Source organism: Nocardia camponoti (genome assembly GCF_014646135.1).
Lineage (GTDB): Bacteria > Actinomycetota > Actinomycetes > Mycobacteriales > Mycobacteriaceae > Nocardia > Nocardia camponoti.
The window spans coordinates 1,143,511-1,501,627 of the sequence record NZ_BMMW01000002.1 but is presented as its reverse complement, the minus strand read 5'-3'; the positions used below and the strand labels follow the sequence as shown (position 1 = coordinate 1,501,627).

Here is a 358,117-nt window from a genome sequence, read left to right as displayed (position 1 = left end):
CAGGCTCCCTGGAAGAACGAGTACGAGCGTGAGCAGGCCGCCTGGTCGCGTCTGACCTCGACCATCTCCATGGGTGCTGCTATCGGCACCCTCGTCGGTGGCCTCGGCGGCGCCGCTGTCGGTTGCATCGCTGGCGCTGGCGCTGGCCTGGTCGCCACCGGCGTGCTCCTCGGCCTGTTCGGTGCGGGCCCGATCGCGGGCTGCGTCGTTGGCGCCACCACCATTGGTGCTCTCGGTGTGATCGCGGGTCAGATCTTCGTGACCGCGCCGTTCGCGATTGGTGCGGCGATTCAGTACTTCGTCACCATCACCCAGCCTGCTCCCAAGCCGGCACCGGCCAAGTAATTCGCCGTAGCACGAAAAACGCCCCCGCTCAATGCTTTTCGAGCGGGGGCGTTTTTGCTGTGTCGGTACCACTTACCCGAAGGCGGCTCGTCCGGCCGATCGTGACCAGGACCGTCCGAGCCGGATCGGTGGCACCTAAGTTTTATGCCGTTTGAGCCTGCTGGGCCGGGGCGATGGACGTCCGGACGAACTTCGCCACTCGGCCGAGGGCCGAACGGCTTTCCGGCATGCCGGGCAGGAAGCTCATGAACGCGTGCACCTGACCGCGCCACAGTTCCAGGCTGTTTGGGACACCAGCGGCGGTGAGGCGGTGCGACATCACCTCACAGTCGTAGCGCAACAGCTCGTCTTCGGCGGCGATCAGCAGAACCGGCGGCAAGCCGTTCAGGTTGCCGTTCACCGGCGACAGTGCCGGATCAAGGCGACCGTGGGTCTCCGCGCCCAGCTTGACCATCGTTTCCAGGCGGTCGAGCGGGATGTAGGCGTCGCGGTCGACGTTGACGTATCCACGCTTGGCCTCATAGTCCAGGTCGAGCAGCGGGCTGAGCCCAACCAGCCCAGCTGGCAGCGGCAGTCCAAGCTCACGCGCACGCAGCGCGCTCGCGAAGGTCAGGAAACCACCGGCCGAGTCGCCTGCGAAGACGATGCGACCCGGATCGGCACCGTGGCGCAGCAACCAGCGGTAGGCGAGCACGCAGTCGTCGATCGACTCGCTGATCGACGCGTCTGGCAGCTGCCGGTACTCGACGTTGAGTACGGCCAAGCCCGTGCGACGCGCGAGACCAGCGGCGACAGCGCGGTGCGTGTTGAGGCCGCCGACCGAGAACGCCCCACCGTGCATGTAGAGCAGCGCGCCGTGGCGCAATGCGCGTGACGCACCGGCCGGGCGGATCATCTCCATCCGGAAGCCGGGCATCTGGATCTGCTCGCGCTCGATGCCCTGCGGCTCGGAACGCAGCCGAAAGACCGCGTCGACTACGACGGCCGCGACCGGAACGGTCGCACGGTTGAGCGGGAAGTTGCGCAAGACCGGCCCGATGACCCCGACGCATGCGGCCATCACCACCCGCGAGGTAGTGCTAGCTGGCCCAGCGTTGACGACGATGCCGGGATCTGGAACGCGCGCGACCTTGGCCGCACCCGCCGAAGCGAGTCCACCTGTGATCGCTGGCCCACCGATGTTTGTCGCTCGCATCGCGCACCTACCTAACCGCTGGCGCGCCGATCCCGAGCTGGGCTCGAATGTCGACGCTGACATCTAACACAGTGACGTTTCACACATCACGGCTCACCCAACCAGGTGAACGTGACCTACGCAACATTTATCGCCCGACACGCCCACCTGCGAAACCTCTGAGACCTGATCGTTCTTGGCCCGGTGCCAATGGGTTACCGGAGGCGACCGGCCCGATCGTCCTCCCATAGACTCCTGGTCATGCGCGGAATCATCTTGGCGGGCGGCACCGGTTCGCGGCTGCATCCCATTACGCGCGGAGTGAGTAAGCAGCTCGTTCCCGTTTACGACAAGCCGATGGTCTACTACCCCCTTTCGACGTTGATGCTGGCTGGCATCGACGACATCCTGGTGATCACCACGCCCGAAGACGCCGACGCGTTCGCCCGGCTGCTCGGCGACGGCAGCCAGTTCGGGGTGTCGATCAGCTACGTGGTGCAGCAGAGCCCCGACGGCTTGGCCTGCGCCTTCGTGCTCGGTGCCGACCACATCGGCAACGAGCCTGCCGCACTTGTGTTGGGCGACAACATCTTTCACGGTCCTGGCCTCGGTACTAGCCTCGAACGGTTCCACGACATCTCCGGCGGCGCGGTGTTCGCCTATTGGGTGAGCGACCCAACCGCCTACGGCGTTGTTGAGTTTTCCGACGGTCGCGCGGTGTCGATCGAGGAAAAGCCGAAGAAGCCGCGCTCGAACTACGCGATTCCCGGGCTGTACTTCTACGACAACGACGTTGTCACCATCGCGCGCGACCTGAAACCGTCGGCGCGCGGCGAGTACGAGATCACCGACATCAACCGCGCCTACCTCGAACAGGGACGCCTGAGCGTGGACGTGCTCGCGCGTGGCACCGCTTGGCTCGATACCGGCACCTTCGACTCCCTCCTTGACGCCGCCAACTACGTGCGCACCATCGAGGAGCGCCAGGGCCTCAAGATTGGCGTGCCCGAAGAAGTGGCGTGGCGACGCGGTTTGATTTCCGACGACGAACTGACCGAACTGGCTGAGCCGATGGTGCGTTCGGGCTACGGCCGATACCTGCTCGACCTGCTCGACCGTGGAAAAGATTGGTAGGCAATGCATTTCCGTGAACTCGCCATCCCCGGCGCGTGGGAGATGACCCCGCGACTGCATGGCGACGACCGTGGCATGTTCTGCGAATCCTTCAAAGCGTCGGAATTTGAGAAGGCGACCGGTCGGCCGTTTGAGCTGCATCAGGTGAACACGTCGGTTTCCGCGGCCGGTGTGCTGCGCGGGATTCACTATACCGATAACCCGCCTGGCCAGGCGAAATACGTGACGTGCGTGCGCGGCGCTTTCCTTGATGTGGTTGTTGACCTGCGCCCCGGCTCGCCAACCTATGGCCGCTGGGACAGCGTGCTGCTCGATGAGACGAGCCGCCGTTCGGTATTTCTCTCCGAGGGCCTTGGTCACGCGATCCTTTCGCTGGCCGATGGCTCGACGGTGACCTACCTTTGCTCGCTTGAGTACTCCCCCGAATTCGACCGCGACATGGACGCCTTCGATCCCACGCTCGCTATCGATTGGCCCACCGTCGGCATCGACGGTTCGCCACTGACGTTTCTGCGCTCCACGAAAGATCAACTCGCCCCCCAGTTTTCGTAGTTGTATGCCAAACGCCGGGCCCCACGAGTGAAGCCCGGCGTTTAGTTTTTCGGTGTGTTAGCCGGTCGGCTCAAGCACCTTGGTGTCGGCAACGCTGTCGTTTTGCGCGGCTAGCGCCCGACGCGACCGAGGTAGGAAGACCGACAGCGCGACGAGCGCACCAACGATCGAGACGCCTGCGGCGAATTCCAGTCCGGGTCGGTAGGTGTTGAGCATGTCCTGCGCCGACGGCGTGCCCGTTGCGGCATGCGCGCCCGAGGTGACGATGGCCGTGGTAACCGCGAGCACGATAGCCGCGCCGACCTGCATCGACGTCTGCAAGACGCCAGCCGCTAGGCCCTGTTCGTCGTCGTCGATACCGCTGGTCGCCTGCACGTTGATCGCGGGGAAGCCGATCCAACCAACACCGACGAGCAGCACTGCGGGCAGCAAGACCGTGAGGTAGCTCGGCGCGGTGTCGATGCGCAGGAACAGCAGGTAGCCGACGGCCATGACGGCCATGGTGACCGCGATGACCGGCCCGGTGCCGTACCGATCGATGAGCTTCTCCGAGAAGAATGCGGAACCGACGACCAGGATGCCAACCGGCAGCAGCGCGAGCGCGAGCTTCAACGGCGACCAGCCGAGTGAATCTTGCAGGTACAGCGTGACGATGAACTGCCAGCTGAAGTAGGAACCGGCGACGGCGATGATCGCGAGGCTGGCCCGCCACAGCGACGGCTTTGTGAGGATGCCCAACCGGACGAGCGGGTGAGCGACGCGCAGCTCAGTGAAGACGAACGCGGCGAACAGTGCGATGACGGCAAGGAACGAACCGAGGGTGCGCACCGATGCCCAGCCCACTTCCGGCGCGGTGACCACGGTGTAGACCAGCAACAACATGCCCGCGGTGGAGAGCACCGCGCCAAGGATGTCGTGCCCGCCTTCTTCTGGTGCCTCGTCCTTGGGAACAAGGATGAACGCGGCGACGAGTGCGGCGATGGCGATGGGGACGGGCAGCAGGAAGGTCCAGCGCCAGCCGAGGCCCGTCATCAGACCGCCGAACAGCAGACCCATGGAGTAGCCGCCCGCACCGAAGACGGTGTAGATGGACAGCGCCTTGTTGCGCGCCTTGCCCTCCGCGAACGTGGTCGTGATGATCGACAGCCCAGTTGGCGCGGTGAACGCGGCGGCAAGGCCCTTGATGAAGCGGGTGACGATGAGCAGCGTGCCGTCGTCGACAAGACCGCCCGCCAGCGACGCGACCGCGAAAACGGCAAGCGCGATGAGGAAGACCTTGCGCCGACCAAGCAGATCGGCAGTACGGCCACCAAGCAGCAAAAGGCCGCCGTAACCGAGGACGTACCCGCTGACGAGCCACTGCAGGGTGGAGGTGGACAGGTGCAGTTCGGAGCCGATGGACGGAAGCGCGACGCCGATCATCGAAACGTCGAGGCCATCGAGGAACAGCACGATGCACAGGGTGATCAGCATGCCCCAGAGCCGGAGGGGCCACCTGGTCGAATCGGACGCCTGATCTGCGGCCGAGAGCGTTGCTGGCGAAGTCATGGCGACGACATTACATGCGCACGCATTAATTGCCAAGACATAAAATGCGATTGCATGAACAGGGAAGAGGCACTAAGATGGGGCCATGTACCACCCCGACGACTTGCCACACGCGGTTGGTGCACCGGATGTTGTCGAAGACAGCCCACTGGTCACCGAATGGCGCAAACTTCTTGATCGCCACGCATCGGTGAGCTGTGCGCTTGAGAAACTTCTCCAGAGTGAATTCCAGATCGGGCTCAGCGAGTTTGAGACCCTTGACCGGCTGATTGAAGCCGACTGCGGCAAGTACGCCATGGCAGATCTGGCAGCAGATATCTACCTAAGCCAAAGCGCGCTGTCGCGGGCCGTTGCCCGCCTAGAGCGCAATGAGCTGGTTGAACGCACGATGTGCGATCACGATCGGCGGGCCATTTTCGTTCGGCCAACCGAGAAGGGCAGGGCGCTCCACGAGCAAGCCCTGCCCACGCATCGAGAAACTCTCGAACGTCTCTGGAACAGCTAGACAGTTAGTCCAGTTCGTCAGCGAGCGCGCTCACGTCGGTAAACGCGGCGCGATAGCGCTCATGCTCCGCCGCTTTGTCCAAATACGTGCCGCCGGTGAGGGTTTCGGTGTAAACCACTGGCGGTTCCGGGCGGTCGACCGAGCCGTCGACGCCGAAGTCGAGAATCGCGAACCGACCAGACTCAAGCCCGGCGTGATAACCCGAGGAGGTGGGCAGTACTTGCACTCGCACGTTTTCCAACTCGGTGAGTTCGCGCAACCGCGCGCGCTGACCAGCCGTTACTCGCGCATCGCCAATGTGCCTGCCCAACACCGTTTCCGCGAGCACAGCATGCACACGCAACGGACTGCCAGCGCGGGTCAATAGCGCTTGCCGTGACCGACCAACGTGCAGCCGCCGTTCCACTTCAGCTTCGGTGAGCTGCGGATGAGTGCGCTCTAAGAGCGCGCGCGTGTAGTCGTCGGTACGCAAAAGCGCTGGTACCAACCCATCTTCATAGATCGACACCTGCGTAGCGGCTTCTTCGAGGCCGATGTAGACCTCGAATCCCTCGCTGATCACGTCGGTGTAGCTCGTCCACCAACCCCTTGCCTTGGTTTCCCGAGCTAGTGCGCCGAGGCGTTCGACCAAATCGGAGGGTGCCCCGTACACCTTGCACATCGCTTCGACGTCGAGGCTGCGCAACGACGTCTGTCCGGTTTCGATTCGCCAGATCTTTGCTTCTGACCATTCCAGTTGCGATGCGGCGGTTCTCGTTGTCATCCGCGCACGATTGCGCAGGTCACGTAAGTGCCTGCCCAGCTGCCGCCGCGGCATGGTAGATCCGGTAACGCCCTGTGGTGAAGTCATTGTGCCCCCCTGTATCAAACTTCGGTCTCCCCAACCTTTTTCGAGACCGCCCTTAACACCGAGTACAACAGCTGTACATCGGCGTACAGATCATTTCACAATGAATCCCCCCGTGCGCAGTAGCGAGAGTGAGGATTATTTCTTCTTGCGGAAACGCCAGAACTGCACGGCGCGAACGTCTTCCGACAGCTGGTTCACCGGTTCCGCTACATCCGACAGCGCTTGGAAGAGTCCGTCAGCGAGGTCGCCAATGTGCTCGACCCGTCCGGCGAGTAACGCTGCGTTGTCGGCGAATTCGAGCATCAACCGAACCGCCGCCGCGATCGTGACGCCAAGTGGCACCGCGACAAGCAGCGCGAGCACCCCCAACCACACCGACGCCTGCCACATCAGGACAACGAAGGCGATCGGCAGGCCAACGCCGAAGGAGGCAACGCTGAGAATGTAGGCGAGCGGCAGCAGTGTTCGTGTCGCTGGCCTGCGGAATTGCACGTCAAGCAGCGCGACGAACGCATCGCGCGCCCACTCCTTCGCCGACCGCGTGCTCGCGAACGGATCGTCGAATTCAGGCTCATCGGTCGCCGCGAAATCCTCGGGCGGCGGCAGCCTCTTCGCGGCGTCGCGCACGCTTGAAGCTCCAGCTTCCTTCCAAGAAAGCCAACGTGTTTCGGCTTCGACCACTTCCTCAAGTTCATCTTCGGGAGCGGTGGTAGCGGGCCCATCGGTCATGTTTTCGAATACTGCCTGGTTTTGCGGAACTCGCCAAGCGTTCACCAGGGGTTTCGCGATAGCAACTGTTGCGAAAGTGAGACCTACGCGACACTGAAGAAAATTTTTCGGTAACGGCGTAACGCACCCACTAGCCAACGCCGATAGCCCCATGAACGCTGATACGAGCGAGCTTCGGGGAATGGAGAACATAGTGCGCACGACGTTTCCGACCACAACTACGGCCGCCGAGAAGGATGCCGCCGCGCTGGAGTACGCCGCGCAGGGTTGGACCGTTGCTGAGACCACTAACGGGCTGTGCCTGATCACCGACGAGAACATCTCGGCGATCGAGGTCACTGGCACGGTGGCGGCCGAGGTTCGTCGCTTCCTGCGCGCCAACAACCTCTCCGGCCCCGTGATCGAGATTCCGGGCGCTGAGCGTCGCGAGATTCACCTGGTTACCGGTGTTCGCAAGGCCGCGATGGCCATCGAAGCGATGCGTTCGGCGGGCATCCTCGTCCACACCGACGGTGCGTCGATCCCGCTTCCGCCCACCCAGCTCGCCGCTGGCAGCGCTTCCTGGGGCGTCTCCCCCACCGAAGCCCGCTGGATCCCGCCGGTTGTCGCGCTCGGTGCAGCGGTTCGCGCCGCGACCTCGCGCAAGCGCGCTCGCCTCACCCTGGCCAGCTAGCACCCACTTTCAACGGAAAACCCGCGCCAACAACCCCCGAGTTGGCGCGGGTTTTCCGCGTTTTCGCTGTGTCTGAGCGCATCGGCGAGTAAGCAAAGTGCATGGCTCCGCGCACGCTGCTTCGCACCTGTCCCCTTTGTGAGGCCGTTTGCGGTCTCGCGATCACGCTCGACGACGACAACCGGGTACTCAGCGTGCGTGGCGACCGCGACGACCCGTTCAGCAAGGGATTCATCTGCCCCAAGGGCGCGAGCTTCGGCAAGCTCGACGACGACCCCGACCTCGTGCGTACCCCGCTGATCCGCGGGGGCGACGGGTTCCGCGAGGCAACGTGGGCTGAGGCGTTCGACCTGATCGCGACCCGATTCGCCGAGGTCACCACCGCGCACGGCCGAGGCTCGACCGCGCTTTACCTGGGCAATCCGAACGCGCACACCGTCGCGGGCGCGTTGTATCTGCCCGCGCTCATCCGCGCGATGGGCACCCGCCACCTCTATTCAGCGAGCACGGCCGACCAGATGCCGAAGCAGGTGGCAGCCGGCCTGATGTTCGGCGATCCGCTGCTTGTTCCGGTCCCTGACCTGGACCGCACCGACTTCCTGTTGATGCTCGGCGCGAATCCGCTTGAGTCGAACGGCTCGCTGTGCACCGCCCCCGACTTCCCTGGCCGACTCAAAGCGCTCAAAGCGCGCGGCGGGCGCTTCGTCGTTGTCGACCCACGCGCGACCCGAACGGCCGCGCTGGCCGACGAGCACCTGTTCATCCGACCGGGCACCGACGCACTGCTGCTCTTCGCGATTCTGCGCACACTCTTCGAAGAAGACCTGGTCATCCCCCAAATCGACGCTGATGGCCTCGATGAATTGCGCACGGCGGCAAGTCAATTCACGATCGACGAGGTCGCTGAGCGAACCGGCATCGAAGCCGACAAAATCGTCGAGCTCGCCCGCTCGATCGCCGGTTCGCCAACGGCGGCCGTGTACGCCCGCATCGGCACGTGCACCGCCGAGTTCGGCACGCTGACACAGTGGCTCGTCGACGCGATCAACGTCGTCACCGGCAACATCGACTCCCCCGGCGGCGCGATGTTCGCCGAAGCGGCGGCGGGCGGGATCCCGCGCACGAAGCCGTTCCGGGTCGGGCGCTGGCGTTCGCGGGTGCGTTCCCTGCCAGAGGCGATGGGCGAACTGCCCGTCGCTACCCTTGCCGACGAGATCGAAACCCCAGGTGAGGGCCAGATCAGGGCGCTGATCACGGTCGCGGGCAATCCGGTACTTTCGGCACCGTCGGGCGACCGGCTCGATCCGGCGTTGGCCGGACTTGAGTTCATGGTCAGCGTCGACCGCTATGTCAACGAGACAACCCGCCACGCCAACGTGATCCTGCCGCCGCCGCGTTCGGTGCAGTCGCCGCACTACGACTTCGCGCTGCTGCAGTTCGCGGTACGCAACTACGCGCGATACTCGCCGCCACTTGTCCCGCTCGACGGTCGACCGTCGGAGTCGGCGATGATCGCGACGCTCGCGGCGGCCGTCAGCGGTCAGCCGCACGACGGCGTCGGCGCGCAAAGCCCCATCGCGGTGATCGACGAGCTCATCATCGCTGGCACGCTGCACAAGGCGGGGATGGCCGACCGACGCGATGAGCTCGACGGCAACGACACCATCGAAGCCCGCATCGACCTGATGCTGCGACTCGGCCCGTACGGCGAGTGGAACGGCGGCACGCTGCGCTTGAAAACGCTGCTTGACCAGCCACATGGCATCGATTTGGGAGCGCTACGGCCGCGCTGGCCGGAAGCGCTGCGCACCGCGAACCGTCGCGTGCGGCTCGCCCCGGCCGAATTGCTTGCCGACGTCGCCCGCCTTCGCGCTTCGCTCGCCAAAGCTGCCCCCGACCTTGTCCTCATCGGCCGCAGACAGCTGCGGTCGAACAACAGCTGGATGCACAACGTCGCGAGCCTGGTCGGCGGTTCGAACCGATGCACCTTGCTGGTGAATCCCGCCGACGCAACCAGGCTCAACCTCGGCGAGCAGGCCGAAATTCGGTCGGCTGCAGGCAAACTCACGGTTGCGATCGAACAATCGGACACGATTATGCCCGGCGTCGTGAGCCTGCCGCATGGTTGGGGACATGCCGAAAGCGGCACGCAGTCGGTGGCGCTCGCGCACGCGGGCGTCAATGCCAACGTCCTGACCGACCATTCAGTAGTCGATGCTATCTCCGGAACGGCGGTGTTCAACGGGGTACCGGTGACCGTGCATCCCGCGTAAAGGCTTGTGCAAAGGCAAGATTGAGAAGATTCGCAAACCTGGACACCGGACAAGATCGGCATTAGTCCCCTAGACTGCAGTGAGATTGCGATCACAACGGGGATTTCAGTGCGAATCCTCGTAAATAGTTCTGCAGTATCGCCAAGTTGAGGGGGCGCGATGCCCGGTACACAGGTCGGTAGCGATGGGGAACACGAGCTACAGCGCTCGCTTGGCACGCAAGAGCGCGCCCAGCGGTTCTACGACGAGCAGGTGATTGATCACCTCAACCCAACGATGCGCGAGTTCGTCACCAGGATGGACATGGCGTTTATCTCAACCGCCGACAGCCACGGCGAATGCGACGCGAGCTTTCGCGCTGGTACGCCCGGTTTTCTGCACATTATTGATGAGCGAACGGTCGCCTATCCGGAGTACCGAGGCAACGGCGTCATGGCCAGCCTCGGCAACATCGCCGAGAATCCGCACGTCGGAATCCTGATGGTCGACTTCGTTCGCGACCTCATCGGCCTGCATATCAACGGCAAAGCCAGCATGGTCACCGACGACGAACTGCGCGACATCGTCGACGACCTGCCCGAAGGCGACCGTGGTCGAGCCGCGGTGGTCTGGGTGGTCGTCGATATCGAAGAGGCTTACATCCACTGCCGCAAGCACATTCCGCAAATGGTGCCCATGGAACGCGACCGGCGCGAGTGGGGCACCGACAGCGTCAGGGCAAAGGGCGGCGACTACTTCGGCACGAAGGCGAGCAGGCTGTTGCCCGCGCAGGCTAGTTGATCTTGAAGATCACTACTCGCTGCACGATGAAGTTGATGACAGTGGCCGTACCCTGCGCGATCACAAAGGCGAGGCCCTGTTTCCACCACGCGTCGGGCAGCGAGAAGAACAGCGCGCTGTTGATGCCGACCTGCACGGCGAACGTCACCGCGTAAAGCGCGACGACGGCAATGAAGCGGGCTCGGCTCGGCGCGGCTTTGAAGGTCCAGCGCCGGTTGATCAGGTAGGCGGTCGTCGTTCCCGCGACGAAGCTCACCGACTTCGACAGCGCGACCGGCAACCCGAGGACGTTCAGCAGCAGGCTGTAGATGCCAAAATCGACGATCGCCGAAAGTCCGCCGGTGAGGGTGAACCGCACGAGCTGCGTCTTGAGGTCAACATCGGTACCGCCGGTCTCATCGACGACGGGGATCTCAGCGGGCAGCGGGAGATGCGGTTGAGCTTGCACGTGGTGCAGCGTACCTACTCCTGTAGCCTCTATTTCGATGTCCGAGAACATTCCGACCACCCCCGACGAGCCGTTTGCGCTTCCTACGCGTACTCGCAAGCTCACCGGATGGGGTCGCACCGCACCCACCTCCGCCCAAGTGCTCTCGACCAGCGATCCTGAATTGATCGTCAAGGCTGTCGCGCTTGTTGCCGAGGACAACGACTCGAAGCCGACGCATCTGCGACGCGGCGTGATCGCCCGTGGCCTTGGCCGTTCTTACGGCGACAACGCCCAGAACGCGGGCGGCCTGGTGATCGATATGCCAGCGCTCAACCGCATCCACAGCATCGACGCGGCTACGCGCCTTGTTGATGTTGACGGTGGCGTCGACCTCGATCAGCTGATGAAGGCCGCGCTGCCGTTCGGCCTATGGGTGCCGGTCCTGCCAGGCACGCGTCAGGTCACCATCGGTGGCGCGATCGGGTCCGATATTCACGGCAAGAACCATCACAGCGCGGGCAGCTTCGGCAACCACGTGCGGTCGATGGACCTGCTCACCGCCGACGGCGTCGTGCGCACGATCACCGCGCAGTCCGACCCAGAGCTGTTCTGGGCAACCATCGGCGGCTGCGGTCTCACCGGCATCATCTTGCGGGCGACCATCGAGATGACGCCGACCGAGACGGCCTACTTCATCGCCGACGGCGACGTCACGGCCACGCTCGACGAGACCATCGCCTTCCACAGCGACGGTTCCGAGGACAATTACGAGTACAGCTCGGCGTGGTTCGACGCGATCAGCCCGATGCCCAACCTGGGTCGCGCGGCGATTTCGCGTGGCAACCTGGCCAAGCTCGATCAGCTGCCGAAAAAGCTGCAAAAGGACCCGCTGCGGTTCAACGGCAAAACCTTCTTCACGCTGCCCGACATCTTCCCCAACGGCCTGGCGAACAAGTACACGTTCGGCCCGATCGGCGAAATCTGGTACCGCAAGTCGGGCACCTACCGTGGCAAGGCGCAAAGCCTCACCGCCTTCTACCACCCGCTCGACATGATGGGCGAGTGGAACCGTGGCTACGGCTCGAACGGGTTCTTGCAGTACCAGTTCGTCGTTCCGCCGGAGTCGGTCGAAGAGTTCAAGCGCATCATCGTCGACATTCAGCGTTCGGGTTTCTACTCGTTCCTCAACGTGTTCAAGCTCTTTGGCGAGGGCAACGAGGCGCCGCTGAGCTTCCCGATGGCGGGCTGGAACATTTGCGTCGACTTCCCGATTTCGCCCGGACTCAACGAGTTCGTGCGTGAACTCGACCGCCGCGTTCTCGAATTCGGTGGCCGCCTCTACACCGCGAAGGATTCGCGCACCAGCGCTGAGACCTTCCACCAGATGTACCCGCGCATTGACGAGTGGATCAAGGTCCGCCGCAGTGTCGACCCCAGTGGCGTTTTCATGTCCGACATGGCCAGGAGGCTTGAGCTCCAGTGATCAACGCAGTTGGCAACCCGCAGACCGTGCTGCTTTTCGGCGGCACCTCTGAGATCGGCTTGGCGATCGTCGCCGAGTACCTCGCCAAGGCCCCGGTGCGCGTGATCCTCGCGAACCTCCCCGGCGACCCGCTGCTCGAAGCCACGGTCACGCGGCTCACCGAGCTTGGCGCCTCCCGTGTCGACGTCATCGACTTCGACGCGCTCGACACCGATTCGCACCCGAAGGTCGTTGACGCGGCCTTCGCGGCTGGCGATGTCGACGTGGCGATCGTCGCGTTCGGCGTGCTTGGCGACGCTGAGCAGCTTTGGCAAGACCAGCGCAAGGCCGTGATGACCGTCGGTATCAATTACACCGCTGGCGTTTCCGTCGGCGTGCTTGTTGGCGAGAAGTTCAAGGAACAGGGCCACGGCCGGTTCATCGTGATGTCGTCGGTCGCGGGCGAGCGGGTTCGTCGGTCGAACTTCGTCTACGGCTCGACCAAGGCTGGTCTCGACGGTTTCTTCCTCGGCCTCGGCGAAGCGCTTGCTCCGTTCGGCGGGCGCGTCACCGTTGTGCGGCCGATGCAGGTGCGCACGTCGGCCACAAAGGCGCACTGGGCAGCCACTGGCGCGAAGGAAGCGCCGCTGACTGTTGACCCGGAAGATGTTGCGCGACTTGCGGTTTCGGCGTCACAGAAGGGCACCGAGATCGTGTGGACGCCAGGACCGGCGCGCTTCGTGATGTCGGCGTTGCGGCACGTGCCGCGCCCGATCTTCCGCAAGCTGCCTATCTAAGCTTCGCGAAATCGTAAAGAACCGCCGTGCCCTGAACTTCGGGTGCGGCGGTTTTTTCGTCTCCGTTAGGCTGACTCGGATCGAAAGAGCCGATGCGAAACCGGAGGGTGCTGCCGCCGATGAACTACCGCGATGAGGTGCGATCGTTGCGCAAGGTCGGCCCATCGCTTGGGGAGGGTGCCCTTGCCGCGCTGGTCGCGCTGGTAGTGAGTGTCGTTGGACTCGTTGCCTTTTCGCTTGTCGAGTGGCCCGCGTTCACGTCGTCGAACGTCACGCGGGCGCTGACGACTGTCGGCCAGTTCGCGACCGTCGCGCTGCTTGTTCTTTCGATTGTGTTGCTGCGGCTGCGTAAATGGGTGACCGTCGCGAAAGCGGCGGCGTGGGTTGGGCTTTCGGGGCTCGTCACTGTGACGCTCGGAATGCCACTCGCCGCGACCAAGTTCTACCTCGGCGGCGTATCGGTTGACCAGGAGTTTCGCACCGAATACCTCACTCGCCTCACCGATTCGCCCGCATTGCATGACATGACCTACATCGACCTGCCGCCGTTCTATCCGGCTGGCTGGTTCTGGCTCGGTGGGCGCGTTGGTGATGCCGCGGGGCTGGCCGGCTGGGAGGTGTTCAAGCCGTACGCGATCGCGGTGCTCGCGGTGGGTGCGGTTGCCGCGTACGTGCTGTGGTCGCGGTTGGTGCGTGCGGACTTGGCCGTTGGGGCTGCCGCCGCGGTGACGGTGATGGTGCTCGCGTACGCGTCGCCTGAGGCTTACAGCGCGGTGCTGATTTTCTTCATCCCGCCCGTGCTGATTCTGGCGTGGGGCGGACTGCATCGGCGCGGTGCCGGTGGTTGGGGCGCGGTGATCGGGACGGGGCTTTTCCTCGGACTCGCGGCGTGTTTCTACACGCTCTACCTGTTCGTGGCGGCGTTTACGGTCACGTTGATGGCGGTCGTCGCTGCCTTCCTCGCGGTCCGCAGGACGCGCGCCGAGCAGGACCTAGCGCGCCGCGCCGCGCGACACGCCAACGAGCCCGCACCGCAGCTGTCGGCCGCGTGGCGCGCACTTGTTGCACCGCTCGTGCGGTTGATCGTGATCGCGGCGATCTCGGGCGCGCTGGCGTTGGTCGTGTGGACGCCGTATTTGTTGAAGCTGCTCACGCACCCGATCGCCGAGTCGGGAACGGCGTTGCACTACCTACCCGCTGGCGGTTCCGAGCTGGCGTTCCCGATGTTCGAATGGTCGATGACCGGGGCGTTGTGCTTGGTCGGGACGGTGTGGCTGGTCGTTCGGACGGGTACGTCGCGGCGCGCGCAGGCGTTGAGCGTTGGCGTCGTTTCGGTCTACCTGTGGTCGCTTTTGTCGATGGCCGCGACCGCTGCGGGCACGACGTTGCTTTCGTTCCGACTCACCCCGGTGCTTGTCGCGTTGCTTGCCGCAGCTGGCGTTTTTGGGTTCAGCGAAGGCGTTGGCGCGGTGTATCGGGCGTTGAACGAGCCTGCGAAGCTGCGACTCACCGCTGGCGTGTTGGCCGCCCTTGGCGCTGTCGCGTTCGTGCAGACCATCCCGCACACGCTTATGGACGAAATCGACACGGCCTACGCCGACACCTACCCCACCGCCACGGGCGGCGAGCGCGGCGACAAGCGACCGCCATCAGCGGTGTCGTTCTACCCCGAAATCGACAGCCTGTTGCTCGCCCAAACGGGTCGTCCGCGCGACGAGCTAGTCGTCTTGACCGCCGACACCACCTTCCTTTCGTTCTACCCGTACTTCGGTTTCCAGTCCCTGACCAGCCATTACGCGAACCCGCTCGCCGATTTCAAAGCGCGCGCGGCACTGATCGACAACTGGTCAAAACTCCCAACATCGGAAGCCTTGGTCGCCGCGCTTGCCGACTCCCCGTGGCGCGCCCCCGACGCTTTCCTTTTCCGCGACGAGGGCGACGCGTACACCCTGCGGTTGGCCGAAGATGTGTACCCGAACGACCCCAACGTGCGCCGCTACACGGTGTCGTTCCCGAAGACCCTCTTCACGTCCCCGCACTTCAAAACCACCCAAATCGGCCCATTCGCCTTGGTGACGGTGAACCGCTAGCCGCGCAGATCGTTTCCAAGCTGTTTCGTTCAAGGGTGTTCTTGTCGGAGGGCGTCGTTAGACTGGCGGGTGCGGCAATGGTCGCCCTCCACGGCGGCGTTTTATCTCTAAAGCTCTGGTCTCGCGCGAATCGAAAAGCCGAGGAGGACGTATGTCCGACCCGATGCACGCACGCGTCTGCCTCACTGGCCTTGACTGCGACTGCCCCTCTGTCAGCATCTTCGTTGTCCCCGAACCGCTCATTAGCGGTGGGCAAATGCTGCACATGATCGAGCAGGCGCCCGTCGGTGAACAAGACCCCGAACCGGAATACGACGACGACCTCATCGAACTACTCCAAGCGATGACGCTGCCGCTGAGCACGCCCCACCTTGCCGATGCGAGCGTTGTCGCGTTTCGGGGCACTCGACACGACCCAACCGCGGCGCGCGCCGTCTTGCGCGACCATCTGATTCGCGACCCCGAACCGTGGGGCCTCGATATTGACGACCCCGCCGAACTAACGCGGCTGGCGATGCTGCCGGAACGGCGGATCGCGCCTCGCCGCATCGACGATTTCCAGTCGCATTCCATTCGCGAATCAATGGATGCGGTCTATCGTTTCTTTGGTATCGACCAACGTGTTCCGCTGGTCTATCACGGATACGCCGATCCAAGTGAGGGCTGGTTCGCACTACGGGCATCGTCAGTTCGATAGCTGTTCATGTGCGGGGCGGCGTGGAACACACTATGTTATGTCAGCGCACACATCGCGCGCGAAGGTGAACAAACACGTAGTACGCTGCGAAATGTTGCAAGTTCGGCCGACCGAAATCAGTTTTTGGGAACGCTGATCGGTACGGATGCAGAGGTATAGCTATGACGCTCAGCAGGCCCGAGCGAATTGATTTACTGCTCGCTCGACCGCACCACGATGAGCAGGCGCATGTTCCGCTCAATTCCATCGACGAGATCGAACGCACCGTCGTTGATCTCGCTATCGCGCTGCTGGCTCCCGGCCAAAAATTCGCCATGTTGTGGTCGATGCAGGTCGGCGGACATCGCGAGGCTGGCGTCCAGGTGAAAACGCGCGATGGGTCGGTCACCAATCTCGAACCGCCGCGCGAAGTGCTCGACCACCTGGCCGACCACAAGCGGCTGTCGTATCAGCCCGAGGCTGGCGCGTGGTTGGCAACCGAGATCTTCATCGCCGGGCCAACCCGCTACAAGGCCACCTACTCGACTGACACCGTCGCCGACTGGATGCCTGAGGTGTCCGCGGTCGACCTGCGCGCCGAGTTCGTCGCCTTCCCGCGTCCGGCCAACCAAATCCCCGGTTGGGCACGTGCCCAGCTCGACTGGACCACTCGGATGACCGGCTAGCACTGCCCACTCAGCTTCGGTGGTTAGCATCAACGACCGTGGCAGGAAACCGAGCTGACCGAGCGTTCACCCGCTATCGCCTTGTCGCCATCGTGTGCGGACTGCTCGGGGTGGTGCTCGCCCTGTCGACGCCGCTGCTGCCCGTCAAGCAAGACCGGGCGAGCATTCAGTGGCCGCAACCGGGCGTGACCAGCGTCGAAGCACCGCTCGTCTCGTATGTGCCGCAGCAGTTCACCGCGACGTTGCCGTGTTCAATGTTCACCGCGCCGCCAGTTGCTACACCCGACAAAGCGACGACGCTCCTCAGCACCATCCCCGCCGCATCGGGCCAGACGTCGAAGGGCATGAGCGTCGTCATCCGCGACGGCTCGGTGGCCGTTCAGGCCCGTGACGTGCCGATGCTGTCGGCACCGGTCGACGAGATCGCCGGCTGCACCGCGATCAGCATCGACTCGACCATCGGCGCGACTACGGTCGAATTCGTAGGCGCCAACCGCAAGGACGGCACGCCGTTCCGCAACACCGTCACCGTCGATAAGCGCCCGCAGGTCGTCGGCCTGTACACCGACCTTGACGCCGCCGCGCTGACCGGTGCGAACGTGCGCGTCGACATCGATTCGCGCTTCACCTCAACGCCTACCGCGCTGAAGCTGGCCGTCATGATCGCCGCCGGGCTCTTCACCATCGCCGCCCTGGTCGCCCTGCATCTGCTCGACACCGCCGACGGCCGTCGCGCTCGTCGCATCCTCCCCAGGCATTGGTGGCGTGTCACGCCAACCGACGTCGTCGTTGTCGGCACGCTGCTGATCTGGCACGTGATCGGCGCGAACACCTCCGACGACGGCTACATCCTGAGCATGGCGCGCGCGTCGGGTCCGTCGGGGTATATGGCGAATTACTACCGCTGGTTCGGCGTTCCCGAAGCGCCTTTTGGCTGGTCGTACGAGGTTTTGGCGTGGATGACCCATATCTCGGATTCCAGTGTCTGGATGCGTTTGCCCGCACTCGTCGCCGGACTCGTTTGCTGGGCGGTGATCAGCCGCGAAGTGCTGCCGCGCCTTGGTGCGCGGGTGCGCCGCGACAAGGTCGCGCTGTGGACGGCTGGCCTGGTCTTCCTCGCGTTTTGGCTGCCGTACGACAACGGCCTTCGGCCCGAACCGCTGATCGCGGCGGGCGCGCTGCTGACTTGGTGTGCGATTGAACGTGCGATCGCGACTGGTCGACTGCTCCCCGCCGCACTCGCGGTGTTGATCGCGGCGTTCTCGCTCGCTGCGGGGCCGACCGGGTTGATCTGCATCGCGGCCTTGATCGCCGGTGCTGGTCCGGTTTCGCGGATCATCATAAAGCGGGCTTCTGGTGGAGTTTCCTTGCGCGACAAGGTCTTTCGTTTCGCCGCGCTGCTTGCGCCCGGCGTAGCAGCGGGCATGATCGTGCTCGTTGTCGTCTTCGCCGACCAAACCCTGGCAACGGTCATGGAAGCTACCCGCGTGCGCACGCTCGTCGGTCCGAACGTCGCGTGGTTCGACGAACGCACCCGCTGGGATTCGCTGCTCGCCCTCTCCCCCGACGGGTCGCTCGCTCGTCGCTTCGGCGTGCTCGTCATGCTGCTCTGCCTGCTCGTTTGCATCTTGCAGGTGCTGCGCAAGAACCGGATTCCAGGCACGTCGCGCGGTCCTTCGGTGCGACTGCTCGGCATCATTTTCGGCGCGCTCCTGCTGATGATGTGGACGCCAACCAAGTGGACGCACCACTTCGGCGTCTACGCCGGACTCGCTGGCTCGCTCGCCGCACTTGCCGCAGTCGCGGTGGGTAGCACGGGAATTCGCGCGCCACGCAATCGCGCGCTGTTTTCCGCAGCGGTACTTTTCGTACTCGCGATCACCTTCACCGGTTCAAACGGGTGGTGGTATGTGTCGAGTTACGGAATTCCGTTCTGGGACAAGGCACCTCTCATCGCGGGTAAGGGCGTTTCGACGATTTTCCTCGGGCTGAGCGTGGTCGCGCTGCTTGTCGCGCTGTATTTCCACCTCCGCGCGCCGTACGCCCCGCGCAAACCTGTTCGCTTCGACCGTTTCGCGACGATGCCGCTCACGATCGCGGCTGCCGTTCTCGTTGCGTTTGAAGTGCTTTCGATGGCGAAAGGCGCGGTTACGCAATTCCCCGCGTACTCCATCGCGAAGTCGAACATCAAGTCCCTTTATGGCGACACCTGCGGCCTCGCGAATGATGTTCTCGTTGAGACGAATACGGCCGATTCGCTTTTGCAGCCCTTCGACGGCGACCCGGCGACCGCGCTCAGCGCCGAATCGGTCGGCTTCACGCCCAATGGCGTCGCGGCCGACCTCACCGCCGACGCCGACGAAACAACCGTCGGCGGCGCGAATTCCGTCGACAGGGATTCGGCCAACAAAACAACAAACACCACCGGCGCTGGCACAGGCGGCGGAACGACAACGCAGCCGGGCATCAATGGCAGCACCGTCGCGCTGCCGTTCGGGCTCGATCCCGCGCGCACGCCGGTGCTTGGGTCCTACCAGGACGGGGTGCAGCAGCAGGCGAAGTTGACGTCGCAGTGGTATCGGTTCAGCCTGGGCGACTCGATGCGCGACGACCCGGCGTTGCAGGCGCTCGTGATCACCGTCGCTGGCCGGATTCGCTACATCGACGCCGACGGTGTCGACCATTACGGCCAGGACCTCAAGCTTGAGTACGGCCATCGCAATGCCGACGGCAGCGTGATCAACACCGGCTCGATCGCCCCGATCGACGTCGGCCCGGCTCCGTCGTGGCGCAACCTGCGCATCCCACTCGACAGCATCCCAACCGATGCCAACGCCGTCCGCCTGGTCGCCACCGACAACGACATCACCGCTAAACAGTGGCTCGCCGTCACGCCGCCGCGCCTCCCACGCCTGGCAACACTCGAATCCGTCGTCGGCAACACCGCGCCGGTTCTGCTCGACTGGCACGTCGGCCTGGCCTTCCCCTGCCAGCGCCCGTTCGCGCATAAAGACGGCGTAGCCGAAGCGCCCGAGTGGCGCATCCTGCCCGACCGCGTTGGTTCGGACGCGTCGAATGCCTGGCAGGACGATATCGGCGGCGGCCCGCTCGGCTGGACTGGACCACTGCTCAAATCCGAAACGGTGCCGACGTATCTCGACAACGACCTCGGCCGCGACTGGGGTGCGCTCGAACGTTTCACCCCCTTCGCTCCCGCACCGCCCGCACGAATTGACGTGACGGTCGTCACTACCGCAGGAACAGCAAAGGAGCCTGCTATCAAGGCGCGGTAGGGCTGAGGCAGCGTAAGGGCAGTGTCCGGGCACTAGCGCGATGACCTGGTGAAACACTGTGCTGCGCTGCGCGTTTCGGTTCGATGAATGAGCCGTAAATGAGCTGGAAAAGCTCAGAGAAACGCGCGACATCTCTCAGTTTGCGTGCGTACCCTTGGGGGTATGACACGGGCTTTCGATGACATGGACCTGCGGGATCTCGTCGAGCTGCTCAGCGAAGACGAGAAGTCCGAACTACGACCGGCGGTGATGCGAGTTCTGGAAAGACTACCTTCGCAGGAGGTTTTACGTCGCGATCTCAATCGCCGTATGGCCGACGCTTAGCGCTCGAATCATCCCGAGAACCACGAAGGCGCGGACCCAAAATAGGGTCCGCGCCTTCATTGCGTCTGGCGTTAGAACACGCGCAACGGGCCGGGGCTCCACAAGCCCGACCGCGATGCCTTGCCCGTTTCGATCTGCGCGGGCTTGCTCGTCAGGTACTGGTCGTAGCGCTCAAGCGAACCCCAGTCGCGCGCCCAGTCGTTCTTCAGATACGTCGGGATCGTCACGCGACTTGCCAGCATCTGGGAGAACCCGAGCGGGCCGCCGAATTCCTGCGCCTGCCAGGTGTCGGTCGACGAGATCGCGAGCGGACGGTCGGGCAGGATGCGGTAGTTCGGCACCTCGGCAACGCCGTTCTTGTGCGCGAACGGGCGCTGGCACGGGAACTGCAGACCGACCGCCCAGTCGAGCAGAACTGGCTGGTCACGGCCGATGACCTTGTCGAGCGTCTGCAACTTCGGCACGCGCGGCGGCGTGAACGCGAGCCACTGGTCACCGATCAGGATCGGGTCGTTGGCGACGACGCGCACGGCGTTGGCTTCGGCGGGCAGGTCGGCTACGGGCACGCGCAGGTTGCGCCACGACGGGAACGGGCCGATGTCGCGCGGCAGGTAGCGACCGAGCGTGGTGACGCTGCCGTCGGGGTTGCGCGTGCCGTACTCGACGAGCAGCGACTGGCCGTACTTGTCGGCGCCGGTGTCGTCCTTCGACGCGATGCGGCCGGCGGCGGTGATGACGATCAGCGGCGAGTCGTCGGCGCGTTCCGGCAGCCCGTACCACGATGACTCCAGGTAGGCGGGCTGTTGCACGCCGTCCTGGTAGGACCCGAGGACGGGCGTGGTCGCCGGGTCGAGGCCGAACGGCAGCGCGACGGTCGAACCGTTCACGCCACGCGCGCCCTGACCGCCGCCGGTGCCAGCGCTCTCACCTTCGGCGAAGGCGGCGCCGACCGACTGGTTGCTTGTGTTGCCGGTGCCCGGCTTCACCTCGACCGAGTCGGCGGACAGGTCGCTCGGCACGCCGTTGGGCGTGAAGCCGACCGTGGTCGAACCCGCGAGTGGGTCGTTGGGATCGGTGAGCGGGTGCGCGGGATCGATGATGGGCGCGAGGCGACCACCGTTCGGGTTCGACTCGACGAGCACGTCGTTGGCGAGGCCGCAGCTGTTGCCGCTGATCGCGTCGAAGTTGGACCGGCCAAGCGAGTAGGCGGGGTACTGCTGCACCGCGCCCTTCACGAGGGAAAGCACTTCGAACGCGACCATCGCGCCAACCGCGACTGTCAGCGGGATCGCGGCGAACTTGCGAATTCGCTTGCCGCGCTTGGACTTTGGCGACGGCTCGGGCTTCACATAGTCCTCGCGCAACGCGTACCAACCAACGAGGGCGAGCGCCAACCCGAACAGCACAAGCATCACGGTGTTCGACGAAATGCCGCGCAGCGAGATGGTCTTGTCGAACCACGGCACGCCGTAGGACGACACGTACCAGTAGCCGTTGATGCCCGAGAACGAAAGCGCGAGCACGAACAACAGCCCGGCGAGGAAGATCGCGCGATTCTTACGCGACCGCAGCGCTGACGCCGAAACCGCGACGGCAGTGACCGCGGCAAGCGAACCCGCGATGCCCGCGTACGCGCCGAAGTGGTGCGTCCACTTGGTCGGGTTGAACATCATGAAGAACAAGGTGCCGAACACCACGCCCATGAGTCGCCACGTCGGGCCCGACGCGATACCCGGAACCTGACGGCGACGCAGCAGCACAAGCAACGTCGTGAACAGGCACAACAGCATCGTGAGGAACGCGAAGCGGCGCGCGAGCGAGCCGTCGACGGTCTCGACGAACAGGTAGTAGTAGCGCAGGTAGTCCTCGTACCACTGCAGGTTCGGGCCGGTCGCTTGGCGCACGCGGTTGGCTTCTTGGATGCCAGCGAACGTTTGGTCGCCGTAGACGACGACAAGCACGAGCAGGCCAGCCGACGCGATCGGTGCGAGCAGCGCGACCGTGCCGAATTCGCGATGTCTGCGGACAACGATCCGCACGAGCGGTCGAATGCCAGCAAGCAGCGCGGCCACGCACATCAAGCCGGTCGGTGCGGCGGCGAGGGTGAACGCGGCGATGAGGACGGCGACGCCAGCCGGGAGCAGTCGACCCGTCGCGATGGCACGTTCGATCGAAACCCAGGTGAGCAGCGCGCCGAGCGCGACGATCGACTCCGAACGCAGGCCGTTGTCGAACGGCAGCCAGAACGCGAGGAACGCGAGCCCACCGGTCCACAGCGCGACCTTGCTCTTGCCGACGGCGTTGCCGAGACGCGGAACAACTTCGCGGCTAATCACCATCCAGCACAGGATTCCGCAGATCAGCGCGGGGACACGCACCCACGGGCTCGCCGTCGAGATCTCGGCGAAGGTCTGGATCACGTAGTAGTACCAGCCGAAGGGGGCTTCGGGGACGCCGTACCAGCGGAAGTAGTTGGCCATGTAACCCGCGTGCTCGGAGACGCGGACCATGCTGAGGATGTAGCCGTCGTCGGAGGTGTTCGCGCCGACAAAATGCCAGATCAGGAGCGTGCCGATGACGACGCCGTCAACCGGAGTTGGCTTGAGCCAGTTGCGTGGGAGGAAGCGGCGGTGACCGCGACCGTCGCTGCCGTCGAGGCGAGCGAGCGCGCCGAGCGCGAGCAACGTGCACAAGACCGCGCCGATGATCGCGACCAGTTTCGCTGGCGACGGGCTGGACGAGAAGCGGGAGTCGACGGTCATGTCGAAGTTAAGGCCAGCCGGGACCGCGCCCTGCAGGCTGGTGAAAACGCCAACAACCTGCGGGCGAAGGTCGCCGAGGAGTTCCCCGCGCAGCGGGTCCGTCGTGCCCGACTTCGTGAGGCCGACGAACTCGGCGGTGGTCTTGTCTGACGTTGACGCGATGTTGATCGACGTGCAGTTACCCATGTCCGCGCGCTGTGCCGATGCGACGACGGCATTGCGGTCGACAACGTCGACCGAGGTATCTGACACTCGAATGAACAGCGCTTCAAGCGCGGCCCTGTCGCCTTGCGGCGGTGCTGTCGACAGCAGCATGCCGCCCTGGGCGGGCAGTTGCGCGACGGCAGCGCACGGGATCGACGCGGTGAGGTCGATCGGCACCTGCGACATCAGCGGAGCGGCGACATTGCCAAGCGTGCCGTTCTGCGGCCACTTCACATGCGCGGTCGTTTGCGTCACCGGCAGGAACGGCGTCGCGAGCGCGAACAGCGCGCCGAGCAGACCGGCCACAATGGCGATCCACTTCGCGGTCGCGAAGTCCTTCGGCGGGACTACCGGCTGTTCGGCGGGCGGCTTGGTGAGCACAGCTGTTGCGACGTCGGGCACGGTTGAGCATGCTATCTGGCTCGCGTTTGGCGCGAGCGGTTCCGGTCGGTCCCGGGGTGCTCGCGCGCTGGTCGTTGTGGTTCGTAATTGATCTAGAAGCAATTGTGCTGTCGAATTTCTAGCCCTAATTCCGTTGAGTTCTGTTGACGAATTCTCGAATTGGTTCGCGGGTAATTGTCGGTAGTGCTTGACGGGTGTTGGGGCGCCGGATCTGACGGCAAGCGGCAGGTCCGCGCAGCGTGGCCCCTATTCCCAATTATCAACGCGCCGAAACACAATCGTGGTCGGAATGCTTTTCAGATGGACATCGCGGCCCGCCGCACCCCGTTCGACACGCCGGTGTCGTAGCTCACTAAGCTCGGGCACATGACCAAGGTGAATCTCGAAACCAATTACGGACCGATCGTGCTTGAGTTGGACGACCAGGCCGCGCCGAACACGGTCGCCAACTTCATCGACTACGTGAACTCGGGCCACTACGACGGCACCGTCTTCCACCGCGTCATCCCCAACTTCATGGTCCAGGGCGGCGGCTTCGAGCCCGGCCTGAAGCAGAAGCCGACGAAGGCGCCGATCCAGAACGAAGCTGGCAACGGGCTGAAGAACGACAAGTACACCGTCGCGATGGCACGCACCAACGACCCGCACTCGGCGACGGCCCAGTTCTTCATCAACGTGGCCGACAACGCCTTCCTCAACCACAGCGCCCCGCAGGGCCAGGGTTGGGGCTACGCGGTATTCGGCAAGGTGGCCGACGGCACGGATGTGGTCGACAAGATCGCCGCCGTTTCGACCGGCAACGCGGGCCCGCACCAGGACGTGCCGACCGAGGACGTTGTGATCGAAAAGGCAACGGTCGCTTAGGTTTTAAACCAAGATCACCAGGCTGTCAGGGATTTTCTCTCTCGACGTTTAGTTACCTGAGAGCCTGGTGATCACCTGCCCAGTTTCTCACTCGCTGTACAAACCCCCAGCTCGCCGTCGCACCGTAGCGAAATCCGTTCGCCTCGAACAGGAATTCTTCGTACGGAGCCATCGAGTCGCCTTCGACCAGCGGGCCGAACCCCGCACGCAATTCGTCGACCGTGTACGTGAGCGGGGCGATGTCCTGCGGATCGGCGACTACGACGGTGGCGCTTTCCCCTTGCGCCCGTTGCAATTTCGCGCTGCGCCAGTAGCCGCCTACGCCGACAACGACGAAGTCGAGACGCGGCCAAAGCTTGGTGCGGTAGACGAGCGCTGAATCAGGGTCACTCGGCAGATCGCGCCCAATGAGTCGCGCGAAGTTTCCGAACTGCCGCGGCCCGAATTCCAGCAGCGCCGAAACCCTTTCGCGCGCGTCGTTGGCTTCCCCTTCACTAACCCCGACGTGCTCAAGCACCGCCCGCTTCACCGCATCATGACAAATCATGGTCATGAGCAGGTAGAGGTCGACCTCATATCGAGCAGCTGCGGGCGGCACCACCCATGGACCGTACCTCGGGCAGACCGTCGACTCGCGTGCCCCTACCTTGGCCGACCTGTCTCGCGTTGTCGCCAACGCCGATCAATTCGCCTGTCGGACTTGATGTCTCCATGCAACAGCCCGCGCGAGCGGGCGGGACCTATCGTGTCTTGAATCCGACGCGCGGGGAGCGGGCCCCGGCTAGAGTTTCGCGCTCCGCGCCCCTGGTCTCACCCTCGCGACTATCGCCGCCGCAGCATCCTGCGGATCTTCGTGTTCCCAAACGCGAATGACTTCCCAGCCGGCATTTCCCCGGTCACGCGCGACATTGCCCTCAAATCGCAGGTTGATCGCTACGCCCAACTTGCCTGGCCGCACCCCACATCCTGATCGCGAACTGGAACGTCAGTGCGAGTCGACCGTGTCGCGTTCGCACGCGGCGATCTGCCCAAACACTTGCCCAAGATGAAAGGGACTGGGCGCGGTTTCCGCAGGTAGCTCCCGCAAACGGCGACATTTCACTGACCATTAGCCAAGGGGTCCGTGGACCATTGGCCATGCGGTTGGTGGACCATTAGCCATCTCTCGACAGACCCCGGAGCATCGCATTCATCCGTCAGTTCTCGGCACGCTCGGCCGCACAATTGTGGCTGCGAAGCACCGCATTCAGTCTGAATTGGTGTGTTAAATCCCCATCCGATGGCGCATCCTTGATGCATGACCCGTATGAGTGCGGACGGTAACGACGAGTGGCTCTCCGATGCGATCATGAGGGCCTTTGACAGCGTTGCGGTCGATGTCAGCGAATCCGCTCAGGGGTGGCGCGCTGGTGCGCGCGACCTATCCCAACTGGAAGAAGAGGCTCGGCGGACCGACGCACCTTAACGCCTGGCCCGTCTACCTCGTCGACACTTCGGTGCTTGTGCCGCAAGGAATCATCCGGACGTGGGAGACGCGGATGGGCCGCCTCGACATACCCGAGACGGCCCATCCTCAACAGCAAAACCCTACATCGGCAGCACGTGGTGCTTGCGGGGGTTTCGTTGGATCTTCTTGTCCTGCAACAACTTCAGGGCCTTGCGGAGTTCCAAGCGCGTGGTTGATGGCTCGATTACCGCGTCGATGAAGCCGCGTTCTGCCGCGATCCACGGGGTCGCGATGTTGGTGTTGTAGAAGTCGATCAAGTTCTGGCGGATTGCGGCGCGCTGGTCTTCCGGGGCCGCCGCCAGCTGGGCCGCGCCCAACAGGCCAACCGCGCCCTCAGCGCCCATCACCGCGATGCGGGCCGTCGGCCATGCCAGGTTGATGTCGGCGCCGAGCTGCTTGGAACCCATCACCGCGTAACCGCCGCCGTACGACTTACGAACGACCAAGGTGATCTTCGGGACGCTCGCCTCGACGTACGAGAAGAGGAAGCGGCCGCCGCGCTTGATCACGCCAACCTTTTCCTGCTCAACACCAGGCAGGAAGCCCGGGGTGTCGACGACGAAGATCAACGGGATTTCGAACGCGTCGCACAGGCGAACGAAGTGCGATGCCTTGTCGGACGCCTTAGCGTCGAGCGCGCCTGCCGACGCGAGCGGCTGGTTCGCGACAACGCCGACGCTACGACCATCAACGCGCGCGAAACCGGTGATGATGTTGCGACCGGTGTCGGCGCTGATTTCCTTGAACTCGCCGTCGTCAAAGATGCGCAGCAGCACGTCGTGCATGTCGTAACCGGCGTTGTCGGAGTCGGGGATGATCGAATCCAACTCGCGGTCGGTGTCGGTGATCTCGGGCTCAAGGCCCGGGTTCACGATCGGCGGCAGCTCCTGGCAGCTGCTCGGCATGTACGAAAGGTACTCACGCACCCACTCGAACGCGGCGGCCTCGTCCTTGGCGACGTGGTGAATGTTGCCGTTCTCGGCTTGGGTGCGCGCGCCGCCAAGCTCCTCAAGGCTCACGTCTTCGCCCGTGACCTCCTTGATGATCTTGGGACCGGTGACGAACATCTTCGTGTCCTCGGTCGCAACAACCACGTCGGTGCAGATGGGCTGGTAAACCGCGCCACCAGCGCAGTTGCCGAAAAGCACCGAAACAAGCGGGACCATGCCCGAAAGCGGTTCGACGTTGGTCGCCAACCACGCGGTCCACGCCAGCGAACTGATCGCGTCCTGCACGCGCGCGCCGCCGGAGTCGTTGATACCGACGAGCGGAATGCCGACCTTCGACGCGTACTGCATCAACCCACACAGCTTGCGGCCGAACGCCTCGCCAACCGAACCGCCGTAAACGGTCTGGTCGTGGGAGAACACCGCGACCGGACGACCATCAACAAGCCCGTGACCAGCGACAACACCATCGCTGTACAGCGCCTTCGGATCGCCAGCGCTGCGAACAAGCCCACCGATCTCAATGAACGTGCCCGGGTCGAGCAGCATGTTGATCCGGTCGCGCGCGCTGGGGATGCCCTTGCGCGCGCGCTTCTCAATGCCCTTCGCGCCCGCCGGCTCAAGCGAAAGCTCAAGGCGTTCGCGCAGGTCGGCTAGCTTTTCTGCGGTCGTGCTCACTAATTAGTCCTTTGGAGAGATAGCCGCGAGCTTGGCGGCGAGGTCGGCGCCAATCTGGCCGACCCGTGGCTCATCGACGATCTGGAGGTGATCGCCCGGGATGTGGACGACCTCCAGGTTCGGGATGAATTCATCCCAGCCGCCGTTGGGCCTGCGGTTGGCGAATCGAGGTTCGAGTTCGATCGCGCCATCGTGGTAGCGATCAGCCAGGTACAGCACGGCGTCGCCGTCGTACTGACTCGGCCTCGCTTCGGCAAGCGCGCGATTCTCAAGCCAGGAGGTGCGCTGATGTTCCAGCACGCCACCGGGAATCTTCGCACCAGAAAGCTTCACGAGGTCGGTAATCATCGAAAATTGTTCGGCATCAGACGCCGCAGCCAGTTCTTCTAGCTGCTCACGATCCAATTCGCCCGGAACATTGTAGTTCTTCTTCGCGAACGTCTGGTAGCGCTCAAGACGACGCAACCGCTCTTGGGGGCTGTTGTCCTCGTCCTCAACCGTACGCGCGAGGTCAATAAGACCCACGTACCGCACGTCAGCACCCTCTTCACGAAGCAACTGTCCGACCTGCAACGCGAGCACCGCACCAAGCGACCAGCCGTAGAGCACGTATGGCCCTTCGCCCTGGATCTTGCGCAGCTCAGGCACGTATTGCCGGGCACGTTCTTCGATCGAACCGTCGGCTCGCTCAAGTCCGTACATGGGCGTGCCAGCGGGCAGACGCTTCAGCAGTGGCTCGTAGACGAGCGTGTTGCCACCGGCGGGGTGGAACACGAAGACCGGGACCGCGTCGGAGCCATCTTCACGGGCACGCAGCGGACGGACGAAGCCTTCGATCTCGGCGCCAATGTCCTGCTTCTGGCGGACGATGTCGGAGAGCGCTTCGATGGTTTCGCAGTCGAGCACGTCGTCAACGGTGATTTCCTCGCCGATGCGCTGAGTAAGCCTTGCTGCCAGCTTCTCCGCGACGTCCTCTTCGAGGATCGGCAGCGTGTTGAAGATGCCGCCGGGCGACGTGCCGGTGACGACGGCCCAGGTGGCATAAGTCAACCGTTCCGGAGCGTCACGTGGCGGAACGTTGTCCTCGTCGCCAGCGGCGGCGTCGGCGAAGTAGTCGATGTCGACGACCTCTTCGACGGGAGCCGAATCCGCTTCAGCAACAACAGGTTCCGCGAGTCCAGCATCCTTGGCAACAGCCAACGGGTCAGCCCCAGCGGCAATCGCCTGACGCGCCTTCTCGACGAAGTCAGCGTCGACACCAAGCTCAACGTCTTCGCCAGCCGCACGCGCGGCAGCCTGCTTCTCGGCCATCGCGGCGACCTCGTCGCGGTGCTCGATCGCGTAGCGCAGCACCTTCGACACCTCGTTGAGGCTCGCGTCGCGCACCGCCGACACCTGCAACTGCGGGATGTCGAACTCGTACTCAACGCGGTTCTTGATGCGCATCGCCATCAGCGAGTCGAGACCAAGCTCCATGAGCGGGATTTCCATCGGCAGGTCTTCGACGGCGTAACCCATCGATTCGGCGACGATGACGCACAGTCGCTGCTCGATGGTTTCCGAACCGGCGGGGTCCCAGCGGTCGGAGGTCGCGATGGCGATTTCCGCGGCGGTGGGCTCGGCGACAACCGAATCAGCAACGGCGACAACAGGTTCTGGCAGCGGATCACCCGAGGTGACAACCGCGTCGAACAGCAGGGTGAAGCCGACGGGGGTCTTCGCGTGCACCTGCACCGACGCGCCACCGAGGTGCGGGGTGAGCGTGGTGGTCAGCGTGCCGGACGTGGGCACGGTGCCATGCGCATGCGAAGCACCAAGGGCGACATCCGAAAGCACTTGCGAGGCAGCGGCTTTCACGAGCAGCGTGAGGTCGCTGACCGAAGCAGCCTGGACCTCCCACACGTGCCGACCGTCCGGCGTCGCGACGTGCGCGCCCGGAATCCGACCGTTGCCGCTACCCGAAGCGACCTGCGCCTTGGGCCAGTACTCCTTGCGGACGAACGCCGTACGCGGCACGTCGGCGAAATCGCCAGCGGGCAGCAGCGACGACAGGTCGACCGCGTGGCCGTGCACGTAAAGCTGCGCGAGCGCGCCGATAACCGCGGCGGACTCGTCTTCCTTGCGCTTAAGCGTCGGGATGAGCTGCGCGTCGTGCACACCGGCCGCGAACGTCGTGCCCAAAACCTGCATCAGCGCAACGGAATTCGGCGCGAGCTCAAGGAAGGTGGTGTGCCCGGAGTCGACCGCCGCCTTGATCGCGTTGGTGAAGTACACCGAGTGGCGCATGTTCTTCACCCAGTACGGCTCGTCGTGCAGCGCGGGCGAACCAGGCTTGAAGAACAGGCCCTCGTGCACGGTCGAGTACAGGCCCAACTTCAGCGGGGCAGGCTCGATACCAGCGAGTTCAGCGGCGAGTTCGCCGAGCAGCGGGTCCATCTGCGACGTATGACCGGCACCGCGCGTCGGCAGGATGCGGGCGAACTTGCCCATGCCCTCAACCTCGGCGACGATCTGCTCGACCTGGTCGCGCGGGCCGCCAATCACGGTGTTGGTCGGCGCGGCGTAAACCGCGCACTCCACGTCGGGGAAGCGCGGCAGCAGCTCAGCGACGGCGTGCGCCGACAGTTCGACAAGCGCCATGTTGCGCACGTCGTTCTCGTCGATCATCTGCTCGCCCTCGCCCATCAGGCGCGAACGGGCGCAAATCACGCGCACCGCGTCTTCGAGCGTCAGACCACCGGCGATGTACGCGCCAGCAACCTCACCCATCGAATGCCCAACTACCGCAGCAGGTTCCGCGCCGTGGGCACGCAACACGGCGGCGAGGCCGAGCTGGGTGGTGAAGATACCGACCTGGCAGGTGCCGACGTCGTAGTCCTGCTCGTCATCGAGGAACATCTCGCGAATCGAGTAACCGGCTTCGTCCTGGACCAGCTCATCGACCTCGTCGACGGTCTTGCGGAAGATCGCGTTCTCGCCGTAAAGCTGCTTCGACATCTTGCGGTGCTGCGCGCCGAAGCCACACATCACCCACACGGGCGGGTTCGACGCGGGCGAGTCGGCGGTGAAAACGCCAGCGCCCGGCTTGCCTTCGGCGATCGCGCGCAGGCCAGCGATGGCTTCTTCGTGTGTCTTCGCCAGCACGACACCACGCGAACGCTGGTGGCTGCGCTTGGCGAGCGAACGGGCGACGTCGGTCAGCGGCACATCGGCACCGGGGCCTTCGAGCCAGTCAGCCAGCTCGGCAGCCGCACGCTTACGACGCGAGGGCAGGTAGGCCGAAACTGCGAGGATGACCGGAAGCGGCTCGACGCGGTCGGTCGACCATTCCGGTTCTGGCTCAACAGCTTCCGCCGTGATGGCCTCAGCTTCGGCGACAACCTCGTCCTCGGACGAATCCACAAGCGCGACAACATCTTCCGAAGCACCGGCACCGGCGGGCACGTACTCCTGCAACACCACGTGCGCGTTCGTTCCGCCGAAACCGAAGCCCGAAATACCAACCGTCGCAACGCCGCTGTAGCGCGGGAACTCAGTCGGCTCGTCGACAACCTTGAGGTTCGCCTGCTCGAACGGGATGTACGGGCTCGGTCCCGCGTAGTTGATGTTCGGCGGAATCACGTTGTGCTGGAACGACATCAGCACCTTCGCGAGGCTCGCCGCACCAGCGCCGGACTCAAGGTGGCCGAAGTTGGTCTTCGCCGAACCGAGCAGCGCGGGCTTATCGGCGTCGCGACCGCGACCGATAACGCGAGCGAGCGCGTCGGCTTCGATCGGGTCGCCGATCGGGGTGCCGGTGCCATGCGCCTCGATGTAGTCGACGGTGTTGGGCGCGATGCCGGCGTCGCGGTAGGCCGCGCGCAGCACGTCGGCCTGGGCGTCGGGGTTCGGGGCGAACAGGCCGTTCGAGCGACCGTCGGAGTTCACCGCCGAGCCCTTGACCACGCCGTAGATGTGGTCGCCGTCGCGTTCGGCGTCGGCGAGACGCTTCAACACGACGAGGCCAGCGCCCTCGGAGCGGACCATGCCGTCGGCGTCGGAAGAGAACGCCTTGATGTGGCCGTCTTTGGAGACGGCACCGTTGATGTCGAACCCAAGCGTCGCGACGGGCGCGAGGATCATGTTCACGCCACCGGCGAGGGCGACGTCGGCGTCGCCGTCACGCAGCGAGCGAACCGCCTGATGCACGGCGACGATCGTCGACGAGCACGCGGTGTCGATCGTGACTGACGGGCCACGGAAGTCGAAGAAGTACGAAACGCGGTTGGCGATGATGCCCGTCGACGCGCCGAGCAGCGAGTACGCCTCAGCCGACAGCGGCAGGTTCGGGTCGCGGTCACCGAGCCCAAGCGCGGCGATGAGCTGGAAATCGCTGGTAGACGAGCCGACGAAAACGCCGACCTTCTCGCCCTTGAGGTCGGAAGCCGGGATGCGCGCGTGCTCAAGCGCTTCCCAGGTGAGTTCCATCATCAGGCGCTGCTGCGGGTCGACACGCTCAACCTCGACCGGCGACATCGCGAAGAACTCAGCGTCGAAGCCCTTGATCACGTCCTGATCGAGGTAGCCACCGAGGGTGTTGGCGTTGTCGATGGTCTCGACCATCTTGGCGTCGCCACGGAACTCATCCCAGCGACCTTCAGGCAGCTCACGGATCGCGTCACCACGTCCGATGATGAATTCCCACGTGGACTCAGGCGTGGTTCCCGCACCCGGCAGACGCGTCGACAACCCGACAACGGCGATGTCGTGCGCTTCCGACGGCGTGAACGCCGCCGTGTAATCCGACGCGTCTTCGGCCTCAGGTTCAGGCTCACCGTTGACGATCACCTCGGCGAGCGAAGCGATGGTCGGGTGTTGGTAAACCACGGTCGGCGTGAGGATGACGCCGGTGCGTTCCTCGATGTCGCCACCGAGGGCGAGCGCGTCGCGTGACGCGAGCCCGAACTCTTCCATCGGTCGATCGACGGTGATCGCGTCGATCGACTGGCCGGTCGCCTCGGCAACCCAGTTACGCAACCATTCGCGCAACTCGGCAACCGAAAGCTCGGCGGGATCATTCTGGGTGGGCGTGCCCTCGTTGTCAGCCATCAATTCCTCAAGCTACCTGTTGGTCTACCGGGCGCGCCGTGGAATGCCGCCCGCGCGCTTTACGACAAGCGCGCGGGCCGCACTACGAACCGGTCGGGCCAATTACTCTTCCGGTGCATCGGGGAAAGCCTGCTGTGTGTAACCACCGCGAAGCGTTCCCTCTAGATAAGCGGCCTTGCATGCGCGGCGCGCGATCTTGCCCGACGACGTGCGCGGGATCGATCCGGCAGGCACAAGCAGGATGTCGCGCGCGGTCACACCGTGCCGCTGCGACACCGCGGCACGCACCGCGTCGGCGATCGGGCCGGGGTCGGCCTTACCGGCACCCGGACCACGCTCGGCGACGATAACGAGCTGCTCAGAGGCATCATCGGCGTCGAAACGCAGCCCCGAGTTGTTGTCGTCGAAGACAACGGCGGGCAGCTGGTTAGCGGGCACGGCGAACGCGGCGACGAAGCCGGGACGCAGCGACGTAGACGCTTCTTGCGCGGAGAACTCAAGGTCCTGCGGGTAGTGGTTGCGACCGTCGACGATCACCAGGTCCTTCACGCGACCGGTGATGTAAAGCTCGCCGTCGAAGTACACGCCGAAGTCGCCGGTGCGCATCCAGTCGGCGTCGGTGGCCGTGCCTTCGGTGTGGCCGCCGGGCTGACGCTCGGTGACGCGGTTGCGGAAGGTCTTGGTCGACTCGTCGGGGCGACCCCAGTAGCCGATGCCCATGTTGTTGCCGTGCAGCCAGATCTCGCCGACGTGACCGTCGGGCAGCTCGCGACCTTCGCCGCCGTCGGCCGACTCGGGATCGATGATCGCGGCCCACTGCGAAAGACCGACGTAGCCGCAGGAAACCTGGGCGATGGCGTTCTCAGCACCCTGCTCGACGCGGACCATGCGGCCACGGTTGAGCTCGTCGCGGTCGACGTAGACGTACTTGGCTTCGTCTTCGGAGCGCGTCGCCGAAACGAACAACGTCGCCTCAGCCATGCCGTAGCAGGGCTTGATCGCGGTCTTGGGCAGGCCGTAGGGCGCGAACGCCTCGTTGAACTTGCGCATCGACGAAACGGTGACCGGCTCAGAACCGTTGATCAGGCCGATCACGTTCGACAGGTCGAGCGTCTCGCCAGCCTTCGGCACGCCACGCGCCGCGGCGTGTTCGAACGCGAAGTTCGGCGCGGCCGCGAACGTGCCAGCGCCGTCGGAAACGGCGGCGAGCTCGTTGATCCAGCGCGACGGGCGACGCACGAACGCGCTCGGCGACATGATGGTGATGAACTTGCCGCCGACGGCAGGCAGGATCACCGTGAGCAGACCCATGTCGTGGAACAACGGCAGCCAGGTGACGCCGCGCGAGTTCTCGTTCATGTTCAGCGAATTGATCATCTGCAGCAGGTTGGTGCCAACGCCACGGTGGGTGATCTCAACGCCGGCAGGCACACGGGTGGAACCCGACGTGTACTGCAAGTAGGCGATGTCGTCGATCGCGGTATCGGGACGCACCCACGAATCACCGAGCGTGTCGGGGATCGCGTCGACGGCGATGATGCGCGGACGCTGCGCGGCGGGAAGGCCGCGGAAGAACTGCCGAACGCCAGCCGCCGAAGAGGTGGCGGTCAAGATCGCGGCAGGTTCACAGTCGCCGAGCACCGCGTGCAGTCGGTCGGTGTGGCCCGGCTCCTCCGGATCAAACAGCGGCACCGAAATGGTGCCCGCGTAGATCGCGGCGAAGAAGGAGATCACGTAATCGAGGCCCTGCGGCGCGAGAATCGCGACCCGGTCGCCCGGGTTCGTGACCTGCTGGAGGCGAGCGGCCACCGCGCGCAGCCGAACACCGAACTCCTGCCACGTGAGCTCGTGCACCTCGCCATCGCGTTCCCGCGAATAGTCGATGTAGCGGTACGCGAGCGTGTTCGCATCATTTCGGGTGTGCTTCTCGACGTGATCGACCAGGGTCGCGCCCTCGGGAATACGAATATTCCCGGTCTCGTCCAGGTAGTCGTCGAAAGTCTCTTCCATTCCTTCTTCTCCTCCGAGGCGCAAAAACCCAGGCGCGCTTGTTGACGGCACGAACGCCTGTGAGGCCTCGACTCGCTATCGCCACCGGCGTGTCAGTTCGGACCTGACAACCTGCGGATTTTCGAGCGGTCTGCGCGGTGACCGCTATTGGCTATGTCTAAAAACCAGACTGATGTTACAGAGCGGGCACGCTCATTCCTCTCGCAGCAGCTCAATTACCGGTGCGAAAGCATCCATCTGGGTGGGGAAGATGCCAACGTACGACATCGAAGTGAGTTGACGCACACGCTTGACCTGCTCGGCGATTTCCTCGAACGTGCCAATGGCGATGTAAGGCGACTCAAGAATCTGTTCGACGGTGAGCTCGATGTCGACCTCAAGGTCGGGGTGCAGACCACGTTCGATGGCCCGCAACGCCATCTCGGCCGTCTTCTCGCGGTCGTCGGTGATGACGATCGCGGTGATAGCCCAGTTGAGTTCGATGTCGGCGAACCGGTCACCGGCAGCGGCCTTGACGAGTTCGACCTTTTCGATCGTCTTCTCCAAGGTGATGCCCGAAAGCAGGCCCTTGCCGTTCTTGGTTGTCTGCGGCACGACCGAAACAATGTCGGCGTGCTTGGCCGCCAAGGCAAGCATCTTCGGCCCACCGCCACCGGTACACAGCGGCGGACGCGGACCCTGTCGAGGCCGAGGCGTGCCCTTGACGTCGTGCACCTGGTAGTGCTTGCCGTCGAAGTTGCACACCTGACCACGCAGCAGCGTGTCGAGAATCGTCAGCGACTCGTCGAGCTTCTCCAGGCGAACGCCGGGACGCTCATACGGGATGCCAGCGTTCTCGAATTCATCCTTGATCCAGCCCGCGCCAACGCCGACCTCAAGTCGACCCTTGGATAGCACGTCGATGGTCGCCAGTTCCTTGGCGAGCACAACCGGGTGACGGAAGCCGTTCGCGAGAACCGAGGTGCCGAGCCGGATTTTGTCCGTTGCCTGGCTGAGTGCGCCGAGAGCGGCAATGGGACCGATCTGGTCGCCAAGATGATCGGGCACAACGAAGGTGTCGTAGCCGTACTCTTCGGCCTGCTGCGCGGTTGCGATGAACTTACGCGCGCCGCCCTCCTGCTTGTTGCCCTCGCCGGCCGCCGCGAAGCGGAACGGACGTAGCGGCGTACCCAACGCGCTTAACTCGGCGACGGGTGCGGCTGCTTCGGTCATGAACTCTTCGCTCCTGGCTTGGCGGTCTTCGCGTACGCGTGTGCGGGGTTATGTGGGCCCAATCATCAGCGCACTTTACAGCGTGTGGCTCGCGGGGCGTACGGATGTCACATCCGGGCGTGAATCATGGCAAATCGACGCCCAGTGTGACTGTGACTACTCCGGAACGCGTGTGCTCACGAATGCGGTGGGTAAGGGGCTTTCTCGATGAGGTCGGCCGCCCAGTTGACCGTCCACTGCGTCGCCGTTGTGCCGTTGGCGTCGACGGTGTTGGTCGCGTACAGCGCGTGCACCGGGTTGCCCGCCGACCGGATCAGCGCCTGCAAACTGCCGATCGCGTTGACGGGGTTGAGTGCTTCGCGAGGGGCGTCGCAGATCATGTCGCCGGGCGCGCAGATCGAATTGACCTTGGGCGCGAGCGAACCGAAGCCGCCTGGGCGCGGGCCGGTCATCGAGATGCCGGGCACGTTGATGCCGCGCAGGGCAACTTCCGCGCCGACGCCAGTGACCGTGCCGACCTGGACCGGATCGGTGGGGCCGGTCTCGCCGGTGCGGCGACCGTCGGCGATCACGGTGACGCCCAGGACGCGGTCGGCGGGAATGGGTCCGTTGCCAGCACCGATCTGGGCGGCGATGTCGCCCGCGATCACGGCACCCTGCGAGAAGCCAGCGATCACGTAATTGGTGAGCGGGCATTCCTTGTACCGCTCAGCGAGCACGTTGGTCGCCCGCGCGGTGCCTTCGGTGCGGCTGTTGTTGTAGGACGCCTGGCCGTCCGGCGGAATCGCGATCGGATTCGAGAACTGGGCGACGTAAGGAACGGTGTAAACCTCAAGTCGATTGTCCGGGAACTGCGCGCGCAACGGCCCGGTGACGCTGAGCATCAACGAAATCGGGTTCGCATGCGGGTTGTAGGGGTCGTCGTTGCTCGACGACTCCCACGTTCCCGGAATCGACAAGAACATGACATCTGGACACGACGCCGGTTGCGATGACGGCGTTGGGGTCGGCCCCGGCGGCGTCGGGCCTGGTTCGCGCAGCCGACCGGCGAGCAAATACCAAGCGACGATGATGACGACGATCGCCAGCACGAAGACGGCGAGCACGGTCAAGCACCCAACAGGCCATAACCTGCGGGGACGGCGGGGCCGGGCGTTCATGTCAGCAGTAAGTCTTGTTCGCGGCGGCGATGTAGATCTTGGCCGCCTTATCGACGTCGAGGCCGGACTTCTCGAACGAGGCGTCGGTACCGGCGATCGCGCCTACGAACGTCGACAGGTCGGCATCGGAAATGCCCGAACCCTTCGTCGAGCAGATGTAGCTGGCCGCGACGATCGCGCTCTGCGGGTCGGCTGGGGTGACGCCGTTGGCCTTGAGCTCGTTGATAAACGCGGCGTCCTTGCCCGAAAGCGCGGGAGCCGGGGTGTCGCTCGTGATCGGGGCCGGCTGCGGTGCCTCAGTGCTTGTCGTTTCCGGTGCGGCGCTTGTCGTGTCGGCGGCGCTCGGCGGCACGACGACCGACGGCGGCGTGGTCGCGGCGACCGACGTGGTTGCCGACGCCGACAGCGTTGGCGTCTTGGACGCGGTCGACTCGTTGTCGCCACAGGCGGTCAGCGCGACGGTGAGCGCGGCAGCCGCCGCGACCGATCCGGCGACCTTGCCGGAAATCCGGAGCATCGCATGCATGAAGATGTCTACCTCGACTGTTCTCGATTGTTCCCAGGACGCGGTCGCAGACCAGGCTAGCGCCACAATGGGGTACGTCGCGGGGTGCGGTTGGATGCTTATCGCATTCTCAGTCCGCGCTTACACCCCGTGAACTTCGGGTTTGCCGTCGCGCACGACGATGAACCCGGTTTGAAAGTTTTGCTGAACGCCGCCTGCGACCGGGAATTCGTCGCTGGTCGGGTACCCAAGTCGACCGTTTTCGAACCCTTGCGCCGCCCACGCGTCGCTGACGGGCCCGTTGCGCACCGACCACGCGCCCGAGAGCGGACTCCAATAGATCGAGCCACCTTCGAATCGACTGAAGTGGCCGAAGTCCTTGATCGGCGCTTCGTCGGCGACGGGGAACCCGAGTGGGCTGTTCTCGAAGCCGAGCTGCCCGTACTTGTCGAGGATGAAACCCTGCACGCGATGCACGCCGGTCGCGGCGCTGTAGAACAGCGGACCGTGCTCAAACGACTGCACCGCGCCGTCGCGGCTAGGCGTGCGCGCCTCGGCGGCCGTCGGATAACCGAGCGGGCCGCCTTCGAAACCCTGTTTGTCCCAGGCGTCGAGGAGGGCACCGCGAATCACCTGCGCGCCCGTCTGCGGGGTCCAGTAGATCGAGCCGCCTTCGAAGGTTTGCAGTCGACCACGTCCGTCGGGCAGTCCGCGCTCCTCGCCCGTCGGCAACCCGAGCGGTGATGAAGCGCCACCAAAACCGGTGTACGCGCCGCCAATTCGACCTGAAACCGGATGCGCGCCAGTGGCTGGGGAGAAGAAAACGCGACCGTTCGCGAAGTCCTGCACGATCGCGGGCCCGCTGTGATATTCGCCGGTCAAGCAGTTGCCGAGCCAATTCGCCACCTGCGCGACTCCGCCGATCGCGCCACCAGCGCCGCATTCCGCGCCGCCCTCGTCGACACCGAGCGCCTTAGCCGCCTGCGGCCACGACTGCCGCATCTCGAAATCCCAATAAGGCCAGGTGTGGGTACCCGCTGGCCGATAACTCGCCTGCACGGGAATCGCCAATTTCTCCAATTTCGCGACGAAATTCTGGGTGGAAAGTCGCGACAGAATTTCCAATCCAGTGCCCGCCCAGTTGTCGCTCAACAGCGGAACATCGGCGCTCGCATGATCGTGCGTGCCCGCCAATCCGCTGCCGCTAGAGACATACATGCTCACGCCTTTGAGCTGATCAGCGAGCAAATACGGGTCGTGTGCCGCCCATTCCGGTCCACCAGGCGGACCCCACATCGCGACGGCGTCAAACCCACCAGCGTCTTTATTCGCGAAACCAATCGCCTGCGGCATGCCCAGCGTTGTCGTTGTGAGCAAACCTGAATACGAAGCGACGAATTTCATGAGGCCGGGGTTGCGGCCAGCGAGGTTCATCGCGGCGGTGCCACCCATCGAAAGTCCTTCTACCCCACGGACATCCGTTGTACGCCAGTCACGCTCAAGCAGGGGCGGAAGTTCCTTGGTGAGGAAGGTTTCCCACTTGTAGGTGCGCCCGTTGTCGGGGCTGAGCCAGTCGGTGTACCAACTCGACTGTCCGCCAACCGGCAAGACAACATTCACATTCTTGTCGGCGTAAAAGCCCTCAGCATCGGCGTCTTTGGTCCAACCGTTTTCGTCGTCCATCGCGCGCAAACCGTCGAGCATCAGCATCATCGGAAATTTCGCGTCGGGATGGGAATTCCAATCCCGTGCAAGCAACATTTGCACCTGAATCGGGGTATTCATCGCGGGCGAGTGCACCGTGAGCGCGACCCGACGGTCCGACAGCCATTCGACCCGTTGAATTTCGGCTACCCCAGGCTGACTCTGTGCGACCGGGACAACCACGGTTGGGGCGAGCAATGCGGCCGTAACGGCGGCAAGGCCCAGAATTCGCCGCAGCGACGCAGCGACACCGCGTTTCGACATAGCGCGACCTCCTCGTCCCCGCAGACCGAAGTACCTCGTTGTGTTTTTGTACACCGGTACCAGGCAATAACTGGGCAGACACGCATCGCCGCGACAACAACGAAAAGACCGGCCCACCCAGCGGGTGAACCAGCCTTAACGAATTAGCTAGCGGAAAACTCTTAGGCGTTGAGTGCCTTGAGAATGTGCGGACGCGCCTTCCACAGCTCGTCTTCCCAGTACTTCCACGAGTGGGTACCGGTGGCGGGGAAGTCGTAAACAGCCTGGATACCAAGCGAATTCAGGCGGCCCTGGAACGCGCGGGTAGACACCATCGAAATGACCTCGATGCCCATCGCGTTGGCGGTGTTGTACGCGCCGCCGAGCCCGGCAGGCTTGTCGTGACCGCCAGGCAGGCCGCTGGCCGACGAAATGAACATCGGCAGACCACGCAGCTCAGGGGCGAAGACCATCGGGTCCATGCGCAGCCACGCCGGGCTCCACGGCGCAGCCATCGAGTCGACATTGAAACGGCCAGCGTCGAGCATCATCACGCGGATGGCCTCACGCATGCCGGGCGCACCCCAGTTCAACGGGCCCGAGAGCGAGGACGCGTGCTTGAACTGGTTGCGGTGCAGCGCGGCGAGACGCAGCGCGGCAGGACCCGACATCGAAAGGCCGAGGACCGCGTTGTTGGTCTTCGATACGCCGTATCCGGCAAGGAAGTTGGGGAGTTCTTCGGTAAGGAAGGTCTCCCACTTGTAGGTGGTCTTCTGGCCGTTGGTGTTTGAGGCCTGCGCCCAGTCGGTGTACCAACTCGACTGTCCGCCAACGGGCATCACCAGGGTGACGTTGTCGTTGCCGAACTGCTGCTGTGCGTTGGTTTCGAACGACCACGCGTTCTTGTCGTCGCGGGCGCGCAGACCGTCGAGGAGGTAAAGCGCGGCGTTGCCACCGTTCTTGGCCCACTGGACCTGAACCTTGATCGGGCCCATCTTGGACGGGACCATCAGCTCCTCGTAGCCACCCGCAGGCGCGCGCAGCACCGGCGCCGCGATGGGCGCGGGCGCGGCAAGCGCGGTCGGGGCCACGCCGACGGCGATCGGAGCAACAAGTGCCGCCGTCCCCAGGGTCAGAATTCGATTACGCCAACCGGCCTTGCCGAAACGCATGTGGATTCCGCTCTCTTTCTGCTGTTGTTGCATGCCAGAGCTGCTTGCGATCGCACGCGAATCCCGACAGTTCATGCGCGATCAGATGAGGTGAAACAACGATCTGGTCACACTTACGCTCGCTGGAGGATATTCGACGGACCGAAGGCGTGCAAGGGGAGGGTCGGTGAGTGAACTTTGTTGCGGCACAGCGGCTCGCACCATAAGCAAAGCAATGGCACGCGACTTGAGGTCGCGTGCCATTGCTTCGTCTTGGAAAAGCTGGAAAAGCTAACCGATGTTGTTCGACAAATCGCCGATCATGCGCAGCGCCTCATCGTTCCAGGTGTTCCACGCGTGAATCCCGTAGGCGGGGAACGAGTAGGTGGCGTTGCCGCCGCCCAGGGTGGCCATGCGTACCTGGAATGAGCGGGTGTTGGCGAGGGCGAGCGCTTCGAGTGCCATGCCGTTGACGGTGTTCATGTTTGGCCCGTCGCCCGCGCTCGGCAAGCCCGACGCGGCCGCGATGTAGACGCGCGTTCCGTTGGCAACGAGGTTGGGCGCGAACACAAATGGGTCCATGCGCAGCCAGTTCGGGCCCCACGGTGGCGCCATCGAATCGACGTTGTAGCCGCCTGCGTCGAGCATCGCGAGGCGGATGGCCTCACGCATGCCGGGCGCGGAGATATTCAGATAGCCCGAAAACGCACCGGCGAACGAGAACTGGTCGGGGTGGTAGGCGGCGAGGGTGAGCGCTGCCGAGCCGCCCATCGAAAGTCCGAAGACGCCGTTGCGATAGTTGCGGAACCCGAGGCGTTCGGAGAGCGCATTGCGTAAGTCGTTGGTGAGGAACGATTCCCACTGGTAGCGGTAACTTTTACCCGGGCCGCCAGCGAGCGCGTTGGCCGCGCCAGAACCGGAGTTGCCTGGACCGCCAGCCGGAATTCCGAAGAATTCACTTGGCGCGTTCCAGTCGGCGTAGAAGCTCGACATGCCACCAACGGGCATCACCACATTGATATTCGCGGCGGCGAGTGCGTTGGGAATATCGGTTTCGATTTCCCAACCGTTGAGATGTTCCGGTGCGCGCATCCCGTCGAGCACATAGACAACCCGCTCTCTATTGCCGTCGGCGGCGGGCAAAATACGCGATTTGATGGGACCCATTCCCGAATCGACCCAGAAGTCGAACGCGCGGTCGTTGAATCCGGCCGACGCTGGGGCGGCCATTCCGCCGACTATGGCGGTTGCTGGAACAAGGAGCGCCATCGACACCCCCGCGGCCAACCGTCGAACCCACGCTCTTGTACGCATTCGATCAGACCTTTCTCAGCAGAGCGATCGCGCAAACCCCGAGTTACACGATCGGATCCTCACCGGATGCCGAGAACGACTAATCCTTGGGCAAAACGGACAAGTAGACCTCGGCGCATGCTCACTGTGAATCAATCAGAACAGAGTGACTATATGTTGCTGGAAAGTGACCCCGTACACAACTCTCGCCCATAATTCGTCACCACCGCTGCCTCGGATTGAGACAAAAACGAGAAACCGCCCCGGCACCAAGCGGTACCGGGGCGGTTGCTGAGGAAAGGCGGTTAGCCGATGTGGGCCGAAAGGTCCGGGATCATGCGGTTGACTTCGGTCTCCCAGTTGCGCCAGTTATGCACGCCCTGGATCGGGAAGTCGAACGTGGCATTGTCGCCACCGAGCGTGGCCCAACGGACCTGGAACGCGCGGCTGTTCACCATCGCGAGCAGCTCAAGCGGCACACCCTGAACAATTTCCATCGGGTTGGAAACGTCGCCAGCACCGGGAACGCCAGCGGCGGCGGAAACCCAAAGGCGCGTGCCGTTAGCGACAAGACGAGGCGCGAAGACGAACGGGTCCATGTGGAACCACTGGCCGCCCCACGGCGGTGCCATCGCGTCGATGTTGAAGCCACCGGCCGAAATCATCGCGACGCGCATCGCCTCACGCATACCCGGTGCCGAGATGTTGAGGTAACCCGAGAACGAGCCCGCGTAGCTGAACTGGTCGGGGTGGTAGGCAGCCAGCGTGAGCGCGGCGGAACCGCCCATCGACAGGCCGAAAACGCCGTTGTTGGTGGTCTTGAAGCCAAGACGGCTCGACAGCGCGTTGCGCAGGTTCGAGGTCAGGAACGATTCCCACTTGTAGGTGTTCTTCTTGCCAGCCACCTGAGCGGGCGCGATCGACGAACCGGTGAAAGCCGAACCGGTCTTCGCCGAGCCGCTTGAGCTGCCCGACGAACCGGCCGAGCTGCCATCGAGGCCGAAGAAGCTCGACGGGGCGTTCCAGTCGGCGTAGAAGCTCGACTGGCCGCCGATCGGCATCACGACGTTGATGTTGGCTGCCTGCAGCGCGGCGGCGACGTTGGTGTCGATTTCCCAGCCGTTGAGGTCGTCACGCGCGCGCATCCCGTCGAGCGCGTAGACAACGCGGTTGGTGTTGCCATCGTTCGCGCGGAAGACGCGCGACTTAATCGGGCCCATTTCCGAGTCGACCCAAAAGTCGAATCCCGACGGGTTGAATGCCGCGTTCGCGGTTCCAATCCCCACTGGTCCGGCAATTGCTCCCCCGATGGGCAGTGCCACTGCCAGCGAGACCAACACCGACTTCTTGAGCCAGGAGGCTCCCCTGGCTCTGAGACGTCCGCCACGCATTTAGATTTGGGCCTTTCCTCAAGCGGCTCACCCGGAGCCGCGGGGTTGTTTCCCTCTCGCAAGACCATATCGTTACGTCGGCGTCCACGCGTTACCGATATGTGATTTTTAGGGCGTAGCCCACTCGCCCACCTGGACCGACGTGACGCCGATGCGACTTAGCGCGGCGGCTCGGGGTGCGGGTTGACGAGTCCGCAGCGCTCGATCTCGTACTTCGGCACCCGGTCGATGCGGTATTTCGCGAACTCCATGGCGTGTCGCAGGTTGTGGATAAACCGCTCACGCGTCAGTTCACCGCGCGTCGAAAGTAATAGCGCCTGGGTATCAGGACAGGACATCGCGACCCGCGCCTGATCGACCCACTTCTCGTCCATGTACCAGGGCATCCACGGGTGTAGGTCGACCATGCCAGCGTCGACGACAACCCAGTCCGAGTAGAGGCTCTTGTCGTGGCCGATGCGGCCGTCGGAGAGTCGGTCCGAGTGCGCGGCGAGCGGGTAGGCGAGGCCCATCGGGTCGATGACGCGCACGTCGAGCGGCACGTTCATGCTGGTCATGCCCAGGTTCAGAAAGTAAACCGTATGCCCAGCGCCGCCCGGCGGGATCGGTTCCGGCGGCGGGACGATGTACCAGAACGTGAACGACGGCGAGTTCAGCAGCAGCCCACCGTTTGGCGTGTTCTGAATGCCTTCGACCATCGCGCGCATGCGCGGGTAGTCGAGGTAGTCCTCGGCGAGGATCGGGTGGTCGTGGCCGGTGTTGAGCACGTAGTAGATGCGCTCGTCGACGATGCCGGACGCGCGAATCTTGGTTCCGGTTGTGATCGCGGTTGTCGCTGACGCGTAAACCGCCCAGCCCGCGCTCACCAGCAGCGCAAGCAGCAGCAGTCCGGTCGACAAGTCCGCTTTACGCACCGCGCGCAACCGGATCGGCACAACGGCCACCGGCAACAGCAGCAGGAACAACTGCGTGAGCAGCACGCGACCGTGCATGAAGTCGCCGCCGACGCGCACGGCGTAGACGGTAAGCAGCAGGCCGCTCGCCAATACCATCACGACGACCGCGCTAGGCGAACGCAACCAGTCGCGGAACGCGCTGATCGAGCGAGGCAATGCGAAGGTTCCACGGGAAACAGCGAGCCCGATGCCAGCCGCAAGCAGCGTGATCAGCGGAATCAGCAGGTAGTAGGGCCCGACGAGGTCCCACAGGTAGGTCATGCCCTGACCCCACTTAGCGCCGCCCGCATCCTTGGCGACGGCCGTGTTCGGGTAGGGCAGGCCGTAGTAGCCCATGCGCCAAATCTGGTACGCGACCGGCACGAAGCCAGCGACCGCGACGATCAGCGCGCGCAAAACAATCGGCCCGAACCGGAACTGCGGCATCGGTGCGAGGAAGATCATCGCGAGCGCGGCGACGCCAATCAGCGTGGCTTCAGGGCGAATCAGCGGCGCGAGTCCCGCGACGAAAACCAACGCGAGCAGCGCGGGAATCCGCACTGTCTTCGCCTGACTCCACCGCATCATCAGCAGCCACAGCAGCCCGACCCAGCAGATGACGAGGCCGCTTTCGAGCCCTGACGTCGCGTAATCGCGCGCGGGCGGCAGCGCGATGTAGACGAGCACGCCCGCAGGAAGCAGCAGCTGACCTGAGGTTCCGCCGTAAAGGCGTGCGGTGCCTGCCATCGCGAAAACGATCGCGAGCAGCGAAACGCCGAGCGCGACACCAAGCACGACGTACTCAAGTCGCGCTTGGGTGAGCCAGCTGAAGAACCAGACGATGAACGTCCACGCCGTCGACGTGTTCGCTTCAACGCGTTCGTCGGCATTGAAGACCGGGCCGTTGCCAGCGAGGATGTTGCGCACCGTGCGCAACACGATGAGGCCGTCGTCGGCGATCCACCGCCGCTGCCACGCCCCAAAGGCGAACAGGGCGACGGTAATCGCCATCCCACCAAAGAACGTGGCGCGGGACAGAGCAGCGAAACGCTTCGGACTAGCTAGCGCAGGTGCCGACTCTTGCTTTGTTGCGCTTTCCTGTTCCGCTACCACGATCTCGTCAGGTGAGATAGACAGCGACACCTACCGCTCCGATCCAAGCAATAGCGAGGAACTGGAGGATGCGGTCCCCCAGCGCGATCTCTTCGGGTTCACCGGCCTCGCCACCGTCGACGTCGACCGCGTAACGCAGGATTGCGATGGTAAACGGGATCATCGAGATCGAGAACCACTGGGTGTCTCGAGCCGAGTCCTGCTGGAACGCCCACAGGCCGTAGAACACGACGACGGCCGTTGCCGCGAGCGTCCAAATGAAGCGCAGGTAGGTGGGGGTGTAGTACTCAAGCGACTTGCGAATCTTGGCACCGGTGTCGATGGCGATTTGCAGTTCGGCGTAGCGCTTGCCCGCGGCCATGAACAGCGAGCCGAAGGCCATGATCAGCAGGAACCACTGAGAAAGCGCGATGCCAGCGGCAGCGCCACCGGCGACAGCGCGCAGCAAGAAGCCCGACGAAACGATGCAGATGTCGAGCACGGCCTGGTGCTTGAGACCGAAGCAGTAGGCGAGCTGGATGGCGATGTAAACGGCCATCACGACGACCAAATGCCACGACGCGAGGAACGAGATCGCGAGCGAGCCGAGCAGGAACCCGACGGCAAGTACGTAAGCCAGGTTGACCGGAACGACGCCAGCCGCGATGGGCCGGTACCGCTTGGTCGGGTGCGCGCGGTCGGCTTCGACGTCGAGCGAGTCGTTGACCAGGTAGATGCCGGAGGCAGCCATGCAGAAGACGACGAAGGCGATGCCGACCTTGATCAGCACGCTCGAATCGCCGAGCACCTCGGGACCTGCCGCGAGCGGCGCGGCGAGCACGAGGACGTTCTTCACCCACTGACGTGGGCGGATGGCCTTGATGACGCCACCGACGAGAGTCTTCGGCGGGCCTTTGACAACAGCCTCGTCCAGGACGGCGGCGGACGGTTCTTCGCTCATCTGGGCCAAAGTTCTTTCAGTTGCGGTCACTTGCGGAGTTTCTTTTCAGCAGCCAGGACGGCTGCGGCCGAGGCGGCTCCGAGCGCGGAACCGGCGAGCACATCGGAAGGGTAGTGCACACCGAGGACAACGCGGGACAGCAGCATCGGCGGGACAATGACCGCGGGAAGCGGCAGCCCGGTCAGCCTACCGAGCAGCACCGCGGCGGCTGTCGTTGAGGTCGCGTGCGACGACGGGAAGCTCAGCTTGCTCGGCGTCGACACGTTGACCTGCACCAACGGGTCGTTCGGCCGGGGCCGACGCACGATCCGCTTGATCACGATCGAAGCGGCGTGCGCGCCAACCGCGCCAACGGCGACGCCAGCCCACTGCCGACGACGCGGCTTGTCGACGAGCCAGCCAGCGGCGGCGATGCCGATCCAGCCGAGCGCGTGCTCACCGAAGTGCGACATCCCGCGCGCCGCGGAAACCACGGCCGGGTTGTTGCCGATGGTGTGCTGGACGGTGTTGATGACGCCGACCTCGAAGGGCACGTACTCGCCTTCGCACGCACAGTCGCACTCGCCGCCGCAGCCGCCTTCGATGAGTTCGAGCTCAGGAATGCTGGGGTTGCTCACTTGGCGGTTCCATTCGTCTCGATGCCGAAGATTTTCTCCCACGCGGCCTGGCTCGCCAGCTCGGCGTGCGCTGCCCGGTAGCGCTTCTGCATTTCCGGGAACCGCGCGGTGAGCTCCTTGCGCAGGCGCAACGCTTCCTTGAGCAGTTCGGCGGCGATGCGCGGGTCGCGCTTACGGTAAACCACTCCGCGCCCGTCGGCAGTCGTCACGGTGACACCGTCGACCTGGGAAAGCAGGAACCAGCGCGCGTCGAGCGTCGGCACGTTGAGCTGCGGGGTTTCGTGCGCTGCCGGGTCGGCCTTGCGGAAGTTGTGGACGATGCCCTTGGCGAGTCGACCGATTTTCGCGATCGGGTTGCCCGGTTCGCCGACCGCGCCGACGCCAGCGCGGCTGGCGAGCGGCAGCTGCGTCGAGGACGGAACGACAACCGCGTCGGGGAATTCCTTGCGCATCGCGTGGATCTTGCCGAGCGCGCTTGGCAGCAGGTCGGCGAGGTTTTCCGGGCCAGCGAGGAAATCGCGGATCGCTTCGTTTTGGATCGCGACGGTCGAATACTCAAGGCACAGCAGGTGTTTCAGCGTTGCCTTGACGGTGTTGACGATCATCGGCTTGCCGTCGCCTGGCAGGTACATCGACGCGACGATCAGACGGTTACGCAGGTGGAAGTACGCCTGCCAGTCGATGGCGTCGTCCTTGTCCGACCAGGCCATGTGCCACACGGCAGCACCCGGCAGCGTGACCGTCGGGTAGCCGGCCGCGGCGGCGCGCAGGCCGTACTCGGCGTCGTCCCACTTGAGGAACAGCGGCAGCGGCTGACCGATTTCGGCGGCGACCGCGCGCGGGATCACGCACGTCCACCAGCCGTTGAAGTCGACGTCGATGCGGCGATGTAGCAGCTTCGCGTTGTCGCGGTCGGAAAGCGGGTACTTCGAAAAGTCGTGGTCGTACTCGACGTTCGGCGCGGCACCCCACATGAAGATGCCACGGTCGATGACCTCGCCCATCACATGCAGATGCGAGCGTTCCTGCAGGTTGAGCATCTGCCCACCGGTCAGCACCGGCGACTTCGCGAAGCGCGAGAACGCGAGCGCGCGCAGGATCGAGTCGGGTTCGATCTCGATGTCGTCGTCCATGTAGGCGATGTATTCGGCATCGGTCGCGTTGAGCGCCTCGTACATCACGCGGCTGTAGCCGCCCGAGCCACCGAGGTTGGGCTGGTTGTAGATCTTGAGGCGGTCGCCGAGGACGGCGGCGGCTTCGGCGAAACCGGGCTCGTCGGCCGGGTGACGGGTGCCCTGATCGGGAATGATCACGGCCGAAATCTGTTGCAACACAAGCGGATCGGAGCCCAGTGCGCGCAGGGTGTTCACCGCGTCGGTCGGGCGGTTGAACGTCGGCATACCGACGGCCAGCGTGCCGTTGCCGGGCGCTTCGATCGGGGCGTAGTAGCCGCCTGCGAGCAGCGTGACCGCGGTGTCGGTGGTGATGTCGAACCAGATCCAGCCGCCATCTTCGAACGGACCTAGGTCGGTTTCGAATTCGACAGTGACGCTCTCTTGGCCCTGTTCGACGGCAAACTCTTTGCCCTGCACGTGAATTCGCGAACCGTCGGCTTTGGAGCGGTACACGTCAACGCGACCGTGCCCGGCCAGTTCGAGCCGCAACACCACCGAGTCGAGCACGCTCCACCGTCGCCAGTAGCTCGCGGGCAGCGCGTTGAAGTACGTCGCGAACGACACCTCCGACTCCGCGCCAATCGACAGCGCGGTGCGGCTCGTCGCATGCGCGCGACGGGCGTTCGTCGGCGATTCCTCCAGGTACAGCGTGCGCACGTCGAGCGGCTCGCCCGGGCGCGGCAGGATCACGCGCTGGAGCAGCGACTTCGCGCGAGTCGGGGTGGTCACGTCTTCAAGCATCGGCGAACTCATGCCTCGTCCACCAGCTCAGCGCCGGTTTCGAGCGTCGGGCGCAGGACGTTTTCGAACGTGCTCAACGCGGCGCCGATCGCCATGTGCATGTCGAGGTACTGGTAGGTGCCGAGGCGACCACCGAAGATGACCTTCTTCTCGGCCGTTTCCTGCTTGGCGAGCTCGCGGTAGGCGAGCAGCTTCGCGCGGTCCTCGGGGGTGTTGATCGGGTAGTACGGCTCGTCACCGGTCTGGGCGAAGCGGGAGAACTCGCGCATGATGACGGTTTTGTCGGTGCGGTAGTCGCGCTCGGGGTGGAAGTGGCGCGGCTCAATGATGCGCGTGAACGGGGCGTCGGCGTCGTTGTAGTTCATCACCGAGGTACCCTGGAAGTCGCCGGTTTCGAGGACTTCAGTCTCGAAATCGATGGTGCGCCAACCCAATTCGCCTTCGGCGTAGTCGAAGTAGCGGTCGATCGGGCCGGTGTAGACGATCGGGGCGTCCGGGTTGGCCGCGACAATCTCGTCGCGCACGTCGAACCAGTCAGTGTTGAGGCGCACGTCAATGAGGTCGGAGGCGGCCATGTTTTCCAGCCACTTCGTGTACCCCTCCTTCGGCAAACCCTCGTAGGTGTCGTTGAAGTAGCGGTTGTCGAAGTTGTAGCGCACCGGCAGGCGGGTGATGTTGCCAGCGGGCAGTTCCTTGGGGTCGGTCTGCCACTGCTTGGCGGTGTAGTCGCGGATGAACGCTTCGTAGAGCGGGCGGCCGATCAGGGAGATGGCCTTCTCTTCGAGGTTCTGTGCGTCGTCGGACTTCACTTCCGCCGACTGCTCGGCGATCAGCTTCCGCGCCTCTTCCGGCGTGAAGTAGCGGCCGAAGAACTGGGAGATCAGGCCAAGGCCCATCGGCAGCGGGTACGCCTGGCCCTTGTGCAGGCCGAACACGCGGTGCTGGTAATTCGTGAACTCGGTGAACTGAGTCACGTAATCCCACACCTTCTTGTTCGAAGTGTGGAACAGGTGCGCGCCGTACTTGTGGATCTCGATGCCGGTCTCCGGCTCGTTCTCGGAGTAGGCGTTGCCGCCGATGTGGTGGCGGCGGTCGAGCACCAGGACCCGCTTGCCCAGCAGGTTTGCTGCCCGCTCGGCGACAGTCAGGCCAAAAAAGCCTGATCCGACGACGATCAAGTCATACGAAGGTGCGGGGTTACCGGAAGGCGATGCGGCGGTCACGGGAGCCCAGCGTATCGGAAGACGGTGGATTGTCCCGGTGGAGGCGGATTTGTTCAGCCTTGGCCAGCCCGGATGAACAGTGTGGGTACAAGAAGTATGGCCCCTACCAGCGTCGCGATGGTCGCGCCGAGCCAACTGTGGTTGACGATGGAGGTGATCGCGCCGGGGACGGTGCCGTCGATGAGGTGAGTGTGCGGCCAGACGATGCCGTATTCGGGGTCGAAGTTCACGAGTGTGGCTGCCAGTCCGCCGACGCCGATGGCCAACTGCGCGATCGCGACGACGAACGCGACGCTCGCTTCGCTGTGCTTGACGATTTGCACCGTCGAGTAGGCGAGCGCGCCCGCGACGAGGTAGCCGGCGAGGATCGTGAGCCAGGCGAGGGCGTCGTCGAGTTTGGCGGAATCGCCGAACCAGGTGATCGCGACCCAGGACGCGGCGAACCCGTTGGCGAGCGCCGCGAGCGCGGTAATGGTTGCCCCGATCCGGACGGCCCACCCGGAACGCACTTCTGTCGCAAGCATGGATGTCAACCTAATGTCTTTCGCGTCCACTGCCGTGTTGGCTTGCAGTAGCTCAGGGCGAGCAGCACCACGTTCAGCGCGAGCCACGTCGTGAGCGGCCCGCCCCACCAATTCAGTGCGACCACAAGCAAAGTCGCGGCAGTCATCAGTCCGGAAACGACGACGAGGATCCGTCGCCCAATGTTCGACCGTCGAGCGAGCATGATCGCGCCTGCGAGATAGACGGCCCCGAGCCCACCGAAGATCGCGGCGGTTGTGTAATCAAGTTCAGACTCGCGCCCGGCAAGCCGAGCAACAACCATCGCCCCGGCAAACAGCAGCCCGGCGGCTCCGATGAACCCACCGAGCGCACTCGCGCCCCACGCGCACCACCGCAACGTTCCTCCCCGCATCACTTCGACTCTGTCGTTAGTTATACGGGTCGCCGCTGCTACGCGCGGGTCCACGACTCCACGATGTGCAACCAGGCAGTTGCGATCGGAATGGCATTTTCGTGCAAGTTCGCCGCCGAACCCCCAAAATGCGGCGGTTTGGCGGCGAACGCGCACGTTTATGCCATGTTGGCGCTAGGCCGCAACGAGCTGCCGGTCAGTGAGCTTCGGCTGTGGCTTCGGCGGGAGTTGGCCGAGGACCGTTCCGGCGAGGGCGATCACGAGGCCAAGGACCTGGAGCAACGTCAGCGCCTGGTTCAGGGCGAGCCAGCCGATTACCGCCGCGGAAACCGGGCTCAGCAGGCCGAGGAAAGCCACTGACGTTGCCGGGACTCGGGAGATACCGCGGAACCACAGCCAGTAGGCGACGGCCGTGCCGATGATGCCCAGGTATAGGTAGCCGCCAATTGCATCCACGTCGAGTACGGGCGGTGCGCCTTCGATGATGAGCGCGAGCGGGGCGATGAACAGGCCGCCTGCGGTCAGCTGCCAGCCCGCGATTGCCAGCGGCCCAACACCCTGCGGACTACCCCACTTCTTCGTCAGCACCGTTCCCGCCCCCATCGAAGCGGCGCCCGCGAAACCTGCTGCGACACCGACGAAGTCGAGTTCCGCATTACCCTTCAGCACTACGAGCGATACGCCGAGTACGCCGATCGCGCCAGCCAATATCTTTCGCCGCGTTGGCGTTTCCGCGAGTAATACCGCAGCGAACCCAAGCGCGAACATCGGTGTGACAGCGCCCAATACCCCGGCCACACCACCCGGCAGGCGGTACGCGGCAAGGAACAACAGCGGAAAGAACGCGCCGATGTTCAGCACGCCAAGCACAGCCGCGCGCCCGACCCACTGCCCGTGCGGCAGCGTGCGAGTCAGGGCGAGGAGCAAGAGCCCGGCGGGCAGCGCGCGCATCAGGGCGGTGAAAAGCGGGCGGTCCGGCGGCAGGAATTCGGTGGTGATCGCGTAGGTGGAACCCCACACGATCGGGGTGAGGGCGGTCAACGCGAGGGTAGGTGCGTAATTGGTGCTACGTGCGTCGCTCATGTTCGCTCCTGATTGATAATCTCAACGTTGAAATATCTACTCGCCTAACCTGTTCAGCGTCAAGTAGATGAACGTTAAGATTTTTAATCGAGAGGAAACTGATGCGCGACGCCGTCGACCTGATTACCGAGCAGTGGGCCCGCGAACGCCCCGACGTCGACTCGTCACCGATGGCCGTGATCGGCCGAATCGCCCGCGTTTCGCGCCTGCTCGAACAGGAACTCAAGCAGTTCTTCGCAGGTCACGGACTTGAATTCTGGGAGTTTGACGTGCTTGCGACATTGCGCCGATCAGGCGGGGTGGAAGGAATCACGGCGGGCGCGCTGAACAAGGCGGCGATGCGGACATCGGGCGCGATCACGAACCGCATCGACCGACTTGCCGCTAGGGATTTGGTTCGCCGCGTCCCTGCCCCCGACGACCGCCGCTCGGTTTTGGTGCAACTGACCGACAAGGGCCGCGAGTTGGTCGACTACCTACTCCCCCTCCACATGGAAAACGAGCACCGCTTGTTGTCAGCCTTGTCGCCTACCGACCGCGAGACATTGGCAGGTTTACTGCGCACACTCGCGGTCGGGATGGGCGATACGACCTTGGGGTGAGGACTAACGCACAGGTGCCAACGAATTGGACTGTGGCGGTTCGGGATTCGCCTGTGCGTGGCCCGGTACCGTGTTGGGCGCGAGCATCGTCGCGAAGTCGACGACGCGCACGCCGAGCGTCTTCGTGTGGACGATCACGCCTTTCGTAAACGGCCGATACGTCCCCGCCCCACCGGGCAGTTGCATCTCCGCCGCAGTCGGCACCCCGACCACACTGCCCGCACCCCCAATCCGCCGATACTCGGCATCAATCACCGTTTCCCCGGCAAGCGGCTGAACGGCGACACCAGGCGATACGCCCGGCGAGGTGAACAACTTCTGCCACTCACTGAAACTGGGCCACCCGGGAATAGCAGGCCATTCAGCCGCACTGGGCCACCCGGGAAGATTCGGCGACCCGGGAACATTCAGCGCCTCTGGAGCACTTGGCGACTCCGGCGCGCCCTGCGTCCCGGGGCCACTTGGCAACTCAGGTGTGCCCTGCGTCCCGCGAGAACCTGGCGATGCGGGCGCGCCCGGCCCTGCGGGGACGGCAGGCGACGCGGGCGCAACGGGAACTTCGGGCACCCCCGGCGTGACTTGCGAACCCGGCGCCCGAGGCGAAGCGGGCGCAACCTGCAACCCCGGAGCGCTCGGCGACGCCGGGCCAGCTTGCAAACCGGGAGCACTCGGCGACGAGGGCGCTACCTGCGGCGCGAGCCCGGCGGGTGACTGGGAAACACCCGGCGATGCGGGCGTCGGCGAACCCTCAGGCGGGGTGCCCAATTCAGGTGCACTCTGCGACTGCCCAGCGAGTGGGGGCACGGGCGACGGGCCAGGGGCAGCGTCCGACCGAGGCGCGGCGTGCGAACCGGGTGCGACCGGCGACGTCGGCGCGGTGGCTCCTTCAGGTGCGGTGCGCGCCCCGGGAACGCCAGGTGAAGCCTGCGAACCTGGTGCACTCGGCGACGTTGGCGCGACGAGCCCGGTGGGCGGCTGGGAAGCGCCCGGCGATGCGGGCGTCGGCGAACCCTCGGGCGGGCTGCCCAATTCAGGTGCACTCTGCCCAGCGAGCGGAGGAACGGGTGACGGTCCCGGGGCGCCCGGCGACGCAGGCGTTGGCGAACCCTCGGGCGGGCTGCCCAACTCGGGGGCAATGTGCGGCTGACCTGGAAGGGGGGAAACCGGCGTGGGGCGGGGCAACGGCGGTGTTACCGCGTCAGAGCGCGGGAATACCGTTGGTGCAGACCATGTTTCGACAACCTGATCTGGCGCCGGGCCAACCTCGAACGTCTGGATGTCGGACGGGCGACCTCCATCGGGGGCCGCTGAATACTCCGAGCGCAGGATCAGTCCGTCGCGCAACAGCACCGTCCCCGCGGTCGTGGCGACCGCCTCGGTCGAGCGCGCATCCTCCTTCGGGGTGCCCGGGTAGGCCTGGCAGTCGGTGGTGTCGCACGTTTGGGCGTAGGTGTAGCGATCTTCGGCGAGTGCGTAGGAGCGGGCCGCGATCGCCTGCGCGCGCAACGCCTCGAATGCGCCCTGGTCAGCCCAGTTGGCCTGCATTTCGGCGGGGACAACGCCTGCGAGGTAGTCCTCGATGTCGACCCGGTTGACCGTCCGGAACGCCTCACCATCAAGCGCGACGCCAAGCGCCCCGCGATACCCCGTCCCCCCGCACAGCGTCAGGTGCTCGTTCGCCGGACGCCCAACCCCCGGATCGACCGGATAAATGAACGGGTCGTCAGTTACGTTCTGCCACAACACTTCTCCCTCGCAGCCCGTCGTCACAACCACGTTCGCCTGCCCACCCGACAACGGCGTCAAGTGCGCGACCTCGCCGGGTCCAATCCATTGGCCAGCAACCTGCGCACCAGCTGCGGCAAAGGCATCGAGCGTCGAATCATCTTGTGCTTGAAGGCGAACCGCGATGGTCGTCGGTCCGATTTGCCCGAGCGTCGCGCCCGGGTAGTAGTAACCGAGGATTTCCTCAGCGCTCTGCCCCTCGCGCGCCCCGTCGTACGCCCCCATCTGACTCAGCCCGCGCCCGTGCCCAACGCCAACAGTGGGCGTGATCTGGGCTGGCGCTGACTGCCACCACGCGACCGCACCAGTCACCAACAACGCGGTCCCGCCAAGCAGGAGTGAAAGGGGCGTTGACCTGCTCGGTCGCGCTGGTCGCCGCCAAATGCCACGCCGAACGCGGCGTTTGAGTTTGGGTTTGTCGTTAGGGTCGCTCGCCATCGGTTGTTCCCACCTTTTCCGGTTCTACCTGCGCGAATCGCGTCGGCATGTCGGCGTCGCCGTGACGGCGACGAGGGCTACATTCGAGCGGTCACCTCAGCCTCAACCAAAGGTTTAGGCTTGTGACGTATGTTAACTAGCGTGATGCACGAGACAACGAGAAGCAAGCATCACATGCCGGGGTTGTCGGAAATGTGAGAGTCAGCCCCACGCGACCGGTTCGCAGTCGCCAACCGCGACTGTCGAAGTTCCACCGCAGCAGGAACACGCATTGGCCCGCCAACGCGCCAAAGATCGCGCCAAAGATACGGAGCAATTCGTGCGATATCGAAAGCCAACCCGGTCCTTCGTGCTCCCGATGGTCACCACGCTCGCGGTCGCCGCGCCGATCGGAGCGTTCGCGTTCAGCGACGCCGCCGACTCCGCGCCACGCACCGCAAACGATTTCGCGCCTGTCGCGGTGGCCGCGCAGATGTCGGAGGTTGCGCTGAATTCGGTGCCCGACATCACCGTCCCGTTGCGCGAATTCACCGGCCTTAACGTCCCCGACCTGCGCGTATCCGACCTGCGCATGCTCGGCCTCCCGAACTCAATCACGCTCCCGCCGCTCCCCCCGGGCCTCCCACTCCCGCCGGGCGTGACGGTCCCGACGGAAATCCCGCTGCCGGGCATCCCAGAAAAACCCGCGCCGCAACCCCCGAACGTGGCCCCCGAGGCCCCAACGCCGACGTCCCCGCCGTCCCCGGCAAATGTGGCCCCGGCCCCCGCGCATCCGGCCCCGAACCCGAGCGCCCCCGGCCACGCCGCACCCGCACAGGCTTCCCCGACTCCCGGCGCGCAGCCCCCGGCCGCCCCGGCCCCGGGTGCGCAGCCCCCGGCCGCCCCGGCCCTCGGTGCACCGGCTCAGGCACCCCTCGCTCCCGGCGCGCAGGTACCGCCGACTCCGACTCCCGGCGCGCAAGCCCAGGCGACGCCTGCTCCCGGCGCAGCCACGCAGCCAGCCCCCGATCGCGGCGCACAGACTCAGGGATCCGAGGACGGCGTCGCGCCCGAAACGCCCACTCGCCCAACGAGTCCCGTAAGCGCATCACCGGGCTCGCCGACCGACTCGGCCCCGCCGGCTTCCGCTGCAGCGCCCAATGGCGGCGCGCCCGAAAAGCCCGCGCCCGCACAGCCTTCCGCAACGCCAGGCGCGGCGAATGCCGTTCCGGCCAACGTGCCCGCTGACGCCACGCCAACGCCAACCCCCGCGCCGAGCAGCCCGCCGCCAGCCCCAGCACCCGCTAACGCTTCGCCAACCCCAACCGCCGCGTCACCCGCGCCGAGCAGTCCAGCCCTGCCCCCCGCTAACGAGAACGCGGGAGCAGACGGGCGCACTCCCGGAGCACCCCCTGCGGCAAGCGGGCAGCCCACACCACCTCCAAGCGAACCCGCAGGCCAGGCCCCGGGCGCTCCGGCTGCATCAAACGACACCGCCAACACCCCAGCCCCCGACGCCAGCGGCAAAGCGGCGAAATCCCCTCAACAACACCCAGCGATCCCCCTCGCAAAAGCCCCCGCAGGCTCCCCCGCGAACCCCGTCAAAACGATCCCAGCCAAGCTGATCGCCGCCCCCGGCACCCCGCTCGACGCGCCCGCCCTGTCGCCCGGTGCGATCGCCGCCGACATGGTCGACAAGGTTGGGGCCGAGGTCAAAGAACTCTCCCAGGACACCCCGTTCAGCATGGTCGCCGTCACCGCCGCCGACCTTGCCAACACCACCATCAAGTTGCGCGCCAAGCAGCTCGACGGCACGTGGAGTCCCTGGTACGCGAGCGATCCGGTCGACACGCGCGCCACCGATAAAACCCCCGCTGGCGGCCGTGTCGGCACCGAGCCGATTTACGTTGGCGAGACGAAGACCGTCCAAATGCTCACCACGCGCAAACCGGCAGCTGGCCCCGATCACGACCCCGCGCATCTCACCGAAACCGCACTCAAGGCCGTGCTCATCAACCCTGGTCGCGCCGCGATCGACGCCGCGCTCAACAACGTCGCCGCACCGCTCCCAGGCGGTGGTCCGCGCGTGATCACTCGCGCGCAGTGGGGTGCGGATGAGTCGATTCGCTGCGAAGAACCCACCTATGACGACGGCGTGGCTGGCATCACCGTGCATCACACGGCCGGTCGCAACGAGTACAGCCGCGCCGAATCGGCGGGCATCGTCCGCGCGATTTACCGCTATCACGCCGACACGCTGGGCTGGTGCGACATCGGCTACAACGCCCTCGTCGACAAGTACGGCCAGATTTTCGAAGGCCGATACGGCGGCCTTGACCGCGACGTCCAGGGCGCGCACGCTGGCGGTTTCAACGAAAACACCGCTGGCGTCGCGCTCATGGGCAACTACGAGTCCGAGACCCCGAGTAACGAAGCGCTCAACGCCGTCGGCAATTACATCGGTTGGCGGTCCAAGATCGCGGGCATCGACCCACGCGCGCACACCACGATGATTTCCGAAGGCACCGAGTTCACCTTCTATGACTATGGCGAAGAGGTCGAGTTGCCGGTGGTTTTCGCGCACCGCGACGTCGGCAACACCGACTGCCCCGGCGACGCTGGCTACGCGATGATGGACCGCATCCGCAGCATCGCCGCCGCTGGCGCTGGCATCTACCGCTCCCCAGCCACGGCTGCTGCCGCGCAGGTCACCAACTCCCAGACCAGCTCACTCGTCGCGAAGCTAAAAGAGATGAGCGACAACGATATTGCGAAGCACTGGGTCACCAGCGGCGGTGTCGACGGCCCACTCGGCGCCCCGCGTTCGGAGCTGTTGAAGGCAACCGACGGCAGGCAGTACGCGAAGTTCGAGAACGGGCTCGTGTACGCGGGCGCGAATCCGGGCGAGACGTTTGAGGTGGTCGGCGCGATCCTGAAACGCTACGTCGACCTCGGCGCCGACACCGGAGCGCTCGGATTGCCAACGAGCGCTTCGTATCCCGTCCCCGACGGCACGAGAGCCGACTTCGAAAACGGCTCGCTTGTGCTCAACGAAACAACCGGCGTAGTCACCACCTTCTGGAGAAACTAGGCCCCACCCGAAACGCCCGGCAGCAATTGCCGGGCGTTTCGCTTATCCCCACCATCGCTCAAGCACCATCGCCACCCCGTTGTCGATGTTGCTGCCGGTCACCTCGTCGGCAGCCGCCCGCGCTTCGGCGTGCGCGTTGCCCATCGCGACCCCGTGCCCGGCCATGCGCAACATCGGCACGTCGTTGGGCATGTCGCCGAACGCGACAACCCGCTCATGCGCGATGCCCAACCGCGCGGCCACCTCAGCGAGCCCCGACGCTTTCGTCACGCCAGGCACAGCTAATTCGATGAGCCCGTTTTCGGTCGAGTAGGTGATCTCGGCGAGGTCCCCGATGAGCGGCGCAAGTACGTCACGCATGGCTGAAGATTTCGAAGAGCTAAGTCGCACAAGCATTTTGATTGCGGGCGTGTCAATTACCTCGGCATGCGAAACCACGGTGTCGTCGGGGTTGAGCCACGCGTGTTCGTACGTCGGCGAGCTGACGAACTGTTGCGTGACCGCGTCGTGCGCGCTTTCGCCGACGCGCTCGGTCGCCAATCCACAACCGGGAAGGGCGGATTCGGCGATTTCGGCGAGCGCGGCGAGCGTTTCGACGTTGAGGGCGTGACTCGCGAGCACCTTGTCGGCGGCCGGGTCGTAGAGCACCGCCCCGTTGCCGCACACCGCGAGCGGCGCGAAACCCAGTTCGTCGACGATCGGCGCGATCCAGCGCGGCGGTCGCCCGGTTGCGAGGACGAACGTCGCGTTGTCGGCGACGAGCGCGTTGACCACCGCGCGCGTCCGGGCCGAAACATGCTCGGCATCGTCGATCAGCGTGCCGTCAACATCGGTTGCAACCAACTCCGGTTTGCTCATCGGACCATCCTGGCAGCCCGTCGGGGTACATGGGCAAGCGACTTTCCCTATGATCAGCGCACTATGACCGGCTTCCTGTTGCGACGCGCGACCAACTACGTCGTGCTGTTGTTGCTGGCCTCGTTTCTCACCTTCAGCATGGCGTCGCTGACGTTCAATCCGCTCGACAGTCTTGAGCAACGCAATCCGCGGCCGCCGCAGTCGGTGATCGACGCCAAGGCCGAGCAACTGCACCTCAACGAGCCCATTCCGCAGCGCTACCTCACCTGGTTAGCGGGGGTTTCGCAAGGCGATTTCGGGACGACGCTCGACGGGCAGCCGGTGAGTAGCGAACTTGGTCGTCGCATTTTGGTGAGTTTGCGGCTGCTGGTGATCGGCTCGCTGTTGGGCACCGCGCTCGGCGTGTTGGTCGGCGCGGCGAGTGCGATTCGCCAGTACAAATTCAGCGACTACTTCACGACGGCGGTGTCGCTGGTGATCTTGTCGACGCCGGTGTTCCTGCTCGCGACGCTGCTCAAGTTCGGCGCGTTGAAGATCAACCAGGCGACCGGTTCGCAGATTTTCCTCTACACGGGCGAGACGTCGGCGACGCAGGTGTATGGCCTGTGGAACGAATTGCTCGACCGCGCACAGCATTTGGTGTTGCCCACGATCACGCTCGCCCTGTTCGCGATGGCTGGCTACAGCCGATACCAACGCAACGCGATGCTCGACGTGCTTGGCAGCGATTTCATTCGAACCGCCCGCGCGAAGGGGCTCACCCGCCAACGCGCGCTCTACAGACACGGCCTGCGCACCGCGTTGATTCCGATGGCGATTTTGTTCGCGTACAGCATTGGCGGGCTGGTCACGGGGTCGGTTTTCGTTGAGCAGATCTTCGGTTGGCATGGGGTCGGGGAATGGTTTATCGACGCGGTGACCAAGCAGGATTTGTATGTGGTTGTCACGATCGCGTCGTTCGCGGGGCTGGTCGTGCTGATTTCCGGGCTGCTTTCCGACATCGTTTACGCGCTGCTCGATCCACGGGTGCGGGTGAGCTGAGATGAGCGAAACCGAACTGATCGTCGCTGGCGCGCCGGAACCGATGGCCGCCGGTCGCGGCAAGCTGGTGTGGCGACGCTTCCTGCGCAACAAACCGGCCGTGATCGGCGCGATTGTGCTGCTCACGCTCCTGATCGTGAGCTTCGCTGTACCGCCGTTGCTCACCTTCGACTATCAGTCGCTGGACCCGAAAGCCCTGCTCAAACCACCATCGTTGCGGCATCCGTTCGGCACGACGTCCATCGGCCAAGACGTGCTCGCGCAAACCCTGCGCGGCACGCAGAAGTCGCTGATCATCGGGTTTTGCGTCGCGATCTTCTCCAGCATCATCGCGGTGACCGCGGGCGCGACGGCCGGGCTGCTCGGCGGCTGGACCGATCGCGCGATCATGTGGCTCGTTGACCTGCTGCTCGTCGTCCCGAGCTTCATCATGATCGCGCTGTTCGCGCCGCGCACCAAGGGTTCGGGGTCGATCATCTTCTTGATCCTGCTGCTGAGCGTGTTCGGCTGGATGATCAGCGCGCGCATCATTCGCGGACTCACCATGAGCCTGCGCGAACGCGAATTCCTCAGGGCCGCAAAGTATATGGGCGCGTCGAATCGGCGGATCATCGTTTCGCATGTGCTGCCCAACATCGCGTCGATCCTCATCATCGACACCACGCTCGCCGTCGGCGCGGCCATCACCGCCGAAACCGGACTCAGCTTCCTCGGTTTCGGCGTCCAAGCGCCCGACGTTTCGCTTGGCACGCTCATCGCGGCGGGCACCCGTTCGGCGCTCACGTTCCCGTGGTTGTTCTTGTTTTCTGGCGGAATCTTGATCACCATTGTGCTTTCGGCCAACCTCGTTGGTGATGGCCTGCGCGACGCGTTCGATCCACATTCGCGAGGGGCGCGCAATGACAAGTGAACCGCTGCTGGAAGTCAGTGACCTGCGGGTTTCGTTTCCGAGCGAGCAAGGTCGCGTTGATGTTGTGCGCGGGGTTTCCTACACCGTCGCCGACGGGGAAATTCTCGCGATTGTCGGCGAATCCGGTTCGGGGAAGTCGGTTTCCGCGCTTTCGGTGATCGGACTGCTGCCGGAGCAAGCGCGGGTGCGCGGGTCAATTCGCCTGCGTGGACGCGAACTGCTAGGCCTTGGCGACAGGGAACTGTCGAAGCTGCGCGGCGCCGAAGTGAGCATGGTTTTCCAAGACCCGCTTTCGGCGCTCACGCCGGTGTACCGCGTTGGCGACCAAATCGCCGAAGCGGTGCTCGCGCATCACCCCGAATTGGGTCGAAAAAAGGCCGCTGAGCGGGCGATTGAGCTGCTCGACCTGGTCGGCATCGACCAGCCACGCGAGCGTGCGAAGGCGTTCCCGCACGAGTTTTCCGGCGGGATGCGGCAGCGGGTGGTGATCGCGATGGCGATCGCGAACGACCCTGCGTTGATCATCTGCGACGAACCAACGACGGCATTGGACGTGACCGTCCAAGCCCAAATCCTCGACCTGTTGCGGACGGCGCGCGACGTGACCGGCGCGGGCGTCATCATGATCACCCACGACATGGGGGTCGCGGCGACACTGGCCGACCGAATCGCGGTGATGTACGCGGGAAAGATCGTCGAATCCGCTTCTGCCGAAGACCTTTTCGCATCACCGCGCATGCCATACACGGTTGGGTTGCTCGGTTCGATCCCGCGCATGAACGGCCCGGCCCGCGCCCCACTGACCCCGATCGCCGGCTCGCCGCCCGCGATGCACAGCGTTGGCGATGGGTGCGCTTTCGCGCCGAGGTGCCCGGTTGCTGTTGCGGAGTGCACGGTGGTTGAGCCGCCGTTGGTGCAGGTTGGGGTGGAGGAGGCCCACCTCGCCGCCTGCATCCGCACCGACCAGCTTTCTAGCACCGATCTGTTCGCCGCGTTCCGGAGCGAAGTCGATGTCGTCGACGAATCCGCGCCCGAATCGGACGAGGTCGTCTTGCAAGTTGCCGACCTCGTCAAGACCTACCCCCTGACCTCGGGATTGTTTCGTCGCAGGACCGGCGAGGTGCGGGCCGTCGACGGCATCGGGTTCACCCTTCGCGCCGGGCGCACCCTCGCACTCGTCGGGGAATCGGGGTCGGGCAAGTCGACCACGTTGTCGCAGATCATGGACCTCGCGCGCCCGCAGGAAGGCCGGATCGACGTCCTTGGCAGCGACGTCGCCTCGCTCACGCGCCCGCAAATCCGCGAGATCCGGCGCAAGATGCAGATCGTTTTCCAGGACCCCAGCGCGTCCCTCGACCCCCGGCAACCGATTTTCGACGCGATCGCCGAACCGTTGCGCATTGACGGTCGCTCGAAACAAGAGGTCGCCAAGCGGGTCCCTGAACTCCTGCGCCTGGTCGGGCTTGGCCCCGAGCACGGCGAACGATTCCCCGCCGACTTCTCCGGCGGGCAGAAACAGCGCGTCAGTATCGCCCGCGCCCTCGCGCTCGACCCGCGCATCCTCGTGCTTGACGAGCCCGTTTCGGCACTTGATGTGTCGATTCAAGCGGGCATCCTCAACCTGCTGCGTGACCTGCAAGCCGAGCGCGGCCTGGCGTATCTCTTTGTGTCGCACGATCTTTCGGTTGTGCGCAATCTCGCCCACGACGTCGCGGTGATGTTGCGCGGCAAGATCGTCGAATCAGGCTCTGCGGAAGAGGTTTTCGCCAATCCGCAGCACGAGTACACCCGCGCGCTCATCGCGGCGGTCCCCGAACCGAAGGAGTGAAGGTATGCGTAACCGTTCGTTGAGGGCGGCCGCGATCGGGCTGGTGATCGCGGGATTCCTCGTAACAGGGTGTAGCGCGGACGATTCCAGTACCGGCGGCGACGCGGCGCTGGGCACGACCAACGACATCAACCCGACCGACGTGAATAACGTGCGCGACGGCGGCAACCTGCGCCTCGCTATCTCGGCGCTGCCGCAAAACTGGAACGCGCTGCAGACCGACGGGAACGACGCCGAGGTCGCTGGCGTGCTGCGCCCGATGATGCCGCGCGCGTTCAAAACGGATGCGTCGGCGAATCTTTCGGTCAACACCGACTACTTCGAAAGCGTCGAGCTCACCGGAACGAGCCCGCAGGAGGTGACGTACACGATCAACCCGAAGGCGGTGTGGTCGGACGGCACGCCCATCACGTGGGAAGACATTCGCTCGCAGGCTGCCGCGCTGTCGGGTGTCGACAAGGCGTTCCTGATCGCCAACACCAGCGGGTTCGACCGGGTCGAGAAGGTCGAGCGCGGGGTCAACGATCAGCAGGCCAAGATCACTTTCAAGCAGCATTACGCCGACTGGAAGGGCCAGTTCGCGGGCAACTCGTTCCTGTACCCGAAGTCGGTCACGGCGACGCCGGACGCGTTCAACAAGAGTCAAGTCGACACGCTTACGCTGTCGTCGGGGCCGTTCGCGTTGCAGTCGGTTGATCGCACGCAGAAGCGAATTGTGTTGGCGCGCAACCCGAAATGGTGGGGTGCTACGCCTAAGCTCGACACCTTTACCTTCAGCGTGCTGTCGAGCGACGCGTTTGTGCCCGCGCTCGCCAATAACGAGATCGACGCGGTCGGCATCGCTACGCGCGAGGACTTGGCAACGGCCACAAGCACCCCCGGCGTGGTGATTCGTCGCGCACCGAGCAACCAGTGGTCGCACCTGACGTTCAACGGTGCCCCGGGCTCGCTCCTCGAAGATCCGGCCCTTCGCGTCGCGATCTCGAAGGCCATCGACCGTCAGGGCATCGCGAACGCTATTCAGAACGGGCTCGTCCCCGACCCGAAGCCGCTGAACAACCACATCTTCCTGGCGGGACAGACTGGCTACCAGGATAATTCGCTCCCATTCGACCCTGCGGCCGCTGCATCCGAACTCGACGGGCTTGGCTGGAAACTGGTCAATGGTGTGCGTGAGAAGGACGGCAAGCAGCTGGTGATTCGCGACGTGATGTACCAGTCCAACACCTGGGTCCAGATCGCGCAGATCATGCAGCAGAACCTCGCGCAGATTGGCGTGAAGCTGAACATCGACCAGAAGCCCGGTCAGGCGTTCTTCAGCGACAACATCATTCCGGGCAATTTCGATGTCGCGCAATGGAGTTGGGTTGGCGACGCGTTCCCGCTGAGCGGCCTCGGTCAGATTTACGGCCTGTACCCGGACGTGCAGGGCAACTACGGGCGCATCGGTTCGCCGGAGCTTAACCAGCTGATCGAGGACACCGTTTCCGAACTCGACCCCGCCAAGGCGGTCACGCTTGCCAACGAGGTCGACCGCAAAGTCTTCCTCGAAGGCCACTCGATCCCGCTGATGCAGTCGCCCGGCAACGTCGCCGTCCGCGACACCCTCGCCAACTACGGCGCCCCCGGCCTCGCGTCCTACGACTACACCAAGATCGGGTTCCTGAAGTGATCCACGCGGCGGGTTCGCGATGATCCCGGCCCCGCTGCGCTACCCGATCGGCGTCACCTGCGGCACCCTCGTGATTTCACTCGCGTGGGTGCCGTTCGCTTCGATAGACCAGCTTGCGGTACTGGCGGTAGCCACACTTTTCGTTGGCGGATTCACCGTGTTTCAGCTGGTCAGGTCGCTGGGCGTGGGGATTAGGGCATGGCCTTCCACGGACGACGCGACCTCCGCCGGTCGCGCCCGGATGCCCACCTCGCGCACGCCGACGTCAGGCATGGCCGACGGGACCGACGGACGGAGTGGCCACCCCGACGAGCTGGCCGACGGACGTGCGGCCCCTGCCCGTCGGCGCGGCGACGCGCGGAGCAGCCGATCCAAGGAGCCTTTGACCGGGCGTGAAAACCCGGACGCCGGGCGGAACAGTCGACCGAGCAAGCCGAACAGCGTGCACAGTAACCCGACCATTGCGTTTGGCAGCCGACATGAAAGGCCGAGCGGCGGCCGCGACAGTCAGCCCGACGAGGCCGTCAGCGGACACGCGGCCCCAGGCAGCGGGCGCGGCGATTCGGTGGTCGGGCGAGGTGGTCGCGTTCGGCAGCAGTATCGGCTCGAATCGCGGTCGTGGGTCGAGATCCGCGACGGTTCGGCCTGCTCGTGGGTGCCCGTTTTCTACTCGGCCGCATTGGCGACATCGGTGGCGGCGGACGTGACGCGCGACGGTCGGCGGCTGAGCCTCGGGGCGGTGCCGCTGTACCCGTCGGGACCGGTGCGGTCGCGCGAACCTGTCGGCAAGCTCACCGATAACCCTTCGCGCCCAAGGAAATTCGTGCGCGCCCACTGGTACCGCCGACTTTTACTCGACGCCCAGGGCACGGTCGCCGCGCCGTTGATCGCTTTGATGTGGGTCTACGTGACCAGCGCGTCGTGGGCCGCGTTCCTGCCCGCGACCCTCGTCGCCGCGGCGGTCGTCACGTGGTGGGCCGCGATTCGAGGTTCCGACCCGAGCTGAGGCCGTTCCTTGACTTCCTACCCTAGGGGGGTATGGTAGCGAGCAACCCACACGGAACGGAGAATCACGATGAACGCGACAACCAAGTTCGCCGGTTTCGCCATCGGCCTCGCGGCGGTCTTCGGCGTCGCGATTGGGGTTGGCAAGCTCGTCGGCCCGGTCGACGACACCAAACCCGCAGGTCACGGCGACCACACAGCGGCCAAAACCACCGACCTCCCCGGCGGTCTCCTGTCGACCGATCGCGGCTACAGCATCGCGATCGCCCAGCCCGACGTGCCCGCGTCGGCACAGAGCACGGTCGCCTTTCGCATCCTCGACGCGAACGGCAAGCCCGTCACCGCCTACACCCCCAACCACGAGAAGGACCTGCACCTGATCGTCGTGCGCCGCGACATGGTCGGTTTCCAGCACGTGCACCCGGTGCTCGACCAGGCGACCGGCACGTGGTCGGCCCCACTCAATCTCAGCCGCTCCGGCGACTACCGCGTGTTCGCCGATTTCGTCCCGGCAGGCGGAACCGGCCTCACCCTCGGCGCTGACCTGCGCGTTTCCGGCGTATACGACGTGCAACCGCTGCCGCCGCCCGTGCCGACGGCGAAGGTTGGCGACTACACCGTCACGCTAAACGGCAACGTCGCGCCGGGCATCGGCTCGCCGGTCACGTTGAACGTCAGCCGCAACGGCGCGCCCGTCACCGACCTGCAGCCATACCTAGGCGCATACGGCCATTTGGTCGCCTTGCGCGCCTCGGACCTCGCCTACCTGCACGTTCACCCCGAAGGCTCCCCCGCCGACGGCAAAACCCCGGCAGGCCCGAAGGTGAAATTCATCGTGAACGCCCCCAGCCCGGGCGACTACCGCCTCTTCCTCGACTTCAAGCACGGCGACGTGGTCCGAACGGCGGAATTCACGGTGTCGGTGCCCGCGACCGGCGCAACGTCGCCGGTCCCCGCGCCAGCGAGCGAGGGCGGTCACGGCGACCACGGCGGCGGCCACTAGCCATGAACGGCCACCTCGCGGAGTCGATCCAAGATCACCAACTTTGGTGGCGGCATCGCGCGAGTGGCTTTCGCCACCAGAGCGTGTTGATCATGGTCACCCAGCCGGGCACTGCCGTCGGCCCCAGACTTCCGGGGTCACCGCGGGACCCCCGCCCCTTCAAGATCACCAGGCTCTGAGGGCTGGATTGCGCCCCAGTTTCCACCACCACAGCCTGCTGATCTTGATCGACCCTGCCGCCCCGACAGCGAGCAGCCCGCATGGACCCCGCAAGCCATCCAAGATCACCCGGCTCTCACGGTTGAATCTCGCGCCCAATTTCCACCACCCCAGCCTGGTGATCTTGATCGACCAAGCCATCACGACCACCGACAGCCCACGAGAGCCAGCAAACCCAGCCATCAAAGATCAACACGCCTTGGTGGCGGCGAAACGCGAGAGGCTTTCTCCACCAGAGCGTGTTGACCTTGATCCCCAGCCGGTTGCCCCCCGACCGGCCCCGGTCTACCAGAAGCGAACGGCCCACACAGGCTCGCAAACCCGGCGATTCAAGATCAGCAGGCTCTCACGGTTGAATTTCACACCTAATTTCCGCCACCACAGCCTGCTGATCTTGATCGGCGACCAAGGCCAAGCCAACCACCCCTAGCCCGCCCGCTAGTCCTCAGCAAGAATTCGTGTCAGCAGTGAAGGAGCGTCTCATGACCACCGCGACTCAACATCCCGGCACCGGCCAGGTGGAACTGGTGATCGGTGGCATGACGTGCGCTTCCTGCGCGAATCGCATCGAACGCAAGCTCAACAAGCTCGATGGCGTCACCGCGACGGTCAACTACGCGACCGAGAAAGCGCGCGTCGATTTCACCGGCGACATCGACCCCGCCGAGCTGATAGCAACCGTTGAGCAAGCCGGGTACACCGCGCAACTGCCCAAACCGCCGGACACCCCGACCGAAACCCAGGAGGCCGACCCAACCGCATCCCTGCGCACCCGTCTGCTCATCAGCCTCGCGCTCACGATCCCGGTAATCGCGATGGCGATGATCCCCGCGCTGCAATTCCGCAACTGGCAATGGCTGTCGCTCACGCTCGCCGCCCCGGTGGTTGTGTGGGGCGCGTGGCCATTCCACAAGGCAGCGTGGACCAACCTCAAGCACGCGACCGCGACGATGGACACCCTCGTTTCCGTCGGCACACTCGCCGCATTCGGCTGGTCGCTGTACGCGCTGTTCTTCGGCACCGCGGGCGAGCCGGGGATGAAGCACCCGTTCGAATTCACCATCGCCCGCATGGACGGCACCGGCAGCATCTACCTCGAAGCGGCGGCTGGCGTCACCACCTTCATCCTCGCTGGCCGCTACTTTGAAGCGCGGTCGAAGCGACGGGCGGGCGCGGCGTTGAAGGCGCTACTTGAGCTTGGCGCGAAGGAAGTGTCGGTGCGCCGCGACGGCACCGAACTGCGAATCCCAGTGGACCAGTTGTCCATTGGCGATGAGTTCGTCGTGCGACCCGGTGAGAAGATCGCCACTGACGGCGTGATCGTCGAGGGTTCGTCGGCAGTCGACGCATCGATGCTCACGGGCGAGTCGGTGCCGGTCGAGGTCACCGTCGACGATGCGGTTACCGGCGCCACAGTCAACGTTGGCGGTCGAATCATCGTGCGCGCCACCCGAATTGGTGCCGACACCCAACTCGCGCAAATGGCCAAGATGGTCGAAGACGCGCAAACCGGCAAAGCTCAAGCGCAGCGCCTCGCCGATCGCATCTCCGGCATTTTCGTCCCGATCGTCATCGCGCTGGCGGTCGGAACCCTCGGATTCTGGCTTGGCACAGGCGGTTCCGTCGCTGCGGCGTTCACCGCTGGCGTCGCGGTGCTGATCATCGCGTGCCCCTGCGCCCTCGGGCTCGCCACGCCGACCGCGCTGATGGTCGGCACCGGGCGTGGCGCGCAACTCGGCATCCTGATCAAGGGGCCGGAAGTGCTTGAGTCGACGCGCAAGGTCGACACCATCGTCCTCGACAAAACTGGCACCGTCACGACTGGCAAGATGACGTTGCTTGAGGTCATCCCCGCCGACGACGAGTCGACCGACGACGTCCTGCGCATCGCGGGCGCGCTCGAACACAACTCCGAGCACCCGATCGCGGCCGCTATCGCCAAGGAAGCCCAGCAGCGGTTCGGCGCACTGCCCGAGGTGGACGACTTCGCGAATGTCGAAGGGCTTGGCGTTCAGGGCGTTGTCGACGGGCGCGCGGTTGTCGTTGGTCGTTCGCGGTTGCTCGCCGACTGGTCGGCACCGCTGAGCGAGGAACTCAGCGACGCGCTCGACGACGCCGAAGCCGCAGGTCAGACGGCTGTCGCGGTGGCGTGGGACGGGAAAGCGCGTGGCGTGCTCGTCGTCGCTGACGCGGTGAAGCCAACGTCGGTCGAGGCAATCGCGCAGTTCAAGGTGCTCGGCCTCACCCCGATCCTGCTCACCGGCGACAACGCGCGCGCCGCGAACACGATCGCCGCGGAGGTCGGCATCACCGAGGTGATCGCCGAGGTGCTGCCCGCCGACAAGGTCGACGTGGTGAAGCGGCTGCAAGCCGAAGGCAAGGTGGTCGCGATGGTCGGCGATGGCGTCAACGACGCGGCCGCCCTCGCCCAAGCCGACCTCGGGATGTCGATGGGCACGGGCACCGATGTGGCGATCGAAGCGAGCGACATCACCCTGGTCCGCGGCGACCTCCGCGCGGCAGCCGAGGCGATCCGCCTGTCGCGGCGCACGCTTGCGACGATCAAGGGCAACCTGTTCTGGGCATTCGCCTACAACGTCGCGGCGATCCCGCTGGCGATGGCAGGTTTGCTGAACCCGATGTTGGCGGGTGCGGCAATGGCGTTTAGCTCGGTGTTCGTCGTGAGCAACAGCCTGCGCTTGCGGCGTTTCGGCCGATAAATAAGGAAAGCCCGGCACGATGTGTGCCGGGCTTTTCGTTGAGCGGATGACGAGATTCGAACTCGCGACCCTCACCTTGGCAAGGTGATGCGCTACCAGCTGCGCTACATCCGCGTGCCCCGTTTGAACCTTGCGAGTTCGTTGCGGTGCGAGATGAAACTTTAGCCGCTACCCCCGGGATTCACGAAATCGAGTGGTCAGCGCCACAAGCCGCTAGCCGTCGCCGTTTTCCCGCGCCGCCTTGCGGGCCAGGCGTTCGGCCGCCTCCTCCTCGTCCAACACGTTCGCTTCTTCCAACGTCGGCGCGCTGCCGCCCAACCGGGCTGGAACCCAGTACGCGCCCGGCTCGTGCTCGTAGGACTCCTGCAAGTCGGCAAGCATCGCCTGCATGGTCGAGCGGAGTTCAGCCGTGAGCGCGTCGGCAGGTTCGTATGGCTTGATCGGGGTGCCCACGGCAATCGAGATGGGAGTGTTGGTGCGGCCCAAGCGCTTTGGGAAGCCCTTCGTCCACACGCGCTGCGCGCCCCAGATCGTGATCGGGATGATCGGCACGCCAGCTTCCAGCGCCATCCGCGCCGCGCCGGACTTGAAGTCCTTGATTTCGAAGCTGCGGCTGATCGTCGCCTCGGGGTAAACGCCAACCAATTCGCCCGCGCGTAGGTACTCGACGGCGGCCTTGTAGGAGTCGGCGCCAGCGGTGCGGTCGACGGGAATGTGCTTGAGTGCGCGCATGATTGGGCCCGAAATCTTGTTGTCGAACACATCCGACTTCGCCATGAACCGGATGTACCGGCCAGGCGTGCGAGCGGGCAGGCCAGCGTAGGTGAAGTCCATGTAGCCGGTGTGGTTGATCGCAACCACAGCGCCGCCGGTCGCGGGGATGTTTTCCGCGCCCTTCACAGTGAACTTCAGCCCTTCGACGAAGAAGATCGTTCGGGCAAGACCGATGATTGACCGGTAGACGGGTTCCACAATTGCGTTAGCGTAGTCGCAGAACGTCGCGCGTGGGAGGGCGGTTTCGCGCTCATCGAATCCGCTTCGCGCGCCCAAACAGTGATCCCGGCGACCGGGTACAACCTGGGAAAGAGGAATTTCGCAGTGCAGCGCTTCCGCCCCGAACTCGGCCGTTCATCTACCGCACGCACGGCAACCGCGCTGGTCGCGGGCGCGCTCACCGCGACCCTGCTCAGCGCGTGCGATTCCGTCGTCGGGATTCCTGGCGAAGAGGCGCCTGTCGCGGTCACGTCGATAACGCCAACGACCAGCGCGGCGGCGCCGAGCATCGCCGTCGGCGAACCAGCCCCAACTCGCGCGACAACGTCGACGCTGCCGCCCGTCCCCACCGACGCACCCCAGGTCGGCGCGGTTCCCGGCAACGCCGCCGCAGCGCCCGCGGTCCGCCGCTGGGCCAATGACCTCGCCAACGGCGTCGATCTGCAAGACAAATGCTGGTCAATTCCGCCGCGCACAGTCACCGACACCGCCGACAACGCCCAATCAGTCCTCGCCGCGCTCACCCAGCCCGGCACGGTTTCGGGCGAGAACGTGGTCTGGCGGAACCGGTCGGTGACCGTGGTCGTGGACCAACGTTCGATCGCATCGGGATACGCGTGCGGGCGGTCGTTCGCCGCCGGTGTCGAGCCGGGTTACGACGACGCCGACGCGCGCCACACGGTCCGCCGCTACCTCGCTCGCGCGACCGGCAAACCCCTCGACGCGACCGACATCGAAGCCACCTACCCCCTGACCTGCGCGGCGACAACAACAACCTGGGATCCAGAGGGCACTGGCAACCCCACAGCACCCCCGCTGGCCCGCGACTCGGGCAAAGTAGGCAATGTCACCTCGTTTGTTGAGCAAGAGCTACGATCCGATCACATTCGTGGCAGCTACCTGGCAGTTCAGGTCCCCGTGAGCACCGCGACGGGGGCCGCGAAAACCCGAACATTCACCCTCGCGCCCACGACAATGGGCTACTGCATCGGTGACGTAACGGTTTAGCCACTACCCTGGTTGGCTGGTACCGCCGGATCAGGAGGAACAGCTCGTGCAGATCACCAGCGTCGGACACGCCGGCTTCCATATCCAAACCGAGGCCGGGACGATCCTGTGCGATCCATGGGTCAATCCCGCCTATTTCGCCTCGTGGTTCCCGTTCCCGGACAACTCGCAGCTCGACTGGGAGTCGCTCGGCGATGTCGACTATTTGTATGTGTCGCATCTGCATCGCGACCACTTCGACGCCGAGCACCTGCGCCGCTACGTCAACAAGGACGCGGTCGTACTGCTGCCCGACTACCCGGTGCTCGACCTGCGTCGCGAACTTGAGGCGCTCGGGTTCACGAAGTTCTTCGAGACGACCGACTCGGTAAAACACACCGTGACCGGCCCGAAGGGGTCGCTCGACATCATGATCGTCGCCCTGCGCGCGCCCGCTGACGGGCCGATCGGCGACTCGGGCATCCTCGTCTCCGACGGCGAGACCGTGTGCTTCAACATGAACGACGCGCGTCCGGTCGACATGGACGTTATCCACGACGCCTTCGGCCAGATCGACATCCACCTGCTGCAGTACTCGGGCGCGATCTGGTACCCGGCGGTCTACGACATTCCCGCCCGCACGAAGGCCAACTTCGGCAAGCAGAAGCGTCAGCGCGGGATGGACCGCGCGCGTTCCTACATCGAGCAGGTCGGCGCGACGTGGGTTGTCCCGTCGGCTGGTCCGCCGGTGTTCCTCGACGACGCGCTGCGCTACCTCAACGACGACCAGGGCGACGAAGGCAACATCTTCCCTGATCAGATGGTGTTCCTCGACCAGATGAACATCCACGGCAACAAGGGCGGGATCTTGATGATCCCCGGCTCGACGGCCGACGTGCATGGCTCCGAACTTGAGCTCACCCACCCGTTCGACCCCGACCGCATCTACGGCGACAAAGCCGCCTACATCGCCGAAATGGCGGAGCGGTTCGCCCCGGTTTTGGCTGCGGAAAAGGCAACGTGGGAGACCGGCGAAGGCTCGCTGCTTGAGCCGCTGCGCGAGCTGTTCGAGCCGATCATGAAGCAGTCGTCGCTGATCAGCGATGGTATTGGTTACCCGGTTGGGTTGGTTGTCGGCGACGAGACCATCGTCCTCGACTTCCCGCACCGCACGGTTCGCGCGCCCCTTGAGTCCGAGGGTCGCTACCGCTACGGCTTCCGCATCGCGCCCGAACTCGTCCGCACGGTTTTGCGCGACAACGAGCCCGACTGGGTCAACACGATCTTCCTGTCGACCCGCTTCGAAGCGTGGCGCATCGGCGGCTACAACGAGTTCCTGTACACGTTCTTCAAGTGCCTCACTGACGAACGCATCGCCTACGCCGACGGGTGGTTCTCCGAGGCTCACGACGACTCGGCGACCACTGAACTCGACGGCTGGGAAGTGCAACGCCGCTGCCCGCACTTGAAGGCCGATTTGTCGAAATTCGGTGTGGTTGAAGGCAATACGCTTACGTGCAACCTGCACGGGTGGCAGTGGGACTTGGAGTCGGGACGTTGCAAGACGTCGAAGGGGCATGAGCTGCGCTCGACGAAGTTGGGCTGACTGTTCGATGGGGTAGGCCTCGCGGTCGTCGCGTTACGCGCGGCGAGCTTGAGCCTCGGCGTCCTCGTAGGGTGGGCCCCCGCTATGCGCGCTGCGCTCGCCCGTGACCGGTATCGGCATAGTCACGACGGACCGCTGCGGTTGGGCCTGCCCTCGTCGCGTGGAGCTCTGGCGATTGCGCGAGCTCGCTACGCCCCGCGCGCTTGTTCGATGATGCGCAGCGTTTCGATCGCGTCGCGCGGGTCGATCGGGACCGGGGTGCCATCCAGGATCGCGGCTGCCATTTGCGCGTAGAAGGCGGGGTAGTCGCCGTCTAGCGTGGGGATTTTCTGTTGAATCTCCCCTGCGCCGAACGTGCCCCAGTTTTCGGGAGTTGTTGCGCCCCACGGCTTTCCGTCGTATGGTCGGCGGCCAGCTCTGAGGTCCGCTTCCTGGGGATCTAGCCCGTCGATCGTAAAACCGTTGGTGGAACCCAAGATTCGGAAGCGCGGGCCTAGCTGGGGCGTGACCGCGCTCATCCATAAATGCGAGCGCGTCCCGTTGGCGTGGGTGAGCGCGAGGAAGACGTCGTCGTCCGCGGCGATGCCGGGGCGGCGGCTGTCGAGTTCGGCGTAAACGTCGCTGACCGGGCCAAATAGGGTGAGCGCCTGGTCGATGAGGTGGCTGCCGAGGTCATAGAGAATGCCCGCGCCCTCGTCGGCGGACCCAGCGTCGCGCCAGGTTCCCTTGGGCACTGGCCGCCAGCGTTCAAACCGCGACTCGAACCGGCGAACGTCGCCGAGTTCACCTGAGTTGACGAGGTGCTCAACAGTGCGAAAGTCGTTGTCCCACCGCCGGTTTTGAAAGACGCTAAGCGCGACGTTTCGCTGTTCGGCTGCGGCGACAACCGCTTCCGCTTCCGCCGAAGTGACAGCGAACGGCTTGTCGACAACGACAGGCAACCCAGCATCAATCGCGCGCAGGGCAAGGTCGGCGTGAGTGTTATTGGGCGAGGCGATCACGATGAGATCGATCCCTGCCGGATCATCGAAAAGCTCATCGGCGCTGGCGTATACGCGCACGCCGGGATGCTCTGCTTGAGCTTGCTTGGCGCGCTCGTCAGACCCGGTGACCACGGCGGCAACCCGCATCCGAGGTTCGGCAGCGATCAGCGGCGCATGAAAAACCGCGCCCGCGAGCCCATATCCGATGATGGCGACACCCAGCTGTTCCACGGCCTCGATTATGCGCGCTGGGTAACCCGACGTGGCCGTGCCCGACACGCCGATACCGCTGGAACGCAACCAAGTGGTTGCGTTCGACGTAGCAAAATCGTGCACGTTCGACGCCTCAGTGGCCGAAGTCGGGGGTCGAGGCGCGAACCTGCACGAATATGCCATGCGGCCCTCGGCGCGTCGGCTGAGAAGACTGCACCTCGGGCGTGGCGGAACTAGTCGGCGCGCGGCGGCAGCCAGGTTGGAATCATCACCGCGCCAAGCAGCAAGATCACGCCGAGCAAGGCCATCGTCAGCGACATGGACAAGAACGTGCTGGTCAGGGCTACAAAACCGAATACCGCAAGCGCGACGATCTCCGAAAGCAAGCCGGAAATTGAGGTGACGGTTGCGCGAGCCCGACTTTCGATCGCTTCCTGAAGGCGCGCTCCCGCGACCACTTCGGCGGTGAAGTCCGCGCCGTAGCCGATGCCAATGGCGACGAACCCCACCCAAAGCCAGCCGATCCCGACAACGAGCGCACCCGCGATGAAGATGGCTCCACCTGCGAAGAGCACCACGGAAAGCACACGGGCAGACCATGTTTCAGCACGTCCGGCTAGCGTTGACCCAACAAGCGAACCAACAACGACGACCCCGAGCAGCACCGCCGACATCCCCGCCGACGCCCCGCCCGACACGGCAAGCAGCCCAAAGTATTCGTCAAACGCGGTGATCCCATAAAGCAGCGCACCGAGCAGCACCCCACGCCGAACCCGCTTGACCCGCAGCGCTTCGTCGATGCCGACGCGGAGGACCTCCACGTAGGACTGCAGAATGCCCGGCAGGCTGGCACGCCCGATCTCGCCACTTCCACGCGCCGACGATGGTTTTACTTCTCCAGTGCTCGGCGCCGCGGTGCTCGACGTCGCGGCAATCGGTATCGCGGTGGCCGGCGTCGCGGTGACCGGCGCAACGGTAGTCGGTGCCGCCTTGACCGGTGCCGCGCTGATCGGCGCTGCGGCGAGCGGCGTCGCGGCGACGGATGCCGCGCTGGCCGGCGTCACAGCAGTCGGCGCCGCAGTGACCGGTGCCGCGATGACGGGTGCTGCGCTGGTCGGCGCCGCGCTCCTCGGCGTGGGCGCGCATTCGGCGACCGGCGGCTCCTGAGTAGGCGGGGCACTATCGGATGCGCTGGGTTCGACATCGCACGAGGCGTTACTGGGTCGCCCCTGACCGCCCACCGCAGCGGGCGGCGCGGCAACGGGATCGGCCTCGTCCATCACCACGGAACCCCAGCGGGGCGGCTCGGTGACCGGCGACCCAATCGCGCCCGACAACGGGCCCGATTCGCCATCCTCCAACCCCTCAACATCGCCGACCGAAACCGCGACTGGCGCGCTCGGCAACGCGACCGCCGTCAGCATGTGCAACACCGCGAAACCCACGCTGACCCACCCCACCAGCGCGTATCCACCCCACGCATACAGCGGGCCAGCCGATGCGATCGCGACAAGCACCGTCGCTTCCTGCGCCGCACGCGCCCACCCCATGATCGACGCGTATTCGCCCACGGCATCACGCGCTACGAGGTCGTCGTAAAGCAGCGCTTCAAAGGTGCCCGATTCGATCGACCCCGCGATGCCCCACACCACGAAACCAACGGCGAACCCGCCGAAACTGGGTGCCAAAAGCCATATCGCGAACACCGCCGCCTGCAACAGCCCGCTCAGGATCAGCAGCCCACGCCGCGAAACCGTGTCGGCCCATGCACCCGACGGCACCTCAAGCACGAAGGCGGTTACCGACCAGATCGCAAGCAACAACGAAATCTGGGCCGTCGACAACCCATGATCGGCGAAGAACACGCCATAAAGCCCGTAAATGGGCAGCAGGTCGCGCGAACCCTTAAACGCGACAGCACGCAACCGCAGCCCACGCACATCACCAGGCCGCAAGCGCTGACTCAGCTCAACTCAACATCGATAGATAAGCATCCGCATCCCTCAATGCTGCGCCCCGGCCACCAACCCAGTCAACCGAATTCCGTCAATCCCCGGCGCTGACAAACGTCACGTTCCCCGCCGCGCGTCGAGTTCGACCATCATCCGATCACGGCCACCTTCGCCGGAACCCCCTAAAGCGGGATCCAACCTTTCGCCGCCATCGCATCATCGGCTCGGCCGCGCCCTTCGTGCGTCGAATTCGACCATCATCCGATCACGGCCACCGTCGCCCGACTCCCCTAAAGCGGGATCCAACCCTTCGCCGCCATCGCATCATCATCGGGGTCACGGGGCTGGTCGCCGTTCAGGTCGTTGATCAGTTCCGAAACCGGGTGCGAATCGCTGTAGTGGTAACCCTGCGCGAGGGCGAAGCCCAGTTCGGTCAAAACCGCTGCCTGGTATTCCGTTTCAACACCCTCGGCGATCACCTGCAAGTCGAGTGACTTGCTCAATGCCGCGATTACCCCAAGCAGCGGCGGGGCGGGGGAATCGGAGCGGATTGCGGCGACGAACGACTGGTCGACCTTCAAAATGTCGCTCGGAATGGTCGCCAATCGGCTCAACGACGAGTAACCCGTGCCGAAGTCGTCGATCGCGATGCGGACCCCTCGGTCGCGCAACTTGTGCAGGTTCGCGATGGCCGTCTGCGACTCGGCGGCCAGTTCGCTCTCGGTCACCTCAAGCACCAATTGCTGGGCGGGCCAACCTGTTTCGGTCAAAATCCCGGCAACGCGCTCGGCGTACTCGGGCTCGGCCAACTCAAGGCCAGACACGTTCACATTCAACGTGAGGTCGAGCGTCTCGAAGCTCTCCTGTAAGCGCGCCGCGTCCGCGCACGCCCGGCGCAAAACGAGTTCGTCCAGGTCGGAGATGAGGTCGTATTCCTCGGCGACGCGAATGAGCCCCTCAGTCGTGACCTCCGGCTGCGCGTTCGACGACCACCGCAGCAGCGCCTCAACGCCAACCGCCTGCCCGCCGTCCTCGGTGAGGCTGACGATCGGCTGGTAGTGCACGTCGAGCGCACCGCGGTCAATCGCCTCGCGCAACTCAACCGCGAGCGGCAGTTGACGCGACGACTCAAGCACCGTCCGGTTGCGACCGGCCTGCTTTGCCCGGTAAAGCCCAACGTCAGCACGACTAATCAGCAGCGAAGCCGACTCACCGGGCTGCCACGACGTGACACCAGCCGAGCACCCCATCGTGACCGCGGCGCGCAGCTGTTCGGTGAGCAGAATCGCGGCCTGCTCGGTGGTGTCGGGCAAAAGCAGCGCGAAGACGTCGCCGCCGAAGCGCGCGAGTGCCTGGTCGGGCGAAAGCAGTTCGAGCCAACTGTCCGCAACTCGCTGGAGAACAGCGTCGCCCGCGCGATGACCGAGGTGGTCGTTGATCTTCTGGAAGCGGTCGAGGTCGACCAAAACCAGCGACAACCCGTTCCCACTGCGACTTGCCGCATCAATAGCCGGGTTGAGCTGCTTTTCGAAACCACGCCGGTTGAGTAGCCCGGTGAGCACGTCGATGTCGGCGTCGGACGCCAATCGCGTCAAAATGCCAACGACCACGCCCGCACCAAACGTGACGCCCGCCGGAATCAGCCCTGACCACCACGGCAACCCACGCGCTGGCAGCACAAGCAAACACAGGATCATCGCGAACCCGATATGGGCCATCGCCTGCGGCCACGCGAAGAACAGCGCGGCGTCGCATGCGACGAAAACGAAGAACGACGCGAGCGTGATGCCGCCGACCAGGTTGGGGAAGTCGTAAACCGCGATCGCGACGAGCACGGTCGCGGTTGCGAGGTAGAGGTGATGCAGCGCGTGCGGCATGCGCGGACCCCACGCGAGCAGCGTGAGCCCAAGCAGCACCGAGATCGCCGCCGCGATGCCGACAAGCGCGCGATTGCCGTCATGACCTGGGGCGACGGCAGTGATCATCAGGCCGAGGACGCCACCGAGCACGTAGAACGCTCCGGTGGTCCTTGCCATAACCTTTGCCGTCGCCAACGCCGATGCCGCCCGGACCCGGGTTCGGGTATCGCCGCGCGCCCCGATTCCTCGCACGTGCACCAGCCTAAATGTAGGGAGCTCTAGATGTTTGCCAGATTCGCTAAATGCACGCCCAGCAAACAGTGACTCACATTATGGTCGCAACACGTCGGTGCCGACAAATGGCACAAGCGCAGCGGGAACGCGCACGGAACCGTCGGCCTGCTGGTGGTTTTCGAGGATCGCGACAATCCAGCGCGTGGTCGCGAGCGTGCCGTTGAGCGTCGCCGCGATCTGCGGTTTGCCGTTCTCATCGCGGTAGCGGACCGAAAGCCGACGCGCCTGGAACGTGGTGCAGTTCGACGTGGAAGTCAGTTCGCGGTAGGTCTGCTGGGTCGGTACCCACGCTTCGCAGTCGAACTTGCGCGCGGCGCTGGACCCAAGGTCGCCAGCGGCAACGTCGATGACACGGTAGGGCACCTCGATCGCGGCGAGCATCTCACGCTCCCACGCGAGCAGGCGCTGATGTTCGGCTTCGGCCTGGTCAGGCGTGGTGTAGACAAACATTTCGACCTTGTCGAACTGGTGCACGCGAATGATGCCGCGCGTGTCTTTGCCGTAGCTGCCCGCTTCGCGACGGAAGCACGACGACCAGCCGGCGTAGCGCTTCGGGCCCTCGGAAAGGTCAAGGATTTCTTCGGAGTGGAAGCCGGCGAGCGGCACCTCCGACGTGCCGACGAGGTAAAGGTCGTCCTCTTCGAGGTGATAAATCTCGGCCGAATGCTGACCGAGGAAGCCCGTGCCAGCCATGATTTCCGGACGAACAAGCACCGGCGGAATCATCATCGTGAAGCCGTTCGCGACGGCCTTCTGCGCGGCAAGCTGCAACAGACCCATCTGCAACAGCGCGCCGTAACCGGTGAGGAAGTAGAACCGCGAACCCGAAACCTTCGCGCCGCGTTCCATGTCGAGCAGCTTCAGCGACTCACCAAGTTCGAGGTGGTCTTTGGGTTCGAAGTCGAAAACCGGTGGGGTGCCCACGGTTTCGAGCACGACGTAGTCGTCTTCGCCGCCAGCTGGCGCGCCCTCTTGAACAACGTTGGACAGCGCGCGGTGGGCAGCGTCGAGGTCGGCGTCGGCAGCGCTCTGGGCGACCTCGGCTTCCTTGACCTTGGTCGACATGTCGCTCGCGGCGGCAAGCAGCGCCGGGCGCTCTTCCTTGCTTGCCTTCCCGATGACCTTGCCCATCGCCTTGTGCTCGGCGCGCAGGTTGTCGGCGGTCGCGACAGCGGCACGACGGGCGGCGTCGGCTTCGAGCAGCGCGTCGACGAGGGACGGGTCCTCGCCGCGAGCACGCTGCGAGGCGCGGACGACATCGGGATTCTCACGCACGAAACGGAGGTCGATCATAAGAAAACAGCCTAGTCAGCTTGAAAAGGGCATAGTTGCGGGGGTGGGAACCTCTTTCGACACCGCCGCCATCGATTCCGCACTCGCAGACCTTTCCCGGGGGGAGAAATCCTGGGCCGCAACGCCTCTGAGCAGGCGTCGCGAATTGCTCGACGAAGTCCATGCGCTCACCGCCGCGAATGCCGAAGCGTGGGTCGCTGCCGCGCTCGTGATCAAGCAGCTTGCCGCCGACAGCCCGCTCGTCGGCGAGGAGTGGCTTTCGGGCCCGGCCACGTTGCTTAGCGCAACGGCCGCGCTGAGCGAGACGCTTTCCGCCCTTGAACAGGGCAAAAGCCCCCTTGACGGCGTTGCGCTGGATAGCGCGCCGGGCGGTCGCGTTTCGGTTCCCGCGCTGCCGCACGGCATCTACGACAAGCTCCTGCTGAGCGGTTTCAGTGCCGATGTATGGCTGCGCCCCGGTGTCGACGCCGCCGCCGCGCGCGCCAACGCGGGCCTTGCCCAGCTCGATCCCGCGGCCACTCGGGGCGTTGGCGCGGTGCTCGGCGCGGGCAACATTATGTCGATCGCGCCGCTCGACACGCTGTATGAGCTTTACGCGAACAACCGTGTTGTCGCGCTGAAACTCAACCCGATCACCAACCCGCTGCTTGAGGTTTTCGAAACGGTTTTCGCGCCGTTTATCGAGGCTGGCTTCGTGCGCATCCTCACCGGTGGCGCTGCTGAGGGCGGCTACCTCGTGAACCACGACCTAGTCGACCACGTGCATATGACCGGCGGCGCGCCGACGCACGACGCGATCGTGTGGGGTGTCGGCGAGGAAGGTGCCGCCCGCAAGAAGTCCGGCGAGCCCCTGCTGACCAAGCCGATTACCAGCGAACTCGGCGGCGTCGCGCCCGTAATCGTCGTGCCCGGCGACTGGTCGGATGCCGATCTGAAGTTCCAGGCCGAACACGTCGCGACCATGCGGCTCCACAACGGTGGCTACAACTGTGTCGCCGCACAGACGCTGGTGTTGAGCGCCGATTGGCCGCAGAAAAAGCAGTTCCTCGCCGAGCTGCGTAGTGCCATTGACGCCGCGCCCGCGCGCCCCGCGTACTACCCGGGCAGCGACAACCGCGTTGCCGACGCGCTGTCGAACTATCCCGAAAGCCAGCGCGCGAACGGTCGCCTCCTCGTGGAAAACCTCCCGACCAGCGACACCCCGCTGCTGCGCACCGAGTACTTCTCGCCCGTGCTCGGCGTTGTTGAACTGCCCGGTACGGGGAGTGAATTCCTCAGTGCCGCAGTCACTTTCGCGAACGACGAGCTGATCGGCACGCTCGGGGCGAACCTCATCGTGCACCCGCGAACCATCAACGAACTCGGCAATGCCCTCGACGACGCGATCGAAAAGCTGCGCTACGGGACGGTCGCGGTGAACGCGTGGACCGGTCTCGCGTTCCTCACGCCGCGCGCGAGTTGGGGCGCGTTCCCCGGCCACGTGCTCGACGACATCCAGAGCGGCGTCGGCGTTGTCCACAACGCGTTCCTGCTCGATGACGTGGAACGGACCGTCGTCCGTGGCCCGTTCCGGCCAGCGCCGCGCGCGGTGTTCGCTGGCGAATTCGTGCTGAGCCCGAAGCCGCCGTGGTTCGTTTCGAACAAGACCGGAACCGGCACCGGCAAAGCGCTGACCGGCTTCTACGGCGACGGCAAACTCAGTCGTCTGCCCGGCATTTTCCTGTCCGCGCTGCGCGGGTAACCGTCACCTACCCGCGCTCGCGCGCGCGACTCCTATGATGGGCGGCGATGGCTAAGCAGCGGAGTGATCGGTCACCTAAATCCTCGCAACCCGCGTCCTCAGGGCGCGGGTCAGCGCTGCATTTGTCAGCGAGCAAACTGCGGTGGGGTCTGGTTATCGGCGCGCTTGGCGCGGTCATCGCCGCGCTGGTGAGCATGGCGATCGGCTTCGACAACGACACCGGGCTCGAAGCCCATCAGCCCGGTTCCGAACCTGTCGTCCGCGACCGCGAGTTTTCCTCCGCCGCCAAAGGCGACTGTTTGACCTGGTCAAAGCCCGATCGAAGCGACCTCGCCCGCGTGAATTGCGGCGAGAAGCACCTGTTCGAAGTTGCCGCGGTGATCGATTTGAACGCCTACCCTGGCCGTGAATTCAGCGGCGGCACACGTCATCCCGACTCGCTGCGCATGACCGAACTGCGCGATGAACACTGCGTGCCAGCGGTCCAGGCATACCTTGGCGGCCGGTTCGATCCGCGTGGCAAATTCATGGTGAACGTGATGTCGCCTTCGCCCGCCGGTTGGCAACACGGCGACCGCACGCTGCGCTGCGGAGTCCAGGTCGCCGCGACGGCGAACAGCCCAGCGTCGACAGGTTCGGTGACCGCCGCTGACCAATCCAAGATCCACGAGCCCGGAACGTGCCTCGGCATCAGCCAAAACCTGCCGACCGACCCAGTCGACTGCGCGCAACCGCACGCGGTTGAGATCGCTGGCGTTGTCGACTTGGCAGCGAATTTCAACGGCGGTCCACCGTCGGAAGCCGACCAGGACAAGTACCTCGAAGCCGAATGCACGCGCCTGAGCACCGACTATTTGGGCAGGCCGGACGCCATCGGCGACAAAACCCTCACGCTGTTCTTCGATCACCTCGACCCGAACAGCTGGCTCGCTGGCAGCCGTAAGCTCGACTGCTGGCTTGGCAAGGGGGCTGATCGCGAAGGGTTCGCGTCGATCGTTGGCACCGCGCGTGGCGACATTCTCATCGACGGTCAAGCGCCGGTCGCGCCGCCGAAAACCGGCAGGTCAACGCCCGCTCCCCTGCCCGGCGCCGCCCCGCTCCCGCCGCAACCACAGCCGCGGTAATGCCGCACTCGATGTCGGCTGCCCGCTTCGAAGAGTTGGTCAGCGACGCACTCGACAAGATTCCGCCCGAATTCGCCAACGCGATGGACAACGTCGTCGTGCTCGTTGAAGCGCGCAGCGACGAAGACCCGACCATGCTCGGGCTCTATCACGGCATCGCGCTCACCGAACGCGATTCCTACTACGCGGGTTCGCTTCCTGACACCATCACGATCTACCGAGACGCTATCCTTGACATCTGCAACTCCGACGACGACGTTGTCGACGAGGTCGTCATCACCGTGATCCACGAAGTCGCACACTATTTCGGGATTGACGACGACCGGTTGCATGAGCTGGGATGGGGCTAGAAGACAGCAAGAAAAACTCGGGTGGGGAAATCTTTCGAGAATGTGGAACCGATCGACCCGCTCGCGCGTCCTATCACTCGTAGGGGGAATTCTCGTGGTTCCCGATAGTCGCCACCAGAAGGAGTCGGGTCATGGTTGGACACGTTCTTATCGCACCTGAAATCGTGCTCGCCGCCGCAGCGGAGCTCGATCTGCTCGCTGAACGGCTGGCTGCGGCCGCCATGCTCGCCGGGCCGACAACGCACGTGCTTCCGTCAGGGGCGGAAGAGGTTTCGCTGCTCGCGGCCAACCACTTCAACCGCGCGGCGGCAACGCACGACAGCGCGGTCGCACAGGGCATCCTCGAACTGCATCACGCCGCCGCAACGTTGCGCGCGCAGCTAGCAACCAACATTGGGGAAGACGCGCTGCACGCGGCAACCATCACCGCGGCCGGTCTCTGAGCGCCCGCATCTAAAAGGGGAGAAGAAAGCATGACCGCAGGAATCACCGGGGTGTTCTGGCTGCCCCGCATGGCCGAAGTCAACTCCACCACGCTCAACGCGGGGGCGCACGCGGTGCCCATCTCGGCAGCGGCCACGTCGTGGGGCACGCTCGCCGCCGTTTGGGGCGAGGCATCCTTCACCATCACGCGCGTTATCGCCGAGGTCGGCGTTGGTTTGCAGGGCATCAACGGTCTCGCTGTGCTCGGCCGACTCGCGCCGTTCCTCAACTGGACCGGTCAGCAGGCCATCATGGCGGCGACGATGAGCGCGAAGGCCACCGCCAACGCAACGGCGTACACCGTCGCTTCGCTCGCGATGCCCAGCCTGCCCGAGATCATCGCGACCAACACGGCCGTAGCCGCGTCGGCCAACCCGCCCGGTGTCGTTTCGGGTGCGTTCGAGGTTGCTGAGGTCGCGCGTCACGCGATGGATATTCGCGCGGCGCTCGTCATGGAGACCTACGAGGCGGCAACAACCGCAACGGTCATCACCCCGGGGGATTTCTCGATGCCGCCCGCTATCGCCAATGGCGCTGGCTCGGCCGCGCAAGCGGGCGAGAACGCCTTCGGTGGCGATCCGGTGCAGGTAGCCGCTGCCGCCGCGCAGGCGTTGCTCGCCAACCCCGGCGGCATCGCTAGTGCAGCTAGCCAGGCCGCGCAGGTTGCTGGCAGCGTGGTCAGCACCGGTGTTGGCACCGCAAGCAACATTGCCGCCGCCGCACTGGGCACCGTGCCTGCCGCAACCGCCACCCTTCCCGCTGGTACCGCGCTTAGCGCGCCCGCGGTTTCGGGCCTTGGTTGCGGCACGTCCACCGTCTCGGCCGCTGGGCTTGGCGGAGTTTCGCTCAACGGGTCGGCGCTAAAGCTGCCCGAGGGCTGGGGTGCGCCGCAGGCCAACGTCGCGGCGGGTGCGCCTGCCACCGAGTCGGTTATCACGCGTGGTGCTGAAACCGCTCCCGCCCGCACAGCCGCCACTGGCGGTAACCCGCTCATGGGTCGCGGTGCGGGGGCAAAGGAAGAGGAAGACGCCGAGCACAAGGCCAACGACTACGGTCGCGACGCCGACGCGTTCACCGACGGTCGCTACGCCGCCGAAGGCGTGATTGGTGCCGACCTCGCCGGGTCGGCCAAATGACAGTGCTCGGTGCGGGAGGCTCAGGCGCACTCCTTGAGGCAGTAGTCCTTTCCCTCGACGAGATGCAGTTCCTTTTGGAGGCACTGCAATTCGACGAGATGCCGGTCGTGCTCGACGCGCTAGGTCGCTACGACAATGTCGCCGCGCACGATAAGGCGATGCAAGCGGCTGCCGCCTCCCTCACCGAGCGCGAACTACTTTTTGGCGAAGTTGTCGCGCCGGAATTGGCCGAGCGGCTTCGGGTGCTGTACCGCCCGCAGTGGATCATCGCGCTGCGCTGGGTGGTTGGCGCTCAGGTCAACCGGTTCTGTCTCGCGCAAGGCGAAGACCGCGCGGTCGTCGCGTTGCGTGGGCCCGACTCCTACGTCATCGACGACGCTGGGTTGGACCTGCCGGGCGCGGTGGCGCAAGCGCTGGGTACCGCCGATGCGCTTGAGCTGTATGGGCTTAACGCACCAACGGAGGAACTGGCCCCGATTTTCGGCGATACCGGCGATGTCGCGGCCACTGCCGAGCGGCTCAGCAACGTAGCCAAACCGGCTACCGACGCACAGACGTTGGCATCAGCGCTGGTGGAAATCCACTCCTACGCCGAGATCGTCGGGGTTGCCTACGGCGAGGGCACGCGCACCATCGGCGACAACCACATCGCCGTATTCAACACGCGCGCGGGCAGATTCATCATCACCGCGAGTTTGGCCGAAGACGGGGTGAAGTGGTCGTCGGTCGCCAGCGGCACAGCGGCAAGGTTGCGTACCGCGATAGCGGATCTCATCGAGTCGCTGCCGCTGCGTGCCGAGTTCCCGGTGCGCAACTAGCCCATCGGGTCGTCGGTCTCCTGATGTTCCCGAACGTCGAACGGTGGCGTGAGTTTGCCCCAGCGCAAGCACTGGTAGCCACCGCTCGGTACAGGGAGTAGTTCGATAGTTTCGGTGTTGTCGAGGTGATTGGTCGCGGAGAACTCCGGCGCGAAGCCGGTCAGGGCCTTGGCGACCAATCTCATTGCGGCACCGTGGATTACAACGAGTACGTCGCCTTCCGCGTCTGCTTCCAGATGCGTCGCGCGTAGATCGTTGAGCACCGGCAGGAAGCGATCGAGTACTTCTTGGCCGGATTCGCCGCCGGGGGCGCGCACGTCAAGGTTGCCGAAGTGCCAGTCGGTGTAGATGGTTTCGAAAGCTTCGAAGGCTTCGCGGTCGCCACGGCCGTCCAGCTCGCCCAGTTGAACTTCGTATAGTCCATTGAGCACCTGGGGTTCCAGGTTGACGGCAGCGGCGATGTGCGCGGCAGTTTGCTTGGCGCGCAACGCTTCTGACGAGACAAGCAGTCGCGGGGGTCGCACGAGGTTCGCGCCAAACGACTTAGCCTGTGCCACCCCACGTTCCGTGAGGGGCGCACCGGGAAGTTTGGTGTCGAGCAGCTTGGCGACGTTGCCTTCGGTTTCTCCGTGGCGAACCAGTACGAGCTTGGCGGCGGTGCTCATAAATCGACGATCCCCTTTCGCAGTTGCGTTAACCATTCTGCGGCAGGTTCGTCGGCGGGAGGAGGCGTTCCGATCGCCGATGATGCGGGCCACGATCCAAGAAAGCGCACCTGGGCGGTGCGATGCAGGGCTTTGAGCGTTTCGGCGACGGCGGGGTCGTCGATGTGACCAACGCAGTCGAGATAAAAGCGGTAGGTGCCCATGCCAGTACGGGTTGGGCGCGATTCGATTCGCGTGAGATCCACTCCGCGCGTGGCGAATTCAGCGAAGGCGCGCATCAGCGAGCCGGGTTCGTTTGGTAGTTCGAGAACCACTGAGGTGCGGTCGGCACCGGTCGGAGAGGGGGCAACGGCGGGTTTGGTGACGAGCACGAAGCGGGTGACGGCCTGGTCGAAGTCGGCAACGCCGCTCGCAAGCACGGCAAGACCGAGGCGTTCGCCAGCGAGCGCGGTGGAAACGGCGGCGTCGGCGAGGCCAGCCGCGACGTCTTCGGCGGCGGCCGCGTTCGACGCCGACGTAACCGATTGGGCGGCAGGGATATTCGCGGCAACCCAGTCGCGAACCTGGGCGAAGGCAACGGGGTACGCGGCAAGCGAGCGCACGTCGGCGAGCTCGGTTCCTTGCCGACCCAGGATTGTGAACGCCACTTCTAGTTCGGTTTCGCCGATGATTTGCAGGCGTGGGCCAACGGCGAGGGAGTCGAGGGTGGCGGGGATCGACCCTTCGACGGAACTCTCGATCGGCACAACAGCGCCGTCCACTTCGCCGGAGCGCACCAGCTCAAGGGCAGCGCCCTGACTTTTCGCTGGCACGCGTTCTACCGGCGCGTCGAAGGCATCGGCAGCTTCGAACCGGGCAAGGGCCATCTCTGTGAAGGTCCCGGACGGGCCGAAGTAGGCGATGCGCATGTTGCCAGCTTATTACGGGGCGAACGTGGCGAGCGCTTCGCGCAATTGCGCTTCGGAACTTGTCTCGATCGCGAGCAGCACGGTTCTTGTCGCTTCGATCGCTGGCGGCTTCAGCGAGCGGACGAAGTCGATGTCGGGGTTGCGCAGGGCACCGATGATGTCGAATCCGCAGATCGCGGCAACCGTCGCGGCAACAACCGCAACCGCGCGCTCGCCGCTTTCGGTGCGGGCGATGTAGCCGGTGTCGGTGTGCGGGATGCCAGCGAGGAAGGCGGCGAGTTCTTCGTCGGGGATGTCGGCGTCGATGGTTGGCGCGGACGATTTCGCCGAGTTGAGTGGGCGCACTAGGTCGGCGACCAGGCTTTTTCGGGCCGGGGCCGACAGGGTGACGAGGACGGGCTCGCTGTGTTTTGCGTTGTCGTCGTGGTCGTCATGCGTCATACGACCACCCTAGATCGGCGATGGTGTTGCACTTCACGGTCGGTTGACTTAGCTTAGGTTTACCTAATTAACGGGAGGCTGGTGTGGTGAAGTCGAGCACGATGATCGGGCCGTCGACGGCGGAGCGGGTGCGCAGCGCATGTCGCCATGCGGAGACGGCGACGCTCGCGCTGCCAGCCGTTGAGCCGGTTGAGGTTGTTGTCCACCACCTGCGGCAATGCGGTGACGTGGTGCTTGCCGTTCGCGACGACGTCGTCATCGCCGACGGCACGTCCGCGGTTGTCGAGCTCACCGACCACGCGCCGCTGCCGCTGCGCGAACCCGTGCGGGCGCTTGTGTGGTTGCGCGGGCAGGTGCGAACGGTGCCGGTCGAAGCGCAACGGGCGCTGGCCGTTGAGGTGGCCAAGGAGTTCGCGCATCCGATGCTGCTCGACATTGGGCATGGGCTCACGCTCGTTCGGGTGCGCGTCGCGTCGGCGGTGCTCGCGAATGCGACGGGCGCGGAATTGGCCGACGAGGTCGAGCTGCGGGCGGCGAGCATCGACCCGTTCGCCGACTGGGAAGACTCGTGGTTGCAGCATCTCGCCGACGACCACGCCGACATCGTCGCGCAGTTGTCGCGCCACCTACCCGCACGGTTGCGCGGTGGGGTCGTAAAACCGCTCGCCATCGACCAGTACGGAATCACGCTGCGCGTCGAACACGTCACCGGCGATCACGACCTACGCCTACCGTTCAGCGCGCCCGCTTGCGATATCGAATCGCTCAGCATGCAGGTGCGGATTCTGGCTGGCTGCCCGTTCCGCAACGGTTTGCGCAACCGCTAAGCGCACGCCGGTTTTGCCAGCTTCGCCGCATACACTGCGCGAATGCGTGCGCCCGTTGAGCTGACCGACAAAGAACGCTTCGGCATTCGGGTCGAGATCGCCATCGTCCTGCTTGTCACCTTCGGGCTCAGCGGGTTGAGTTCGGCACTGTCCCTTCTTGATTCGGTTGTTTCGCCCGGCGGCATCGGTGGCCGTACCGTCGCGTTGAACGCGTCGCGTTCGGCCCAGTCGGTCATTGACCTGGCATTCCAACTGGTTGGCGTCACCCGACTGCTCGCGTGGGCCGCGCTCGGCGTTTATCTGTTGTGGCGCAGCGGGATTGGGCCGCGCATGATCGGCCTCGCGCGGATTCGTCGGCCCGATATCGTGCAGGGGCTCGGGCTTGCCGCGCTCATCGGATTGCCCGGTCTCGCACTGTATTTGGCCGCTCATGCGCTCGGCGTGAGTGTCACGATCATTCCGAGTTCGCTGTCGGAGCATTGGTGGCGGTTGCCGGTACTTGTGTTGTCGGCTTGCGCGAATTCCGTCGCCGAGGAAGTGCTTGTTGTCGCGTACCTGATCACGCGACTGCGTCAGCTCGGGTGGTCGGACAACCGCTCGTTGGTCGCGTCGTCGCTGTTGCGCGGCAGTTATCACCTGTACCAGGGCCTTGGCGGTGGCATCGGCAACGTGGTGATGGGCGTAATTTTCGCGCGATATTGGCAGCGGACGAACCGGCTGTGGGCGCTGATCGTCGCGCACGCGGTAATCGACACGGTTGCCTACGTTGGGTACAACGTCTTACGGGGACGCGTTTCGTGGTTGCCGTAGGCGCGCGCCCGCGTCCAGGGTCACAAACGTGACATAAGTCCTGCTAACGCGGCATCTATCGCAAGCTATGCATAAGTAATCCGTCGCGCAGCCCGCGTGGCGCGCTAGCGAGAAGTAGAGTTCCCGGTGATGAACGGCGACGCACCCCGCGAGGATCCACGTATGCGCCGGGTGCCGCCTCCTGCGGGACCCGGGGCACGACCGCGCCCGCCGCAGCCCGGCCAGCCGCCACAGAATCATCAGCCACATGTGAACCAGCCTCATGCGAACCCACACGGCGCGTATCCGCACGTCGAGCCGGGTGGCCCGCCGCCTCGTCGGCCTGGACCGCACGGCGCGCCGGGTGACGCTGCCACGGTTCGGCACAACCCGCCCGCCGACGGCCCAACACGCCGCATTCCCGGCGCGCCCACCGACGCCGCGACCGTTCGGCACACGCCCGGCGGTCCGCCCCCGGGCGCATCCCACGTCGAACCGACGGCCGTCATCCACCGCGACGGGCGCGGCAACGAACCGCTCGCCTACTCGCAAATGCCGCCCGCCGCGCCGAAACCGCAGCCGCGTCCGCATACACCGCCACCGACGCAACGGCCCGCGCAACAGCGCCACGCGCCAACCCAGCGACCGGTCCCGCATCACGACCCGCTGCCCCCGCGTCGCCGTACGCCTCCCCCCGCGCCGCCCGCGGCGAACGGCCGTCAGCCTCGACCGCGTCGTCGCCGTCGCCCGCTGCGCTGGGTCAGTTTCACCGGCATCCTGCTCATCGTCGCGCTGATCGCGGGCGTGATGTACCTCGACAACTCGCTGACCCGCATCGACGCGCTTGCCAACTACCCCGACCGGCCAGCCGACACCCCGGGAACGAACTGGCTGCTCGTCGGTTCCGACGGTCGCGCGGGGCTCACTGCCGATCAGGAAAAAGAGCTCGCGACCGGCGGTGATGTTGGCCCCGAACGCACCGACACGATCATGCTCGTCCACATCCCAGGCTCGGGGCCGACCACGATGGTGAGCCTCCCCCGCGACTCGTACGTGCCCATCCCCGGCCACGGTAAAGACAAGCTCAATGCCGCGTTCGCGTTCGGCGGCGCGCCGCTGCTGACCCAGACCGTCGAACAGGCGACTGGCATTCGCATCGACCACTACGCCCAAATCGGGTTCGGCGGCTTCGCCAGCGTTGTCGACGCGCTCGGCGGCATCGACGTGTGCCTCGACGAACCGATTTCCGACCCGCTCGCCGGCCTCGACCTGCCCGCTGGCTGCCAGAAACTCAGCGGCCCCGATGCCCTCGGTTTCGTGCGCACCCGCGCGACGCCGCTCGCCGACGTCGATCGCATGAAGCACCAGCGCATGTTCATGGCCGCGCTGCTGAAAAAGGCGACGAGCATCGGCACGATCGTCAACCCGTTCGCGCTGTGGTCGATGTCGACAGGTGTCGCTAAATCGCTGAAAGTCGATGAGGGCGACCACATTTGGAACCTTGGTGCGCTCGGTTGGGCGATGCGTGGCGAGACTGTGACGACGACGGTTCCGATCGGCGGCTTCTCCGACACCGACGTCGGCAACGTGCTCGTTTGGGACAAGGCGAAGGCGTCGAGCTTCTTCGACGCACTCGCCAACGATCAACAGATTCCGGCGGACTTGCGAACAGGGTAGGTTCGATTCATGGCCACCGACGGTTCGTTCGCGCAGCTCTTGCGGACTCAGATCCGCAACCAACTCACCTTGGCGCAGCAGTATTTGGCCGCCGCAGTCTATTACGACTCGCTCGATTTGCCGCAGTTAGCTGGCCAAACGTACCCGCGTTCGACCGAGAACCACGGGCACGCGATGCGCATGGTGCAGTACCTGCTTGATCGCGATGAGCCGGTGTCGATCGGCGGTATCGACGAGGTGGTTTCGGAGTTCGACTCGCCGCGCGCCGCGATGGCGTACTTGCTTGAGTGCGAGCACGTCACGACCAAACAGATCACGGAACTCGCGGCGGCAGCGCGAACGGCTAACGATTACCTCGGCGAGCAGTTCATGCAGTGGTTCTTGAAAGAACAGGTCGCTGACGTTGCCGAATTGATCACGCTTGTCCGCGTGCTCGACCGCGACGGCAATCTATTCGATGTCGAATTGTTTATCGAACGTGAACTCACGCCGGTTGTTGGTATCGATAACACCGCGCCGCGCATGGCGGGAACTTAGGGAATACTGTCCTCAATAAGGCTGCACTTGGATGACAAGGCGTTCTGGCCAGCGCTAATGTGGCCGCCATGTCGATTCATCCGGAACCTCCGCGCAGCAAATTCCTGAAGTTGCTTCATGATCAGATCCGGCATGAGTTCAACGCCGAGCACCAGTACATCGCCATCGCGGTGTGGTACGACAACAACGACCTCCCGCAATTGGCAAAGCGCTTCTACGCCCAGTCGGTCGAAGAACGCAATCACGCGATGATGATCGTGCAGTATTTCGTCGATCGCGATATCAGTGTTGAGATCGCGGGCGTCGACGCGGCTAAGTCGAAGTTCGCTGATGCGCGCGAGCCGATCGCACTCGCGCTCGCGCAGGAGAAAACCGTCACCGACCAGATCGTTCAGCTCGCGAGCACGGCCCGCGAAGAGGGCGATTACCTGGGCGAACAGTTCATGCAGTGGTTCCTCAAGGAGCAGGTTGAGGAAGTCGCATACATGACGACGTTGGTGAACATCGCCGATCGGGCGGGCTCGAACCTGTTCGATTTGGAAGATTTCCTGTGGCGGGAAATGAGCACGCCGCCCGAGGCTTCGGGTGGTCCCGCTGTCGCAGGTGGCGCGGTCTAGGAAAACACGTCAGCGCTGATTCGAACCCGCCGCATATCGGGTGCGAATCAGCGCTGAGTGCGGGTGTTCGACTTTGGGCGCTGGGGATTACCAGCCCGAGCCCGAACCGCCCGAGCCGGTGTTGGCGAGGATGGTGCCAATCACGATCTGCGCGAGGCCAGCGATCGATCCCAAGAATTCCATTTTTCCCTCTGCTTTCGTCTAACGCCGAATGTCAGCGCTAGCGCAACCTAACCGACCAGCAAGTTTGAAATAGATACATTTCATAAAGTTCACGCAAAAAAGGCCGAGTCGTTCGAAACGACTCGGCCTTTTGTTCCTAGGACTTAGCGCAACGTCACCTGACGCGCACGCAGACCATCACGCGAACGCCGCTCTTCGCCCGTCATCGGCGAAGTGTCGGCGAGCGCTTCGGCAAGACGAGCACCGAACTCGCGCGCCGGTGCTTCCCACTCGGTCGGGTGCCGCTCGGGATCAAGGTCGAACACCGGAACGAGCAGACCGTGCGTGCGGAACGAGCCGGCGAAGCGCGAGCCTTCGCCCATGTGCAGGCCGCCACGCGCATGCACGCGAGCCAGCGCGAGCATCAGGTCGTCTTCGTTCTCCGGGCGCACCCAGCGCACGTGAGCCTTCTCGCCAGCGTCGACCCACCACGCGGCACCGACGCCGTCGCCACCAAGGTTCAAGCGCGCCGACGGCATGATGGCCTGCTTGGCCTGCTCGATCGTCGCCGCGACCTGCGGATCCGGCGTGACGCCCTCGGGCACCCACCAGTCGAAGTCGTTGTGCACGGTGAGTTCGAGGTCGGCACCGGGGTCGATCACGTCGGCCAGGCGCGCGCCACCTTCGATCGACGGCTTCGGCAGCGAGTCGCCCGGCTCGGCACCCTGGGTCCACAGGATCGCCGCGGCGATACCGGCAGCCGGGTCGTCACTTTGATGCTGAGTCTGCGTTCCGACAAACGCGACGGGCTCGTCGCCAGCGCGAACCAACGCGGCAACCGCGCCGGGCAGCACGGTCGCGAGGATGACCTCACGCTCGGCTGCAACGCCGGGCGCTAGCTTCAAGGTCGCGGTCGCCGACGGCACGAACTCCCGCAGCGCCACCAGATCACATTCGGCGGCAAGGCCTTCGAACGGTCGAGTGACGACCGCAGACGCCTGCTCTTGCGCCGCGCGCCGCTGCGCGAGACGCTCCGCCCGATTGCTGTCGGGCTTGGGACTGTTCCGCTTGCTTTTACCCACGCACGGAGTTTATGGGCGCGGGCGCGAGCCGGTTGCGCCGCACCCCCAACTCACAGTTCGGCGAGCAGCGCCTTGGTGCGACCTGGGTGGTTGGTCGCGACCCAGCTGACGCCAAGATCGGCGCACAGCTTCACGTCGTCGGCGTCGTCGACGGTCCAGCAGTACGTCGCGCGACCGGCCGCCGCTGCCTTGTCGACCAGTTCGGGGTGCTCGCGCAATGTCTTCACCGACGGGCCAACCGCTGTCGCACCGACCGTCGTAGCCGCGCCGCCACCAAGGAAACGCGACGACTCGCCAAGCAGCACAGTCGGTAGCAGCGGCGCGGCGCGGCGAATACGCCAGACTGCCGTTGCCGCGAACGACATCACGACCGCGCGCGAATGATCGGCCGACGCTGGCGTCGCGATGCCGAAGCGCTGCAATTCGGCGAGCACCTTGTTTTCGACAAGCGCGCCGTAGCGCACGGGGTGCTTGGTTTCGATGAACAGCTTCGTTGGCCGTTCCCGCCAATCGAGGACGAGGCTGATGAGGTCGGCGAGCGCGAGCACCGTCGACGGCGCGTCCTCGGTGCCGAAGTTCATGTCCTGCAATTCGGCGAGCGAAAGTTCGCTGACCAGGCCCGTCGCGTCGGAAGTGCGGTCGACGGTGCGGTCGTGCACGCACACGAGATGCCCGTCGCGCGAAAGGCGAACATCGCATTCGACGCCGTCGGCACCTTCGGCCAGCGCGAGTTCGTATGCGGCGAGAGTGTGTTCAGGAAGCGCAGCGGACGCGCCGCGGTGCGCGACGACGAATGGCGCGCGATTGCCTTCGGTCACTTGGCCAAAACCTCCTCTTGCGCATTCTCGCCTGTTTCGGCCGACTCCGCGCGTTCAACCACATCCTTGTCGCTGGGCGCATCTTGCGTTGACGCGGGCTCAAGCGGTGCGATGACCACCTGCGCTGGGTCGGCCGCGCGCACGAGTCGATGTGTTGAACGCGGCTTTCCGCGCAGGTCACGGCCCTCAAGCAGGCGCACGGCCCACAGCGTGAGGATGGCGAACGCTGCCGCGTAAAGGTCGGTGAAACCGGCGAAAGAAACGCCGTCGGCTTCGGCCTGTAGCGACGACGCGCCGCGCCAGATCGTGCCGACAACCAGCAGCACCGCTCCGAAAACCCAAGCAGCCCACCAGATTCGGACGGCTTGTAGCTTGCGCGGATTCGGATCGGGACCGAGCAGTTCCGTGAGGAAGACCCCAGGCCAAATCAAATTGGCAAGTGGCACAAGGCAACCCGCGAAAAGCGCGAGTCGACCACGTGGGTCGCGTTTGCCCGCGGCGGCGAACGCCGACTCGCGCGCGCGAACCAACCAGCCCGTGAGCGCGATGGCGGCGACGAGGGCGGCGATGGGCGCAGCGATGCCGAAAACCCACACGGTGGCATCGGAAAAAACGAGCAGCCATTGCGGAATTAGGCGCGTGCGGTTGCGCAGCAGGACCGCGTAGCGGCCGTACTCGGCAAGCGCGGCGAATACGAAAAGGATTGCGGCCGAACGCAATAGGCGATCGCGGCGGCTGACGAACCAATCGAGGCGGTCGCGTTGGGTTTCAACCTGACGCGGCGGCGGATCGAGCAGACCCCAGCGCGGCGTTTCGGCATAGCTTGGCGTTGGGCCGAGCGGCGCCTTGGTTGGCGTACCGACCGCACCGCGACGCAGCCGGTGATCGGGCCTGCGCGCGACCCAGCGGTAGTTGCGTGACGCGGCAGGCGCGTCGACCCGCCCTGGCGAAAGCAAGACCCCTCGACAGCGGGGGCACCAGTGCATCGGCGTGCCCTGTACCGCCCACCGCGCACCACAGCGGGCACATGGTTGCACCACCGAACTCACCCGCGCACCCCGTTTCGGACTAGTAGATCTTGGCTTGGTGGTCGCCGTCAGCGACGACGGGCCGACCGGTCTGCTGCCACGCGACCATTCCGCCGCTGACATTGACGGCCTCATAGCCGATGTGGGCGAGGTACTTGACGACCTCGATGGATCGACCGCCCTGACGGCACACTACGTAGACCTGGGCGTCGATGTCGATGTCGTCGAGGCGAGCGGGTACGTCGACCATCGGAATGTGGATCGCGCCGGGCGCGTGCCCGAGCTCCCATTCGTCGGCTTCGCGCACGTCCAACAGCTGTGCCCCGGCGGGCGGCACCGCGGTATCGAACGCCGCTGGCACCTCCGTGATGGGTACCGAAGACACATCTGAGCTCGTCACGCCTCGATCCTAGGCCAACCCGCCGCTCCGTGACTAAGGCCAGATGCAGGTGCGAGGTTGCGTTGGCGCGCGGAGCCACAGCTATTATCCAGCACACAATTGTTGTCTCGACCGGCGTTGCGGGGAAACGACCGATCCGGGACTCCCCTCCACGGCATCCCGGAGCGGTCGTTTACCGCCGATGGCGAGACGACAGCGCTGCTCAGCCGAGGTGTGCGCGCCGATTTTCATCCCGACACTTACTTGGACGCGCCCCGAGCCTTCCCGGTTCCATAAAAAACGAAATCGATAGAGAAAATCCTAAATCCTGGGATCTGGGCGGTCAGATCGGTAGCCTGAGCGCATGAACGTGAGCAGGGGGCTACTCGACAGTTTCGACATCACCGGCCTGAATACCGCTTTGTCCGAATCCACTTGTCTAGGGGTAGACGTTGATGCCGCCCAGGGGCGGCTTCAGCTTGCTTTGGAGGCGCGCACGCTTCCCGTCGACGCGGTTACCGCAGTCGACCGGAAAGTGTTGCTCACCTTCACCGGCGTCACCCGCGTCGCCGCGTCGTTGCGCATCCAGAAATGGGACGACGTCGATCCGCGCGTGCTTCCCCTGACCCTCGAACAACTCAACGAGGCCATCGACAGCTTCGGCGGCGGTGGCCTGCACGGCTGGGAATTCATCGACCTCGACGACAGCGGCTGGCAGCTTTGGAGCGAGCTGCTTTCCTTCGACACCGTGCTTGATCAGCGAATTTCCGCGCACGTCATCGAGTTTTCCCAGGAAGAGGGCATCGACCCACGCGAACTCGACGTGCGCGTTTGGTTCGACCGGATTGAAATCACCGATGCCGCAGGCAATCCCATCGCGATGGCCGAGTTCATTGAAGACGGTCAGCGCTGGTGGCGAGCCCACGATTCAGGCGACACGCGCGCGTCGCACATCGACATCGCACCGCCCCTTTAAAACACGGAATTCGGGGCGCGCGTTTGCGGTTGCCACGGACGGGTGTACCAATGAAGGTTGGTGTGCTCGTCCGATCGGGCGCACAGCCCCGACATACGGAAAGGGACATCGTGGCCGTCTACACGTTGCCGGAACTCGATTACGACTTCAGCGCGCTTGAGCCGTACATCTCCGGCGAGATCAACGAGATTCACTACACCAAGCACCACGCTGCTTACGTCGCAGGCGCCAACACGGCGCTCGAGCAGCTTGAGGCCGCTCGCGATTCGGGCAACCTCGCCTCCATCCTGCTTCTTGAGAAGAACCTGGCCTTCCACCTCGGTGGCCACACCAACCACACCATCTGGTGGAAGAACCTCTCCCCCAACGGTGGCGACAAGCCTGAGGGCGAGCTGGCCGCCGCGATCGACGACAAGTTCGGTTCGTTCGACAAGTTCCGCGCGCAGTTCACCGCTGCCGCCAACGGCCTGCAGGGCTCGGGCTGGGCGGTGCTCGGCTACGACACCCTCGGCCAGCAGCTGCTCACCTTCCAGCTGTACGACCAGCAGGCCAACGTGCCGCTCGGCATCATCCCGCTGCTGCAGGTCGACATGTGGGAGCACGCCTTCTACCTGCAGTACAAGAACGTCAAGGCCGATTACGTGACCGCGTTCTGGAACGTCGTCAACTGGGCCGACGTGCAGGACCGCTTCGCGCGTGCGACCACGCAGGGCAAGGGCCTCATCTTCGGATAAGAGGTAATAGACGCAGGGGCCCTCGGCACGGAGCCGGGGGCCTTTCGTTTGCCGCAGGGACCACTGATCTGGGGAGATCCGGGTAACTCACCGGGTACGGGCGCGCGCGACCACGAGCCTTTCCCGTCGGCCGCCAACGGGGGTCTCCCCGCGCCTGGGTCTGGCCTAAGTCTCGGAGAGGCGGACCAGCACTCTCTGGTACTTGTGTGCTAATGCGGTTTCGGGCTATTCCTTAACTACAGGTTGAGGATAGGCGGCAACCATGAGCACTTCACCGATCGGGATCACCCCGTTCCAGGCGCGCGGTCAACTGTGCGGGTTCGTCGTTTCTGGGCGCTGGCCTGACACCACCAAGGAGTGGGCGCAAGTTTTGGTGCTCGCGGTGCGGGTCGCTTCGCTGCCCGGTCTGCTCGTCACCTCGACGGTGTTCGGGGTGCGCGAAGAACTGCCCGACGACCCCGAACCCGGCACGGTCGGCATGGTCATCGCCGAGGGTCCGGTCTTGGGCGAGCAAGCGCTCGCGCCCGGCCGCTTCGCTGATCGCGTTCCGCCCGCGCTGCTCATGCTGCATCCGCCTTCCGAAACGCGACCATCGCTGCCCGAATGTGCGGGCGCGGCGTCGGGCTGCGTGCTGCTTCCCGGCGTGCCGCATTTGGGTTTGGAGCATCGGGCCGCATGGGCCGAAGCCGAACTCGACGGCACGGTCACTTCGCTCGTCAGTCGCGTCGGCATGGACCTCATCAGCGATCCAGACACCGCCGTATTGGCGATGTTGCTCGCCGCGTAATAGCGAACTTTGAGCAAAAGGTTTCCCGGCACGGTCAAATAAGGGAAACCGAACTATCACGGGCGCATCACCAAACTTTGTGTGCGCATTGCGATTTCGATTACGCAAGGTTGGCATCCGAGTAGCAACCAGCTAGAGTGGACGTCAGCGAAGGGGAGTAGCCCCCAATCACGCCGTCGACATACTGACTACGCGCTACCAAGCGCGCGGTCCGGCGCGTGAACCGGCATTAACAAATGCCGGTGGGCGAGACCTTCGGCCAACAACATCCGTTTTTCGGTGTGCTGTCGGCTGAGGGCGCTTTTCTCTTCGAAGTGCGATCAGCCGCGGGCCGAAGTGAGTCCTTGGAGCCAACATGATTGCCACGATCGCGCTGAGTTTCGGCGTTCTCTTCCTTGCCGAGCTAGGTGACAAATCCCAGCTCATGGCCCTTACTTTCTCGCTGCGCTATCGCTGGTGGGTTGTGCTCGCTGGCATCACCATCGCCAGCGTGCTGGTGAACCTCATCGCCGCAGGTGTCGGCCATTTCCTCGGTTCGGCGCTGCCCGCAGACGCGATTGCCGTCGTCACGGCACTCACGTTGCTCGTTGTCGGCGCGTGGACCTTGCGCGACGTTTTCACCATCGACACCGAAGAGCAAGAAGCACCGCCGCCGACCGCCGCGCGCAGCGCCTTGCTCGTCGTGATCTCGGCGTTCACCCTCGCTGAGCTGGGCGACCGCACGATGTTCGCCGCCGCCGCGCTGGCTTCGCATCACAGCTGGTTGGCCGTCTGGATCGGCGCGGTCGCTGGCATGGTCGCCGCCGGTGGACTCGCGATCGCGATTGGCAAGGTTGCTGGCAAGCACCTGCCGGAGCGTGGGATCGCGTTCGCGTCGGGGCTGCTTTTCCTGTTCTTCGCGGCGAAAACCCTGCTCGACGCGTTCGCGCCCAGCTTGGGCGGGTGGGGTTCGGCCGCGGTCGCGCTCATCGCACCCGCTGTTGTCGGAGTTGGTCTTGGGCTTTGGCAGGCCAAGCGAAAGACACCGGAACTGGTCGCGAGCTAGGCGAACGCGGTCCCGTAAACCGCTCCCGACCTGCGCGCGAGCTCGATCAGCGGCGCTTTCAACGCGCGCAAGCCGTCGAAGTCGTCGGCCGCGATTCGGCCCGTCGTCATCGCGCCGATCGCGGCGGCCAGCGTCGCACACGCGAACCGCTGCTCGTCGGTTTCGGCACCCAACATCGCGGTGACAACGTCGACGAAGCGCTTCTGCAACGCCATGCGCGCCTCGATCGCCGCAGGTCCGACGGCATAAACCTCGACGAGGAACAGCCGCGCCGAGGCCGGGTCGTCGATCATGTGGTCGAAGTAGTCACCGAGAATGCGGTCCATGCGGGTGACGCCGTCCGCGTCGGCGATTTCGGCAATCGTGAGCTGTAACCGTGCGGCTAGCAGCGCCGAAACGCGGTCGAACGCGGCGGTGAAGCAGTCTTCCTTCGAACGAAACAGTTCGTAGAAAGTTTCACGCGAAACACCGGCAAGTTTGAGGATCGCGGCGACCGGCGTCCCGACGTAACCGCCGTCCGTCATCGCCTCGCCCATCGCGATCAGGATGCGCTCCCGTTGGGATTCGGCGACCTGTTCGCGCGAGAGCCGGTGACGGCCGCGGGGCAGTTGCCGCAGCTTAGACGCCGAATCGCTCATGCTCGCTGACTCCTTCGCGGTCAGGTTTGCCGTTCCATTCTGCGCGCACGCGCAGGTTGGGCGGTCGTGAAAGGGGGATCTTCGGTGCGCGCGATGGTGATAGCGCGCTCGACGCGATTGCCGAGCACACACCGCAGCACCCACTGGGAAAGCGGTCGAACGGGCAACGCGAACCACACCCACCACGGCGCGACGACCGAGCGCCGCCTTCGTCGGATGGCGCGTTCCATCGCGTCGACAGCTGGACCGACCGGGGTGACGCCGGTCAAGCTGGTTTTGCCGAGCACGGTGTGTGCTGCCGCGGTGCCGAAACCGCGACCGGTGAGGTCGGTGTCGATCTCGGCGAAGTAAGTAATACCCACTTTCGCGCCGGTGTGGCGTAGTTCGGCGCGCAAGGTGCAGCCAAGCGACTCGACCGCCGCCGCTGACGCGCTGTACGCGCCGGCGAGCGGGAGTTGGACGGCGACCGAAACCGATGACATGACAAGCACATAGCCGCCCGGTCTAGCGACGTATGGCCCAGCCGACTGCACGCAGTAGGCGAGGCCGAGCACGTTCACCGCGAGGGTTTCCTCAAGCACGCTCGCGTCACCGCCGACCATCGGCATCTGTTTGGCGATTCCCGCGTTGACGACGAGCGAGTCGATGCCGCCCAACTCGCCAGCGAGCGCGTCGATTACGCGTTTGACCTGCGCGGGGTCGGCGACATCGCAGTATCGCCACGGTGCGTTGTCGCATTCGGCAGCGACTTCGGCGAGCAGTTCGGGTTCAAGTCCAAGCAACGCGACATGCGCGCCAGCGGCGGAGAGCTGGCGGGCGAGCGCGGCGCCCAATCCCCTTGCTGCACCGGTGATCAACACCTTGTGTCCGGCCACCGTTCGACCGGCCATCCATCGCATTCCCGCACGGTACCACCGAAAAACGGCGTTGTTCGGCGCGTGAACGATCGGTGGTGGTGCGGGCCACATCACGCCGCTATCGTGCTTATTGACACACCGCCAAACAATCGAAGGGCACCGCAGTGGAGATCAAAGGTACCGCCGCCATCGTCACCGGAGGCGCGTCTGGGCTCGGCGCCGCGACCGCGAAGCGTCTCGCCGACGCGGGCGCGACCGTTTTCGGCCTCGACGTTCCCGCATCGATCGAACGCGCGGGCGACGATGTGCCCGAAGGCGTCACCCTGATTCCGGCCGACGTGACCAGCGGCGAGCAGGTCGCCGACGCGATCGCCCAGATCACCGAGGGCCCCGCGCCGCTGCGCATCGTCGTGAACTGTGCTGGTGTTGGTTGGGCCGGACGTATCCTTTCCAAGAACGGTCCGCACGACCTTGAACTGTTCCGCACGGTCGTCACGGTGAACCTGATCGGCACGTTCAATGTGATGCGCCTTGCCGCCGACGCCATCTCCAAGACCGAGCCGGTCGATGAGTACGGCCAGCGTGGCGTTGTTATCAACACGGCTTCGGTTGCCGCGTTCGAGGGCCAGATCGGCCAGATCGCTTACTCGGCGTCCAAGGGTGGCGTGCACGGCATGACCATCCCGGCCGCCCGCGACCTCGCCCAGTTCGGCATCCGCGTGAACACCATCGCCCCCGGCATCATCGACACCCCGATGCTGGCAGGCGTGACCCCCGAATACCGCGCGGGCTTGGAAGCGGGCGTCCCGTTCCCGTCGCGCCTCGGCCGCCCCGACGAGTACGCCCAGCTTGTCGAATACATCGCGTCCCACGACTACCTCAACGGCGAAACGATCCGCATGGACGGCGCCCTCCGCATGGCCCCGCGTTAGTCATTGGGTCCAGAATCCCGCCCAGTTCAGAAGTAGTTCTGATACGGTTGGGGCATGAGCGTGACAGCAAAGTGGTCTGATTTCCTACGCGACCCGAATCGGATCGTCGAGGAGATGGAAGCGAACGGGGATGTCATCCTCGTTCGCCGCTCAGCCCCTGCTGTGCGGCTGTCCAGTGCCGATACGTCCGCAGCAAATAACGACACCCTGTCATCGATCATGCAACTGCTCGCGGTAACGCTCGACGACGAGATGCTAGACCGAATGGTCGGCCGCCTCGCACTGGTCTTCCCGTGGATCGAGCTGCTGCCCGATGCGTCTCGGGTCGAGTTCGTCGGGGAGTTCCTCAGCTTGGCACGAGGCGGACTTGCCGTTGGGCGCGTGGATCGACTGGGGACCATGCTCGAAGCATGGAAGGAGACGGCCCGCGCCTACGCCGACCCGCAGATCAGCGTGGATGGTTCGGATCTGCATTACCTGGAAACGCCTGAGCCGGTCCCAGCACCGGAGGCGCAGAGGTGACGAAGAAGTCGGACGTGCCGCGACCGCTGAAGCGGACCGAATACGAAATCGTGTTCATTACGAGCGAGGCACAGAAGGGGTGGATCGACTGTCTTGCGGTCGCACGGAACGCGACCGTCGACGCCTGGGACCGGCTGACGACGAATCCACAGGAAATCTCGGCGCGGCTATATCCGCTCAAGGGCGAGCTTCGATACGGCTCCTATGCGGGAGTCACCTATGAGCGATACCAGTACAAAATCACCGATGGCGGGCGACTTTGGTATTTCGTCGAACCAGCGCCTAAAGGAAGTCGGACGGCGGGGCGAGTGCTGCTTGAGCGGTGTATGACCGCTCATCCCAAAGAAACTGACTAACTAAATCGGGCGTTCGAAGGTTATTTGGGAGCGGCCCGGGCCGTTGTAGTTGCGGACCGGGCCTGCCACCGTGAAGCCAAGGCTTCGGTGGAAATCTATTGACGTGTAGTTCGATGGCGACGTGATTGCGGTTGCTATTTTGCGGCCATCGTCGCGGGATAGTGCGAAAAACTCGTCGTAAAGGGTGCGGCCCAGGCCGAATTTGCGGGCGTCTGGGCGCACCGCTACGAAGTGGATGTGGGCGGTCAGGTCGTCGGACGGGGAGCCGAAGCCGATGAGGAAGCCCGAGATTCCGGCCTCGTCGGTTGCGATCAAGCTCGTTCGGTGGAAGTGGTCGAGGAACATGCGCGGGAGTTTGTCGACCATCGCGCGCCCCCACCAGTTGTCGACAACAACGATCACGTCGTCGTAGTCGGCTGGTTCCGCTCGGCGGATCTCATGCGCGGCCATGTGATCAATAGTGCGACCGCGCCCGCAGACTGACACCGGTATCGCGCGCAGTGATGCGAACGCGAAACAAGGTTGGCGCGAGAGATCCCGCGCCAACCTTGCGCGTTAAACCGTGCGGGTCAGCCGCTCAGTCAGCAACTGAGCGAAGCGGGCCGGGTCCTTCAGCTCGCCGCCCTCAGCCAGAACCGCTGTGCCATAAAGCAATTCAGCAGCCTCCGCCAGCTCAGGCACCTTGCCCGCGTCCGCGTCGGACTTGCGCGCGTCGTACGAATCGCGCAAACCGGTGACCAGCGGGTGCGTCGGGTTCAGTTCCAGAATCCGCTTCTGCTCCGGCAACGCCTGGCCCGACGCGCGGTACATGCGTTCCAGCATCGGCGTGAAGTCGAAAACATCGCCGACCAGGCACGCGGGCGAAGTCGTGAGGCGGTTGGTGAGCCGCACTTCCTTCGCGACGTCGTCGAGGGTGGTGCCGAGCCACTTCAGCAGGTCACCAAAGTCCTTGTCCTGCTGCTCACGCAGGGCTTCGGTTTCCTTCTTCTCGTCCTCGGTCTCCAGGTCGACCTCACCCTTGGCGATCGACTTAAACGGCTTACCTTCAAAGTCGGTGACGCTGCTGACCCACATCTCATCGACGGGATCGGTGAGGATCAGCACCTCGCGACCCTTCGCCTTGAACGCTTCCAGATGCGGCGAATTCTCCACCTGCGCACGACTTTCGCCGGTCATGTAGTAGATCGCGTCCTGGCCTTCGGGCATCCGCTCGACGTAACCAGCCAGCGTCGTGAGCTCGGAATCCGATGCCGTCGACGCGAAAGACGAGACAGCCAAGATGGTTTCGCGGTTGTCGGCGTCGGAGAGCAAACCCTCCTTGAGCACGCGCCCGAACTGCGACCAGAACGTCTCGTACTTCGTCTGGTCTTCCGCGCCTTGGATGTCCTTGATCGTCGAAAGCACCTTGCGGACAAGGCGTTTGCGGATCATCTGAATCTGGCGGTCCTGCTGCAAAATCTCACGCGACACGTTCAGCGAAAGATCTTGCGCGTCAACGACACCCTTCACGAACCGCAAGTACTCGGGCATGAGTTCTTCGCAGTTGTCCATGATGAAAACGCGACGCACATACAACTGCACGCCACGCTTGTGCTCGCGGGTGAACAGGTCGAACGGTGCCGTCGACGGGATGAAAAGCAGCGCCTGGTACTCGAAAGTGCCTTCGGCCTTCATCGGGATGATCTCAAGCGGGGTGTCCCACGCGTGCGAAACGTGGTGGTAGAACTCGGTGTATTCCTCGTCGCTGACCTCGCCGCGCGGGCGCGTCCAGAGCGCCTTCTGCGAGTTGAGCACCTGCTCTTCGACGATGGTCTTTTCGACCTTGTCTTCGCCTTCACCCTCGGTGACGGTGCGTTCGACGTTCATGCGAATCGGCCACGCGATGAAGTCGGAGTATTTGCGCACGATTTCGCGCAGTTTCCATTCGAGCGTGTAGTCGAAAAGGTGATCGTCGGGGTCGGCGGGCTTGAGGTGCAGGGTCACCGTTGTGCCCTGCGGGGCGTCGGCGACGGTTTCGATCGTGTAGGTGGAACTGCCCGCGGCCGCTTCCCAGCGCGTACCTTCGGTTTCGCCCGCCTTGCGGGTGAGCAGTTCGACCTTGTCGGCGACCATGAAGGTTGAGTAGAAACCGATGCCGAACTGGCCGATGAGTTCCTCGGCGGCAGCTTCGGACTTGGCCTCGGTGAGCTTGCGGCGCAGCTCAGCGGTGCCCGACTTGGCGAGCGTGCCGATCAGGTCGACCACTTCCGCGCGCGACATGCCAATGCCGTTGTCGCGCACGGTAAGCGTGCGCGCTTCCGGGTCGACGTCGATCTCGATGTGCAGATCAGACGTGTCGGCGGTGAGGTCTTTGTCCTGGTAGGCGGCCAGCTTGAGCTTGTCGAGCGCGTCGGAGGCGTTCGAGATCAACTCGCGCAGGAACGTGTCTTTGTTGGAATAGACCGAATGGATCATCAGCTCTAAGAGCTGGTGCGTCTCGGCCTGGAACTCGAGCTGTTCAGTCACGCCTGGCATCGTATTACCGCCCGAAGTCGGCCAGCGACGGAACCTCTCCCGCAGCGCGATTAGTCATCCAGTCGCGCAGGACCTGGGTGGCGCGGACGTCGTCTTCGTTGTATTCGAGCAGCCGGGTGCGCTGGGATTCGTCGATCGCGGCGTCGTAACCAACCGCCTTGCGGTACCAGCCCATTGACGCTTCGCCGCTGGCTTCCGCGTCGCGCCACGCGAACCCAGCGACGGGCGCGATCTTCTTGAGCCCCTTGCCATTTGGGCAGATAAACTGCTCGGTGACAGCTTGGAACATGTCGACCCATTCGATTGAATCGACGAACGCGCGCACCTCTTCGCGTGTCGGGACGCCCGGTCGCCCGGCGAAACGCGCTGCCGATTCATACAGCCACTTGTCTTCGGCGGTACGCGAATAGCAGTACGCCGCAAAGGTTTTGCCATCCTGATGGGCTTGAGCGCGGACGTCCATGAGCCACGTCCAGAACTCGCCGAACGAGCGACCCTCGTCTTCGGTCGGCAGTGGGTCCCAGGTGAGGAACGGGCGGTAGACGTCGTCGAGCAACGTGCCCCACAGGTACGCGCCGTCTTCCTGGTAGCTCTCCAGGTCGACATCAACCTCGACGTCGGCGCGGCGCACCTGCACCTTGTCGAAACGGCGAACAAGCGGCGCGCCGTCGAGCCAAGCACGTGCTGTCACAACGGTTTCCGCGAACGGTCCGTGCTGCCAGTCGTCGGGGTCGTCACCGGTCCACGCGGCGAGTTCGTCGACGGTGTACACGCCATGTTGCCGCAGAACTTCCGCGCGCGAACCCGGCGCGACCAGGCTCACGTCGCGCATCTCAACCAGCTGATCGTTGCAGCTCAGGCCACCTTCGGCAGCACGAAGGAACCACGGGCACTGACGACACTCGGGCACCTTCGACGGTTGCGTTGGCGATTCGCCACGCACCACCGCGATGCGGTCGGCGTAGCGCTCGTCGTAGTCGGCGAGGACGTTGGTGAGGTCGTGGATGAGGATGCGGTCGAAGGCTAGGCCGATCGCGCCGCCGACCAGCGCCGGGCTGGCAAGGCCGTGACGCTGCAACATGCGGTAGAGGTGGGCGAGACGCTGCTGGTCGCGGGGTTGCGGGCGCAGTTTCACCGCGCGGTCGCGGGTGGGTTTCCAGGTGAACAGGTCGGTGGTGAGCGGGTGGAAGTCGGCGGGGTCGGGGCGACGTGGGTCGGTGATCTTGTGGTTGACAACGACGACGGGGATGTAGCCGCCACGGTCGTTGTCGCGCAGGAAGATTTCTGCACCGCCGCGGCGGCCGGTGTCGGGCTCCTGCGGAAGCAGACCGCCCCAAATGCGTTGGACGCCAGCGTTCATCGCGTCGATGGTGTCTTGTGCGCGTTCGCGTGCCGACTGATCAGGTTTGATGACGACCCACTGGTCGGGATTCGCGGCGATCATCTCGTCGCGGACCCGCAACCTATGCGCGGCAGCAGCTTCGCGCCGCTGCAACACCCCAGCGTCCTCACGCACCTCAGCAAGCACGCCCGGGTTGGCCGCGTCTAACCGCAGCCGATGCCGACAGCCGATGAGCGACCGCGCGTCGAGAAAGGCGCGCCGGGACTCGACGCGCGGAAAAGCCGCGCCGGACTCCTCGATCGGCTCGCTCTCGACGTTCGCGGGGCTGTTCTGGGCTGCACACACGCTGCCAGTATGGTCCCTGCCCCTGACAAGATGCCCAATCGCTACCCTGATCCCACTACGCTAAGCACCACAAGTACGCGGCGCACGAGCATGACGGAGGGCGTATCCCATGGGGTTGTTCAGCAAGCGGAAGCGCAGGCCAAGCCGACGCGCCGAAGCCAAGGCGCTCAAGCACAAGGCCAAGATGGAGGCCAAGCTCGGCGCTAAGAACGATCGCAAAGCCGCAAAGGCCGGTGAGCGCACTTCGCGCAAGGCGGTTAAGGCGCAGCAGCGCACTGCGGAGAAGGTCGCCAAGCAGCAGATCGCGACATTGGCCGCCGAAGAGAAGGCCGCGCAGAAGCTGGTTGAGAAGGCCGATCGAGAGTTGTTCTCGGCGGCCCAGATTCGCAAGTACATCGGGGTTGCCCGCGTGCTGATCCCGGTGCTCGCGCCGTTGGCGTACCGGGGCGCGACGTTTGTGCGCGGTCAGCTCGACGCGCGCAAGGCGCAACAGCTCGGCATCGACGTTGGTCAGCTTGGCGAGTTCAGCGGGCCCGGTGCTCGGTTGCAGGCACGGATCTCGGGTACTGAATCCGCGCTCGACAAGATCGCGACCGACAACCCGCGTGACGAAGCGACCAAGAAGTTCGTCGAAGGGGCACGTTCGCGTCTTGCCGACCTCACCGTCGCGGTGCGCACCGCCGACCAGATGCCGATCGCGCGTCGCAAGGCTGTGCACGCGTCGATCGCGAATGAGCTCACCATGCTCGAGGGGCAGACCCTTGAGCGTCTTGGCGTGCACTAGTTCGTTGTAATGAGGTCCGCACCGCAGTTCGCCCGCTTGCGCGGTTCGGGCTGCGGTGTGCGCGTTTTTGGGCGTCACGCCTTGTTTTCGCAGGTCAGCGGGGTGATTTTCGACGTGCGGGCAACGTCGTCGGCAGGGGTTAACGCCCGTCAAGAGCCGGGCACCTGGTCCGCGCGATGAGGCAGGCCGCACGTCTTCGGGGCGTTGGGAGTGGTGCGCTCACCGGGGCGTTGGCGGTTGCCGCGCATGGCTGGGTTGGCGGGGCTGTTGGGTCGGCGCAAGTCGCGCTGTTGCTGCTCGTTTGCGTCGCCGTCGGCGTGTCGGCGGGGGCCGATGGTGGCATATTCGTGCAGGTTCGCGGTGACAAGGCGCGAAATCGGGGGTTCGGCTTCGAACGTGCACGAAAATGCCATGCGAATGTCCGAATTTTCGGCGCACTTCTCGGCGGACAATTCGCCGGGCATGTCGCGTTGTCTGTCGGCGACCACCACCCGACGCACCTGCCAACCGCGACGATGTTCGCGGCGCACGTGCTCGCCGCATTCGCCTGTGCCGCACTGCTTTTCAGCGCCGAGCGGCTTTACCTGCTCGCTTCGAGCGTCGTGCGTGCCGTTGTCGGTCCGCCACCTGTTTTCGCCGCCCATGCGCCCCGGTGGGTCGAGCGCGAAAGTCTTGTTCCTACCCAGCTTTTCCTGAGGTCGCGAGCTCCGCGTGGGCCGCCCGCGATGGCCTGATCATCGCCACCTCGAAAACCTCTGTAGGAGAAGACAACTCAATGCACAATCGAATCATGCGCGGTGCGGGCGCGACCGTGGTCGCCTTCGGCCTCACGGCCATCGGTGCTGGTATCGCCAGCGCCCACGTGACCGTCGACGCCCCCGGTGCCGCGCAGGGCAAATACACCGTCGCCACGTTCAAGGTGCCGACCGAGTCCGACACCGCGTCAACGACCGCGCTCAAGCTGACCATTCCGAACCTCAAGGTCCGTACGGAGCCGATGCCCGGCTGGACTTCCAATGTCGAGAAGAACGCCAAGGGTGAAGCTACCTCGGTCACCTGGACGGCCGCGCCGGGCAACACCGGCGTTGGACCTGGCCAGTTCCAACGCTTCGTGCTGTCGATTGGTCCACTGCCGAAACAGGATTCGGTGACCTTTCCCGCGCAGCAGACCTACAGCGACGGCAAGGTTGTCGCGTGGGATCAGTCCTCTTCGGGCGGTGCGGAACCCGAACACCCCGCGCCGGCGCTCACCCTGACGGCAGGTGGCTCGACCGACAACCACGATCAAGCCGCACCCGCCGCTGAGAATGACTCGTCCGACAAGGTCGCCCGCTGGCTCGGCGGTGCGGGACTCGCGCTCGGACTGTTCGCGACCGCGCTCGGCCTTGGCGTCGTGATCCGTAAGCGGCAGTCATGATGCGCCGGGTCGCTGTCGCACTGCTTGCGATGCTGGTCAGCGTGCTTTTTGGGGCTGGGATCGCGTCCGCGCATTCGGGTGTTATTTCCAGCACGCCCGAAGATGGGGCGACGATCGAGACCGGGCCAGCGCGGGTTTCGCTCACCTTTAACGAGGAATTGCAGCCAACGTTTCCGACGCTGACCGTTGTTGGCCCCGACGCGCGACTGTGGTCGAAGGGCAAAGCCGTCGTTGATGGGCGCACGGTGAGCGTTGAGGTTGGCGAGCTTGGGCCGGTTGGTGAGTACACGATCGCGTTTCGGGTCACCTCGGCCGACGGGCATCCGGTGAGCGGTACGCGCCACTTCACCCTGAGCAAGGCTGGGACGGGTACGCCTGGGCCGAAACCTGGTCAGGCGCAAGGAGATTCGAAGGAAGCTGCCGATGATGGGTTGCCCGTTTGGGTGTTCATCGTCGGTGGTGTCGCGCTGTTTGGTGCTGGGCTCGCTGTCGCGTTGCTCGGCGGCCGGACACGGAAGAAGTAACCGATGACCGGCGGCCCGACGTGGTCGCGTGTGGTGCCGCCGGTCTGCGTTGCGGGGTTGATCGGGGTGCTGCTCGCCGAATTCTTGACGGGCAGCGGGGAGTTCCCGGTCGCCGCGTACGCGCGGTTTATCGCCGACGCGGCGGGTGCGACGGTCCTCGGCCTCGCCGCACCCCCCCGCCTCAATCCGCGCATTGAGGTGCGTTGGCGGTTGATCGCGGTGCTTGCCGGGGTGTGGTTCGTCGCGGAATTCGCGCAGTTGGTCGCGGATGCGGCCGAGATCGTTGGGGTGCGGGCGTGGAAGTTGGGCGTGCGCGATTTCGCGACGTTCATGACGAAGTTGAGCGGCGGTCAGATCGGCATCGCGATCGCGTTTTGCACGGCGGCGATCGCGGGATACGCGACGTTGGCGTTTCGCCGTGAAACCGTGCAGGTTGGGCGCAATTCAAGGCTCGGCGACCGCCCGACCCTCTCCCCCGACCTCGTCCTGGTCTTCGGCGCGGTTGCTCTAGTCCTGCGCCCGGTGACCGGCCACATGTCCCAACAACACTTCGGCTCGGTCCTAGCCGCCATCCACACCCTGGCCGCGGCGGCATGGCTCGGCCTACTGCTGGCGATGGCGCTGACCTTGCGAGGAAAGGGCGCGTGGGCAGCGACGTTGCCGAAATTCTCCGACGCCGCCCTGCCCCTCCTGGGCACAGTGGCGTTGACGGGCGTGATCGACGCGGCAGTGCGCTTACAGGGCTTCGCCCCCCTATGGGAAACCGGCTACGGCCGCATCCTGATAGCGAAAGTTATTGTCCTGGTAGCCCTTTTGGCATTGGGCTGGCACTGGCGCCGAACCTGGGTCCCGAAAGCAACAACCCACCGCACCCCGGCCCCTGTATCCCTACGCAACGCGGTCTTAGACGCGGTAGTAATCGCAATAGCCTTCGGCTTAGCCGCAACTTTGGCCCTAACCGCCTGAGCCGACCCACTCGACTGTCCAGTCCGCGCCCAGCTCACGTCTTAGCCGCTCAGCCAACTCAGTCCCGACTGCCCAGAAGTCGTCCTCATCCGCCGACGACGCGAACTGCGGGTTTCCTGGGTCGCCTGCAAGGTCGTAAGTCGCGTCGCAAACTCTCTCTCCTTTTGGAAATGATCATGTTCGAACCAGCTTCTGGCGTTTACAGTGGCCGATATGACCGAAGTGAGGATCGTTGAAGACTGCGTCGCTTCCGCCGCGACGGCGTTCGCCTATATCAACGACTACCGCAACCTGCCGAAGTACATGCATGGGATCGAGTCGTTCACCCCGGTGACCAGCCAAACTGAAGGGGTTGGGGCCAAGTTTGATGGGGTGATCAAGCTTGGGCCGGTCACGCTCACCTCTACCGTTGAAGTGGTTGAGTGGGAGAAAGACAAGGTCATCGCGATTAAGTCGCGCAAGGGCTTCGAGATCATCTCCACCTGGAAGTTCATTGAGAAGGGCCCCAACCTCTGCACCATCGACGCCATCATCGACTACCGCGTCGGCGGCGGCATCGCGGGCAAGGTGTTGGGCAAGACCATCGAGCCGTTCGTGAAGATCACCGTGCAGCACACCACCGACAACGTGGTTAGCCAGATAGCAAAAGCCCACCTCGACGGTGCGTGAACCCACAACGGCCTGAGACCATAGACAAATGAGCGCGCGCACCACCCCGTCCCTGCCCGAGCGAATCGGCTACATCTGCGGCCGCACATTGCCGCCCGAGCAGCATGACTGGGTGCTGCGCGACCTCACCGGCCCCGGCGCGACACGCCGCTACCTGCTGCGCATCCTCGTCCCGACCATCGGAGTACTCGCCCTTTTCCTGCTCGTCCCCGGCCCGCTGTGGATGGGCCTTTCGATGGCCGCGCTGCTGTATTTGCCGCTTGTGTACTTCGCCGTCGCACTCACCAACGTTTACCGACGCAAGCGCCTGCTTGAGCACGGTTTCGACCCTGAGCTGGCCAACGCTGAGCAAAAAGCGAAGGCCGACGCCGTGCGCGCCGAGTACGAGCGCCGACACGGCCGTGCCTGACTGCCGCGCGCCTGACACAATCGTGGCTATGACCGAATCAGTGAAGGCAGTTGCCACCGCCGATCTCGCCGATGAGATTGGTCCCGACATCCGCAGCTGCGATACGCAGTTCATCCAGTTCGGTGGTCGCACCGAGTTCGCTGGCCGCATCACAACCATCCGCTGCTTCCAGGACAACCTGCTCGTGAAGCAGACACTGAGCGAGCCGGGCGAAGGCAAGGTCCTCGTCGTCGACGGCGGCGCGAGCGTCCACACCGCCCTGGTTGGCGACATCATCGCTGGTCGCGGCGTCGACAACGGCTGGGCCGGCGTGATCGTGAACGGCGCGGTGCGCGATTCGGCCATCCTGCGCACGCTGGAAATCGGCGTCAAGGCGCTTGGCACCAACCCGCGCAAGTCGACCCAGACCGGCAGCGGCGAAAAAGACGTCGTTGTTGAGTTCGGCGGCGTCACCTTCGTGCCCGGCGAAGTGGTCTACTCCGACTCCGACGGCATCGTGGTTCGCGCCGAAGACTAAAGGCTTACGGGCTGGCCACCCGCGCACTGTGGCCAGCCAACACCACGATGTCGCCCACTTGCAGCTGTCTGCCACGACGAAGTTCGACCTCGTCGTTGACGCGCACAAGACCCTGAGCGATCACGTTCTTGGCTTCCGAGCCCGAATCAATCAGGTTGGCCAGTTTCAGGAATTGTCCGAGACGAATGATTTCATCATCGATCGGTACATCGACTGGTTCCGACATGGGCTAATACTTACTCCCCCGAGCTTGCCCCGCCGCAACCGGCCCTGCCGGTGCTCCACATTGGACCGGTGACCACAGTGGAAAAGACCGACGTCCCGCATCGCGGGCACGGACGACTCAGCGAAGTCCCGCACATCGCGGGGACAGTGCTCGGCGTTTTCGCGGTGGCCTGCCTGCTGTGGAGCATCTCGCCGGTGCTGCGGTACGTGACCGCGGTGCCGCGCCACTACGTCGACAACTACTACTTCGACGCGCCCGACACGAGCCTGGTGTGGGCGCTTGTCGTCGGGCTGCTCGCTGGCGCGACGGCTTCGCGTAAACGCATCGCGTGGTGGCTGCTGCTCGGGTACATGTTGCTGTTCGCGGCGGTGAATTTCACTGAGTTCGTCAGGGCGAACAACATCAACGCCCTGGTCGCGGGCATTGTGCACCTTGTCGTTGTTGGCATCTTGATCGCGGCGCGCGGCGAGTTCTACACCCAGGTGAGACCGGGGGCTATCTGGAAGTCGTTGGGCGTCCTGGTCTTTGGACTCACACTCGGCTGCTTACTCGGCTGGGGCTTAGTCGAAGCGTTCCCCGGCACGCTTCCCGCTGGCATTCAGCGACCTGCGTGGGCGGTCTATCGGGTCACCGCCGCCGTGCTTATCGACACCGAACATTTCGACGGGCACCCGCCGCACGGCGTGAACTTCGTCCTCGGCCTGTTCGGCGCGGCCGCCGTGATCGCCGCCGTCGTCGTGCTGCTGCGGTCCCAGCGCGCCGACAACGCGATGACCGGACGCGACGAGTCCGCGATCCGTGGCCTGCTCGCTACCTCCGACGTCGAAGACTCGCTCGGCTATTTCGCGACGCGCCGCGACAAGGCGGTCATCTTCGCGCCCAACGGCAAAGCCGCGATCACCTATCGCGTTGAGCTTGGCGTTTGCCTCGCGAGCGGCGACCCGATCGGCGAAAAGGAGGCGTGGCCTGCGGCGATCGACGCGTGGCTGCGTCAAGCCGACAAGTTCGGCTGGGCACCCGCGGTGATGGGCGCGAGCGAAGCGGGCGCGACCGCGTACCGCCGCGCTGGCATGTCGGCCCTGCGACTGGGCGACGAAGCCATCCTCGATACCCGCACGTTCTCCCTCGCCGGACCCGAGATGAAACAGGTTCGCCAAGCAGCGAACCGGTTGCGCAAAAACGGCTTCACCGTGCGAATGCGTCGCTGGGCGAGCGCCGATGCGACCGAGCACGCCGCCATCATTGCCCGCGCCGACCGTTGGCGTGATACGGAAACCGAGCGCGGCTTCTCGATGGCACTCGGCCGACTCGGCGACCCACTCGACGGCGAATGCCTGCTCGTCGAGGCCGTCGACAGTGACGACAACGTGGCGGGCATGCTGTCGTTCGTCCCGTGGGGCCGCAGCGGCGTTTCGCTCGAGCTCATGCGCCGCGACCCAACGGGCCCGAACGGCGTGATGGAGCTGATGATCTCGCAGCTCGCGCTCACCGCCGACACCTACGGCATCACGCGAATCTCGTTGAACTTCGCGGTCTTTCGTTCGGCATTCGACGAGGGTGGCCGAATCGGCGCTGGTCCGATTCTGCGCGCGTGGCGTGGCGTGCTGCTGTTTTTCTCGCGGTGGTGGCAGCTGGAAGCGCTGTACCGGTCGAACGTCAAATATCACCCCGACTGGGTGCCGCGCTTCTTCCTCTTCGACGACAGTCGCCACCTGCCACGCGTCGCGACGGCGAGTGGGTTGGCCGAAGGGTTCCTGCCGCGCATCGGCAAAGCACCGAACGCGGCCGTGCACACCGGAACAACGTCGGCGGTGCCCGCGTCGGTGGTCGGTCTGCACGATGACGGCAGCGCGCCCGACGCACCGGAATCGACGCAGGATGTCGGCCCACGTCGCCCCGACCAGGTGCGCGTGCGCATGGACAAACTCGCGCGCCTCACTGAATCCGGTGTCGACGCCTACCCGGTCGCCTATCCCCCGACCCACACCGTCGCCGAAGCGCGACGCTGCCCGCGCGGCACAACCGTGCGTGTCGCCGGTCGCATCCTGCGTATCCGCGACTACGGCGGCGTGATCTTCGCGGTGGTTCGCGATTGGAGCGGCGAGATTCAGCTGCTCATCGACCGCGACCGCGTCGGCACCGACCGCAGCGCCGAGTTCACCGAATTCTTCGACCTTGGCGACCTGATCGAGGTCAGCGGGCGAATCGGCGAATCACGCAAGGGCGAACTGTCGCTGATGGTCGCCGATTGGCGGATGAACGGCAAGTGCCTGCACCCGCTGCCGGACAAGTGGCGCGGCCTCGCCGACGCCGAGGCGAAGGTGCGACAGCGCTACGTCGACATGGTCATCGATCCGACAACGCGCGAGCTGATTACCAAACGCAGCCAGGTGCTGCATTCGCTGCGCGATTCGCTCTACAGCTGGGGTTTCGCCGAGGTCGAGACGCCGATCTTGCAGCAGGTGCATGGCGGGGCGAACGCGACCCCCTTCCGCACCCACATCAATGCTTACGACCTCGACCTTTACCTGCGCATCGCACCCGAGCTGTACCTCAAGCGACTGTGCGTTGGCGGGATGGAGAAGGTGTTCGAAATCGGTCGCACGTTCCGCAACGAAGGCGTCGATTTCAGCCACAATCCCGAGTTCACGATCCTGGAAGCCTATGAGGCGCACAGTGATTACCTGCGGATGATGCACCTGTGCCGTCAGCTGATTCAGGACGCGGCCCGCGCGGCGAACGGCGCTGAAGTTGTGCTTCGCCCCGACGGCGAAGGCGGCTACGAGCGCGTCGACATCTCCGGCGAATGGCCGATGCGCACCGTGCACGACGCGGTATCGGAAGCCGTTGGGGCACAGGTGAATCCGCAGACCGACGTACCGCGCCTGCGTGAACTGTGCGACAAGCACGACGTGACCTACCAACCCACGTGGGACGCTGGGCAAATCGTGCTTGAGCTTTACGAACACCTCGTGGAAGCCCAAACAACAACGCCCACTTTCTATCTCGACTTCCCCACCTCGGTTTCGCCACTCACTCGCTCGCACCGCAGCATCGAAGGAGTCACCGAGCGCTGGGACCTCGTCGCATGGGGCGTCGAATTAGGCACCGCCTACAGCGAACTCACCGATCCGGTCGAACAGCGACGTCGCCTTACCGAACAGTCGATGCTCGCCGCAGGCGGCGACCCAGAGGCGATGGAACTCGACGAAGACTTCCTGCAAGCGCTTGAGCACGCGATGCCGCCAACTGGCGGGCTCGGCATGGGCGTCGACCGGGTTGTCATGTTGATCACCGGGCGAAGCATCCGCGAGACACTCCCGTTCCCGCTGGTGAAACCACGCTAAAAGCGAATTATCAGTGTGCCGTAAACGAATTGGGGCATCCTGTCGATGAACAAAGGCTGTCATCAACACTTCGGGATGGGACCTCAAGATGTATCAAGAACTGCTCGCCACCGCTTCGCTCGTCGACCCGCACCTGCTCGGTAGCAGCTTCGATGCGCTCACCGGTACCGACACGGTCAACTCCGCGCTTGAGCTTGCGGCCAAAAAGAAGAAGAGCAACAGCTTCGGGATCTTCATGGGCCTGTGCTGCCTCGCCGTCGCAATCCTCATCATCGGCGGCATCTACCTGATGAAGAAAAAGAAGAGCAACTAGCGCACGAAAAAGGGGTCGCCGGGAAGGCGACCCCTTTTCGCGTCCGAATTACTTCGCCTGCTGGGCAATCCAGTTGTGCATCCAGCTGATCGCGGTATGTCCGCCGCCAACCGAGTACGAGCCATACAGCGTGTGCGCCTGCGAACGGTAGAACCGCTCAAGATCCTTGGCGCGCTGCTGATTCGCCGCATCCGAAAGCTGCGCCTGCAAGACAGGGACACCACCTGACGACATCAGGTCGCCGATGATCGCGCCCGCCTCAACCTGGTAACGCCAGAGGTTGGCCGGGTTGGCGTCGGAGCTTTGCGCGAGGAAACCGGCAAAGCGCGTGACGAAGTCGTCGCTTGCCGTCGCGCAGTAGAGGTCATCGACCGCGCAGATCGTGCGCACTCGATCGGAAACGAAACCAAAACCGCCGGGTCGCGCGCCACCGGCACCCGCACCCTGCGCGATCGGACCGACCTGAATGTCGGTCGGGCTGCGACGCGGGTCCGAGATCAGGCCGACGGCAGCGACCTTGTCGGCGGGCACGCTCGAAACGCCGGTACCGATTTCAGCTGCCAAATCGCCTGCGGCGTCGGCACCTTGGCTGTAGCCGACGATGGCGACCTTGGTGCCACCACACGACGCGAGCTTGGCGTTGATCAGGCCACGCGCGTTGCTGATCGCTTGACGCTTGGAGTTGCCGTAAACGTCGCCCTCCCAAGGGAAAGCGGTCGCGGCGTAGGTCACGTAGTCGACGTCGGTGTTGCCGGGCAAGCGGTTGGTGACACCGGCGAGCATGCCGGGGCCGGGCTCGCGGTCTTTGCCGGTTTCCCAGGTTCCGGGAATGGCTACTACGTATAGGTCGGGGCAGCCAGGGGCGGCGTTGGCTACCGCGGTGCTCGTCGTGATCGTCGCCGCTGTCATCGCGATGGCCGCACCAGCCGCCGCGACAATTTTCTTCAACTGCATACCGCTCCAGTTCCCCGATATGTACCAGTGTCTTCACTCGCCACACTGCGAAGCTAGACGTCGCCGCGAATCACAATAGGCGCAGGTGCGAAGTAATGCCACAGCAGCCACAACAGATGTGACCGAGACCGGCGGGGTGGTTTGCGCAAAACCACCCCGCGCCAGTCGTCTACACCTCGAGGTCTTCCTCAATGCCCTTGAGACGGTGACGCGCGAGCGCCAGATTGGCCCGACCACGATCGAGCGCGAGGTACAGGAACAGACCCTTCGACTTGCGGCCCGTCATCGGTCGGATCAGGTGGTACTGCGAACCGAGGCTGATGAGGATGTCTTCGATTTCCTCATTGATGCCAAGCGATTCCATCGTGCGCATCTTCGCGCGAACCACCTCGGTGTTGCCAGCGGCGGCGACCTGCAGGTCGAGTGCCTTGCTCGCGCTGAGCATCCCGAGCGCCATGCCACTGCTGTAGTCGACGACGGCAGCGCCGAGCGCGCCGTCGATCACCATCATGTCCTTGAGAGCCAAGTCCATATTCGACATTTCATGCCTTTCCTTCGTTGAGCTGCTCCTGGACGATCCCAGGAGGTTGCGCGATCGCTAGATGGCCAGCGATCGCACGAGCCACCGGACGCGACTCCAGGTGGAGTCGGCCGACATTCACATCGGGTCCCGCAAGCACGGTCAGCGAGGTGTAGCCGGCGGCGTAAATGACCACCTGCCCCTCGGTTCCGTGCACGACGACCTCGTCGAAACCACCGCCATGCGCGGTGGTAGCCAACCGGTAGGAAAGCGAAAGTTGGGTTGCCGCAAGGGCGGCCATGCTCGTCGGTTCGATATTGGGCGGCAGGTCATGTTCGATCAGCAACCCGTCGCTTGACGCGACAAGCGAACCGGTGATGCGTGGAATCCGTTCCCGCAGTGCTCGTAGCTCGGCCAGCACCGCTACGTTTCGTTCTGGCCCGGTCATCGCCACTTCCGCCACCTTTCCCCGCCATTGCCCGAACAGTTTGTTCAGCACACTCACGCAAGCTCCTCCAACGCCGCTCTGAGCCGGATGAGTAGATCGCTGCTCACCGGGGCCCAGCGCGGCGTTGGTGCCGCATCTGACCGCGGCGCGTACCGGCGGGTCACGGCCGCTTCCTCGTCGACCGTGTACCGCCGGGACAGGTGTGCCGCGCTTTCCCCGCGTGCCCGCCTCGGCAGCGGCGCGGGCAAACCCGCTGGCAGAGAGTCCGGGCGCGCGTGGCGGCCACGGGTACGCGGCGGTTCGATGAGGCCCGCTGTGGTGAGTTCGCGGACGGTAACCAAGCAGCCGTATGTTGTTCGACCGAGGTCGCGCGCGATGTCGGCGACGCTGCGTTTCGCATCGGCTGCCGCCATGATCGCGGCGCGGTCGCCGGTGAGTTGAACCGGTGCGCGGCACAAGCTTTTCGCTGGGATAACCGGGGCGGCGGTGACCAGGTCAGCGCGCCACGGTCCCGGCGGTGTGCCAGCGCGACGGCGGTACTCGCGGACGAGCGCGCGCGGTCGGACGCGGCAAACGGGGGCAAGCCAGTGCGGGCTCGTCGACCGGAACTTCGGATCCGACGTGCCAGCGAGCAGGAAGAACGCGGCGTCGAAGACGGCGAGTCGAGCAAGCAGTTCGAGGCGGGCGCGGTCGGCGATGCTGTTGGGTTCACCGCGCTGCCACTGCTCGGCTGTCGCGACACCAGCCTTGGCGAGCAAACGTTCGAGACCGACAGTCCGTTGGCACCCAGCAGCGACAACAACGCCCCTGTCCAGGTGAAATTCGCCGTCGGCGGTTTCGAGAATGCCCGTTGATTCCTGCTCTTCGAGACGTTGCAATTCGGAGATCACATTTGTGCTCATCTCGCGGCCCCGGTGAGCTCGGAAACTGCGGAATTAAGTTGATATCGCGCCATTCCAAGATTTCCCGTTGTCGCGTCAAAGACAACATGAACAAACAGGCGTCCGTCGAAATCGCCGTCTATTAGGCGTAATAGGTGAAAGGCACCGGGGCGAAGCACAACGAGCTCGGTCGGCTTGCCATCGTCGCCTGCGGCTAGGGCAGGACAGGTTAGCGCTGACCGAACGACTTCTGTTGTGCCAGCGGCATTTTCGTGCTCGTCAACCACGTCGTGGACCCCTGCGGTGGCGATCGCCAACCCGCTTGCCCCATCAACCAGTGTCACGCTGCACGCACCGGGAATGTCCATGATGCGTTTGAGGCAGCCATCGAGAGAATTCACACGCCCCGGCCCGTCGTATCTGCGAAGTAATCGAGCCCGACGGTATACCCACTGGCAAACCTTCGCATGCCGAACGCCGGAAAATTGCTACCACCCAATAGGTTTGCTGGGGTTTGCTGAAGAACCGCTTGGTATCAATACTTTTCAGTAACCAGAATGATCTTGGGCTTTTGTGTGCCGTATCGCGAGGTCAGCGCGAATTGGCGAGTGAGCGATTTCAGAGCGAACATTCGCACTGTTGCGTTTACACCTCTGGACAGGATCGAGCTAGCCCGCGGCGCGACGATGCCAGGTTTCGGCTTCCAGATGCGCGCCTTCCGCGCGCAGGAGGTCGGCGAGGTTGCCCATCGCTTGCGAGTGGCCGCCGTCGGCAGCGCGGCGAAAGTAGCGGCGAGCCTGAGTGAACGCGCCACGGTCGAGTAGCAAGATGCCCAAGTTGTTCATCGCGTCGAGGTCGCCTTCGTCGGCGGCGGTCGCGTACCAGCCTTCGGCCTCATCAAGATCGCCGCTGACTTCAAGCAGGCGCGCCAAGTTGTACATCGCATCGACATTGCCCGCGACAGCGGCACGGTGATACCAATTGTGCGCCGCCCCAACCTCACCGGCTTGATAGAGCAGGATCGCGAGGTTGTACATCGCGTTGGTGTTGCCCGCGGCGGAGGCACGGCGATACCACGCTTCGGCTTCGTCGTAGGAGCCGACTTGTTCAAGCAGCACGCCAAGGTTGTTCATCGCGCGCGTGTGACCTTCGGCGGCAGCGCACCGAAACCAGTGCTCAGCCTCGGCGTCTTCGCCGTATCGGTAAAGCAAGTTCGCGAGATTGTGCATGGCCACCCCATTGCCACGCTCCGCCGCCCGCCGAAGTCGCATTTCCGGCGAGTCGTCTTGAAAGGACTGCACAGCTCCCCCATCTAGATAACTGGGTAACGGCACAACGTACCGAAGACTATGCGCCCCAAGGGAATCTAGCTACCGCCTGGTAACGAAATTGTGTGGGTTGACACAAAGTTCACAGGTTCGCTCACGGGTCATAAACCAGTGGGTGCAAAGTGCATGCACGCGGCGTAACGTGGAGTTATGCCCAAAGTGATCCAGGTTCGCGATGTTCCAGACGATGTACACGACGCGCTGGCCGCCACCGCGGCAGCGGAAGGCTTGTCGCTAACTCGCTACTTGCAGCGAGAACTCACCCTGCTGTCGCGCCGCGCGACCCTCACCGTTGCCCACAACATGGACGTGATCCGCCGAACGCAACACGAAGTACAGGTTCAGGTAGACCGAGCCACCATCCTGTCGGCCATTCACGAGGGACGTGGCGTCCAGGTCGAATGCCGTATCGACGTGGTGTGACGGCCATCGGAAATGCGAAAGTGCCCGTGGATCTCCGGGATCCACGGGCACTCTCAGTTAGCTGCTAAGCAGGTCAGCGCTGGGCGACTGCGGTCGGCGGGATGGGGGCCGGGAGGGCCGTCTCGCCTTCCAAGTAGCGGTCAACTGCCGAAGCTGCCGCGCGGCCTTCGGCGATGGCCCACACGATCAGCGACTGGCCACGGCCCATATCGCCAGCGACGAACACGCCGGGGATGTTGGTTGCCCAGTTCTTGTCGCGCTGCACGTTGCCACGGCCGTCGTAGCCAACACCAAGGTCGGTGAGCAGACCCGGCTTCTGCGGGCCAACGAAGCCCATCGCGAGCAGGACGAGGTCGGCTTCAAGGGTGAAGTCGGTGCCCTCAACCTTTTCGAAGCGACCGTTCACCATCTTGACCTCGTGCGCTTCGAGACCAGTGACCTGGCCGTCGACGCCAACGAAACGCTCGGTGTTGACCGAGAACACACGCTCGCCGCCCTCTTCATGCGCCGAGGAAACCCGGTACATCAGCGGGTACGTAGGCCACGGAGTGGAACCAGCGCGCTCCTCCGGCGGACGCGGCATGATCTCGAACTGGTGCACCGACTCGGCACCGTGACGGTGCGACGTGCCGAGGCAGTCGGCACCGGTGTCGCCGCCACCGATGATGACGACCTTCTTGCCCTTCGCGTGGATGGGCGGCAGGCCGTTCTCATCGACGATGTCGTCGCCAAGCTGCACGCGGTTCGCGAGCGGCAGGAACTCCATCGCCTGGTGGATGCCGTTGAGCTCACGACCCGGGATCGGCAGGTCGCGGGCGATGGTTGCCCCACCGGCGAGCACGATCGCGTCGAACTGCTCGCGCAGCTGCTCAGCGGTGATGTCGACGCCAACGTTGACGCCAGCCTTGAAGATGGTGCCTTCGGCTTCCATCTGCGCAAGACGGCGGTCGATGATCGACTTCTCCATCTTGAACTCGGGGATGCCGTAGCGCATCAGACCGCCGATGCGGTCGTCACGCTCGAAAACGGTGACCGTGTGACCAGCGCGCGTGAGCTGCTGCGCGGCGGCGAGACCCGCGGGGCCCGAACCGACGACGGCGATCTTCTTGCCGGTAAGGCGAGTCGGGTAAACCGGGGTAACCCAACCCTCATCGAACGCGTTCTCGATGAGCTCGACCTCGACCTGCTTGATCGTGACCGGCTGCTGGTTGATGCCGAGCACACACGAAGCTTCGCAAGGCGCGGGGCACAGGCGACCGGTGAACTCAGGGAAGTTGTTCGTCGCGTGCAGGCGGTCGATGCCTTCACGCCACGCACCCTTGAACACCAGGTCGTTCCACTCGGGAATCAGGTTCCCAAGCGGACAACCGTTGTGGCAGAACGGGATTCCGCAGTCCATGCAACGGCTGGCTTGACGCTGCAGGGTCTCATGCGAGTGATCGTCGTTGTAGACCTCTTTCCAGTCGAGCAGTCGCAGCTCGACCGGGCGACGGGTGGGGAGTTCCCGCGAGGTGTGCTTCAAAAATCCCTGTGGGTCAGCCACGAGCTGCCTCCATGATCGCTTCGTCAACGTCCTTGCCGCTCTTCTCAGCTTCGGAGATGGCGAGCAAAACCTTCTTGTATTCGCGGGGCATGACCTTCACGAAGTGGTTCACCTGCTGCGACCAGTCGCTCAGGATCGTCTCGGCAACAGCCGAACCCGTCTCGTCGCGGTGGACGGCGATGATGTCGTGCAGCCAGGTGAAGTCGTCACCGGAAAGCTGCTCGATGGCATCGGCCTGGTCCGGGCTCACTCGACCAGCGAGCTTGCCTTCGGGGTCGTACACGTAGGCGACACCACCGGACATGCCGGCACCGAGGTTGCGGCCGGTCTCGCCGAGGATCACGACGCGACCGCCGGTCATGTACTCAAGCGCGTGGTCGCCCACACCCTCGACGACCGCGGTAGCACCCGAGTTACGGACCGCGAAGCGTTCGCCAGCGACACCGTTGATGAGCACGCGACCGCTGGTCGCACCGAACAGGATGACGTTGCCAGCGATGATGTTGTCTTGCGCGACAAAGCCTTCCGGCGCGGTGAGCGCCGGGCGCACGGTGATGTGACCGCCCGACAGACCCTTGCCGACGTAGTCGTTGGTGTCACCCTGCACGCGCAACGTGATGCCCGCCGGGACGAACGCGCCGAAGCTGTTGCCGGCCGAACCGTTGAACGTGATGTCGATGGTGTCGTCGGGCAGGCCCGCGCCACCGTAGAGCTTGGTGACCTCGTGGCCGAGCATCGTGCCGACCGTGCGGTTGACGTTGGTGATCTTGGTTTCGATCTTCACCGTCTTGCCGAGCTCAAGCGCATCAGCGGCGAGCGCGATGAGCTCGTTGTCGAGCGCCTTGTCCAGACCGTGGTCCTGCGTCTTGGTGCAACGCGTGTCCTGGTTCATGAACGCGGTCTCGACGCCGTCGAGGATCGGCGAAAGGTCGAGCTTGGCGGCCTTGAAGTGATCCTTGACCTTGGCCGAGTCGAGCAGGTCGACGCGACCGATGGCCTCGTCGAGCGTGCGGAACCCGAGCTCGGCGAGCAGTTCGCGAACCTCTTCGGCGATGAACAGCATGAAGTTCTCGACGTACTCGGCCTTGCCGGTGAAGCGCTCACGCAGCGTGGGGTTCTGGGTGGCGATGCCGACCGGGCAGGTGTCGAGGTGGCACACGCGCATCATGACGCAACCCGAGACGACGAGCGGCGCGGTCGCGAAACCGAACTCCTCGGCGCCGAGCAGGGCGGCGATCATCACGTCGCGGCCGGTCTTCATCTGACCGTCGACCTGGACGACGATGCGGTCGCGCAGGCCGTTCAGCAGCAGCGTCTGCTGGGTCTCGGCGAGGCCGAGCTCCCACGGACCACCCGCGTGCTTGAGCGAGGTGAGCGGCGAAGCGCCGGTGCCGCCGTCGTGGCCCGAGATGAGCACGACGTCAGCGTGGGCCTTCGAAACACCGGTGGCGACGGTGCCGACACCCGGTTCCGCGACAAGTTTCACGTGAATCCGAGCCTGCGGGTTCGCGTTCTTCAGGTCGTGGATCAGCTGCGCGAGATCCTCGATCGAGTAGATGTCGTGGTGCGGCGGCGGCGAAATCAGGCCGACGCCCGGCGTGGAGTGACGCACCTCGGCGACCCACGGGTACACCTTGTGCGCGGGCAGCTGGCCGCCCTCGCCCGGCTTCGCACCCTGGGCCATCTTGATCTGGATGTCGGTGGCGTTGGTGAGGTAGTGCGCGGTGACACCGAAGCGACCCGACGCGACCTGCTTGATCGCGCTGCGACGCCAGTCGCCGTTCTCCTCGACCTCGAAGCGGGCCGGGTTTTCGCCGCCCTCGCCCGAGTTCGAGCGAGCGCCAAGCCGGTTCATCGCGATCGCGAGGGTTTCGTGCGCCTCAGCCGAAATCGAGCCGTAGCTCATCGCGCCGGTCGAGAAGCGCTTCACAATCTCGGAAGCGGGCTCAACCTCGTCGATCGAGATGGGCGCGCGCTGGCCCTTCTTGAACTTCATGAGGCCACGAATGGCAGCCAAGCGCTCCGACTGATCGTCGACGAGCTTGGTGTACTCCTTGAAGATCGAGTACTGACCCGAGCGAGTGGCGTGCTGCAACTTGAACACGGTGTCGGGGTTGAACAGGTGGTACTCGCCTTCGCGACGCCACTGGTACTCGCCGCCAACCTCAAGCTCGCGGTGCGCGCGCTCGTTGCGGTTTTCCAGGAACGCGGTGCGATGACGCGCGGCGACCTCGTCGGCGATCTCATCGAGACCAATGCCGCCAAGCTGCGACTTCAAGCCGGTGAAGTACTCGTCAACGAGCTCCTGCGAAAGGCCGATCACCTGGAACAGCTGCGCGCCGTTGTAGGAGGCAAGCGTGGAGATGCCCATCTTCGACATCACCTTGAGCACGCCGTTGGAACCGGCGGTGCAGTAATTCGCGACAGCCTTGCGGTAGTCGGCGGCCAGGTCGCCGGTCGAGCCGGGGATCTCAAGCGAACCGCGCTCAAGCATGTCTTCGATCGACTCGAAGGCCATGTACGGGTTGATCGCGGCGGCACCGAAACCAACGAGCGTGGCCATGTGGTGCACCTCGCGCGCGTCGCCAGCCTCGACAACGAGACCCACCTTGGTGCGGGTGCGCTCGCGGATGAGGTGGTGATGCACCGACGCGGTGAGCAGCAGCGACGGGATCGGCGCCAGCTTCTCGTTCGACTCGCGGTCGGAAAGCACGATGATGCGCGCGCCACCGTCGATGGCGGCCGACACCTGGGTGTTGATGGCTTCCAGTGCCTTGCGCAGACCCTCGCCGCCCTCGGCGACCGGGTACAGGCCACGCACGACAACCGAGCGCAGCTCAGGGTGGCTGCCGTCGTCGTTGATGTGGACGAGCTTGGACAGCTCATCGTTGTCGAGGATCGGCTGCTCAAGCGCGATCTGCTTGCACGACTCCGGGCCGGGGTGCAGCAGGTCGGCCTCAGGGCCAATGTTGCGCTTGAGGCTGGTGACGACCTTCTCGCGAATCGCGTCGAGCGGCGGGTTCGTGACCTGCGCGAACAGCTGCGAGAAGTAATCGAAAAGCAGACGCGAACGGTTCGACAGCACCGCGATCGGGGTGTCGGTACCCATCGAGCCGAGCGCTTCGCCGCCGGTCTTGGCCATCGGCGAGATCAGCAGGTTCAGGTCTTCAGTCGAGTATCCGAAGATCTGCTGACGGATCAGCACGCGGTCGTGCGACATGTGCACGTGCGGGCGATCGGGCAGGTCAGCGAGACGCGAAACGCCGTTGTCGAGCCATTCCTGGTACGGCTCGGCGGCGGCGAGTTCGCCCTTGACCTCGGAATCGGTGAGGATGCGGCCCTGCTCGGTGTCGATCAGGAACATCTTGCCGGGCTGGAGGCGGTGCTTCTGGACGACGGTCGCGGGGTCGATGTCGAGCACGCCGACCTCCGACGCGAGGACGACGAGGCCATCTTCGGTGACCCAGATCCGACCGGGACGCAGGCCGTTGCGGTCGAGGACCGCGCCGATCTTGGTGCCGTCGGTGAAGCAGACGGCGGCAGGGCCGTCCCAGGGCTCCATGAGCATGGAGTGGTACTCGTAGAACGCCCGAAGCTCGGGGTCCATGTTTTCGTTGCGTTCCCACGCCTCGGGAATCATCATCAGCATGGCGTGGTGGAGGTCGCGACCGCCGAGGTGCAGCAGCTCGAGCACTTCGTCGAAGCGCGCGGTGTCTGATGCACCGGGCGTACAGACGGGGAAGATCTTCTCAAGCCGGTTCTTGCCAGCCGAGTCCTTACCGAACACGTCGCTGCGCAGCAGCGCTTCACGCGCGCGCATCCAGTTTTCGTTGCCGGTGACGGTGTTGATCTCACCGTTGTGCGCGACGCGACGGAACGGGTGCGCGAGCGGCCACGACGGGAACGTGTTGGTGGAGAAGCGCGAGTGCACGATGCCGATGGCCGACTCGACACGCTCGTCCTGCAGGTCGATGTAGAACGCGCGCAGCTGCGGCGTGGTGAACATGCCCTTGTAGACGAAGGTCTGGCCCGAAAGGCTCGGGAAGTAGACCGACTCCTTGCCGACGGTGCCCTCACCGGGACCGGCCTGGCCGAGCTCGTGCTCGATGCGCTTGCGGATCACATAAGCACGACGCTCAAGGTCCATGCCTGAGAGCTGCTCGTCGGAGTTCTTCGGCGAACCGATGAAGATCTGGCGGAACGTGGGCATCGCGTCGCGGGCGAGCGCGCCAAGCGACGACTCGTCGATCGGCACCTCACGCCAGCCGAGGACGGCGAGGCCCTCTTCAGCGACGATCTTCTCGACGCCGTACGCGGCGCGGGCGGCTTCGCGACGTGCCTGCGGCAGGAACGCGATACCGGTGGCATAAGAGCCCTCGGGCGGCAGTTCGAAGTCGACAACAGCACGGAAGAACTTGTCAGGAAGCTGAATCAGGATGCCAGCGCCGTCGCCAGAGTTCGGCTCAGCGCCCGCGGCACCGCGGTGCTCCAGGTTCAGAAGGGCCGTGACTGCCTTGTCGACAATGTCTCGACTGCGTCGTCCGTGCATGTCGGCGACGAACGCGACGCCACATGCGTCGTGCTCGAATGCCGGATCGTAGAGCCCGGTGGCACCGGGTGACCTGTGTCCAGGAAGTTGCGTCATGCCTTAGATGCCTCTGCCTTCAAGAAAGTCGGCTGTCGATGAGATCGGCCCTCCAGCGAGCTGAGCTGGGCCCTTCGTCGTTTCGCCTCCGTCAAGACTGACGGCTGTAGCAATCCACGAACCAGCGGCGATGATGGTTTGTGGACTACGCGGCCGCGTGGTCTCACGTTGTTTGTGGGTGCTCGGAAGTAACGGAACGCTTACGCGACCGCCACCAACTCGCGGGTTTCACCGGTTACGGTTGGCCCGTTTTGCGGACCTGGGAACAGGTGTCGGTACCGAACGCATACGTGTCCGGTGTAAGAGCAAACGATAAGTCAGGACTAGAACCCAACCAACTAAGGTTGGGCTAAGAAACCTGTCTAGCTGGGCTTTGTTGGGGTAGCCCGCCTCGTCGCGCGCGTCGTCCAGTGTAAAGCAGACAACGGGATCAATCGATCCCCGTTATGCCCGGATAGACCGGTGCTCACCTGCGACAACTCTGTCGGCGCGCGGATGTGAAACACCTTTTGCCACAAGACAAAAAGGTGAACTCACCTGCACCGCAGGAGATTTCCCTTTCTTAGTGTCGGGCAAACCCCCGACCTCCGCTAATCGGGGGGCATAGCGGTGAGATATAGCCGACAGCGGGCATGACATGGCACTGCAATGTTCCGACCGTACGGTCTGTAGTTCGAAACGGGCAGCTAGTTAACTGCTGGCTAACCGTCGGGGTGTCGTTGGACACACCACGGCGTGCCGCGCGACACCGGCAACGCGTCGCGCGCGCGACACTGTGAGGCTGCACACATCGGGCGGCCGGTTACTCGGTGTGTCGGGGCGATACCTGTCAGGCTGACACCGATAAAAGCTGTGGCAGCTACACGGCCGTGGCGGGGGAAGTTAGGGATGTGAGCTCCGATGACGACCGGTACCGGTGTATTGACCTGGCTCGGCGGCGGCCTCGTTTCCCCTCCTGAGGGCCTCACCTCTGCCACTGAGCAGTCGAACTATCTGGTCGCTGGATCGGCCGTCGCGCTGTTCGCAGGCACATCGACGCTGGTCACCGGTGGTGCGCTAGCTGCCGCCGACGGGGTTGGGTTTGTTGGTGTCGTCGCCGGCGGTCTGCTTGCCGGTGTCGCGACGGGTGCGCTTGGGCGGTCGCTTGCCGCTTGGCGACCGGTGCCGCGCGTTGAGTCTGGCGACGCCGTCGCACCGGGCCGTAGCGCCGCGAACCTCGTCGGTAGTGGCCTTGACCGGCTGCGATCGCGCGACTCGCTCGGCGCGCTCACTCGCGTTGCCGCCGCTGTTGGCGCTGGCCTTGTTATCGGCGAACTCGCGTCGACCGTTTTGCTCGGCGGTTCAGTCGACCAACAACTCGACATTCGCGCGGCTTCGGCGGCGAGTTCCGCGCCTGCGGTGGTAACCGCGCAGGCCGAGCTCGATGCAGCGGTGGCCGCCCGCAGCGGGCTCGATCAGACCATCGCCAAGTCGCAAGCCGACATCGACCGCGCGTTGGTCATCGCCCGCTGCGAGTTCAACCCGACGCCGGAATGCCCGCAGACGCGCATCACTGGCGTGCCAGGTCGGGGGCCGGAGGCCCAGACGGCCAACGAGATGCTCGACGACTCGCGCAAGCAGCTCGCGGCGGCCCAGGCCAAGGTTGACCCCGCTGACCAGCTCATTCGTACCGAGACCGGTCAGCTTGCCGTCGCGCGACAGGCCGCTATCGCCGATGCCGATCGTGGGCTCGGCGCGCGCTGGTTGGCGCTCAACGACATCAACCCGTCGCTGCGCCTGCTCATCGACGCGCTCGCCGTCGGCCTCGCACTGCTGCCGCTACTACTGCGACGTTGGCGCGGCCAGACCACCCTCGACCGTCGACTTGCCGCAGCCGCCGTTGTTGACCAGGCTGAACGCGAAGCCGACATCGCGATCGCCCGCAAGTCGGCCGAAGTACGAACCGAAACCGCTGAACTACAGGCTGAACACGAACTCGCCGTCACGCGCATGGCCATCGAAGCCGACCGCGTGATCGACAGGGAGCGTCAGCGCACCCGCATCATCGCCGCGATCGGCGGCATCGAGCTCGGCATCACCGAGCCGCATCGAAAGGACGATTCGTTGTCTGTGCAGCCGAACGTGAACCAACTGCCCGCCGGCTATTTCCCCGCCGCGCTGCCGCAGGGTGCGCCTTCGCAGACCAACGCGTTGGTACCGGTCGCGCAACAGCAGCAGCAACCGAAAGCGCCTGCCGCGCCGACCGGTGGCGGCCTTGAGCTGCCGATCATCGGCACGGTCCCGTTCACCGACACCGCGGCGCGCTGGATTCGTCCGCTCGTTCCTTCGTTTGTCGCCAACGCGATCGACACCGCGACGCACCCGTTGCGCACCGCACGCCAGGTGTTCGAAGAGGCTGAGGAGGTCACCTTCACGCTGCGTCGCACGCGCAAAGTGACCGTCGATTCTTCTGACTCAGGCGCTGCGGTTCCGCAGCAGGGCGTCGGCCAGCTGCCGCCCGGTTACGCGGTTCCACCCGGCTACTACCTGCCCGCGGGCGCGCAGCCGTACCCCGGTCAGCCGTATCAGCAGCCCTACGCGCAGCCGGGTTACGCCAACCAGCTCGCCGCCGAAGTCGTCGACGCGCCCGGCTCGACCTACCACCCCGACCCCAGGCAGTACCCGGGGGCGCCGAACTACTCCGCGCTGCCCGCCGCCCCCGGCAACGGTCTGCCGTCAGCGCACAACGACAGCGCGCTGCCTGGCACGTCGACCAGCGAACTCGGTGCTGGCAACCAGCGTCAGCTGCCGCCCGCCCGCTAATTGGGTTCACAGGCGTGCACTGAAAAGCCGATGATCGGCACGCGCGGCACCCCAGCTAGCGCTCGCCGACCGAAACCCACTGTCACCTGTCCCGATAGTGACGACGGCAATATGTGAACTGGATTACAGCGCGCCATAACGTCGCGTTTTGGGCCTACAGTTCCACCGTGATCCACAGCGACGAACTCCTGCGCGCACGGGCCCAGTCGCCCTGGGGTTCGCCGCTGCTCGGACCCGAAAACGAACGTTCGGAAATCCGTCGCGTTCGGGTGCAGTTGTTACTCACCATTCCGCTGGTTGTCACCAACTTGCTTGGGATAACGATGGCGCTTGTGCTCGCCGGGTTCGTCCTGCCAGGGCCGACCATGCTGAGCGGGCGCTTGATGGTGATCAACGCGATTTTCGTGCCGCTGTGCGTGGTCACGTCGCTCGCTGTCGGCGTCGCGTGGGGCACCATCGACGGACTGCGCAGCCTGCGCTGGGCAACCGACCCCGACCACGTACCAACGCCACGCGAACAGTCGCTCGCCGTCACCGCGCCGCGCCGATTGGTGCTGCAACAGGCGGCGTTGTGGACGGTTGGACTCGCGTCAGCGACGGTGGTTTACGGCATCGCCGACCCCGCTCTGATCCCCAAAATCATGCTCGCGACCGGGGCTGCCGCGATTGTTGTGTGCGCGAACAGTTACCTGATCGCGGAATTCGCGCTTCGCCCAACAACCGCGCGCGTGCTGCAAGCCGACCCCGGTCGTCATCACGGCATCGGCGTTTTCGGGCGAACAATGCTTTCGTGGTTTGTCGGCGCAGGTGTGCCCGCGTTCGTTTCGATGATCGTCGCGGTGTGGGCGCTCGCTGACCCGTCGGTGAGCAAGTCGCGCCTGGCGGTCTGCATGCTGTGCGCTGGCGGATCGGCGCTGGTTTTCGGCGTGTTGTTGATGGTGCAAGTCACCGGCGCGACCGTCGCGCCAATCAAAGGCGTGCGCCAGGCGTTGCTTCGCGTGGAAAACGGCAACCTCGACACCGAAATCCCGATTTACGACGGCACCGAATTGGGCGACCTGCAAAGCGGATTCAACCGCATGGTCAAAGGCTTGCGGGAACGCGCGCTGATCGAAGACCTGTTCGGCAAGCATGTCGGCCACGATGTCGCGATGGCGGCGATCGCGTCGAAGCCGGTGCTCGGCGGCACCGAAACCGAAGCGGCGGCGCTGTTTATCGACATCATCGGCTCAACAACGATGGCAGCGACCATGCCCGCACCCGAAATCGTCGCGATCCTCAACCGCTTTTTCGACATCGTCGTCGACGAAGTGGAACGCCACGGCGGCTTGTTGAACAAGTTCGAAGGCGACGCCGCGTTGGCCGTTTTCGGCACCCCGGCCCCGTTGGCTGACTCGGCCGCGGCCGCGTTGTCATGCGGTCGCGCGATTCAGGCGCGGTTACGTGACGCGTCGGATTTCGACGCGGGCATCGGCGTTGCCGCAGGTCGCGTCGTCGCAGGCAACGTTGGCACGCACAACCGATACGAATTCACCGTGATTGGTGACGCGGTGAACGAGGCAGCGCGACTGTGCGAACTGTCGAAGGGATACGAGGGCCGTTTGCTGACGTCGGAGGCAACGCTGACCCGCGCGGCCGAGTCCGAACGCGCGCACTGGACATTGGGCGACAGCGTCACCCTGCGCGGCCGCCTCACCGAAACCCGCTTGGCGCAGGCACTTTAAAGCTCCCGCTGGCAAATCCCCATCCGCGTGCCCTGACCGAAACCCGGCTGCCTGGACACTCTCCGTCCGCGTGCGCATGGCTAAAACCCGCTCGGCCCGAACGCTCCGCGTAGCGCGCATCGTCGTCGCGGCCGATGCGCTGGCCCACGCTCCTATCCCCCGCGCCTGCTAAAACTCCGCGTTCTCGTCGGTCGCATTACACTCCCCAACGTGCGTCCCGTCCTTAACAACGGCGCCGCCGGGGCGGGAGTTGATTCGGCTGCGCACCCGACGGTCCCGCTTCGCCCGCTGCGTTTCGCTCAACTGCTGGATGAGCCGTTCGCGCTGATCCAGGCTCATCTGCGCCCGCTCGCGATCATCGGCACCGCGACGTTCGGTGTCGCATTCACGTTGGCGCTCGCCGCGACGTGGGCCGTCGCCGATCTCACCAACAAGTCCGACGCCGCTATCGCGTGGACCGCGATCTTGAGCACACTGGCCGCATTCTGGTTGGCGCGCTTAGTGATTCGTGGAACAACAACGGCGATCGGCGTCGCGGACTACGCGGGCATCAACATGACAACAACCGCCGCCCTGCACGCGGCGACGCACCACGCTGGCCCGCTGCTGGTCGCACAACTTCTTTCGTCGCTGATCGGCATCGGCATCATCGCGCTTGGTCTGCCGCTTGTGATCACGTTCCCGTTCGCCCTGGTGTGGTTGGCGTGGGTGCGGGCGCGGCGGTTCGTCATCGACCCGGTGATCGTCGGCGAAAACGCGAGCGCGGGCGTTGCGGCGCGGCGTTCGCGCGAACTGGTTGCCCCTGCGACGTGGTCGACGGCAGGCGTGTGGTTCACCCTCCGCGCCCTGTTCGCCGTGCTGATCGTGCCGATATTCGCCATCCCCCTTTTCGCGTCCGACTTCACCGGCACCCACCTGTGGGGTGTGATCGCGCTGTCGATCGGCGCGTTTCTCCTACTCGCGACGGTGTGCACGGTGGTCGAGTCAGCAACGCAGGTGGTGGTGTACTTCCACCGCCGCTGCGTGCGAGAGGGCATCGATATCAAGATTCCGGTTGGTGGAACACGTTGACGCACAACAACTCTCACGAGAATGGCACACCTGACGCTAACCAGCGCAACCTCAGCGCGGGACCGCCTCCCGACACCACACCGGCCGCCATCGGCACGCCGGGCAGTGCGGCCACGGACCCCCATTCCCAGATCGACGCCGCACGCAACCCCACCAACTTCGGCGCACACGGCCCCGGCACCGCAGGCACTGCTGGCACAGGCGGCGGACCAAACTTCGACCCCGTGATTCCGGCTCCCCCCAACCTCAACGCCGCCGCTGACCACCGCGCCGCCGCCGAAAATGCCGCTGCGCGACGGGATTTCGACCAAGCCCTGCGCGAACGTTTCCGCGCCGTCCTCCGCGCGCTCGAACAAGGCGGCGCGCTGCCGGTCCGCCGCTCGCGCACCGCACAGGAAACCGCGAACGAAGCGGTCGAGCAATCCGGCGAATTGCATCCTGCCGCATTAAGTTTCGACGAGGTTGTCTACGGCGGACGGCAAGCGACCGAAGACGAGTACCGTCGCCTCGAATACGCCGACCGCTACTCGCAATCGGCTCCCCCACCCAAGCCGGAAGCGGCGATCGTCGAGATCACCGAGTCCGCGCCGAAGAAGCGCCGTGCACTCCCACCGCTGCCCGCGCTCCTTCGCAGTCCGAAGTTCTGGGCGGTCGTCGCGGCCTGCGTTGCCCTTGCGATCCTGGTCCTCGCGACAACCCAATCTTGCGGCGCGCCAACGGCTCCCAAGCCACCGGTCATCCCCGACGCGCCCGACCTCCCACCGCCCGACAGCGACGAACCGTGGGACTGGGGCGCGGGCCACGACTCGATCCTGGCAGGCAAACCCCCGTGGCTCATCTTCGGCGGCCTGCAACTGCTGATCGCGTTTGGCATCTTCGCGATGTGGCGCGGCAGGCGGCGTGGCGCGCTCGTCGGCGAACCTCTTCCGGTCGAAATCCCGGCCAATGAGCTGCTCGGCGGCCAGGCCGGGCTGTACCGCAGGTCGCGCGACTACGAATACGTGGCGCGCATCCTGCGCGACGCGACAATGCGCCGCATCCGCACCCGCGTGACCGGCGGCGACCCAGCGACCATCATCGCGTCGCGACTGTCGGCCGACCCGACCCTAATCACCAGCGTGCTCACCGGTCCCGTCCCCGACGAGGCCACCCTGTATCACGTTGCCGCACACCTCGAATGGATCGAGACGGAGCTGTAGATGACTACCAACAACGCCGTGCTGGCGAAATCCCCGACCCCCGCCGAGGCCGCCGCCGCGCTCGCCGCGTTACGCGAAGAGATCGGCAAGGCCGTCGTCGGCAATGACGCCGCCGTGCTCTACCTCGTGCTCGCCCTGCTCTGCCGGGGTCATGTGCTGCTGGAAGGCGTCCCCGGCGTCGCGAAAACGCTGCTTGTTCGCGCGTTGGCGACGTCGCTCGACCTCGACCACACGCGCGTCCAGTTCACCCCCGACCTCATGCCCGGCGACATCACCGGCTCGCAAATCTATGACCCGCACTCGGCGGAGTTCACCTTCCGCAGCGGTCCCGTTTTCACGAACCTGCTGCTCGCCGACGAAATCAACCGCACGCCGCCGAAGACGCAGTCGGCGCTGCTTGAGTCGATGGAAGAACGCCAAGTTTCCGTCGACGGCGAACCGCGACCGCTGCCCGACCCGTTCGTTGTGATCGCGACGCAGAACCCGATCGAGCAGGAGGGCACCTATCCCCTGCCCGAGGCGCAGCTCGACCGCTTCCTCTTCAAGATCGACGTGCAGCTGCCGAACCGCGACGACGAATTCCGCATCCTGGCCCGACACGCCGCCGGTTTCGACCCACGCGACCTCACCGCTGCCGGTCTCGCGCCCGTCGCGAATGGCGCGCACCTCGCGGTCGCGCGCGCTGCGGTCGGGCAGGTGACGGTGTCGCCGGAAGTCCTCGCCTACATCGTCGACCTGTGCCGCGCGACCCGGACGTCACCGGCGGTCGCCCACGGCGCGTCGACCCGTGGCGCGACGGCCCTCCTCGCCGCGGCGCGTGCCTTCGCGTGGCTGAACGGTCGCGCGTTCGTCACCCCCGACGACGTGAAAACCGTTGCGACACCAACACTTCGACACCGACTGCAACTGCGACCCGAAGCCGAACTCGACGGGGTGCGGCCCGAGGCTGTGCTCGCGTCGCTGTTGGTTTCGGTGCCGGTTCCGGTGTAATCGATGGTCGTCACCGGCCGGTTCGCGCTGCTCGCCCTCGCTTCGGCGGCGCTGGTCATGTTCGTGTTGCCGTCGCTGTTTGGTGTCGCGCTGGCGTGCGTTGTGCTCGCGGGCTTCGCGCTTGTTGACATCGCGCTCACGCCGCGCGCTGGCGCGTTGCCCCTGTCGCGCACGCCGCTGACGGTGGTGCGCCTGGGCAACTCGACCGACGTTGAACTCACCGTCACGAATCCAACGTCGGCGAAAATCCAAGGGCGACTGTGGGATAACTGGTCGGAGACAGCGCGCGCCGAGGGCGTCGCGCACGACATCGTGCTGCCCGGCAACACCCGAACTCGCTTGTCGACCACGTTGCGCCCGGCCTATCGAGGCGATCGTGTCGCTGGCCCGGTCACGCTAAGGCTCACTGGCCCAATGGGTTTCGCTGGGCGGCAGTACCAGTACGACGTCCCGAGCCGCATTCGAACACTGCCCGCGTTCGCCAGTGAACGACTGCTTCGGTCGAAGGTCAAGCGCCTGCATCACCTCGACGGCCGCAATGTCGCGAACACGCGTGGGCAGGGCAGCGAGTTCGATTCGTTCCGCGAGTACGTCGCGGGCGACGACGTGCGCGCGATCGACTGGCGCGCCACTGCGCGCGCGAACGACGTGCTCGTGCGTACCTGGCGGCCCGAACGCAATCGGCACGTGCTGATGGTGCTCGACACCAGTCGCGCGGCTGCTGGCCGAATCGGTGACGGCACCCGACTTGATTGTTCGATCGAAGCCGCGTTGCTGCTCGGCGGCCTCGCTGCCGCAGCGGGCGACACCGTCGACATGCTCGCCTTCGACGAAGAAGTTCGCGCGGAAGTCAGCGGCGTGAGCGGCACGCGGCTGGTTGGCAAACTTATGCACAGCCTCGCGCCGCTCGTCCCTCGCCTGGTGGATAGCGACACTAACGCCCTGGTCAGAACCATCATTTCGCGTCTTCGTCGCAGGGCGTTGATCGTGTGGTTCACCAGTCTCGACCCCGCGACGGTAAACGAGCACCTGCTGCCCGCACTGCCGACGCTCGCGAAACGGCATCGCGTGCTGATCGTTTCGGTCGCCGATCCCGATATCGCCGCGGCAGCGCGTGATCGCACGTCGGCGGATGCCATTTACCAGGCGGCCGCAGCCGAATCCGTGCTGTCGGACCGAGCGATGGCGGCGGAATCATTGCGGCGCATGGGGATCGCGGTCATCACGGCCGCACCTGAGCACCTTCCCGAGGCGATCGCCGACGAGTACCTAGAGCTGAAATCTGCCGGTTCACAATGAACTAACAGGTTATCCACAGAGTTATCCACAGGACAACCTACTGGTGAGTTGTTCACAACTTCGTGTGGAGCAAAGTTATCCACAGGTGTGAACAGCGCAAACGCCGCCCACAAGCCCGTTTTGCCTGCGCTGATCTACTCACAGGCTGTGCATGAAAGTTATCCACATGTGGATAACTTTCGAGGTATGCCCGAATCAAGCTGAACCGGTGGATAACTCAATTCCACAGGGTGTTAACGAATGTTCGAACGGATCCGCGAGTTATCCACAGCGGCAAAGTTATCCACAGCTTGGTTATCCACAGCCAATCCCGCACACACCTCTCAGCGGGCTGCGAACGCCACTTCCTGCCGCCGCGCCAGCACCGCGCCGAGCACGTGAAAAGGCGGATAACCAGCGGGAATAGGTGCGCGACCAGCGGCGCATACCGACTCGACCAGAGTTGTCCCCAGGTGATGCTGCGCTGCGGGCGTGAGGGTGCGCATGCGAGCGAGGTACTTCCGCATCGCTGCCGCATGTTCGTCGGTGATCCCCGTGAGGTCGACCATTTTCGCCCAATTCACCAGCCACGGCGGCGCGCTCACCAGCGCGGGGATCGGCAGCGACGCACGGGTGTGGATAACGACAGTGCCAGCGAGCAGGTCGCCGATTCGTCGCCCTTGCGGCGAACAAGTCGATGAGACAACAGCGACCGCACCGAAGAACCCAAGCATCCAAAAGTCAACGAGCGCACCACAAAGCCCGCGTGTGATCGCGTGCCGGAAGTCGATCGGTCCAGCGTCGGTGCGGACAACGCGCAGCCCGAACACGAGCTTGCCAAGCGAGCGCCCGCGCGAAAGTGTTTCGGACACAACGGGATACCCGACGAGGACCGTGACGACAATCAGCAATCCGACCGTCTGCTCCCACGCGTCATCGCTCATACTCCCCACTCTGATCAACCCGAAGAACAGGAAAACAAGCAGCAGCGCGAGCGCGATCTGCATCATCAGATCAAGCAAAAAAGCGCCCGCACGGCAGGGAACGCGGGCGATGGGCAGCTCAAGCGATACCGCTTCGCCGGTGGTGAATTCGGCCATGCTGGCTAGCATTCCCGATATGGACACCGATGCCTACAGCTGGGCGCGGCAACGGTCGTGGCATCGGCTCACGCGGTTGGCGAGCCAGCGCAAACTGACCGGCGCTGAAACCGACGAACTCGTGCGCACCTACCGAGACACCTCGGCGCAGCTGGCGAAACTGCGTGACCATCACGCCGATCCCGAAATCGTGAGTGGGCTCAGCCAGCTGCTTACGCGCGCACGCGGTCGGGTGCTCGCGGCACGCACGCGGCCGGTTCGCGAGTTGGGTCGCTTCTTCACGTGGCATTTCCCGATCGCGCTGTATCGCTCGTGGCCGTGGTGGGTGGCGACGGGCCTGGTGTTTTTGCTGGTCGCGACGGTGATCGGCGTTGGCATCGACCAGAGCGCGCAGTGGCGCGAAGCGTTCGGCGTGCCCGAGGGCGACCACAGCTGGCTCACCGGACCGGGCGGCAAGTTCGAGACCTATTACACCGAGCATTCGAATGAGGCGTTCGCGACGCGGGTGTGGACGAACAACGCGTGGGTGTCGGCGATCGCGCTGTTCACCGGTGTGCTGATCCTGCCCGCCGTCTACGCGATGTACATGAACTCGATGAACCTCGGCACGACCGGCGGACTCATGGCCGATGCCGGGCGGCTTGATTCGTTCTTCGGCTTCATCCTTCCGCACGGCACGCTTGAGCTCACGTCGCTGTTCGTGGCTGGCGGGGTGGGGTTGCAGCTTGGTTGGTCGCTGATCGACCCGGGAAAGCGCAGCAGGGCGGTGGCAATGGCCCGACAGGGCCGCGCGGCGGCGACGGTTGCGCTCGGGTTGATCGCGGTGCTGCTCGTATGCGGCCTGATCGAGGGCTTCGTGACGCCATCGCCGTTGCCAGCGCCAGTGCGCATCGCGATCGGCTTCGCCGCCGAAGCGGCGTTCTTGGGATACGTGTTCGTTGTTGGTAAGCGGGCAGCTGAAGCGCAGGATGCGCGCGCCGCGCTTGCCGATGAGGCGAACGACGGAAGTTTGGACGGGGACCCGACGCGCCGGTGGTTGGGCAACGCCGCGTCGAGTACTAGAGCGCTTCGGTGAACTCGTACCTGTACGGGCAACAGCGACAGGCAACTTCGAGCACACCGAGCAACGCGGGTACCGGACAATCGACAGCAACAGCTGGTTACGAGTAAGTGAAGAACTCCCCCATTTGAGTTCCGCTGACCGCAGCGAGTCGAGCTCAACTGCGGTCAGCGTTAGGCTCAACTGTACACAATCGTTACCCCCGCGCAACCCCCTACGCGCTGGTAAGAACGATGTTCTGCGAACCAGCAAACCTGTGTGAACGCACTGATTTTCACTCACCCAGCTAACTCACGGCTGCCGGAAAATGATGCGTCAGGAGTTACCAAGAATTCACCTTTGGCAAACTCCCAACAACCAATCGCCAATTCGCATTCGCCCGAATCTGGCCGGTTAACAACCGGTAGCCGACGCTGGTTAGGTCAACCTCATTAGCGCCCTGACCTGGGCACCTATCGTTCGGTTTACGGTTTGCCATTCAGCGTCACGAATAAAAGCAACCGCAAGTTTGTTTTTCTGCCCGCAAACAAGACTGCGGTTCAAGCTAGATCATTAATCCCTTGGCAATGACCGGAAAATCGGTCGACTGACAGGTTGCGCGCAGACCGCTGGCTGGCCCAAATTTCGCCCCAACCAGCGGTGACCGTCACTGCGTCAAGCAACTGTGATCTTCGCCTCACCAGGCGATTTCACGCGTCAGCCGATGCGAACGACGCCGCTGATCGTGCCCTGCAACAGCTTGCCGTCGCGCCCGATAAGCGCGGCCATCTGCAGCGGGTCTTCGAGCATCGTCGGCGGCAGCGGTGTCGAAGCGCGCACCCGTCCCGTCGCGGGGTCGATCACGACGTAATCGAAGCCGTCAAGGGGGGTTGTGGTGTCGAGACCAACCCTTCGCAACGTGTGAATTCCGCCATCGGCGAGCGAAAGGCGGGGCACCGCGGCGCTGCGCACGGGACTGTCCCACACGGTTTCGCACCCGGAATCGGTGATGTCGACGCGCGTGAGACCGCCCTTAAACGGTGCGGTCGACGGCACAGCGGGCCCCGCGCCATCGGGAACCGCCGGGTACGGGTAGCCGTACGTGCTTGCCACGAAGACCGTGTTGCCGACACCAATCGGCGAATTCTCGCTTCCCGCACCACCTTTGGTAAGCACGGGGATCGAGCACACCTGTTCGCCCGTGCCGGAGCGGGCGATGATGAGCTTCACCTTGTCGTCGGCGTTGTCGACGATCGCGAGGTACTCGTCGCCGGATTTCGGGCCTAGATAGGTTGGCGTCGAGCCCGTGCCCCAGCTCAGCTGGCCTGGCTTGCGGGCTGAGCCGCGGTCGTAGGGTGCGCGCCAAAGAATCTGTGCCGCATCCTTTTTCGCATGCAGTTCGTAGAGCGCGTGCGTGCTGGCCACGGCCACGCCGCCGTTCGGCGCGGACGAAATGCTGTTGGCGACCAGTTCGCCAGCGGGCAGCGTCACCGTTGAGACCTTGCCTGTCGGGCTCGCGAATCCCACGACGCCCTTGCCCGTCGCGAACCAGATATTGCCCGCCCAGTCGGGAACAAGTCCAGTCACGTTGTCGCCCTGCGGAATTGACGACGTTAGGTCGATGCTTGACCGCACCGCGAGCTGCCAGTGGCCGTCGACCCGCTTGTGCTCAACCTTGAGCAGGTGCCGGTCGCCGTCGACGACAACGAGCTGGTCGTGATTGTCGAGGTAGGCGTACACGCCGCCGAGCAGGCTGCCCTTAGTGATCTGCAAGCTGGCGAGCGCGCCCGAAAGTGGGCCTGACGAAGCGGGATCGAGCAGATACACCGTCGGGGTCTGGCCGACCATCGTCGTGCACAGTCCAACAACGAGGCCGTCCGAACCTTGCAGCAGCGTTGGGCACGCCGCGCCAAGCGGATACGACGACACCGGCGCGTTGGCGCGCGGGCCAGCGAGCGGGGTCGCGTCGGAGGAACCCGCGTCGCCGTGCATGGTCGCGGTGCCGAGCGGGCCCAGGTAGGGATTGGCCGCGAGCGGTCCAGTGGCTGGCGGGGCGGCAAGCGCGGGTGAGGTGAAGGCGACACTCAGCGACGTCACGGTCGCGATTAGCGCGAAAATCCGCGCGGCAGCTGTTGGCACGGGTGTATCGAACCCGATCGGCCCGGGTTGGGGAAGATTTCCGCGCAGGCGATTCGCGACACAAATAGAATCGGTCGATGACGCGGATCACCTCTCGGCTGTTCATGACCGTCGCCGACCAGCTCGGCAACCCGCACGGCATCCTCGGGAAGTTCACCGCCAACGCGCTCAACCGGGGAAATCAGGCGCTGATCAGCGCCGCTGTCGCCGCTGCGGCGCCTTCGCGTGGTGCGACCGCGGCCGATATCGGCTTCGGCGGCGGAGTCGGTTTGACCGAACTGCTTGGTCGCGTCGGCCCGGACGGCACCGTCTACGGCATCGACCCGTCGACCGACATGCGCATCCGCGCGACGGCCCAAAACGCGAAGGCAATCGAGGGTGGTCAATTGCAGATCGCCGACGGCGGCCTGCTTGACCTGCCATTACCGAACGCGAGCCTCGACGCCGCGATCACGACGAACACCATCTACTTCGTCGCCGACCTCCCCGCAGCTTGCACGGAGCTAGCACGCGTGACCCACCCTTCGGGAGTCGCGGTAGTCGGCATCGCCGACCCAGACGCGATGGCGAAACTGCCGGTGACCGAATACGGCTTCACGTTGCGCCCGGTAGATGAGGTTGTCGAGACACTGAAGGGCGCGGGCTTCACGGTTGATGTCGAAAACGTGACTGGCGGCAAGATCCCACAACTGTTGTTGGTTTGTCGGAAGGCTTAAGACAAATCTTGACCGGGCGGTCGGTCATGTTTAGGGTTTGCCTATGGATGCGCGGGAAACCATCACCGTCCCTTGCAGTTTCGGTGACATTGCCGTGCATCTGTACGGACCTCTAGGAGGGGTAGGTCCGTCCCTACTTCTGCTGCACGCCAACCCAGGCGACCATCGCGACTTTGCCGAAGTGCTTGGGTCGCTCGCCGCCGAATGGAGTGTCGCGGCGGTCGACTGGCCTGGCTATGGGGCGTCGACGGTGCATGATCCCTCGCTGATCACCATCGACGCGCTCGCTGACGTAGCAATGCACGTCGCGGAAGCGTTGTCGGAGAAGGGCTTTGGTCCCTTTACCGTGATCGGCAACAGTGTTGGCGGGTACGCGGCGGTGCGGCTCGCGCAGCGTTTACCCGACCTCGTGCGCGGCGTGATTTTGGTGCAGCCCGCCGGGTTCGTTCCGCACAACGCGCTGATCAAGCAGTATTTCCACTTTGCCGCCAGCGAAGCTGTCGCGCGGCGGTTCATCGGGCCGAACGCGCGCATGTACCTCGGGCCGCTCGGTCGCGGTGGGTCGCGCGCCATTTTCGACCGTGCGACCCAAGTGGCTAAGAACCCGACGCGGCTTGCCGTTTATCGCAGCCTGTGGCGCAGCTTCGCCGACCCGAACTTCAACCTCGCAACGCCTGACCTTTTGCCCGCGACGCTGCCAGTCCTGGTGGTTTGGGGGCGCAGCGACCCGACCAACCCGTGGCTGCTGAATCGCAACGGGGTCCGTCGCGCGTTGCCGAACGCGAAAATCTCGGTGCTGCCGACTCACCACGAACCGTTCGCGGAGAATCCGGCCCTCTTCCTCGACACCGTGAGCGAGTTTCTGACCGAGTGTGCTGAGCTACGACGGTGAGATCGCCTGAACCTGGCCGCCGCGCTTTGCTCGAAGCTGGCCGCACACTTCTGTCGAGCGAGGCGCTGACCAAGCTGTCGGTGAACGCCATCGCCGCCGAGGCGAACATGGCAAAAGGCAGCTTCTACCAGCATTGGCCTTCCCGCGAAGCGTATTTTGTGGCGCTGCACCGCGCGTTCCACGACCAACTCGACGAGCTAGTCGCCGCCGCGATCGCCGACTTGCCACCAGGTCCAGCCCGACTGCGCGCGGGCATCACGGCCTATTTGGACGGCTGTTTGGCCGACCCAGCGACAAAGGGCTTGTTGGTGCAGGCACGCACGGACGCGGGTTTGTCCGATGAGGTGGCGACCCGCAACGCGGCAGCCGCCGACTTGGTGACCGCGGACTTGTCGGCAATGGGCTGGCCAGATCCGTCCCCAATCGCGACGTTGTTCGTGGCCGCAATAGCCGAAACGGCACTACAGGAATTGGACGTCCGCGCCCCGAACCCCGCTCTGCGACAGGCACTTTCCCGCTTGGTCGACCGAAACGAACTTTAGGTCCGCACGGTCAAGACCGCTACCCCCATCGCAGCCAGCACGGCCGAACTCACCTTCGCGAGCACCTGCCCGATGCGCGGGCGCCGCAACAACCCGACCGCACGCGCGGCGAGGACAGCGACCAGCGAGAGCCACCCAAACGCGATGACGCCGTCGACCGCCCCGAGAACCATCGTGATTTGCGGGGGGACGCATCTGTCGGCGCGAATTGGGGAACCACCGCGACGAAGAACAGCCCGACCTTGGGGTTCAGCAGCGACGAGACGACACCGTCGCGAAACGCCCCAGGCAAGCCCGCTTGCGGACGAGGCTCCTGATCGGGACTGACAGGCGCGAACGTGCCGCGGTGAATGAACCCGCTGATCCCCAGATAGACGAGGTAAATCCCACCCGCGATTTTGAGCGAGACCAGTACGGTTGGATACGCGCTAAGTAGCGCCGCTAACCCAACGGCAACCGCCCCCGCCCACACCAGCGACCCGAGCGCCGACCCAGCCGACACCGCAACCCCAAACCGCGCCCCGCGAAAGGCGTGCCGAAGGACGAGAAAGGTGTCGGGACCATGAGTGATGGACAGGAGCAGACAGAGCCCGGCAAACGTGGCCAGCGCGGACCAACTCATGTTTTACCCCCGTGTGATCGCGGACGTGGTTGGCCTGTTGTATCAACGGATTGTCCTCAGCGCCACCAATTTTCGCACGCAACCAGTTGCCCCTCGCGAGCGTTCACCTCACACCCATCGCCACCAAAACCTGCCCGCAACCCAGGTTGGTGCAGTGCGAAGCGCGCCAATCGGTGTCGAGGAAGAAGTCCAACCTGGTGATGAGGGCATCGGAACCGGTTATCGCGTCGCGGTCGTTCGTTGTCATGGGAAGCACATAGCGCGGTGCGTCTTGCTTCCAGGAGAACGTGAGGATCAGGGTCTCGCCTACGCAGTCGACCGCGATGCCGCGCATGTGCACCCACGGCGTGCGCCCCTCGACGGGAGCTTCGGGCGATCTGACGTACCATCCCGCAGGCTGGCGAGCACCGGAGATTTCCACCGGAGGCGGCAGCGCGCTCGCGGCTCGCAAGTACCCTTCGAGCTCGGCCGCAACCTCGATCAAGGCACCGCACTCACGATCCATAGAACCGATCGTCCACCACCTGGTCACGAGGCGCACGCGACGCCAGCCGGGAGTTGGGCAACCGATCACCAGGCTCTGGTGGCGGAAAACAACCACCACAGCCTGGTGATCAACTGTCCAGTGCCTACGGCGGAGAGTGCGCGACACTCGGTCACGCACACCCTAGGTGAAATAGATTGCGGCACACTGTAACTGCCGTTCTACAACAGGGGGTGCGACCAATGGTCACTGAACGCGGCGATCGCCAACTCGGGCTTGGGAGCGTGGGCAACGAACTCACGATCCCCGGTTTGTGGGCAATCCGCCACGGGCAGAGCACCGCGAACGTGGCGTTCGCATCCACACCCACCGCACCGGTTCCTGGGCGCGATCTCGACGTCGAGTTGTCGGCGCTCGGCCGCGCACAAGCCGACGCGGTGGGTGCGTGGTTGGCCAGTCTGGGCCCTGCGCGGCGCCCGGGGTTGGTGGTCACGTCCCCCTACGCCCGGGCCCGCCAAACCTGGGCGCGGATGGCACGAGTCGACGCCGCAGTGTCAACACACCCTCCGATACCGGTGGTGGTGGACGAGCGGCTGCGCGACCGCGAGATGGGCGTTTTCGAACTGTGCCCGCCAGCGGTGATCGCCGCGCGCGACCCAGCCGAAGCCGCGCGCCGTGAAACGCTGGGCGATTGGTGGTATCGACCGCCTGGCGGCGAGTCGATGCCCGATGTTGTGCTGCGCGTTGGCGTATTCCTCACCGCGCTCGACCGCGTGGTCGCGGGCCGCTACCCGGTCCTGATCGTGGCCCACGACGGGGTGATTGCCGCGATCAGACAGGTACTCGACGGCGAGCCAGGTGAAGTGGTGGCACCGGTAGCCAACGCGTCGATATCGCGCTGGGATCGCGGAGAGAGCGGCCTACGACTGACCGACTGGGCAAGCGCCCAACACCTGACGGAACAGGAGTTATGAGCGATCGCGTTCGCACAACAACAGCGCAGGACCAAACGCAAAAACCCCGGTCCGCGTGAAGCGTAACCGGGGTTTTTCTGTGGGCTGTTTGCGAAACCGCCTGACCTCGACGAATCCCATGTTCGCGGGCGGGTGTTGCCCATGCATCTCGCGCGTTTTGCCCATCGCAGTATCCGTTCACCGGATCCTGTCAAGAAACGCAGCGGGGGCCGATTGCGTGATGTCTGCGAGCCTGTACGGGGAGACATGCCGCGCGTAACCTCAACCATGTGACCAGCGAATTCAGCGAGTCCGATCCCGAGGCAGCATGCGTCGATCTAGACGACATGACCCCGGAGCAGCTGCACGCGATGATCGACCGCCTGGAATTCACCGACGATCGAGTCGAGATAGATCTAGCGCCCGACGACGACGCAGACCGCGTGTCTGGCATGTGGCCTCGTCCCGTGGCGATCCCTGACGACCTGTACGTACGCGCCCAATTACGCGCGAGCGAGCTGAATTTGAGCTGGTCGGCTTATGTTCGACACGTGATCGAACACGACCTCGCGACGACACACGCCAACGAGAACCCGCACCGGTCATTACCGCTCATGACTAGGGAAGAAGGCCGGAGATGAGGATCGAGCGTCGCATTGAAGAACTCGTCGCGCAGGCCGACGCCGCCGACACCATGAACGATTTCCTCGCTGCTCGACTCATCCGCGACGACCGACCAGCTGATGTGTCGCAACTGCCCGAACCAACAGGCCGCCCCCGGGAGAGCGGTCGGTAGCGGATCGGCTTAGCGCGTTGTTGGCCATACCCAGTTCAGTCCCGACGGGCCGAGCTCGGGTTGGTATTGGGCATTGAACGGGCTGCCGGTGGCGATACTCGTGGTGAGGTCGGTCAGCATCGCGCTCAGCGAAGCCCACGTCGGTGGATAGCTATCGGCGGTGTCTTTACCGAATTCGGTGACGCATCCGTGCAGTGGACCCGGTCGGGTGTCGCACACCAGCATCGTGCCGTCTCGTTCGGCGATCGGGATGAACGCCGGAATGAACTGGCCCGCCTCAGAACTGGCTGGCGCGTCTTCGGTGATCGCCGACGCGATACCGGCGTTCTCCTCGGCTAGCTCGCCCCATACCTCCGATTCCATCGCGTGGACTTCAAGCATCTGATCGAGGCTCAGCAACGACGTGCCAGGCAGTAGATCGGCGGAGCCGCCTCCATTGTGCAGGGCGAACCATTCCCGCAGCTCCGGTGGCCACGCAAGCGTGCGTTGCTCGGCGTCGGCGATCGATTGGGGCAAGGCGGGACGGTTCACCAGGTCGCCCCATGCCACAGGGCTTTGCCCCCCGATCACCTCGTGCAGGCGTTCCCACTGACCTGCTAACGATGTTGGCGCGGTCGGTGAGGCAGGAGTCCTGGGAGCAGCGACACTTACATCACTCGGGGTGGCGACGACAAGACCGTCTGGATCGGGGTGGCGACGCCGACGCGAGAAGTTCCGCTCGTACTCGCGAACGTCGAATCCGTCGTCGTGCTTGATCTCGGTCACCGACGTTCGCTCGGAGGTCGGCCACAACTGGATCAGGATCGCGACATCGTTACTGTTGTCGTCGCGCCCGCGCGCCGCGACGCGAATCCGGTGCAATCCCGCAGGTAGCGACGCCAGCAGGTCAAGCTCGGGCGGGCGAATTGGTGACAGCGTGGTTCGGGTCAACGCCGCGACGGGACCGAGCTCGATCACGCCCTCATCGATCGTCTCCCACTCATCGACATCGATAATCGGTGCAGTAGAGGCGGTCTCGATACCGAGACGAATGAAGCCGTGGGTCCAGCCCACCCAGATGTGCGCGTTCTCGTTACCTTTCATGTCCCGCGCGACCCCGAGCAAAGACCCCGCTGTACGAGGATCGACCATCGGCGGCCACTCATAGTCAGCGGGTTCAATGAACAGCAATGCTTCGCTGAGCTCGCACGCTTGCCATTGCAACATCGGTCGCTACCCCATCCTGACAGCTCATTGGTCTATTTACCGAAACATACTGCGAACTACGCGATCACCTAGGGCTCGATCCAGATCAACGAATATGACGCCACGCTGCGGGGTGAGCTCCTCAGTCTCGCACGGTTGCATGCCATGGTGGATGCCTCGGCTCAACCGCGCGTGCATGTCCCACACCCCAAACATCCGCGCTCACCCGCTCGGTTGAGGATCGGCGGCGACATCGACACTCAATCACCGCCCACATCCCCGACGCGCACGCACCCTCCACGGGCCCCTCTGCTACCCGTCACTGACCCCGGCATCACGCCGCGGGTCGGCAAGACATGCGTAACCAGTCGAAACAGACACCCATCACAGCAACCACTGTTGTGCCTAGACACGAAAAACCCTGGTCACGTGATGTGAGCCAGGGGTTCGATCGTTTCCAGCTGCCTACTGCGACCGTCGATCAGGTTTCGCAAACCTGATCGGGCCGGTTTCGCTGACCTGCGCCGACTGTGAGCTCGTACGGAGCCGTTGCCCATGCATCCCGTGCTTCTTGCCCCTTTCTCCCCATGCGCGTGCTCGCTGCGGTCTGAACCGGGTATCGCTGTCAGTGCATGGTGAGAGCATCGAGTGATGAGCCCCGTAGAAGGCGCCGACCCGCACAGATGAAAGGACGCCCACTCCTCGATGAGCATCGACTGGGACACGATCGGTCAGGAACACTTCGACCGCATCGTCGAAGCGCTGATCAACCACAAATACCGCGGCGACGGTGTCGCGGTGCTGGCAGTCGACGGCCGTGGCGGTGACGGCGGCGTCGACATCGAGGTGCACCAGGACGGGCGGGTGATCATTTTCCAGCTCAAGTACTTTCCCGAAGGGTTCAGCGGCGGCTGGGCACCCCGGCGCAAGCAGATCAAGCGCTCGTTCGACAAGCTGGTCAAGTCGCGCACCGTCGACAAGACGTGCACGGTCGACGAATGGGTTCTCGTGGTACCGAGAAACCTGACCCCCGGCGAGAATACGTTTGTCACCGGCCTCGGCAAGACCTCTACCACACCGCCGACGCGGGCCATGGGTCGCAAAGACCTCGATGACCTGCTCATCGAATTCCCCACCATCGACCGCTGGGCCCAGCGCAATGTCCACAGCGAACTGCGCGACAACGCCGCGATCTACAACCGCGAGCGCGACAACCTGCTCAACCCCGACGACCTGCCGGCCCGAGTGGCCGCGCTGGGCTCGGTGGTCGACTCCACTGACCAGGACTGGACCTTCGACTTCGCCCGCCACGGCGACACAGTGACCCAGGTCCTGCGAGCCCAGCACCCCAACGCCGCCCAGGTCAATCCGGTTCACTTCCACGTGCGCGGCAAGTTCGGGCCCGAGCACACCGAACTCGCCGCACAGTTCAAACGCAGGATCCGCTTCGGCACCGGCGAACGATTGGTGCTCCCACCGCAAGTGGTGACTGAGGTCGACATCACCGGACCCGACCATATCGCCCGTCATTTCGACTCCAGCCAAGTCGTCATCGACGTGGGCAGCGAAGCACCGGGAGTCGGTCGGCGCATAGAGCTGCGCCTGTCCGACGAGAACGGAAAACCCGTCACCTCCCATGAAGGAGTCATCGCCCACCTCGGCACCGGAACCAGCGGCCTCTCGATCGAGTCGAAGTTCTACGACGGCCGTCTGGCCACCCGCATCATGTTCCCGATCGGGAAACAGTCCGACGTCGAGACCACGCTGCAGACCTCGCGCAACATCGGCGGCGCCCAGCCATGGCAGGCGCGCAACGTCTTGCACCTGGTACGCCAGCTGCGCACGCTACCTAAAATCGAAGTGTTCATCGAGGATACGTTCTTGCTGAGCATGAACAACCCCGGCAACGAGACCGATCTCGACGATCTCATCCTTGAGGAGTTCGCGGACGATCTGGACATTCTGCAACGACACTGCGACAAGTACTTCGCCCTGCCTGCGGTGATTTCGCCGATGGACCGGATCTCGGTGCGCGTGGCCCGGATCATCCTCGAAGGCGGGATGGTGGCTGCACCCCATTCGGCCACCGTGACGGGGTATCTCTCCGGTGAGGACTCCCCGGAGCTGCGGGCCGCACTGACGGGCCCCAACCCGGTCCTGATCGAGTTCGACAACTACGCCCTGACACTGGCAGGTCGGGAACTGTCGATCGGTCCGGTGTGGGTTTTCCATCAGGCGACGACGGTCGTGGATTCCGACGCCGCGATCGCCGCCCTCGAGTCCGGAACCCAAGCGCCGGTCGAGTTCGAGCCGGGCTCTGACCCTTTCTTCTTCCTCGCCTCCACCAGCGTGCCCGCCGACCAGATCTACAGCAAGCCGCAGACCTTGTGGCAACTGTCCGGCATCACCCAGCCACCCCAGGACGCGCCTCATGTCGCGCTGGCGGCCACCCCACCCGCCGACACACCACCGGCCGCGATCACGCGCGACTCGAACGACCCGGGACATGATGAATGCCAACCCTGATTCGCCAGTGCCTGCACGACAGGGTTGGCATTGTCATCGAGGCCGCATTGGAAACATGGCTCGCACAGCGCGAGATCTCACACTGACCAGCGCTAGGTTTGCGAGACGCTCCCGGCCGCCGGGTTTCGCTCGACATGCATAACAGCGACCTCTCTAGAAATGCCGATGGCCATGCATTAGATGATCGCGACCAGGGGCTGGAGACCAAAACCGTGTGATCGTGACCGTTGATTCTGGTCACATGTCTCGTCTTCGTGACATCTTTTCAGTACGCTTTGTTGTCATGAGGTCGCCAACAGGCGCCGCCACCAAGGCGGTGAAAGCAGTCCCGGCCGGGAGCTTCGTGCATACGAGCCACTTGCCTGGGTCTGCTGCTGCTGCCGCTTCTGCGGTCAAACGCGCCCACAAGAGCGGCGAGCTGGTCAAAGTCCGCCGTGGCCTGTACTTCAAGGGCGCAAAGACGCGCTACGGCCTGACGCGTCCGTCTGCGGAAGCCGTCGCGCTCGAGGTTCTAGGGAGGGCCGGAGTCGGACCCACAGGGTTCTCGGCTGCGCGCGCCTTCGGCCTGACCACTCAGGTTCCGGCGAGACCAGCTCTTGTGGTCACCGGGACCGTCCCAACCTCGTTGACAGGCGTGAGGGTGTCCAAACGCAACAATCTGCGTCGGTTGGCGCTACGGCCGCTCGAGATCGCGGTCCTTGAACTTTTGCGTGGCGACTGGGAAACCACGGTGGACGACGGCTGGTCAGCGATGAGCACAGCGGTGGGCAACGCTGTGGCTGGGGGCAAGCTGCGCTGGCGTGAGCTGAGCGATGCGGCTAAAGGTGAACGCTCGCCCGCGTTGCGGAAAAACCTGATCCGGTTGACCGAGGACTTGCAGGCATCGGGCATGCTTGCCTGATGCCTGCGCTGCGTGAGCATCCTGAAGACCTGGCCGCGCTGATCGCCGCCGCCGCTGAGCAATTGAACCTGGACCAAATCTTCCTAGAAAAAGACTTCTGGGCCATGGAGGTTCTCCGGGCGACAACCTTCCCTGTCTCGATGGATGGTCCCACTGGCACTGGCGCTGTGAACGTCATCTTCAAGGGCGGCACATCGCTCTCGCGTGTCTACGGCTTGATCGAGCGGTTCTCTGAAGACATCGACCTGCTCGTCGTCTTCCCCGAGGTAGGTGCCGGTGCCAACACGAAAGACAAGGCGTTCAAGCAGATCCGTGACAATGTCACCGATCACCTAGGCATCGGCGAGGACGCGACTGAGCAACAAAACTCCACCCGTGGGGTGAAACGCAATGTGCGCTACCACTATCCCACTCACGCGGCCGTGCCGGGAGGCAGCGAACCGGCCATCACTGAGGGCGTCCTGTTGGAGATGGGAACGCGCGGCGGCGAAGCTCCAGCCCATCGCCGTGAGATCCGCTCGCTGATAGCCGATTTCGCGACCGTGGAATTTGGCGACAGCCAAGACACGTGGGAGGAATTCGCGCCGTTCGCTGTCGATGTCCTGGCAGCTGAGCGCACGCTGTTCGAGAAACTCTCCGCGCTGCACGACGGTGCTGTACGCGCCCCCGACGAGAAGGCGCTCGACGCACTACAGCGCAACGCACGCCACCTCTACGACGTCCACTGCCTCCTCTCCGATTCCGCCGTACTAGACGCCCTAGAGGACCTCGGTTCCGTTGGGGTTGCGACGTTGTGCGCTGACATCGACGAGCACAGCGAAAGAGCTGAGTTCAGTTACACGCCGCGGCCGGAAACCGGATATGGACTAAGCCCGCTGCTTGACCCGGTCATGGCCGGGCGCGAGGCGCTAACTGCGGGATATGGACGTGCGATGCAACTGGTCTATGGTGTGCAGCCGACCCTGCAGCAGTGCTTGGAGACGATCCGAGCCCACGCCCACCTACTCTGACTGGGCAACGACGTTCGATGTTTATGCGCGCGACCATGATGATGAGGGAAGACTGAGCATTGCGCTACCGTGAACCCGGCGTCGAGATCCACGCCCTCGAAGCCGTTCCTGACGACATCGAAGGGCAAAACCAAGCGTGGTGGGGCCTAGCGACTCTGCACGTCAAAGCCCAAGACGGCGACTGTCCGCTCCTTCTGGCCAACGAACTGATCTGTTGTCGGCTCGCTGCGGCACTTGGTCTCCCTGTTCTGCCCGGCGAGATCGCCAACCTCGGTGATGGCCGCAAGGGCTGGGCCACTCCCCAAATCCGGGCGAACGGTGTTAGCGCACCACCGCCGTCCGATGTCAACGCGATCCTCGACAAGTACGACCACATCGCCGCAGGTGCTCTCGTCTTCGACACCTGGATACAAAACGATGACCGCCACCTAGAAAACTTCCTTTTCCACCCCAACCTCGGGATCTGGCTGATCGACCACGAAGAAAGCCTGCTCGGACGCAAGGGCGAACATTTCGGAGGGAGGACCGACACCCCCTTGCGGTACCACCAGTTCTCCGACGCCACACTCCCCGAGGATGCGCTGAACTACTGGATCAACCGCGTACGCATGACCAGCGACTCCATCATCAACCTCGCGGTGGACGAGGCATACGACCGCGGCTTGCTCATTCCCAAACCCCGAGCTGGCGCGGTCAAGGTCCTCTTGAAACAGCGCGGTGGCACGATAGAGTCACTGGTAAAGGCGCTGAGAAAGACGCGTCCTCGCTACGAAAGCGCGAAGGTCATTTCCTTCCCTAGCGCGACGGTCGCATCGCAACTCACGCTGTCATGAGGAGGCGGTCGAGATGAACGCAACCTGGCATCTGATCCAATACACCGCCGATATGCGCCGCAAAGAACCCCGCAACATCGGCGTAGCAGTCACCGTCGGCGACGAGTGCGCGATCAAGTTCTTCGGCGTCGAAGCCGGCGGCAGGATCGATGGTCGCCAGCTCCGCCGGTACGGACTGTCACAGGATGCCTACAGCGACTGGGTCAACTACTACACGACAATGCTGCTTCACCACCGCGATGCTGCCCGCGTCCTCGATAGTCAGCGGCGACGTCCCACCGAATTCCGGCTGATCCTGGCCGGTCAATCCACCTCCGCGGACAACGCGTGCACTCTCGCTGAGCGGCTCTACCGCGAGCTCGTCGCGGGTGAAGAGTCCACCGCCTCCGAGCAGTGGTCGCGTGTTCTCAAACAGCGCGTCGACGCCGCGCTCTCCGCCGCTCAGGTACAAACCACCGCAGATGTAGAAGTCGGCGCGCGGTGGGGCGAGGGTGATGCCGACGCAGTCACCTTCGACTATCGCTGTGGTGGCGAACAGCCTGCATTGATGGATCGACTCCAACTCCATCGTGTCAACCTCGAATCGGCCAAGAGCGTTGCCCGCGAATTCAATGCTCGCGTGACCGCCGCCCGGTCGGCGGGAGCACGCGACAAATTCATCGCCTTCTACTCCGGCCAAGCCGTCGAACAGATGGCCTCGCCGACGATTCTGACCCCAATCCGTGGTGTTGCGAACGTGATCGACGTCGACAACGAGGAGCGCGCTGTCGATGCAATTCACTATCACCTCGGTGCAACTGCATGACAGTTCCATGCGAGGTAATCAGCAACGGTCGGGGCAGCGCGACAAGTAGCGGCTGATAGCCCATTCAGTTCTCGTCGAGAACTTGTCGCAGAGACTCTGCGATCCTAGTTCGAAGGTCATTGTGTCGGGAATCGAGTTGATGCTGCGGATCAGCGCGTTGCGCACCATACAGATACACCGGTCCGATCCGCAGTTCCTCGGGTTCCCACCAGTAGCGAGCATGGACATGACCGTGGAGGTGCGGCCAGGTGTTCCCCAGGACCTCATAGTTGATGCGGAGGAAGCCGGAATCGACGGCTCGACAGGCTCGCTCGACGGCTTCGCCCAGCAAAACAACGTCGCGCATGAACGCGACCCGCTCGTCGACGGGCAGTTCGGTGAGTTGGTCGGCGTCACCGTCATACATCAGGATGCAGTACCCCGGCAGGTGTTGGGTGTTGGCCATGATCGCCCACCCGGTGCTCATCCGGCCCAACACCGTGGGATTGGTGCCTTGCCGAGCGGCGCCTATCGGGTCTTCTCGGAAGTCCACTGCGACGCTATCGGGTTCGGTGGTCGACAATTTTCCCCATTTCTGCTGTGCCCCAACGGTTATAGCGGGGTGCGTGATGGTACAGGTCGTGAAGTTGCTGCATGTGGCCGATGGGCAATCCGGCATGATCACCCGACATCAAGCCCTCGATGCCGGTGTCGACTCAGCCGAATTCGACCATCTCGTTGATGCCGAACTGTTGCAGACCGTCCTCCCAGGAGTGGCCCGAGTCCGCGCCGGCGGTCGGCATCGCTTTCCCCGGCAGTTCGCTTCCGGTTCCTCGGCACGGACAGGGCCACGAGTTCGTCAGCAGCGACGAACCACCTGTTCCAGACGCTGGGCCGTCGGCGGACCCGACGCTAGACGTCTGACGAACGTATTCGCGAGTCGATCATGTGCCCGAAGGTCATGGCGCCGGGTAATGTCGACTCGGCGACTGGCGAGGCGAGCGATCAGGAGGCACACGCTGCGGCGGCACCACCTGTCGATGCGCAGGCTATGACCCCTGAGCAGCTGCACGCGTTGATCGACCGCTTGGTTTTCACCGATGAGCGGCTTGAGGTCGAGTTGGCCTCTGACACCGAGGCCGACTGCGAGCCAGGCATGTGGGCGCGGCCCATAGCGATGACAGATGATCTTGATCTGCGATCCCAGTTGCGCGCGAGGGAGTTGCAGTTGAGTCGGTCGGCCTACATTCGCCGATTGGTCGAACAGGACTTGAAAGCCGCCTACGGGCGCGAGCAGCCTAACCACCCTTGACGGTTCGGGAGGCACGGCGATCAGGATCCAACGCCTCTCCCGACCTTCGTCGCTGGCCGTCGAGCGAATGTTTCCGCTGGCGGAACCAGCACATAGATCGAAGGTAGCTAGATCGCTGCATTATTGGGCCGATGAGCGCTTACTGCGAACGTGCTGCGCAACTGGTCTTTTGGTGTGCGGTTGGGCGCGTCACGCGTTGGGGAGCTGCCCTCTGTGCTCTGATAGCTGCCGGTATCTGAGCCCTCCACAACGACGGGGTAGGTGATTGCTGCGCATGGTTGACGATCTGGCCCTATTGGCAGGGCGCGAAGCTGAAGTGACTTCGACATTGACAGCTCTTGTGGGCTACTACCGGGCACTCGCGCAGTTAGGGTCGAACCGGCACCCGCCTGCTGAGCTTCAGTACGGGTGTCGACAACTATTGGACCTGTGCGCAACTGCGGTTACGGTGCCCGCTACTGAGCCGCAGTCCACCGGGATTCCCGTCGAGGAGCGAATCGACATCGCACCCACAAAATCCCAATCCGTGTTGTCGTCGTGCGTGGCTGTTCCGGCGGTGCGGGGCCCGGGCAGTCGGTCGCCGGCGGGCACAGTTTCTAACCGGCTGCGGGAGGTGTTCATCGAGCACCCCAACGAGCTGCTGAGGTCTCAGGACCTGGTAGCGATGCTTGTCGCCAGGGGCTGGGAGGAGCCTGCGCGGCCGCGACACAGCATCTACCAGGCGATGACCAAGCTCGTCGAAAACGAACCGAGGATCACCAAAGTTGGTCCCGCGCAATGGCGTTACTCCACTGCGGATCGCAGCGCTGATGTCAGCGACGATGCGGGCCGAGCACGGATGGTCTACGGCCGCCCGAGCACAGATCGGATATCCGGGAATGGTGCTCTAGCCGCCACCGGCTAACACCGACTTGTCCTCCAACGAAGGAGTGCTGATGTAGACGAATGAAGAAACCCCACCCGACGCTTTGGACGGCAGGCGGGCGGGGTTCCAAACGGACGGCCACAACAGGCACGATCCGCGCTCGACGTTACCCCGCCCCACACCAGTTTCGGTGTAGGCACGCGCGGGGCGATCGAGCGTGGGGAATTGAGCATGCTTATGCGCAGGTCAGTCAAGCTTTCGACGATTTCGTGGATTCCGAATGGCGGTGGCCCGGTAGATGCCGTCGCTGCCCAAAACGGGCCAAAGCGCGACGCCAAGCCCGGTTTCGAGGCGAGCGACAGTTTCGGTGTCGGGCCAGGTAGTGCCGGCCAGGATGCAGGCGATCACCGCGTGGTTGACCCCGGTCCGAGCAGAGGCACCCCGGACGCTGGTTCCCGGGCCAAGGGCGGTGCGCAGGTTGAGCGCGAGCAGCCGGGCTGCCTCACCGACGGCGGTCGAGGCGGGGACGGTGGGCCAGGAGTCGGTGAGTTCGCGTGGGTCGACGCGTCGAGGTCGCGGCATCGCACAAGCGTAAACACGGTGTCGCCACGACAGCAGGAGCTCAGCTCGCTATCGTCTGTATCAACAGATCGCGATGTTGATCGGAAGACGCGAGAGTCCTTGCTAGACAGCTACATTCCCAATATTCCCGACCAGGAATGGTCGGCCATCCGAAGCTTTGTTTTGGCGGTGGTGACCGATTGCGATCCGCCTACGCCGACAGCGACCCGAGATCTTCTGTGGGCATGTACCCGGTTGGCTCGGTGGTGTCGCCGCACAGCGGGGCTCGACCTGGAACGACAGACAGTGCTGCATCCGGCGACGATCCGGGACTTCCTTGCCCACGGCACCGAGGAGATGACACCTCGGTCAGTCGCCAACCTCAAACGCCTGCTGACCCGAACCTCGGAACGGCTGATGCCCGAGTACGCGCGCCGCGACCTGCCTGGACCGGGACGGATCGACCCGTTGGCTCCCTACACCGATGCCGAGGTAGCGGCGTTGCGTGCCTGGGCTTACGGCCAACCCACCGCCAACCGGCGCGTTCAGGCTGAACGGCTGCTGTGTCTCGGTCTAGGGGCAGGCATGTTCGCCGCTGAGATCGCCGCGATCGTGGTCGCCGATCTCCGCGTCGATGACCTGGGTGTGTTGATCACGGTGAGCGGAGCGCGGGCACGGCAGATCCCTGTGCGCGTCGAGTGGTCCGAGCCGTTGATCCGGGTCATTGAAAGCAATGACCGTACCGACCACGTGTTCTTGCCGGGCCGCAAAAGAACCCGGAACCTGATCAGCAATTTCGCAAGCGCAGGAAGCGGTGAGCCGGGCCCGAATTCATATCGGATGCGTTCTACCTGGATCGTCGGACATCTGGTCAACGCAGTGCCTGTGCACACGTTGATGGATGCGGCAGGAATCGAATCGGTGCAGGGCCTGAGCAAGTTCGTCGCCCATATCCCTACCGCTGAGGTTGATGCGGTGCGTCGGGCGCTGCACGGCGCTCGAGAGGACCGGTGAGCCGCGCCCACCGGCCGACCCGCTTCGCTGAGGACACCGACGAGCACCTCGCGCTGCCCGGCGGTGTCGGGACACGGCCGGTGTTCTCGACCGAGATAGTGCGCGATGTCGTTGTTGCTCTGGATCGCTCCGGTGTTCTCGAACAGATCACACAATGGCGCGACGACGACACTCCAGGCCGGTCACGCACGGGTGGACGCCCAGCTGCGCTGCCGAATCGTGACCGGGTTGTTCTGACGCTGTTGATGCTGCTCGCACTCAATGACGAGCCCTTGCTGCTGACGCGGGTCACGGAAACTCTGAGGTCGCGACTCACGCCGGAATCTCTCGATCTGCTCGGGGTGGATCCGCAGAGGTTCGGATCATCTGGACACACCGTCCGCGACCACCTGTACTTCGTCGTCCGCCGGGCCTTTCTTCGGCTGCTCCAGGTCATCGACTCCGCGCCCGGCACACCTGGCCAGCGTTTGCCCGCAGCTGAAGTCGAGGCGATCCGCGCTGCCCGCGACCTTGACCTGTGCCGACAGCGGCAGGCGCGCTGCGTCTGGTTGGCCAACCAGCTATTGCATCTGAGCTACCAGATGATCCCGCCTCATCAGCGTGGCGAATGGGCTGGTGACGTCTGCGTCGACGCGACACCGGTGCCGGTGTGGGGCAAACGTGGATCCCCCGCACGCAGCAACCGTGATCCCGACACCCTGTGCAGCCCCGACATCGATGCTGGCTGGTACAGCCGCCACGACGATCATCGCGACCCCAGCCACGGCCGCGATCCCAAATCCGTGTGGGCATACGAGGCCATCATCACCACCATGACCGCCGACACCCCCGGCGTTGCACCGAACTACCCACTGTTGGCCGTCGCGCTCTCCTTCGACGCGCCCGGGCACCGTGTTGCTGAGAACGCCGTCGCCTGCCTGACCTCACTTCACCAACGTGGCATGCCAGCCCGCTATCTCACTGGTGACCGCGCGTACCTGCCCAAGTCAAAGCCCGGCAAGCTCCAACTTCCCGCGCGCGCCTTGGGCTATGAACTCGTCTTCGATTACCGCAATGACCAACTCGGAGTGATGACTTCGCGCCACGGCGCGATCCAGGTCGAAGGGTCTTGGTATTGCCCGTCGATGCCGCGCGGCCTCATCGATGCCACCCGCGAGTACCGCGAGGACCTCATCGACCTCGACACCTATCTGCAACGACTAGCCCGTCGAGCCGACTACATGCTCACTCCCAAGGCCAGCCCTGATGCCGACGGCTACCGGCCGATGCGTTGCCCCGCAGCTGGTCCCTCGCCTTCTGTTGCCTGTCCGCTCAAACCCCGCGCTGCCAGCACCCCGCTCGGTCTGCCCACCGTGCTGAAGCCACCGGTCGACCCGCCGCGGATCTGCACCAACCGCGAATCCACCACTTTCAGTGCCGAGGACGGCGCCAAACACGCCCAAGACCTCCAGTACGGAACCGCGAACTGGCATGCCCGCTACGCCACCGACCGCAACACCACGGAGGGTTACAACGGCACGATCAAAGACCCTGCTTACGGGAACTTAGCCGAGCCTGGTCGGCGACGTATGCGCGGCTACACCGCCCAGTTCCTCGCGGTCGCTCTCATCACCACCGCCACCAATGTTCGCAAGGTCCGGACATTTTTGACCCGTTCAGGCGGGTCGACACCCGCTGCGCGGCGCACTACCACGGGCAAAGACAGACGACGTCATCGACACCCGATCGGCGCGTATCGTCCCGACGAGAACACGCCACCACGAACAGGACCATCAGCCCGATCCCCGCGCTGACAACCCCAACTGCGTACCGCGCACGCTCCTGGGGTCGCCCAGATATGCACACCAACCCAAAAACAGCGGGTACCAGGCGCTACCGACCCCTACTCGACACAAAAAAACCCTGGCTCACATGTTATGAGCCAGGGTTTCGATCGTTTCAAGCCGTCTGCTGAAACCGTCGGTCAGGTTTCGCAAACCTGACCAGGCCGGTTTCGCAAACAGCCCTCTGTGGGCGAAGGGGGACTTGAACCCCCACGTCCTTACGGACACTGGCACCTGAAGCCAGCGCGTCTGCCATTCCGCCACTCGCCCGAGCGACAAGGAAAAATCTAACACGCTGCGGGGTCGAAAATAAAATCGTCGCTCTGACCTGCGACGATGCGGCGCGATTTCGCGCGGGAACCGGCGTTGCTCGCCGGGAGTTACCTGGTTGGACGATCGTGGATATCATGCAAGGAATGTGGCCGGGGTCCGGACACGCCGGGAAGCACCGAAGGGAGGGCTGTTATGGGCATCGTCTCACGATTCGAACGTGCCTTGCAGGGCGCTGTCGGTGATGTGTTCGCGCGCGTGTTTGGGGGCAGTGTCGTACCCCAAGAGGTAGAGGCTGCTTTGCAACGCGAAGCCGCCGATCAGGTGCAGGAATTGGCGAGTGGGCACCAGCTCGCTCCCAACTCTTACATCATCACGATCAATACTGCCGACCACAGCAAGCTCGACGCCGATCACGACCTCACCACCAAGGCGTTCGCCAAACATCTCCAGGACTACATCCGAGAGCAGGGCTGGCAGACCTACGGCGAAGTACACGTGGCTTTCGAGGCATCACCTACGCTGCACACCGGACAGTTCAGAACGAGCGGCCGCGTCGACCCCGACGCTGGTCGCCCGTCCGCGACACCTAGCCGCGAACAGCCACAACGACCCGCACACCCGCAACCAGGAGCTGGCCCCATGACGCACAACTCAGGCTACGAGCCGAGCCGAGAGCCCGCGGAGTCCGATCCACGCAACCGCAGGTACGCGCCGCCGCCTGCGGGCCGTGGCGCCGCGCCCGGTGGTGCGTATGGCAATGATGAGTATGGCCAGCCCGGCTATGACCAGCAGGCCGGATACGGACAGCCCGGCTACGACCAGCAGGCGTACGGCCAGCAGGGCGAGTACCCCGGCTACGGCCAACCGGCAGCACAGCCAGGTCAGCCGCAACCGGGTTACCCGGCACCGTCGGCGTACGGCGAGCAGGCGTACGACCAGCAGGGCGGCTATGCCCAGCCCGGTCAGGCGTACTCGCAGCAGGGCTATGGCGCGCCCGCAGGCCAAAACGGTTTCGCTGACCCGGCTTACGACCAGCAGGGCGGCTACGGCCAGCAGGGCTACGGCGCGCAAGGTGGTTACGGCCAGCAGGGCGGCCAGGCGTACGCCGACCCCGCCTACGACCAGCAGGGCGGCTACGGCCAGCCCGCAGCGCCAGCCCAAAACGGTTATGGCGACCAGGGTTACGCCCAGCAGGGATATGCACAACCCGCCGGTTACGACCAGCCCGCCTACGGCGCCGACGAATACGGTCAGCAGGGCGGCTACGGCCAGCAGGGCTACGGCGCGCAAGCCGGTTACGCGGCCCCGCAGGCTTCGTACTCAGCAACCCTGCAACTCGACGACGGTTCGGGCCGCACCTACCAGCTGCGTGAGGGCTCCAACATCATCGGCCGAGGTCAGGATGCCCATTTCCGGCTACCCGACACGGGCGTCTCGCGTCGCCACATCGAGGTGCGCTGGGACGGGCAAACCGCGATGCTGTCCGATCTTGGTTCAACAAACGGCACCCTGGTTAACGGTTCGCCGGTCCAGGATTGGCAGCTCGCCGACGGCGACGTGATCCGGGCCGGGCATTCCGAGATCCTGATCAGGATCGTCTGATCCCGTAAGCTGCGCGGTGCAGGTCACGGGTCAGCCCGCTCGGCCCTATGATGCTGCCATTACACGTAGGGCTTCGACAGCCGGTTATCGTCGGAGCCCGCAAGCCAGCACGCTGGTGGGGGTGGTTCGCGCCAACCTGCCGTACCCGACTACGCCGCGAACAGGAGGTGGAAGCCAGTGCAGGGATTGATCTTGCAGTTGACCCGCGCTGGCTTTCTGCTGCTGCTCTGGCTTTTCGTCTGGGCTGTGCTACGAACCTTGCGCAGCGATATCTACGCGGCATCCGGCATTCGACCCCAACCTCGGCCCAACCGCTCTTCGCGTGCTTCGGGTCTCGGGCTCGGGTCGGTTCGCCGAGGCCAGAAGGGCGCCAAATATCTTGTGGTGACTCATGGTTCACTCGCCGGCACTCGAATCACGCTCGGCGCGCAGCCAGTTCTCATTGGCCGCGCCGACGATTCAACGCTGGTACTCACCGACGACTATGCCTCTACCAGACACGCGCGACTCTCTCAGCGTGGTGACGACTGGTATGTGGAGGACCTTGGGTCAACCAACGGCACTTATCTAGACCGCGCGAAAGTCACCACCGCCGTCCGTGTTCCGCTCGGTACTCCTGTCCGGGTCGGCAAAACAGTGATCGAGCTGCGATCGTGACACTTGTTCTGCGCTATACCGCGCGAAGCGACCGCGGACTTGTCCGGGGCAACAACGAAGATTCGGTTTACGCGGGCGCTCGCCTGCTGGCCCTAGCCGACGGAATGGGCGGCCACGCCGCTGGTGAAGTCGCGTCCCAGTTGATGATTGCCGCGCTCGCCCATCTTGACGACGACGAGCCAGGCGAGGACATCCTCGGCAAGCTTGATCGCGCGACGCATTCCGGCAACGCCGCCATCGCCGACCACGTCGAGGCCGAACCCGAACTCGACGGCATGGGCACCACGCTCACCGCGATCTTGTTCGCGGGCCGCAAGCTTGGCATGGTCCACATCGGCGACTCGCGCGCGTACCTGTTGCGCGACGGTGAACTCACCCAGATCACGCGCGACGACACGTTCGTCCAGTCGCTCGTCGACGAGGGTCGCATCACGCCGGAGCAGGCGCACACGCATCCGCAGCGGTCGCTGATCATGCGCGCGCTCACCGGCAACGAGATCGACCCGACGCTCGTGATGCGCGAAGCACGCGCTGGCGACCGCTACCTGCTGTGTTCGGATGGTCTTTCCGACGTCGTGAGCGATGAAACCATCGGCAACACGATGCGCGAAGGCAACACCGACGAGTGCGCCGACCGGCTCATCGAATTGGCGTTGCGCAGTGGTGGCCCCGACAACGTCACCGTTGTTGTCGCCGATGTGATCGACCTCGATTACGGGCAGTCGCACCCCATCGTCGCTGGTGCGGCGTCGACGGAGGAAGAGGAAGACAGCCCGCCGCCGAACACCGCGGCTGGTCGCGCTGCCGCGATGCGCCCGCCGCGCGCGCAGCCGCGTCGCGCTGCCGCTCCCCCGCCGCCGCCGGAGAGCAAGTCGCACAAGTTGCGTTGGCTTTTGCTTTCGCTCGCGCTCATCGCGGCCGTTGTTGTTGGACTTGTCATCGGCTACAAGATGATTCGCTCGAATTACTACGTTGGCGTCGACAACGACCGCGTTGTTGTGATGCGCGGCCTGCCCGGCGCGATCCTCGGCTACTCGATTCACGACGTCGAACTCACTGGCTGCGTCGACCGCACTGGTGCGCTCACGCTCATCAACGATGGCGGCTCGACCCCGACGGGGTGCAAGAAACTGCTGGTCACCGACTTGAAGTCGACCGGTCGCGAACAGGTGCAGAAGGGTCTACCGCCGGATTCGCTCGCTAAGGCACGCGAAAGCATGAACATGCTCGCGCGCAACGAGCTGCTTCCGCCGTGCCCGAAGAAGGAAGCGGTGCCGCAGCCTGGCGTGCTGCCAACTGAGCTGCCCGTGCCGACGCCCACGCCGGGCCAAGACCAGCCTGCACCGATCACCACTCCCGCACCGGTGCCGACCACTGCCCCGACCACACCCCCGCAGATCTCAGGGGAGACTTGCCGGGTGACGGACTGATGTCCGCACCACCACAACCACCGTCAGCGGGGGCTTTTCCGAGCCCGCCTGGCGGGTTCGCGCCCGCCCCGCCGCCGTCGACTCGGCGCAATCAGGAACTGGTGTTACTCGCCTTCGCGGCGGTAATCACCACGGTCGCGCTGTTTATTGTCGAAGCTTCGCAGGAACAGTCGATCACCCTCGACATCCTCAAATACGGTGCCGCGTTCCTCGCACTGTTTTTGGTGGCGCATCTCGCGGTGCGTAAGTTCGCGCCCTTCGCCGACCCACTGTTGTTGCCAATTGTGGCACTGCTCAACGGACTTGGGCTCGTGCTCATTCACCGGCTCGACCTCGCCGACGCGGAAAAAGCGGCATACAACTCTTCGCCGATTCCTTCGCCGGACGCGAACGCGCAGCTGATGTGGACCGCGCTTGGCATTGTGATGTTTGTTGGGCTGCTGCTTGTGTTGCGCGACTACCGAACACTCGCGCGCTACACCTACACGCTCGGCCTGGTTGGCCTTGTCGCCCTTGCCATTCCAGCGCTGCTGCCTGGGCAGTTTTCCGAGGTCAACGGTGCCAAGATCTGGATCAGGTTACCCGGATTCAGTGTGCAGCCAGGCGAATTCGCCAAGATCTTGCTGATCATTTTCTTCGCTGGCGTGCTTGTCGCTAAGCGTGACTTGTTCACCGCCGCAGGCAAGCACTTCCTCGGGATGGAGTGGCCGCGACCGCGCGATATGGGCCCCGTGCTCATCGTGTGGGTGGTCTGCATCGCGGTCCTTGTGCTCGAAAAGGATTTGGGCACTTCACTTTTGATCTTCGGCACCGTGCTCGTGATGATCTACATCGCGACCGAGCGCGTTGGCTGGTTGCTCATCGGTGGCGGTCTACTCGCGCTTGGTTTCGTCTTCGCGTATCAGCTGTTTGGGCATGTGCGCGTGCGCGTCGACACCTGGCTGCACCCGTTCGACGACTACAACAACACCGGCTACCAGATTTCGCAGTCGCTCTTCGGGTTCGCGACCGGTGGGCTCGCTGGTACCGGTTTGGGCTCGGGTCGACCGCAGACGGTCCCCTTCGCCAAAACCGACTTCATCGTCACCACTATCGGCGAAGAACTCGGCCTCATCGGCCTCGCCGCCGTACTCATGCTGTTCTTGATCTTCATCGTGCGTGGCCTTCGCACCGCGATCGCCGTGCGCGACAGCTTCGGCAAACTGCTTGCCGCAGGCCTCGCGTTCACCATCGCGATTCAGGTTTTCGTCGTCGTCGGCGGTGTCACGAAACTGATCCCGCTCACCGGTTTGACCACGCCGTTCATGTCTTACGGCGGCTCGTCGCTGCTCGCCAACTACGCACTGCTCGGTCTGCTGATGAAGATTTCCGACGCCGCCCGCGCGCCAGCGCCCGCTCGCAAGCGCGGTCCCGCGCCCATCGCGGAGGCGCCGACTGAGATGTTCCGCAGGTCAGAAAGCAGGGCGAGCGAATGAACAAACCGCTACGTCGCGTCGCGATCGCCGTCATGGTGATGGTTGTCGCCCTGCTCGCGAACGCGACTTACCTCCAGGTCGGCAAAGCCGACGAACTGCGTGCCGACCCGCGCAATTCGCGTGTGCTGCTTGACGAGTATTCGCGTCAGCGCGGCCAGATTTCGGCAGGCGGAACTGTGGCCGCCAACTCGGTCGCCACCGACGATCGCTACAAGTACCTGCGCGTTTACCCGACGATGCCGCCCGCGTACGCGCCGGTGACCGGCTTTTATTCGATGCAGTACGGCAAGACCGGGCTTGAACTCGCCGAGGACCCGCTGCTTTCGGGGAACGACTCAAGTCTGTTCGGCCGCAGGCTCATTGACATGTTCGCCGGTCGCGATCCGCGCGGCGCGAACGTGCTCACCACGATCAACCCGGCGATGCAGCAGGTCGCCTACGAGCAGATGACGTCGAAGGGTTACACCGGTTCGGTTGTCGCGATCGAGCCGAGCACCGGCAAGATCCTCACGATGGTGTCGACGCCGAGTTTCGACCCGAACGAACTGTCGGGCCACGATGGTGCGTCGGGTCGCGCGGCGTGGGAGCGCTTGAGTTCCGATCCCGCGCAGCCGATGCTCAATCGCGCTGTCTCCCAGACCTATCCGCCCGGATCAACGTTCAAAACCGTCGTCACCGCAGCCGCGCTCGAAGGCGGGACAACGCCCGACGACCGCTTCACCGCCGCGCCCAACATCACGTTGCCCGGCACGTCGACGACGTTGGAGAACTACAACGGCAGCACGTGCGGCGGCGAACCGACAGCCACGCTGTATGAAGCGTTCCGTCGCTCGTGCAACACCGCGTTCGTCGAGTTGGCCAACAAGGTCGGCGCGAGCAAGCTCAAAGACCAGGCCGCCGCGTTCGGGTTCGGCCAGGCCGACCAGACCGTGCCGATTCCGGTCGCCGAGTCGACGGTCGGTCCGATCCCCGACGCTGCCGCGCTCGGTCAGTCCGGCATCGGTCAGCGCGACGTCGCGGTCACGCCGCTTGAGGTCGCGGTCATCGCGGCAACCATCGCCAACGGTGGCACTCGGATGCGGCCGTACCTCGTGGATTCGATTCAGGCGCCTGATCTTTCGGAGCTGGCCAAGACCAACCCGGTCTCGGTGGGCCAGGCGGTGAGCAAACAGGTAGCGTCAACGTTGCAAAACTTGATGGTCGCCTCCGAAGCCAACACGGCGGGAGGTGGCAGGTCGCGCTACCAGATCGCGTCCAAAACCGGAACCGCCGAACACGGAAGCAATCCGCGTAACACCCCGCCACACGCCTGGTATATGGCCTTCGCGCCCGCGCAAAACCCGAAGATCGCCATCGCGGTGATCGTCGAGAACGGCGGCGACCGAGCGCTTGCCGCTACCGGCGGTTCGGTGGCGGCACCGATCGCCAGGGCTGTGCTCGACGCGGGCTTGGCAGGGGGCTGAACGAAATGAGTGTGCGAGTGACAACACGGGGGCCCCGATGCTGAACAACGGTGCCATGATCGCCGATCGATACCGCCTGCAGCGACTGATCGCTACCGGCGGTATGGGTCAGGTGTGGGAAGCGATGGACACGCGACTCGATCGTCGTGTCGCGGTGAAGGTGCTCAAGACCGAGTTCTCCGCCGATCCAACGTTCCGGCAGCGGTTTCGGGTCGAGGCGCGAACTACCGCGCAGCTCAACCACTCCGGTATCGCTGGCATTTACGACTACGGCGAGACCACCGACCCGTCCGGTGGCGAAACCGCTTATCTGGTCATGGAATTGGTCGCCGGTGAGCCGCTGAACGCGGTGCTGAACCGGATGGGTCGACTCTCGGTCGTCCAGGGTCTCGACATGCTTGAGCAGACTGGTCGCGCGCTGGAAGTCGCGCATGCGGCGGGTGTTGTGCACCGCGACGTGAAGCCGGGCAACATCCTCGTCACGCCGACCGGTCAGGTGAAGATCACCGACTTCGGTATCGCCAAAGCTGTCGACGCGTCACCGGTAACCAAGACCGGCATGGTCATGGGCACCGCGCAGTACATCGCGCCTGAGCAGGCTGTTGGCGAAGACGCGACCGCGGCGAGCGACGTGTACTCGCTCGGCATCGTCGGTTACGAGGCGCTCGCTGGCGTCCGACCGTTCACTGGCGAAGGCGCGATCACCGTCGCGATGAAGCACGTGCGCGACGCCCCGCCGCCGCTGCCTGCCGATTTGCCGCCCAACGTGCACGAACTCATCGCGATCACGATGGCGAAAGACCCGTCGCAGCGGTACGCGAGCGGTGGCGAATTCGCCGACGCGGTCGCTGCCGTGCGGGCAGGTCACATGCCTCCGCCGCCGCTGTCGGCTGGGGCGAACCCGTCGATGACCGGCGCGACGCGCATCCTGCCGCCTTCGGTGCTGCCCGCTGGCGACTACGAGGGCGCGACCATGCGCTTCGGTCAGCAGCAGCCGCCCCCGCTCACCCCGCCCCCAGGCGGTTACGGCGGCCCGCCAACGCACGCCGCCCCGCCCGCTGCGGTTGGTGGTAACGGTGGCGACAGCAACCAGAAATGGTGGCTGATCGCGCTCGGTGTTGGCGCGCTGTTGCTTGGTGGCGGCGTGTTTTGGCTGATCTGGGGCACCGAACCCAACCGCGACTCGGGCACAACCCCGACGACAACGACGGTGCAGACAACGCGACCGGCACCGACGACCACGTTCGCGCCGCCGATCGTTCCGCCGAGCGAGGCACCTGTCACGACAACGCAGGCACCGCGCCCGACGACGACTACCCCGCCGCCGACAACAACGACGGTCGAGCCGACGACGACGGTGCCCCCGACAACAACGGCAGCGCCGACGACAACGGCTAAGCCAACAACAACGAAGCCGGTGCCAACGACAAGCGCGAACAACGGATCCCCGACAACCACCCGCAAGCCGCCGACGCTCGACTTTCCGTTCCCCAACAGCGATGGGCTGTTCAGTCCACAGGACTCGACGACTCAGCCAGCAGTCGAAGGAAGCCGATGACGACCCCGAAGAACCTCTCGTCCCGCTACGAGCTGGGCGAGATCATCGGGTTCGGCGGCATGTCGGAGGTCCATAAGGCCCGCGACCTGCGACTTTCGCGTGATGTCGCGATCAAGGTGCTGCGGGCCGACCTCGCGCGCGACCCAACGTTCTACCTGCGGTTTAAGCGCGAAGCGCAGAACGCGGCGGCGTTGAATCACCCGGCGATCGTCGCGGTGTACGACACCGGCGAAGCCACGGTCGACAACGGTCCGCTGCCCTACATCGTCATGGAATACGTCGAGGGCGACACCCTGCGCGACATCGTGCGCAGCAAGGGTCCGATCCCGCCCCGCAAGGCGATGGAGATCATCGCCGACGTGTGCGCCGCGCTCGACTTCAGCCACAAGGCTGGCATCGTTCACCGCGATGTGAAGCCCGCCAACGTCATGATCAACCGCGCTGGCGCGGTGAAGGTGATGGACTTCGGCATCGCGCGCGCCATCGCCGATGCCGCGAATCCGATGACGCAGACGTCGGCCGTGATCGGCACCGCGCAGTACCTCTCCCCCGAGCAGGCGCGCGGTGAAACGGTCGACGCTCGGTCGGATGTGTACTCGCTCGGCTGCGTGCTCTTTGAAGTCCTCACTGGTCAGCCACCGTTTATTGGCGATTCGCCGCTCGCTGTGGCCTACCAGCACGTCAAGGAAGACCCGCCGCTGCCGTCGACGGTGAACCCGAACGTGCCGCGTGAACTCGACTCGGTGATCCTCAAGGCGATGGCCAAGAACCCGGCCAACCGCTACCAAACCGCCGCGGAAATGCGCGCTGACCTCATTCGGGTGCTCGGTGGGCAGAAGCCGATCGCGCCGGTGGTGATGTCGCCCGACGAGGCGCCAGACGTTAATTACGACTCTGACGACGACTATTACGACTCCGACGGTTATCCACAGCCGCACTACTACGGCGACGGCAACACGGGCCAGCAGCCCGCCATCGACGGGGGCGGTTCGCGGCGAACCGGGTATATCGCGGCGGGCGTCGTTTGCACTGTCGCGGTGGTTTTCGGGCTGTTCTGGGTGCTGGTCGGGCCCGGCAGCAAGCCCGACCAGATCGCCGTGCCTGACGTGTCAGGCAAGGCGGCCCAGATCGCGCAGGACACGCTCACCAAGGCCGGCTTCCACGTCGCTGTCCAGCAAAAACCCGACGGCAAGGTGGCCGTTGGGAATGTGATCGCGACTCAGCCGCTTGGCGGTTCACGCATCGACGAAGGCGCGACCGTCACGGTGCAGGTATCGACCGGTCCGTCGCAGGTGCAGGTACCTCGGTTGACGGGCCTTTCGCAGGCCGAAGCTGAGCAAAAGCTCAACTCGATCGGGCTGCGACTCGACCCGAACGTGGCGCGCAAGTCGTCGAGCATTGCCGAAACCGACAAGGTCACGGGCCAAGAGCCAGCAGCGGGCGCGCGTATCGACGCCGACCAGGCTGTCGTTTTGACGCTCGGTGGCGGCCCGGAACAGGTGCGAGTGCCGACGGTTGTCGGCCAGGACATCTCGGTTGCTCAGCCCAATCTTGTCGACTCGGCTGGCTTCAAAGTTGTTGTGCAAGAAGTGAAGTCGTCACTGCCGAAGGGTCAGGTCATCTCGACGAGCCCGGCCGGCGGGACCACCGCGGAGAAGGGTTCGACGATCACCGTGCAGGTGTCGGCGGGCGACCGGATTACGCTGCCCGACCTGTCGGGGCTCACGCCGTCGCAGGCGCAAGAGCAGTTGCGAGCGCTCGGGTGGACCGGCCAGCTCACGCAGACCACCGTCATCACGCTTGACGGCTCAACCTCCGGCAAGGTCGTCGGGCAGAGTCCATCGCCCGGTTCGTCGGTGCTGTTGAGCGGAAACGTGGTTTTGCAGGTCGGAGCGTCGCTCGGCCCGCGCTGAGTTTGGCTCTGTCTCGATTGAGCGGCGAACCCGCTAGCTGCGGGTTCGCTGGGCGCACAATATCGGGATGACCCAGGCCAAAGACATCATGAAGCCCGGCACCCATTGGATCGCCCGGGGCGACACCGTGGCGACCGCGGCCACCGTCATGGCCGACATGGGCGTTGGTTCGCTCGTTGTCGCCGATGAGAACGACCGCATGTGCGGCATCATCACCGACCGCGACATCGTCGTGAAGTGCGTCGCGCTCGGACTCGATCCGGCCGAAACATTGGCGGCTGAACTGTGCGAATGCACACCGCGCTGGGTCGACGCCGACGCTGACGTCGAAGAAGTGCTTGACGAGATGGAAGGGCATCGGGTCAAACGGATGCCGGTGATCAAAGACAAACGGCTCGTCGGGATGATCAGCGAAGCCGATTTGGCTCGCCATCTCGACGACAATCAGCTTGGGGAATTTGTGACCGCGATCTATGGGCGGCCCTAGCTGTTGGTTTGCTAATTCAGGTTCAGGTGGCGGTTGGGTGCCATCGCCTGCTCGGCGAGGTCGGGGAGTTCGCGCACGTCGACGCCCGCTTCGCGCAAGTTATCCACACCCGCGCACGCCGCGACGAACAGGCTTGGTTCGCGCCACGCGATGACCACGTTCGGAATGCCCGCTGCGAGGATTCGTTCGGCGCAGGGTTGGTGGTCTTTGCTCGCGCGCGTTGAGCATGGTTCGAGGGTGCTGTAGATCGTCGCGCGGGTCAGTCGCGGGTCGGCCGGGTCGAGTTTGTTGAGCGCGGCTTCTTCGGCGTGCAGTTTTTCGTCGTTGCCCTCGCGCGAGAAACCGGTTGCGATTTCTTCGCCGTCAACGACGATCACCGCGCCGACCGAGTAGGCCGTTTCGCTTGGCGGGCACTGGCGTGCGAGGTCGATCGCCCTGTGCATAAACGCTTCATCAGTGCTGTTGGTTGGGCTGTTTGTACCCATGCGCTCCCTTTGTGACTAGCAAGTTATCCACAACCTGGGGAAGATGTGGAGTGAGTCATATTCACCTCGTCGCAAAACCTGTGCATCGATTGTGAATAGACTTGTTTTCGCAGGTCAGACCCTGTGCAATTAGCTGTCTATGGGACTTGATTTGGGGTGTTGGCGATCGCTGACCCGGTAGTTAAGCACAGCGATATCCCCAAGTTTGTCCACACCCTTGAGCTCCATACGGTGTTGTGGACCACCGGGGAAATCAGAGTTATCCACAAAGCGCGGCGCTGCCGAATCACCGACCAGAATCGGGGCGATGGCGAGCTTCAATTCGTCAGCGAGACCGGCGGAAAGGAAGCCGGTGTGGATACCGGTGCCGCCTTCGACCATCAGTTCGCGAATCCCGCGTGCGCCTAGGTCGTCGAGGACTGCCGCGAGCGAGAGATCGGTGAGCGCGACGATCTCGACTTCGGCAAAATCACCGCCGAATCGCATCCGCAGTTCCGCAGCCCCCCGCGCGCCGGTGTAGACCAGCTTCTTTCCGCCCGTGTGCCAAAACCGCAGCGTCGGGTCCAACTCACCCGACTCCGTGACCGTCACCTTCACCGGGTACTCCGGCTCGCCGCGCGCAACCCGCGCGGCGCGACGGTCGGCATCGTTGACGAGCAACCGCGGATTGTCGGTGCGCAAGGTGCGCGCGCCGATCAGGATCGCGTCCGAAGCGGCACGCAAACCGTCGACACGGTCAAAGTCGGCCGCGTTCGACAGCAACAGTCGCTCAGGTGACGCGTCGTCGATGTAGCCGTCGATGCTCATCGCGACCGACAATGTGACCCACGGCCGCACGCTCACTGGGTGACCAGTGCGGCGACCTCGGCTTCCAACGCGCAAACGAGACCTTCGGCAGGGCGTTTGCCGCACACCTCAAGCCAGTTCGCGAGCATCCGGTGTCCGCCCTGGGTGAGCACCGATTCGGGGTGGAATTGCACGCCGTGAATGGGCAGGTCGCGGTGACGCATCGCCATCACGATGCCGCTTTCGGTGTGTCCGACCTCGACGAGTTCGTCGGGCATCGTCTCGGGAACGACGGTGAGCGAATGGTAGCGCGTCGCGGTGAACGGGTCAGGCAGGCCGGCGAGCACGCCCGCGCCCACATGGAACACCGAACTGGTCTTGCCGTGCAGCAGCTCGGGCGCCTTGGCGACGGTCGCGCCGAACGCTTCGCCGATGGCCTGGTGCCCAAGGCACACGCCAAGCAGTGGGGTGCCGTGCTTGGCTGCGGCGTGGACAAGCGGAATGCTCGCGCCAGCGCGGTCGGGGCTGCCAGGGCCGGGGCTCACGAGGACGCCGTCGAAGCGACCGCCTTCGTCGCCTTCGGTGAGCAGAGCGTCAAGATCGCTAAGCCGCGCGTCGTCATTGCGCCAGACAACCGCTTCGGCACCAAGTTGGCCCAGGTACTGCACCAGGTTGAACACGAAGCTGTCGTAGTTGTCGACGACCAATACACGCATGCGTCGAGGGTACGTGAGTTGCGATAGCCTAGGGCTTACCTGTACGCCGAATACGAGGACGTCATGCCCAAGTCCAAGGTCCGCAAGAAGGCCGATTCAACCCCAAGCCCCGCCAGCCGCACCCCGGTGAAGGTGAAGGCGCTCGGGCCGTCGCCGGTCTGGTACGTCGCGATCATGCTGGGTTTCATGCTCGCTGGCCTCGTGTGGCTGATTGTCTACTACCTCGCCGCCGAGCACATCAGCTGGATGAGCGACCTCAACGCATGGAACTTCCTGATCGGTTTCGGCCTGATGGTCGTTGGCCTGATCATGACCATGCGGTGGCGGTAACCCCGCGAATTACACCGTTGTCATTCATCCACACCCTGTGGATGAACCTGTGGACAACTTTGACACCGATAGGGGCAAAAGCGGCATGAGCGCAGGTCAGACGGCGCAACCGTTGTCGTGGTCGACGAAGCCTTCCGCCCTTATCGCACTGTCGATTGGCGGCGTCGTTCTCGTTGTCGCCGCCTTTTTCGCCACCGACGGGCCATCGCGCCTGCTCATTGGACTGGCCGCGATCGCGGTGGTTGGCATGGCGATTGTTGGGTTTCGGCAGCGTCCGCGCCTTACCGTTGTGCCAGGCAAGCCACCGAGCCTCATCGTTGGCACGTTCTCCGGACCGAAGACCTATCCGCTCGATCAGATCGAACGGATAGCGATCCCGTCGTATCGCCGCATCGGTCGGCGCACGGCCATGTTGGAAATCGACGTGCGCGATGGCGACAACGAACGCCTGCTGATTTTCGGTCGCTGGGACCTTGGCGCGAACCCGAACGATGTTTACGACGCCCTGGTCGTGAACGGGTTCGCCTCGGTTGCCAGGACGACTGGGGCTAGCTGAGGGAACCGCTGCCGTTGGTCTCGCTGCCACCTCGGTAGCCGAGACGCGGCGGTTCGAGAGCGGGCTCGGGAAGTTGGGGACGCTTGCTGCGGGCGAACGCGGCGACAGCGGCAGCACCCGCGACGGCGAGCGTGGCGATCAGTGGGTTACGAAGCTTCATGCCAACCACTTTGGCACACCCGTGCGCCCGCCGCCTTCGACGCCCGACCCTAGTCCGGGTGCCGTTTTGCCCGAAACACGCGGGCGCTGAGCGGGCGGTGAACACGGCGCGTCGTGGCACCATAACTCGCGTGACCTCACCCAATCAGACCTCCGTAGCGACGCTGCACACGAACCACGGCGACATCAAGATCGCGCTCTTCGGCAATCACGCACCCAAGACCGTGCGCAATTTCGTCGGGCTCGCCGAGGGAACCGCACCGTACACCACGCCCAACGCGGGCGGCACGGAATCGGGTCCGTTCTATGACGGTGCCGTGTTCCACCGGGTGATCCCAGGCTTCATGATCCAGGGCGGTGACCCAACCGGCACCGGCCGTGGCGGCCCGGGCTTCGAGTTCGGCGACGAGTTCCATCCCGAACTACGTTTCGACCGCGGCTACCTACTCGCGATGGCGAACGCGGGACCTGGCACCAACGGCTCGCAGTTCTTCGTGACGGTGGGCGCGCAGCCGCACTTGAACCGCAAGCACACGATCTTCGGCGAGGTCGTCGACCCCGATTCGCGCAAGGTTGTCGACGCGATCGCCGAAACCAAGACCGACCGCAACGACCGACCGGTCGAGCCCGTCGTGATTTCCAGCATCACCGTGGACTAATCGCAAGGTTTCACGTGAAGCATTGGCCGTCCCTCGACTCCCGAGGGACGGCCAAGCTGTTTTAGCGCGAGACCGCCTTCTTGTACTGCAACTGCGCTAGCGGCACGAAGATCACCAGGATCACCACGATCCACAGCAACGTGGCCACCTCAGGATGCTGCAACGGCCACGCCGACGGCACCGGCATCAGTGGGTCGGTATTGCCGAACAAATCGCGAGTTGCCTGCGTAAGCGCCGACACCGGATTCCATTCCGCGAAAACCCGCAGCGGCGTAGGCAAACCCTGCAACGGCACGAACGTGTTCGCGAGGAAGGTGAGCGGGAAAATCACCATGAAGCTGGCGTTGTTGAACACCTCAGGCGCGCGAACAAGCAGGCCGACAACGGCCATGATCCACGAAACCGCGTACGCGAAAAGCAGCAAAAGCACGTAGGCGAGCACCGCGTCGAGCACCGAAGAGTGGATCCGCCAACCGACGAGCAAGCCCGTCAGCGACATCACAACGAGGCTAACGACGTTGATCACTACGTCGGAAAGCGTGCGCCCGAACAGCACCGCCGACGGTGCCATCGGCAGCGAACGGAACCGGTCGATGATGCCCTTCTGCATATCTTCGGCCAGGCCAGCACCGGTAAAGGTGGCACCGAAAACCACGGTTTGGGCGAAGATGCCTGCCATCAGGAACTCGCGATAACCGCCGGACATGCCGGGAATCTCGATGGCCGAACCGAAGACGTACGCGAAAAGCAGCACGAACATGACCGGTGACGCCGTGGAAAAGATGAGCACGTCGGGCACGCGCTTGATCTTGGTGACGTTGCGCTTGGCGATGGTGAGGCTGTCGCTGACCACCATGCCGAGCCGTTGGCCGATGCCTAGTTTCTCGATGGGCGCGAAGCCGTCGAACCCGGTTGTTGTCATCGATCCGTCCCCTTCTTGTCGAGCGCGGCCGCACCGTTGACCAGTTCTTCGGCCTCGTGCCCAGTGAGGGTGAGGAACACGTCATCGAGCGAAGGCCGACGCAACGCGACGTCGTTGACGCCGATCTTGTGCGCGGTGAGCTTGCCGATGGCGGTGACCAGGTCGGTTGAGCCGTCGGACACGGGAACGGTGATGCGACGCAAGCCCTGTTCCACGTGAATCTCGCCGTCGGCGACGCTGGCGAGGATCTCGCGCGCACTGGTGAGCTCGTCGTTGGACGCGACGGTGAGTTCGATGCGGTCGCCACCGACGAGGGTCTTGAGTTCGTCGGCGGTGCCGCGCGCGATGACCTTGCCTCGGTCGATGACCGCGATGGAATCGGCGAGCCGGTCGGCCTCGTCCATGTACTGCGTGGTGAGCAGCAATGTTGTTCCGCCAGCGACTAATTCGTCGATAACGTCCCAAAGATCAAGGCGCGCACGGGGATCCAGGCCAGTAGTCGGCTCGTCGAGGAAGAGCACCGGCGGATTCGCGACAAGCGCTCCCGCGAGGTCGAGCCTGCGCCGCATACCGCCGGAGTACCCCTTAACCGGCCGGTCGGCGGCATCGGTGAGCCGGAACCGGTCAAGCAGTTCGCGCGCCCGTTCCTTGGCCCGCGCGGTGCCAAGGTGGTAGAGCCTGCCGACCATCTCCAGGTTCTCGAACCCAGTGAGGTATTCGTCGACGGCCGCGTATTGGCCGGACGCGCCGATGCGCGAACGTAGCGCTTGTGGATTGCGCATGACGTCGATGCCAGCGACGGTGGCGTGGCCTTCGTCGGGAACGAGCAGGGTGGTTAGTACGCGAACGGTCGTGGTCTTGCCAGCGCCGTTCGGCCCAAGCAATGCGGTGACGGTGCCCTCAGGCACGGTGAGATCGAGCCCGTCTAGGGCGGTGAGCCGCCCGTACCGCTTGACCAGACCCTCGGCAACGATTGCGTCGGGCATGATTCTCCTCACCTCGTAGGTACGCCCAGTATTGCCCCACCCACCGACAAGTTTCATCCGAGATTTTGGCGGGAGCAAGGTTGGCGGATCGTCAAGGCGAACAGGGCCGTTCACGACATGCCCATACCTACGCGACACGCGACGAATCGGACTGATTTCGTGCGCATTTGCGCGAAGTCACAATCGCGCCGCTTCACGCATCAGGGAGTTTCACGAATGGGCTATCTCACGAAAAGCGTTGCTAGACAGCACCTTTAGCGAACGAGTCGGATAAACGGCCGAGCGAAATCGCCCTGGACCAGTGCAAACCTACCGGCACGTAACGCACCGAAGTGACACTCCGCAAGAAATTTCTCTGTTGCGCGTCCCCGAATTGGCCAGACATCGCGTAGGATCATTCACGTCGGCCCCTCCCCCCCGGGCCGACCTTACGCGGGCCTCGGCTAACTCCCCCCCTTCGCCGAGGCCCGCTCCCCATTTTCCGGGCCGTTTTAGCGAGTTAAAACTAGCTACGAGCTCCGCGTTCCAGACACTGATTTCCAGGCGGCAGCCAAGCGCAGCGCCCGCACCTTCCCTGCCACCCCAAGCAGCGGAGTGTCGCGCTCCCAAGCCGCCACCGTTTCCGGGTCAACCGATTCCCACAGCGGCTCTAGATCCGCGAGCAGCGCGGCGAGCTGGTCAAAAACTCCACCAAGGGCGATGTGCACGCCCGCGCAGTTCGCTTCCGCGTCACCGCTCAGTCCACGCACCGCCGCAAACACCGCTAGGAGGCGCTCTAACGCCACATTCGGCCAATTCGCAACCCTGCCCACCCGTACCAACTGACCAAGCACAGCGGCAAGGACGTGCAAGTCCTCGACAGTGCGGAAAGGCTTCAAATAATCGGTGTAACCATCGCCGGGTAGCAACTGCCCAACCACGTCGTCGAAACGCACGCTCGCGTGTGGGATCTCTGGCGCGAACGGCAAGGCGTCCAGCGGCGTCACCGTGACGCCAATGGCGTTCGCGGGTACCCAGACCGCGCGCAGCAGCGGCTTGTCGTCCAGCACACCCGCTACCGCGATTACCAAGAACCGGGTCGCGAACTCGCCAAGGGTGGCGAAGGTCTTGGTGCCGCGCACCACTCCGTCGCCGTCGACGGTGGTCGTCATCGCCGACGGACGCCCACCACCAGCCTCAGTCGCGCACATCGACGCCAACTCGTCGTTGGCGATCGGCCACACCAGCGCGCGCAACGCCTCCTGATAGCCGCCGAGAAACGCCGAACCCATTGTGGTGCTGTCGAATCCAGCAACGGCGGCACGGTCGATGGTGGCTTCGAACGCACCCGCGCGCTCACCGTGACGCGCCAACATCGCTGGGGTGTCAAGCCGGTCCGAATGCAGGCGGCCAGCGGGACTCGGCGTAGCGGTGACGAGGAAGTCGAAAACCGAAGCGTTCACGGGCACTGAGCGTAAGGGAAAGCAAAAAGCCCGCTCCCCCACGGTGAAATGTGGAGAAACGGGCGATTGTGGAGCCTAGGAGATTCGAACTCCTGACATCCGCCTTGCAAAGGCGGCGCTCTACCAACTGAGCTAAGGCCCCGAGTGTAGGTAGGTTAGCGAGCGGTGACTTCGTGCCACACGTCGGCGCTTTCCTCACGCTTGCGGAATTTAGCGAGACCGACCAGAACCGCGATGACAACACCGACAGTAAGGACAAGTTTCATAATTCCCACCTTAACGGGTGTTTTTCGGGAGTGGGCCTAGGAGGACTTGAACCTCCGACCTCTTCGTTATCAGCGAAGCGCTCTAACCGCCTGAGCTATAGGCCCGTACCGTGTTGTTTCCAACGAGGAACGAGGTTACCCTACCGCACGTCCAATAACCAAAACGGCCGGTCAAACCCTGTTTTTGGGTCGACCGGCCGCTGTGGAAAACCGATGCCTAGTCCGGGTCAGCCAGGGTCACCTGGATGCCACCGACCAGATCGCAGCACTGGTTGTAGATGAACACACCAACGGTGGCGAGCGCCGTGAAAAGCACCACGTTGATAAGTCCGATCACGCCCGCATAGCCGAAGATCGTGCCCGCGTCGATGAGACTCGAACCCGAACCGTCCGGGTTGAGCATCTCGCCGAGGCTCGAATCGAGGTTGTCCCACACACCCATGCCCGCGAGCACGATGTAGAGCAGACCAACCGCGAGCATCCACACGAAGAACAGCGCGACGCTGATGACCAGCGTGATCTTCAACGTGGACCACGGATCGATGCGTCGAATCTGCACCGTCGCACGCAGCGGGTCACCCGATGATGCGGCAGCGATCGCGACCGGACCGGCAGGCGCGGTCGCCGACACGGTACGGGCGCTCGGCGTTGGGATCTGCGCCATCGGTAGCCCGGTCGCGGCCGCGGGGGGCGCTTCCGGGGTGGGGTGACGCACCTCAGACAGGTCGGGCATGTCCTTGACCAGCTCAGGACGCGCGATCGAGCGAGTAGGTCCGTCGATGCCGACCGACTTCACCATCGCCGCTTCCTTGCGCGCGGCCTTGGCGGCGAGGTCGGCGGTGGTGCGGGCGTTCGACCCGCTGCCCTTGAGCCCACCGCCGCCGAGTCCGCCGCCGCTACTCGCTGGTGCCGACTGACCCGACGACCTACCCGAGTTCGGCGACTCGCCGGGCCGGTACAGGTTCGACTGCGGCTCCCGCTGCGGCAGCTGCGCCCAACCATCCTGGTACGGCGAGGATTTCGCCTTCACCGTCGGCGCATTCGAGCCCGACGGCTCAGCGGATTCCGGTGCCGCCGACTCAGCGCCACCCTGACGAGGGATCGGCCGCGGCTGGATCGGAGAAGAGGCCACCCGCTCGGTGACGCCGTTGGTCGAGTTCCGATCGTCGTTCGACTGATTCGGTGTGGTCAATGGAATCCTCAGATCCGTTCGTTGCCGCCGCTGATGTGGTTGTTACGCCGTGGCCGCGTCACCGTTGAGCTGATCGGGATCGGGCTCGTCGGCGTTGCGTGCGATCGCTAGCAAGGTATCGCCATCCGCGAGGTTCATCAATCGCACGCCCTTTGTTTGGCGTCCGGCTTTACGAACTTGTTTAGCTGCGGTGCGGATGACGCCACCCACCGAAGTGATCGCGTACAACTCGTCTTCGTCGTCGACGATGAGCGCACCAACCAGGCTGCCACGTTTCGGGTCGTATTGGATTGTCAATACGCCTTTTCCGCCACGGCCTTGCGCGGTGTACTCCTCGATCGCGGTGCGCTTCGCGTACCCGCCAGCGGTCGCGACCAGCAGATATGTCTCCGGACGGACCACATTCAGCGAAAGCAATTCGTCGTCGGCGTTGAAGCGCATGCCCTGGACGCCGGACGTGGCGCGGCCCATCGGACGCAGCGCTTCGTCGGTCGCCGAGAAGCGAATCGACTGGCCGTGCGCGGAAACGAGCAGCAAATCGTCTTCGGCCGAGCACAGCACGGCACCGACAAGTTCGTCGTCGTCGCGCAGGTTCACCGCGACGATGCCGCCGGAACGGTTGGAGTCGAAGTCGGTGAGCTTGGACTTCTTCACCAGGCCGGCCCGCGTTGCGAGCACCAGGTAGGGCGCGTCCTCGTAGGTCTTGAGCTGGATGATCTGTGCGATCTTCTCATCCGGCTGGAACGCGAGCAGGTTGGCGACGTGCTGACCACGCGCGGTCCGGTTGGCTTCGGGCAGCTCGTACGCCTTCGCGCGGTACACGCGGCCCTTGTTCGTGAAGAACAGCAGCCAGTCGTGGGTGGACGACACGAAGAAGTGCTTGACGATGTCGTCCTGCTTGAGCCCAGCGCCCTGAACACCCTTGCCGCCGCGCTTCTGCGAGCGGTACAGGTCGGTCTTGGTGCGCTTGGCGTAGCCGGTCTCGGTAATGGTGACGACGACGTCTTCGCGGGCGATGAGGTCTTCGTCGGCAACGTCGCCATCGGCGGCGATGATCTTGGTACGCCGCTCGTCGCCGTGCTTTTCGACGATCTCAGCAAGCTCGTCGCGCACGATCGCACGCTGACGCTCGGGCTTGGCGAGAATGTCTTTGTAGTCGGCGATTTCCAGCTCGATCTTGGCAAGATCGTCGACGATGCGCTGACGCTCAAGCGCGCTCAAGCGACGCAGCTGCATCTCAAGAATCGCGTTCGACTGAATCTCGTCGATCTCAAGCAGCTGCATCAGGCCGGTGCGCGCGGTGTCGGTGTTGGCCGCCGCGCGAATAAGCGCGATGACCTCGTCGAGCAGATCGAGCGCCTTGACCAGGCCGCGCAGGATGTGCGCCCGCTCTTCGGCCTTGCGCAGCAGGTAGGTGGTGCGACGAACGATGACCTCAAGCTGGTGATTCACGTAGTGGCGAATCATCTGATCGAGGCGCAGCGTGCGCGGGACGCCGTCGACGATCGACAGCATGTTGGCGCCGAAGCTGGTTTGCAGCTGGGTGTGCTTGTAAAGGTTGTTGAGCACAACCTTGGCAACCGCGTCGCGCTTGACCGTGACGACGATGCGCATGCCAACCCGGTCCGACGACTCATCGTGGATGTCGGAGATGCCCGCGATCTTGGCGTCTTTGACCTGCTCAGCGATGGAGTTGACGAAGTTGTCGGTGTTGACCTGGTACGGCAGCTCGGTGATGACAATCTGCGTCTGACCGCGACTGCCCTCTTCGATCTCAACGACACCGCGCATGCGGATGGACCCGCGACCGGTGGTGTAGGCGTCGTGAATGCCCTGACCGCCGACGATCAGGCCGCTAGTCGGGAAGTCAGGGCCCTTGACCCGTTCCATGCACGCGGCGAGGGTGGATTCCTCGTCGGCCTCGTAGTTCTCCAACGCCCAGTAGATGGCTTCGGCGAGCTCGTTGAGGTTGTGCGGCGGAATGTTGGTTGCCATGCCGACGGCGATGCCGTTGCTGCCGTTCATCAGCAGCGCGGGCACACGCGCGGGCAGCACGGTTGGCTCTTGGGTCTTGCCGTCGTAGTTCGGCACGAAATTGACCGTCTCGTGGTCGATATCGCGCAGCATTTCCATCGCGAGCGGCGTGAGCCTGCACTCGGTGTAACGCATAGCGGCCGCGCCGTCGTTGCCGCGCGAACCGAAGTTGCCCTGGCCGTCGACCATTGGGTAGCGCAGCGACCACGGCTGGGCCATGCGTACGAGCGTGTCGTAAATCGACGCGTCGCCGTGCGGGTGGAAATTACCCATCGTGTCGGCGACCGGTCGGGCCGACTTCACGTAGCTGCGGTCGGGGCGGTAGCCGTTGTCGTACATCGCGTAAAGCACGCGGCGGTGTACCGGCTTGAGGCCGTCACGCACGTCGGGCAGCGCGCGCCCGACGATGACGCTCATGGCGTAGTCGATGTAGCTCGACTGCATTTCGTTCTGGATATCGACCGGCTCAATCCGGTCGCGGCCGCCGCCTGCTGGCGACAGGGTGACTTCAGTCATCGGTTCTCCTAAGCGGGTAGACGTGTGCGGGCGCGCCCAAAAGCGCTGCGCCGCTTACACATCCAGGAAGCGGACGTCCTTGGCGTTGCGAGTGATGAAGCTGCGACGGGCCTCAACGTCTTCGCCCATCAGCACCGAGAACAGCTCGTCGGCCGCTGCCGCGTCGTCGAGCGTGACCAGGCGCAACACACGCACGTCGGGGTCCATGGTGGTCTCCCACAGTTCCTTGGCGTTCATTTCGCCAAGACCCTTGTAGCGCTGAACGCCGTCGTCCTTGTTGATCTTCTTGCCGGAGGCCAGGCCGGCTTCGAGCAGCGCGTCGCGCTCACGGTCGGAGTAGGCGAACTCCGGCTCTTGACGCAGCCACTTGAGCTTGTACAGCGGCGGCTGAGCGAGGTAGACGTGCCCCTGCTCGACGAGCGGACGCATGAACCGGAAAAGCAGCGTGAGCAGCAGCGTCGCGATGTGCTGACCGTCGACGTCGGCGTCGGCCATCAAGATGATCTTGTTGTAGCGCAGCTTCGCGATATCGAACTCGTCGTGGATGCCCGTGCCGAACGCGGTGATGATCGACTGGACCTCGTTGTTCTTGAGGACGCGGTCGATGCGGGCCTTTTCGACGTTGATGATCTTTCCGCGCAGCGGCAAGATGGCCTGGTACATCGAGTCGCGACCCGACTTGGCCGAGCCGCCAGCGGAGTCGCCCTCGACGATGTAGATCTCGCACTTGCTCGGGTCTTTCGAGCGGCAATCAGCGAGCTTGCCGGGCAGGCCACCAAGGTCGGTTGCCGACTTGCGACGCACCAACTCACGCGCCTTACGCGCGGCAACACGAGCCTGTGCCGACGAAACCGCCTTCTGCACAATGGTTTTCGCGTCGGCGGGGTTGGACTCGAACCAGTGCTGCAGGTGCTCGTTGCACGCGCGCTGCACGAACGACTTCACCTCGGTGTTGCCAAGCTTGGTCTTGGTCTGGCCCTCGAACTGCGGCTCGCCGACCTTCACCGAAACGATCGCGGCGAGACCCTCACGGATGTCGTCGCCGGTGAGGTTGCCGTCTTTTTCCTTGAGGAGCTTCTTTTCCTTGGCGTACTTGTTGACCACCGTGGTGAGCGCCGCGCGGAAACCCTCTTCGTGGGTGCCGCCCTCGTGGGTGTTGATGGTGTTGGCGAAGGTGTGGACCGACTCGGAGTAGCCCGAGTTCCACTGCATCGCGACCTCAAGCTCGTGGCCGGTGCCCTTCGCGGTGAAGCCGACGACCGAGTTGTGGATAGCCGTCTTGGTGCGGTTGATGTGCTTGACGAAGTCGACGAGGCCGCCCGGGTAGTGATACGTACGGGTCTTGACCTTGTGCTCGACCTCGGCGGCAGCGACCTCTTGAGCGTCCTTGGGCGCTTCAGCGGTGTCGCTAACCACCTCGTCGGTGACCTCGCCCGCGGCGACGCGCTCGTCGGTGAGGGTGATGGTGAGTCCCTTGTTCAGGAACGCCATCTCCTGCAAGCGACGCGCGACCGTCTCGAAGTTGTAGGTGGTTGTCTCGAAGATCTCCGGATCAGCCCAGAACCGGATGGTGGTACCGGTCCGATCAGTCGGTTCGCCCTGAACGAGCTTGCCCGGCTTCGCGTCCTTGTACGTCTGGCTCCAGTGGTATCCGTCGTTGTCGATCTCGGCTTCGAGCTTGCTCGACAGCGCGTTCACCACCGAGATGCCGACACCGTGCAGACCACCGGAAACCGCGTAGGAGTCCGAGTCGAACTTGCCGCCCGCGTGCAGCTGAGTCATGACGACCTCAACCGTGGGAATGCCCGACGCGTGCATCCCGGTGGGGATACCGCGGCCGTCATCGACGACCTCTACGCCGCCGTCGGCGAGCAGTTTGACGTCGACGCGCGTGGCATGACCTGCCATCGCCTCATCGACGGAGTTATCCACAACCTCCCAGATGAGGTGGTGTAGACCGCGCTCACCCGTTGAGCCGATGTACATACCGGGGCGCTTGCGCACCGCTTCGAGACCTTCGAGCACGGTGATTGAAGACGCACCGTACTGCCCCGTTGAGTTGGAGTCGTTGGCAGCCACTGGTAGGTAGCTCTCCTTACTTGCTTCATCCCTGGCAGGCGTCGCGCCGCACGGCACGTGCTTGTGAGAGGTTCGCCGCTGGTTACGGTTCTATCGTACTGGTAAGCCCAACTTACAGTGCACCTACGACACCCCTAACGCTGCCGTGAATGCAAGAAAATGACTACCGGCGACTCGCTTCGGCCACCAAGGGGTTTGCGTGCCGCAGAGTTGGCGTGAGACTCGCGTTTGCCCGTCTGGTTGACGCAAGCCCAGGTCACAGCATGGTTATCCGTAGGTATCGCGTGGGCCACGGCCCTTGATATGGCGCTCACCCTTGCGCCAACTTGGCGCTTGCGGACCGGTAATTCGCAGCGAAGTGACGACGCCATTGCCGACCGCGGCCGCGATTTTCGCCAGGATTTGGGGCTGCAACATGCGCAACTGTGTGGCCCACGCGGTGGATTCGGCCGCGATTTTCAGCACGCCACCTTCCAACGTGAGCGGCGTTGCATGTGACGCGATGTCTTCGCCAACCACGCTCGGCCACCGCCCGAAAACCATGCCTTCGGCAACGCGCCCCGACCAGCCACGGCTCTTGGCGATCGAGCCAGTGAGCGAGGCGAGCAGCTGTGGGTCGCGCTGATCGGGGCCAGCGCCGGACCAACCCGAGTACTTGCGGCCACCAGCTCGGAGGCGACGAACCGGGGACGCGCGACCTTGCCCAACCGATTTACCGTTGGCCTTCGCGGCGGCACGTGCCTCTTCAAGCGCGCGACGAGCAAGATCGATCCCACGCAGCTCTGGCTGTTCGGAGGTCACGCGAGTACCGCCTTTCGCACGCTGAGAAGGAGAAAAACGCCCGCTGACCGCGACGTTGGGTGCGGACGGAGTCTACGCGCAGCCACCGACAAGAACGCGATCAGCCGCTGAGCTCGGCAGACTCGACGTGGGAGGTGCGCCGGTCGGCTTCGCCGGTCGTGCTCACGCGCAGCGGTCGGGCTTCCAGCTCGGCTGGCACGTCGTCAGCGACGGCGGCGGTGATGAGTACCTGTTCGGCACCAGCGGCCACCTCGGCGAGCGCGGTGCGACGACGGCGGTCGAGTTCGGCGAAGACGTCATCGAGCAGCAGGACCGGCTCGGTACCCGCACTGCGAAGCAACTCAAACGACGCGAGCCGCAACGCGAGCGCGAACGACCACGACTCCCCATGCGAGGCGAAACCCTTCGCTGGCGAGCTGCCGAGCATCAGGTCGAGATCGTCGCGGTGCGGGCCGACAAGGCACACGCCGCGATCGAGTTCCTTGCCGCGCGCGGCAGCAAGTTCGCGCAACAGGATGTCGTGGAGCACGGCCTGGTCGTCGGCGGCGGGTGGTCGCGCTGGGTCGAGCAATTCCGGTGGCAGATACGACGAGCGATAACCGATTGCGGCAGGACGACTTTCGGGCGCGATCGACGAATACGCCTGTGCGAGATGGGGATACAACTCATGCACCAGCTTCAACCGTTGCGCGAGCAAGATCGACGCGTGCTCAGCCAAGTGGCCGTCCCATACGTCGAGTGTGCTCAGATCCGAGCGCGAACGAACTTGTCGCCCAGCGGTTTTCAGCAACGCCGACCGTTGCCGCAGCACCTTGTCGTAGTCAGCGCGCACGCCAGCGAGCCTGGGCAAGCGGGCTGTGGATAACTCGTCAAGGAACCTGCGCCGCTCGGTCGGGTCGCCGCGCACGAGTGCCAAATCCTCGGGCGCGAACAGCACCGTCTGCAAGATTCCCAGGATCTCGCGCGGCCGACGCACCGGCGACCGATTGATCTGCGCACGGTTGGCGAGACCGGCCTTGAGCTCGACGTCAATGCGCAGCTCACGACCGATATTCACCACCGAAGCACCGATGCGCGCCTGCGGGGCACCTACCCGGATCAGCGGCGCGTCGGACGAAACCCGGTGTGAGCTAAGCGAAGCCAAGTACCCGACGGCTTCGAGCAGATTGGTTTTGCCGTTGCCGTTAGCCCCAATGAACACCGTGCGGCCTGGGGATAACTCCACCTCGGCAGCTTCCCAAGAACGGAAGTCCCGGACCGAAAGTGTGCGGACGAACATCCGGCGGCGAGCTGCTAGCCCGGAAGCCGGACCGGCATCAACAGGTAGATGTAGGTGCTTTCCAGCGCGGCGAACGCACCGGACTCCAGCACCTTCGGCTCCTCGTCGGAAGCGGGGAGCAGCACAGCGGGACGGCTAGGCGTGGTGAACCCGAACGTGACGCGGTCGCTGTGCAGCGCCGACAGGCCCTCGGTGAGATAGCCGGGGTTGAACGCGATGGTGAGCGGCTCGCCACGGAAATCGGCTTCCAGCCATTCCTCAGCGCGACCAGCGTCGTCGCCACCTGCCGACAGCAGCACGCCATCGGTGGAGAACTCAAGCCGCACCTGCGCGCCACGCTCAGCGACGATGGAGACGCGCTTGATGGCTTCCGACAGCGCGGCGACCGGCATCGTCGCGATGGAGGTGTGTTCCTTGGGGAGCAACTGGCGGAACTTGGGGAATTCGGCGTCGAGCAGGCGCGTCGTAGTGCGACGACCAGCGTTGACGATGCCGAGCAGACCATCGGCGCCACCGCCCGAACCGAGCGAAAGCTGAACGGGCGCATCGGAAGAGCCGAGCGTCTTCGCCGACTCCGAGAGCGTGCGCGCGGGAATGAGCACCGCGGTTTCGATATCGGCGCGGGCGGGCTGCCACTGCAAATGCCGCACCGCGAGACGGAAGCGGTCGGTTGCGGCGAGGACCACGTCGTTGCCCTCGATCTCCACCCGGATGCCGGTGAGCATGGGGAGTGTGTCGTCGCGACCGGCGGCAACGGCAACCTGGCCAACCGCTTCGGCGAAAACATCCACAGTCACTTCACCAGTTGCCTGGGGAACTTCGGGAAGCTGGGGATAATCCTCGACCGGCATGGTTGGCAGCGAGAACTTGGCGCTGCCACAGCTGATGAGCACGCGAGTGCCATCGACGGAAACATCAACAGGCTTGTTCGACAGGGCCTTGGTGATGTCGGCGAGTAGCTTGCCCGAGACCAACACCTTGCCTGGACCGGCGACCTCAGCGGCGACGCGCATCTGCGCCGACACCTCGTAGTCGAAGCCGGAGACGGTGAGTCCGTTCTCATCAGCGACGAGCAGCACGCCACCAAGCACCGGGACAGCGGGGCGCGAAGGCAAGCTGCGCGCTACCCACGCCACTGACTCAGCGAAGTCCTCTCGAGCGACCCGAAACTTCATGCTGGCAAGCTCCATCGCCCGTTTGTCCTCTCCGAGTTCGGAATACGTGTGCGGCAAGTGCGTACGCGGCAACCGCGCTTCGAGTCTCGCACAGGGGGCCGACAACCAGACGGTACCCGGATGTCGGTACTACACAACCCCCGGCCCACCTGAGCGCGCGTGCTCGTCTGATCGACCTTCTGCCGTCCTTGCCCGCTTGTGTCGGGACCACTCGCCGCGCCGAGCCTCAACCTCGAAATTCCACAACGCCTGTTTTTAAAGAATCTCTTCTCTTGAGAGAACCGCAGTAGTAATAGGGCCTGTGGAAACTGTGTAAATCTCCTGTTTTCGCAGGTCAGACGGTGTGTCGCCCTGTGGATGAGTTGGGGACAGCTCGAGGATGAAATGTGGACACCTGTGGACAACCAAAGTTATCCACATTTCATCCTCGAGTTATCCACCGATTCATCCACCGATTTTGGCTAGTTGTCCACACCTTCGTGCACACCCCTGCTGGCCTGTGGACAGGGTTGTTGATTCCTCGAGGATTCCACAGGAATTCCACAGGGCACCTTCGCACTCGAGGCCAGGTCAGCCGGGGGTTGTCCTGTTAGTAACTCTGACGGGCCAAAAATGTGGATAACGCTCTGTGCACATGTTATGCACAGGCAGCATCAGCACCCTGTGCATGAATCGGTGGATAACCTGTGCATAACCCTGTGTGGAAAGTGTGGATTCCACAAGGCAAAAAAGAACACCGCCCCAGGTCAGAGGCGGTGTTCGAATGTTGATAACTAGCGAGAGCGCTGCTTGATGCGGGCTGTGAGTTCTTGCACTTGGTCATAGACGCGGCGACGCTCGGTCATCTCCTTGCGCACCTTCTTTTCGGCGTACATGACCGTCGTGTGGTCGCGGCCGAACGCCTGGCCGATCTTGGGGAGCGAGAGGTCGGTGAGCTCGCGGCACAGATACATCGCGATCTGCCGCGCCTGAGCGAGCGGACGTGCTTTGCCAGGGCCGGTGAGCTCGTCGAGCGAGGTATTGAAGTACTCGGCGGTGACGGCCATGATTGTCGGCGCGTTGATGTCGATGGCGGTGGTATCGGGCATCAGGTCGCGCATGACCACTTCAGCGAGCCCGATGTCGAGCGGAGCGCCATTAAGCGACGCGAACGCGGTGACGCGAATGAGCGCGCCCTCAAGCTCGCGAATATTGCGCTCAACCCGGCTCGCGATGAGTTCGAGCACGTCATGCGGCACGTCGAGGCGGTCCATACGCGCCTTTTTGCGCAGGATCGCGATACGCGTCTCCAGCTCGGGCGGCTGCACGTCGGTGATCAGGCCCCACTCGAAGCGAGTGCGCAGCCGTTCCTCAAGCGTGGCCAGCTGCTTAGGCGGCCGATCCGAGGAAACGACGATCTGCTTGTTGGCGTTGTGCAGCGTGTTGAAGGTGTGGAAGAACTCTTCCTGGATGCCTTCCTTACCTTCAATGAACTGGATGTCGTCGACAAGCAGGATGTCGGTCTCGCGGTAGCGCCGCTTGAACGCGACCTTGCGGTCGTCGCGCAGGCTGTTGATGAAGTCGTTGGTGAATTCCTCGGTCGACACGTACTTCACCCGCATGCCGGGGAACAGGCGCTGGGCGTAGTGACCAGCCGCGTGCAGGAGGTGCGTTTTGCCCAAACCTGAAGCGCCCCAAACGAATAGGGGGTTGTAGGCACGGGCGGGAGCTTCGGCGATCGCGACAGCGGCAGCATGTGCGAATCGGTTCGACGCGCCAATGACGAACGTTTCGAAGGTGTACTTCGCGTTCAGGCTCGCTGACGAGTTGGCCTGTGAAGGTGCTTCGACAGCCTTGTTGAAATAGGTAGGCCAGTTGGCGCGGTCGCCGGATTCCTCTTCGCCTGCCGATCGCGGGGCATCTGACTTGTCCGCTTTCGCGTTGCCTGCCTCGTCGTCATCACGGGCTAGTCGCTGCGACGCGGTCTCCGGCGTGAACAGCGACTCCTGGCCGGGTGGCGTGTGGTCGCGACGCGACGAACCGCCAGCCTCGCGGCGTGACTGGCCCGTGGACGGCGAAGCGGCAGGCGGCGTCGCGTTGTCGTGCTGCGGGCGGAACTCACCGCGCCCACCGAACTCTGGCTCACCTCGTCCGCCGAACTCAGCGCCGGAGCGGCCACCGAACTCCTGACCCGCGTCGCCACGACCGCCGAACTCAGCGTCGCCACGCGCGTTGAACTCAGCGTCGCCGCGTCCGCCAAACTCCGGGCTGGCTTCACCGCGTCCGCCGAACTCACCGTCGCCGCGTCCGCCGAACTCCTGGCCAGCACCGTTGCGCCCACCGAACTCCTGACTCGGGTACTCCCCGGTCGGGAACGAATCCGGCGCGAACGACTCCGCGGCGAAGGAATCGGCGGCGAACGTGTCGGCGGAGAACGAATCCGGCTGGAACGACTCGCCCGTTTCGTCGCCCGACTGCGCAGCGCCCGAATACTCGCCGTCGCCGGAAAACTCGCGCCGACCATTGCCACTCGAATCGCGACCCTGGAAATACTGATCCCCACCAGGGAAATCAGTGGCCGCGGGGAAGTCGGTGCCGTATTCACCGTCGGGGTAATCGCCGTAGCGCGGCCGTCCGTACTCTCCGCGCTGCGCGTAGTCAGGCATGCCGAAGTCGGGGCCTGGGTAGCCGGCGGGCGGGCGGGCCGACTCGCGCGACTGGTTCGATCGCGTCGTCATCCGCGCGTGCCGACCGTTGGTCGGGGTGCGCTCCCCCGCGCCAGGAACCGGCGCGGCGATGCGCACGCCAAGTCCTTCGACCTGGGGGCCAAGGCGACGGGCAAGAGAACGCAGAATAGGTTCGCGCAAATCGCGCTCGATAGCTTCTTGGGCAAGTGAGGATGGCACCGACAACAACGCGAAACCCTGCGCGACCGTCAAAGGCTTCACCAGCTTCAGCCACGCCTGCTGCGCGCGACTAACCGCGGTGATCGTCCCGTCGGCCGAACCCGTCGTGAGCTCAGCCACCACCTCGGGCCAAACCTTGGCGAGCACGTTGGGCTCGTCGTCGTGCATGCGGCGTCCTCCCCGGACCAATTAGTTGGGGCCCACGGCGGAATACCAGCGTCGTCGGGATACCCGAATATGCCACTGCGGCGATCTATCCACATAATTATCCACAGATGTGGACAAACCTGGGGATAGAGCGAATCGCGCCAGCTCGTGGCGGTGAAGGGGCTGGACCTGCGGATCAACAGCAATCCCCCGGCTACGGAGATTAGCGCCTAGCCGATCCCAAGCCAAGTGGTGTGGACGAACTCACGAAAAGTAGCCCAAGACACCGGCGAGACGCGTGCGTGTCGCAATTGTTCGGCGTGTCGTGTCGCGGTTTTCTTGACCGCAAGGGCCGCTGACCAGCCCCGACCCGGCCTCGGGTACTCTCGACGTCGTGCCTGCGGTGACTGGCATACCCGCGCGTCGGAGCAATCTAGCGCTGCGGGGGTCGAGTTTGACCGGCTTGTTCGGTACCCGTACCCTCGTACAGTCACCCCTTGGTGCGGTGATCGCTAGCTTGTGCCTGCGATCACGACTGTCGCCAAGGCCGTTTGCGCGGTCCACCGCGCAGACCGAAATCATTGAACAACTTAGGTGCCATAGCGGTGCCTGCCTACTCAAGGAGTGTCGACCGTGGCCAAGGGCAAGCGGACGTTCCAGCCGAACAACCGTCGTCGCGCGCGCGTGCACGGTTTCCGTCTCCGTATGCGCACCCGTGCGGGTCGCGCCATCGTTTCGGCGCGTCGCCGTAAGGGCCGCACCGAGCTGACTGCCTGATCGCGCAGCCGGGTCCGGGTCGGACGCTCGGGTGTTACCTGAGCCGTATCGGTTGCACCACCGTGCTGAATTCTCCCGCACGGTGCGCCGCGGTCAACGAATCGGGAGGCGAGATTTCGTCGTTCATGCGTTCACGCATGTCTATGACGATGTCTCAGCGCTAACTCCTGACGACATTGCCCGTGCCGGTGGTCCCCGGTTTGGATTGATCGTCAGCAAGGCGGTGGGAAACTCGGTGGTTCGCCACCAAGTGGCCCGCCGCCTGCGTCATATCTGTGCCCAGGTGAGCGCCGATCTGCCCGCCAACACCGACGTGGTGTTGCGGGCGAATCCGAGCGTCGCTACGGCCGATTCCGCAGACCTGCTGCGCCAATTGCGTTCAGGTTTGCGCAAGCTTGGGCTGTCGTCCGATCCCGCGCCAACGCGCGACCGCACGCCTGCCGCTAGCGCGACATGAGCCGCCTCACCAGATTTCCCGCCGACGCACTCATCTTCATGATCGAGCTGTATCGGACCTACGTCTCCCCCACCCGGATGCCGACGTGTCGGTTCACCCCAACGTGCAGCGAGTACGCGGTGACGGCATTGCGCACCCGCGGACTACTGGTCGGGTCGGCGCTGTCGGCCGTACGGCTGGTCAAGTGCGCGCCGTGGCACCCTGGCGGGTGGGACCCCGTGCCTCAACGCGGGGCTAAAGCCTGCCAAGGACGCGGTGCGTCCACCTCCAACGACGGGAGTACTTAGAGCCGTGCTCGACTTCATTTATTGGCCGGTATCCGCGATTTTGTGGTTCTGGCACAAGGCATTCGGCTTCCTCTTTGGTGCCGACAGTGGGCTCACGTGGAGCCTCGCCGTGGTGTTCCTTGTGTTCACCCTGCGCATCGTGCTGTACAAGCCCTTCGTCAAGCAGGTGCGAACCACCAAGCAGATGCAGGAGCTGCAGCCCAAAATCAAAGAGCTGCAGAAGAAGTACAAGAACGACCGCGAGGCGATGGCCCGCGAAATGCAGAAGCTGCAGAAGGAACATGGCTTCAACCCGCTCATGGGTTGCTTGCCGGTCCTCGCGCAGGTTCCGGTGTTCCTTGGCCTGTTCCATGTGCTTCGCTCGTTCAACCGCACCGGCACCGGCTGGGGTCAGCTCGGCATGTCGGCCGAGCAAAACGCGAACACCCCGAACTACATCTTCTCGGCGACCGACGTCCAGTCGTTCCTGAGCGCCCGTATCTTTGGCGCGCCGATTTCCGCGCACATCACCAGCCCGATGTCGGAGCTGCAGGCGTTCGCCGACTTCGGTGGCATCCCGACCAAGCTCAGCATCGCCGCTGTCGCGATTCCGCTGATGATCATCGCGGGTCTCGCGACGCACTTCAACGCGCGCGCGTCGGTTCAGCGCCAGACCCCCGAGGCCGCCGCTAACCCGCAGGCCGCGATCATGAACAAACTTTCGCTGTGGGTCTTCCCGCTCGGCGTGCTCGTCGGTGGTCCGTTCCTGATGATCGCGATCCTGCTCTATTGGGTCGCCAACAACATCTGGACCTACGGTCAGCAGCACCTCGTCTTCGGTCGCATGGCCAAGGAAGAGGAAGCGAAGGCGGAAGAAGAGAAGGCACGCAAGGCCGCTGCCCGCACCGAAAACACGCCGAAGCCGGGCGCTAAGCCGGTCGATGTGCGGAAGAAAACCGACACCGATTCGGTCGAAGGCGCGAGCACCAACGGCCGCGCGTCTACCAACGGCACCGCGAAGCAGCCCGCTAAGCAGGGCGGCCAACGTAGGTCGGGCGGCGGCCAGAAGCGCCCGGGCAACCGGGGCCGAGCGAACCAGAAGCGCAAGCGCTGAGCCGCGACGCGGCTACGGATAGAGGAGACCAATGACTGTTGAGACGCAGACCGACGGTTCCGACGCCCCCGAGGCGGCGGTGGTTGACGCGGTGAACGAGACCGTGCGCGCTTCGTCGATCGACGCCGAAGAAGCGTTGATCGAAGAGGGCGAGATCGCGGGCGACTACCTCGAGCAGTTGCTCGACGTGCTCGACTTCGACGGCGATATCGACCTCGACGTTGAAGGCGACCGCGCGGTGGTCAGCATCGACGGCGGGCGCGACCTGTCGAAGTTGGTTGGCCGCAACGGTGAAGTGCTCGACGCGCTGCAGGAGCTCACCCGCCTCGCGGTGCAGCAGGCGACCGGCGTGCGCAGCCGCCTGATGCTCGACGTTGCCGGTTGGCGCGCGCAGCGTCGCAACGACCTGAGCGCGCTCGGTGTCGCGGCGGCGAAGCGGGTGCTTGAGTCGGGCAAGCCCGAAGCGCTGTCGGCGATGACCCCGTTCGAGCGCAAGATCGTTCACGATTCCATCGCCGACATCGACGGCGTGGCAAGTGAGAGCGAAGGCGTCGAGCCGAACCGCCATGTGGTGGTCGTGCCCGAGTAGGCTGACGTTCGCCTGAAATAGGGCCTCCGGTCTCGGACCGGGGGCCTTATTCATGCCTTCCGCTCCCAGAAAACCACTGAAGAAGGATGTTTCACGTGGAACGAGACCCGGGTGCCCCCGCAGCCGACGCCGAACCGCCCGCAGCCGCGGCGCAAGTTTTCGGTGACCGGCTCGACCTTGCTCGCCGCTACTACGACGCGCTCGCGAGCGCGGGCGTGGAACGCGGGCTGATCGGTCCGCGCGAGGTCCCCCGACTCTGGGAGCGGCACATCCTCAACTGTGCGGTGATCGGCGAGTTGATCGAAGAGGGCGCGTCGGTCGTCGACGTCGGCAGCGGCGCTGGCCTGCCCGGCATCCCGTTGGCCATCGCGCGACCGGACTTGCGCATCACGCTCGTCGAGCCGCTGCTTCGCCGGACCATCTTCCTTAGTGAGTTCATTGAGGAGAACGATCTCGGCATCACCGTCGTGCGCGGGCGCGCTGAGCAGAGTGGCGTGATTAAGGAAGCGGGTGGCGCGGATGTCGTCACTTCGCGCGCTGTCGCTCCGCTCGCGAAGTTGGCGCACTGGTCGCTCCCCCTGCTGCGCGATCGCGGGCACATGCTCGCGCTCAAGGGATCAAGCGCGGCAGAAGAATTGGAGCGCGACGGGGCTGAGCTAATTCGCGACGGCGCGACGGATCTTCGCGTTGTTGGTTGCGGCGCGGGGATTGTCGAAGTGCCGACGCTTGTCGTGAGCGCGGAACTCCTCCCCCGAGCCGAGCGACCAAGTCGTCGCGCCGAGCGAAAGACGGAACGAAAGTCGAAGCGGCGCTAGAACGTTTCGTAACGTGACGAAACGGGGTGGGTATCCGAGGTACACCCCGTGCCGCCGCTGTTTTCGACTGTTTCACGTGGAACGCGCGCGGGGCTGTTGAAGATGAACCACTTGCCTTCGAGCCGAGTTGCGCTCGGGCGAAGCAGTACTCGGGCCTGTTGCGCGAATCAGGGCTGGCGCGAACGCGGTTCGCTCTCCGCGAAGATTCTGTCTCTGTTTCCCGTGAAACATCGCAACCCAGGCAATTTCGACGAGTTTGGGTGTGTCGCAACCGGCGTGCCGCATTTCAGCTTTCCTAAGTGGGATAGTGCTGGCAAGCTGTTCACAGTCGGGCGGGTGTGAACTCTTTTCCGAGTTCCCTACCGACACAATGTTCGTGACGACACGGCGCCGACGCTCGTCGGGGATACGTGATCTTGCAGTTTCTCGGGTTAGGAGCTTTCTATGTCGAGCGGTCCGGCGAATGTTTCACGGGAAACAGGGTCACGGGTCCCGGGGATGCTGGACTCCAGCAGCTTCGATGCGGAGACTTTCGGGAACACTCCTTTCGGGCACATTTCCCCATCCGAGACCCCGATCGCGGCGGAAGCGCAACGCGCCAGCCAGATTCTGCACCCAGGAAAGGTAACTGTGCCGAAACCCCGCGAGCAACGGATCATCACCATCGCCAACCAGAAGGGTGGCGTCGGCAAGACGACGACCACCGTCAACCTTGCTGCCGCGCTTGCGCATCAGGGCATGACGGTCCTCGTCGTCGATCTCGATCCGCAGGGCAACGCGAGCACCGCGCTCGGCGTCGCCCATCACTCGGGGGTGCCGTCGAGCTACGAGTTGCTCATCGGGGAGGTCAAGGTCAAGGACGCGATTCAGGTCAGCCCGCACAGTGAGCGCCTACTTTGCGTCCCGGCGACCATCGACCTCGCCGGTGCGGAAATCGAACTCGTTTCGATGGTCGCGCGCGAAGGTCGACTGAAGACGGCGATCCAGGACGCGGCAACGGCCGGTTTCGATATCGACTACGTCCTTATCGACTGCCCGCCTTCGCTCGGCCTGCTGACGGTCAACGCGCTCGTCGCGGCCAAAGAAGTGCTGATTCCGATCCAGTGCGAGTACTACGCGCTTGAGGGTGTCGGCCAGTTGCTGCGCAACATCGGCCTCGTCCAGGCGCACCTCAACCCCGAGCTGCACGTGTCGACCGTCTTGCTCACGATGTACGACGGCCGCACCAAATTGGCCGACCAGGTGGCCGAAGAAGTGCGTAATCACTTCGGCGATGTGGTCCTCAAGGCGATGATCCCGCGCAGCGTGAAGGTCTCGGAAGCACCGGGCTACGGCATGACGGTGCTCGATTATGATCCAGGCTCTCGCGGTGCGATGAGCTACATGGACGCCGGGCGCGAGCTGGCTTCCCGTGCACAAGTAACGCAAGACGCGTCGTAATCGTGGGTCGAGTGCACAACGAGGAAGGGATCGGTAGCCGATGAGTCAGGCGAAAAAGGGCGGTCTAGGGCGCGGGTTGGCCGCTTTGATCCCGACGGGTCCGGGCGCGACGCCCGGCCTGAGTAGTGCGGCGGCCAGCGTCATGGGGATCACGCCGATCGGCCCACAGCCGGCGCCGGTGTTGCATAGCGTGCCGAACACCGACGACGAGACCGACGTCGAAGCCGACGCCACCACCGAGACGGCCGACGCGGCCGACCTCGTCTCCCCCGCCGGGGCGATCTACCGCGAAATCCCGGCCGAACAGATCGAGCCCAACCCACGCCAGCCGCGGCAGGTCTTCGACGACGAAGCGCTTGCCGAACTGGTCCACTCGATCCGCGAGTTCGGGCTCATGCAGCCGATCGTCGTACGGCGGGTCGAGTCGGGTACGACCGGGGGAGACAAGTTCCAACTCGTCATGGGCGAGCGCCGTTGGCGCGCGTGCCAGGAGGTCGGGCTCGCGACGATCCCCGCGATCATCCGCGACACCGACGACGGTTCGATGTTGCGCGACGCGCTCCTTGAGAACATCCACCGCGTCCAGTTGAACCCTCTCGAAGAGGCTGCCGCGTATCAGCAGTTGCTTGAGGAGTTCGACGTCACCCACGAGGAACTGGCTTCGCGAATCGGCCGTTCTCGCCCGGTTGTGACGAATATGATCCGTCTGCTGAAGCTGCCGATTCCGGTCCAGCGCAGGGTTGCCGCCGGGGTGTTGTCGGCAGGGCACGCTCGCGCGCTGCTCGGGCTCGACGCTGGCGCCGATGCACAAGAGGTACTCGCGGCACGCATTGTCGCCGAGGGCCTTTCGGTTCGGGCAACTGAGGAAGCGGTCACGCTGGCCAATCGTGAGCCTGCCGACTCCGCTCCCCCGGCGCCGAAGCGCAGGCCGATTCACATGCCGGGGTTGCAGGAGGTGGCTGAGCGGTTGTCGGGTTCGTACGACACGCGCGTCACGGTGAGCCTCGGTAAGCGCAAGGGCAAGATCGTTGTCGAGTTCGGTTCCGTCGAAGATCTCGAGCGCATTGTGGCGCTGATGGAGCAGGTCAACCCCGAAACGTCACTGTGACGGAGAGGTTGGATTACTGTGGATAGTGATGTGTCGTGAGCGTGGATGAATCGGACAGCTGGAGGCTGAGCAGAGCGGTGTCGACCAGCGTCACGGCATTGACCCTCGACGGACTCGATCAGCTTCCGGCGCACACCCGTCGGTGTGTGTTCTGGGAACTCGATCCCGCTGTCGCCGCCGATTCCCACGGATTGTGCGATCCGGTTTTCGAGAAGGAAGCCTGGCTATCGACGGTCATGCTTGAGTGGGGTTCGTGCGGGCAGGTGGCACACGTGGAAGGCAGCAGGCCAAGCGATCGCAATATCGCTGGCTGCGCGCTCTACTCACCGCCGAGCGCGGTGCCGCGCGCCTCGCTCTTCCCCACCTCCCCAGTAAGCCCGGATGCGGTCCTGCTGACCACGCTGCAGGCCGAATTCCCCTACGAGGAGGCCGATGTAGCCCATCGGCTTATTCAGGCCGTGGTGGCCGATCTGGTGCGTCGTGGCGTTCGTGCCATCGAGGCATTTGGCATTCGCAACGGGCCAGCGTCGAGTTCGGTTGCCGATCGCGGCTTCGGTTCGTCGATGCGGTTGATGGAACGCATCGCCGCTCCCCTGCGCGACCCGGCTGCGGCGACGCGGTGTACGCCCGAGACGTGCATGATCGACGCCGACTTCCTCGAAGACGTCGGTTTCGAAGTTGTCGCCCAGCATCACCGGTTCCCCCGACTGCGGTTGGAACTCAACACCGACCACCTGTGGAAGGAAGACGTCGAACGCGCGCTCGACCAGTTGCTCGCCGCCGCGTCGATGACTCCCCCGGCACGGGTTGGTGTGTTCTAAAGCCAGCGAATAAGAAAACGGCCCCACGGAGATTTCCGTGGGGCCGCTTTCGTTTACAGATACTTACGCGGACCCCGCGGAGTCCGCGGCAGCCATCTCCTCAGCGAGCAGTTCGGCGAAGGTGTACGTGCCGGTCGGCTGGTCGTCCTGGCCGAGCAGGTACAGCCGCTTCACCGCGACGAGGATCGCCTCGGCGACAACGTCGAGCTGACGCGGGTTGGTGAGTAGTTCGGCGTCGGCGGCGTTGGTGAGGTAGCCAAGGTCGATCTGGACGGTCGGCATCTTGGTGAGCCGCAGAATGTCCCAGGTGCGCTGATGCGTGCGGCAGTCCTGCAACGCCGTACGCGCGACCACTTCGCGCTGAATGAACCCGGCGAGCACCTGACCGATCATCGAAACCGAGCCATGCGAATTGCCGTAGTAGAACCCAGCGACGCCCTGTGCCGCCGGGTTGTCGCTGATCGCGCAGCGCAGCGAAATCATGAGATTGGCGTCGAACGAGTTGGACGTTTCGGCGCGCTCAGCGTCGGTGGGGTTGGCGTCGCGACGACGCGAAAGGAACGTTTCCATTCCGGTCGCGGCCATGCGGCCTTCGAGCCGAGACGCGAGGCCCCACAGAATTTCCGACTCGTACACGTCGCCGAATTCGGTTGGGACAGCGAAACCTTGGTCGGCGCCGCCGAAACCGGGATCGATGACAATGCGCTTGCCAGTGAGCTGCGGGCCCGCCCGGTGGACGACCTCTTCCTCAGCGATGCGGTGCGGGTTGCCGCCCGTGACGCGCGCGCCGAGCAGTTCGAGCGAACGAAGCGTGTCGGGACCACAGATCCCGTCGTCGGAAAGCCCGATCTCGCGCTGGAACGCGGACAGCCCCTCGTGCGTGCGCTGACCAAAGAACCCGTCGACGCGGTACACGTAGAAGCCGAGGTCTTGCAGCCGGTGCTGAAGCTGGGCGACGTCGTCGCCGTAGAGCGGCGCTGACAGTTGATAGATCAGCGTGCGGGCACCCAGCCGGTAGGAGGCTTCCTTGAGCGCACGATAGGTGGCAGGACCGACGACGCCGTCGACCAGCAGGCCGCGCTGTTGCTGGAACGCGCGGACCGCCGAGTCGAGTGGGGCGTCGAACACCGCGTCGGTGTCTTGCCAATATTCGCGTGCGGAGTCGCCGTCAGTGGAGTCATGCTGGGGATGCAGGAAACCGATGCTGGCGAGGGTGCTCCGAACCTCTGCGACGGCTGGACCTGAATCGCCGTGACGAAGTCGGTGCATGCTTTAAGAGCCCTTTCCTTCGACCGGAGCGTCCGTCGATTGTCTCAGACCCCGACCACATTCCTGCAATCGTCGGGTGTGGGGCATCCTACGGCGCGTCGGCCGGTCGGAGGTGGTTTAGGTCAGATCAAGCCGTCGAGTTCGCGCAGCAGCGCGGCCTTGCCCTTGGCCCCAACGATCTGCTTCACCGGCTTGCCACCGGAGAACAAGATCATGGTCGGGAGCGAAAGCACCTGGTAGTCGCGCGTTGCGCCCGGGTTGGCTTCGGTGTCGAGCTTGGCGACGGTGAGCTTGTCGGCGTTCGCGCCCGCGATTTCCTCAAGCACGGGGGCGACCATCTTGCACGGACCGCACCAATCCGCCCAGAAGTCGACGAGCACGGGCTTTTCGCTCAGCAGTACGTCGTCGGCGAAGGAGGCGTCGGTGACCGTGATGGTGTTTGCCATAGCAATACTCTCCTGCTGTTTCAGTTGGCACGCACGGCGGCGGGGCCGTCGGCGTGGTCGAGCGTGTTGGACGTGATGTCGCCCTGTTCGGCGAGCCAGCGTTCGGCGTCGATCGCCGAACGGCAGCCGGTGCCCGCAGCCGTGATGGCCTGCATGTAGGTGTGGTCAACGAGGTCGCCCGCGGCGAAAACGCCGGCGACGTTGGTGGCAGTGCTCGGATCCTTCACCAGCACATAGCCTTCGGCGTCGAGGTCGACCTGACCCTTGATGAGTTCGCTGCGCGGGTCGTGGCCGATCGCGACGAACAGGCCGGTCACCTCAAGCTGCGATTCCTTGCCGTCCAAGGTGTCGCGCAAGGTGACGCTTTCGACGCTGGAGTCGCCATTGACCCGAATGGGTTCGGCGTTGAGCACGAACTTGATCTTCGGGTTGTCCTTGGCGCGCTCAAGCATGATCCGCGACGCACGGAACTCTTCGCGTCGGTGAATGATGGTGACGCTGTTGGCGAACTTGGTGAGGAAGATGGCCTCTTCCATCGCCGAGTCACCGCCGCCGACGACCGCGATGTCTTGGCCCTTGAAGAAGAAGCCGTCGCAGGTGGCACAAGAGCTGACGCCGCGCCCAAGCAGTTCCTGCTCGCCCTCGATGCCGAGGTAGCGCGCCGCCGAACCCATCGCGAGGATCACCGAGTACGCCTCGAACGTCTCGCCACCAACGGTGACCTTCTTGATCGGGCCCGTAAGGTCAAGCGCGTCAACATCTTCCGTGCGCAGATCGGCACCGAAGCGCTTGGCCTGCTCGCGCATCTGTTCCATCAGATCGGGGCCCATGATGCCTTCGGCGAAGCCGGGGAAGTTTTCGACCTCGGTGGTCGTCATGAGCGCGCCGCCGAACTGAGTGCCCTCGAAAACGAGCGGGGCGAGTTCGGCGCGGGCGGCGTAAATGGCCGCGGTGTATCCGGCGGGTCCCGAGCCGACGATGATCAGGTCGCGAACTGGGGTGCTCATGGTGTCCTTCCAGACGGCAGATATGGCTGCGACGACCGAGCTACCGGACGAAGCGTGGCTGCGACTACTGACCTTCCGGGCGGTGGTGCAGCGGACGTGATGGGTCAACAACAGGGTAGTTGGTGTTGTTCCCGAGCAGGGTGCGCGGCCGGTGCCGACGACCTCACCCGATGTCGCGTAGTGCCAGTTGCTCGGGGTGGTCACTGTTGCATCCGGTGCCGACAACGAGCGCGGTGATGGTTGGCGCGCGCTCCCCTCGGACCAGGATGAGCACCGCTTCGCGCCCGCCGAAACTGAAGTCGGTTGCCCCGATGACGGGACGCGCGATGCCATTGGCAGCGACGCAGCGGGTGAGCTGAGCTTCGTCGCTGAGCGCGCCGTGGACATCGCGTTTGCCGATGGCCGACAGCGCGGCGGCGGAAGTGAACTCGCTCGGCTCGCCGACCGATGGCGGTGCCGCTGACGGCGTCGCGGTACCCGACGAACTGTTCATGACACTGAGCGCGATACCGAAACTGCCGACAATCGCGAGCACCGCGGCCGCTGCGGCAAGTACCCCAAGCCTGCGACGAGAACGGCGTTCGGCCAACGAGATTGGCTCGGCGATCGCGGACGGCAGCGGCGCTGACGGGTGCAGATCGAGATCGTCGATAAAGGCGAACATGCGGTCGGCGACATCGTCTGGCATCTGGTGCAGTGCCGGTTCGGTTTCGGCTAGCGCGTGTAAGTGGGCATTGACGGCGTCGAGTTGAGCGAGATAGGTGCGTGCGTCGGCATCGGCCATGACAAGCGGCCATAGTTCTTCACGCTGTGCTGGGTCGAGATTGTCACCGTGCAGGTCGGCAAGCAGCTCCGACGGGAACGGGGGCTGCGGTACAGATCGGGACACTCTCGCACCTCCCCTGGTTGCGTAAGTTTTTATAGGTATCAGGACGCAGGATTTACATCGCAGACTTGTTCGTCACTGTTAATGACGCGCCCCGACTACTTACGGTTCCCTTGATCCCGAAAAAAGTTCAAACGTTCTTGCAAACGTGCGCGTGCTCGGGCGCATCGACTCTTGATCGTGCCCTCGGCGACGCCCAGCGCCAGCGCGGTTTCCGCGACGCTGCGGCCTTCCATTTCCACCATCACCAGGGCAAGTCGTTGCTCGTCAGGCAGGGTAAACAACGCCTGCTCAACAACGACGGCTAGCTCCCACTCGGAATAGTAATCGCGCGCGTCGATGGCTTCGGGCATGGTCTCTGGCACGATCGCGACCGCGCGGCGCGCCTTGTTGCGACGAATCCGGTCGAGGCAGGCGTTCACCACGATCGCGTGCAACCAGCTGCGCACCTCAGACTCGGCGCGGAAGCTCGCCGCGGTGCGGTGCGCCGACAGTAAGGCGTCTTGCAGGGCGTCGGCGGCGTCGTCGCGGCAGTAGGACGTGCGAAGCGCCGTTTGCCACAGGTGGTCGGAGTGTCTGCGCAACAGCGTGGCGAACGCGTGCGGCGTGCCAGCGACGTGCGCGGCGAGCAACTGCTTGTCGGAGACATCGTCGCCGAGGATGGTGCGCGTGGTGCGCGTGTGCGCTCCGCGAACCTGCTCGTTGAGTTGTGACGATGACACCGGAAACCCCTTGGACCTGCGACACAGCACAAGCACGAGCTGGCTGTGGCGAACGAAAAGGACTAACGCGGCATCCAGGGTCGACGTCTACAGACTCTGGGTAGCTCCCTCAAGAGAGCGCGAAGTGATCATAACGGCGATAACAATCTGGGACCAACCCAAACGCGATCTGGTGACAAAAGGCCCTCCCGACCGGCTGGCGCGGGTCGTGCTCAGGGGGCTTTACGGTGCGGCGTCGATGCGAACGTCGGCGATGGAGGTCTGGAATTGACCACCGGAATTGGCGAGCTCGTTGATCCAGACGAGCACGAAGCGCGCTGCCTGGTCGGCGTGGACGGCGATGTCGGTGACCCCGTCGACCAGCTTGGCTGACCCGATGAGCTGTGTTTGGTCCAGCGTGGGGGTCTCGGTGGGCGACGTGCGAATTTCGACGTTAGAACCCGCGCTAGGCGAGGTGATCGACACGTTGGTGAGCTTGGCCGGGGTCGGCAGCGTCGCGATGAGGCCGACCCCCTTCTTCAACGCGGGGAACTGCTGAAAGTACTGATCGGTGCGCCACAGCGTGGCCGGGTTCTGGTCGAGCACGGCAGCTGCCGCCGCCGCGCCGTCGGGCGTGCCCTCGGGCGAGAACACGCCCGCGCTCGCGACAGGGACCGGCACGCTCGCGCTGGGCGCTCCGGTTTCGGCTTGCGGCAGCGCGGCCGGGGTCGGCGGCGGAACGCTTGAGGTGAGGCCGATGTTGATCTGCTGATCGAGCGGCTTGTCGGACGCGCCGGGCGCGAAAATCGAAACCATCCACCAGATCAACACGCCGACGACCAGCGCGGCGAGCACGCCGAGGCCGACCATGATCCACATCATTCGCTTCGACCGCTCACGTTCGGCGGCGAGCAGTTCGGGATCGGCGAGGGAATCAGCGCTGCTGACCGTCGCGCGCTGACCGAGGCGAAGGACCGGAATGAAATCGGTCTTCTGATCAACGACGGATGCCTGCTCAAGCACGTGCTGCACGGTCGCCGCCGTTCGCACACCCTTGTTCGACTCAAGCGAACGCACCGCGACGGCCGAGATTTCGAACGGCACTTCGGGGCGGATCTGGCGCGGCTCAACCGGGGTGCCGTCGGGGCCGAAGTCGGCGAGGCGTAGCCCACCGATGGTCGCCGCGGTACCGGTGACGCCACCCATTCGGATGGGCCAACGCGCGGTGATCAGCGCGTACAGCATCGCGCCGAGGCCACGGACGTCTGATTGCGCGTCGGAATCGCCGAGCGTGCCGGGGAAGGCGAGCACGGCGTCGCCGGACGCGCTGATGCGAATGCGGTCGGGATGGTCGATCGAGAGCGAACCGCCACCGCGATGGGCGAGCTCGGCCGCCGACGCGAGCGCGCGAATGGCACGCGCGGCACCGATCGGCGACGGCACGGTTTCGGCCATCTCACGTAGCGAACGGCCCGGGGTCCATTCGGCGACAACAATGCCGCCCGAACTGCCACGAACAACGTCGAGAACACGGGCGAGACCAGGTGAATTGATGCGACCAAGGCGCAGCGTGCGCGACAGAATCGCCTGCGGCCCACCGTGACCGGCGTTTTCGCCCGACTTCTGTTCGGCGTCAACGAAGGTGAGCGCGACCTCGCGGTCGAGCTTGATGTCGAGTGCCTGCCAGAACTTCAAGCCACGCGCGCCGCCGTGATCGGCGAGCAGGCGGTAACGACCGCCCGCGACCGACGCGCCGGGAATGAGCTTGGGACCGCGCTGAGTTGGGCGCGGGACATCGACCGGACCCGTCACTCGGACCGTCGCGTCGTCGGAGCCTGCGGCTGCCAGCTCGGCCGGATCGACATCGGTGGATGTGCCTCCTGCCGCGCGCGCCGCAGAATCAGCGGCCGGGTCGCCGCCCACCGCGTCATCGCTCACCCTCGGTCCTCCTTCGGCCAGTTCATGCAGATCGTTCCCCGGTTCGGCGTTCTCATCACCGGTATCGGTCTGCCGAACAGCGTACGGGAACTGTGCCAAGGCGGTGGGGTCAACAGCGCCTGGTCGGATCACAGGAAGGATCATGGTCTGGGTGTCCATTGACGGCCCAAATGACGGGAAAGCGTAAGTGTCGGGTCGACGGAGTACCGCGGTCGCGTAAATGTCGTCGTCGGGCAGACCGGCGCCGAGCCCAAGGTCGGGCGCGGGCGGGGTGATGCCGAGCTTGCGCGACAGCGCGACAGTGATCCCGACGACTTCGGGGATGCCAGCGAGGCGCATCAGCGCGAAGGTGACCGAGAACATCACGAGAGCACTGATGCAGACTCGCAACAATGCCCCGGGCCCGCCGGACAGTTGATCAAGTCCGGTGACGGTTTCGACGATCAGCATCACCGCGCAGCCCGCGATGCTCGCGAGCAGCACCCGCGTGACCGTGCGGCCGACGTTGGCCATCTTGAGGTCGCCGAGGCTGCGATGCAGCAGGATGCCGCCGATGATCGCGCCCGCGGTGAAGCCGAGGCCGGTCGCGACACCCAAGATGATGACGACGTGGTCGGAGTTGGTTGCGATCACCGGTGCGAGGCACGAGAACAGGATCTTGACGGCGGTGATGCCGAGGATGATCCAGGTTGGTGTCCACGCCTGTTCGCGTGCGTAGAAAACGCGCAGGTGGATCAGGACGAGCGAGTACGGGATCAGCGAGAAGGCCGACCAGCTCACGGCAGCGCCGAGGCGTTCCGCGTCGCCTGCGAAGCGCGCGTAGCCGTAGAGGGCTTCGCCGACGCTGGTGCCGGCGATGGTCAGGAACGCGACAACAGGGATCAGCGCGATCATGGTGAGTCGAGTAGCGACTGAAAGGTCGTCAACGACGGCAGGGGTGTCGTCGTCGGCGGCGTTGCGGCTCAGGCGCGGCATGATCGCGGTCAGCAGGGTCACGCCGAGAACGCCATAGGGCAATTGCAGCAGCAACCAGGCGTTTTGGAAGATCGCGGGGCCGGCTTCGTCGGCCGACGATGCGATGTTGTTGGCGACGACCAGGCCAATTTGGCTGATCAGCACGTACAAGATGATCGCGACGCCCATTTTGCCGAACTGCTTGAGTCGCGCGTCGACGCCCCACAGCGGCTTCAGATTGATGCCGTGACGGCGGATCGCGGGCAGCAAACTCAGCGCCTGCGTCGCGACGCCAGCGGTGATGCCGACGCCAAGGAGCAGCAGTTTTGGCTCGCCCATCCGGACCGGATCGAGCGTGATCTCGCCCGGCGTGAGCGCGTACGCGGCGAGCACAGCGAGCATCACGACGTTGTTGAGCACCGGTGCCCACGCGCCCGGTTTGAACGCGTGGCGAGTGTTCAAAATGGCGGTGAACAGGGCGGACATGCCATAGAACAAGATCGCTGGCACCAGCAGGTACGTGAGTGCCGTCGTGAGCTGAGTGTTGACCTTGCCGTCCGACGAAACGAAAATGTGCGTCGCGAGAATCGGCGTCGCGGCCATCGTGAGGACGGTCGCGGTGAAGAGCACGAGGAACGCCGCGGTCACGAGTCTTCGCACGAACGCCGCGCCGTGATCAGGATCTTCCTGCTCGGCACGCACCAACGTCGGCACCACGATCGCCGTGAGCACCGCGCCAAGCACGAGTTCGGCGATCATGTTCGGCACGAGGTTCGCCGAAGTGAACGCACTCGCGATCGCGGGCCCGAGGATGGTCAGCAGCAGCAGCTGTTTGGCGAACCCGGTCGCGCGACTGACGAGCGTCGCGATGGCGATGGACCCGGAGTCTTTGAGCAGTTTGGCGTTGCCACCTTGCGGCGCGGCCTTGGCGGGCTCGGGTTTAGGTGCGGTTTTGGTGCGCGCGGGCCCGCGATCGTGCGGCGCTGCGGCGGGCATCCCGGGATACGACCCAGACCCGCTGCGCGGCTGACCGGCACGCGGCCGTTCGCCGCGATGGTCGATCGGCGCGTTTTCGCGATTGCCGTAATTGGTCGGGGCAGGTCGACGAGGTTCGCCGGGACGATCGAAACCAGGTGGGCGAGAACCGAATTCGCTAGGAACATTGGGGCGAACAGGTACGCGAACGGTCGCGTCGTTGTCGGGTCGCGGCGGGCGCGGCGGCTGGCCGGGTGGAATCGGGCCGCGTGGTCCGTTCGGTGCACCGGGAGGCTGACGGAATTCGCCGGACGGCGGGCCCGCCGGTCGACGCGGGGCACCCGGTGGGACCTGGCGAAACGCGCCCGACCCAGGAACGTTGCCGCGCGGAGGTAGTGGCGCGGGGCCCTGACCAGGGTGAGGTCCGCGCGGCGGAACCGGCGGATACGGCTGATTCGGCACCCCGCCCGACGGCGGCGTATTGCGACGTGGGGGCGGACGATGTCCCTGCGGTGGTTGCGGCGGGACTTCTCCAGCACGACCCGGGCGGTAGCCAACCGGCGGCGTCGCGCCCGGCTGGTCGCGACCGGGTCGATAAGCAGGCGGATTCTGTTCCGGCGCACCATAATTCGGCCGACCAGCAGGCGGGCCAGGCGGTCGCGAACCCGGCGGAATCGGCGAATCGCCCTGTCCCCCACCAGGATTCGCACCTGAACGAAACTGCGGAACCGGGTGCGCGCCCGACGGCGGGCCTGCCGGGCGCTCAGCACCCGGCCCAACGCGACGGTTCGGCGGCAATCCCGGCTCACCAACGCGCGGCGTGCGCCCCGGCAAACCCGTCAAATCCTGGCTCAACCAATCCGCGTCGTTGGCGAATCGCGGGTCGACTTCGCCGCGTTCGGTCGGCTGGTCGTCCGGTCCGTCGGACACGCGCGAGTCGGTGCTCATCGTTCGCTCCCAGGGGGCGGTCGGTGCCCGTCGCACGGTTGCGTCGTCGTCGTGGTCGGGCGTGTGAGCGGATTCATCGTCGCCCATCATGCCTCCTGTACCCGGGCCACCTTGCGGATCCCGCAGGTCGCGGCGAGTGTTTCATCCACGCGCACTGTCGTTACCTTGTCAGCCATTGCCATCTTCCCCCGCGACCAGCTCAGCCGTCGATCCTCTGATCGGCTGGGTCGGGTTGGCCGCGGAAGCGCCGAAGCAGTCGACGCCCGGCCAACAGCAACAGCAATATCGCGGCACACGCGGTCATTATCGCCAACGCCTGACCGTAGGCGTTCGAGCGAACTGACACCTGCGTGGGTTCTCCTAGCGCGATTCCGTTCGGGGTGGTAAGGGAAATGGGAATGACCAGGCTGCGGCTGTCGCTCACCTCGGTCGGGATCTGGAATGACCGCGTTCCCGACGGCGGAAGCAGCTGTTCGCCAATATCGGTGATGTTCGTCTCGGCGGGCGCTTCGATCTTGAAAAGCACTCGGATCGCGACGGGCAGTTCATTCCGGGCCACCAGCAACAACGGGCTTTGTTCGGACGCGAGGGTGTAAACCCCACCTGGCGGCAACACCGAAACCGACGCGAACATTTGGTCGAGTTCCTTGGTCACCTGATCAATGCGCCGCTGCCCGTACTGGTCGGCCAAGGTTTTGTCGTCGCCACGCCGATCCGACAGCGTCAACGCGCGCAGCAAATCCTCGCGCACGGGTGTCAGAAACCGCATCGGCGTGAGTTCGGATTCGGGCAGCTCAACCAGCGCGCGCTGCAGGTCGGTAACCCGCGCTGCCTGGTACCGAATCGGCTCGATGAACGACTCCGGCGGCGCGTCATGCGCGACACGCGGCAAGTACTCCAGCGTGAACGGTTGCGGCGCTGGCGGCTGCGCGACGAGGTCAGCGAACGCGCGCGGCGCGGCCAACCCGTTGCGCGTCAACAACTCGATCTGCTTCAACAGCGCGACACCCTCTTCGCGACTCGCACTCCACTGCTGCGGTGGCATCAGCAACTGCGATCGCGGGTGGTCGGGCTGCGGGTTCAGCGCGGTCCACGTCAACGCGGCAAGCGCGTCTTGCAAGCGAGCGGCACGCGAGTCGTTCGTGACGTCGAAACGCACCTTCGACGGCGTGAACGACGGCGTAGGCGGATTGGATCCGACAGCGGCGAGCGCGGTAGCCGCCCAAATATCGAACGTCGCGACCCGCAACGCCGGATCGACCTGCTCAACAACAGGTTCAGCGGCGACGGTCGGAACGCGAACAACGTCTGGCGCTGGCAGTTCGCCACCAACAACAGTCCCGGGCGCGAATGTCGTCGGCGCGGACGTGAGCGCGCTCTCGCTTTCGGCGTGCGGACCGTCGGAACTCACGGCCGTCGACGCGAGCACCGCCGTCGAATACCCGTGCGCGCGGATGAGCTTGCCCGCGCTGTCGTCGATGCTGCCGGAGTCGGGCAGGCTCACCCCGCGCAGCGATCGAATGCCAAGAATCGCGTCGACAACGTCGGCGGGCGCGAGCAAAGCACGCGCGGAAAGGCCCTCGTCGTTGACCGCGGCAAGCGACGTCAAGTCCACTTGTCCATACGGCAGCGCGACCGTGCACATCGACGCCGTCAACGCGCGCAACCGGTCGAGCCACGCCTGGGCGTTCGCCGCCCCAGCTCCTTCGCGCGTCGCGCCGCCAGGGTCCGACGGACTCGCGAGCACCCGATACCCATGCGTCATGGTCTGCACGGTCGAAACCAGATCAGGATCAACGGCGATGCACACCGAAGACGCCACCCCACGCTCCCGACCAGGCGCAGGCGCGAACGCCTCCAACGCGGCGATCAACTGCTCAAGCCGCCCGCCCTTGCCAAGCGAGGCGGCGAGTTCGTCGTCAATCAACTCAACTTGACCATTGAGCGAACCGGGTTTGCCAGCGACCATGCGCGGCCGATCGGCAAGCGGCCACATCATCGTCGTCGCAACGGGAGTGGCCCCCGGCGGCGCACCGACGGCCTCCATCACCGCGCCCGACCCCTCCGGCGCGGGCGGCAACCCGAGCACGGGAAGCAGGAATCGCGCGTCGTCGAGTCGGGCCTGGGTGCCGTAGGCCGGCTCGCCATTGACGTTGAGCAACAACGGATAAACGCCAGGATCAGTGAGCCCAAGCGAAGTGGCCGGACTCCCACGCAACGCGATACGCACCGAGAATTGTTTGCGCTGACCAGGACTCAACTGCTGCGCGACATCTTGAAAGGGCCCGGCGATTTCGTAATTGATCTGGTCGAGCCGCAACGCGCTGCGCAACCCCGACGGCGACGTGACCGGCGCGCCGCGCTGAATGCGCACGCTCACATCGTCGACAACGCGATCGCCAATGTTGGTGACCGTGCCCGAAACCGTGAGCACCGGATCGCTTGATGTGGTGACTGTTCCCGGCGCGACCGTGTCGAGCGTGAGTTTCAAAAACTTGGGTTGCGTCCCCGACCCACCTGGCTGCGCGTGCGCGACCGTCGCCGGAAGCGACACAAAAACCAGCATGGTCAGGACCGCCGTGAGGAGCCGGAGCAGTCCACCCGTCATCGCTTGCCGGTCTCCATCCGGTCGATCAGTCGATTCGCCACTTCAGCCAGTCGACGTTCGTCGGCGTAGGCCAACCGGGAATCCAACTCGCTCAACGGGACCCACGCAACCTGGGTGACCTCTACGTCGGCGTCGGAAAGTTCGCCACCGAGAAACCGCAGCAGAAAATGATGCACGGTTTTGTGTACCCGGCGACCTTCAGTCACGAACCAGTAATCGATGCTGCCCAGCTCAGCGACCACTTCGCCATTGATACCGGTCTCTTCGGCTACTTCACGAATCGCGGTTTGCTCGGAGGTTTCGCCCTGTTCGATATGGCCTTTGGGTAGCGACCACAGCAGGCGACCACGCCGGTCGGTACGACCGATCAGTGCGGCAGCGCGGTGTTCGGATGGCCCATCGAGTCCGTCGACAACCAACCCGCCCGCAGAGGTCTCACGCACGGTCCGCATGCGCGGTTTGCCACCGGCCGCCGCTGAACCGCGCCGCCGCGGCTGGCGGCGTCGACTGTTCGCGCGATCGGCCGGAGGAGACACCCCGTCAGCTTATATGTCACCGGCGTTGTGGCAGACCACACGCTTGAATCCCAGGTGAGCGCGCCCAGTAGAGTTGTCGTTCGTGGTTTCCCCTAATTCCGCCCCTGATGCTGTGGCCGACCGTCGCGCCCGTTTGCTAGCCGGGGCGGCGATAACTTTGGGGCAGCTTTCTGAGGTTCTCGCCCCGCTTGGCGCGATGTTTGCTGAACGCGGCCACTCGCTTTATCTCGTTGGCGGCAGCGTCCGCGACGCGATCCTTGGCCGCCTCGGCACCGACCTCGATTTCACCACCGACGCGCGCCCCGAAGTGGTCACCGAGCTGATGCGCGGCTGGGCCGACCAGCTGTGGGACACCGGCGGTTTGGCGTTCGGCACGGTCAGCGCGGCCAAAGACGGCCAGCAGCTCGAAATCACCACCTTCCGCGCCGATTCGTATGACCGGGTTTCGCGCAATCCCGAAGTGACCTTCGGTGACACCCTCGAAGGCGACCTGATCCGTCGCGATTTCCGCGTGAACGCGATGGCCGTTCGCGTGCTTTCCGACGGCCAACTCGAATTTGTCGACCCGCTCAACGGCATCGACGACCTGCTCGCCGGCGTCCTCGACACCCCCGCGCTGCCCGCCGACTCCTTCAACGACGACCCGCTGCGCATGCTGCGCGCTGCCCGTTTCGTCGCCCAGCTCGGCTTCGATGTCACCCCGCGCGTGCGCGACGCCATTGTCGACATGGCCGACCAAATCGACCGCATCACCGCCGAACGCGTGCGCGCCGAACTCGACAAACTGATCGGCTCGGAACACCCGATCGACGGCATCAATCTGATGGTCGAAACCGGCCTCGCCGAGCGCGTGATCCCGGAAATCCCCGCGATGCAGCTCGAAATCGACGAACACCATCAGCACAAGGACGTCTACCAGCACTCGCTTACGGTCCTGCAACAGGCGATTGACCAGGAAGAAGGCGACCCCGACCTGGTCTTGCGCTGGGCCGCGCTGCTGCACGACATTGGCAAGCCCGACACCAAACGCAATGAAGAGGGCGGCGGCGTCAGCTTCCACCATCACGAAGTTGTTGGCGCGAAGATGGTCCGCAAGCGGATGAAGGCGCTGAAATATCCGAAGAACTTCACTGAGGAAGTCGCGCGACTGGTGTTTTTGCACCTGCGTTTTCACGGGTACGGCAAGGGCCAGTGGACCGATTCGGCCGTGCGTCGCTACGTGACCGACGCCGATGACCTGCTCGATCGCCTGCACAAACTGGTTCGCGCCGACTGCACGACGCGCAACAAGCGTCGCGCCGCCGCGCTACGTGCCACCTATGACGAGCTCGAAGAACGCATCGCCGTGCTCGCCGCGCAGGAGGATTTGGCACGCGTTCGCCCCGACCTCGACGGCAACGCCATCATGGAACTGCTCGGCCTGCCACCCGGCCCGCAGGTCGGCGCGGCGTGGAAATACCTCAAGGACCTGCGCCTTGACCGTGGCCCGCTGACCCGCGACGAAGCCGAAGCCGCGCTCATCGAGTGGTGGAAGACCCAGAACTAGAACACGATCAGCGTGGTCCCTGCGATGATCGCGTTGCGCATTTGCGAAAGGTCGAACGAGCCGGTTGTCTCGCCGAGTTCGATACGGAAATGCACGTGGTCGCCGCGTCGGTGCGCGTAGGTAATCGACGCGCGACTTGGCAGGTCGTCGAGCATCAGCGCGGGCGAGCGCACCACCCGCCGCGGCACGCGCAGCCCATGCCAGTTGGCTTTGCGGATGTCGATGGTGAGCAGGTTGTCGTAAACCTGCGCGTCGATCACCGCGCGCATCTTCTTCTCGCGATGCGTCGCGACAACGCGCCCGCGCTTATCGAGTTCGGCTTTCCACGCGAGGTCGTGCTCGTTGACCCAGTCGACGAGCGCGGCGATGCCGATCGTGCCTTCGATGTCGAGCTGCTGGCAGCGCACCTTCGTCGGCACGCCGGGGATGAGGCGAACGCCATGCGCGATCACGGTGACCTGCGGGAACGGGTGGCTGTCCCAAACCAGGTCCGATAGGACAGTTTTGGACTGGAAGTGCGCGCCGCGTCGCCGGACCTTGAACACGTCGAGGGTGGCGGTGAGGTCGTGCCCGAGCAGCGTCGCGTCGATTTCCTGACCGCCGAAGCGGCTGAGGATCCCTTCGCTGAGCAGCGTCATCAGCACGTCAGGCATCAACGCGGTGACCGTGCCCGAGCCGAGATCGGCGACCGGATCGGCCCACGAGGTGGTGAACCCGAGCCACTGGTCGATCCAAGACGGGTCGAGTAGGCGTTTGCCCAGGTCGAGGATATTCATCACCATGGTGCTTCGAGCGTAGCGGCGGGAGCGCCCGTGAGCCACGATTCTGGTGACGGTTGACAATAGAAACATGCCGCTAGATCTGAATTCTGACCTTGGCGAAGGCTTCGGCCCGTGGCGTATGGGCGACGACGCCGCGATGCTCGACATCGTCACCAGCGCCAATATCGCGTGTGGTTTTCACGCTGGCGATCCGTCGATTATGCGTCGGACCTGCGAACTTGCCGTCGAAAAGGGCGTGCGGATCGGCGCGCATGTCGGTTACCGCGACCTCGTCGGCTTCGGTCGCCGCGACGTCGGTATCTCCCCCGCCGACTTGCGTGACGAGACCACTTACCAAATCGGCGCGTTGGCCGCCTTCGCCCAAGCGGCAGGCGACCGCGTGCGCTATGTGAAGCCGCACGGCGCGCTCTATCACGCCGCCTCTCGTGACGATGCCCTCGCCGAAGCGCTGCTGAGCGCGGTAGCCGACTTCGAACTGGCTCTACTTGGCCCAGCCAACACCGCGCTTGACCGAGCGGCGACCGCCCACAACGTGCCGTTTTACGCCGAAGGGTTCGCGGATCGGGCTTACACCGCCGACGGTTCCCTCGCCCCACGCGGCGTTGACGGTGCCGTATTGGCACCCGATGCCGCTGTCGCGCAAGCGAACTCTCTTGCGCTGTCGGGGACCGCGCGTACCGTAGACGGTCCCGGGACGGTCGCTGTGTCGGTAGCTAGTCTTTGCGTTCATGGCGACTCGCCTGCTGCTGTTGAGATGGCGCGTCGTATCCGCGTGTCGCTCGACGACGCGGGTATCCCGGTGCAACCCTTCGGCTGATGCCGGAAACGGGAGGTGGGGACATGACGACTGTCGATCCGAGTACACGTATCCGACCAGCGGGCGACCGCGCGATGCTCATCACCCTTGGCGATTCCGCGCCGGTCCACCGGCTCGCGTTGGCGTTGCGTAACAACGCGATCGCCGGGGTTCAAGACGTTTTACCTGCGGCCGAAACCGTGCTTGTCACCCTGCATTCCGTGCGTTACGCGCCGCAGGTTCGGCGCGAACTGGTCGCGCTGCTTGCCCGACTCGACGCCGACGCGCAATTTGATGTCGATGTTTCCCGTGGAACAGCGCAGATCGACATCCCAGTCACCTACGACGGCGAAGACCTCGGCGCGGTCGCCGACCATCTCGGCATTACGCCAGCGCAGGTGGTCGCCGAACACACCTCAACGGTCTGGACCTGCGCGTTTATCGGCTTCGCGCCCGGTTTCGCCTACCTCGCCTCGCCCGATGGTCGCTTGACCGTGCCGCGTCGATCGCAGGCGCGCACAGTGATTCCGCCTGGCGCGGTCGCGCTCGCCGCTGGTTTTTCAGCGGTCTACCCGCGCGCGACACCCGGCGGTTGGCAACTCATCGGCCACACTGACGTCCGAATGTGGGAAGTTGATCGTGACCCACCAGCATTAGTTCGACCGGGCACCGGAGTCCGATTCGTCGACGTCAACGGGGAATAACACAGGCAAACTTCCGGGCTGCTCAACGATGCGCCGCCTCGACATCGAAATCGGGGATGGGAAGAAATGACGATCTTCATCGAGCGGGTGGGGCCGCTCGCCACTGTTCAAGACCTAGGTCGCGACGGGTGGTTCGACTCTGGCGTCGGCCATTCGGGCGCGGCCGACCGTGCGTCACTCCGGCTTGCCAACCGGCTCGTCGGCAATCCAGAAGACTTCGCCGCGATTGAGGTGCTGCTCGGCGGGCTTGTGCTGCATGCCGACACGCACGTCACCGTCGCGGTTACCGGCGCGCCCGCTGCCGCCTACCTCGACAACATGCCAGTCGGGCACGCGAGTGTGTTGGAAATCGACCCCGGCGTCACGCTTCGGCTCGACTACGCGCGCTCGGGTTTGCGCAGCTACGTCGCGGTTCGCGGTGGCATTGACGTGCCGAAAATCCTCGGCTCGCGCAGTCGCGACACCCTTTCGGGCATTGGCCCGGAACCGCTGCGGCCCGGTTCGCGACTACCCATCGGGCCAGCACCGCGCACGTTGCCGACCGTCGAACTGGCACCGACCACCGACTACCCCGACCTGCTGACCGTCACCGCGCTGCTCGGCCCGCGCGACGACTGGTTCACCGACGCCGACGCGCTCTTTCGCGGTCACTGGGTCGTTTCGGTCGACACCGACCGCGTCGGCGCGCGACTCGACCGCGTCGACGGGCCGCCGCTTTCGCGCGCGTCTGCCGCCGAATTGCCAACCGAAGGCGTCGCGTTGGGGTCGGTGCAGGTGCCGCCGAGCGGTCAGCCGATTGTTTTCCTCGCCGACCATCCGATTACTGGCGGCTATCCGGTTGTCGCCGTTGTGCTCGACGCCGACGTCGACCGGATCGCCCAAGCGCGACCCGGTCAGCGGCTGCGGTTCTTGCGTGCGGTCAGTTGATGCGCGCGTGCATGAGATACACGTTGTAACTCGGCCACGCCGACATCGTGAAATACAGGTCGCTCGGGGTTGACCAGGGGTGGATGAAGCCGCCGTAGGTGGCCGGGTAATCGGCGGTCGAGACCAGCGAAACCGGGTCTGACCAGCTCCCCTGCGGAGTTTTCGCGGTGCGAAGCACGATGTCGCCGCCCGCGAGGTAGGTCATTTGCCAGAGCTTGCTTGTCGCGTCGTAGCGCACCGACAACTCCCCAGCTGGCCCGTCGACGATAGGCGGCGCGATGTACTCGGCGGCTGGTACCCAGTTTTCGTCGACCCAGTATTGGTACGCCGACTTGTTGAGCACGTCGGCTTTCGTCACGCGCGCGAGGCCGATTTCGCCCATGCGCCCGTTAGGCGTGCCGAACAGATAGACGTGGTCGCCATGCGGGACCATCGCGGCGACCTGGAAGCGACCGAGGCCGAAGAAGTTCTCCCACTTCGCGTGCTGGTCTTTCGTCCACGTCGACCCGTTGTCGTCGGAGTAGGCGAGCCCACCAAAGTTGGTGCGCCACATGCCAGGTGTTTCCGACCAGTGATTCACCGACATGTAGCTCATGAACTGGCGCTTGCCGAGCGCGAAACCCGACGTCGGGATGGTCGTCAGTTCGAAATTGTCGATCTTGCGACTGCCCAACAGTTCCGCGGCGTGACACGGTTTGTCTTGCACCATCGAGTCGATCGTGACGCCGTCGTTGAGTTTGCGGTCGGAACTGTAAGCCAGGATGTTCGACCGCCAGTCGCCGCCGCCCGCTCCCCCGTACTCCCACCCTTCGCCGAACGTGTCGCCGAAAACCATCGCGATCTGGCCCGGTTTCGTCTCCCACATCAGCCCGAGGTCGGTGCCATTCACCGCCCACCGCGCGTCGGTGCGGTTGGCCGAGCCGTGTCCGGTGAGTTGGCTTACCAGTTCGACCGCGCTCACGTCGGCGGGTTCGGTCGCCTCGGCCAGCGTTGCCGGCTCGATCGGCACGTTGCGTTGGGGCGGAAGTGGCTGCGGTGGTTCATAACTCGGGCCAGGAACAGGGACGGGAATCGATTCGAATTCGGGACGGAATCGAACCCGCGGAATCCAGGTGGGAAGGGTTGAGCTTTCGCTTTTCAGTTCGGCTTCTTGCGGTGCGGGCGTGGGTTTGGGTTTGGGTGGCGTCGGGCACGGGTTCTTGCACGGATCGGCAGGGAGGTTTGTCTGCGCGACGCGCGTGTTGTCGTGTGGCGGGTCGGGGATGGGCACCGGCGTGAGCTGCGGCAGCTTGATTGGCACGTCGAAAGTCGGTGGGCCGCTCGGCGTTTCCCGCTCTTCCGGCTTAGGTGGCGGTGCGTTGGGATCGGGCGCGCGATTAAGCGGGTCGAAACCTATTTCCCCGCACTTATTTACCGGTGGTTTTACCCACGGGAATTGCTCGGCGCCAGCGGGCGAAGGCACCGCGAGCAAAACGCCGAGCACGATCGATGACCACAGAGACGCCGCTGCTGTGCGCACATGGGGAAACTATCAGCAACTTCCGGCCGCTAGCGGTTCCCGCGCGCACCCGCCCGCCGCGCATTCAAACTCACCGCTACCAGCCCTAATACGTAACAACCCGCACCGGCGGCAACCACCCCGATCGACCGGCCATCCATCGGAATCACGGCTGCGGTCGCGGCGATGGCGGCCACGAAGGCGATGTTGAAAACTGTGTCTTGCAACGCGAAAACCTGGCCGCGTTCGTCGTCGGGGATGTCCATTTGCATGCACGCGTCGCCGGTGAGTTTGATCGTTTGACCCGCGAGTCCGAGCCCGAACGCGGCGGCGAGCAGCAGCAGATGCGCGCGTTCGGCGGCGGCACCGGTCGACGCGAACGCGGTCGGGGTGACCAGCGTGACCTGCACGATCAGTGCGGTGACCAGGCCGGCGACAACGGTGCGCGGCTTGCCGAGGCGCGGGATCAACAACGGCGCGAGCACCGCCGCGCACAGCATGCCTGCCGCGGCGAAGCCGATCGCGACACCGAATCCGACGAGCCCGCCGCTCATCTGGTCGCCGTTGGCTGGCTGACGCAGCACGAGCACCATGATCAGCGTGTTCATGCCGAACACAACACGATGCGCGCCGATGCCGATCATCGCGGTCGTCACTGGCACCGAGTGCCACACCGCGCGAGCGCCCGTGCGCAAGCCGGTCGCGATGGCTTTCAGCGTGCTTTCTTTCCGCGCCGACCCGCCCTTCTCAGGTCCGAGTACATGCGGTTTGAAGCCATACGCGAGCACGATGCCGACCAGCGAACCGATGCCGCTCAGCGCGACAGCGACGGCCGACGCGGTGTCGCCCGCGCCGATTACCGCGATCACCGCGACAGCGGCAGCAGCGCCAACACCCGCGCACACCGACGCGACGGTGGCGAGCACGGAATTCATCGTCACGAGATAGCGCCTGGCGAGCACGCGCGGCAACGCGGCCGACACCCCAGCGAGCACGAACCGGCTCACCCCAACCACCGCGAGCGCGAGCAACAGCAGCGGCGTCTCCCCCGCTCCCGCCAACAATCCGACCGCGACGAGCCCGATCAACACCGCGCGTGCGGCGCTCGCGACGAGCAGCACGGTCCGGCGGTCCCACCGGTCAAGCAACGCGCCCGCGTACGGGCCGATCACCGAATACGGCAGCAGCAACACCGCGAACCCGGCCGCGATCGCGAGCGGATCGGTTTCGCGTTCTGGGTTGAACAGGATCGCGCCCGACAGCGCGGCCTGAAACATGCCGTCGCCAAACTGGGCGGTCAGGCGCAGCAGGGCCAGGCGAGGCATGCGCGGGTTCTCGCGCACGATCTCACGCGTCGAAGCGAGCGCCCGCCGGATCGCACTCGGCCGCTCGGGGACCGGTTTCGCGCCGTCAGGGCGATGAGTCGACACCACGCGAGGATAGTAGTGCCAGAATGGGTGCGGTGAGTGTTGCAGTGCACCGAGCGGCCGAACGGGACCAGACCACAATTGAGTGGCTCGATTCCGCGCATTCGTTTTCTTTCGGCGAGCATTACGACCCAACCAATACCCACCACGGGTTATTGCTCGTGCACAACGAAGATGTTGTCGCGCCTGGTCAGGGCTTTGATACGCACCCGCATCAGGACATGGAGATCGTCACCTGGGTGCTGAAAGGCTCACTGGTGCACCAGGATTCGCTTGGCAACAACGGGATCATTTATCCCGGCTTGGCGCAGCGAATGAGTGCTGGCAGCGGAATTCTTCATTCTGAGAAAAATGATTCGTGGCGCATTGATGGTGGATCTGCTGAGTACGACGAGCCCGTGCATTTCGTGCAGATGTGGGTGGTCCCCGACACCGCCGACCTCACGCCGGGATACCAGCAGCTCGAAATCGACGACGAACTCGCGCGCGGTGGTCTGGTGACGGTGGCCTCAGGGCTGCCGCGTTATCGCGACCGCACGGCTATCGCGATTAATTCGTCGCATTCGGCGATGCACGTTGCGCGATTGGACGACGCCGGGGTTGTTTCGCTTCCCGACGCGCCTTACCTGCATGTATTCGTCGCGCGTGGGTCAGTTGAGGTTGAGGGCGTTGGCACGCTGCGCCAGGGCGACGCGGTGCGCGCGACCGATTCCGGTGGGCAGCGGGTGCGCGCCTTGGGACCTGCCGAGGTGATCGTGTGGGAGATGCACGCGCGGCTGGGTGAGCAGTGGGGTTAGCCGTTGCGGCTAGGCCGAACCCTCGCGTAGCAACTGGCTCGACGTGCGCGCGCTCGTGCGCGTAGCGGCAACAACCTGCGCGAAATCCGGGCGGTAATCGCCAACCGGTTCGTTGACCCACACCCGGTACCGCGTGCGCTCATCAGCGGGCGACGGCAACACAATCTCGCTGCCCGGCAACGCGACTGACGCGCACACCCGGAAGAATTCCGCGAAAAGCACGGTGTCGAGGTAGGAATTGTCGGTTGGTCCGGTGAGGAACGTCCAGCGACCTGAGCGCGGATGCGCGATCACCGGCCCGCAGCGCTGCCCACGGCTGGTAAGCAGCCCGCGCACGCGTTCGCCCAGCGTGGCTGGCATAACGACCGCGCCGACCGCGCCAATCTCAAGCATGATGCGCCCAAGGTTGGAGTCGACAACGCCGTAGAGCCCATTGCTTTTGCGGTAGTGGCGGCAGCGCGCCAACGCATCTTGGGTGGCCGAGTAATCCTCAGCCAGCGAATACCCGCATTTTTCCTCAGTACGCGGCAGCATGCTCATCACGACCTCGTCTCCGTCGACGGTGGACTCGATGTAGCTAGAAGTTCGCTCTGGTGGTGCGAGCGGTAGCAGCACGAACGGGTGACGCGGGAAACTTTTTGATAACGGCTGGTTCAGGCCGAAAAATTGCCGTTGCACTAGCCTAGTGCCGAACAAGCGCGCTGACAATAGTCAGTAGCTGGTGTGTCTGTCACGCTAGAATTCGGCGGTATGTCGCCCGTTTCGCCAACCACGGCGCGCTGGGAACTGGTGCTGCGGCTCCGCGAGTTGCGCGAGCAGCGCGGCTTCGATTCGGCCGGTTTCGCGCGTCGCGTCGGGTTCACTCCCGCTAACTGGTCGCACGTGGAAAAGGGGCGTCGGGTGCTCACCGGCTCAACGATCGGCCCGGTTTTGGACGTGCTCGACATCGCCGAAGACGAACGTGTCGAGCTGCTTTCGCTGCTTGAGGCCAGCAAGCAGCGCGCGTGGTGGACAAGCGCGGCGATCGGTTCGGAATTGCAGCGGCTCTATGGGATGGAAGCGGGCGCGGCGAGTGTGCGTTCCTACGACAGTTTGATCGTGCCTGGGCTGTTGCAGACCGAGTCGTACGCGCGGGCGTTGATCAGCGCCGATGTGATGATTAGTCCGGTGCAGGTCGACCAGCTTGTCGCTATTCGCCTGCGTCGGCAGGAGCGGTTACGCGACGCTGACCCGCTCGAAGTCACCGCCGTTGTCGGTGAGGCGACTTTGCGTCAACAAACCGGCGGCGCAACCGTTTTGCGCGAACAGTTACTTCATTTGGTTTCGCTATTACGTGAGCTCGACACGGTGAATATTCGAGTAATCCCATTCGACGCGCCATCGGGCGCGGTTCTCGGCGGTTCGAGTTTCCATTTACTCGACTTCGCAAGCGACCAGCTACCGACCTTCGCGTGGGCGGAAAGCGCCGTTTTCGGCGGCGCGGTCGACGACGCGGAGCAGGTGCGCGACCTGGGTTTCGCGTACTTGCGCGCACTCGACCAGTCACTGTCGCGACCCGATTCGCTGGCACTGATCAGTAGGTATGCGAAGGGGTAGGCTTTGGGTCATGGCCACCACCGCTCGCCGCCAAGGCCCCGATTCGGGTTGGTTCACATCGTCTTTCTCGAACAACGGCAACCAATGCGTAGAGGTCCGAATAACCGATGAGCAGGTTTACGTCCGAGACAGCAAATTCCAGGCGACCCCAGAAACTCCGCACCCAACAATCGCGGTCCCGACGACCTTATGGACGACCTTCCTGCACTGCCTACTTTTGGGAAGCCCCCACCCGACAGTCTCAGCCCACGTGACCCCCGACGGCAGCGCCACATTGCGCCACGCCGGAACCACATTGGAATTCACGGCCGAGGAATGGACGGCTTTCGTGGCAGGTGTGCGCGAAAACGAGTTCGCGGTAGTTGGTTGAGCTATTTCCCGAACGGCTGAAACGCGGCCTGGCGGGTGGTGCCGAGTGCCATGCCGATCACGGTCCACGAATCCCCCGCCTCGCGCGCGGCTCGGACTGCGGCGTGGAGCGCTTCTTCCGCCGCCGCGACCTGTTTGCGCGCGGTGATGATGCCGCGAAAGTGCTTGGCGTCGCGCCCGGGTGTCGACTGCGGATCGAGCTGGTCGAGCCCCGTTTCGTCTTGCCCCGGGTTGGCCGCGGGCACGGCTATGGGCGTACGGGGTTTGATGGTTTGGACATGGGACATCGCGCCTGTCGACATCCGAACGATCCGTCGGCTGCCTGCCTGCGACTTCTTCATGGTCGTCATATTGATCACCTCAGGTAGTCGTGGAACTTGGGTCGCAGTCTGTCGGCATGGATGATCCGATTCGGCCCGTGCACTGGCACCGCAACGAGTTCAAGCATTCGGCCCGCTGAGTCCGGGCCAATGACGAGCACCCGTTCCTCGCCGTCGTACTCGAATTCCGCTAGCCGCAGCGCATTTTCCCATGCATGCACGATGTCAGCGTCAGCCACGCGGTGCTTGCGCGCTGATTGAGCGATGTGAACGCTGTCAAGTTTACCTTTACACGCCTGCCCGGTGTCAAGAACTTCTTGACAGTCTGGCTCTGTAGCGAGGTGGTAAAACCACGACGAACCTCTTTCGCTAATCCGTTGCACGGCCCCACGAATTGACGTTCGCCGACAAATCGAGCCCAGGTGGAAGACGGAATCGTGGCAACCACGTTCGCGGGAGGTCGGACCACCGGCATGGCAAACGGGCCCTCGGAAGCGTTTAACGCGTCTGTTTCGTACCCAGGCTCTCGGTAGCGTTGGCGCGCCGCCGGGACGCGGAGGGCCACCAAGCCTGACCAACTCCAATGCACCTGTCACACCCCACCCATACGATGGAGCGGTGACTTCCGATCTGAGCAGTCCCTCCGGTATCGATCTGTCCTTCCGCGACGCCGACGTGCGGGTCGCTGACGATCTGTTCGCGCACGTCAATGGGCGGTGGTTGGCCGACTATGAGATTCCGGCTGATCGCGCCGTCGATGGTGCGTTCCGCACGCTCTATGACCAGGCCGAAGTCGATGTGCAGGCCATCATTCAAAACGCCGCCGAGGCCGCCGCTGACGACGCGGATGCCCGCAAAATCGCCGACCTCTACACCAGCTTCATGGACACCGAAACCATCGCCAACGCCGGGCTGAAACCCGTCGCCAGCGAACTGCGCCAGCTCGCTGAGGTGCAAACCGCCAGCGAGTTCGCCGCGCTGCTCGGCAGTTTGCAGCGCACCGGGGTGCGTGGCGCGCTCGGTTACTACGTCGACACCGACGACAAAAACTCAAGCCGCTACCTCGTGCACGCGACGCAGTCGGGTCTCGGGTTGCCCGATGAGTCCTACTACCGCCAAGACGAGTTCGCCGAAATCCGCGCGGCTTACCTTGAGCACCTCACGCAACTCTTCACTCTCGCCGCGCAAGATCCCGCGCTCGAAGGCCTGGTCCCGGCCGACCCCGCCGCCGCGGCGCAGCGCGTTCTTGACCTCGAGACCAAGCTTGCCGCAGGTCACTGGGACGTAGTCCGCCGCCGCGATGCGGAGAAGAGCTACAACCTCACCACCCTCGAAGCGCTCAAGAACGAGCACCCCGGATTCGATTGGGACGCTTGGGTTTCCGCATTCACTAACGGAACCGCGAACTTCGAAGAGCTGGTAGTCCGCCAGCCCAGCTACCTCACTACCTTCACCGAAGCGTGGACCCAGCTCCCGCAACAGGACTGGAAAGACTGGGCAACCTCGCAAATCCTGCACGCCCGCGCCCCGTACCTCACCGACGAGATCGTCGAAACCAACTTCGACTTCTACGGCCGCAAACTCACTGGCGCACAAGAGAATCGGGAACGCTGGAAGCGCGGCGTCTCGTTCGTCCAAGACCTGCTTGGCGAAGCCGTCGGCAAACTGTATGTGGCGCAACACTTCCCGCCCGAAGCCAAAGCCCGCATGGTCGATTTGGTCAAAAACCTGCAAGAGGCGTACCGCACCAACATCACCGACCTGCCGTGGATGAGCCCGGAAACCCGCACCGCCGCGCTCAAAAAACTCGACAAGTTCACCCCGAAAATCGGCTACCCCGACAAGTGGCGCGACTACTCCGCCGTCGTCGTCGACCCGCAAGACCTGGTCGGCAACTACCGCCGTGGCTACGCCGCCGATCATGACCGCGACCTGGCGAAACTCGGCGGTCCGGTCGACCGCGATGAGTGGTTCATGACCCCGCAAACGGTGAACGCCTACTACAACCCGGGCATGAACGAGATCGTCTTCCCGGCCGCGATCCTGCAACCGCCGTTCTTCGACATGCACGCCGACGACGCCGCCAACTACGGCGGAATCGGCGCGGTGATCGGTCACGAGATCGGCCACGGCTTCGACGATCAGGGCGCGAAGTACGACGGCGACGGCAACATGGTCGACTGGTGGACCGACGCCGACCGCGAAGAGTTCGGCAAGCGAACCAAGGCGCTCATCGACCAGTACAGCGTGCTCTCCCCCGCCGAACTCGCCGACGAGCACAAGGTCAACGGCGAGTTCACGATTGGTGAGAACATCGGCGACCTCGGCGGGTTATCGATTGCCCTTGTCGCGTACCAACTTTCGCTCAATGGCAAGGAAGCGCCCGTCATCGATGGCCTCACCGGTCTCCAGCGCGTGTTCTTCGGTTGGGCGCAGGTGTGGCGTACGAAGGCGCGTCAGGAAGAGGCCATTCGCCGCCTTGCCACCGACCCGCATTCGCCGCCGGAATTCCGCTGCAACGCGGTGGTGCGCAACATCGACAGCTTCTACGAAGCCTTCGACGTGACCCCCGACGACGCGCTGTTCCTTGAACCGGAAAAGCGAGTGACAATTTGGTGACGCGTCGACCCTGCCCCGCGCGGTAGGGTCGAATCTCACTGTCGCAGAGGGGAACCCGCGTGTCTTACCAGCAAGTCGCCGACGATGTTTTCTTGATCAACGGCACCGATGTGAACATGGTGCTGCTCAGGGACGGTCGTGACCTCACGCTCATTGACGCTGGCTGGTACGGCGACGCGGCACGCATTGAGGCGGTGCTCGACAAGCTCGGGCACCGCCCGCAAGACATCAACGCGATCCTGCTGACCCACGCCCATCTCGACCATGTCGGCGCGATCAACCACCTGCACGCCTACGGCATCCCCGCCTACACGAGCGCGGCCGAAGTGCCGCACGCGAAAGGCGAGGTCCACGAGTCGGCGACCCCGCTGGACGTGATCCAACGCGCCCTCAAAGACCGCGCCGCACTCGGCTGGGCGCTCCGCATCACCCGCGCGGGCGGCCTGCGCAAGAACGCGGTCCCCCACATCCAGCCGTTCCCGAACGAGGGCCCGCTAGACCTCCCCGGCCACCCGGTCCCGATCTCGACGGCAGGCCACACGTCCGGCCACACCGTCTTCCACCTCCCCGAAGTGGGTGCGGTAGCGACAGGCGACGCCCTGGTCACGGCTCATCCGGTATCGAAAATCGAAGGCCCCCAACTACTCCCACTGTTCTTCCACCACAATGTGGAATCAGCGAAGGCGGCCTTAGACGCCCTGGAACCTTTGGACGCGGCAACCGTCCTCCCGGGCCACGGCCCGATTTACACCGGCGGCATCGGAAAGGCAGTAATCGAGGCCCGCGCGGCAGTTCAGGTTTAGGACCAGATCACCGCCGCTTCGCGCGCCGCTCAATTTCTCGGACCAACTCTTCATCCAGTTCGGCCGGACTGAGCGCCCGCCCACTGCGAAAGACGGGTAGCGGCACCTTGTCGGTGCGCACGACGCCGCCCGCAGATCCATGACGATTTGCGTCCGCCTTCTCCATAAACGCAGGGTACGGCCTACGTGAGTGTGCAAGGACATCTCGAATGGTCGTGGCAAAGCCCCGCATCCACCTACTACGTCCGCGGTTACAGTTAGCGAACGCGCAACTCCGTTTCCGGGTCGAAAAAGAACAGTTCCTCAGGCTTCGGGCGCAAGCCCAAACGCTCGCCCGCAGCAACCGCGAACCGGCGGTCAACTCGCACAACCACTTTCCCACTTCGGGAAAAACCAGCTCCGTCGGTGTACACGAACGACTCCGCGCCAAGTTCTTCCAACAGCTCGGCCGTCACCGTCAGTGACGCGTCGTCGGTGGTCACTTCCCACGACTCCGGGCGCACGCCGATCACAACGCGACCGCTAGTAAGCGAACGCGGGACCGCTACCGAAACACCGCCAAGCGATGCGTGACCGTCGACCACGTCAGCCTCAAGCAAGTTCATCCCCGGCGAGCCGATGAAACCGGCGACGAACGTGTTCACCGGGTCGTCGTACAGCTCGCGCGGAGCCGCGACCTGCTGCAACACCCCGTCGCGCAGCACAGCGACGCGATGGCCCATTGTCATCGCCTCGACCTGGTCGTGCGTGACGTACACCGTGGTCGTGCCCAGCCGACGCTGCAATGCCGCGATCTGGGAACGCGTCGAAACCCGCAGCTTCGCATCAAGATTCGACAGCGGCTCGTCCATGCAAAACACCTGCGGCCGTCGCACGATCGCGCGCCCCATCGCGACGCGCTGCCGCTGACCACCCGACAACCGCGCCGGTTTGCGATCAAGCAACGGCTCAAGCTCAAGCATCGCCGCTGCCTCGCGCACGCGAAATCCTGTGTCGGACTTCGACATTCCCGCATTGCGCAACGCGAAGCCCATGTTCTCGGCGACGGTCATGTTCGGGTAAAGCGCGTAACTCTGGAACACCATCGCCACGTCACGCGCACGCGGCGCGAGCGAAGTGACGTCGCGATCGCCAATGCGGATGCTGCCGGACTCAACCGACTCAAGTCCGGCGAGCATCCGCAAGCTCGTCGATTTGCCGCACCCAGACGGCCCGACGAGCACCAGAAACTCCCCGTCGGCGATGTCGAGGTCGAGCGCGTCGACCGCGGGGGTCGGCGCGCCGGGGTAACGATGGGTCACACCGTCGAACTGCACTGTCGCCATTGGGGAGAACTCCTGGAATTAGAAGGAACTACTTGGGCAGCTTTGGCGTGATCTGCCGGTCGATGATGGCCTGCACATCAGCGGCGACCTTCGCCAAAACCGTTGCCGGATCGGCATTTTGCAGCCCGATCTGCTCATACCCGGTACCGATGATCTGGTCGGCACCCGGCACGAAAACGCGCGCGTAGTCCTGCGACTTCGACACGGCGAGCTGGTCGATTGCCACCTTCGCGTTCGGGTTCTTGGCCAGGTACTCGACCTCGCTCGGGTCGGTGACGGCCGACTTGCGCACCGGCATGTACCCGGTGTTCTGGGTGAAGTACGCGGTGTTCGACGCGTTGGTGATGAACTCAATGAACTTGAGCGCGTTTGTCTTTCGCGCGTCCGAGATCCGCGACGGAATCGCGAGACCCGCACCACCGGTGGTCACGCCCGGCCCGCTCGGGTGCGGCAGGAACGCGGTGCCGAATTCGAACTTGCCTGCCGCGTTCTTGGTGATGCCCTTGAGGTCGCCGGTCGACGCGATGGTCGATGCCGCGATGCCGGTGCCGAATTCGTTGGCGATCTGCGGGCGAATCGCCGCGTACTTCTTCACGTTGATCGATTCGCGCAGGTAGGTGGCTGCCGCGATCGAACCCGGATCGGTGAACTTGAGCTTCCACTGATCGGAGTACGCGCCGCCGAAGGTCCAGTTCGGGCCCTGGAACGTCCAGCCAAGGTAGTTCTTGGCGTCACCCCAGGCGTGCGCGAACTTGTCGGCACCGACGATCGACTGGATCTTCGGGCCCCACTCGTCGAATTCCTGCCAGGACGCGGGGCCGCGGTCCGGCAGACCAGCCTTGGCCCAGATGTCCTTGTTGTAATAGAACAGCGGGGTCGAGCGGGCGTACGGCAGCGCGTAGTGCTTGCCGTTGAACAGGTAGTCGGCGGCGAGGGAGTCGACGTAGTCGTCGAGCTTCACACCCGCGCTACCGAAGTGGCTGTCGAGCGGCTCGATCGCGTTGGTGAGCGCGTAGTTGAACCACCAAACATCGGAAAGCACAACAACATCGGGCAGTTCACCGCCGGTGAGGGCGGCATTGAACTTCTGCGCGACCTCTTCGTAGTTCTTGCCAGCGTCAACGAGATTGACGGTGATGTCGGGGTTTTTCTCCTTGAACCGCTTGATCAGTTCAAGCTCGACGTCCTTGGAGTTGCCGGGGTGGTTCGACCAGAAATTCAGCGTCTTGCCGTCGCCGGAATCGCTGCCGCCACCGCCGGTACCAGCGCACGCGGTAAGCGCGACGCCGGCGGCGAGACCGCCGGTGATGCCGAGGAAGCCGCGACGCGACAGCGCCGGGAATCGAGAGTTGGACATGTCGAGCTCCTGTTTCGAGATATCAGCCCTTGACCGCACCGGAGGTGAGGCCCTTGATCATGTGACGTTGGAGGGCGAGGAAAACGATGAGAATCGGCAGCATGGTGAGCACGGTTCCCGCCATCACCGGACCCCAGTTGGTGACGCTCGGGTTCTCGGTGTTTTGCAGCAGCGTGAGCCCAACCGGCAGCGTCGCGACCTCGGTCGAGTCGGCCATGAGGAACGGCCACAGGTACTCGTTCCACTCGGTAACCAGCGTGACCACCGCGAACGCGACCATCGTCGGCCCCGACATCGGTAGCACAACGCGGGTAAGCAGTCGCCACCAATTCGCCCCATCCATGCGCGCGGCCTCGATCACTTCGCCGGGCAGCGAAAGGAAGTGGTTGCGCATGAGGAACGTGCCGAACGCGACGCCGCAGAGCGGAATGATGATGCCAGCGAACGTATTTCGCCACCCGAGCTGCGCGACGAGCGCGTAGTTGGAGATCACGGTGATCTGGTTGGGCACCATCAGCGCCGCGATGATCACCAAAAACACCAGGTTCTTGCCGGGAAACCGCAGGAAAACCAGCCCGTACGCACTCAGAATGCCAAGGGTGAATTTCACCAGCGAAACTACGGCGGTGACGATCACCGAGTTGCGCAGGAACGTCCAGAAGGGCACAACCGTCGTCGCGTCGGCATAGTTCTCCGGGTGCCAACTGCGCGGCCAATACACCGCGGGCTGGGTGTAAATATCGGGGCGATCCTTGAACGAGGTGATCAGGATCCAGAACAGTGGAACGCCGATCATGATCAGCACGCACGCCATGGCCGCGTAGCCGAGGATGGTCACCTTTTTCACTTGTCGCCCCGATCCATCACGCGCACCTGCACGAGCGTGACCACTAGTAATACGAGGAACATGATGGTCGCGACCGTCGCGCCGTAGCCCGCGCGGAAATTGCGGAACGACTCCTCATAGACCTGGTAAACCATCGTCGTTGTGCCGTTGCCGAGCGGTCCGCCGCGCGTCATCACGTTGATGATGTCGAAGACTTGCAGCGAGTTAAGCAACACGGTGATCGACAAAAAGAAAGTTGTCGGACGAAGTTGCGGCAGTAGCACTTTGGTAAATGTGGTCCAGCGCGACGCACCATCCATTTCGGCGGCTTCCATCAACTCAGCTCGAACACCTTGCAGCGCGGCGAGATAGATGACGAAGCTATAGCCGAGGTTCTTCCAGATATAAGTAACCGTCACCATGAACAGCGCCCAGTGCGGGTCTTGGTAAAAGTCGGGAACCTGTTGGACGCCAACGCGGTGCAACAGGTCTTGTACGAGCCCGAAGCTGGGGTCGAAGATGAATTGGAAAGCAACGCCGATCGCGGCACCGGAGATTACGAACGGCGCGAAGATGGCCGAGCGAACCATGTTGCGGCCGAACAGTTTTCGGTCAAGCAGCATCGCGAGACCAAGCCCCAGCAACATCGAGCCAGCAACGGCGGCGACGGTGAAGATCACCGTGTTGGAGACGACCTTCCATGAGTCGTCGCGACCAAACCATTCGACGTAGTTGGCGAAACCAACCGAGTTCGCGACCGGGTCGGCGATATTCCAGTCGGTGAAGGAAAGACGCACGTTATCGATGAGCGGGCGGTAGACAAACATGGTGAGCAACACCAGGTTTGGTACGACGAGCACGAAGAACAGGGCATAGTCCTGCCACGGCCGTTTACGCCATCCGCCGCCTCGTTGGACGGGCAGCACTCGTTCAGGACTACTACGCACTTGAGCAGTTTTACGGCGCATGGCGAACCGTTGGTTAACCAGAGCCGCCCATTTTGCGAACTTCGGGCGCACAGCGTCAGTAGACGCGAATGCCGAACAATACGAACATAATTGACCGTATTGTTCACCTACGCGACAGAAAAGCGCCCCGATCCATTTCGGATCGAGGCGCTTTGCTGACGATTAACTTAGTTCCAGTCGCCCAGGCCGTCGCCCGAGCTCAGGGTGCCACCCTTGGTGCCGGTGATGACGACAGCGTCGCCGCGACGTGAGTTCTCCAGGAACCATTTGCCGTTCTCGGTGGACACGTTCAGGCAGCCGTGCGACGCGTTCGAGTAACCCTGCTGGGCCACCGACCACGGCGCGGCGTGCACGAAGATGCCGCTGTTGGAGATGCGCGTCGCGTATTCGACCTCAAGCTTGTAGCCCTCGGGGTCGGTGATCGGCACGCCGTAGGTCGACGAGTCCATCGTCATCTTCTCGAAGCGCTCGCCGACGATGTAGGTGCCGTTGGGCGTCTCGTGGCCGGGCTTGCCGAGCGACGTCGGCATCTCGCGAACAACTTCACCGTTAATGGTGACGGTGATGATCTTGGTTGCGTCGTCGACCGACGCGATGAAGGCATCGCCGATGTGGAACGAGCTTGAGGTACCACCCGCGACCACGGTCACGTTGGTGTTGGCGGGCCAGAACTGCTCGGGCCGCCAGCGCACCTGCTGGTTGGACGTCCAGTAGAAGTGGCCGGGCGCCTTGGCGCTCGAGGTGACCTTGATGGCCTTCTCAGCGGCCGCGCGGTCTTCGACCGGCTCCTTGAACGAAATGATGATCGGCTGCGCGACACCAACGGTCTCGCCATCAGCGATGTTGATGTTGGGCGGCGAGAAGGGCGCCGACGCGGGCGCTTCGTTGCCTGCGGCGGGCTGGCTTGAGCCACCGCCACCAAAGGGGAAGTTAGGGAATAGCGGCTGAGCCTGTGCGGGCGCGATCGCCATCACGCCAGCTGCGGCGACGGCGATGGCCGCCGAGGCGATCAGGCCGCGACGCATGCGGCTCGATTGCCGCGCGTTTGCCGGAAAGTACATAAACCTTGTCCATTCATCTCGACCGCGGCGACGTGTTGAGGTCACCGCGGGGTAACGACGGCCCCCCGGAGTTACCTGTCATTCCTACCTGGCGGCCCCGACAAGCCGCCAGCCGCGAAGTTGGCTGATAACGAGATCGCAACGACGTGTGATGCGTCACATAACGTTTCGTGACGTCGGGTGCGAAGTCAAACGTCACGCTCAGGGCGGCGAGTCGAGCATTCATCGCAATACCAGCATCGAATGCCAATGATGTAACGCGGCCTTCCACCGTGAGCGAACTCACTGACCAGATGTGAAGTGCATCGCTCCCGGTCAGCGTCGTTGCGCTCCGAGTCAGTCGACGCGCGAGCTTCGGGTGGTGTATGCACATCAACGTGTATGCAGATTCTTCCCTCGGTCGATTCGTCGGGGCCCTCGCCATCACGGTGACCGCGCTCGTCGCGACCGGGTGTGGCGGCACTGTTGAAGGTCGGGCACAGCCCGCTCTCGACGTCGTGCCCGCGACCACGGCGTCGAAAGCGCCAACAACGTCGAAGCCCAAACCGACGACGAGCCGCGTTCAGCCGACCAAGCAGGGCGGCAAAACCGACTTCCAAGCCAATGTCGGCGACTGCGTGAACCTAGGTGGCACCCCGGAAAACGCGACGATCGAGAAGGCATCGTGTGGTTCGCGCTCGTCGAACTACAAGGTGATCGGCAAGGCGAAGACCTCAAGCGCGTGCATCAGCGACGCCGACCAGTATTACTACGAGACGCTAGACAACGTCGAAACCGGCGCGATCTGCCTCGACATCGACTGGGTCATCGGCGGCTGCATGGACATGAGCGGCACGGTTGTCGCGGTGCGCATGGAATGCAACGCCACAAGCACCAAGGGCGTGAAGGTCGTGAGCATCGAGAAGAACGCGACCGACGTCGACGCGTGCCCGGTCGCCGACACCGGCTACATCTACGACCAGCGCCATATCGTGGTCTGCACGACTGACGTGTAACGAGACCTTCCGGCGCTAGGGTGGAAAAGTGCCTCCGGATGCGCCGGTTCGGTTGTCGTCCGCCCGGGGAAAGTGGATTCTGACCGCCACTGTCCTCGGGTCTTCGGTCGCGTCACTCGACGCCACCGTGGTCAACGTCGCCCTGCCCAAGATCGGCGAATCGCTCCACACCGGCGTCGCTGGCTTGCAGTGGACGGTCAACGCCTACACCCTCACTCTCGCCTCGTTCATCCTGCTTGGCGGCTCGCTCGGCGACCGACTTGGTCGCCGTCGCGTATTCGTTTGGGGCGCTTGGGGTTTCGTTGTCACGTCAATCCTGTGCGCCCTCGCCAACGACGTCGGACTGCTCGTCGGTGCTCGATTACTCCAAGGAATAGCGGGCGCGCTGCTCACGCCGGGCAGTCTCGCGCTGATCTCGTCATCGATCGCGCGCGAAGACCAGGGCACCGCGATCGGCCTGTGGTCAGGGCTCAGCGGCGTCGCTGGCGCGATCGGTCCGCTGTTTGGCGGCGGCCTCATCGATTGGATCGGGTGGAGGTCGATTTTCCTGCTCAACGTGCCGATCGCGCTGGCTGTCGTCTATATCGCCAAGCGCTACGTGCCCGAAAGTCGCGACCCGCACGCCCCTTCGCGCCTCGACCTGCCCGGCGCGATCGTCGTCGCCGTCGCGCTCGGCGCGCTCACCTTCGGTCTGATCGACGAGCGGCTGATCTTCACCATCGCGGGCGGCGTCGGGCTCGTTATCTTTGTGCTGATCGAACTGCGCAGCCCGTTCCCGCTCGTGCCGCCGCGCATGTTCAAGTCGCGCGTCTTCTCGGCGGCCAACCTGGTGACGCTGTTCGTCTACGCGGCCAACGGCGGCATCTTCTTCCTTCTTGTTCTGCAATTGCAGCTCGTCGCGGGCTACTCCCCTATCAAGGCGGGCGCGGCCACGATGCCGGTCACCTTGTTGATGCTGATTCTCTCCGCGCCCGCGGGCAGATGGGCGCAAAAGCACGGCGCGCACTGGCCGATGACGCTCGGTCCGCTGATCGCCGCCGTCGGCGTTTTGCTGATGCAGCGCGTTGGCCCGCACGCCAACTACGTGTCCGACGTGCTGCCGAGCCTGCTGATCTTCGGGATCGGGCTTTCGGTCATGGTCGCCCCCCTCACCGGCGCGGTGCTCGGCGCGATCCCCGAAGCCGACGCGGGCATCGCCTCTGGCGTCAACAACGCCGTCGCCCGCACCGCGCAACTTCTCGCCGTCGCCGCGCTGCCCGGACTGGCTGGCATCTCCGGCGCGTTCCACGACCCCGTCGTTTTCGCGAGCGGCTTCGACACCGCGATGCGCTGGTGCGCGATCCTGCTCGCGATAGGTGGCCTCATAGCAGCGATCGGGCTGAGCGACGTGAAACCACGTCGTCAACCCGATCGCGTTGATTGTCTTCCGCACTGCGCGGGCACCGACGGTCCCGCGCTGGCGCCTAGATCGGCTGGAAGCCAGCCCCAACCCCACCCTGGGCATTGAGATCGCCAAGGATTGTCGTCATATTCGTGCCGACCTCGGGGCCGAAGCACGCGGCGATCAGGTAGGCGTTGACCATGCCGACCAGCGTGGTCCCGATGACGACGGGCGCGCCGGAATCGCCTTCGACAACACACATTTGCGACCACGTCTCGGTCGATGTCTGGAACACGTCACCCCAGCTGATGCCACACGTGTTGCCGGTGGTTCGGCCTTCCTTGCACACGATCTGCGGGAAGCCGGGAGGGGCACCGACGCCGGTAATGGTGACATTGCCAATGTGATTGACCGGCGTGATGCGGTCGGGACCGAATTCGATGACGGCGTAGTCGAGGTCGTGGTTGGAGTAAACGAAGCGCCCGATCTCGCCGTAACCGCGATCGGCTTCGGCGTAGACCACGGAACCGGGGTCGCCGCAGTGGCCAGCGGTGAGGCCGACGAGGCGACCGGCGGCGTCGTGGCCGACGGTGGTGACCGTGCACTCGAAGGCGTTGTCAATGACGATGCCCGAGCCGCCGCCGATTACCGGGCCGGCCGCGTGTGCGGGGCCGATACCGACCAGCGCGGCGCCAAGCGCGAGCGCGCTGACCACCGGTGCCAACTTGGCGAGTTTGCTGAACATGTTCCTCCAGACCTCGGGTGACCGCACGGTACCAATTCGTGTTGCCTATCGTGCCTTGTATTCGGTCCCGGTCGCGTCTTGTACTTGCCCCGATTCACATGCTTCACAGTTCTGTAGCGAATTTGTCGCTATCCGGCGGCGTGGCGCGGCCGGTAGCGATAGCGGCCAACTATTAAAATCGGAAACCGTCGCGCACGTTCGACTTCATCTCGTGATCTGTACCGGTTTTTTTCCGAGCCCGTCGTTATAAATGACAGTTTCTCGCCGCGGTCATTTCCATCGAAGGATTCCCAGGCAGCAAGGCGCAAAACAACATACGTTGGCAATCGGGGTACGGAAACAATTGTGGGCGGTATCGTCCCCGTGGCGGGATTCATAGCCCTTTTAGACAGTGACGGCCGTCTATGACGGTGGTCACAACTGGGTGGTGTGTTCTGCGCTACTCCGTAGTAAGGTGCGTCAAGCAAACAAGTCGCCGGGGCAATGAGGGTCGGCGTCGAGAGGGGTATAAGCAGTGCAGTCGACGAAGAGTCCGCCTACACGTTCTCGATTCGCCGAGGCTGTCGACTGGACCAAGGATCTTTGGGACGAACATCCGAAGAAGTCGCTTGAGACCTTCGGGCGGCAGATCACGATGGGTTTCCAAGCGATCACGGAGTTGATCGTCGCGATTTTCCGCAGGCGTTTTCCCTTTGACGAGTTCGTGCGTCAGTGCGCGTTCATGTCCAACACCGCCGCAGCACCCACCCTGCTCGTCGCCATCCCCATCGCGGTGATCGTTTCCATCCAGGTCGGCGCGGTCGCGGGCCAGGTCGGTGCCACCTCGTTCATCGGCGCGGCCAACGGCCTCGGCATCATTCAGCAGGGCGCACCGCTTGTTACCTCGATCATGATCGCGGGCGCGGTCGGTTCGGCCGTGTGCGCCGACCTCGGTTCGCGCACCATCCGTGAAGAGATCGACGCGATGAAGGTGATGGGCGTCGACCCGATGCGCCGCCTCGTCGCTCCCCGCCTCGGCGCGGCGATGCTGGTGAGCTTCCTGCTCTGCGGCTTCGTCGTCTTCGTCGGCTTCCTCACCGGCTACATGTTCAACATCTTCGCCCAGGCCGGTACCCCCGGTTCGTACATGAGCACCTTCGCTTCGTTCGCCGTCACGCGCGACCTCGCTGTCGCGCTGCTCAAGTCGGTGATCTTCGGACTGCTCGCATCGATCATCGCGTGCGACTGTGGCCTTAACGCTCGTGGCGGCCCCGGTGGTGTTGCTAACGCGGTGAACTCAGCGGTCGTCAGCTCGGCGATCATGCTCCTCGGTGTCAACGTGGCGATCACCCAGATCTACGCCGCCGTCTTCCCCCCACAGGTGGTCTGAGCGATGTCATCTACCTATACCCCGCCGCTACTGCGGCCGATCGCGGCGCTCAAGCGCGCGGGCAAAGGTCCATCCGACGCCCTCGCCCGCCTCGGGCACCAGGTGTTCTTCTTCCTGCGCTCAGTCGGGTCGATCCCGCTGGCGTTCAAGCAGTACCCCAAGGAAGTGTGGCGTCTGCTTTCCGACGTCACGTGGGGCAACGGCAACATCGTCGTCGGTGGTGGCACCATCGGCGTCATCTTGATCATGAGCGCCTTCGGCGGCATGACCGTCGCTATTCAGGGCTACACCTCGCTGAACCTGCTCGGGTTGAGCCCGCTTACCGGCGCGATCTCAGCGTTCGCGACAACTCGCGAACTCGGCCCGCTGCTCGCGGCACTCGCCTTCGCCGCCCAGGCGGGTTGTCGATTTACCGCCCAACTCGGCGCGATGCGTATTTCCGAGGAAATCGACGCCCTTGAGTCGGTTGCCATTCGCCCGCTGCCGTACCTGGTTTCGACGCGAATGATGGCCGCTGTCATGGCGATCGTCCCGCTTTACGCGCTCGGCCTCGCGATGGCCTACATCGCCTGCTCGGTCACCGTCGGCCTGGTCGGTGGTTCCGCGTCGGGCACCTACTCGCACTACTTCTACCAGTTCCTCGTGCCCACGGACGTGCTGTATTCGCTGCTCAAGGCGATCATTTTCGTCATGATCACGACCTTCATCCAGTGCTACTACGGCTTCTTCGCCTCCGGTGGTCCTGAGGGCGTAGGTGTCGCGGCTGGCCGCGCGATCAAGATGTGCATCATCTTGGTGGTCTTCGCCGACCTGTTCATGACGTTGGCTATCTGGGGTCTCGACCCCGGCATCCGGATCTCGGGGTAAGCGACGATGATCATTGATCCGAGTGGGCGCGGTCCCACCATGAAGCAGCTCTACATAGCTGGCGCGGCTGGCCTTGTAGTGTTCGCCGTTATTCTTGGTTTCCTTTTCGCCAGGTACCAGGGCTATTTCATTCCGAAGACCAAGGTCGTCGCCAACCTGACGACCACCGGTGACGGCCTGCCGTCGAACGCGGACGTGAAGTTCCGCGGCGTGCTCGTTGGCACGGTCAAGAACGTCGACATCGACGGTCGCGGCGGCATCCAGCGCGTCAACATCGAGATGAAGCCGGAAATGGCGAAGGGCGTGCCGAGCAACGTCACCGCTCGCGTCGTCCCGTCTAACCTGTTCGCCGTCACCTCGGTTGAGTTGCTGTTCAACGGTCCGTCGAACAAGTACCTGCACGAGGGTTCGGTTATTGAGGAAGACCGCAGCCAGGGCACCATCGCGCTGCAAGACACCCTCACCACCGTGCGCGACATCCTCAACGAGGTCGATCCGGTGCAGCTTGGTCGCGTGCTCGGCACGCTCACCCAGGCACTCGACGGGTCAGGCCGCGTTCCCGGTTCCACCATCGAACGCCTCGATCACTGGCTCACCGGTGTCGCCGACGCTGGCCCGAACCTCGCTGGGATGCTCAACAACTTCGTCGCATCGGCTAACGCGCTCAACCAGTCGGCACCCGAATTGATGAACGTGCTCGGCTCGACGGTCCAGACCGCGACGACGATCGCGACTAAGCGTGAGCAGCTCATCGCGCTCATCGCCGGCGCGAGCGCGACCACCGACCGGGTCAACGACCTGTTCGCATCGAATCCTGATGTGGGCAAGGAAGTCACCGTCGGAATGAACAACACCCTCGGTGCTGTTGCCGACGACCCGGCCTCGATCACCCAGACCTTCCAGGTGTTCGGTCCCTCACTCGCGCAGCTCAACACCACGTTCAACCACGGCCCACAGAAGCAGATGGTCTGGAACGCGGGTCTCACGCTCACGCCGTGGAAGCCATACGACCGGTCGAACTGCCCGCGTTACGGCGCGCTTGTTGGCCCGAGCTGCTTCACCGCGCCCGAAGTCGCCCCCACCTATGAGGTGCCCGACAACCTGAAGCCCCGCAAGCTCGACTCGGCCGCTGGCCTGCCCGCACTGGTGCAGATCCCCGGCATGCCCGAGCTGCCCGGTCTCACCACGCCGGGTCTGCCGATGCAGACCGCCAACGGCATCGAGGTCAAGCCGTTCGCCGGTACGCCGCTTGAGGGCCTTGTGCCGTCGCTGCAGCTGCCCGCGATCCCCGGCCTCGCTCCCGCTGCCGCGCCTGCCGCAGCGCCCGCTGCCACCCCCGCGCAGCCGGAAGGTGTTGCGCCGCAGGCAAAGCCGATCGCCTATCGCGGGGACGCGGCGATCACTGAACTGTTGGGGCGTAAACCGACGGCATCGGAGTACATGCTGCTCGGAGCGATCATGAAGGGCGGAACTCTGCAAGTGACCGAAAACGGGGGTGGCGCATGAGTATTCGCAAGCCACTGATCGGCTTCAGTATCTTCGCGCTGGTGTCACTGCTAGTCACCGTCGTCGTGTGGAACACCTTGGCCCGCACGGTCGACGGCGACACTCGCAAGTACACGGCGGTTTTCACCGACGTGCTTGGGTTGCGTCCCGGCGACGACGTCCGCATGGCTGGCGTGCGCGTCGGCAAGGTCGAAAAGATCGAACTCGACGGCAAGAACGACGCGAAGGTGTCGTTCATCGTCCAGAGCGACCAGACCGTCTACAACGACACCAAAGCCCTTGTGCGGTACCAGAACTTGATCGGCCAGCGCTACGTCGCGCTGAACCCGGGCAAGACGGCCAACCCGCAGGCGCTTAAGAGCGGGTCGACGATTCCGATCGAGCGCACCGAGCCTTCGTTTGAAATCTCGGCGCTGCTCAACGGTTTCCAGCCGCTGTTCCAGGCGCTTGAGCCCGCTGAGGTCAACGCGATGTCGGAGACGCTGCTCCAGGCGTTGCAGGGCGACGGAGTTTCGTTGTCGGCCTTCATCATTCAGGCCGCGCAGATGGCGACCGACTTCCAGCGTCGCGATGCCATCCTGTCCGATGTCATCACCAACCTGTCGGCGGTGCTTTCGGGCCTCGCCAAGCGCGGCGATGAACTCGAAACGCTGATCACCCAGACCAGGGCGCTCATCGGCGGTCTTTACGAACAGGGTCAGTCGTTGCAGACCTCGGTCGCAACGCTGTCGGATGCCACGACGTCGCTCGTTTCGATGATGGGCAAGATTCAGCCCAAACTCGTGCTGGCGCAGAATAGTTCGTCGGCGGCGCTCACGCTGTTGCTCGCCAACGGCGAGCGGCTCGACCAGGTCGCCATCGATATGCCGTCGATCCTGGCTGACCTCGGACGTATGACGTCGGAGGGTACCTACGCCAACTCCTACATCTGTGGGCTCGACGTTTCACTTTACGGTGTGCTCTTCCCGCGCGGTCTGTTCAACCAGATCGGCGGCAACAACCACTCGGCGGTGTGCAGGCCATGAAGAAAATAAAGTCAACTTTCCTAGGCAACCGCAACTTCTGGCTCGGTGTAGTCGGGTCGCTTGTCATCGTGTTGCTGCTCGTCGGGTCGAGTGCTTACAAGCTCATCGGCTTCGGCAAGCAGTCGATTGACGCGGAGTTCGTGCAGGCGGCAGGTATTCGCGTCGGCGACAAGGTCGCGGTCGCTGGTGTTTCGGTCGGCACGGTTTCGGGTGCCAAGATCGAAGGCGACCACGTCGTCGTCACCCTCGACGTCGACAGCTCGCTCAAGTTCGGGCCCAACGCCCACGCCGCCATCAAGATGGCGACGCTGCTTGGTGCCCGCTACGTCGACCTGAACCCCGGCGACGGCACCGGCCTCAAGAACAAGACCATCCCGCGCGCCAACACCGATGTGCCCTACGACATCGCTGACGTCGTGCAGGTCGGTACACCCAAGTTCGAAGCGCTCGACACCAAAAAGCTCGCCGCTTCGCTCAACACGATCAACTCGCAGCTCGGCGATTCGCCGCAGCTTGTTTCCCAAGCGCTCGACTCGGTCGGTGCTATCGCGAAGGTGATCGACAAGCGCAAGGGCGACGTCGACCAGCTGCTCAAGGACCTCAACCGGGTCACTCAGCTGCTCGCCGACAACCGCAACTCGATTCTGCTGATCATCACCCAGGGTGAAGCCATCGCCAACCGGGTCATGGAACGGCAGACGCTGCTCAAGCAGCTGCTCGACAATGTCGCCACGCTCACCAAGCAGCTTGAGGCGATCGGTGCCGAGAACGGCAACCAGATCGGTGACACGATCGGCCAGCTCAACACGATGGCGTCGGGCTTGCAGAAGAACAAGGAAAACCTCGACAAGCTGCTGTCGATCGGCGCACCGACCGCGCGTTACTTCAACAACGCGCTTGGCAACGGTCCGTACGCCGAGATGGCGGTGCCGTGGCTGTTCCCAGACAACTGGCTCTGCTTTGTTCAGGTGATTCAGGGGTGCCAACCAGCATGAAACTGACGATGATTCCCCAGCGCGGCAAGTTCTTAGCGCGCACTTTGCTGATCACCGCTACCGCGTTGACGCTCGGCAGCTGCTCGCTGCTGCCCGGTCAGGTCAACGATGCGCTCGGCCGGTCGACCAAGATCACGGCCGACTTCGAGAACATCGCTGGCATGTACGAGGGCAACGAGATCATGGTGCTCGGGCTCCAGGTCGGCAAGGTCGACAAGATCGTGCCTAAAGGCACCTTCGTCGAGGTCCACATGACCATCGACGCGGGCGTGAAGATCCCGAAGGACGCGATCGCCGCGGTTATTTCGCCGTCGATCGTCACCAACCGCCACATCGAGATCACCCCGCCCTACACCGGCGGTGCCTCGCTGAGCTCCGGTGAGCATCTGCCGAAGGCGCGCACTCGCACGCCCGTCGAACTCGACACGATGATCAAGACCATCGACCAGTTCTCGGCTTCGTTGAAGCCCGAACCGGGTGCCGACGGCCTTGGCCCGCTTTCGGGTCGCGTGCTTTACCCCGTCCTCAACGGCAACGGGCAGAAGATTCGCGAGACCCTCGACGCGCTTTCGGGTGCGCTCAAGGTTGGCATCGACAACAAGGACGCCATCTCCAACATCATCATCAAGCTCAACGAGCTCACGTCGATGTTGGCTGACAACGACCAGTCGGTGCGCGACTTCAGCAACCGGGTCACCGCGATGTCGGGTCTGCTCGCCGAGCAGGCACCTGGTTTGCAGGCAACGCTTGATCAGCTCAACGCGTTCCTGGTGAACACGTCGACGATGTTCGCCGGTCACCAGGACCAGCTCGCTGAGTCGCTCACCGGTTTGACGAACGTGTCAAACCAGTTGCGCGCCAACTCACTTCAGATGGTCGAGATCGCCGACACGGTGCCGCTTCTCATGCAGAACATCACCAACGCGATGAACCCGCAGGGTCGCTACGTGCGCCTGCACACGCTGGTCGGCTCGCCGCTTTCGGGCGAGATCACGAGCCTCTTCTGTGAGCGGGTTCAGATGCGTGCTGATGGTTGCCGCACCGGGAACATGCAGGACTTCGGCCCCGACTACGGGCTCACCGCCGCACTCCTTGGACTGACGAAATGATCATGAAAAAGGCACTGATGACCGCCGTCGCGGTTTCGACAGTGGCGATCACCACGGGGTGTGGGTTCACCGTGGAAGACTTGCCGCTGCCCAAGCCCGGCACCGGCGGCGATACCTACACCATTCACGCGGTGTTCGAGAACGCGCTGAACCTGCCCGATCAGGCCAAGGTCAAGATCGGTGGTTCCGACGTCGGGGTGGTCTCGTCGATTAAGACGAAGAACTACCAGGCCGTTGTCGACTTGGAGATCAAGACCGACATCCAGTTGCCGAAGGGGTCGACGGCTGAGCTTCGCCAGGCAACTCCCCTCGGCGACGTGTTCATCGCGCTGTCGAAGCCGAAGAACGACGCTGGCATGCCGACGTTGAAGGCGGGCGACACGCTGTCGCTTGAGCAGACGTCGGCGGGCGCGACGGTCGAAGAGCTGCTGATCTCGGTCTCGATGCTGTTCAACGGCGGCGGTGTCGCCAGCTTGAGCCGCCTCGGCACCGAACTCGGTTCGATTCTCAACGGCCAGGGCGGCAACCTCGCGCACCTGATTACCGAGATGACCGGCGTGATCGGCGAACTCAACAACAACAGTGGTCGCATCGACGCGGTGCTTGCTGAGTTCAACACGCTCACCAACACCGTCGATAGGAACAAGGTCCAGTTGGGCCAGATGGCCGACACGCTGCCGCAAGCTATTGGTGCGGTCGCCGAAAACAACAAGGCCATTGGCGAACTGCTCACCAAGCTGTCAACCGCGACGGCGGCCATCGGCGACTACTCCAACACCACTGGCGACCAGCTCGCCAGCCTGTTGCAGAACCTGTCGAACCTGATGGGTGCCATCTCGGCTTCCGGCGACAGCTTCGGTTACGCGATGGAGCAGTTGCACGCGATCCGCCCGGGCGTCAACGCCACGTTCCGCGGTAAGAGCCTCGCGCCGTACGCGACTTTGACCAACCTTGACGCGAGCGTGATCACCGATCCGAACCACGGCAAGCTGTGGGATCTGCGCGATATGAACGATTTCGTCGGCAGCTTCATTCAGGTGCTGCAAATCGTCCAGGGCCGAGTGGGAGGCCACCGATGAACAAGCTGAAGAGCTTCTTCACAAGCAAGATCCTGGTCGCTAACTGCGCACTGATTCTCGTATTCTTCGTTGGCGCTTCGTATTTGGCGGTCAACGTGATGCGGTTCAACCCGTTCCAGCGCGAGTACGACGTCACGATCCTGCTCGACCGTTCGGGTGGTTTGCAGCCGGGCAACGACGTAACGCTGCGCGGTTTCCGCATTGGTCAGGTCACCTCGATCGACTTGATCGACCAGGGCCAAGCCATTTCGGCGAAGACCCGTCTCGACAAGAATTACAAGATTCCGGTCGATACGCAGATCGTCGTCCAAGCGCTGTCGGCGGCCGGTGAGCAATACATCGACTTCCGTCCGCGTGCCGACAAGGGCCCGTTCCTCGCCAACGGTCAGACGGTGAAGTTCGACCCTGAGCAGATCAAGACGCCGGTGCCGGTTTCGGCGGTGCTCGACAACACGTCGTCGCTGATCGCCCAGGTCAACCCGGCCGAGTTCAAGACGATCCTGTCCGAACTCGACATCGCGCTGGGCGCTGGCCCCGACCAGTTGCGCGCGTTGATCAACGGTGTCAGCCTCGCGGTCGCCGGCCTTGACGGTCTGCTTCCGCAGACGCAAAACCTGATCGCGAACCTGCGCGTGCTTGCCGAGACCACCTCGCACGCACAGCCTGACCTCGGCACGCTCACCAGCAACAGCGGCGCGCTGCTCACGCAGTTCAACAACGCCAACGCCGAACTGCAGACCATCCTCGATTCGGCACCCGGTCAGTTCAACGAACTGAGCGTCGCGCTCGACAAGACGGCTGGCCCGATCAGCTCGCTCGCTGCCAACTTCGTCGCGATCACCAAGGCCGCGACGTTGCGTCAGCCCGCATTGCGTGTACTTTTCCCGTCGCTGCGCGATGGCTTCACCGCGATGGCAATTCCGGCGCACGATAACGAGTTCCATGCGGTGCTCGATATCTGGCCGCGTCCGACCTGCCATTACGACACGAAGTACTACCGCAACGAGGAAATCCAGCGCGGACCTATTCCGGCATGGAATTACTGCACCAACCCGCCGCCGGATCAGCAGATCCGTGGCTCGGCCAACGCACCGCGACCGGACGTGCCTAATAACGGGGCGTTTATGCCTCCTGGCGTCGACCCGCACGCGGAGACGTTGTCGCCGAACTAGCCAGTGAATGTGCCCGGTCCCGACCTCTGGTTCGGTGACCGGGCATACTCGCTTAAGTACGTGTGTGGCCCGGCTCACGAGCCACATGAAATATCGGTGCGTTACCAGGTGCCGGGAAAGAGCAGGATTGATTCGATGAGCAGCGAAGACGCCGCCAAGTCCACCGATGCCGCGGCGGAAAAGCCCGATCTCGCGAAGAAGGCCGATCCCACGATCAAGGGCGCGGCACCTACTCCCGAAACCGACGCGCCGACCGTGAAGGTCACCGGCACCGAGCCGACCGTTAAGGCGGCGGTTGTCGCTGATGCACCGGCCGCTGCCGCGCCTGTCGCGCCGCCTGCCGTCGCTGGTCGTGGGAAGTCGAGTTCAACCGGCTGGATCGCTGCCGCAGTCGCTGGCGTGGTTGCTATTGGTGCCATTACCGCCGGTGTTGTGTTCTTCATTCAGGACCACAACCGTGGTGAGCGGCTCGACGCGGTCACCAATTCAACGGCTGCCGCCTGTGCGTTCGGCAATACCGTTTCCACCTACGACCATCAGAAGGACCTCGATAAGTACTTCGAGAACGTTCTCGCTGGCGCGACGGGCAGCTTCGCCAAGGAATTCGGCGACGCCCAGGCCGCGCTCAAGGACGCGATGAAGTCCGCCCAGGTTAAGTCGTGGGCCGAGGATGTGCAGTGCGGTTTCGTCAACGGGTCAACCGATTCGGCGAAGGTTCTGCTTTCGATGACGCAGTACCGCACCAATTTCACCCAGACCACTCCGGATCGTCAGCAGATGATTGTCGAAGCCGACATGGAGCTGCGTGACGGTAAGTGGCTGGTGTCGAAGCTGGATTCGCCGCTGCTCAAGGGCGCGCCCAGTGGAGCCGCTCCCACAACGCAGGTGCCCCCTACACCTGCGCCGGCCCCCGCCCCGCGGTAGCGGCTTCAGCGAGAAAACGCCCCCGACCGGCCGTAATGGCTTGTCGGGGGCGTTCTCGTTTGCGGACCAACTCCGTTCGCGCGAGCGAGTTAGAACAGGGTTAGCGCGCCACCCTGTGCTGCTTGCGCGACCGGCTTCCCCGTTGCCCGCTGCTCAGTGGAGATCTTGGCGGCTTCGCGTGCTGCCGCCCCGGCGAGGGTATCGGCTTGTTCGTTGAAATAGTTGCCGACGTGGCCGCGTACCCATCGAAAACGTACGGGCCCTTTGCGAAGGGAGATCGCGGCGTCGATGGCTTTGATGATCTCGACGTTCTTCACCGCGCCGCCGGTTGACGTGCGCCACCCGTTGCGCCGCCAGCTCGTGATCCATTCGGACGCGCATTTGATGGCGTACTGGGAGTCGGATTCGATGAGCATCGGTTCTTCGCCTGGATGGGCGTTGATGGCTTCGAGAACGGCCCGCAATTCGGCGATCTGGTTGGTGCCTGCCGCCGCTCCCCCGCTGGCTGACGGGCCCTCGTGATTCACCCAAGCCCAGCCGATCGCCCCGCCAGGATTACGCAGGCAGGAACCGTCGGTGCTCACGATGATCATGACCGACACCCTAGGTCATCCGTCCGACAAGATCGGTACCGTGGAATTCCTCTATCTCCCTTCGCAACCGCGTCTCGGTGCGGCGAAGCGCGGATTTGGCGCTCGCATCGGTGATGCGGCGACACATGCGGGCCAGCACGCCGACCGGTTGCGGATAGTCGGCTTCGATGGTGAGGACCGTTGTGCCGAAGCCGAGCGGGTCGAACCGCAGGGTGACCGTCCCGCATATCCGCCCACGCAGGGTATACGCGATCACCGCGTCCCGACGGAATTCGGTGACCTCGCATGTCGTCGGGACGGGCAGGGCACTCATGATGCGAGCGTCTAGGCGGTAGCTGGAACCAAGACCGGTTTTCGGGGTGCCGAGGGGTTGCACGCTGGTCACGCCATACATCCACCGTTCGAACCACGCGTGGTCGGCGGCGTAGGCGAAAGCGACGTCGACGGGGGCCCCGACGTCGCTAGCGAACCTGATGTGACCCATGCGCGCTCCCTGCTGACGGATGGCGCCAAAAATACTACAAATCTTCGGTTAATTTGCCGGAACGACGCTGGTTGGGTTAGCGGGTCTCGCCGGTTGTCGCGTTAAAGCAGGCTCACCAGATGTTCGGCGATCGGCATCGCCGACGTCGCTGCTGGCGACGGTGCGTTGAGCACGTGCAATGTGCGCGGGGTGGTTTCGATCAGAAAGTCGTGAACCAGGGTGCCGTCGGCGAGTACCGCTTGTGCACGGATACCCGCGCGGTGCGGCAGCAAATCCTTCGCCGTGAGTTCCGGGCAATAGCGGCGGCATTCGGCGAGATAGCCGCGCTTGAACAGTGAGTTGCGCATTTCGCGCATGCCGGTTTTGAGGTGGCTTGCCGCGACTTTGTGAAAACCTTTGAAGCTGAGTGTTTCTCGCGCGTCCCGTAGGTTCACGCTGCCCTTGGGGTAGCCCTCGCGTGCGAGGCCGAGGACGGCGTTGGGGCCGACGGTGAGGTCGCCGTCGATGGTCGGGCTCAGGTGCACGCCAAGGAACGGGAGTGCGGGATCGGGGACGGGGTAGATGAGCGTGTTGACGATGCCCGTGCGGTTGGCGGGCAGTCGGTAGTACTCACCGCGGAACGGGATGATGCGAAAGTTGGTGGTAATACCCGACATTCGTGCCATGCGGTCGGCTTGCAGGCCCGCGCAGACGATGAGCTGGTTCGCCTTGGCACTCCCCCACGGTCCGGAAAACGTGACAGCGGAATCAGTTTCGATGACGGCGTCGACCGTCGCGCCCGTGCGTATTTCCGCGCCAAGTTCTTGCGCCTGGCGAGCCAGTGTCGCGGTGACCTTGCGGTAGTCGATGATGCCTGTTCCTGGAACCCAAAGCGCGCCAACCCCTTTCACGTTCGGCTCACGACGTTTCAGCTCGGCCTCGTCAATGAGTTCGACCTTCACGCCATTGGTAATCGACCGCTCGTATAGCGCGAGCATCCGTTCGTACTCATCGGCGTCGGTGGCGACGAGCAGCTTGCCGCACACTTCAAATGGAATGTCGTTGGCGGCAGCGAATTCCTTAGTCCACTCAGCGCCCGCACGACACAGCCGCGCCTTCAAACTTTCGGGCGGGTAGTAAATGCCCGAATGGATAACGCCGCTGTTGTGCCCAGTCTGGTGGGCGGCGAGCGCCTTTTCCTTTTCCAAGATCAATACCCGCGCGCCGGGGCGCTCGGTCAACAGGTGGTGCGCGGTTGCGACGCCGACGATGCCGCCGCCGATTACGCAGAAATCGTAGGTGCTCACGCGTAGACGGTAGTTGGACCTGGCGCATCACGACTGGTCAGGACCAATTTAGTTTTTCGCCGATTGTTTCTAATGCGGGTCGTTCGGGTATCCAGCAGGAGCAGGCGAGTGTCATCAGCGGCTACCGCGTTGCATCACTCTTTCCGGCCAATGACGTCCGGGGTAGTCATTTCGATGACCCTCGCCTGCGCCCAGGCTCGCGGTGTTCTTAGGTGAATTGGCCCGCTTCGCGACCTTGGCCGGGTGGGCCAGCGAATGCCTGGGCGATGGTTAGCCAGTGCTCGGTGTCGTCGCCTTCGGTGCGCAAAGCCGTATCGTCGCGGTGGCGACGCTGAGTGGCTACCAGGCAGAAGTCTTCGGCCGGGCCGGTCACGCGTTGAGCTGCGGTTTCGGCACCCCATGTCCACAGCGAGCCATCCGGCGCGGTGAGTTCAACCCGGAATTCTTCGGTGGGTCCAGCTTCACCATGCACGGTGTAGGCGTAATTGCGGGCACGCACGCTGATGTGCGCGACGGTCTTGAGCCGGGCAGTTGGCGTGCGCTTCACCCCGAGCGCATCGGCAACGTCTTGCCCGTGCGCCCACGTCTCCATGATGCGCGCCGAAATCATCGAAGCCGGGGCCATCGGCGGGCCAAACCAGGGGAGTTTCGTGCCATCGGGCACGGCGGCGAGCGCTTCGACTAGCGCCTTTCGTCCTGCTCGCCACCGCGCCAACAGCTCGGCACGCGGCAGCTTAGCGAGTTCGAACGCGGCTTCGTCGACGAAAGTGAACGCCCGCGGCGCGATCTCAACGAGTAGTTCGGCAAAGCGTTCCGGCTGGGTGGCCGCGATGACGGAAACCTCATCAGTCCACGCCAAATGCGCGATTTGGGTGGCGATGTCCCAACCCGGTGCGGGCGTGGGAATGGACCAGTCGTCTAGGGGAGCGACCAACGCTTCGAGATCGGCGCACTCGGCGTCGAAATCAGCGAGCAGGGCGGCGAGATCAGCCATCTTCGTCCTTGCCGAGAGTGCGTGCGAGGTGGGTCACACCAGAATCGCAGCCGTCGGCGGAAAAAGCAAGCACGCGTGCTTGTTTAGCTACCAGCCAAAGGTCAGCAGGTGAATCGCGCCAACGGCGATGCCGAGCGCGCCACCGTGCAGGTACAGCAGCCACGCGTCCTGCTCGACGGCCGCGTAGAACATCTCCATGAACTCGCCGGGGGTGAGTTTGCGCAGCTTGCGGGCGGCGAACTCGTCGATCTTCTTTGCCTGTTCGGCGACGAACGCCTCGTCGTCGACCATCGCGGGTGCCATGCTGAAACCAGCGCCAGCGCCTGCGGACGCCAGGTTTTCGTAGCCCTTCTTGCCGATCGCGGCACGCACCATGAATGCGGCAGGGCCGAGCTGCTTGTGGATTTCCTCGGCGACAACGCGCTCGATCAGCTGGCGCGTCTTGTCGCCATTCGGGCCTTCGAGCAGCTCGTTCGACAGGTTTTCCACCGTCAACACCTGGTAGGCGAGGATGTGCGCCAGATCGGTCGCGGCCTGCTGCTGACGTTTGGCGAGCAAGGCCTGTCGCCAGATGTACTTGTAGCGCGGCTGCGGGTCGCCGGGGGTGAACACCATCTTCACCGCGATCACGTTCACCGTCACGCCGATAACCGCGGAGGCGAAAAGCACGATCGCCCAGCTGGGAATGGCTCCCCAGTAGGGGATTTGGGAGTGGATGTGCAGGTACAGCGCGAGGATCAGACCAAACGGCGCGCCAAGCAGGCCAACGCGCACCATGAACTTGAGCTCAGGCGCGGCGATCGTGGTCGTGAGGTCCTTGAGGATGTACGGGTTCTGATCTAGGTAGCGGATCACGAAGTTCTTCACGTCGAGCAGCTGGTCGATGTTGTCGCCGAGGCTTTCGAACGCCCGGTGGCACAGGTTCGGCAGCTGCCGGTCGACGCGCTGGTAAACCGCGTTCTTCATCTGCTTGGGCAGCGAACGCCACAGGTCGGGGGAGTCGCGGTACATGATCTCGTCGACGATGGTTTTCACCTGGTCGCGAGCATGGTCGGCAAGGTAGTCGCCGATGCCCTCAAGATCGAGTTCGGAGATGAAGTCGCGCGGGCTGCCGATGCGCAGCAGCGCCTTGTCGACGCAGATGCTCGCCATTTTCTCGGCGCGCGCGGGGATAAATCCTTGGAAGCCAAGCCGTTTGCCGTCGCCGGAGAAAATCGGCAACACCTGCACTCGACGCGGGAGGTAGGGGTAGAGGATTTGCAGCCCCGGCACGCGGAAGCCCTTGAACTGCACCGGCCAGAACAGCATCAGCACGCCGGTCCAGTTGGTGAGCAGGCCAGCGATCGCGCTGAAGATCGGGAAACTGATCAAGTCGACGACGAACTTCGACTGCCCGGTGAGCCCTTCCCAGTCGATGAAGAGTCCAGAGGCCAGTGTCGTCATGGAGGCCCCCTGTAGCCAACGCGCGTCGATCGTGCAAAGCCTGAGGATAAGGCACGTTGCGCCGAACCGTGCCGTCGGGTCGATTCTTATGCAACCAAAGCGCTGCCGGACGCCGCAGAATCGGGCAACATACTGGTCAACCGTCCACTGTCAATATCATCACTTAGCGGAACCCGTTGCGATGCGTATCACTCTTGTGCCAGACTCTCGCCACAGTGTGACGCTGATCAGTCTCACAATGTCGAGAAAGGAGTGATTGCCCGATGCGACCTCATGCTCGCCCGCAGTCACTCGGGCTCGACGAGCGAAAGCGCAACAGCCGTCAACAGGTCGACCAGCTCGGTCACGGGCGCGCGATCGGCCTCACCAACGAGCCACTCATGCGCGATGCCGTTCACCGCTCCGGTAATCAAACCCGTTGTGAGCTCGGCATTTCCGCGCAACCGCACGCCAAGGCGCGCAAGCAGGCCGCCGATCACCCGCGACCACTCGTGCCTGCGCGCGCGACGATGCTCTTCCATCCGGTCGCTCACGCCAACCACCTCGATGAACGCCAGTCGCGTCCGGTACGGGTCGGTTGCGAGCGATTCGAGGTAGGCGGCGAAGCCGAGTCGCAGCGCGAGTTCGGGATCCGGGGGAGTGGTTTGGGCGGCCAGCGCGCCCGTCACGGCCGCGGCGGCCTCGTCTTGGATGTGGTCATACGCCGCGATCAGCACGTCTTCGCGGGTCTGGAACTCCTCGTAGAACTGCCGCTTCGACAGGCCAGCGGCAGTGCACACCTCGGCAAGCGAGCAGGTGGAATACCCGCGCTCGGCGAACACGCGCGTTGCCGCTTCGATGAAGCGCCCGCGTCGTTCGGCTTTGCGCGCGACAACGGTGCGACCCCCGTATCGTCTGTCCGCTGTCGTCACCTCCCTAAAGTATCTGATACTCGACATAACACTGACCAAACGAAGGACTGACCCGTGCTCGGATCAATTCGTACTCCCCGATCTCGGGTCGCGGTAGTAGCGGCTGCGCTAACCGGTGCGGCCCTGCTCGCGACGGTGCCCGCGTCGGCAGCCCCGACCAGCGTCGTTGTCCCGCCGGTCGCGGAAAACATCTCCGCCGCCGCGCTTGCCCCGCTCGCGCCGACCATCGTCAACGCGATCTCGGCCCCCGCGCCGATCGCTGGCGGTGCCCAGGGCGCGCTGCTCGCTCAGGCCCGCGTCCTGCTCGCGACGCCGGGCATTCCCGCCCAGGTCAAGGCCACGTTGGAGAAGGTCATCACCTTCCTCGACGGCAGTGGCGGTGGCGGCCCCGACCTGCCGCCCGCCGACGGCCCGCGCATCGCGCAGTTCCTCTACCCGACCATCGGCAAGGGCTGTATCAGCGCTTCCGGCGACTCGGTCGGCACCGCGCTCGCCGTCCCCGGCCCGGCAACACTGCCGCCGCCCGGCCCCGCATCCGGCCAGACCGGCTTCGTCTTCACCGCGCTCGGCACCAAAACGCCTACCGCGCAACAGAATCCGCCGTTGACGGTGCAGTGGGTCAACTTCGACAACGGTCGCACCGGTACCGCCGCGCTCACCACCGAGTCCAAGATCAACCCCGACGGCCCGGCGACCCTGACCGCCATCGCCGACACCGGAACCGGCCGTGTCGCCGCCGTGATCAGCGGTTCGCTCACCACAACCGACGCCGAATCGGCAACGCGCACTTGTTCATTCGCACCGACGCTGGGCTTCTTCACCGTCGCTTGATCCACGCAATTGGAGTTCGTTAGATGAAGTTCGCTGTCCCGGCCGTCGCGAGTGGGGTAGCCGGGGTCATTCTCGGTGTGCTCGCCGTGGTCGGTATAACCTTTGCGGCACAAGAGAATTCGATTCCAGCACCGGAAACAACCGGTGATCCAGGTACTTCGCTTTTGGGCGACGTCCAGTACGGCAGCCGGTGATGAGCAACGTGCGCAGGACTATTGCCTGCATCCTGATCGGCCTCGGCGCGCTGCTGCTCGCCGCCGCCGTAATGATCCCCACCTACACCGTTTCCAAGGTCGCGAAAACCCCACTTAACCTGCGGATCACCACCGTCGCGAAGAGCGTGCCCGGCGAGGAGAGCCTCGTGCTCGACTCCCGTTCGCTTGCCTCGCCGGATGGCGCGGCCCGCATCGACAAGAATGTGCCGATCGTTTCGCAGCGCTTCCTGACGGTTGAAGAGCCGTCGGGTGCCGACGAAATGACCGTCCAGGCAGGTCAGACGTTGCGTCGCGATGATCGCGATGGCGACACCGGCCTGCTCACCGCTTCGGTTGACCGCGTCACCATCGACCGCGTGACCGGCGCGCCGATCGCGGCTTCGCCCAACGGTTCGATCGCCGTGACCGTCGACAAGTCGGGCGCCTCGGTGCTCGACGAGTCGCACCGCGAGGGCTTGCAGTACCGCTTCCCGATCGGGACAGAGCGCAAGTCGTACCCGTACTTCGATCTCAACGCCCGTAAGACCTACCCCATTGATTACGTCGATGAGTCTGAGATCAATGGCGTCCCGGTGTACCACTTCCGCCAGACGATCCCGGTCACCAACATCAACGATGTTGTCCCGTCGCCGACCAACAAGCTCACCCTCCCTGCCGCGAAGTGGGGCCTTGAGGGCGATGCGCCGGTCACGATGACCCGCTTCTACACCAACACCCGCGACGTGTGGGTCGAGCCGCGCACCGGCGCGGTCCTCAAGGGCGGCGAGTCGTTGCACCTGTTCTACGGCCGTAGCGCCGACAAGGTCGACGTGACCGCGTTGAAGACCCACGTGGTTTTCGACGAAGAAACGATTAACGCGCAGATGGACGTGACGAACGAAAGCTTGCGCAAGCTGGACGTTTTCGGCATCTACGTCCCGGTCGCTTTGGGCATCCTCGGTCTGCTGTCGCTGATCGCGGGCTTGATCCTTGGCTTCCGCAGCACCACCCCACCCCGCCCCACCAATTTCGACCCGCCGACGGAGAAATTCGCCGTTTAGGTTTTGACTTTGGACAGCCCCGCGACCCTTTTTTAGGGTTGCGGGGCTGTTTTCGTCATGTCTGGCGTTGGATTCAAGATCACCAGGCTGTCAGGGAGAAACCTTCTCGACGAACGTTTACCTGAGAGCCTGGTGATCTTGATCCGCCCATTTCGTTGAAAGCGGTAGGTTTCCCGTCGTGAGCGCGAATGCTGTTGAGCGAGAAGCGAGGGGACTGGGCTGGACCCTTCCGATGGCCGCCGAGACCATCGCGACGTTTTCGCTTTCCGGGTGGATTCTAGTGGCCGACGCCACGGCATTTCGCGATGGAGAGACCCAGTTTGTCGCTTCGGTCGGCCTGGTAGCCGTAATTATTGCGTGGGTGATCCTGGCAGCGTTCGGCAGGGCGAAGCACGCACGCTGGCTGAAGTGGAGCCTGATCGTGCCAGCCTGCATTGCGCTGACAGCCCTATTGACCTGGTGCGATGCAGCAGGACGCGTCGGTTGGGCAGTCTCGCACTCGGCGATGGCCGAAGCCGCGGCGAATTGCGAACGCCCAGAAGCCTTACCGTCCGGCAGACCCTTGGTCGGCATTAAGGTCGGCATCTACTCGTTTCACAGCATCGACCGAGACGCACAGGGCATCTGCTGGTTCAGGCTGCTGCGAAATTATCCGGTGGTCAAAAGCGGTTTCGCATTCGTCCCTGACAACGTGGCCCGCGAGCAATTATCTGAATATTCGGAGTACGTGCCGCTCGAAGGTGGTTGGTATTACTACCAATCGCTTGGCTAGCCACCCTCGCTTTTTAGGGTGAATTCAAGATCACCAGGCTGTCAGGGAGAAACCTTCTCGACGAACGTTGACGTGAGAGCCTGCTGATCTTGATCCGCAGCGCCCATTTCGGTGAACACACTGTGGTGGCGGCATCGGCCGAGAGGGTTCCGCCACAGAAGCGTGGTGATCAATTGACCAGTGATGGTAGCGCTAGCGCCTAACCTGCACCACAGGTGACAGTGAAAGGATGTCTCCAACCGGCGCGCCGAAATAGACGGAACTTGCGGCGGGGCCGGGAGTGTCATCGGCATACTTAAGACTGTCGGCCCATTTCGGCGATGAATTTAGTTGAACTTCTCGATCGCCGCGAGTACCTCCTTGTTCTGAGAGCCCCATCGAACGCGATTCGTGTCATCGGCGCGTTAGTCGACGCCGGGATGCTGACCGAGTTCACCGGCTACAAACGCAACCGGATGTGGCAGGCTCGCTCGGTCCTGACCGCGCTGGACGACTTCGCCCTGCGCGCGGGCCGCCGAGCAATCCCGTCCTAAGCTGTCAGGCCCCACCCGTCCCCGCCACCGAACCGCCCGCGTCTACTCCCCGGGCAACGCAGAAGGCGTGAACGTGTGGGGCCAGTTAGCCGGCCGTCGCTGGATGGCGTCACTCCAACCGTGCTCGGGCAGACGGAACCCTATGGATCAGGAAACGCATTGCGGAATTGGCTGGAAGAAAATAGGTGAACCCGATGTGGCATGAGGTTGATGCGGCGACTTGGGTCCAGTGGCGTCAGATATTTAACGCAGACGCGGGGCGATTTGCGGTCGCCGGGAACTGTCCTAACTGCTGCCGATCAACCCTGTATCGGTGGTACTCGTTAGATCAGGATCGCCCGTCAGTTTTTAGGGGAATAGGATTTAAAGGTCCTGGGCGATTGTGGGAATGGTGTGCCTCGTGCCATACCTTTGCCTATCTGCCCGATGGCAGTGTTCCAGAAGTGTGGACCCCGCCATTCCAGCTCCACTTGCCTGCAGTCTATCTCGATCCTGAACTCATCAATAATGCGCGTATCGCCAACGGCGTATGCTAACCGGCATTACGCCTGACGGACTGAGTCCTTGCGCATGCCGCTCGACGTCATCGTTCACGTGACTTGCAGCATGAGGTTGAATTCCATGAAGAGAATGGCTGGACATAAGATGGTTGGATCGTTGTCGAAATCGGGCGATGAGCGTACGCGGATTTCACTTTTTGGCGAGTTAGGGCGAGTTGATCTAGACGGTGACTGGGTCACCAACTTTGTCGAGATGTGGAATTCGCTATCGGCGGTGGCGGATATTTTCGACTGCGAGTGGGAGGATCTGGCCGGATGGCGTAAGTGTGACGGTGCTGGAGAGCCCAAGAAGGTCAACGGCAAGGATTCGGATGATGTAGCTGGTTTGGTCACGCAGACGAAGGAGCTCGGCGAAATTTGCCTGATGAACCGGAAGGTTGATCCTATTCTTGCGCTTACGTTGCGATTCGACAAGAGCGACGGGACCGCTTCGCTTTCGCTCATCGCGGCTGAACCGGGAGAGCGGGGAGATTTTTCTTTTGCGCGCGACCTCTTTGGTAGTGAGAGGCAGATGGCCGACATGCTTCACATAGTCGTGGAGGCTTGGCACCCGCTCGCGTGCTTCTGGACAGTCTCGCGTTATATCGCGGACCAGATGCCACGTCCCACGTTTTCCCTACGCAGGTCGCAGCTCGGGGTCGAGTGGACGACAACACTCGGGTGGCTCACGTACCTGAGCGCAGACTGGATCACAATTCCACCGACGGTGCAGTGGCCGGATGGGGTGCTCGTGGACCGTGTGGATCATGGGGTCTTTATTCAGGCTGAGGAGTATCCCAGCAGTGCATTGTTGCTGCGAATCATTGAGATTCGCAACGCATTGGGCTGGCCATCTCGGACGCAATCCGAGGCTGAAAGTCTCCTAGGTCTGCGGGCAGACGAATTTCAGCAGATAGTGAACAGGTTCCGCGACCGCGGGCATTGAAGACTCCCTACTGCATGGCGGATGACTTAATACCGTTGCTTGAGGAAGTGGTCTCGGGATGTCGCGATGAACACTTTGTCTACTGGGGTTCCCGCGACTTTATGGCTGGTTGGGCACTGAACTCTAGTGACGGCGTGCTGGTGGCGAATGCCAAATGGGACTTCGTGGCTTCCGGTGACATAGCTCTGCTGGAAAATGCTGGCTCGCTCCGGCTTACGAAACGCAAGTTCGCTTCCACCGTTCATCGGAGTGCCGAACGCATTTGGACTGCCCAGTGCCGGGCGAACGAGAAATGGCGGTGCGGGCTAGGCGGCATGGATGTATTGTGAGTTCCGTGTGGGAATTTGGAACGGACGCAAAAGCGGATGCGTACTTTGTGGGTGTCAGCGATGAGTTGCGCCGCCAGTTTGGGATGTCGTCCGAGGAAGCGATTGCGAGAATTAACTATTGTTTTCGGGGAGGATCGCTCGTTGACGACGAAGGTCTGGAACTGTACGGGGAGGATGAGCAAGCACGCGCCATAGCCTTGGGTGGTTACTGGTGGATCGACACAGATCTGAAAAAGATCAAGCCACCGCCGCCGGATTTCAACGGGCCGTCGGTGGCTGACCGAATCAATGAGACGCGACCAATCCCGCTTCCCGCTGATCTCACCGGGATGACAGCGCTGGAAGTTGAGGGGTACTTTTACGATGAGCCGTATTATCGGCGGGGAACTTTCGCCCGTATGGTTTCCCGGATCGATTGCGCAGAGTCTGCGGGCATTGTTCTGCGCGTTCTCCAGAGTGAGATGGCCTTACCAGTTGAGGAGCGCTCCATTTCGCTTAGTGGCTACAACGTGGCTCGGTTAATCGAATTTGGTGACGACTCGGTATGCCAGGCTGCCCGTTCGTTCTACGCGATGCTGCCTGCCTCTGAGCAAGCCATAGTTCGCACTCACCTGGCTGGTGGCCCGTTCGGAGAGATCGATGACTGGCATTGATGAGGATCTGGGATCTGACGCGTCCGGTTGCTATTACGATCTGTTCTTGTGGATAAGAAAGGGCAACGATGGCGCAAAGTGAGGAACTCCTGTCACGATGGGAGGAGGAGCGCGTCCCGTTCCTTTTTGACGTATTAGATTCGCTTGGTCTTCCGTTGTCGGATCTCGAATCGGGTCCCTTGGTCTACGTGGCAGCCGTAGAGGAGTTTCTTGCCGCACAAGACTACGCACAAATGGACGATGATGACTGGGTCTGGCTGCACACCTTTCTAGCGGCATTTATCGCTCAGGTCTTTATGGTCGAGCACTCCGCTCGGTGGGTCTCGGTCCAAACTGGCGGACGTACCGCGTTCCACTTGACGTTGATCGACCGCGAAGGCGCGGAGCGTTCGTTCGACCCGCATGAGCTGGTCTATAACGACTTTCAGAAGCGTCTCCCGCCGGAAGTAGTGCGGATGCTGGCAGCTGCGGAAGCCGCAACTGGGGTGGTGCCAGTCCCGGAGCCATGAATCGCGCGGCAACCGTCCCCGGACGGAAAATTTCGCCCACAGTGAACCCCCTCACCTGCGGGAACAAGCAACCCCATCCTGATGTTGAGTGAGCAAAGCTCAACTTTGGAAGGGTCGCAATGACTACAGCTCAGAACTTGCCCGTGCTGTTCCTCACCGATCCGATCGTGCTGCCGGGCATGGTCGTGCCCATCGAATTGGATGAGTCAGCGCAGGCGGCCATTGATGCCGCTCAGGCGGCGAAAACGGGGGCGGTGCTTATCGCGCCGCGCCTCGATGAGGGGTATGCCTCCTACGGTGTTGTCGCCTCGATCGAGCAGGTCGGGCGGATGCGCGGTGGGGCGCCCGCTGCCGTGCTCAAGGCCGAGCGACGCGCTCGCATCGGTCACGGCGTCACCGGTCCCGGTGCTGCCCTGTGGGTCGAGGCGGAACCGGTCGAAACGGTCGAACCGGACGCGCGCACGCGCGAACTGGCCGCCGAATACAAGAAGCTCGTTGTCGCCGTTCTCCAGCGACGCGAAGCCTGGCAAATCATCGACATCGTCAACCAGCTCGACGACGTCGACGCCATCGCCGACACCGCGGGCTACGCCCCGTACCTCACGCCCGAACAGAAGCGTGAGCTGCTCGAAACCCCCGACGTCGCCGCTCGCCTAACCCGTCAAATCGAGTGGATCACCGAGCACATCGCCGAGGTCGAGGTCACCGACAAGATCTCCGAGGACGTCCGTGAAGGCATGGAGAAGTCGCAGCGTGAGTTCCTGCTGCGGCAACAACTCAACGCTATCCGCAAGGAACTCGGCGAAGACGAACCCGACGGCGCCGACGATTACCGCACCCGCGTCGAAACCGCCGATCTGCCCGATGACGTGCGCAAAGAGGCGTTGCGCGAGGTCGGTCGACTGGAACGCGCGAGCGACCAAAGCCCCGAATCGGGCTGGATTCGCACGTGGCTCGACACCGTCCTCGACCTGCCGTGGACGGTCAAAACCACCGACAGCACCGACGTCAAGGCCGCACGCGCGGTGCTCGACGCCGACCACCACGGCCTCGACGAGGTCAAAGACCGCATGGTCGAGTACCTGGCGGTGCGTTCGCGTCGCGCGCAGCGCGGGCTTGAGGTCGTCGGCGGACGTGGTTCGGGCGCGGTGCTCGTGCTCGTCGGCCCGCCCGGTGTTGGCAAGACGTCGCTCGGCGAGTCGGTCGCCAAGGCGCTCGGTCGCGAATTCGTTCGCGTCGCGCTCGGCGGCGTGCGCGACGAAGCCGAGATCCGTGGGCATCGGCGCACCTACGTCGGCGCGCTTCCCGGTCGCATCGTGCGTGCGATCAAGGAAGCCGGATCGATGAATCCTGTCGTCCTGCTTGATGAAATCGACAAAGTCGGCTCGGACTTCCGAGGTGACCCGGCCGCCGCGCTGCTCGAGGTGCTCGACCCGGCGCAGAACCACACGTTCCGCGACCACTACCTCGACCTGGACCTCGACCTGTCGAACGTGCTTTTCATCGCGACGGCCAATGTCATGGACACCATCCCCGGCCCGCTGCTCGACCGCATGGAATTGATCACCGTCGACGGCTACACCGAGGCCGACAAGGTGGCCATCGCGCGCGACTTCCTCGTGCCGCGTCAGCTGGAACGCAACGCGCTCACGGCCGACGAGGTGTCACTCACCGACGCCGCGTTGCGCGAAATCGCCGCCAACTACACCCGTGAAGCGGGCGTGCGGCAGATGGAACGCCTGGTCGCGAAGGCGCTGCGCAAGGCGGCGACGCGACTGGCGACTGAGGGGCCGACGGGCTACGACTCGTCGCTTGGGTACGACAATGTCGTGCTGGGCGACACCCTGGTCGACGGGGGAGTGATTGGCGACGCGCTGGTCAACGGCACCGCGGTCGGCGGCAGCGTCACCGGGCGCACTACGGCTGGCGAAAACGCGATCGACGGCAGCTCGGTCGACGGCAAGGCGGTCGACGACAACTCGGTGATCGACGCGAAGCCGCTCACCCTGGTAGTCGATGTGCACAACTTGGTCGACTACCTCGGCCGCCCGCGCTTCATCCCCGACTCCGACGAACGCACGTCGGTGCCGGGTGTCGCGACGGGACTCGCCGTCACCGGTGCAGGCGGCGACGTGCTTTACCTCGAAGCCAACGCGGCCGAAGGGGAGCGCTCGCTCGCCCTCACCGGCCAGTTGGGCGACGTCATGAAGGAGTCGGCGCAGATCGCGCTCACCTACGTGCGCTCGCACCTTGAGGAAATCGGCATCGCGCCGAAGGTGCTCGACCGCAACATCCACATCCACTTCCCGGCGGGTGCGGTCCCGAAGGACGGGCCGTCGGCGGGCGTCACGATGGTGACCGCGCTGGTTTCGCTCGCGCTCGGTCGCCCGGTGCGTGGGGATGTTGGCATGACCGGTGAGGTCACGCTCAACGGTCGCGTCCTGCCGATCGGTGGCGTGAAGCAGAAGCTGCTCGCCGCGCAACGAGCTGGGCTCAAGACGGTGTTCATCCCGGCCCGAAACGAGCCCGACCTCGACGAAGTGCCCGCCGAGGTGCTCGAAGCGCTCGATGTGCGCCCGGTCGCTGACGTCGCCGAAATCTTGGCGTACGCGATCGAACCGGTCGCCGAACCGGCCGCGCCTTCGGTGCCGCTGTCGGCGTAGGTCAACGCTGCGACGGCCATCGACGCGCTAGGTGTCGGTGGCCGTCGCGAGGCACCTACTCCGCAACAACCATCGACCACGCCTGCGGGGCCTGGTCGGTGGTTTTCGCCGTTTCCTGGGGCTTTACCGCCGCGAACTGGTCGGTCGTCAGGTCGTCGAGGTCGTCGATTTCGTCCTCTTCGGTCGGCGGCGTCTCGTTCTCGCCCGCGATGTCCCGCGTGAGGTCGGATGCGACTCGCCGCGTCGTCCCCTGCGCGACCGCGCACAAAACCGCTTCTTCCCCTTCACTTTCCACGTAAATGTCGCAATGCGTGACCGCCTGCGCGCGCGTTGCCCCGAGCACGGTCGCGTGAATGCGCAGCCGCTCCCCAAGCGCGGGCCGCAAATACGTGATCGTGAAACCGCCACTGAGCACATTCGGCCCAAGCACCGTCGAAGCCGCGAACGTAAGCGTGTTGTCGGCCGCGTACGCGAGCACCCCGCCGTGCACAAACCCAAACTGCTGCCCATGTTCGGGCTGCACCTCGATCAGCAAAGTCGCAGCGCCATCACCGAATTCGGCGAGTTCAGTGCCAACTAGGGTGGCGAAAGGTTGCGCGGCGAGTACCTGGCGGGCCAGGTCGAGGTCGAGGGATGTTGCTTCGGTCGGCATCATGGTCCGTTCTCGGGGGCTGGCACAGCGTCACCGCGATGTTATCGGGATGCGGTAAGACTGCGGGGGTGGCTACGAGGCTGCTTCACGTCGATCTCGACCAGTTTCAGGCGGCGGTGGAATTCCGACGGCGCCCGCAGTTGCGCGGCCAGCCGGTGATCGTCGGTGGAAATGGTGACCCGACCGAGGCGCGCAAGGTCGTGACCTGCGCTTCTTACCCCGCGCGCGGGTTCGGGGTGCGGGCGGGGATGCCGTTGCGGCAGGCAGTGCGCAAGTGTCCGGACGGGGTTTTTCTGCCGGTCGACTTGGCGTTCTATCAAGAGGTTTCTGACGACATCATGGCGACGCTCGGTCGGGTTGCCGGTGGCGTTGAGGTGCTTGGGATGGATGAGGCGTTCGTTGCGACGACTGCGGACCCGTGGGCGCTCGCTAACGAAATACGTTCGGCGATAACGGAAATCGACCTCACGTGCGCGGTCGGCATTGGCGACAACAAGCTCACCGCGAAACTGGCGACGGGCTTCGCGAAGCAGGTTGGCAAGAAAACGGCTGAGCCGTCGAACGAAGTTGGCGCTGCGACAGGCATTTTCGAACTGACGGCCGCGAACTGGCGCGAATTAATGGGCGAGCGGCCAACTTCCGCACTGTGGGGGATCGGCTCGCGCATCGCTAAGCGCATGGAGGAACTGGGGATTGCCACGGTTAACGACTTGATGGCGGCCGACCCCGCAGTGCTTGCCGCCGAATTCGGCCCCAATACCGGTCCTTACCTGCGCGTTCTCGGTCACGGCTTGGGCGACACCGAGCTGGTCACGCAACCTCGAATCCCAGTGGGACACAGCAAGTCTGAGACCTTCCCAACCGACCTCACCGACCGCGACGAGATTCGCGGCGAAGTGGCGCGACTAGCAGGTGCGGTCGCGGAAGAAATGGCGGCGGAAGGTCGGGTGAGCACGCGCGTGTCAGTTACGGTGCGCACCAAGTCATTTCAGACGCGAAGCAAACAGAAGAAACTGGCCGAACCCACCGCCGACGTGGCCGCGATCGTCGACGCCGCAACCGACATCATCGACCGCTTCGAAATCGACCGTCCGGTCCGCCTGCTCGGCGTGCGCGTGGAAATGCTGCCGATCGATTGAGATCGCGGCGATCGAGTAGTTCCGATGACGTCCCGCGCCTCGTATGCTCGGCAAATGGAGTTCTCAGCGATGGTCGCGCGCGAATCGGACGGCAAGATTGGGCTCAATCGCGAGCAGGTCGGCGACGACTTCCTCGGCGAGGGAGACGTCACCATCAAGGTGCACTACTCAAGCGCGAATTATAAAGACGCGCTTGCCATTACGCCCAAGGGCGGCGTGGTGCGCAACTACCCGATCATCCCTGGCATCGACATCACCGGCGAAGTCGTCGCGTCTGATTCGCCCGACTTCACCGTCGGCGATTTGGTGCTCGCGCACGGCTACGAGCTTGGCGTTTCCCGCAACGGCGGCTACGCCGAATACAGTCGCGTGCCCGCCGACTGGGTCGTGAAACTCGACGGCCTCACCACCCGCGAAGCCGCCGCGATCGGCACGGCCGGCTTCACTGCCGCGCTGAGCGTGCAGGCGCTCACCGACCACGGGCTCACCCCCGAAGACGGAACCGTGCTCGTGACCGGCGCGACCGGCGGCGTTGGCAGCGTCGCCGTCGACATCCTCGCTGGTCTCGGCTTCGAGGTGGTCGCGTCGACCGGCAAGACCGACGCGGGCGAAACCCTCGCGGCCCTTGGCGCGAAAACCGTAATCGGCCGCCTCCCCGAACCCGAAACCAAGCCGCGCCCCCTCAACAAAACGCAGTGGGCGGCAGCGGTCGACAGCGTCGGCGGCGCATCGCTGGCGTATGTCCTGAGCTCGATCGGCTACGGCGGCGCGGTGGCCGCCAGCGGCTTGACCGGCGGCGCGGCAGTCGACACGACGGTCCTCCCGTTCATCCTGCGCGGCGTGAGCCTGCTCGGCATCGACTCAGTCCAACTCCCCATCGCCCGCCGCCGCGAGGTTTGGGAACTGCTCGGCGCGGAGCTGCGCCCGGAACATCTGGACGTAATCGAGTCGATCGCCCCGGTGACCGACGTGGAAGCGGTGCTGCACTCGATCAAGGACGGCACCCACTCGGGCCGAACGGTAGTGCAGGTAGCGGGCGCGTTTTAGCGCACGCGAGTTACTTGCATTAGGGGCGACCCCAAGGCAGAATAGCGAGCGCATAAGCAAACGTCGCACACCGTGCGGCAGGTCCTAAGGCCACTCTCTCGGGAGTGGCCTTAGTTGTTTCCTATCGACGGGGGCCCCATCGTGTTGCTGTGTTACCTCGATGAGTCAGGCGATGAGCAGGCTCTACGCACGCCCACGGACCCACCAGTGCTGGTGATCGCCGGAATCGTTGTGAGCGGTGAAAGCCTGCGCGGCCTCGTCTTTGACTTCCTACAACTCAAGAAGAAGTTCTATCCTGCGCTAGCGAAACCTGAACTGCAGCTGAGTGAACTCATTACTCACGAAATCAAAGGTTGCGATCTGCGTCGTGATGTTCGTTCCACCAGTCGCAATCGCCGTCGAGCCGCATTCACGTTGATCTCGGACGTGTTGGCGTTGCTCACGCGGTATAACGCCACGGTCGTGGGTGAAATTCATGTGAAAGGTGATAGGCCTTTGCGGCGGTGGGTGTACGCCGAAATTGTGGCGGGAATCGCGTCGCAGTTTGAAAGGCGCCTTGGTGCAACGCACTCTTCCGGCATGATGATTCTGGATGCCCGAACGAAATCCAAGAATGTTCCTGCCGTTCATCGCCTTACGACGGAACGCTTCCGAAGTGGCGGCGATCCCTATCCGAGCTTACTGGAGAGCCCGGTCTTTGGTCACTCCGATGCCCACGTGGCTCTCCAGATTGCCGACATTGTTGCCTCCGCGCTGCTGTTTCCTATGTCATGCTTCGCATATTCGCAGTGCCTGCTTGACAATGTGCATCTCAGTGAACGGTACGGCGAGCTCCGGGACCGATTCGCCCCGCAGCTACGCTCGCTTGAACACCGCTATGCCCGACAGGATGGCGGACATAGCGGTGGGATTGTCGTGAAAGATCACCTAAACAATCAATCGACGCTGAGTCTGTACTGCGAGCGTCCCTTCGACCCTTTGCGGAGAGACGGCGCTCGGAACCGAAGCATCGTCACAGCTTGACTTTAACCGTCACTGAGTCGTCCGCGAACTGCGTGCGGTACAGCTCCGCGTACCTCCCATCCGCGTTCAAAAGGTCTGCGTGCGTTCCCTTTTCGACGATGCGGCCCGCCTCAAGCACAACGATCTGGTCGGCCGCGCGGATCGTCGACAAACGGTGGGCGATCACCAATGCCGTTCGGCCGATCAGTGCCTCGGTCAATGCCTCCTGCACCGCCGCCTCCGACGTCGAGTCCAGCGACGCTGTCGCCTCGTCCAAGATCACCACGCGCGGCTGCTTCAACAGCAATCGCGCGATGGTGAGGCGCTGGCGTTCGCCACCCGAGAGGCGGTAACCGCGCTCGCCAACCACGGTGTCGAGTCCGTCGGAAAGCGATTCGACCAGGTCACGCAACCGCGCGCGGTCCAGTGCGTCCCACAGCTCGGCCTCCGTGGCCTCCGGGCGCGCGAGCAAAAGGTTGGCGCGGATGGTGTCGTGGAACAGGTGACCGTCCTGGGTGACCAGGCCGACCGTGCGCTGAATCGACTCGGTCGTGAGCTCACGAACGTCGGTGCCGTTGAGGCGAACCGCGCCCGAATCGACGTCGTACAACCGCGAAACCAATTGCGCGATAGTCGATTTCCCCGCACCGGACGAACCAACAAGCGCGATGAGCTGACCAGGTTCGGCCCGCAACGACACGTCGTGGAGCACTTCGACCCCACCGCGACTGTCCAACGTTGCCACATCCTCGAGCGAAGCCAGCGACACCTTGTCGGCCGACGGGTACCCGAAATTGACGCCATCGAGTTCAACCGAAACCGGGCCCTCGGCGACGGGTGCGGCGTCGGGTGCGTCCTCGATCAACGGACGCAGATCGAGCACCTCGAACACCCGCTCGAAGCTCACGAGCGCCGACATGATCTCCAACCGCGCGCTAGCCAGCGCCGTGAGCGGCGTGTAAAGCCGGGTGAGCAGCAGCGAAAGCGCGACGACCGAACCCGCGTCCAGCGAACCGGTGAGCGCGTACCAACCGCCGAGGCCGTAAACGAGCGCCAGCGCGAGCGCCGAAACGAGCGTGAGCGACGTGACGAACGTGGTTTGCAGCATCGCCGTGCGCACGCCGATGTCGCGCACCCGGGTTGCCCGCGCCGAGAACTCGGCCGACTCGGTTTCGGGCCGACCGAACAACTTCACGAGCGTGGCACCCGGCGCGGAGAATCGCTCGGTCATCTGCGTGCTCATCGCCGCGTTGAGCTGGGCGGCTTCGCGTTGCAACCGCGCCAACCGATTGCCTGCGCGACGAGCGGGAATCACGAAAACCGGCAGCAAAACGAGCGCGAGCAGGGTGATCTGCCACGAGATGCTGATCATGACGCCAACGGTGAGCGCGAGCGTGACGAGGTTGGTGATGACCCCGGAAAGCGTGTCGGAAAACGCGCGCTGCGCGCCGATGACGTCGCTGTTTAGCCTGCTGACCAGTGCGCCAGTGCGGGTACGGGTGAAGAACGCGACCGGCATTTTCTGCACATGGTCGAACACCGCGCGACGCAGGTCGAGGATGAGCCCCTCACCGATGCGCGCGGAAAGCCAGCGGATGACGATGCCGAGGGCGGCGTCGACGATGGCAAGCACCGCGATAACGACAGCGAGCAGCACAACAGTGCGCGGCGCGGCATGACCAACGATGCCGTTGACCACCCGACCGGCAAGCACCGGCGTGGCGACGCCGAGCACCGCGACAAGCACGCTGAGCGCCAAAAACGCCCCGATCCGCGCGCGATGCGGCTGCGCGAACCGCACAATGCGACGCGCGGTTGCCATGCTGAACGGCCGCTGCTCGTCTGGCGCGTTCATGCGCCGATACATCTGGCTATAAGCCACTGATTCGATACTCACCTTGGCACTCCCATTCGCTCCCCGCCCATCAAACTCCGATGCACCGACACTAAAACCTCAACCAAAGTTGAGAGCAAGTAAATTCCTGCGCGAAGTTCGCGAAGTATTTGTCATACCTCCAACGCACAATGGACGAATGCGCGATTACTCACGCCCCAGCTCGGCCGTCCAGCCGAGCACCCCCGGGCTCACGCGCACCGTCGCATCGCAACGCCCGTTCAACCTCGCGCTGACCCTGCGCCCGCTGCGCCGAGGTCCGGGCGACCCCACCTACCGCGTCACCGAAGATCAAGCCCATTGGCGGGCCGCCCGCATGCCAACCGGTCCGGTCACCTACCGCATCACCCAGCAGGGCACCGATGGCGCGACTGCCCGCGCATGGGGTCCGGGCGCGCAAGAGTTCATCGACAAGCTCGATCAGATCCTCTGCATCGACGAAAACATCGACGACTTCACACCCGACCACCCCAAAATCGTCGAAGCGCACCGCGTGACCCCTGGCCTGCGCATGCTCAAAACCGGCCTCGTCTTCGAAGGACTCGTGCCGGTGATCCTCGAACAAAAGGTCCACACCGTCGCCGCGCACGCGTCGTGGCGGCAGCTCGTTCGCAAATTCGGCGAGCGACCGCCCGGTCCCGCCCCCGCTGACCTGGTCCTTCCGCCCGACGCCGAAGGCTGGCGACACATTCCGTCGTGGTGGTTTCACAAAGCCAACGTCGGCCCGGAACGCTCGCAAACCATCGTGCGCGCGGCCCGCGTTGCCGACGCGATCGACCGCACCGCCGAACTCCCGTCAGCCGAGGCCCGCGAACGCCTGCAAACCATCGTCGGCGTCGGCCAATGGACAACCGCCGAACTCGCCCAGCGCGTTTTCGGCGACGCCGACGCTCTTTCGGTTGGCGATTACCACATTGCCGCCCTCGTCGGCTGGACCCTGCTCGACCGCCCGATCGACGACGACGAGATGGTCGAATTACTGGAACCCCTTCGCCCACACCGGCATCGCGCCGTGCGACTGCTCATCGCCAGCGGAATCGGGCGAAAGCCGAAATTTGGACCGCGCACCGAGATCACTGACCACCGCATGCGCTGACCGGTTATCGTGACGCCCAACATGGGGGGATAGCGCGAAGGAGCGACGCGTGAACGCCAAGCGAGATATTGATACCTCCGAAGCGGTGTGGCGACGAGCAGGCGATACCGGCGTTGGCAGCGTGGAAGTGGCGATGCTTGCCGACGGTCACGTTGGCTTGCGCGACAGTCGTGACCCCGACGGCCCGGTGTTGATCTTCACGCCGAGCGAGTGGGTCGCGTTCACCGCGGGCGTGAACGACGGCGAGTTCGACAAGCCCTAATCGCGATCGCGACGAAACAGCTTGTTGCCCAGCCAAATTAAGGGGTCATACAGGCGGTCGACGACTTCCTCCTTCAACGGAATCAACGCGTTGTCGGTGATCTTGATGTGCTCGGGGCACACGTCGGTGCAGCACTTGGTGATGTTGCAGTAGCCGAGCCCGGCTTCTTCCTGCGCGAACTTGCGCCGGTCGCCCTGGTCGAGCGGGTGCATCTGCAACTCGGTGATGCGCATCAGATAGCGCGGGCCCGCGAAGACCGGTTTGTTGTCTTGATGGTCGCGAATCGCGTGACACGTGTCTTGGCAGAGGAAGCACTCAATGCACTTGCGGAACTCCTGCGAGCGCGCGACGTCGATCTGCGTCATCCGATAGTCGCGACCAGGCACGCCCGGTGGCGGCATGAAAGACGGTATCTCCCTTGCCTTTTGATAGTTGAACGACACGTCGGTGACCAGGTCGCGGATGATCGGGAACCCGCGCATTGGCGTGACCGTGACAACGTCGTCGGGCTTGAACGTCGACATGCGCGTCATGCACAGCAGCCGCGGCTTACCGTCGACTTCGGCCGAGCACGAACCACATTTGCCCGCTTTGCAATTCCATCGCACCGCGAGGTCGGGGGTCTGGGTTGCTTGCAAGCGATGCAGGATGTCGAGCACCACCTCGCCCTCATTCACCAGCACGGTGTAGTCGTTGAGGCCGCCGCCTTCAACATCGCCACGCCACACCCGAAATCGGCCGTCGTATCCCATAGCTATGCCTCCGACTTAGGTGGATATTCCGCCAATTCCTGCTGGGTGTAGTACTTTTCGAGCTCCGAAAGTTCGAACAGCCCAAGCAAATCCGCGCGCATCGGCGCTTGCGGTGCCGGCGTGACCGTGACGAGCGGAATCGGCTGACCAGCTGTCTTCGGATCGATAGCGCAAATCAGCAGGGTGTTGCGCCACAGCGGATTCATCCCCGGATAGTCGTCGCGTGTGTGCCCACCCCGACTTTCGGTGCGCAACAGCGCGGCCTGGGCTACGCACTCGCTGACCAGCAGCATGTTCGCCAAATCCAGCGCCAAATGCCAGCCCGGATTGAACTGCCGATGCCCCTCGACCGTGACGTTGGCATACCGCGCCCGCAATTGCGCGAGTTTGGCGATGGCCTCGCGCACCTCGGCTTCCTTGCGAATGATGCCGACCAGGTCGTTCATCGTTTGCTGCAACTCGGTGTGCAGGGTGTAGGGATTCTCGCCTTGACCTTCGGCTGGTGGATTGAACGGCGCGAGCGCGGTTTTGGCGGCTGCGTCAATGTCGGCGCGCGTTGGCTCGGGCCGTGTTGTCAGAGATTGCACATACGCCGCCGCGCCAAGCCCGGCCCGTCGGCCGAAAACCAGCAGGTCGGAAAGCGAATTACCGCCAAGGCGATTGGACCCGTGCATCCCACCCGAACACTCACCAGCCGCGAACAAGCCAGGAACGAGCGCCGCGCCGGAATCGGGATTTACCTCGATGCCGCCCATGACGTAATGCGCGGTTGGCCCGACTTCCATCGGCTCGGCCGTAATGTCGACGTCGGCCAATTCCTTGAACTGGTGATGCATCGACGGCAACCTGCGCACGATTTCATCAGCGGGCATGCGCGACGCGATGTCGAGGTAAACCCCGCCGTGCTCGGTGCCGCGCCCCGCTTTGACCTCTTCGTTAATCGCGCGCGCGACCTCGTCGCGCGGGAGTAGATCAGGGGTGCGACGTGCGGAATCGTTGTCGCGCAACCACTGGTCGGCCTCTTCCTCGGTCTCGGCATACTGCCCTTTGAAGACGGGCGGAATGTAGTCGAACATGAAGCGCTTGCCTTCGGAATTCTTGAGCACACCACCGTCGCCGCGCACGCCCTCGGTGACGAGAATGCCCTTCACACTCGGCGGCCAGACCATGCCAGTGGGATGGAATTGCAAGAACTCCATATTGATGAGCGTGCCGCCAGCTCGGAGCGCGAGCGCGTGACCGTCGCCGGTGTACTCCCACGAATTCGACGTGACCTTGTACGACTTGCCGATGCCGCCAGTTGCGAGCACGACCGCAGGCGCGCGAAACAGGACGAACCGCCCGGACTCGCGGTAATACCCGAACGCGCCAGCGATCTTGCCGTCGACCGTCATCAGCTCCGTGATGGTGGTTTCGTGAAAGACCTTGATGCGCGCTTCGTAATCGCCGGTCGCCGCGTAATCCTCTTGCTGTAGCGAAACGATCTTCTGCTGCATCGTGCGAATGAGTTCAAGGCCGGTGCGGTCGCCGACGTGGGCGAGGCGCGGGTAGGTATGCCCGCCGAAATTGCGCTGACTGATGCGACCGTCGGGCGTCCGATCAAAAAGTGCCCCATAGGTTTCCAGCTCCCACACGCGGTCGGCGGCTTCTTGGGCGTGCAACTCGGCCATGCGCCAGTTGTTGAGGAACTTGCCGCCGCGCATCGTGTCGGCGAAATGCGTTTGCCACGTGTCCTTTTCGTTCGCGTTGCCCATTGCCGCCGCGCAGCCGCCCTCGGCCATCACGGTGTGTGCTTTGCCGAAGAGCGACTTGCACACGACCGCGACGGAATTGCCCTGCTCGCGTGCCTCGATGACCGCGCGCAACCCCGCGCCGCCCGCCCCGACAACCACGACGTCGTAGTCGTGGGTTTCCACTTCTGGCATCGGTGAAGCTCCTTAGTTGATAAAGCGCAGGTCCGAGATGGTGTGCGAGGCGACCAACATGATGTAGAAATCGGTGATCGCGAGGGTGGCGAGTGTGGTCCACGCAAGCAGCATGTGGCGGGTGTTGAGCTTGGAAACGATGGTCCACATGCGATAGCGCACCGGGTGCGCGGAGAAATGTTTGAGCCGTCCGCCGACAACGTGACGGCATGAGTGGCACGAAATCGTGTAGCACCACAGCAAAATCACGTTGATTGTAAGAATCACGTTGCCGAGACCGAAGCCGAATCCACCACCACTGCCGTGGAACGCGGTCACGGCGTCGTAGGTGTTGATCGCCGAAACCGCGAGCGCGAAGTAGAAGAACCAGCGATGCGAATTCTGTAGCAGCAGCGGCATTCTCGACTCGCCTGTGTATTGCGCGTGTGGCTCAGCAACCGCACATGCGGGCGGCGACAACCAGATCGAGCGGTAATAGGCCTTGCGGTAGTAGTAGCAGGTGAGCCGGAACCCAAGCAGGAACGGCAGCACGACGAACCCGAGCGGAATCCACATGGGCAGCGCGGGAATTGGCGTACCGAAGTGGCTTGACCCTGGCACGCACGATTCGCTCAAACACGGTGAGTAGAACGGCGAAAGGTAGTGGTATTCGGGCACCCAGTAGGCAGTGCGCACGAACGAGCGCACCGTCGCGTAGCCGACGAACGCCGCTAGCCCGAGCGCGGTAAGTAGTGGTGGCAGCCACCACCGATCGGTGCGCAGCGTGCGCGCGGTGATGTGCGCGCGCGTTTTGGAGAAGACGCCGTGACCGGCGGTGGGTGCGGCACTCACGGATGCCTCCGGTAAGCCGTTGGGGGAAGGCGTTATTACCAGCCCCTTGGGTTTGTGATGTAGGCCACCATACGCCGAAGGTCTGACAGGTAACGGTGGGTCACGAGGAACTCGACCCGGCGCATTGGTAGTGATCTCGCTCACAGTCGCGGTTAGTAATCGGCTGTCATTCAGTGGCAACAAACCTGTGGTGCGCTGTGCCAAGCAACCGATAGGGATCAAGAACAGAGCTTGGACGTGTCCATGAGAAGAGCGGCGATCGTCGCGCCAGTCCGTACGCCAAGTGGCGTCGACGGTGGCGCGTTGGCGGGCATGCCAGCGCAATGGCTGGCGACCACAGTGCTTTCGGCGGTAATCGAGCGGTCAGGAATCGACCCGCTACACATCGAAGACGTCGCGATGACGTGCGTCGACCCCGATCAGCTTGATGTGCCAGCGCTAGGCGCGCTCGCCGCCCGCGACGCGGGACTACCCTTCGCCGTCCCCGGCTTTTTGACCGACCGGCACGGCAGCGGACTGCAAGCGGTCTTGACGGCGGCGATGATGGTGCAGACCGGAGCCGCCGACGTCGTCGTCGCGGGCGGCGTCGAATGCGTGACCGTCCAGCCTGGCCCGCCCGGTGGCAGCGCGGGACTGCACAACGCCGAACGGCTCGCCCACTACTACGGCATCGACCGCGTCGCCGCCGACGAGTTCGCCATCGCGAGTCACCGCAAGGCGGCACGCGCGTGGCGCCAAGGCGCGTTCGCCGCCGAAATCGTGCCGGTCGGCGTGGCACAACATCTTCCTGACCTGCAAATTCGACGCGATGAAGGCGTGCGCGAAGACCTCACCATGCGCACCCTCGCTGGCCTGCGTCCGTTGCTCGACGCCGGCGTGGTGACGGTCGGCAATATGAGCACGCACCGGCTTGGCGCATCGGCGTGCCTGGTTGTTGGCGAGGACCGACTCGACGAGCTCGGGCTGACGCCCATCGGTTACCTCGCTGGCTGGGCGGCTGCCGGTTGCGATGGCGCTGGCCCCGCGCTGGGTGCGGCGCCGGCGGTGTCAAAGCTGTTGGCGCGCACCGGTTTCCGCCTCGGCGACATCGACCTGCTCGAAGTGAACGAGGGCTACGCGGTAGAAGTGTTGGCACTGGCGAATGAATGGGAAATCGACCCGCTCGAACGCCTGAACGTGAACGGATCGGACCTGGCACTTGGCCACCCGGCAGGCGCGACCGGCCTGCGAATCATGACGACGATGCTGCACGAACTAGAACGCAGCGGCGGCCGCTTCGGCCTTGAAGCCATCACGCTCGGCCCCGACCACGGCATTGCCGCGCTATTCGAATCTGCTGCTGACGAACCCGAAGAGGCACCGCGTGGAGCACGTTTCCACGGCGCTCGACCGCCGGGACGCGGCCCACGCCGACTCGGCCGCCACCGAGCGGGATAGAAGGACGCTGGGCGGGCTAACCGAGTTAGCCCGCCCAGCATCGAGTCACTTACTTAGTACGTGGCCGCGAGTGAAACCCGAGCCCTTCGTCTTGGGCACCCATCCACGCCGCCTCATCCGACTTGCTGTCGGGCACGTAGATCGGTTCTGACCTGCGCGGGGTTGACACCTCTGGTGGCGGGGTGTGCTCGAACTCATCGGCATCGATGACGAGCCGTTCGAGGTCGTTCTCCAGCCTGCGCACGGTGGCCGCATCGCCATAGTTGGAGCGCAGTGCGCCGATGGATTGCCGGAGCTGACCGACCGCGTAGCGCAGTTCCACGATATCGCTGCGTGTCATCGTTACCTCCTGTGTATATGGCGGGCATACCGACTCGTCGGATCACTGGCACGCCCAAAAATCCCCGGGCCGCACTGCACCGAGTCGTGTGACTCACCACACAACGTGATCTCCACCACAATAACCGATCTTTTCGGTTTACGCCCGTTGTTGCGTGACAAGTGAGTTGCCGTCAGGTAACTCCCGATTCGGCCCATACTTCTAGCTATGTCTGACGAGACGGTCACGCCCGAACTCCAACTCAACGAGATGGTCGCCGAATGGCCGATCCCCGACACCGCACACCGAACCAAGGTGCTGCACGCGGGATTGCTTGCCGCGGTCGATCAGGGTTACAACCCGCTGCACCTCGCCGCGCTCGCGCTCGGTCCGATCGTGAGTCGGCTCGGCTCGATGGAAGTGGAGCTCACCGAGGCCCGCGCACGTATCGCGGCGCTCGAAGCGGCCATTGCGACACGCCGGGACTAAGCGATTGTCCTGCGGTTTCGAGGTTTTGAGGAAAACAACTTGCGCGCTTCGCTGGACAGCGAAGGTCTCACGTCGTAATCTTCTCGTGACCTAGTGGAGTCTGTCGCTTCGTCAGAGAAACGGCGCCACTGGAGTTACTGCCTATAAAGATCGCTGCGCCAGGCGATTTCGAGGGCGGGAGAGTAGCAAGATCGGAGACTCGTCTCGGTGGGTAAACACAGCTTGCAGCGAGATTCACGCGTGCCCAACTCGGTCAAGGGTGCCCTCGTTCTGGGTGCCGTTGCCGCATCGACGGGTGCCATGCCCGCCGTCAACGCTATGGCTGGCACGATCAACATTCCCGGTCTCGGAAACTTCGATGTTCCGCCTGAGTTCGACGCCCCCGCACAGGAACTCAACAAGCAGTTCCAGTCGATGGTCGCGCCGCAGAACCAGGCGGCTCCTGCCCCCGGCATCACCTTCGAAAACCCGTTCCAGACCCAGCAGCAGTCCGCTGGTGCCGTTGCCCTCGATGCGGCGCGCACCAAGCTCGGCGCTTCCTACAACTGGGGCGCTGCTGGCCCGCAGAGCTTCGACTGCTCCGGCCTCGTGCAGTGGGCTTACCGCCAGGCCGGTGTCGAACTGCCGCGTACCAGCTTCGAGCAGTCCCACGTTGGCGCTCCCGTCGCGTTCCAGAACCTCCAGGCCGGCGACATCGTCATCACCAACGGTGGCGGCCACGTTGGCATCTACGCTGGCGACGGCAAGCTCCTCAACGCCGTGCAGTCCGGCACCCCGGTTTCCTACACGCACCTCAGCGCCGACGACGTAGTTACGGCTCGCCGTATCGTCTAGGGGTGCCCCCAGTAGTTCGCTCAACCGCTCAGGCCCGCGTCGACGCGTGGACCTGGGCGGTTCGGCTTTTCAAGACCCGCTCGGCCGCCGCTGAGGCATGTCGCGCCGGGCATGTGCGCGTCAATGGCGTTACCGCCAAACCCGCGCAGCCCGTTCGGCACGGCGACGAAATCCGCATTCGGCACGCGGGAATCGAACGCATCGTCGTTGTCGAACAGATCATCCACAAACGAGTTGGCCCGCCGGTTGCCGCGACGTGCATGATCGACCGAAGCCCGCCGCCGCCACCGAAGGAAGTGCTCGCGTCGATCCCGCAACGCGCCCGTGGTGCGGGTCGCCCGACGAAGCGTGAACGCCGCGAAACCGACCGGCTGATGGGCCGCGAGTAGTACCGCGAAATGGCACACCCCGCGTCGAGGTGGCACAGTGGCAGGCATGGGTGAGCGCACGGCGATGTTATCGACGATTCTCACCTGTTGCGCCGCAACGGTAAACACCGCGCAGCGCATCGTCCGGCCCCGGCGCGTCGACCATGAGTTTCTCGCCAACCTCGAATACGTGCCACCGCCCAAGGCAGAAACCACGGTCGAGTTCACCGCCCTCACGCAGGCAACGCTGTCGGCGCCAACCTCGGTGATCACCGAAGGTGTGGCCTCGCTCGGTTCGACGGTGATGGGCATGTCTACCTTCGTCGTGCGGCATCCCGAAGCCACGTTCCTCGTCGACCCCGCCCTTTGCGCGGGCGTGCATGAGCGTGTCCTGCCCGAATTGCCCTTCCCGATGGGGCATTTCGTCGGCCCAGATCGCCCGGTCACCGGGCTCACCGACATCCTCGCGACGGTCGGGCTCACCAGCGCCGACCTCGACTTCGTCCTCCCAACGCACCTGCATTGGGACCACGTATCGGGCCTGTACGAAATCCCCGGCTGGGTGCCCATTCGCGTGCCCGCCGCCGAATACACCTGGGCGATGACCACCCCGCACGCCCCGCTCGGCGTCGCGCGCGGGCCACTACGCGGCCGCGTCTTCGACCTTTACGAACTCACCGGCCCGCCCGTGCTCACCTTCCGCGCGAGCCACGATCTGTTCGGCGACGGCTCGGTGATCATCGTCGACCTCGGCGGTCACACCCCAGGCAGCGTCGGCGTGCTACTCGCGGTCGAAGGTGACCGCCGAATCCTCCTCGCTGGCGACGCGGTTTGGTCGTCGCTACAAATTCGCCTGCTGCGGGAAAAGGCGCCGATGCCCGGCGAACTCGTCGACGCCGACCGCGACGCGACGTTCGAAGTAATCCATCGCCTACACGCGCTACCACCGACAATTCGGGTAATCCCTAGCCACGATCGTCGCGCAACCGCACGTCAAGCCCCAAAATAAGGGGCCGACACCCCGCCAGCCCGCAAACCCTACCGGCACGGCAACCCAGTATCGTGCGCCTATGCGCGTTGACGGTCGGGAGATCCCGGTATCGGGAAGTCTTCTTCAACCGCTGATCCGGCGTACCAGCGACATCATTCGCGTTGTGCTCGCGATCTTGTCGGTCGCCATCGTGATCACCGGATCGCTCATCACGCGCCCGGAATGGCTCGCGCTCGAAGAGTCGGTTTCCAACATCGTGGGGTTCCTCAACCCCGAGCAGTCGAACATGGTCTACCTGATCTACGGCATGCTGATCCTGGCGCTGCCGTTCGCGATTTTCATCGAATTGGTGTTGCGACGCCAGTGGAAACTGCTGGCAGGTTACGCGGCGGCGGGCTGGCTCGCGGTACTAGCGCTCTCGTTTACGGGTACTGGCCTGTCGACGCCGAAATGGCACCTGCAAGTGCCCGATCGACTCGATACCTTCCTCGGCCAATTCCTCGACGACCCGCGTTGGATCGCGATGCTCGCCGCGATGCTCACGGTGTCGAGCCCGTGGTTGCCAACGCGACCACGTCGCTGGATGTGGTTCCTGCTCTTAATGTTCGCACCGATTCACCTCGTTGTGAGCTCGGTCGTGCCCGCTCGCGCGATGCTCGGGCTCGCGGTCGGCTGGCTCGTCGGCGCGATCATCGTGTGGCTCGTAGGCACGCCCGCGCTTGAGGTGCCGCTCGACGCGGCCGTTCGCGTCCTCGCGCGACGCGGCTTCACCGTCCAAGGCTTCACCGTCGTACATCCGGCAGGACGCGGACCGCTGCTGCTCGCGACCGCTGTTGCCGAGCCAGCCGGCGAAATCGTCGTCGAAATGTACGGCAAGAACCAACGCAGTTTCGGTGCGATGCGCCAACTTTGGCGGCTGATCACGTTCCGTCCGAGCGAAACCGCGCCGCTGCACGGGTCGATGCAACGCGCCGTCGAGCATCGGGCGCTGATGGGCATCGCGATCGGCGACCTCGGCAAAGCCGATTGCAGCCACTTCACCGTCGCCGCGCTCGACCGTGGCTGGATGCTCTACGCGCACACCGTCCCTGAAGGCACGCGTCTCGCCGATCACAAGTCCGACGTGCTGCCCGGCGTGTGGCGCGCGATGGCAGACCTGCATCGCAACCAGATCACGCTCGGCGACCTGCAACCTGATCTGATTCGAATTAAGCACGGCGACACGCTCTTTGGCGGGTTCGCAGCCGCCGAGTTCGGTTCGGGCGACGTGCAACGCAACTCAGACATCGCGCAACTGCTCGTGACCGCGACGTCGTTGTTCGGCAGCAAGGTCGCGGTCGCGTCGGCGATTGAGGTGCTTGGTGAGAACGCGGTGGTTTCGGCGGCCCGCCGCTTGACGCGCTCGGCGATGCCAACTGGGATTCGCAGGTCAATTCCCCACTGGCACAAAGACGTTCAGAAGGCATCGCAAGAGGTGCGCGACCAGACCGGGCATGACCAGATCAAGACAGCCCAGGTCACGCGGTTTAGTCGCAAGCAGATCATTCAGTTGATCTTGCTCGTCGCGCTCGTCTACGTGGCGTACCCCTTCATCAGCCAGGTTCCGACGTTCTTTAGCCAGCTCCGCCACATCAACTGGTGGTGGGCGCTCGGCGGACTTGGAATTTCGGCCGCGACCTACGTCGGGGCCGCGCTCGGCCTCAACGCGTGTGCTGGCTACCCGGTCAAGCTTCGTTGGATGACGCTCGAACAACTCGCCAACACCTTCGTCGCGACGACAACTCCGGCAGGCGTCGGTGGGCTCGCGTTGAGCGTGCGGTACTTGCAGCAGTCCGGGGGGCTGACGACAACGCGCGCGACCGCCGCCGTCGCGCTGCAACAAACCGTGCAGGTCGTGACGCATTTGTCGCTGCTTGTGCTGTTTTCGATCGTCGCGGGAACGTCGTCGAATCTTGCCCACATCGTCCCAGACGCGACCGTCCTCTACCTCGTAGGTGGCGTCGGCGTTGGCTTTATCGGGCTGTTTGTCCTGGTGCCCAAGCTGCGACACTGGGTCAATCACTCCGTCCGACCACAGGTTAAGGAAGTTGTTCGCGAGCTCACTGACCTGGCGCGCAACCCCAAACGCTTCAGCGTCATCATCCTGGCCTGCGCGACGATCACCCTCGGCCAGGCCTTCGCATTGTGGGTCAGCGTCGAAGCATTCGGTGGCGGAACGGATTTCGTCGCCGTCACCATCGTGACGATGATTGGCGGCTCGCTCGCGTCGGCCGCACCCACGCCCGGCGGTGTTGGCGCTGTCGAAGCCGCGCTCATCGGTGGTCTCGCCGCCTTCGGTGTGCCAGCCGAGGTCGCGGTGCCCGCCGTGCTGCTCTACCGCGTCCTGACCTGCTGGATTCCCGTGCTACTCGGCTGGCCGGTGCTGAAGTGGATGAGCGACAAGGACATGATCTAAGCGCGATCGGTAGCGGGGATAAACTGTCTGGGACATAACAGGCTTTTCCAGCTGAGAGGTGACATTCGGTGGGAGCGCACACAGTTGTCGCCGAAGTCGCTGACGAGTTGGCCCGGCGCGTCGCGATCGGTGAGTACCAGCCCGGTGACCTGATGCCGTCAGTGCGTCAAGTCGCTGAGGAATTCGAAATGAATCGGGCCACAGCACAATTGACGCTTGGTCGCCTTGAGTCGTACGGCTTTGTCGAAGCCCTTCGCGGCCGGGGCTTCGCGGTGCTCGACGTGCGTCGCGAAGGTGGCATGGACGCCTACCGGCACCTGTTCCGCTTCGCCGCCGACGTGCCTGAACTGGCGTCGGGGATGTTCGCTGACCTGGTCGAAACCGAGCGCGGAATCATCGCCGACGCTCTGCTTTGTTACACCGACCTTTGCTACGACGACCCCGATGCTGCCGTCGACATTGCCGAATTGACCGCTGCGATAGACGAACTGGAGTCGCTGGCCCGCGCTGACCTGCCCGATCACGCGGCAATGCTGAACGTCGAAATGGCGGTGACCCGCTCGCTGCTCGGTGCACTCGGCATGGGTGTGCAGCGCGCGGTGCTCAACTCGATCGCCGACATGGTGCTCGAAGTGCCTACCGCGGTGAGCGCCTACTTCGCCGTCGCGCCCGACCTTCACGTCGCGATTTGGCGCGGTCTGCTCGCCGCGTGGGCGGCCGACGCGCCGCCAACCGAGGCACAACTGGCCCTCTTCGACGACCTTTTCGCCCTGTACCACGCGAAGGTGACCGCGCGTTTCGAGCAGTTACTCGGCGTGCACGAGCCCGCCGCCGAGGTCGCGTAAACGGGCCTCGCCAGTGCTGGCTAAACGGTTTGACGCCCCACCCTGCAAGGTCTTGGCCCGCCCGCCGATGGACTGACCGGAGGGTGCGACGAAGGAGCGCCCGGAGGGAGGGAAGAGGCGGGGAACAGGGCCAAGACCCCGCGGCGCCAGCCGCGAAAAGACACAGACCCCGCGGCGCCAGCCGCGAAAAATTAATGATTCGGGGGTTTTCGCGGCTTATGCGCGTCCGCATCCGCGTGAGCGTCAACCCACTGCCCGAACGCCGTCCCCTTTGCCTGCGACGGCATGATCGATTCCAAAATCGTGCCAACGTGCGGCGGGCGCGTTGACGTAAGGCTCGACCCGACCATGACCCCAAGCGCGATCGCCATGACCGTCAGAAACGCCGAGACGATCACCCCGAGACCGCCCTGGCCGGTTGTCTCGTGCGCGTTCGGCATGATCAAGTCCGAAATGCCGGTGAGCGTGATCCCGCCGGGCACCAACATCCAGAACGCGGGCAGAAACGCGACTTGCGTCGGCGGCGCGTGTTTTCGCCCCTGAATTAAATACGCGGCGGGAACCGCGACGAGCCCGCCGAGGAACGCGCCGGTCAGCGGCCCGGAAATGTGTTTGCCGATGAACTGCGCGGCGTAGGTGACATACAAGACGAGCAGCAACCAGCCGACCGAATTTTGCGGCGCGCTCGACCGCCACGAGTGCCCGTACCCGATTAGCAACACCCCGAGCAGTGGTGCCCACCAGCCCAACTGCGCGTGGCTGATCGGCACATTTTTGAGCGTGCCAAGCACACTGATCCCGACGAACAATCCGAACGACATCAGAAAAAGCATGTTGATTCCGTAAACCATGCGACTCGCGCCGGCGACCATCGACCCGGTCGCCAATTCGATCGTGCCGTTGGTGAGCATCGCGCCAGGGATCAGCGTCGCCACCGCGGGGATGAGCAACTGCTGCGGTTGACCACCCGCGAGCACTCCGGGAAACCCGAACGCGAGAATCGCGACGAGCGCGCACGCGACAACCGGCAACGCGATATGCAGCAGCTTGAACTTGCCAGCGAGCTGCGTGAGCAAACCAACCACAAGCCCAAGCACCACGTACCCGACCAACGCGCGCGCGCCCGGGTTAAGCATCATGCCGAGCCCCACGGTCAACACCACTTGTCCAAGCAGAATCACCCAGGGCGGGCTGCCTGGTTTTTGGTGCAGGATCGCGGTGAGTTCGCGGCTGGCTTTTTCCGGTGGCGGCGCGTCGCGCAGAATTTCGTCGATGAGCCGATACAGCGCGGCGATTTGATCGAGCGGCAGTGTGCCGACCCGCGCGTTGAGCATGTCGAGTTGCGAACCGTTGTCGGCGGTACGCACCCGAACGAAAACCGCGGTCGGCAACACCATGAAGTGCACGCTGCTTGTGCCGTAGCGCTTGGAGAGTCGATCGAGAAATTCCTGGACCCTGGTTGATGTTTCGCCAGCGCCGACGAGCGCAACCCCGATCCGGCACAGCAGGTTCAGCAGGTCGGGGGGGACGGCCGGGATTTTGCTCTCGTCATCGCCGGGATCGAGATTGGGTTTGGTCTCGCCGGGGTGATGGGCGAGGTCGCCGCGCAGCTGCACCATCGCGTCGGCGAATTTAGCTTTGAGTTCGGCCCAGACCTGCCCGTCGCCCACTTCACACCCACCGCCATCCCGCTCGCTACCGATCGGCAATACCGCCGCATTGAGAGAATGCAGGTAATTCTAGGCCGATCGGGCGGGGAGTGCTGGAGCTAGCAAACGGGTGATTACCCGTTGAGCTTGGTGAGCCGATCGCAGGCGGTGACGTATTCCGAGACCAGGCGGTTCACCACGTCGGCGCTGCGTTCGATGCGGTTCATCATGCCGACGACCTGGCCGACCGGGTTGAAGTTCACGTCTTTGGCGGCTTCGGGGTAGCGGTGACCGCGCTTGACGCCGTCGAGCGCGACCATCATCTGCAACGGCATTGGCAGCGGGTTGGGCGTGTCGTCGGCCTCCCACGCGTCGGTCCAGTCGTTGCGCAGCATGCGGCACGGCTTGCCCGTCCATGCCCGCGAGCGGACGGTGTCGTTGCTTGACGCCGACAGATAGGTCGACATCTGCGCGGGCGGGACGTTCGCCTCTTCGACGGTGAGCCACAGCGAGCCCGTCCACGCGCCCGCCGCGCCCATCGCGAGCGCCGATGCGATTTGCGCGCCGTTGCCGATGCCGCCCGCAGCGAGCACGGGCATGTCGCCGACGGCGTCAATTACCTGCGGCCACAACACAAGTGACGAAACCTCGCCGCAGTGACCGCCGCCTTCGGTGCCCTGACAAACGGCGAAGTCGAGCCCGGCCGCCTTGTGGTTGAGCGCGTGCTTTACCGAGCCGCAGAGCGCGCCAATCACCCTGCCTGACTGTTGAATTCGCTCGACGACGTCAGCGGGCGGGGTGCCAAGCGCGTTGGCGACGAGTTTGGCTTTCGGGTGGCGCAGGATCACTTCCACCTGCGGTGCCGCTGTTGTTGCGGTCCAGCCGAGCAGTTCGTTGTGATGCTCGCCGTCGGGCAACGCTGGAACCCCGTGGTCGGCAAGGAGTTTCGCGGCGAAGTCGCGGTGACCTTGCGGAACCATCTGCGCCAGTTGAGCTTCGAGTTCCTCGGGCGAAAGGCCCTCGACGCCCTTGCCTTCGTACTTCGACGGGATGACCAGATCCACGCCGTACACCCCGTTGACATGCTCATCGAGCCAGCTCAGCTCCACCTCAAGTTGCTCGGCGGTGAAGCCAACAGCACCGAGTACCCCGAGCCCGCCCGCGTTGCTGACCGCGGCGGCCACGTCGCGACAGTGGGTGAAGGCGAAGATCGGGAACTCGATGCCGAGCTGTTCACAAAATTCGGTACGCATACCGAACTGTAACACGTTCTAGTTCGCGGCGGCCTCTAACGAAGCGAGCGAATCTTCGAGATGATCGAGCAATCGATGCAGGTCAGGCACGGTGCGGCGGCACCCGACCAAACCGAAGTCGAGGTTGTCCCCGGTGGAGGTGAGGGTGATGTTGATGGCTTGGCCGTCGAGCGGGATCGACAGCGGGTAGCTGGCGTCCAGGCGCGCGCCGTTCCAATACAGCGGTTCCTTCGCGCCAGGAACGTTGGAAATCACGATGTTGAACGGGGGAGCGCCGACGGCGGCGAAGCCCGGAAGGAACATGGGCACAAGGGGACTCAGCATCAGCGCCGAAAGTGCCATCGTCTGCGTTGGCGAAAGTGATTGGTACACCTGCTTATTGCGGCGTGTTGAGTCGGCGATCACTTCGAGTCGTTCAAGCGGGTCGGCGACATCGGTGCCAAGGTTGCACAGCAACGCGGCGATCTTCACGCCCTGGGTGTCGGTGTCGTCGGGGTCGCGCACCGACATCGGCACGAACGCGATCATCGGCTTGTCGGGAAGTGCTTGTCGCTCCAGCAAATACGCACGCAGCGCGCCCGCTGACATCGCGAGCACCACATCATTGACCGTGGTGCCGGTCGCCTTCTTCACCTGCTTGATCCGGTCCATCGGCCAGCTCCGAACCGCGCACCTGCGCGCTCCGCCGATCGGGACATTAAACATCGTGCGCGGCGCGGCATAGGGCAAGGTCAGCTGCTGTTTACGCAACCCGACGTCGGCCGCTTTCGCGATGCCAGCGAGCGACGAACCCGCGCCCTTAATGAGCCCGCCGACGCCCGGTTTATGCGACGCGACGCGGGTCTTGCGCGGGAGGTTCCACGGGCGCATCACCGTCTGGTCGGTTGGGTCGGTAGAGAGCGTTCTGCGCAAGACGCGCTGTGCGGAAACGCCATCGATGAGCGCGTGATGCATCTTCGTGAACAGCGCGAACCGGCCGTCGGCGAGCCCTTCGATGAACCGCATTTCCCACAGCGGGCGGTGTCGATCAAGCAACTGCGAATGCAGCGCCGAGGTGTATTCGAGCAGGTCATCGAGGTGACCAGGGCTCGCGATAGCCCGTCTGCCAACGTGGTAATCGAGTTCAACATCGTCATCGAGCCGCCACGCCAACTGTGGCGCGCCGAGCCAGGTGGCGGGCCGTTTGCGGAACGTCGGCCGCAGTTCCCGGTCGGCGAGCAGGCGCTCGCGAAACTCGCGCACGTACTCCGGGCCCGTGCCCTCCGGCGGCTCAAGCAGTTGCAGCGAACTCACGTGCATCGGATGTTCACGCGACTCAGCGAGGAGGAATAGCGCGTCTAGTGGTGCGATGAAATCCATGGCAGTACCCCCATCGGTGTGGTGTGTACAGACTTTCGCGATCGACCACACTGTCGGGCGGGTGCTTTCTACGCTACGCGGTCAACCACGTCGGCAGCAGGGATTCCCAACCGTAGAGCGTTAAATGTTCGCTTCGCGTTAAATCCGGTGCCGCGTGTTCGTCGTTCGCGCTCATTAAACACAGCGGGCCGCGTCTATTCGGACGGGGTGCGAGTTACCCAGCGCCACAGGAGAATTTTTCCGAATGCACCACACATTGCGTCGCACCGCGACCGTCGTCGCGCTCGCGGCGGGCCTGTTCGGTTCCGTCATCTCGACGGCCACCGCCGACCCTGCCAACGGCAACTTCCCCTGCGCGCCGGGCAACAGCAACCCGACTAACTACTGCGACGCCAAAGAAGGCGACCTGGTCGACACCACGCTCACTCAGTTGCGGCCAACGCAGCCGTCGCTTGGCCACGACGAGGTTTTCTACAAGCTCGGCCGCTACACCAAGGGCAAGGACGCGATCAACAAGCAGTTCGACGACTGGTGTGAGTCGGCAGGTCTGAAGCAGGCCGCGTCGGCACCCGCGGGCGCGCGGCTGTCGGATCCGTCGAGCTTCACCTGCGCCGTCGCGCGCGGCAGCGAGACCCCGGCGACCATCGAACCGATGAAGACCGCCGTCGTCGGCCCGCACGGTCAGCTTTACTTGACCGACGGCCACCACACCTTCACCTCGTTCTTGGAGACCGCGGGCCCGAACACGCCTGTGCGCGTTCGTATTACGGGCAACCTGTCGAAGGAGAACCCCGCCGCGTTCTGGCAGACCATGCAGGCCAAGGGCTGGACCTGGTTGCGCGACGCCAACGACAACCCGATCCAGCCGAACCAGCTCCCTCAGTCGCTTGGTCTCGCCAACTTCGGCAACGACCCGTACCGCGCCGCGCTGTACTTCGCCCGCGACATCTCCTACTCCCAGGGTGGCGGCGCGCCGGCGTTCCAGGAGTTCTACTGGGGCCGTTGGCTGCGCGCCCAGACTGACCCGGCAGTGAACCCGCGCACCGCCAACCTCAACGACCACGCCGCCTACCTGGCCCTGGTCCGCGCGATCGCGACAAAGATGGTCGCCCTTGACGGCAACGCGCAGGTGACCGACGGCTTCACCGCATCGGCCCTCGGCAAGCTGCCCGCCTTCGACGAAAAGGAATTCGCGAAGCTGGCCAAGCCGTACGAGGAAGCGAAGCCGGGCAAGCTGGCTTACGTGTTCGCTTACCGGGGCTAATTCCCCGCACAGCACGGGCCGCGACACGCGAGAGTGTCGCGGCCCGTTCGCATTTCGCTGTCGATGGTGAACCAGGACACCTTCGGCACGGTGTGCGCGATAGTGGTTGAAGATCCGCAGGTCGAGTACGCGGGCAGCGGGATTGCCGAAGTGCGTGGATGAGCAGCCCGGAGTGCTCGGGCGGGTTGAGCGCGCGGGGTTGACTGGGCGCGCGGACGGTTTGGGCGTGGTCGAGCGTAGATGGGGCAGTGCGCGGTCGGGCTGGGATAGTCGAGTGCGCGTGGGTTGTGCAATGGGGAGTGTGGTCCGACGTGGTCGAGCGCGTGAGCGAGGGGCGCGCTCGGTCGTGGCTAGAGCGCGGGATGGGCCAGTGCGCGTTCGGTGCGGACGTAGTCGAGGGCGCGGGGTGGCGACGCGCGGTCGGTTTGGGCGTGGTCGAGCGCGCAGGTGGGGCAGTGCGCGGTCGGGCTGGGATAGTCGAGTGCGCGGGCGTTCGGCGCTGGGGCGGTTAGACCTGGGCGACCGGGCGCTGGTCGGCGTTGTGGGTGGCCACTGCCTGCTGGATGAAGACCTGTTCGGGGGCGTCTTCTGGTGCGGGGGTTGAGGATTGGGGTGCGGGGGTGGCGTGCTCTTCGGCTGCCGACCCCTCGCTGACGTGCGCCGCTGCGGGCTCGGCAGTGACCTGCGCGGTGGCGGGCTCTGGGGCGGCCTGCGGCTCGGGGGTTTCGTGCTCAAGCTCTACACGCTGGGCGACCGGCTCGGGGCGCGAAACTGGTTGTGGCGCAGAGGATTTCGTTGCGATGCCCAATTCGGTGCGGGTCGTCTCAACCAGCGCGCGTTCCTGCTCAGCCGCGTGGCGCATCGCCTTCTGCCACAGCTCGGCCATTTCTTCCAGCTCGTCGACGGTTGCTTCCACGTCGATGTGCAGTTTCAGGCGCTGCATCGTGATGTGCTGGGCGGCGGTCAGCGTGCGCAGGAGGTCTTCGCATTTGCTGGAAATACGGCGCTGCGCAACGACGCGCAGTCGCGGCAGCATCGAGGCTGGCCGACCCCAAATCACCTTGTGGATATCGGCGCTCACGTTGTCGATTTCGTCGGCGGTCACCAGGTCCCAGTCCTGCACGCTGGCCAAATCCGAACGCACCGACGCCGACGTTTCCAGAATCGACGCGACAGCAGCCAGCACGGCCTCCCGCCGCCACGCTTCGTGATCGCGCTGGTCACCGACCATATTCGACAGTTCAATGTGGCGTTGGGCGGCGTCTAGCGCTTGCCGCCCGCGCTCGTCCGCGGCCGCGATCGCCTCGCGATTGGTGCGGTTGATCCCAAGGATGCCGCCCAGAACTGCGGCGGCGACGATGAGCGAGCCGAGGAGTGGAAGCCACTGAGTCACCCGGAGATCATCGCACCGTCGTGGGGATACGTCACCAGGATGGGTGGGCTACGGCATGGTTTGTCGATCTCGCATGGCATTTTCGTGCGAGTTCGCGGGCTTTCGGGCCGAAATCGGGGTCAGGACGCGAAACTGCACGAAAATGCCACGTTTTTCGCAACCACCTGGTTGCGCTACCAAAGCGAAAAGCCCGGGCACGGAAGCAAATCCGTGCCCGGGCTCGTAGCTTGCCGCCTACTACGGCGCGGGCGGCGCGTCCGTTGTAGTTGTCGGGTCAACCGTGGTGGTCGGCGCGACGGTCGTTGGAGCCACCGTGGTAGGCGCGACAGTCGGCGCAACCGTCGTAGGCGCAACCGTCGTAGGCGCGACGGTCGTCGGAGCAACCGTGCTCGGCGCGACCGTCGGGTCGACGCTCACCTTGGCCGGGGCCAGCGCGTGTGCCGGGGCTTGCTCCACCGACGTGGTCGTCGGCGCGACAGTCGTAGTCGGGGCAACCGTTGTCGTCGGCGCGACGGTCGTCGTCGGCGCAACCGTGCTCGGCGCGACCGACTTATCGGTCGTTGTCGACGGCGCAGGCTTGACCGTCGTCGTCGGCGCTGCCTTCTCCGTCGTCGACTTAGTCGTGCTCGCCGCCTTCGACGTGGTGGTCGCCTTAGTCGTCGTAGGCACCTTCGACGTCGTCACCACCGGCGCGGTGAGCTCAGCACGCGACACCTGCGGCAGCACAAGCGCGGCCTGGATGTCGGCATCAGCGGGCGCGGACTTCGTGTTCACCGGCTCGCCAGCCTGGGCCTGCTGCGCGAGGTTAGTCAACCACGCCGCCGCGTACTCCGCCGACGTGAGCGGCTTGCCATTCGCGGCATCGGAATCACGCCAGTAATCGAAGTGGTGGCCGGTCCCGTTCGGGCCGAGCGTCAGCTGGTACGGGTCGCTCATCGCGACCGGGATCGTGTTCTGGTTCGTCACGATCAGCCCGACGATCTCGTTGAACACCTTCTGCGGCAGGTACGCCAGCGGCGACACCTTCTCGGCGGCAATCGTGTCGGCTTGGGAAACCGGCTTCGCGACACCCGGCTTGTAGTCGGGGTCCGACACCTTCAACAGCACGTCAAGGAACGTTTCGTCGCTCGCCATCCAGTTCGGGTTCGAGCCGATGTCGCTGAACGCGGCCATCGCGATGCGCCCAAGCTGGAACGCGACATCCTGGCCGGTCGCGGGGGTGAGCCCGTCGCGCTGGAGGTCGTCGACGTTGATCTGACGACCAACGTTGGCTGCCAACTGCAGCAGCGAGATGTTCTTCGGCGCGGCGCAGGTGAGGTCGCCCTCGGTGCAGAACGAGGCGATCTTGCCGTTCAGCGCGCCGAAGCCGCCGCCGGTCGTGACACCCTGACCCGAAATGGGCGCCTGACCATTCGAGTAGTTCTGGTTGAAGTTGTCGGGGTGGTTGGGGTCGGCGGCACCGATGAACGTACCGTCGCCCGCCTTGCGACCAGCGTCGGCGAACATCACGACACCAAGCACGTCAGCCGGGTCGACGGTCGCGTAACCGTCGGCCGGGCTGTCGTTGCCGATGCCCTCAGCGACCCGTCGCACGACGTCGGCGCCTTCGCTGTAGCCAACAATCGAGAACTTGGTGTCGGGGCACGCCACCGAAATCTCGCGCATCACCTGTTGGGTGTTGGCGACACCAGCGTTGACCGCGTCCTCGTAACTCGACATATCCGCCGGGTAGGCGATGTAAACCGCCGCGTACTGACCCTCGGCGACCCCGGCTGCGGGCGCGTTGACGACCGGGTCAACCCAGACACTGGAATGGTCGCCCGACAGCGCGGCGGGCAGCGGGTTGCCGTTGGCATCGAGCAGCATCGCCGTCGTGCCCTGAACGGGCGTGTCGTTGCGGCCAGCAACCGAGATGGTGACCATCTCGCGGCACTCAGTAACCGACGTCGTCAGCTCATAATCGCTGGTCCGCGGCTGTGACGTGACCGCGAACGATGCCGCGACCACCGCGGCGACACCGAGTGCCGCAGGCGCGGCGACCGCGGAGGCAATCTTGTGTTTCGCGAGGAATTCGCGCAGGTTCATGTCTTGATCCCGTTCCGAAGGCCAACTGGTGTGGTGGGCCCCCCGACGGGCCGCATGTCACGAACAATGTCGGTCTACCGAACCCCATCGTTACTGGCGCTATCAAGTCGAGACCAGGTGTGCTCGGTCACGTTACCGGCCCAATCAGCGACTTCGCTTGGTGCCCAACGCGGTTGCGCGCGCTCTCGTACAGTTGAGCGGCAACCACATTGGCGCGGGGAGAGTCGCGATGTCGCAAACACTGGTGAAGGGGCCAAAACGGCCCGCTTGCTGCTGACGAATTGATCATCGCGGTGCAGGTTGGCGCGCCCGCCGACCTCGCCGCGCTGCTGGTCACTGAGCAAGGCACGGTGCGAACCGACGCCGATTTCATCTTCTACAACCAGCCCGAAGGCCCCGGCGTGCGGGTGAATCCCGTGGTCGGCGGCCGAAGTGGCACGGTCGCGTTGTCGCTTTCGCGCGTGCCAGCTGGCATCGCGAGCATTCGCGCCGTCGTCGTTCTCGAAGGAAACGCCACGTTCGGGACACTCGCCGCCCCGACCGTCAGCATCACCGAACCCAACGGCAACCGGCTCTACGACTTCCGCATCGATGGGCTTGTTAGCCAGTCGGTTGTCATCGCGATTGAGGTTTATCGCAGGCAGGGTGCGTGGAAGGTGCGCGCGGTTGGCGACGGGTACGCCGGGGGGTTTGCGGCCCTAGTCGCCGATCACGGGGTGAGCGTGGCGGATGCGCCCGCTCGGCCGGTCGCAGCGCAGCCGTCGTACCCAGCTCAGCCTGCCTATCCCGCTCAGCAGCCCTATCCGAGTCCACAGCCGACTTATTCCGCGCCACAGGGCGCTTCGCAGCCGTACCAGCCGGTCGCCCCGCCCACGTACGCGCCCGCGCCGCCTCCGCAACAACCTGCCGAGGTCTCCCTCGCCAAGGGTCGCCCGGTCTCCCTCGCGAAAGGTCAGCGCGTCACCCTCCGCAAGGAAGGCGGCGTCGTGCTCACCTACATCCGCATGGGTTTGGGCTGGGACCCGGTGACCCGCGGCGGCCTCTTCGGGCGACGTCCGATCGAAATCGATCTCGACGCCTCAGTCGCGATGTACGCCGACAACTCCCTTGTCGACGTCGTCTACTACGGCCAACTGACGTCGAAAGACGGCGCGATCCGACACCAAGGCGACAACCTCACCGGCGAAGGCGATGGCGACGACGAGGTGATCCTGGTCGACCTCACCCGCGTGCCCGCCCACGTGACAACGCTGCTTTTCTTCGTGACCTCGTACCAGGGCCACACCTTCCAACAGGTCACCAACGCGTTTTGCCGACTTATCGACGGCACGAATAATGCCGAATTGGCCCGCTACTCCCTTACCGGCGGAATGCCGTTCACCGCGATCAGCATGGCGAAAGTCTTTCGCAGCAGCGGTGATTGGAAGTTGCAGGCCATCGGCGAGCCATTTAACGCGAAGCACCCTGGCGAGGCGGTTCCGCAATTGACGAGGTTTGTCGCCAATTAGTGCGCGAGCGCTTTCGCTTTGAGCTGTTCGTACTCGGCAGGGGTAATCGTGCCCTTGTCGAGCAGCGCCTGCGCTTCGGCGATCTGCTGCGCGGGACTCGTACCAGCGACTTTGCGGATGTAAGCGGTTTCCTGCTGCTGAGCCTCCGTCGCAGCCTCTTGCTGGCGTTTCGCCATGCCGCCGCCATGCACGATTAGGTAGGCGAGCGCGGTGAGCAGTGGGAAGATAAACAGGAAGATAATCCAGACCGCTTTCATCCAGCCGCTGATTTTATGGTCGCGGAACAGGTCGGTCAGGATGATGAACAGCAGTATTAGGTATGCCACGAAGCCGAAGCTGATGACGATCAACCACACGAAATCCCAAAACGACATGACGCCACCTCACAGGGTCGAAGTCGAACGTGCCTGGGTGGAATTCTCACATGGGTTAGGCACGGTTCTGGTCCGCGACTCGGCAACGGTGTGGCGACAATTCGCGCCTGTCGGGAGGTGGCCCTGCTGGTGCGGATACCGGTACCCCCTAGGGGTTTACAAACGGGACGCGTCGTCGTACCGTCGGTTCCCATGAGCGCCACGCAGAGTTCCCTGTTCGCCAACCGCGACTACGTCCGGCTGTTCGCCGCGCAACTAACCGCGCTGTTCGGCACCGGTTTCACCACCGTCGCCCTCGGTTTGCTCGCCTACGAGCTGGCCGGTGCCGACGCGGGCGCGGTGCTCGGTACCGCGCTCACGTTGAAGATGCTCGTGTACGTCACGGTCGCACCGGTCGTTGCCGCGTACGCCGACCGCTACTCGCGCGGGCGATTCCTGGTCGGGCTCAATGTTATTCGCGCTTCCGCCGTGTTAGTGCTGCCGTTTATTGACCAGGTGTGGCAGATCTATGTGCTCATCGTGATTTTGCAGACGGCGTCGGCGGCGTACACACCCACATATCAAGCGGTTATTCCCGATATTCTCCCCGACGAACGCGACTACACGCGCGCCCTTTCCGCCGCGCAATTCGCCGCGACAATGGAAACGCTGCTGAGCCCTATGCTCGCGGCTGCCGCGTTGATGGTGATCAGCTTTAACTGGCTATTCGTAGCGACGGCAATTGGGTTTGTTGTTTCGTCGATTTTGGTGTTGAGCACACGGGTTCCGAACGCGCGTACGGTGACTCAGGGAAGTTTCACGAAGCGTCTCGCCGTTGGCATGCGCATTTTCGCTGCGACGCCGCGCCTGCGTGGCCTGCTCGGCTTGAACCTGGTTATCGCGGCGGCGGGCGCGGTGGTCATGGTGAACACGGTCAACTACGTGCGCGACGTGTTGGGTGGAACACAGACTGACGTCGCGATGCTGTTGGCGGCCAATGGGATTGGCACTGCGATCGTCGCTTTGGCATTGCCTCGGATATTGGATCGCGTCGACGCTCGTCGCGTAATGCTCACAGGCGCAACCGCTTTGGTCACCGGGCTGACCGGTGCGATCGTGTTGTCGACCATTGCGGGCGGGAACTGGCCGGCGGCGGTCGCGGTGTGGTCATTGATCGGCGGGGGAACGGCAGCGATCTTGACCCCGACCGGCCAGCTCCTGCGCCGAAGCTCCCACGCACCCGACCGTGCGGCTTTATTCGCTGCCCAATTCTCGCTGTCGCACTTGGCGTGGTTGGTGACGTATCCAGTCGACGGATGGCTCACGGCGGCAACGGGATTCACGACGACCTGGACGGTGTTGCTTGCGTTGGCCGTCGCAGGCGCGGCGGTGGCGGTCCGTACTTGGCCTCGCAACGAGCCGACGGCCCTGACTCACCGCCACCTGGCAGGAACCATCGACCCCGCCGAACTGCGCGACGCGATCCGAGTGGCCGACGGCGTTTACGAGCACACGCACGAGTTCGTGATCGACGAGGCCCACCGCCACTGGCCACGAACCCCAACCGCCGTCGTCGCCTAGTGGTTCAGCGCACGACGTCGAAGACGTTGAGCTGCAAGCCATTCGAGTAGGCCGCAGATTCGACGAGCTCCAACTTCTTGGTGTCGTTGTCGGCGGTCGAGAACAGGCGCTTGCCCGCACCGAGCAGCAGCGGGAAGACGAGCAGGTGGTAGCGGTCGATCAGGTCGGCGTCGGACAGCGCCTGGTTCAAGGATGCGCTGCCGTGGACGATGATCGGCCCGCCCTCGGTCTGCTTGAGGGCGGCCACCTCGTCAAGCGAGCGCAGAATCGTGGTCTCACCCCAGTTCGAAACCAAGACATCGTCGGTGAGCGTGGTGGAAATGACGTACTTGGGCATTTCCTTGTACTCCGCGAAGTCGGCCATATCCGGCCACACCGGGCTGAACGCTTCGTAACTGGTACGGCCGAGCAGAATCGCGCTGGCTTCCTGCTGTTCGCGCCCCTTGATCGCGAAGGCATCGGGGACGAATTCGGTGTGCTTGAAGGTCCACCCGGAGTTGCGGTACCCGGGCTCGCCGCCGGGCGCTTCAACGACGCCGTCGAGGGAAATGAACGCGGTGCTGATCAGAGTGCGCATGTGAGTTCTCCTGTGTGCCTGGCGATATGGAATCTGAACGCTGTACAGAAGAGAAGGTACACGACTTCTGGACGTTGTCCAGTTATGATCTGAACAACGTCCAGAATCGTCGTCGATCAGGGGTTCGAACTGAAATGAGTGACACCGCGCCGAAACCGGCACAGCGAAGCACCTACCGGCATGGTGCCCTACGCGAAGCCCTGCTTGAGGCCGGTGTGGCGATGGCGCGCGAAGGCGGCGGCCCACAGGCGATCGTCCTGCGCGAGGCGTCGCGACGTGCGGGTGTGGCACCGAACGCGACCTACACCCACTTCAAGGACCGAGAAGCGTTGGTACAGGCCGTAGCTCGCTACGCGCTCGCACAGCTGGCCGCGACGATGACCGCCGAACAGGACGCGATCACCGCGACCGACGATGCGACCGTCACCGCGAGAGCGCGCTTTCGCGCCGTCGGCGCGGGGTACATCCGGTTCGCGCGCGAGGAACCCGGACTGTTTCGCACGGCTTTCGCGACCCAACACGACGTGTCGGCCGTCGCCGAACCCGACGCGGCAGGCCCGACCGGGCGCTCCGCGATCGAACTGCTCACCGACGCGCTCAACGGATTGGTCGAAACGGGCCTGCTCACCCCCGAAAGCCGTGCGGGCGCGGAATTCCTCGCATGGCCGACCGTGCACGGCCTGGCTTACCTGGCCATCGACGGCCCACTGCGCTTCCTTGAGCCCGCCCAACTCGACGATCTCACCAACCAACTGCTGGATATGCTCGACCGAGGAATCTGACGTGAGTCCGCCGGACTACTCCACTCGGCCACCGACAACACCGGCGCACGCTTAGCCCCAGCGAGGATCTGAATGAAATTCCAAGGACCGAGACTTTGAAAGGGCAAATTAGCAAAGGAACTAAAATGCTGGGCGTTGAGCGATAGTGAAGATCTCTGAGAGGCGCGAGTGGCCAGGTGGTCCGCCCCTGTTCGAGCTGAACCTGTGGGTTCCAAACCTAGTCTCTGGGCGCGAGATCAGGATTAGATCGGATGCATACGGCTCGTCTGGCGAGGATGTTGACTTCGGAATTCTCGTACCAGACGAGCACGGCGGCCCGCCGACCTATTTTGAAATTGCTTCGTTGACCAAAGGGATCATCGAGCAGTTTCCAGACGGGCATCCGGTAATTTTTCGCGAACCGAAATTACGGGAACATGGAGTCGGTGAGCACGGCTCAGGAAATTGGACTGTTGCACCAGATTTCGGCATGCGGTTGTATTCGGCTTGCATAGCAGTACGGAAGGACCTTGTGGGCGACCTGCGAATTCGCGCTCACGGTTACCGCATTTCTGATGGGGCTGTGTGGTTTTACCTGCGGCTCGCCCGATCAATCGGGACTTACGATATAGCGTCTGTCGCGATAGACATCCTGGATGGCCAGCCACAGGAAATCGAGATTGTGCACGGTGAGCGGGGGCAAGCCCCGCAACTTTGAAAGATTTCTGCATAAATATGATGGATCGAGATAAGGGCGCGAAAATGGATGATCTAAATTTCAAGGGACGGTGGATCACCGTGGTCTTTGCGGACGATTTGACGACAGATCAACGGATGATTGAGTTCACTGACCCGGCCCTTCCTGGGCCTGGATGTCATGTCGTCGTGTTGATTCCTGACGGGGGATCTTGGCTCGACGCGACAGTATCTATCGATCCACTGATTTCCGAGGTACCAGTCGACTTCCTACTGTGGGCGATCGAGAAGGCGAGAGCAGTGGTCGAACGCTAGGAGTAGCGTCACCCACGCGCCATATCAACGAACCGACTCAAGTGCAGCTGGTGAGCGACCGTAATTGTCGCGGTCGGACCATTACGGTGCTTACCAACAATCAAGTCGGCCTCACCACCGCGTGGGTCGTCGCGCTCAAATGCATCGGGGCGGTGCAACAGGATGACCATATCCGCATCCTGTTCAAGACTGCCCGATTCGCGAAGATCGGAGACCATCGGTCGCTTATCGGTTCGCTGCTCAGGACCACGGTTCAGCTGCGAAATCGCGATGACCGGAACCTCAAGTTCCTTCGCGAGCAGTTTCAGGTTTCGCGAGAATTCCGAAACTTCCTGCTGACGCGATTCGACCTTCTTACCCGAGGTCATCAGCTGGAGGTAGTCGACAACAACGAGCTTGAGATCGTGTCGCTGCTTGAGTCGCCGCGCCTTCGCCCGAATCTCCATCATCGTGAGGTTCGGCGAATCATCAACGAACAGCGGCGCTTCCGAAATCTCGCTCATGCGGCGCGCGAGCTTGGTCCAGTCGTCGTCGCTCATACGTCCCGCGCGCATATCGCCAAGTTTAATTTTGGCCTCGGCAGAAAGGAGACGCATGACAATTTCCGTGCGACTCATTTCGAGCGAGAAGATGACGCTGGCCAGCCCATGCTTAATCGAGCAACTGCGCATGAAGTCCATGCCGAGCGTCGATTTACCAACACCAGGCCGCGCGGCGACGATAATCATCTGGCCCGGGTGCAACCCGTTCGTCAGCTCATCCAATTCGGTGAACCCAGTCGGCACACCAAGCGAAATGCCGCCCCGCGACGCGATCGAGTCGATCTCGTCCATCGTCGGCTGCAACAGTTCTTCAAGGGGCGTGAAGTCTTCGGTGGTCCGTCGCTCGGTGACCTCGTAAATCTCGGCCTGTGCCCGGTCGACCACCTCGGCGATGTCCTGGCCGTCAGCGCCCGCGTAGCCGTACTGCACGATGCGGGTACCCGCCTCGACAAGGCGGCGCAGAATCGCCTTCTCAGCGACGATCTCGGCGTAGAAACCGGCGTTCGCCGCCGTCGGGACGGTCTGGGTCAAAGTCACCAGATACGGCGGGCCACCGATGCGTTTGAGCTCGCCACGGCGCTCAAGGCCGGCCGAGACGGTAACCGGGTCGGCGGGCTCACCACGGCCGTACAGATCAAGAATGGTGTCGTAAACGGCCTGGTGCGCGGGACGGTAGAAATCGCCAGGGCGCAGCACCTCGACAACGTCGGCGATGGCGTCTTTCGACAGCAGCATGCCACCGAGTACCGACTGCTCAGCAGCCATGTCGTGGGGTGGTTGACGGCCGAAATCTTCACCGGGCGGCTCGGGGGAGAACTCGGTTTGCGCGCGATCGCCAGTGGTGGTCACCGAAGAGTCCTCTCTGCCCAGCAATCGGTTGCCTGCGTGATTCCCGAGGCCAGCTGGCGAGACTCGGGCGCTGCGAAGAACCTAGCGACTACGTCAAGACTCGCCAAGAGCCGACACAGCTACCCACAGCCTGTGGATAACTTGGGAGTTGTTCACCTTGGGTTGTGGATAACCTGTGGATAAGTTGGGGAAAACCCTGGTTGAGACCACACAACGCCCTGATAGTTCGCCTGTTAACAAACCCGACGCCTGTGGATTAACTTCGTTCGGCGTGTCGCCAAAGGTGAACACCGGAACCCGGCAAGTTAAACGACGGTGGGCCTAGCTATGACTGGCATCACAAAGCGCGCGGTCGGTTTCGAGGGTTATCCACAGACTGAATAACGGGAGGTCAGCGAATTGCTGACCGTCGGCCATGAAGCGTGAAGCAGGCCGACCATAGGGTTGGCTATCGACCAGCTACCTAGAGAAAAGGGCAACGGAAACCACCCCCACGTGGTGGGGGTGGTTTCCGTCAGACGAACTTAGTTCGCCGCAACCTCGAGGTTGAACTTGGCAACCACGTCGGGGTGCAGGTGCACCGCGATGGTGTGCTTGCCGGTGGCCTTGATGTGGGCCTTGGGCAGCTCGATGCTGCGCTTGTCGACGACCGGGCCGCCAGCGGCCTTGATCGCCGAGGCAACATCGCCAGCGGTAACCGAACCGAACAGCTTGCCGGTGTCGGCGGTCTTCACGGCAAGCGAAACCGCGGCGAGGCCCTCGATGGCCTGCTTGAGCTCGTTGGCGTGATCCAGGTCGCGAACCTTGCGGGCGTCCTGGGCGCGACGGATGCCTTCAACCTGCTTCTGCGCACCACGGGTGGCCGGGATGGCCAGGCCGCGGGGCAGCAGGAAGTTGCGGCCGTAACCGTCCTTGACCTCGACGAGATCGCCGGGGGCGCCGAGGTTGTCAACATCAGCGGTGAGGATGAGCTTCATCGGTGTGACTCCCTTTCTCAGCGAGCGGTCGACACGTAAGGCAGCAGGGCAACCTCACGCGAGTTCTTGACGGCGACAGCGATGTCACGCTGGTGCTGCACGCAGTTGCCGGTGACGCGGCGAGCGCGGATCTTGCCGCGATCGCTGACGTACTTACGCAGCAGCGTGGTGTCCTTGTAATCGATATTGACGATTCCGGACTTGCTTTCCTTGCAGAAAGTGCAAGCCTTCTTCTTCAGTACCTTTTCGCGCGCGGGCGCTTTAGGCATGGTCTTGTTCTCCGTACTATGAGTGCCGTTTCTTAGAACGGCGGTTCGTCATCCATGCGGCCGCCGCCCCCGAAGGAGCCAGCCGCGGGCGCGCTACCCCACGGGTCGTCGTCTTGACCGCCGCCAGCATTGCTGCTGCCGCCGGACCGACCGCCACCGTTGTTGTAGCCGCCTGCGCTCGCACCACCCGCATTGTTGGAACCACCGCCGCCGAAGCCACCGCCTCCGCCGCCGCGTCCTGCCTTGGCAACCTTGGCCGTGGCGTAACGCAGCGAGGGACCGACCTCGTCGACCTCAAGTTCGACGACTGTGCGCTTCTCACCCTCGCGGGTTTCGTAGGAGCGCTGCTTGAGTCGTCCGCTCACGATGACGCGAGCACCTCGAGTCAGGCTTTCAGCGACGTTCTCCGCTGCTTCACGCCAGATGTTGCAGCGCAGGAACAGGGCCTCGCCGTCTTTCCATTCGTTCGTGTTGCGATCGAATACGCGAGGCGTTGATGCGACGGTGAAGTTCGCAACCGCTGCGCCCGCGGGCGTGAAACGAAGCTCGGGATCTGCGGTCAAGTTACCGATAACGGTAATGACCGTGTCGCCTGCTGCCATTGGGGTTCCTCCTGCTGGGGGTGCAGTTCACATCCGTGGTGAATTGTTGCGCCCGAGCTTAGAGCCGGGGTACGACAAGTCAGCAGATAGAACTACTTGTCGTTGCGCAGAACCTTGGTGCGCAGCACCGTCTCGTTGAGGCCCAGCTGGCGATCGAGCTCGCTGACCGTGGCGGGGGTCGCGGTCAGGTTGACCACGGCGTAGATGCCCTCAGCCTGCTTCGCGATTTCGTAAGCAAGACGACGACGGCCCCAGATGTCGACCTTGTCGACGTTGCCGCCCTCGGTCTTGACGACCGTGAGCAGGTTATCCAGGGACTGCCCGACGATGCGCTCGTCCAGGCTCGGGTCGAGGATGACCATTACTTCATATTGACGCACGGACCAATCACCTCCTGTGGACTGGTAAACGGCCATGGACTTTCCATGGCAGGAGGGTTCGTTGCGTCAGCAACCCGACAAGGCTACCTGAGGCCCAAGTCGGCAACGAAATCGATACCCCGCGCATGGGCGAACCAAGACAGGCGCCCGGCCCGCATATCGTGATCGACATGACCGCCGCCGCCGATCTGGCCTCTCGCGCGCGCTCGTCGCGTGGCAGTGGCGCGACGCGTGCGACCGCATTTACCGCCCTTGTCCTGCTGCTTTGCGCGATCACGCTGGCGTTCGCCTATGCGAATAAGGCGCGCTGCGCGGGCGGGCTGATCGACAGTGACGGCCGTAGCGTGGTCTTCGACGAACGCAAAGATGTCGACGTTTGCTATTCGGATATCCAATTCCTTTGGCTCGGGCGCGATATCGACAATCACGTTTTCCCTTATGTCGATGGCGGCATCACCGACGACGGCGCGCTCACCGGCGGTGCTGTCGAATATCCGGTGTTGAGCGGAATCTTGATGTGGGCGGGCGCGATTGGCGTGGATAACGACGCCGATTTCCTCTGGCACTCGGCGCTAATCCTGACCCCATTCGCCCTGCTCACGGCCTGGATGTTGGCGCGATTGGCAGGCACGGCCGCGCTGTTGTGGGCGGCGGGACCACCGCTTGTCCTCTACGCGTTTCATAACTGGGAATTGCCGGTGGTGTGCGCGGCGGTCGCCGCGATTTACGTGGTTGCCGCGCCAAGCAAACTCGATGTGCGAACGCGCGGAGTGATCGCCGCGGTGCTGCTCGCGATCGGGTTCTGCCTAAAGATTTATCCGGGGATTTTCGTTCTTCCGCTCGCGCTGTATGTGCTTACGCGCGGAAAGCCGAGAGACACAACAACATTCGATGTCACCGGGGCCGCGCAAACGGTTTTGGCCGCGATGGCGACCGTCGTCGCGATCAACGCGCCCTTCGCGCTCGCTGGCCTCGACGGCTGGCGCGCGTCGATCACCTTCCAACAATTACGCCAGGCCGACATCACGACGAACTCGATTTGGTACTGGGGTCACCAGCTGATTTTCGGCCGCGACGCCGAGACGACGCAGGTCTGGCACGACTGGGTCGCCAAAGCTTCGCCGGTGCTGATTCTCGCATCATTCGCGCTGGCACTGTGGCTTGGTTGGCGACGCTGGACACCGGAAAATCCCTACCCCTGGGTCGGCGTGAGTGCCGCGATGCTGTGCGGATTCATGCTTTTCCACAAGGTGCATTCCCCGCAGTACACGCTGTGGATTATCCCGTTCCTCGTGCTGCTTGAGGTCCCGTGGAAAGCCGTCGCCGCGTATCTGGTTGCCGATGCCGCGATCGGCATCGGTGTCTTCCGCTACTTCTATGCGCTGGGCGAAGGCGAAGGCGTCGAATTGACCGAGGGCGTCGTGCAATTCGGTGTTTGGCTTCGCACGATGCTGTTGATTTGGTTGTTCTTCGCGTTTATTCGAACAACTGAACGCGCCAAAAAAGAAGGCGGCGACTCCATCGTGGAGCCGCCGCCAGCAAGACAACCGGTGCCGGTTAGCTAACCGAAACCGGGGCCTTGTCGGAGTCAGCGTCGTCGCGACGGTTCGCGAGGATGCTCGTGATGAACGCCGCGCCGATAAACGCGACGCCGATTAGGCCGGTGACCAGCTCGGGCACGTGGAACTTGATCGAGACGATGAGGATGAACGCGAGGGCACCGATGGCCCAGAACGCGCCGTGCTCAAGGTAACGGTATTCCGAAAGCGTGCCCTGGCGAACCAGGTACACCGTGATCGAGCGGACGAACATCGCGCCGATCAGGCCGAGGCCAAGGGCGATGATGATCGGGTCGGACGTGATCGCGAACGCGCCGATGACACCGTCGAACGAGAACGACGCGTCAAGCACTTCCAGGTAGAGGAACAGGAAGAACGCCGCTTTGCCAGTGGCCTTGACAGCTTCGGACGGTCCCGAGCTGCCTTCTTCGAACTCTTCGGTGTGGAACATCGAGCCGAGCCCGTCGACGGCGATGTAGACGATGATGCCGAGCAGACCCGAGATGAGCACGGTCGAACGGTCGTCGTCGGCCGCGAGGAATTCGCCAGCGAGCACGAGGCCGAGACCAGCGATAACGACGGAAAGCATGTCGAGCTTGCCCGCCTTGGCGAGCGGCTTTTCCAGCCAGCTGAGCCAGGTGTCCTCGCGCTCTTCAAAGACGAAGTTGAGGAACAGCATCGCGAGGAACATGCCGCCGAACGCCGCGATCGAGGGGTGCGCGTCGGTGAGCAGCGTTTCATAGGACGGGCTGCCGTCGGGGAAGTAGGCCGCGTCGTCGGCAGGCGGGTTAAGCGCCAGGTCGAACGCCTTGACCGGGTCGAGGCCCGCGGTGACCCACACGATGGCGAGCGGGAAGACAAGACGCATACCGAAGACGGCGATCACGACGCCGATGGTCAAGAAGATGCGCTGCCAGAACTCGCTCATCCGGTTGAGGATGGTCGCGTTGATGACGGCGTTGTCGAACGACAGCGATACCTCAAGAATGCCGAGGATCGCGCACAGTGCGAGCGCGGTCAGGCCACCGTAAAGGAATGCGACAACCAACGAGACGATGGTGACGACGATGGACAGGCCGAAAATGCGCGTAACCACGCGAGGACCTTTCTGTTCTTACGCGAACAGGGGGCTCGGTGTTCGAGCCCCCTGTTAACGACGATGAACGACTAGACGTTGACGCCGTAGTCGCGAGCGATGCCCGACAGGCCGGAGGCGTAGCCCTGGCCGACCGCGCGGAACTTCCACTCGGCACCGTTACGGTACAGCTCACCGAAGACCATCGCGGTTTCGGTCGACGCGTCCTCGGACAGGTCGTAGCGGGCGAGCTCGTTGCCGTTGGCCTGGTCGACAACGCGGATGAACGCGTTGCGCACCTGACCGAAGGACTGGCCACGCGAGTCGGCGTCGTAGATCGAGACCGCGAAGAGGATGGACTCGATGTTGGCCGGGGTGTTGGCGAGGTTCACGTTGATGACCTCGTCGTCGCCTTCACCTTCGCCGGTGAGGTTGTCACCGAGGTGCTCAATGGCGCCTTCGGGCGACTTGAGGTTGTTGAAGAAGATGAAGTGCTTGTCGGAGACGACCTTCTTGTCCGCGCCGGTGGCGATCGCGCTCGCGTCCAGGTCGAAGTCAGTGCCGGTGGTCGTGCGGACGTCCCAGCCCAGACCCACCGCGACTGCGGTCAGGTTCGGGGCCTCTTTGGTCAGCGAGACGTTGCCGCCCTTGGACAGGCTGACACCCATGCTGGGGTTCCCTTCGATTGGTCCGTTATTCCCGTTGCCCGACTTGTCCGAATCGGTTCTGAACCGATGTCCGAATCGCCGGGTATGGCTACGACAGTAATAGGTTTCACCGAAGTTGCGTAGGAACCGACTGCGGCGCAGGTAAACCGGGTGAATCTCCTACGATCGGTGCAGTGCCCGTGCGGCACTCGCCCAAGTTGGGGAAAGGGGACATTCCGGTGACACCTCGCAGACGTGGATGGTTCAGGTCCGGGCCCGACAATGGGTGGATTCCGGGAGCGCGGTCGGCGACGAGCGCGGCGTTCCTTGACATGGATCGCAGACAATCGGCGGCGGAGGTGGGCGTGGCGGCAAGCGAAGCGGTGTACCCGCAGCGCGGGATGGCTGTCGCGTGGGAGCCGGTCCGAACCCGCTGTTATGCGGCGGCGGGGGCGTACGTGAGTTTCACCGAAGAACTCGACGTCGCCGAGGCCGCTGGCACCGCCATGCCCGACGGGCAGGCGCGCGCGGACGCGGTCGTTCGCGAGCTCACCGACGCCGCGCGCACGGTCGACGAGTTCTATCGCGTCAATGGGGATGGACTTGCCGAAGCCGCGCGCGTGCGTGGCGCGATCGGCCAAGTCGTCGCGCAAGCACGCGCCGAAGGCGAGGCCGCGCTTGCTACGGCGCGGGGCTCTTCGCATGGCAATTACCCGTCTGTCGTCGCTGGCGTCGCGGAATTGACTGAGGCGCTTGTCACGTTGCCGGCCAACCCCGAGAGTGCGGTGGGGGCCGCCCGCTCGGGTGCGGCGCGGGTACGGCAAGCCGTTGAGGAACTGTCGAATGCGTTGGCGCAAGCGCCTTTTCGCGCGACAGCGGCAACCAACGCGATCGCGTCAGTTACTACGCGAATCGCCGCAGTCCGCACTCGCGCTGAAGCGCTCGCCCCCGCCTACTCGGCGCTGCTTCGTGAATTCAACGCTGCGAGTTCTTCAGATTTGACCAACAATGAGCGAAACAGCGAACGCGCCATCGACGCCGCCGACGCCGCGCTGGAGCAAGCGCGTGTCGCCGCTGGACGCAATGAGCCGGAGACCGCCCTTGACTTGACTGCTACCGCGCGAGCGCACCTAACCGACGCGGAACGCCTAATCGACGCCGTTACCCGTAGGCTCGATTTGTTGCGCGAGGTGCGCGCCGATCCGGCGGCCCAGGCTCGGGCCGTACGATTTCGATTACGAGATGCGCAAATGCTCGCCGTCGATCGTGGGTTGGTCGGCGAATGGGGCTCGGTGCTCGACGCGCAGGTCGAGCGACTCGACCGCATTGGGTCGGGACTTACGGGACGTCATCCGGACTATTGGGCGTATGTGACCGAACTGGAAACGGTCGCGGAGTTCATCGCGGGGGTCGTCGACCGTATGCGCAAACACACAGACAGCACGTAGAAGATTAGGTGGGACTATGACCGCGGGGTATGCCGTTGCGCCGCAGATTTGTCTGCGAAAGCAGATGCCGCTGCAGCATTTTCGGCAGTTGACCGGTGTGCAGACGCGGGAGTTGTTCCACGTCGCGCCTGAGCCGATTGAAGGTGCCGCCGATCGCGAACTGCTCGCGACCGCGCTTGGCGCGACGTTGTATGTGCCCGCGACCCGCGCCGACCTCGCTGAAACGATCCGCCGCCGCGCATTGAGCGGCGTGTGTTCGATGGTCATTGATCTTGAAGACGCCGTCGCCGACCACCTCGTCGACGCGGCGAAAACGCACGCCGTCGACACGCTGAATGAGCTCGCGACCGGCGTTTCCGCCAATCCGATGCTGTTCATTCGCGTGCGTGACCCGCGGTCGGTTGTTGAGCTATCCAAGCGACTAGGCCCGGGCTCTGCCGTGCTCACCGGTTTCGTTTTCCCCAAGTTCGACGCGACGACCGGGCCCGCGTACTTGGCCGCGCTCGACGAGGCCGTCGCCATCCTCGACCGGCCCATTTACGGGATGCCGGTGTTGGAATCGGCGAACCTCGTGCACCGGCAGTCACGCGACGACCAACTTGCCGCGATCGCCGATCTTCTTGCCGCACACCGTGATCGGGTGCTCGCGGTTCGTATCGGCGCCACCGACATGTGCTCGACGTTCGGCATTCGACGCGACCGCGACCTCACGATCTACGACGTTCGCGTCGTAGCCGATGTGATCGCCGATATCGTCAACTACCTGGGGCGGGCCGACGGCACCGGTTTCCTGATCACCGGTCCGGTATGGGAGTATTTTGCCGACCACGAACGCATGTTCCGGCCACTGCTGCGGTCTGCGCCGTTCGAGGAATCCGACGCCGTGAAGTTCCGGCAGTACCTGGTGAGCCGCGATCTCGACGGCTTGCTGCGCGAGATCACCCTCGACCGTGCCAACGGCATCCAGGGCAAAACGGTGATCCACCCGTCGCACGTTGCCGCGGTACACGCGCTTTCGGTGGTCACGCATGAGGAATATGCCGACGCGATGCACATCATGGGTGTCGAGGTTGGCGGCGTCGCGGCGTCGGAATATCGCAACAAAATGAATGAGATGCGTCCCCATCGCAGTTGGGCCCGCCAAACCCTGGTGCGGGCGCGGGCGTTTGGGGTCGCGAATAAGGGAGTTTCTTTCGTGGACCTGCTAACGGCACTGGTGCGGGCATGAGCGCGCCGGACAAACGCGCTTCCGATGAGTTCGATGTTGATTTTCATCGGGAGCTCACCGAGTGCCTGCTCGTCCCCGAAACGGTTGAAACCCCTTGGGCCACAACGTATCTCGGAATCGCGCTCACGCATGGGCAGTCGATGGTGCCGTGGCGCGTCCACGACACGCTGCCGCTTGAGCTCTCGCTCGACCAGCTCGTAGAGCCCGGTCTGCGCCGGAATCCGCGTCGCGCGCACCTGCTTGTTTCGACGGTCCTCGGCAAACACATTCCGACCGATCCGCGGCTTGTCTTGGGTGCTGGTGTGCGGCTGGCCGGCATGGTTGAAGGCGCGCTCGACAGCGACGATTGCGTCGTGCTCGGGTTCGCCGAAACCGCGACCAGCCTCGGTCACATCGTCGCCGCTGAGCTGCGCGCGCGTTGCTACCTGCACTCGACACGTCGCCCGCACCCCGAAGCCGTCACGGTGACCGGGTTTGAAGAGGGCCATTCGCACGCCACGTCGCACCTGTTGCAGCCGGTGCCCGCGCAGGCGTTCGTCAACGACCTGCCGCTCGTGCTCGTCGACGATGAGATCAGCACCGGCGACACCGCCATCGACGCCATCCGCGCCCTGCACGCGTTCGCGCCGCGTTCGCACTACGTGCTCGCTTCGCTTGTTGACCTGCGCACCGACGCGCATCGAGCCAACTTCGCCGCGCTTGAGTTGGAGTTGGACGCCCAGATTACGACGGTGTGCTTGGCGACCGGTTCGGTTTCTTTGCCCGACGGTTTGATCGATGCTGTGCAGGCGTTGCCCGATCCCGCGTTGAATCCCATTGGGGCCGTGCGTGGTTCGGTTTCGCGTATCGAATTGCCGTGGGCCGCTGAGGTTCCCGAAGGTGGTCGACACGGTGTGCTCGACACCGACGCCGACGGTTTCGCGCTGGCTCTGGCCGATGCGTTCCTTGCGCTGAGCGGTGCGCTCGACGCCGATTACCCGGCGCGTCCGGTGATCGTGATCGGGCACGAAGAGTTCATGTACTTGCCGCTGATGTTGGCATCGTCGCTGGTGAGTGCTGGTCGTGCCGCGTATTTCCAAACGACGACGCGCTCGCCCGCGTACGTGCTCGACGAGCCGGGCTACCCGTTGCGCCGTGGTTTCCGCTTCACGGCGCCGGAGCCGGGTGCGGCCGAACCGCGCTTCCTCTACAACGCGCAGCTTGCCGATGCTTCGCCGGTTTTGGTGCTTGTGGTCGACGCGCCCGCCGATTCGGCGGAGTTGACGGCTCCCGGCGGTTTGGTCGACGTGCTGACGGCATCGGGCGCGGACGTCCTGGTCGCGGTTGTCGGTGGCGTCGACCCGCGTGCTTTGGCTGAGCGGCGAGCGGCGGACGCGGCATGGGAGACGTTGGTCGCGCCTTCCGACGCGGCGATTGCGGCGGCAGTCGACGCGGTGGAGAGCGCACTTGCAGACCCGGCGTTGCAGGGGTTGCTGACGTCGGACGATCAGACGCTCGCGGGGGACCGCGCGGCGGGTGCGCAAGGTGGCCACCTCGTCGAGCCGCAGCACGAGGGTGTCGCGGTGTCAGGTCAGGCGGATACCGACGCGGTTGCCGCTGGGCAGGGGCGGCTGGCCGACGGTGTCGTTGCGGGTATGGCCGACGCGGTCACCGCTGCTGACGAGGTCGCGCCGTTTGCCGAGCGTGTTGAGGCTTCATCCGCAGGCGGTTCGCTCGTGCGAGCGCTAGGCGAACCCGATTCGGCCGCGATCGCGGCGGCGGTTGAGTCTGTCGAAGGCGCGGTCGCCGGGCTGGTTTTCCCGCCTGTCCTGCGCGGGCCGGAGTTCGGGTCCTATGCCGCGGACGAGGTCGCGTGGCTGCTTAAAGACCTTTCCGATGTCGACCTTGAGGCCGACGTCGCGGAGCGCGAAGCGCGGATTCAGGCTGGCGTCGCGCACTACGCGGAGTCGCTGCCGATCGAGTACCAGCCCGACGCTGCCTACGGCGAGTTGTTCACGAAGGTGCTTGCTGACAGCGCTGAACGACTCGCGCTTGCGGTCGCGACGGTTTCGGAACTTGTTGTCGCCGAACGTGGTTCGGACATTGTGCTCGTCTCTCTCGCGCGGGCGGGTACTCCCGTCGGCGTGCTGATGCGACGGTGGTTGGCGCGTCAGGGCAACGTGGTTCCGCATTACGCGGTGTCGATCGTGCGCGATCGCGGTATCGACTCAGTCGCGCTGGATTACCTTGCCGCGCACCATGATACGTCGACCATCGTGTTCGTCGACGGCTGGACCGGCAAGGGCGCGATCACGCACGAACTGCGCGAGGCGCTTGAAGCGTACGAGGAGCGTGGCGGGGCGCGGTTCAACCCCGAGCTTGTCGTGCTCGCCGACCCAGGCAACTGCGTGCGCACGTACGGCACGCGCGACGACTTCCTGATCGCCTCAGCATGCCTGAATTCGACTGTGTCCGGGCTTGTTTCGCGCACGGTGCTCAACGACCAGCTCATCGGTCCCGGCGAATTCCACGGCGCGAAGTTCTACCGCGAACTCGCTGATGGTGACGTGTCGAACGAGCTGCTCGACGCCGTCACCGCGGCGTTCGAGACGGTTGCTGACCAGGTTGCGGATTCGGTGGCTCGGATGGTGGCGGCTGACCGCACGCCTGACTGGTCGGGCTGGGCTTCGGTGGAGAAGGTGCGCGCCGAATATGGCGTTGCCACCGTCAATTTCGTGAAGCCGGGCGTTGGCGAGACGACGCGCGTGCTGTTGCGTCGCGTTCCGTGGCGCGTACTTGTTCGCGAGGCCGACGCCCCCGAGCACGCCCACATCCGCCTACTCGCCGAAGCGCGTGGTGTGCCGGTGGAAGTTGTGCCTGACCTGGCGTACTCGTGCATGGGCTTGATTAGGGAACTCGATCAGTGAGCGCGCTGATCGCGACCGACCTCGATCGCACAATGATCTACTCGCGCAACGGTTTTGCTGGCGATGAGTCGGCGAAACTGTGCGTTGAGTATTACGAGGGCGAGCCGCTTTCGTACATGACGTTGGTTGCCGATGCGCGGCTGCGCGAGTTGTCGACGAAGGCGGTTGTCGTCCCGACGACCACCCGCACGATCGAACAGTTCCGCCGCATCGCCCTCCCCGGCGCACCGTGGCGCTTCGCCGTCACGAGCAACGGCGGCAACATCCTTGTCGACGGTGAGCCGGATCTGGTGTGGCGCAAAGAAATTGCCACCCGAGTGCGCGCGCAGGGCGCGACGTTGGCGGAAGTTGGAGCCGAACTGCGCTCGCGCATCTCCGATGATTGGGTACTGAAATACCGCGAGGCAGACGACCTGTTCTGCTATTTGGTGGTCAACCTGGAAACACTGCCGCCTACCTTCTTGGCGGAGTGGGACGCGTGGTGTCGCGAAAACGGTTGGACCGCATCGCAACAGGGCCGCAAGATCTACGCGATGCCGGACGCGGTGAGCAAGGGAATCGCGTTAAGCGAGGTGCGAACGCGCCTACGCGACGCGGGCACTCTCCCCGCAGCCGCACCCTTCTTGGCAGCAGGCGACGGCGCATTGGACATCCCAATGCTGGAGCTGGCCGATAAGGCGATCCGCCCACGCCACGGAGAACTGGAACACCTGGCCTACGATTCCCCAACTTTGACGGTCACCGCCTCGACCGGCATCGCCGCAAGCGAAGAAATCCTGACCTGGTTCGCGGGGCAAGCGAACTAGCCCCGCGTCGAGAGTCAGTACCTCTGCTGCTGGCCCTGCAACTGCTGGCTGATTACCCCGTGCAGCCGGGTCAATCCGCCAACGGTCATTCCGCTCTGCAACTGGCCCTCAATTGTGCGGACCAGCGCGTTGTCGTTCATCACCTTCTCGCTCGACTGGATGAGCACGGTGCCTGCGCCGGTGAAGTCGAACTGGCGTTCCTCGCCGTGGTTCGCGCCCATTCGCGCGGCACCCGCTGCCAGAAAGCTGTTGATCCAGCCCTGGTCGTAGTGGTGGCTCGGTGACGGGCAGTCGGCCCAGCCGACCAGTGCCTCCGGGTCAACGCGCAACGGCGGTTCGGCGAAAATCACCGGGCCGTTCGACGAAGCGAGGAACTTTCCGGTCCCGATCAGCGTGAGGAAGCCGGGCACGATCGACTGCTTCAACGCCAACCCCGGCTCGAACGCGAGCAGGTTCGCGCCGCGAATCGTGAGGTTGCCATCTTCAAGGTCGAACGAATTGATGTCGTATCCACGGTCGCCAATGATCAGCTTCCCCTGGCCCTCGGCGACAACATAATCACCGGCGAAAAGTGGGGCCGAGAATTGGCTCGTGACCATATGCATCAGGTGCGCGTTCAACCCATGCGTGAGCAGCTGGAATTGAATCTGCCCGTAATAGGCGATCATCGCGCCCTTACGCATGAACCACGGGCCATTCATGTCGATGCAGAACGCGTAACTGTTGCCCGGAATATTGTCGCTCGCACCGAGATTCGCGGGGGAGAGGATTTCGCTCATCGACTCACAACTTCTCTTCGGATGCCTGCACGTACACCACACCTTGCCCGTGGCAATGCAATTGCATCGCCTCGCCAGCACCGCGACCAACCGCGTCGCGCCAGCTCATCGCCGACTTCAATTCGGTCTGCACATTGCCGTAAGCGGCGACGAACGCCTGCGGGTCAACAACAACCGGATTCGGTCCACCAACCGGCAGTTCCAAGAACCCACCATGCGCGAGCAAAACCGCCGAACCCTGACCCGACAGCTGCGTCGTGAACATTCCGGTCCCGGTCGCAACGCCAGCCGCCGCACCGCGCAACGCGCCCATCAGCCCGCCGCCCCCGCCCCCGCCGCCCGAACTGGCAACGGACACAACGGAAGCCTGCAACCCAGCGGTATTGGCAAGCAACCGCGACGCCTCGACGCGCAAAACCGCACCCGGCTGCATCTGCACAACCTGGACCTCAAGCCCGGCAAATCCGTAGTGCACCACGCCATTTCCCTGCGCGAGCATCGTCGCTTCGTGCTCGCCAGCCATCATGCGTCCGGCCATGCCAAGCAGTCCGCCCATGCCAGGCGCACCGCCAGCACCGGGAATCTGATGCGGCGCGAAAAACACGTTGCCGCTGTAATAAAGCATCGCGCCGGTGCGTCCGACGACGCCACCCGCCCGCGCGACGTCGACCTTGACGACCTTGCCGTTGACCTTCTCAAACATCATCGCTCCGCAGGCTGAATCAAAACGACACCGTGACCGTCCCAGCGCAGCGAAAACGCCTCGCCCGCGTCCTGGCCGATCATGCTGCGCCACGACACGTCGGTCACAAATGATTGGTTGAGGTTGCCGCGCGCGGCGACGAACGCGTCGGGGTCGACGATGAGCGGGTACTGCGGACTCACCTCAAGATGAATCAGCGGGCCGCCCGCCGACAGCAACGCGACCTGACCCTGTCCCGTCACCGTTGTGGTGAAAAGTCCTTGGCCAGAAGACATTCCGCCGACGCCAGCGAAGCGCACATCGGTTCGTAGGTTGCCAGCGAACGCGAGCAACTGCTGCGATTCAACCTGCAATGTCTCGTTATTGAGGTTAACGACGGTCACGTTTTGCCCGTTCACCGCGAAGAACACCCGGCCGTTGCCGGTGCACTCCATCAGCGAGAGCTTCTCACCGGTCGCGCGACGCTTGAGCCCGGCGAGCACGCCGTCTCCGCCGCCGAACCCGGCTGATTTGAACGCGACGTTGCCTTCGTAGGCGATCATCGAGCCCGCGATCGCGCGGATCGGGGTGCCCGAAAGGTGCGCCTCGATCACCTTCTTGGACTGTTCGAACAGCTGTGCCACGGCGAAACCATAACTGACCCGACTACTTGTCGCCCCTTTCTCGTACAGTGGCCTACGACAGCACCGACACGCTGTTTCCGCGTCAGGAGGGGTCGAACTTGTCCGCAACACTCGCTAAGGGTCAAAACGGTCCGGTGTCCGTAGGCGATGTGGTGATCTCGCTGCAGCTCACCGCACCCGCCGACCTTTCCGCGTTGCTTGTCACCGAAAACGGCAAGGTCCGTAGCGATGCCGATTTCGTGTTCTACAACCAACCGAGCGGTCCGGGTGTTGATTTGCGCCCCGGCCCCGCTGGTCAACCGGCTTCGCTCGCGGTGTCGTTCGCCGCGGTGCCCGCCGATATCGACCAGATTCGCGCGGTAATCACCCTTGACGACGCGTCGAGCAAGTTCGGCCTTTTCGCGCCGCCTGCCGCGCTCGTTTCCGATGCCGCGGGAAATGTGCTCTACGAGTACAAGATCGAAGGACTTGATGCCGAGTCGATCGTGATCGCGATCGAACTGTATCGCCGCCAAGGCAGTTGGAAAGTGCGCGCTGTTGGTCAGGGGTACGCGGGCGGTTTCGCCGCGCTTGTCACCGATCATGGTGTGCAGGTTGATGATTCGCCGTCGCCCGCTGCCACTCCGCAAGCAGCGCCGGTGCCGCCGCCTCCGCCCAGCCAGCCCGCGCCCGGCGCGCCCGGTTACCCGCCGCCCGTGGGGCAGGGCGGCCCCGGTTACCCGCCGCCGGTCCAGCAGGGTGGTCCTGGCTATCCACCGCCGCCCGGTCAGCAGGGTGCGCCGGGTTACCCGCCTCCGCCCGGAACCGGTGGTGGTTACCCAACACAGCAACAGCCCGGCGCTGGCTACCCGCCGCCCGGCACCGGCGGTTACCCAACGCAACAGCAGCCAGGTGCTTACTCGCCACCCGCTCCCGGCGGTGCCGCGCCGCAACAAGGCTTCAACCAGCCTCCGCAGCCCACCGGTGAAGTGAACCTGAGCAAGGATCGCCCGGTCAGCCTGCAAAAGGGCCAGCGCGTCACCTTGCGCAAGGAAGGCGGCACCGCGCTCACCTTCGTGAAGATGGGCCTTGGCTGGGACCCGCTGCGCCGCAGCGGCATGTTCGGCAGCCGCACTGTCGACATCGACCTCGACGCATCCGTGTGCCTGTTCGCCGACCAAAACCTCGTCGACGTCGCCTACTACGGCCAGCTGTCTTCGAAGGACGGTTCGGTCCGCCACCAGGGCGACAACCTCACCGGCGAAGGCGCGGGCGACGACGAGGTGATCCTCGTCGACCTCACTCGCATCCCCGCCCACATCACGTCGCTGCTGTTCATCGTCACCTCGTACAAGGGCCACACGTTCGAACAGGTGCAAAACGCGTTCGCGCGCCTGATCGACGGCACCAACAACGCCGAGCTTGCCCGCTACACCCTCGCTGGTGGCATGCCGTTTACCGCGATGGCGATGGCGAAGGTGTACCGCTCGGGCGGCGATTGGAAGATGCAGGCCATCGGCGAAGGCTTCAACGCGAAACACCCGGGTGAGGCAGTGCCGCAGCTGGGTCGGTTCCTCATCAACGACTAGATAGCGAACATGATCTCGTTGCAGGCAGGGCAAAACACCGGACTTTCGGCCGACTACTTGCGCTTCACCGTGCAGTCCGCCTCCGGTGTTTCGCTGGGCGCGTTGGTCGTCGACGCTGGACTGCGCGCGCGTGACGCCCAGGATTACGTGGGGTCGGCGGGAGCCACCGCGCCTGGCGTCACGGTTGGGCAGGGTTCGGTCGAACTCACGTTGTCGCGGTTGCGTCCTGGTGCTGAGGCGGTGCTGTTGTTCGTCGCGGCGCCGAACGTGCTCGGCGCGCTCACCGCAAATCTCGCCGAAAATGGCGCGCCCGCAGCACAATTCGCGATTACGCCTTCCGCAGGTGAGCGCGCGCTGATCTGCTTCGAGGTGTATCGCCGCAACGGGTCGTGGAAGTTGCGCGCGTTGGGTCAGGGGTATGCGGGTGGTGAAGCGGAACTGCTTCGCGCGCACGGAGTTTCGCTGCCGAACACGCGGGCCGCGGGAACCGGTGATGCGAATAGTGATCGGTCCCACCAGGATTGGCGTCAAGGCACGAATGCGACGCAGGCAGGGGCAGCGTTTCCGACAGGTACGGGCGCGGGCAACCTGAACGCTGGCCCGGGTGTCCCGCCGACGGGACCCGGCGCGTCACCCCTCGATGGCGGCGCGTCCTCCATCAACGGCGGCGCGCGGACATTCCCCAGCGGTGCGGATTCCCCCGGCGCAAGCGGCCCTTCGCATCCAGGCCCGTCCGCCGCCCACGGCGCATCACCTAGTCCCGGCGCACCCCTCGAAGTCGCGCACGGCCTCCAGCGCATGTGGATGATCTTCGAAGACGCCGCACGCTCGGCCGCCGCGCTGAGCTCCGCACGCGACTACGCCGCTGACCGACTCGACCGCGAGCTGTCCGAAGCCGTCTCTAACCCGGCAACCCGCAACACTCCGGCCGCTGAAACCGCGCGCGTCAACGCGCAACGTCGCCACGACGAACTCGTCGCCACGGCAACACAAGACCATCGCCGCGACAGCGACCACCTCGCCCGCGAGATCGCCGAAGCCGACTCCGCACTGCCCGCCGCGCTCGCCACCTGGCTCGCGCCCGCGTGGTCGTCGCGCGACAACGGCGCCGACGGCATCCGTCTCGGCGAGCTGTACGGCACCGACCGCAGCGAACTGCGCATCCCGTATTGCGTTCCTGTTCCGCTGAATCGCCCGCTGTGGGTCGACACCGAGTCGAGCGCGGCGGCTTCGCGCGTTGTCGGCTCCCTTGTCGCGAGACTCGTTGCGGCGCTGCCGCATCGGACGACGACCGTCGACGTGATCGACCTAACCGGCGGCTTGCGCCCACTCACGTCGATACTCGGACCACTGCTCGCCGGACGGCCCGTGATCACCGACCATATGGACATCTCGGCGAGACTCTCCGAGCTTGCGAGCGCGGCAGAACTCGCCGAAATGGCTTACAACAGCGGGCAATTCGTTCCCCCGCGTGAGCATCGCATTCTCGTCGTCGCCGATTTTCCGCACGGGTACCAAACCACCGATATCGTGCGCCTCGGTCAGCTCATGGTGCGTGGCGACCTCATCGGGCTGTCACTAGTCATAATCGGAAGTGGCACAACCGATTTCGGTGACGGCCCACTCACCGCACTGGCCCAGTCGTGCAGGCATCTGCCGACGATGCCCGGCACGCCGCTGTTCGATCCGTGGACGGGCAACCCGTGGGAACTCGACCTCGACATGCTCCCGATGGAACCCGAGCTGGCGTCACGCTACCTGCGGTTGTGACCGCGCGGCCCGTGGTCGCAGCCACTGCGGCAACCACGGCAGCAGCGGGTCTGGGTAGCGGTCGAGGATGCCGCCAGCGGGATCGTCGACGAATTCGCGGCGCACGATGTCGTCGCGCGGGTGCAGCACCTCCCACACCACCATCGCGCACAGGCCAACAACGGCGAGGTCACGCAGCGCGACGGTGCCGGTGAACCACTGCTCGGGCAGGCCCTTGTTGTCTTCGCCAAGGTAGTAGTACATGCGCGGCACCCAGACGAGCGCGTCAATGGTCATCCACGCCAACAGGATTCGCCGGTGGGGAAGCGCGAGCACGGCGAGCGGCACGAGCCACAGCGAGTACTGCGGGCTCCATACTTTGTTCGTGATCAGGAACGCCGCGACAACCAAAAAGCACAGCTGGGCGAGTCGGGGGCGGGTCGGAGCGCGCAGGCCGAGGTAGGCGATCGCGATGCACGCGGCCAAAAAGGCAAGCAGCGAAACGGTATTCAGGATCGTTGGCGCTTCACCGTGCTGCAACGGCCCGTCAAAACCGGTCCACCCCGTGAACGACGTGATCACGTTGTAGATCGAATCGGGGTCGGCGTGGCGAGCGGTGTTGAGCCGGAAGAACTCTCGCCAGCCTGCGGGGAACAGCACCGCGATCGGCAGGTTCACCGCGAACCAGGTGAGCGCGGCGGCGACGACGGTCACCGCGCCCGCGCCAAGTGGACGGCTTTCGAAAACCCGTAGGCGCTGCGGAGTTTCGCGCAACCACTCGCGCACGGCAGCGAGACTGTCGAGCTCGCTGATCCGCTTCCCCACCCGTTGCGCGACCGGCAACTTCCGCATCGGATCGGCGCGCAGACACAGCACGATGATCGGGCCAAGTAGCAGCAGCGGGTACAGCTTGGCCGCACCGCCGAGTCCGAGTAAAACGCCTGCCAGCAACGGTTTACGTCGCGCCCAGGCGAGCAGCCCGGTCGCCGCGAAAGCCGTCGCGAGCGCGTCGAAGTTCGTGAAAGCGTGCACAACAACCAGCGGCGACAGGGCGAGCAGCGCCGCGTCCCACACGCGGCGCCCGGCTAGTCGCGACGTTGCCCACACCGTCACCAGCCACGCGAACGCCAACCCGATCGCGACCACGTTGAAGTACGTCACGACCGAAAGTGCTGGTCGGAAGGGCAAATGGTGCGTGATTTGCATGGCCGCGTACTGATACAGGCCAGAAAGAACCGGGTATTCCATGTAGCGGGTTTCGGTGCCGCCGTCGGGCGTCGACTCCGTCCACGACTTTTTGTACGGGAACGCGCCCTCGTTCAGCCGCTCCGCGCCGTAGAGCGGCACGGTGTCGGAATAACACATCGCGACGTACTGGCGGTTGTTGTGCCAGTCGAGGGTGAGCCCGCCCGCGCCGTCGCTTGTCTGTTGGATGCACGCGGCTTTCGTGGCCCACCCGAACGCGAGAAACAGCAGGGTGAAAACGAAGAGGATCCGCAGCGGCGTCCAAAACCGCGCCCGACCGATCAACGCGTGATCACCGACCGGGCCGCCGATGACGTTCGACAACTGCGACGTCAGCGAGTCGGTGCGACTCGGACGGTCACGTAAATCTGCCGAACGCCGGTCGGCGGCCGGGGTGGCTGCCGCGACGAAGTGGTCGAATTGCTGATCGGTCACGACAGCCGAGGCTACCGGTGGTTAGCCGACGGGCGTCGGCACGGCGTCGGTTGGCGTCGCGGCGGCGGGTTCAATCTCCAACGCGGCGGGGCGTCGCGCGGTGGTGACCGGCTGAGTCGGCACGGCAGCGGTGGGTTCGACCTGCAGTGCGGCCGGGTTGCGGGGGACGGGCACTGCGCCGGCGTCGGTCTGGGCCGGGGCGGAGTTGGGTTCGAGGGTCAGACCCGTGCCGCCCACCCCGGCGGGCTTGATCGGCGTGACCGGGGCGGGGCTTGTCGTCCCACCGGCGTTCGCGCCCGTTCCGCCCGCTCCAGCAGGACCGCTGGGGCCGCCGAGGTCAGCGGTTCCGCCTGCCCCGTCGAATCCATTACCGGTACCACCGAGGTTGCTCGGCCCACCATTTCCATTGCCGCCGTTGCCATTTCCGTTCCCGCCAGCACCCGGCGTATTACCCGCCGTCGGCTGACCCGGCATCGGGCCCGGGTCCTTCGGTGCGGGCGGCGCGGCGGGCTGCGCACCCGGAATAGTGAAGCCGGGCAACACAATTCCCGGTGCGAGCGTCTGCGGTGGCACAACAACCGGGGCGGGCGCGGGCGCTTCGGTGGTCGACGGAGCCGTGTACGGCGCGGTCCACTCCGGCACGCCAGCCTGGCCCTTGATCGGGGCGGGCTTGGCGAACGTCTCGTTCGGCGTGCCAGCGAGCGCGCCGTCCATCGTCGCCTTCCAGATGTCGGAAGGCAGGCCCGAACCGTAGATCATGCCGCCGTTGTAAGTCTTGAGCGGCTCGCCCTGCTCGGTGCCGACCCATACGGCCGTCGACAGCGACGGGGTGTAGCCGACCATCCACGCGTCGCGGTTGGCGCCAGTGTCGCCGAGCTGGTTGGTGCCCGTCTTCGACGCCGACTCGCGACCGCCAGCGAGGTTGTGGTTGCGCGACCACGCCGCGATCGGCTTCATCGCCGCCGTGACGTTGTCGGCGACCGCCGCGCTCACCCGCTGCTCACCAGCGGTTTCGCCACGATCAAGCAGCACCTGACCGTCAGCGGTGACAACCTTCGAAATGAAGTGCGGCGCGTGGTAGGTACCCGACGCGGCAAGCGTCGCGTACGCCGACGCCATATCGAGCACGCGCGACTGGTACTGGCCAAGGATGATGCCGTTGTTCGGGCCAGCGCCGCCCGGCTCGGTCAGCGTGTCGCCGATGCCCGGCAGCGTCTTCGGAATGCCCAGCTTGTAGGCCATTTCGCGGATCTTCTGCGGGCCGTTCTGCATGTCGAGTTCCATGCGGTAGAAGCTGGTGTTCAGCGACCGCTTGAGCGCCTCGGCGATGGTGCACATGCCGCACTGTTCGCCTTCAACGTTGCTGATCTTCACGCCGTGAATGGTGAGCGGCGAGCTGTCATACATCTGCGAAAGCGGGATGCCCATTTCCAGGTTGGCCGCAAGACCAATCACCTTGAACGATGAACCCGTCGGCAAGCCGGCGTTGGCGAAGTCGAAGCCCTGACCGTCGTTGCCGCCGTAGTACGCCTTCACCGCGCCGGAGCGTGGATCGACGGAAACGACTGCGGTGCGCAGGTTTTCGGGCTCACCCTCAAGCTTGCCCTGCGCGGCCTTGACCGCCGCGGCCTGCGCCTTCTCGTCGATCGTCGTGGTGATCTGCAAACCAGCGGTATTGAGCTGCTGTTCGCTGATGCCAGCCGCCGACAGTTCCCGCAGCACCTGCTGCTTGATCAGGCCCTCGGGACCGCCGTCTTGGCTCTTATCAACCGTCGACGCCAGCGTGACGACCTGCGGGTACTGCATCGCGGCGCGCTCAGTCTCCGACAGGTTGCCACCGGCGACCATGCCGTCGAGCACGTAATTCCACCGCGACTTCGCGCCTTCCGGGTTCTTCTCCGGATCGAGCAGCGAAGGCAGCTGAATCGTCGCGGCGAGTACAGCGCCCTCGGCGACCGACAGTTCCTTCACCGGCTTGCCGAAGTACGCCTTCGCCGCGGCGTCGATGCCGTAAGCACCGCGACCGAAGTAAATGGTGTTGAGGTAGGCGGCGAGGATTTCTTCCTTGCTCCACTGCTGCGCCATCTTGATCGAGATGACCAGCTCGTGGGCCTTACGGCTGAGCGAGTGCTCGTCGCCGACGAGCGCGTTCTTCACGTACTGCTGGGTGATCGTCGAGCCACCGCCAGCACTTTCCTTGCCGAGGACGTTGTCACGCACAGCGCGCGCGAAGCCCGTCGCCGAGAAGCCGGGGTTGGTGTAAAAGTCGCGGTCTTCGGCGGCGATCACGGCGTTGCGGACATGCGGCGGGATCTGATCGATCCCAACCTCGGTCCGGTTTCCTTGTGGCGGAACAACTTTCGAAATCACGGTGCTGCCGTCGGCAGCGTAAATCGTTGCGACCTGGTTGGTTTCGAGGTCGCCCGGCTTCGGGACGGACACCGTTGAGTAGGCGACGAGGAACACCGCGCTCGGCACGATCACCGCGAGAGCGATGAACACGTAAAGCGTGCGACGCACGGCCTTCCACGGCATCTTTCGTCCGCCTCCACTACCTCCTGGGCCCCCGTTGCCGTCACCACGATTGCGCGGCCCGTTGGGCGGCGGGTTGCCGCCCGCGCCGCCGCGTCGGTCGTTCGGTCCGGTGCCCGCACGTCCGGCGGCTGCGCCGGAACGGGCGTTGACCGCGCCGCGTTCGCCGGTCGCCGCGCGGCCACCGATAACGCCGCGTTCGCCGGTCGCCGCACCTGCGCGCTGGCCGACTACGCCACGCTCGCCTGTGCCAGCGCCCGCACGACGCGGACCTGCGCCGGGAGCTTGGCTGAATCCCGCGCGTGCGTCTGGGTTGGCGTCGGAACCCGGACGCTGGGCGAATGCGCCCGCGCCCGCGCCTGCTGCCGCACCAGCGGCGTTGCGTGTGGTTCGGCCCGAATCGACACCAGCGCCCGCGCCGTAGGCGTTTCGACCCGCGCTGTCATTGGCCCGCGCGGATTCGCCGCCGGGCCGGGGAAGTTTCTGCGTCGCGTTCGCGGGTGCACCGGGCGCGCCGATCGGACCGCTACCGGGACCGCCGGGGCGACGAACGGGTGCGCCACCGCGTGGGTCACCTTGTGGGCCACGGGCATTCGGCCCTCGGCCATCGCCACTTCGCACGGTGGAATCACCCTGCGGGCCGCGTGGATTCGCGCCGTACGCGGGGTCGCCCTGGCGCGGATTGCCTTGCGGTGCACCAGCATTCGGGCCACGGCCGTCGCCGCTTCGCACGGTGGGAGCGCCCTGGGGGCCGCGCGCCGGGGCTGCACCACGGGCGGTCGGATCTTGCGGGCCACGCACGGGCGCTGCACCACGGGCCGGATCTTGCGGACCGCGCGCCGGAGCCGCACCACGGGCGGTCGGGTCCTGCGGACCACGCGGGTTGCCACCTCGCGCGACGGGTTCACCCTGCGGACCGCGCGCGGGAGCCGCACCGCGAGCTGCGGGGTCTTGGGGACCGCGCGGGTTCCCAGGCTGCGGGCCGCGTGCGGGTGCCGCGCCGCGTGCCGTGGGGTCTTGCGGACCACGCGGGTTGACGCCACGCGCGACAGGCTCGCCCTGCGGACCACGCGGACCACCGGGTTCACCCTGCGGACCACGCGGCGGCACTGGCCCGCGCGGGTTCGCTGGCCCACCCTGAGCAGGCATCGGTCGACGCGGCGCGCCCTGCTGTGGAGGAATACCGGGTTGTGAATTCCGGCCCGGGGGACGGCCGCCCTGCGGATCAACGCTCACTTACCAGATCTCCATAACTGTCTTGGTTGCATTCGACGCACGAACGCCGCGCCGGAGTGTTCCGGCGCGGATCTCGCGCACCTCGCAAACGGTGCTTCACTCTGCGGCGCTACGCCGACCCGCTCTCGTGCCCGTCCGACGACGAACTGGCGCGGGTGCCGAGCCGAGCACATACGACTGCACCAGGTGGTTCCAGCTGCACGACCGGCAGACCTCGACCACGTGCACCGAGAACTCCTCGTTCGATTCAGCCATTCGCACCAGTTCCGCGGGAGTGCGCGCCGAGCCAGCCGCTTGGCCGAGCCCTTCGCCGTACACCCACGAAACCAAGGTGAGTTGCTCTTTTCGGCAGATCGGGCAGGTAACTTCGCTGCCGCGACCATGGAATTTTGCCGCCCTGAGTAGGTAGGGGTTGGCGTCGCACACTTCGGCGACTCCGACCCTTCCCGCGTAGACGTCGGCCAGCAGCGACCGGCGCCGGAGCGCGTAGTCGACCACTTGCCGTTGAATTCGCACGAGGACCAGAGTAGCGGGCAACGCCGACAGGTGCCCGTGGCATGGTGCGATCAGGCTCACGTTCGACCGGCGTTTGGCGGGCTGTCGACACCCCTGACGGCCAGGCGCGATCGTGGTTGGACCTGCGACGATACCGGAATTACATGATGCGTCCCGTTTGCCGCGCCGCTCGCGCCGCCTCTTGCCGAGACAGGTTCGTCAACGCGACCGTAAACTCCACATGCTGTCGATAAAACTGTCATGTGGGCGAGGGATTGTGAGCTCGAAAGCCAACTCTCGACCGTCGTCGAGCCACTCGAACGTGCGCGCGCGTGATCTCGATCGCGCGAACACGTCAACGGTGCTCGACGCGGCCTACGCGGAGGGCCAGCTAGGCGCCGACGAGTACCACGTGCGAATCGCGCGCGCGGGTGCCGCGCGGACGTTGGGCGAACTGTCCGCGTTAACCGCCGACCTCCAGTCGCCTGAGGTGTTCGGGTCGCCCGGGTCGTCGCGGCGCGCCAGTGCGACGAGCGGCAATTCGGCCTATCCACCACGCACCCGCGCCCGCGCAACTGACCGCGCCGCCACTATCGCCGCGCTCGACGTCGGCCGTGCGGACGGCCAGCTTGATGCCGACGAGCACGCCGCCGCCGTTGAGTTAGCAAGCGGCGCAAAGACATTGGGTGACTTAGCGACGCTCGTCGCCGATCTTCAGAAGCGACCGAAAGCGCCCGCGAAACCGCGCGACTCGAATCGCAGGGGGTTATTGCTCGTCGCGGCCATCGTCTCCATCGTCGCGAGCTTCATCGTCGGAACGCAGTTGGTGCGCGAGGAAACGGTCGGTCCGGCCAAGTACGCGAACCCAGCGCCGCTGGTTTTTCCGACACCATCACCGACAACGATCGCTGGCTTCATCCACATCCGCGACGGCCTGCGGTCAACGTTTGGCGACGCGAAGGTCGACAGCATTACCTTCCACCCCGAGCACGCGTCGCTCACCCGTTCGGCGCAGGGCCGCGACGATGTGTCTGTCAGCTATCTCTATCGCGGCGGCTACGACCGTGGCGACCAGGTGAGCGCGCGCAAGCGCGACGTCGTCGCGATCGACTTGTCCGAGGTCAACACCGATGCGCTGGCGGCAACGTTGAAGTCGGCCGCCACCACATTGCGTGTGCCTGACGGCAAGATTCAGCACTTCACCATCGACATCGATTCGTCGAGCAAAGGCCCGAAGATCAGCGTGTATGTGGGCAATGACCTGCGGCAATCCGCCCATCTGACCACCGCGCTGTCGGGCGAGATCCTGCGCGCTTACCCGTTCGAGGCATAGATGTCGAAGAAGCAGCCTTCGCTGCGCGCCCGGGATTCCGACCGCGCCGACGCGTGCGGCGTGATCGACGCGGCCCTCGCCGACGAGCAACTGACCGCCGCTGAGCACGCGGCCCGCACGGCTCGGGCGATGCGCGCGGAAACCTTCGCCGACCTGGACCGTGAGATCGGCGACCTGCAACTGCCCCACGATTTCGCCGCCACCCCGCTGGCTCGCGGCACGCAGGCCCCGCGTTGGCGTAAACCGGTCGCGTTCATCGCGGCGTGCGCGTTGGCTGTTGGCTTGGGTTTTGTGTCGGCGAAGGTGGTCGACTGGGTAGCGAAGCCTGACTACCCAGACCTGACGACCGCCGACGGCCTTTCCTACTTTCTAGACCGGTATCGCGCCGAATTCGGTGAGACAACGGCCGACGATGTGACCCTCTACCCGCGCTACGCGTCGTTCTCGCGCGCTGGCAGTTCGTACACGTTCCGCGGCGATTTCGCGTCGTCGGGCCGCGATACCCGCAAGTTCGCGCACTCGTTCGACCTCGCGAAGGTGGACTTGGCCACCTACGCCCGCGTGTACCGCGGCGCGCCCACGTCGTTGTACGCGCCAGGCGCGACAGTGGCGTACGCGCTAATCCGCCTCGACCCGAGCTCGAAGAAGGACCCGGACGCCGAAATCAGCTTGTACGTAAAGGATTCCGACGTTTCACGCGGCTACGTGAAGGTCTCTTTCGCAGGCGCCCCAATAGGCGTTTACCCGAGCTAGCAGCGGCGCGCACGCCTGGGACCTCGGACCTTGAGAGGTGGCGGCGGTTGCGCCCGTACTCCTTTGCGCGAACGAAACGCAATCGCGCCCGCGTGTCGAATAGCGTGTCTACCACCGCAATTGGCAGATCAGCCCACAAATCCCGAACGGCCGCACCGCGATCGCGGGATAGCTAAGTAGTTGCGTTCGGTGAGCGCGCTCTGGTGGCGGCATCGCCCGAGTGGCTTTCGCCATCACAGCGTTCTCACCGATCAATCAGCGCGAGAAGGCAACGCCGATCTCGTGATTCGGGCCGTACGCGCACGGAAGTGACAACCAACTCGTAGACGCGGATGTATCGGGCCGATATAGTGGGAACTCGCATCCATCGGTTAGGTCCCGCGATATAGAGGAGGGTGAGGTCGCGTGCTTGAGCTGGCGATTCTCGGACTGCTCCTCGACGCGCCCATGCACGGCTATGAGCTGCGGAAACGGCTCACTGGGCTGCTCGGCGCGTTTCGGGCCTTCTCCTACGGTTCGCTCTACCCGACGCTGCGCAGAATGCAGGCCGACGGGCTGATCGCCGAGGAAATTCCGGACGGCGCAACCGCGCGCCGGGCGCGTCGCGTCTACCGGCTCACGCCGGTCGGGCGGGAACGGTTTAACGAACTCCTCGCCGACACCGGTCCGCAGAACTACACCGATGACGGCTTTGGCGTCCACCTCGCCTTTTTCAGTCGCACGCCAGCGGAAGCGCGCATGCGCATTCTCGAAGGCAGGCGGCGGCAGGTCGAGGAACGTCGAGAAGGGTTGCGGGAAGCGATCAAACGGGCTTCTGGCTCGCTCGACCGCTACACCTCCCAACTCCACCAGCTTGGGCTGGAATCAAGCGAGCGCGAAGTGCGCTGGCTCAACGAGTTGATTGCGGCGGAGCAATCGACGAAGGCGGCACCACAGAAAGAGGGAAAGAGCGGCCATGAGTGATGTCAACAAGGTTGGGTCCGGCGAAGTTCGCGTCGCGATCGTCGGTGTGGGCAACTGCGCGTCGTCGCTGGTACAGGGCGTGCAGTACTACAAGGACGCCGACGAGAACGCCACTGTTCCTGGCCTCATGCACGTGAAGTTCGGTCCCTACCACGTCAAGGACGTGAAGTTCGTCGCCGCGTTCGATGTCGACGCCAAGAAGGTCGGCTTCGACCTGGCCGAGGCCATCTTCGCCAGCGAGAACAACACCATCAAGATCTCGGATGTGCCGCCCACCGACGTGACGGTCCAGCGTGGCCCCACCCTCGACGGCATCGGCAAGTACTACGCCCTCACCATCGAGCAGTCGGAACTCCCGGCTGTCGACGTGGTCAAGGCGCTCAAGGACGCCAAGGTCGACGTGCTCGTTTCGTACCTGCCGGTCGGCTCGGAAGAGGCCGACAAGTTCTACGCGCAGTGCGCGATCGACGCGGGTGTCGCCTTCGTCAACGCCCTTCCGGTGTTCATCGCTTCCGACCCGGAGTGGGCGCAGAAGTTCGTCGACGCTGGCATCCCGATCGTCGGCGACGACATCAAGTCGCAGGTCGGTGCCACCATCACCCACCGCGTCATGGCGAAGCTGTTCGAAGACCGCGGCGTGGTGCTCGACCGCACCTACCAGCTCAACGTCGGCGGCAACATGGACTTCAAGAACATGCTTGAGCGCGAGCGTCTTGAGTCGAAGAAGGTTTCCAAGACCCAGGCCGTCACGTCGAACCTCACCGGCGCGCTGGCAGGCAAGGTCCACGACCGCAACGTCCACATCGGCCCGTCGGACTACGTCGAGTGGCTCGACGACCGCAAGTGGGCATACGTGCGCCTCGAAGGTCGCGCTTTCGGCGACGCCCCGCTCAACCTTGAGTACAAGCTTGAGGTGTGGGATTCGCCGAACTCGGCGGGCATCATCATCGACGCGGTTCGCGCCGCGAAGATCGCCCTCGACCGTGGCATCGGCGGCCCGGTGATCCCCGCGTCGGCGTACCTGATGAAGTCGCCGCCGAAGCAGATCGCCGACGACGTCGCGCGCCAGCAACTGGAAGCGTTCATCATCGGCGCTGAGTAAGTACAAACGAACAAAGCCGGTGTCCCCCGAATGGGTGACACCGGCTTTTCGCGTTAAGCGGTGAGCTGCGAAACCCGCTGAGGCGATATGCCCATGAGCGTTCCAACATCACGCACCGAGAGCCCTTCTGCGCGGAGCCTCGCGGCGAGGGTGCGGCTGCGAGCAGCTATTTCAGCCTGCAACTGCTCTAGTGTTCGCAATCCATCGCGTACTTTGTCGAGATCAGCCCGGTCGGCGTAATCGACGTCCGCGTTTATGGCTACTGCGCCAATCTTGAGGCCCAGAGTGTCGGCTGCGTCGCGCACCATCGCTTCGATCTGATCGAGCCGACGGACCTGGGTGAAGAGGCCTGGGATCTGCGGGACGGAGACGGCCCACCATTCGCCGCTGCGGGTCGCGTTCGCGGTGACGTCCATCTGGCTAGCCCTTCATATGCTTGATAATCGCCTTGGCGGTCATCTCATTCACTTCACTATGTCGCGGAATGACCGTCTGGCGTTCGCCGATCTTGGCCTTGGTGTGGCTGCCACCCTCGGTTAGCTCAAGCGTGCCGCCCTGGACTTTGGCTATCTCACAGCTTTCATGCTCAATCCAACGACACGTAAACCTCAACGCTCGTTGGGCCCGTGTAGCGCTCGATTTCGGCGCGGTGGCTTCGGGTGATTGTCCCGGAGTTTTCCGCCTTGATCACCTGCGCCCATGCCGTGCGCAGCAGGTCGTACGGTTTGTCCGAAACGACGAACTTCGCGTAGCGGCCCGCGGGGATTCGGGTGATCACGTCGCCGGTGTCGACGTCGGACAAGCCGGTGACTTCGTAGCCCAAAACCGCGACAGCGTGGTCGTTTTGGCCGACGTAGGCGGCGACGCGCTGCACGGGTTTGTCGCGCGACAGGTAGCGGTCCCAGGTGAAATTGACCAGGTCGAGGTCGCGTGCGGTGACCTCGCGGCCCGCCAACGGAACGGTGAGCCCAGCGACCAAACTGTCGTCGAGCGTCACGATCTCGAAATCCACTGTCACTGCTGTTGCCCACCCTCTTCTGGCGCCAAGGCGACGAACACCTCGACAGTTCGTTCATCGGGGTACTGCTCGCAATCGCCCGTGTAGGCGCGGTCCAACAAACCCGACGCCTCAGCGTCCCAAACCCGACGCCAAACGCTGACAATCGTGTCGCCCAAATCGTCGCCACTCGCGACGAACCGAGCGTACCGACCCGCGGGGATCGTGGCGAGCACGTCGCCGGGCGCGAGGTCGGCGATGGTTTTGCACTCATAACCGGCGATGTGGGTGAGGTAGGAGTTGATCTCCGGCGCGAAATCCACATACCCGGTGGCATACGGCCCCGGTAACTCACGCGCGCGCAGGTGCTGCCACGCCTCAACCACCTTGGCCCGGCGCGGCCCTTCGACCGCGAGCGCTGGGCTGCGCAGCACAGTGCCAGCGATCAGCGTCTCTGGACGGTCAACGACATTGAAATCCACCTGCGTAGCCCCTATGCGTCTTCTGGTCGTCGGTCTCATCGTCGCTCAGCGCCTATCCTCCCGTATCCCTACGACAGATTTCGAACTCGGGCGGTTCGCGCTGTGGCCAACGATGTTGCCACGTCGCCGTGACGGCTGGGTCCGGGTGGCCAATCCGTGATCTATCGACCACCGTTTCCACCAATCCCTGGGAACCATTCTTCCTGCTGAGATGGCTCGGTGGGCGGCGGTGACTCGTCCGGTTGCGACGGTGCGAACGGCATCGTCGGCGGTGGCGGAATGATGATCATCGGTGGCTGCGTGCGCCGCGTTGTTGGTGGATTGAAAATGTCGAACCCGCGCGAAGGTGCCGGCGGCGGCGTTGGTTCGGGCAGTGGCGCGACGTCGAACTGTTCGATCGGGGTCCCGGCCAACGCGGCGTCCATCGTCTGTTTCCAGATGTCGGACGGCAGCCCGGAACCGTAAATGTCAGCACCGCGCCCGTTCTTGAGCGGCTGCGGATTCTCGGTGCCAACCCACACCGCGGTCGACAGCGACGGCGTGAAGCCGATCATCCACGCGTCCTTGTTGAACTTGGTGTCGCCCAACTGCGTTGTGCCCGTTTTGGCCGCCGACGGCCGCCCGTCGGCGAGGGCGTGCCCATTCGAATAAGCCGCGATCGGCAACATCGCTTGCGTCGCCGCCCGCGCGACTCCACTTGTGATGCGTTGGTCGGGGCCGTCCGGTTGACGGCCAACGCGCTCCTCTGGAATTCCCCTGTCCAGCAACACTTCTCCATAACTGGTGGTGACCTTCTGGACGAAGTAGGGCTGGTGATAAACCCCGTCGGCCGCGATCGTCGCATAGGCCGACGCCATGTCGATCGCGCGAACCTCGTACTGGCCCAAGACAATTCCGTTGAGCGGCGGTGCGCCAGCTTCGGTGAGTGTCTCGTAGTCGAGGCCGGGGATGTATTCGGGAATGCCAGCGTCGTGCGCGGCGCTCGCGATGGCGTTCGGCCCATCGCCCATCGTCATGGTGAGCCGGTAGAAACTGGTGTTGAGCGAGCGTTTGAGCGCTTCGGCCATCGAACACTGCCCGCACGACTCGTTGCCGACGTTCGTAATGGTGGTGTTGCGATCTTTAATGGGCGAACTGTCGAGGTTGCGCGTGATCGGAATACCTTGGCGCACAGCGGCAATCAACGCGAACACCTTGAACGACGACCCCGCCTGCAACGGCGCTTGCGCGAAGTCGAACCCAAGCCCGTCCTCGCCGCCGTAATACGCGCGCACCGCACCGCTTCGCGGATCGATCGACACCACCGCCGACCGCAATTCCGCAGGTTGCCACGCCGTCGACCCGCGCACGGCGGCTTGCGCGCCGTTTTGCGCGGCGAGGTCGATGGTTGTCGTGATCTGCAAACCGCCGGTATTGATGTCGGTATCGGTGAACCCAGCAGCCCGCAATTCGGCGAGCACCTGCGCGCGCACGAGGCCCTCGGGGCCCAATTGCGTTGTGTCCGTTGGGACGTCGCTAGCCGGGATGATGGCAGGGAAGATCGTCGCGTCGCGGTCGCCTGGCGCGAGCACGCCCATCTCGACCATCCCGTTGAGCACGTACTCCCACCGGGTCCGCAGCTGGTCGCCGTGGGTTTCGGGGTCCAAAATCGACGGCGACCGGATCAGCGACGCGAGCACCGCGCCTTCAGCGAGCGAGAGTTCAGGAACCGGTTTGCCGAAGTACGCCGTTGCCGCCGACGCGATCCCATACGCACCGCGTCCGTAGTAAATCGTGTTGAGGTAGGCCGACAGAATCTCGTCCTTGCTCCACTGTCGCGACATCTTCGCCGCGATGATCAACTCCCGCATTTTGCGGGTGATCGTGCGCTCAGAGCTCAGGAAGGCGTTTTTCACGTACTGCTGGGTGATGGTCGAGCCGCCGCCCGCGTTGTCGTGGCCAAGCACGTTGTCGCGCGCCGCGCGCAAAAAGCCGCTGGTCGAGTAGCCGGGGTTGGTGTAGAAATTGCGATCTTCGGCGGCGAGTACCGCGTCGCGTACTGGGATGGGCACGTCGCTGAGCGGGATTGGTACCCGATTGCCCTGCGGCGGAATAATTTTGGTGAGCACCGAGGTGCCGTCAGAGGCGTAGATAATCGCGGGCTGCTCAACGGCAACCTCGCCCGGTTCCGGGATGTCAGCGCTCCAATACACCGCGAAAAACAGCAGCGCTGGCACGCAGAAGAACACGATGAAAAGCGCGAGGACCAACCGGCGAAACCGCTGCATTCGAGTGCGACGTGGCCGCCGCGGATGGTCGTGTAGCGGCTCTTGTTCGTCCTCAGCCGCTAGTCGGCGGGCCTGGGCGCGCCGCGCGGCACCTTTGCGCATCGCCTCGCGATGGAGTGGGTCGATCGGGTCGGTGAATCCGGCGATCGATGAGTACCCCGGCTCGTCGCGGTCGGGTTTTCGGCCACGCTCGGAAGCCAAGACCACTCCTTCCGACGACAGGAAGAGCTCAGGTTTATCGGAGTCTACCCGTCGTCGGTGACACGTTCTGGGACGTCAGCTCTTGACGCCACCGGCGGTCAGGCCCGAAATGATCCTGCGCTGGAACGCCAAGACCATGATCACCAGCGGAACTGTGACGATCACGCCCGCCGCCATAATCTCGGCATACGGCGTGATCAGCGGGTCTTTACCGGAGAAGCCAGCGATGGCGACCGTGACCGGCGCGGTCTTGTCGTCGGAGAGCAACTGCGCGAGCAGGTACTCGTTCACCGAGGCGATAAACGCGAGAATCGCGGTGGTGAACACCGCGGGCGCGGCGAGCGGCAGCATGATCAATCGGAACGCCTGGAACTTGCTCGCCCCGTCGATGCGCGCCGCCTCTTCGAGTTCCCACGGCAGTTCGGTGAAGAACGACGCGAGGATGTAGACGGTCATCGGCAGCACGAACGAGATGTTCGGCAGGATCATCGCCTGGTAGTGGCCGATCCAGCCGATGTCGGTGAAGAGCTGGAAAAGCGGCGTCACCAGCACGACGGCGGGAAACATCGACGCCGACAGAATTAGCCCCGAAACGAAGTACTTGCCCTTGAAGTTCATGCGCGCCAACGCGTATGCGGCCATCACGCCGAGCAATAGCGCCAAAGCTGTTGTTGCCGAACCAATTATCGCGCTGTTGACCAACGCGCGACCAAGGTCATTGCCCCGGCTTGTATCGAACGCGTTGGTGAAGTTCGACAGCGTCACGTGCGTCGGCCACGGGGTGTTGTCGAAGGTGAAGTTCGGGTCGCGGAAGGCGACGACCGTCATCCAGTAGAACGGGCCCAGGCCCCACACCAGCACGATCAGCACGCCAAGGTACAGCCGCGCCGTTGTCAAAGACTTTTTCATCAGGCGGCCTTCCGCTGTTCTTCCTGCGTGCGAACAGCGTTGGCGCCCAACACCTTTACGAGCACGAATGCGATCGCGAACACCAGCAGGAAGGTAATCGTCGACAACGCGGCGGCACTGTTGGTGCCCGAACGCGTCTGGTCAACAACGAGGATCGACAGCGTCGTCGTCGACGGATTGCCGAGCATCATGATCGCGGGTAGGTCGTACATGCGCAGCGCGTCCATCGTGCGGAACAGGATCGCGACAAGCAGCGCTGGCTTCAAGAGCGGCAACGTAATTCGAATGAATCGCTGCCACGCTGACGCGCCGTCGACCTTCGCCGCCTCGTAGACGTCGGCCGGAATCACTTGCAGCCCAGCCAAAAGCAACAGGGCCATGAAGGGCGTCGTCTTCCATACGTCGGCGAGGACGACAGCGAAACGCGACGCCCACGGGTCGGTCGTCCACAAAATGTGGGTGCCGAGCACGCGGTTGACCACGCCGTCGTACTGGAACATGAACTCCCACAGCCGCGCGGTGACGGCGGTGGGAATCGCCCACGGAATCAGCACCGCGGCGCGCAGCAACGCGCGCCCACGGAACGACTTGCCCATCACCATCGCCATGCCGAGGCCAAGCGTCGCCTCGAGTGTCACGGTGATGACGGCGAAAAACAGCGTGATCCCGACCGCCGCCCAGAATTGCGAACCGAGCGTGCCGGTCGGGCAATCGATCAGCCCGCCGGGCGTATTGCATTGCTGGAAAAGCCAATGCGTGTAGTTGCTGAACCCAGCGTTGCCGCCTTCGACGAACATGCCCGTCGCTGGGTCGATGCCCGAGTCCTTCTGGAAGGACATGATGACGGCCGAAGCTACCGGGTAGCCAATGACCAGCGCCAACGCGACGAGCACCGGCAAGATGAACAGCCACGCCTTGCCCGACCGCTGCATTTCGGCCCGAAACGCGCGGTAGCATGCACGTCCGGTCTGCTGGGGATGCGTTAGTGCGAAGAGGATCGCGCTAATCAGGTGCACGATCGCGTCGTAAACGCGACGCGATCGGCTCCTTTCACGCTGTTTGGCTCCCGAAGGATCCGACACCGTCTAACTCTCCTACGGTCTGGTCGGGTCCGCTGCTGGTGACGCTACGAACCGGCGGTCTCGATGCCCTTTTGCATGCCGGCGACCGCTTCGTCGACGGACTTAGTGCCGTTGAGGGCAGCATAAGCGTTGTCCTGGATCGCCTTCGACACCGCCGGGTAGAACGGGGTGACCGGACGCGGGACAGCCGACGCGATGGATTCCTTGAGCGCGGGCAGGTACGGCATCTTGGCGATCAGGGCCGGGTCGTCGTACAGCGAGGCACGCACGGGCGGCAGCGCGCCCGCGGCGATGATCTGCTGCGCCTCTTCGCTGATCAGGTAGCGAACGAAGTCCGACGCGGTCGCCTTGTTCTTCGAGTACGCGCTGATCGCGGCGTTGTAACCACCGAGGGTCGACGCTCCGGTGCCGGTGTTGCCGGGCAGCGGGGCGACGCCGAACTTGTCCTTGACCGCCGAACCGTCAGCGTTGGCCTGGGCGTAAAGGTAAGGCCAGTTGCGCAGGAACAGCAGCTTGCCGGTCTGGAACGCGCTCGCGCTTTCACCTTCCTTGAAGGTGATGGCTTCCTTGGGGATGTCGCCGCTCTTGTAGGCGTCGACGAGCACCTTCAGGCCAGCCTTGGACTGCGGGCTGTTGACGGTCGGGGTCTTGCCGTCGGCACCGACGAAGCTGCCGCCGAAAGCGTTGATGACCTCGGAAGTGTTCACGGTCAGGCCCTCGTAAGGCGCGAGCTGACCGGCGTAGCAACCAACGTTGTTGTCGCGGGCAACCTGGCACTGACCGAGCATTTCGCTCCAGGTCTTCGGTGCCTCGGAAACCATGTCCTTGCGGTAGTACAGCAGGCCACCGTTGGTGTTCTTCGGTGCCGCGTACAGCTTGCCGTTGTAGGTGGCGCTGGCGACGGTCGGCGCGAGCAGCGGCGCGGTGTCGATCGCGAAGTTGCCTTCAAGCGGCTGGACCCAGCCCTTGGCGGCGAATTCGGCGGTCCACGGCACGTCGAGGGCGACAACGTCGTAGCCGTCCTGCTTCGCGCGGAAGTGCTCGGCTAGGTCGTCGTGCTGCTGGGTGCCGTCGGCCGACTGCTCCTTGTAGGTCACCTGTTCGTTCGGGTGCGCGGCGTTCCAACGGTCGATCAGCTGACGAACGACACCGGTCTCGGTGGTGTCCTTACCTTCGACGTAGGTGATCGGCCCGCGACCGGTCAGGTTCGACTCAAGCGCGTTACCGCCGGAGTCGCTTGAGCAGCCGCTTGCGAACGACGCGGTGAGCAGCGCAATCGAGGCAGCAGCCATCGTCGCTCTAGGGACAAACTTCAAGGCCATCGCGGACACTCCAGGGTCAAGACGTGAGCAGCAGCACACCTGTGCGGGTGCAGGGGTCAACATACACGGGCTGAGCGGGCGCGTCTGAGGAGTCTCGGCGAACAGTTGGGAGTAATCGGCGCTCGGTAGGCTCTACGGGGTGTCCGCACCCGACCGCATGCTCACCCGAATCGGCGGGCTCCTACGCAAGGCCGAAGCCACCGACAACGAGCACGAGGCCGAGGCGTTTATGGCCGCTGCGCAGCGACTTGCCACGAAATCGTCGATCGACTTGGCCGTCGCGCGCTCGCACATCGCGGGCCGCGAAAAGCGCGCGACGCCGATTCAGCGGATCATTCCGATTGGCGAAGCGGGCCGCAAAGGATTGCGCACGTATGTGCAGTTATTTGTGGCGATCGCTTCGGCGAATGATGTGCGCTGCGATGTCGCGCGCACGTCCACGCAGGTGTACGCGTACGGGTTCGCCGCCGACATCGACGCCTGCGAGGCGCTGTACGCGTCGCTGATCGTGCAGATGGTGCGGGCTTCGGATCACTTCATCAAGTCTGGTGCTTATCGCGAGGCGACGGTGTCAAAAGTGGTGGTGGAGAAGCGGTTTGGCCGTACGGTGCGGCGTCGGGTTGAGGCGCCGGTTGCCGCGGTGACGGCGCGGCTGAACTTTCAGATGGCGTTCGCGTCGCGGGTTGGGGTGCGGTTGGCGGAAGCGCGGGCTGAGGTTGTTGCGGAGGAGACGGGGGGTGTTCCGGGTGCTGCGGGGTCTGGTGCTGGGGTGAGCCGTCGGGGTGGCGCGGAAGGCTCCTTTGGTCAAGGTGGTGGGCCGGAGCCGGGCGCTTCGGGGGGAGATGGTTCCGCAGGTCAGGACCGCGGGGCGGAGTTCGGCGCGTCGCGTCGGGATGGCAGGGGAGGGCCAGGGGCCGCGGGGCTGGACGGCGGAGCGGAGTTTGGGGCCGCAGGTCAGGAGCGTGGGGCAGGGTTCGGTACGTCGGACCGGGATGGTGCCGGGTCGGCGGGGGCGTCTGGGGCGGAGACGGCGTTGGCGTTGCGGGATAAAGAGGTCGCGTTGACGGACTTCTACCGCGCGACGTCGGAGGCGCGGGGGACGTGGCGTGGTCCGCAGGCGTCGACGGGACATTCGGCGGCGGCGCGCCGGGCGGGGGATAAGGCGGGGCGATCGGCGCGATTGGGGATGTCGCCGGAACTGCCTGGTGCGAAGGGGCAGTTGGGTGGGTGAACGGCCGCGCGACGTGCAGCGGGCCAAGGTTTATGACGCTGAGCAGCTCGTACGTGGGGCGTTTGATCGGGCCGACGAGTCAGGATTTCGGACCGTCGAGGTGTTCGGATCGCAGTTGACGCTGACGGTAGAGCGCCGGTTCGCATCGGTTGATTCGGTGCAGGACTATTGCGATCGGGTCCTCGCGTTGAATTGGGTTGTCGCACAATGGAATCCGGGTGCGATTCGCGTTCGTGCGCGCGCAGGCGTTTCTGCCGCGCATTATGAACTTGAGTCGGCGGTGCTTGCGATTCCTGTGCAGGGTGATGGTCGCTGGGCTTTGCGAGAACTAGTGGTTTTGCACGAACTCGCGCACCATTTGGCGACGGGGACGGAAGCGGCACACGGCCCCGAATTCTGTTCGCGCTATGTGGAATTGGTTGATGGTGTAGTCGGGCCGGAAGCGGCGCTGTTGCTTCGCGCGACCTATGCGGGGTGTGGGGTGAAGATCGGCTGAGCCTTGGCACGTCGGTGCGCGGGTACGCCAGCGAAGCATTCCCAGGTAAGGGTGCGCCGGGTGGGTCGGACACTCGCGCCACCCATGCGCTCCGGGGTGAAAGTCGGCTGAACCCACGGTCAGCGCGACAGCGAGGTTCGCCCAGGTCGTTGGCTGCGCCGGTCTGGCAACGGGCCCCAAAGTTTGCTGAGTGCGCCCGGATAGCTTTTCCCGGTCGGCGGGCTCGCAAAGTGTCGTTTCGTGGGCTAATTAAATGGCATTTTCGTGCGCGTTCGAGGGCTTAACCGCGGTTTTCGGCACTCAATGCGCGAACTTGCACGAAAATACCAACGGAGCAGCCGCGTTTCACTTCTCAAGTAAGGCGCTGACCCGGTCGTATCGACGTAACCACCACTCAGTGCGCGAAGAGTCGGGGTGGGCGTATTTCTCCATAAGCGCAGGTGACGGGTCGGGTGGGGTTAGTGGCACCGGGAGATAACCGTCGACCGGAAGCAGTGAATTATCGACAAGGTCGCCGTCAAAGAGTGCGAGAGTGCCGAGACCGCAGGCGAATTCGAGCGATGGCAGCGCACCAGCCAATGCCAACTGCGCCGACAGCCCGACGCTCGTCTCTAATGCCGACGAAATAACGCCTGGTAAGCCCGCCGCAGCGGCAACTTCAAGCGACCGCCGCACACCGCCCAACGGTGTGCATTTCAAGACGGCAACGTCGGCCGCCCCCGCGACAGCCACTCGCATCGGATCCTCCGCCCGCCGAATCGATTCGTCGGCCGCGATCGGCACCGACGACTCCGCGCGCACGAGCGCAAGTTCCTCAATCGTCGCGCACGGCTGCTCCGCGTACTGCAATCCGCTTGCGGCACGGTCTAATTCGGCGAGGTGATGCACGGCGGTCGGCACATCCCAGGCCGCATTCGCGTCGATACGCACCGCGCCGTCGTCGCCAAGCGCTTCCCGCACCGCGGCAACGCGAGCAATGTCTTCGGCGAGCGAGTCCGGGTGATCGGCCACTTTCACTTTCGCGGTCGCACACCCGGACGCACGCACCAGAGCGGCGGCCTTGATCGGATCAACCGCTGGCACAATGCAATTGATCGCAACCCGGTCCCGCACAGGCATCGGCCACCCAACTACCGCCTGCTCAATCGCTGTCGCCAACCACCCGGCAGCTTCGCGATCGTCGTACTCGGGGAAGGGGCAGAATTCGCCCCACCCGAGCGGGCCACGCACCAACATCCCCTCGCGCACGGTGATCCCGCGAAAGCGAGTGCGCAACGGAATCGCGTACACAAAAAGGTCGGTGATCACCCGCCCGAGCCTAGGACAACGCTTCTACAGCGCCTCGATAATCATCGCGTTCGACAACCCGCCCGCCTCGCACATCGTCTGCAAACCGAAGCGCGCACCGCGTTGGTGCAGCGCGTTGACCAGCGTCGTTGTGAGCCGCGCGCCAGATGCGCCCAACGGGTGACCAATCGCGATCGCACCGCCGTTCACATTGACTTTCGCCAGGTCAGCACCAGTTTCCTGCGCCCAAGCCAGCACCACAGGGGAGAACGCCTCGTTCACTTCGAACAGGTCGATGTCGTCGATGCTCATGCCGGCCTTCGCCAGCACCTTGCGCGTAGCGGGGATGACCGCGGTGAGCATGAGCAGCGGGTCGTCGCCAGCAACGGCGAAACTGTGCAGGCGAGCCAGCGGGCGTAACCCCAGCTCAGCTGCCTTTTCGGCCGACATGATCAGCACCGCCGCGCTACCGTCGCTCACCTGACTCGCCGACGCGGCCGTGATCTCCCAACCGATCTGCGGGAACCGCTCAGCCATCGCCGGATCGAAGTACGCGGGGCGCAGTTTCCCGAGCGTTTCTAACGTCGAGCCGACCCGAATGCCCTCGTCGGTTTCGAGCCCGGCGATCGGCGCAAGCTCGTTCGTGAAAAGCCCGTCTTTCGTTGCGCGCGCGGCCTTTTCGTGACTGCCCAGCGCGAACTCGTCAAGCTGCGCGCGGGTGAGTCCCCATTTCGCCGCGATCAATTCGGCGCTGATGCCCTGACCGACTAGCTCGTCGGGGTATCGCTCAGCGAAAGCGACGCCCGAAAGGGCGGTCGCGCCAACGAGATTCGAGCCCATCGGTACGCGACCCATCGACTCAACCCCGGCTGCGACAACCACGTCGTACGCGCCTGCGATCACACCCTGCGCCGCGAAGTGGATGGCCTGCTGACTGCTGCCGCACTGTCGATCGACGGTCGTCGCGGGCACCGATTCCGGATAACCAGCGGCGAGCATCGCGCGGCGAGTCACGTTGGCGGCCTGCTCGCCAACTTGGGTGACGGTTCCGCCGATGACGTCGTCGATGAGCGCCGGGTCGATTCCAGTGCGTTCGACAACTTCGCGCAGGCTGTGGGCGAGTAGGTCGACGGGGTGCACGTCATGCAACGCCCCGTTCACTTTTCCCTTGCCGATCGGCGTGCGGACCGCTTCGACGATGACAGCTTCTCGCATGATGTTCTCCTGACTCGAGTGAACTAAAGTCAGAGTAGGCGCTAACTATGGTCAACTCAAGTGAGAGTATGCTGATTCACATGGCTGCCGTGATGGAAGGACCGCTCGCAAACCTGGATAAGTGGAGCACCGAGGGCTGCTCGATCGCTCGCGCGATGGACCTCATCGGCACGCGTTCGGCGGTGCTCATCCTGCGCGAGGCGTATTACGGCACTACACGCTTCGACGGATTCGCCCGTCGCGTTGGCATCACCGACGCCGCAGCTGCCGCGCAACTGCGCAAACTCACCGAAGCCGGGCTCTTCACCAAGCAGCCGTATCAAGAAGAAGGCAAGCGAACCAGGTACGAATACGCGTTAACTAAGATGGGTCGCGACCTGCTGCCCGCAGTTGTTGCGCTGTGGCAGTGGGGCGACGCGTACCTCCAGCCTGGCCCGGCCCCGCTGCTGCGCGTCGACGCGGACAGCGGCGAGCCGGTTCGGGCGGAATTGCGGAATGCTGAGGGCGAAGAGGTGCCGTTGGAGCGACTCGGCGTGCGAGCCAACCCGGACTACCTCCGCGCCCGAAAGGACGCTAGCTCTTCGCGTTAACCACGCCGACCGTCACGTCCTCCCCGCATCTATCGCAGTCGACGACCGTCCGTCGCGTCGAAGAAGTACACGTGGCTCGGGTCGGCCGTCAGCTGCAGTACGTCGCCCTTCGCGGGCGGACGACGCCAATCAACCCGCGCCACAACACTTTCCCCGCTCTGCCCGTTCGACCCATCGGACAGCGCGCGGCCGTAAACGTAAGCGTCCGAACCCAATTCCTCGACGACGTCGACCTCCATCGTGAGCCCACCGTCACCAACGTCGAAATGCTCGGGGCGGATGCCAAGCACGACCGTGCCCGACCCGGCGTCGACCACCGCGCGCGGCACCCGAATCGGGTAGCCGCCGACGGTCACGGTGCCGTCGGCAACCGGGAGCGTGAACAGGTTCATCGCGGGCGAACCCATGAACCCCGCGACGAACACGTTGGCCGGGTCGCCGTAGAGGTCGCGCGGGCTCGCGCACTGCTGCAGCAGGCCGTCTTTGAGGACAGCGACGCGGTCGCCCATCGTCATCGCTTCGACCTGGTCGTGGGTCACGTAGACGGTCGTCGTGCCAAGTCGACGCTGCAACTGTGCGATCTGCGTGCGGGTCTGCACGCGCAGCTTGGCGTCGAGGTTCGACAGCGGCTCGTCCATAAGGAATACCTGCGGCGAGCGCACGATCGCGCGGCCCATCGCGACGCGCTGACGCTGACCGCCTGAAAGCGCCTTCGGCTTGCGGTCGAGGTAGGGCTCAAGGTCGAGCAGCCGCGCGGCTTCGAGCACGCGCTTGTCGCGCTCGGACTTGTCGACTTTGGCCAGTTTGAGCGCGAAACCCATGTTCTCGGCGACGCTCATGTGCGGGTAGAGGGCGTAATTCTGGAAGACCATCGCGATGTCGCGGTCTTTTGGTTCGGCGTGCGTGACGTCATTTTCGCCGATCAGAATGCGTCCGCCGTTCACCTCTTCCAGCCCGGCGAGCATGCGCAGCGACGTGGACTTACCGCAACCGGACGGGCCGACGAGAACGAGGAATTCCCCGTCAGCGATTTCGAGATTGAGCGCGTCGACGGCGGGTTTGGTCGAGCCGGGGTAGAGCCGGGTCGCGCGGTCGAACGTAACTGGAGCCATGTAGATCTTTCATCCCATCCCGGCAGGAACGTGCCGGACGATCCGAGAACAGGGGGTCGCGTCGAATATAGCGGCGGCACTGCGGGCCGGTTGGCGCTAGGTTCGGAGCTATGAACCTTCCCGTTCGGATCGGAGTCCAGCTTCAACCCCAGCACGCACCCCAATACCAGATGATTCGCGACGCCGTTCTGCGCACTGAAGACGCTGGTGTCGACATCATTTTCAACTGGGATCACTTCTTCCCACTAACCGGCAACCCCGACGGCGCGCATTTCGAATGCTGGACAATGCTGGCCGCATGGGCGGAGCAAACTGAGCGGGTCGAATTCGGCGCGCTCGTGACTGGCGGCGGCTACCGCAACCCCGATTTGCTCGCCGACATGGCACGCACGGTCGACAACATTAGCGGCGGACGCCTCATCCTCGGTATTGGCGCTGGCTGGTTCAAACGCGACTACGACGCGTACGGCTATGAATTCGGCACCGCCGGTTCGCGTTTGAAGCTACTCGCCGAGAATATGGTGCGCATTACTGAACGGTTGAAAGTGCTCAATCCGCCGCCGGTTCGCCACATTCCGATTCTCATCGGTGGTGGTGGCGAAAAGAAAACGCTGCGGCTTGTCGCCGAATATGCCGATATTTGGCATTCCTTCTCGGACGTGGAAACGCTGCGTCGCAAGAATGCGATTCTCGCGGAGCACGCCGCCGCCGTCGGCACCGACGCTGCTCGGATCCAGCGGTCGGTGCAGTGGCAGGGTCGCGACGACGCCGAGAAATTGCGGGCAGAAGGCGTGAGCCTGTTCACCGTTGGCGTCAGCGGGCCCGACTACGACCTGTCCGAAGTGGTCAACGCGATCGAGTGGCGCGACGAGGTCAACCCAACTGTGCTCGAAGGTCTCGCATGAGTTAGCGCGACTTGTCGGACCCACCCGCTAGGGTTTTGTCTCATGGCAACCGGGCGTGCGAGAGCAAGGGTAGCGGCGTTACTGCTGGCTGTTGGCGTCGCGGTCACTGGCTGCGGCTCCAACGACGACACGCCGTCGCGCAACATGTGTTCGCCGCCCGGTCCCGCTGCCGCGTCGGCGGCGCCAACGAACTTGGCTGGTGCCGACTCGGCGGGTGTCGACCGGTACACAACGGCAACAACCGCGCCGATCGACACGATCGACACAAGCAAACTGGGGTTGCTCAGCCCTGGAAAGCTCACTGTCGGAACGCTTTCCGACGCGCCGCCCAGCATCTGCGTCAACGGCCAAGGTGTATTCACCGGGTTCGACAACGAACTGCTGCGCGCTATCGCCGACAAGCTCGGGTTGCGTATCGAGTTCTCCGGCACCGAGTTCGCCGGGTTGCTCGCGCAGGTGTCGGGCAAGCGGTTCGATGTTGGTTCGTCGAACATCACGACCACCGATGCTCGACGTCAGCTCGTTGGGTTCACCAACGGCTACGACTTCGGGTACTTCTCGCTCGTTGTGCCGCAGAAGAGTTCGATTAAGAGCTTCAACGATCTCACGAAGAGCAGTCGGATCGCGGTTGTGCAGGGCACGGTGCAGGACGAGTTCGTCGTCAACCAACTGCACCTCGACCCGGTGAAGTTCCCCGACTACAACACCGCGTACGCCAATCTCAAGTCTGGTCAGGTCGACGCATGGGTCGCCCCGTCGGCGCAGGCTGAGGGTGCGATTAAGCCGGGCGACGGAATGGTCGTCTCGCAGAACACGTTTAGTCTCGACAATTTCGTCGGGTACGCGGTCGCGAAAACTAATCAGCCGCTAATCGACGCGCTCAATTCCGGTCTCGACGCGGTTATCGCCGACGGCACTTATGCGCGCCTTTATACCGATTGGGTGCCGCGTGAATTGCCGCCAGGGTGGAAGCCCGGGTCGAAAGCCGTTCCGCCGCCGCAGCTTCCGGATTTCGCGAAGATAGCGGCTGAGAATAAATCGTCCGCGCCGGTGGCAGCAGCGCAGCCCAAGTCGACGTTGCAGCAGCTTGGCGATACTTTCTTCGACTGGTCGCTCTACCGCGAAGCCCTTCCTGAGCTGATTAAAACCGGTCTCCCGAACACGCTCATCCTGGCATTGAGTTCCGGATTGCTCGGCACGCTGCTTGGCATGTTGCTCGCGGTGATGGGTATTTCGCGGCACTGGTGGTGGCGATGGCCTGCGCGAATTTATACCGATATCTTCCGTGGGTTGCCTGCGGTCGTGATTATTTTGCTTGTTGGTCTTGGGCTTGGTCCGGTCACGCGGAATATCACCGGTGGTAATCCGTATTGGCTTGGCGCGCTCGCGCTTGGGCTGCTCGCGGCGGCCTACATTGGCGAGATTTTCCGGTCGGGAATCCAGTCGGTTGAGCCGGGTCAGCTCGAAGCTTCGCGGGCACTTGGCTTTAGCTATCGGCAGTCGATGATCCTGGTCGTCATCCCACAGGGTGTGCGCCGGGTGCTGCCCGCGTTGATGAATCAGTTCATCTCGCTCATCAAGGACTCGTCCCTCATTTACTTCCTCGGCCTGCTTGCTTCGCAGCGGGAATTGTTCGCCGTCGGGCGCGACCTCAACGCGCAAACCGGCAACCTGTCTCCGCTGGTAGCGGCCGGTTTGATGTACCTGGTGCTCACGATTCCGCTTACCCACTTGGTGAACTACATCGACAAACGCATGCGCACGGGAAAGCCCGCTGCCGCGCGGCCGATTGATCCGCTCGAACAATCCATCCTCACCGAAGGGGCGTGACCATGAGCGCGGCACTCACCGGCACCGACCTCAACCTCACGCTCGGCGGCAACCACATTTTGCGTGGCGTGGATATTGGGGTCGACGCGGGAAAAACAACGACGGTGATCGGGCCGTCGGGGTCGGGTAAATCCACGCTATTGCGGGTGCTGAATCGGCTGTATGAGCCCGATTCCGGCGACATTCTGCTCGACGGGAAATCGGTGCTCACCGAAAATCCCGACAAGCTACGTCAACGCATTGGCATGGTGTTTCAGCAGTTCAACCTGTTTCCGCACAAGACCGTTGCCGAGAACATCATGCTTGGGCCGCGCAAATTGCATGGGCTTTCGAGTGAGCAGGCGCGGGCGTTGGCGGTTGAGCAGCTGGAGATTGTTGGACTCGGCGACAAGGCCGATGCGCGGCCCGGTGCGCTGTCGGGTGGTCAGCAGCAGCGGGTCGCGATCGCGCGAGCGCTTGCGATGAAGCCGGAGCTGATGTTCTTCGACGAGGCCACGTCCGCGCTCGACCCCGAGCTGGTCAAAGGCATTTTGGCGTTGATGGCCGACCTTGCGTCGGGCGGGATGTCGATGATTGTGGTCACGCATGAGATGGGATTCGCGCGCAGCGTCTCCGACAACGTGGTTTTCATGGACCAGGGACAAGTTGTCGAAACAGGAACGCCTGACGCACTTTTCGATGATGCGCAGACTCCGCGCCTGCGTCGCTTCCTTGACCAGGTGTTATAGGCACGGGGCTGCCGCGTAGGGTTCGGGGTGCTTGAGCTTCATCCCGATTCGAACGGAGGTAGCTATGACAACGGCACACGCTGAACACGCCGAACACACCCATACGCACGGCCCGAGTTGTGGGCATGTCGCGGTTCCGCACGGCGACCATGTTGATTACGTCCACGACGGTCACCTGCACCGCGAACACGGCGACCACTTCGACGAATGTGAGATCACCGCGCACGTGGAGCACGCCGCCCACAACCACCAGCACGGTCCGGGCTGCGGGCATGTCGCGGTGCCGCACAATGACCACGTTGATTACATCCACGATGGTCACCGCCATGCGGCGCACGGGGATCATTTCGACGAGCACTGAGGATTTACGCCTGTTCTTACTAAGGCGACGCGCAACGACACGCCCGAGAGCGGATTCCGCAGCTCGGGCGTTCGGCGTTTCATTGGCATTTTCGTGCGGGTTCGCGGGTTGAGGGCTGGAATTCGGGGGTTTGGGCGTGAACGTGCACGAAAATGCCATCCGTGACGGTCACGCCACGCGGCGCACGGGGATCATGTCGACGAGCACTGACGATTTGCGCCTGTTCTAGGCGACGCGCGACGACACGCCCGAGAGCGGATTCCGCAGCTCGGGCGTTCGGCGTTTCATTGGCATTTTCGTGCGGGTTCGCGGGGTGAGGGCTGGAACTCGGGGGTTTGGGCGCGAACGTGCACGAAAATGCCATCCGTTTTGGGGCGACACGCCGTGTTTCGCAGGTACGGCCTGTTCGAGGGCGCTGGGACGGTCGGGAGGTCGTCGGTGTGGGCCGGCAGCGGGAACGGCTCGGCGGACGGGCTGTTCGAGGTGGGCGCTGCGGCGGTCGGGAGGTCGCCGGTGTGGGCCGGCAGCGGGGACGGCTCGGCGGGACGGCCTGTTCGAGGTGGGCGCTGGGACGGCGGGAGATCTGTTCGCGCAGGGAGGCCGCTACGGCGCGCGCAGGCGGGCACTTTCGCCACAAGTGGCACGATCGCGGCCGTGGCTGTTCGCGCAGGGAGGCCGCTACGGCGCGCGCAGGGGTGCATCGGTGGAAGTGCAGGGTGCGTGGCTGCTGGGCCGACCCGCCGAGCGTGCTTCGATCGCGTAGCTGCAGGATTGGCAGCTTCGGTGAGGTGCCGCCATTGGGGCGTGCGGTGTCGCTTGGTGGCTTAGTGAAGTCAGTCGGTGACTGTCGCGAATGCCGCCCACAACAGTGGTGCGTTGGCCGGGGACGGGTTCGTTCGCCACTCAGCCAAGCGGGTACGCTGCCAATCGTTCAGTGCGGCAACCGGATTCGCTGCTCCGTGCGCGGTGTCGACCGCGACGATCGCCTCTTGCAGTGGATACGCGGTGGTCGTTGTGAAGGTGTGCATCGCGTGGTCGGTAGGGAGCGGCCAGCGGGTGGCCGTCACCAGTTCCGCGCCTGCGGCGAGCGCGGCTGTCGTGAGGCCGAGCGCTTCGGTGAAGCGCAGGTCACCGCCGCTTTCGCAGGCAACCAGGGCAACGCGGCTGGGCATCGGCCACAGGTCTCTGCCGGGGACGGGATCGGCTGTGAGTCGGAAGGTGCCGAGCAACAAGTCTTTTGCCGAAAGCGGGCGATGACCTCGCGTTGGCGCGGCGAAACCGGTGGTCTCGGCGGTGCAGGCGAGGTGAAGTTGCGCGTGCTCGCTTTCGCCCGATTCCGGGGCCGGGGTGGTGACGTGTCCGACGTAGACCAGTCGACTCGCGCCTGATCGCAGGGCGGTTGAGAGCCAGTCGCGGGTGAGGTCGGTGCGGCGGAAGAGTTGGGTTGGGTCTTCGGCCGTTGGGAGTTGATTGGGGCGCGTGAACCACTGCGCCACAACGCTATTCGGGTCGGGACGGCCAAGTACCGAGCCGAGTTCTGAGTCAGCGCGATATCCGGGAACGCGGGGGTCGAGCACCGCGACGACGGGGAGGTCGGCGGTGTCGGCCCACCGCCGAGCAATGCGTTCCGGTGCGCGCACGACGGAAAGTGGTGCGAGCAGGCTGAGGTCGGCAATGTCGAGCAGTCGCACGTCGGGGTCGGGCGCGAGTAGTTCCCACGGGACCTGTGCGAGCCGGGGCGACGGTTGAATACGCAGGTGGGGCCGGACGCCGCGCTGCGAGAGTTCGTAGAGCTGGACGGCGAGGGCGTAGGGGAGCAGGACGCGTGAAAGCTGTTGGGCGAGCACCAGTTCCGCCGCTGAGTCGGCGAGCGCTCCGACGGTAAGCACGCGCTCAAGGTCCCCGCTCACGCCAGGATTCGGCAACGCCGATGCGAGCTGTCGCAGCACCCCGGTCACGTCATCGCGAGGCAACACGGCAACCCCACGCGCATGCTCTTCATCGACCCAGCGCCAGGAAACATAGACGTCCCCCGCATCGGCCATGCGGACGAGGACAGTTGGCTTGGCACTCATCTAACGCCTTGTCGGTTGGAAATGATTGCTGCGGTAGTAAATACGCCGCCGCCGATGTCGAGAAGAGAGTGTGGCGGGCAGAGCTGAGGGCCGCTGGTCGTGGTGACGCCTGCGGTCGGTGGGGACTGGATGCTCGCCACCCGCCCGCTTGTGCTGATGCCGCGACCGGCGGGCCGCTGCCTGCTCGCCACCCGCCTGCTCGCGGTGATGCCCGAGAGCGAGTGGCTGGATGCAGCCTGGTGATGCCCGAGGTCGTGGGGCGCTGGTGCTCGCGACCTGCCCGCTTGTGGTGATGACCGCGACCGGCGGGCCGCTGCCTGTTCGCCACCCGCCTGCTCGCGGTGATGCCCGAGAGCGAGTGGCTGGATGCAGCCTGGTGATGCTCGACGTCGTCGGGCGCTGGGTGCACCTGCCCATTTGTGGTGATGCCTGCGATCGGTGGGGCCGCTGCCTGGCCGCGACCCGCCCGCTCGCGGTGACACCTGCGGTCGGTGGGGCTGCAAGCTGCTCGCTGGCCGCCCGCTGGTTCTCGCGTTCAGCAAGGGAGGACGCGGGTGTCGCGCACTTGGCGGCTATAGCGCTGCTCGGTGTGCGAAATGTAGTCGGCCAACAAGATTCGGCCAGCGTCGGAAATGTGAGCCGGTGGGGACACCGGGATGCCTGCTGCCACGGCGACGTCGGCCAACGCGTTGCCCAGCTGCCACGTTGTACCGGGTTCGGTCGACGTGGTTGGCGGGTCGATCAGTTGGTACGGGAGTTGTCGCGGAACCAGCCCCGACTCGCGCGTAAGGTCGAGTCCTGTTCCCGCGCACTGTGTTTCGACGAGGTCGGCGACGAGCTGCCCGTCCCCGATCGCTACCGCAGTTTGGAACGCGAGTTGCATTGCGGGCCCGGCGATTTCGCGATGCCAGTGCACCCGCTGATTCCCATTGGGCAGCGTGTGCCGCACCGCATCGAGCGCAAGCGCCGCAGGAACGGCAAGCGCCGCGATTCGAGCGAGATCACGGGAGTCGCGACCGTGATCCGCACGCTTCACCGATCGGCCCTCGACGCGAGCCCCGTGCTCGGGCGTCCGATGCTCACCGGTCACTCGATTGCCGACCCCGGCCGCTTCCCGCTCACCCACTCGCTCCGCGCCACCGTCCTGCAGACTGCCGTACCCGCCACGTGCGCTGGCGTTCGGGTTGACCACACCAGCGAGCGGGCCGCCACTAGCCGTGACTTGAGGGGCTGGCATCTGGGTTCGGGCCCCGGCGGCAGCGTTGGCTTGAGTTGCGGCCTGCGGGTTGGCAGCCGCGTCGCCGACCGCACCACCACCATTTCCGAGAGCAGCACCCCCGTCGAATTCACTCGCCGCGTAGAGCAATTCCGCGTGCCAATAGTCCAACTGCGCGCAATGCAGGCCCAAACCGTGCGCCTCATACGTCGCGAACGACTCCGCCAACAGCGCCTCGGCCCCGGCAACATTACCCGTCGCGAAGCGCACAGTCGCCAGGCGTAATCGCACGTCGGCGGCCTCGATCAGCGCGCCCGCCTCGGTGAAACCGGCCAATGCATCCGTGTACTGCGCGCCCGCACCGACCAAATCACCCCGACGTTCCGCCAGAAAACCAATCGTCTTCGCGCCAATTCCCGCGCGGTGGGCGAGACCGGTCGAGGTGAAGAACTCCTGGCTCGCGAGCAGTGGCGGTTCCGCGTCGTCCAACCGATTCGCGCGGACGAACATGATCGCGAGGTTCTGCTGCGCTTCGGCCAGCGCGGTTGGGTCGCCAAGCTGTGCGAAAGCAGCCACTGCCTGGTTGGCAAAGTCCAGCGCCAACTCAACGCGACCGGTTTCGAAAGAACTCGCCGCGAGGTTCATCAGCGGGTGCCCGATGAGCTGCGGAGCGAATTGCTCTGTCGCAGACAATGATTCGGCAGCAACGGCCGAAGCCTCTGCCCACTCCTGCCGATGCAACGCCACCGCCGTCAACGACAGCAAACAGCTCACCAACATCAGCCCGTGATTGGGCAACGTCGAATCCGCGACAAGCAACTCACGCGCTTCCCGCAACGCACCCTCCGCGCCAGCCAAGTCGCCAAGGTGTTGTAGCGCCTGCGAAAGGTTGACCAGCGCCGCGGGCCGCTGATGCGCGCCATCTTCGGGTAGCTCGGCGAGCGCGGTCCGATACAACTCGACCGCACGCACGTGCTCACCCAACTCGTCGGCCATGCTCGCCGCATTAATCAGCGAAGCACACCGAACCCGCCCGGTCTCCGACGCGCTGACCTGCTCAAACAAGGCAAGCGCCCCACGCACGTCCCCGCGCTGATAAGCCTCATACCCAGCAACCAGCGCGGAATTATCGCCAGCGGAGGTCTGCCCAGTAGCCGCCATGATGCCCTCCACCTCGCAGTGTTGTTGGAAGTGTAAGCGCGGGCGCGCCGCCACTCATCGTGAGTCAATAACGCCGCAGCCACACAGCGACACGAAGTCGCATCCGCGCGCCCGGCGGCGTCGCCTCGGCCCCGCCAGCTGCCCGACGGCTCCAACGAGCCCGCTCTCCTAGTAGTCATCCTCCGCATCCCGCGCCGCAACCTCAGCCACTAACAAATCTGCCGACGAAGACGCCAACCGCTCCCGCGCATACGCCCGCAACAGTTCCCGTGTCGCCACCTCGTCCGGCGTCACCACTGACGGGCCGACGCCCGGCACGTAAACCGTCACCTCCGGCGCAGACGAAGTCGAATCGAAAACAACCGCGCCCAACCACTGGTCACCAAACCGCGACAGCGCGACCGTCCGCGAAGCGTCGCCCAACTCAACCCGCACGTGCGGGTGCAGGTATTCCGGCACGTCAAGGGCACAATCGGGGGCGCAAACTGCGCGCACCGTCACCGTCGAAACCCCGTCCAACCGGCTCAGCTCCCACGAAACCGCCTGCTCGCTCGCGTCCAGAATCCCCGGCGGGCACCTTCGCCAATCCCAGCCCGTGACCCCGCGCGCCAACACCAGCCCATCGGCACCTGTACCGCCAGCGGCAAGCGCGTAATCGCTTCGCACAGAAGTTAATTCGGGAACTGTGACCACCGCGTCACTCCCAGCGACCGCCACCTCGGCCTCCTCAACGAGCCCAGCGATCTCATCAGCCAACAGCGATCCCGACAACGCCCCAATCCCGTCGAGCAACGACGCGGGCCACCACCGAGAAGCCCAGTGCGCGTAGGCAAGTCGACGCAACGTGTCGACTAATCCCGGCACAACGGGCTCAACTTCCAGCTCACCAGCCTCGGAATCGAAAACCCGGATCGCCACCGACTCCCCGTAAACCGCCCACAACCAGTCCTGCGCCGCCTCAACGTCATCCAAGACGGCGGACGGAAAGCGCTGTCCCCCAAGCAAACTCCAGCTCAAATACCCGCCGAACACTTCAAGCACCAGCGTGTCCAACGCGGGAAACCCGTCGCCAACCACCGGCGACCCGTCGACAACAAGCGCGACCAGTCCCGACGTCTCGTGGCGCAACCGAACCTCGCTCATCAGCTCGCCTTCGCCTCGATGGACCGACCGTCAACGGTGAGAGCGCGGCGGATGCGGTCGCGGTGGTCGAGCATCACCGACCGCGCGACACCGTCGAGCAAATCCCACACCTCGCCCGGCTCGTAAAGGGCGTATTCGCGCACGTCACGCCCATGCAACCGCACCCAAAGTCGGCGCAAATACGGCCGCCACGGCGCCCGTAATTCCGCCGCGACGACCGCGAGTGGGCCCGCGCCGCCATGCACGCTGTACCGCCGAGCAACCAACACGTAAGCCTCCCGCCGCCATCGCCCATTGACCTGCTCGTGTGCGCGCGAAGGTCCATCATCGCCCACGCCGACCCGCTCGCGCGGTTGCGACAGCCCGTCGATCGGCGCGAGGCCAAGCGCGAGTTCGCACCCGAGCGCCCCCGCGAGCCGAAGCGACTCGTCGAGCAGCCCCCACGGCGCGCAACTGCGGGTGATTTCGGTCGTGACCAGCTCGGCGAGGTCGGGCAGTTCGGTGCGGTCGACGCTCGCCTGCAAGACGGTGAACACCCGTTCGAAGATGGTGCGGTCGAGTGGCAACGCGAGCGTCGCAGTCGACGCCGACGCGCCAATCCCCGGTTGACCTGGGGTTTCGAACGCGCTCAGCCCGAGTTCGTCGGCACCTTCGGTCGCGTCGGCGTTCCACAGCGCGATCCCGCGATGGGTTCCCGCCCGATTCTGCATGGCTTCAACAAGCAGCGGGCCAGCGTCGGCGGGGTCGCCGGAGTTGAACAGCGTGCACGCGTCGAGGAGTTCGAGGAGCGGACGGGCTTGGTCGCGCGGGTCATAGCTGGCGAGCGGGCGACGTGACCAGGCCAGATCGAGCAGCTCGCGCAGTCGCGAATCATGCTCAGCGACAAAGTGTTTCAACGCGGATGTCGTGAGCCCACCGGTGCTTTCGTGAATTTCGCGCAACGTCGCCTCGGCAACCGACCGCGCGGCGAGCCCTGGCTCCCCATGCACGACAGCCAGCTCGAAACACCGCTGGAAGTACAGATCCTGGGCGTTGCCCTCGGTGATCCGCAACGCGCGACGCGTCTGCTTCAGCACCGTGAACCACGCCGCGCACGCACGCAACGTGTCGGCGCGAGTCAACAACAGCGACTCAACAAGCGTGACGCCGTCGGCAGTGAGAATGCTTGGCGCACAAAGCCGATGCTGCATCGGCCGCAGCACAAGCGGGTCCAAAATCAACTTCACCGTGCGACGCAACGGGCCACCGTTGGGGCCGCTGAGCGCGCCGACTCCGTCGAGCTCGCGCCACACCTCATCGAGCACCTGGGCGCGGGGTCTTCGCATTTGTCCAGGTTAAGCGATGTTTCCCCGATTGCGCCTAGCAAAAGTTGGGATCGGTAGTGCGCGACGGCTTCCTACCTTTATCTCAACGGGCCGCCAGAAAGCCCGAGACACTCAAGAGAAACGGGAAACACCATGAACATCAAGCTGATCGCCGCCTTCGCCGCTACCGCGACCGCCCTGCTCGTCACCGGATGCAGCGACACCGGCGCGACCACCGTCACCCCGGGCACGCCCGGCAACAGCGCGGGCAAGTCGACCGCAACCATCGACGGCAAGGAGATCGCGGCGAAATTCGACACTACCTGTGCCAAGCAGGGCGACACCATCGCGCTGGCGCTGACCGACCAGGCGAACGCGACCTACGGCACCCTTTCGGTGAGCGCGTCGATCGTCGGCGACACCGTCCAGGCCGTCGCCATCGGCGGCAGCCAGGGTGGCGGTAACGGCCTGCCTTACGCGGTGGGTTACGGCAACGGCCAGCCCGGCGGTTCGGCCACCCTCACCAAGAAGGGCACCACCTTCCAGGTGACCGGCGAAGGCGTGAGCGCCGACATGACCAACCCGCTCGCTGGCGTCAAGACCTCGAAGTTCGACATCACCTTCGCGTGCACCTCCGTGGTCGGTGCGTGATGACGAAAGCGATTCGCACCACAACACTCGTCCTCTCGGTAGCCGCGATCGGCTACTACCTCTTCTACGCGCTCACCTACACCCCCGACCCGTACACCGGCAGCATGCTCGGCTGGGTCGGACCGCACATGGCACTGCCGATCATCGCGTTGACGATCGCGCCAATGGTGTTCGCCTTCACCGGAAATGGGATTTGGGAGGCGTTCACCGGAAACAACAGCAGCGCGTTTCGGGACGGAGCGGTCGGCATCGGCACCATCGTCTCGTTCCGGCAGACCGGGTTGTCGGTGAACGATCAGCCGCAGGTCCGCATCGACCTGCGGGTTGAGGGCGAAGATGGCAAGAGTTTCGACTCGCACGCGAAACTCATTGTGCCGCTTACGGAATTGGCGCTGTTGCAGCCGGGTGTCGTTGTTCCGGTCCGGTACATTCCGGGCCGCACCGACAAGGTCGAACTCGACCGCTCCGGCGACAGCCGCGCCGCGCAACGGGCGATGAACGAGTCGATGATCCGCAAGGGCATCACCACCCGCGACAAGCTCGACATCGCCGAGCGTGGGATCGCCGCCCAGGCGGTTGTCCGCTCGCTCGACGTGCCCGGTCGCATTCGCGGCAGCTACACCGAGGTGGTGCTCGGCCTGGTCGTCACCCGACCAGACGGGACGACGTTCGAGACCCGAGTCGACAAGTATCTGCCGCCAGCCAACATCGCTCAAGTGCAGGTGGGGCGCATCGTTTCGGCCCACTACCTGCCCGAAAACGAACGCGAGGTGGTGCTCGCACTGCCAATGAACGCATGAAGGAGCGGTCAATTCCCGCACAGGGATTGGCCGCTCCTTCGCCATGCGTTTACCAATCCGTCGGTTTTGTCACGTTTGGCTTTCATACGGTGCCCACAACCACGATCTACCCAGGAGTCACCGTGAGCCTGAAACCGCTCGCCCTGTTCGTCAAACATGACGGACAGTCGGCGCGTTCCGCAATGACCTGTGAATATAAGTGTGACAACGCGTGCTTCCACGAGCCGCCGAACACGTCGTCGGGCGAGTACTTCGGTGACATCGTCGCCAACCTCAACCGTCGCGGGCTGATCAAGGGTGGCGCCGCCGCTGTGCTCGCGGTTGGTGCGGCTAGCGCGCTCGCCGCGTGTGGTGACGCCAACTCTTCGGAAGGTTCGTCGACTCCCGCGCCGACGCCCGCGGGCACCCCCGGCACCGGCACGAACTTCACCGCTGTCGCGCCCAACAAGGAAGACGCGATCGTCGTGCCGGAAGGCTACGACCAGGGCGTCGTAATCCGTTGGGGCGACCCGATTTTCGCCGACGCACCCGCGTTCGACTTCGAGAACCAAACCGCGGCCGCGCAGGCGAAGCAGTTCGGTTACAACAATGACTTCTCGGCGCTGCTGCCGATCGAGGGTCAGCCCAATAGTTTCCTGCTCGCGGCGAACCACGAATACACAACGGGCCCAATGATGTTCCGTGGGTTTGACAAGGCGAAGATCACCGACGAGCAGATCGCCATCACCAAGGCCGCGCACGGCATGGCCGTTGTCGAGGTCAAGGGCGAGGCGGGCACCGGCAAGCTCACGCCGGCTTTCGGCAAGTACAACCGTCGCATCACCGCTGACACCGAGTTCCTGCTCACCGGCCCGGCGGCTGGTAGCCAGTACACGGTCACGGCGGCCGACCCGACCGGCACCAAGGTGCTCGGCACTTTCGCCAACTGCGCCGGTGGCGTAACCCCTTGGGGCACAATCCTTTCCGGCGAAGAGAACTTCAACGGTTACTTCGCCAACGGTGACCAGGCGTCGGACCCGAAGGGGCGCGTGAAGCGCTACGGCTTCACCAAGGGCGGCACCCCGAACCAGTGGGAGCGCACCGACAAGCGTTTCGACATGAGCAAGGAGCCCAACGAGGCCAACCGGTTCGGTTACGTTGTCGAGGTCAACCCGTGGGACGCGAACTCCACGCCGGTGAAGCACTCGGCGATGGGCCGCCTCAAGCATGAGGGCGCCACCATTTACGTGACGCCGAAGGGCGACGTCGTGTCCTACACGGGCGACGACGAAAAGTTCGACTACATGTACAAGTTCGTGTCGAAGCGCAAGATCCAGTCGGGCACCGGCGCTGCCGCGATGCGTCACAACATCACCATCCTTGACGCGGGCACGCTGTACGTCGCGAAGCTCACCGGCGACCACGCCGACAAGATCGATGGCAGCGGAAAAGTGCCGTCCGACAAGGGCTTTACCGGCAAGGGCCAGTGGATTCCGCTGCTTGAGACCGGCGAAGACGGCAAGGGCAAGTCGCTTGTTGACGGGATGACCGCCGCCGAGGTCGCGGTGTTCACGCGTCTCGCCGCCGACAAGGTTGGCGCGACCAAGATGGACCGCCCCGAAGATTTCGAAGCCAACCCGTTCACCGGCAAGGTGTACTTGGCGCTGACCAATAACGACAACCGCGCCAAGGACGACAAGCCCGGCGTCGACGAGGCCAACCCGCGCAAGCTGAACAAAAACGGCCAGGTGCTTGAGATCACCGACAACCACACCGGCACCGACTTCACCTGGTCGTTGCTGCTCGTGTGTGGTGACCCGGCCGCCGCCGACACGTACTTCGCCGGCTTCGACAAGACCAAGGTCAGCCCGATTTCGTGCCCGGACAACCTGGCGTTCGACTCGTACGGCAACCTGTGGATCTCCACCGACGGCAACGCGCTGAAGACCAACGACGGCCTGTTCTCGGTGGTGCTTGACGGCCCGAACCGAGGCGAGACCAAGCAGTTCTTGACGGTCCCGAAGGGTGCCGAAACCTGCGGCCCGATCATCACCGAATCGCGCGTGCTTGTCTCGGTACAGCACCCGGGCGAGGCCGACGACGCGACCCCCGACAACGTGTCATCGCACTGGCCGGACGGCGGAACGGCCCAGCCGCGCCCGTCGGTCGCGGTTGTGTGGCGCAAGGACGGCGGCCGAATCGGCGTGTAGCCGACCGGTTTTCGCTGGTTGAAGCCGCTACTCGACTGGGCGAGTAGCGGCTTCGCCGTTTTTGCGCCTAGCAGGGCCCCGGGATGAGGTGACGCTGCTGGTCTGCGATCCACCACGACAGCGCGCCCATCGCGCCGCCGAAAATCGCCCCCGGGATCGCGCCAACGATGAAGATCGGGAGGCCAGCCGAGCCACCGAACGCCGCACCAATCCCCGCACGGAGCTCAAGCGTGTCGCCGGGCATCATGCACATGGCGATGGGCTGACCGACCGCGTCGACAGTGACAACGAGCGCTTGCGAGCTCGGCGCGCTGGTTGGCTGTTCGGCACTTGCGGTGCCAGCACCGGCGACTACGAGCAAACTGCCAAGTACTGCGGTAACAAGGGTCTTGATCATCTTCCTCATCCTTTACAGGGCCACTTTGGCGCCGGTTGAGAAGGCCGAGTCGTGTAACTCGACCGCTGTGGGGTTGCTGCCGGCGGGAACGTCGAAGACCACGATCACTTCGACCGAATTGCCGGGGTTGATCTTGGCCGTCATCGCGGTCGAGTCATTGACGTTGACGCCAGCCATCGTGTCGTTCTCGAACGTGCGGCCCTGATCGTCGATCAGCTTCTGGTTCGCCGACCAGTACGACTGAGCCTTGTCACTCGTGTTGGTGACGCGAAGATGAACCTGGACGTACTCGCCCTGCGCCGTCTTCTGCAAGAACTGGTTGGTACCAATGGTTTTCACGCCGGGGTCGACACCGGTTACGGTGAATTCGAACTTCCCGTCGCGAACCGCACTGCCAGCGGGAGCGATTACCGGCCCCTTAGGTGCGGTAGCACGCGCCTCGGTAGTGCGAGTGCTTGAGCTCGGCGACGTGGGCGCGTTCTTCGCGTCGGACCCGCCCGACAATGCCGAAACGCAGCCACCGAATCCGCACAGTACGAAGATGCCGACAATCACCAGAATGAGGACCTTGGCGTTGTTCTTCTTGCGCGGCGGCGGCGACTGGGCGGGGAAGGGCTGGGGCGGATAACCAGGTGCGTTCACGTGTTGTCTCTCTCTCGGTCGTGTGCGGCTGGCGGCCGCTTGACCCGTTCGGGTGTGCCAATACGATCGCGCCGCACACCGACCATCGGATAGCTGGCTTACTGATAAGCCGGGTTATCAGCGAATCAGTCAGCGAAGAGTCGGCGCTCGTGCGTACGGTTAACTTCAGCTTCGAAGACAGAGAGGACACCCGTGGCCGATCCAACGCTGACCATGCAGGACATCGCCGACCTGGCAAAGGTGCGGCGGCCCGTGGTCACGATGTGGCGGGGGAGGACCCGGGTGAAGGGTCGGGATATTCCGTTCCCGCAGCCGGTTTCTGGGGTTGGAGAACAACTTCGGTTCCGGCGTGCCGAGGTGGTCGCCTACCTTGAAGCAACAGGGCGTGGAAACAATGTGGAGCACCGGCTAGACGCGGATGGCATCGCGGTACCCGACGGCATCGGCCTTGAGGACCTGGTCACGCTCCTGTGCTTGCGTCTAATCACGGGCGAGGTCGATGACGATTGCGTCGAAGCGGCGCAAGAGACGGATCCGTCCGACGAACTGCTAGCGCGTGAAGTGGCAGCCCGGCCACCTACGCCGACAACCATCGCATTCATTGACGCACTCATCGGGGCCAGTTACGGCGGTGCAGACGCGCTGGCGCGACTTGACTCGTCGCGTGTAGCAAGGGAACTCGGAAACCGACCTTTAAATAGGGAAGCGGTCGCGCTATTGGCTGCTGCCATCCGCGCCGCTTCGGGTGCACTTGACCCCGAAGGCCCGACACTCATCACCACCGGCGAAACACCTGAGCTCGTGCTAGCACTTGGCGCATCTGGAATCGACACATGCGTGGAAGGCGATACTCCCGCTGCCCGCGCGCTACGGCGAAGGTTGTCTATTCAGGGGCAAGAACCGACAGCCGTTTTCGGCCCGCAAGTGCGGCTGCTTTCGGTAATTGGCGCACCGGTCACCGAAGCGTTAGAGCGTATCGATGATGTGCTGGTTGAGTTGGAGTTGGGCGAAATCGCGGTTGTCGTCGGGTCGGCTGCAATCCTCTGCGACGCGATCCCGCGGAGCGGTGCGCGTGCGCACAATCCAGAAGGAAAACGCGCTGCTACCTTGCGAATTGGTGGACTTGCCGCCGCGCTTCGGCTGCCGCGTGGATTGTGGAGCGAAGCGTATCGACAGGCTCTCGGCGTGTGGATCTTTTGTGGCGGCAGGCAGATTGAGCGGCCGATCGTTGCGGACTTGGGTACCGAGCTTCTCGCCGACATCGACCACGACGCGCTCGCTGCCGACATCGCCGCGTCGATTGACGGTATGACGGCTGCGCGCGCCTATCGGTACGGGCGAATCTGCGCACTGAAGGAGATTCTGGCTGGCAGCGCTGTTGTTCCGCGCGGTGTGGCGGCGGTTCGTGTCCGAGCACCTGAGTCCAGTGGCGAGCTCGACCGCGTGTACGCGGCAACGTTGCGCACAAGCATTCCGCTGGCCGGTTTCGATGTGTCCGCGGGGCCCGGTCAGGGCAACCACCCTGTTCGCACACGGTCCCTTGCGCAGCTGACGGCACAGAAGGCCATGCGGGTGTTCAACGGACGGAAGATCAGCGTTGCTGATGCGGTACCCAGCGGCACAGTTCGGCTACTCAGCGCCGACGGGTCTACGAACCACCTCGCATTGGATCCCCTTGACGCGCAACGGCTTTACCCACGCGCGACGCGCACCGAGCCAGGCGACGTTGTCTTCAGTGTGAATCCGCCCCGCGCGGTGGTCGATGAACGCGGCGGCAACCTCGTTGTCTCCCCGTCCCGCCTACTTCGTCTTCGCGATGCGGCAGGAATCGGTCCATACGCGGTGGCAGCGGTGATCAACAAGTTGTCTGCACATCAGGTCGAGTGGGAGTCGTGGAACCTTCCGGCACTTGATGCGGAACAGTCCGTCCGGCTTGAGGAAGCACTGCGCGCGGTGACTGTTTATGAGCAGGAGCTAGACGATCGAATGAATGCCGTTGCTGCGCTTCGCCAATCGCTGATTGAGGGCATTTCGACCGGTTCAGTCGGTTTGTTGACTGATTAGCCGTGCTTTATGGGCGGATGACCAACATACGCTGGGACGATAGCTTACGAACACTGTTGCGCACGAACGGATTCGAGGTGTAGCCTCGCCCACAAGAACGGCTCCCGGCAGCGCTACCAACGCTACCGAGAGCCTGGGTACGAAACAGATCACAGCTGTTTGCACCGTAGGAGAAACCCTACCGCTCACACCTTGGCGCGTTCAACGCTGCCGAGGCCCCGTTCGCCATGTCGGAGGCCCGACCTCCCGCGAGCGTGGTGTGCATGATTCTGTCTCTCACCTGGGCTCAGGACTGTTCTGGTCGTTATCACGGTGAGCCCGACCAGGGGAGAATCAACCCCGCTAAACAGCCGCCGGCGAGTACCCAGTCGCATGCCTCGCCCATGCGCACCTTCACGGCCGGTTGTGCACGACTTTCGTGGAGGTCCAACTTCACTGCCACGCGTCGTTTGTGAGACGCGCGGCCAGGGGTGTTGGCCGAGTCGCGTCTCGGGGGAAAAGTGCGGGGAATCGGGCGGGATGGGTTACGACACCGGCACCCTTGGGTGCTCATTGTGGTTGGGGTGGGCCGCCGTCAGGCGCCAATTACTTTGTTGCACTTAGCTGTTGCACTTAGCTGTTGCGCTTCGCTGCTCGTTGTCGACGGAGAGGTTTGCTTGTGCCTACGCCGGATCGCAAAATCGCGCCAGAACGCACTCTGCTCGTCGTGACTGCGCAAACCGCATTTCAGCTCGATCGACCACTTGCTGTTGCCCAGGCTTGGACGCGGCTGTGCGAATGGCGAGAGGCTCACGGCCATCGCGCGCCAATCTCGTTCGGCTGGTTCGCGCTCAGCCTCAAGGTCCTCTGGGTGCTGGGCGTGCTCGATTACGCGGATGGCCTACTGTGTCCGACGTTGCGTCAAGACAGCCTTGACAGTGGCGGTACACGTAAAGGTAAACTTGACAGCGTGCGGATTACTCAATCGGCTCGCAAACACGGCGTCGCCGATGTGGACATCCTGCACGCATGGGATAACGCATTACGCCTGGTCGAATACGAATACAGCGGCGAGGAGCGCGTGCTCGTCATCGGTCCGGATGTTGCGGGGCGGCTGCTTGAGCTCGTTGCCGTACCGGTAGACGGGCCAAGTCGAATCATCCATGCGGACAGGCTTCGGCCCAAGTTTCACGACTATCTGAGGTGACACATATGACGACGATTAGGAAAGCGAAGGCGAACGCTCGACGGACTACACGCAAGCCCATCGGTGCGATGTCACAGGTCCAGACGATTAAGCCGCGAACGAATACCGCGCCCGCTGACAACCACGACGAGAGCGGCCTCGATAACCTAAATCCGCAGCTCACTCCCGGCCGTGATGCCAAGCACTTCCGCCGGATCATTGCCGCGCGCAAGCAGGTTGCGGCAGCGGAGGACGCGCTGCGCGCAGCCGTTCAGGCCGCGCGCGATGCGGGGGACTCGTGGACGGTGATCGGGATGGCGCTTGGGACAACGCGACAGGCGGCGTTCCAGCGTTTTGGGAAGTGACGATGCGACGGGCAACTACTTAGCGAAAATTTCGATGTCATCCAGTGCGTCCTCGGCGCGCCCCGCTGCGTCCGGGTCGTCGGCGAGAGCGCGTAGCGGGCCATCTAGGTCACCTAGGCAGGTTCGTCCGTTCCGCCGATCGCCTGTTGTCGCGTGGCTTAGTCGGTATTGGGGGCTTGGCGGTGTCCCGATACGGACGGGACTCATTCTCCCTCTGCTGGAACAATCAGATCACCTGCCTCAACATTGTTCGATACGTCCTCTGAGAACACCGAGGAAAATTGGTCGGGCGCGGGTTGATGAAATTCAACGCTCTTAATAGTGCCATAGAATTTACGCCCATCGGGCTTCTTCAGCACGACAGACTGTCCGACTGAAAAATTACCCTCCACTCGACCTAGGACGAACGGTTCTGGTCTGAAACTGACCGCGAAAATATCTATTACCTGAAACTTAGCCATCACTTCCCCCGTCGCCTCGAATGTTGCGGCAATATTACTCAAGCTTATATCTGTAATGCGAGCGCAGTCTGGTGTATTGCGCGAGGCCTGCCCTACCCTCGATTGGCCATCTCGTCGAAGAATAGATCCACCGCGCTCGGTTCACGGTGGACGGTGAAGTTCACGGGAAGTCCGAAGGCGTGCAACTGCTTGAGGGATTCGAGGTCGAGGTCGAGATAGCGGCGGTTTTCGATCCAGCCAGTGACCAGGATCTCGACACGGTAATTGCGCTTGCGAAGTTCGTTGATCGCAGCATCATGGCCGGTCAGCTGTTGTGATAGGCGGGCGATTTGGTCTGCGATATGGGTTCCATCGGGCTCTGGACCGTCGATCAGTGCCCAGATTCCAGCACCGCTGCGGAATTCTCGGGTGGGTTCAGGTGCGTAAGCGACTGTTGGTGCTAGCTGCAGACCGGCGGTAATTTCGCCCGGGTCCAACTCTGCGCCGGTCACTAACAGTCCAATCCGTGTTTGGCCCCAACTTTGAGAATTCATAAGGCTCCTAAGGTGATGGTGCTAGTTCGGGGCATGGCAAGCCAGGGTGATTGGGATCTCCAGCTCGGCTAACTTCTGTATCTCATCCTCGTTCAGGACAAGCGTTTCGCCGTTGCTGATCGTAGACGCGATCGAGAGCCTTGTTTCGACGCCCGATCGAGCGATTCGCTGGATAGCCTCACGTCGCGCATAGAGTGCGTCAATGGTCGCCGGTATCGGATTGACTTTACGATTTGGCACCCCGCTGAATTCTTTGATCCAAAAACCGTCTCCCGAAAACGCTGACTCACCCGGGTGGGTTATTCGAGTGGGCGTAAGATTCAGTACCTCCGATATTGCTTCGGGGACGAGTGCGGAATGCTCGAATCTCAGCGTGAGAGTTATGACCTCCCACGAAATCTCGGGATATGTAAACTCTGTCATTGCACCTCAATTCTCATAATATCTTGCCGACATTCGATTTGAGAAGTTCAAGCGCCTGCGCTACCACCCAGTCGCCATCGGGGTCCGGCAAAGCGAGCCGAATGATCGCGGATTCGATCTGTTCGGTTATGCCTGACTCCAGCATCGCTCTCGCCGCTACGCGAGTGATCGGGTCCGGTTCTCTGTACTTCATGCTGACCACCTGGCGCCCGTAGTTTCGGTCGGTCTTGAACACCTACTCCGCCGCGCCGCCAACTTGAAAAGTGCGCCGTTGGCGATGGGGTGAGATCTGGGCAAGTGTGCAAAGCGTAGTGAGCTGCTCCTCGGAAATATCAAATCCGAAAACCAGATTGTCGACAGACACATCTAAAATTGCGGCAATATTGCTCAAGCCTATATCTGTAATGTCGTAATCTTCTTGAAGAAGCTCACTTTCTGAATCGAACGCTTCTAGATATACTCTCACGGTTCCACCTCCCGAGTGCTGTCTGCAGGTTTAGTTTGCTTTCCTGTTCCGGTTGGCTGTCGATGTGAATCGTAACCCCTCCACGTGAGCTGCAAGGACTAAGGGCGCAGGCAACGTACAATGATGCGCACCAAGTTGCGAACCAGGCCGCGAATTGGGAAAAGGAAATAGAGAAGATGGGGAACTAGATGGCATCTCTGGTTAGTGGACGGCTCGTTAACGCGAATGTGGAATTTGCCGAATATGAAGTGGTGGTGCCCGGAGTCTTTCCTGGTGACACATCCAGAATTGTCCGCGTGCCCGAATCTGGTCCAGACGGATTTTCAATTAACGACCCAGACTTTGAGAACACGGGCAGAAGGGCCGCGATGGTAATTTGGTTGCGCCGCAGGCAAAATGGCGACGTGTGGCCGGATAGCTTCCTGTTTACCAGCTAGGTTCTGATGCTTACCATTAACTTTGATGACAACACCGAATGGTGGACATCGGGCGGCGTCTTCGATCGACTGTTTGAGGCGGCGGTCGCATCAGGCGCAATTCCTGGGCGCATGTCGCATTGGGGCGACGTGGTGAATGCCAACGGCGGGTACTTCGCTAAATCCGTCGACCCGCTCGACGCGCAAGTCTTCCGAGACGGGCTGCTCTCCACCGCGTACGCCGAGTTGCCAGGGTTGCCTCGCGAAGGCCTGGACTGGACATACAAGGTCTCGCTGACAAAGTTGATACGGGCTCTCGGCGGTGAAGTAGACACCGAGTAGCCGCGCTGCACTGATAAGCCCGCTTATCAGTGCAGCCACTCGATCCAGGTGGGTGGCGGGGCCTACTGTTCTGTCGGTGAGCCTAGCTGCGGATTCCCACGCGGTGCGGTCGAACTACGAGAGGAGTCCCGATGCCACCTAAGAAGCGGCAAGGGACACGGCCAGACGCGCTGCGCGCAGCCGTCCAGGCAGGGCGAGACGCGGCGGACTCGTGGATTGTGATCGGAAGACTAGTTAGTAAATATCTCGATGTCGTCCAGTGCATCCTCGGCGCGCCCGGCTGCCTCTGGATCTCCAGCCAGAGCGCGTAATGCGGGCAATACGGAGTCTTTGTCAATTGAACCGTGAATGCGAGCGACGTGGCCGATCGCAGTTGCCGCCGTCGCACGGACGCTCCCGACATTCGATTTGAGCAGTTCAAGCGCCTGCGCTACCACCCAGTCGCCGTCCGGGTCCGACAAAGCGAGCTGAATTATCGCACCTTGAATCTGCTCAGGTACCCCCGATTCAAGCATCGCAATCGCGTTATGACGATTGACTGGTAAGGGTTCCTCATATTTCACAGCGGCTTTCCTCTCCTGTTAACGACGCCAGCTTTTACAAGTGCGTTTTGCATCTCTTGTGTCAGTTGATCCCAACTCCGTTGGTGACCGTGGTAAGTTCCCTTTCCCGGATAAGTCTCGTCGAATACGTCGAACTCGCCTGTCTCGGGGTCGTAAGCCACCCTCCGTGCGGAGGTCGACTTGATTAGCACCGAATTATCTAAGGACTCTTGACCGTGTGTTGGCGCAGGCGCGGCATCGCCGCGCTGCTCTGTCCCATGCTTGGGAGATGCTTCGTAAGTTAGTTCTTCGGATGCGGTGTACACGGCCATTCCCGCAATAGCGGTCACCGCGGCTGCTACGCCAGCCCGAGCCAGATCAGGGATCGCCGTGAACCCACCACTCGCGGTGCCGACGACGACAACCGCGCCAACCACGGTCACGATACGGCTCACGGTGACAACGTTCTTGATGATCACCGCCGTGCTTTCCACGATCTCGATAGTCAGCGCAGCGCCGCCCGCGCCCGCCGCGACGGCACCCGTACCTGCGGTGAGCAGAGCTGCGACTCCGACTATCACCACCGTCATCGCGATCGCGGCCCCAATTTCGACGGCCGCAGCAGCGACCTGCTTACCGATGTCTTCGCGCATGGTGTTCAGGGCGTCGTGATGTTCGCTGAGCGGTGTAACGATGCCTCGGGCTGCCTCAGCCAAGAGCTTCGCCGCCTGTTCAAGACTGGCGAGGTGCTCGTCGATAGCGATGATGTTTGGGTCGGTGCTCCCATCGAATTTGGCCTTGATGCCGCTGATTCGCGTTGCTGCCCCGACTACGTTCGCGTTGTCAGCGAAGGTTCTCCACGCATCGCGGGCGGTGCTCAACTTGGCGATGTCCCCGTTGGGGATCCTGCCAACCCGTTCCAACAGGCCGACAACTGCTCCTTCGTCCAGCCCCGGGCCGTTGTCGCCACGAGAGGTGACAGGCAAGGCCATTCCTGAGTCATAAAGAGGCTCGGAGGCAGTGGGTTTAGCTGGTTCCGACCCGTTCGCGATAGCGCGGTTCGAGTGCCACCAGTTGTAACCGTTTGCCTTGAGAACGTCTCCATAGCGCAGCAACGCGTTCGCTAAGGTGGCGGCAAGAGTCACAATGTCGCGAGCGTGTGTGTCGTAGGTCGTGATCCACTGGTCGCAACTTTCGTGGTTGCCGGCCATAGCGGTGCACTCATGTTGCAGGGTTGCACTTAGCGGGCCAAGGGCAAGGCTGAGGTCGGTCGCCAATAACTGGCATTTATTTCCGGCGTCGTAATACATGCCGGTATCAATGGTCCAGCCCATAAGTTATCCGGAGCCCAACATCTTCTTATTTAGGTCGGCCGCGTTACCGTAGCGAGTGTGCGCCGATTTCGCGGCTGCACTCATGTCACGCAACCCTTCAGCAAATTCTTGCGCGCCAGTGATCCATTGGGTATGGGCAACCTGATACGCGTCGGCAGCCAGACCTTCCCATGTGCCGCCTTTGAGCGTGGCGACTTGGTCATCGATCTGATCGAGGTGCTCTGCGACGTAGCCGGCTAGCCCTGAAATGCGCGCGACGATCTGATCGAGTTCGTCCATGTCTACTGAGAACTGAGAATCCATCTACTGCGCCGGGAGGCTTAGGCTGGACATGTTCAGTGTGTAGGCGTGCGATACGTCTTGCTGTTGAAACGTCTCTGCGGTGATCCCGAGCTTCTCCGCCATTGCAGTCAGCGCCGCGATGATGGCTACGCCGCCTTCGCGAGTCTCAGTCCAGCCGGTGCCAAACCGTGTGGCTAGCTCGCCCGTCCAGCCTTTCGCGAGCAACGCATCTACGTCCGCGTGAGCCGAATCTAGCGCCGCGCGAAGCGATTCCGCTATTCCGTAGACGTAGCGCCCGACGGCTTGGACTTCGGTGGGTACAACCGACAGCGACGGTGCGCCGCTCCCCCCAGGAGTGCTCATATCGGGTGACGCTACTGGATAGGGCAGCGACTCGCTACCCGGCAGGACTGTCAGAAGGGGCAATGCTGATAAGCCCGCTTATCAGTGCATCCGCTCGATCCAGGTGGGTGGCGGGGCCTACTGTTCTGTCGGTGAGCCTAGCTGCGGATTCCCACGCGGCGCGGTCGAACTACGAGAGGAGTCCCGATGCCACCTAAGAAGCGGCAAGAGGCGGCGGAGCCGTCGACGATGAAGGAGCTCAAGGACACGCTCTGGAAAGCGGCCGACAAGCTGCGTGGGTCGCTCACTGCCAGCCAGTACAAAGACGTGATTCTGCCGCTCGTGTTCCTCAAGTATGTTTCGGACGCCTACGACGAGCGCCGCGAAATCCTGCGCGCCGAACTCGTTGCCGACAACGTCGATGAGGCGACGATCGCTGATCTGCTCGAAGATCCCGACGAATACGTTGGCTACGGGGTGTTCCTTGTGCCGCCGGTCGCGCACTGGGACTTCCTCGCCCGCAACGCGAAGGGCCTGTCCGCTGAGGGCGACCAGGCCGCCAAGTCGATCGGTCAGCTCATCGATGAGGCGATGGACGCGGTGATGGGCGCGAATGAGTCGCTGCTCGGCACCCTTCCGCGCATTTACAACCGCGACAATATCGATCAGCGCCGTCTCGGTGAGTTGGTCGACCTGTTGAATAGCGCCAAGTTCAGCAGGCAGGGCACGCATCGCGCACGCGACCTCATGGGTGAGGTGTACGAGTACTTCCTCGGAAGTTTCGCCCGCGCCGAAGGCAAGCGTGGTGGCGAGTTCTTCACTCCGCCAAGCGTTGTGCGCACGATCGTTGAAGTGCTTGAGCCATCGCGCGGCCGCATCTACGACCCGTGCTGTGGTTCGGGTGGCATGTTCGTGCAGTCGGAGAAGTTCGTTGAATACCACGACGGCGACATCCAGGACCTCGCTGTCTACGGCCAGGAAGCCATTGAAGAGACGTGGCGGCTCGCGAAAATGAACCTCGCCATCCACGGCATCGGCAACAAGGGACTCGGCGCGCGTTGGGGCGACACCTTCGCCCGCGACCAGCACCCGGACGTGCGCATGGATTACGTGATGACGAATCCGCCGTTCAACATTAAGGATTGGACCCGCAACGCCGACGACCCGCGCTGGAAGTACGGCGTCCCGCCCGCGAATAACGCGAACTACGCGTGGATTCAGCACGTGCTCTACAAGCTGGCCCCCGGTGGTTCCGCTGGTGTCGTGATGGCGAACGGGTCGATGTCGTCGAACTCCAACGGCGAGGGCGATATCCGCGCGAAAATCGTTGAGGCGGACCTAGTTTCGTGCATGGTCGCGATGCCGACCCAGCTGTTCCGGTCGACGGGCATCCCGGTGTGCGTGTGGTTCTTCGCGAAGGACAAGTCGCCGGGCAAGGGCGGGGCGATCGACCGCCGCGGGGAAGTGCTGTTCATCGACGCCCGCGAACTCGGGTACATGGTTGACCGTGCGGAACGGGCGTTGTCGGATGAGGACATCGCACGGATCGCGGATACATACCATGCTTGGCGGGGGACGGATTCTGCTGCGCGCAAGGGGCTTTCGTATGCAGATGTTCCTGGGTTCTGCGCTTCGGTACCGTCGAGCGAGATCAAACAGGCTGGTTACACGCTGACGCCGGGACGCTATGTCGGCGCGGCCGAAGGTGCTCTCGATGACGAACCTATTGAGGAGAAAATTGCCAGGCTTCGTACTGCGCTATTCGATGCGCTCGATCAATCGGATGTGCTCGGGCAGCGAGTGCGGGCGAAGTTAGCGAGTGTCGAATGAAGCTGGACGACCTTTGCGCAAATATCGTCGACTGCGCGCACAAGACGGCTCCGATTGACGTCGACGGGGAGTTCTTCGCGGTTGGTACGCCCGCGATGCGGGGAAATCGAATCAATTACGAAGAAGCCCGTCGCGTAAGTCGGGAAACCTTCGAATTATGGACCACGCGTCTGAAACCCCAATACGGCGATTTGCTGCTTGCGAGGGAAGCGCCTGTTGGCCCGGTCGTCCGGATTCCCATTGAGGAGAACGTCGCGCCCGGCCAGAGGACAGTTCTGCTCAGGCCCAATCCTGAGCGCCTCGATCCCGTTTTCGCTTACTACCTGCTCGCCTCGCCGACGATCCAGCGCCGTCTGATTTCAATGGCTGAAGGCTCGACGGTTGCCCACCTCAATGTGGCCGATATTCGCGAGATGTCCGTCGGAGATCTGCCGCCGCTGGCGCAGCAGCGGGCGATTGCGGAGGTGTTGGGGGCGCTCGATGACAAGATTGCCGCCAACTCGCGAACCATCGATGTCACCGGGCAACTTAGCGACGCACTCTTCGCGAAAGCGCTAAGCCATGTCACGACGCGTGCCACCATACGTGAGCTTGCTTCCGACGGTGTGCTCATTTTCGGCGATGGTTATCGAACAAAGCGGTCTGAGCACGGAACGCCTGGCTGCCGGATCATCCGCGCTGGCGATATCCAGGATGGCCGCGTTGTGCCGAGCGGCGAAGACTTCGTTGCGAAGCCATTCCTCGACAAGGCTGCCGCGAAGATCGCACAACCTGGCGATATCGTCCTGACGACTAAAGGCTCGGTGGGGCGCGTTGCCGTGGTCCCACACGGCGTTGAGCCCAGCGTCTACAGTCCGCAGCTTTGTTATTTCCGTGTGAGCGACGACCATCACGAACTTCAGCCGTGGCTCGCGACTTGGTTTCGGAATGTCGACCGCGTAGCGCAGACGGATGTCGCGATGCACAAAACCGATATGGCACCTTACGTGAATCTGCAAGATATCGGATCCCTAAGTGTCCCAGTGCCCGGACCAAATGCGCCGAGCGCGCTGGGCAAACTTCAAGCGCTGACTCACCGGGTCGGCGCAGAATCGGACGTCCTAGCAAAAACTCGGGACGAACTCCTCCCCCTCCTAATGTCCGGCAAACTTCGCATCAAAGACGCGGAAGCGAAAGTGGAAGAGATAGTTTGATGTTTGACAACGTGGGCACCACCGAAGCTGATCTTGAGAACGCGATGATTGAGCGGTTAGCGGAAATGCAAGGGTGGGAGCCCGCGTTTGGCACTGACATCAATCCCGGGGTCGATCGCGGGCGGGAGACGTTAAATGAACTCGCTATTCCCGCCCGCATGCTCGACGCACTGCGCAAGCTGAATCCGCAAGTGCCGATCGAATATCTTGAGCAGGCGCGGGGCGCGGTGCTCGCCCCCGAGTCGCTCGACCCGATCGCCGAGAACTTTCGGGTGCACAAGATCCTCGTGCACGGGTATCGCGGAATCACCTACACCGATCATCATGGGGTGGAACAGAATCCGACGATTCGGTTCGTCGGTGCGCGCGTTGAGGACAACGATTTCCTCGCTGTTCAGCAGGTGCGCATCACCTCGCGTGATCACGATCGTCGCTTCGACGTAGTGCTCTACCTCAACGGCATGCCGGTAGTGATCGCAGAGCTGAAGCGGCCGGGAGCGGTGAACGCTGATATCGCGTCAGCGCACGCGCAGCTCGCAACCTATCGCGAAGAATTCCCGATGGCGTTCCGATTCGCGGTGCTCACGGTGATCAGCGACGGTGTGCTCGCACGCTATGGCACCCCGTTCACTCGGCTCAATCACTACTCGCCGTGGAACGTCGACGACAGTGGCGAGCCGCTCACCGGCGCGCGTCGTATTGCCGACGAGGAAGAGGGCATCGAACTCGACTACCTGGTCGACGGCGTGCTCAACACCGAACGATTCCTCCAGCTCCAACGCAATTACGTCGCGTTCGACAGCAGTGCCGATGGCCTGCACAAACGCATCGCCAAACCGCATCAGTACTTCGCGGTAAGCAAGGCCGTTGGTTGCACCGTCGAAGCGTTGCGCAGCGACGGCAGGGCTGGCGTTGTCTGGCACACCCAGGGTTCGGGCAAGTCGATGGAGATGGAGCTCTACACCCATCTCGTCGGGACGCGCCCTGAGCTGAAGAACCCGACCGTTGTTGTCGTCACCGACCGCAACGAACTCGACGGCCAGCTTTTCGAA

Annotated in this window: 323 protein-coding genes, 4 tRNA genes and 7 pseudogenes (1 of these 334 cut by a window edge); 176 read left to right on the top strand and 158 right to left on the bottom strand. The window is 64.1% G+C overall.

Features of this window, described 5'->3' with window-relative positions:
- Window positions 1-345: pseudogene (locus IEX78_RS14860) on the top strand (hypothetical protein); the annotation flags it as partial.
- 142 nt (window positions 346-487) lie between these two features.
- Here IEX78_RS14860 and IEX78_RS14855 read toward each other — a convergent pair.
- The gene (locus IEX78_RS14855) at window positions 488-1,540 is read right to left on the bottom strand and encodes an alpha/beta hydrolase (protein WP_188829453.1); all 1,053 of its coding nucleotides are present in this window, start codon (window positions 1,538-1,540) and stop codon (window positions 488-490) included.
- A 240-nt stretch (window positions 1,541-1,780) separates the two neighbouring features.
- On the opposite strand from IEX78_RS14855, the gene rfbA reads away from it, so the two are divergent.
- Both rfbA and IEX78_RS14845 read left to right on the top strand, forming a co-directional pair.
- A complete protein-coding gene (gene rfbA / locus IEX78_RS14850; RefSeq protein WP_188829452.1) occupies window positions 1,781-2,653 on the top strand; it encodes a glucose-1-phosphate thymidylyltransferase RfbA in 873 nt (290 codons plus the stop codon).
- Between the two features lie 3 nt (window positions 2,654-2,656).
- A complete protein-coding gene (locus tag IEX78_RS14845; RefSeq protein WP_188829451.1) occupies window positions 2,657-3,205 on the top strand; it encodes a dTDP-4-dehydrorhamnose 3,5-epimerase family protein in 549 nt (182 codons plus the stop codon).
- 57 nt (window positions 3,206-3,262) lie between these two features.
- On the opposite strand, the gene IEX78_RS14840 is transcribed toward IEX78_RS14845, so the two are convergent.
- The gene (locus tag IEX78_RS14840; protein ID WP_188829450.1) at window positions 3,263-4,753 is read right to left on the bottom strand and encodes an MFS transporter; all 1,491 of its coding nucleotides are present in this window, start codon (window positions 4,751-4,753) and stop codon (window positions 3,263-3,265) included.
- An 85-nt stretch (window positions 4,754-4,838) separates the two neighbouring features.
- On the opposite strand from IEX78_RS14840, the gene IEX78_RS14835 reads away from it, so the two are divergent.
- The gene (locus tag IEX78_RS14835) at window positions 4,839-5,258 is read left to right on the top strand and encodes a MarR family transcriptional regulator (RefSeq protein ID WP_188829449.1); all 420 of its coding nucleotides are present in this window, start codon (window positions 4,839-4,841) and stop codon (window positions 5,256-5,258) included.
- Between the two features lie 4 nt (window positions 5,259-5,262).
- Here the strand turns inward: IEX78_RS14835 and IEX78_RS14830 are convergent, their stop codons facing one another.
- On the bottom strand, window positions 5,263-6,075 hold the full coding sequence (locus IEX78_RS14830) for a helix-turn-helix domain-containing protein (RefSeq protein WP_268240901.1): 813 nt from the start codon (window positions 6,073-6,075) through the stop codon (window positions 5,263-5,265).
- A gap of 168 nt (window positions 6,076-6,243) precedes the next feature.
- Window positions 6,244-6,837 carry a DUF4282 domain-containing protein gene (locus tag IEX78_RS14825; protein ID WP_188829447.1) on the bottom strand — a complete coding sequence of 198 codons (594 nt, stop codon included), beginning with the start codon at window positions 6,835-6,837 and terminating at the stop codon, window positions 6,244-6,246.
- 193 nt (window positions 6,838-7,030) lie between these two features.
- Between IEX78_RS14825 and IEX78_RS14820 the strand changes: the two genes are divergently transcribed.
- The 3 genes from IEX78_RS14820 (at window position 7,031) to IEX78_RS14810 (ending at window position 10,563) form a co-directional block, all read left to right on the top strand.
- Window positions 7,031-7,510: a hypothetical protein gene (locus IEX78_RS14820; RefSeq protein ID WP_229683968.1), complete on the top strand. Its 480-nt coding sequence runs from the start codon at window positions 7,031-7,033 to the stop codon at window positions 7,508-7,510.
- Between the two features lie 101 nt (window positions 7,511-7,611).
- On the top strand, window positions 7,612-9,783 hold the full coding sequence (locus IEX78_RS14815; RefSeq protein WP_188829445.1) for a molybdopterin-dependent oxidoreductase: 2,172 nt from the start codon (window positions 7,612-7,614) through the stop codon (window positions 9,781-9,783).
- Between the two features lie 159 nt (window positions 9,784-9,942).
- Complete coding sequence (locus IEX78_RS14810; protein WP_188829444.1) at window positions 9,943-10,563, top strand: pyridoxamine 5'-phosphate oxidase family protein; 621 nt, start codon at window positions 9,943-9,945, stop codon at window positions 10,561-10,563.
- Here IEX78_RS14810 and IEX78_RS14805 read toward each other — a convergent pair.
- Complete coding sequence (locus IEX78_RS14805) at window positions 10,556-11,062, bottom strand: GtrA family protein (RefSeq protein ID WP_373291588.1); 507 nt, start codon at window positions 11,060-11,062, stop codon at window positions 10,556-10,558. The two genes, IEX78_RS14810 and IEX78_RS14805, sit on opposite strands and share 8 nt — an antisense overlap.
- Between IEX78_RS14805 and dprE1 the strand changes: the two genes are divergently transcribed.
- The 7 genes from dprE1 to IEX78_RS14770 all read left to right on the top strand — a co-directional run bounded on the left by dprE1 (window position 11,049) and on the right by IEX78_RS14770 (window position 20,321).
- The gene (gene dprE1 / locus IEX78_RS14800) at window positions 11,049-12,476 is read left to right on the top strand and encodes a decaprenylphosphoryl-beta-D-ribose oxidase (RefSeq protein WP_188829443.1); all 1,428 of its coding nucleotides are present in this window, start codon (window positions 11,049-11,051) and stop codon (window positions 12,474-12,476) included. The genes IEX78_RS14805 and dprE1 overlap by 14 nt on opposite strands.
- Window positions 12,473-13,252, top strand: a complete 780-nt coding sequence (dprE2, locus tag IEX78_RS14795; RefSeq protein ID WP_188829442.1) for a decaprenylphospho-beta-D-erythro-pentofuranosid-2-ulose 2-reductase — start codon at window positions 12,473-12,475, stop codon at window positions 13,250-13,252. Before dprE1 ends, dprE2 begins: the two co-directional genes overlap by 4 nt.
- Window positions 13,253-13,371: 119 nt before the next feature.
- Window positions 13,372-15,342 (top strand): galactan 5-O-arabinofuranosyltransferase, encoded by a 1,971-nt coding sequence (locus IEX78_RS14790; protein WP_188829615.1) that lies wholly within the window; start codon window positions 13,372-13,374, stop codon window positions 15,340-15,342.
- Between the two features lie 151 nt (window positions 15,343-15,493).
- Window positions 15,494-16,039, top strand: coding sequence for a hypothetical protein (locus IEX78_RS14785; RefSeq protein ID WP_188829441.1), 546 nt, complete (start codon window positions 15,494-15,496; stop codon window positions 16,037-16,039).
- A 161-nt stretch (window positions 16,040-16,200) separates the two neighbouring features.
- On the top strand, window positions 16,201-16,704 hold the full coding sequence (locus IEX78_RS14780) for a hypothetical protein (protein ID WP_188829440.1): 504 nt from the start codon (window positions 16,201-16,203) through the stop codon (window positions 16,702-16,704).
- 38 nt (window positions 16,705-16,742) lie between these two features.
- Window positions 16,743-19,997: an arabinosyltransferase domain-containing protein gene (locus IEX78_RS14775; RefSeq protein WP_188829439.1), complete on the top strand. Its 3,255-nt coding sequence runs from the start codon at window positions 16,743-16,745 to the stop codon at window positions 19,995-19,997.
- Window positions 19,998-20,159: 162 nt separating this feature from the next.
- Window positions 20,160-20,321 carry a hypothetical protein gene (locus tag IEX78_RS14770; protein ID WP_188829438.1) on the top strand — a complete coding sequence of 54 codons (162 nt, stop codon included), beginning with the start codon at window positions 20,160-20,162 and terminating at the stop codon, window positions 20,319-20,321.
- Window positions 20,322-20,392: 71 nt separating this feature from the next.
- Here the strand turns inward: IEX78_RS14770 and IEX78_RS14765 are convergent, their stop codons facing one another.
- Complete coding sequence (locus IEX78_RS14765; RefSeq protein WP_188829437.1) at window positions 20,393-23,689, bottom strand: arabinosyltransferase domain-containing protein; 3,297 nt, start codon at window positions 23,687-23,689, stop codon at window positions 20,393-20,395.
- 366 nt (window positions 23,690-24,055) lie between these two features.
- Between IEX78_RS14765 and IEX78_RS14760 the strand changes: the two genes are divergently transcribed.
- Complete coding sequence (locus IEX78_RS14760; protein WP_188829436.1) at window positions 24,056-24,553, top strand: peptidylprolyl isomerase; 498 nt, start codon at window positions 24,056-24,058, stop codon at window positions 24,551-24,553.
- 52 nt (window positions 24,554-24,605) lie between these two features.
- Here IEX78_RS14760 and IEX78_RS14755 read toward each other — a convergent pair whose 3' ends face one another.
- From IEX78_RS14755 to IEX78_RS14665, 19 genes are all read right to left on the bottom strand, one after another.
- Window positions 24,606-25,154: a hypothetical protein gene (locus IEX78_RS14755; protein WP_188829435.1), complete on the bottom strand. Its 549-nt coding sequence runs from the start codon at window positions 25,152-25,154 to the stop codon at window positions 24,606-24,608.
- Window positions 25,155-26,140: 986 nt separating this feature from the next.
- Window positions 26,141-27,685, bottom strand: coding sequence for an acyl-CoA carboxylase subunit beta (locus tag IEX78_RS14750; protein WP_188829434.1), 1,545 nt, complete (start codon window positions 27,683-27,685; stop codon window positions 26,141-26,143).
- A 3-nt stretch (window positions 27,686-27,688) separates the two neighbouring features.
- Window positions 27,689-32,773 (bottom strand): polyketide synthase Pks13, encoded by a 5,085-nt coding sequence (gene pks13 / locus IEX78_RS14745; RefSeq protein ID WP_188829433.1) that lies wholly within the window; start codon window positions 32,771-32,773, stop codon window positions 27,689-27,691.
- Between the two features lie 102 nt (window positions 32,774-32,875).
- On the bottom strand, window positions 32,876-34,783 hold the full coding sequence (gene fadD32 / locus IEX78_RS14740; protein WP_188829432.1) for a long-chain-fatty-acid--AMP ligase FadD32: 1,908 nt from the start codon (window positions 34,781-34,783) through the stop codon (window positions 32,876-32,878).
- Window positions 34,784-34,975: 192 nt separating this feature from the next.
- Window positions 34,976-35,995: an LLM class F420-dependent oxidoreductase gene (locus IEX78_RS14735; protein WP_188829431.1), complete on the bottom strand. Its 1,020-nt coding sequence runs from the start codon at window positions 35,993-35,995 to the stop codon at window positions 34,976-34,978.
- Window positions 35,996-36,171: 176 nt separating this feature from the next.
- Window positions 36,172-37,155 carry a cutinase family protein gene (locus IEX78_RS14730; RefSeq protein ID WP_188829430.1) on the bottom strand — a complete coding sequence of 328 codons (984 nt, stop codon included), beginning with the start codon at window positions 37,153-37,155 and terminating at the stop codon, window positions 36,172-36,174.
- A gap of 1 nt (window position 37,156) precedes the next feature.
- Entirely contained in the window at window positions 37,157-37,681 is a 525-nt protein-coding gene (locus IEX78_RS14725; protein ID WP_229683967.1) for a DUF732 domain-containing protein, read from the bottom strand.
- Between the two features lie 120 nt (window positions 37,682-37,801).
- A complete protein-coding gene (locus IEX78_RS14720) occupies window positions 37,802-39,628 on the bottom strand; it encodes an alpha/beta hydrolase-fold protein (RefSeq protein WP_188829429.1) in 1,827 nt (608 codons plus the stop codon).
- A 161-nt stretch (window positions 39,629-39,789) separates the two neighbouring features.
- On the bottom strand, window positions 39,790-40,779 hold the full coding sequence (locus IEX78_RS14715) for an alpha/beta hydrolase (RefSeq protein ID WP_188829613.1): 990 nt from the start codon (window positions 40,777-40,779) through the stop codon (window positions 39,790-39,792).
- Window positions 40,780-41,049: 270 nt separating this feature from the next.
- A complete protein-coding gene (locus IEX78_RS14710; RefSeq protein ID WP_268240900.1) occupies window positions 41,050-42,072 on the bottom strand; it encodes an alpha/beta hydrolase in 1,023 nt (340 codons plus the stop codon).
- A gap of 284 nt (window positions 42,073-42,356) precedes the next feature.
- On the bottom strand, window positions 42,357-43,442 hold the full coding sequence (locus IEX78_RS14705) for an alpha/beta hydrolase (RefSeq protein WP_188829428.1): 1,086 nt from the start codon (window positions 43,440-43,442) through the stop codon (window positions 42,357-42,359).
- A gap of 158 nt (window positions 43,443-43,600) precedes the next feature.
- Window positions 43,601-45,388 carry an arabinofuranosyltransferase AftB family protein gene (locus IEX78_RS14700; RefSeq protein WP_188829427.1) on the bottom strand — a complete coding sequence of 596 codons (1,788 nt, stop codon included), beginning with the start codon at window positions 45,386-45,388 and terminating at the stop codon, window positions 43,601-43,603.
- 109 nt (window positions 45,389-45,497) lie between these two features.
- Complete coding sequence (locus tag IEX78_RS14695) at window positions 45,498-46,430, bottom strand: decaprenyl-phosphate phosphoribosyltransferase (RefSeq protein WP_188829611.1); 933 nt, start codon at window positions 46,428-46,430, stop codon at window positions 45,498-45,500.
- 26 nt (window positions 46,431-46,456) lie between these two features.
- A complete protein-coding gene (locus IEX78_RS14690; RefSeq protein ID WP_188829610.1) occupies window positions 46,457-46,963 on the bottom strand; it encodes a phosphatase PAP2 family protein in 507 nt (168 codons plus the stop codon).
- Between the two features lie 80 nt (window positions 46,964-47,043).
- Window positions 47,044-48,975: a glycosyltransferase gene (locus tag IEX78_RS14685; protein WP_188829426.1), complete on the bottom strand. Its 1,932-nt coding sequence runs from the start codon at window positions 48,973-48,975 to the stop codon at window positions 47,044-47,046.
- The gene (gene glf, locus IEX78_RS14680) at window positions 48,972-50,186 is read right to left on the bottom strand and encodes a UDP-galactopyranose mutase (RefSeq protein ID WP_188829425.1); all 1,215 of its coding nucleotides are present in this window, start codon (window positions 50,184-50,186) and stop codon (window positions 48,972-48,974) included. The genes IEX78_RS14685 and glf overlap by 4 nt, the downstream gene beginning before the upstream one ends.
- A gap of 53 nt (window positions 50,187-50,239) precedes the next feature.
- Window positions 50,240-50,710 (bottom strand): hypothetical protein, encoded by a 471-nt coding sequence (locus tag IEX78_RS14675; protein WP_188829424.1) that lies wholly within the window; start codon window positions 50,708-50,710, stop codon window positions 50,240-50,242.
- A gap of 5 nt (window positions 50,711-50,715) precedes the next feature.
- Window positions 50,716-51,102, bottom strand: coding sequence for a hypothetical protein (locus IEX78_RS14670; RefSeq protein ID WP_188829423.1), 387 nt, complete (start codon window positions 51,100-51,102; stop codon window positions 50,716-50,718).
- A gap of 174 nt (window positions 51,103-51,276) precedes the next feature.
- A complete protein-coding gene (locus IEX78_RS14665; protein ID WP_188829422.1) occupies window positions 51,277-52,185 on the bottom strand; it encodes an EamA family transporter in 909 nt (302 codons plus the stop codon).
- A gap of 101 nt (window positions 52,186-52,286) precedes the next feature.
- Here IEX78_RS14665 and IEX78_RS14660 point away from each other — a divergent pair, with 101 nt between their 5' ends.
- A complete protein-coding gene (locus IEX78_RS14660) occupies window positions 52,287-52,787 on the top strand; it encodes a MarR family winged helix-turn-helix transcriptional regulator (RefSeq protein WP_188829421.1) in 501 nt (166 codons plus the stop codon).
- Window positions 52,788-52,790: 3 nt separating this feature from the next.
- Here the strand turns inward: IEX78_RS14660 and IEX78_RS14655 are convergent, their stop codons facing one another.
- Complete coding sequence (locus tag IEX78_RS14655) at window positions 52,791-55,010, bottom strand: SpoIID/LytB domain-containing protein (RefSeq protein WP_229683965.1); 2,220 nt, start codon at window positions 55,008-55,010, stop codon at window positions 52,791-52,793.
- Window positions 55,011-55,329: 319 nt separating this feature from the next.
- Between IEX78_RS14655 and IEX78_RS24285 the strand changes: the two genes are divergently transcribed.
- Entirely contained in the window at window positions 55,330-58,080 is a 2,751-nt protein-coding gene (locus tag IEX78_RS24285; RefSeq protein WP_229683964.1) for an N-acetylmuramoyl-L-alanine amidase, read from the top strand.
- A 42-nt stretch (window positions 58,081-58,122) separates the two neighbouring features.
- Here the strand turns inward: IEX78_RS24285 and IEX78_RS14645 are convergent, their stop codons facing one another.
- The gene (locus tag IEX78_RS14645; protein WP_188829420.1) at window positions 58,123-58,938 is read right to left on the bottom strand and encodes an HAD family hydrolase; all 816 of its coding nucleotides are present in this window, start codon (window positions 58,936-58,938) and stop codon (window positions 58,123-58,125) included.
- A gap of 63 nt (window positions 58,939-59,001) precedes the next feature.
- On the opposite strand from IEX78_RS14645, the gene IEX78_RS14640 reads away from it, so the two are divergent.
- The 8 genes from IEX78_RS14640 to IEX78_RS14605 all read left to right on the top strand — a co-directional run bounded on the left by IEX78_RS14640 (window position 59,002) and on the right by IEX78_RS14605 (window position 69,336).
- Window positions 59,002-59,979: an ABC transporter permease gene (locus tag IEX78_RS14640; RefSeq protein WP_188829419.1), complete on the top strand. Its 978-nt coding sequence runs from the start codon at window positions 59,002-59,004 to the stop codon at window positions 59,977-59,979.
- A 1-nt stretch (window position 59,980) separates the two neighbouring features.
- Entirely contained in the window at window positions 59,981-60,889 is a 909-nt protein-coding gene (locus tag IEX78_RS14635; protein WP_188829418.1) for an ABC transporter permease, read from the top strand.
- On the top strand, window positions 60,879-62,717 hold the full coding sequence (locus tag IEX78_RS14630) for an ABC transporter ATP-binding protein (protein WP_188829417.1): 1,839 nt from the start codon (window positions 60,879-60,881) through the stop codon (window positions 62,715-62,717). Before IEX78_RS14635 ends, IEX78_RS14630 begins: the two co-directional genes overlap by 11 nt.
- A gap of 4 nt (window positions 62,718-62,721) precedes the next feature.
- Complete coding sequence (locus IEX78_RS14625; protein WP_188829416.1) at window positions 62,722-64,389, top strand: ABC transporter family substrate-binding protein; 1,668 nt, start codon at window positions 62,722-62,724, stop codon at window positions 64,387-64,389.
- A gap of 19 nt (window positions 64,390-64,408) precedes the next feature.
- Entirely contained in the window at window positions 64,409-65,395 is a 987-nt protein-coding gene (locus IEX78_RS14620; RefSeq protein ID WP_188829415.1) for a hypothetical protein, read from the top strand.
- A gap of 69 nt (window positions 65,396-65,464) precedes the next feature.
- On the top strand, window positions 65,465-66,397 hold the full coding sequence (locus IEX78_RS14615) for a DUF8832 domain-containing protein (protein ID WP_188829414.1): 933 nt from the start codon (window positions 65,465-65,467) through the stop codon (window positions 66,395-66,397).
- A gap of 223 nt (window positions 66,398-66,620) precedes the next feature.
- Complete coding sequence (locus tag IEX78_RS14610) at window positions 66,621-67,046, top strand: hypothetical protein (protein WP_188829413.1); 426 nt, start codon at window positions 66,621-66,623, stop codon at window positions 67,044-67,046.
- Between the two features lie 52 nt (window positions 67,047-67,098).
- Window positions 67,099-69,336, top strand: coding sequence for a heavy metal translocating P-type ATPase (locus IEX78_RS14605; protein WP_188829412.1), 2,238 nt, complete (start codon window positions 67,099-67,101; stop codon window positions 69,334-69,336).
- A gap of 41 nt (window positions 69,337-69,377) precedes the next feature.
- Here the strand turns inward: IEX78_RS14605 and IEX78_RS14600 are convergent.
- Both IEX78_RS14600 and IEX78_RS14595 read right to left on the bottom strand, forming a co-directional pair.
- A tRNA-Gly gene (locus IEX78_RS14600) sits at window positions 69,378-69,450 on the bottom strand.
- Window positions 69,451-69,549: 99 nt separating this feature from the next.
- Window positions 69,550-70,308: a lysophospholipid acyltransferase family protein gene (locus IEX78_RS14595; protein ID WP_188829411.1), complete on the bottom strand. Its 759-nt coding sequence runs from the start codon at window positions 70,306-70,308 to the stop codon at window positions 69,550-69,552.
- 126 nt (window positions 70,309-70,434) lie between these two features.
- Here IEX78_RS14595 and IEX78_RS14590 point away from each other — a divergent pair, with 126 nt between their 5' ends.
- Complete coding sequence (locus IEX78_RS14590) at window positions 70,435-71,337, top strand: hypothetical protein (RefSeq protein ID WP_229683963.1); 903 nt, start codon at window positions 70,435-70,437, stop codon at window positions 71,335-71,337.
- Window positions 71,338-71,383: 46 nt separating this feature from the next.
- On the top strand, window positions 71,384-72,922 hold the full coding sequence (locus IEX78_RS14585; protein WP_188829410.1) for a Rieske 2Fe-2S domain-containing protein: 1,539 nt from the start codon (window positions 71,384-71,386) through the stop codon (window positions 72,920-72,922).
- Window positions 72,923-73,110: 188 nt separating this feature from the next.
- Here the strand turns inward: IEX78_RS14585 and IEX78_RS14580 are convergent, their stop codons facing one another.
- The 4 genes from IEX78_RS14580 to serS all read right to left on the bottom strand — a co-directional run bounded on the left by IEX78_RS14580 (window position 73,111) and on the right by serS (window position 79,516).
- Entirely contained in the window at window positions 73,111-74,241 is a 1,131-nt protein-coding gene (locus IEX78_RS14580; protein ID WP_229683962.1) for a Gfo/Idh/MocA family protein, read from the bottom strand.
- Between the two features lie 110 nt (window positions 74,242-74,351).
- Window positions 74,352-76,073: an MFS transporter gene (locus IEX78_RS14575; RefSeq protein WP_188829408.1), complete on the bottom strand. Its 1,722-nt coding sequence runs from the start codon at window positions 76,071-76,073 to the stop codon at window positions 74,352-74,354.
- Window positions 76,074-76,360: 287 nt separating this feature from the next.
- Complete coding sequence (locus IEX78_RS14570; protein ID WP_188829407.1) at window positions 76,361-78,106, bottom strand: putative bifunctional diguanylate cyclase/phosphodiesterase; 1,746 nt, start codon at window positions 78,104-78,106, stop codon at window positions 76,361-76,363.
- A gap of 153 nt (window positions 78,107-78,259) precedes the next feature.
- A complete protein-coding gene (gene serS / locus IEX78_RS14565; protein ID WP_188829406.1) occupies window positions 78,260-79,516 on the bottom strand; it encodes a serine--tRNA ligase in 1,257 nt (418 codons plus the stop codon).
- A 43-nt stretch (window positions 79,517-79,559) separates the two neighbouring features.
- Between serS and IEX78_RS14560 the strand changes: the two genes are divergently transcribed.
- From IEX78_RS14560 to IEX78_RS14535, 6 genes are all read left to right on the top strand, one after another.
- A complete protein-coding gene (locus IEX78_RS14560; protein ID WP_188829405.1) occupies window positions 79,560-81,257 on the top strand; it encodes an aldehyde dehydrogenase family protein in 1,698 nt (565 codons plus the stop codon).
- Window positions 81,258-81,304: 47 nt separating this feature from the next.
- The gene (locus IEX78_RS14555) at window positions 81,305-82,381 is read left to right on the top strand and encodes a septum formation family protein (protein ID WP_188829404.1); all 1,077 of its coding nucleotides are present in this window, start codon (window positions 81,305-81,307) and stop codon (window positions 82,379-82,381) included.
- Window positions 82,381-82,731 (top strand): metallopeptidase family protein, encoded by a 351-nt coding sequence (locus IEX78_RS14550; protein WP_188829403.1) that lies wholly within the window; start codon window positions 82,381-82,383, stop codon window positions 82,729-82,731. Before IEX78_RS14555 ends, IEX78_RS14550 begins: the two co-directional genes overlap by 1 nt.
- Window positions 82,732-82,862: 131 nt before the next feature.
- Entirely contained in the window at window positions 82,863-83,174 is a 312-nt protein-coding gene (locus IEX78_RS14545; RefSeq protein WP_188829402.1) for a PE domain-containing protein, read from the top strand.
- A 30-nt stretch (window positions 83,175-83,204) separates the two neighbouring features.
- Window positions 83,205-84,350 (top strand): PPE domain-containing protein, encoded by a 1,146-nt coding sequence (locus IEX78_RS14540; RefSeq protein WP_188829401.1) that lies wholly within the window; start codon window positions 83,205-83,207, stop codon window positions 84,348-84,350.
- Entirely contained in the window at window positions 84,347-85,168 is an 822-nt protein-coding gene (locus IEX78_RS14535) for an ESX secretion-associated protein EspG (RefSeq protein WP_188829400.1), read from the top strand. The genes IEX78_RS14540 and IEX78_RS14535 overlap by 4 nt, the downstream gene beginning before the upstream one ends.
- Here the strand turns inward: IEX78_RS14535 and IEX78_RS14530 are convergent.
- The 3 genes from IEX78_RS14530 to IEX78_RS14520 are packed head-to-tail and all read right to left on the bottom strand — an operon-like array spanning window position 85,165 to window position 87,182.
- Window positions 85,165-85,833: a histidine phosphatase family protein gene (locus IEX78_RS14530; protein ID WP_188829399.1), complete on the bottom strand. Its 669-nt coding sequence runs from the start codon at window positions 85,831-85,833 to the stop codon at window positions 85,165-85,167. The two genes, IEX78_RS14535 and IEX78_RS14530, sit on opposite strands and share 4 nt — an antisense overlap.
- Complete coding sequence (gene pheA, locus IEX78_RS14525) at window positions 85,830-86,741, bottom strand: prephenate dehydratase (protein ID WP_188829398.1); 912 nt, start codon at window positions 86,739-86,741, stop codon at window positions 85,830-85,832. Before pheA ends, IEX78_RS14530 begins: the two co-directional genes overlap by 4 nt.
- A gap of 12 nt (window positions 86,742-86,753) precedes the next feature.
- Window positions 86,754-87,182 carry a hypothetical protein gene (locus IEX78_RS14520; protein WP_188829397.1) on the bottom strand — a complete coding sequence of 143 codons (429 nt, stop codon included), beginning with the start codon at window positions 87,180-87,182 and terminating at the stop codon, window positions 86,754-86,756.
- Window positions 87,183-87,265: 83 nt separating this feature from the next.
- Between IEX78_RS14520 and IEX78_RS14515 the strand changes: the two genes are divergently transcribed.
- The 5 genes from IEX78_RS14515 to IEX78_RS14495 all read left to right on the top strand — a co-directional run bounded on the left by IEX78_RS14515 (window position 87,266) and on the right by IEX78_RS14495 (window position 91,629).
- A complete protein-coding gene (locus IEX78_RS14515; protein WP_373291587.1) occupies window positions 87,266-88,009 on the top strand; it encodes a DUF2470 domain-containing protein in 744 nt (247 codons plus the stop codon).
- A 42-nt stretch (window positions 88,010-88,051) separates the two neighbouring features.
- Window positions 88,052-88,819, top strand: coding sequence for a CPBP family intramembrane glutamic endopeptidase (locus tag IEX78_RS14510; RefSeq protein WP_188829396.1), 768 nt, complete (start codon window positions 88,052-88,054; stop codon window positions 88,817-88,819).
- A 531-nt stretch (window positions 88,820-89,350) separates the two neighbouring features.
- Window positions 89,351-90,475 (top strand): LCP family protein, encoded by a 1,125-nt coding sequence (locus IEX78_RS14505; protein ID WP_229684011.1) that lies wholly within the window; start codon window positions 89,351-89,353, stop codon window positions 90,473-90,475.
- A gap of 9 nt (window positions 90,476-90,484) precedes the next feature.
- Window positions 90,485-91,012, top strand: coding sequence for a ferritin (locus IEX78_RS14500; protein ID WP_188829394.1), 528 nt, complete (start codon window positions 90,485-90,487; stop codon window positions 91,010-91,012).
- Window positions 91,013-91,080: 68 nt separating this feature from the next.
- Window positions 91,081-91,629 (top strand): ferritin, encoded by a 549-nt coding sequence (locus IEX78_RS14495; protein WP_188829393.1) that lies wholly within the window; start codon window positions 91,081-91,083, stop codon window positions 91,627-91,629.
- A gap of 326 nt (window positions 91,630-91,955) precedes the next feature.
- Here the strand turns inward: IEX78_RS14495 and IEX78_RS14490 are convergent, their stop codons facing one another.
- The 4 genes from IEX78_RS14490 to IEX78_RS14475 form a co-directional block, all read right to left on the bottom strand.
- On the bottom strand, window positions 91,956-92,873 hold the full coding sequence (locus tag IEX78_RS14490; protein ID WP_188829392.1) for a DUF5926 family protein: 918 nt from the start codon (window positions 92,871-92,873) through the stop codon (window positions 91,956-91,958).
- A gap of 50 nt (window positions 92,874-92,923) precedes the next feature.
- Complete coding sequence (locus IEX78_RS14485) at window positions 92,924-93,691, bottom strand: glycerophosphodiester phosphodiesterase (RefSeq protein ID WP_188829391.1); 768 nt, start codon at window positions 93,689-93,691, stop codon at window positions 92,924-92,926.
- Entirely contained in the window at window positions 93,688-94,647 is a 960-nt protein-coding gene (locus tag IEX78_RS14480) for a DUF4328 domain-containing protein (RefSeq protein WP_229683960.1), read from the bottom strand. The genes IEX78_RS14485 and IEX78_RS14480 overlap by 4 nt, the downstream gene beginning before the upstream one ends.
- A 112-nt stretch (window positions 94,648-94,759) precedes the next feature.
- Complete coding sequence (locus IEX78_RS14475) at window positions 94,760-95,119, bottom strand: rhodanese-like domain-containing protein (protein ID WP_188829389.1); 360 nt, start codon at window positions 95,117-95,119, stop codon at window positions 94,760-94,762.
- A 343-nt stretch (window positions 95,120-95,462) separates the two neighbouring features.
- On the opposite strand from IEX78_RS14475, the gene IEX78_RS14470 reads away from it, so the two are divergent.
- From IEX78_RS14470 to IEX78_RS14455, 4 genes are all read left to right on the top strand, one after another.
- Complete coding sequence (locus IEX78_RS14470) at window positions 95,463-96,074, top strand: hypothetical protein (RefSeq protein ID WP_188829388.1); 612 nt, start codon at window positions 95,463-95,465, stop codon at window positions 96,072-96,074.
- Between the two features lie 110 nt (window positions 96,075-96,184).
- Window positions 96,185-96,808, top strand: a complete 624-nt coding sequence (locus tag IEX78_RS14465) for a superoxide dismutase (RefSeq protein ID WP_188829387.1) — start codon at window positions 96,185-96,187, stop codon at window positions 96,806-96,808.
- A gap of 262 nt (window positions 96,809-97,070) precedes the next feature.
- Window positions 97,071-97,595 carry a peptidase gene (locus tag IEX78_RS14460; RefSeq protein WP_188829386.1) on the top strand — a complete coding sequence of 175 codons (525 nt, stop codon included), beginning with the start codon at window positions 97,071-97,073 and terminating at the stop codon, window positions 97,593-97,595.
- 355 nt (window positions 97,596-97,950) lie between these two features.
- On the top strand, window positions 97,951-98,640 hold the full coding sequence (locus IEX78_RS14455) for a TMEM165/GDT1 family protein (protein ID WP_188829385.1): 690 nt from the start codon (window positions 97,951-97,953) through the stop codon (window positions 98,638-98,640).
- Here IEX78_RS14455 and IEX78_RS14450 read toward each other — a convergent pair.
- Together IEX78_RS14450 and IEX78_RS24760 are read right to left on the bottom strand one after the other, a co-directional pair.
- On the bottom strand, window positions 98,637-99,278 hold the full coding sequence (locus IEX78_RS14450) for a TetR/AcrR family transcriptional regulator (RefSeq protein ID WP_188829384.1): 642 nt from the start codon (window positions 99,276-99,278) through the stop codon (window positions 98,637-98,639). The two genes, IEX78_RS14455 and IEX78_RS14450, sit on opposite strands and share 4 nt — an antisense overlap.
- Before the next feature lie 329 nt (window positions 99,279-99,607).
- A pseudogene (locus IEX78_RS24760) lies at window positions 99,608-100,168 on the bottom strand (SDR family NAD(P)-dependent oxidoreductase); the annotation flags it as partial.
- A 131-nt stretch (window positions 100,169-100,299) separates the two neighbouring features.
- Between IEX78_RS24760 and IEX78_RS14440 the strand changes: the two are divergent.
- From IEX78_RS14440 to IEX78_RS14430, 3 genes are read left to right on the top strand one after another with little or no spacing between them, the layout of a single operon-like run.
- Entirely contained in the window at window positions 100,300-101,067 is a 768-nt protein-coding gene (locus tag IEX78_RS14440) for an SDR family NAD(P)-dependent oxidoreductase (RefSeq protein ID WP_188829382.1), read from the top strand.
- Window positions 101,068-101,121: 54 nt separating this feature from the next.
- Window positions 101,122-101,589 carry a hypothetical protein gene (locus IEX78_RS14435; protein ID WP_188829381.1) on the top strand — a complete coding sequence of 156 codons (468 nt, stop codon included), beginning with the start codon at window positions 101,122-101,124 and terminating at the stop codon, window positions 101,587-101,589.
- Window positions 101,586-101,945 (top strand): hypothetical protein, encoded by a 360-nt coding sequence (locus tag IEX78_RS14430; protein WP_188829380.1) that lies wholly within the window; start codon window positions 101,586-101,588, stop codon window positions 101,943-101,945. Before IEX78_RS14435 ends, IEX78_RS14430 begins: the two co-directional genes overlap by 4 nt.
- Here the strand turns inward: IEX78_RS14430 and IEX78_RS14425 are convergent, their stop codons facing one another.
- From IEX78_RS14425 to IEX78_RS14415, 3 genes are all read right to left on the bottom strand, one after another.
- On the bottom strand, window positions 101,946-102,395 hold the full coding sequence (locus tag IEX78_RS14425) for a GNAT family N-acetyltransferase (RefSeq protein WP_188829379.1): 450 nt from the start codon (window positions 102,393-102,395) through the stop codon (window positions 101,946-101,948).
- A 105-nt stretch (window positions 102,396-102,500) separates the two neighbouring features.
- On the bottom strand, window positions 102,501-104,459 hold the full coding sequence (gene htpG / locus IEX78_RS14420; protein WP_188829378.1) for a molecular chaperone HtpG: 1,959 nt from the start codon (window positions 104,457-104,459) through the stop codon (window positions 102,501-102,503).
- Window positions 104,460-104,463: 4 nt separating this feature from the next.
- A complete protein-coding gene (locus IEX78_RS14415) occupies window positions 104,464-106,101 on the bottom strand; it encodes a TM0106 family RecB-like putative nuclease (protein ID WP_188829606.1) in 1,638 nt (545 codons plus the stop codon).
- A 154-nt stretch (window positions 106,102-106,255) separates the two neighbouring features.
- Between IEX78_RS14415 and IEX78_RS14410 the strand changes: the two genes are divergently transcribed.
- The 5 genes from IEX78_RS14410 (at window position 106,256) to IEX78_RS14390 (ending at window position 109,837) form a co-directional block, all read left to right on the top strand.
- Entirely contained in the window at window positions 106,256-106,930 is a 675-nt protein-coding gene (locus tag IEX78_RS14410) for a DUF6474 family protein (RefSeq protein WP_188829377.1), read from the top strand.
- Between the two features lie 176 nt (window positions 106,931-107,106).
- A complete protein-coding gene (locus IEX78_RS14405; RefSeq protein WP_188829376.1) occupies window positions 107,107-107,664 on the top strand; it encodes a hypothetical protein in 558 nt (185 codons plus the stop codon).
- Window positions 107,665-107,705: 41 nt separating this feature from the next.
- Entirely contained in the window at window positions 107,706-108,347 is a 642-nt protein-coding gene (locus IEX78_RS14400) for a YcnI family copper-binding membrane protein (protein ID WP_188829375.1), read from the top strand.
- Window positions 108,347-108,871, top strand: coding sequence for a copper resistance CopC family protein (locus IEX78_RS14395; RefSeq protein WP_188829605.1), 525 nt, complete (start codon window positions 108,347-108,349; stop codon window positions 108,869-108,871). Before IEX78_RS14400 ends, IEX78_RS14395 begins: the two co-directional genes overlap by 1 nt.
- A gap of 3 nt (window positions 108,872-108,874) precedes the next feature.
- On the top strand, window positions 108,875-109,837 hold the full coding sequence (locus tag IEX78_RS14390; RefSeq protein WP_188829374.1) for a CopD family protein: 963 nt from the start codon (window positions 108,875-108,877) through the stop codon (window positions 109,835-109,837).
- Here IEX78_RS14390 and IEX78_RS24900 read toward each other — a convergent pair.
- Window positions 109,826-109,972: pseudogene (locus IEX78_RS24900) on the bottom strand (immunity protein CdiI family protein); the annotation flags it as partial. The gene IEX78_RS14390 and the pseudogene IEX78_RS24900 sit on opposite strands and share 12 nt — an antisense overlap.
- A gap of 78 nt (window positions 109,973-110,050) precedes the next feature.
- Here IEX78_RS24900 and IEX78_RS14385 point away from each other — a divergent pair.
- From IEX78_RS14385 to rraA, 3 genes are read left to right on the top strand one after another with little or no spacing between them, the layout of a single operon-like run.
- Window positions 110,051-110,506: an SRPBCC family protein gene (locus tag IEX78_RS14385; RefSeq protein ID WP_188829373.1), complete on the top strand. Its 456-nt coding sequence runs from the start codon at window positions 110,051-110,053 to the stop codon at window positions 110,504-110,506.
- A gap of 28 nt (window positions 110,507-110,534) precedes the next feature.
- A complete protein-coding gene (locus IEX78_RS14380; protein ID WP_188829372.1) occupies window positions 110,535-110,915 on the top strand; it encodes a DUF5313 family protein in 381 nt (126 codons plus the stop codon).
- A gap of 28 nt (window positions 110,916-110,943) precedes the next feature.
- Window positions 110,944-111,432: a ribonuclease E activity regulator RraA gene (gene rraA, locus IEX78_RS14375; RefSeq protein ID WP_188829371.1), complete on the top strand. Its 489-nt coding sequence runs from the start codon at window positions 110,944-110,946 to the stop codon at window positions 111,430-111,432.
- 4 nt (window positions 111,433-111,436) lie between these two features.
- On the opposite strand, the gene IEX78_RS14370 is transcribed toward rraA, so the two are convergent.
- Window positions 111,437-111,658 (bottom strand): RNA-binding S4 domain-containing protein, encoded by a 222-nt coding sequence (locus tag IEX78_RS14370; protein ID WP_188829370.1) that lies wholly within the window; start codon window positions 111,656-111,658, stop codon window positions 111,437-111,439.
- Window positions 111,659-111,717: 59 nt separating this feature from the next.
- On the opposite strand from IEX78_RS14370, the gene lysX reads away from it, so the two are divergent.
- Both lysX and IEX78_RS14360 read left to right on the top strand, forming a co-directional pair.
- On the top strand, window positions 111,718-115,005 hold the full coding sequence (lysX, locus tag IEX78_RS14365; protein ID WP_229684010.1) for a bifunctional lysylphosphatidylglycerol synthetase/lysine--tRNA ligase LysX: 3,288 nt from the start codon (window positions 111,718-111,720) through the stop codon (window positions 115,003-115,005).
- Between the two features lie 88 nt (window positions 115,006-115,093).
- A complete protein-coding gene (locus IEX78_RS14360; protein ID WP_188829369.1) occupies window positions 115,094-115,318 on the top strand; it encodes a hypothetical protein in 225 nt (74 codons plus the stop codon).
- Window positions 115,319-115,366: 48 nt separating this feature from the next.
- On the opposite strand, the gene IEX78_RS14355 is transcribed toward IEX78_RS14360, so the two are convergent.
- The 6 genes from IEX78_RS14355 to IEX78_RS14330 form a co-directional block, all read right to left on the bottom strand.
- The gene (locus IEX78_RS14355; protein ID WP_188829368.1) at window positions 115,367-116,272 is read right to left on the bottom strand and encodes a cutinase family protein; all 906 of its coding nucleotides are present in this window, start codon (window positions 116,270-116,272) and stop codon (window positions 115,367-115,369) included.
- Window positions 116,273-116,441: 169 nt separating this feature from the next.
- The gene (locus IEX78_RS14350) at window positions 116,442-116,813 is read right to left on the bottom strand and encodes a hypothetical protein (RefSeq protein ID WP_188829367.1); all 372 of its coding nucleotides are present in this window, start codon (window positions 116,811-116,813) and stop codon (window positions 116,442-116,444) included.
- Between the two features lies 1 nt (window position 116,814).
- Window positions 116,815-117,297, bottom strand: a complete 483-nt coding sequence (locus IEX78_RS14345) for a roadblock/LC7 domain-containing protein (RefSeq protein ID WP_229683959.1) — start codon at window positions 117,295-117,297, stop codon at window positions 116,815-116,817.
- Window positions 117,294-118,142: a hypothetical protein gene (locus IEX78_RS14340; protein WP_188829366.1), complete on the bottom strand. Its 849-nt coding sequence runs from the start codon at window positions 118,140-118,142 to the stop codon at window positions 117,294-117,296. Before IEX78_RS14340 ends, IEX78_RS14345 begins: the two co-directional genes overlap by 4 nt.
- Window positions 118,139-118,522, bottom strand: a complete 384-nt coding sequence (locus tag IEX78_RS14335) for a hypothetical protein (RefSeq protein WP_188829365.1) — start codon at window positions 118,520-118,522, stop codon at window positions 118,139-118,141. Before IEX78_RS14335 ends, IEX78_RS14340 begins: the two co-directional genes overlap by 4 nt.
- 267 nt (window positions 118,523-118,789) lie before the next feature.
- Window positions 118,790-119,422 (bottom strand): tetratricopeptide repeat protein, encoded by a 633-nt coding sequence (locus IEX78_RS14330; protein ID WP_188829364.1) that lies wholly within the window; start codon window positions 119,420-119,422, stop codon window positions 118,790-118,792.
- Between the two features lie 177 nt (window positions 119,423-119,599).
- Here IEX78_RS14330 and IEX78_RS14325 point away from each other — a divergent pair, with 177 nt between their 5' ends.
- Complete coding sequence (locus IEX78_RS14325; RefSeq protein ID WP_188829363.1) at window positions 119,600-119,872, top strand: hypothetical protein; 273 nt, start codon at window positions 119,600-119,602, stop codon at window positions 119,870-119,872.
- A 73-nt stretch (window positions 119,873-119,945) separates the two neighbouring features.
- On the opposite strand, the gene IEX78_RS14320 is transcribed toward IEX78_RS14325, so the two are convergent.
- Both IEX78_RS14320 and gltB read right to left on the bottom strand, forming a co-directional pair.
- Window positions 119,946-121,415 carry a glutamate synthase subunit beta gene (locus IEX78_RS14320; RefSeq protein WP_188829362.1) on the bottom strand — a complete coding sequence of 490 codons (1,470 nt, stop codon included), beginning with the start codon at window positions 121,413-121,415 and terminating at the stop codon, window positions 119,946-119,948.
- Window positions 121,408-126,060, bottom strand: a complete 4,653-nt coding sequence (gene gltB / locus IEX78_RS14315) for a glutamate synthase large subunit (RefSeq protein ID WP_188829361.1) — start codon at window positions 126,058-126,060, stop codon at window positions 121,408-121,410. The genes IEX78_RS14320 and gltB overlap by 8 nt, the downstream gene beginning before the upstream one ends.
- A 900-nt stretch (window positions 126,061-126,960) precedes the next feature.
- Here gltB and IEX78_RS14310 point away from each other — a divergent pair.
- The 6 genes from IEX78_RS14310 (at window position 126,961) to IEX78_RS14285 (ending at window position 135,145) form a co-directional block, all read left to right on the top strand.
- Window positions 126,961-128,862 (top strand): DUF4407 domain-containing protein, encoded by a 1,902-nt coding sequence (locus tag IEX78_RS14310; RefSeq protein ID WP_188829360.1) that lies wholly within the window; start codon window positions 126,961-126,963, stop codon window positions 128,860-128,862.
- 167 nt (window positions 128,863-129,029) lie between these two features.
- Window positions 129,030-130,586: an adenylate/guanylate cyclase domain-containing protein gene (locus IEX78_RS14305; protein ID WP_229683958.1), complete on the top strand. Its 1,557-nt coding sequence runs from the start codon at window positions 129,030-129,032 to the stop codon at window positions 130,584-130,586.
- Window positions 130,587-130,796: 210 nt separating this feature from the next.
- On the top strand, window positions 130,797-131,657 hold the full coding sequence (locus IEX78_RS14300) for a hypothetical protein (RefSeq protein WP_188829359.1): 861 nt from the start codon (window positions 130,797-130,799) through the stop codon (window positions 131,655-131,657).
- The gene (locus tag IEX78_RS14295) at window positions 131,654-132,856 is read left to right on the top strand and encodes a DUF4129 domain-containing protein (RefSeq protein ID WP_229683957.1); all 1,203 of its coding nucleotides are present in this window, start codon (window positions 131,654-131,656) and stop codon (window positions 132,854-132,856) included. The genes IEX78_RS14300 and IEX78_RS14295 overlap by 4 nt, the downstream gene beginning before the upstream one ends.
- A complete protein-coding gene (locus tag IEX78_RS14290) occupies window positions 132,857-133,846 on the top strand; it encodes an AAA family ATPase (RefSeq protein WP_188829358.1) in 990 nt (329 codons plus the stop codon). It abuts the gene before it with no gap.
- A gap of 3 nt (window positions 133,847-133,849) precedes the next feature.
- Window positions 133,850-135,145 (top strand): DUF58 domain-containing protein, encoded by a 1,296-nt coding sequence (locus IEX78_RS14285; RefSeq protein ID WP_188829357.1) that lies wholly within the window; start codon window positions 133,850-133,852, stop codon window positions 135,143-135,145.
- 323 nt (window positions 135,146-135,468) lie between these two features.
- Here the strand turns inward: IEX78_RS14285 and IEX78_RS14280 are convergent, their stop codons facing one another.
- Window positions 135,469-136,224, bottom strand: a complete 756-nt coding sequence (locus tag IEX78_RS14280) for an RDD family protein (RefSeq protein ID WP_188829356.1) — start codon at window positions 136,222-136,224, stop codon at window positions 135,469-135,471.
- A 19-nt stretch (window positions 136,225-136,243) separates the two neighbouring features.
- Here IEX78_RS14280 and IEX78_RS14275 point away from each other — a divergent pair, with 19 nt between their 5' ends.
- Complete coding sequence (locus IEX78_RS14275; protein ID WP_188829355.1) at window positions 136,244-137,299, top strand: stage II sporulation protein M; 1,056 nt, start codon at window positions 136,244-136,246, stop codon at window positions 137,297-137,299.
- 681 nt (window positions 137,300-137,980) lie between these two features.
- On the opposite strand, the gene IEX78_RS14270 is transcribed toward IEX78_RS14275, so the two are convergent.
- Window positions 137,981-139,402, bottom strand: coding sequence for a hypothetical protein (locus tag IEX78_RS14270; RefSeq protein ID WP_373291585.1), 1,422 nt, complete (start codon window positions 139,400-139,402; stop codon window positions 137,981-137,983).
- A 77-nt stretch (window positions 139,403-139,479) separates the two neighbouring features.
- On the opposite strand from IEX78_RS14270, the gene IEX78_RS14265 reads away from it, so the two are divergent.
- Genes IEX78_RS14265 through IEX78_RS14255 form a run of 3 tightly spaced genes read left to right on the top strand, consistent with a single transcriptional unit; the run spans window position 139,480 to window position 141,552 of the window.
- Window positions 139,480-140,118 carry a methyltransferase domain-containing protein gene (locus tag IEX78_RS14265; protein WP_188829354.1) on the top strand — a complete coding sequence of 213 codons (639 nt, stop codon included), beginning with the start codon at window positions 139,480-139,482 and terminating at the stop codon, window positions 140,116-140,118.
- A gap of 43 nt (window positions 140,119-140,161) precedes the next feature.
- A complete protein-coding gene (locus IEX78_RS14260) occupies window positions 140,162-141,010 on the top strand; it encodes an alpha/beta fold hydrolase (protein ID WP_188829353.1) in 849 nt (282 codons plus the stop codon).
- Entirely contained in the window at window positions 141,007-141,552 is a 546-nt protein-coding gene (locus IEX78_RS14255) for a TetR/AcrR family transcriptional regulator (RefSeq protein ID WP_188829352.1), read from the top strand. Before IEX78_RS14260 ends, IEX78_RS14255 begins: the two co-directional genes overlap by 4 nt.
- On the opposite strand, the gene IEX78_RS24280 is transcribed toward IEX78_RS14255, so the two are convergent.
- The 3 genes and pseudogenes from IEX78_RS24280 to IEX78_RS14245 all read right to left on the bottom strand — a co-directional run bounded on the left by IEX78_RS24280 (window position 141,549) and on the right by IEX78_RS14245 (window position 142,679).
- A complete protein-coding gene (locus IEX78_RS24280) occupies window positions 141,549-141,725 on the bottom strand; it encodes a hypothetical protein (protein ID WP_229683956.1) in 177 nt (58 codons plus the stop codon). The genes IEX78_RS14255 and IEX78_RS24280 overlap by 4 nt on opposite strands.
- Before the next feature lie 53 nt (window positions 141,726-141,778).
- Window positions 141,779-142,174 (bottom strand): annotated as a pseudogene (locus tag IEX78_RS24755) (LysE family translocator); the annotation flags it as partial.
- 103 nt (window positions 142,175-142,277) lie between these two features.
- Window positions 142,278-142,679: a hypothetical protein gene (locus IEX78_RS14245; RefSeq protein ID WP_188829351.1), complete on the bottom strand. Its 402-nt coding sequence runs from the start codon at window positions 142,677-142,679 to the stop codon at window positions 142,278-142,280.
- Window positions 142,680-142,900: 221 nt separating this feature from the next.
- Here IEX78_RS14245 and IEX78_RS14240 point away from each other — a divergent pair, with 221 nt between their 5' ends.
- From IEX78_RS14240 to IEX78_RS14230, 3 genes are all read left to right on the top strand, one after another.
- Window positions 142,901-143,632 carry a histidine phosphatase family protein gene (locus IEX78_RS14240; RefSeq protein WP_188829350.1) on the top strand — a complete coding sequence of 244 codons (732 nt, stop codon included), beginning with the start codon at window positions 142,901-142,903 and terminating at the stop codon, window positions 143,630-143,632.
- A gap of 269 nt (window positions 143,633-143,901) precedes the next feature.
- The gene (locus tag IEX78_RS14235; RefSeq protein ID WP_188829349.1) at window positions 143,902-144,252 is read left to right on the top strand and encodes a hypothetical protein; all 351 of its coding nucleotides are present in this window, start codon (window positions 143,902-143,904) and stop codon (window positions 144,250-144,252) included.
- Complete coding sequence (locus IEX78_RS14230; RefSeq protein WP_188829348.1) at window positions 144,249-144,407, top strand: hypothetical protein; 159 nt, start codon at window positions 144,249-144,251, stop codon at window positions 144,405-144,407. Before IEX78_RS14235 ends, IEX78_RS14230 begins: the two co-directional genes overlap by 4 nt.
- Window positions 144,408-144,416: 9 nt before the next feature.
- Here IEX78_RS14230 and IEX78_RS14225 read toward each other — a convergent pair whose 3' ends face one another.
- Window positions 144,417-145,490: an SMI1/KNR4 family protein gene (locus IEX78_RS14225; protein ID WP_188829347.1), complete on the bottom strand. Its 1,074-nt coding sequence runs from the start codon at window positions 145,488-145,490 to the stop codon at window positions 144,417-144,419.
- An 807-nt stretch (window positions 145,491-146,297) separates the two neighbouring features.
- On the opposite strand from IEX78_RS14225, the gene IEX78_RS14220 reads away from it, so the two are divergent.
- The 5 genes from IEX78_RS14220 to IEX78_RS14200 all read left to right on the top strand — a co-directional run bounded on the left by IEX78_RS14220 (window position 146,298) and on the right by IEX78_RS14200 (window position 151,667).
- Window positions 146,298-148,118, top strand: a complete 1,821-nt coding sequence (locus IEX78_RS14220) for a hypothetical protein (RefSeq protein ID WP_188829346.1) — start codon at window positions 146,298-146,300, stop codon at window positions 148,116-148,118.
- A 220-nt stretch (window positions 148,119-148,338) separates the two neighbouring features.
- Window positions 148,339-149,019, top strand: coding sequence for a DUF6088 family protein (locus IEX78_RS14215; protein ID WP_188829345.1), 681 nt, complete (start codon window positions 148,339-148,341; stop codon window positions 149,017-149,019).
- A complete protein-coding gene (locus IEX78_RS14210; protein WP_188829344.1) occupies window positions 149,019-150,029 on the top strand; it encodes a nucleotidyl transferase AbiEii/AbiGii toxin family protein in 1,011 nt (336 codons plus the stop codon). The genes IEX78_RS14215 and IEX78_RS14210 overlap by 1 nt, the downstream gene beginning before the upstream one ends.
- Before the next feature lie 59 nt (window positions 150,030-150,088).
- On the top strand, window positions 150,089-150,862 hold the full coding sequence (locus IEX78_RS14205) for a HipA domain-containing protein (protein ID WP_188829343.1): 774 nt from the start codon (window positions 150,089-150,091) through the stop codon (window positions 150,860-150,862).
- A 13-nt stretch (window positions 150,863-150,875) separates the two neighbouring features.
- A complete protein-coding gene (locus IEX78_RS14200; protein WP_188829342.1) occupies window positions 150,876-151,667 on the top strand; it encodes a hypothetical protein in 792 nt (263 codons plus the stop codon).
- 64 nt (window positions 151,668-151,731) lie between these two features.
- Here IEX78_RS14200 and IEX78_RS14195 read toward each other — a convergent pair whose 3' ends face one another.
- Window positions 151,732-152,133, bottom strand: coding sequence for an HIT family protein (locus IEX78_RS14195; RefSeq protein ID WP_229683955.1), 402 nt, complete (start codon window positions 152,131-152,133; stop codon window positions 151,732-151,734).
- A gap of 564 nt (window positions 152,134-152,697) precedes the next feature.
- On the opposite strand from IEX78_RS14195, the gene IEX78_RS14190 reads away from it, so the two are divergent.
- Together IEX78_RS14190 and IEX78_RS14185 are read left to right on the top strand one after the other, a co-directional pair.
- On the top strand, window positions 152,698-152,958 hold the full coding sequence (locus IEX78_RS14190) for a hypothetical protein (protein ID WP_188829341.1): 261 nt from the start codon (window positions 152,698-152,700) through the stop codon (window positions 152,956-152,958).
- A gap of 274 nt (window positions 152,959-153,232) precedes the next feature.
- Window positions 153,233-153,862 (top strand): hypothetical protein, encoded by a 630-nt coding sequence (locus tag IEX78_RS14185; protein WP_188829340.1) that lies wholly within the window; start codon window positions 153,233-153,235, stop codon window positions 153,860-153,862.
- A 207-nt stretch (window positions 153,863-154,069) separates the two neighbouring features.
- Here IEX78_RS14185 and IEX78_RS14180 read toward each other — a convergent pair whose 3' ends face one another.
- On the bottom strand, window positions 154,070-154,405 hold the full coding sequence (locus tag IEX78_RS14180; protein ID WP_188829339.1) for an XRE family transcriptional regulator: 336 nt from the start codon (window positions 154,403-154,405) through the stop codon (window positions 154,070-154,072).
- Window positions 154,406-154,690: 285 nt separating this feature from the next.
- Here IEX78_RS14180 and IEX78_RS14175 point away from each other — a divergent pair, with 285 nt between their 5' ends.
- Window positions 154,691-155,398: a hypothetical protein gene (locus IEX78_RS14175; RefSeq protein WP_188829338.1), complete on the top strand. Its 708-nt coding sequence runs from the start codon at window positions 154,691-154,693 to the stop codon at window positions 155,396-155,398.
- Window positions 155,395-157,191, top strand: a complete 1,797-nt coding sequence (locus tag IEX78_RS14170) for a hypothetical protein (RefSeq protein WP_188829337.1) — start codon at window positions 155,395-155,397, stop codon at window positions 157,189-157,191. The genes IEX78_RS14175 and IEX78_RS14170 overlap by 4 nt, the downstream gene beginning before the upstream one ends.
- 217 nt (window positions 157,192-157,408) lie before the next feature.
- Here the strand turns inward: IEX78_RS14170 and IEX78_RS14165 are convergent.
- A tRNA-Leu gene (locus tag IEX78_RS14165) sits at window positions 157,409-157,491 on the bottom strand.
- A 195-nt stretch (window positions 157,492-157,686) separates the two neighbouring features.
- On the opposite strand from IEX78_RS14165, the gene IEX78_RS14160 reads away from it, so the two are divergent.
- The 8 genes from IEX78_RS14160 to IEX78_RS14125 all read left to right on the top strand — a co-directional run bounded on the left by IEX78_RS14160 (window position 157,687) and on the right by IEX78_RS14125 (window position 168,079).
- The gene (locus tag IEX78_RS14160; RefSeq protein ID WP_188829336.1) at window positions 157,687-159,096 is read left to right on the top strand and encodes an FHA domain-containing protein; all 1,410 of its coding nucleotides are present in this window, start codon (window positions 157,687-157,689) and stop codon (window positions 159,094-159,096) included.
- Between the two features lie 177 nt (window positions 159,097-159,273).
- Window positions 159,274-159,753: an FHA domain-containing protein FhaB/FipA gene (locus IEX78_RS14155; protein WP_188829335.1), complete on the top strand. Its 480-nt coding sequence runs from the start codon at window positions 159,274-159,276 to the stop codon at window positions 159,751-159,753.
- On the top strand, window positions 159,750-161,183 hold the full coding sequence (locus tag IEX78_RS14150; protein ID WP_188829334.1) for a PP2C family protein-serine/threonine phosphatase: 1,434 nt from the start codon (window positions 159,750-159,752) through the stop codon (window positions 161,181-161,183). Before IEX78_RS14155 ends, IEX78_RS14150 begins: the two co-directional genes overlap by 4 nt.
- Window positions 161,183-162,658 carry an FtsW/RodA/SpoVE family cell cycle protein gene (locus tag IEX78_RS14145; protein WP_188829333.1) on the top strand — a complete coding sequence of 492 codons (1,476 nt, stop codon included), beginning with the start codon at window positions 161,183-161,185 and terminating at the stop codon, window positions 162,656-162,658. The genes IEX78_RS14150 and IEX78_RS14145 overlap by 1 nt, the downstream gene beginning before the upstream one ends.
- A complete protein-coding gene (locus tag IEX78_RS14140; protein WP_188829332.1) occupies window positions 162,655-164,121 on the top strand; it encodes a peptidoglycan D,D-transpeptidase FtsI family protein in 1,467 nt (488 codons plus the stop codon). Before IEX78_RS14145 ends, IEX78_RS14140 begins: the two co-directional genes overlap by 4 nt.
- A 37-nt stretch (window positions 164,122-164,158) precedes the next feature.
- Window positions 164,159-165,679 (top strand): serine/threonine-protein kinase, encoded by a 1,521-nt coding sequence (locus IEX78_RS14135; RefSeq protein WP_188829331.1) that lies wholly within the window; start codon window positions 164,159-164,161, stop codon window positions 165,677-165,679.
- Entirely contained in the window at window positions 165,676-167,592 is a 1,917-nt protein-coding gene (pknB, locus tag IEX78_RS14130) for a Stk1 family PASTA domain-containing Ser/Thr kinase (protein WP_188829330.1), read from the top strand. The genes IEX78_RS14135 and pknB overlap by 4 nt, the downstream gene beginning before the upstream one ends.
- Window positions 167,593-167,659: 67 nt before the next feature.
- Window positions 167,660-168,079, top strand: a complete 420-nt coding sequence (locus IEX78_RS14125) for a CBS domain-containing protein (RefSeq protein ID WP_188829329.1) — start codon at window positions 167,660-167,662, stop codon at window positions 168,077-168,079.
- Window positions 168,080-168,090: 11 nt separating this feature from the next.
- Here the strand turns inward: IEX78_RS14125 and IEX78_RS14120 are convergent, their stop codons facing one another.
- From IEX78_RS14120 to IEX78_RS14110, 3 genes are all read right to left on the bottom strand, one after another.
- Window positions 168,091-168,564 carry a deaminase gene (locus IEX78_RS14120; protein ID WP_188829328.1) on the bottom strand — a complete coding sequence of 158 codons (474 nt, stop codon included), beginning with the start codon at window positions 168,562-168,564 and terminating at the stop codon, window positions 168,091-168,093.
- Window positions 168,565-168,693: 129 nt separating this feature from the next.
- The gene (locus tag IEX78_RS14115) at window positions 168,694-169,401 is read right to left on the bottom strand and encodes a RibD family protein (protein WP_268240904.1); all 708 of its coding nucleotides are present in this window, start codon (window positions 169,399-169,401) and stop codon (window positions 168,694-168,696) included.
- A gap of 2 nt (window positions 169,402-169,403) precedes the next feature.
- Window positions 169,404-170,066 carry an aminodeoxychorismate/anthranilate synthase component II gene (locus tag IEX78_RS14110; RefSeq protein ID WP_188829326.1) on the bottom strand — a complete coding sequence of 221 codons (663 nt, stop codon included), beginning with the start codon at window positions 170,064-170,066 and terminating at the stop codon, window positions 169,404-169,406.
- A gap of 63 nt (window positions 170,067-170,129) precedes the next feature.
- Here IEX78_RS14110 and crgA point away from each other — a divergent pair, with 63 nt between their 5' ends.
- Both crgA and IEX78_RS14100 read left to right on the top strand, forming a co-directional pair.
- Window positions 170,130-170,396: a cell division protein CrgA gene (gene crgA / locus IEX78_RS14105; RefSeq protein WP_188829325.1), complete on the top strand. Its 267-nt coding sequence runs from the start codon at window positions 170,130-170,132 to the stop codon at window positions 170,394-170,396.
- 85 nt (window positions 170,397-170,481) lie between these two features.
- Entirely contained in the window at window positions 170,482-170,952 is a 471-nt protein-coding gene (locus IEX78_RS14100) for a PH domain-containing protein (protein ID WP_188829324.1), read from the top strand.
- Here IEX78_RS14100 and IEX78_RS14095 read toward each other — a convergent pair.
- A complete protein-coding gene (locus IEX78_RS14095; protein ID WP_188829323.1) occupies window positions 170,945-171,112 on the bottom strand; it encodes a hypothetical protein in 168 nt (55 codons plus the stop codon). The genes IEX78_RS14100 and IEX78_RS14095 overlap by 8 nt on opposite strands.
- Before the next feature lie 130 nt (window positions 171,113-171,242).
- Between IEX78_RS14095 and IEX78_RS14090 the strand changes: the two genes are divergently transcribed.
- Window positions 171,243-171,770 carry a peptidylprolyl isomerase gene (locus IEX78_RS14090; protein ID WP_188829322.1) on the top strand — a complete coding sequence of 176 codons (528 nt, stop codon included), beginning with the start codon at window positions 171,243-171,245 and terminating at the stop codon, window positions 171,768-171,770.
- Between the two features lie 61 nt (window positions 171,771-171,831).
- Here IEX78_RS14090 and IEX78_RS14085 read toward each other — a convergent pair whose 3' ends face one another.
- From IEX78_RS14085 to dnaA, 12 genes are all read right to left on the bottom strand, one after another.
- Window positions 171,832-172,626, bottom strand: a complete 795-nt coding sequence (locus tag IEX78_RS14085; RefSeq protein ID WP_229684008.1) for an ABC transporter permease — start codon at window positions 172,624-172,626, stop codon at window positions 171,832-171,834.
- 62 nt (window positions 172,627-172,688) lie between these two features.
- The gene (locus IEX78_RS14080; RefSeq protein ID WP_188829320.1) at window positions 172,689-173,678 is read right to left on the bottom strand and encodes an ATP-binding cassette domain-containing protein; all 990 of its coding nucleotides are present in this window, start codon (window positions 173,676-173,678) and stop codon (window positions 172,689-172,691) included.
- A 509-nt stretch (window positions 173,679-174,187) separates the two neighbouring features.
- Window positions 174,188-175,120 (bottom strand): acyl-CoA dehydrogenase family protein, encoded by a 933-nt coding sequence (locus IEX78_RS14075; protein ID WP_188829319.1) that lies wholly within the window; start codon window positions 175,118-175,120, stop codon window positions 174,188-174,190.
- A gap of 69 nt (window positions 175,121-175,189) precedes the next feature.
- Window positions 175,190-175,262: transfer RNA gene (locus IEX78_RS14070), tRNA-Ala, on the bottom strand.
- Between the two features lie 155 nt (window positions 175,263-175,417).
- Window positions 175,418-175,491, bottom strand: a tRNA-Ile gene (locus tag IEX78_RS14065).
- 112 nt (window positions 175,492-175,603) lie between these two features.
- Complete coding sequence (locus tag IEX78_RS14060; protein ID WP_188829318.1) at window positions 175,604-176,578, bottom strand: DUF3566 domain-containing protein; 975 nt, start codon at window positions 176,576-176,578, stop codon at window positions 175,604-175,606.
- Between the two features lie 42 nt (window positions 176,579-176,620).
- A complete protein-coding gene (gyrA, locus tag IEX78_RS14055) occupies window positions 176,621-179,128 on the bottom strand; it encodes a DNA gyrase subunit A (protein WP_188829317.1) in 2,508 nt (835 codons plus the stop codon).
- 54 nt (window positions 179,129-179,182) lie between these two features.
- Window positions 179,183-181,207 carry a DNA topoisomerase (ATP-hydrolyzing) subunit B gene (gene gyrB / locus IEX78_RS14050; protein ID WP_188829316.1) on the bottom strand — a complete coding sequence of 675 codons (2,025 nt, stop codon included), beginning with the start codon at window positions 181,205-181,207 and terminating at the stop codon, window positions 179,183-179,185.
- A 267-nt stretch (window positions 181,208-181,474) separates the two neighbouring features.
- Window positions 181,475-182,008: a DUF721 family protein gene (locus IEX78_RS14045; RefSeq protein ID WP_188829315.1), complete on the bottom strand. Its 534-nt coding sequence runs from the start codon at window positions 182,006-182,008 to the stop codon at window positions 181,475-181,477.
- 100 nt (window positions 182,009-182,108) lie between these two features.
- Window positions 182,109-183,287, bottom strand: a complete 1,179-nt coding sequence (gene recF / locus IEX78_RS14040) for a DNA replication/repair protein RecF (protein ID WP_188829314.1) — start codon at window positions 183,285-183,287, stop codon at window positions 182,109-182,111.
- 14 nt (window positions 183,288-183,301) lie between these two features.
- Entirely contained in the window at window positions 183,302-184,477 is a 1,176-nt protein-coding gene (dnaN, locus tag IEX78_RS14035) for a DNA polymerase III subunit beta (RefSeq protein ID WP_188829313.1), read from the bottom strand.
- Between the two features lie 758 nt (window positions 184,478-185,235).
- Entirely contained in the window at window positions 185,236-187,515 is a 2,280-nt protein-coding gene (gene dnaA, locus IEX78_RS14030; RefSeq protein WP_188829312.1) for a chromosomal replication initiator protein DnaA, read from the bottom strand.
- Between the two features lie 612 nt (window positions 187,516-188,127).
- On the opposite strand from dnaA, the gene rpmH reads away from it, so the two are divergent.
- The 9 genes from rpmH to IEX78_RS13985 all read left to right on the top strand — a co-directional run bounded on the left by rpmH (window position 188,128) and on the right by IEX78_RS13985 (window position 194,881).
- The gene (gene rpmH / locus IEX78_RS14025; protein WP_082393360.1) at window positions 188,128-188,271 is read left to right on the top strand and encodes a 50S ribosomal protein L34; all 144 of its coding nucleotides are present in this window, start codon (window positions 188,128-188,130) and stop codon (window positions 188,269-188,271) included.
- 31 nt (window positions 188,272-188,302) lie between these two features.
- A complete protein-coding gene (gene rnpA, locus IEX78_RS14020; protein ID WP_188829311.1) occupies window positions 188,303-188,728 on the top strand; it encodes a ribonuclease P protein component in 426 nt (141 codons plus the stop codon).
- On the top strand, window positions 188,725-189,015 hold the full coding sequence (gene yidD, locus IEX78_RS14015) for a membrane protein insertion efficiency factor YidD (protein ID WP_188829310.1): 291 nt from the start codon (window positions 188,725-188,727) through the stop codon (window positions 189,013-189,015). Before rnpA ends, yidD begins: the two co-directional genes overlap by 4 nt.
- Window positions 189,016-189,019: 4 nt before the next feature.
- Window positions 189,020-190,108: a membrane protein insertase YidC gene (gene yidC, locus IEX78_RS14010; RefSeq protein WP_188829309.1), complete on the top strand. Its 1,089-nt coding sequence runs from the start codon at window positions 189,020-189,022 to the stop codon at window positions 190,106-190,108.
- A 31-nt stretch (window positions 190,109-190,139) separates the two neighbouring features.
- Window positions 190,140-190,697: a Jag family protein gene (locus IEX78_RS14005; protein WP_229683953.1), complete on the top strand. Its 558-nt coding sequence runs from the start codon at window positions 190,140-190,142 to the stop codon at window positions 190,695-190,697.
- 86 nt (window positions 190,698-190,783) lie between these two features.
- Window positions 190,784-191,512 carry a 16S rRNA (guanine(527)-N(7))-methyltransferase RsmG gene (rsmG, locus tag IEX78_RS14000; protein ID WP_188829308.1) on the top strand — a complete coding sequence of 243 codons (729 nt, stop codon included), beginning with the start codon at window positions 190,784-190,786 and terminating at the stop codon, window positions 191,510-191,512.
- A gap of 444 nt (window positions 191,513-191,956) precedes the next feature.
- The gene (locus tag IEX78_RS13995; RefSeq protein ID WP_308426538.1) at window positions 191,957-192,952 is read left to right on the top strand and encodes a ParA family protein; all 996 of its coding nucleotides are present in this window, start codon (window positions 191,957-191,959) and stop codon (window positions 192,950-192,952) included.
- Between the two features lie 40 nt (window positions 192,953-192,992).
- Entirely contained in the window at window positions 192,993-194,060 is a 1,068-nt protein-coding gene (locus IEX78_RS13990; RefSeq protein WP_188829307.1) for a ParB/RepB/Spo0J family partition protein, read from the top strand.
- A 77-nt stretch (window positions 194,061-194,137) separates the two neighbouring features.
- Window positions 194,138-194,881 carry a GNAT family N-acetyltransferase gene (locus IEX78_RS13985; protein ID WP_188829306.1) on the top strand — a complete coding sequence of 248 codons (744 nt, stop codon included), beginning with the start codon at window positions 194,138-194,140 and terminating at the stop codon, window positions 194,879-194,881.
- 63 nt (window positions 194,882-194,944) lie between these two features.
- Here the strand turns inward: IEX78_RS13985 and IEX78_RS13980 are convergent, their stop codons facing one another.
- From IEX78_RS13980 to IEX78_RS13945, 8 genes are all read right to left on the bottom strand, one after another.
- Window positions 194,945-196,150: an N-acetylmuramoyl-L-alanine amidase gene (locus tag IEX78_RS13980; RefSeq protein WP_188829305.1), complete on the bottom strand. Its 1,206-nt coding sequence runs from the start codon at window positions 196,148-196,150 to the stop codon at window positions 194,945-194,947.
- Window positions 196,151-196,272: 122 nt separating this feature from the next.
- Window positions 196,273-196,596 (bottom strand): thioredoxin, encoded by a 324-nt coding sequence (gene trxA, locus IEX78_RS13975; RefSeq protein ID WP_188829304.1) that lies wholly within the window; start codon window positions 196,594-196,596, stop codon window positions 196,273-196,275.
- 20 nt (window positions 196,597-196,616) lie between these two features.
- Window positions 196,617-197,603, bottom strand: a complete 987-nt coding sequence (gene trxB, locus IEX78_RS13970; RefSeq protein WP_188829303.1) for a thioredoxin-disulfide reductase — start codon at window positions 197,601-197,603, stop codon at window positions 196,617-196,619.
- A gap of 163 nt (window positions 197,604-197,766) precedes the next feature.
- Entirely contained in the window at window positions 197,767-198,492 is a 726-nt protein-coding gene (locus tag IEX78_RS13965) for an RsmA family anti-sigma factor (protein WP_188829302.1), read from the bottom strand.
- Window positions 198,493-198,587: 95 nt separating this feature from the next.
- Entirely contained in the window at window positions 198,588-199,151 is a 564-nt protein-coding gene (gene sigM / locus IEX78_RS13960) for an RNA polymerase sigma factor SigM (RefSeq protein WP_188829596.1), read from the bottom strand.
- A gap of 282 nt (window positions 199,152-199,433) precedes the next feature.
- Window positions 199,434-203,078, bottom strand: coding sequence for a murein biosynthesis integral membrane protein MurJ (locus IEX78_RS13955; protein WP_188829595.1), 3,645 nt, complete (start codon window positions 203,076-203,078; stop codon window positions 199,434-199,436).
- A 1,126-nt stretch (window positions 203,079-204,204) separates the two neighbouring features.
- Window positions 204,205-206,613 carry a DUF6049 family protein gene (locus tag IEX78_RS13950; RefSeq protein ID WP_188829301.1) on the bottom strand — a complete coding sequence of 803 codons (2,409 nt, stop codon included), beginning with the start codon at window positions 206,611-206,613 and terminating at the stop codon, window positions 204,205-204,207.
- A complete protein-coding gene (locus IEX78_RS13945; protein ID WP_229684007.1) occupies window positions 206,610-207,065 on the bottom strand; it encodes an NUDIX hydrolase in 456 nt (151 codons plus the stop codon). The genes IEX78_RS13950 and IEX78_RS13945 overlap by 4 nt, the downstream gene beginning before the upstream one ends.
- A gap of 166 nt (window positions 207,066-207,231) precedes the next feature.
- On the opposite strand from IEX78_RS13945, the gene IEX78_RS13940 reads away from it, so the two are divergent.
- Window positions 207,232-208,695 (top strand): CCA tRNA nucleotidyltransferase, encoded by a 1,464-nt coding sequence (locus IEX78_RS13940; protein ID WP_229683951.1) that lies wholly within the window; start codon window positions 207,232-207,234, stop codon window positions 208,693-208,695.
- On the opposite strand, the gene IEX78_RS13935 is transcribed toward IEX78_RS13940, so the two are convergent.
- Window positions 208,692-209,477, bottom strand: coding sequence for a hypothetical protein (locus tag IEX78_RS13935; protein ID WP_188829299.1), 786 nt, complete (start codon window positions 209,475-209,477; stop codon window positions 208,692-208,694). The genes IEX78_RS13940 and IEX78_RS13935 overlap by 4 nt on opposite strands.
- Before the next feature lie 67 nt (window positions 209,478-209,544).
- Between IEX78_RS13935 and IEX78_RS13930 the strand changes: the two genes are divergently transcribed.
- The 3 genes from IEX78_RS13930 (at window position 209,545) to IEX78_RS13920 (ending at window position 211,904) form a co-directional block, all read left to right on the top strand.
- Window positions 209,545-210,294, top strand: coding sequence for a LamB/YcsF family protein (locus IEX78_RS13930; protein WP_188829298.1), 750 nt, complete (start codon window positions 209,545-209,547; stop codon window positions 210,292-210,294).
- A gap of 23 nt (window positions 210,295-210,317) precedes the next feature.
- The gene (locus IEX78_RS13925) at window positions 210,318-210,977 is read left to right on the top strand and encodes a 5-oxoprolinase subunit B family protein (protein WP_188829297.1); all 660 of its coding nucleotides are present in this window, start codon (window positions 210,318-210,320) and stop codon (window positions 210,975-210,977) included.
- Between the two features lie 66 nt (window positions 210,978-211,043).
- Window positions 211,044-211,904 carry a 5-oxoprolinase subunit C family protein gene (locus tag IEX78_RS13920; RefSeq protein ID WP_188829296.1) on the top strand — a complete coding sequence of 287 codons (861 nt, stop codon included), beginning with the start codon at window positions 211,044-211,046 and terminating at the stop codon, window positions 211,902-211,904.
- Here IEX78_RS13920 and IEX78_RS13915 read toward each other — a convergent pair.
- Window positions 211,897-213,423: a glycoside hydrolase family 183 protein gene (locus IEX78_RS13915; RefSeq protein WP_188829295.1), complete on the bottom strand. Its 1,527-nt coding sequence runs from the start codon at window positions 213,421-213,423 to the stop codon at window positions 211,897-211,899. The genes IEX78_RS13920 and IEX78_RS13915 overlap by 8 nt on opposite strands.
- Before the next feature lie 29 nt (window positions 213,424-213,452).
- On the bottom strand, window positions 213,453-214,727 hold the full coding sequence (locus IEX78_RS13910; RefSeq protein WP_188829593.1) for an MFS transporter: 1,275 nt from the start codon (window positions 214,725-214,727) through the stop codon (window positions 213,453-213,455).
- Window positions 214,728-214,855: 128 nt separating this feature from the next.
- On the opposite strand from IEX78_RS13910, the gene IEX78_RS13905 reads away from it, so the two are divergent.
- Complete coding sequence (locus IEX78_RS13905) at window positions 214,856-215,626, top strand: pirin family protein (RefSeq protein WP_188829294.1); 771 nt, start codon at window positions 214,856-214,858, stop codon at window positions 215,624-215,626.
- Window positions 215,627-215,635: 9 nt separating this feature from the next.
- Here the strand turns inward: IEX78_RS13905 and IEX78_RS13900 are convergent, their stop codons facing one another.
- On the bottom strand, window positions 215,636-216,166 hold the full coding sequence (locus tag IEX78_RS13900) for a hypothetical protein (RefSeq protein WP_229683950.1): 531 nt from the start codon (window positions 216,164-216,166) through the stop codon (window positions 215,636-215,638).
- Window positions 216,167-216,349: 183 nt separating this feature from the next.
- Here IEX78_RS13900 and IEX78_RS13895 point away from each other — a divergent pair, with 183 nt between their 5' ends.
- A complete protein-coding gene (locus tag IEX78_RS13895; protein WP_308426537.1) occupies window positions 216,350-217,222 on the top strand; it encodes a helix-turn-helix domain-containing protein in 873 nt (290 codons plus the stop codon).
- A gap of 10 nt (window positions 217,223-217,232) precedes the next feature.
- Window positions 217,233-217,592, top strand: a complete 360-nt coding sequence (locus IEX78_RS13890; protein WP_188829293.1) for a DUF397 domain-containing protein — start codon at window positions 217,233-217,235, stop codon at window positions 217,590-217,592.
- 1 nt (window position 217,593) lies between these two features.
- Here the strand turns inward: IEX78_RS13890 and IEX78_RS13885 are convergent, their stop codons facing one another.
- Window positions 217,594-217,941: a hypothetical protein gene (locus IEX78_RS13885; protein WP_229683949.1), complete on the bottom strand. Its 348-nt coding sequence runs from the start codon at window positions 217,939-217,941 to the stop codon at window positions 217,594-217,596.
- 5 nt (window positions 217,942-217,946) lie between these two features.
- Window positions 217,947-218,150, bottom strand: a complete 204-nt coding sequence (locus IEX78_RS13880; RefSeq protein ID WP_229683948.1) for a hypothetical protein — start codon at window positions 218,148-218,150, stop codon at window positions 217,947-217,949.
- Between the two features lie 379 nt (window positions 218,151-218,529).
- Between IEX78_RS13880 and IEX78_RS13875 the strand changes: the two genes are divergently transcribed.
- Entirely contained in the window at window positions 218,530-220,530 is a 2,001-nt protein-coding gene (locus IEX78_RS13875; protein ID WP_188829292.1) for a M13 family metallopeptidase, read from the top strand.
- A 59-nt stretch (window positions 220,531-220,589) separates the two neighbouring features.
- Entirely contained in the window at window positions 220,590-221,333 is a 744-nt protein-coding gene (locus IEX78_RS13870; protein WP_229683947.1) for an MBL fold metallo-hydrolase, read from the top strand.
- A gap of 7 nt (window positions 221,334-221,340) precedes the next feature.
- Here the strand turns inward: IEX78_RS13870 and IEX78_RS13865 are convergent, their stop codons facing one another.
- The 6 genes from IEX78_RS13865 to IEX78_RS13840 all read right to left on the bottom strand — a co-directional run bounded on the left by IEX78_RS13865 (window position 221,341) and on the right by IEX78_RS13840 (window position 226,870).
- Window positions 221,341-221,499, bottom strand: a complete 159-nt coding sequence (locus IEX78_RS13865) for a hypothetical protein (protein ID WP_188829291.1) — start codon at window positions 221,497-221,499, stop codon at window positions 221,341-221,343.
- A 91-nt stretch (window positions 221,500-221,590) separates the two neighbouring features.
- Window positions 221,591-222,658, bottom strand: a complete 1,068-nt coding sequence (locus IEX78_RS13860) for an ABC transporter ATP-binding protein (protein ID WP_188829290.1) — start codon at window positions 222,656-222,658, stop codon at window positions 221,591-221,593.
- A gap of 28 nt (window positions 222,659-222,686) precedes the next feature.
- Window positions 222,687-224,015 carry an ABC transporter substrate-binding protein gene (locus IEX78_RS13855; protein ID WP_188829289.1) on the bottom strand — a complete coding sequence of 443 codons (1,329 nt, stop codon included), beginning with the start codon at window positions 224,013-224,015 and terminating at the stop codon, window positions 222,687-222,689.
- A 22-nt stretch (window positions 224,016-224,037) separates the two neighbouring features.
- Window positions 224,038-224,829, bottom strand: a complete 792-nt coding sequence (locus IEX78_RS13850; protein ID WP_229684006.1) for a carbohydrate ABC transporter permease — start codon at window positions 224,827-224,829, stop codon at window positions 224,038-224,040.
- Window positions 224,830-224,858: 29 nt separating this feature from the next.
- A complete protein-coding gene (locus IEX78_RS13845) occupies window positions 224,859-225,809 on the bottom strand; it encodes a carbohydrate ABC transporter permease (RefSeq protein WP_188829288.1) in 951 nt (316 codons plus the stop codon).
- Between the two features lie 167 nt (window positions 225,810-225,976).
- Window positions 225,977-226,870, bottom strand: coding sequence for a L,D-transpeptidase (locus IEX78_RS13840; protein ID WP_188829287.1), 894 nt, complete (start codon window positions 226,868-226,870; stop codon window positions 225,977-225,979).
- A 377-nt stretch (window positions 226,871-227,247) separates the two neighbouring features.
- Here IEX78_RS13840 and lppU point away from each other — a divergent pair, with 377 nt between their 5' ends.
- Window positions 227,248-227,865, top strand: coding sequence for an LppU family putative lipoprotein (gene lppU, locus IEX78_RS13835; protein WP_188829286.1), 618 nt, complete (start codon window positions 227,248-227,250; stop codon window positions 227,863-227,865).
- Window positions 227,866-227,893: 28 nt separating this feature from the next.
- Window positions 227,894-229,372 carry an MFS transporter gene (locus IEX78_RS13830; protein WP_188829285.1) on the top strand — a complete coding sequence of 493 codons (1,479 nt, stop codon included), beginning with the start codon at window positions 227,894-227,896 and terminating at the stop codon, window positions 229,370-229,372.
- On the opposite strand, the gene IEX78_RS13825 is transcribed toward IEX78_RS13830, so the two are convergent.
- Complete coding sequence (locus IEX78_RS13825) at window positions 229,329-229,991, bottom strand: S1 family peptidase (RefSeq protein ID WP_188829284.1); 663 nt, start codon at window positions 229,989-229,991, stop codon at window positions 229,329-229,331. The genes IEX78_RS13830 and IEX78_RS13825 overlap by 44 nt on opposite strands.
- Before the next feature lie 514 nt (window positions 229,992-230,505).
- Between IEX78_RS13825 and IEX78_RS13820 the strand changes: the two genes are divergently transcribed.
- The 9 genes from IEX78_RS13820 to IEX78_RS13780 all read left to right on the top strand — a co-directional run bounded on the left by IEX78_RS13820 (window position 230,506) and on the right by IEX78_RS13780 (window position 240,037).
- A complete protein-coding gene (locus tag IEX78_RS13820; protein ID WP_188829283.1) occupies window positions 230,506-231,360 on the top strand; it encodes an MlaE family ABC transporter permease in 855 nt (284 codons plus the stop codon).
- Window positions 231,361-231,363: 3 nt separating this feature from the next.
- On the top strand, window positions 231,364-232,227 hold the full coding sequence (locus tag IEX78_RS13815; protein ID WP_188829282.1) for an MlaE family ABC transporter permease: 864 nt from the start codon (window positions 231,364-231,366) through the stop codon (window positions 232,225-232,227).
- A 6-nt stretch (window positions 232,228-232,233) separates the two neighbouring features.
- On the top strand, window positions 232,234-233,733 hold the full coding sequence (locus IEX78_RS13810) for an MlaD family protein (RefSeq protein WP_229683945.1): 1,500 nt from the start codon (window positions 232,234-232,236) through the stop codon (window positions 233,731-233,733).
- Window positions 233,730-234,758 (top strand): MCE family protein, encoded by a 1,029-nt coding sequence (locus IEX78_RS13805; protein ID WP_188829281.1) that lies wholly within the window; start codon window positions 233,730-233,732, stop codon window positions 234,756-234,758. The genes IEX78_RS13810 and IEX78_RS13805 overlap by 4 nt, the downstream gene beginning before the upstream one ends.
- Window positions 234,755-235,753, top strand: a complete 999-nt coding sequence (locus tag IEX78_RS13800) for an MCE family protein (RefSeq protein WP_188829280.1) — start codon at window positions 234,755-234,757, stop codon at window positions 235,751-235,753. Before IEX78_RS13805 ends, IEX78_RS13800 begins: the two co-directional genes overlap by 4 nt.
- On the top strand, window positions 235,750-236,862 hold the full coding sequence (locus IEX78_RS13795) for an MlaD family protein (RefSeq protein ID WP_188829279.1): 1,113 nt from the start codon (window positions 235,750-235,752) through the stop codon (window positions 236,860-236,862). Before IEX78_RS13800 ends, IEX78_RS13795 begins: the two co-directional genes overlap by 4 nt.
- Entirely contained in the window at window positions 236,859-237,941 is a 1,083-nt protein-coding gene (locus IEX78_RS13790) for an MCE family protein (RefSeq protein ID WP_188829278.1), read from the top strand. The genes IEX78_RS13795 and IEX78_RS13790 overlap by 4 nt, the downstream gene beginning before the upstream one ends.
- Window positions 237,938-239,113 carry an MlaD family protein gene (locus IEX78_RS13785; protein ID WP_188829277.1) on the top strand — a complete coding sequence of 392 codons (1,176 nt, stop codon included), beginning with the start codon at window positions 237,938-237,940 and terminating at the stop codon, window positions 239,111-239,113. Before IEX78_RS13790 ends, IEX78_RS13785 begins: the two co-directional genes overlap by 4 nt.
- 135 nt (window positions 239,114-239,248) lie before the next feature.
- Complete coding sequence (locus IEX78_RS13780) at window positions 239,249-240,037, top strand: hypothetical protein (protein ID WP_188829276.1); 789 nt, start codon at window positions 239,249-239,251, stop codon at window positions 240,035-240,037.
- Between the two features lie 89 nt (window positions 240,038-240,126).
- On the opposite strand, the gene IEX78_RS13775 is transcribed toward IEX78_RS13780, so the two are convergent.
- The 6 genes from IEX78_RS13775 to IEX78_RS13750 form a co-directional block, all read right to left on the bottom strand.
- Window positions 240,127-240,630, bottom strand: a complete 504-nt coding sequence (locus IEX78_RS13775; RefSeq protein ID WP_188829275.1) for a ribonuclease H family protein — start codon at window positions 240,628-240,630, stop codon at window positions 240,127-240,129.
- 10 nt (window positions 240,631-240,640) lie between these two features.
- A complete protein-coding gene (locus tag IEX78_RS13770; protein WP_188829274.1) occupies window positions 240,641-241,114 on the bottom strand; it encodes an SRPBCC family protein in 474 nt (157 codons plus the stop codon).
- A 101-nt stretch (window positions 241,115-241,215) separates the two neighbouring features.
- Window positions 241,216-242,400 carry an L-2-hydroxyglutarate dehydrogenase gene (gene lhgD / locus IEX78_RS13765; RefSeq protein ID WP_188829273.1) on the bottom strand — a complete coding sequence of 395 codons (1,185 nt, stop codon included), beginning with the start codon at window positions 242,398-242,400 and terminating at the stop codon, window positions 241,216-241,218.
- Between the two features lie 208 nt (window positions 242,401-242,608).
- Window positions 242,609-243,394: a TIGR03084 family metal-binding protein gene (locus IEX78_RS13760; RefSeq protein ID WP_188829272.1), complete on the bottom strand. Its 786-nt coding sequence runs from the start codon at window positions 243,392-243,394 to the stop codon at window positions 242,609-242,611.
- A gap of 87 nt (window positions 243,395-243,481) precedes the next feature.
- A complete protein-coding gene (locus tag IEX78_RS13755; RefSeq protein ID WP_188829271.1) occupies window positions 243,482-244,837 on the bottom strand; it encodes a DUF445 domain-containing protein in 1,356 nt (451 codons plus the stop codon).
- A 287-nt stretch (window positions 244,838-245,124) separates the two neighbouring features.
- A complete protein-coding gene (locus IEX78_RS13750) occupies window positions 245,125-245,748 on the bottom strand; it encodes a TetR/AcrR family transcriptional regulator (RefSeq protein ID WP_229683944.1) in 624 nt (207 codons plus the stop codon).
- A gap of 54 nt (window positions 245,749-245,802) precedes the next feature.
- Here IEX78_RS13750 and IEX78_RS13745 point away from each other — a divergent pair, with 54 nt between their 5' ends.
- The 9 genes from IEX78_RS13745 to lon all read left to right on the top strand — a co-directional run bounded on the left by IEX78_RS13745 (window position 245,803) and on the right by lon (window position 254,778).
- Entirely contained in the window at window positions 245,803-246,579 is a 777-nt protein-coding gene (locus IEX78_RS13745) for an Rv1157c family protein (protein WP_229683943.1), read from the top strand.
- A gap of 23 nt (window positions 246,580-246,602) precedes the next feature.
- Complete coding sequence (locus IEX78_RS13740; protein ID WP_188829269.1) at window positions 246,603-246,773, top strand: DUF2613 domain-containing protein; 171 nt, start codon at window positions 246,603-246,605, stop codon at window positions 246,771-246,773.
- A complete protein-coding gene (pgfA, locus tag IEX78_RS13735; RefSeq protein ID WP_188829268.1) occupies window positions 246,773-247,834 on the top strand; it encodes a cell envelope lipid trafficking protein PgfA in 1,062 nt (353 codons plus the stop codon). Before IEX78_RS13740 ends, pgfA begins: the two co-directional genes overlap by 1 nt.
- Before the next feature lie 178 nt (window positions 247,835-248,012).
- A complete protein-coding gene (locus IEX78_RS13730; protein WP_188829267.1) occupies window positions 248,013-248,606 on the top strand; it encodes a hypothetical protein in 594 nt (197 codons plus the stop codon).
- Between the two features lie 320 nt (window positions 248,607-248,926).
- On the top strand, window positions 248,927-249,139 hold the full coding sequence (locus tag IEX78_RS13725; protein ID WP_188829266.1) for a hypothetical protein: 213 nt from the start codon (window positions 248,927-248,929) through the stop codon (window positions 249,137-249,139).
- A gap of 630 nt (window positions 249,140-249,769) precedes the next feature.
- Entirely contained in the window at window positions 249,770-250,624 is an 855-nt protein-coding gene (locus IEX78_RS13720) for a hypothetical protein (protein WP_188829265.1), read from the top strand.
- A gap of 325 nt (window positions 250,625-250,949) precedes the next feature.
- The gene (locus IEX78_RS13715) at window positions 250,950-251,606 is read left to right on the top strand and encodes a hypothetical protein (protein ID WP_188829264.1); all 657 of its coding nucleotides are present in this window, start codon (window positions 250,950-250,952) and stop codon (window positions 251,604-251,606) included.
- A gap of 68 nt (window positions 251,607-251,674) precedes the next feature.
- Window positions 251,675-252,115 (top strand): hypothetical protein, encoded by a 441-nt coding sequence (locus IEX78_RS13710; protein ID WP_188829263.1) that lies wholly within the window; start codon window positions 251,675-251,677, stop codon window positions 252,113-252,115.
- 119 nt (window positions 252,116-252,234) lie between these two features.
- Entirely contained in the window at window positions 252,235-254,778 is a 2,544-nt protein-coding gene (lon, locus tag IEX78_RS13705) for an endopeptidase La (RefSeq protein WP_188829262.1), read from the top strand.
- 232 nt (window positions 254,779-255,010) lie between these two features.
- On the opposite strand, the pseudogene IEX78_RS13700 reads toward lon, so the two are convergent.
- Window positions 255,011-255,433: pseudogene (locus tag IEX78_RS13700) on the bottom strand (PaaI family thioesterase); the annotation flags it as partial.
- A 65-nt stretch (window positions 255,434-255,498) separates the two neighbouring features.
- Between IEX78_RS13700 and IEX78_RS13695 the strand changes: the two are divergent.
- The 3 genes from IEX78_RS13695 (at window position 255,499) to IEX78_RS13685 (ending at window position 258,639) form a co-directional block, all read left to right on the top strand.
- Window positions 255,499-256,569, top strand: a complete 1,071-nt coding sequence (locus IEX78_RS13695; RefSeq protein ID WP_188829261.1) for a DNA polymerase IV — start codon at window positions 255,499-255,501, stop codon at window positions 256,567-256,569.
- A 54-nt stretch (window positions 256,570-256,623) separates the two neighbouring features.
- Window positions 256,624-257,616 (top strand): oxidoreductase, encoded by a 993-nt coding sequence (locus tag IEX78_RS13690; RefSeq protein WP_188829260.1) that lies wholly within the window; start codon window positions 256,624-256,626, stop codon window positions 257,614-257,616.
- A 141-nt stretch (window positions 257,617-257,757) separates the two neighbouring features.
- Window positions 257,758-258,639, top strand: a complete 882-nt coding sequence (locus IEX78_RS13685) for a DUF3800 domain-containing protein (RefSeq protein WP_188829259.1) — start codon at window positions 257,758-257,760, stop codon at window positions 258,637-258,639.
- Here the strand turns inward: IEX78_RS13685 and IEX78_RS13680 are convergent.
- Complete coding sequence (locus tag IEX78_RS13680) at window positions 258,629-260,515, bottom strand: ABC transporter ATP-binding protein (RefSeq protein ID WP_188829258.1); 1,887 nt, start codon at window positions 260,513-260,515, stop codon at window positions 258,629-258,631. The two genes, IEX78_RS13685 and IEX78_RS13680, sit on opposite strands and share 11 nt — an antisense overlap.
- A 136-nt stretch (window positions 260,516-260,651) precedes the next feature.
- Between IEX78_RS13680 and IEX78_RS13675 the strand changes: the two genes are divergently transcribed.
- Together IEX78_RS13675 and IEX78_RS13670 are read left to right on the top strand one after the other, a co-directional pair.
- Window positions 260,652-261,608, top strand: coding sequence for a DNA-3-methyladenine glycosylase family protein (locus tag IEX78_RS13675; RefSeq protein WP_188829257.1), 957 nt, complete (start codon window positions 260,652-260,654; stop codon window positions 261,606-261,608).
- A 49-nt stretch (window positions 261,609-261,657) separates the two neighbouring features.
- Window positions 261,658-261,870, top strand: a complete 213-nt coding sequence (locus IEX78_RS13670) for a DUF397 domain-containing protein (protein ID WP_188829256.1) — start codon at window positions 261,658-261,660, stop codon at window positions 261,868-261,870.
- Here IEX78_RS13670 and IEX78_RS13665 read toward each other — a convergent pair.
- The 3 genes from IEX78_RS13665 to sdhC are packed head-to-tail and all read right to left on the bottom strand — an operon-like array spanning window position 261,867 to window position 265,378.
- Window positions 261,867-262,622: a succinate dehydrogenase/fumarate reductase iron-sulfur subunit gene (locus IEX78_RS13665; protein WP_188829255.1), complete on the bottom strand. Its 756-nt coding sequence runs from the start codon at window positions 262,620-262,622 to the stop codon at window positions 261,867-261,869. The genes IEX78_RS13670 and IEX78_RS13665 overlap by 4 nt on opposite strands.
- 2 nt (window positions 262,623-262,624) lie before the next feature.
- Entirely contained in the window at window positions 262,625-264,547 is a 1,923-nt protein-coding gene (locus tag IEX78_RS13660) for a fumarate reductase/succinate dehydrogenase flavoprotein subunit (protein ID WP_188829254.1), read from the bottom strand.
- Between the two features lie 12 nt (window positions 264,548-264,559).
- A complete protein-coding gene (gene sdhC, locus IEX78_RS13655) occupies window positions 264,560-265,378 on the bottom strand; it encodes a succinate dehydrogenase subunit SdhC (protein WP_188829253.1) in 819 nt (272 codons plus the stop codon).
- A gap of 243 nt (window positions 265,379-265,621) precedes the next feature.
- Here sdhC and IEX78_RS13650 point away from each other — a divergent pair, with 243 nt between their 5' ends.
- The gene (locus IEX78_RS13650; protein WP_188829583.1) at window positions 265,622-266,815 is read left to right on the top strand and encodes a thiolase family protein; all 1,194 of its coding nucleotides are present in this window, start codon (window positions 265,622-265,624) and stop codon (window positions 266,813-266,815) included.
- A gap of 49 nt (window positions 266,816-266,864) precedes the next feature.
- On the opposite strand, the gene IEX78_RS13645 is transcribed toward IEX78_RS13650, so the two are convergent.
- On the bottom strand, window positions 266,865-267,155 hold the full coding sequence (locus IEX78_RS13645) for an Rv0250c family protein (RefSeq protein ID WP_188829252.1): 291 nt from the start codon (window positions 267,153-267,155) through the stop codon (window positions 266,865-266,867).
- A 207-nt stretch (window positions 267,156-267,362) separates the two neighbouring features.
- Between IEX78_RS13645 and IEX78_RS13640 the strand changes: the two genes are divergently transcribed.
- From IEX78_RS13640 to IEX78_RS13615, 6 genes are all read left to right on the top strand, one after another.
- Window positions 267,363-267,623, top strand: coding sequence for a hypothetical protein (locus IEX78_RS13640; protein ID WP_188829251.1), 261 nt, complete (start codon window positions 267,363-267,365; stop codon window positions 267,621-267,623).
- Window positions 267,624-267,923: 300 nt separating this feature from the next.
- Complete coding sequence (locus IEX78_RS13635) at window positions 267,924-268,457, top strand: C40 family peptidase (protein WP_373291598.1); 534 nt, start codon at window positions 267,924-267,926, stop codon at window positions 268,455-268,457.
- 2 nt (window positions 268,458-268,459) lie between these two features.
- The gene (locus tag IEX78_RS13630; RefSeq protein ID WP_188829250.1) at window positions 268,460-268,846 is read left to right on the top strand and encodes an RNA-binding S4 domain-containing protein; all 387 of its coding nucleotides are present in this window, start codon (window positions 268,460-268,462) and stop codon (window positions 268,844-268,846) included.
- A gap of 46 nt (window positions 268,847-268,892) precedes the next feature.
- Window positions 268,893-269,834, top strand: a complete 942-nt coding sequence (locus tag IEX78_RS13625) for an MBL fold metallo-hydrolase (protein WP_229683939.1) — start codon at window positions 268,893-268,895, stop codon at window positions 269,832-269,834.
- A gap of 61 nt (window positions 269,835-269,895) precedes the next feature.
- Entirely contained in the window at window positions 269,896-272,271 is a 2,376-nt protein-coding gene (locus tag IEX78_RS13620) for a lysylphosphatidylglycerol synthase transmembrane domain-containing protein (RefSeq protein ID WP_188829249.1), read from the top strand.
- A 68-nt stretch (window positions 272,272-272,339) separates the two neighbouring features.
- Entirely contained in the window at window positions 272,340-273,116 is a 777-nt protein-coding gene (locus IEX78_RS13615; RefSeq protein ID WP_188829248.1) for a GntR family transcriptional regulator, read from the top strand.
- Window positions 273,117-273,307: 191 nt separating this feature from the next.
- Here IEX78_RS13615 and IEX78_RS13610 read toward each other — a convergent pair whose 3' ends face one another.
- From IEX78_RS13610 to IEX78_RS13600, 3 genes are all read right to left on the bottom strand, one after another.
- On the bottom strand, window positions 273,308-274,786 hold the full coding sequence (locus IEX78_RS13610) for a threonine/serine exporter family protein (RefSeq protein WP_188829247.1): 1,479 nt from the start codon (window positions 274,784-274,786) through the stop codon (window positions 273,308-273,310).
- A 113-nt stretch (window positions 274,787-274,899) separates the two neighbouring features.
- Window positions 274,900-276,018 carry an NAD(P)H-dependent flavin oxidoreductase gene (locus IEX78_RS13605; protein WP_188829246.1) on the bottom strand — a complete coding sequence of 373 codons (1,119 nt, stop codon included), beginning with the start codon at window positions 276,016-276,018 and terminating at the stop codon, window positions 274,900-274,902.
- Window positions 276,019-276,036: 18 nt separating this feature from the next.
- Entirely contained in the window at window positions 276,037-277,377 is a 1,341-nt protein-coding gene (locus tag IEX78_RS13600) for a WS/DGAT/MGAT family O-acyltransferase (protein WP_188829245.1), read from the bottom strand.
- A 244-nt stretch (window positions 277,378-277,621) separates the two neighbouring features.
- Between IEX78_RS13600 and IEX78_RS13595 the strand changes: the two genes are divergently transcribed.
- Window positions 277,622-278,641: a ParB/Srx family N-terminal domain-containing protein gene (locus IEX78_RS13595; protein ID WP_229683938.1), complete on the top strand. Its 1,020-nt coding sequence runs from the start codon at window positions 277,622-277,624 to the stop codon at window positions 278,639-278,641.
- A 33-nt stretch (window positions 278,642-278,674) separates the two neighbouring features.
- Window positions 278,675-278,803: a hypothetical protein gene (locus IEX78_RS24540; RefSeq protein ID WP_268240896.1), complete on the top strand. Its 129-nt coding sequence runs from the start codon at window positions 278,675-278,677 to the stop codon at window positions 278,801-278,803.
- Window positions 278,804-279,149: 346 nt separating this feature from the next.
- On the opposite strand, the gene IEX78_RS13590 is transcribed toward IEX78_RS24540, so the two are convergent.
- Together IEX78_RS13590 and IEX78_RS13585 are read right to left on the bottom strand one after the other, a co-directional pair.
- Complete coding sequence (locus IEX78_RS13590; protein ID WP_188829244.1) at window positions 279,150-280,034, bottom strand: hypothetical protein; 885 nt, start codon at window positions 280,032-280,034, stop codon at window positions 279,150-279,152.
- Between the two features lie 237 nt (window positions 280,035-280,271).
- Window positions 280,272-282,119 (bottom strand): cutinase family protein, encoded by a 1,848-nt coding sequence (locus IEX78_RS13585; RefSeq protein ID WP_188829243.1) that lies wholly within the window; start codon window positions 282,117-282,119, stop codon window positions 280,272-280,274.
- A gap of 281 nt (window positions 282,120-282,400) precedes the next feature.
- Between IEX78_RS13585 and IEX78_RS13580 the strand changes: the two genes are divergently transcribed.
- Window positions 282,401-283,627, top strand: coding sequence for a TerD family protein (locus IEX78_RS13580; protein ID WP_188829242.1), 1,227 nt, complete (start codon window positions 282,401-282,403; stop codon window positions 283,625-283,627).
- Here IEX78_RS13580 and IEX78_RS13575 read toward each other — a convergent pair.
- Window positions 283,624-284,001: an SHOCT domain-containing protein gene (locus IEX78_RS13575; protein ID WP_188829241.1), complete on the bottom strand. Its 378-nt coding sequence runs from the start codon at window positions 283,999-284,001 to the stop codon at window positions 283,624-283,626. The genes IEX78_RS13580 and IEX78_RS13575 overlap by 4 nt on opposite strands.
- A 192-nt stretch (window positions 284,002-284,193) precedes the next feature.
- Between IEX78_RS13575 and IEX78_RS13570 the strand changes: the two genes are divergently transcribed.
- Window positions 284,194-285,561 carry an MFS transporter gene (locus IEX78_RS13570; protein ID WP_188829240.1) on the top strand — a complete coding sequence of 456 codons (1,368 nt, stop codon included), beginning with the start codon at window positions 284,194-284,196 and terminating at the stop codon, window positions 285,559-285,561.
- A gap of 4 nt (window positions 285,562-285,565) precedes the next feature.
- On the opposite strand, the gene IEX78_RS13565 is transcribed toward IEX78_RS13570, so the two are convergent.
- Window positions 285,566-286,138: a dihydrofolate reductase family protein gene (locus IEX78_RS13565; protein ID WP_188829239.1), complete on the bottom strand. Its 573-nt coding sequence runs from the start codon at window positions 286,136-286,138 to the stop codon at window positions 285,566-285,568.
- A gap of 134 nt (window positions 286,139-286,272) precedes the next feature.
- Between IEX78_RS13565 and IEX78_RS13560 the strand changes: the two genes are divergently transcribed.
- The 3 genes from IEX78_RS13560 to IEX78_RS13550 all read left to right on the top strand — a co-directional run bounded on the left by IEX78_RS13560 (window position 286,273) and on the right by IEX78_RS13550 (window position 287,910).
- Window positions 286,273-286,920, top strand: a complete 648-nt coding sequence (locus IEX78_RS13560; RefSeq protein WP_188829238.1) for a TetR/AcrR family transcriptional regulator — start codon at window positions 286,273-286,275, stop codon at window positions 286,918-286,920.
- 145 nt (window positions 286,921-287,065) lie between these two features.
- Window positions 287,066-287,617, top strand: a complete 552-nt coding sequence (locus IEX78_RS13555; protein WP_188829237.1) for a hypothetical protein — start codon at window positions 287,066-287,068, stop codon at window positions 287,615-287,617.
- Between the two features lie 44 nt (window positions 287,618-287,661).
- Entirely contained in the window at window positions 287,662-287,910 is a 249-nt protein-coding gene (locus IEX78_RS13550) for a hypothetical protein (RefSeq protein ID WP_188829236.1), read from the top strand.
- An 8-nt stretch (window positions 287,911-287,918) separates the two neighbouring features.
- Here the strand turns inward: IEX78_RS13550 and dnaB are convergent, their stop codons facing one another.
- The 5 genes from dnaB to rpsF all read right to left on the bottom strand — a co-directional run bounded on the left by dnaB (window position 287,919) and on the right by rpsF (window position 291,529).
- Window positions 287,919-289,301: a replicative DNA helicase gene (gene dnaB, locus IEX78_RS13545; RefSeq protein WP_188829235.1), complete on the bottom strand. Its 1,383-nt coding sequence runs from the start codon at window positions 289,299-289,301 to the stop codon at window positions 287,919-287,921.
- Between the two features lie 524 nt (window positions 289,302-289,825).
- Window positions 289,826-290,278, bottom strand: a complete 453-nt coding sequence (gene rplI / locus IEX78_RS13540) for a 50S ribosomal protein L9 (protein ID WP_188829234.1) — start codon at window positions 290,276-290,278, stop codon at window positions 289,826-289,828.
- A 17-nt stretch (window positions 290,279-290,295) separates the two neighbouring features.
- The gene (gene rpsR, locus IEX78_RS13535) at window positions 290,296-290,547 is read right to left on the bottom strand and encodes a 30S ribosomal protein S18 (protein WP_019050001.1); all 252 of its coding nucleotides are present in this window, start codon (window positions 290,545-290,547) and stop codon (window positions 290,296-290,298) included.
- A 32-nt stretch (window positions 290,548-290,579) separates the two neighbouring features.
- On the bottom strand, window positions 290,580-291,149 hold the full coding sequence (locus IEX78_RS13530) for a single-stranded DNA-binding protein (protein WP_188829233.1): 570 nt from the start codon (window positions 291,147-291,149) through the stop codon (window positions 290,580-290,582).
- A 92-nt stretch (window positions 291,150-291,241) separates the two neighbouring features.
- Window positions 291,242-291,529 carry a 30S ribosomal protein S6 gene (rpsF, locus tag IEX78_RS13525; protein WP_188829232.1) on the bottom strand — a complete coding sequence of 96 codons (288 nt, stop codon included), beginning with the start codon at window positions 291,527-291,529 and terminating at the stop codon, window positions 291,242-291,244.
- Between the two features lie 170 nt (window positions 291,530-291,699).
- Between rpsF and IEX78_RS13520 the strand changes: the two genes are divergently transcribed.
- Window positions 291,700-293,094 (top strand): glycosyltransferase family 87 protein, encoded by a 1,395-nt coding sequence (locus tag IEX78_RS13520; RefSeq protein ID WP_188829231.1) that lies wholly within the window; start codon window positions 291,700-291,702, stop codon window positions 293,092-293,094.
- On the opposite strand, the gene IEX78_RS13515 is transcribed toward IEX78_RS13520, so the two are convergent.
- Both IEX78_RS13515 and IEX78_RS13510 read right to left on the bottom strand, forming a co-directional pair.
- Entirely contained in the window at window positions 293,087-294,184 is a 1,098-nt protein-coding gene (locus IEX78_RS13515) for a DUF475 domain-containing protein (RefSeq protein WP_188829230.1), read from the bottom strand. The genes IEX78_RS13520 and IEX78_RS13515 overlap by 8 nt on opposite strands.
- Before the next feature lie 71 nt (window positions 294,185-294,255).
- On the bottom strand, window positions 294,256-294,831 hold the full coding sequence (locus tag IEX78_RS13510; protein WP_188829229.1) for a TerD family protein: 576 nt from the start codon (window positions 294,829-294,831) through the stop codon (window positions 294,256-294,258).
- A gap of 311 nt (window positions 294,832-295,142) precedes the next feature.
- On the opposite strand from IEX78_RS13510, the gene IEX78_RS13505 reads away from it, so the two are divergent.
- From IEX78_RS13505 to IEX78_RS13490, 4 genes are read left to right on the top strand one after another with little or no spacing between them, the layout of a single operon-like run.
- A complete protein-coding gene (locus tag IEX78_RS13505) occupies window positions 295,143-296,258 on the top strand; it encodes a hypothetical protein (protein WP_188829228.1) in 1,116 nt (371 codons plus the stop codon).
- Between the two features lie 16 nt (window positions 296,259-296,274).
- Complete coding sequence (locus IEX78_RS13500) at window positions 296,275-297,486, top strand: HpcH/HpaI aldolase/citrate lyase family protein (RefSeq protein ID WP_188829227.1); 1,212 nt, start codon at window positions 296,275-296,277, stop codon at window positions 297,484-297,486.
- Window positions 297,483-300,392, top strand: a complete 2,910-nt coding sequence (locus IEX78_RS13495) for a phosphoribosyltransferase (protein WP_229683937.1) — start codon at window positions 297,483-297,485, stop codon at window positions 300,390-300,392. The genes IEX78_RS13500 and IEX78_RS13495 overlap by 4 nt, the downstream gene beginning before the upstream one ends.
- Window positions 300,389-301,198: an HAD family hydrolase gene (locus IEX78_RS13490; RefSeq protein ID WP_188829226.1), complete on the top strand. Its 810-nt coding sequence runs from the start codon at window positions 300,389-300,391 to the stop codon at window positions 301,196-301,198. The genes IEX78_RS13495 and IEX78_RS13490 overlap by 4 nt, the downstream gene beginning before the upstream one ends.
- 14 nt (window positions 301,199-301,212) lie before the next feature.
- Here the strand turns inward: IEX78_RS13490 and IEX78_RS13485 are convergent, their stop codons facing one another.
- Genes IEX78_RS13485 through IEX78_RS13475 form a run of 3 tightly spaced genes read right to left on the bottom strand, consistent with a single transcriptional unit; the run spans window position 301,213 to window position 303,303 of the window.
- Window positions 301,213-301,977 (bottom strand): AIM24 family protein, encoded by a 765-nt coding sequence (locus tag IEX78_RS13485; protein WP_188829225.1) that lies wholly within the window; start codon window positions 301,975-301,977, stop codon window positions 301,213-301,215.
- A 4-nt stretch (window positions 301,978-301,981) separates the two neighbouring features.
- Window positions 301,982-302,683: an AIM24 family protein gene (locus IEX78_RS13480; RefSeq protein ID WP_188829224.1), complete on the bottom strand. Its 702-nt coding sequence runs from the start codon at window positions 302,681-302,683 to the stop codon at window positions 301,982-301,984.
- Window positions 302,680-303,303 carry an AIM24 family protein gene (locus IEX78_RS13475; RefSeq protein WP_188829223.1) on the bottom strand — a complete coding sequence of 208 codons (624 nt, stop codon included), beginning with the start codon at window positions 303,301-303,303 and terminating at the stop codon, window positions 302,680-302,682. The genes IEX78_RS13480 and IEX78_RS13475 overlap by 4 nt, the downstream gene beginning before the upstream one ends.
- 98 nt (window positions 303,304-303,401) lie before the next feature.
- Here IEX78_RS13475 and IEX78_RS13470 point away from each other — a divergent pair, with 98 nt between their 5' ends.
- Together IEX78_RS13470 and IEX78_RS24275 are read left to right on the top strand one after the other, a co-directional pair.
- Window positions 303,402-304,871, top strand: coding sequence for a TerD family protein (locus tag IEX78_RS13470; protein WP_188829222.1), 1,470 nt, complete (start codon window positions 303,402-303,404; stop codon window positions 304,869-304,871).
- A gap of 9 nt (window positions 304,872-304,880) precedes the next feature.
- Complete coding sequence (locus tag IEX78_RS24275) at window positions 304,881-306,641, top strand: TerD family protein (RefSeq protein WP_229683936.1); 1,761 nt, start codon at window positions 304,881-304,883, stop codon at window positions 306,639-306,641.
- Here IEX78_RS24275 and IEX78_RS13455 read toward each other — a convergent pair.
- From IEX78_RS13455 to IEX78_RS13445, 3 genes are all read right to left on the bottom strand, one after another.
- Entirely contained in the window at window positions 306,621-308,300 is a 1,680-nt protein-coding gene (locus IEX78_RS13455; protein WP_188829221.1) for a glycosyltransferase family 87 protein, read from the bottom strand. The two genes, IEX78_RS24275 and IEX78_RS13455, sit on opposite strands and share 21 nt — an antisense overlap.
- 21 nt (window positions 308,301-308,321) lie before the next feature.
- A complete protein-coding gene (locus IEX78_RS13450) occupies window positions 308,322-310,835 on the bottom strand; it encodes a transglycosylase domain-containing protein (protein ID WP_188829578.1) in 2,514 nt (837 codons plus the stop codon).
- Window positions 310,836-312,164: 1,329 nt separating this feature from the next.
- Complete coding sequence (locus tag IEX78_RS13445; RefSeq protein ID WP_188829220.1) at window positions 312,165-312,584, bottom strand: DUF5318 domain-containing protein; 420 nt, start codon at window positions 312,582-312,584, stop codon at window positions 312,165-312,167.
- 256 nt (window positions 312,585-312,840) lie between these two features.
- On the opposite strand from IEX78_RS13445, the gene IEX78_RS13440 reads away from it, so the two are divergent.
- The 4 genes from IEX78_RS13440 to IEX78_RS13425 all read left to right on the top strand — a co-directional run bounded on the left by IEX78_RS13440 (window position 312,841) and on the right by IEX78_RS13425 (window position 316,714).
- A complete protein-coding gene (locus IEX78_RS13440) occupies window positions 312,841-313,896 on the top strand; it encodes a DUF1707 SHOCT-like domain-containing protein (protein WP_229683935.1) in 1,056 nt (351 codons plus the stop codon).
- Window positions 313,897-314,649: a DUF1707 domain-containing protein gene (locus IEX78_RS13435; RefSeq protein ID WP_188829218.1), complete on the top strand. Its 753-nt coding sequence runs from the start codon at window positions 313,897-313,899 to the stop codon at window positions 314,647-314,649. It begins immediately after the preceding gene.
- A gap of 405 nt (window positions 314,650-315,054) precedes the next feature.
- Entirely contained in the window at window positions 315,055-315,612 is a 558-nt protein-coding gene (locus IEX78_RS13430) for a PadR family transcriptional regulator (protein WP_188829217.1), read from the top strand.
- Window positions 315,605-316,714: an inositol-3-phosphate synthase gene (locus tag IEX78_RS13425; protein ID WP_188829216.1), complete on the top strand. Its 1,110-nt coding sequence runs from the start codon at window positions 315,605-315,607 to the stop codon at window positions 316,712-316,714. Before IEX78_RS13430 ends, IEX78_RS13425 begins: the two co-directional genes overlap by 8 nt.
- Before the next feature lie 53 nt (window positions 316,715-316,767).
- Here IEX78_RS13425 and IEX78_RS13420 read toward each other — a convergent pair whose 3' ends face one another.
- The 7 genes from IEX78_RS13420 to IEX78_RS13390 form a co-directional block, all read right to left on the bottom strand.
- Window positions 316,768-317,130 carry an XRE family transcriptional regulator gene (locus IEX78_RS13420; protein WP_188829215.1) on the bottom strand — a complete coding sequence of 121 codons (363 nt, stop codon included), beginning with the start codon at window positions 317,128-317,130 and terminating at the stop codon, window positions 316,768-316,770.
- A gap of 170 nt (window positions 317,131-317,300) precedes the next feature.
- Entirely contained in the window at window positions 317,301-317,732 is a 432-nt protein-coding gene (locus tag IEX78_RS13415; protein WP_229683934.1) for a GyrI-like domain-containing protein, read from the bottom strand.
- Complete coding sequence (locus IEX78_RS13410; RefSeq protein ID WP_188829214.1) at window positions 317,729-318,193, bottom strand: GyrI-like domain-containing protein; 465 nt, start codon at window positions 318,191-318,193, stop codon at window positions 317,729-317,731. Before IEX78_RS13410 ends, IEX78_RS13415 begins: the two co-directional genes overlap by 4 nt.
- Before the next feature lie 161 nt (window positions 318,194-318,354).
- The gene (locus IEX78_RS13405) at window positions 318,355-320,667 is read right to left on the bottom strand and encodes a transglycosylase domain-containing protein (protein ID WP_373291582.1); all 2,313 of its coding nucleotides are present in this window, start codon (window positions 320,665-320,667) and stop codon (window positions 318,355-318,357) included.
- 69 nt (window positions 320,668-320,736) lie between these two features.
- Window positions 320,737-321,570: a carbohydrate ABC transporter permease gene (locus IEX78_RS13400; protein ID WP_188829213.1), complete on the bottom strand. Its 834-nt coding sequence runs from the start codon at window positions 321,568-321,570 to the stop codon at window positions 320,737-320,739.
- On the bottom strand, window positions 321,570-322,502 hold the full coding sequence (locus IEX78_RS13395) for a carbohydrate ABC transporter permease (protein ID WP_188829575.1): 933 nt from the start codon (window positions 322,500-322,502) through the stop codon (window positions 321,570-321,572). Before IEX78_RS13395 ends, IEX78_RS13400 begins: the two co-directional genes overlap by 1 nt.
- Before the next feature lie 194 nt (window positions 322,503-322,696).
- A complete protein-coding gene (locus tag IEX78_RS13390; protein WP_229683933.1) occupies window positions 322,697-323,944 on the bottom strand; it encodes an ABC transporter substrate-binding protein in 1,248 nt (415 codons plus the stop codon).
- Between the two features lie 169 nt (window positions 323,945-324,113).
- Between IEX78_RS13390 and IEX78_RS24750 the strand changes: the two genes are divergently transcribed.
- The gene (locus IEX78_RS24750) at window positions 324,114-325,205 is read left to right on the top strand and encodes a DUF2786 domain-containing protein (RefSeq protein WP_229683932.1); all 1,092 of its coding nucleotides are present in this window, start codon (window positions 324,114-324,116) and stop codon (window positions 325,203-325,205) included.
- Entirely contained in the window at window positions 325,198-325,701 is a 504-nt protein-coding gene (locus IEX78_RS13375) for a TIGR04338 family metallohydrolase (RefSeq protein ID WP_188829211.1), read from the top strand. Before IEX78_RS24750 ends, IEX78_RS13375 begins: the two co-directional genes overlap by 8 nt.
- A gap of 345 nt (window positions 325,702-326,046) precedes the next feature.
- Here the strand turns inward: IEX78_RS13375 and IEX78_RS13370 are convergent.
- Together IEX78_RS13370 and IEX78_RS13365 are read right to left on the bottom strand one after the other, a co-directional pair.
- Window positions 326,047-327,024, bottom strand: a pseudogene (locus tag IEX78_RS13370) (o-succinylbenzoate synthase); the annotation flags it as partial.
- Window positions 327,025-327,033: 9 nt separating this feature from the next.
- A complete protein-coding gene (locus IEX78_RS13365; RefSeq protein ID WP_188829210.1) occupies window positions 327,034-328,203 on the bottom strand; it encodes a thiolase family protein in 1,170 nt (389 codons plus the stop codon).
- A gap of 80 nt (window positions 328,204-328,283) precedes the next feature.
- On the opposite strand from IEX78_RS13365, the gene IEX78_RS13360 reads away from it, so the two are divergent.
- Complete coding sequence (locus tag IEX78_RS13360; protein WP_229683931.1) at window positions 328,284-328,793, top strand: winged helix-turn-helix transcriptional regulator; 510 nt, start codon at window positions 328,284-328,286, stop codon at window positions 328,791-328,793.
- A gap of 29 nt (window positions 328,794-328,822) precedes the next feature.
- Here IEX78_RS13360 and IEX78_RS13355 read toward each other — a convergent pair whose 3' ends face one another.
- Window positions 328,823-329,905 (bottom strand): ABC transporter ATP-binding protein, encoded by a 1,083-nt coding sequence (locus IEX78_RS13355; RefSeq protein ID WP_188829208.1) that lies wholly within the window; start codon window positions 329,903-329,905, stop codon window positions 328,823-328,825.
- A 110-nt stretch (window positions 329,906-330,015) separates the two neighbouring features.
- On the opposite strand from IEX78_RS13355, the gene IEX78_RS13350 reads away from it, so the two are divergent.
- The 4 genes from IEX78_RS13350 to IEX78_RS13335 all read left to right on the top strand — a co-directional run bounded on the left by IEX78_RS13350 (window position 330,016) and on the right by IEX78_RS13335 (window position 333,729).
- Window positions 330,016-330,810 (top strand): LLM class F420-dependent oxidoreductase, encoded by a 795-nt coding sequence (locus IEX78_RS13350; protein ID WP_188829207.1) that lies wholly within the window; start codon window positions 330,016-330,018, stop codon window positions 330,808-330,810.
- 42 nt (window positions 330,811-330,852) lie between these two features.
- Entirely contained in the window at window positions 330,853-332,640 is a 1,788-nt protein-coding gene (locus IEX78_RS13345) for an ABC transporter substrate-binding protein/permease (protein WP_188829206.1), read from the top strand.
- Between the two features lie 2 nt (window positions 332,641-332,642).
- The gene (locus IEX78_RS13340) at window positions 332,643-333,368 is read left to right on the top strand and encodes an amino acid ABC transporter ATP-binding protein (protein WP_188829205.1); all 726 of its coding nucleotides are present in this window, start codon (window positions 332,643-332,645) and stop codon (window positions 333,366-333,368) included.
- A 64-nt stretch (window positions 333,369-333,432) separates the two neighbouring features.
- Entirely contained in the window at window positions 333,433-333,729 is a 297-nt protein-coding gene (locus tag IEX78_RS13335) for a hypothetical protein (RefSeq protein ID WP_188829204.1), read from the top strand.
- Between the two features lie 833 nt (window positions 333,730-334,562).
- Here the strand turns inward: IEX78_RS13335 and IEX78_RS13330 are convergent.
- From IEX78_RS13330 to IEX78_RS13315, 4 genes are all read right to left on the bottom strand, one after another.
- Window positions 334,563-335,804 carry a CHAT domain-containing protein gene (locus IEX78_RS13330; protein WP_188829203.1) on the bottom strand — a complete coding sequence of 414 codons (1,242 nt, stop codon included), beginning with the start codon at window positions 335,802-335,804 and terminating at the stop codon, window positions 334,563-334,565.
- 535 nt (window positions 335,805-336,339) lie between these two features.
- Window positions 336,340-338,181: a tetratricopeptide repeat protein gene (locus IEX78_RS24265; RefSeq protein WP_229683930.1), complete on the bottom strand. Its 1,842-nt coding sequence runs from the start codon at window positions 338,179-338,181 to the stop codon at window positions 336,340-336,342.
- 168 nt (window positions 338,182-338,349) lie between these two features.
- On the bottom strand, window positions 338,350-339,324 hold the full coding sequence (locus tag IEX78_RS13320) for a hypothetical protein (RefSeq protein ID WP_229683929.1): 975 nt from the start codon (window positions 339,322-339,324) through the stop codon (window positions 338,350-338,352).
- Window positions 339,324-340,649 carry a hypothetical protein gene (locus IEX78_RS13315; protein WP_188829202.1) on the bottom strand — a complete coding sequence of 442 codons (1,326 nt, stop codon included), beginning with the start codon at window positions 340,647-340,649 and terminating at the stop codon, window positions 339,324-339,326. The genes IEX78_RS13320 and IEX78_RS13315 overlap by 1 nt, the downstream gene beginning before the upstream one ends.
- Before the next feature lie 132 nt (window positions 340,650-340,781).
- On the opposite strand from IEX78_RS13315, the gene IEX78_RS13310 reads away from it, so the two are divergent.
- From IEX78_RS13310 to IEX78_RS13300, 3 genes are all read left to right on the top strand, one after another.
- Window positions 340,782-341,279 (top strand): lipoprotein LpqH, encoded by a 498-nt coding sequence (locus tag IEX78_RS13310; protein WP_188829201.1) that lies wholly within the window; start codon window positions 340,782-340,784, stop codon window positions 341,277-341,279.
- Window positions 341,279-342,079, top strand: coding sequence for a hypothetical protein (locus IEX78_RS13305; RefSeq protein WP_188829200.1), 801 nt, complete (start codon window positions 341,279-341,281; stop codon window positions 342,077-342,079). The genes IEX78_RS13310 and IEX78_RS13305 overlap by 1 nt, the downstream gene beginning before the upstream one ends.
- Before the next feature lie 122 nt (window positions 342,080-342,201).
- On the top strand, window positions 342,202-344,268 hold the full coding sequence (locus IEX78_RS13300) for a PhoX family protein (protein ID WP_188829199.1): 2,067 nt from the start codon (window positions 342,202-342,204) through the stop codon (window positions 344,266-344,268).
- A gap of 67 nt (window positions 344,269-344,335) precedes the next feature.
- On the opposite strand, the gene IEX78_RS13295 is transcribed toward IEX78_RS13300, so the two are convergent.
- Both IEX78_RS13295 and IEX78_RS13290 read right to left on the bottom strand, forming a co-directional pair.
- On the bottom strand, window positions 344,336-344,665 hold the full coding sequence (locus tag IEX78_RS13295) for a hypothetical protein (protein WP_188829198.1): 330 nt from the start codon (window positions 344,663-344,665) through the stop codon (window positions 344,336-344,338).
- A gap of 12 nt (window positions 344,666-344,677) precedes the next feature.
- The gene (locus IEX78_RS13290; RefSeq protein WP_229683928.1) at window positions 344,678-345,307 is read right to left on the bottom strand and encodes a DUF4352 domain-containing protein; all 630 of its coding nucleotides are present in this window, start codon (window positions 345,305-345,307) and stop codon (window positions 344,678-344,680) included.
- Between the two features lie 192 nt (window positions 345,308-345,499).
- On the opposite strand from IEX78_RS13290, the gene IEX78_RS13285 reads away from it, so the two are divergent.
- From IEX78_RS13285 to IEX78_RS24635, 4 genes and pseudogenes are all read left to right on the top strand, one after another.
- Window positions 345,500-347,371, top strand: coding sequence for a hypothetical protein (locus IEX78_RS13285; protein ID WP_188829197.1), 1,872 nt, complete (start codon window positions 345,500-345,502; stop codon window positions 347,369-347,371).
- Window positions 347,372-348,029: 658 nt separating this feature from the next.
- Window positions 348,030-348,239, top strand: a pseudogene (locus IEX78_RS24645) (ABC-three component system middle component 6); the annotation flags it as partial.
- Window positions 348,240-348,320: 81 nt separating this feature from the next.
- Entirely contained in the window at window positions 348,321-348,557 is a 237-nt protein-coding gene (locus IEX78_RS24640) for a BrnT family toxin (protein ID WP_188829571.1), read from the top strand.
- Between the two features lie 5 nt (window positions 348,558-348,562).
- Window positions 348,563-348,901 carry a hypothetical protein gene (locus IEX78_RS24635; RefSeq protein ID WP_373291581.1) on the top strand — a complete coding sequence of 113 codons (339 nt, stop codon included), beginning with the start codon at window positions 348,563-348,565 and terminating at the stop codon, window positions 348,899-348,901.
- Between the two features lie 203 nt (window positions 348,902-349,104).
- On the opposite strand, the gene IEX78_RS13270 is transcribed toward IEX78_RS24635, so the two are convergent.
- The 5 genes from IEX78_RS13270 to IEX78_RS13250 form a co-directional block, all read right to left on the bottom strand.
- Entirely contained in the window at window positions 349,105-349,404 is a 300-nt protein-coding gene (locus tag IEX78_RS13270) for a hypothetical protein (protein WP_188829196.1), read from the bottom strand.
- Window positions 349,405-349,454: 50 nt separating this feature from the next.
- Window positions 349,455-349,853 carry a DUF4279 domain-containing protein gene (locus IEX78_RS13265; RefSeq protein WP_188829195.1) on the bottom strand — a complete coding sequence of 133 codons (399 nt, stop codon included), beginning with the start codon at window positions 349,851-349,853 and terminating at the stop codon, window positions 349,455-349,457.
- Between the two features lie 63 nt (window positions 349,854-349,916).
- Window positions 349,917-350,318, bottom strand: coding sequence for a DUF4279 domain-containing protein (locus IEX78_RS24745; RefSeq protein ID WP_188829194.1), 402 nt, complete (start codon window positions 350,316-350,318; stop codon window positions 349,917-349,919).
- Window positions 350,319-350,331: 13 nt separating this feature from the next.
- The gene (locus IEX78_RS13255) at window positions 350,332-350,553 is read right to left on the bottom strand and encodes a hypothetical protein (protein WP_188829193.1); all 222 of its coding nucleotides are present in this window, start codon (window positions 350,551-350,553) and stop codon (window positions 350,332-350,334) included.
- A complete protein-coding gene (locus IEX78_RS13250) occupies window positions 350,554-350,784 on the bottom strand; it encodes a DUF7683 domain-containing protein (protein WP_188829192.1) in 231 nt (76 codons plus the stop codon).
- Between the two features lie 188 nt (window positions 350,785-350,972).
- Between IEX78_RS13250 and IEX78_RS13245 the strand changes: the two genes are divergently transcribed.
- On the top strand, window positions 350,973-351,221 hold the full coding sequence (locus tag IEX78_RS13245) for a hypothetical protein (protein ID WP_188829191.1): 249 nt from the start codon (window positions 350,973-350,975) through the stop codon (window positions 351,219-351,221).
- 6 nt (window positions 351,222-351,227) lie between these two features.
- Complete coding sequence (locus tag IEX78_RS13240; protein WP_188829190.1) at window positions 351,228-351,542, top strand: hypothetical protein; 315 nt, start codon at window positions 351,228-351,230, stop codon at window positions 351,540-351,542.
- A gap of 230 nt (window positions 351,543-351,772) precedes the next feature.
- Here the strand turns inward: IEX78_RS13240 and IEX78_RS13235 are convergent, their stop codons facing one another.
- Genes IEX78_RS13235 through IEX78_RS13220 form a run of 4 tightly spaced genes read right to left on the bottom strand, consistent with a single transcriptional unit; the run spans window position 351,773 to window position 354,063 of the window.
- The gene (locus IEX78_RS13235; protein ID WP_188829189.1) at window positions 351,773-352,105 is read right to left on the bottom strand and encodes a hypothetical protein; all 333 of its coding nucleotides are present in this window, start codon (window positions 352,103-352,105) and stop codon (window positions 351,773-351,775) included.
- Window positions 352,102-353,418, bottom strand: a complete 1,317-nt coding sequence (locus IEX78_RS13230; protein WP_188829188.1) for a hypothetical protein — start codon at window positions 353,416-353,418, stop codon at window positions 352,102-352,104. Before IEX78_RS13230 ends, IEX78_RS13235 begins: the two co-directional genes overlap by 4 nt.
- 3 nt (window positions 353,419-353,421) lie before the next feature.
- Window positions 353,422-353,721, bottom strand: coding sequence for a WXG100 family type VII secretion target (locus IEX78_RS13225; RefSeq protein WP_188829187.1), 300 nt, complete (start codon window positions 353,719-353,721; stop codon window positions 353,422-353,424).
- Window positions 353,722-354,063 (bottom strand): WXG100 family type VII secretion target, encoded by a 342-nt coding sequence (locus IEX78_RS13220; RefSeq protein ID WP_188829186.1) that lies wholly within the window; start codon window positions 354,061-354,063, stop codon window positions 353,722-353,724.
- 186 nt (window positions 354,064-354,249) lie between these two features.
- On the opposite strand from IEX78_RS13220, the gene IEX78_RS13215 reads away from it, so the two are divergent.
- The 3 genes in view from IEX78_RS13215 to IEX78_RS13205 are tightly spaced (each overlapping or abutting the next) and all read left to right on the top strand, a layout consistent with a single transcriptional unit that may run on beyond the window.
- Window positions 354,250-355,872, top strand: a complete 1,623-nt coding sequence (locus IEX78_RS13215) for a class I SAM-dependent DNA methyltransferase (protein WP_188829185.1) — start codon at window positions 354,250-354,252, stop codon at window positions 355,870-355,872.
- Window positions 355,869-357,065, top strand: coding sequence for a restriction endonuclease subunit S (locus tag IEX78_RS13210; RefSeq protein ID WP_188829184.1), 1,197 nt, complete (start codon window positions 355,869-355,871; stop codon window positions 357,063-357,065). Before IEX78_RS13215 ends, IEX78_RS13210 begins: the two co-directional genes overlap by 4 nt.
- Window positions 357,065-358,117: the 5' end (the start) of a type I restriction endonuclease subunit R gene (locus IEX78_RS13205; RefSeq protein ID WP_188829183.1), read on the top strand. Its footprint extends 2,145 nt past the window's final position; the window shows 1,053 of its 3,198 coding nt (coding positions 1-1,053); its start codon is at window positions 357,065-357,067; its stop codon lies beyond the right edge, outside the window. The genes IEX78_RS13210 and IEX78_RS13205 overlap by 1 nt, the downstream gene beginning before the upstream one ends.

What these genes read in the sequence shown, in the direction of transcription:
- IEX78_RS14695 (WP_188829611.1), bottom strand. Translation starts at nt 46,430, where the DNA reads ATGAGCGAAGAACCGTCCGCCGCCGTCCTGGACGAGGCTGTTGTCAAA.
- IEX78_RS14145 (WP_188829333.1), top strand. Translation starts at nt 161,183, where the DNA reads ATGTCCGCACCACCACAACCACCGTCAGCGGGGGCTTTTCCGAGCCCG.
- IEX78_RS14425 (WP_188829379.1), bottom strand. Translation starts at nt 102,395, where the DNA reads ATGGCCGCGCATGAGATCCGCCGAGCGGAACCAGCCGACTACGACGAC.
- IEX78_RS13215 (WP_188829185.1), top strand. Translation starts at nt 354,250, where the DNA reads ATGCCACCTAAGAAGCGGCAAGAGGCGGCGGAGCCGTCGACGATGAAG.
- IEX78_RS13805 (WP_188829281.1), top strand. Translation starts at nt 233,730, where the DNA reads ATGAGTATTCGCAAGCCACTGATCGGCTTCAGTATCTTCGCGCTGGTG.
- IEX78_RS13400 (WP_188829213.1), bottom strand. Translation starts at nt 321,570, where the DNA reads ATGAAAAAGTCTTTGACAACGGCGCGGCTGTACCTTGGCGTGCTGATC.
- IEX78_RS14670 (WP_188829423.1), bottom strand. Translation starts at nt 51,102, where the DNA reads ATGCGGGGAGGAACGTTGCGGTGGTGCGCGTGGGGCGCGAGTGCGCTC.
- IEX78_RS13885 (WP_229683949.1), bottom strand. Translation starts at nt 217,941, where the DNA reads ATGACGACCATGAAGAAGTCGCAGGCAGGCAGCCGACGGATCGTTCGG.
- IEX78_RS13930 (WP_188829298.1), top strand. Translation starts at nt 209,545, where the DNA reads ATGCCGCTAGATCTGAATTCTGACCTTGGCGAAGGCTTCGGCCCGTGG.
- IEX78_RS14260 (WP_188829353.1), top strand. Translation starts at nt 140,162, where the DNA reads ATGGATGCGCGGGAAACCATCACCGTCCCTTGCAGTTTCGGTGACATT.
- IEX78_RS14360 (WP_188829369.1), top strand. Translation starts at nt 115,094, where the DNA reads ATGTATCAAGAACTGCTCGCCACCGCTTCGCTCGTCGACCCGCACCTG.
- IEX78_RS14450 (WP_188829384.1), bottom strand. Translation starts at nt 99,278, where the DNA reads ATGAGCGATTCGGCGTCTAAGCTGCGGCAACTGCCCCGCGGCCGTCAC.
- IEX78_RS14110 (WP_188829326.1), bottom strand. Translation starts at nt 170,066, where the DNA reads ATGCGTGTATTGGTCGTCGACAACTACGACAGCTTCGTGTTCAACCTG.
- IEX78_RS14195 (WP_229683955.1), bottom strand. Translation starts at nt 152,133, where the DNA reads ATGAGCACCGGGTGGGCGATCATGGCCAACACCCAACACCTGCCGGGG.
- yidD (WP_188829310.1), top strand. Translation starts at nt 188,725, where the DNA reads ATGAGCCGCCTCACCAGATTTCCCGCCGACGCACTCATCTTCATGATC.
- IEX78_RS14135 (WP_188829331.1), top strand. Translation starts at nt 164,159, where the DNA reads ATGCTGAACAACGGTGCCATGATCGCCGATCGATACCGCCTGCAGCGA.
- IEX78_RS13905 (WP_188829294.1), top strand. Translation starts at nt 214,856, where the DNA reads ATGGGTGCGGTGAGTGTTGCAGTGCACCGAGCGGCCGAACGGGACCAG.
- IEX78_RS14855 (WP_188829453.1), bottom strand. Translation starts at nt 1,540, where the DNA reads ATGCGAGCGACAAACATCGGTGGGCCAGCGATCACAGGTGGACTCGCT.
- IEX78_RS14780 (WP_188829440.1), top strand. Translation starts at nt 16,201, where the DNA reads ATGACGCTCAGCAGGCCCGAGCGAATTGATTTACTGCTCGCTCGACCG.
- IEX78_RS13775 (WP_188829275.1), bottom strand. Translation starts at nt 240,630, where the DNA reads ATGATCATCGTGAGCACCGACGGTTCCTGCCTGCGTAATCCTGGCGGG.
- IEX78_RS13865 (WP_188829291.1), bottom strand. Translation starts at nt 221,499, where the DNA reads ATGGAGAAGGCGGACGCAAATCGTCATGGATCTGCGGGCGGCGTCGTG.
- IEX78_RS14655 (WP_229683965.1), bottom strand. Translation starts at nt 55,010, where the DNA reads ATGGCGAGCGACCCTAACGACAAACCCAAACTCAAACGCCGCGTTCGG.
- IEX78_RS14825 (WP_188829447.1), bottom strand. Translation starts at nt 6,837, where the DNA reads ATGACCGATGGGCCCGCTACCACCGCTCCCGAAGATGAACTTGAGGAA.
- recF (WP_188829314.1), bottom strand. Translation starts at nt 183,287, where the DNA reads ATGTTCGTCCGCACACTTTCGGTCCGGGACTTCCGTTCTTGGGAAGCT.
- IEX78_RS13495 (WP_229683937.1), top strand. Translation starts at nt 297,483, where the DNA reads ATGAGCGCGCCGGACAAACGCGCTTCCGATGAGTTCGATGTTGATTTT.
- gyrA (WP_188829317.1), bottom strand. Translation starts at nt 179,128, where the DNA reads ATGACTGAAGTCACCCTGTCGCCAGCAGGCGGCGGCCGCGACCGGATT.
- IEX78_RS14510 (WP_188829396.1), top strand. Translation starts at nt 88,052, where the DNA reads ATGCGTGCGCCCGTTGAGCTGACCGACAAAGAACGCTTCGGCATTCGG.
- IEX78_RS14160 (WP_188829336.1), top strand. Translation starts at nt 157,687, where the DNA reads ATGGGCATCGTCTCACGATTCGAACGTGCCTTGCAGGGCGCTGTCGGT.
- IEX78_RS13320 (WP_229683929.1), bottom strand. Translation starts at nt 339,324, where the DNA reads ATGAGCGAGGTTCGGTTGCGCCACGAGACGTCGGGACTGGTCGCGCTT.
- IEX78_RS14395 (WP_188829605.1), top strand. Translation starts at nt 108,347, where the DNA reads ATGCGCCGGGTCGCTGTCGCACTGCTTGCGATGCTGGTCAGCGTGCTT.
- IEX78_RS14520 (WP_188829397.1), bottom strand. Translation starts at nt 87,182, where the DNA reads ATGACGCATGACGACCACGACGACAACGCAAAACACAGCGAGCCCGTC.
- IEX78_RS14085 (WP_229684008.1), bottom strand. Translation starts at nt 172,626, where the DNA reads ATGGTGGTCAGCGACAGCCTCACCATCGCCAAGCGCAACGTCACCAAG.
- IEX78_RS14535 (WP_188829400.1), top strand. Translation starts at nt 84,347, where the DNA reads ATGACAGTGCTCGGTGCGGGAGGCTCAGGCGCACTCCTTGAGGCAGTA.
- IEX78_RS13725 (WP_188829266.1), top strand. Translation starts at nt 248,927, where the DNA reads ATGAATTTAGTTGAACTTCTCGATCGCCGCGAGTACCTCCTTGTTCTG.
- IEX78_RS14180 (WP_188829339.1), bottom strand. Translation starts at nt 154,405, where the DNA reads ATGCCGCGACCTCGACGCGTCGACCCACGCGAACTCACCGACTCCTGG.
- IEX78_RS13310 (WP_188829201.1), top strand. Translation starts at nt 340,782, where the DNA reads ATGAACATCAAGCTGATCGCCGCCTTCGCCGCTACCGCGACCGCCCTG.
- IEX78_RS13505 (WP_188829228.1), top strand. Translation starts at nt 295,143, where the DNA reads ATGGATCGCAGACAATCGGCGGCGGAGGTGGGCGTGGCGGCAAGCGAA.
- IEX78_RS13435 (WP_188829218.1), top strand. Translation starts at nt 313,897, where the DNA reads ATGTCGAAGAAGCAGCCTTCGCTGCGCGCCCGGGATTCCGACCGCGCC.
- IEX78_RS13810 (WP_229683945.1), top strand. Translation starts at nt 232,234, where the DNA reads ATGATCATTGATCCGAGTGGGCGCGGTCCCACCATGAAGCAGCTCTAC.
- IEX78_RS13350 (WP_188829207.1), top strand. Translation starts at nt 330,016, where the DNA reads ATGAACCTTCCCGTTCGGATCGGAGTCCAGCTTCAACCCCAGCACGCA.
- IEX78_RS13990 (WP_188829307.1), top strand. Translation starts at nt 192,993, where the DNA reads ATGAGTCAGGCGAAAAAGGGCGGTCTAGGGCGCGGGTTGGCCGCTTTG.
- IEX78_RS13605 (WP_188829246.1), bottom strand. Translation starts at nt 276,018, where the DNA reads ATGCGTACCGAATTTTGTGAACAGCTCGGCATCGAGTTCCCGATCTTC.
- IEX78_RS14100 (WP_188829324.1), top strand. Translation starts at nt 170,482, where the DNA reads ATGAGCGCAGGTCAGACGGCGCAACCGTTGTCGTGGTCGACGAAGCCT.
- IEX78_RS13780 (WP_188829276.1), top strand. Translation starts at nt 239,249, where the DNA reads ATGAGCAGCGAAGACGCCGCCAAGTCCACCGATGCCGCGGCGGAAAAG.
- IEX78_RS14545 (WP_188829402.1), top strand. Translation starts at nt 82,863, where the DNA reads ATGGTTGGACACGTTCTTATCGCACCTGAAATCGTGCTCGCCGCCGCA.
- IEX78_RS14675 (WP_188829424.1), bottom strand. Translation starts at nt 50,710, where the DNA reads ATGCTTGCGACAGAAGTGCGTTCCGGGTGGGCCGTCCGGATCGGGGCA.
- IEX78_RS13520 (WP_188829231.1), top strand. Translation starts at nt 291,700, where the DNA reads ATGACCGCCGCCGCCGATCTGGCCTCTCGCGCGCGCTCGTCGCGTGGC.
- IEX78_RS13720 (WP_188829265.1), top strand. Translation starts at nt 249,770, where the DNA reads ATGGCTGGACATAAGATGGTTGGATCGTTGTCGAAATCGGGCGATGAG.
- IEX78_RS14080 (WP_188829320.1), bottom strand. Translation starts at nt 173,678, where the DNA reads ATGCCCGACGCAATCGTTGCCGAGGGTCTGGTCAAGCGGTACGGGCGG.
- IEX78_RS14665 (WP_188829422.1), bottom strand. Translation starts at nt 52,185, where the DNA reads ATGAGCGACGCACGTAGCACCAATTACGCACCTACCCTCGCGTTGACC.
- IEX78_RS14380 (WP_188829372.1), top strand. Translation starts at nt 110,535, where the DNA reads ATGAGCGCGCGCACCACCCCGTCCCTGCCCGAGCGAATCGGCTACATC.
- IEX78_RS14645 (WP_188829420.1), bottom strand. Translation starts at nt 58,938, where the DNA reads ATGAGCAAACCGGAGTTGGTTGCAACCGATGTTGACGGCACGCTGATC.
- IEX78_RS13945 (WP_229684007.1), bottom strand. Translation starts at nt 207,065, where the DNA reads ATGCGGACCGTGCGTGAGACCTCTGCGGGCGGGTTGGTTGTCGACGGA.
- IEX78_RS13640 (WP_188829251.1), top strand. Translation starts at nt 267,363, where the DNA reads ATGTCTGACGAGACGGTCACGCCCGAACTCCAACTCAACGAGATGGTC.
- IEX78_RS14095 (WP_188829323.1), bottom strand. Translation starts at nt 171,112, where the DNA reads ATGAAGCTTCGTAACCCACTGATCGCCACGCTCGCCGTCGCGGGTGCT.
- IEX78_RS13550 (WP_188829236.1), top strand. Translation starts at nt 287,662, where the DNA reads ATGGATGATCTAAATTTCAAGGGACGGTGGATCACCGTGGTCTTTGCG.
- IEX78_RS13815 (WP_188829282.1), top strand. Translation starts at nt 231,364, where the DNA reads ATGTCATCTACCTATACCCCGCCGCTACTGCGGCCGATCGCGGCGCTC.
- dnaA (WP_188829312.1), bottom strand. Translation starts at nt 187,515, where the DNA reads ATGCACGACGACGAGCCCAACGTGCTCGCCAAGGTTTGGCCCGAGGTG.
- lon (WP_188829262.1), top strand. Translation starts at nt 252,235, where the DNA reads ATGACTACAGCTCAGAACTTGCCCGTGCTGTTCCTCACCGATCCGATC.
- pknB (WP_188829330.1), top strand. Translation starts at nt 165,676, where the DNA reads ATGACGACCCCGAAGAACCTCTCGTCCCGCTACGAGCTGGGCGAGATC.
- IEX78_RS14220 (WP_188829346.1), top strand. Translation starts at nt 146,298, where the DNA reads ATGAGCATCGACTGGGACACGATCGGTCAGGAACACTTCGACCGCATC.
- pgfA (WP_188829268.1), top strand. Translation starts at nt 246,773, where the DNA reads ATGAGCAACGTGCGCAGGACTATTGCCTGCATCCTGATCGGCCTCGGC.
- IEX78_RS14140 (WP_188829332.1), top strand. Translation starts at nt 162,655, where the DNA reads ATGAACAAACCGCTACGTCGCGTCGCGATCGCCGTCATGGTGATGGTT.
- IEX78_RS14265 (WP_188829354.1), top strand. Translation starts at nt 139,480, where the DNA reads ATGACGCGGATCACCTCTCGGCTGTTCATGACCGTCGCCGACCAGCTC.
- IEX78_RS14830 (WP_268240901.1), bottom strand. Translation starts at nt 6,075, where the DNA reads ATGCCGCGGCGGCAGCTGGGCAGGCACTTACGTGACCTGCGCAATCGT.
- rraA (WP_188829371.1), top strand. Translation starts at nt 110,944, where the DNA reads ATGACCGAATCAGTGAAGGCAGTTGCCACCGCCGATCTCGCCGATGAG.
- IEX78_RS14770 (WP_188829438.1), top strand. Translation starts at nt 20,160, where the DNA reads ATGACACGGGCTTTCGATGACATGGACCTGCGGGATCTCGTCGAGCTG.
- IEX78_RS14550 (WP_188829403.1), top strand. Translation starts at nt 82,381, where the DNA reads ATGCCGCACTCGATGTCGGCTGCCCGCTTCGAAGAGTTGGTCAGCGAC.
- IEX78_RS14845 (WP_188829451.1), top strand. Translation starts at nt 2,657, where the DNA reads ATGCATTTCCGTGAACTCGCCATCCCCGGCGCGTGGGAGATGACCCCG.
- IEX78_RS14815 (WP_188829445.1), top strand. Translation starts at nt 7,612, where the DNA reads ATGGCTCCGCGCACGCTGCTTCGCACCTGTCCCCTTTGTGAGGCCGTT.
- IEX78_RS13710 (WP_188829263.1), top strand. Translation starts at nt 251,675, where the DNA reads ATGGCGCAAAGTGAGGAACTCCTGTCACGATGGGAGGAGGAGCGCGTC.
- IEX78_RS13900 (WP_229683950.1), bottom strand. Translation starts at nt 216,166, where the DNA reads ATGAGCATGCTGCCGCGTACTGAGGAAAAATGCGGGTATTCGCTGGCT.
- dnaN (WP_188829313.1), bottom strand. Translation starts at nt 184,477, where the DNA reads ATGGAGCTTGCCAGCATGAAGTTTCGGGTCGCTCGAGAGGACTTCGCT.
- IEX78_RS13925 (WP_188829297.1), top strand. Translation starts at nt 210,318, where the DNA reads ATGACGACTGTCGATCCGAGTACACGTATCCGACCAGCGGGCGACCGC.
- IEX78_RS14280 (WP_188829356.1), bottom strand. Translation starts at nt 136,224, where the DNA reads ATGGCCGAATTCACCACCGGCGAAGCGGTATCGCTTGAGCTGCCCATC.
- IEX78_RS14730 (WP_188829430.1), bottom strand. Translation starts at nt 37,155, where the DNA reads ATGAACGCCCGGCCCCGCCGTCCCCGCAGGTTATGGCCTGTTGGGTGC.
- trxA (WP_188829304.1), bottom strand. Translation starts at nt 196,596, where the DNA reads ATGGCAAACACCATCACGGTCACCGACGCCTCCTTCGCCGACGACGTA.
- crgA (WP_188829325.1), top strand. Translation starts at nt 170,130, where the DNA reads ATGCCCAAGTCCAAGGTCCGCAAGAAGGCCGATTCAACCCCAAGCCCC.
- IEX78_RS24280 (WP_229683956.1), bottom strand. Translation starts at nt 141,725, where the DNA reads ATGGTTCTCGGGGCGGTCGACGGCGTCATCGCGTTTGGGTGGCTCTCG.
- IEX78_RS13995 (WP_308426538.1), top strand. Translation starts at nt 191,957, where the DNA reads ATGTCGAGCGGTCCGGCGAATGTTTCACGGGAAACAGGGTCACGGGTC.
- IEX78_RS13660 (WP_188829254.1), bottom strand. Translation starts at nt 264,547, where the DNA reads ATGCCAGAAGTGGAAACCCACGACTACGACGTCGTGGTTGTCGGGGCG.
- IEX78_RS13225 (WP_188829187.1), bottom strand. Translation starts at nt 353,721, where the DNA reads ATGGATTCTCAGTTCTCAGTAGACATGGACGAACTCGATCAGATCGTC.
- IEX78_RS14835 (WP_188829449.1), top strand. Translation starts at nt 4,839, where the DNA reads ATGTACCACCCCGACGACTTGCCACACGCGGTTGGTGCACCGGATGTT.
- IEX78_RS13345 (WP_188829206.1), top strand. Translation starts at nt 330,853, where the DNA reads ATGGCAACCGGGCGTGCGAGAGCAAGGGTAGCGGCGTTACTGCTGGCT.
- IEX78_RS13850 (WP_229684006.1), bottom strand. Translation starts at nt 224,829, where the DNA reads ATGGCGTGCGTGCTGATCATGATCGGCGTTCCACTGTTCTGGATCCTG.
- IEX78_RS14230 (WP_188829348.1), top strand. Translation starts at nt 144,249, where the DNA reads ATGAGGATCGAGCGTCGCATTGAAGAACTCGTCGCGCAGGCCGACGCC.
- IEX78_RS14555 (WP_188829404.1), top strand. Translation starts at nt 81,305, where the DNA reads ATGGCTAAGCAGCGGAGTGATCGGTCACCTAAATCCTCGCAACCCGCG.
- IEX78_RS13360 (WP_229683931.1), top strand. Translation starts at nt 328,284, where the DNA reads ATGGCTGCCGTGATGGAAGGACCGCTCGCAAACCTGGATAAGTGGAGC.
- IEX78_RS13665 (WP_188829255.1), bottom strand. Translation starts at nt 262,622, where the DNA reads ATGGGATACGACGGCCGATTTCGGGTGTGGCGTGGCGATGTTGAAGGC.
- dprE1 (WP_188829443.1), top strand. Translation starts at nt 11,049, where the DNA reads ATGTCCGAGAACATTCCGACCACCCCCGACGAGCCGTTTGCGCTTCCT.
- IEX78_RS14810 (WP_188829444.1), top strand. Translation starts at nt 9,943, where the DNA reads ATGCCCGGTACACAGGTCGGTAGCGATGGGGAACACGAGCTACAGCGC.
- IEX78_RS13650 (WP_188829583.1), top strand. Translation starts at nt 265,622, where the DNA reads ATGAGAAGAGCGGCGATCGTCGCGCCAGTCCGTACGCCAAGTGGCGTC.
- IEX78_RS14470 (WP_188829388.1), top strand. Translation starts at nt 95,463, where the DNA reads ATGAACGTGAGCAGGGGGCTACTCGACAGTTTCGACATCACCGGCCTG.
- IEX78_RS14720 (WP_188829429.1), bottom strand. Translation starts at nt 39,628, where the DNA reads ATGTCGAAACGCGGTGTCGCTGCGTCGCTGCGGCGAATTCTGGGCCTT.
- IEX78_RS13855 (WP_188829289.1), bottom strand. Translation starts at nt 224,015, where the DNA reads ATGTCCAACTCTCGATTCCCGGCGCTGTCGCGTCGCGGCTTCCTCGGC.
- IEX78_RS14785 (WP_188829441.1), top strand. Translation starts at nt 15,494, where the DNA reads ATGTCCGACCCGATGCACGCACGCGTCTGCCTCACTGGCCTTGACTGC.
- IEX78_RS13500 (WP_188829227.1), top strand. Translation starts at nt 296,275, where the DNA reads ATGACCGCGGGGTATGCCGTTGCGCCGCAGATTTGTCTGCGAAAGCAG.
- IEX78_RS13595 (WP_229683938.1), top strand. Translation starts at nt 277,622, where the DNA reads ATGCACCACACATTGCGTCGCACCGCGACCGTCGTCGCGCTCGCGGCG.
- IEX78_RS14790 (WP_188829615.1), top strand. Translation starts at nt 13,372, where the DNA reads ATGAACTACCGCGATGAGGTGCGATCGTTGCGCAAGGTCGGCCCATCG.
- IEX78_RS13755 (WP_188829271.1), bottom strand. Translation starts at nt 244,837, where the DNA reads ATGACGACACTGGCCTCTGGACTCTTCATCGACTGGGAAGGGCTCACC.
- gltB (WP_188829361.1), bottom strand. Translation starts at nt 126,060, where the DNA reads ATGACGCAACTTCCTGGACACAGGTCACCCGGTGCCACCGGGCTCTAC.
- IEX78_RS14200 (WP_188829342.1), top strand. Translation starts at nt 150,876, where the DNA reads ATGAACGCAACCTGGCATCTGATCCAATACACCGCCGATATGCGCCGC.
- IEX78_RS14120 (WP_188829328.1), bottom strand. Translation starts at nt 168,564, where the DNA reads ATGGGTACAAACAGCCCAACCAACAGCACTGATGAAGCGTTTATGCAC.
- IEX78_RS14735 (WP_188829431.1), bottom strand. Translation starts at nt 35,995, where the DNA reads ATGACCGAAGCAGCCGCACCCGTCGCCGAGTTAAGCGCGTTGGGTACG.
- IEX78_RS13620 (WP_188829249.1), top strand. Translation starts at nt 269,896, where the DNA reads ATGCGCGTTGACGGTCGGGAGATCCCGGTATCGGGAAGTCTTCTTCAA.
- IEX78_RS14570 (WP_188829407.1), bottom strand. Translation starts at nt 78,106, where the DNA reads ATGGCAAGGACCACCGGAGCGTTCTACGTGCTCGGTGGCGTCCTCGGC.
- IEX78_RS14685 (WP_188829426.1), bottom strand. Translation starts at nt 48,975, where the DNA reads ATGAGTTCGCCGATGCTTGAAGACGTGACCACCCCGACTCGCGCGAAG.
- IEX78_RS13800 (WP_188829280.1), top strand. Translation starts at nt 234,755, where the DNA reads ATGAAGAAAATAAAGTCAACTTTCCTAGGCAACCGCAACTTCTGGCTC.
- IEX78_RS13980 (WP_188829305.1), bottom strand. Translation starts at nt 196,150, where the DNA reads ATGCACCGACTTCGTCACGGCGATTCAGGTCCAGCCGTCGCAGAGGTT.
- IEX78_RS13950 (WP_188829301.1), bottom strand. Translation starts at nt 206,613, where the DNA reads ATGACGGGTGGACTGCTCCGGCTCCTCACGGCGGTCCTGACCATGCTG.
- IEX78_RS14405 (WP_188829376.1), top strand. Translation starts at nt 107,107, where the DNA reads ATGAGGCAGGCCGCACGTCTTCGGGGCGTTGGGAGTGGTGCGCTCACC.
- IEX78_RS14325 (WP_188829363.1), top strand. Translation starts at nt 119,600, where the DNA reads ATGCCCAAAGTGATCCAGGTTCGCGATGTTCCAGACGATGTACACGAC.
- IEX78_RS13355 (WP_188829208.1), bottom strand. Translation starts at nt 329,905, where the DNA reads ATGGCTCCAGTTACGTTCGACCGCGCGACCCGGCTCTACCCCGGCTCG.
- IEX78_RS13625 (WP_229683939.1), top strand. Translation starts at nt 268,893, where the DNA reads ATGGGTGAGCGCACGGCGATGTTATCGACGATTCTCACCTGTTGCGCC.
- IEX78_RS13770 (WP_188829274.1), bottom strand. Translation starts at nt 241,114, where the DNA reads ATGGGTCACATCAGGTTCGCTAGCGACGTCGGGGCCCCCGTCGACGTC.
- IEX78_RS14540 (WP_188829401.1), top strand. Translation starts at nt 83,205, where the DNA reads ATGACCGCAGGAATCACCGGGGTGTTCTGGCTGCCCCGCATGGCCGAA.
- IEX78_RS13920 (WP_188829296.1), top strand. Translation starts at nt 211,044, where the DNA reads ATGACGATCTTCATCGAGCGGGTGGGGCCGCTCGCCACTGTTCAAGAC.
- IEX78_RS13210 (WP_188829184.1), top strand. Translation starts at nt 355,869, where the DNA reads ATGAAGCTGGACGACCTTTGCGCAAATATCGTCGACTGCGCGCACAAG.
- IEX78_RS13245 (WP_188829191.1), top strand. Translation starts at nt 350,973, where the DNA reads ATGGCATCTCTGGTTAGTGGACGGCTCGTTAACGCGAATGTGGAATTT.
- IEX78_RS13330 (WP_188829203.1), bottom strand. Translation starts at nt 335,804, where the DNA reads ATGAGTGCCAAGCCAACTGTCCTCGTCCGCATGGCCGATGCGGGGGAC.
- IEX78_RS13840 (WP_188829287.1), bottom strand. Translation starts at nt 226,870, where the DNA reads ATGTACTTTCCGGCAAACGCGCGGCAATCGAGCCGCATGCGTCGCGGC.
- IEX78_RS14615 (WP_188829414.1), top strand. Translation starts at nt 65,465, where the DNA reads ATGAACGCGACAACCAAGTTCGCCGGTTTCGCCATCGGCCTCGCGGCG.
- IEX78_RS13825 (WP_188829284.1), bottom strand. Translation starts at nt 229,991, where the DNA reads ATGTTCAGCAAACTCGCCAAGTTGGCACCGGTGGTCAGCGCGCTCGCG.
- IEX78_RS13740 (WP_188829269.1), top strand. Translation starts at nt 246,603, where the DNA reads ATGAAGTTCGCTGTCCCGGCCGTCGCGAGTGGGGTAGCCGGGGTCATT.
- rfbA (WP_188829452.1), top strand. Translation starts at nt 1,781, where the DNA reads ATGCGCGGAATCATCTTGGCGGGCGGCACCGGTTCGCGGCTGCATCCC.
- IEX78_RS14210 (WP_188829344.1), top strand. Translation starts at nt 149,019, where the DNA reads ATGCCTGCGCTGCGTGAGCATCCTGAAGACCTGGCCGCGCTGATCGCC.
- IEX78_RS14635 (WP_188829418.1), top strand. Translation starts at nt 59,981, where the DNA reads ATGAGCGAAACCGAACTGATCGTCGCTGGCGCGCCGGAACCGATGGCC.
- rpsR (WP_019050001.1), bottom strand. Translation starts at nt 290,547, where the DNA reads ATGCCTAAAGCGCCCGCGCGCGAAAAGGTACTGAAGAAGAAGGCTTGC.
- rsmG (WP_188829308.1), top strand. Translation starts at nt 190,784, where the DNA reads ATGTTTCACGTGGAACGAGACCCGGGTGCCCCCGCAGCCGACGCCGAA.
- IEX78_RS14605 (WP_188829412.1), top strand. Translation starts at nt 67,099, where the DNA reads ATGACCACCGCGACTCAACATCCCGGCACCGGCCAGGTGGAACTGGTG.
- trxB (WP_188829303.1), bottom strand. Translation starts at nt 197,603, where the DNA reads ATGAGCACCCCAGTTCGCGACCTGATCATCGTCGGCTCGGGACCCGCC.
- IEX78_RS13480 (WP_188829224.1), bottom strand. Translation starts at nt 302,683, where the DNA reads ATGATGTTTGAGAAGGTCAACGGCAAGGTCGTCAAGGTCGACGTCGCG.
- IEX78_RS14500 (WP_188829394.1), top strand. Translation starts at nt 90,485, where the DNA reads ATGGCCACCGACGGTTCGTTCGCGCAGCTCTTGCGGACTCAGATCCGC.
- IEX78_RS14435 (WP_188829381.1), top strand. Translation starts at nt 101,122, where the DNA reads ATGAGCGTGACAGCAAAGTGGTCTGATTTCCTACGCGACCCGAATCGG.
- IEX78_RS13420 (WP_188829215.1), bottom strand. Translation starts at nt 317,130, where the DNA reads ATGGACGTCACCGCGAACGCGACCCGCAGCGGCGAATGGTGGGCCGTC.
- IEX78_RS14190 (WP_188829341.1), top strand. Translation starts at nt 152,698, where the DNA reads ATGACCCCTGAGCAGCTGCACGCGTTGATCGACCGCTTGGTTTTCACC.
- IEX78_RS13395 (WP_188829575.1), bottom strand. Translation starts at nt 322,502, where the DNA reads ATGCAGCGGTCGGGCAAGGCGTGGCTGTTCATCTTGCCGGTGCTCGTC.
- IEX78_RS13795 (WP_188829279.1), top strand. Translation starts at nt 235,750, where the DNA reads ATGAAACTGACGATGATTCCCCAGCGCGGCAAGTTCTTAGCGCGCACT.
- IEX78_RS13645 (WP_188829252.1), bottom strand. Translation starts at nt 267,155, where the DNA reads ATGACACGCAGCGATATCGTGGAACTGCGCTACGCGGTCGGTCAGCTC.
- IEX78_RS13230 (WP_188829188.1), bottom strand. Translation starts at nt 353,418, where the DNA reads ATGGGCTGGACCATTGATACCGGCATGTATTACGACGCCGGAAATAAA.
- IEX78_RS14725 (WP_229683967.1), bottom strand. Translation starts at nt 37,681, where the DNA reads ATGCATGCGATGCTCCGGATTTCCGGCAAGGTCGCCGGATCGGTCGCG.
- IEX78_RS14840 (WP_188829450.1), bottom strand. Translation starts at nt 4,753, where the DNA reads ATGACTTCGCCAGCAACGCTCTCGGCCGCAGATCAGGCGTCCGATTCG.
- IEX78_RS14705 (WP_188829428.1), bottom strand. Translation starts at nt 43,442, where the DNA reads ATGCGTGGCGGACGTCTCAGAGCCAGGGGAGCCTCCTGGCTCAAGAAG.
- fadD32 (WP_188829432.1), bottom strand. Translation starts at nt 34,783, where the DNA reads ATGGAAGAGACTTTCGACGACTACCTGGACGAGACCGGGAATATTCGT.
- IEX78_RS14460 (WP_188829386.1), top strand. Translation starts at nt 97,071, where the DNA reads ATGAGCACTTCACCGATCGGGATCACCCCGTTCCAGGCGCGCGGTCAA.
- IEX78_RS14625 (WP_188829416.1), top strand. Translation starts at nt 62,722, where the DNA reads ATGCGTAACCGTTCGTTGAGGGCGGCCGCGATCGGGCTGGTGATCGCG.
- IEX78_RS14240 (WP_188829350.1), top strand. Translation starts at nt 142,901, where the DNA reads ATGGTCACTGAACGCGGCGATCGCCAACTCGGGCTTGGGAGCGTGGGC.
- IEX78_RS13635 (WP_373291598.1), top strand. Translation starts at nt 267,924, where the DNA reads ATGCCCGCCGTCAACGCTATGGCTGGCACGATCAACATTCCCGGTCTC.
- IEX78_RS14370 (WP_188829370.1), bottom strand. Translation starts at nt 111,658, where the DNA reads ATGTCGGAACCAGTCGATGTACCGATCGATGATGAAATCATTCGTCTC.
- IEX78_RS14455 (WP_188829385.1), top strand. Translation starts at nt 97,951, where the DNA reads ATGATTGCCACGATCGCGCTGAGTTTCGGCGTTCTCTTCCTTGCCGAG.
- IEX78_RS13910 (WP_188829593.1), bottom strand. Translation starts at nt 214,727, where the DNA reads ATGCCTCGCCTGGCCCTGCTGCGCCTGACCGCCCAGTTTGGCGACGGC.
- IEX78_RS14505 (WP_229684011.1), top strand. Translation starts at nt 89,351, where the DNA reads ATGCCGCCCGCCGCGCCGAAACCGCAGCCGCGTCCGCATACACCGCCA.
- IEX78_RS13450 (WP_188829578.1), bottom strand. Translation starts at nt 310,835, where the DNA reads ATGCCGTGGAAGGCCGTGCGTCGCACGCTTTACGTGTTCATCGCTCTC.
- IEX78_RS13785 (WP_188829277.1), top strand. Translation starts at nt 237,938, where the DNA reads ATGAACAAGCTGAAGAGCTTCTTCACAAGCAAGATCCTGGTCGCTAAC.
- IEX78_RS14400 (WP_188829375.1), top strand. Translation starts at nt 107,706, where the DNA reads ATGCACAATCGAATCATGCGCGGTGCGGGCGCGACCGTGGTCGCCTTC.
- IEX78_RS14275 (WP_188829355.1), top strand. Translation starts at nt 136,244, where the DNA reads ATGGACACCGATGCCTACAGCTGGGCGCGGCAACGGTCGTGGCATCGG.
- IEX78_RS13390 (WP_229683933.1), bottom strand. Translation starts at nt 323,944, where the DNA reads ATGGCTGCTGCCTCGATTGCGCTGCTCACCGCGTCGTTCGCAAGCGGC.
- IEX78_RS14495 (WP_188829393.1), top strand. Translation starts at nt 91,081, where the DNA reads ATGTCGATTCATCCGGAACCTCCGCGCAGCAAATTCCTGAAGTTGCTT.
- IEX78_RS13845 (WP_188829288.1), bottom strand. Translation starts at nt 225,809, where the DNA reads ATGCGCCGTAAAACTGCTCAAGTGCGTAGTAGTCCTGAACGAGTGCTG.
- IEX78_RS13570 (WP_188829240.1), top strand. Translation starts at nt 284,194, where the DNA reads ATGAGCGCCACGCAGAGTTCCCTGTTCGCCAACCGCGACTACGTCCGG.
- IEX78_RS14245 (WP_188829351.1), bottom strand. Translation starts at nt 142,679, where the DNA reads ATGGATCGTGAGTGCGGTGCCTTGATCGAGGTTGCGGCCGAGCTCGAA.
- IEX78_RS14620 (WP_188829415.1), top strand. Translation starts at nt 64,409, where the DNA reads ATGATCCCGGCCCCGCTGCGCTACCCGATCGGCGTCACCTGCGGCACC.
- IEX78_RS14410 (WP_188829377.1), top strand. Translation starts at nt 106,256, where the DNA reads ATGGGGTTGTTCAGCAAGCGGAAGCGCAGGCCAAGCCGACGCGCCGAA.
- pheA (WP_188829398.1), bottom strand. Translation starts at nt 86,741, where the DNA reads ATGCGCATCGCCTACTTCGGCCCGTCCGGGACCTTCACAGAGATGGCC.
- IEX78_RS14005 (WP_229683953.1), top strand. Translation starts at nt 190,140, where the DNA reads ATGACTGTTGAGACGCAGACCGACGGTTCCGACGCCCCCGAGGCGGCG.
- IEX78_RS14350 (WP_188829367.1), bottom strand. Translation starts at nt 116,813, where the DNA reads ATGTCGAATATGGACTTGGCTCTCAAGGACATGATGGTGATCGACGGC.
- IEX78_RS13295 (WP_188829198.1), bottom strand. Translation starts at nt 344,665, where the DNA reads ATGATCAAGACCCTTGTTACCGCAGTACTTGGCAGTTTGCTCGTAGTC.
- IEX78_RS14285 (WP_188829357.1), top strand. Translation starts at nt 133,850, where the DNA reads ATGGTCGTCACCGGCCGGTTCGCGCTGCTCGCCCTCGCTTCGGCGGCG.
- IEX78_RS13510 (WP_188829229.1), bottom strand. Translation starts at nt 294,831, where the DNA reads ATGGGTGTCAGCCTGTCCAAGGGCGGCAACGTCTCGCTGACCAAAGAG.
- IEX78_RS14390 (WP_188829374.1), top strand. Translation starts at nt 108,875, where the DNA reads ATGACCGGCGGCCCGACGTGGTCGCGTGTGGTGCCGCCGGTCTGCGTT.
- IEX78_RS13575 (WP_188829241.1), bottom strand. Translation starts at nt 284,001, where the DNA reads ATGTCGTTTTGGGATTTCGTGTGGTTGATCGTCATCAGCTTCGGCTTC.
- IEX78_RS14700 (WP_188829427.1), bottom strand. Translation starts at nt 45,388, where the DNA reads ATGGCGATTACCGTCGCCCTGTTCGCCTTTGGGGCGTGGCAGCGGCGG.
- IEX78_RS14760 (WP_188829436.1), top strand. Translation starts at nt 24,056, where the DNA reads ATGACCAAGGTGAATCTCGAAACCAATTACGGACCGATCGTGCTTGAG.
- IEX78_RS13335 (WP_188829204.1), top strand. Translation starts at nt 333,433, where the DNA reads ATGACAACGGCACACGCTGAACACGCCGAACACACCCATACGCACGGC.
- IEX78_RS14355 (WP_188829368.1), bottom strand. Translation starts at nt 116,272, where the DNA reads ATGCAGTTGAAGAAAATTGTCGCGGCGGCTGGTGCGGCCATCGCGATG.
- IEX78_RS14715 (WP_188829613.1), bottom strand. Translation starts at nt 40,779, where the DNA reads ATGCGTTTCGGCAAGGCCGGTTGGCGTAATCGAATTCTGACCCTGGGG.
- IEX78_RS13760 (WP_188829272.1), bottom strand. Translation starts at nt 243,394, where the DNA reads ATGGCTGATCTCGCCGCCCTGCTCGCTGATTTCGACGCCGAGTGCGCC.
- IEX78_RS14660 (WP_188829421.1), top strand. Translation starts at nt 52,287, where the DNA reads ATGCGCGACGCCGTCGACCTGATTACCGAGCAGTGGGCCCGCGAACGC.
- IEX78_RS14290 (WP_188829358.1), top strand. Translation starts at nt 132,857, where the DNA reads ATGACTACCAACAACGCCGTGCTGGCGAAATCCCCGACCCCCGCCGAG.
- serS (WP_188829406.1), bottom strand. Translation starts at nt 79,516, where the DNA reads ATGATCGACCTCCGTTTCGTGCGTGAGAATCCCGATGTCGTCCGCGCC.
- IEX78_RS24275 (WP_229683936.1), top strand. Translation starts at nt 304,881, where the DNA reads ATGATCTCGTTGCAGGCAGGGCAAAACACCGGACTTTCGGCCGACTAC.
- IEX78_RS24745 (WP_188829194.1), bottom strand. Translation starts at nt 350,318, where the DNA reads ATGACAGAGTTTACATATCCCGAGATTTCGTGGGAGGTCATAACTCTC.
- IEX78_RS13240 (WP_188829190.1), top strand. Translation starts at nt 351,228, where the DNA reads ATGCTTACCATTAACTTTGATGACAACACCGAATGGTGGACATCGGGC.
- rplI (WP_188829234.1), bottom strand. Translation starts at nt 290,278, where the DNA reads ATGAAGCTCATCCTCACCGCTGATGTTGACAACCTCGGCGCCCCCGGC.
- IEX78_RS13220 (WP_188829186.1), bottom strand. Translation starts at nt 354,063, where the DNA reads ATGAGCACTCCTGGGGGGAGCGGCGCACCGTCGCTGTCGGTTGTACCC.
- IEX78_RS14710 (WP_268240900.1), bottom strand. Translation starts at nt 42,072, where the DNA reads ATGCGTACAAGAGCGTGGGTTCGACGGTTGGCCGCGGGGGTGTCGATG.
- IEX78_RS13305 (WP_188829200.1), top strand. Translation starts at nt 341,279, where the DNA reads ATGACGAAAGCGATTCGCACCACAACACTCGTCCTCTCGGTAGCCGCG.
- IEX78_RS14125 (WP_188829329.1), top strand. Translation starts at nt 167,660, where the DNA reads ATGACCCAGGCCAAAGACATCATGAAGCCCGGCACCCATTGGATCGCC.
- IEX78_RS13790 (WP_188829278.1), top strand. Translation starts at nt 236,859, where the DNA reads ATGATCATGAAAAAGGCACTGATGACCGCCGTCGCGGTTTCGACAGTG.
- IEX78_RS13935 (WP_188829299.1), bottom strand. Translation starts at nt 209,477, where the DNA reads ATGGTGATGAATATCCTCGACCTGGGCAAACGCCTACTCGACCCGTCT.
- IEX78_RS13860 (WP_188829290.1), bottom strand. Translation starts at nt 222,658, where the DNA reads ATGGCGACAGTGCAGTTCGACGGTGTGACCCATCGTTACCCCGGCGCG.
- IEX78_RS13690 (WP_188829260.1), top strand. Translation starts at nt 256,624, where the DNA reads ATGGAGTTCTCAGCGATGGTCGCGCGCGAATCGGACGGCAAGATTGGG.
- IEX78_RS13600 (WP_188829245.1), bottom strand. Translation starts at nt 277,377, where the DNA reads ATGGATTTCATCGCACCACTAGACGCGCTATTCCTCCTCGCTGAGTCG.
- IEX78_RS13890 (WP_188829293.1), top strand. Translation starts at nt 217,233, where the DNA reads ATGGCCACCACCGCTCGCCGCCAAGGCCCCGATTCGGGTTGGTTCACA.
- IEX78_RS24265 (WP_229683930.1), bottom strand. Translation starts at nt 338,181, where the DNA reads ATGGCGGCTACTGGGCAGACCTCCGCTGGCGATAATTCCGCGCTGGTT.
- IEX78_RS13365 (WP_188829210.1), bottom strand. Translation starts at nt 328,203, where the DNA reads ATGCGAGAAGCTGTCATCGTCGAAGCGGTCCGCACGCCGATCGGCAAG.
- IEX78_RS14310 (WP_188829360.1), top strand. Translation starts at nt 126,961, where the DNA reads ATGACGACCGGTACCGGTGTATTGACCTGGCTCGGCGGCGGCCTCGTT.
- pks13 (WP_188829433.1), bottom strand. Translation starts at nt 32,773, where the DNA reads ATGGCTGACAACGAGGGCACGCCCACCCAGAATGATCCCGCCGAGCTT.
- IEX78_RS13565 (WP_188829239.1), bottom strand. Translation starts at nt 286,138, where the DNA reads ATGCGCACTCTGATCAGCACCGCGTTCATTTCCCTCGACGGCGTCGTT.
- IEX78_RS14805 (WP_373291588.1), bottom strand. Translation starts at nt 11,062, where the DNA reads ATGTTCTCGGACATCGAAATAGAGGCTACAGGAGTAGGTACGCTGCAC.
- IEX78_RS13955 (WP_188829595.1), bottom strand. Translation starts at nt 203,078, where the DNA reads ATGCCCGCCGCAGCGCCGCACGATCGCGGGCCCGCGCGCACCAAAACC.
- IEX78_RS14225 (WP_188829347.1), bottom strand. Translation starts at nt 145,490, where the DNA reads ATGAAAGGTAACGAGAACGCGCACATCTGGGTGGGCTGGACCCACGGC.
- IEX78_RS14640 (WP_188829419.1), top strand. Translation starts at nt 59,002, where the DNA reads ATGACCGGCTTCCTGTTGCGACGCGCGACCAACTACGTCGTGCTGTTG.
- IEX78_RS14530 (WP_188829399.1), bottom strand. Translation starts at nt 85,833, where the DNA reads ATGAGCACCGCCGCCAAGCTCGTACTGGTTCGCCACGGAGAAACCGAA.
- IEX78_RS13315 (WP_188829202.1), bottom strand. Translation starts at nt 340,649, where the DNA reads ATGCGAAGACCCCGCGCCCAGGTGCTCGATGAGGTGTGGCGCGAGCTC.
- IEX78_RS13530 (WP_188829233.1), bottom strand. Translation starts at nt 291,149, where the DNA reads ATGGCAGCAGGCGACACGGTCATTACCGTTATCGGTAACTTGACCGCA.
- IEX78_RS13560 (WP_188829238.1), top strand. Translation starts at nt 286,273, where the DNA reads ATGAGTGACACCGCGCCGAAACCGGCACAGCGAAGCACCTACCGGCAT.
- IEX78_RS13585 (WP_188829243.1), bottom strand. Translation starts at nt 282,119, where the DNA reads ATGAACCTGCGCGAATTCCTCGCGAAACACAAGATTGCCTCCGCGGTC.
- IEX78_RS13425 (WP_188829216.1), top strand. Translation starts at nt 315,605, where the DNA reads ATGAGTGATGTCAACAAGGTTGGGTCCGGCGAAGTTCGCGTCGCGATC.
- IEX78_RS14185 (WP_188829340.1), top strand. Translation starts at nt 153,233, where the DNA reads ATGGTTGACGATCTGGCCCTATTGGCAGGGCGCGAAGCTGAAGTGACT.
- IEX78_RS13340 (WP_188829205.1), top strand. Translation starts at nt 332,643, where the DNA reads ATGAGCGCGGCACTCACCGGCACCGACCTCAACCTCACGCTCGGCGGC.
- htpG (WP_188829378.1), bottom strand. Translation starts at nt 104,459, where the DNA reads ATGCCAGGCGTGACTGAACAGCTCGAGTTCCAGGCCGAGACGCACCAG.
- IEX78_RS14385 (WP_188829373.1), top strand. Translation starts at nt 110,051, where the DNA reads ATGACCGAAGTGAGGATCGTTGAAGACTGCGTCGCTTCCGCCGCGACG.
- IEX78_RS14340 (WP_188829366.1), bottom strand. Translation starts at nt 118,142, where the DNA reads ATGAGCACAAATGTGATCTCCGAATTGCAACGTCTCGAAGAGCAGGAA.
- IEX78_RS14630 (WP_188829417.1), top strand. Translation starts at nt 60,879, where the DNA reads ATGACAAGTGAACCGCTGCTGGAAGTCAGTGACCTGCGGGTTTCGTTT.
- IEX78_RS24635 (WP_373291581.1), top strand. Translation starts at nt 348,563, where the DNA reads ATGACGACGATTAGGAAAGCGAAGGCGAACGCTCGACGGACTACACGC.
- IEX78_RS13675 (WP_188829257.1), top strand. Translation starts at nt 260,652, where the DNA reads ATGCGCGATTACTCACGCCCCAGCTCGGCCGTCCAGCCGAGCACCCCC.
- IEX78_RS13485 (WP_188829225.1), bottom strand. Translation starts at nt 301,977, where the DNA reads ATGAGCGAAATCCTCTCCCCCGCGAATCTCGGTGCGAGCGACAATATT.